The organism is Microbulbifer maximicatervae (SeqCode), assembly GCF_052467065.1.
Window position 1 is genome coordinate 1,089,557 of sequence record NZ_CP174299.1, and the last position, 427,944, is coordinate 1,517,500.

Annotated in this window: 362 protein-coding genes, 2 rRNA genes and 1 other RNA gene (1 of these 365 running past the window's edge); 200 read left to right on the plus strand and 165 right to left on the minus strand. The window is 48.9% G+C overall.

Features of this window, described 5'->3' with window-relative positions:
- Positions 1 to 41: 41 nt before the first annotated feature.
- From ACJJI1_RS04865 to ACJJI1_RS04875, 3 genes are all read left to right on the plus strand, one after another.
- Positions 42 to 1,100, plus strand: coding sequence for an AraC family transcriptional regulator (locus ACJJI1_RS04865; protein ID WP_444918253.1), 1,059 nt, complete (start codon positions 42 to 44; stop codon positions 1,098 to 1,100).
- A gap of 397 nt (positions 1,101 to 1,497) precedes the next feature.
- Positions 1,498 to 1,752 (plus strand): hypothetical protein, encoded by a 255-nt coding sequence (locus tag ACJJI1_RS04870; protein ID WP_413663408.1) that lies wholly within the window; start codon positions 1,498 to 1,500, stop codon positions 1,750 to 1,752.
- Positions 1,753 to 1,804: 52 nt separating this feature from the next.
- Positions 1,805 to 2,911, plus strand: a complete 1,107-nt coding sequence (locus ACJJI1_RS04875; protein WP_444911572.1) for a YHYH protein — start codon at positions 1,805 to 1,807, stop codon at positions 2,909 to 2,911.
- 83 nt (positions 2,912 to 2,994) lie between these two features.
- Here the strand turns inward: ACJJI1_RS04875 and radA are convergent, their stop codons facing one another.
- A complete protein-coding gene (gene radA / locus ACJJI1_RS04880; RefSeq protein WP_444896030.1) occupies positions 2,995 to 4,389 on the minus strand; it encodes a DNA repair protein RadA in 1,395 nt (464 codons plus the stop codon).
- A 261-nt stretch (positions 4,390 to 4,650) separates the two neighbouring features.
- Between radA and ACJJI1_RS04885 the strand changes: the two genes are divergently transcribed.
- The 9 genes from ACJJI1_RS04885 (at position 4,651) to ACJJI1_RS04925 (ending at position 12,912) form a co-directional block, all read left to right on the plus strand.
- A complete protein-coding gene (locus ACJJI1_RS04885) occupies positions 4,651 to 5,094 on the plus strand; it encodes a pseudoazurin (RefSeq protein WP_444934237.1) in 444 nt (147 codons plus the stop codon).
- A 13-nt stretch (positions 5,095 to 5,107) separates the two neighbouring features.
- Positions 5,108 to 5,905: an oxygen-binding di-iron domain-containing protein gene (locus ACJJI1_RS04890; RefSeq protein ID WP_108734605.1), complete on the plus strand. Its 798-nt coding sequence runs from the start codon at positions 5,108 to 5,110 to the stop codon at positions 5,903 to 5,905.
- A gap of 81 nt (positions 5,906 to 5,986) precedes the next feature.
- Positions 5,987 to 6,334, plus strand: coding sequence for a hypothetical protein (locus tag ACJJI1_RS04895; RefSeq protein ID WP_444958701.1), 348 nt, complete (start codon positions 5,987 to 5,989; stop codon positions 6,332 to 6,334).
- A 108-nt stretch (positions 6,335 to 6,442) separates the two neighbouring features.
- Entirely contained in the window at positions 6,443 to 6,931 is a 489-nt protein-coding gene (locus tag ACJJI1_RS04900) for a DUF411 domain-containing protein (RefSeq protein ID WP_444907198.1), read from the plus strand.
- A gap of 11 nt (positions 6,932 to 6,942) precedes the next feature.
- Positions 6,943 to 8,736: a copper resistance system multicopper oxidase gene (locus tag ACJJI1_RS04905; protein ID WP_444958702.1), complete on the plus strand. Its 1,794-nt coding sequence runs from the start codon at positions 6,943 to 6,945 to the stop codon at positions 8,734 to 8,736.
- Positions 8,729 to 9,475: a copper resistance protein B gene (locus tag ACJJI1_RS04910; RefSeq protein ID WP_444958703.1), complete on the plus strand. Its 747-nt coding sequence runs from the start codon at positions 8,729 to 8,731 to the stop codon at positions 9,473 to 9,475. Before ACJJI1_RS04905 ends, ACJJI1_RS04910 begins: the two co-directional genes overlap by 8 nt.
- Before the next feature lie 191 nt (positions 9,476 to 9,666).
- The gene (locus ACJJI1_RS04915) at positions 9,667 to 10,893 is read left to right on the plus strand and encodes an alpha/beta hydrolase (RefSeq protein ID WP_444958704.1); all 1,227 of its coding nucleotides are present in this window, start codon (positions 9,667 to 9,669) and stop codon (positions 10,891 to 10,893) included.
- 49 nt (positions 10,894 to 10,942) lie between these two features.
- Complete coding sequence (locus tag ACJJI1_RS04920; protein WP_444958705.1) at positions 10,943 to 11,434, plus strand: DinB family protein; 492 nt, start codon at positions 10,943 to 10,945, stop codon at positions 11,432 to 11,434.
- A 458-nt stretch (positions 11,435 to 11,892) separates the two neighbouring features.
- Positions 11,893 to 12,912 (plus strand): hypothetical protein, encoded by a 1,020-nt coding sequence (locus ACJJI1_RS04925; RefSeq protein ID WP_444958706.1) that lies wholly within the window; start codon positions 11,893 to 11,895, stop codon positions 12,910 to 12,912.
- Between the two features lie 163 nt (positions 12,913 to 13,075).
- Here the strand turns inward: ACJJI1_RS04925 and ACJJI1_RS04930 are convergent, their stop codons facing one another.
- From ACJJI1_RS04930 to ACJJI1_RS04940, 3 genes are all read right to left on the minus strand, one after another.
- A complete protein-coding gene (locus tag ACJJI1_RS04930) occupies positions 13,076 to 13,375 on the minus strand; it encodes a hypothetical protein (protein ID WP_444958707.1) in 300 nt (99 codons plus the stop codon).
- A 237-nt stretch (positions 13,376 to 13,612) separates the two neighbouring features.
- A complete protein-coding gene (locus ACJJI1_RS04935) occupies positions 13,613 to 14,536 on the minus strand; it encodes an SDR family NAD(P)-dependent oxidoreductase (RefSeq protein ID WP_444958708.1) in 924 nt (307 codons plus the stop codon).
- Positions 14,520 to 15,578 (minus strand): MBL fold metallo-hydrolase, encoded by a 1,059-nt coding sequence (locus ACJJI1_RS04940; protein ID WP_444958709.1) that lies wholly within the window; start codon positions 15,576 to 15,578, stop codon positions 14,520 to 14,522. Before ACJJI1_RS04940 ends, ACJJI1_RS04935 begins: the two co-directional genes overlap by 17 nt.
- 134 nt (positions 15,579 to 15,712) lie before the next feature.
- On the opposite strand from ACJJI1_RS04940, the gene ACJJI1_RS04945 reads away from it, so the two are divergent.
- Positions 15,713 to 16,324 (plus strand): TetR/AcrR family transcriptional regulator, encoded by a 612-nt coding sequence (locus tag ACJJI1_RS04945; protein ID WP_444958710.1) that lies wholly within the window; start codon positions 15,713 to 15,715, stop codon positions 16,322 to 16,324.
- Between the two features lie 89 nt (positions 16,325 to 16,413).
- Here the strand turns inward: ACJJI1_RS04945 and gbpA are convergent, their stop codons facing one another.
- From gbpA to ACJJI1_RS04965, 4 genes are all read right to left on the minus strand, one after another.
- The gene (gene gbpA / locus ACJJI1_RS04950) at positions 16,414 to 18,108 is read right to left on the minus strand and encodes an N-acetylglucosamine-binding protein GbpA (RefSeq protein WP_444958711.1); all 1,695 of its coding nucleotides are present in this window, start codon (positions 18,106 to 18,108) and stop codon (positions 16,414 to 16,416) included.
- Positions 18,109 to 18,892: 784 nt separating this feature from the next.
- Positions 18,893 to 19,720, minus strand: a complete 828-nt coding sequence (locus ACJJI1_RS04955; protein WP_444958712.1) for a DUF417 family protein — start codon at positions 19,718 to 19,720, stop codon at positions 18,893 to 18,895.
- A gap of 155 nt (positions 19,721 to 19,875) precedes the next feature.
- Positions 19,876 to 20,244 carry a cupredoxin domain-containing protein gene (locus tag ACJJI1_RS04960; protein ID WP_444958713.1) on the minus strand — a complete coding sequence of 123 codons (369 nt, stop codon included), beginning with the start codon at positions 20,242 to 20,244 and terminating at the stop codon, positions 19,876 to 19,878.
- Positions 20,245 to 22,488: a heavy metal translocating P-type ATPase gene (locus ACJJI1_RS04965; protein ID WP_444958714.1), complete on the minus strand. Its 2,244-nt coding sequence runs from the start codon at positions 22,486 to 22,488 to the stop codon at positions 20,245 to 20,247.
- A 201-nt stretch (positions 22,489 to 22,689) separates the two neighbouring features.
- On the opposite strand from ACJJI1_RS04965, the gene ACJJI1_RS04970 reads away from it, so the two are divergent.
- The 5 genes from ACJJI1_RS04970 to ACJJI1_RS04990 all read left to right on the plus strand — a co-directional run bounded on the left by ACJJI1_RS04970 (position 22,690) and on the right by ACJJI1_RS04990 (position 27,383).
- Positions 22,690 to 23,997 carry a DnaT-like ssDNA-binding domain-containing protein gene (locus ACJJI1_RS04970; RefSeq protein WP_108734619.1) on the plus strand — a complete coding sequence of 436 codons (1,308 nt, stop codon included), beginning with the start codon at positions 22,690 to 22,692 and terminating at the stop codon, positions 23,995 to 23,997.
- A complete protein-coding gene (locus ACJJI1_RS04975; RefSeq protein WP_108734620.1) occupies positions 23,909 to 24,574 on the plus strand; it encodes a replication protein P in 666 nt (221 codons plus the stop codon). Before ACJJI1_RS04970 ends, ACJJI1_RS04975 begins: the two co-directional genes overlap by 89 nt.
- A gap of 142 nt (positions 24,575 to 24,716) precedes the next feature.
- A complete protein-coding gene (locus ACJJI1_RS04980) occupies positions 24,717 to 25,427 on the plus strand; it encodes an outer membrane beta-barrel protein (RefSeq protein ID WP_444958715.1) in 711 nt (236 codons plus the stop codon).
- Positions 25,428 to 25,644: 217 nt separating this feature from the next.
- A complete protein-coding gene (locus ACJJI1_RS04985) occupies positions 25,645 to 26,355 on the plus strand; it encodes an outer membrane beta-barrel protein (RefSeq protein WP_444934254.1) in 711 nt (236 codons plus the stop codon).
- Between the two features lie 590 nt (positions 26,356 to 26,945).
- Entirely contained in the window at positions 26,946 to 27,383 is a 438-nt protein-coding gene (locus tag ACJJI1_RS04990; RefSeq protein ID WP_444958716.1) for a VanZ family protein, read from the plus strand.
- On the opposite strand, the gene ACJJI1_RS04995 is transcribed toward ACJJI1_RS04990, so the two are convergent.
- Complete coding sequence (locus ACJJI1_RS04995; protein WP_444958717.1) at positions 27,361 to 29,241, minus strand: phytase; 1,881 nt, start codon at positions 29,239 to 29,241, stop codon at positions 27,361 to 27,363. The genes ACJJI1_RS04990 and ACJJI1_RS04995 overlap by 23 nt on opposite strands.
- A gap of 131 nt (positions 29,242 to 29,372) precedes the next feature.
- The gene (locus ACJJI1_RS05000) at positions 29,373 to 31,976 is read right to left on the minus strand and encodes a TonB-dependent receptor (protein ID WP_444911583.1); all 2,604 of its coding nucleotides are present in this window, start codon (positions 31,974 to 31,976) and stop codon (positions 29,373 to 29,375) included.
- Positions 31,977 to 32,205: 229 nt separating this feature from the next.
- Here ACJJI1_RS05000 and ACJJI1_RS05005 point away from each other — a divergent pair, with 229 nt between their 5' ends.
- Entirely contained in the window at positions 32,206 to 34,128 is a 1,923-nt protein-coding gene (locus tag ACJJI1_RS05005; RefSeq protein ID WP_444958718.1) for a PhoX family protein, read from the plus strand.
- Positions 34,129 to 34,239: 111 nt separating this feature from the next.
- Complete coding sequence (gene pstS / locus ACJJI1_RS05010; RefSeq protein WP_444896010.1) at positions 34,240 to 35,322, plus strand: phosphate ABC transporter substrate-binding protein PstS; 1,083 nt, start codon at positions 34,240 to 34,242, stop codon at positions 35,320 to 35,322.
- A gap of 1 nt (position 35,323) precedes the next feature.
- Here the strand turns inward: pstS and ACJJI1_RS05015 are convergent, their stop codons facing one another.
- Positions 35,324 to 37,186: a sensor domain-containing diguanylate cyclase gene (locus tag ACJJI1_RS05015; RefSeq protein ID WP_444958719.1), complete on the minus strand. Its 1,863-nt coding sequence runs from the start codon at positions 37,184 to 37,186 to the stop codon at positions 35,324 to 35,326.
- Between the two features lie 917 nt (positions 37,187 to 38,103).
- On the opposite strand from ACJJI1_RS05015, the gene ACJJI1_RS05020 reads away from it, so the two are divergent.
- Positions 38,104 to 38,463, plus strand: a complete 360-nt coding sequence (locus tag ACJJI1_RS05020) for a putative quinol monooxygenase (RefSeq protein WP_444958720.1) — start codon at positions 38,104 to 38,106, stop codon at positions 38,461 to 38,463.
- Positions 38,464 to 38,858: 395 nt separating this feature from the next.
- On the opposite strand, the gene ACJJI1_RS05025 is transcribed toward ACJJI1_RS05020, so the two are convergent.
- Both ACJJI1_RS05025 and ACJJI1_RS05030 read right to left on the minus strand, forming a co-directional pair.
- Entirely contained in the window at positions 38,859 to 39,593 is a 735-nt protein-coding gene (locus tag ACJJI1_RS05025) for a sulfite exporter TauE/SafE family protein (RefSeq protein WP_444892098.1), read from the minus strand.
- A 149-nt stretch (positions 39,594 to 39,742) separates the two neighbouring features.
- Positions 39,743 to 40,351, minus strand: coding sequence for a MarC family protein (locus ACJJI1_RS05030; RefSeq protein ID WP_282931144.1), 609 nt, complete (start codon positions 40,349 to 40,351; stop codon positions 39,743 to 39,745).
- Positions 40,352 to 40,507: 156 nt separating this feature from the next.
- On the opposite strand from ACJJI1_RS05030, the gene aceK reads away from it, so the two are divergent.
- Both aceK and ACJJI1_RS05040 read left to right on the plus strand, forming a co-directional pair.
- Positions 40,508 to 42,262, plus strand: coding sequence for a bifunctional isocitrate dehydrogenase kinase/phosphatase (gene aceK / locus ACJJI1_RS05035; protein WP_282931143.1), 1,755 nt, complete (start codon positions 40,508 to 40,510; stop codon positions 42,260 to 42,262).
- 56 nt (positions 42,263 to 42,318) lie between these two features.
- Complete coding sequence (locus ACJJI1_RS05040; protein ID WP_282931142.1) at positions 42,319 to 42,828, plus strand: hypothetical protein; 510 nt, start codon at positions 42,319 to 42,321, stop codon at positions 42,826 to 42,828.
- Positions 42,829 to 42,955: 127 nt separating this feature from the next.
- Here the strand turns inward: ACJJI1_RS05040 and ppk1 (ACJJI1_RS05045) are convergent, their stop codons facing one another.
- Together ppk1 (ACJJI1_RS05045) and ppk1 (ACJJI1_RS05050) are read right to left on the minus strand one after the other, a co-directional pair.
- Positions 42,956 to 45,007 (minus strand): polyphosphate kinase 1, encoded by a 2,052-nt coding sequence (gene ppk1, locus ACJJI1_RS05045; protein ID WP_444958721.1) that lies wholly within the window; start codon positions 45,005 to 45,007, stop codon positions 42,956 to 42,958.
- A 359-nt stretch (positions 45,008 to 45,366) separates the two neighbouring features.
- Positions 45,367 to 47,415 (minus strand): polyphosphate kinase 1, encoded by a 2,049-nt coding sequence (gene ppk1, locus ACJJI1_RS05050; RefSeq protein ID WP_444958722.1) that lies wholly within the window; start codon positions 47,413 to 47,415, stop codon positions 45,367 to 45,369.
- A gap of 385 nt (positions 47,416 to 47,800) precedes the next feature.
- Between ppk1 (ACJJI1_RS05050) and ACJJI1_RS05055 the strand changes: the two genes are divergently transcribed.
- The 3 genes from ACJJI1_RS05055 to ACJJI1_RS05065 all read left to right on the plus strand — a co-directional run bounded on the left by ACJJI1_RS05055 (position 47,801) and on the right by ACJJI1_RS05065 (position 51,415).
- Positions 47,801 to 49,273, plus strand: coding sequence for a Ppx/GppA phosphatase family protein (locus ACJJI1_RS05055; RefSeq protein ID WP_444958723.1), 1,473 nt, complete (start codon positions 47,801 to 47,803; stop codon positions 49,271 to 49,273).
- A 15-nt stretch (positions 49,274 to 49,288) separates the two neighbouring features.
- Positions 49,289 to 50,812, plus strand: a complete 1,524-nt coding sequence (locus ACJJI1_RS05060) for a protein adenylyltransferase SelO (RefSeq protein WP_444958724.1) — start codon at positions 49,289 to 49,291, stop codon at positions 50,810 to 50,812.
- A 183-nt stretch (positions 50,813 to 50,995) separates the two neighbouring features.
- Positions 50,996 to 51,415, plus strand: a complete 420-nt coding sequence (locus ACJJI1_RS05065) for a DUF2147 domain-containing protein (RefSeq protein ID WP_108734638.1) — start codon at positions 50,996 to 50,998, stop codon at positions 51,413 to 51,415.
- Between the two features lie 64 nt (positions 51,416 to 51,479).
- On the opposite strand, the gene ACJJI1_RS05070 is transcribed toward ACJJI1_RS05065, so the two are convergent.
- The 4 genes from ACJJI1_RS05070 to ACJJI1_RS05085 form a co-directional block, all read right to left on the minus strand.
- Positions 51,480 to 52,559, minus strand: coding sequence for an HlyD family secretion protein (locus tag ACJJI1_RS05070; RefSeq protein WP_282931136.1), 1,080 nt, complete (start codon positions 52,557 to 52,559; stop codon positions 51,480 to 51,482).
- Complete coding sequence (locus ACJJI1_RS05075) at positions 52,552 to 53,001, minus strand: MarR family winged helix-turn-helix transcriptional regulator (RefSeq protein WP_282931135.1); 450 nt, start codon at positions 52,999 to 53,001, stop codon at positions 52,552 to 52,554. The genes ACJJI1_RS05070 and ACJJI1_RS05075 overlap by 8 nt, the downstream gene beginning before the upstream one ends.
- 137 nt (positions 53,002 to 53,138) lie before the next feature.
- A complete protein-coding gene (gene parC / locus ACJJI1_RS05080) occupies positions 53,139 to 55,388 on the minus strand; it encodes a DNA topoisomerase IV subunit A (RefSeq protein ID WP_444958725.1) in 2,250 nt (749 codons plus the stop codon).
- Positions 55,389 to 55,691: 303 nt separating this feature from the next.
- Positions 55,692 to 58,739: a hypothetical protein gene (locus ACJJI1_RS05085; protein WP_444958726.1), complete on the minus strand. Its 3,048-nt coding sequence runs from the start codon at positions 58,737 to 58,739 to the stop codon at positions 55,692 to 55,694.
- A 697-nt stretch (positions 58,740 to 59,436) separates the two neighbouring features.
- Between ACJJI1_RS05085 and ACJJI1_RS05090 the strand changes: the two genes are divergently transcribed.
- Positions 59,437 to 60,042: an ABC transporter ATP-binding protein gene (locus tag ACJJI1_RS05090; RefSeq protein ID WP_444958727.1), complete on the plus strand. Its 606-nt coding sequence runs from the start codon at positions 59,437 to 59,439 to the stop codon at positions 60,040 to 60,042.
- Positions 60,039 to 60,839: an ABC transporter permease gene (locus ACJJI1_RS05095; protein WP_444958728.1), complete on the plus strand. Its 801-nt coding sequence runs from the start codon at positions 60,039 to 60,041 to the stop codon at positions 60,837 to 60,839. Before ACJJI1_RS05090 ends, ACJJI1_RS05095 begins: the two co-directional genes overlap by 4 nt.
- A 70-nt stretch (positions 60,840 to 60,909) precedes the next feature.
- On the opposite strand, the gene ACJJI1_RS05100 is transcribed toward ACJJI1_RS05095, so the two are convergent.
- The 3 genes from ACJJI1_RS05100 to ACJJI1_RS05110 form a co-directional block, all read right to left on the minus strand.
- Positions 60,910 to 61,215 carry a hypothetical protein gene (locus ACJJI1_RS05100; protein WP_282931129.1) on the minus strand — a complete coding sequence of 102 codons (306 nt, stop codon included), beginning with the start codon at positions 61,213 to 61,215 and terminating at the stop codon, positions 60,910 to 60,912.
- A 292-nt stretch (positions 61,216 to 61,507) separates the two neighbouring features.
- Positions 61,508 to 61,915 (minus strand): GFA family protein, encoded by a 408-nt coding sequence (locus ACJJI1_RS05105; RefSeq protein WP_282931128.1) that lies wholly within the window; start codon positions 61,913 to 61,915, stop codon positions 61,508 to 61,510.
- Positions 61,916 to 62,306: 391 nt separating this feature from the next.
- On the minus strand, positions 62,307 to 67,505 hold the full coding sequence (locus ACJJI1_RS05110) for a DUF748 domain-containing protein (RefSeq protein WP_444958729.1): 5,199 nt from the start codon (positions 67,503 to 67,505) through the stop codon (positions 62,307 to 62,309).
- A gap of 258 nt (positions 67,506 to 67,763) precedes the next feature.
- Here ACJJI1_RS05110 and ACJJI1_RS05115 point away from each other — a divergent pair, with 258 nt between their 5' ends.
- From ACJJI1_RS05115 to cobB, 3 genes are all read left to right on the plus strand, one after another.
- The gene (locus ACJJI1_RS05115) at positions 67,764 to 70,046 is read left to right on the plus strand and encodes a slr1591 family oxidoreductase (protein ID WP_444958730.1); all 2,283 of its coding nucleotides are present in this window, start codon (positions 67,764 to 67,766) and stop codon (positions 70,044 to 70,046) included.
- Positions 70,047 to 70,253: 207 nt separating this feature from the next.
- Positions 70,254 to 71,561, plus strand: a complete 1,308-nt coding sequence (locus ACJJI1_RS05120; RefSeq protein ID WP_444892108.1) for an NAD(P)/FAD-dependent oxidoreductase — start codon at positions 70,254 to 70,256, stop codon at positions 71,559 to 71,561.
- 195 nt (positions 71,562 to 71,756) lie between these two features.
- The gene (gene cobB, locus ACJJI1_RS05125; RefSeq protein WP_413663451.1) at positions 71,757 to 72,467 is read left to right on the plus strand and encodes a Sir2 family NAD+-dependent deacetylase; all 711 of its coding nucleotides are present in this window, start codon (positions 71,757 to 71,759) and stop codon (positions 72,465 to 72,467) included.
- On the opposite strand, the gene ACJJI1_RS05130 is transcribed toward cobB, so the two are convergent.
- Together ACJJI1_RS05130 and ACJJI1_RS05135 are read right to left on the minus strand one after the other, a co-directional pair.
- The gene (locus tag ACJJI1_RS05130; protein WP_444958731.1) at positions 72,464 to 73,027 is read right to left on the minus strand and encodes a SixA phosphatase family protein; all 564 of its coding nucleotides are present in this window, start codon (positions 73,025 to 73,027) and stop codon (positions 72,464 to 72,466) included. The genes cobB and ACJJI1_RS05130 overlap by 4 nt on opposite strands.
- Before the next feature lie 169 nt (positions 73,028 to 73,196).
- A complete protein-coding gene (locus ACJJI1_RS05135) occupies positions 73,197 to 73,673 on the minus strand; it encodes a DNA binding protein (RefSeq protein ID WP_282931121.1) in 477 nt (158 codons plus the stop codon).
- Between the two features lie 550 nt (positions 73,674 to 74,223).
- Here ACJJI1_RS05135 and ACJJI1_RS05140 point away from each other — a divergent pair.
- Positions 74,224 to 74,670: a CBS domain-containing protein gene (locus ACJJI1_RS05140; protein WP_282931120.1), complete on the plus strand. Its 447-nt coding sequence runs from the start codon at positions 74,224 to 74,226 to the stop codon at positions 74,668 to 74,670.
- Positions 74,671 to 74,681: 11 nt separating this feature from the next.
- Here ACJJI1_RS05140 and ACJJI1_RS05145 read toward each other — a convergent pair whose 3' ends face one another.
- Entirely contained in the window at positions 74,682 to 76,523 is a 1,842-nt protein-coding gene (locus ACJJI1_RS05145; protein ID WP_444958732.1) for an SLC13 family permease, read from the minus strand.
- 127 nt (positions 76,524 to 76,650) lie between these two features.
- Complete coding sequence (locus ACJJI1_RS05150) at positions 76,651 to 77,241, minus strand: hypothetical protein (protein WP_444958733.1); 591 nt, start codon at positions 77,239 to 77,241, stop codon at positions 76,651 to 76,653.
- A 351-nt stretch (positions 77,242 to 77,592) separates the two neighbouring features.
- Here ACJJI1_RS05150 and mnmH point away from each other — a divergent pair, with 351 nt between their 5' ends.
- Complete coding sequence (gene mnmH, locus ACJJI1_RS05155; RefSeq protein WP_444958734.1) at positions 77,593 to 78,696, plus strand: tRNA 2-selenouridine(34) synthase MnmH; 1,104 nt, start codon at positions 77,593 to 77,595, stop codon at positions 78,694 to 78,696.
- Positions 78,697 to 78,702: 6 nt separating this feature from the next.
- Here the strand turns inward: mnmH and ACJJI1_RS05160 are convergent, their stop codons facing one another.
- From ACJJI1_RS05160 to ACJJI1_RS05200, 9 genes are all read right to left on the minus strand, one after another.
- Positions 78,703 to 79,632, minus strand: a complete 930-nt coding sequence (locus ACJJI1_RS05160) for an SDR family oxidoreductase (RefSeq protein ID WP_413663457.1) — start codon at positions 79,630 to 79,632, stop codon at positions 78,703 to 78,705.
- Positions 79,633 to 79,655: 23 nt separating this feature from the next.
- Positions 79,656 to 80,030, minus strand: coding sequence for a VOC family protein (locus ACJJI1_RS05165; RefSeq protein ID WP_108734658.1), 375 nt, complete (start codon positions 80,028 to 80,030; stop codon positions 79,656 to 79,658).
- A gap of 55 nt (positions 80,031 to 80,085) precedes the next feature.
- Positions 80,086 to 80,454 (minus strand): DUF2750 domain-containing protein, encoded by a 369-nt coding sequence (locus ACJJI1_RS05170; RefSeq protein WP_108734659.1) that lies wholly within the window; start codon positions 80,452 to 80,454, stop codon positions 80,086 to 80,088.
- Between the two features lie 61 nt (positions 80,455 to 80,515).
- Positions 80,516 to 81,877 carry a 23S rRNA (uracil(1939)-C(5))-methyltransferase RlmD gene (rlmD, locus tag ACJJI1_RS05175; RefSeq protein WP_444958735.1) on the minus strand — a complete coding sequence of 454 codons (1,362 nt, stop codon included), beginning with the start codon at positions 81,875 to 81,877 and terminating at the stop codon, positions 80,516 to 80,518.
- 41 nt (positions 81,878 to 81,918) lie between these two features.
- Positions 81,919 to 82,626, minus strand: a complete 708-nt coding sequence (locus tag ACJJI1_RS05180) for a M48 family metallopeptidase (protein ID WP_444958736.1) — start codon at positions 82,624 to 82,626, stop codon at positions 81,919 to 81,921.
- Between the two features lie 33 nt (positions 82,627 to 82,659).
- Complete coding sequence (locus ACJJI1_RS05185) at positions 82,660 to 83,088, minus strand: hotdog fold thioesterase (RefSeq protein WP_444892114.1); 429 nt, start codon at positions 83,086 to 83,088, stop codon at positions 82,660 to 82,662.
- Positions 83,089 to 83,171: 83 nt separating this feature from the next.
- Positions 83,172 to 83,786, minus strand: a complete 615-nt coding sequence (locus ACJJI1_RS05190; protein WP_444958737.1) for a DUF2799 domain-containing protein — start codon at positions 83,784 to 83,786, stop codon at positions 83,172 to 83,174.
- A gap of 55 nt (positions 83,787 to 83,841) precedes the next feature.
- On the minus strand, positions 83,842 to 84,492 hold the full coding sequence (locus tag ACJJI1_RS05195) for an MBL fold metallo-hydrolase (protein WP_108734664.1): 651 nt from the start codon (positions 84,490 to 84,492) through the stop codon (positions 83,842 to 83,844).
- A 50-nt stretch (positions 84,493 to 84,542) separates the two neighbouring features.
- Positions 84,543 to 85,436, minus strand: a complete 894-nt coding sequence (locus ACJJI1_RS05200; RefSeq protein WP_444958738.1) for a hypothetical protein — start codon at positions 85,434 to 85,436, stop codon at positions 84,543 to 84,545.
- Between the two features lie 434 nt (positions 85,437 to 85,870).
- Here ACJJI1_RS05200 and malT point away from each other — a divergent pair, with 434 nt between their 5' ends.
- The 7 genes from malT (at position 85,871) to ACJJI1_RS05235 (ending at position 93,548) form a co-directional block, all read left to right on the plus strand.
- Complete coding sequence (gene malT / locus ACJJI1_RS05205; RefSeq protein WP_444958739.1) at positions 85,871 to 88,585, plus strand: HTH-type transcriptional regulator MalT; 2,715 nt, start codon at positions 85,871 to 85,873, stop codon at positions 88,583 to 88,585.
- 210 nt (positions 88,586 to 88,795) lie between these two features.
- Complete coding sequence (locus ACJJI1_RS05210) at positions 88,796 to 90,439, plus strand: alpha-amylase family glycosyl hydrolase (protein WP_444958740.1); 1,644 nt, start codon at positions 88,796 to 88,798, stop codon at positions 90,437 to 90,439.
- 816 nt (positions 90,440 to 91,255) lie between these two features.
- Positions 91,256 to 91,861, plus strand: a complete 606-nt coding sequence (locus tag ACJJI1_RS05215) for a tetratricopeptide repeat protein (protein WP_252085123.1) — start codon at positions 91,256 to 91,258, stop codon at positions 91,859 to 91,861.
- Between the two features lie 78 nt (positions 91,862 to 91,939).
- Positions 91,940 to 92,242 (plus strand): hypothetical protein, encoded by a 303-nt coding sequence (locus ACJJI1_RS05220; RefSeq protein WP_444958741.1) that lies wholly within the window; start codon positions 91,940 to 91,942, stop codon positions 92,240 to 92,242.
- 98 nt (positions 92,243 to 92,340) lie between these two features.
- Positions 92,341 to 92,727, plus strand: coding sequence for a DUF7674 family protein (locus tag ACJJI1_RS05225; RefSeq protein ID WP_444958742.1), 387 nt, complete (start codon positions 92,341 to 92,343; stop codon positions 92,725 to 92,727).
- Between the two features lie 106 nt (positions 92,728 to 92,833).
- Positions 92,834 to 93,259 (plus strand): hypothetical protein, encoded by a 426-nt coding sequence (locus tag ACJJI1_RS05230; RefSeq protein WP_444958743.1) that lies wholly within the window; start codon positions 92,834 to 92,836, stop codon positions 93,257 to 93,259.
- Positions 93,260 to 93,350: 91 nt separating this feature from the next.
- The gene (locus ACJJI1_RS05235; protein WP_444958744.1) at positions 93,351 to 93,548 is read left to right on the plus strand and encodes a hypothetical protein; all 198 of its coding nucleotides are present in this window, start codon (positions 93,351 to 93,353) and stop codon (positions 93,546 to 93,548) included.
- 422 nt (positions 93,549 to 93,970) lie between these two features.
- Here ACJJI1_RS05235 and ACJJI1_RS05240 read toward each other — a convergent pair whose 3' ends face one another.
- Positions 93,971 to 94,912 carry an IS110 family RNA-guided transposase gene (locus ACJJI1_RS05240; protein WP_444958745.1) on the minus strand — a complete coding sequence of 314 codons (942 nt, stop codon included), beginning with the start codon at positions 94,910 to 94,912 and terminating at the stop codon, positions 93,971 to 93,973.
- A gap of 343 nt (positions 94,913 to 95,255) precedes the next feature.
- Between ACJJI1_RS05240 and ACJJI1_RS05245 the strand changes: the two genes are divergently transcribed.
- From ACJJI1_RS05245 to ACJJI1_RS05275, 7 genes are all read left to right on the plus strand, one after another.
- Positions 95,256 to 95,840, plus strand: coding sequence for a GIY-YIG nuclease family protein (locus ACJJI1_RS05245; RefSeq protein ID WP_444958746.1), 585 nt, complete (start codon positions 95,256 to 95,258; stop codon positions 95,838 to 95,840).
- 819 nt (positions 95,841 to 96,659) lie between these two features.
- Positions 96,660 to 96,959 (plus strand): hypothetical protein, encoded by a 300-nt coding sequence (locus tag ACJJI1_RS05250; RefSeq protein ID WP_444958747.1) that lies wholly within the window; start codon positions 96,660 to 96,662, stop codon positions 96,957 to 96,959.
- A gap of 104 nt (positions 96,960 to 97,063) precedes the next feature.
- Positions 97,064 to 97,381: a hypothetical protein gene (locus tag ACJJI1_RS05255; protein WP_444958748.1), complete on the plus strand. Its 318-nt coding sequence runs from the start codon at positions 97,064 to 97,066 to the stop codon at positions 97,379 to 97,381.
- 109 nt (positions 97,382 to 97,490) lie between these two features.
- Positions 97,491 to 97,754, plus strand: coding sequence for a hypothetical protein (locus ACJJI1_RS05260; protein ID WP_444958749.1), 264 nt, complete (start codon positions 97,491 to 97,493; stop codon positions 97,752 to 97,754).
- A 100-nt stretch (positions 97,755 to 97,854) separates the two neighbouring features.
- Positions 97,855 to 98,157 (plus strand): hypothetical protein, encoded by a 303-nt coding sequence (locus tag ACJJI1_RS05265; protein ID WP_444958750.1) that lies wholly within the window; start codon positions 97,855 to 97,857, stop codon positions 98,155 to 98,157.
- 818 nt (positions 98,158 to 98,975) lie between these two features.
- Positions 98,976 to 101,501, plus strand: coding sequence for a plasma-membrane proton-efflux P-type ATPase (locus tag ACJJI1_RS05270; RefSeq protein WP_444958751.1), 2,526 nt, complete (start codon positions 98,976 to 98,978; stop codon positions 101,499 to 101,501).
- 24 nt (positions 101,502 to 101,525) lie between these two features.
- Positions 101,526 to 102,374, plus strand: coding sequence for a polyphosphate kinase 2 family protein (locus ACJJI1_RS05275; RefSeq protein ID WP_444958752.1), 849 nt, complete (start codon positions 101,526 to 101,528; stop codon positions 102,372 to 102,374).
- Positions 102,375 to 102,465: 91 nt separating this feature from the next.
- Here the strand turns inward: ACJJI1_RS05275 and ACJJI1_RS05280 are convergent, their stop codons facing one another.
- Together ACJJI1_RS05280 and ACJJI1_RS05285 are read right to left on the minus strand one after the other, a co-directional pair.
- Positions 102,466 to 104,277 carry an Ig-like domain-containing protein gene (locus ACJJI1_RS05280; protein WP_444958753.1) on the minus strand — a complete coding sequence of 604 codons (1,812 nt, stop codon included), beginning with the start codon at positions 104,275 to 104,277 and terminating at the stop codon, positions 102,466 to 102,468.
- Between the two features lie 829 nt (positions 104,278 to 105,106).
- Positions 105,107 to 105,421: a cupin domain-containing protein gene (locus tag ACJJI1_RS05285; RefSeq protein WP_444958754.1), complete on the minus strand. Its 315-nt coding sequence runs from the start codon at positions 105,419 to 105,421 to the stop codon at positions 105,107 to 105,109.
- A 333-nt stretch (positions 105,422 to 105,754) separates the two neighbouring features.
- Here ACJJI1_RS05285 and ACJJI1_RS05290 point away from each other — a divergent pair, with 333 nt between their 5' ends.
- Positions 105,755 to 106,813 carry a hypothetical protein gene (locus tag ACJJI1_RS05290; protein WP_444958755.1) on the plus strand — a complete coding sequence of 353 codons (1,059 nt, stop codon included), beginning with the start codon at positions 105,755 to 105,757 and terminating at the stop codon, positions 106,811 to 106,813.
- An 80-nt stretch (positions 106,814 to 106,893) separates the two neighbouring features.
- Here the strand turns inward: ACJJI1_RS05290 and ACJJI1_RS05295 are convergent, their stop codons facing one another.
- Both ACJJI1_RS05295 and ACJJI1_RS05300 read right to left on the minus strand, forming a co-directional pair.
- On the minus strand, positions 106,894 to 108,363 hold the full coding sequence (locus tag ACJJI1_RS05295; RefSeq protein ID WP_444958756.1) for an aryl-sulfate sulfotransferase: 1,470 nt from the start codon (positions 108,361 to 108,363) through the stop codon (positions 106,894 to 106,896).
- 631 nt (positions 108,364 to 108,994) lie between these two features.
- Positions 108,995 to 109,123, minus strand: coding sequence for a hypothetical protein (locus ACJJI1_RS05300; protein WP_444958757.1), 129 nt, complete (start codon positions 109,121 to 109,123; stop codon positions 108,995 to 108,997).
- 102 nt (positions 109,124 to 109,225) lie between these two features.
- On the opposite strand from ACJJI1_RS05300, the gene ACJJI1_RS05305 reads away from it, so the two are divergent.
- Together ACJJI1_RS05305 and ACJJI1_RS05310 are read left to right on the plus strand one after the other, a co-directional pair.
- The gene (locus tag ACJJI1_RS05305) at positions 109,226 to 109,498 is read left to right on the plus strand and encodes a hypothetical protein (protein ID WP_282931071.1); all 273 of its coding nucleotides are present in this window, start codon (positions 109,226 to 109,228) and stop codon (positions 109,496 to 109,498) included.
- Positions 109,456 to 109,902: a L,D-transpeptidase family protein gene (locus tag ACJJI1_RS05310; protein ID WP_238152069.1), complete on the plus strand. Its 447-nt coding sequence runs from the start codon at positions 109,456 to 109,458 to the stop codon at positions 109,900 to 109,902. The genes ACJJI1_RS05305 and ACJJI1_RS05310 overlap by 43 nt, the downstream gene beginning before the upstream one ends.
- 67 nt (positions 109,903 to 109,969) lie before the next feature.
- Here the strand turns inward: ACJJI1_RS05310 and ACJJI1_RS05315 are convergent, their stop codons facing one another.
- Together ACJJI1_RS05315 and ACJJI1_RS05320 are read right to left on the minus strand one after the other, a co-directional pair.
- On the minus strand, positions 109,970 to 111,373 hold the full coding sequence (locus ACJJI1_RS05315) for an alanine/glycine:cation symporter family protein (protein WP_444958758.1): 1,404 nt from the start codon (positions 111,371 to 111,373) through the stop codon (positions 109,970 to 109,972).
- Between the two features lie 177 nt (positions 111,374 to 111,550).
- Positions 111,551 to 113,068, minus strand: coding sequence for an MFS transporter (locus ACJJI1_RS05320; RefSeq protein ID WP_108734680.1), 1,518 nt, complete (start codon positions 113,066 to 113,068; stop codon positions 111,551 to 111,553).
- Between the two features lie 186 nt (positions 113,069 to 113,254).
- On the opposite strand from ACJJI1_RS05320, the gene ACJJI1_RS05325 reads away from it, so the two are divergent.
- The 3 genes from ACJJI1_RS05325 to ACJJI1_RS05335 all read left to right on the plus strand — a co-directional run bounded on the left by ACJJI1_RS05325 (position 113,255) and on the right by ACJJI1_RS05335 (position 118,515).
- Positions 113,255 to 115,696: a glycoside hydrolase family 31 protein gene (locus tag ACJJI1_RS05325; protein WP_444958759.1), complete on the plus strand. Its 2,442-nt coding sequence runs from the start codon at positions 113,255 to 113,257 to the stop codon at positions 115,694 to 115,696.
- Positions 115,697 to 115,747: 51 nt separating this feature from the next.
- Positions 115,748 to 117,661: an alpha-amylase family glycosyl hydrolase gene (locus ACJJI1_RS05330; protein WP_444958760.1), complete on the plus strand. Its 1,914-nt coding sequence runs from the start codon at positions 115,748 to 115,750 to the stop codon at positions 117,659 to 117,661.
- A 260-nt stretch (positions 117,662 to 117,921) separates the two neighbouring features.
- Complete coding sequence (locus tag ACJJI1_RS05335; RefSeq protein ID WP_444958761.1) at positions 117,922 to 118,515, plus strand: hypothetical protein; 594 nt, start codon at positions 117,922 to 117,924, stop codon at positions 118,513 to 118,515.
- 47 nt (positions 118,516 to 118,562) lie between these two features.
- On the opposite strand, the gene ACJJI1_RS05340 is transcribed toward ACJJI1_RS05335, so the two are convergent.
- Together ACJJI1_RS05340 and ACJJI1_RS05345 are read right to left on the minus strand one after the other, a co-directional pair.
- On the minus strand, positions 118,563 to 121,115 hold the full coding sequence (locus tag ACJJI1_RS05340; RefSeq protein ID WP_444958762.1) for an alpha amylase C-terminal domain-containing protein: 2,553 nt from the start codon (positions 121,113 to 121,115) through the stop codon (positions 118,563 to 118,565).
- Positions 121,116 to 122,014: 899 nt separating this feature from the next.
- Positions 122,015 to 122,158 carry an ADP-ribosylglycohydrolase family protein gene (locus ACJJI1_RS05345; protein ID WP_444918351.1) on the minus strand — a complete coding sequence of 48 codons (144 nt, stop codon included), beginning with the start codon at positions 122,156 to 122,158 and terminating at the stop codon, positions 122,015 to 122,017.
- Positions 122,159 to 122,422: 264 nt separating this feature from the next.
- Here ACJJI1_RS05345 and ACJJI1_RS05350 point away from each other — a divergent pair, with 264 nt between their 5' ends.
- The 3 genes from ACJJI1_RS05350 to ACJJI1_RS05360 all read left to right on the plus strand — a co-directional run bounded on the left by ACJJI1_RS05350 (position 122,423) and on the right by ACJJI1_RS05360 (position 125,375).
- Positions 122,423 to 122,752: a hypothetical protein gene (locus ACJJI1_RS05350; protein WP_444911623.1), complete on the plus strand. Its 330-nt coding sequence runs from the start codon at positions 122,423 to 122,425 to the stop codon at positions 122,750 to 122,752.
- Between the two features lie 759 nt (positions 122,753 to 123,511).
- On the plus strand, positions 123,512 to 124,051 hold the full coding sequence (locus ACJJI1_RS05355; RefSeq protein ID WP_282931061.1) for a hypothetical protein: 540 nt from the start codon (positions 123,512 to 123,514) through the stop codon (positions 124,049 to 124,051).
- Positions 124,052 to 124,523: 472 nt separating this feature from the next.
- The gene (locus ACJJI1_RS05360) at positions 124,524 to 125,375 is read left to right on the plus strand and encodes a universal stress protein (RefSeq protein WP_413663505.1); all 852 of its coding nucleotides are present in this window, start codon (positions 124,524 to 124,526) and stop codon (positions 125,373 to 125,375) included.
- 67 nt (positions 125,376 to 125,442) lie between these two features.
- Here ACJJI1_RS05360 and ACJJI1_RS05365 read toward each other — a convergent pair whose 3' ends face one another.
- A complete protein-coding gene (locus tag ACJJI1_RS05365) occupies positions 125,443 to 127,089 on the minus strand; it encodes an alpha-amylase family glycosyl hydrolase (protein WP_444958763.1) in 1,647 nt (548 codons plus the stop codon).
- Positions 127,090 to 127,359: 270 nt separating this feature from the next.
- Between ACJJI1_RS05365 and ACJJI1_RS05370 the strand changes: the two genes are divergently transcribed.
- The 3 genes from ACJJI1_RS05370 (at position 127,360) to ACJJI1_RS05380 (ending at position 132,755) form a co-directional block, all read left to right on the plus strand.
- Entirely contained in the window at positions 127,360 to 128,208 is an 849-nt protein-coding gene (locus ACJJI1_RS05370; RefSeq protein WP_413663508.1) for a DUF3014 domain-containing protein, read from the plus strand.
- Between the two features lie 374 nt (positions 128,209 to 128,582).
- Positions 128,583 to 130,580, plus strand: a complete 1,998-nt coding sequence (locus ACJJI1_RS05375; protein ID WP_444958764.1) for a DUF3857 domain-containing transglutaminase family protein — start codon at positions 128,583 to 128,585, stop codon at positions 130,578 to 130,580.
- A gap of 3 nt (positions 130,581 to 130,583) precedes the next feature.
- The gene (locus ACJJI1_RS05380; protein WP_444958765.1) at positions 130,584 to 132,755 is read left to right on the plus strand and encodes a tetratricopeptide repeat protein; all 2,172 of its coding nucleotides are present in this window, start codon (positions 130,584 to 130,586) and stop codon (positions 132,753 to 132,755) included.
- 51 nt (positions 132,756 to 132,806) lie between these two features.
- Here the strand turns inward: ACJJI1_RS05380 and ACJJI1_RS05385 are convergent, their stop codons facing one another.
- Positions 132,807 to 132,989, minus strand: a complete 183-nt coding sequence (locus tag ACJJI1_RS05385; protein ID WP_444958766.1) for a hypothetical protein — start codon at positions 132,987 to 132,989, stop codon at positions 132,807 to 132,809.
- Positions 132,990 to 133,042: 53 nt separating this feature from the next.
- Between ACJJI1_RS05385 and ACJJI1_RS05390 the strand changes: the two genes are divergently transcribed.
- Both ACJJI1_RS05390 and ACJJI1_RS05395 read left to right on the plus strand, forming a co-directional pair.
- Positions 133,043 to 134,875, plus strand: a complete 1,833-nt coding sequence (locus ACJJI1_RS05390; RefSeq protein WP_444958767.1) for a VCBS domain-containing protein — start codon at positions 133,043 to 133,045, stop codon at positions 134,873 to 134,875.
- A gap of 31 nt (positions 134,876 to 134,906) precedes the next feature.
- Positions 134,907 to 135,206: a hypothetical protein gene (locus tag ACJJI1_RS05395; RefSeq protein WP_444895935.1), complete on the plus strand. Its 300-nt coding sequence runs from the start codon at positions 134,907 to 134,909 to the stop codon at positions 135,204 to 135,206.
- A 90-nt stretch (positions 135,207 to 135,296) separates the two neighbouring features.
- On the opposite strand, the gene ACJJI1_RS05400 is transcribed toward ACJJI1_RS05395, so the two are convergent.
- From ACJJI1_RS05400 to ACJJI1_RS05425, 6 genes are all read right to left on the minus strand, one after another.
- Entirely contained in the window at positions 135,297 to 136,808 is a 1,512-nt protein-coding gene (locus ACJJI1_RS05400; protein ID WP_444958768.1) for a tryptophan halogenase family protein, read from the minus strand.
- A gap of 136 nt (positions 136,809 to 136,944) precedes the next feature.
- Positions 136,945 to 139,809 (minus strand): TonB-dependent receptor, encoded by a 2,865-nt coding sequence (locus ACJJI1_RS05405; RefSeq protein WP_444940608.1) that lies wholly within the window; start codon positions 139,807 to 139,809, stop codon positions 136,945 to 136,947.
- Positions 139,810 to 139,979: 170 nt separating this feature from the next.
- The gene (gene glk, locus ACJJI1_RS05410) at positions 139,980 to 140,942 is read right to left on the minus strand and encodes a glucokinase (protein WP_282931051.1); all 963 of its coding nucleotides are present in this window, start codon (positions 140,940 to 140,942) and stop codon (positions 139,980 to 139,982) included.
- Positions 140,943 to 141,133: 191 nt separating this feature from the next.
- A complete protein-coding gene (locus ACJJI1_RS05415; RefSeq protein WP_282931050.1) occupies positions 141,134 to 141,442 on the minus strand; it encodes a DUF1272 domain-containing protein in 309 nt (102 codons plus the stop codon).
- A gap of 329 nt (positions 141,443 to 141,771) precedes the next feature.
- A complete protein-coding gene (locus ACJJI1_RS05420; RefSeq protein WP_444911629.1) occupies positions 141,772 to 142,083 on the minus strand; it encodes a cupin domain-containing protein in 312 nt (103 codons plus the stop codon).
- 60 nt (positions 142,084 to 142,143) lie between these two features.
- Positions 142,144 to 142,440: a hypothetical protein gene (locus ACJJI1_RS05425; RefSeq protein ID WP_444958769.1), complete on the minus strand. Its 297-nt coding sequence runs from the start codon at positions 142,438 to 142,440 to the stop codon at positions 142,144 to 142,146.
- 352 nt (positions 142,441 to 142,792) lie between these two features.
- Between ACJJI1_RS05425 and ACJJI1_RS05430 the strand changes: the two genes are divergently transcribed.
- Positions 142,793 to 143,386, plus strand: coding sequence for a TetR/AcrR family transcriptional regulator (locus ACJJI1_RS05430; protein WP_444903287.1), 594 nt, complete (start codon positions 142,793 to 142,795; stop codon positions 143,384 to 143,386).
- 69 nt (positions 143,387 to 143,455) lie between these two features.
- Here the strand turns inward: ACJJI1_RS05430 and ACJJI1_RS05435 are convergent, their stop codons facing one another.
- From ACJJI1_RS05435 to ACJJI1_RS05445, 3 genes are read right to left on the minus strand one after another with little or no spacing between them, the layout of a single operon-like run.
- Positions 143,456 to 144,640 carry a hypothetical protein gene (locus tag ACJJI1_RS05435; RefSeq protein ID WP_444958770.1) on the minus strand — a complete coding sequence of 395 codons (1,185 nt, stop codon included), beginning with the start codon at positions 144,638 to 144,640 and terminating at the stop codon, positions 143,456 to 143,458.
- A gap of 11 nt (positions 144,641 to 144,651) precedes the next feature.
- Positions 144,652 to 145,467 (minus strand): outer membrane lipoprotein-sorting protein, encoded by an 816-nt coding sequence (locus ACJJI1_RS05440; RefSeq protein WP_444958771.1) that lies wholly within the window; start codon positions 145,465 to 145,467, stop codon positions 144,652 to 144,654.
- Positions 145,448 to 147,805, minus strand: a complete 2,358-nt coding sequence (locus ACJJI1_RS05445) for an efflux RND transporter permease subunit (RefSeq protein WP_444958772.1) — start codon at positions 147,803 to 147,805, stop codon at positions 145,448 to 145,450. The genes ACJJI1_RS05440 and ACJJI1_RS05445 overlap by 20 nt, the downstream gene beginning before the upstream one ends.
- Positions 147,806 to 148,532: 727 nt before the next feature.
- Here ACJJI1_RS05445 and ACJJI1_RS05450 point away from each other — a divergent pair.
- Positions 148,533 to 149,834: an amidohydrolase gene (locus tag ACJJI1_RS05450; RefSeq protein ID WP_444892168.1), complete on the plus strand. Its 1,302-nt coding sequence runs from the start codon at positions 148,533 to 148,535 to the stop codon at positions 149,832 to 149,834.
- 40 nt (positions 149,835 to 149,874) lie between these two features.
- Here ACJJI1_RS05450 and ACJJI1_RS05455 read toward each other — a convergent pair whose 3' ends face one another.
- The 3 genes from ACJJI1_RS05455 to ACJJI1_RS05465 form a co-directional block, all read right to left on the minus strand.
- The gene (locus tag ACJJI1_RS05455; protein WP_444958773.1) at positions 149,875 to 152,784 is read right to left on the minus strand and encodes a PKD domain-containing protein; all 2,910 of its coding nucleotides are present in this window, start codon (positions 152,782 to 152,784) and stop codon (positions 149,875 to 149,877) included.
- Positions 152,785 to 153,087: 303 nt separating this feature from the next.
- Complete coding sequence (locus tag ACJJI1_RS05460; RefSeq protein ID WP_444958774.1) at positions 153,088 to 155,433, minus strand: FG-GAP repeat domain-containing protein; 2,346 nt, start codon at positions 155,431 to 155,433, stop codon at positions 153,088 to 153,090.
- Positions 155,434 to 155,715: 282 nt separating this feature from the next.
- Complete coding sequence (locus ACJJI1_RS05465) at positions 155,716 to 157,188, minus strand: DEAD/DEAH box helicase (protein ID WP_444959362.1); 1,473 nt, start codon at positions 157,186 to 157,188, stop codon at positions 155,716 to 155,718.
- 461 nt (positions 157,189 to 157,649) lie between these two features.
- Here ACJJI1_RS05465 and ACJJI1_RS05470 point away from each other — a divergent pair, with 461 nt between their 5' ends.
- On the plus strand, positions 157,650 to 158,252 hold the full coding sequence (locus ACJJI1_RS05470; protein WP_444958775.1) for a GNAT family N-acetyltransferase: 603 nt from the start codon (positions 157,650 to 157,652) through the stop codon (positions 158,250 to 158,252).
- Between the two features lie 591 nt (positions 158,253 to 158,843).
- On the opposite strand, the gene ACJJI1_RS05475 is transcribed toward ACJJI1_RS05470, so the two are convergent.
- Positions 158,844 to 159,896 (minus strand): hypothetical protein, encoded by a 1,053-nt coding sequence (locus ACJJI1_RS05475; protein ID WP_444958776.1) that lies wholly within the window; start codon positions 159,894 to 159,896, stop codon positions 158,844 to 158,846.
- Positions 159,897 to 160,215: 319 nt separating this feature from the next.
- On the opposite strand from ACJJI1_RS05475, the gene ACJJI1_RS05480 reads away from it, so the two are divergent.
- Complete coding sequence (locus ACJJI1_RS05480) at positions 160,216 to 161,727, plus strand: CoA-acylating methylmalonate-semialdehyde dehydrogenase (protein WP_444958777.1); 1,512 nt, start codon at positions 160,216 to 160,218, stop codon at positions 161,725 to 161,727.
- 18 nt (positions 161,728 to 161,745) lie between these two features.
- On the plus strand, positions 161,746 to 162,639 hold the full coding sequence (gene mmsB / locus ACJJI1_RS05485) for a 3-hydroxyisobutyrate dehydrogenase (protein ID WP_444958778.1): 894 nt from the start codon (positions 161,746 to 161,748) through the stop codon (positions 162,637 to 162,639).
- A 67-nt stretch (positions 162,640 to 162,706) separates the two neighbouring features.
- Here the strand turns inward: mmsB and ACJJI1_RS05490 are convergent, their stop codons facing one another.
- Positions 162,707 to 163,237 carry a hypothetical protein gene (locus ACJJI1_RS05490; protein ID WP_444958779.1) on the minus strand — a complete coding sequence of 177 codons (531 nt, stop codon included), beginning with the start codon at positions 163,235 to 163,237 and terminating at the stop codon, positions 162,707 to 162,709.
- Positions 163,238 to 163,368: 131 nt separating this feature from the next.
- Positions 163,369 to 164,091 carry an SDR family oxidoreductase gene (locus tag ACJJI1_RS05495; RefSeq protein WP_444958780.1) on the minus strand — a complete coding sequence of 241 codons (723 nt, stop codon included), beginning with the start codon at positions 164,089 to 164,091 and terminating at the stop codon, positions 163,369 to 163,371.
- 117 nt (positions 164,092 to 164,208) lie between these two features.
- Here ACJJI1_RS05495 and ACJJI1_RS05500 point away from each other — a divergent pair, with 117 nt between their 5' ends.
- Entirely contained in the window at positions 164,209 to 165,123 is a 915-nt protein-coding gene (locus tag ACJJI1_RS05500; protein ID WP_444958781.1) for a LysR family transcriptional regulator, read from the plus strand.
- A 57-nt stretch (positions 165,124 to 165,180) separates the two neighbouring features.
- Here ACJJI1_RS05500 and ACJJI1_RS05505 read toward each other — a convergent pair whose 3' ends face one another.
- Positions 165,181 to 165,576 carry an FAD-binding oxidoreductase gene (locus tag ACJJI1_RS05505; RefSeq protein ID WP_444958782.1) on the minus strand — a complete coding sequence of 132 codons (396 nt, stop codon included), beginning with the start codon at positions 165,574 to 165,576 and terminating at the stop codon, positions 165,181 to 165,183.
- A 193-nt stretch (positions 165,577 to 165,769) separates the two neighbouring features.
- Between ACJJI1_RS05505 and ACJJI1_RS05510 the strand changes: the two genes are divergently transcribed.
- From ACJJI1_RS05510 to ACJJI1_RS05520, 3 genes are all read left to right on the plus strand, one after another.
- Entirely contained in the window at positions 165,770 to 166,828 is a 1,059-nt protein-coding gene (locus ACJJI1_RS05510) for a bifunctional nicotinamide-nucleotide adenylyltransferase/Nudix hydroxylase (RefSeq protein WP_444958783.1), read from the plus strand.
- Positions 166,829 to 167,034: 206 nt separating this feature from the next.
- Positions 167,035 to 168,450, plus strand: a complete 1,416-nt coding sequence (locus ACJJI1_RS05515) for a nicotinate phosphoribosyltransferase (protein ID WP_444958784.1) — start codon at positions 167,035 to 167,037, stop codon at positions 168,448 to 168,450.
- A gap of 34 nt (positions 168,451 to 168,484) precedes the next feature.
- Complete coding sequence (locus ACJJI1_RS05520; protein ID WP_444958785.1) at positions 168,485 to 169,324, plus strand: ADP-ribosylglycohydrolase family protein; 840 nt, start codon at positions 168,485 to 168,487, stop codon at positions 169,322 to 169,324.
- Between the two features lie 20 nt (positions 169,325 to 169,344).
- Here ACJJI1_RS05520 and ACJJI1_RS05525 read toward each other — a convergent pair whose 3' ends face one another.
- Positions 169,345 to 170,058: an NUDIX hydrolase gene (locus ACJJI1_RS05525; RefSeq protein WP_444958786.1), complete on the minus strand. Its 714-nt coding sequence runs from the start codon at positions 170,056 to 170,058 to the stop codon at positions 169,345 to 169,347.
- A gap of 60 nt (positions 170,059 to 170,118) precedes the next feature.
- Positions 170,119 to 170,475, minus strand: a complete 357-nt coding sequence (locus ACJJI1_RS05530) for a winged helix-turn-helix transcriptional regulator (protein ID WP_444907094.1) — start codon at positions 170,473 to 170,475, stop codon at positions 170,119 to 170,121.
- A 111-nt stretch (positions 170,476 to 170,586) separates the two neighbouring features.
- On the opposite strand from ACJJI1_RS05530, the gene ACJJI1_RS05535 reads away from it, so the two are divergent.
- Entirely contained in the window at positions 170,587 to 171,378 is a 792-nt protein-coding gene (locus ACJJI1_RS05535) for an SDR family NAD(P)-dependent oxidoreductase (RefSeq protein WP_444958787.1), read from the plus strand.
- Positions 171,379 to 171,516: 138 nt separating this feature from the next.
- Here ACJJI1_RS05535 and ACJJI1_RS05540 read toward each other — a convergent pair whose 3' ends face one another.
- The 10 genes from ACJJI1_RS05540 to ACJJI1_RS05585 all read right to left on the minus strand — a co-directional run bounded on the left by ACJJI1_RS05540 (position 171,517) and on the right by ACJJI1_RS05585 (position 184,100).
- The gene (locus tag ACJJI1_RS05540) at positions 171,517 to 172,896 is read right to left on the minus strand and encodes an asparagine synthetase B family protein (RefSeq protein ID WP_444958788.1); all 1,380 of its coding nucleotides are present in this window, start codon (positions 172,894 to 172,896) and stop codon (positions 171,517 to 171,519) included.
- A gap of 98 nt (positions 172,897 to 172,994) precedes the next feature.
- On the minus strand, positions 172,995 to 173,450 hold the full coding sequence (locus ACJJI1_RS05545; RefSeq protein ID WP_444958789.1) for an asparagine synthetase B family protein: 456 nt from the start codon (positions 173,448 to 173,450) through the stop codon (positions 172,995 to 172,997).
- An 870-nt stretch (positions 173,451 to 174,320) separates the two neighbouring features.
- Positions 174,321 to 175,976 carry a histidine kinase gene (locus tag ACJJI1_RS05550; RefSeq protein ID WP_444958790.1) on the minus strand — a complete coding sequence of 552 codons (1,656 nt, stop codon included), beginning with the start codon at positions 175,974 to 175,976 and terminating at the stop codon, positions 174,321 to 174,323.
- 1,380 nt (positions 175,977 to 177,356) lie between these two features.
- Positions 177,357 to 177,866, minus strand: a complete 510-nt coding sequence (locus ACJJI1_RS05555; protein ID WP_444918379.1) for a hypothetical protein — start codon at positions 177,864 to 177,866, stop codon at positions 177,357 to 177,359.
- A 482-nt stretch (positions 177,867 to 178,348) separates the two neighbouring features.
- Positions 178,349 to 180,235 (minus strand): DNA topoisomerase IV subunit B, encoded by a 1,887-nt coding sequence (parE, locus tag ACJJI1_RS05560; RefSeq protein ID WP_413663540.1) that lies wholly within the window; start codon positions 180,233 to 180,235, stop codon positions 178,349 to 178,351.
- 12 nt (positions 180,236 to 180,247) lie between these two features.
- A complete protein-coding gene (locus ACJJI1_RS05565; protein ID WP_444958791.1) occupies positions 180,248 to 180,841 on the minus strand; it encodes a YqiA/YcfP family alpha/beta fold hydrolase in 594 nt (197 codons plus the stop codon).
- A gap of 102 nt (positions 180,842 to 180,943) precedes the next feature.
- Entirely contained in the window at positions 180,944 to 181,618 is a 675-nt protein-coding gene (locus tag ACJJI1_RS05570) for a hypothetical protein (RefSeq protein WP_444915369.1), read from the minus strand.
- Positions 181,619 to 181,962: 344 nt separating this feature from the next.
- Positions 181,963 to 182,787 carry a 3',5'-cyclic-AMP phosphodiesterase gene (gene cpdA, locus ACJJI1_RS05575; RefSeq protein WP_444892187.1) on the minus strand — a complete coding sequence of 275 codons (825 nt, stop codon included), beginning with the start codon at positions 182,785 to 182,787 and terminating at the stop codon, positions 181,963 to 181,965.
- A gap of 41 nt (positions 182,788 to 182,828) precedes the next feature.
- On the minus strand, positions 182,829 to 183,350 hold the full coding sequence (locus ACJJI1_RS05580) for a DUF1249 domain-containing protein (RefSeq protein ID WP_444958792.1): 522 nt from the start codon (positions 183,348 to 183,350) through the stop codon (positions 182,829 to 182,831).
- An 87-nt stretch (positions 183,351 to 183,437) separates the two neighbouring features.
- On the minus strand, positions 183,438 to 184,100 hold the full coding sequence (locus tag ACJJI1_RS05585; RefSeq protein ID WP_444958793.1) for an NUDIX domain-containing protein: 663 nt from the start codon (positions 184,098 to 184,100) through the stop codon (positions 183,438 to 183,440).
- 146 nt (positions 184,101 to 184,246) lie between these two features.
- Here ACJJI1_RS05585 and ACJJI1_RS05590 point away from each other — a divergent pair, with 146 nt between their 5' ends.
- Together ACJJI1_RS05590 and ACJJI1_RS05595 are read left to right on the plus strand one after the other, a co-directional pair.
- Positions 184,247 to 185,287, plus strand: a complete 1,041-nt coding sequence (locus ACJJI1_RS05590) for a glycosyltransferase family protein (protein WP_444958794.1) — start codon at positions 184,247 to 184,249, stop codon at positions 185,285 to 185,287.
- Positions 185,288 to 185,324: 37 nt separating this feature from the next.
- Entirely contained in the window at positions 185,325 to 186,377 is a 1,053-nt protein-coding gene (locus tag ACJJI1_RS05595; RefSeq protein WP_444958795.1) for a glycosyltransferase, read from the plus strand.
- A gap of 69 nt (positions 186,378 to 186,446) precedes the next feature.
- On the opposite strand, the gene ACJJI1_RS05600 is transcribed toward ACJJI1_RS05595, so the two are convergent.
- The 4 genes from ACJJI1_RS05600 to ACJJI1_RS05615 all read right to left on the minus strand — a co-directional run bounded on the left by ACJJI1_RS05600 (position 186,447) and on the right by ACJJI1_RS05615 (position 190,724).
- The gene (locus tag ACJJI1_RS05600) at positions 186,447 to 186,998 is read right to left on the minus strand and encodes a DUF4136 domain-containing protein (protein ID WP_444958796.1); all 552 of its coding nucleotides are present in this window, start codon (positions 186,996 to 186,998) and stop codon (positions 186,447 to 186,449) included.
- A 22-nt stretch (positions 186,999 to 187,020) separates the two neighbouring features.
- Positions 187,021 to 189,405 (minus strand): PqiB family protein, encoded by a 2,385-nt coding sequence (locus ACJJI1_RS05605; protein WP_444958797.1) that lies wholly within the window; start codon positions 189,403 to 189,405, stop codon positions 187,021 to 187,023.
- The gene (locus tag ACJJI1_RS05610; RefSeq protein WP_444958798.1) at positions 189,398 to 189,934 is read right to left on the minus strand and encodes a paraquat-inducible protein A; all 537 of its coding nucleotides are present in this window, start codon (positions 189,932 to 189,934) and stop codon (positions 189,398 to 189,400) included. Before ACJJI1_RS05610 ends, ACJJI1_RS05605 begins: the two co-directional genes overlap by 8 nt.
- Positions 189,935 to 190,070: 136 nt before the next feature.
- On the minus strand, positions 190,071 to 190,724 hold the full coding sequence (locus ACJJI1_RS05615) for a paraquat-inducible protein A (RefSeq protein ID WP_444926089.1): 654 nt from the start codon (positions 190,722 to 190,724) through the stop codon (positions 190,071 to 190,073).
- 351 nt (positions 190,725 to 191,075) lie between these two features.
- Between ACJJI1_RS05615 and ACJJI1_RS05620 the strand changes: the two genes are divergently transcribed.
- On the plus strand, positions 191,076 to 192,599 hold the full coding sequence (locus tag ACJJI1_RS05620; RefSeq protein ID WP_444958799.1) for a TolC family outer membrane protein: 1,524 nt from the start codon (positions 191,076 to 191,078) through the stop codon (positions 192,597 to 192,599).
- A gap of 14 nt (positions 192,600 to 192,613) precedes the next feature.
- On the opposite strand, the gene waaA is transcribed toward ACJJI1_RS05620, so the two are convergent.
- Together waaA and ACJJI1_RS05630 are read right to left on the minus strand one after the other, a co-directional pair.
- Entirely contained in the window at positions 192,614 to 193,939 is a 1,326-nt protein-coding gene (waaA, locus tag ACJJI1_RS05625; protein WP_444958800.1) for a lipid IV(A) 3-deoxy-D-manno-octulosonic acid transferase, read from the minus strand.
- A 103-nt stretch (positions 193,940 to 194,042) separates the two neighbouring features.
- Positions 194,043 to 194,963: a glycosyltransferase family 2 protein gene (locus tag ACJJI1_RS05630; protein ID WP_444958801.1), complete on the minus strand. Its 921-nt coding sequence runs from the start codon at positions 194,961 to 194,963 to the stop codon at positions 194,043 to 194,045.
- Positions 194,964 to 195,201: 238 nt separating this feature from the next.
- Here ACJJI1_RS05630 and ACJJI1_RS05635 point away from each other — a divergent pair, with 238 nt between their 5' ends.
- Positions 195,202 to 196,332, plus strand: a complete 1,131-nt coding sequence (locus ACJJI1_RS05635; RefSeq protein WP_444958802.1) for a glycosyltransferase family 4 protein — start codon at positions 195,202 to 195,204, stop codon at positions 196,330 to 196,332.
- Positions 196,325 to 196,990, plus strand: coding sequence for a YrbL family protein (locus tag ACJJI1_RS05640; RefSeq protein WP_444958803.1), 666 nt, complete (start codon positions 196,325 to 196,327; stop codon positions 196,988 to 196,990). The genes ACJJI1_RS05635 and ACJJI1_RS05640 overlap by 8 nt, the downstream gene beginning before the upstream one ends.
- Here the strand turns inward: ACJJI1_RS05640 and ACJJI1_RS05645 are convergent.
- On the minus strand, positions 196,987 to 197,874 hold the full coding sequence (locus tag ACJJI1_RS05645) for an ELM1/GtrOC1 family putative glycosyltransferase (RefSeq protein ID WP_444958804.1): 888 nt from the start codon (positions 197,872 to 197,874) through the stop codon (positions 196,987 to 196,989). The two genes, ACJJI1_RS05640 and ACJJI1_RS05645, sit on opposite strands and share 4 nt — an antisense overlap.
- Positions 197,875 to 198,568: 694 nt before the next feature.
- On the opposite strand from ACJJI1_RS05645, the gene ACJJI1_RS05650 reads away from it, so the two are divergent.
- Together ACJJI1_RS05650 and ACJJI1_RS05655 are read left to right on the plus strand one after the other, a co-directional pair.
- Positions 198,569 to 199,501 carry an O-antigen ligase family protein gene (locus ACJJI1_RS05650; protein ID WP_444958805.1) on the plus strand — a complete coding sequence of 311 codons (933 nt, stop codon included), beginning with the start codon at positions 198,569 to 198,571 and terminating at the stop codon, positions 199,499 to 199,501.
- A 24-nt stretch (positions 199,502 to 199,525) separates the two neighbouring features.
- Positions 199,526 to 200,869 carry a UDP-glucose dehydrogenase family protein gene (locus tag ACJJI1_RS05655; RefSeq protein WP_444958806.1) on the plus strand — a complete coding sequence of 448 codons (1,344 nt, stop codon included), beginning with the start codon at positions 199,526 to 199,528 and terminating at the stop codon, positions 200,867 to 200,869.
- Between the two features lie 52 nt (positions 200,870 to 200,921).
- On the opposite strand, the gene ACJJI1_RS05660 is transcribed toward ACJJI1_RS05655, so the two are convergent.
- The 3 genes from ACJJI1_RS05660 to tfpB all read right to left on the minus strand — a co-directional run bounded on the left by ACJJI1_RS05660 (position 200,922) and on the right by tfpB (position 206,722).
- Entirely contained in the window at positions 200,922 to 201,875 is a 954-nt protein-coding gene (locus ACJJI1_RS05660) for a branched-chain amino acid transaminase (RefSeq protein WP_444958807.1), read from the minus strand.
- A gap of 59 nt (positions 201,876 to 201,934) precedes the next feature.
- Entirely contained in the window at positions 201,935 to 204,778 is a 2,844-nt protein-coding gene (gene glnE / locus ACJJI1_RS05665) for a bifunctional [glutamate--ammonia ligase]-adenylyl-L-tyrosine phosphorylase/[glutamate--ammonia-ligase] adenylyltransferase (RefSeq protein WP_444958808.1), read from the minus strand.
- 168 nt (positions 204,779 to 204,946) lie between these two features.
- On the minus strand, positions 204,947 to 206,722 hold the full coding sequence (tfpB, locus tag ACJJI1_RS05670; protein ID WP_444958809.1) for a type IV pilus assembly ATPase TfpB: 1,776 nt from the start codon (positions 206,720 to 206,722) through the stop codon (positions 204,947 to 204,949).
- 146 nt (positions 206,723 to 206,868) lie between these two features.
- On the opposite strand from tfpB, the gene ACJJI1_RS05675 reads away from it, so the two are divergent.
- The 6 genes from ACJJI1_RS05675 (at position 206,869) to ilvD (ending at position 214,376) form a co-directional block, all read left to right on the plus strand.
- On the plus strand, positions 206,869 to 207,546 hold the full coding sequence (locus ACJJI1_RS05675) for a TIGR00153 family protein (RefSeq protein WP_413663563.1): 678 nt from the start codon (positions 206,869 to 206,871) through the stop codon (positions 207,544 to 207,546).
- A gap of 10 nt (positions 207,547 to 207,556) precedes the next feature.
- Positions 207,557 to 208,831, plus strand: coding sequence for an inorganic phosphate transporter (locus ACJJI1_RS05680; protein WP_282930993.1), 1,275 nt, complete (start codon positions 207,557 to 207,559; stop codon positions 208,829 to 208,831).
- 183 nt (positions 208,832 to 209,014) lie between these two features.
- Positions 209,015 to 209,893: a carboxylate/amino acid/amine transporter gene (locus tag ACJJI1_RS05685; RefSeq protein ID WP_444958810.1), complete on the plus strand. Its 879-nt coding sequence runs from the start codon at positions 209,015 to 209,017 to the stop codon at positions 209,891 to 209,893.
- Positions 209,871 to 211,034 carry an acetylornithine deacetylase gene (gene argE / locus ACJJI1_RS05690; RefSeq protein ID WP_444958811.1) on the plus strand — a complete coding sequence of 388 codons (1,164 nt, stop codon included), beginning with the start codon at positions 209,871 to 209,873 and terminating at the stop codon, positions 211,032 to 211,034. The genes ACJJI1_RS05685 and argE overlap by 23 nt, the downstream gene beginning before the upstream one ends.
- Positions 211,035 to 211,093: 59 nt before the next feature.
- Positions 211,094 to 212,416 carry an amino-acid N-acetyltransferase gene (gene argA / locus ACJJI1_RS05695; protein ID WP_444958812.1) on the plus strand — a complete coding sequence of 441 codons (1,323 nt, stop codon included), beginning with the start codon at positions 211,094 to 211,096 and terminating at the stop codon, positions 212,414 to 212,416.
- Between the two features lie 127 nt (positions 212,417 to 212,543).
- Positions 212,544 to 214,376: a dihydroxy-acid dehydratase gene (gene ilvD / locus ACJJI1_RS05700; protein WP_444958813.1), complete on the plus strand. Its 1,833-nt coding sequence runs from the start codon at positions 212,544 to 212,546 to the stop codon at positions 214,374 to 214,376.
- A gap of 42 nt (positions 214,377 to 214,418) precedes the next feature.
- Here ilvD and ACJJI1_RS05705 read toward each other — a convergent pair whose 3' ends face one another.
- The 10 genes from ACJJI1_RS05705 to lgt all read right to left on the minus strand — a co-directional run bounded on the left by ACJJI1_RS05705 (position 214,419) and on the right by lgt (position 222,979).
- Complete coding sequence (locus ACJJI1_RS05705) at positions 214,419 to 215,063, minus strand: TonB family protein (protein WP_444907063.1); 645 nt, start codon at positions 215,061 to 215,063, stop codon at positions 214,419 to 214,421.
- A 224-nt stretch (positions 215,064 to 215,287) separates the two neighbouring features.
- Positions 215,288 to 216,640, minus strand: a complete 1,353-nt coding sequence (locus tag ACJJI1_RS05710; RefSeq protein WP_444907062.1) for a tetratricopeptide repeat protein — start codon at positions 216,638 to 216,640, stop codon at positions 215,288 to 215,290.
- A 12-nt stretch (positions 216,641 to 216,652) separates the two neighbouring features.
- Positions 216,653 to 217,270 (minus strand): energy transducer TonB, encoded by a 618-nt coding sequence (locus ACJJI1_RS05715; protein ID WP_444958814.1) that lies wholly within the window; start codon positions 217,268 to 217,270, stop codon positions 216,653 to 216,655.
- Positions 217,271 to 217,275: 5 nt separating this feature from the next.
- Complete coding sequence (locus ACJJI1_RS05720) at positions 217,276 to 217,677, minus strand: ExbD/TolR family protein (protein WP_413663571.1); 402 nt, start codon at positions 217,675 to 217,677, stop codon at positions 217,276 to 217,278.
- Positions 217,678 to 217,789: 112 nt separating this feature from the next.
- Complete coding sequence (locus ACJJI1_RS05725) at positions 217,790 to 218,317, minus strand: MotA/TolQ/ExbB proton channel family protein (RefSeq protein ID WP_108734755.1); 528 nt, start codon at positions 218,315 to 218,317, stop codon at positions 217,790 to 217,792.
- Between the two features lie 14 nt (positions 218,318 to 218,331).
- A complete protein-coding gene (locus ACJJI1_RS05730; RefSeq protein WP_444907060.1) occupies positions 218,332 to 219,702 on the minus strand; it encodes a MotA/TolQ/ExbB proton channel family protein in 1,371 nt (456 codons plus the stop codon).
- Complete coding sequence (locus tag ACJJI1_RS05735; RefSeq protein ID WP_413663573.1) at positions 219,699 to 220,481, minus strand: DUF3450 domain-containing protein; 783 nt, start codon at positions 220,479 to 220,481, stop codon at positions 219,699 to 219,701. The genes ACJJI1_RS05730 and ACJJI1_RS05735 overlap by 4 nt, the downstream gene beginning before the upstream one ends.
- 287 nt (positions 220,482 to 220,768) lie before the next feature.
- On the minus strand, positions 220,769 to 221,278 hold the full coding sequence (locus tag ACJJI1_RS05740; RefSeq protein WP_444915341.1) for a dihydrofolate reductase: 510 nt from the start codon (positions 221,276 to 221,278) through the stop codon (positions 220,769 to 220,771).
- A gap of 9 nt (positions 221,279 to 221,287) precedes the next feature.
- Complete coding sequence (locus ACJJI1_RS05745) at positions 221,288 to 222,121, minus strand: thymidylate synthase (protein WP_413663575.1); 834 nt, start codon at positions 222,119 to 222,121, stop codon at positions 221,288 to 221,290.
- 6 nt (positions 222,122 to 222,127) lie between these two features.
- Entirely contained in the window at positions 222,128 to 222,979 is an 852-nt protein-coding gene (lgt, locus tag ACJJI1_RS05750) for a prolipoprotein diacylglyceryl transferase (protein ID WP_413665894.1), read from the minus strand.
- An 88-nt stretch (positions 222,980 to 223,067) separates the two neighbouring features.
- Here lgt and ACJJI1_RS05755 point away from each other — a divergent pair, with 88 nt between their 5' ends.
- From ACJJI1_RS05755 to ACJJI1_RS05770, 4 genes are all read left to right on the plus strand, one after another.
- Positions 223,068 to 223,889 carry an NRDE family protein gene (locus tag ACJJI1_RS05755; protein WP_444958815.1) on the plus strand — a complete coding sequence of 274 codons (822 nt, stop codon included), beginning with the start codon at positions 223,068 to 223,070 and terminating at the stop codon, positions 223,887 to 223,889.
- A gap of 414 nt (positions 223,890 to 224,303) precedes the next feature.
- Complete coding sequence (locus tag ACJJI1_RS05760) at positions 224,304 to 226,256, plus strand: L,D-transpeptidase family protein (protein WP_444958816.1); 1,953 nt, start codon at positions 224,304 to 224,306, stop codon at positions 226,254 to 226,256.
- Between the two features lie 187 nt (positions 226,257 to 226,443).
- Positions 226,444 to 227,667, plus strand: coding sequence for a L,D-transpeptidase family protein (locus ACJJI1_RS05765; RefSeq protein ID WP_282930976.1), 1,224 nt, complete (start codon positions 226,444 to 226,446; stop codon positions 227,665 to 227,667).
- 56 nt (positions 227,668 to 227,723) lie between these two features.
- The gene (locus tag ACJJI1_RS05770; RefSeq protein ID WP_444958817.1) at positions 227,724 to 228,902 is read left to right on the plus strand and encodes a L,D-transpeptidase family protein; all 1,179 of its coding nucleotides are present in this window, start codon (positions 227,724 to 227,726) and stop codon (positions 228,900 to 228,902) included.
- Positions 228,903 to 228,933: 31 nt separating this feature from the next.
- On the opposite strand, the gene ACJJI1_RS05775 is transcribed toward ACJJI1_RS05770, so the two are convergent.
- Positions 228,934 to 230,340 (minus strand): Lcl C-terminal domain-containing protein, encoded by a 1,407-nt coding sequence (locus tag ACJJI1_RS05775; RefSeq protein WP_444958818.1) that lies wholly within the window; start codon positions 230,338 to 230,340, stop codon positions 228,934 to 228,936.
- A 691-nt stretch (positions 230,341 to 231,031) separates the two neighbouring features.
- Between ACJJI1_RS05775 and mepK the strand changes: the two genes are divergently transcribed.
- Entirely contained in the window at positions 231,032 to 231,565 is a 534-nt protein-coding gene (gene mepK, locus ACJJI1_RS05780) for a peptidoglycan L,D-endopeptidase MepK (RefSeq protein WP_282930973.1), read from the plus strand.
- A gap of 68 nt (positions 231,566 to 231,633) precedes the next feature.
- Here mepK and ACJJI1_RS05785 read toward each other — a convergent pair whose 3' ends face one another.
- Positions 231,634 to 232,818, minus strand: a complete 1,185-nt coding sequence (locus tag ACJJI1_RS05785; RefSeq protein ID WP_444958819.1) for an imelysin family protein — start codon at positions 232,816 to 232,818, stop codon at positions 231,634 to 231,636.
- A gap of 42 nt (positions 232,819 to 232,860) precedes the next feature.
- The gene (locus tag ACJJI1_RS05790) at positions 232,861 to 233,529 is read right to left on the minus strand and encodes a histidinol-phosphatase (RefSeq protein ID WP_413665895.1); all 669 of its coding nucleotides are present in this window, start codon (positions 233,527 to 233,529) and stop codon (positions 232,861 to 232,863) included.
- A gap of 338 nt (positions 233,530 to 233,867) precedes the next feature.
- Between ACJJI1_RS05790 and ACJJI1_RS05795 the strand changes: the two genes are divergently transcribed.
- From ACJJI1_RS05795 to ACJJI1_RS05845, 11 genes are all read left to right on the plus strand, one after another.
- The gene (locus ACJJI1_RS05795; protein WP_282934628.1) at positions 233,868 to 234,374 is read left to right on the plus strand and encodes an RNA pyrophosphohydrolase; all 507 of its coding nucleotides are present in this window, start codon (positions 233,868 to 233,870) and stop codon (positions 234,372 to 234,374) included.
- 108 nt (positions 234,375 to 234,482) lie between these two features.
- Positions 234,483 to 236,735 carry a phosphoenolpyruvate--protein phosphotransferase gene (gene ptsP / locus ACJJI1_RS05800; protein ID WP_444958820.1) on the plus strand — a complete coding sequence of 751 codons (2,253 nt, stop codon included), beginning with the start codon at positions 234,483 to 234,485 and terminating at the stop codon, positions 236,733 to 236,735.
- Positions 236,736 to 237,436: 701 nt separating this feature from the next.
- Positions 237,437 to 238,261 (plus strand): hypothetical protein, encoded by an 825-nt coding sequence (locus tag ACJJI1_RS05805; protein WP_444958821.1) that lies wholly within the window; start codon positions 237,437 to 237,439, stop codon positions 238,259 to 238,261.
- Positions 238,262 to 239,165: 904 nt separating this feature from the next.
- Complete coding sequence (locus tag ACJJI1_RS05810; RefSeq protein WP_444958822.1) at positions 239,166 to 239,573, plus strand: hypothetical protein; 408 nt, start codon at positions 239,166 to 239,168, stop codon at positions 239,571 to 239,573.
- A gap of 120 nt (positions 239,574 to 239,693) precedes the next feature.
- Positions 239,694 to 240,197 (plus strand): hypothetical protein, encoded by a 504-nt coding sequence (locus ACJJI1_RS05815; RefSeq protein ID WP_444958823.1) that lies wholly within the window; start codon positions 239,694 to 239,696, stop codon positions 240,195 to 240,197.
- Positions 240,198 to 240,353: 156 nt separating this feature from the next.
- Entirely contained in the window at positions 240,354 to 240,698 is a 345-nt protein-coding gene (locus tag ACJJI1_RS05820) for a hypothetical protein (RefSeq protein WP_444958824.1), read from the plus strand.
- A gap of 127 nt (positions 240,699 to 240,825) precedes the next feature.
- Entirely contained in the window at positions 240,826 to 241,170 is a 345-nt protein-coding gene (locus ACJJI1_RS05825) for a hypothetical protein (RefSeq protein WP_444958825.1), read from the plus strand.
- A 439-nt stretch (positions 241,171 to 241,609) separates the two neighbouring features.
- On the plus strand, positions 241,610 to 241,984 hold the full coding sequence (locus ACJJI1_RS05830; RefSeq protein WP_444958826.1) for an alpha/beta fold hydrolase: 375 nt from the start codon (positions 241,610 to 241,612) through the stop codon (positions 241,982 to 241,984).
- Positions 241,985 to 242,023: 39 nt separating this feature from the next.
- Positions 242,024 to 242,410 (plus strand): MAPEG family protein, encoded by a 387-nt coding sequence (locus ACJJI1_RS05835; protein ID WP_444958827.1) that lies wholly within the window; start codon positions 242,024 to 242,026, stop codon positions 242,408 to 242,410.
- Between the two features lie 31 nt (positions 242,411 to 242,441).
- Positions 242,442 to 242,762, plus strand: coding sequence for an immunity protein PIM1 family protein (locus tag ACJJI1_RS05840; protein ID WP_444958828.1), 321 nt, complete (start codon positions 242,442 to 242,444; stop codon positions 242,760 to 242,762).
- Between the two features lie 1,453 nt (positions 242,763 to 244,215).
- A complete protein-coding gene (locus tag ACJJI1_RS05845; RefSeq protein ID WP_444958829.1) occupies positions 244,216 to 244,611 on the plus strand; it encodes a hypothetical protein in 396 nt (131 codons plus the stop codon).
- 93 nt (positions 244,612 to 244,704) lie between these two features.
- On the opposite strand, the gene csrA is transcribed toward ACJJI1_RS05845, so the two are convergent.
- Positions 244,705 to 244,893 (minus strand): carbon storage regulator CsrA, encoded by a 189-nt coding sequence (gene csrA, locus ACJJI1_RS05850; RefSeq protein ID WP_444958830.1) that lies wholly within the window; start codon positions 244,891 to 244,893, stop codon positions 244,705 to 244,707.
- Between the two features lie 1,548 nt (positions 244,894 to 246,441).
- On the opposite strand from csrA, the gene ACJJI1_RS05855 reads away from it, so the two are divergent.
- The 7 genes from ACJJI1_RS05855 to ACJJI1_RS05885 all read left to right on the plus strand — a co-directional run bounded on the left by ACJJI1_RS05855 (position 246,442) and on the right by ACJJI1_RS05885 (position 250,978).
- On the plus strand, positions 246,442 to 246,714 hold the full coding sequence (locus tag ACJJI1_RS05855; protein ID WP_413663592.1) for a hypothetical protein: 273 nt from the start codon (positions 246,442 to 246,444) through the stop codon (positions 246,712 to 246,714).
- A gap of 434 nt (positions 246,715 to 247,148) precedes the next feature.
- Positions 247,149 to 248,111 carry an alpha/beta hydrolase gene (locus ACJJI1_RS05860; RefSeq protein WP_444958831.1) on the plus strand — a complete coding sequence of 321 codons (963 nt, stop codon included), beginning with the start codon at positions 247,149 to 247,151 and terminating at the stop codon, positions 248,109 to 248,111.
- A 60-nt stretch (positions 248,112 to 248,171) separates the two neighbouring features.
- Positions 248,172 to 248,909 (plus strand): DUF1963 domain-containing protein, encoded by a 738-nt coding sequence (locus tag ACJJI1_RS05865; RefSeq protein ID WP_444958832.1) that lies wholly within the window; start codon positions 248,172 to 248,174, stop codon positions 248,907 to 248,909.
- Positions 248,910 to 248,984: 75 nt separating this feature from the next.
- Positions 248,985 to 249,350: a hypothetical protein gene (locus tag ACJJI1_RS05870; protein WP_444958833.1), complete on the plus strand. Its 366-nt coding sequence runs from the start codon at positions 248,985 to 248,987 to the stop codon at positions 249,348 to 249,350.
- Between the two features lie 121 nt (positions 249,351 to 249,471).
- Positions 249,472 to 249,723, plus strand: coding sequence for a hypothetical protein (locus ACJJI1_RS05875; RefSeq protein WP_444958834.1), 252 nt, complete (start codon positions 249,472 to 249,474; stop codon positions 249,721 to 249,723).
- A gap of 41 nt (positions 249,724 to 249,764) precedes the next feature.
- Entirely contained in the window at positions 249,765 to 250,148 is a 384-nt protein-coding gene (locus tag ACJJI1_RS05880) for a DUF7674 family protein (protein ID WP_444934380.1), read from the plus strand.
- A gap of 170 nt (positions 250,149 to 250,318) precedes the next feature.
- Complete coding sequence (locus ACJJI1_RS05885; protein ID WP_444918426.1) at positions 250,319 to 250,978, plus strand: hypothetical protein; 660 nt, start codon at positions 250,319 to 250,321, stop codon at positions 250,976 to 250,978.
- A gap of 92 nt (positions 250,979 to 251,070) precedes the next feature.
- Here the strand turns inward: ACJJI1_RS05885 and gcvH are convergent, their stop codons facing one another.
- The 8 genes from gcvH to ACJJI1_RS05925 form a co-directional block, all read right to left on the minus strand.
- Positions 251,071 to 251,457, minus strand: a complete 387-nt coding sequence (gene gcvH, locus ACJJI1_RS05890; protein ID WP_444895858.1) for a glycine cleavage system protein GcvH — start codon at positions 251,455 to 251,457, stop codon at positions 251,071 to 251,073.
- A 66-nt stretch (positions 251,458 to 251,523) separates the two neighbouring features.
- Positions 251,524 to 252,612 carry a glycine cleavage system aminomethyltransferase GcvT gene (gene gcvT, locus ACJJI1_RS05895; RefSeq protein ID WP_444958835.1) on the minus strand — a complete coding sequence of 363 codons (1,089 nt, stop codon included), beginning with the start codon at positions 252,610 to 252,612 and terminating at the stop codon, positions 251,524 to 251,526.
- 269 nt (positions 252,613 to 252,881) lie between these two features.
- Positions 252,882 to 253,997 carry a CNNM domain-containing protein gene (locus ACJJI1_RS05900; RefSeq protein ID WP_444907019.1) on the minus strand — a complete coding sequence of 372 codons (1,116 nt, stop codon included), beginning with the start codon at positions 253,995 to 253,997 and terminating at the stop codon, positions 252,882 to 252,884.
- Between the two features lie 5 nt (positions 253,998 to 254,002).
- Positions 254,003 to 254,944: a rhomboid family intramembrane serine protease gene (locus tag ACJJI1_RS05905; RefSeq protein ID WP_444907018.1), complete on the minus strand. Its 942-nt coding sequence runs from the start codon at positions 254,942 to 254,944 to the stop codon at positions 254,003 to 254,005.
- Between the two features lie 148 nt (positions 254,945 to 255,092).
- Positions 255,093 to 256,331, minus strand: coding sequence for a UbiH/UbiF/VisC/COQ6 family ubiquinone biosynthesis hydroxylase (locus tag ACJJI1_RS05910; protein WP_282930941.1), 1,239 nt, complete (start codon positions 256,329 to 256,331; stop codon positions 255,093 to 255,095).
- A 50-nt stretch (positions 256,332 to 256,381) separates the two neighbouring features.
- Complete coding sequence (locus ACJJI1_RS05915) at positions 256,382 to 257,620, minus strand: FAD-dependent monooxygenase (protein ID WP_444958836.1); 1,239 nt, start codon at positions 257,618 to 257,620, stop codon at positions 256,382 to 256,384.
- Between the two features lie 64 nt (positions 257,621 to 257,684).
- A complete protein-coding gene (gene pepP / locus ACJJI1_RS05920) occupies positions 257,685 to 259,037 on the minus strand; it encodes a Xaa-Pro aminopeptidase (protein WP_444958837.1) in 1,353 nt (450 codons plus the stop codon).
- Positions 259,037 to 259,591, minus strand: coding sequence for a UPF0149 family protein (locus ACJJI1_RS05925; protein WP_413663604.1), 555 nt, complete (start codon positions 259,589 to 259,591; stop codon positions 259,037 to 259,039). The genes pepP and ACJJI1_RS05925 overlap by 1 nt, the downstream gene beginning before the upstream one ends.
- A gap of 169 nt (positions 259,592 to 259,760) precedes the next feature.
- On the opposite strand from ACJJI1_RS05925, the gene ACJJI1_RS05930 reads away from it, so the two are divergent.
- From ACJJI1_RS05930 to ACJJI1_RS05945, 4 genes are all read left to right on the plus strand, one after another.
- A complete protein-coding gene (locus ACJJI1_RS05930; protein ID WP_444918431.1) occupies positions 259,761 to 260,003 on the plus strand; it encodes a TIGR02449 family protein in 243 nt (80 codons plus the stop codon).
- Entirely contained in the window at positions 260,003 to 260,332 is a 330-nt protein-coding gene (locus ACJJI1_RS05935; RefSeq protein WP_444918432.1) for a cell division protein ZapA, read from the plus strand. Before ACJJI1_RS05930 ends, ACJJI1_RS05935 begins: the two co-directional genes overlap by 1 nt.
- An 85-nt stretch (positions 260,333 to 260,417) precedes the next feature.
- A non-coding RNA gene (gene ssrS / locus ACJJI1_RS05940) (6S RNA) lies at positions 260,418 to 260,598 on the plus strand.
- A gap of 28 nt (positions 260,599 to 260,626) precedes the next feature.
- On the plus strand, positions 260,627 to 261,205 hold the full coding sequence (locus ACJJI1_RS05945; RefSeq protein WP_444915310.1) for a 5-formyltetrahydrofolate cyclo-ligase: 579 nt from the start codon (positions 260,627 to 260,629) through the stop codon (positions 261,203 to 261,205).
- A gap of 93 nt (positions 261,206 to 261,298) precedes the next feature.
- On the opposite strand, the gene ACJJI1_RS05950 is transcribed toward ACJJI1_RS05945, so the two are convergent.
- Together ACJJI1_RS05950 and ilvA are read right to left on the minus strand one after the other, a co-directional pair.
- Complete coding sequence (locus ACJJI1_RS05950; protein ID WP_192879435.1) at positions 261,299 to 261,436, minus strand: hypothetical protein; 138 nt, start codon at positions 261,434 to 261,436, stop codon at positions 261,299 to 261,301.
- A gap of 244 nt (positions 261,437 to 261,680) precedes the next feature.
- Complete coding sequence (ilvA, locus tag ACJJI1_RS05955) at positions 261,681 to 263,195, minus strand: threonine ammonia-lyase, biosynthetic (protein ID WP_413663607.1); 1,515 nt, start codon at positions 263,193 to 263,195, stop codon at positions 261,681 to 261,683.
- A gap of 210 nt (positions 263,196 to 263,405) precedes the next feature.
- Here ilvA and rpiA point away from each other — a divergent pair, with 210 nt between their 5' ends.
- The 3 genes from rpiA (at position 263,406) to ACJJI1_RS05970 (ending at position 265,412) form a co-directional block, all read left to right on the plus strand.
- A complete protein-coding gene (gene rpiA / locus ACJJI1_RS05960; protein WP_282930934.1) occupies positions 263,406 to 264,077 on the plus strand; it encodes a ribose-5-phosphate isomerase RpiA in 672 nt (223 codons plus the stop codon).
- A gap of 17 nt (positions 264,078 to 264,094) precedes the next feature.
- Complete coding sequence (locus ACJJI1_RS05965; protein WP_282930933.1) at positions 264,095 to 264,721, plus strand: transglycosylase SLT domain-containing protein; 627 nt, start codon at positions 264,095 to 264,097, stop codon at positions 264,719 to 264,721.
- 313 nt (positions 264,722 to 265,034) lie between these two features.
- Positions 265,035 to 265,412 carry a DUF4168 domain-containing protein gene (locus ACJJI1_RS05970; protein ID WP_282930932.1) on the plus strand — a complete coding sequence of 126 codons (378 nt, stop codon included), beginning with the start codon at positions 265,035 to 265,037 and terminating at the stop codon, positions 265,410 to 265,412.
- 25 nt (positions 265,413 to 265,437) lie between these two features.
- Here ACJJI1_RS05970 and ACJJI1_RS05975 read toward each other — a convergent pair whose 3' ends face one another.
- Entirely contained in the window at positions 265,438 to 265,770 is a 333-nt protein-coding gene (locus tag ACJJI1_RS05975) for a helix-turn-helix domain-containing protein (RefSeq protein ID WP_413663608.1), read from the minus strand.
- 364 nt (positions 265,771 to 266,134) lie between these two features.
- On the opposite strand from ACJJI1_RS05975, the gene ACJJI1_RS05980 reads away from it, so the two are divergent.
- The gene (locus ACJJI1_RS05980) at positions 266,135 to 267,169 is read left to right on the plus strand and encodes an AraC family transcriptional regulator (protein WP_282930930.1); all 1,035 of its coding nucleotides are present in this window, start codon (positions 266,135 to 266,137) and stop codon (positions 267,167 to 267,169) included.
- A 93-nt stretch (positions 267,170 to 267,262) separates the two neighbouring features.
- Here the strand turns inward: ACJJI1_RS05980 and ACJJI1_RS05985 are convergent, their stop codons facing one another.
- Positions 267,263 to 268,507 (minus strand): OmpA family protein, encoded by a 1,245-nt coding sequence (locus tag ACJJI1_RS05985; protein WP_444958838.1) that lies wholly within the window; start codon positions 268,505 to 268,507, stop codon positions 267,263 to 267,265.
- Between the two features lie 385 nt (positions 268,508 to 268,892).
- Between ACJJI1_RS05985 and ACJJI1_RS05990 the strand changes: the two genes are divergently transcribed.
- From ACJJI1_RS05990 to ACJJI1_RS06005, 4 genes are all read left to right on the plus strand, one after another.
- Complete coding sequence (locus tag ACJJI1_RS05990; RefSeq protein WP_444915307.1) at positions 268,893 to 270,101, plus strand: acetyl-CoA C-acetyltransferase; 1,209 nt, start codon at positions 268,893 to 268,895, stop codon at positions 270,099 to 270,101.
- 10 nt (positions 270,102 to 270,111) lie between these two features.
- Positions 270,112 to 272,268, plus strand: a complete 2,157-nt coding sequence (locus ACJJI1_RS05995) for a 3-hydroxyacyl-CoA dehydrogenase NAD-binding domain-containing protein (RefSeq protein ID WP_444895849.1) — start codon at positions 270,112 to 270,114, stop codon at positions 272,266 to 272,268.
- A gap of 105 nt (positions 272,269 to 272,373) precedes the next feature.
- A complete protein-coding gene (locus tag ACJJI1_RS06000; protein ID WP_413663612.1) occupies positions 272,374 to 273,522 on the plus strand; it encodes an acyl-CoA dehydrogenase family protein in 1,149 nt (382 codons plus the stop codon).
- Positions 273,523 to 273,575: 53 nt separating this feature from the next.
- Positions 273,576 to 274,772, plus strand: coding sequence for a CaiB/BaiF CoA transferase family protein (locus ACJJI1_RS06005; RefSeq protein WP_444958839.1), 1,197 nt, complete (start codon positions 273,576 to 273,578; stop codon positions 274,770 to 274,772).
- Positions 274,773 to 274,811: 39 nt separating this feature from the next.
- Here the strand turns inward: ACJJI1_RS06005 and ACJJI1_RS06010 are convergent, their stop codons facing one another.
- On the minus strand, positions 274,812 to 275,468 hold the full coding sequence (locus ACJJI1_RS06010) for a glycine-rich domain-containing protein (RefSeq protein ID WP_444958840.1): 657 nt from the start codon (positions 275,466 to 275,468) through the stop codon (positions 274,812 to 274,814).
- Positions 275,469 to 275,843: 375 nt separating this feature from the next.
- Here ACJJI1_RS06010 and ACJJI1_RS06015 point away from each other — a divergent pair, with 375 nt between their 5' ends.
- The 4 genes from ACJJI1_RS06015 (at position 275,844) to ACJJI1_RS06030 (ending at position 280,557) form a co-directional block, all read left to right on the plus strand.
- On the plus strand, positions 275,844 to 277,403 hold the full coding sequence (locus ACJJI1_RS06015; RefSeq protein ID WP_444958841.1) for an ABC-F family ATP-binding cassette domain-containing protein: 1,560 nt from the start codon (positions 275,844 to 275,846) through the stop codon (positions 277,401 to 277,403).
- Between the two features lie 32 nt (positions 277,404 to 277,435).
- Complete coding sequence (locus tag ACJJI1_RS06020; protein ID WP_444958842.1) at positions 277,436 to 278,962, plus strand: cryptochrome/photolyase family protein; 1,527 nt, start codon at positions 277,436 to 277,438, stop codon at positions 278,960 to 278,962.
- Positions 278,963 to 279,049: 87 nt separating this feature from the next.
- Complete coding sequence (locus ACJJI1_RS06025; RefSeq protein WP_444958843.1) at positions 279,050 to 279,640, plus strand: cysteine hydrolase family protein; 591 nt, start codon at positions 279,050 to 279,052, stop codon at positions 279,638 to 279,640.
- Positions 279,637 to 280,557 (plus strand): DMT family transporter, encoded by a 921-nt coding sequence (locus ACJJI1_RS06030; RefSeq protein WP_444958844.1) that lies wholly within the window; start codon positions 279,637 to 279,639, stop codon positions 280,555 to 280,557. The genes ACJJI1_RS06025 and ACJJI1_RS06030 overlap by 4 nt, the downstream gene beginning before the upstream one ends.
- Positions 280,558 to 280,632: 75 nt before the next feature.
- Here the strand turns inward: ACJJI1_RS06030 and ACJJI1_RS06035 are convergent, their stop codons facing one another.
- Positions 280,633 to 281,049 carry a VOC family protein gene (locus ACJJI1_RS06035; RefSeq protein WP_282930918.1) on the minus strand — a complete coding sequence of 139 codons (417 nt, stop codon included), beginning with the start codon at positions 281,047 to 281,049 and terminating at the stop codon, positions 280,633 to 280,635.
- Positions 281,050 to 281,551: 502 nt separating this feature from the next.
- Between ACJJI1_RS06035 and ACJJI1_RS06040 the strand changes: the two genes are divergently transcribed.
- The 8 genes from ACJJI1_RS06040 to ACJJI1_RS06075 all read left to right on the plus strand — a co-directional run bounded on the left by ACJJI1_RS06040 (position 281,552) and on the right by ACJJI1_RS06075 (position 292,866).
- Positions 281,552 to 283,159, plus strand: coding sequence for an ABC-F family ATPase (locus ACJJI1_RS06040; protein WP_444895842.1), 1,608 nt, complete (start codon positions 281,552 to 281,554; stop codon positions 283,157 to 283,159).
- Positions 283,160 to 283,918: 759 nt separating this feature from the next.
- Entirely contained in the window at positions 283,919 to 284,704 is a 786-nt protein-coding gene (locus ACJJI1_RS06045; RefSeq protein WP_444911695.1) for an outer membrane protein OmpK, read from the plus strand.
- 1 nt (position 284,705) lies between these two features.
- The gene (locus tag ACJJI1_RS06050) at positions 284,706 to 286,067 is read left to right on the plus strand and encodes an NCS2 family permease (protein ID WP_413663622.1); all 1,362 of its coding nucleotides are present in this window, start codon (positions 284,706 to 284,708) and stop codon (positions 286,065 to 286,067) included.
- Positions 286,068 to 286,078: 11 nt separating this feature from the next.
- Entirely contained in the window at positions 286,079 to 286,642 is a 564-nt protein-coding gene (locus ACJJI1_RS06055; protein ID WP_413663623.1) for a phosphoribosyltransferase, read from the plus strand.
- Positions 286,643 to 286,876: 234 nt separating this feature from the next.
- On the plus strand, positions 286,877 to 288,217 hold the full coding sequence (gene aptA, locus ACJJI1_RS06060) for an omega-aminotransferase AptA (protein WP_444958845.1): 1,341 nt from the start codon (positions 286,877 to 286,879) through the stop codon (positions 288,215 to 288,217).
- A gap of 139 nt (positions 288,218 to 288,356) precedes the next feature.
- Entirely contained in the window at positions 288,357 to 291,050 is a 2,694-nt protein-coding gene (gene pepN, locus ACJJI1_RS06065) for an aminopeptidase N (RefSeq protein WP_444958846.1), read from the plus strand.
- A gap of 266 nt (positions 291,051 to 291,316) precedes the next feature.
- Positions 291,317 to 291,778, plus strand: coding sequence for a GNAT family N-acetyltransferase (locus ACJJI1_RS06070; protein WP_444907001.1), 462 nt, complete (start codon positions 291,317 to 291,319; stop codon positions 291,776 to 291,778).
- A gap of 44 nt (positions 291,779 to 291,822) precedes the next feature.
- The gene (locus ACJJI1_RS06075) at positions 291,823 to 292,866 is read left to right on the plus strand and encodes a Kelch repeat-containing protein (RefSeq protein ID WP_444958847.1); all 1,044 of its coding nucleotides are present in this window, start codon (positions 291,823 to 291,825) and stop codon (positions 292,864 to 292,866) included.
- A 76-nt stretch (positions 292,867 to 292,942) separates the two neighbouring features.
- Here the strand turns inward: ACJJI1_RS06075 and ACJJI1_RS06080 are convergent, their stop codons facing one another.
- Both ACJJI1_RS06080 and ACJJI1_RS06085 read right to left on the minus strand, forming a co-directional pair.
- Positions 292,943 to 295,150, minus strand: coding sequence for a transporter substrate-binding domain-containing protein (locus tag ACJJI1_RS06080; protein WP_444958848.1), 2,208 nt, complete (start codon positions 295,148 to 295,150; stop codon positions 292,943 to 292,945).
- Positions 295,151 to 295,377: 227 nt separating this feature from the next.
- Entirely contained in the window at positions 295,378 to 296,880 is a 1,503-nt protein-coding gene (locus ACJJI1_RS06085) for a hypothetical protein (protein ID WP_444906998.1), read from the minus strand.
- A 326-nt stretch (positions 296,881 to 297,206) separates the two neighbouring features.
- On the opposite strand from ACJJI1_RS06085, the gene ACJJI1_RS06090 reads away from it, so the two are divergent.
- Together ACJJI1_RS06090 and ACJJI1_RS06095 are read left to right on the plus strand one after the other, a co-directional pair.
- Entirely contained in the window at positions 297,207 to 298,757 is a 1,551-nt protein-coding gene (locus ACJJI1_RS06090) for an alpha/beta fold hydrolase (RefSeq protein ID WP_444958849.1), read from the plus strand.
- Between the two features lie 129 nt (positions 298,758 to 298,886).
- A complete protein-coding gene (locus tag ACJJI1_RS06095; protein ID WP_444958850.1) occupies positions 298,887 to 301,625 on the plus strand; it encodes a M1 family metallopeptidase in 2,739 nt (912 codons plus the stop codon).
- A 96-nt stretch (positions 301,626 to 301,721) separates the two neighbouring features.
- On the opposite strand, the gene ACJJI1_RS06100 is transcribed toward ACJJI1_RS06095, so the two are convergent.
- From ACJJI1_RS06100 to ACJJI1_RS06110, 3 genes are all read right to left on the minus strand, one after another.
- A complete protein-coding gene (locus ACJJI1_RS06100; protein WP_444926145.1) occupies positions 301,722 to 302,306 on the minus strand; it encodes an HdeD family acid-resistance protein in 585 nt (194 codons plus the stop codon).
- Between the two features lie 395 nt (positions 302,307 to 302,701).
- Entirely contained in the window at positions 302,702 to 304,015 is a 1,314-nt protein-coding gene (aptA, locus tag ACJJI1_RS06105; protein ID WP_282930904.1) for an omega-aminotransferase AptA, read from the minus strand.
- Positions 304,016 to 304,141: 126 nt separating this feature from the next.
- On the minus strand, positions 304,142 to 305,587 hold the full coding sequence (locus tag ACJJI1_RS06110; protein ID WP_444958851.1) for an NAD-dependent succinate-semialdehyde dehydrogenase: 1,446 nt from the start codon (positions 305,585 to 305,587) through the stop codon (positions 304,142 to 304,144).
- A 161-nt stretch (positions 305,588 to 305,748) separates the two neighbouring features.
- Between ACJJI1_RS06110 and ACJJI1_RS06115 the strand changes: the two genes are divergently transcribed.
- The 9 genes from ACJJI1_RS06115 (at position 305,749) to ACJJI1_RS06155 (ending at position 312,791) form a co-directional block, all read left to right on the plus strand.
- Positions 305,749 to 306,669, plus strand: coding sequence for a LysR family transcriptional regulator (locus ACJJI1_RS06115; protein ID WP_444958852.1), 921 nt, complete (start codon positions 305,749 to 305,751; stop codon positions 306,667 to 306,669).
- 237 nt (positions 306,670 to 306,906) lie between these two features.
- Entirely contained in the window at positions 306,907 to 307,284 is a 378-nt protein-coding gene (locus ACJJI1_RS06120; protein WP_282930901.1) for a PH domain-containing protein, read from the plus strand.
- An 88-nt stretch (positions 307,285 to 307,372) separates the two neighbouring features.
- Positions 307,373 to 307,603 (plus strand): hexameric tyrosine-coordinated heme protein, encoded by a 231-nt coding sequence (locus ACJJI1_RS06125; protein WP_108734816.1) that lies wholly within the window; start codon positions 307,373 to 307,375, stop codon positions 307,601 to 307,603.
- A gap of 559 nt (positions 307,604 to 308,162) precedes the next feature.
- On the plus strand, positions 308,163 to 308,687 hold the full coding sequence (locus ACJJI1_RS06130; RefSeq protein WP_444906992.1) for a nuclear transport factor 2 family protein: 525 nt from the start codon (positions 308,163 to 308,165) through the stop codon (positions 308,685 to 308,687).
- A gap of 214 nt (positions 308,688 to 308,901) precedes the next feature.
- The gene (locus tag ACJJI1_RS06135) at positions 308,902 to 309,363 is read left to right on the plus strand and encodes a YccF domain-containing protein (RefSeq protein WP_444958853.1); all 462 of its coding nucleotides are present in this window, start codon (positions 308,902 to 308,904) and stop codon (positions 309,361 to 309,363) included.
- Between the two features lie 261 nt (positions 309,364 to 309,624).
- Complete coding sequence (locus tag ACJJI1_RS06140; protein ID WP_444958854.1) at positions 309,625 to 310,443, plus strand: DUF5694 domain-containing protein; 819 nt, start codon at positions 309,625 to 309,627, stop codon at positions 310,441 to 310,443.
- A 100-nt stretch (positions 310,444 to 310,543) separates the two neighbouring features.
- On the plus strand, positions 310,544 to 311,473 hold the full coding sequence (locus ACJJI1_RS06145) for an alpha/beta hydrolase (protein WP_444958855.1): 930 nt from the start codon (positions 310,544 to 310,546) through the stop codon (positions 311,471 to 311,473).
- 213 nt (positions 311,474 to 311,686) lie between these two features.
- Positions 311,687 to 312,283, plus strand: coding sequence for a lipase family alpha/beta hydrolase (locus ACJJI1_RS06150; protein WP_444958856.1), 597 nt, complete (start codon positions 311,687 to 311,689; stop codon positions 312,281 to 312,283).
- 55 nt (positions 312,284 to 312,338) lie between these two features.
- Positions 312,339 to 312,791 (plus strand): phosphate-starvation-inducible PsiE family protein, encoded by a 453-nt coding sequence (locus ACJJI1_RS06155; RefSeq protein ID WP_282930894.1) that lies wholly within the window; start codon positions 312,339 to 312,341, stop codon positions 312,789 to 312,791.
- Between the two features lie 62 nt (positions 312,792 to 312,853).
- Here the strand turns inward: ACJJI1_RS06155 and ACJJI1_RS06160 are convergent, their stop codons facing one another.
- Complete coding sequence (locus tag ACJJI1_RS06160; protein WP_444892256.1) at positions 312,854 to 313,612, minus strand: TerC family protein; 759 nt, start codon at positions 313,610 to 313,612, stop codon at positions 312,854 to 312,856.
- An 89-nt stretch (positions 313,613 to 313,701) separates the two neighbouring features.
- The gene (locus ACJJI1_RS06165; RefSeq protein ID WP_444958857.1) at positions 313,702 to 314,088 is read right to left on the minus strand and encodes a SpoIIAA family protein; all 387 of its coding nucleotides are present in this window, start codon (positions 314,086 to 314,088) and stop codon (positions 313,702 to 313,704) included.
- Between the two features lie 248 nt (positions 314,089 to 314,336).
- Between ACJJI1_RS06165 and ACJJI1_RS06170 the strand changes: the two genes are divergently transcribed.
- Positions 314,337 to 315,620 (plus strand): class-II fumarase/aspartase family protein, encoded by a 1,284-nt coding sequence (locus tag ACJJI1_RS06170; protein ID WP_444958858.1) that lies wholly within the window; start codon positions 314,337 to 314,339, stop codon positions 315,618 to 315,620.
- Positions 315,621 to 315,661: 41 nt separating this feature from the next.
- Here the strand turns inward: ACJJI1_RS06170 and ACJJI1_RS06175 are convergent, their stop codons facing one another.
- The 4 genes from ACJJI1_RS06175 to ACJJI1_RS06190 all read right to left on the minus strand — a co-directional run bounded on the left by ACJJI1_RS06175 (position 315,662) and on the right by ACJJI1_RS06190 (position 318,983).
- Complete coding sequence (locus tag ACJJI1_RS06175; RefSeq protein ID WP_444958859.1) at positions 315,662 to 315,970, minus strand: putative signal transducing protein; 309 nt, start codon at positions 315,968 to 315,970, stop codon at positions 315,662 to 315,664.
- A gap of 98 nt (positions 315,971 to 316,068) precedes the next feature.
- Positions 316,069 to 316,467 carry a hypothetical protein gene (locus ACJJI1_RS06180; protein WP_444958860.1) on the minus strand — a complete coding sequence of 133 codons (399 nt, stop codon included), beginning with the start codon at positions 316,465 to 316,467 and terminating at the stop codon, positions 316,069 to 316,071.
- Between the two features lie 258 nt (positions 316,468 to 316,725).
- Positions 316,726 to 318,234 carry an aldehyde dehydrogenase gene (locus tag ACJJI1_RS06185; protein ID WP_444958861.1) on the minus strand — a complete coding sequence of 503 codons (1,509 nt, stop codon included), beginning with the start codon at positions 318,232 to 318,234 and terminating at the stop codon, positions 316,726 to 316,728.
- An 86-nt stretch (positions 318,235 to 318,320) separates the two neighbouring features.
- Positions 318,321 to 318,983 carry a fumarylacetoacetate hydrolase family protein gene (locus ACJJI1_RS06190; protein ID WP_444958862.1) on the minus strand — a complete coding sequence of 221 codons (663 nt, stop codon included), beginning with the start codon at positions 318,981 to 318,983 and terminating at the stop codon, positions 318,321 to 318,323.
- Positions 318,984 to 319,133: 150 nt separating this feature from the next.
- On the opposite strand from ACJJI1_RS06190, the gene serA reads away from it, so the two are divergent.
- The 8 genes from serA (at position 319,134) to ACJJI1_RS06230 (ending at position 326,914) form a co-directional block, all read left to right on the plus strand.
- Positions 319,134 to 320,381, plus strand: coding sequence for a phosphoglycerate dehydrogenase (gene serA, locus ACJJI1_RS06195; RefSeq protein WP_413663649.1), 1,248 nt, complete (start codon positions 319,134 to 319,136; stop codon positions 320,379 to 320,381).
- Between the two features lie 200 nt (positions 320,382 to 320,581).
- A complete protein-coding gene (gene rarD, locus ACJJI1_RS06200) occupies positions 320,582 to 321,490 on the plus strand; it encodes an EamA family transporter RarD (RefSeq protein ID WP_108734831.1) in 909 nt (302 codons plus the stop codon).
- Between the two features lie 51 nt (positions 321,491 to 321,541).
- Entirely contained in the window at positions 321,542 to 322,618 is a 1,077-nt protein-coding gene (locus ACJJI1_RS06205) for a sensor histidine kinase (RefSeq protein ID WP_444958863.1), read from the plus strand.
- Positions 322,615 to 323,397: a LytR/AlgR family response regulator transcription factor gene (locus ACJJI1_RS06210; RefSeq protein WP_444958864.1), complete on the plus strand. Its 783-nt coding sequence runs from the start codon at positions 322,615 to 322,617 to the stop codon at positions 323,395 to 323,397. The genes ACJJI1_RS06205 and ACJJI1_RS06210 overlap by 4 nt, the downstream gene beginning before the upstream one ends.
- 138 nt (positions 323,398 to 323,535) lie before the next feature.
- Entirely contained in the window at positions 323,536 to 323,985 is a 450-nt protein-coding gene (locus ACJJI1_RS06215; protein WP_444958865.1) for a cupin domain-containing protein, read from the plus strand.
- A 147-nt stretch (positions 323,986 to 324,132) separates the two neighbouring features.
- On the plus strand, positions 324,133 to 325,305 hold the full coding sequence (locus tag ACJJI1_RS06220; RefSeq protein ID WP_444958866.1) for an MBL fold metallo-hydrolase: 1,173 nt from the start codon (positions 324,133 to 324,135) through the stop codon (positions 325,303 to 325,305).
- Between the two features lie 440 nt (positions 325,306 to 325,745).
- The gene (locus tag ACJJI1_RS06225) at positions 325,746 to 326,477 is read left to right on the plus strand and encodes a DUF4386 domain-containing protein (RefSeq protein WP_444958867.1); all 732 of its coding nucleotides are present in this window, start codon (positions 325,746 to 325,748) and stop codon (positions 326,475 to 326,477) included.
- Entirely contained in the window at positions 326,474 to 326,914 is a 441-nt protein-coding gene (locus ACJJI1_RS06230) for a DUF6326 family protein (RefSeq protein ID WP_413663655.1), read from the plus strand. Before ACJJI1_RS06225 ends, ACJJI1_RS06230 begins: the two co-directional genes overlap by 4 nt.
- A gap of 202 nt (positions 326,915 to 327,116) precedes the next feature.
- Here the strand turns inward: ACJJI1_RS06230 and ACJJI1_RS06235 are convergent, their stop codons facing one another.
- The 3 genes from ACJJI1_RS06235 to ACJJI1_RS06245 all read right to left on the minus strand — a co-directional run bounded on the left by ACJJI1_RS06235 (position 327,117) and on the right by ACJJI1_RS06245 (position 330,533).
- A complete protein-coding gene (locus ACJJI1_RS06235) occupies positions 327,117 to 328,100 on the minus strand; it encodes an alpha/beta hydrolase (protein WP_282930879.1) in 984 nt (327 codons plus the stop codon).
- 115 nt (positions 328,101 to 328,215) lie between these two features.
- The gene (gene fba / locus ACJJI1_RS06240) at positions 328,216 to 329,280 is read right to left on the minus strand and encodes a class II fructose-bisphosphate aldolase (RefSeq protein ID WP_282930878.1); all 1,065 of its coding nucleotides are present in this window, start codon (positions 329,278 to 329,280) and stop codon (positions 328,216 to 328,218) included.
- Between the two features lie 89 nt (positions 329,281 to 329,369).
- A complete protein-coding gene (locus ACJJI1_RS06245; protein WP_444958868.1) occupies positions 329,370 to 330,533 on the minus strand; it encodes a phosphoglycerate kinase in 1,164 nt (387 codons plus the stop codon).
- A gap of 582 nt (positions 330,534 to 331,115) precedes the next feature.
- Between ACJJI1_RS06245 and ACJJI1_RS06250 the strand changes: the two genes are divergently transcribed.
- From ACJJI1_RS06250 to ACJJI1_RS06260, 3 genes are all read left to right on the plus strand, one after another.
- On the plus strand, positions 331,116 to 331,514 hold the full coding sequence (locus tag ACJJI1_RS06250; protein WP_413663658.1) for a globin: 399 nt from the start codon (positions 331,116 to 331,118) through the stop codon (positions 331,512 to 331,514).
- A gap of 244 nt (positions 331,515 to 331,758) precedes the next feature.
- Positions 331,759 to 334,587, plus strand: coding sequence for a M16 family metallopeptidase (locus tag ACJJI1_RS06255; RefSeq protein ID WP_444958869.1), 2,829 nt, complete (start codon positions 331,759 to 331,761; stop codon positions 334,585 to 334,587).
- A gap of 514 nt (positions 334,588 to 335,101) precedes the next feature.
- Positions 335,102 to 336,604, plus strand: coding sequence for a S8 family serine peptidase (locus tag ACJJI1_RS06260; RefSeq protein WP_444958870.1), 1,503 nt, complete (start codon positions 335,102 to 335,104; stop codon positions 336,602 to 336,604).
- 127 nt (positions 336,605 to 336,731) lie between these two features.
- Here the strand turns inward: ACJJI1_RS06260 and ACJJI1_RS06265 are convergent, their stop codons facing one another.
- Complete coding sequence (locus ACJJI1_RS06265; RefSeq protein WP_444958871.1) at positions 336,732 to 337,685, minus strand: LysR family transcriptional regulator; 954 nt, start codon at positions 337,683 to 337,685, stop codon at positions 336,732 to 336,734.
- Positions 337,686 to 337,886: 201 nt separating this feature from the next.
- Between ACJJI1_RS06265 and ACJJI1_RS06270 the strand changes: the two genes are divergently transcribed.
- The 3 genes from ACJJI1_RS06270 to ACJJI1_RS06280 all read left to right on the plus strand — a co-directional run bounded on the left by ACJJI1_RS06270 (position 337,887) and on the right by ACJJI1_RS06280 (position 339,569).
- Positions 337,887 to 338,180, plus strand: a complete 294-nt coding sequence (locus ACJJI1_RS06270; protein ID WP_282930872.1) for a putative quinol monooxygenase — start codon at positions 337,887 to 337,889, stop codon at positions 338,178 to 338,180.
- 317 nt (positions 338,181 to 338,497) lie between these two features.
- Complete coding sequence (locus tag ACJJI1_RS06275; protein WP_108734840.1) at positions 338,498 to 338,728, plus strand: DUF350 domain-containing protein; 231 nt, start codon at positions 338,498 to 338,500, stop codon at positions 338,726 to 338,728.
- 4 nt (positions 338,729 to 338,732) lie between these two features.
- Positions 338,733 to 339,569: a transglutaminase domain-containing protein gene (locus ACJJI1_RS06280; RefSeq protein ID WP_282930871.1), complete on the plus strand. Its 837-nt coding sequence runs from the start codon at positions 338,733 to 338,735 to the stop codon at positions 339,567 to 339,569.
- 50 nt (positions 339,570 to 339,619) lie between these two features.
- Here the strand turns inward: ACJJI1_RS06280 and ACJJI1_RS06285 are convergent, their stop codons facing one another.
- The gene (locus tag ACJJI1_RS06285) at positions 339,620 to 342,013 is read right to left on the minus strand and encodes a zinc-dependent metalloprotease (RefSeq protein WP_444958872.1); all 2,394 of its coding nucleotides are present in this window, start codon (positions 342,011 to 342,013) and stop codon (positions 339,620 to 339,622) included.
- Positions 342,014 to 342,197: 184 nt separating this feature from the next.
- Here ACJJI1_RS06285 and ACJJI1_RS06290 point away from each other — a divergent pair, with 184 nt between their 5' ends.
- The gene (locus ACJJI1_RS06290; protein WP_444958873.1) at positions 342,198 to 342,983 is read left to right on the plus strand and encodes a DUF2884 family protein; all 786 of its coding nucleotides are present in this window, start codon (positions 342,198 to 342,200) and stop codon (positions 342,981 to 342,983) included.
- Between the two features lie 70 nt (positions 342,984 to 343,053).
- Here ACJJI1_RS06290 and ACJJI1_RS06295 read toward each other — a convergent pair whose 3' ends face one another.
- Both ACJJI1_RS06295 and ACJJI1_RS06300 read right to left on the minus strand, forming a co-directional pair.
- Positions 343,054 to 343,758, minus strand: coding sequence for an alpha/beta fold hydrolase (locus ACJJI1_RS06295; protein ID WP_444958874.1), 705 nt, complete (start codon positions 343,756 to 343,758; stop codon positions 343,054 to 343,056).
- 514 nt (positions 343,759 to 344,272) lie between these two features.
- Positions 344,273 to 345,661, minus strand: coding sequence for a pyridoxal phosphate-dependent decarboxylase family protein (locus ACJJI1_RS06300; protein WP_444958875.1), 1,389 nt, complete (start codon positions 345,659 to 345,661; stop codon positions 344,273 to 344,275).
- Positions 345,662 to 345,919: 258 nt separating this feature from the next.
- Here ACJJI1_RS06300 and ACJJI1_RS06305 point away from each other — a divergent pair, with 258 nt between their 5' ends.
- Entirely contained in the window at positions 345,920 to 346,510 is a 591-nt protein-coding gene (locus tag ACJJI1_RS06305) for a DUF998 domain-containing protein (RefSeq protein ID WP_444926171.1), read from the plus strand.
- Positions 346,511 to 346,518: 8 nt separating this feature from the next.
- Here ACJJI1_RS06305 and ACJJI1_RS06310 read toward each other — a convergent pair whose 3' ends face one another.
- Positions 346,519 to 347,211 carry an ArsR/SmtB family transcription factor gene (locus tag ACJJI1_RS06310; protein WP_444958876.1) on the minus strand — a complete coding sequence of 231 codons (693 nt, stop codon included), beginning with the start codon at positions 347,209 to 347,211 and terminating at the stop codon, positions 346,519 to 346,521.
- Positions 347,212 to 347,300: 89 nt separating this feature from the next.
- Between ACJJI1_RS06310 and ACJJI1_RS06315 the strand changes: the two genes are divergently transcribed.
- Together ACJJI1_RS06315 and ACJJI1_RS06320 are read left to right on the plus strand one after the other, a co-directional pair.
- Positions 347,301 to 347,639: an NIPSNAP family protein gene (locus ACJJI1_RS06315; protein WP_444958877.1), complete on the plus strand. Its 339-nt coding sequence runs from the start codon at positions 347,301 to 347,303 to the stop codon at positions 347,637 to 347,639.
- Entirely contained in the window at positions 347,639 to 347,941 is a 303-nt protein-coding gene (locus tag ACJJI1_RS06320; protein WP_444958878.1) for an antibiotic biosynthesis monooxygenase family protein, read from the plus strand. Before ACJJI1_RS06315 ends, ACJJI1_RS06320 begins: the two co-directional genes overlap by 1 nt.
- A gap of 83 nt (positions 347,942 to 348,024) precedes the next feature.
- Here the strand turns inward: ACJJI1_RS06320 and ACJJI1_RS06325 are convergent, their stop codons facing one another.
- The 6 genes from ACJJI1_RS06325 to ACJJI1_RS06350 are packed head-to-tail and all read right to left on the minus strand — an operon-like array spanning position 348,025 to position 354,052.
- Complete coding sequence (locus ACJJI1_RS06325; RefSeq protein WP_444958879.1) at positions 348,025 to 349,236, minus strand: DUF3570 domain-containing protein; 1,212 nt, start codon at positions 349,234 to 349,236, stop codon at positions 348,025 to 348,027.
- A complete protein-coding gene (locus tag ACJJI1_RS06330; RefSeq protein ID WP_413663671.1) occupies positions 349,172 to 349,387 on the minus strand; it encodes a DUF4266 domain-containing protein in 216 nt (71 codons plus the stop codon). The genes ACJJI1_RS06325 and ACJJI1_RS06330 overlap by 65 nt, the downstream gene beginning before the upstream one ends.
- Positions 349,388 to 349,391: 4 nt before the next feature.
- A complete protein-coding gene (locus tag ACJJI1_RS06335) occupies positions 349,392 to 349,868 on the minus strand; it encodes a TlpA disulfide reductase family protein (RefSeq protein WP_413663672.1) in 477 nt (158 codons plus the stop codon).
- A 30-nt stretch (positions 349,869 to 349,898) separates the two neighbouring features.
- The gene (locus ACJJI1_RS06340; RefSeq protein WP_444915265.1) at positions 349,899 to 350,552 is read right to left on the minus strand and encodes an outer membrane beta-barrel domain-containing protein; all 654 of its coding nucleotides are present in this window, start codon (positions 350,550 to 350,552) and stop codon (positions 349,899 to 349,901) included.
- Complete coding sequence (locus ACJJI1_RS06345) at positions 350,522 to 351,433, minus strand: outer membrane beta-barrel protein (protein ID WP_444958880.1); 912 nt, start codon at positions 351,431 to 351,433, stop codon at positions 350,522 to 350,524. The genes ACJJI1_RS06340 and ACJJI1_RS06345 overlap by 31 nt, the downstream gene beginning before the upstream one ends.
- Before the next feature lie 3 nt (positions 351,434 to 351,436).
- Positions 351,437 to 354,052, minus strand: a complete 2,616-nt coding sequence (locus tag ACJJI1_RS06350) for an HzsA-related protein (RefSeq protein ID WP_444958881.1) — start codon at positions 354,050 to 354,052, stop codon at positions 351,437 to 351,439.
- A gap of 225 nt (positions 354,053 to 354,277) precedes the next feature.
- Here ACJJI1_RS06350 and ACJJI1_RS06355 point away from each other — a divergent pair, with 225 nt between their 5' ends.
- From ACJJI1_RS06355 to ACJJI1_RS06415, 13 genes are all read left to right on the plus strand, one after another.
- A complete protein-coding gene (locus ACJJI1_RS06355; protein WP_444958882.1) occupies positions 354,278 to 355,504 on the plus strand; it encodes a hypothetical protein in 1,227 nt (408 codons plus the stop codon).
- Between the two features lie 3 nt (positions 355,505 to 355,507).
- The gene (locus ACJJI1_RS06360; RefSeq protein WP_444958883.1) at positions 355,508 to 358,027 is read left to right on the plus strand and encodes a LamG domain-containing protein; all 2,520 of its coding nucleotides are present in this window, start codon (positions 355,508 to 355,510) and stop codon (positions 358,025 to 358,027) included.
- Positions 358,028 to 358,127: 100 nt separating this feature from the next.
- The gene (locus ACJJI1_RS06365; protein ID WP_413663678.1) at positions 358,128 to 359,699 is read left to right on the plus strand and encodes a hypothetical protein; all 1,572 of its coding nucleotides are present in this window, start codon (positions 358,128 to 358,130) and stop codon (positions 359,697 to 359,699) included.
- A 12-nt stretch (positions 359,700 to 359,711) separates the two neighbouring features.
- Positions 359,712 to 360,710, plus strand: coding sequence for an FAD:protein FMN transferase (locus tag ACJJI1_RS06370; protein WP_444958884.1), 999 nt, complete (start codon positions 359,712 to 359,714; stop codon positions 360,708 to 360,710).
- 116 nt (positions 360,711 to 360,826) lie between these two features.
- Entirely contained in the window at positions 360,827 to 361,351 is a 525-nt protein-coding gene (locus ACJJI1_RS06375) for an AraC family transcriptional regulator (RefSeq protein WP_444958885.1), read from the plus strand.
- A 90-nt stretch (positions 361,352 to 361,441) separates the two neighbouring features.
- Positions 361,442 to 363,328: a hypothetical protein gene (locus ACJJI1_RS06380; RefSeq protein ID WP_444958886.1), complete on the plus strand. Its 1,887-nt coding sequence runs from the start codon at positions 361,442 to 361,444 to the stop codon at positions 363,326 to 363,328.
- Entirely contained in the window at positions 363,321 to 366,185 is a 2,865-nt protein-coding gene (locus tag ACJJI1_RS06385) for a tetratricopeptide repeat protein (RefSeq protein ID WP_444958887.1), read from the plus strand. Before ACJJI1_RS06380 ends, ACJJI1_RS06385 begins: the two co-directional genes overlap by 8 nt.
- A complete protein-coding gene (locus ACJJI1_RS06390) occupies positions 366,172 to 366,819 on the plus strand; it encodes a tetratricopeptide repeat protein (RefSeq protein WP_444958888.1) in 648 nt (215 codons plus the stop codon). Before ACJJI1_RS06385 ends, ACJJI1_RS06390 begins: the two co-directional genes overlap by 14 nt.
- 2 nt (positions 366,820 to 366,821) lie before the next feature.
- On the plus strand, positions 366,822 to 367,091 hold the full coding sequence (locus tag ACJJI1_RS06395) for a hypothetical protein (protein ID WP_413663684.1): 270 nt from the start codon (positions 366,822 to 366,824) through the stop codon (positions 367,089 to 367,091).
- 193 nt (positions 367,092 to 367,284) lie between these two features.
- Entirely contained in the window at positions 367,285 to 367,950 is a 666-nt protein-coding gene (locus ACJJI1_RS06400; protein ID WP_108734861.1) for a MotA/TolQ/ExbB proton channel family protein, read from the plus strand.
- Between the two features lie 11 nt (positions 367,951 to 367,961).
- Entirely contained in the window at positions 367,962 to 368,474 is a 513-nt protein-coding gene (locus tag ACJJI1_RS06405; RefSeq protein WP_444958889.1) for a biopolymer transporter ExbD, read from the plus strand.
- A 12-nt stretch (positions 368,475 to 368,486) separates the two neighbouring features.
- Entirely contained in the window at positions 368,487 to 369,008 is a 522-nt protein-coding gene (locus ACJJI1_RS06410; RefSeq protein WP_444918500.1) for an ExbD/TolR family protein, read from the plus strand.
- Position 369,009: 1 nt separating this feature from the next.
- A complete protein-coding gene (locus ACJJI1_RS06415) occupies positions 369,010 to 370,002 on the plus strand; it encodes an AgmX/PglI C-terminal domain-containing protein (RefSeq protein ID WP_444958890.1) in 993 nt (330 codons plus the stop codon).
- 99 nt (positions 370,003 to 370,101) lie between these two features.
- On the opposite strand, the gene ACJJI1_RS06420 is transcribed toward ACJJI1_RS06415, so the two are convergent.
- Both ACJJI1_RS06420 and ACJJI1_RS06425 read right to left on the minus strand, forming a co-directional pair.
- Complete coding sequence (locus ACJJI1_RS06420) at positions 370,102 to 370,479, minus strand: DUF2237 family protein (RefSeq protein ID WP_413663688.1); 378 nt, start codon at positions 370,477 to 370,479, stop codon at positions 370,102 to 370,104.
- The gene (locus tag ACJJI1_RS06425; RefSeq protein ID WP_444958891.1) at positions 370,470 to 371,093 is read right to left on the minus strand and encodes a DUF2939 domain-containing protein; all 624 of its coding nucleotides are present in this window, start codon (positions 371,091 to 371,093) and stop codon (positions 370,470 to 370,472) included. The genes ACJJI1_RS06420 and ACJJI1_RS06425 overlap by 10 nt, the downstream gene beginning before the upstream one ends.
- 171 nt (positions 371,094 to 371,264) lie before the next feature.
- Here ACJJI1_RS06425 and ACJJI1_RS06430 point away from each other — a divergent pair, with 171 nt between their 5' ends.
- The 9 genes from ACJJI1_RS06430 (at position 371,265) to ACJJI1_RS06470 (ending at position 382,133) form a co-directional block, all read left to right on the plus strand.
- Positions 371,265 to 372,011, plus strand: coding sequence for a DUF2189 domain-containing protein (locus tag ACJJI1_RS06430; RefSeq protein ID WP_444958892.1), 747 nt, complete (start codon positions 371,265 to 371,267; stop codon positions 372,009 to 372,011).
- Positions 372,012 to 372,038: 27 nt separating this feature from the next.
- Positions 372,039 to 372,722: an RDD family protein gene (locus ACJJI1_RS06435; protein WP_444895790.1), complete on the plus strand. Its 684-nt coding sequence runs from the start codon at positions 372,039 to 372,041 to the stop codon at positions 372,720 to 372,722.
- 12 nt (positions 372,723 to 372,734) lie between these two features.
- Complete coding sequence (locus ACJJI1_RS06440; RefSeq protein WP_444958893.1) at positions 372,735 to 373,709, plus strand: stage II sporulation protein M; 975 nt, start codon at positions 372,735 to 372,737, stop codon at positions 373,707 to 373,709.
- A complete protein-coding gene (locus ACJJI1_RS06445; protein WP_444958894.1) occupies positions 373,699 to 375,285 on the plus strand; it encodes a DUF4129 domain-containing protein in 1,587 nt (528 codons plus the stop codon). The genes ACJJI1_RS06440 and ACJJI1_RS06445 overlap by 11 nt, the downstream gene beginning before the upstream one ends.
- Positions 375,275 to 376,585, plus strand: coding sequence for a DUF4350 domain-containing protein (locus ACJJI1_RS06450; RefSeq protein WP_444958895.1), 1,311 nt, complete (start codon positions 375,275 to 375,277; stop codon positions 376,583 to 376,585). The genes ACJJI1_RS06445 and ACJJI1_RS06450 overlap by 11 nt, the downstream gene beginning before the upstream one ends.
- The gene (locus tag ACJJI1_RS06455) at positions 376,582 to 377,586 is read left to right on the plus strand and encodes an AAA family ATPase (RefSeq protein ID WP_444895787.1); all 1,005 of its coding nucleotides are present in this window, start codon (positions 376,582 to 376,584) and stop codon (positions 377,584 to 377,586) included. Before ACJJI1_RS06450 ends, ACJJI1_RS06455 begins: the two co-directional genes overlap by 4 nt.
- A complete protein-coding gene (locus ACJJI1_RS06460) occupies positions 377,583 to 378,980 on the plus strand; it encodes a DUF58 domain-containing protein (RefSeq protein WP_444958896.1) in 1,398 nt (465 codons plus the stop codon). The genes ACJJI1_RS06455 and ACJJI1_RS06460 overlap by 4 nt, the downstream gene beginning before the upstream one ends.
- 328 nt (positions 378,981 to 379,308) lie before the next feature.
- Positions 379,309 to 379,776 carry a hypothetical protein gene (locus ACJJI1_RS06465; protein WP_444906953.1) on the plus strand — a complete coding sequence of 156 codons (468 nt, stop codon included), beginning with the start codon at positions 379,309 to 379,311 and terminating at the stop codon, positions 379,774 to 379,776.
- A 203-nt stretch (positions 379,777 to 379,979) separates the two neighbouring features.
- The gene (locus ACJJI1_RS06470; protein ID WP_444958897.1) at positions 379,980 to 382,133 is read left to right on the plus strand and encodes a TonB-dependent copper receptor; all 2,154 of its coding nucleotides are present in this window, start codon (positions 379,980 to 379,982) and stop codon (positions 382,131 to 382,133) included.
- Between the two features lie 113 nt (positions 382,134 to 382,246).
- Here ACJJI1_RS06470 and ACJJI1_RS06475 read toward each other — a convergent pair whose 3' ends face one another.
- The 5 genes from ACJJI1_RS06475 to cysK all read right to left on the minus strand — a co-directional run bounded on the left by ACJJI1_RS06475 (position 382,247) and on the right by cysK (position 385,480).
- The gene (locus ACJJI1_RS06475; RefSeq protein WP_444958898.1) at positions 382,247 to 382,852 is read right to left on the minus strand and encodes an outer membrane beta-barrel protein; all 606 of its coding nucleotides are present in this window, start codon (positions 382,850 to 382,852) and stop codon (positions 382,247 to 382,249) included.
- Between the two features lie 51 nt (positions 382,853 to 382,903).
- Positions 382,904 to 383,161 (minus strand): type II toxin-antitoxin system HicB family antitoxin, encoded by a 258-nt coding sequence (locus ACJJI1_RS06480; RefSeq protein ID WP_108734877.1) that lies wholly within the window; start codon positions 383,159 to 383,161, stop codon positions 382,904 to 382,906.
- 219 nt (positions 383,162 to 383,380) lie between these two features.
- On the minus strand, positions 383,381 to 383,587 hold the full coding sequence (locus ACJJI1_RS06485; RefSeq protein ID WP_444958899.1) for a hypothetical protein: 207 nt from the start codon (positions 383,585 to 383,587) through the stop codon (positions 383,381 to 383,383).
- A 100-nt stretch (positions 383,588 to 383,687) separates the two neighbouring features.
- Positions 383,688 to 384,524, minus strand: a complete 837-nt coding sequence (cysQ, locus tag ACJJI1_RS06490) for a 3'(2'),5'-bisphosphate nucleotidase CysQ (protein WP_444958900.1) — start codon at positions 384,522 to 384,524, stop codon at positions 383,688 to 383,690.
- Positions 384,525 to 384,562: 38 nt separating this feature from the next.
- Positions 384,563 to 385,480: a cysteine synthase A gene (cysK, locus tag ACJJI1_RS06495; protein WP_413663701.1), complete on the minus strand. Its 918-nt coding sequence runs from the start codon at positions 385,478 to 385,480 to the stop codon at positions 384,563 to 384,565.
- Between the two features lie 202 nt (positions 385,481 to 385,682).
- Here cysK and ACJJI1_RS06500 point away from each other — a divergent pair, with 202 nt between their 5' ends.
- The 10 genes from ACJJI1_RS06500 (at position 385,683) to ACJJI1_RS06545 (ending at position 395,132) form a co-directional block, all read left to right on the plus strand.
- Positions 385,683 to 386,348 (plus strand): lysoplasmalogenase, encoded by a 666-nt coding sequence (locus ACJJI1_RS06500; RefSeq protein ID WP_444958901.1) that lies wholly within the window; start codon positions 385,683 to 385,685, stop codon positions 386,346 to 386,348.
- Positions 386,349 to 386,426: 78 nt separating this feature from the next.
- Positions 386,427 to 387,110 carry a GMP/IMP nucleotidase gene (gene yrfG / locus ACJJI1_RS06505; RefSeq protein ID WP_444895781.1) on the plus strand — a complete coding sequence of 228 codons (684 nt, stop codon included), beginning with the start codon at positions 386,427 to 386,429 and terminating at the stop codon, positions 387,108 to 387,110.
- A 15-nt stretch (positions 387,111 to 387,125) separates the two neighbouring features.
- Positions 387,126 to 387,503 carry an Hsp15 family ribosome-associated heat shock protein gene (locus tag ACJJI1_RS06510; RefSeq protein WP_444940476.1) on the plus strand — a complete coding sequence of 126 codons (378 nt, stop codon included), beginning with the start codon at positions 387,126 to 387,128 and terminating at the stop codon, positions 387,501 to 387,503.
- An 85-nt stretch (positions 387,504 to 387,588) separates the two neighbouring features.
- Positions 387,589 to 389,082: a S1C family serine protease gene (locus tag ACJJI1_RS06515; RefSeq protein WP_444958902.1), complete on the plus strand. Its 1,494-nt coding sequence runs from the start codon at positions 387,589 to 387,591 to the stop codon at positions 389,080 to 389,082.
- Between the two features lie 19 nt (positions 389,083 to 389,101).
- Positions 389,102 to 389,548, plus strand: a complete 447-nt coding sequence (locus tag ACJJI1_RS06520; protein WP_444958903.1) for a DUF4124 domain-containing protein — start codon at positions 389,102 to 389,104, stop codon at positions 389,546 to 389,548.
- A gap of 110 nt (positions 389,549 to 389,658) precedes the next feature.
- On the plus strand, positions 389,659 to 390,537 hold the full coding sequence (gene hslO, locus ACJJI1_RS06525) for an Hsp33 family molecular chaperone HslO (protein WP_282930825.1): 879 nt from the start codon (positions 389,659 to 389,661) through the stop codon (positions 390,535 to 390,537).
- Between the two features lie 291 nt (positions 390,538 to 390,828).
- Positions 390,829 to 392,376, plus strand: coding sequence for a phosphoenolpyruvate carboxykinase (locus ACJJI1_RS06530; protein WP_444934423.1), 1,548 nt, complete (start codon positions 390,829 to 390,831; stop codon positions 392,374 to 392,376).
- Positions 392,377 to 392,562: 186 nt separating this feature from the next.
- A complete protein-coding gene (locus ACJJI1_RS06535; protein WP_444915242.1) occupies positions 392,563 to 393,243 on the plus strand; it encodes a hypothetical protein in 681 nt (226 codons plus the stop codon).
- Positions 393,244 to 393,259: 16 nt separating this feature from the next.
- A complete protein-coding gene (locus ACJJI1_RS06540; protein ID WP_444895775.1) occupies positions 393,260 to 393,970 on the plus strand; it encodes a D-Ala-D-Ala carboxypeptidase family metallohydrolase in 711 nt (236 codons plus the stop codon).
- 82 nt (positions 393,971 to 394,052) lie between these two features.
- Positions 394,053 to 395,132, plus strand: coding sequence for an AI-2E family transporter (locus ACJJI1_RS06545; protein WP_413663709.1), 1,080 nt, complete (start codon positions 394,053 to 394,055; stop codon positions 395,130 to 395,132).
- A 73-nt stretch (positions 395,133 to 395,205) separates the two neighbouring features.
- Here ACJJI1_RS06545 and ACJJI1_RS06550 read toward each other — a convergent pair whose 3' ends face one another.
- Both ACJJI1_RS06550 and ACJJI1_RS06555 read right to left on the minus strand, forming a co-directional pair.
- Complete coding sequence (locus ACJJI1_RS06550; RefSeq protein ID WP_444918515.1) at positions 395,206 to 395,796, minus strand: bestrophin-like domain; 591 nt, start codon at positions 395,794 to 395,796, stop codon at positions 395,206 to 395,208.
- Positions 395,797 to 396,063: 267 nt separating this feature from the next.
- Positions 396,064 to 396,267: a hypothetical protein gene (locus tag ACJJI1_RS06555; RefSeq protein WP_444918516.1), complete on the minus strand. Its 204-nt coding sequence runs from the start codon at positions 396,265 to 396,267 to the stop codon at positions 396,064 to 396,066.
- A 156-nt stretch (positions 396,268 to 396,423) separates the two neighbouring features.
- Between ACJJI1_RS06555 and ACJJI1_RS06560 the strand changes: the two genes are divergently transcribed.
- On the plus strand, positions 396,424 to 396,945 hold the full coding sequence (locus ACJJI1_RS06560) for a peroxiredoxin family protein (protein ID WP_444958904.1): 522 nt from the start codon (positions 396,424 to 396,426) through the stop codon (positions 396,943 to 396,945).
- A 57-nt stretch (positions 396,946 to 397,002) separates the two neighbouring features.
- On the opposite strand, the gene ACJJI1_RS06565 is transcribed toward ACJJI1_RS06560, so the two are convergent.
- From ACJJI1_RS06565 to glnA, 5 genes are all read right to left on the minus strand, one after another.
- Entirely contained in the window at positions 397,003 to 397,341 is a 339-nt protein-coding gene (locus ACJJI1_RS06565; RefSeq protein ID WP_444895772.1) for a PAS domain-containing protein, read from the minus strand.
- A 251-nt stretch (positions 397,342 to 397,592) separates the two neighbouring features.
- On the minus strand, positions 397,593 to 398,999 hold the full coding sequence (gene ntrC / locus ACJJI1_RS06570; RefSeq protein WP_444958905.1) for a nitrogen regulation protein NR(I): 1,407 nt from the start codon (positions 398,997 to 398,999) through the stop codon (positions 397,593 to 397,595).
- Between the two features lie 3 nt (positions 399,000 to 399,002).
- Complete coding sequence (glnL, locus tag ACJJI1_RS06575; protein WP_413663715.1) at positions 399,003 to 400,085, minus strand: nitrogen regulation protein NR(II); 1,083 nt, start codon at positions 400,083 to 400,085, stop codon at positions 399,003 to 399,005.
- 329 nt (positions 400,086 to 400,414) lie between these two features.
- Positions 400,415 to 400,963, minus strand: coding sequence for a DUF4124 domain-containing protein (locus tag ACJJI1_RS06580; protein ID WP_444926204.1), 549 nt, complete (start codon positions 400,961 to 400,963; stop codon positions 400,415 to 400,417).
- Between the two features lie 194 nt (positions 400,964 to 401,157).
- Positions 401,158 to 402,564 (minus strand): glutamate--ammonia ligase, encoded by a 1,407-nt coding sequence (gene glnA, locus ACJJI1_RS06585; RefSeq protein ID WP_108734896.1) that lies wholly within the window; start codon positions 402,562 to 402,564, stop codon positions 401,158 to 401,160.
- Positions 402,565 to 402,889: 325 nt separating this feature from the next.
- On the opposite strand from glnA, the gene thiI reads away from it, so the two are divergent.
- The 3 genes from thiI to ACJJI1_RS06600 all read left to right on the plus strand — a co-directional run bounded on the left by thiI (position 402,890) and on the right by ACJJI1_RS06600 (position 408,945).
- On the plus strand, positions 402,890 to 404,371 hold the full coding sequence (gene thiI / locus ACJJI1_RS06590; RefSeq protein WP_444926205.1) for a tRNA uracil 4-sulfurtransferase ThiI: 1,482 nt from the start codon (positions 402,890 to 402,892) through the stop codon (positions 404,369 to 404,371).
- 200 nt (positions 404,372 to 404,571) lie between these two features.
- Positions 404,572 to 406,380, plus strand: a complete 1,809-nt coding sequence (gene typA, locus ACJJI1_RS06595) for a translational GTPase TypA (RefSeq protein WP_282930811.1) — start codon at positions 404,572 to 404,574, stop codon at positions 406,378 to 406,380.
- A gap of 534 nt (positions 406,381 to 406,914) precedes the next feature.
- On the plus strand, positions 406,915 to 408,945 hold the full coding sequence (locus ACJJI1_RS06600; RefSeq protein ID WP_444958906.1) for a glycosyl hydrolase family 18 protein: 2,031 nt from the start codon (positions 406,915 to 406,917) through the stop codon (positions 408,943 to 408,945).
- A gap of 179 nt (positions 408,946 to 409,124) precedes the next feature.
- On the opposite strand, the gene ACJJI1_RS06605 is transcribed toward ACJJI1_RS06600, so the two are convergent.
- The gene (locus tag ACJJI1_RS06605; protein ID WP_444958907.1) at positions 409,125 to 409,454 is read right to left on the minus strand and encodes a hypothetical protein; all 330 of its coding nucleotides are present in this window, start codon (positions 409,452 to 409,454) and stop codon (positions 409,125 to 409,127) included.
- An 893-nt stretch (positions 409,455 to 410,347) separates the two neighbouring features.
- Entirely contained in the window at positions 410,348 to 410,869 is a 522-nt protein-coding gene (locus ACJJI1_RS06610; protein WP_444958908.1) for a macro domain-containing protein, read from the minus strand.
- A 178-nt stretch (positions 410,870 to 411,047) separates the two neighbouring features.
- Here ACJJI1_RS06610 and ACJJI1_RS06615 point away from each other — a divergent pair, with 178 nt between their 5' ends.
- Positions 411,048 to 412,130, plus strand: coding sequence for a GGDEF domain-containing protein (locus ACJJI1_RS06615; RefSeq protein ID WP_444958909.1), 1,083 nt, complete (start codon positions 411,048 to 411,050; stop codon positions 412,128 to 412,130).
- A gap of 3 nt (positions 412,131 to 412,133) precedes the next feature.
- Here ACJJI1_RS06615 and ACJJI1_RS06620 read toward each other — a convergent pair whose 3' ends face one another.
- From ACJJI1_RS06620 to ACJJI1_RS06660, 9 genes are all read right to left on the minus strand, one after another.
- Positions 412,134 to 412,904 carry a VIT1/CCC1 transporter family protein gene (locus ACJJI1_RS06620; protein ID WP_444958910.1) on the minus strand — a complete coding sequence of 257 codons (771 nt, stop codon included), beginning with the start codon at positions 412,902 to 412,904 and terminating at the stop codon, positions 412,134 to 412,136.
- Between the two features lie 11 nt (positions 412,905 to 412,915).
- Positions 412,916 to 413,398 carry a GNAT family N-acetyltransferase gene (locus tag ACJJI1_RS06625; protein ID WP_444958911.1) on the minus strand — a complete coding sequence of 161 codons (483 nt, stop codon included), beginning with the start codon at positions 413,396 to 413,398 and terminating at the stop codon, positions 412,916 to 412,918.
- Positions 413,399 to 413,433: 35 nt separating this feature from the next.
- On the minus strand, positions 413,434 to 414,201 hold the full coding sequence (locus tag ACJJI1_RS06630; RefSeq protein WP_444958912.1) for a hypothetical protein: 768 nt from the start codon (positions 414,199 to 414,201) through the stop codon (positions 413,434 to 413,436).
- Between the two features lie 13 nt (positions 414,202 to 414,214).
- Positions 414,215 to 414,796 (minus strand): hypothetical protein, encoded by a 582-nt coding sequence (locus ACJJI1_RS06635; protein ID WP_444918527.1) that lies wholly within the window; start codon positions 414,794 to 414,796, stop codon positions 414,215 to 414,217.
- 130 nt (positions 414,797 to 414,926) lie between these two features.
- Positions 414,927 to 416,819, minus strand: a complete 1,893-nt coding sequence (locus ACJJI1_RS06640) for a DUF885 domain-containing protein (protein WP_444958913.1) — start codon at positions 416,817 to 416,819, stop codon at positions 414,927 to 414,929.
- Between the two features lie 188 nt (positions 416,820 to 417,007).
- Positions 417,008 to 417,829: a mechanosensitive ion channel family protein gene (locus tag ACJJI1_RS06645; RefSeq protein ID WP_444958914.1), complete on the minus strand. Its 822-nt coding sequence runs from the start codon at positions 417,827 to 417,829 to the stop codon at positions 417,008 to 417,010.
- Positions 417,830 to 417,860: 31 nt separating this feature from the next.
- Positions 417,861 to 418,454 carry a DNA-3-methyladenine glycosylase I gene (locus ACJJI1_RS06650; protein WP_444959363.1) on the minus strand — a complete coding sequence of 198 codons (594 nt, stop codon included), beginning with the start codon at positions 418,452 to 418,454 and terminating at the stop codon, positions 417,861 to 417,863.
- Positions 418,455 to 418,559: 105 nt separating this feature from the next.
- On the minus strand, positions 418,560 to 419,549 hold the full coding sequence (locus tag ACJJI1_RS06655; protein WP_444958915.1) for an SDR family oxidoreductase: 990 nt from the start codon (positions 419,547 to 419,549) through the stop codon (positions 418,560 to 418,562).
- A gap of 229 nt (positions 419,550 to 419,778) precedes the next feature.
- Positions 419,779 to 421,887, minus strand: coding sequence for a prolyl oligopeptidase family serine peptidase (locus ACJJI1_RS06660; RefSeq protein ID WP_444958916.1), 2,109 nt, complete (start codon positions 421,885 to 421,887; stop codon positions 419,779 to 419,781).
- A gap of 87 nt (positions 421,888 to 421,974) precedes the next feature.
- Between ACJJI1_RS06660 and dtd the strand changes: the two genes are divergently transcribed.
- Positions 421,975 to 422,412: a D-aminoacyl-tRNA deacylase gene (gene dtd / locus ACJJI1_RS06665; RefSeq protein ID WP_444958917.1), complete on the plus strand. Its 438-nt coding sequence runs from the start codon at positions 421,975 to 421,977 to the stop codon at positions 422,410 to 422,412.
- Between the two features lie 109 nt (positions 422,413 to 422,521).
- The gene (locus ACJJI1_RS06670) at positions 422,522 to 423,052 is read left to right on the plus strand and encodes a GNAT family N-acetyltransferase (protein WP_444958918.1); all 531 of its coding nucleotides are present in this window, start codon (positions 422,522 to 422,524) and stop codon (positions 423,050 to 423,052) included.
- A gap of 32 nt (positions 423,053 to 423,084) precedes the next feature.
- Here the strand turns inward: ACJJI1_RS06670 and ACJJI1_RS06675 are convergent, their stop codons facing one another.
- The 3 genes from ACJJI1_RS06675 to ACJJI1_RS06685 all read right to left on the minus strand — a co-directional run.
- Positions 423,085 to 424,077 carry a YncE family protein gene (locus tag ACJJI1_RS06675; RefSeq protein ID WP_444906927.1) on the minus strand — a complete coding sequence of 331 codons (993 nt, stop codon included), beginning with the start codon at positions 424,075 to 424,077 and terminating at the stop codon, positions 423,085 to 423,087.
- A gap of 818 nt (positions 424,078 to 424,895) precedes the next feature.
- Positions 424,896 to 425,011, minus strand: a 5S ribosomal RNA gene (gene rrf, locus ACJJI1_RS06680).
- Positions 425,012 to 425,214: 203 nt separating this feature from the next.
- Positions 425,215 to 427,944: ribosomal RNA gene (locus tag ACJJI1_RS06685) — 23S ribosomal RNA — on the minus strand (it continues 154 nt past the right edge of the window).

A 427,944-nucleotide genomic window follows, 5' to 3' on the forward strand; every position in this document is an offset into this window, starting at 1 on the left:
TAATTAAATCAGGCTGGGTTCTTGGAAGGATTTGGAAGAAATTGACCCAACAAATAAGAGCTAAGCTGTTAACCGGCTTTTATGACCAAGTATCCCAGCTAAACGGCTGCCCGGAAACACTGCTTAATAGCGCCGGTATTAACCCCGAGCAGGTTGAAAAACTCGAGGGGTATCTCCCGTTGAGTAAAGTGACTGACCTTGTTGAAAAGGCCGCACGACAACTCAATTGCGCGGATTTCGGATTGAGACTGGCAAAAAGCCAGGGGGCTGCCGCCCTCAGTTCTCTTGGAGCAGCAGTATTGCAGTCGTTGACCCTCGGGGAATTCCTCAATGCTGCCGTAAAGCAATTCGCCGCCCCTCCTTATAACCTGCGAGTTGAATTGGAAGTAAAAGGGCTCCAAACGTTTATAACTTTTCATTGTTTAAATGATTTAGAAAGTTATATACCTTCGGACTCTCCATTACCTCTCGAGCTATTCCGGGAATTTCTCCTTGGGGTTTCTGTTGTCGCACTACAAATATTATGTGGTGAAAAGTTCAATCTGGAGGCGGTTCATTTAAAGTCCAAACAGCCGCTCCACGACCAATATGAAAACTTTTTTGGTACAGATGTACAGTTTTCACAAAATAGCGACACCTTGATTCTAAGTAGCGGCCAGTTGGCCCAACCGACCGAGAAGTGCAACCCGGTTTTAAGGCCTCTATTAAAGTCTTATATCGACAAAGTACTGGAACAAGGTGAATCAAACCTGATTCACCAAGTAGAACAGCTGATCTATTGCCTGATGCCGCTAAAGCGCTGCAGTCTGCAGGAAGTCGCCAATCAGCTGGGCATGCACAAGCGCACACTGCAGCGCAGGTTGCGAGATCGGGAATTGGTGTTTGAGGATATTCTCGACCGTATTCGCCGCGAACGCGCAGAACATTACCTCAGTAGAAAGTTGCCACCTATGGCCCAGATTTCCAATATGCTGGGGTATCGGGAGCAGAGTTCATTTAACCGGGCCTGCGACCGCTGGTTTGGTACCACTCCAATGAAAGTTCGCCGCAAGTTGTTGAGTGAAGCTGCGGCGAAAGCTGCACTGGAAACTGAAAGTTAAAGCCCCTTCAGAAAAATACAGAATCAGTCGTGACACAAGCCAGATTTTAGCTTGTGTCACGACTGATTAAATACCCAGCCTTTCCTACTTACTCATCCCCCTAATTCCCACCTCCACCACTGATCAATTAGAGCCTGTCAGATCTCTGGATCATTAGTCGCAAAGTGAGCTCTCCAGCCCCACACTTCTTTACAAGTTATCCACATTACTTACTCATTCCTCGACTACTTTCGATGGCAGTCCCAGGCCAATTCGAGAAGCCAGCCCTTCGCTGAGCGGTAATCGCCATTTCCCGAGTCTATAGTTTCGGGCGACAGCAATAACCTCTGTCAAAACCCAATGAGCAAAGTTGAGGCTCCAGGGACTCCCCTCAAAGTGCCTACGACAGGAGAACACGATGAAAAAAATATTTATCCCAGTAGCAGCCCTCTTACTGGCCACAAATGTATCTGCACAGCCGCGCCAGCCTCCGCAGGAAGCGATTGATGCCTGCAGCAGCTTGGCTGAAGGAGACGCCTGCACTGTCGAGACACCCAGAGGCACATTGGAGGGCACCTGCCGTATGCCCCCGCAGATTGAGCAGCTGGTCTGTGTACCTGCCGGCGGCAAGGGTAAAGGCGGCCCTCGCCCCATGGAAGATGAAGAACAGTAACTCCCAATAAATCGCAACCGGCCAGCGGTACTGTAAATCTTGAGATGTCATTATGAAGAAGTGGTTATTTGTGGGGCTTTGCAGTATTGCGCCTCTCTCGCTGGCTCACGTACCCGATAGCGCCCTGGAGGCTTGTCGAAACCTGTCCAGTGGCGCCAGCTGCTCAATGGAACTGCCCAATGGCCGAGTCAGTGGTCGCTGCCGCAACCACCCCCAATCACATGGCCTAGCTTGTGTTCCCGAGCGCAAACCGACTGCGCGCTCTACAGGAGGGGGCGCCACTGGTGGACGCCACACCGCTCGCAAACACACAGTGGTGCAATCCGATGGTCTGCAGCACACTGTTCCCGCTACCGAAGCGCCGATTACCTTTAGTGAAGTGAGTATCAGTATCCAGGGACCCTGGCGCGTTATTGAGGCCAACGGTATTTCCGAGCACAAGACTGGTACCTTCCCCAATCGCGGCAATCCCCATGAAATCGAGGTGCAGCGCTATCGTTTCCGAGTTCCGGCTATCCCCCAAGTTGCCGCTCAACCTACACCGGTTCCGTTGCAGAATTTTGGTATCGGACTGAACGGAGTGCCTTTCGACCCCAGTGCTGCGGAATGGTACTTGGGCAATCGTGGACGCTGGCGCTACGAAGCCCTATCCGGCGCGATTCAGCTGGGTGTAGACGATAACTACGCCCATGTTCAGCCCAATGGTGCCTATCACTATCACGGAATTCCCACCGGTTTATTACAGCGCCTGGGGGTATCTAAGGAAAGGCATTCGCCGCTGATTGGCTGGGCTGCCGATGGATTCCCCATTTATGCCCTGTACGCCTATGCCGATGGTTGGGAACCGAAATCCGGGATTGCGGCAATGACTTCAAGCTATCAGGTGAAACCCGGGAAACGCCCCAAGGGCAGTAGAGAACCCGGTGGTTACTACGATGGTACCTTTGTGGATGATTACCACTATGTGGCTGGCTCCGGCACATTGGATGAGTGCAACGGCAGAATGGTAAGCACCCCGGAATTCCCCAAGGGCACCTATGCCTATTTTCTAACAGAGGACTGGCCCATTATCCCACGCTGTTACAAGGGCACTCCGTCAGAGGATTTTCGTCGGGGCCCCGGTAACAACCAGCGCAAGGGAGCTACTAGGCGCCCCTAGCGCAGGAGGCTCTGAAAACTCACTTTCCCAGAGGAATACCACAAGGTATTCCTCTGTCAAAACAGCCGCCCCCGACTGGAGTGTCAGCTCATATCAATTACCGCCAGCGCTTCTGCCAGGGTTTTGACCGAGTGCATTTCCATTCCCTCGATATCGTTCTTAAGACGGTTGGCTGCAGGCACAATGGCTTTGCGGAAACCGTGTTTGGCCGCCTCGCGCAAACGCTCCTGGCCCGAAGGCACTGGGCGAATCTCGCCTGACAGCCCAACTTCCCCGAATACCACCAGATCCCGGGGCAGGACACGGTTGCGGAAACTGGAGACTACCGCCAATAACAGTGTCAGGTCGGCGCTGGTTTCCATCACCTTTACCCCGCCGACCACATTGATAAAGACATCCTGGTCCCCCACCAAGACACCACCGTGGCGATGCAACACAGCGAGCAGCATGTTCAAGCGGTTCTGGTCGAGGCCCACCGCTACCCGGCGGGGGTTGCCGAGACTGCTATCGTCCACCAGGGCTTGCAACTCCACTAACAGCGGCCGGGTGCCCTCCCACACCGAAGTCACCACAGAACCGGCTGCGATCTCCTCGGCCCTTTGCAGGAAAATGGCTGAGGGATTGGATACCTCTTTCAGGCCCTGCTCTGTCATGGCAAACACGCCGAGTTCATTAACGGCCCCAAAGCGATTTTTATGGGCCCGCAGTGTGCGGAAGCGGGAGTCGTGGGTGCCTTCGAGGAGAATGGAGCAGTCGATAATATGTTCCAGCACCTTGGGGCCCGCGAGACTGCCATCTTTGGTGACATGCCCCACCAGAATCAGCGCCGTGCCGGTCTGCTTGGCAAAGCGGGTCAGGTAGGCCGCACTCTCGCGCACCTGTGCCACAGAGCCGGGGGCCGATTGCACATCGCTCATGTGCATCACCTGGATCGAGTCCACTACCATAACCCGAGGATTCACTTCCTTGGCTGCCAGGCAAATACGCTCCACATCGGTTTCACTGAGCAGTTGTAGAGAATCCGTAGGCAGCCCCAAGCGCTTAGCGCGCATAGCAACCTGCTGGAGAGATTCCTCGCCGGTGATATAAAGCGCCGGCATTGAAGTGGCAAGATGGCACAGGGTCTGGAGTAAAACAGTGGATTTACCCGCACCGGGATGGCCACCGATCAATACAACGGAACCCGGAACCAGCCCGCCGCCCAATACCCGATCCAGTTCCGAGGCCGTAGTGGGAATACGCGGCAGCTCGCTGAGGTCGATTTCCGATAATTTTTGCACTTTGCCGGCACCAGCGGAGCCGGCGTAGCCACTTTGTGCATCGGTAAAATTCGCGGCGCGGCTGTCCTTGTGATCCGGTCCCAGGCGTACTTCCGATAGGCTATTCCAAGTGCCACAAGCACTACACTGCCCTGCCCATTTGGTGTAGTCAGCGCCGCATTCATTACACACGTAGGCAGTTTTACGTTTTGTGGCCAAAGCACTCTCCCGAAAAGTCACAGAATTGATCGGCGCACAGTTTACCCCTTATCCGGCCGAGGCGGGTGGTGCTCAGCGGTCAAAAATGACTCTCCTACACGGATCCCTTCTATTGGCATCTTCTCCTTCTAATTGGTCTATCTGCGCGATTGATCTAGATCAATTCACCCAGCCCCCTCCGAGATAACATCCGCCGCTGCCTCTACCCACTAATGGGGAGGCGCTGAACAACACTGACTAACCATCGAACAGGAAGTAAGTATGTCGTCTATTACTCTTCGCGGCGCGATTCTGGCGCTCGCCATGGCCTCGACCTCCGCCCTGGCTGCGGATCACGAAGTTAAGATGCTGAACCAGGGCAAGGACGGCATGATGACTTTTGAACCGGCATTTCTCGCAGTAGCACCGGGCGATTCTGTCACCTTCCTGCCCACTGATGCGGCCCACAACACTCACTCAGTTTTGTCCCCTGCCGAGGGCGCTACCTGGAATGGCAGCATGGGAGAAAAGGTGACTGTCACTTTGAACCAGGAAGGTGTCTACGTATACCAGTGCGACCCACATCTGCCGCTGGGTATGGTTGGGGTAATTCAGGTAGGTAAGGCAACCAACTTGGAAGAAGCCAAGAAGCATGTCGAAGGCATGAATGCCACCATCGCCATGAACAAGGAGAGGCTCACTCAATACCTCGGCCAAGTCCAATAAGAGGAGTCGCGGCGTGGACATCCTATTTGAAAAAGGTCACCACCTGGTTGCGCGGTTCGGCGATTTGGTTAAAGAGCAGAATGGCAGCGATGGGGTACAGGCCAATCAATTTGTTATTCGCCGCGGCACCAAAGGGGCGCTTATCGATCCTGGCGGCGATCTGACTTACACACACCTCACCATTGAGCTCAGCCGCCATTTGAACCTGAGCGAACTGGACCTGATCCTGGCCTCTCACCAGGATCCGGATATTATCGCCTCGCTGCCGCGCTGGATGCTGCATTCGCGCTGTAAGGTGGCAGTGTCGAAGCTGTGGTCGCGGTTTTTGCCACACCTGGTTTCCGGCTTTGTCGCCTCGCGTGCCGGTGCTGAACGCTGGCAGGAACGCATCATGCCTCTGGACGACAAGGGAGAAATTATCCCCTTCAGCGACAGCGAGATCTGGGCGCTGCCAGCCCACTTTATGCACTCCTGTGGCAACTTCAGTTTTTATGATCCGGTCAGCCGCATATTATTTTCCGGCGATATCGGTGCCTCACTCGGTGGTGAGGAGGGCGAAGTCAAAGATTTCGACGAGCATCTGCCGTCGATGGAAGGGTTCCACCGCCGCTATATGGGCGGGAACTGGACCTGTCGTCTCTGGGCCAAGATGATTCGGGAACTCAACCCCGCAATGATTGTGCCCCAGCACGGCGGTTACTTTGCTTCGGGCGATGTCAAAGAGCGCTTCCTGGGCTGGCTCGAGCGCCTCGAATGTGGGCCGGACCTGTTGCGACACCAGGACTTCCGCCTGCCCCTGGGCCGCTCTTAATCCGCCATCCCGCAAGCGGGAAGTTGCACCGGCAGAGGCCAGCCCATACACTGCGGGCTGGCTTGTTTTCTGAATACCGCCATGCACACCGGGATCTTCCGCCTATTTTTGCTCATACTGCTACTGGCCTTCGGCGGCCAGGCAGTTGCGTCATCCTGTGCGGAAACACACGAACCCCCATCGGCATCCATCGCTGCAGAAGAAAAAGGCCATTGCGACGAGGCAACCCTTGAGAACTGCAGCGACAGCCATCCCTCCAGTTGCACTGCTGAATGCAGCTGCTGTGCAGGGCCAGGCACCAGCTCTGCGGTAAACGCTCAATATAAAATCCTTGTATACAACCGCAATCTACTTGTAACTGCCTACCGGGAATTTAATTCCTCTCCAGATCCGGAAATGGCACTGCGCCCACCCATATTCCGCATTTAACGGGCCCCGTATGCCTAGGCATACGCGTACTCCCCAGTTTTACTCCAAATATTTTTTATAAATACTCGCGCGCCTGTGTGCGCCCTTAATCTCATCATCGGAGTTCATATGAATCGTTCAATTTTGGTCGCTATTGCGGCGCTACTCACAACCCTGGCATTAAGTGCCTGTGCCGAATCTTCAGACCCCAAAAAGGAAACTGTGAGCCTGACCACTTACAAATCCGCCACCTGCGGCTGCTGCAAAATTTGGGTTGAGCATGCCCAACAAAGTGGCTTTGACGTCGTAGCAAAGGATGTCGAAGACCTTAACGGCGTGAAAAAGCAGCACCATATCTCTCCGCGCTACCAATCCTGCCACACCACAGTGTCAGAACAGGGCTATGTTTTTGAAGGGCATGTACCGGCAAAGCTGATACAGCGTTTCTTGCAAAATCCACCGCAGAATGCCATTGGCCTCGCAGTACCAGGTATGCCCCTGGGCAGCCCAGGTATGGAAGTGGGCGACCGTTTTACGCCCTATCAGGTAATGCTGCTTAACAAAGATGGCAGCAGCGAAATTTACGCCGAAATCAATACGGCACAGGAGCAGTTTTAAAAGGGACATCGATGACAGAGAGCTTCCGCACCGACGCCGTATCAAGGCGTACTTTCGTCACAGGTCTCGGAGCGGGAGCCCTGCTGCTGGGGTTACCCCACAGTTCGCACCCAAACTCGCCAACAGCTTCTTCGACAGAAACCCTGCGCGGTAACCACTTTGATTTATCCATCGGGTACCGCCAGGTAAATCTTACCGGGCGCGAACGACAAGCCCTGACCATTAATGGCAGTCTACCGGGCCCCATTTTGCGCTGGCGGGAAGGGGAAACTGTCACCCTGAATGTCCATAACCAATTACCTGACAAATCCTCCCTACACTGGCACGGTGTTAGGGTACCCAGCGATATGGACGGCGAACCGGGGTTGAGCTTTAGCGGCATTCGACCTGGGCAAACATTTCGCTACCGATTCCCTGTGCGCCAAAGTGGTACTTATTGGTATCACAGCCAATCCGGGTTTCAACAACAGCGGGGGCTAATTGGGGCAATAGTCATTGATCCGATATCTCCAGAACTATTTTCTTACGAGCGGGATTATGTTGTTGTCCTATCTGATTGGAGCGATGAATCTCCCCAAACTATTTATACCCATCTAAAAAAAGACCCGGACTACTACAACCGGCAACAGCGCACGGCTACAGATTTATGGCGTGAGGTGCGCGCAAAAGGTGTCGAACAAACCTGGCGGGACCGTCATCAATGGAACTGGAAACAGCTTTCCGACCGCAGTATCTCCCAGGTCACAGGCGAGACTTACACCTACCTGATGAACGGGCATACACCCGATACCAATTGGACTGCATTATTTAAACCTGGCGAGAGGGTTCGCCTGCGATTAATTAACGCAGCTTCGATGACCTTATTCGACCTGCGTATCCCCGGCCTGAAAATGAAGGTGGTGGCGGCCGATGGACAAAATGTCGAGCCCGTTAGCGTCGATGAAATTCGTATTGGCAACGGCGAAACCTATGACGTAATTGTCGAGCCAGAGAGTGAACAGGCCTACAGTATATTTGCGCAGTCCATGGACCGCAGTGGCTATGCGCGAGGCACACTGACAAGTGATATACGTCTGAGCGCAGAGATTCCCGCGATGGATCACCGCCCAGTGCTCACCCGGCAAGATCTGGGACTAGGGAGAAAAACCGAAGAGACAGACACACACTTTAAAACAACCCAGACTGCTCACACCGAAAAACATTCCAATTTGCCCGATGCAACTGAGGGGGGATGGTTTTACGGAAACCTCGCTGCAGCGGGGCTCGGTAGTAATAGCCCTATCATTCACCAGCCAAGTGAATCCGGATTCAGGGTGGATCACCGCGCGCTGACGCCAGCAAACGGCATCTCTGACCCCGGTGTCGGACTCAGAAACCATAAACATCGTTATAACCGCCGTGTACTGACTTACAGCGACTTGCACAGCAGTGAACCCACCCAGGATGAACGGGAGCCACAGCGGGAATTACAGTTACACTTGACCGGCAATTATGAGCGCTATCTCTGGTCAATAAATGGTGAAAAATTTCGCGATGCCAGCCCATTATTATTTCGGCACAAGGAGCGCCTGCGCATTACACTGGTCAATGACACTACGCTTCCCCAACCCATGCACTTACACGGTTTTTGGAGTGAGCTGGAAACCGGCGACGGAGAGTATTTACCCCGCAAGCACACGGTGATTGCACAACCCGGATCAAGCATCAGTTACTTAGTCAGCGCCGACACCTATGGCCGCTGGGCTCTGCACAGTCAAATGCTTTACCAGAGGCCCGGTATGTATCGGGAGGTGCGCATTGTTTAAAAATGTTGCAGGGATAGCAGCAACACTATGGATACTTGCTGCCCAGGCCAGCTATGGGCAGGCAGAACCTCAGCATCAGCACCACAGCTACCAGTCCTCTGGCGAGGATAACGAAGGAGAACCCATGGCTGAAGTCAGCCTCGACTATGTGGAACTACGAGGTGATAACGGCGGGGAAATCGAGGGAGACTTCAGTTATGGCGGAGAGCAAAATAAGTTTGTTGCCGAAGTCGACTATGAGCGTAGCAGTGGGGAAATTGAAAAAAATGAACTCTGGGCGCTCTATAGCCGGGCAATTTCAGCAAACTGGAATTTCCTAATTGGAATTCGCCACGATTTTAATCTGGAGACTAGCAGCCGGAATTGGGCTGCTGTGGGTATTACTGGAGAGTCTCCCTACAAATTCGAAATGGATGCGGTATTTTTCTATGGAGAACATGGCAGTACTGCATTTCGCCTGGAAGGCGAGTATGAAATAAAGTTGGCACAGGACTGGAATCTGGTCCCACGTATCGAGCTGAACTTTTTTGGGCAGAACGATGAGGCCCGAGGTAGCGGTTCCGGCTTATCGGAAGCGGAAGTCGGCTTTCGGCTCATGTATGAAGTCACCAGGAAATTCTCACCCTATATTGGCGTCCACTATGAACGGGAAGTGGGCAATGCCGCTGATTTCGCCCGTGAAGAAGGTGAGGATGTGGACTCAACCGTATGGGTACTGGGGTTTAGAGCTTGGTTTTGACAAAATCCAACTTCTTATATCTATACAAGTTGTACCACTTCGCATCAGCTGTAACTAACTTTACCGCCTCTTCAATCTGTCATAGCATCTAATAGATCTTAATCGCCTTTTTAAAAATATTTAAATTCAGCAAGGATGCCGGTGATATGATTTCCCCCCGAATACTGTTAATCGCAGTTTCCCTACTGTGTGTGGGCCTATCAGCAAAAGCTGAAAGCCCACAGAGCCACTCTTCTGTTAGCACGACCAATCACCTGAGTTATGGTGATGAAATTCTTTTCTCATCCAGAATCTTGAGTCGTGAAATACCAATCAACATATATTTACCGCAAACGTTCCATCAAGCATCAAAGCAGCATAGATACCCGGTTATCTTTATTAATAGCACTCACGGCAAAGAATTTTTCCACGCCTTAACCGGGGTAGTAAAGCATCTAAGTAGCGTAGAACGTATGCCGGAAAGTATTGTAATCAGCCTTAATGATGGCGGTGATGAACCGGAAACCTACCTACATGGAATGTGGAAGCATACCACTGAGGAGAAGTTTAGCGCCCTGGGAAACCCTGAGACCTATAGTAAATTTCTAACTGAAGAACTATTCCCATATTTAGAAAGCAATTACCGCGCACTCAACAATAGAATGATTATTGGTGTCTCAACTAGCAGTATCTTTCCTCTCTACGCCCTAACTAACAAACCTGGATTGTTTCAGTCTTACTTCTTTTTATCTGCAGCTGACATATTTGGTATGGGGCCCACTTCAGAGAGTACTTTTATTAATGAAATAACCACAAGTATGCAGACCTCATCAAACAAGATCAATGCTTTTTATTTCGCGATGGCTGACAGTGATATGCGTAAAGATAAGCGCTATGAAAAAATCTTAAGTCAAATTAACACCAAACTTTCTCCTTACGCAAAAGAGAACCTCAAACTAAAAATAGAAATTATTAACAATGAAAACCATTACGGTGCCTTTATAAAAGCCGCGTTATCGGCTATCGAGCTTAATTATCCCCACGAAGAATGGTCCGCAAATTATCGAGAATTGATATCCCAGCCTGGTGACGCCTTACAAAATATCGATCATTTCTACCAATCACTCTCACAGAAATATGGCTTTCCTATTTTACCCAGGGCTACACGTTGGAGAAATGTTAACAAATTAAGCTATATCACCAGTTTGTTACTAAAGGATGGTCGCATCCAAGAAGCTATCAGTGTTGCAAGGCGGTGGGTGGAATATCGGCCAAACTCTATTGATGCCCACCAAAGTTTGGCCCAGGCGTTACAACAGAATGATGAAATTTCAGAGGCTTCTGATGTTTTGAAGAAAGCACTAGAAATTTCTCGCAATCAGGATAAAAGTAAAACGGCGGCGATAAATCGGCAAATAGCTGAACTCAAGCTCAATTAGCATACGATTAAAAATTGTATTTACTTAAAATAAAAGGAGATAAATATATATGGATTTCACCAGTGCTTTTCAATATAAAAAATGGGCCAACTTAGAGCTATTATCAGCTGGCGAAAAGCAACTTCATCTTCTACCCAAGGAAGATGCGAGCTTCTTTACCCGTATACTCAATCATACTGCGGTGGTCGACAGCCTATTTATAAGCCGCATTACCGAAACACAGGAGCTGTTTTCTTCAGATAACACCATTGAGACACCTACGATTCCAGAACTAAGAGAGAGAATGAATAACAATGATTCCTGGCTAATCAACTTCTCTCAAACAGCAACTTTATCCGATCTTGAGAGAGTAATTAATTTTCATTTTACGGACGGGGATTCTGGGCAACTGTCAATCTATGAAATTTTTGTGCATTTATTGACCCATGGCAGCAATCATCGAGGAATGGCATCGCGAACGCTATCTTCGAAAGGCTTGGAAAGGCCAAAAGATACTTTTACCCGCTTTCTACATGAAGCTGAGCCTCAAAGACGAAAATAGTAAGCACTTACAATATCAAATCTAAGGGCCAATTATAGAAAGTTATTTTTAGGAATAAAAGCAATAAAACAATGAGGGCTGTGTTAAATTTTTTTTGCAATCTTCTGATTTCCTCAAACAACTAATTTATAGGTTTCCATTCAACAAACAAGAACAAATAAATTTAACATGTTAACATTAGCAATCTGCAATAAGACCTAAGTAGCTAGGTAAGCGGATTAAGCTACTTGTCATTTAGTTCACTCGTACCAATATTGAAAATAGTATTAATAAGGAAAACCTAAAAAGATCAATAAGATAGAATTGATACAACAAAGACTATAAACTGACAAGACACTATAATTTTACATGCCGCAATGTGGGGTTAAGCACCAATTTCCTGGGGTAACAACTATTAAACAAAGCCCCAAATAAGACTTAGATAGAGCATCATATTTAGCAATAAAAGGAGTTTATCTTTGAAGTACCTTCAAATTTTATCTATTTGCACTGGCATTTTGACTACAACTTCCATTCCTCTGGTAGCAGAAGAAGTAGAACCCACCCCGGCAATGGATTTAAAAGAGCCACCAATGGTGATAATCCATGGACCTATATCCATCCCAGTCTTGGCTGACCCAAGAAATGTCGTTCCTGATCATCTAGAAGCATTTGGTTTCTATCAGTCAGGATGGGAAAAAGACGACATTCCGGATGCTGCGAAATTATCAACTTTTGTCAATATTGACTATGGAAAAGTTGACACATATATGGATGTTGCAAAAAGCAGTGGCACCAAAGTCTGGATATCACTTCAATCAATTTTCTTTAGTGGTTATGATGACGGCTATAAAAAGAACGATGATTATTATGAAAGTTGGTTAGAAGCCAAGGAAAAACTAAAACCTTACGAAGATATGATCTATGCGTTTGATCCTCTTGACGAGCCATATCATCGCTCTGACATGGACAATGATGACTTAAAGGAGTACCTGGAGGAAATAGGGCTTCTACTCAAGGCGGATTTCCCCAATGCACGTAGAGGTATAACTTTTACAAAAGATACCGTCGGAGAAATGAAGAGTAAATACAAGGGAGAATGCGTTAGAATCTGCTCCAGATTACCAGCCCCCCCAAATAATTATGATTTATTTGGCGCGGATTACTACAAGCATAAAAATTTTCAGTCCGATGTTGTTAACGACCTTATGTATGCAACACAAGACATGGATGTAAAATACCACATAGTACCCCGCGCATTTAAAACCGACAGTCCAAGCTATAGTGTCATGACTGAAGAGGAGTTAGTTCTCCGTGCTTGGGATGCTTATGATTTTGCTGCAAGCAATGAAAAAATTGTAACAATCTTTCCCTTTGTCTGGCGCACAGCTGGGAATAATGAACATGATGAATACAGTTATTATGGTGTAAAAACTCTGCCACTTGTAAGATCACAGTATGAGATTCTTGGAAAAGCAGTTGCAATGTTTAGAGACTAAAAGGAAATAATATTTTCCAGGACGTCCACTTCTGAATAAAAAGTTGGGGTTACCGGAACTTCACTCTGGTAACCCTATGCTTAGCAATTTAAATTACACCCAACCTGAGCCACAAATCACAATACATTTGCCCCCTCCTTCGAGTATAAACTTCAAATCCGAGCTATTTAGTCACTAGGTTTAAATTATCAGCTGCCCTCACTTCATCTTTCCACCAGGCCTTTGTTGCTTTGGAAGATTGCAGGCGAACAGCCTCTCCAATGATAGGCGTTACCAAAGTGACACCCTGATCTTTGGCTGCCGCCTGTGCGCGCTCCAGGGGTTCATACCAATCGTGTAGGGCAAGATCAAAAGTACTATTGTTGATAGGCAGTACTGCTCCCCCACCAAGTTCCAGATGCGCTGTACACTCTCTTCGAGAGGCCTGAAAAGGCCAAAAGATACTTTTACCCGTTTTCTGCATATAATTGAGCCTGAGAGATGGACATCAACCACTACTTCCAACGAAGACTGATCTAAAAGAAAGAGAATCTGGGTTTAATAGTGTGACAACTGGGGTTGGCAGCCTACTTATTTAAAAAAATAAGGAAATCAAGATAATTCCCAAAACCTATAAAAATCTATTCTAATATAAATCTCTCAAAAGGCAGCCCTGGTATAAACAATCTAGGCTACCCTCAAAGTACTTCCAGAAAATCACTTAATGGCCTTTAACTATCTCTGTTTTTTTATTATCCACTATCTTTTTAAATACATTCCCAGATAATTTTAATAACTTAGCGCGACTTAAGATTCGAGGCAAGATACTAAGTAATACCTTTTGCTTCCCTGAAAGCACATAGCTTCTGTTGGCAAGAAATCCATGTAACCCTACTTTGGCTACACGCTCCGCAGTTTCGTACTGTTTTTCATCAACATTTACATCATTATTTGCCACTGCCGCAAAGTTCGTCTTAGTTCCACTAGGACATAAACAAGTTACTGTGATACCTGTACCTTCCAATTCGTTATATAAAGCCTCTGAAAAATTCAAGACATAACTTTTGGATGCAGAATATACGCCTGCATAGGGCACTGGCATTAAGGCTGCACCTGAGGCGACATTTATAATTCCTCCAGATCTTTTACTTTTCATACCATCAAGGTATAGGTAACAAAGCTCTGTCAATGTACTAATATTGAGTTGCAGCATCCTTTTATAGGTTCGAAGGTCAAAATCCTCAAAATTGCCCCATTTCCCAAATCCAGCATTATTAATAAGAATATCTACATCAAGTCCTTTATCTTTCGTTTTCTGAAATAATTCCTGTGCAGCCCCCACTACGCTTAAATCCATAGCAATTAAGGACACTTGGACCTGATATTTCTCTTTAATTTTCTTGCTGACTTCTGCCAAGCCCGCTTGAGATCTAGCAACGAGAACCAAATGAGCTCCCTTATTCGCACACTCATAAGCAAACGCCTCCCCAATCCCTGAAGAGGCACCTGTGATTAATACAGTTTTTGACTTCATAGTAACGCCACTTAAATATTTAGATATTGGAAAAAATTTAAACGAACAAAAGATGTATAACTTATATTTACCTAGCCACAACTTAAGCGATAACTTATTTAGTTTTTTCAACTAAAAGTTCCCGCCACCAGGGTTTGGTTGGCAATGGATCTCTCAACTTTACCGGTGCACCTATTACCGGTATTAACAGCTTTACAGCCCGATTTTCCGCAGCAATTTCTACACGCTCGAATGGTTCAAACCAGTCATGCAGAGCAAGATCAAAAGTACTATTGTGGATAGGCAGCATTGCTCGCCCTCCGAGATCGAGATGTGCCTGTACACTCTCTTCGGGCATCATATGAACCGAACTCCAAAGCTTGTTGTAAGCACCCGTTTCCATCAGTGTCAGGTCGAACGGACCAAATCGCTCACCAATTTCACGAAAGCCACTAAAATAGCCACTGTCACCGCTAAAGAATATACGGCCCTCGCGCCCTTCAATTACCCAGCTGGCCCACAGTGTTGAGTCTTTATCCGTTAGTCCACGCCCGGAAAAATGTTGAGCCGGAGTCGCGGTAAAGTGCAAACTGCCCAGGGCAAACGATTCCCACCAGGCCAACTCCTCAATTTTTTCGGCCGGAATTCCCCAGTTACGCAAACGACTCCCCACCCCGGTAGGAACGATAAATTGCTCTACTTTATCCTTGAGTGCGCGAATACTATTTTTGTCTAAATGATCGTAGTGGTCATGGCTGATAACGACCGCTTTAATCGAAGGCAAGTCTCGAATCTCTATGGGCAAAGGATGAAAGCGCTTTGGACCCATCCACTGAACCGGGGATGCCCGCTTGCTAAATACCGGATCTGTCAAAACATACTGATCATCCATTCGAATCAGTACCGTGGAGTGCCCAAGACGATATACGGCACTCTCAGCAACTGGGGCTGCCAGCTCTGCGGCGGGAATCTGTCGCAATGGAATGGGATTGACCGGTACGGGGGCAGCGCGATCTGCCTTGATGTAGGCACCAATCATCTCAATCATACCGCCACTACTGACTTTGTAGTCCGTATCACTGTTGCGGAACTTCTCGGGTTGATTTGCACAGCTACCAAAGAGACCTACCGACATAACAATCACTCCTGCCAGAATCCACCAGCGCTTCTTCATTTCACTTACCATGTAAACTATACAGTGCAGTGTATAAACTAACTATATAAAAGTAAACTATATAGTGTAAAATTTGCGTAAGAAGTAACTCGCCGGCAATGGAATCCCCCGGCCCAGATTTCACAGAGATACCCATGACTGAAAAGAAACCAACCAGAAGTGAGCTGAAACGCCAAGCTATTATTGATGCCGCCAAGCAGGCTTTTCAGGAGCTGGGAGTGCAGGGCACGAGTATGGACGAGCTGGCAGCCCGAGCACAGGTATCAAAACGCACCGTGTACAACCACTTCTCCAGTAAAGAAGCCCTGGTTATGTATTTGATCGGTGAACTCTGGCAGCAGGCTACCCAGCCCTCCGGTTGTGACTACAACCCGGATAGTGATATGCAGTCACAACTCCGTACACTGTTAGAGCAGGAAATAAAGACGATCTGCAACCCGCAGTATATTGAGCTTAACCGCATGGCCTTCGACTACTTCTTCCATCAGCCGGAAGCACTACAGAAGGAAATGGAAAAATATAAGGCCCATGAAACCGGGGTGCAGCGCTGGATCAAATCTGCCGTAGCTGATGGGCGACTAAAGTCTCTCGACATAGAGGTCGCCAGTGGGCAGATTCACAACCTGATTAAGGGCGGTTGCTACTGGCCTCAGTTACTTCAACTCTCTGGTCCACCGAGCCCCATCGAGCAAGAGGCACTGGCCGAGCGCACTGCTGCGATGTTTTTAAGTTATTACCAGGCTTGAATCGCTACCCTTAAAGGCCATTTTTCACCTACTAATTTACTCATAAAAAAGGCCCCCAAAGGGGCCTCTTTTATTTTATCGGGAACAAATTACAGTCTTTCCCAGAGTATTTCCCAGTTCCCGCCAACACCCGGCTCGAACTGTTTTGCACCTCTTCTCACTTCCTTACAGTAGTGGGAGTAAGCAGAGTCCTTACACTCGTAGACATTACCATCACGGCCCAGGACTTTAGTACCCGCAGCATAGTTTCTATGGCCTCTAGGGAAGACATAATCATAATCCTGATCACTCGAGGATTGGTCATCGTCATTGGAGCTATCATCGTCTCCGTTTGAAGTATCGTCGTCATCATTAGAGGTGTCGTCATCGCCGTTGGAGCTATCGTCGTCACCATTAGAAGCGTCATCATCGCCGTTGGAGCTATCGTCGTCGCCGCTCGAGGAGTCATCATCACCATTGGAAGTATCGTCATCCCCATTCGAGGAGTCATCATCACCAGAGGTGTCTTCAACCAGGTAGAAGTTCAGAGTGTTTTGATCAACCATGTTGCCATCGCGGTCTTTTACCACCACTACAACCATATGGTGCCCTGCTACAGTCTCTGAGAGAGTCAAGCTAGTACTGGCAGTATCACCATCATCAATGTTATTGCTATAGCTTGCTAGAGTATCACCGCCATGATTTACCACTGTAACCTCAACGCTGACATCTCCCGTAGCACTGAGAGCAACGTCTAGAGAAATAGCACCGCCTGTAATTGTGTATTCACTTTCAAGGCCACTTACCGTTACTTCATAGTTGGGCTCTTCTTCGCTCAACTCGTAACCGATCTCGACATTTTCCAGGCCACTGCCATCTTTTAGATAAATGCGGTTGATACCGTACAGAGGCTCAAAGCTGTTATCACCATCGAAATCACCGGCGCGGATATCGGTCTGCTCTGCATTAATCAACTCAGCCAAATCGTGTGACCAGTTTTCAGCGATGCCCTGCTCTTCGGAGGCAATTTCCAAAACAGTGCTGTAAGATGAGTTTTCACCTGAGCCATCAAATACGCGGGTATATACTTTATCGCCAACGTTCAAGTCCTGCGTCGGATTGATGGTACCCGCAGCGCTCCATTCGGTATTAGTGACATTATCGCCATCGAATTCTACATCGATAACATTGTAGAAAGCGTTAACCGTATCACCCACATCCCAAACAGCCAGAATTACATGATAGCCCTCGCGATCCGGCACCTGACACTCATGAGTTGTATTTACATCTGGCTGTTCATAATTGCCATCTATCTCACAGAATGGATCGAGATCAAATTGATCGCGAGTCAAGACTGAATTCGGATTCCAATCTTCTTTAGTAATATAGTATTTCCAATCACGAGTTACATGGTTGGCGGTGAAGTACCATTTGAAGGTTTGCCAACCGGAGCTAATATAATTTTTTACCCAGCGATCAGATGTCTGTTCATTAAGCTCAGACCAGGCACTGCTTCCTCCACTGGCAATTTGCCCATCGGCAGGGCCGCTATCGGGAAAGCCTTCAGGACCTTCTATACTCTGTGGTTCCCACTGAACTGCGCCGCAATTCAAATTCATTTCACCGGTATCTAATGCATATTTACACAGGGTACCACGCGCAGAAGCTACACCACCGTCAGCGGCCTCAACATAACCATGACTGAAAGCATTAGAACTGGCACCGGCTAATACCACTGCCATTAATGTGCGATTGACTATCGGTTGTTTAAATACGGATGCTAATTTTTTCTTACGTAGAATCATATCTCTGCCCATTTATTACTTTGCGCTCAACTTCCTTCCCCAGCTGAACACAAATTTTTACTTTTAGAGGATGTAAATCCTGCAACGCTAGCGACAGAGTTATGGACCACCACTAATTGGCACGGTTCCTATTATTTTTATAATTTAAACAAACAACTTTTAGCGTGTCACCGAAAGATAAGCCTAATTTTTAATAAATACCACCCCATTAAAAGTTCCATATAAACACAAAAATAAAAACATAAATAATGACAAAATAATTTCTTGCAAAATAGAAAAATGACGACCCAAAACAAAAAATAAGACCACAATTCCGGGCAATTACTGCAACATAAAATCAGCAAAAGCGAAATTTAGTGGTATTTTATTCCAGCAAGGGCAACCAGGTATAAATCCGAATATACCGCTTATAAAAATATAAAAACAAAATATGGAAGAACTATGAATTTCACACTTAAATCCTCCCAGAAATCAATATGAAACCCTAACTAACTCCACCTATCGCTTACCGGCAAAAAAACACGGTGCACCCACGACAAAATTGAAATAGAAAAAACCTAGAAAACAACGGCCAATACTTCTTCTATAACTAATCGGGCAGAGGGTTTTCCAATGAAAATTAAAAATATTAGTTTTTTAAAGCTTTCACCTCACTGAATTCATACCGGCCAGATATCCCTGAGCCCACAGAAAATGCCACCTTTCGATAGCTTACAAATAGTATCCCCAATGAATCAAAACCGATATTTTGGGGCCTCAGAACAACTCTTTGACCCCATCAGCTTTAAGATTTAATCATGGAGTTTCTAATGCCCAAGATTAATATCAGATTTGCGATAAACCACAGGTCTTTAATAATAAAAATACCGCTGGAGCTAAGTTGCCAGGGAGCTACCCAACTGCCTGGATAGGAGTAGAGGAAGGTCTGGGTTGTTATAAATACTGCGGCACAAAGCAATAGTCCCGGCCAAAACAGCTGCCGGATATAAATACCCAAGGCGAGGATAGCCAGCGCAATCAAGTCATATATACCGATAAGATTTGAGGCCACCTGCACGCTAAATAGACTGTATAACCACGACATCAGTGGCGAAGTGCTTACCAGGCCTTCAATCCCCTCAGCCTCAAGCGCTGTGAATTTCATCCCACCAATCCAGAGTAATACCAAGCCGACAGGGAAATAATTGAGCCATATCAGCTTTAGTGGACTCAACGAATCCCGATAAAACCAGGTAATACCCAAGGTTAACAGGGCAAAGTACTTAATTATCCCCTGTCCTGAGCCAATTGCCGGAAAGCCGCCCAGGGAGTCGATCCAATGGCCGCTGCCAAGAAGACTCAGTAGGGGCACTAGCGATATTAAAATCAGAAGGATTGCCAGGGGCTTAACAACCCGCTCAAAGCGAAGGGCGAGTGCCCCCAAAATAGCGGCGACTGAAAAAATAATGGCGGTCAGTAAACGTATAGGGGAAAGCACCCCCTCATTAGTGACACCGTAGAATTCAAATACGCGCTTGATACCACCCCATTGGCCGGAAAAAAGCGCCACCGCAATAAGCGCAAAGGCGATGGCCACCAGGGCGAAGGGAAGTTTTCGAAGAAGAAATGACATTTGTTGACGACCTCTTAACAAATTAGAGCTTAGTCACCAGCCTGACCAGAGCCCCTCTCTCCATACAGGTGAAAGGCGGCTCTGGGGTATTGGTTAAATCTATGTCGTCTTGGCCCGGGGAATTATTACACCCCCATAGAGAATCACATTTACTGTTACTCCAGTATCAATGTGCCCCGATACATTTGCATCTGGCAGTTGAACGGGTATTCGCCCGGCTCGGCTTTTGGTATTTCCACCAAGGTATCCTGATTCAGGGCAAGCTGAGCGCTGACTTCCAAGTCTGGAAACAATACCCACTCGGAGCAGGGGCTTGGGTCCTCCCGGTGAAAATGCAAAGTCGCTGTGCGACCGGCGGGCAGGCGGATAAGATCCGGTTCGTAAACTCCATCCTTAACCAGAATCTGTAAATTATCCGTGCTCGGCGTCGCCTTACTGGCACTTCTTTTTGGCCCCAACCAAAACCACCAGATAACAGCCAGAATCATCAGCATACCGACGATATTTACGAGAACTTCAGCCATTTAGCGAGCCTCCGATGGTTTAAAGAAGCGCAGGCGGTTGGCATTACTGACCACTGTCAGGGAGGAAAGCGCCATAGCACCACCGGCAACAATGGGGCTCAGTAACATACCCGTAATCGGGTAGAGGACACCGGCGGCGATGGGAATACCCAGAGTGTTATAAATAAAAGCTCCAAACAGGTTTTGCCTGATGTTGTGCAAAGTGGCCCGGGACAACTCCACGGCATTGGCGACCCCGTGCAGGGAGGAACGCATTAGGGTGACATCGGCGCTCTCAATAGCAACATCGGTACCGGCACCTATCGCAAAGCCCACATCGGCCCGCGCCAGGGCCGGGGCATCGTTAATCCCGTCACCCACCATACCCACTCGCTCGCCTTTTTTTTGCAATTCAGCGACGATCCCCTCTTTATCTTCCGGCAATAGTTCTGCGTGAACGCGATCGATACCCAGTTGCCGGGCAACCGCTTCAGCACTGCCGTGATTGTCCCCGGTAAGCATTTCAATGCGTAAACCCAGTTTGCTCAGTCGCTCGATAGCAGCTTGCGCATCAGCGCGAATCGGATCGGCTACGGCAATAATCCCCCGCAACTTGCCGTCTACGGCGGCGTACATCACCGTGCGCCCTGCCTCGGCCAATTTGGCTGCCCGCTCACTCCAGGCATCCAGGGAAACAGCCTCCTTTTGCATTAACTTAGTATTCCCCAACAGCACGCGACTGCCACCGATATCACCACTCACACCGTGAGCTGTGATGGCTTCAAAGTTGGCTGGAGACTGCAATTCAAGGTTTTTTTCGTGAGCAGCCGTCACTATGGCTTCAGCCAAGGGGTGCTCTGAGCCCTGCTCCAGGCTCGCCACCAAACGCAGCAGTTCATCGCTGTCGCCATCACTATTGATATCCGTTAGACGCGGAGAACCCTCGGTGAGAGTCCCGGTTTTATCCACAACCAGGACATCCAGGGTGCAGGATTGTTGCAGGGCCTTTCCGTTGCGCACCAGTACACCGTACTCGGCACCTTTGCCCACCCCCACCATAACCGACATGGGAGTCGCCAGACCCAAGGCACAGGGGCAGGCGATAATCAGCACCGAAGTCAGTACTACTAACATATGGGCAACCCGAGGATCGGGGCCCAAGTTGAACCAAACCAGTGCGGCCACCAGGGCAATAATCATCACCACTGGCACAAAGATGCCGGAAATCTTGTCCGCCAAGCGCGCGATAGGTACCCGGGAGCTCTGGGCATTCTTTACCATCTCGATAATCTGCGCGAGGCGGGTGTCGGAACCCACTTTATCTGCGCGAAACAACAGGCTGCCATTTTTATTCAGAGTTCCGGCGGCGAGGCTGTCACCCTCCGCCTTTTTCACCGGCACTGGTTCCCCGGTGAGCATGGATTCATCCACCAGGCTGCGCCCTTCAAGCACAGTGCCATCCACCGGAATTTTCTCGCCGGGGCGGACGCGCAGCTGGTCTCCCTGCTGCACCTGCTCGATAGGCAGATCCACCTCTCGGCCGTCTCTCAATACCCGCGCGGATGTATCCTGGAGCTCCAACAGCTTCTCCACTGCGGCACTGGTGCGCCCGCGAGCCCGAATCTCCAGTGCCTGGCCGAGGCTGATCAAGCCAATAATCATGGCACTGGCCTCGAAGTACACATGTCGTGCCGCTTCCGGTAAGAGGTGGGGGACCAGTACCACGATCATGGAGAAGAGCCAGGCCGTTCCCGTGCCCAGGGCCACCAGCGTATCCATAGTGGCATTATGGTGACGCAGTGCCTTCCAGGCGCCACTGAAGAAATTGCCGCCACAGAAGACCAGCACCGCCAGGGTAATCAGTCCCATAACACCCCAGGCCAGCTGCTCCACCGGGGTATTCACCGATACCTTGTCGGTAATCAGCCCCCAGGCCATCATTGGCACGCCCACGCCCAGAGCAAATGCCGAGCGCCACAACTGCTGGCGGTAGTGCCGCTGTGTCTGCTCCCGCTGTTCCGCGCGCTGCTCTCGTTCACTACTTCGCAAGAGTTCAGCGCCGTAGCCCGCGCCTCGGACGGCTTCGATACAGGATGCAGCCTCTGCCGGGCCGTATACCGACAGGATTTTATCGGACAGGTTTACCCGGGCATCAGTCACCCCGGCTACGGCCTTAACCGCAGTCTCAATTTTGTTGATACAACCGGCACAATTGACTCCACTCAAACGGAACACCGTTGGCGCAGATTGTTGCTCCTTCGTCATCTTGCTCTCCCGCAACACCAATTACAGCGACAAAGTTACAACCTTACCGCTAGGGGAAGGCAACAGTTGGCAGCGCACCGCCCGCCGAAATTTCGCAGTCAATTCATCCTTCAGCTTAGTGGCTGGCACCAGGGGGCGGGAAAAGGCTGAGGATTCGCCAATGATCGCGCATGCGATGCGCCGGAATGTTATTATCGCGCCATGACACATCCCCTGCTTCCCGAAAGACCCCTGAGTATATCTCCTTCTCTGGCTGCCACTGTCGGCCTGGAGGAAGCTGTGCTGCTCACTGCACTTGGCGACCTGGCTCCATTCCTTCCCCTGGAGCCCTACGGAGGCCGGGATTGGTATACCGCCGAGGGGGAGCAGCTATATTTGCTGCTGCCCTTCTGGCAGGCAGCGGATATCCAGCGGGTAGCCACCAGTTTGCGCAACCAGGGTGCCCTTCTGCTGGGGGCGGCACCATTCGGCAGTAGCGAGATTCTGAAGTTCGCCCTGCCCGGTGAGTACAAGCGCCCGGTGGCAACACCCCCTACCCCGTCCAACCGCAATGCCAACACCATTGCCCCCAGTTGGCAGCCGGATAGTGAAACCATGGCGCGTATCGCCCAACTGGGTATTCCCGAGCACTTTGTAAGGGAGCAATTGCCGGAGTTTGTCACTTACTGGCGCGAGCGCGCCGAGCCCCGCCACTCCTTTGGCTCCCTGTTCCTGCGCCAGGTTAAAAGCAAGTGGGAGGCTTTTCGCGCAACGGCTCAGCGCAAGCAGCCACTGCCCAACGGCTGGCAACCCAGCGATGAGACCCTACGCAAGCTGGCGGACGAGGGAGTCCCCAGCACTTTTGTCGGCCGCGGCCTACAGCGCTTTCTCGATTACCACCGTTCCAGTGGCAAGCAGTCCATTTCCTGGGATTTGGAATTCAATGACTGGATCATGGAAGACTGGGAGAAGCAGGACACGCCATTTATCGAAAAACGCAAGCCCACTGCTATGTCCCGCGACTGGCAGCCCAGCGAGCACACCTGGGAGCAGTTGCAGCGCCTGGCCATCAATCCGCGCTTTGCTGCCGAATTGCTGCCGGAATTCATTTATAAATGGACCGAGCGCGGTGGCCACAGTGCCCGCTGGGGTGAACTGTTTATCGAGTATGCGCGGGAAGAGTGGGCCTATTACTGCCAGGGTATTGAGAAAAACCCGGTGGCCAAACCCATCTCCCGCAACTGGCAGCCCAGTGGTGACTGCCTGAGTCATTTGATGAACCAATGCGAGATAGATCGCGACTTCGCTCTATCCCTGGTTCCGGAATTTATTATTTACTGGCGCGGTCAAAATGCCGCACGTAAAAGCTGGGACGCCGTATTTGTGCGTCACGCGCGCCACCAGTGGGCGGAGCGCAACAAACTGGCAATAGGAAACTCTTATGGCAATCCACAAGACTCCCACAACAACACCAACCAGCGCACCCGCGACCGGTCAATCGGCGACATACTCACAGACACAAACTGGTAGTGAACAGGGCCAGGAACTGCTGAACGAAAAGAAGCGCGCAATCAATGAAGTATTTGCGCTGTTTAAACTGAATTATCACAATCAGTTCAGCGCAGCATTTCCAGACACTGAAACCCTTCACCACGCCAAGCGCCTCTGGCTGGAGGCCCTGCTTGCTTTCGCTCCCCAGGATATTATGCAGGGTGCCAAGCGAGCGATCCTGCAAAGCGAGTACCTGCCCACCGTACATAAAATGCTGCAGCTGTGCGCCGCTGGGGAGAATGGTTTACCGGAAGCACGCGCCGCCTATCGCGAAGCCTGCAATGCCCCCAGCCCCAAAACCAATTACAACTGGAGCCACTTAGCGATCTATCACGCAGGGCGGGAATCCAACTGGTTTTTTCTTGCCAATAACCCCGAGTCTATCGCCTACCCGGTCTTTGCTGAGCACTATCGAAAAATATGTGAACGAGTCCTGGGGGGAGAAAAACTAACCGCTCCAGAGCAATTAAAGCTGGAGGAAAACCCCGGCTCACCACTTTCCAAGGAAGAAAATTCGAAAAGACTCTCGGAGATGCGAGCAAAGCTTGGCATTTAGAAATTAACAGCCAACTGCTTACTCTGACTTTGAATACAGGGCCTGATACCTAAAGGCCCTCACGCCAATGACTTGTGAAGTAAAAGCCCTGATCTAGCTTTACTGTGCTTGAAATAAAAATAAACAAAGCACAGGACAGATCATGAATAATTTTAAGACCACCGTAAAAACAAGTTTGTTTTCCAGCCTTATATTCACTTTCGCTACAAATACCAGCGCTGACTTTGCCAACAGGAAATATATTGGGGCTACCCTCGGTGAAACCTCTTATCCTCAATTTTGCTCATCTGCAACCCCCCGGATAAAATCACAGATTCCTCAAGGATCTACAGACGGACGCTTTCATTGCAATAGTAGCGGCAGCACGATTAAGTTTTATGGCGGCTTGCGCTGGAACAGATACCTCGCCCTTGAAATCAGCTATCTAAAACCTTCAGCTGCGCAAAGCAGCTTTTATACCAATAATGAAAATGGAGAGTATGCAAAGGCCGCATACCAGGTTGAAACACATTTATTGACCGCCTTTTTATTGGGTTTTTATCCTGTTAACTCCAATATAAATATGTTTGCCAGAGTCGGGGGCGGAGCTTGGAGAGGGAAATTATCAGAGCAACAATCCGCTCAGTTTTATCTCCCCCAGCAATTATCCAATGGACAATTCACAACACAACTTCAGACGCTCGATAAAGACAAGTCCCAAAACCACAAAGGCCCTCACTGGGGAATTGGGGTCGGGATGAATTATGTCTATAGGAATCACTGGATTTGGAGACTGGAGTGGGAAAAACTCGAGCCCACTGGAGTAGACTTCAATGCAGAAACACTATCACTGGGTTTAGGGAGGCTTTTTTGAATTTTGTTAATTGACACCTATAACTTTATACAAATTAAATAGAGTTCCCGCAAACTATTACTGGGAACTCTACCTTTAGGCGCCAAATCCAGTTAATAGAGTAGGTCCTACCTTCGACCAATCTAAAAGACGTTATTATTTTGGTGGTTGCCTTAATCAAATTTCACTCTAAAATCAGCTTCAGCGGTCCCCCATATAAGCTAAACAAGGTCAAGCCATGAACCGCTTTAGCCCCCTATTCATTATTTTTCTACTTTCCTTACCAGCCCTTGCTTGCGCCGATTTCTACTCACACAAATATGCTGGTATTTCTTTCGGTAACCAGCATGCCAATAACTTGTGTAGCGAAGCAGAAAAGCGAGTTCAACAAATTAGCGCCAGCTTAGATCAAGTGGATCTCAGTCGGTGTGATGATAAAAATAACGCCTGGAAACTATTTGCAGGAATTCGATGGACACCTTATCTGGCAATTGAAGCCAGCTATCAAAATTTCAATAAGTACCAGCTGGATACCCATATTTCATATGGGGGTGGTGAATACTTAAACTATTTCTCTAATTTTGATAGCCAGCTTTTCAATATATTTTCCCTGGCGTATCTTCCCCTGGGAGAATCATTTAGCTTATTCGGGAAACTTGGCACCGGCATCTGGTACGCGGAAACCAATGAGATTCAGAAGGGTGAAGTTTTCATCCTATACCAGCTTGAAGATGGCAGTTTAGTAGAACAATTAACTCCTGTCAGAGGTGAATTAAACGATAGCAGCAATGGATTCCACTGGGCATATGGTGCTGGTGTTAACTATAGCTATAGGGGCAAATGGAGCCTACGGATAGAGTGGGAACAGTTTTCAAAAATTGGGGGCGATACGTTTCTGGATGAAATAGATAGTGAAGCTATCACCATGGGTTGGAGTATGCATTTTTAATGATAAAATCCAGTTAAATACTGATAGAACTCCTCTCTATAAACAGCCATTAACTAACACATTCTAAAATGAACAACAAAAAGAATAAAATACTGAATGAAAAAGATCTGGAGGAATACCAAGAAGACTATCGAGCGAAATTAGATTATGAAAACACGCTAAAAGAAACCAAAAAACTCATTCAATTATATACATTACAATAGTATCTATACTATTAATTTACTCAATCTTCGTTTCGAGAAGCTCTAGGCAGCTAGACAATTTTCAATGGACCATTCTTATAGTGTTTGTGCTGTTAATATTCGGAACAAAAAAACAGCTAGAGCAAGAAAAACTTGAAAACCCACCTTTTTGCACCGACTGTAAGAAAAACATGGAGCCCTATGAGTTTCGATCTAAAAGTAAATCACTAGATATTAATGGTATCGCCTACCTATGTAGGGACTGTAAGTCGAAAATAATTGATACTGAGCCATCACATTCTGGCTAATTCACATAGACAAATGGCCTATCTTTCCGATCCAATTAGATATCTATAAAATCAACAGCCAAGCTTCACAAGATTAGACGAAACTGTATCAATAAGTATTATGCCAAGATTTCTCAAGGCTTCAGCCCTACTGTTTTTTCTTTTTATTCTTTGGATTATCTATCTAGCCAATACCGGATCGAGTAGTATATTTTTTGACCTTGTCCGTGCTATCCCCTATGGCGATAAATTAGGCCATATCGCCTTGTTTGGTACTTTTGGCCTTATCCTGATACCTGCCACCCGCGCCACTTATTTTAAACTCGGCTTTATTAGAATTTACTATGGTGCTATCGCAGTGCTTGGCTTTGCCCTGATTGAAGAGATAAGCCAGGCATTTGTTCGCTCAAGGAGTTTTGACTTACTTGATCTGGCCGCCGATATCGTTGGAGTGATACTTGCGAGCTCTCTGGTTTACCTGGTTCAGAGAGCCCGCAATATTAACAATTTAAGCCAGTCTGAAAACCCCAATACCGCTAGTGAGACAACAGACGATTGATATCCCTCCAATCAACCAATTTAAAGTTCTGGGCTGCGCTGGGCATTCGGTTGCGCCCATCCTGAACAACTAATAAACCTTGAGGATATTCCGCACCCAAAGCTGAACTGGTAACGGCCAAACCATCGGTCTCCGAACTGCCATCCACACCTAGCTGGGGATTCATACCAACCCGAAAATGGGTAATAAATTCATTCCCACTACGGCTGAATAGTGCATAGCTATCATTACCTTGACTGGATATCACTAGATAGCCCTTATCGCCATCCTGATAAAGTGCCAATCCCTCTATATCTGCCACCAGCTTTTCACCATCCACTTCTGCCACCAACTCTGGAGAGGCCTCCGATAAGGACTTTAGGTCCAGCCGCCAAATCCCCCGGTCTTCCTCAGCAAAAAACAGGGTTCCGAACTGGTCATCCACAACACAGCCTTCAACCTGTCCATAGTCATCAAACTGGATACCCTGCTCAATCTCAAACTCATTGGAGGACTCATAGACATTGATTTTGAGCTGATGCAAGCTGGCCTCCTTGTCAGAAACCCAGGCATAAAGTCCACTATCGTCCTGTTGCAGGCACAAGCCATAGGGATCACGAAGCCCTATACTCCGGTATCCAAGATACCCCACCTCGCCCGTTGTACTAATAGTAAATAGATCCAAACCGGGGTTAGTACGATTAGAGGCAACGGCAATCGCATCAATATTAGGGTGGGAAATTTTACGGATATCAACATTATTAACCCTGCCTACCGGAAAGTGCTGTTTTAAGCCGCCTGATAGATGATAGATATTGAGCCCCTTTTTTTTATCTGTAGCAAAAATCAGGCTGTTTTCCGGCGAATGAGAGTTCACCCAAATAGCGGGATCATCGGCAGCATCCCCATAAGAGTGAACGGGGTCAGTTTGTCCCCTGGCGGCAACAGTGGGAATAATCTCAAGCGGACTATCTGTAACGCTGGTCAGCTTGGTATTTATCGGGAAATAGGTTATTTCACTCTGATTATCATTTAATACGGCCAACCTATCATCAAAAACTGCTATAGAGGCAGGGCTTTCTGCAGGCAATGTCCAAGACTGGTCGGACCTACCACTTCCTGACAAGTCGAAAGCCTGTACTCCCTGTTCCACTGCAATCCAGGTTTGGTCCTGCTGATAACCCAGTCGCAAGCTGCCGAAATCATCACCGAGCTGTTTCGCCGAGATTAAAAGCTCACGCTCCTCATCTCGCTCTGCATCGGCATTCAATGCCAATATCCCTACAGGCGGCTGTGATACCAGTAATCGCCCCCGACGGTTATCCACACTACAACTATTAACCTCTTCCCCCAAATATATTGGGCGTATCTCGGTAAAGTCCCAGTGCTCATCACTGGGAGAAAGCAGGTACTCAAACCCCCGTCCGTCCTCTCCAATGGCAAACAGGTGATCTCTTCCTGCTTGTAGTGAAAAACAGAGTGCGCTCACAGGCTTGGCACTCTCAAGCTTTCCTAAAAGTTGAAGCTGCAAATCATCGTTTAGATCAGTAAATAATTGATATAGCTGTAATTGCGCTTCCTGCTCTTCGTAAGCCGCCACCAGGTAGCTACCACCTTCCCTTGGCTGAATGGCAAGTGCCTCTACTCTGCCATCCTTTTGAACTTGTATTTCTGCGGACTCATCTACAAGCACTAGCCCCTTATCTTTACTGGATAGCAACAAGTATTGCTGCTTAGGGAAACTGACCAGCTGAATCTGTTCAGCTATCAGCCCCTTTAAAGAGATGATCTTTTGTGAAGATAATCTTTGACTATCCTTTTCAAGATCACATCCGAGTAATATAAGGCAGGACAAAACACCCACTATTGAAAAACGCATAATAAAACCTGCTTAGGACTTACCGGTAACTGACAGAAAATATTATTTTTACAAAAACAAAGCCCCCACAATATTGCAGGGGCTTTATCAGGGTAAAAAATTGCACTAATCCAAAAATTCCAGTGTAAATTCTAGAAAGTGCTATAGCTCAGCCCAATCGCATAGGTCGGACCGTATTCTTCGTACTGACCATTAAACCCAGACGTGTGAACATAGTAAGGTTCATCCGTGAGGTTAACCCCAGTAAAAGTAAGTTGAAGGCCATTATCAAAGCGGTAGCGGGCCGACAAATCCAATTGCAAATGGTCTTCTTCGTAGCGATCATTAGCCTCATTTTCAAGGTCTACTTCCAGCAGGCGTTCACTGCGAAAAGCTGCTGACAGGCGCATACTAAAGGCATCGCGCTCATAGCCTACAATAAAGTTGCCGACAAAATCCGCCTGGGAAGGCATAGATATTTTGTCACTGCGATCACTGCTATTGAGACCCAGATCAGCTTCTGAATCGGTAAATGTTGCATTGGCCCTGAGTAAGAACCCATTTTCAAAACCTTGGGTCCAGGCCAGTTCGGCACCGCTGATACGGGCGTTGTCTCCGTTAATCGGTTGCCATACTTCAGCATCATCAACCGCTAAATTCCCTACAAAACGGGTAAAATCGGTATTACTGGAAACTTCAGACATGACAATAAAGTTATCGATACTCTTATGGAAAAGTCCCACAGAGAACATACCCAGATCATCCGCATAGTATTCGGCAGAGAGGTCGATATTGCGGGATTCATAGGGGTCTAACTCTGGATTTCCAGATTCAACCTCCAGTTCCCCATCATCGTATTCAATTTTGGCCGGAGAGGGGTTCAAATAACCAAATGATGGACGCGATAAGGACTCCGAATAGGCTGCACGGAGAACAACATTATCGTTGTAATCAAATTTGTAATTAATACTGGGGAAGAAGTTGTCGTAGTCCCGCTCGTAGTTAACCTCAGTGGCATAAACCTCCTCTGCAATTAAATCGGCACCCGGCAGGGGCTCTTCCGACTCTGCCACATTCACGCCTTCAGCATTAAATTCGGTGCGCTCATAGCGAACCCCAAAAACCAGCTGGGAGCGGTCCAACTCAATAGAATTCATCACATACAAGGCCGTGATGTCTTCATTCATTGCGTAGTCACGGGCGGATGCCAAAGCGGTCTCAGTCTCATCTATGTCAAAATCACTGAGGTTAGCATTGATAAAACTATTCAGGCTTCCAACATTGACGCCAGGTCCAAATGCATCCAAACCATAATCGATACTATTGCGAGAAAAGTCCGCCAGAGTGTAATCCCCACCAAACCCTTCATATACAGTCGCATTTAAGTCACCAGCCTTTTCTCGCTGACGCTCATGTAATCCGAATTTAACTACTGAAGGATTGCCAGCCCAATCAATTTCTCTACTGATATCAATACGGAAGCTGATTTCTTCATCTTCAGTAAAGTTATCTTCAATGACCAACTCATCGAGTTGATAACTGGCCGGGTCCAATACTGCTTCAACATCCTCACTTCCCACCGCCATACGGGGAGTATCACCAGCTTCAACATACCCCAAACGCAGGGAGTCCAAGACAAAATCGGTATCGCGTCGATTGGGTTCAGATTCCTCTGCATGGGAATATCCCAAGGCATAGGACAATCCCCATTGCTCAAAATTATGCTCTCCGCCAAATACCGCAGAAATAATTTCCTGTTCTTCCAGGCGGTCCTTCAGGGACTTCTCCAGTGCTGCCTCTTCCCACTCTGCCGAGTTGGCCGAAATAGTCTCCGGCTCATCGCGTTCATCATCGAGCTTCCAGGAATTGCGCTGGCGGATTTCCTGATCAGAAAAATCGGAGTACAAGCTGTGGAGATAGATGCTTGAGTCACTGCCCAGGTCCAGGTCGAAGTTGGCAGCAAGACCTGTGCGCTCCCGGGTAATACTGTAATCGCGATGTTCTATTTCGGTCGCGCCCTTAGCTACAGAGCCATCTTCAGCGGTCAGTTCTTCCCAGCTACCATCAGTCTCAATATTATCTGAGCCAAAATCCCGCTCCTGGTGACTTAGCGCTAAGGCCACCCCGAGACGGCGCTCTCCATCAAGTTCAAAAATATTGGTCATGGTCGCAGCCACTTTGGGGCTGTACTCTTCCTGAAGCTCGCTGTAACTATTCTCTACGCTGAACTTGTAGCGATTGCTGTCATAATCCAGGGCATTCAGACTTTTTATCTCAATGGCACCACCAATAGAGTCTGCGCTCATATCCGGCGTAAGAGTTTTAAATACCTCCAAACTCGCCAATAAGTCCGATGGAATAACATCCAGGGCTACCGCTCGGGTGTTTGTTTCCGGTGCAGGCAGGCTCACACCATTAATTGTTGCCGCATTCAAATTTGGGTCTATACCCCGCACACCAACAAAACGCCCCTCACCCTGATCTCTCGCAATAAATACACCGGGCATTCGCTGTAACGCTTCTGTGACATTGGCATCGGGGAGTTCACCAATCGCATCAGAAGTTTGCACCGCTACGACCTTATTGGCGTCCCGCTGTCGATCCAAGTCGCTGCGCGCATTACTTGCCTGGGCGGTAACCGTCACAGTTTCCATTACCTGCTCATTTTCTGCGATAGCATTTGCGCTAATGATGGCTGTCGCCAGAGCCGCCAATGGCATTCCCAGTAACCGCAAGCCTGAAGTTCTGTATTTCATTGCGTCCCACTCCCACTTTGCCGGTGGTTAATTGAATTGAACGCAGACTAGAAGGCCGCTATGAACTTTACGTGACATTTTTTTTAAGCTTGTCATCACATAGTCAATTAGTACTGCGACGATAGATGTAAGCCCTGCTATTTACACAGATATCAATCGCCTTAAAAGGAACCATCAAGGCAATTAACAGTAAAAAGCGTCATATACTGAAACCAAATATGGAGCAGTCATGAACGAAAGCCCCAAAAATCCAGCACGCCGCTCTCTATTTAAAGTCCTGGGTGGTGTAACCGCCACCGGTGCTGTAAGCAGCTTACTACCCGGCTGTAGTGGGAGTGAAAATCCCACACGCAACTCCCTCACCTTTAAAGAAATCCCCCATAGACTGGATTACCAACACCATCTACCAGAGGGCTATAAATCCACGGTTCTGCTGAGGTGGGGAGACCCTTTACATAAAGAGGAAACATCTTTTCAGCCTGAAGAACTTAGCGCCAGTAGCCAGGAACAGCGATTCGGTTACAACAACGATTTTATTGCATTTATGCCCTTGGCAGCGGGGACCAGTTCCACCCTGGGGTACCTGCATATACAAAGTAAAAATAGTGATCGCGGGCTTTTATGTGTCAATCACGAATACACTCAGCCCCATCTGATGTTCTCGGGTTATAACGACGAATACAGTGCCACCCGAGGAGTGAGTGCCGAGCATGTGGCCATTGAACAGGCCGCCTGCGGACACTCCATCGTGGAAATTCGAAGAAGTAAACAGGGCTGGAAAGTAGTGGCTGACAGTCCCTATAACCGGCGGATAACTTCTACGACGCCAATGGAAATCACTGGCCCCGCCGCAGGCGACGAACGTTTGAAGACCCGCCAAGATCCCAGCGGAACCCAGGTCCTCGGCACCATAGGTAACTGTGCAGGAGGGAAAACTCCATGGGGAACTGTATTAATTGCTGAAGAGGGGTTTGGCGGCGCTTTTCAGGGAGACCCAAAAAAGCTCGAAGATTCCCGGGAGATCGAAAACCATCAACTTTTTGGTATAAGACCAGAAAATCGCAACTGGGGTGACCACGACCGCCGATTTGATATTCAGGTAGAACCCCATGAGCCCAATCGATTCGGTTGGATGGTGGAGTTTGACCCCTATAACCCCCAATCAAAACCGCGCAAGCTGACCAGTTTGGGGCGTTTTGAGCACGAAGGCTTTACCCTGGTCTGTAAACCGGGACAACCGATCGTTGCTTACGGCGGCGATGATGATGAACATCAATTTGTCTATCGCTATGTATCCCAAGATAACTATCAGCCCGAAGATCCCGATACAAACCGAAAGCTACTCGTTAATGGCACGCTCTATGCCGCGCGATTTGCCGACGATGGCAGTGGCGAATGGCTGCCGCTGATATATGGCCAGGGCCCACTGACCGCAGAGAATGGTTTTCACAATCAAGCAGATGTAATGATTGATGCGCGCCGCGCAGCCGCGCTATTGGGAGCCACGCCAATGGATCGGCCGGAGGACGTGGAGACTAACCCCCACAATGATTGCACCTATGTAATGCTGACCAAAAACAAGAAGCGCAGCGATACCGATGCCGCCAACCCCCGCGCCCGCAATACTGCCGGCCATGTATTGGAAATAGCGCCCCCCGGGAAGAAGGGAAACCGCGACCACACAAGCGCACAATTTCAGTGGCAGCAATTTCTACTTGGCGGAAATCCCAATGCTGAAAACCCCGCTGAAAGGGGCGCCTATGGACAGCAGTCCCCTTACGATATCTCTGAGCACGGCTGGTTTGCCAATCCCGATAACGTCGCTTTCGATCCCAGGGGCAATATGTGGATTGCTACCGATGGCTGTGAGCGCTTTGGGTTCCACGATGGACTTTGGGCAATGGCTACTGAAGGGCCTTTGCGAGCGGCACCCAAGCATTTCTTTGGCTGCCCGCAAGGGGCTGAAGTATGCGGGCCGGAATTTACTCCCGATGGAAAAACCCTGTTTATTGCCGTGCAACATCCGGCCGATTCGCGCAACTCCACTTATGACCAACCCCTGCACCGCTGGCCAGATAATAATCCCCTGTTACCGCCTCGGCCATCAGTACTGGCCATTTACCGTGAGGACGACCAAATAGTCGGTAGCTAGGCAATTGATATGACAAACCGGGGACCCTGCTAAAATTTTAATCTAAAGCAGTTTTTGGCCTCTCACCCCGCCTATAGGCAGGCTGTCAGAGGCCTATAAGCCGAGGTCCCTATGATATCGAGGTGTGCAACCCTTATACGCCGCCTTACCGCTGTGCTGGCAATCGCCAGTTTTATCCTTGCGGCCACACCGGGAACTGCCCAGGTACCAGAAAATCCTGTAAATCTCCGGGGCAGCGGCGCCAGTTTCCCCTACCCAATCTATGTCGAGTGGTTTCGGCAGTTCACCCATCGGGAAAACAATATATTTATTTTCTACGAGATGAGCAGTAGCGGTGACGGCATCAGGGACTTCCTCGGTCATACAGTTGATTTTGCCGCCTCAGATGCCGCTATTGAGATCGATGAGTTACGCAACCTGAAAGGCGGTGGCGTGGTACTACCGGTTACTGCTGGGGAAGTCGTACTGGTGTTTAACCTTCCCGGGATCGACAAGCTAAAACTGTCCAGGGAAGCTTATGTGGGGATTTTCCTGGGAGAAATAACCCACTGGGATGACCCCAAGATCGCAGCCGCAAACCCCGATATCAAGTTGCCCAGAGATGAGATTACCGTTGTCACCCGCTCTGAAAGTTCGGGGACCTCGTATATCTTTTCTGGACATATGAGTAGCGTGAGCCAGGATTTCCGCGAAAAAATTGGTTTGGACAGAACACCCAGTTGGCCAAAGTTGCCCAGATTTAAAAGAGCACCGGGCAATCAAGGCGTAGCCGCTAAGGTTCGCAAGAAAGTCGGGGCCATTGGCTATGTCGAACACGGGTTTGCCCAACTGGTAAACCTGCCTGTGGCTTTACTGGAAAACCACGCGGGAAATTATATTGCCGCAGGCCCCAAGAGCGGAGCAGAGGCTCTTTCAGAGATTGAATTTCCAAAAGCATCATTACCAATTAGTGGAGCTCCCAACCTAATCGCCTGGATCTGGGACCCCAAAGGAGAAACCGCCTATCCCATTACCAGCTTTTCCTGGCTGTTACTCTACGCAGACCAGGATGACCAAAAAGCACAAGCACTGCGGCAAATGCTCGTCTTTATGTTGAGCAACGCATCCCAAAGCCAGGCCGGAAGCTTGGGCCTGGTGCCCCTTCCGGAGAATATACGTCAAAAAGTACTCAATGCAGTTACCTACGTACGCTAATTTACGTAGCTTCAGCGCACTCCACAATACGATTACGTCCAGCGCGTTTGGCCTGATACAACGCAGAGTCTGCTCGTCGCATTAGCTCCAGGATATCTTCTCGCCCCTGCAGACGGGCGATGCCAATACTTGCGGTAAACTGAGCTTGCCCAACTGCACTTTTAATCACGATTTTAGCGATATCCCGGTGTATACGATTGGCAACCTTCATAGCTCCTTCGACATTGGAGCTGAGTACTAGCGCGAATTCCTCCCCACCAATACGCCCGAAGATATCCACATCCCGTACGTGTTGGGAAATTACTCGGGCAGTCGCACAGAGTGCCTGATCGCCGATTAAGTGGCCATGAATATCATTAACAGATTTAAAATTGTCGATATCCAGCATTAATACACACAATGGCATTTGGTTATTAATTGCCACAGCCACTAGATTACTGGCCTCTTCAAAAAAGCAGCGGCGATTAAAAATACCTGTTAGCGGGTCTGTGCGCGCCTCCTCTTCAGCCTTGGCTTTAGCGTACTCCAATTCCTGTGTGCGAAGTTTTACCTGTTGCTCCAGCTCGGTTCTCGAAGCTTCCAGGTGTAGTAGATACCTTTTTTCTGCAGTCTCTTTTTGTTGCCGTAAACGTTTTACCAGTAATCCAATAGCTATCATTATTGCCAACATCTCAACAAAAGAGGCAACCGGGGGCCAATAATAATTAATTGGATTGTGCACCACATAACCGAGATCCCTCATCGCCTGTACCAAAAGCCCCAACACCAAAACGCCCCAGGCTAAAGCAAAAACGGCCGCAGAAGTATCCCCTTGTCGCCAACGTACCAATGCGACAACAACAACGCCAGGATAGAAAAACAGAGCGAGCATCATGGAAATGTGCCCCAGAGCCTCCCACTGCAGTACAACGCAAATAACCAGGAATAACCCGTTGAGTAAAATTAATTTTAAAAAGTAATCCAATCTTGGGGTGTACTTTTCCGTTTCAAGAAAGTATCGGGCAAAAAGAATTCCGGTCAGAATCGCCACAGCACTACTAATCGATTGATAGCGCCAATCAAATTGCTCTTGGAGCAAATATTGATGGGTATATCCCAGTAAAGACCCCCACACCCAAATTTTCGTTACAGAATATAAAGAGTATAAATACAGGATATTCTTACGCGCAGCAATAGCACCAATCAGCGCAAGAATGGCCATCAAAAAATAACCACCAAAAAGAAATGACGTTAAAATGGCCTCAGCCTTACTCCTCTCTTCAAGTTGTTCAGGTCTCCAAATACGCATACTGGGAAAGGCAACACCCAAAACTCCAACATCAAATTTAACCATCATTTCCTTTGATGCGAAGGGGGGGATTTTAAGTGGGAACGCAAAACGATGATGCTTGATTTTTCGACTGGAAAAAGGCTGGTTCGCAGACAGACTTGCCAGTTCAGTGTAAGGCTGACTGCCGCCCTGAATCCTAGAAAAGGCCGTCAGCCCATCGAGCTGGTTATCCACATATTCAATTGAGACATAAACTGTTTCACTACTGGAGTTTTTTAATATGAAGTGAGACCAGAAGGCTCCGGATTTAAGTCCGGTAGATCCGGCAGTCCCCAGGGGAAGAAAAAGTTTATTTTTGTAAGCTTTTCCAGCTTCAACAATGTTTCCAAACCCCGATGGTTCATGCCAAATTGCATTTAGGCCACTCGGTTTACTTCCTCCCTCCAACGAGGTGACATCCACGACCGTATGGGGGTAGCTGGGCATAGAAAGAAGTATGACAAACATCAGCACTGCACAACAAACCAAACGGTAGTGCCATTTAGGGCCACCCTTTTGAGTCCACAGTTCAAATTCACCAATTGTTTTTTTCATTCTTACTATGTAGATGCGCAACAATTTCCGTCTTCATAAAGACCAAATCAGTCATAATGGATACTGACTTCCAAAGTAAATTGATGATGCTTTTTGTATTTCAGAGAAATAGCTTCCATACAAGAAAGTCATCAATTCATACTTACATAAAATAGCTATGTATGAATTCTACAAGTCCGCACCTGTACAAAAAACACACTAGCAAGGACTTTAAATTATCAGGTACAACTTTTTTCTACCCCCCCTATTTGGCAGTTTCACTTTTCATTTATCAAGCGCTTAAGTAATGTGTTTTATGCCTTTTAGCTTGAAATAAGGGTACACAGGCTGTTACGCCGTCTTACACCTTGGGGCTAAGCCTTAAAGTCAGGTATTAATTAGGATACAAAATCTTAAATACGCCAAAGAGAAAATTCCTGTTAACGATTACATTTGACTACCCACATCAAATTTAAATATTGTCTCTAGAACGCTAAATTTAGAAATTGTTGCTGATCCGGGGATCTCATCATTGTTTACCAATCAGTACATATAGAAAATATGCCACTCTTAGATATTAAGGAGCCTCTAAAGAACAGCTGAATACAATTGGGATTATCTCACAACCCAAGCATTGAACCCTCCCTTAGACCAAACAATGAACCAATAGTCATTCCTGAAGCAGGTTTCTTATACAAGTAGCCCGGTGAGGTTCAGTGCAACTGGAGAGCTATCAAATAGCTAGCCTTACCAAACTAGACGCCACGATGTCGTCTACAATATCTAGGACCATCACTTGATCTTCTTCCTGAATAGAGCAATTACTCACCCTCTGGTATTTAGCGACAGGCTGCTTATCAGTCAGCATGCTCCCAGGACCTAAAAATTGTTGCTCTACCACTTATGTCAAAGCCTCTTAAACCGTATTGGAGATACTTATGTTTAATAATGTTGGCTGGATTGTGGAGGCGAAAATAAAGAGCGGACAGGAGCAGGCCTTTAAGTCAATTGTTGATAAAATGGTAGAGATAATCTCGCAGCAAGAAACGGGGACACTGAATTATCAGTACTATATTTCTGATAGTGGAGAAATTATTGTATACGAGCATTTCAAAGATGTAAGTGCCGCGCATAAACATGTGGATACCTGGGAGAATTATTCAGAGCGCTGGCTCAAGACGGCAGAACCCACTCGCGTCATCTGTTTAGGCGATCTTCCCAAAGATCTTCAGGCACGCCATGCAGGCCTAGCCCCCCAGCAGTATCACACCTATGCAGGATTCGAGCGCAGCCATTAATAAACTGAATATAAAAATTGTACTAAGGAGCCTCTGAATAACTCCGTAATGCCTCTGCGGGTCTTGAAGGCTGCAGGTGTTAGGCGCAACTCGCCGTGAATGGCCGTAAGCCCTTTGCAAGAGCGGCAACGCAGCAGCTGTGGCCTTCAAGGCCCGCCCTTCGGGGCTTGCAGAGCGATTCACACTCCGCGTTGCGACTTCTTGAAAGGTCTAGACATTCCTGCGAAGCCGCGCCTTGATTGTGAACCGCTCTGCATGCCAGAGGTATCACGGAGTTATTCAGAGGCTCCCCAATTCTTATGATGATAGTATTGTAATTAGGGGACCGAATTTTAATTCTTTGCTTTCCAAACGGTTAGTTTTAGCAATAAATTATAAATACTATCCCTATAAATCTAAGCCATGTCATAAAGCGCTTTTATCACTAGTACCAAGCCACACAAGAACATTACCAATAGAGTGTATTTCCTAAACTTTTTAAAGCTGACCTGATTCAATCTCCTTTTCGCGAGGGTTACACCAATAATCCCCCCAAGCCCAGCCGCCACACCATAGAATGCCAACTCTAGGGATACAGCCGAGAATGTAATATAAGTTCCCAGCTTTACAAGCTGCATTAACAACCCATTAAAGGCCTTAGTGGCTATCAGGGATTCTTTCTCGAGGCCATAATTCAGCAAGAAAGGGTTCTTAAGCGGACCCATTGCCCCAATAAGACCGGAAGCAAAAGCGGTCACCAATCCCAAAGGTAAAAAATAGGGAAGTGACATGGGAAAAGATCTTTCCCTATGGCCAAAGCGATACTGAAGTATCGTGGACATTAAAAAAAGCCCAACCACTATTTGTATCCACTCTGGGGACATCTGTGTATAGGAATATGCACCTAGCAATGCCCCGACTAAGCTTCCCGGGGTAAGCCAGCGTACTACCCGCCAATCAATATAGGACCAAAAAATCAGGGCACGGTAGGGTGAAGCCAGACACTTGGCAATGGTTACCGTTGGTGCAACCAGGTGTGGGCCAACGATAAAGCTAATCACTGGAACAAGGAGCAGTGCCCCGCCCCCGGCCGCAAGCGTGCTGATATACCAAATCAAGACGCCAAAAATCAGCAGCAATAGCTCTATCATTTTACCGCTTCAGAAGTCACCAAAATCACAATGAATAAAGTAGAAATTCAGGCTTGGGCGCAATTCCAACACTAACCGGCAATCCAATACTCTCTTCACTAGAAGAAACGCAGCCTTAGCTCAACCAGTACAAAACCAAATGCCAGTAGTTAAATTGAAAAGAACTGCTGAATCCCGACAAGTACATTGGTTGTTGCTACGGAGGCCAGGATCAGCCCCATAACGCGACTTACGATACTGGCCCCGGCATCACCAATAAATCGATATATCCAGTTGGCAGTTAGCAGCAGCAATATCACTATCGCCAATACAGCTATCATGGCAGATGCTGTACTCAGCTGATGAACCACATCAAATCGATGGTTATCTGTGAGTACCACAGCCGCGAGCATGGCTCCGGGTGAGGCAATGGAGGGCACCGCAAGAGGGAAAATCGCTGTCTCATGCCCCTCACGGATGATTTCTATCTCCTGCTCTGGCTTGCTCTCACCAAATATCATGGTTAAGGCAAACAGGAACAGGACGACGCCTCCAGCTACCTGAAATGCAGAAAGGGGCACGCCAATCGCCTCGAGGAAGAATTGCCCTGCGACCAAAAAGAACAACAAGATCCCGGTGGCAACGAGTACTGCCAGCCAGGCTATCCTGCGCTTTTGCCACTCTGCATGTCGTGAAGTGACTGCGATAAACACTGGCAGAGTACCCACCGGGTCAATCACAGCAAAGAAAAAGACAAAGCTACTGATCCAATCGTTCAATTGGGACTCCGACGTGCCGTGCTACTATCCGCTTAATTAGAGCCCCAGGCAGTATGGGCAGGACCGGAGCGAGGTGTGCTTAGGGGGTCCAACGCCGTTATCTACGGTAACTGCTGGCGCAAGCGTAACTTGTAACTTAGAAAAAAAGTCTAGTGCATGACGAATCACTCACCGACCGCCCGACGCATCGCTAAAACCATCCTCAATGGTTTTGACGCCTATTTCGCAGACTATCAGAACATCACTTTGGGCGCCAAGGCCCGTTTTGAAACCGCCTCCTGGCAAGCGGCACATGAGGCCAATAAAGCCCGGATCGATCTTTACAAAACCAAGGTCACCCAAGTGGTGGACCTGGTCCATTCGGTAACCAGCAAGGACACCAGCCAGCTGGAGCTGTGGCGTGATGCCCGCGCCACTTATGCACAGCTGATTGCCAATCACAGCAATTATGAGATCGCCGAGACCTTTTTTAACTCGGTGTTTTGCAGCCAGTTTCACCACACCAACATTCACGACAGCAATATCTTCGTCAAGCCGTCCCGAGCACCGGAAGACAAACCGCTACGGGATTACAGCATCTATATCAGTTACAGCGGCCGCCACGGCCTCGAGTGTATGGTCGAAGATATTCTCAAGGATTTCAGCTTCTCCACGCCCTGGGAGAATATGGAGCGCGACATTGCCCATATCTGCGAATCCCTGCGCAGCGCCCCCCTGGCCAATGTGGACAACGAGAAACACTTGCGGGTGGATATGCTGGAGTCGGTTTTCTACCGTAACAAAGCAGCCTATCTGGTGGGGCGCATTATCCTGAACGGCGAAGTTATCCCCATGATCCTGCCCTGCCTAAACAACGGGCGCGGCGGTATTTTTGTGGACACCCTTATCTACAATAACGACTCCGCCAGTATCATTTTCAGTTTTACCCGTTCCTACTTTATGGTGGATGCGCCAATCCCCTCCCGCTTTGTGCGCTTCCTGTCCACTATTATGCCGCTCAAGGAGAAGTCTGAGCTTTACAACTCTATCGGCTTCCACAAACACGGTAAGACCGAGTTCTACCGCCATATCCTCGCCCATATGAAGGTCAGTAACGACAAGTTTGTTATTGCACCGGGCATTAAAGGGATGGTGATGAGTGTATTCACATTGCCCTCCTACCCGGTGGTATTTAAAGTCATTAAAGATGAATTCGACCAGCCGAAAACTGTCACCGAGAAGATCGTAAAAGAAAAGTACAAGTTCGTATCCCGCTCTGACCGGGTCGGCCGTATGGCTGACACCCAGGAGTATTCTTACTTTATTTTCTACCGCAATCGCTTCAGTGAAGAGCTGATCAAAGAACTGCAGGAAGTGGCACCATCAAAACTGATCATTGATGAGAAGCGGGTCATCATCAAACACCTGTATGTAGAGCGGCGTATGGAACCGCTTAACCTCTACCTGCAACACGCCAATGAAGAGCAAACCAAGGAGGCCATGGAAGAGTATGGCAATGCCATCAAACAGCTGGCAGCCGCAAATATCTTCCCAGGTGACATGTTGCTGAAAAACTTTGGGGTTACCCGTCACGGGCGGGTAGTATTCTACGATTACGATGAACTCTGCCCATTGACGGAATGTAACTTCCGCAAGATTCCCGAAGCTCATACCTCTGAGCAGGAGCTGGCCGACAAGCCCTGGTATACCGTCGCAGAAGCCGACGTCTTCCCAGAAGAATTCCGCCTGTTCTTCTCTGGCAATCCCACCGCGCGCGCTGCATTCGAAAAGCTGCACGGCGATTTATACAACTATCGCTTCTGGAAACTCTTACAAGATCGTATTCGCGCCGGACATGTGGAGAGTGCTTTCCCCTATCGACGCAAGTGGCGTTTCCCGCGCCGCTCCCATAACCGTGCACAACAAAAGTAGACGACCAATCTATGACTATATTGGTAGGAGGACTTTTCCAAGGGAGCGGATAATCCGTGCATATTTTTCGCTGGGCTCTAGTTGCCGCAACTTATACCCTGCTGACGACCAGCGGTTGCGGCTATTTCCCCAGCGAGATGTCCATCCCCGGCAAGCTCCCTCCAGCAAAACGCCCACCACCTTACGCACGAATCACAGGAAAACCCCATGTGGTCAGCTGTGCAACCCCCGCCCGGGGGTTTCCAACCCTGTCCTTTGATGAGGTCTTTACTTTTACTGAAAACCCACGCCAACCCTTCGTAGAGTCATATGGCCTTCCCCAACAGTTCGATGTAATCGGCTATGTATGGGGCAGTGAGAGGTGTACACCAGCGGCCTTCTGTAACTATGGAGACTATTACCAGCTGCTGGGACGCGGACCCAGAGGCGACTTTGCAACTTGGATTTCCACCCCGCAATATCCCCGTATTACAATTCAATCCCCCTGCGGCCAGCGACTGAAGGTCGGCCAGGGGTATCGCTTTTCATTTAGTGATGGACAACTGGTGGGATTTAGCCCCAACTAAAGAAAAGAGTTGCCACTAGTGTGAGTAGACCGTATTTGAAACATAACGTGGATATACTCACTTAAGCCTGTAAAGCTTCTATGCTCCATACACTCTTGAGCCCCACACTGCTTTACTTCTGTCCTTTTTAGTACCTCTGGGAATGCTTCTTCAAGTAGCGATAAATAGCGTCCTGGGCCCGACAGCCCCTATTCCCCTCATTAGCCAATCTGGTATTGGTTTGACCGGCATCAATTAAGCGGGCCTTCTGATTATCATGCCACTGTAATTCCATGATCTTCTTAATGGTTCGGAGGTGTCGAGAATTGGTTACCGGATAAGTGACTTCGATCCGTTGATCCAGACAGCGGTTTTTCAGGTTCGCAGAGGACATCCACATCAGTTCATCACCACCATTATGAAACACATAAATCCTTGCGTGCTCCAGAAACTTATCCACCAAACTGATCACCTTAATATTGTCGGATAATCCAGGGGTGTCGCATACCAAAGAGCACTCACCGCGAACGAGTAATCGAATCTCTACTCCCGCAGCGCTCGCCCGATAAAGGTGGGCAATCAGTTTGCTGTCTATCAGGCTGTTGCACTTAAAAAATATGCCAGCTTTACGCCCAGCAAGGGCAGCCTCTATTTCCCGGTTTATGGCCTGCTCAAAGGAACTTCTCAATGAGAAAGGAGAAACGATTATATGCTTGAAAACCTGTTTTGTATTGGGGAATCGCATAAATTCAAACAAGTTATAGATGTCGCGCCCAACTCCCTGATCATTAGTCAATACACTGAAATCACAGTAGACACGGGCAGTACTTTCGTTAAAATTCCCTGTTCCCAACTGGGTATAAAAACGATTCTTTCCCTGCTCACGTCGAACTACAGAAATTAACTTCGCATGAACCTCCATTTCAGGAACGCCGTAAACAACCAATACTCCTGCTTCTATTAATTTACGGGACCAATAAATATTGGCTTTTTCATCAAAACTCGCCCGCAATTCAACAACCGCAATTACTTTTTTATTATTTCTTGCCGCATTAATTAACGCCGCGATTACCCTTGAGTTTTTCGCCATTCGATACAAGGTAATACGTATCTCTTTTACCTGCGGGTCAATAGAGGCCGAAGCAAGGAAATTTGTTATTGCCCAAAAATCATGGTACGGATAACAGAACAATCCATCATCGTCTTGCAATTGGTCAAAAATATTTTTACTGGTGGATAAAGCCAAGAGCGGTGCCGGCCTTCTATACCGACAACTTTTGGAGTCCGGGGCAAAGCCCATAAGATCTTTGGAGTTGTGATAACGCCCACCAGGGGTATAACTATCCCTGGACCCCATCTTCAGCTTTTTCTTAATCAGCTCCAACAGTGTATTAGGCATTTCCATGTCGTAAGCAAGACGTACCGGCTCTGCACGCTTACGCTGCTTGAGCGACCGTTCAACACGTTCGAGAATATCCCGGTTGACGTACTCCCCCAGATCAATATCTGCATCCCGACTTATCTTGAACATATATGCCTTGGCAGAAAGAATAGGCAGGACATTGCGGAAGACTTCTTCCAGGCACACTCGAATAATATTATCCAGAACGATGTAAACTTTCTCTTTCCTGCCTTGGCGCGATGGAATTTCCAGGAAGCGGGGAAGAATAGCAGTGGGGATTTCCATAACTGCATATCTGCTTGGCTCCCCTTTTAAATTCAAAGTGATAGCGAAATAGATATTGTTGTCACTCAGCAATGGCATTGCTGACCTGCCATCGATAAAAAAAGGCTCTAACTCCGGTAAAACCAGGCTATGGAAATAATTTTTTACAAATCCCAACTGATGGCTATTTAAGCTATCTTCTCGAACAAGATAAATACTATGTTTTTTCAATCCCGATAACACTTTGACATAAGCTTCGGCATAGCGCTTTTCAAGTGTCAAAATACGATCGTTAATAGTTTTCAATAGCTGGGAAAAGTGCTCCCTCTGCCCCACACCAGAATCAATACTCGCCAACCTCCGTACACCAGCCACCTTAATGCGGAAAAACTCATCCATATTCTGGGAGAAAATTCCGAGAAAGTGTACCCGTTCGATAGCCGGGACTGTTTCATCCTCGGCTTCCTGTAGTACTCGCTCATTAAAAGATAGCCAGCTTAATTCGCTGGGAAATAGAGGAATATCATTCAGCATAGATAGAGCACTTCACCAACGCTTCTACTATTGGTCACCAAAATACAGATACCAGCCTCCCCAAATCCGCCCTACTGGTACAGAGCTTAAAATCTGGCTAACTATAAAATAATAGAACAAGGTGACAGCGTATTTTTGGATTAACTCCTTGTGATATCGGCTATAAAACCAACAGTAGAGTTTCTAGCTTGGTAGCGGGATCAATAAATAGAGAAAAGATGCACTCTATCAAGAGTGAAGCCTAAACTGGGTAGAATAATGATGTTAGCAGTGCAAATGGTATTTGTGACCCCACAGACAAACTGAAGGGTCACCATTTAATCTAAGGAAGGTCTGCAGCCCATTATTGGCGATCTATACTACTCCGCCTCGCGCTGCTTTAAAAAGCGATAGATGGCATCCTGGGATCGACAACCTTTTCGTCCCTCATTAGCCAACTTGGAATTTGTTTGCTTGGCATCAATCAGCCGCGCCTTCTGATTATCACTCCACTGCAATTCCATAATTTTGCGAACTGTAGCCTGGTGCTCCGGATTCATAAGCGGGAAAGTGACTTCAACTCGCTGATCCAGGTTTCGTTTCATCAGGTCTGCCGAAGACAACCACATCAGCTCATCACCACCATTGTGAAAAATATAGACCCGGGCATGCTCCAGGTACTTATCTACCAAGCTGATAATACGAATATTGTCTGATACGCCCGGAGTTTCACAAACCAATGCACACATCCCACGAACGATAACACGAATTTTTACACCTGCGGCACTGGCACGATACAGCTGCTCAATAATCTGACTATCCACAAGGTTATTACACTTAAAAAATAGCGCCGCTTCCTTCCCTGCCTGGGCGGCATCAATTTCACGATCTATCGCCGCAGTAATCGCATCCCGATAGAAAAATGGTGAAGTGATAATACGTTTAAAAGAAGGGCGCTTACGCGGTGCCTGCATAAACTCAAATACATTGTAAACGTCCCGACCCAGCTCCTGGTTATTGGTCAATAAGCTAAAATCGCAATAGACCTTCGCTGTATTCTCATTAAAGTTACCGGTGCCAAGATGGCTGTAGAAACGGTCTTTGCCATCCTCGCGGCGAAGCACAGAAATTAACTTGCAATGTACTTTGAGGTTGGACATGCCATACACCACATTCACCCCGGCATCGCTCAACTCATGGGACCAATGGATATTGGCCTTTTCATCAAAGCGCGCCCGCAACTCCACCACCGCAGTCACTTTTTTGTTATTACGAACCGCATTTACCAGAGCCGCAACTACACGGGAGTTCTTTGCTACCCGGTAGAGATTAATCCGAATTTCTTTTACCTGAGGGTCTAGTGCGGCAGATGCCAGGAAATTGACAATCGCATGGAAGTCATAATAGGGATAATAATAAAGCCGATCCCCTGTGCACAGCTGTGAAAATACACTTTCATTTTTCGGTAAGGCTGGCAATGGTGTGAGGCGCTTATAGCGAAGTCGGGCGGATTCTCCCGGGAATTTCATCAGATCTTTGGAATTGTGATAACGCCCACCGGGGGTATAGGTATCATAACGCCCCATTTTCAGTTTCTTCTTCACCAGCTCCAGTAGAGCCTCAGGCATATCGCCATCGTATGCCATGCGCACAGGATCTGCGCGTTTTCTCTTTTTTAGAGAGCGCTCCATTCGATCGAGAATATTCTGGGTTACCTCTTCACTTAACTCTAACTCAGCATCGCGACTGATCTTAAAAGTATAGGCGCTGGCTTTAGCGATAGGCACCACATGGCGAAATATTTCTTTAAGACATCCCCGGATAATATTATCGAGAACGATGTAGACTTTCTCCCGCTTCCCCTCCCGTGGAGGAATCTCCACAAAGCGGGGAAGTGTATCCGTAGGAATCTCCATTGCCACATAGCGCTCGGTACCATCATCCAACTCAAGTGCTATCGCAAAATAGATACTGGTTTCATTAATTAATGGCATGGGCTTGCGCCCATCGATAAAGAATGGCTCCAACTCCGGCAGCACTTCCCGGTGAAAGTAACTTTCTACAAACTGGCGCTGGTTATCGCTAAGCGAAGTCTCCCTAACTACATGGATATCATGCTTTGCCAGATCCTTTAAAGCTTTGTTATAGGCCTTCGCATAGCGCAACTGTAACCTCAACACTCGATTATTAATCGATTGCAATAGATTACTGTAATATTCCTTCTTTTCTCCGCCAACGGAAAAGGCTGCTAAACGACGTACCGCTGCAACATGCACACGGAAAAACTCATCCAGGTTATTAGAGAAGATTCCCAAAAAATGTACGCGCTCAATAACAGGTACACTTTCATCTTCCACCTCCTGTAAAACACGCTCATTAAATGAAAGCCAGCTCAACTCTTTGGGAAATAGAGGCACATCGTTAGACATTGCAAAACCATAAAACGCACCCAGTATCTGACGGCAGTTTAATAATCCAGATTATTCTGGAAGCAGCCTTAACACGGGGCTGAGGGTCAAGATTAAGTAAAGAAATATGCCACTGAAATGTGGCTGTGAGCAAGCGCCTATAGCAATATAACGATCTAGTATGGCTTCACAGTTTTCTGCCACACTGTTTCAGTCCATAAATTGGCACAAATAAATAAAAAATATCTTTTATTTATAAAAGATATTTAATAATTTTGTAACACTTTTATAGGTGGCGCCTTTTTGGTGCGCTGTATATTGACTGCACCCACTATTGGACCGAAAAGTGGAAAAATGAATAATAGAGCGTCCGACTCCATACATTAGCGCTTTCAACGGGATATTGATGCAAGCTCCAAACGAACGCTATGCCGCCCTAGATTTGGGCTCAAACAGTTTCCATCTGCTCCTGGCGGAATTTCGCGATCAGCGCATGGTACGCCTGCACACAGACAGAGCCATGGTGCGCCTGGCCGAGGGGCTGGATATTAACCACCACTTGGACCCGGCGGTAACCGAACGGGCCCTGGCCGCTCTGCAGCGCTTTCAACCAGTGATGGATAAACTGCCCCTCGATCATGTGCGTGTTGTGGGTACAAATACACTGCGTATGGCTGCGGCCAATGCCGATGGCTTTTTGGAAGAAGTGGAATCAATACTCGGTGTGCCGGTGGAAATTATCAGCGGTATCGAGGAGGCCCGCCTGATCTTTACCGGGGTTCTCGCCGCCGCCAATGGCCCCCCTCGCTTGCGCTGCATTATTGATATTGGCGGTGGCTCCACGGAGCTGGTTCGCGGTGGTGATACTCCACAGCAACTGGAAAGCCTGGATATAGGCTGTGTTTCCTACAGTAAACGTTTCTTCGCCGATGGTCTGATCAGCCGCAACACCGTAAACCACTTCCAGCGCGCGCGGCGAGCGGCGCGGGCCGAATTGCAGGAGCTGCAGCATATTGCCGAAGGCGCGGAAGTTACCGGTTGCTCCGGGACTATCAAAGCGGTTGCCAGGATTTGCAATGATGGCGAAGTAAAGGCGATCAAGCGCGGGGATATCGATCAGCTTGCGCACCGGGTTTCCTCCGCCAAACATATCGCGGACCTGGATTTACCCTACCTGGATGAAGAGCGTCGCCCAGTCTTCGCTGCCGGCCTGGCGATACTGCATGCAATATTCTGCGAACTCGACATTATGCGTATGGAAGTCTCCCCCTATGCAATCCGCGAGGGCATTGTGCACGACTTGGCCGGGCGCCTGCACGGCGGGGATCGACGTGCAGATACGATTGCCGCCATGGTAGAGCGCTGGCAGGTAGATACCAACCAGGCTAAACGTGTCAGTTCCACCTCACTCAAGCTCCTGCAGCAGTTGCGCCCCCAGTACCCACCAGAAGGCAAGGTGCGACTGCACTGGGCTATCCAGTTGCACGAAACCGGCCTGGCCCTAACTCACAGCAGCTTCCGCAAGCTGGGGGCTTATATGGTTAAACACGCCGATATGGCCGGATTTGCCAACAGTGAACAGGAGCACCTGGCCTATCTGGTGCACAACCAACGGGGAAGAATCAAACCGCCACGGGAGCACTATGGCTTCCACCCCAGCCCAGACCTTCTGTTATGCCTGCGCCTCGGATGTATTATTCACCGGGACCGCACCGAACGCAGCCTGGACGGCTTAAAGCTATATGACCAGGGAGACGCCTATCACCTGGAAGCCGATCAACAGTGGCTGGAGGATAGCCCGGCAATTGCAGAATTGTTGGAGCAGGAAGAGCAACACTGGCGCTCACAAAATCGGCCCCTACAGATAACGGCGATATAAGAGCCAGGGGCCCCTGTGAGCCACACTGGACACTGGCGTTTTACACGAATATTCACCCTACAATCAAAAGCTATGAAACTGAGCGAAGTCACTCTCGAACACCACTATGCGGATATGGGGGAAGCCTTTGGCACCCCCATAGCACCCACTCCTTTCCGCCACCCCAAGGTAATCGATACCAACCCTTCTGTGCTGCAACTATTGGGAATAGATCCCAACGAGAAATCTGACCCCGCCTGGGCCGAGCTGGGCTGCGGCGCCCGCCTGTTTAAGGGAAGTCGCCCATTTGCGATGAAATACACCGGTCACCAGTTCGGGGTCTACAACCCGGACCTGGGGGATGGGCGAGCACTGCTATTGGGTGAAATCGAGAGTGAAGGCCGGCGCTGGGAACTGCATTTAAAGGGTGCAGGAAAAACGCCCTACTCCCGCTTTGGTGATGGCCGCGCAGTATTGCGCTCCACCATACGGGAGTACCTCGCCAGTGAAGCACTCTACGGCCTCGGTATCCCCAGTACCCGGGCACTGTGCATTGTTGGAAGCGACGAACCAGTCACCCGTGAGAAAATCGAAACCGGGGCCATGCTGATCCGAGTGGCAGAGAGCCACGTGCGTTTCGGTCACTTTGAATACCTGTTTTACACCAAACAACTGGAGGCCCTGCAGGAGTTGATCGGGGTTATTTGCCGACGCTTTATACCGGGTACAGAGGGTATGGCAGTGGGAGACCAAGCTGAAGCACTGCTGCGCTTTACCACCCGGCGCAGTGCAGAGCTAGTTGCAGCCTGGCAGTCCGTAGGCTTTGCCCACGGCGTGCTCAACACCGATAACATGTCGATTATTGGCGACACCTTTGACTACGGGCCCTACGCCTTCCTGGACGACTACGACCCCACTTTTATCTGCAATCACTCCGACCACACCGGCCGTTACGCCTTTGAGCAACAGCCTGGAGTCGTACTGTGGAACCTGAATGCTCTCGCCCATGCACTGTCGGCCTTTGTCGGTGTAGACGCCCTGCGCGAATGCCTGGAGCAATTCCAGCCGGTGGTAAGCGAGGCCTATGCGCAACGTATGCGGGCCAAACTGGGGCTGGAAAAAGAAGAAGATGGCGACCAGGCCCTCTGCTCGGAACTGCTGAAGTTGCTTCAACACGGCGAGGCTGACTACAGCCTGTTTTTCCGCGCCCTGGCCCACTACCGGGGGGAGCGTCCGGCCAGCGCTTTACACGAGTTACTCAAACCCTCTCACCACAGCGCCCTGGATCAGTGGCTGGAGCACTATGATCGCCGCCTCACCCGGGAGACAAATAACTCCCGGGAGCGCAATCTAGCCATGCTGTCAGTCAACCCGAAATACATTCTGCGCAATTATTTGGCACAGAAGGTCATCGAGGCTGCTGAAGATGGCGACTATCATCCTTTGCGGACTCTGCGCCAGTTACTGCAATCCCCTTTCGCCGAGCACCCGGAGCGAGAAGTCTGGGCCAGTGCACCGCCAGAATCCGGCAAGCGTATCCCCTTGAGCTGTTCCTCTTAAAGGTGCCTTTGGATAACTCACAAAGGTCCCGAAATTGGGACAAATAGAGAGAAAAGGCAGGGATATGTGGCCAAATGCTACTTTTTGACTGTTAGATTTTACCTGATGACGACTAGCCCACTGCCCTCGTAGGTGACTTGATGTAATATCTTGGTCACCCTACTTTACATAGGAAAATAAGTGATGATTAGAAACCTGCTTCTGGCCACCTTTGGCCTGCTGTTCGCCCTGCAGGCCAGTGCTGCAGATATCCTGGGCAACTGGCGCACTATCGATGACGAGACCGGAGAGACAAAGTCCATCGTCAACATCTATGAAAAGGATGGGAAGTATTACGGCAAGGTAGTGGATCTTCTGATGAAGCCTAACGACACCGTTTGCGACAAGTGCCCAGGCGACCTGAAAGGTAAGCCCATTGTCGGCATGGATGTCATCAGCGGGCTGGAAAAGAAAGGAAAAAAATACGAGGACGGGGAAATTCTCGACCCGGTTAAAGGCAAGGTTTACGACCTGAAAGTCTGGCTGGAGGATGACAACACCCTTAAGCTGCGCGGCTACCTGGGCTTCCTCTACCGCACCCAAACTTGGCACCGAGTTCAATAAGCAACTAGGTGCAGCTCTCGGGCCCGAGTTCTTTCGGGCCCAGAAACCTCTCTCTCAAGCCCAGTTAAAGCACCACCCTGCCGCTTTCACCGCTCGTTGCACGGGCCGACACCACTTTATCGTCTTCACTGGTATCAATTCGTACCTTGGCGCTCATACCTGCGCGCAGAGGCGGAGAATCCTTGAGAGGGTAAAGACGCAGGCGCACTGGCACCCGCTGCACTACTTTCTCCCACTTGCCACTGGCATTCTGCGGCGGTGTGGAAGCAAACTCACTGCCACTGGCGGGGCTCATACTGTCCACCTGAGCCTGCCACTCAAAATCCGGGTAGGCATCCAGGGTCACTTCCGCTTGCTGACCCGTGCGCACGCGACCCAGCTCAGTCTCTTTCAGGTTGGCCTCCACCCAAAGGCCAGTGGAGCCAATCATTTGCAGCAGGTTAATGCCCAGAGTGGCCATCTCCCCCACCTTGGGTACGGTATTGGCAATAGTGCCATCCACAGGAGCAATAATGCGTGTGCGCGATAACTGGTAGCGGGCGGTATCCAGTTGCGCTTGAGCCACTTTTAAATCTGCCTGCTCTTCCAGGGCAATACTGGGATCACCTCCCAGTTCAGCGCGCAAGCTGGAGAGCTTCTCAGCATTAATGGTGATCTGTGCACGGGCCCGCTCCAGCTGCTGGCGGGCGCTGTCCAGCTCCGCCTCGGAAAACGCCACCTTGCTCAGTTTTTCATTGCGCTCCAATTGGCGGCGGTAAAAGTCCGCATCTTTGCGTGCCTGCTGCAACGCAGCATCTGCTTCAGCATATTCCGAACGACGAGCGAGCAATTCGTTGCGCACCTGGGCCAGGCGCGCCTCCGCCTCAGTCACCGCCAGTTCGAAGGCCGTGCGGTCGATCTGAATCAATAATTGCCCTTTCTCCACGACCTGGTTGGCACTCACCAGCACCTGAGTGACAACACCACTAACCTCGGGCGCCAGGGAAATCTTGTCCGCTTTCACGTAAGCGTTCTCTGTCTCGACAATATCGCTACCGCGCAACAGGTTCCATCCACCTATCAGGACGGCCAGTACCAGGAAAAAGGAGAGTGCGAACTCTCGTTGTCCGGCGCGGTCTAGCTTAATGGACAGCTTTTCAGTCACATTCAATCTCTTCACGTGTCAAATTCTTGCGCAACCGCAATAGCAGCGACTGCAATTGATCCACCTCTGCGGCGGAAAAGCCCGCAAGTGCCTCACTGCGGGTCTGCTGGGCTACGCCGCCCAGCAACTCAAGGGCCGGCATTGCCTGCTCCGTCAGATAAATACGGAAACAGCGCCGGTCCTCGGGATCGGGCCTCCGCTCCACCAGCCCCTCCTGCTGGAGGTTATCCAGCTGGCGCGCCAGACTGATCGGCGCTAGGTCCAGGCGTTCGGCCAACTCTGCCTGCTTGAGGCCCTCCTCACGCAGTAGATGCCAAAGCACCTGCCAGCGGGATCCACTCAGCCCGTGGTCCTTGGCTCTGCGGTCAAAGTTTCGCCGCAGCAGCCGTGCTGCACTGTGTAGTTCAAAACTCATTTCAGTAACGGCATCTTCCCTGGACATATCTGATCTCCCTGTCTAAGGCCGCTCATTATAAGCCTGCTTATTATTTCATCAATGTGTGAGTTATCAATATCCCAAAACCCCATTAAAAAAGGCGGTCACTAGGACCGCCCTTTCGACCTGCATCCGGGATGGGCCTATTTCTCCAGAACCTCGATCTTATCGACCTTCTGGAAGCCCCGGGGCAGCTTGTTGCCGCGCCGGCCACGCTCGCCGCGATAGTGATCCATCTCCGAGATCTTGATCTTGGTATGGCGCTTACCGGCGTGAACGACCAGTTGGTCCCTGCCCTTCAATACGGCAACACCAATGACCACCTCTTCGCGGGCCGCAGCGCGGGCTGAAGTGATATTGATAATCTTGTTGCCCTTGCCTTTGGACAACTCCGGCAATTCGGTCACCGGGAATACCAACATGCGCCCCTCGGTGGTCACCGCTGCCAGCAGAATGTCATCGAGACTCTCCAGCAATTGAGGGGAAAGCACCTGAGCCCCCTTGGGCAGGGTCAGCATGGCTTTACCCGCCTTATTGCGCGACTGCAAATCAGAGAGCTTGGCGATAAAGCCATAGCCCGCATCGGAAGCCAGTAACACTCGCTGCTCATCAGGGCCCATCAACAAGCCCTCAAAGGTGGCACCGGAGGGGGGATTGATACGCCCGCTGAGGGGTTCTCCCTGCCCTCGTGCCGAAGGCAATGTGTGGGAGGCAATGGAGTAACTGCGACCAGTGCTATCGAGTAATAACGCGGGCTGGTTACTCTTGCCCCGCGCGGCAAAACCGAGACTGTCCCCCGCCTTATAACTGAGTGCTGCCGCATCAATTTCATGGCCCTTGGCCGCGCGAATCCAACCTTTTTCAGAAACGATAACGGTGATGGGATCTGAAGACAGCAGCTCGGATTCACTAAACGCCTTGGCCTCTTCACGAGCCACAATCGGGGAACGGCGATCGTCGCCAAACTCTTTGGCTGCGGCCAGAAGCTCTTTCTTGATCAAGGTCTTGAGGCGGCGCTCGCTATTCAGGGTCTTGGTGAGGGTATCTCGCTCTTTTTCCAGCTCCGCCTGCTCGCCGCGAATCTTCATCTCTTCGAGGCGTGCCAACTGGCGCAGCTTGGTATCGAGAATGTAGTCCGCTTGGATATCCGTGAGCTCAAAGCGATCCATCAGCTCCTGCTTGGGCTCGTCACAGGTACGGATAATTTCGATCACTTCATCAATATTGAGGAAGGCAACCAGCAAACCTGCCAACAGGTGCAGGCGCTTCTCAACTTTATCCAGACGGAACTGCAGACGACGGCGGGTGGTAGTGGCGCGGAAAGTTAGCCACTCCCGCAGGATTTTATCGAGGGACTTTACCTGCGGGCGCCCGTCGATACCGATCATATTCATATTGACGCGGTAGTTGCGCTCAAGATCGGTAGTGGCAAACAGGTGATTCATCACCGATTCCATATCCACCCGATTGGATTTCGGCACAATTACCAAGCGCGTCGGGTTTTCGTGATCCGACTCATCGCGCAAGTCGCTCACCATGGGCAGCTTCTTCGCCTGCATCTGCTGGGCAATCTGCTCCAGGACCTTGGCCCCGCTCACTTGGTGAGGCAGCGCAGTAATGACAATATCGCCGTCTTCCTTGCTCCACAGGGCGCGCATCTTGATAGAACCGCGACCGGAAGTGTAAATCTTACGGATATCATCCCGCGGCGTAATAATCTCTGCCTCAGTGGGCATATCCGGGCCGAGAATATGCTCACACAGCTCTTCTACTGTGGCCTTGGGATTTTCCAGCAGCTCTACAGTCGCGTTGACCACTTCGCGCAAGTTATGCGGGGGAATATCCGTAGCCATACCCACGGCAATACCGGTGGTACCGTTCAATAGAATATTGGGCACCCGCGCAGGCAGTACGCAGGGCTCATCCATGGTGCCGTCAAAGTTGGGCTGCCAGTCCACAGTGCCCTGGCCCAGCTCCGACAGCAGCACTTCCGAATATTTCCCCATGCGCGACTCGGTGTAACGCATCGCGGCAAAGGACTTGGGATCATCCGGCGAGCCCCAGTTGCCCTGGCCATCAATCAAGGGGTAGCGATAACTAAACGGCTGCGCCATCAGTACCATCGCCTCGTACACGGCACTATCGCCGTGGGGGTGGTACTTACCGATCACATCACCAACGGTGCGCGCGGACTTCTTATACTTGGCAGTATTCTTCAGGCCCAGCTCACTCATGGCGTACACGATACGCCGCTGTACAGGCTTAAGGCCGTCACCGATATTCGGCAGGGCACGGTCCAGGATCACATACATGGAGTAATCCAGGTACGCCTTTTCGGTGTACTCCTTTAACGGCAGGCGCTCTGTGGCCTCATAAACAGAGGTGTCGGTCATACAGCTCTCGTTATTTTGTTCGGAAGGGGCGGATTATGGCGGACTGAGGCGGGAGGTTCAAAGGGAGCTGGTAATGAAGCACTATCTGACAAAGGGGATTGGCATAGTCCTCAATCTCGAACTGCTTTAGTTCTATGCAAAATGGTACTACTCAGTTATTGCATTAGGAAGGAATAGGTAAATAAAAGGCCTTGTGCCGGCTCCCCTTTCCTGCCGGGAACGCAGTGACTAAAGCAAAAAAGGGATTGCGGCAATTGCGCAATCCCCCTTTCATATTTACGTACCCTCAAAGAAATAGGACTCTTACAGAGGGGTCGTACAGGTAGAGTAATTGCGAGACCTGAGACGATGCGCAAAAATCAGCTCGATATCCTTGATTGCTTCAACATCTACCAGTGGACCGTAAATATCTTCTAATAAGAAGGATAAACGCCAGCCTGTTGCCGCAACACTGCGCTCTTTGAATAAATCCGTAACTGTATTGATAGAGCCTGCTCCAGATCCAAATACATCCAAAGCTGCACTCATAGATACACGATAGCTATTGTTAACAGCGGCCAGCTGGGAAAGCCCTGCAGTATCCCAGAATAATGCACTGTAAGTATTGAACTCTCCCTCAACGCCAGCAGCGCCGTCATCCCTGGTTATTTCATAACCAGGGAACCGGTCCCGCACAACACTGGCACCGCCATAAGTGAGGTATGCAGGCGTTTGTGATTCACCACTGATGCTATACAGGGTGGGGATATTGAGGCCTATTGTTTCAATCTTATCCATATAGGACCCACCAACAAGTAAACAGCTCGATCCACCCTCCTCAAGGAACATCGGACCGGTAAAGAAATTACTACCAACCGGTTCTTTCACTGTGCTGAACTCGATTGTTACCCAGGTGTCTGACCCGAAAGTGCGCGCCAGTAATTTCAGCTGCTCTTGGAAAGCCTCCCGGGCACTTAAGCGGGGACCACTTTGTTGATTTGGATCTGGGTGTAGGTAGGTTTGCGCAATACCATTAACATTATCGATGTAACCAAATACCTCTTCTTTTATCGAAAAGGTATCAGTTGACTGGTGCAAAGCGGCTGTACCAGGCCAATCAAAATCCATCATGATACCGTAAAGATCCCACATATCCTCAGCATTACGCAGATGGAATACAGACTCTTTACTAATATCTAAATTGCGAATAACAAATGGTCTTTGCCATTTGTACTCAAGGGCCTCAGCAGTATAAAGAAGCCATTTTTGTGCTTGATCGAAATCGTTGGCCGCTTTCAAGACCTCTTTTGGGACTCGACGTGAATGAATCAGGTCAGCAAAATAGCGCTGAGCTAATTCTGGAGCATCATTGATTATATCTGCAACCATGCGATTAGCTTGATTCAGGATAATAGGTAGACGCTTGGATTCCTGCACCAATGTCGCCTCACTTTGTGCAAGCTCCAGAACAATGGCATTTACTTCAAACCATAGGCTTTCCAATCTATAACGACTACCAGCTTCTAAAATTTTACCGCTGCTATCATAGAGTTTTACACGGTGCTCAGCTGCCAGGGCAATATTCGCATCCTCCAGCAAAATAAAATCACCCAAAGCATCAATGGTGCTGTTAAGCGTATTCACACGATCTGCGAATTCACTAACAGCATCCCAGCTGCCATCCATATAATCCTGGGCGGCTGTAGACAAAGATTCGAACAATACGGTACGGGATTCGAGCGCTTCTTGCCTCTCGCGAAGGCGACTCATTTGAAGACCAAGCGAGTCCTGTTGCGAACGATAATCCAGAACTATTTGCTCAATGCCATCTTCAACACCGGCATCCAGTGCTAAGCGCTCCACTTCCGATTCGATTGTTTCCAAACGATTATTTAGTCTCTGAAGACTTAGCTTCATCGAAGCTTGGATATTCGCTACATTTCGCGACCAAGAGGCTACTTCACTGCTATTCCGGGTATCATCAGTTACATATACACAGCTCTTTTCATAGCAGTTATCGATAAATGTGGCACCCAACAGGCTATATATACGATTAGATAATAGTTGGTGGCGCCCTGAATAAGCCTCTGTTAATGCCTGGGCATTATGGAGGTAGTTATCATAATCCAACTTGGCAGTAGCAAGACTACTGTCCGCCTGCACAATAAAACCTGTGTCTTCCCCATCGAGGAATTCACTCAATATATTGAAAGAATCAAAATGTGTATCGCTGCTAAAGCCATGTGGCACAGCTAACTTCGACATACCGAGGAAGTTGGTATCACCGGTAAGCCAGGACATAGCATTTTCCAGCTGATCAAGTTGAAAATGCCACTGCTCTACCGCCTGAGGTAAACCGGAATGCGAAGAGACTTCAGTAAAATCAGTGTCGGAGAATAGAGTGCGTAACTCAGCTTCCTTGGCTACCAGAGTATTCTGCAGAGATAAAATCTCATCGATCATTTGAGTAGACAAGGAAGAGTTAAGTTGGTCTGACTCTATCAATAAACCTGCCTGCTGTACTTTTACAGCCGCGAGATTACCCATTAACCGGTACAGCAAGGTGATATCTTTGTACTCGCCGGGCAGAACACCGACTGGGGCGACATCGTTTTGGGTATTTGTTACCGAATCATAATATCGAGGGCTAACTTGCCCCCGAGAACTGGTCAATTGCTGCAGATAAGTGGGCGTATTCTCTACAAGAGCCACATATTCAACGAAAGCACTATTGAGCAGGGTAAAGGCATTCCCGACATGCTCAATTTCAATAGCAGCCAGCTCTCCATTCAAACGACTGGACAGCGCCTTATCCAGAGCAATATTGGCGTGAACAATTTCTGCGACCGCTCGATCGTAATAGAGATCCAGCAACGACTGTTGCAGGTCTAAATTCGTGGGGTATAACTCTAACTGTTCATAAATCAGAGCTTCAGCAACAGAAATACGTGCACGCTCAGGATCGCCATATAAATCAGAAAACTCTTTGGGAGAGACACTGCTAAGATAGCTATTAATGACCTCTTCAGATTTACCATCCAAGCTATACATTAAATCTAAATAACGGAATGCTGCATTATCGCGAGAATAAACCCCACCTTGCGGATCCTCTGCCTCAGCACTTACTGAATCAGCTTCGTTATAATAAAGCTGCTTACGAATAGCATCTACTAGCAGCTGACTTTCTACTTGAGTACCAATTCCAGTAGAAAACTTCAGTGCATTAGCTCCATCTAGTTTTGATGCAACTATCAATTCACTGCCAGACAACTTATCTGTGACTCCAGATTCGCCTCTAGCAGGAGAGTGCAACGACAGCCCAGCAACTAGTGCCAGCCCCATAACTGCTGTCGATTTCGACGAGTATTTCATTTATTCCCTTCCTATATTCTTATAATTTATCCCTTTAACCTGCTACATCTATCCACATACGATCATCGCAATAAAACAATACAACAGGATAAAATTCGCACGCTTTCTAACATGGCAATTACTTTAATTCAACAACAAAAATTTTCCACCAACCCGCATTACCACCAAACTCATTAATTAAATAAATTCGCATATAGCGGAGGCAGATATACATGTTAAATATATTTACAGAAGGGCTCGCGTATAGCCCGAGAAACATCATTAAGAAAAATGCAAAATCTATAACTTATACCGCACAACCCACAAACTTAATTTAATGCTCAACAACTCACCACATAAAAATCTATATTATCCTGACTATAAACATGATTTTCATAAAGTCCATAATGGATAGTCTTAGAACATAAAATTTTCGATTCAGCTATGTTGAACAACTCAAAGTTGTGCCTATAAGAAATAATCATATTTTGGTCACAACTCCTTAGGAAAACATCAGAAAAATAATTAATTTTCTCAACATGGTTCCTTATTAAGCAAGAAATATAATTTCTTATATTGATATTTTTTTAAACTATAGAACCAAATGAAGGTTTCTTATCCACGCAGAAATTATAAACATTCAATAGAGCTATAAATACTTCACTCAGAGCACCAATGCGGAGATAATTATTGGTATCCAATATCTATAGGGCTATCCATGCCGGACCTTAAAATCAAAGATCTTTCTATCGGCACCTTACAGGGCGCAAGTTTTACCCTGGAACCCGCCCTAATTACCTGCATATCTGGACCATCTGGTTCAGGCAAAAGCCGATTGCTTAGAGCCATAGCAGATCTGGAATCTCACAAAGGTGATATATTCCTGGATGGTAAATCTCAAAATTCTTATCCGGCACACAAATGGAGAAGCCAAGTGATGTTGGTTCCCGCGCAGACTGCCTGGTGGGAAGAAACTGTCGGCGATCACTTCGCAACCCCCATGAATGATGCACTTAAACTTCTCGGCTTTCCTGAGGGCGCAGTAAAGTGGCAAGTCAATCAACTGTCTTCGGGAGAAAAACAGCGCTTGGCTCTTATTCGCGCAATATCTTACAAACCCCAAGCGCTTCTTCTAGATGAGCCTACGGCCAATCTAGACGCCAGATCTGCCCAGGAGGTAGAGCAATGGCTGACAGGGCTCATTGAGGAGCACAAGCTGCCTACGATTTGGGTAGCTCATAGCCAGGAGCAGATTCGAAGGGTAGCTCACCGCCACTTGGCCATTGTTGATAATCAACTGAAAGAACAGGAGATCCGTCGATGAGTGTAATCGACCTATCCTGGTGGCAGTTGTCTTTGGCAGCAGGGTTGGTATTGGCTCTAGCCGTATGCACTCATGTAGCGCGACTAAAACTAAGTAGATCGTTAATTGTTGCCGCTCTGCGCACGGCTATCCAGCTCACCCTGGTAGGACTGGTACTGGAAACCCTTTTTGCAGTTGGCACCCTACTTTGGGTGGGGCTTCTGGCTTTGGCAATGCTGCTATTTGCCGGGCAGCAAGTGGCAGCCCGACAAAAGTATCGTCTGCTCGGTGGCTGGAGTTTTGCCGTAGGCACTTTATCAATGCTGGTGTCCGCTTTCAGTATCACCATATTGAGTTTGGCCGTACTGATTGGCCCTACCCCCTGGTACCAACCCCAGTATTCCATTCCACTTTTAGGTATGTTGCTGGGGAATACAATGACTGGTGTTGCCCTAAGCCTGGACCGTCTAACAGAAAGTATGCACCGCTCCAGGGATATTATTGAGAATCGCTTGATGCTGGGGCATACCTGGCAACAAGCCAGCTTGGAGTTTCGGCGGGATGCGATGCGTGCAGGATTGATGCCGACAATTAATTCCATGGCTGCCGCTGGGATAGTATTTTTGCCGGGAATGATGACAGGGCAGATTCTCTCAGGCACCTCCCCTACAATTGCCGTCAAATATCAAATCCTGATTCTTTTTGCGATTGCATCAGGCACCGGTTTCGGCACTTTTCTCGCCGTTGCCCTGGCCTCAAGGCAGCTCTTTGATAAGCGGGAGCGCCTGCGCACTGATCGCCTGATTAAAAATGTCTAAAGTCTGTGGAGAGATGATTCGATCGAAGGAAGGAGCGCTGGACACCTGAGAACCAGCGCTCTATTAACCTTTAGCGGCCAAAGAATAAGATAGCCCCGGCGATAATCAGACCTACCAGCAAGGCCCATACACCCCGCAGCATCAGCGATCGGGCATATTCCGCCTCTTTGTAACGCAATGCGTAGGGAATGCCGGTAATCGGCCCGAGGACGATCGTTACAATCCCCCAAACCCAGCGCTTGTTACCCAAGGCCGTCAACGCAGCCATCAGGCCACCAAACCAGCATAAAGTTACGCCAATTACAATTACTACCAACGCCAGGATGGACCACCATTGGTTGGCCAGGAAAATTTCTACAATTTGGGTTTCAGTCATGGAATTTAGCCAGTCCGTATTACCTTCCGATTACATCTTAATGCTCTCGGCACCTTAAAAGATTAGGTGCTTCCAGAACGAGACATCCGGATACCAACGCAAAGATGCTAAAAGAGCCGCCGCAGTGAGCGAAACCCATACAGATGACCCTTTTGGTACCCATCTAAGCTGAAATCACCATTGAGGGAAGCGGCGATACAGCCCTAGGACGCTATAGTAACCCTAAAGTGAATCCCGGGCGTATATTCCGTCTTGACTAAAAGATACCCATAGAGATAGCGAGCACTCACTATCATGAGTACTCAGTAACTATCTCCAGCCCCGTGATGTTCTGGGTATCGTTGGCAAATTCGTAGTAATCCGGCTTTTCATCGATAAAGATTTGATGGGTCATTGTTGTCTCGGCTGGAAGATCAAAGATCCCCGCAGGTACTGAGTACTGGGAAGTTTCCTTTAAGCGATAAAAGAGGTGCGAACCGCACTTTGAACAAAAACCCCGTTCAGCCCAAATTGATGAATCAAATACACTGACATGTTCCTCTCCGGTAATCTCAACACTGGTTTGACAATCCACCGCCAACAGAGGACCACCGCCCCATTTTTTGCACATACCGCAGTGACAAACCCCCAGATTTGAAGAGGGCAAAGATGCGCTAATTGTCACTGAACCACAGAGGCAACTTCCGTGTACTTGAGTCATTTTTTTACCTAAGTATTTCTTACTTCAGAAAATCAATATCAAAATCGGGAGTGGAATCTACCATAGAAAACTAATCAACCATTGATCAAAATCAGCAATATCGTAAGCTTCACATCGCGATGTGAAATAGTGCACAAACCTCCCAAGAAATAATCACTCCGCAATAAACAGCCAATAAACAATAAATCACTGCTTATTCAGCTCACCACACTAAACTCATCCTAACATCTAAAAAGTTAATGAAAGTCCTAAGATTTTTTCAAGCCAGCTAAATATGTGCACCTTATCAAGAAACATTAACGCTTATTTACTGGGATTCAGGCCAACTTACATATTCCCCGAGAGAACCCACTCAGCAACCAGACATTACTTGAATTATTTTAAATAAAATCTAATTCGAAAATTCCACCCTTGGATCACCAAAATCCTTACCAATATAGTCAGGTGCGCAAGGGATTAATTCTGAAGCCTCTATTCCCGCATCAATCAAATACTTTTCGACATTTCGGCTTCGCTCCATTGCCAAATTTTCAAGTTCCTCACGAAGTTCCAGAGATGGGTTTTGGTAAAAAGCAACTTGAGCTCTTCCGCTTCTGCTCATACCTGCCATGGAATAGGGGTACAGGGCTTGCCAGTCCCGGGCATTAGAGATGCCGCATACTCCTGGTCGTGCGTCAGGGTTCTTAAGTAAAACAAAGACCATACGCTGTAGTTGTGTCAGTGCTAAATTAGTTAACTTTGCACTTCCAGGCTCAAAGTCAATAGACGCAAATGATTTCGCCCTGAAACGCCCCCAGGCATAACGTGCCAACAAATATACGCCATAGGGAGTCAAATAGCTTATCAAGGCATCTATAATTGCCTTTTGTAGCAACTCACTAAATACAAAACTAAAGGAGAACTTGGGATCGCGAATATTGCCGCTAACAGGCATGCCAAACTTGATATCCCCCCGCCCGTCTTTTAGCAACCATAGAGCAATATTCAAGGGAATCAGCGTGGACTTCACCGGTAGCTGATCATCTTTCCGCACCCGGCGAACTTTTAGTTTTTCCAGTCGTATATCGGCAAAGCCATCGAGTTCATTTTCAAATACCCGAATATTAACTACCGCATCTCCCTGCCCCTGAAGGATTTTGTAACCTAACAACTTGGCCATATAAGGCGTAGCAGGTATCAAATTTACGCTGGTGAGATATCCGGTAAGATCAGCATTCCACTTTTTATCTCCCAAGTAATCTACAGTTCCCCCTATCTGAACCTCACCAAATCCGCCAGGCCTTCCATTAACAACAATCACCGCAGGGGGGTGTTCGGCTAAGTTACTTAAATCACTGAGATTAAAGTTGATATCCCGGACCGGTAAGCGGGCCCTGAATTCATCTTGATAGTCTACCCAACTAAAAGTGCCGTGTTTTAGATATAGGTCACCGAGATGATATAGTAGCGGTGGGCTGCCCTTCTCCCTGAAAGCAAATGTGTCAATACCACCAAATCCTCGCAGTTCATTAATTTTTCGGGCTACCGGAAACTTCCCCGATAAATCCCTTAAGAGAATAAATCGAGGGCGCAGAAAGTCGATAAAACCAACAGTGAGTGTTTTCTTAGGGCGGTAGTAGCTCAAACCTTCAACCCACAGGGACTTAAAATCAGCCATCCATCTATGGCGATCAAAATCCAAACTATCCGGGTTTCTCTCAAAAAAATGAAAGTGAATTGCCTCACCACTGGCAAAGCGCCACTCGGTATCGGTAAAGAGCAAATGCGACAAGGTTATGCTCTCACCGTGCACTAACTCTTCCCCAGAGGGTGAAAGTAAAGTGATGCCATTGACCCTCACAACAGCAAGTTCTGCCCCCTGACCACGGCGGTAGTTTCCCTCCAGCATTAAACTCGAGAAGCTGAAGCAATGATCTCCCTGATCCAGATAACCACTGGGAAAACATCCTGCAATTTCCTTAAACTGTAAATCCTTGAAGTCAACTCCCTGCCGACTGATATTTAAGTGCCCGGCCCCCATACCGGATACGGATAAAAGTTTAAGTGGCAATTCCTGTGGAAAATTTTGCTCATGCAACTGTACATTACTTATTTTTATCCCAGAAAGGATAAGCTGCCTACCGCTAGAGCCATTAATACCTTCTGCCTTGCCAATACTAAAGGCCCCAAATTCATAACAGGGCGCAATCTTTTCGTCTTTTAATAGTCCCCCTGGCATACATCCCCTCGCACCAGAGGCTTTCGCCAAAGATTCCCCTTGCAAGGAGATATTATCAATTTCAAATTTTGGTATTTTCAGAGGGCCCAAATTTTTCCTGGGTATTGATAACCCAACCAATTCTACAGAACCTTGAACTGACCAGGGGTGTGACAATTTGATTTTCTGTAATCCCGGCATGGATAATTTATCAACCCCAAAACAATGGTGGGAGTCACCTGCCCTGGCCCGACTCAGCTTATCCACAGTTACTGCAAGCCCCGTATCCCGCGTACACACCCGGATATTCTGCAAGCTTAGATTCGACACTGAGAACTCTGCACCGCTATCCCAGATAAATCGACTCCAACTCAAGCCCTGCACGCCAGCTTCTAAATAGTCGCTACCCTTTTGCCAAAAAGCGATAGGCTTACTCTTTAACGGCCCTAAATCCAACCGGGGGGCGCCTGAATCTATACCCAATTTTACCCAGGAATCACCAAAGCTTATTTGCGGGGTCTCAATGCAATCGGCAAGACCCATATCTTCATTATTTTCAGAAGAATAAGATCTCAACCCACAAAGCAGAACATCATCGATATTGAGCCCATAAAAATCGAGAGTATTGGAGGAAAAAGACGTTCTCTTCGTGAATACTCGCCCCAGTTGCAACATGGGTACAGTTTTAAAGTCCTCCTTTAATTCCACTTCTTCGATCGACCAACCGCTTTGCCCTACCGAATGGATATCTTGCCCAAATACACAGGTCGGTATCGATTTATACGCCTCTGCTAGCCAGGGAAGACACAAGGTTACTCTGTCAGCAGCAACATCCTGCAATGCAATTTTTGACTGGGTAGGCTTTTCCCGGGACCATAGCAATTCTAGCTTTGGTATAAGTACACCCCCAAGGTCAAAAACATTCTCGCCAGACAGGTTTTTCAACTGCACGGATTGAATTGCTGAGTCATCCATATTGGCAATTAGATTGCGTTGGCTGAAATAAACGAAGGAGTAATCTCCCAGTGAAAGGCGCTCAACATCTACACAGTGAATATTTAGTGAACTCACTTGCCTACCGTCGGGAAAGCAGCCACTCAACTGCTCAGCATTTGCACCGGGCAAAGCGATATAAGATTCAGAGTCTGGTGTACGTCTATGCCTTAGCCTGGCAAGGGGTAGCTCTATCTTTTTTAAGTCAAATAATTTCCTACCTCCCTTTGTCTTCGCTTCAGCACTAACCACGGAGATTTTTTTTACAGAGAGATCTATCCCCTGCTGCCAAGATATAAAGAGTGGCTCCCTTTGCTCTAAAGAGCGGATATCAAAGCAAACTGGCAGATTTTCGTGGTTTTTATTGGCGCGATAAAATAACCTTTTCCAACCTTCAGTGAGACAGCCAGCCAGTTTCTTCAAAACAAGGTTTTTTATTTCCAGGTTTGGGTTTTCTATGGTGGCCAGCCCTAAGTCGTCAGGATTTTTATCCGCATCAATATTTTGTTGATCCAGTCTTCCTTTTTCGGTGCCGTAATTATCATCACCAACTCCTTGAGGAATACCCGGTAACTGACTGGTCGCCACCCAAGGATTATTTGTAACCTTTCTTTTAAAGAAGCTATCGCCACTTTCAAACTGCTGTATCACTAAGCCATTTCCTGCACCAGCGGAATCATTTAGAAGTAATCGGTGAAGGCGCAGTTTTCCCAAAATGGCATAGCCATCTTCACCTCCCTGCCAGGCAAAATGTCCCTGCCCTGAAAAGCTGTTCAAACGTGCGCACAAAGGCTGCCAATCCGAAGGGAGAAAGTCCTGCGGCAAACACCCTGATAGTGACTGGATAAAAAAGTCCTGAGCAGATAGCGGGCCGTTACGACCTATTGTATCAATGGCCCGCCAGCGTAGGTCCTGTAGTTTAGCTCTGGGACGACCTCTGGCACCTATTGAAAATTGAGCCAATTGCAGAGGACCGCTGGAAAGCCCCCAATCAATATTGTGTTCAGCGGAACCGAACTGAAAGGCAAACTCCTCTGTACTTTTGAGACCAACCATAGAGACACAGTGATCGGGTTTCTGCCACAGACCACCCGGTACACACCCATTGGCTGTTTCAATCGCGAGGTGGGCAAAAGATAATATTCGCGTTTTGGCATAAAACTGAAGAGGACCAAATACGCCATTATTAGCCCTGATGGGATGGCTGGTAGATCGAGCCATATCCAAGAGGTAGCCCCGATTAATTGAACTGGCCCCTGTATTTATTTTTAAGCGATCGTTCCAGTCGAAAACCGTTTTTTCCGGCAGGTCTAAATTAGCCGCTCGCAGACACAGGTGGGAATTGGCGTTACGCAGATGTCGTGGACACCAATCAAATGCCTGGGCAAAGCCTCGCCTCCATCCCAAGCGCTTTTTCGGGCGCTCAAAATTAAACTCACTGATGCTAATAACCCCGGCCCGCCAATCCTGCCAAAGGCGATCACTGTGCCTCAGTACAACACTCTCACCATTGAGCTGCCGCCACTGGGCACGAGCCTTGCGGCCAAACCCGAATTTCATATCACCTGCTGCGGCAAGCCGGCGGGCGGAGGCGCAATGTCCAATCAGGCTTTGCAGCCCTGCTATTGCATCGGCCCAACGCTGTGGCGGGCATCCTATAAAGTATTTCGCAGTAAACTTGTTAAGATCTGTATTGAGGCTCGGCCAGGAAAAATTGACCTGAGTTCCTTCCAAACTGCCTATCACCGTGTTGTATCGTGATTTACCTCTCTCCCAGGCCAATAAGTCACCGACCTGTAAATTCCCAATAGCAATATCTACATTCAGGGGAACATCACCTTTGCGCCATAATGCCAGCGTAAATTTATCGGTTTGGAGTTTGCCGATGGCTGCGCAGGTAGCTTGGTTCCAAATAGGCTTGTGCAGGTAGCAAAGTTCACTATCCCGTATCTGGGCGCGACCGATAAGCAGCCTGAAATCTCGATCCTGCCGCGCTCCGCCTCCAAGATTCCAGCCACCCACCTCCCACTCCCGGTACAGTTCACCCGGATAAGACTGCAGGTCCATATAGGCACCGCTCACCGATGCCTTGGGTAAATGAGCTCGCCCCCATAACAATTGCCACCAGCTGTAATCGAGCATTACCTCATGAGCGGAGAATCCCCGCCCTTCGCGATTCTCAGCTTTTACATCAATCGCTATAACACTTAGATTCAGCAGCGATACGCGCAAGTGATCCACATGGAATTCAAGGCCTCGCTCCTCCATCCAGTCGCCAGCTTTTACCCGCACCCAGTTTGCTGCCCACCAGTGAAGAACTTCCACCAGCAATAGCCCAGCTAGCAGCCACCAGATTAAGCGACGGAAAAAGGCACTCTGAGAAGCGGGCTCTGGGGGCATTAGAATTAAGCGCCAGAAAATGAATTTTATGCAGATTACAACTGCAATTAGGCCCATACAGTAAAGACCAGCACCTGGGGATTTTTTTGCCTTGGCGCTGCTATTCGCGATAATAAGCAGCTGCGTCGTCCATTCGCTCGCAGTCAAATGCGAACTGTCTACTATTTATCCAGGGGTGTATTTGCGCGGCGCGGAAGTTTGGGAAGCCAGTATCCTTACCGCCTCTCATTTTTTCTGTTACCCAGCCAGTGAGTAGACATGCAGGAGCATCCAAACTACCAGGACATCCTTTTGGTCGGCGGCGGCCATAGCCATGCTATTGTGCTGCAAATGTGGGCCATGAACCCTCTACCAGGCGCGCGTCTGACCCTGGTCTCTCCCCAGGTGCAAACCGCCTACTCCGGTATGTTGCCCGGAATGGTTGCGGGCCATTACTCGCTGGAAGACACTCATATAGATCTGGCCAGGCTCTGCCGGGCCGCTGGTGCCCGCTTTATACAAGCCTGTGCACACGAAATTGACATCGATAATCGCACCGTATCCCTATTGGGTAGACCTGCCGTAGAATACGACCTGCTCTCTTTGGATGTCGGTGCGACTCCCGCCCGCGAGTTACCGGGCTCCGAATTGGCAATCCCGGTAAAGCCTATCGGGCATTTCTACCGTTTCTGGCAAAAGCTGCAAAAACAGGTTGGTGAAGACACCTCGCCCTTCCGCTTGGGAGTTGTCGGCGGCGGTGCCGGAGGCTGCGAGCTGTCGATGGCAATGGCGCACGCTTTACAAGGTGCCGTTAAGAAAAAGCAGGTAGAGGTTCACCTGATTCATGGTGCCGCCGCAATTCCCCAGGGCTATCCAGTCAGAGCGCGCAAATTAATCTCAAAGGAGATGCAAGAGCTAGGGGTTCAGTTACACCATAACTGGACCGTTAATGAAATTACCGAACAGGGTGTCGTTAATGGGAGCGGTGACTGCCTGCCCCTCGATCAGGTGATACTCACCACCAATGCCTGCGCTCCCCCCTGGCTGGCCAACTCGGGCCTGCCCCTCGATGACAAAGGCTTTGTGGTGGTGGATCAAACACTTCGCGCCCAGGGGCGGGAAGACGTTTTTGCAGCTGGTGATGTGGCCAGTTTCGCCCCAGAGCCTCTACCCAAGGCTGGAGTTTACGCCGTTCGCCAGGGGCCAGTTCTATTTCACAATCTGCGCGCCTCCCTGACCGGACGCCGCTTAAAACAATACCGGCCACAAAAAGATTTTCTCAGCCTGCTCTCCTGTGGTGGCAAGCGGGCTGTGGCAGTTCGAAATGGCTTCGCCGCTGCAAGCGGTCTGATGTGGCGATGGAAAGACTCTATCGACCGCACATTTATGCGACGCTTCAGTGAGCTGCCAATGGACATGGCTGATCACACTGCCAACACCAAAGACATCGTCGACCAGCGCTCAGGCTCTTCTCTATCTCCTATGCGCTGTAATGGCTGTGGCGCAAAAGTTGGAGCCGACATCCTGCGCCGCACGCTAGCGACCCTTCCGGATCAGCATTCGGAATACCTGTTAAAGGGCGTCGGTGATGATGCCGCAGTTATGGATCTACCGGCCAATCATTTATTAGTGCAGAGCTCCGACCAATTGCGTGCACCTGTCGATGATCCGTGGATATTTGGTCGCCTCGCGGCTCTGCACGCCCTATCCGACCTATTTGCTATGAATGCTCGACCCGCCACCGCACAAATCCTTGCAACCCTGCCTACGGCCGCAGAGGAAATAACCCGGCGAGACCTACAGCAGTTGCTTGCAGGCGCCATCCACGAGCTGAACCGGCACCACTGTGTCCTATCTGGCGGGCATACCGCCGAAGGTTCTGAAATGCTAATGGGCTTAACCGTCAATGGATTTTCCGAGCGGGAGCAACTCCTGGAAAAAACGGGGGCCCGCGGGGGAGACTGCTTGATCCTGAGCAAGGCATTGGGTGTAGGCACTATCCTGGCAGCAGAGGGCGCGGGAGAGGCTAAAGGCCTATGGTTGCAGCAGGCGCTGGAAACCATGTTGCATAGCAATGCCGACGCCGCAGAGATATTTGCCCGCCATAACGCCAATGCGCTGACAGATGTCACGGGCTTTGGCCTGCTGGGCCACCTATTGGAAATGCTCGGCCCTGAAGGGTTAAGCGCGACACTGATCGCTGAGAATCTACCGCTAATCTCCGGCGCCGCCACTTGTATCGAGCGCGGATGGCTATCCAGCCTGCAACCGCAAAATGCCAATGCCTACGCCTTTGTGGAAAACCCCCAGGAGTGGCAGCGGTTACCCCAGTGGTCGCTGATTACCGATCCACAGACTTGCGGGGGACTCCTCGCTGCTGTTCCTATTGAGCAAGCCGAAGCCTGCGTGGGCGCACTGCTAGAGCGCGGTTACACCCAGGCGTCAATTATCGGTGTAGTGACGGACTCACAGAATCCAGAAGTGAGCGTACACTTGCGCAAGTCAACAGACTGGCGAGCGCTAATTTCACAGGACAACGAGACGGTACCAGGCCAGGTTTAAGGATTTTGCGAAACCGGAACAACAACCGGTTATGAGCTTTGTATGATTTCTATTGAGAGAGGCCTTCACCGACTCTGTTAACTTGTCATCTGTCTTTCAGCGCGACATACTGGCGCTAGAAAAAACATCGGTGACATATTTCCCGATACCAAAAAAGGTCTTCACAGATTGGGGAGTCGGCTTTTAGCAATCGACAGGAAGACCCCTATGAAAAAGATCGTCATTATTGGCGGCGGTGCCAGCGGCCTGCATTTGGCTACACGGCTCGGTCAATATTTTTCTTTTACCCCTTTCTTTAAGCGCCGCCGCAAGTCCCCCGCTGCACAAGTTACTCTGGTTGATCGAAATCGCACCCACCTGTGGAAACCACTACTACACCAGGTTGCCTCCGGCGCATTGGATGCCAATATGGATGCACTGAATTATCAGGTGCATGCCCGCATTCACGGCTATGAATTTCAGCTGGGTAGCCTGCAGTCCCTGGATCGTGAACGACAGGTAGTCGGGCTCGGACCTGTTAATGATGAGGACGGTAGCGAGTTAGTACCCGCACGGGAATTGGAATACGATTATTTAGTGCTGTGTATCGGCGGGCACAGTAACGACTTTCATATCCCCGGCGTCAGAGAAAACTGCTTTTTCCTGGATAGCAGCAACGAAGCACAAAAATTTCACCAAAACCTTCTCAATCGTTTCCTGCGGCTGGAGACACATGTTGATGATAAGTTAAAAGTGGCAATCGTTGGCGGCGGTGCAACCGGTGTAGAACTCTCTGCTGAATTGGTGGATGCCGTAAAACAAGTCGGCAACTATGGACGCATTCGTCCCAATGCGATGGAAATCACCTTGATAGAAGGGGGTGAGCACCTACTCCCAGCACTACCAAAACGAATTGGAAATAATGCTGAACGCGAACTGGCCAAGATGGGGGTTAATATCCTTACCGGCCACCATATTGCTTCAGCAAACGAACGTGGACTTACCACCTCCTGTGGCAGGGAACTCCCAGCCGCAATCCGAGTGTGGGCTGCCGGCGTCAAAGCTCCGGGATTCCTCACCCAGCTGGATGGCCTCAGTACCAACCGACTCAATCAAATCGAAGTGGAAACTACCTTGCAGACCCAAACTGACGCAAAGATTTTTGCCATGGGGGACTGCGCCAGTTGCATTGACGGCAATCACCAGCGAGTGCCTCCGCGCGCCCAGGCAGCACAGCAAATGGCTACCCTGGTTGGCGATAATATTATTGCCCTATTTGAAGATAGACCTTTGCACCATTTTTATTATCGCGATCGAGGCTCTCTGGTATCCCTCAGTCAATACACTGCCGTTGGCAACCTGATGGGCGCGTTGGTTAAAGGCAGTCTTACCGTAGAAGGACGCCTTGCTGGCCTTGCCTATCGCTCACTCTACCGTATGCACTTGGCGGCAATCCACGGCTGGCCGAGAGCTATGCTGCTCTACCTAATCGGGCAGGCGAACCGGTTTGTGAAGCCGAAGCTCAAGATGCACTAAAGTATCGATCCCATGGAGCTAAGGGGATATTAGACAGTTAGTGCAAAACTAACTAATAGCACTACCAATAAACCCTGCACATGGAAGTGCCAGGGCGGTAACATTATGAGTCAGGCCAGCCCATCAATTAAGACCTCTGAGCTGAATGCGAGCTCCTCTGAAGATCCAGGCAAAGCCCTAGCGTGAAAATATAAAATGAAAAAACAGTATCAAAAAATTGTTGTACTTACCGGCGCAGGAATTTCAGCTGAATCTGGCATAGGTACTTTTCGCGGTGCCGATGGCCTGTGGGAAAACCATCGCCTGGAAGATGTCGCAACGCCAGAGGCATTTGATCGCAATCCGGCACTGGTACATAGATTTTACAATGAACGCCGCCAGCAGCTGCTATCTGCAGATATCCATCCCAACCCCGCCCATCTCGCCCTGGCCGAACTGGAACAGAAATTCCAAGGGGATTACTTACTGGTTACTCAAAATATTGACAACCTGCATGAGCGCGCGGGCAGTGAGCAGTTGATTCATATGCATGGAGAGCTACTAAAAGCACGATGCCGTAGGAGCGGAAAACTATATCCCCTCGATTCGGACCTTTCGATAACTGATACCTGTAGTTGCTGTCAGCAGGCGGGAAACCTTCGCCCCCATGTGGTCTGGTTTGGAGAAATGCCTCTGGAAATGGAGACTATCTATCAGGCGTTGTCCGATTGCGACCTATTTATCAGCATTGGCACATCTGGAAACGTCTACCCAGCAGCGGGATTTGTCGAATGTGCCAATCAGGCTGGAGCTCACACCATAGAGTTGAACCTGGAGCGCAGTAGTGTCGGCGATGCCTTCAAGGAACACCGCCACGGACTGGCGTCACAGGTAGTCGATACTTTTATAAAAGAAATTATTAATTAAGATGACTCTGAAACTGCATTTTCAGTCTGCGAGGATTTCATCGGGCCATAGCGCTGTATCAAAGTGGTTACCCCCTCATTATCACGCACCAGGATATAGAGTCGGTCAAACTCACTGGCCTCTCGAATGGGTCGCCCTTTTTCACCGCCAAGCAATTCCGCCAGTTTTGGAGTGGTATTGCTGTGCCCAACCACTAAAATCCGATTTCCCGCCTGCTGCAAAGAGTTAGCAAATTCTTTTAAATCTCTGGGGTTGTAAATTTCCACTTCAAGCCCCAGCTCTTTTGACAGAGGCTCAACCGTTTCCCGGGTGCGGTTGTAGTCAGTGCTATAGATAGCATCTATACCCACTCCCCCAAGAATATAGGCGAGTTGCCGAGCACGCTGCTGACCCGCCTCAGTCAAATGAGGGTCGCGACCCACCCCGGGCCCTTTCTCTTTTTCTGCATGGCGTATTAAGTAAATAACCTGAGACTCAGAAGAGTCGGCTAAAACCCAATTTGAAGCCCCAACCAGAACAAAAAGTGTACAGAAAATAAACGACTTAAGTCTTGAAAGCACAGTATAAACTCCCAGGTAAATAACGGGGCAGACATATGCTGAATATAATAAGGTAAGTAAAGAGAGGATGCGGCGAAAATGCCAAACAATGCGATGAATTAAAATCGAACGATTTTTGAAAAAATATTTGATGCCGGATATCCGGCATCAAATTAGTGGTCATCCAGAATTAGATTTTCCACTCTTTTACGGTGTCCAGACCGTACTCATCAATCCACTGGCTCAGGGCCTTAGGATTACGCTTTTTCTTTTCAACAGTAGCGCCGGTATACGGGTTGCGATAGTGACCAGTTTCCAGCTTGGGCTCTGCTGCCTTTGCTGCCGGTGCTGCACGACGACCGCGACGGGGGCTGTCACCTTCCTTCTTGAGGTGACGGGCAACGCGAGCCTTCAGGGTTTGTACGTAGTCTGCAGGATCTTCATCTCCCAGCTGTGCTACCAGCCACTCAACGATTTGCTGGCCACGGGCAACGAAGAACTCCTCTTCATCCATGTGGTATTCAGCAGCAAGGTTTACCAGTGCTTTATCATAGGCAATTACGCCATCTTTCTTGCGTTCAGCCTGAGCCATTTGCTCTTGTAACTCTTCGATTCTTGCCTGATGTTCGGCGATTTGTTGTTCAAGTTGTTCGTATTCCTGAAACATTCAATAAACCTCAACGACGGTTATTAAAAAACACAGAGATATATCTGTGGCGCTGGGCGACACAGATTGTTATTTCGGATATACCGTGTAAAAAATCAACAAACATCATGGCTGGCCAATGGCAAGCAATTTAGTGATGTTTAGTCCGGCATATTATGAATTGCCCGATATACATGAGTAGATACCACTACACATCGTGTAGTTCTGGTGTTAGGTATATTCGGCAAATACATTATTAAAAACTAGCCGATTTCAGCTCGGTTCGGCAAACACTCCGAATCACTGATTATATTTTTCGACTGAGGTCGCGAATAATAATCTTTCACCGGCAAATATCAACCATTTGTGTCCCTACCTTTGAATATAATAGGAATAATTCAAAATAAGGGCTAAAAAGTGTAACAAAGGCGGCCATATCTGCAATCTTAAAAGGATATCCCTAGGGAGCGCAATTAGCTATATTGTAGCTGCAGTCGTCAATTGCAAATTAGTCGCTGTGTAACGGTAATCGAGCATATTGCCAAATACAATTGGATACCCAGATCATACTATGTCCACTCACAATAATATCCACCATATACCGACTTTGGCCGCTCTGATGACGCCATTTCCCTACCATATCGATATCAATGCCACGGTAGAGGATGCTCTGGCAATGATGGAGGAGCACAAAGTACGCCACCTGCCGGTAACACGTGCGGGCGACTTGGAGACGGTCATTTCCCGAGGGGATATCGAAAGAGCCAATGCACCGGGACACCGCCTAGAAGAGCAGCAGCTCTATGTACATGACCTATGTGCCAGACGTCCCTTTATCGCAGATATCCACGACCCGCTGGATAAAATTCTCTTAGCTATGGCCGATACCAGTATTGGCTCTGTGCTGGTTATGCGGGAAGGCGAGCTGGTTGGAATTGTAACTGTGACTGATATTCTGCGCTTTTGTAGTAAGTTCATGGCAGAGTTGGCCCAGCCGGTAGACGATTCTATTGCTTGAGCTCACCGCGATTACAAGGGCCAAACCCAAAGCAACATAGGGATACTCACAACCAGTACCAACAATTCGAGTGGCAGCCCCATTTTCCAGTAATCACCAAACTCAAAGCCCCCCGGTCCCAGAATTAAGGTGTTATTTTGGTGCCCAACCGGCGTCAGAAATGCGCAAGAAGCTCCAATTGCGACAGCCATTAGGAAACTGTCCGGGTTCACCGCCAGTTGTTCTGCGGTGCTCATGGCAATTGAACACATCACAGCCGCAGTAGCGACATTATTCATAAAATCAGACAGGGTCATGGTAACCACCAGGATCAGCCCCAGGGCCAAAACAGCACTACCCTGAGCCAGGACATCCAATAAAACCTGAGCTATCAGGTCGGCAGCTCCCGTTGACTCCATCACATCGGCAACCGCAATCAGAGTGCCCAATAGCACTACTACGGACCCATCAACTGAGTCATAAACATTTCGCAACGGCACTATCTTCAACGCCATAAAAGCCAATACACAGGTGGCAAACGAGATCGCGGCTGGTAACAGGCCAAATGCTGCACCCGCGACACCAAGCACCATCGCCAGTAAGGCAATGGCCGCCTTCTCCTTGTTGGGGATGCTAATATCCCTTGAGGCCAGAGGCACACAGCCTTTTTCCCGCGCAAAGCTATATAAGTTTTTATCAGCCCCCATCATTAACAAAGCATCGCCGGCGAGTAATGGTGTCGAACGCAACCGGCGCACCGAGCGGCGCCCCTGGCGCGAGAGTGCTAGCAAGTGAATCTGGTATCTCGCTGCGAGGCGTGAAAACCTCATAGGGCGTCCCACTAAGGGGGAGTCTGGCATGACAACCAACTCTCGCAGCTGCATTTCGGTACGATCCGCCAGCGCTTTTATTGGGGGCTTATTCTGAGAATCACTCTCGGTATTATTGCTACCCGATTGTCGAGCCTTACCCGATGAATCTGCCCCAAGGGCTCCCACTGTTTTCAAACTGAGATTGGACAAGCAGGTGGCAAGGCTCTCCGGCTCCGCCTCAATGACCAAAATGTCACCGCTATTTACTTTATGCCAGGGAGTCGCGGGAGAGACCCTGGCATCATTGTGTACGACACCCACAACCTGGGCATCTTCTGTTCCCAACATCTTGGAAATTTCACGTAGATTCTTGCCGGCAGCTACGCTTTTTTCCTCAACAAGTGCTTCTGTTAAATATGTGCCAGTTTCAAAGGAGGAGGCCCCCGTTCGGTTGCGCGTAGGCACCAAGCGCCATCCAACGAATGCGATAAACAAAACTCCAGCTATCGCAACTGCCAGACCCACCGGGGTGAAATCAAACATACCGTAACTACCGGCGCCAGAATCCGCCCGAAAACCGGAAACGACCAGGTTTGGCGGTGTACCTATCAGTGTGGTCATTCCCCCCAGAATCGTTGCGAAAGACAGGGGCATTAAAACCCTCCCCAGTGCCACTTTCTGTTTCTCGGCCATATCCACAGCCACGGGCATTAATAAAGCCAACGCGCCGACATTATTCATAAAGCTCGATAAAAACGCGCCAAGCCCAATGAGTAACAATATGGATACTGAGATACTCCCGCTTTTGCGGACAACTCGTTGTGCAAGTGCATCCATTGCACCGGTATTTTGTAAACCGCGACTCAGGATTAACACACAAGCAACAGTCACGACTGCTGGATGCCCAAAACCAATAAAAGCATTTTCCGGAGGAATCAGACCGGTAAAAACACAAGTCAATAAGGCTGCTAAAGCAACCATATCGTGGCGCCACCGCCCCCATATAAACAGGGTTATAGTGACACTTAAAATAATCAGGATTAGTAACTGATCAACAGTCATGAAAAAGATATCCCTGAATATAAAAGCTGCTCAGATTTCTGTTCAGCTATCTATTCAGGGTATACCCGGGAAACTAGATGGAGCGCACTTCTACGCCATAACCCCAGCTCCATTAGGGGTACAAAATTCAGGAGAAAGTAACTGCCCGTTCTTCCAATGGATAAAACTGAGTGCCTACTTTAATACAAACCCTGGCAGTACTGCAGGAGAACCAGCCTCTATATCCAGTGACCTGAATATTTCTATAGGTACCAACCATCGCCTGGCGCAAGCGTTGGGCCCAAGGTCTTAACTTTTCTCCATCGTAGCCGGAACCACAGGCGCAAACATGTAAATTAACGAAATTAGCGGGAAGCCCCTCTTTAACCAAGGTATCTGCTAGCTGTCGAGGCGTGTAGGTTTTCCACTCTCCTCCTTGCCAGTTAGGCATGCCGCTTACATATACTTTTTTCTGCTTGTTGTTACTCGTGGAGCGCTCAGCACCAATAAATTGTCCATCCCCGGCACCCGTGCCATGGGTTACGATGTAAAGGGTATCGGCAGGATTCAGCTTACTCAAACACTGGTTCACCCACCGATACATGGCTTTTCCAAAACCGGAGGTTACTTTATTGGCCAGGATTTGATTCACCGGTATGCCCCAGGCTTTCGCCAACCCCTCCGCATATTCCTGCATTTCATCACTATTTATCGGGATATAGATATATTTTTTAGCCATGTTTTTATCCTCTATACACGCAGGAGCAACCTGCCCCTTATGCAATCCAAATGCTTCCAGGATTTTTAAATCAGCTGCAATAATTCAGGGAAGCTAAGATTTACCTTCTGTGACCTGGAATCGCATTAGGTTCAAAAAGTAAATGTAAACACTGAGCTATCGAGCAATAAATTAAAAAAGTATTCTCTCATACTGAGCATTAATTTCCGGTGTAAATATCAAACTGTCATCTAACGCTAAGCACATCATATATTGCATATACAGGCAGCTCCTTCAGTTGCCATAGGCCTGGAAAGAAAATGGAGATACAATCAAATACCACCTATTTTCTGAATAAGCAGGAGTGCTACCTTGCGGACCGATACTGCGAATTACACGGACATCTTCCTGAATGATATTCCGCTGATGGACGTACGCGCCCCAGTTGAGTTTGTTCGCGGCGCTTTCCCTTCCGCAAGAAACCACCCCCTGCTTGACAATCACCAACGTGAACTGATCGGGACTGAGTACAAGAACAAAGGCCAGCAAGCAGCAATTGACCTTGGCTGGCGTTTAGCAACAGATGAAGTGCGAAGCTTATGTCTTTCACAATGGAGCGCATTTGTACGTAAACACCCCCAAGGTTACCTCTACTGTTTCCGAGGCGGTTTGCGCTCCCGAATGACACAAAAACTGCTGCGCTCGAATAATATTGAATACCCGATAGTAGAGGGTGGCTATAAAGCCATGCGGCAGTTCCTGTTAAACGAGCTGGAAAAGTATTGTACCCAACTGCCCTTTATCGTTGTTGCTGGTCACACCGGCAGTGGCAAAACGGAATTAATCCAGGCTGCGCGGCGGTATATCGACCTTGAGGGGATCGCAAAACATCGAGGTTCTAGCTTTGGCCGTACCAGTAGTAGCCAACCTTCACAAATCGATTTTGAAAATCAGATCAGTATCGACCTGCTGAAGCTTTCCCAACAGACAGGTGCTATTGCTATTGAAGATGAAAGCCGTCTAGTTGGACGCTGCGCACTTCCTCCAGTATTGCAAACCGCTATGAAGGCCGCTCCCCGGGTTCTTGTCGAGGAGCCATTGGAAACACGGGCACAGCGCATTGTGCAAAATTATGTTCACGAGGGCTTAGAGCGCTTTAAAAGCAGTGAAAAATCAGCAGCTGAATCTTTGGGGGAAGAATTACATCTCAATCTCAATAAAATCAGTAAACGCCTGGGAGGGCTGCGCTACAAGCAGCTCAACGAAGCCTTAGCTTCAGCTAACCAAGAATTACTGAGAACGAATAATAGTGATGTGTACATCCCTGTCGTCGTGTCACTGTTGCAAGAATACTATGACGGCAGCTACGACCATCTAATGAAGAAATCGGAACAGAAAATTCTGTATCGAGGCAACTACAACGAAGTACAACAGTGGTTGAAGGAGTCCAACCACTCACTGCAAAAACCAGAATAACAATCCTCAGCTTTTGTGAGCGAGGCGATTTAATTTAAATCTCCGCATTAAAAACCAGTCCCTAAAACTGCGCGGCAGCCAGCGTGCCATCCAGGGCAACAGGCTGCTGCGGTTGCCAATACGCACCAAAGGACGAGCGCGTTTTCGCAGCAGCTCACGCACCAGCTTTTTGGCCAGTGTGCTTGCCAATGTAGCATTCTGTTGGGACTCCTGGGCTCGGGCCCTAACCGCCTCTTCCTGCCGTTTATACAGGGAGTCCGGCGGCAAAAGACCGCGCAGGGATGTCTCAGCGTGGCGACCAAATTCCGATGCGATCGCACCGGGTTGCACCGTCATTACCCGAATGCCAAAGGGTTTTAGTTCGAGTCGCAAAACATCAGAAATGGAGTGTAGGGCCGCTTTAGAAGCACAATAGGCACCGGAGAAAGGTGTAGGCATTACACCGGAAACCGAACCGATATTACACACAATTCCGCCCTGCTCCGAACGCATTAAAGGTACACAGGCCCTAATCAAAGCGAGAGGGGCAAATACATTGGTTCGGAACTGCTTTTCCAGTGCTCGCGTGTCCAGTTCCAGCAATGGCCCCATCTGACCGTAACCGGCGTTATTGACCAAAATATCGAGCCGCCCGTATGCCGCTTTTACTGCGTGAACCACTCGATTGATATCCGCCTGGGAATTCACATCCAAGGCCTCAGTGGCAATTCCCAGGTCCGCCAGCTCTTGTAAACTTTCCGGGCGGCGCGCCGTGGCAATCACTATGGTTCCCCGGCGATGTAGCGCCAAAGCCAGCTCCCGCCCAATACCGCTTGAGCAGCCGGTAATTAAAGCCACTCGATCCGGAACCACATAACCCCGCCCAATTTGCGCAAGGCTTTCAGCAGCAAAACTTCGATTGGGGGAACGAAATCTGGAAATGGGCGGCTTATCCACAGGAACTGCTCCGTTTAATGGTCCTATCTCTCAATGGGCGTTTGCAGGTACTCAATCAATCCAAAAACATTGCCATAGGGGTCGAGAAAGCTCGCCATCAGCACACGTCCAGAAACTTCCTCTATATCCGTGTGCTGCCGCACCCCCATAGTGCCGAGTCGCTCAATCTGCGCGGCCAAATCCAAAACCTGCCAGTAAGCAACTACACCATCGGCCCGGCTGATCGCACTGCGCGCATCGGCATTTAATCCGAGCTCGCAATCACCAATACTAAACGCCGCATAGCTATCGCTTTCATAGCTGGGTTTCTGTTCGAGTACCTGCGTATACCAAGCCACAGCCTCGGTAATGTTGGCAACTCCGTAGACTGTTTTGCGCAAGCCAAGAATCTGCCCCATTTGAGACACCCCGTTGAGTAATTTTTATCCACTGGGTGGGGCACTATGGCGCAGTTTATTGCAGCTCTTGCTCCAACTGCTCCAGTAGGTCCAGGGGCTCCACCTCAACCCCTTCCAGTTCGGCGTTCCAGTTTATCCCCACCAATAAGACATCTTCATGCATGCCGGTGAGCCAGTCATCCATAAATTCTTCCAGGTCAATTGCCACTGCCTCATAGTCAGCCCAGTCTCCTTCGCAGTGGTCTTGTGCAAATTCTCTTTGCGACCAAAAGGGCATAACCTCGGTATCGGCCCGCTTTTCAGACTCACAAAGTGCAAAGCCCTCCTCCCCCTGCAGGGCCCAGACGCAGCCCTGGCCTACAGCTTCAGGCAAAAAGCGCGCGCAATTATCTTCAAAATTATCGGTTAGGGTTTCGCTTTGCATAACAACTTCGCTTAAACGGTTTTACCGCAGTTTACGTTAGTTTTCCCGGCCTCAATAGGCCCTAAATTCTGTCGAATACTGCCATCGACTCAACATGATCGGTATGGGGAAACATATCCATGACACCCGCCTTACTCAACCGGTACCCCAACTTCACCAATTCACCGGCATCCCGAGCCAGCGTGGCCGGGTTACAGGAGACGTAGACGATCCTACTGGCAGAAAATCGCGCCAACCCGCGCACCGCCTCCAGAGCGCCGTCCCTCGGAGGGTCCAACAAGATTTTATCGAAACCTTCTTCTGCCCAAGGCGCACCTGCCATTTTTTCGTTTAGGTCGGCAGAATAAAATTGCACATTTTGTAATTGGTTCAAAGCGGCATTGTCCACACCCCGTTGAGTTAAAGCGCCGACACCTTCGACCCCGATCACTTCCGCTGCACGACGCGCCAATGGCAGGGTAAAATTCCCTAACCCGCAAAATAAATCCAATACGCGCTCGGAGGGTTGCGGATCGAGTAACTCAACGGCTCGACTCACCATCTGCCGATTTATCGCAAAATTTACCTGCACAAAATCCTGCGGTTTAAATCTCAGCGTCAGGTCAAATTCCGGCAACTGATAACTTAGATAAGCAGCTCCTTCTGTCGGCCAGATTCTCTCCAGGGAAGCATCACTGCCACCTTGTATATACAGGTGTATACCAGTGCTTTTAGCAAATGCTAACCAGAGCGCCAAGCCCTTATCTGACAAAGGCTTTAAATGGCGGAGCACCAGAGCTGTCACATCATCTCCAACCGCCACTTCCAGATGAGAAAAGTTTGCCCGGCCTTCACTTTCGCCAACAAGTTTTTTTAGCGACCCTAAATGTTCGGCAATTTTTGTATGTAGTACCGGGCACTCATCAATATCTACCAAATCATTGCTGTGCTTTTTTCGAAAACCAAAAAGCAACTCACCACCCTGGGATTTTTTCAATTTGCGAATGCCGATACGGGCCTTGCGCCGATAACCATAGGGATCAGCGGTTAACGGCGGCAGTATTTCTTCGGGTTCAATTCCACCAAAGCGCGACAACTGATCCAAAAGAATTTTTTGCTTTTCAATAATTTGTGCCGATGGCTCCAGGTGCTGAACCGAACAGCCTCCACATGAATCCACATAGGCGCACTGCGGCGCGCACCGATCCGCTGAAGCCGATAGGATTTCCTCAACAATTCCCTCATCAAAACGGCCGCGCCGTGCGGTATAGCGGAATTTAACCTGCTCTCCCGGTAAGGCACTATCAATAAACACCGTTTTGCCACCCACCCGGGCAATACCGCGCATATCGTGACTAAATTTTTCTATTGTCGCTTCAGCGCGGCTCGGCAAGTTTTTTTTAACCGGCTTGCGGCCAGTAATAAAACGGGGCTTCTTACTCATAATTAATTAGGAGAATTCAGTACAACTAAAGAATAGAAAAGTTACAAGGTCAGACAGTGACCGTTATCGCGCAACCAGCGGCGCAACTCTTTAAATCTGGGGCACACACTTTGGACTAAATCCCAAAAAGCGCGGCTGTGGTTATGGTGTTGCAAATGGCAGACCTCGTGGGCCACCAGGTAATCCACCACCGGCTCAGGAGCGAGACAAACAAGCCAGTTAAACTGCAGCTCACCGCGAATACTACAGTGACCCCACTTGCTTTTGGTACGACGAACTTTTACTGATGAAATACTTAACCCCAGCTGCTCGGCCAACACATGGGATTTTTGCGTTAATAATGCCAATGCTTCCCGCTGGTAAAGGCGTTGTAAAGCAGTTTGCAGCTGCGTGTTATCGGGCTGGCGATAGCGGGTATAGAGCCCGATAGCACCATTGCCAATACCGGCACTTTTACTGCTCGTTGCACGCTGTAAGGGAAGCTGCTGTCCCAGCCAGGGAAAACTCTCATCAAAAGCGTACTGATATTGCGGCACCTGCGCAGCGCGCCGGTCGGCTGCGAGTAACTGTGCTCTCACCCACTGGATATTTTCCTGCAGGAATTCATGCCCATAACGGGCTGCGCAACGCTGTGGAATTCGCACTTCCACACCACCGGATGACAGTACCAGCCCCAGACGCTTGCGCCGGCTCGAACGCACCAAGCGATAGGGAATATCTTCAAAAATAAAATCCTGGGCCTGTTTCAAGCGGGATCTCCACTCGCAACCCAAGAAATAATACTAGGCACCATGAGCTACAACAGCCATGGTAATGCGAGAAATACAACTGAGCTTCCCATTGGGTGCATAGATCAGAATTTCCCACACCTGGCTGCTGCGCCCAATATGCACGGGTTTTGCACGACCGCGAACCTCCCCCTCAGGGACAGGGCGCAGGTGATTGGCATTAACTTCCTGACCGACACAATAAAATTTATCGGTATCCACTAATAGGTTGGCGCCTATGGAACCCAGCGTCTCCGACAATACGACATTGGCACCACCATGCAAAATACCGAAGGGCTGGCGAGTGCGATGGTCTACGGGCAAAGTCCCTTCCAGGTAATCATCGCCAATTTCCGTAATTTCCATTCCCAGGTAGCCGGGCATGCACTGGGATATTCCCTGGTTCAGTTCTTCCAGTGAAGGATCTAAATGCCAAATTGCCATTACAATAAATCTCTTGTGCGTGTGATACCGGAGCATTAACCCGGACTTCTTTACTTACATTCAGGATCAAAAATTTTTTTTACTTACCAATAAAATAATCTGGCAGAAAAAAATCCGGAGGGATAATAGCCGGGTGTTAAATGCGTGGGGCCAAACAAGCCGTAACGAAACAACTCCATATCCAACATCCGCAGCTCCCAGCGAAGGCGACTGCGCTGCAAGTACAATGCCTGGGCCTGGGCTTCACTATCAGTGTTCCGATAGGCGTAATGCAGGGAGAGCAACTCGCGCTCTAAATTATCCCGGCGCCACAAAAGGCGCTGGTAATGCTGCTCTATACGGTATTCGGCGAGACCGCGCTCGTAATTCTGTAAAAACAAATCAGCAGTAGGGCCAGTGCAAACCCCTTGGTAATTACGTCCCCTACGCCCCTGGTGATAGCCATTTTCTGCAGTGCAGTAAGTCTCGACACCCTCTTCATGGCCCTGCAGCCATGCATCGCTATCCACATGCATGTCGTAGCTATCACACTCTTGGGCAATATCGTACACCAGCGACTGTGAGCGACCGCGAGCGCCGTCTTGCAGGCCCCGCTCATACCAGAGCCCCGCGCGGCACTCCTCTTCGGAAATTACTGCGCAGCCGCTTAACCCCAGCACCAGCAAGGCGAGAAAAAGACGTATTTTTCCTGCAAACATAAAATGGGACTCCCGGCGCTGTACTTCCCGCCTGTTATTGGAATCCAGGTATCACTTAACCAAAGCGCTTGTCGGCGACAAAAGGATTGGTTTGGCGCTCCTGGCCAAAAGTGGACATGGGGCCATGTCCCGGTACAAATTGAACCTCATCACCCAGCGGCCATAGGCGCTCTTTGATAGAGCGAATCAGGGTATCGTGATCTCCCTGGGGGAAGTCAGTGCGCCCGATCGAACCGGCAAACAAAACATCTCCCACCAGAGCCAACTGGCTGGGGCGGTGGAAGAAAATCACATGGCCGGGGGTATGGCCCGGGCAGTGGTGCACCTCCAGTTCCTGATCCCCTACAGTAACCGTATCTCCCTGCTCCAACCAGCGGTCTGGAGTAAATACTTCGACAGCGGGGAAACCAAACATCTGCGCCTGCATGGGCAACTGCTGAATCCAGAAATCATCGCCTTTATGCGGCCCCTCTATCGGCAGCTGGAGCTGCTTGGACAACGCCGCAGTGCCGCCTACATGGTCCAGGTGGCCGTGGGTCAGCAGGATTTTCTCCAGCTTGAGACCGCGCTCCTCCACCGCCGCCAGAATCTTATCGAGATCGCCACCGGGATCGACAACAGCCGCGCGCTTACTGTCTTCACACCACAGCAAGGAGCAGTTTTGCTGGAAAGGAGTAACCGGAACCAGGTGATATTGCAGCGACATAAGAAAGCGGCCCTTCATCTTTTACAGGAGACTATTGAGGTAATTGGGGATTATACCGCGAGAGCCTGCTGAGAGGGTTGTGGATGCCGATGAGCGGGCTTATTCACCGTCTTGAGCAGGGAGCGCACATCCTCTATCAGCTGCTCAACAACTATCGGGTTCCGCCAGTAATCCTCAGGGGGCGAGGGAAAAGCCGCTGGACTCAAAGCGCCGTGATCACTCAGCGAACAAGTCTCATAATCACGGCACACCGCCTGGTTATAGGAGGGGCTCAGTGGTTTAAGGGGCCAGCCAAACAGGTCATTGGGGTGATAAAAGTTCTTCCAGCGAAAATTGTATCCCCGGGTATTGGAGGTAACCGCTTGAATTTGCTCCCGGGGTCGATCGGCACACCACAGGGGCATTGTCGGCCCCAGGGTGTACCAATGGCTCAGGGTCTTGAGGCGCAAAAATCTCTCACGCGCAGACCCTTTGTGAACTCCTGCGGGACCACCATCACGCCAAACACCGCAACTGACATTGGGGCGCTGGGCATCCCAGAGGTAATTAGATAGATTGATACAACCCACCGAATGGCTGATCAATATCACCGGAGCCCGCTCATCAACCTGATCAGCGGCCTTGGCCAGCGCCGCATAGATCTCGCGTTGGGTCTTTTCGTAGTTGCTATCCCGGCGATCCACATTGCCAGACTGTGCCGCTGTCTGCGACATCCCCAGGAGTAAATATTTTCGTGCACGCAGGAAGTCCAGTTCGCGTTTCTGCATACTCTCAAAGGTGCGTTCGATATTGCTCTGGAAGTGCTCCAGGCCGGGTAATTCAGCGCAGTAGAGACGCGACCACTCCTCCCCAAGCTCGGTTTCCAATGCCAAAAACAGTGGCTTTGCAAACGTGTTATCCACAGCCCCCATACCCGCAGCAGCAAGGATTACGATATCCGCCATGGCTTCCTCTTCTTATTATTCTATCGGCGCCTTCGCAGCGCTCGGCTTTTTTAATTGAATGAACATTGATGAAAACCCGCACAAGGGGCATTCTCACTGCCAAAGAAAAATCGAAAAAATACTGAAAGTGGCGCGAGGGGAAGCTGCACAGTCATGCATCCCTTTACGAGCCAGTGTGGATACATCACAGTAAATATGAACTAACGTACCCACTAGTGAGCCGCAGAAACTGCATTGCGACGGGTTGAGATGACCGATTTAACCCGAATAGTAATATACTGCCCAAAGCTAAACCGGCGCCACTCCAATTTGCCACCCAAGAGGCGGAATCACCAGAAAGCTGGCCTATTACAGTGCTGTAACAATACCCGGGTCCTGGTGCATAATAGTGGCTGTACAAAAATCAAACATTTATAACAATCCCTCCCGCAGCGATGCTTTTAACTTCCAAATACAGCCTGCCGGATTGCCCCGAGCACGCCCTATCGCGCCCGCGCCTGCTGTCGGTTCTGAACCAATGCCACAGCGATCAACTGCTGTTGGTGACGGCTCCTGCGGGATACGGCAAGACCACGCTGGTTACCTCCTGGGCCTCACAGCAGGACAACCCGGTCGCCTGGTATACGCTGGATGCCAGTGATAATGAACCGAGCCAGTTCTGCCGCTACCTGGTGGAAAGCGTGCACAGGGCGACCGGCAATGGCGTCCCCCAGACTCACCAGTTATTGTCCGCGCCCCAGCGCCCGGACCCCTCAACCCTGGTGAGCCACCTGCTGTCGGAACTGCGGGGCCTGCCCAGCGAACTGCGCATCGTACTGGACGACTACCACCAGATCGACAACCAGCAGGTGCACGACACTACCCGCTTTTTGTTGCGCCACGCCCCCGCCGGTGTCGGTATTGTTCTCACCAGTCGCAGCCAACCGCCTTTGGGCCTGGCCACCCTGCGGGTTCAAGGGCGATTACTGGAATTGGGCAGTAATGAGCTGGCCCTCAACATTGAGGAAATCGCCACCCTGCTCAAGCAGCGCCTGCCGTTTAATCTCGACGGCGACCGCGCAGCCCAACTGCATCACCTCAGTGAGGGCTGGCCCCCCGCCGTACAGCTATTCACTTTATCGGTGCGCGACAGCAACGAAGTGGATCGCTATCTGGCAGAGCTGGAGCAGGGCCACAGTCATATTCTCGATTACCTGGCTGAGGAAGTGCTGGAGCGGCTGGAACCCCAACTGCGCCAGCTCCTTTCCTGCACATCGATCCTCACCCGGGTTAACGCCCAGCTGGCTGAGCGCCTTACCGGTCGGCAAGATGGTCAGCAGTTGCTGGAAGAAGCCGCGCGCCGCGGGTTATTCCTGCAGGCGCAGGATTCAAGCCGCCAGTGGTTCCGCTTTCACCCGGTCTTCGCCCGCTTCCTGCAGCGGCAAATTAATGACCGCGAACACTTGCTGCAATTGCACAGCACTGCCTGTGATACCTGGCAAGAATTAGACCAGCCAGTGGAGGCCCTGCGCCACGCCCTGGCCGGCGGCGACCGCGAGCGGTTAAAGCAACTGCTCAACGATCGAGGAGAACAGCTTCTGCGCGCGGGGCAGTCGCGCCTGCTGCGGGACTGCCTCGACTGGCTCGGTGACGAAGCCCTGCAACACAGCGCCCGCTTTACCCTCCTGTCCGCCAAAATGGCGCGGGAGAATTTTGAATACGACCTGTGCGAAAAAAACCTGGCGGCCTCCGAGAGCTGGCTACAGCGGGAGGACCCGGCACAGTGGCGCGACTTTGAAGGCGCCTTTGCCACCATGCGCGCCCAGGTGGCCATTGCCCGAGGACAGACACTGCAAGCCAAGGAGTATGCTGAAGAAGCCCTGGCCCTACTGCGCGCAGACCAGCTGGGCGAGAGAATCTCCGCTCTGCTGGTCACCGGTGAGACCAGCTTCTGCCTGGGTGCCCTGCAAGAGGCCAACCGCTATATGCAGGAAGTTGAGGCCCTGGCGATCGCCGAACAGGATATTCCCAGTGCCGCCTGGGCCATCTGCCAGCAGACCGAGATCGCCTTTGCCCAGGGCCTGCTGAAAAAAGCGTCCACGCTGCAGGAGAAGGTGCAGACCCTCGTGCAGAAAAATCACCTGTCCACACTACCCATCTCGGAATTTGTGTGCCGGCTGCGCGGCCAGCTTCAATGGGAGTCCGGCGATCTGGAAGGTGCCGAGCAATCCGCTCGCCGAGGTATGCAAATCAACCGCCGGGTCGGCGAGCACTGGTTGCTGCCGGAGTACACCCTGCTGTTAAAAATCGCCCAGGCCCGAGGAGAGAAAGAGGAGTCCCTGGAGTGGCTGGAGCGTATCGAGCGCCTGCTCACTGACGGGCGCTACCACCGGGACTGGATCGCCAACGCCGATGCCACCCGCATCCGCACCTGGCGCGCCCTGGGCAATCAGCAGGCCATCGCAAGCTGGTTGGAACAGGCTACTCCCGTCGCCGACAGGCCTAGCAATCACTTTGAACAGTGCCACGGGCGCAACCATGTGCGCGCGATGATTGAGCTGCACCACTGGTCCGATGCCAACCGCCTGTTGAGCCGCCTGAAACAAGTCGCCAACGAGTGCGGCCTGGAAACAGATCGCCTGCGCAACCGGGTGCTGGAATCCCACCTGCTGTGGCTGAGGGAGCAATACCCGCAATCTGTGGAGGCTATTAGTGAAGCCCTGCTTCTCTCCCACGAACGGGATTTTCGCGCCAGCTTCCTGCAGATCGGCAAACCTTTAATCGTTATCCTGAAAGCCGCCCTGGAAAATGGCCTGGGAGATGCGGAGTCCAGCAAAGCCCAACAACTGATCAAAGCGGCACAGCAGCAGCCAGAGCTGGACGGTGGTATTCGCATCGAACTGGATGACACCATTATCCGCGAGATACTGGCCAGCGATGCGGTGCCGGACTTCCTGCGCCACTCCCCACTCACCCCAAGGGAATGGCAGGTACTCAATGCGATTCACTCGGGGCTGTCGAACGAGAAAATCGCCCGTCACTTTAAGGTGGCACCGAGCACCATCAAGACCCATATCCGCAGCCTCTACCAAAAGCTGGACGTCAAGGATCGCCAGGAGGCCATCGCCCTGGCCGAGCAAATGCTTCGCTCGGTCCAGGACAAGCCCTAAACAGTCCTGCTCCAGCGGCACAGGGACGTGCCCACTATGCTCCTCATCCCCCGCCCGCCAATACCAAACCACCCCAGGCCGGTCACCCTTTACCCCCCTCTCCCCCCTCGCCGGGGAGGAGGAAGCCCGCCAATGACTACTCCATACTCACCCTATCCTTTAAAGGTGGACTATCTCCACATTTCAAATAATGAAACAAGGCAGTAATCCATGAGCGGCAACAGCTATGAGTGGTGGCGCAATAGCGTTATTTATCAGATTTACCCACGCAGCTTCTGCGACGCCAACGGAGATGGCATCGGTGATATTCCCGGAATTACGCAAAAACTGGATTATGTAAAATCCCTCGGCGTAGACGCCATCTGGATCTCACCCTTTTTCAAATCGCCGATGGTGGATTTTGGCTATGACGTTGCCGACTACCGCGATGTAGACCCTATTTTTGGCAACCTGGAAGATTTCGACCGGATGATCGAAGCGGCCCACGAGCGCGGCCTGAAAGTGATTATCGACCAAATCCTCAGCCACACCTCGGACCAGCACCCCTGGTTCCATGAGAGCCGCGCCAACCGCGACAATCCCAAAGCGGACTGGTATGTCTGGGTTGATCCCCAAGAAGATGGCACCCCTCCCAACAACTGGGTATCCGTATTCGGAGGAGGCTCCTGGCGCTGGTGTACCCGCCGCCGCCAGTACTATTTAGCCAACTTCCTCAAAGAACAGCCGGACCTGAATGTGCACAACCCGGAAGTCCAGGAGCAGCTGCTCGCCGATATGAAGTTCTGGCTCGATCGGGGTGTAGATGGTTTCCGACTGGATGCGGTCAACTTTATTTTCCATCAGCAGGCCCTGAGCAATAACCCGGCGCGCCCGCTCAAGCTCGACGAGAAAGGCCTGCCGCCAGTCAATCACTACGACTACCAGTGGCACCAGAATGATAAATCCCAGCCGGAAAACCTGGTGTTTCTCCAGCGGGTAAGACAGTTAATGGATCAATATCCCGGCACTGTAACCGTAGGTGAAGTTGGCGACGACAATACCCATAAAATCATGGCCGAGTACACCACGGAAAAACGCCTGCACATGGCCTATTCCTTCGATCTATTGACTGAGGATTGTAGTGCGGACTTCCTGCGCGAAACCCTGGAAAAAAACCGCGACGTAATCGACAAGGGCTGGCCCTGCTGGTCGATCAGCAACCACGATGTACCCCGCTCAATAACCCGCTGGAACAAAGGCTTTAACGACGATCAAGCCGATACCAGAGCCCCGCTGTTCCTGCTGATGCAATTGGCACTGCGCGGAAGTGTCTGCCTCTATCAAGGGGAAGAACTGGGCCTGCCGGAAGCGGAAATTGCCTATGAAGATCTGGTAGACCCCTACGGCATTAATTTGTGGCCGGAATTCAAAGGCCGCGACGGCTGCCGCACACCGATGCCCTGGACCAACAGCAGCGACGACAACGCTGGCTTTTCTACAGCAAAACCCTGGCTGCCCGTTTCAACGGAGCACCAGCAGCGAGCGGTAGAAGTACAGCAAGACACTCAGCGCTCCATGCTCAACCGCTTCCGCGCATTAATTGAATGGCACCGGGAGCTACCCCAGTCGCTGGCGACAGCGGAGCAGGAAGTGATCGACACCGGCAGCGATTTATTTGCTTTTGTAAGGCGCAGCGACAACGAAGAAATGCTGGTTGTTCTCAACCTGGGGCAAACCAGTGGCACCCTGGAATTACCCACCGAGTTCTCCAGTGCGCACAATATTACCCCTGCACTGTTTACTGGCAATGCGGAAGGAAATAGCTTAGAGCTCGCTGCCGCAGATGCCTGTGTGCTGCTGCGTAAAAAGGCCTGATTGATTAGCAATATTTAAAAGATGCCCAGCTCATATTCGAGCCAGGGCATCGAGTAAGAATTACAGTCTCTCTGCAACGTCTCTTCCTTTCGACGTCTGCTTTGCCGCCGGCACAATGCCGGCTTTTTTCTGTTTAACTCCAGCACTTCATCATCTATAGCCTGCAATATAAAAAAACAGATGATTTTTCAAATGAAAAACTGAAAAATTCAAAACGTTTATATAAAACCGATAATAGGACTTATATTTTAGCTATTTCGAAATGGGAAAGTGCTTCCTTGAAGTACGAGGTGAAAGAGGCCTCTCTCAACCTGCCCACCCTACCAGTGAGACTATTTTCCATAACAAAATATATGAACTGCTTCTCCCAGTGAGTATAAGTTTACCTCTCCTTCCTAAAACAACCGTACTTAACTTCAAATATGCTACCAGGAGACTCCCGTGAAGCATTCAGTCTTACTTAGTACTCAACCGCAAATATCTTCCATAACATTGCTATTCAAACTGTCTTATATACAGCATTTCATATCTTGTTCTACTTTCAATATCAGAATTCAATAGAAGCTTCTCCTATTTCTGGAAAGAGCGAGCTAAGTCATTGACTTTAAAGGGGGTGACACTATTGTCATGAGCAAGAAAAGCAGGTAGATATATAGCCGCTGTTATATATCTACCTGTTGAGGATTGCGCCAAAGCCTCTAACCTACTGATATTGTTATGTTTTTGGTTAATCTTGGATGACTGCAGCAGAAATATATAGAAGAGTGATATAAAGACGCTTCTTTTGAATTAACTGTTACGTGCTAAGGGAATATCGTGTCATTTGACGATTGGTATAGAAATAAAGATTGGAACGAATCTATCGAAGAGCACTTCTACTCGAAGTTGAAACGAGCAAGAACGCAACGAGATCAGTACTTGGTAATCCAAGCTCTTGCTTTGGCTGACAAGCATCCAGAGATATCTATTCGTTTGGTTGATGAATACTTCGAATCCAGAAAAGACAAATTTGAAGATGTTCGAGCACTATTAGCAAAAGCCAATGCATTTATCGAGCTAAATGATCTCGAAGGATGTATAGCCACTTTTAAAGAGATACTTGAAAGAGAAAGGGAGCTTCCAAACCATCAAACAGGGGTGTACCTTGATTATCCATATTTGGTGGCAACTCAAAAAATAAAAAATGAGTACGCTTACGCACTAAGTGTATTACATGAGCATGTTGATAGGCTTACGTTTCCACTTGATCATTATAAGTGGCATGCCTCTAAAGCTCTAATCAATAACGATGGTTCAGAAGCACAAAAGGCACTTGAAGCGGCCAAAGTTAAGAGGTCTGGATTTCGTTTTCATCAAGATGTCGGTTTGGTGGGTAAAGAACATGAAAAAACAATCAAACATCTGTGCAAATTCAGTACGTAACAAGTGGCTGCTAGGGACTACATTACGCTGCGCTCCATGCAGCCCCAGAGCCAGACGTTATGCATACAGAGATTCTAAATGACCAACAAAGAGATTGATTTTTTCTTAAGTCTAAAAAAAGACATTAAATATGCACCATTTATGGCGGGATTCTTTATCATACTTTTTATTTCAAATGCATACTTTGAGTTTAGTCCTGTAGTTAATAGATCAGCGTCCATTGTTAGTGTTGCCGCACTCCTACCTTGGTTCGTTCAAAGTATTTTAAGGGAAACGAGCAGCTCAAGATCCTTCGCAATTATTGAGAAGTTTGTCAATAGAGACCCAGAACTAATTGAAAGAGTTAATAATCGTCGGAGTAACAAGCGCAGAAATGCATAACCAGTCGATGAACTTCGCGCCTACGGCGCCCGACAGCTTACACTCCGCTTCGCTGCGTTCCAGCTGCGGGTTATAGAGGCGTTTATGCGTAAAAGCACATGAATCAAGTATCTGAGTATGTAGAAAAACTGAAGGTCTTTATTCCGGAGTTTCCTGACTACTGGTCTTCGGAAGATGCTGCTTTTAATTTCGGTAAAGACTCAACGGTTCATGGAGTATTCAGCGATTTCAGCACTTTGGTAGTAGAAAGGCTTGAAGCTGGTACTCTCTCAAATGGTGAACAGCTATTTTCATTTATAGAGTCAGTAGTGGTCGAAGGCGGCGATCCGGCAAATGCAGCGTGCACTTGCTTCCTCGAAAATATATTAAATCGTATTCCAGGCCCAATAGATCCAAATGGTTTTGTACCTTATTTGGGGCCAAAATCCAAAGAGTTTTGTCGCGGCTGGGATGAATTTACCGGGGTTAAAACAAGTGGCCTCTGATAAAACACATAACAAGGCGCTGTTGTCGCAGCCTTCGGCTGCTGGGACGGTCCACTGCGTGGCCCGCCCCAAAGCTTGGCGTTAGTTGTCCTCCAAGAATTGAGATATGGATATATTTTTAGCTTTAATAATTTCCGCCTCTGTTTTGGTTATTCTATTAACCATCTGGCTACTACGTTGGCTTAAGCAAAATTATCCGCAAAGCTACAATGATCCAGCTATGGTGGGTTTAGGTGGGTTTGCTGCATTTATAATGATCGGCAGCCAAAAGTTATCAATACTACCTGAGCCATACGAATTATTAGCAGCGACAATACCTATTTATATCGCTATAAGTTTCATGTCCGCCGGTAAGCTTCATACAAAGCTGAGTTACTCTTCACTTTCCTTAGCAGTAGTTGCTATAACTGCAGCAGCAACATATTTTTGCTCTCTTGGTAGTTGGGTGGCACATTCAACAGTGGTTGTAGTTTTTAGCACTCTTTGGGTAATTTTATTTAGGTGGCGTTATGTGCACAATCAAAACAACTAACAAAACGCGCAATGATCGCACTTCGTGCTGGACCGCTAAAAGCGCTGCTTCGCAGCAACGCGGCCCATTCACTCAGCGTTAAGTGTCAATAATGAGCGACCAAAACTACAGGCTATACGCGGGGAAAAACATCTCGCATTACGACTCTTTTGAAGCTGCTAAAGAGGCAGCTAAAAAACACATGATAGAAAAAGCTGAGCTAAGAATAGAGATACTTACTGACCTGAGCCCAGATAAGGCTGACTTTTGGGCATACGAATATGATACAAAGCAATGGGTGCCATCATAAACATTATACCAAGAATGCACTTAACAAGGGTAGGCGACATCGCCAGCGCAAAAAACGCGCTGGCTGGACGGCCTACGCTTCGGATAAAATGAACAACAAAGCTCTTAAATGGATTTTACTCCTATCGTACTTAGTCATTGCAATTTTGGCAGCGAGTCATTATTCCTGCCCCGCAGATAAAGGTAGGCCATTTGTTCTGTTTCTTAGCTTTACCTATTTAGTAAATTTAAATATTAATTTCTTCTTAAAGTTACCCATGAATGTGCCTCATGTACCAGAGGCAAGATATGTATTAAATTTTGGTATGAGACGACGTTTAATCCTAATTACATGGTGTATGTTTATGGCGGCAATAGTGTGGGGTGTAGTAGATGATTTTAGCTGTAACGTATAACAAGTGACTATGGTTGTTCGTCAAGTTATTAAGCCATACTTTCATCCCAGTAGGTGTTATTTTTCACCATCGTATTCAGGATCGTAATCTGCTTTCTCATACAGGCAATCAGAGCGACCTTTTTAGGTTTTCCAGCGTCGACTAATCGCTTGTACATCGGCTTTAGTTTGGGATGATGCTGTATGGCCGACATGATGGGAACAAACAAAACCGTTCGTACACGATGCCTCCCACCCCGAATATATCTCTTTCCCTGAAAGCTGCCGCTATCACGGTTCATCGGGGCGATACCGACAAGTGCAGCGATTTCTTTACGGTTCAATTTTCCTAGCTCGGGAAGTTCACTCATCAATGTATAAGCCAATACATTTCCAACCCCTTTAGCGCTCAACAATAGGTCCCGCCTTTGCCGCCACTCAGACACACTGTTAACCAATTTATCCAGTTGCTTGTCGATACCTTGTAACTCTTTCTTGATGGTGTTTAGAATGGTCCGTATAGGTTTGTGTACTGATTTCGGCATTCTCTGAAGCCGATTCTTTTGCATTGTACTCATCTCTAAACACTGACTTCTTACCGCCAGTAAGTCACTGATCTCCCTAAGCTTTTCTGGCTTTAGCTCCGATAGTCTTGGCTTCATGGCCTCACCAAAATGTGTAATATCTATTGCATCTAGCTTGTCAGTTTTGGCGAGTCGCCCTGTGGATTTAGCGAAGCTCCTTATCTGTGAAGGGTTGCAAACAACAACAGGTAATCCTGCTTTGTTAGCGGCGCAAACAAACTCTAATTCGAGTCTTCCTGTAGACTCTATTAATACTCTTTGAGGTTTAAGAAGTTGTAATTGTTTAATGGCATCCTTAATGCCATTTTTATCATTGGCAACACTAAAGAATTGGCCAGTAGGTCTCACATAAATATCGAGTTGTTTACTGCTGGTATCGATACCGACATTGATCTCTTGAGGTTCCATAAGATAAGCTATCTCCGCCTTGCTATTCGGGCTCGAGGCCCACATGACTATCCGAGTTATGCCTAGTGAGTGTCTGTCACGTTCCTACTTGTTAACGGTCTTTATAAACCGGCGCAGCAACGAACTGTGACAAACAAGGCCTTCGGTGGCCGCCGAAGGTGGGTCTCAATTTACCCGTTAGCGAAAAGGATTTTCAAGATCAGAATCAGACAAGAGCAATCATACAAGGCGCTTAACACGTGTAGCACTGCGTGCCACACTGGGACAGTAACGCAGCGGCGCTTCTCGATTATGCCGCTACGTTACTGCCCATTAGCTTAGCGTTAAGCGCTGAGGAAGTTTAGTGAAATTAAGCAACGAAGTATTAGATGCATCGGTTCAAAAATCATCCGATGAATTATTAAACTTGTCTAAAAAAATTAAAGAAATCAAGTTCCCTGAACCAGTTACTATTGAGATCGAGCTATCTAAACTGAATGATGCCTATATTACTGATGTATTAAATGAAGTGCCTGCAGGCTATGCTCAGGCCTTAAAAGATACGGACTTTATTTATATTTTTACTCTGAAAAAGCCGACTACTGAGATTAAAAAGCAGATATTTAATGGACTCAGTGCATCGAGAGATTTGCAAGCATTGGAAGATTTCGAGGGAAAGAGAGATTTTTGTAGAGTAAATAATTCTGAATCTGAATACCTTTATGTTGGGCGCTCACAAAAGCTTAAAAGTAGGCTAAAGCAACATTTAGATGCGGGAAGTGAAGGTATTTTTGCTATGCATATGTTGCGATGGGGAGCAGGTATAAATGCAACCTTAGAAATTAATTACTATCGCTTTGATAAAAAAAGTAACTTAATAGTCCAGGCTTTAGAAGATGGACTTTGGGATCAATTTACCCCAATGTTTGGCAGACAGGGTGAAAAATGAGAGCTTAAATCGGGTAGCCGGTAGTTTTTAGCTACCGGCCCCCACACCACTCATCATGCGGGTCCGCAATGGGTGGTTCCTATCCGTAATCAATCTCTACCCAACGATAGTGTCGAGCAGATCTTCATTTGAGTTGAGTGTCATGGCAGTGCGTTACATCAACTTTAATCGACTGGAAACATATCAGTAGGCTAGCCCTGTCTTTCAACTCGTGGATTTAGGTTCAGGCCTTCACCCTGTCCAAGGTATTAATCTTGGCATTTGGCTACTATGCCGTCTGCTGACTTCTGTTTAATCACCCTACTCATTACTGAGCGGAGCGCTGCTGTGTTCCACCATTTTTTTCTATCCCCGCGATGGTGGCTAGCGAGTTGGGCCTATTTATGAGTCAGCGGCCACGCTGACAGCTTCACAGCGGCAAGTTAAACAGATCTCCCCAGATAAGAACGTGAACTTTCACTACACAACTGCATCATTTACTCTACCCGTTAGATCACATGGCTTCGGTGTCCTTGGCCACCTCGCCTCCAGGCTAAGCCTTATATGATGTTTCTGTCCGTCAGCTCGTAGTTTTGCTAGCGGCTTCCTCCCCACAAGACCTCACGGTGTTGCAGTTGCCATTCGCTAGTAGTTAGCATTTAATGAAGTCCATTAAACGGTGATCCTCCTACAGGGGACTTTCACCCGATTAGTTCACGCCCATGCTGGGCGTACCAAGCCAGGCAAGATCGCCCAGCCGAGGGCTGGGCTGGACAGCCTACGCTTCGCTTCGGCTGCCCTTGCTGGCAACGTTAAGAGCCATAATCGAAAGATCGAGTTATGAGTGAATTTATTAAAATAATGAATGTATTTCATGCTAAGAAATTTGCATGGCTTCCATTTACATTTCTCTGCCCAAGGAAAGGAAGTAGGTTTGGTGTTGCGCGCTTTATTGGTACTGTCATTCTGAATACCTCGTTCTTTGCTTCACTTTTGGTATTTTTGTTGTATTCCAAATTTGGTGGTAATGCTATAGATCACGTGGGGTTTACAGTTATGTGGATATACGCCTTATTTGGTAGCTACTACTTATTTGTGTGCTTTTGTTGGAATCAGGAACATGGTGCCAATAACTTTTAACAATCACATGCACGCTGCTTTGGCCCTTCGAGCCTCCACGGGACAGCCTACGCTGCGCTTCGGCCGCCCGTGCTGTGGGCGCTATGCACAGTCAGGCGATTAGAATGAACCCTGAAATGAGCTTCGATGAGGCCGCAAGTAAAGCCATAAATAGCGGCTTACTATCCGAGGAAGAGATTAAGACCCTGCAATCATCTCTAGTAGAAATGAGAAATCTCGCAGATAAAAAGCCTTTCACAAAGGCCGATGAGCGGAAGCTATCAGAGCTTAGGTATACCTTTGACGATCTAGCAGTTAAGGGGATGCCAGAATTTGAATACCTAAGACCTCAACCTAAATCGGTATTCACTAAGGTTTACCCGGCTATTTTTGGCCTTTTAGTTGTCATTATTTACATCTATTTTACAGGACAAAGTGCATAACAAACGCATTAAGGCCGACCCATTACACACTTGCTGAGGCGGCACAAGGCCGAAAAAGACTAGCAAGCGTGTAATGGGCGCCTTATGTGGGCGTTCAAAGGAGATGAACATGCAATCTGTAACTAGAGGAATATTTTTCATATTGGCATTTATTCTCTTTATCTTTGGAGTAATAGACGTTGCAGAGCAATTCAAAGCAGGAGAAGAAGTCAGGTGGCGAGTACCTATAATTTTCTTAGGGTTTGGTGCCGGTATACCACTCGTTCTATTCTCATTTCCTGAAATGTTGAATACCGAAAGTGATGCTTATGCGGACAAAGAGTCCGGTGAGTGTTCATCAGACGATTGTGGCGGCGATGGAGGTAGTGACTAAACAATGTGCCAAATACTTAACAAGCGTTGGTACACCGACAAAATTGGCGCTGCGCCTCAATTTTACTTGTGCTACGAGCGTTATCTTTCTAGGAGGTTCTGTGGCTTGGAAATGCCAAAACTGTAGTACAGAGATCGAAGAATCCAGCTTTGAAGTTTGCTGGAACTGCGGCTGTGAGAGAGGGCAAGCAAAGCCACCTGAATCGAAGACCCAGGCCCTTAAATGCCTTCGCTGTGATTCGGCGATGCTAGAGCTAGGTTCCAAAGAGCTTCACGAGGGCACTCGATGGGGCGCAATTGGAAATCTCGGGGAGTTGTTTGTAGATAAACAAGCGCTCGATATGTTTGCTTGTGCATCCTGCGGCAAAGTTGAATTCTTCTTACCCAGCGCAGGCGAAAGATAACAAGGCAATGTAGGTGGATTTGAGCCAGCCCGGCTCTGCTCGGGCCTCACAATTTTAGCCCGGCAGTCTGCTCCCGCTAAGTGGAGCATTATATTTTTTATTCAGTCTTTAGTTTTATCAACAAAGGGAAATTGTTCGTGAAAGAAGGAATTGAAAAAATTAAAAGTGAGGTCAGTTCAAAAATTTTGTTCTGGAAAAATATAAAAAGCCGTAGATTTAAAGCCGGTTTAATCGTAATGTTTATTGGCATAATTTTCTTAAAATTTTATACAACCATTTTCACCTTTGACTGGTTCGCTAACTTAATCAAATCGTTATAGACTAGCTTGCCAATATAACAAGTAAATCAACATGACACCTACGGCTTACATTATTTTGGTGTTAGCTACAAGACTTACCCACGTTTAATAGACACCCTGTATAGTTAGGTTTCGGCCTATCGTGAAATGCACTATAGCTAAAGAGAGCTTAGGCATACACGGAAAGCACCTGCATATGGCCTATACCTTAGGCCTGTTGGCCAAGGACTACAGCACGGATTGCTATTCGAAACCCCGTAGAAAAATCGCGACGTTATCAAGATAGGCTACCCTGCAGCTTAATCAGTTGTCACGGATATATCCCTTTCAATATCCCGTAGGAATAATGGTTTTTCACGCCAGCTTAATGCCGGCTGTTTTACCTCTAATTCTACACCTCCAAATTTCCCTTACCACCGTCACCAATGTCCACATAGCAATTGGCGCAAACTGCTAAATTGAAGTATCCAGTGCTGGAACAGACTCCACAGGTAAACCTTTGTCATTGGGAAACCCAAAGTGCAAGGTCAAGAATCATCGCCAAATAATCAAAACAACAGCGACCAGCAATCGCTGGATTTGCAGAACGCTGATATTGATGCAGTTTACACTGAACTAAACACATCACCCGCCGGCCTCACCAAGAATGAAGCCAACGCCCGCCTGCAAAAATATGGTCCCAATGCCATTCAGGAGAAGGAGCAAAGCGCACTCGCTAAGTTTCTGCGATTTTTCTGGGGCCCCATTCCCTGGATGATTGAAGCGGCCGCATTGCTCTCCGCATTAATTGGCCACTGGCCCGATTTCGCCATCATTATGGCCCTGCTGTTGTACAACGCGATTGCCGGGTTTTGGCAGGAACACAAAGCTGCCAATGCGCTGGCAGCACTGAAGGCCAGTATGGCCCCCAAAGCCAATGTATTAAGGGATGGGGAGTATCAATCCATCGATGCGGCGATGGTGGTCCCAGGGGATATAGTGCGAATCAAGCTAGGGCAAGTCGTGCCCGCTGACGTGCGCTTTACCGAAGGGAAATCCATCAGTATTGATCAGGCCGCCCTTACCGGAGAATCTCTACCCGTCAGTAAGAGCATCGGTGATATTGGCTATTCCAGCAGTATCGCCAAACGGGGGGAGATGACCGCTGTTGTCATTGGTACCGGGCACAATACATTCTTTGGGCGCACCGCCCAACTTGTTGCCGGCGCAGGGCAAAATGCCTCACATTCGCAGAAAGCCGTCACCCATATCGGTGACTTCCTCATCGTGCTGTGTTTGGTGCTGGCCGTTATTCTGGTGGGCACAGAGTTATACCGCGATATCGTGGTCGCCGAAACATGGCACTGGTCAGATATCATCAATATTCTTCGCACTGTACTGGTGTTGCTGATCGCATCGATTCCCGTTGCCATGCCTTCGGTCATCACTGTGACCAATGCTCTCGGTGCCCTGGCGCTATCCCGTAAAAAAGCGATCGTATCGCGGCTGGAATCCATCGAAGAGTTGGCTGGTGTTGATATCCTCTGCTCAGATAAAACTGGCACCCTCACCAAGAACCAATTGTGCCTCGAAGAACCTACCTTATTCAGCGCGGAAAACAACGACCAGTTAATTCTTGCCGCCGCTATCGCATCTGAAGCAGGCGCCAGTGATCCAATTGATCAAGCAATTTTTGCCGGCCTGAAAAATAAGGAAGAACTGAAGAAATATAAGGTTGAGGAATTCACTCCCTTTGATCCGGTGAGCAAACGCACTGAAGTCAAGGTACAGAATCAGGATAGGCAAACCCTATATTTCAGCAAAGGGGCCCCCCAGGCTATTGTCGACTTATGTAACTTGAGTGGTGCGGAGGCCGACAAAGCCACTGCTTGTGTGCAACAACAGGCCTCCAGGGGACTGCGCTCCCTGGGCGTTGCGCAGAAGGCAAACGGCTCACCGTGGCAATTCCTGGGCATTCTGTCTCTTGAAGACCCACCTCGGGATGACTCCAAAGACACTATTCAGCGCGCACGGGAACACGGGCTTCAAGTAAAAATGATTACGGGCGACGATGTGGCTATCGGCAAGGAAATCGCCACCCAAGTCGGTATTGGAACAAATATTTTCGCTGCCAGTAGTGTGTTTAAAAAGTCCCAGGATATGGACCACCTGCCATCTACTACCGTCGACACCGTTGAACGTGCAGATGGGTTTGGGCGGGTTTTTCCCGAACATAAATATGCCATTGTGAAAGCATTGCAAGGCAGAGGTCACCAAGTTGCCATGACTGGCGATGGTGTGAACGATGCGCCGGCCCTTAAGCAAGCTGACTGCGGTATCGCCGTTAGCGGAGCAACCGACGCCGCACGCGCGGCTGCAGCCATTATCCTGACCTCTCCCGGACTATCTACCATCGTCGATGCCATCGATGAGGCCCGAAAAATATTTGAACGCATTATTAACTACGTACTTTTCCGAGTATCCATGACTCTGGATATTATGGTGGTGGTTGTCTTTGCTACCATAATGTTCGGCTTCTCGCCCCTAACCCCGGTTATGATCGTACTAGTGGCTCTTCTTGATGACATCCCCATTATGACCATTGCCTACGATAATACTCTGCTTCCCAAGGAACCTGTGCATTGGCAAATGCGAGACCTATTACTGGGCTCCAGCATTATCGGCCTTTTTTCTATTGCTCAAACAATGGGTATTCTCTTTATTGGAATGGAATGGCTTAATAACACCAACTGGCAATCCTGGATCGCATTAAATAAAGAGCAAATTCAAACTATCGTATTTTTACAGATCGTAGCGGGTGGACATCTACTGTTATTCGTTGTGCGCTCTCGTACAGCTTTCTTTTCCAAACCACTACCCGCATTCCCTCTGTTTATCGCAATTGTTGGCACCCAAGCATTTACCGTGCTGATGTGTGGATTCGGCTGGCTGGTACCGGCGATACCCTGGACTATAATCGGCCTAGTATGGCTATACATGATTATCTGGATGTTTTTCCTGGACCTGATCAAGAAACTTCTTTATCGAAGATTAAGTGATATCTGAGCCATCCCAAAAGGCCTAACGAAGGTGGGCAATCGAACCATGAATTGTTTCGAAGATTTCAGGGTAAAGCCTAGCAGCAAGATAAAGCTCTCCGAAATAGATCCGGGCTTCAAACATTGTTACGAAAGTCGTGAAGAGGCACTCCCAGATACCCAACGTATGGATGAGCAGATACGTTCATTCACTTACAAGCTTTACGCTGAACGTAAAACATCTCTACTTATCTGCTTGCAGGGAATAGATGCCTCGGGGAAAGATGGCACCATCAAGCATGTATTAGGCGCAACAAATCCACAAATGTGTAGAGCGATTTCCTTTAAGGAACCCTCAAAAGAAGAGAGCGAGCATGATTTCTTATGGCGATATCACAAAGTAACCCCCGCTCATGGACATATATCAATCTTTAATCGCTCTCAGTATGAAGGTGTGCTGATTGAGCGAGTGCATCGTCTGGTTCCGATGGACATTTGGAGCGAACGCTATGAACAAATTAACAACTTTGAAAAATTACTCTCTGAAAGCAACACAATAATACTGAAATTTTTCCTTTATATCAGCCAGGATGAGCAGTTGGAGAGATTCAAGCAACGTATTGATGATCCCTCCAAACAGTGGAAAATCAGCGAAAGTGATTATACTGAGGCAAAATATTGGGATGAGTATATCTGTGCTTTTGAAGATATGCTAAATCAATGCAGCACCGAATACGCGCCCTGGTTTGTTATCCCCGCAAACCACAAATGGTTCCGGGACTTGGCTGTAGCCTCAATTATTTCTGAAGCATTAAAAAAATTGAACCCCCAGTTTCCTGCACCCACCGTCAACCTGGAAGAGATTAAAACCAAGTATCATCAACTTAAGAATTCGCAATAAACTAAAACCCCAAAAAGTAAGGGAGATGATAAACTTATTTACCATCTCCCTTAGCCACAGCTTCAATCTAGCACAATCAATTTTGAAAGCACTACTGCGACTTAAAAATCAAAATCCTATTGTTCGCTGAGTCAGTAACAAACAGGCTATCTTTATAGCCAAAGACCCCTGTTGGAAGGCGTAGAGTGGACGCACTGGGATGTTCACCGGTATCATGAACTCCGTCTTGATTAGAGTCATTATAAGCAGATTTCACAAAATCACTTTGCCCCAAGACAGAATCCGCAGCAGTATAATTTTCTTCAGGCCACTGATCCCAAATTAACACTCGATTATTCTCGGTATCGGTTACGAATAGCTGAATTCCATTTGACCAAATTCCTAACCAGGGATAACTTAAATCCTTTTCCGTTGCATTATCCGGTCTCTCATCAACACTAAAATTTTCCTGCCCAAGTACAACATCTGCTGCACTATAGTTCCCTGTGGGAAATTCATTCCAGAGCAAAATTCGATTGTTTAGAGAATCTATAATTGCAAGCTTATCTCCATCACTCCAAACTGCAGAAGGGTCAGCAAGAGTTTGAGCTGTTGGTCCCCCACTATTACCATCCGAGCCGGTATTAGCGGTACAACTCTCTGTTATAGGCTGACCAATAACTAAGCTTGCGGTTGTATTATCTTCTGTTGGAATACTACCCCAAACCAACACGCGAGAGTTAATTTCATCTACAGCTATAAGTTTTCCATCAACTAAAATGGCAGATGTTGCTTTGTCATCGTCACCACTATAACATCCATCGCCCCCCTTGCCCCATGCTCCTAAAACCACTTCAGGGACTGCCGTCTCGTCCATAGGGACTTGATTATAAATCAAAATCTGCCTTTCCCTTTCAACCTGAGAAATAATTAATTTACCATCATTAATATTTGCCTGAACTGGCATTTGAAGCGACTTTCTATCATCCGACGAATCGGAGCTATCCAGACTATCGACACCTAGAGCAAAATCAGCAGAAGCCCCATTCGAGAAAGGTATTTCGTTAAAAACCAAGACACGCTTATTTCTTCGATCCGTTATAAATAGTTTCCCATCAGAACTAATAGCAGGATTACCGGCGGGAAAGACTCCAAGATTTTTAGCACTGATCCCAGAAACCATGTCTGAAAAATTATCCTGACCAATCACCACTGACGCCGGAGCAAAGTTCTCGAAATACATCGGCACAGTAAAACTCCTGTTTACTGTAGGAATGGGATTTCCCGCTAAATCCATTACATCAACGCTTATTGTGCGTTCCTGCCCAGCGATCCAGTATACTCTTGGGGTAACAGTTAGCGTATCATTTTCGACAGCAGTAGCAGACCAAACAACCTTGTAGTCATCTTCAAGTAACATCCCGCCTAATTGAAGACTATCTACATCCATAGTCTCAGAAAATTGCACTTTAAAAGAATCGTTCTTTTCCAGGCGAATATCCTGTGGAAGTATACTATTTACAGTAGGGGTAAAGTTCTCAACTTGATACTTAACAGCAATCTCCGTCATTTGATTGCCAGCGCTGTCCTGAGCATTGATTATTAGGGATAGCTCTTCCCCTTCCCCCCAAACATCGTTCGGCCTCAGCTCTAATGAATCTTCACTAACTTGGTATAGCTCCCCGAGTTCCTGCATAGAACCAGACAGTGAGATATCACCTAGCTCTACTGGCTCATCAAAGTTTAGTAATACCCTTTCACCTTCTTCGATAGTGCTACCACCTGCAGGAATAAGGGTCAAACTTGGTGCAGTAATATCACTAGTCTCTTCAGGAGATTTTCCTCCACCTGATCCTCCGTTACAACCGTATAGCGATGAGACAATAGCAAGGCAAAGAGTTGCTTTTAAAAACTGAACTTTCATTTCTTCCCCAAGAAAATGGTTACTTATCAACACAGGACCATGCTAATTTATTTCTCACGAAGAAATGATACGTGAACTAGCAATTTATACCGATTGTCATAAGTAACACGTTTTATGGCGGAAATTGGCGCACAACTTTAAGTAAATATATCCAATTAGTACTAATGCCCTACAATCATATTTGGCTTTTAATAAAAGAGTTTTCTCCTAGTACGACGAAATTAATTTCATCTCACTATTAAAATGAACAACATCATTTACTACAGATATATCATCTAAAATAAAAAATCTAGGATTTACTTCACCGACATATAAGATATTTTAAATTGCATTTACCGGGACTAAGTAAGAAGAGCGCAGAGACTATTTATGAATAGTGAAGTTTTTACAAGCTAACTTTCCCAAAAGTCTCATTCAGAAAAGAAAACCTCTAGAATAAATATACACAGGGTATAACCACCAGATAACCTAGCCGCTGATCTAGCTATAGAAAGCTGAAAATTTGATTAATTATTTTCTTATAGTATTACTTAAGATAATACTATAAGAAAAAACCAGGTAGCATACACTACCTGGCAGAGAAGGATTTGACTTGGTATCAAACGATCAGACCAAATTAAAGCCGTTCAATTTAAGCAAAGCGCCGAAAATTTTAACAGGCCTCTACGGTATATGGAGATATGCACAGGCTGACCTGCTAGTCAGCGGTCTCTCTACTTTTAAAAATAACAATATTAACTCGTCAGTGGACTTTAGATCCGATTTACATTAATAGATAAAGAACTCTCGATAAGAGCTCATAAGATTTATATCTTAAAAGATAACTGCTTCACTGAAAGAAAACTGCCAACCATATAGTGGCCTCATCTGCAGCTGTCTCCACCACCCGATGCCTTTGATCTGCCCTAATCAACAAGTTATCCCCCTTCCCCAGGTGGTGCCTCTCACCATTTTCCATTTCTATAACACCATAACCGGAAAGTACTAACACCCACTCATGCTCATCTTGATCATACCACCCTGTTTCAGGCGAGGACTGCCCGTAAGATATAATCCGCTCAATCCTGCAGCTTTTCCCCTCTAGTAAATTCTCAAAATGCTCCTTAGAGTGATCACCTGGTAGTTGAGTAAAAAAATTACCCATAGTCTCCCCTAACATTAAATCGGCATGAAAAAACAATTTACAAAAATACAACTATACTAAAATCAATAGACTCTACAAATGGGATTAATATAGAAAAACATACGCCAACCGAAATCAAAATGAGCCCGAGACCAGAAAATAGAATATCTTTTACTAAACTCTCAATATTGGCTCTTTGACGCCCCCAAAAACACAACACTCACATAAAATATAAAATATAAAATATAAAATATAAAATATAAAATATAAAATAGATCATTCGAAATAGATATGAGCACCTATTAAATAGCAGCAGATACCAGATCACGATCTATAAAACATAAAGAACATATAATGACTATATATTTACATTCAGGGCTACACAAAACCGGCACCACAGCAATACAATGTTACGCTTATAAATATAGAAAGCTATTAAGAAGTAAAGGTATTTTATATCCCATTATTCATCGAAATTTAATTAGCATAGATAAGGGTCACCATCTTTTTGCACACTCATTTTCCGATCACCCTGAGAGCCCGCCTATATCCAGAGGAAAGTTACTAGCATATGATTGGAAGTCAAAGTCGCAAAAAAATAACCTTGATCTATTAATTAGTGCAGAGCCTATTTGTCGACATACTTACAAAACAAAAGATTGTTCCTGGATGGAGGCTCGGCACCATTATTTAGAACTACTCTCCAATACAATACCCCCAGAGCAAACCAAAATCATCTTAACCTTGCGCAGACAAGATAATTTTGCCCAATCTCTCTACAAAGAACATATTATGAAAGGAGTATCTCCACTAGCGAAACTGTCATTTAAGGAGTTCCTATCAAAGATAGAAGGGAGAAACCTGAACTTTTATAAAAATATAGCAGCCTTCAAAAAATTCTTTCCCGATATCAAAATAATTATTTACGAACAGTTATGTAATGGAGATCTACCAGTTAATTTTTTTCGCACCTTAGGAATCTCTGGCCTGCCAAACTCAAACAAAATTATAAGGGAGAGCCTTTCAAATGAAGAGGCCGCTTTAAAGCAGATATTAAACCAGCAAATACACTCAAAATCTGAAAATGCAAAACTATTAAAATGGATAAAATCTGACAATACACAAAATATAATCAAGCGAACACTACCAAGATCACCACACCTATGGAACTCTGATGAAGATAGAGCTAATTTTTTAGATCGATATTCACAGGAAAATAAAAAAATAAATGATGAGTTCCTCGAAGGAGGTGAAGAACTTTTCCCATCAAATCATACACCTCCCCAAAAAAAGCCTAACATTATCACGCTAAAGCCATATTTAATTAAAACACTTCAAGCCCTATCTAGTGATATTCAACAGTTACTGGGGGAATACCGCTTTAGAAACATAATCAATGCTATAGAGCACTGATTGCCAAATCTGGTTAGAAGTCCTTAAATAAGAATCGCCAGCAACAAAGTATGTTACTGGCGCCTAACCAGTTAGCGGGTCTAAAGTGATAAATCACTTACCACTGATATATCATTCCAAGAAAAACGCTCAGCACGATATACACTCGTATCATTGACTTTCATCTCCCAAACCGTCTCTGCAGTCTGATCGTCGGCGACTTCAACAATATATGCATCTCTATTGTTGCCGGTACTAGCACTGGATGGGCCGCCCGCGCAAAGTAGAATATTCCCACCGGGAAGTTCATCTACATCCCCTAAAGAATTGGTGTACTTTGGTGCAACGTACTCCCAAGTTTGCACTGCCACCATTTCCTCTGTGTTTAAAGAGAATTTCACTGCGCGGCTATTATAGATCTCACCACTGTATTCAGACTCATTCCTATTATCGTAAATCAGAATGTCTCCGTCTGACGCAAGCATGGCTGCATGCTGAGAAGCCATCCAGGTGCCAGCTTGCAATGAAAATAATTTCTCAAGAAATCCCTCGGAAGCATCCAAATTCCTACCCATAATCCAGTTTACTTCGCCACTATTATGATCAATATTGACCACCCAGCTTTGAGAGCGACTTGACAGTAAAATCGAATTATCCTCAGAAATATAGTGTAATGAGTTAGAGTGAGTCCAATCCAGTGCACCATTGCTCGCTTCTCGACTGGCTAACTCACCGGGGAAACGCTGAGTATCGAGATGATCGAATGCAGACCATTCCCATACAGTATTGCCCTGCCCATCCACTTCAAGAATCGCATCTCCTTTTATCAATTGACCATCAATTGTTTCATAGGCGTTTGTTAATACCAGTAAGTTTCCATTTTCAAGAAGAATTGCATCGTGGTGATAGGCTGGCAGCTCAAATGATTGCAGCGTTTCACCAGCAAAGGAGATAATCCTTGCTTCCTGATCCAACAGCAACATTAAATTGCCATCCTGTAAATTGCGCACTACCGGTGCTCCGGTGAGAGGAATGTCTCCATGGAGGTACCAAACAACCTCACCCTCTTCATCGAATCCCCAAAAGGTATTATCCCTATCACCTGAAGGTGCAAAAATAGTTACACCTCCTTCGCTTTGCTCTGTAAACGCAGTTACCTCAACAGGGGGAGCGCCTTCAGGTAACGAACCCGTCTTGAAAGAAATAGTCGAGCTCTGCACAACGCCTCCACTTTCCAGCATTGCCAGTGCAGTAAAACGGTAAGTGGTATCGGCCCTTAAACCTACTAGGGTCATATCATGCGCTGTGCCCCAGTTGGTATAATTTGTTCGCCGACGGTCGGTTACCGCCGAATTGATTCTGATCGCCACTCGCGACTCACTGCTAGTCGATACTTGCGCATTAACCATTAAACTATTTAGTGGATGCATCGAAAGGGTTAATTCTACTTCGTCATCCAAAGCAAGCAGAGCTTCATTCGCTTGCTCTACCTCAACACTCACGCCCGGATTGCTGTACAGCATTACAACAAATACTAGAAAAAATATGGGTAACGTCGATCTTCCAGTCATAGCCAAATCCTATTTAATAAATAATAAAAATAATCATCTCTACCCTGGTGTTTCATTTTCAGGGGAGCTTCCAATAATCAGCTATCACATAACGCAAAAAGGGTGGATTCGTTTACTTTGTTTTCAAACAAGAAAGAAATATTTTGAGCGATCCCGAAAAGAAAATTTCTTTATTGAATTTTCTAATGCGCAAAGGCCTGCACAACAAATATGAGAAATGGGATAAATGTGGATAACGGTATAGTTGCGACACTTACTAAGATGAAATAAATAACAATAACTTTTTGAAAGCTATTTCTATTATTCTGGTGTGATTCAAGAACGCTGTAAATTGACTCGCAAGTTACGGTAGATAACTCATAAAACCTTAGCAACTAAGACAAAATTCCTCAAAATCACTAACAACTAGAAGAGCATCCTCTAAGAGAACCTCAGTATATTCCTTTTTGTTGTCACCAGCCCTTAAGACCCACCTTACCATCCCTTGGACTTGTAGTGGTTCATACCGCCGCAGTACCACCCCGCAGCCGAGGCCGAGTATACGGTTATCTGCTTTGGGGAAATCACCAGCTATGGACTTGTCCCTGTAGAAGGGCAGAAATACTTGCCCTAAGACAAACTGTAGCTGGATTCAAAATCCACGGTTGTTTACACGGCCCACCGGTAGTAGAGAGGTGTGTAATGCATAGCCGATCTTCGCTGCAAAATCATCAATCCATTTCCACGAAACAGAAGGGATCTCTACGCAAAAAATCATCATTCGCCGCTGCCGTAGTGATTGTGGGATCAGCAATTCTTGCCCCACTAACCTATGCCGTGGATTATTCCAATTCCCGCTATAACTCGCGATACAGCGCTCAACATGGACATGGAAACTACGGAGCACACTCCAGGTATAGCAGGGACTACCGAGCAAATTCACGGCATAGCAGGAATTACAGATCGCACTCAAGGCACAACCGGGACTACAGAGCACACCCCCGATACAACAGAAATTACAGGGCGCATTCCCGATACAATAGGAATTATCGGGCTCACTCCAGATACGGAACACATTCCAGATACGCGGCGAATCCACGGCATAGCCGCCATATGTGGTTTAAATCCAATATTCAGGGAACACCGCGTATTGTGATCGACCTCAGTGATCAAATGGCATACTTCTATAAGGGCGGGCGCCTGGCCGGCATGTCCCCGGTATCTACCGGCAAACCCGGACACCGCACACCTACCGGTAACTTCCGTATTTCACAGAAGAAATACAGCCATCGATCAAATCTGTACGGTCACTACATCAGCCCACGGGGCTATGTAATGCGCAGCAATGTGGATGTGCGCCGCCACCGCAAACCTGCGGGTTCTCGATTTCGCGGGGCATCTATGGATTACATGATGCGTATCAATGGCCCCGTTACCATGCATGCCGGCCACGTCCCGGGATATCCCGCCTCTCATGGCTGTATTCGTATCCCCTGGCATATGGCTAAGATTTTTTATGCCCACGCCAAGGTTGGTACCAAGGTGTCCGTGGTGCCTTAAGTTGGAAGTAACAGGTAAATTTTTACCAAGCATAAAAAAGGCGGACTATTTAGTCCGCCTTTTTTAATTAGGAAGCCTCGGCCTCTTTTCTCTTTGTTAAATCCATACGGGTAAAATAATCGTGAGCCGCTCGATTAACATGCCTTGCCAGCAATAAAGTAGACACCATTGTTGGAATCGCCATTACCGCATACATCCCGATGATGATGCTGTTTACCGCACTTAAAGAAGCCACCGCACCCAATATAATCAGCACCATGTAGAGTCCGGTATAAAGACCCTGCCAGCGGCCACCGAAAAGAAAAACATAGCACTTCATACCGTAATACCAGCAGGTAACGATAGTGCTGAAAGCCAGCGGAAGGACCATTAGCAGTAGCAAAATTGGGCCGAACTGCCCAAACACCTGAGAAAATGCCTGTGCAGTCAGGGTAACGCCAGCAATATCCCCTTCCTGCTGCCAAGCGCCAGTCAGTAGTATCACCAGGGCAGTACAAGTGCAGATAACCAGTGTGTCTACAATGGGGCCCAGCATGGCAACCACGCCTTCTCGAACTGGCTCACGGGTTTTAGCTGCACCATGGGCCAAAGACTCTGTGCCTATACCCGCCTCATTAGAAAATGCGCCCCGGCTCACCCCTACTGTGATGACCGAACCCAGAGTACCTCCAGCAATAGCTTGACCGCTGAAAGCATCCGAGAAAATTAGCGCAAATGCTGCCGGTACCTGCTCCCAGAAGCTGGCAATTACCACAAGGGTCATGCCCAGATAAAACAGCACCATGCCCGGCACTACTCTTGCGGAGAATTTACCGATACGCTGGATACGACCGGCTATAACATAGGCCGATGCAACAGCAATTAATAAGCCAATAACAAAATCAAAAGTGAATGAACCTCCGGGCGCTACCCAACCCAAGGGCTCAGCAAAAGACTCGCGCAATAGCTGCGTGGTTTGATTGGACTGAAACACCGGCAACATACCGCAGAGTCCCGCCACGGCAAACAGTACTGCGAGCGGCATCCAGCGTCGGCCCAACCCCTCGCGAATAACATACATGGGGCCACCTTGTAGTTCCCCGGAGGCATCGCGACCGCGAAACATCACCGCCAGCGTTGCTGTATAGAACTTGGTAGCCACCCCCACCAGGGCGGTTACCCACATCCAGAAAATCGCCCCAGGTCCACCAATCGTAATTGCGATGGCAACCCCGGAAATATTGCCCAACCCTAGGGTTCCCGACAGCGCTGTGGAGAGTGCTTGGCTGTGATTCACTTGGCCAGGGTCATTGGGGTCATCGTATCGACCACTTAAAAGCCCAATACTGTGCCCAAGATGGCGATAGGGACGGCCACGAGAATAGATTAATAGCGCGAGGCCTCCACCAACGAGTAGCAATAATAAGGGGGGACCCCAGACAAAACTGGCAAAAGCCTCTAATGCCTGATCAATAGCAGGGAATATCGACATAATTTAATTCATTTCCGGTGAGATCCGCCCAGTCTAGGTACGCTCACACCAGACTGTCAAAATACAGCCATAAAACTCTGCAGCCCCATAAATGCGAAAAATATAGAAAAACCTGGAATCCCGGCAATAAAAAAGCCCCAAATAGGGGCTTTTCTAACGATCTTTTACAACTTTTTATCAAGCTGTAGTAGTTGCCTTTAATGCGGGCTCGGGTTCTGAACTCTCCCTCACCAGCGCTACCGATATAGCGCCAAGCAACATACACACCCCCGCCAGAACAATGATGTAAATTGCCTGGTTTTCGAAAACTGTTTTCAATATCAAGCCAGCTACCAGGGCGGAAACAATCTGCGGGGCTGCGATAGTGAAATTAAAAATCCCCATATAAACACCAGTCTTATCCGCCGGCAGTGAGTCGGAGAGGATCGCATAGGGCATCGCCAGAATAGCGGCCCAGGCAATGCCCACACCCACCATCGGTAGCAATAATCCCAGGGCGCCACTGGGTACGGAAACTTCTGTAATCAACAGATTCACCTGTGTGGGATCGCCCCCCTGGAAGAACAGGAAGCTGATGTATCCCAAACCGCCCAGTGCCAGCGATAGGGAATAAGTGAGCTTACGCCCCAGCACCTGAGACAAACGGGCCAGGACAATAGAGAAGATCGCTGCAAACAGGGAGTAAGCAGCAAAAATAATTCCTACCCAGTCACCGGCAGCACCCTTAGCGGCAGCGATATGTGCGGGAATTTCTTTGACACTTTCCAGATAGGCGGGATCAAACCACTTGGCTTCCACTCCCCAAACGTGCTGAGTGATTGCTGGCGTGGTGTAAACCCACATAATAAACAGGGCAAACCAGGAGAAGAATTGCACCAGGGCCAGCTGGCGCATAGTGCGCGGCATTTTAATTAGCAGCTGGAAAAAACCGATCAAGCGCTTTGCCAGTGGAGCTTTTTGCTGTCGCTCCCGCTCAAGTTGCGCGGAGTCGAGACCTTTATAGGCATTGTACTGCTCCGGCGGATACTCTTTGGTGCGCAGCACAGTCCACAACACACTGCCCAGCAGCACTGTGGCGCCGATATAGAAAGCCCATATAACGGAGGGCGCCACCTCTCCCGCACGGGCAGTATTTTCCAAACCAATCACATTAGTCAGGATGAATGGCAACATGGAGCCGAAGATGGCGCCAATGTTAATCAGCAAAGACTGTATCGAGTAACCCAGGGTGCGCTGCTCTGATGGCACCATGTCGGATACCAGGGCGCGGAAAGGCTGCATGGTCACGTTAAAGGCCGCGTCCATCAGGGCCAACATAACGCCGCCAAAGATAATGGGGGCCACTATCGCCACCACAATCCCGGCATTGGGCATAAACGCCATCCCCAGGGCTGCGGCGATGGCACCAAAAAGGATAAAGGGGTTGCGGCGACCGAAGCGACTCCAGGTCCGGTCCGAAGCTGAACCCACGATCGGCTGTACGATCAGTCCCATTAGCGGCGCCACTATCCAGAATAGAGACAGGGAGTGAAGGTCCGCCCCCAGATCAGACAAGATTCTACTGGCATTGGCATTTTGCAGAGAAAAGCCAAATTGCACCCCGAGAAAACCGAGACTGACATTCCACACCTGCCAAAAGGGCAAGCGCGGTTGCTGGGCTTGCGGCGCAACGGCGCTGCTTGCTGATTGGGTCATAGAGGTCACCGCATCACTAGTTATGCTTATTCTGCCATTCTCACACGCACTCCCGGAGCATCCATCCTCCCCCATAGGGGAGGATGCGGGCCAGATCCTTCGCTTTAGGATAAACTCAGGCCCATGCGTATACGCCGGGCCAACACGAAACTGTGAATCCTAATCAAGCAACTGAAGTCCCGCGCGATGATCCTAAAACTCCCACTCCTGCGCCTGGTGTGCCTCGCAGCTACACTCTGCCTGAGCGCTCAATCCCTGGCCGCTGAACAGCGCAACTACCGCGATCACACCATGAGCGAAGACTCACTAACTGTACAGACGAGTGAGGGCGAGGTCACCCTCACCCCGGTTGGTCCGTCAGCGCTATCGGTGCACTATCGCCGCGAAGGCCTGAAGCAGTTGCCCTCATTTGCGTTGGCCACCAATTCTGCTGGCCGATCCGAGGCGATGCTGGAGCAACAAGGGGACAAGCTCGTTTACCGCACTGGCTCGCTTACTGCAGTCATCCACAAGTCTCCCTTCCGAATCGAGTACTTGCGCGGTAGCGAACAAATCCTGAGTGAAGAGAGTGGTTTCTTTGCCACCGAGACGATGCGCGGATTCCGTTTCGCACTGTCGCCAGAGGAAAAACTGCTGGGTGGCGGAGAGCGGGTTATGGGGATGGACCGTCGCGGTCAACGCCTGCCCCTGTATAACCGTGCCCATTACGGATACACCACCGAATCCAACCAGATGTATTTTTCCCTGCCAGCAGTACTGTCCAGCAACAAATACATTCTGCTGTTCGACAACTCTGCCACCGGCACCCTGGATCTGGGCGCAAACGAAGAAGATATCCTGCAATTTGAAGCTGTAGCCGGGCGCACCGCTTACATCGTGGTAGCCGGTGATACTTATCCACAGTTGCTGGAAAATTATGTATCCACCACCGGCAAACAGCCCCTGCCACCCCGTTGGGCCCTGGGTAACTTCGCCTCGCGCTTTGGCTATCACAGCGAAGCTGAAGTCCGCGCAACCGTGGATAAGTTTGCCGAAGAAGATTTCCCCCTGGACGCCCTGGTGTTGGACCTCTACTGGTTTGGCCCGGATATCAAAGGCCATATGGGCAACCTGGCTTGGGACAAGGAAGCCTTTCCCGAACCAGAAAAGATGATGGCCGACCTTAAAAAACGCGGCATCAATACCATCCTGGTGACCGAGCCTTTTGTCCTCTCCACCTCCGAGCGCTGGCAGGAAGCCGTGGCGAATAATGCCCTGGCCAAAAACCTGGCCGGAGAACCCAAGCGTTTTAATTTCTATTTCGGCAATACCGGCCTGATCGATGTCTTCTCCGAAGATGGCCGCGACTGGTTCTGGAATATTTACGACGGGTTATTGGAACAGGGCGTAGCCGGCTGGTGGGGCGACTTGGGTGAACCGGAAGTTCACCCCTCCGATACCGTTCACGCAATCGGTATGGCCGATGAGATCCACAACGCCTTCGGCCACGCCTGGGCGCAATTACTGCACGAACGCCAAACGGCAAAGCACCCTGAGCGTCGCCCCTTTATTATGATGCGCGCCGGTTTTGCCGGCTCCCAGCGCTACGGCATGATCCCCTGGACCGGCAACGTCGCTCGGGAATGGGGTGGCTTACAGCCCCAGGTGGAATTAGCTCTGAGTATGGGCTTGCTGGGCTTTGGCTACACCCATTCAGACCTGGGAGGCTTTGCCGGAGGTGAAAAATTTGACCGCGAACTCTACATCCGCTGGTTACAGTACGGCGTATTCCAACCGGTTTACCGCCCGCACGCCCAGGAGCATATTGCTTCCGAACCGGTTTTCCATGATCGCCGCACCCGCGATATCCTGCGCGAGTATGTAAAACTACGCTATCGCCTGCTGCCCTACAACTACACCCTCGCCTTCGAAAACAGCCAGACCGGCATGCCGCTGATGCGCCCGCTGTTTTTCGAAAACGAAAGTGACCTATCTCTCCTGAACTACAAGGATGCCTACCTTTGGGGGCAGGACTTCCTCGTTGCCCCGGTCGTGGAAGAAGATGCGGATGAGGTCGCGGTAAAACTGCCCGGCGGCACCTGGTTCGATTACTGGACTGATGAACAATATTCTGGCGATCAGGCTCTGGTAGAGGTGAACCTGAAAACGATTCCTGTACTGGTGCGGGCCGGCGCCATTATTCCCACCATTGACGATATTCACAGCAGCCGCGATTACTCCAGTAAAAACCTGATCCTGGACTACTACGCGCACCCATCAGCAGCAAAGTCCGAGCGCTATGTTTATGAAGATGATGGCGCTACCGCGCAGGCTTTTGAAAAAGGCAAATACGAGAAGCTGCATTTCTCAGCTGAAAACAAACAGCAGGGTTTAACCTTCGCCTTTAATCGAGAAGGAGACGGTTATACCGGTATGCCGGAATCCCGCAAGGTCAATTTAAAGATCCACAACTGGCAACAAGTGCCTGCGCAGCTTGATGTTACCGGCGAATCCCTGCCTATTTTCGACAGTGAAAAAGACTTTGCTCAGGCACCCCGTGGGGCCTGGTACAACAAGAGCAAGCAGCAACTGCTGGTTAAATTTGACTGGCACAAAGAACCGCTGGATCTAGTGCTCAAAAATCAATAATTCAGCAAACCGCTGTTCACTGACAAAAAAATTTAAAGTCATCAGGAAACAATGAAGAAGTTACATTCCCTGTTTATTGCCAAACTCCTTTCGGCTTCCCTACTGGGCGCTGCTCTATTCGGCACTGCCGGCTGCAGCCAGGAGAGCAGCCCGGAAGAATTACAGCCCGCTGAAAAAGTTGCGGAGAAAAAAGCCGTTATCTACCAAGTGCTACCGCGCTTATTTGGCAACACTAACAGTACCAACAAACCCTGGGGCACACTCAAAGAGAATGGTGTGGGCAAGTTCTCCGACTTTACCCCAAAAGCACTGAATGAAATCCACGCGCTGGGCGCCACCCATATCTGGTACACCGGCGCCCTGCACCACGCCCTCGTTGGCGACTATACGGAATACGGTATCAGTAACGATGATCCAGATGTGGTCAAAGGCCGCGCCGGCTCTCCCTATGCCATCAAGGATTACTACAGCGTAAACCCAGACCTGGCCAATAACCCAGCAGAGCGATTACAGGAATTCCGCGCACTGGTGGAACGCAGCCACGCGGCCGGCCTGAAAGTAATTATCGATATAGTGCCCAATCATGTAGCCCGCGCCTATCATTCTCTCGATAAACCCCAAGGCGTGCAGGATTTTGGAGCTGGCGACAACACCCAGGTCACCTACGCCCGCAACAACAATTTCTACTATGTGGTGGGCGAAGACTTCCGCGTGCCCGTTGCAGAAGACAGTTATCAGCCACTCAATGGCGAAGCCAATGATCTTGTCGATGGGCAGTTTGTAGAGAGTCCAGCTAAATGGACCGGTAATGGCGCGCGCAGTGCACAACCTGCCATGCACGACTGGTATGAAACCGTCAAAATTAATTTTGGCGTTCGTCCCGATAACAGCAAGAACTTTTCTGAGCTACCCCAGGAGTATGCCGAGCGCGACTACCGGGCCCACGCCCAGTTTTGGGCAGACAAGAAAGTCCCGGATACCTGGAAAAAATTCCGCGATATCGCCCACTACTGGCTGGACTTTGGCGTGGACGGATTCCGCTATGATATGGCCGGTATGGTGCCGGTAGAATTCTGGAGCTACCTGAATTCCTCCATCAAAATGCGCAACCCCAACACACTGTTACTTGCCGAAATCTATACTCCAGAGCGCTATCGGGATTATCTGCATCTGGGCAAAATGGATTATCTCTACGATAAAGTCGGTACTTACGACGCTATTCGTGCGGTCATGGAGAACAAGGGCAGCGCAGATAAAATCGCAGAGGTACAGGCAAGCCTGGTAGATATTTCCTCTCATATGTTGCGCTTTATGGAGAACCACGACGAGCAGCGTATTGCCAGCGCACAATTTTCTGGCAACCCAGAGGCAGGCAAACCTGCAATGCTGGTGTCTGCCATGCTCTCTCCAGCCCCTACCTTGGTTTACTTTGGCCAGGAGTTAGGAGAACCCGCCAACAAAGATACCGGCTTCGGCAAAGCCAGCCGCACCACCATTTTCGACTACTGGTCAGTACCCAGTGTACGCCGCTGGAACAATGAGGGCGCTTTTGACACTGCACTGCTGACAAAAGAAGAAAAAGAGCTGCGCAGCTTCTACCAGCGCCTGCTTAATTTCTCCAAACAGAGCCCGGCCTTACTTGGCGATTACCTGGACTTGCACAGCTACAACCGCAAGCAAAACTCTGGCTATGGTGAAAAACAATTTTCCTTTGCCCGCTGGAGCGAACATGAAAAATTGTTGGTAATCGCCAACTTCGATAACAGGGCAGTGGAGTTTGATTTTCAGTTGCCTACAGCACTTCTAGAGGCCTGGAAACTACAACCGGGCAGCTACCTGGCTGAAAGCCAGATATCCAATAAGGTGGCAAACCTTATCTTGGAAAAAGACCAAGCCTCCACAAAGATCCAGTTGGCACCCTACGAAAGCCATATCTTTGCAATATCCGCTGTTCCCCAGAAATAGCCACTCAGCCCTGGAGGGGATTACTCCCCTCCAAGAACGCTTAAGCACAGCAATTTATACCCACCTTATCCCCTTTCTCACAACATATTCCCGACAATCCCTAACCATACTCATCAGGTAACTCGCTTGACATAAACACTACTCCATGTATATTGCTCACAATTATATTGTGCACAATTTAAATAAAAGCCGAAATTGATATGCAAGGGGACATTATGAACCGACAACATAGCCGCTATTTTTCACCACTAAACCTAATTTTGGCTGCACTTTTAGCATCAGTAGCACTTCCTACAATGGCTGAAACTAACAAGGCTGAACAGGGCGAAGCACCTATCCAGGTAACAGACGAGACTTTTAACTGCATCCGAGATATGACCAAGGTGCGGGGGTTTTATGTGGATAATTTACTGGGAGATCTGGATGGGACTCTAGAGGTCGCAAACTCCAGCACTGGAGGTGTTTATCCTCCTGGATCAGTGGTCCAGTTAGTACCCGGGGAAGTGATGATCAAACACCAAAAAGGCTTTAACCCCGCCACTAAAGATTGGGAGTTTTTTGAACTGGATGTTTCTGAGGAAGGCAGCAAAATCCGTAAGCGAGGTTTTGTTGATGTAGTTAACCGTTTTGGAGGTAACTGCTTTGCCTGTCATGTCCAGGCCAAACCGCAGTGGGATTTAATTTGCGAGACCGGACACGGCTGTGAACCCATACCATTAACAAAAGAAATACTGGCCTTGCTGCAAAAAACCGATCCTCGTTGTGAATCGAACCCAAAGTTAAATCAAGAAGAGATTGCAAAATTGCAGGCGCTACAACAAGCTCTGCTGGCTAAAGAAAAAGAAAATAAATAACTAAAGAAGCCTGCAGACCAACTTCCTGGCCTGCAGGCTCTTATCAATTACAGTGCAACCACACTATAAATCATGGTTTGATCATTCACCTGCACCTTGTAGCTTCCGTTTACAGAAGTGTAGATATCAGACCCACCCTGCTCCAAGTCACCATCGGAGTCGCTATCGCCGTAGTTTTCACTCCAGTCAGCATTAACATCGAACTTGAAACGCTGCTGCGATTGACCATCAAAATTTACCTGGATTTCCCAGGTATTGTCGGCTACTAATTCCATAGCGTCAGCACCCCAACTATTTGGCGTGCCACGGAAATAAAGTGAGGAAAAATTGGATGCGTAACTACCACAGTCTGCACAGGTCAGGCTGTAGCTCAAGGTTTCATCATTTACCTCAACAATATAGGTACCTGATACATCGGTGTAGATATCATCCCCACCCAGCTCCAGAGAGCCGTCCGCATTGTTATCCCCGTAGTTTTCAGCCCAGTCACTGCTAACATCAAACTTAAAGCGCTGGTTACTGCTGCCATCAAACACCACAGTGGCACGCCAGGTATTATCTGCAACCAGGGTCATCGCCTGAGTGCCCCAGCTATTGGACGTACCGCGGAAATTTAATGCCGTAAAGTTTTGAGCATAACCAGCACTGGGATCAGTCACGGTAATGGTTGCCTTAGCACTATCGGTTAAGCCATCGTTGTCAGTAACAGTGACTGTCTCGGTATAAGTACCCGCACTGGCGAAGCTCAAAGTCGTCGAGGAAGAACTACCACCACTGCTCCAGCTATAGGAAACCACACTACCGTCGCTATCAGTAGAGCTGCTGGCATCCAGGGTGATACTCTGATTGACTTCTACTGTGCTGGATACTGGAGTCACGGTTGCAGTAGGTGCCTGCTGGGAAGAGACCTCAGTGATCGAATAGGCCAGAGTCTCATCATTTACTTCAATGAGATAGTTTCCGGTTACTGAAATATAAATATCTGCTCCGGTTTGATCCAATGTGCCATCAGCACCATCGTCACCGTAATTTTCGGCCCAGTCACCATAGATATCCAACTTAAAGCGTTGGTCCGCCTGGCCATCAAAATTGACCACCAATTGCCAGGTATTATCTGCTACCAATTCAAAAGCTGTTGCTTCCCAATTATTAGCTGTGCCACGGAAATAAAGGCTGGGAAAACCCGTCCCAGAACATTCATCACCACAGGAACCAGATAGCTGCCCACCGTGAATAGCAGCAGCGGAATAAGCTGCAACATTGAAAGTGGCATAGCCATTGCTGCCTACGGAAATAACGTCGCCGCTGCACTCATTATCTCCCGCCAGGACATTACAGTAGTCCCCTGCAGGAAGGCCTGTATACAGTGTCTGGCTGAAAGAATTACCCTCGTTATTGATAACGACATAGCCTTTATCACCGCGTCCAAAGGCAATCTGGTTATCTCCGTTATCCCACCAATTTTCCATACTGGTGCCATCGGTGTAGTTACGGAAACCCACCATATTGGCAATATTGCCCCATCGGTGCTGACATACCCATTCATTGTTTTCACAGCTTTCCGGTCCAGTGCTGGGGGGACCTATATCCGTATCGGTAAAGTCATAACCCGACATTACCTTCGGGTAGCCATAGGGGTGTGCCAGCATAAAAACGTTGGCCAGGTTGTACTTGTAGCCATCGTGATAGGTCAGGTTACCGCCGCCACCGTGGCCACGTTCACGATCGTGGTTGTCAATAAAGTGAACTGCATCGCTGGAAGATAAAAGTCCCCAACTCTCGCCAATACTGGCGAGGTTTTTAATTTGTCCGTTAAAATTACTCGCTACATCAGTGCCGTACTTGAATTCAGTCACACGGCCCAGGAATGTATAATTTGATGGCTGGATTTCAGAGGCTTCGCCAGCTGCGCCGATAACTTCAGAAAAGATCCAGGGATTACCAGCTTTACTCATGATGCTGTACATATCGCTGGGAGACATATGCTTAACCGCATCTACACGGAAACCATCAACGCCCATACCCTGTAATTTATTTAGGTAATCGGCCAGGGTCTGCTGAACATAACTGGAACCAGTATCCAAATCTGGAAGTCCACTCAAGCGGCAATTCCAGACATTATTCGCATCGCTATAGTTATCAATAGTGCAATCGGAGTGATAATCCCAAGAGGAAAACTCACCGGGGTGATTCAACAGTGTCCACTCAGTACCGCCCCAACCCGTGCCTCCACCATTCCAGGCCGCCGTATGGTTGATGACTACATCTGCGTAGACTTTTACACCCACCGCATTACAGCGGCTGATCATGCTCTGTAACTCAGCCTCGGTACCGCTGCGGCTGGTCAGGTTAGTGTAGGAAACCGGCTGGTAGCGCGCCCACCAGGTGGAGTGGCTGATATGTTCATGGGGCGGGGAGATCTGTACCGCGTCAAAACCTTTCGGCCCTAGGAACTCCTCACATTCACTGGCGATATCATTCCAGCTCCATTCGAACAGGTGTACAAAGGCCGTGCCTGCGCTGGCATGGGTACTGGACATGGCTCCGAGTACGATACTCGCGCCTCCCAGAAGCCCTTTTAACGGAAATTGTTTTTTCATTTTAGCTTTCCTTTTTCTCTCATCTGTAGTCGTTATCTTTTTTTGTATAAGGAGAACCCCAGGAGCAGTTGCCCACCAATGATTAATGGCTCTCCATTTCTACATAAATAGGGTCAACCTATAAGCACGCCTTTTCCCAGGCACTTGCAAATACTTGGATTGCATTCGCCCCACAGTAGGAGCTAGAAATATTCTCCTCAGGCGACACAACCAATAGGCATTCGCTCAAGAAAAGAATTTGTGGGAAGCACCGAAAGCGGCGAAGAAAAGTTCAGGCTTATCATCACAGGTGACCATTTATTATTTTTTGCAATTCAAGCCAGATATTTGGAAACCCCAACTACGCAGTATCTAAACTGCTGGATTTCAATACCCGGCCAATTGATCACTCATCCTGAGATATCCACAGACCACCAAAGGCATCAATAAACCGGTAGTGTGTGAACAGATACCGAACAGCAGCGGTAATATGCACCTCCTGTGCTACTGCAAACCCGAAATTACAACTATTCGGGCATTTGGAAGGCTAATAATCAGTGCTTGAGAGCACATCCTCCCTATAGGGGGCGTAGTAGATATTTGTGCTACAGGTCTAAATAGCGAAGATAATTTGGCTTTTAAGACCAAAATTTAAACAGACGGGAAAACAGAATCACTCACAACTCTAGCTTTAAATGCTTGAAGTAATGACGGTATGTGAGCACTTCTTAGCGATGACTCTAGATAGATAGAAATTAATACCCCAGATATTTCTTAGTTATTCCATGAGCATAATCGCAGTGTTCATCAAACTCACTTACAGGCCAATCTCGAAACTCCAGTAGATCCTGACCTATTTCTGATATCTCATCAGATAGCTCAAGTTGAGCCAACCAGTTTGCAAGAATTGCACCCACACCCTAATTGGCACCAATCAGGATTCCGCTAATAGAGCCTGTAGAATCTAAATCGCCATCGTGATTAACAGCCATCAGCAACGCTTCTTTGAAGCTTGGAGCTTTAAGGGCACAGTAAACTGAAATAACAAGAGCCTCTTCAGCCACCCAACCTTCCCCCACCTGTTCAATCGCCCGACCTCAAGGTCTATCTCCACGAGCAAGCTCTTCAGCCAACTCTATAGCTATAGCGTCTCCATATGATTTGGATGTTTACACAGCTCCGTTATAGCTGTAGTAATGCCTTGTTTACCGTAGTCTAGAGTAATATTGCATCCAGGATATCGAGAAAATCGACATAATCCTGCATTATGTGCGCTGGGCTTACAAGAAATTACTCGACTGTTCGACAAGTGTAAATGGAGGCAGTAATTGAAATTTAGCAAGCGGCAAGTAACTTTTCTTTCACTTGCCTTATTATCTGGATTTGTTGCATGGTACGCACTCGGTGCTGCATCTTCTTGTGCTCATTTTGATATTAAAGATTTTTGCAAAGGCGTATTTACTGTTGCACAAGATGAAATGGTGCTAAGCGAAAAGTTAAACTGCTTCCGGCTAGCCGAGTTATCTAGTTCGCTATGCGACTACACTTTCAAACTGGGTATAGGTGCGCTAGCCCTGGGTATATCGACGTTAATAATTAGCATTAGAGAATTAATCTACTCAAATGTCGTAGACAACTGGAATATCGAAAATTCATAATAAATTAATGAAAGTCACTCCGACAGGGCTGGAGCTTCACTTCGCAGTTTCTCTGTAACGCTTAAACCTTTTATAGCGCGTTATGAGCCAAGTAGAATGAATAAAGAAATTGCTAATTGATAAATAGCATATAACTAGCCAATGAACTACACTTCTGCGACATTTCAGGGCTTACATTTTGTTTAACTACGTTTTAGGTACCCAGTATGGCTACCTTAATGGTCGGGAACTGGATTTGTGTCAGTTCAATCAGTAGCTAAAAATATATAACAAACGACGGTAGAAATACATGTTTTGCGTTTTGATCTCTCTACCAGTCGCTAGCAAGAGGGACGGGCGTTAAACATAGAACCTTTCTAAAAACACTTCAATTTGTCACTTAAACACCCAAATCACTAAGTTTATCTACCTACCTCCTACAGCAGATGTGGCAATCTGCCATACAAAACCTGCTATGCATCTAAGCTATTGCGGTAGACAATTTTGATTAGTTCCTCAGACTGCAGGCTCAAGTTTTGGCATAGTGTATCTGAAGGAAATTGCCTTACAATTTGGCACCATAGCTTCATTCAAGTGTGATCTCACCTTATCAGTAGAGAAAGTAATGTATTTTCCTTGTAAACTTACCGGGCAGTGAACATGTAGTTCATTCCATCTGCACTAACTATAAAACCGCTCAGCCGGTAACTGAAATAGACAGCTAGGGCTCGATCCCTACTGTGAAGCTTCAGCTTTTATATTCAAATTAAGGGGAAAAGGATGAAATTTTTCAAAGGGATAAAGGTATTTTGCCTTGCAGTGACACTTTCAGCTTTATACGGATGTGGTGTCGCACACGTAAAAACAGACGTTCAAGCGCAAAGTTTTGAAGACTATAAAAATATATTAATACAAGATGTAAGGGTGTACTCAAATGAAAGTGCAGCCAAAAACAATAGTGCCCTACAGGAAAAAATGAAAAGTTGGGAGCTCCATACCCGCAGTGAACTCGAGGAATTTGCCAGAGAGAGCGATTATCAACTCGTCAATTCCTTAGATGAAGCTGAAGGCAAGACTTTGCTCGTTGATCTTGATGTGAAGGTTCAATACGGAAATCGCGCATTGCGCTGGGCTGTTGGCTTTGGCGCAGGAAAGGGAGGCGTTGACTCTGTCCTGACTGTTAAGGACTCCGAAACCGGTGATGTTAAATACAAGGCTCACGCCGATAGTGATCTGTCCGTGGGCGGTGCAGGTGGAGATATTGGCGCTGTACTTAAGAAAAATATCAAAGCGCTCATTGACCAGTATCGGGAAGTCTAAACCTTACGAATTGAGCACTAGGGACGCGCGTATAGTGCGCGCTCCCTCTTCACCGAGTAAGTTTCTTTGGGAAAGACTAAAAGAACCGATCACGGCTTAACTCAAAGAGCCTGTAGCCGATAGTTACTTATGGTGTTGTAGTTAGCCCCCCCACTCTCTAAGTACTTCCAATCCCAACATACTCCAACCAGCTCTAAATAACGCTACCAGGCAAGAATACATTTTGAATTCTGGTCACCCGCATTTTGGTTGTAGTAGGGCTTGCACGCGCTACCTATAAACTTGATCTACCTCAATACCCCCACCCCCAACTTCGCCATTATGCGCAACAAAATTATTCGATGAGATAGGCGCCAAATTCGACAAATGGGACAGTCAGGTACTCGGGCTGACCACCCCATCATGATAGATTAGACCTCTTGGTCAACTGCAGGTCGCACTGGCCAGTAACACGCTTAGTTGAGGAGAAAAAATGGAGCAGCAAAGCACCGTATTCGTTGTAGTGGACCCTAACGATGAGAAGCATGTAGCTCTGGAGCGAGCCCTGATCACTTCACGTGGACGCAATCCTCAGCCGCGACTGGCTGTATTCGTCGCAGTTGATGGTGAAGCGGTGGATACCCGTGCTGTTAACGACCACCTATTTCGCGATGAGTCGTGGTTCCGTGAACAAATTCGTGAACCCATCTCAGAAGCTGGTCTTTCCTGTGAGATCACTGTTTGCTGGTCCAGTGATTGGCAGGCGGCCATCGTGCAGGAATCAAAGCGTTGCAACGCAGAAATGATCTACCTACCAGTACACGCGAAGAGCAGCCGTCGCTTTACTTTCGCCGAATCCAAGTGGCGAGTCCTGAAAACAGCGCGCTGCCCAGTAGTATTGATTCGCCCCGGCGCCAAGGACGAGCGCAAAGTTGTATTGGCTACCGTTAACTACCAGGCAAAAACCCTCGAGCAGCGCGAGCTCAATCGCCAGATCAGCGAACGCGCGACCTATATCGCAGGTCATTACGGGGCAGAGCTACACCTCGTAAACGCTTTCCTGGATTCCATGCTCTACCCAGATCGCGGTGCTTTGGCCAAGCTTGCCGATAAAACCGGTGTCCCCACCCATCGCATTCACGTAAAGCGCGGCTATACCAGTGATGTTGTTGAGGAAGTGGCTCGTGAGATCGATGCAGACCTGGTCGTGATGGGAACCATGAATCAGTACGGCGAGACCGGCTCATTCCTGCGTGGCAATACTGCCGAGCGTGTAATTGGCCAGTTGGACGTTGATGTGATGGTATGTAACCAGTTCACCACAACAACAATGAACAACGACTAAGTCATCCCATTTTCAAGGATGCTGAAAGCCCCAGCAGTGCTATCTGCAGGGGCTTTCTTTTTTGGATTTACTGCGATTTAGCCGATAGCAGTAGCAGAGTTCCCTCTGTATCGAAATTCACCCTGCCATCCTCAACTTTGGCCCGCTTGCCCGAATAGTAATCGGTCAGTTCGATACCATCGGCAAACACACCTTTAACTGATACGCTCTTCTCACCCGCGGACAGTTCCATCGCCACAACTACCGGCTGCTCACCAAATAAGGTGCGGGAGAATGTATAAGGCTTATCCTCCAGCTTCTGGTGTACACCAGCGCCAACTGCCGGGTGCGATCGACGAAACTGCCCAAGCTTCTGCCAATGAGCCAGCAATGCACGGGTTTCCGGCTTTTCCAAGTCATCCCAGTTCATATTGGTGCGCATAGAGGCGTCGCCGAATGCCCGATCATCAATCATGGGGCGCGCCAGTTCATCACCGTAATATATCTGCACAGCACCGGGCGCTAACATCAGTTTACTTGCGGCACTCAGTGTGTGCTGGCGCTCGCGGTCAAATGAGTGATGGTCATCGTGGGAGCCTAGATAATTCAGGACACCGAACCCTTTTAGTTCACCACTGTTCAAGGAGGAGGAATAGCTGGAGAAAATATCCTCCGCTGGCTTACCCGCAACCTGGGCAAAATCGAAGTTAATCAGACTGTCAAAACCGTACTGATAAAAGTCCACTTTCCGGTCGCTATAATCGTAAGAGCGACCAACACTGGGACCAAAGTTGTTAACGCCGAAATGGTAAACCTCACCCACCATAAAGAAATTGCGATCGTCCAATTTCTTCTTCGGGTTCTCAGCCTTCCACTCGGCCAGGGCTATATCCGCTTCGTTTTTCAGTATTGCCCATGCTTGTGGCTCTACGTGTTTGACGGTGTCCACACGAAAACCATCGACACCGTATTCACGCACCCAGTCGGTTAACCACTTGATCAGGTAATATTTGGGGGCGCGGGGATAGCCAGTGCGCTCGAAAAAGGCATCCAGTTCACGCTGCTCTTGCTGCAGGCGACCTTCTTTTTTCCACTTTGCCACCAGTTGCGGCGGCAACTCGACATCTTTCTCGCTCTCCGTGAGGATATCCGTCAGGTTCGCGTGAATTGCACACTCAACATTGCCGGCATAGTCAGACCAGTCGCATTGCTGGCTATTGCGCAGCCAACTCGAGGGCCATCTGGAATCCTGTTCAGTGACTGGCCCGGTGTGATTGAGAATTACATCCAGCAATACGCGAATCCCCTGGCTGTGAGCTACCTCAATCAATTCTGCCAGTTCTGCTTCGGTGCCAAAGTTGGCATCTACGGCAGTCCAGTCCTTAGGCCAGTAGCCATGGAAAGCGTAGGTGCGTTTATCGGACTCATTGTAGCCATGGATGTTTTCAATCACCGGGGCCATCCAGATAGCATCGACCCCGAGATCATTAAAATACCCGGCTTCAATTTTCTCGATAACACCGCGCAGATCCCCTCCCTCAAAACCGCGCAGGTATGCTGCATCGTCTTTGCGGCCGTAGGGAAAATCATTGCTGCTATCGCCGTTATTAAAACGGTCCGGCAACATAAAATAAACTGTCGCATTGCGCCAAAAAGGGTCTACCGGCTCTGCAGCCACGGCAGCTTGTACACCACCCAGCATCAGGCCAATCAATAAGCTGGTGAATTTTCCCATTGTTCTCTCTTTTATTCGCCGCTCAGAATTATTCAGAAGCTCCCCAGACCACTCTAATAGGCCCAGTAAATCAAACATCCTCCCGCGCGGGGGCGTAGGTGCTGCGCAGGGTATAAGACCGGCGATAAGGTTGTGCAATTACCCCATAGTAAAACTATTTTGCGAGCGGCGCTTTTGCAGAGTAATGTAAAACCAGCAGATCGCGAGAAACCGCAGCGCTTTGTCGTGGTCCAAGCGTCACATTCTGTTAGCAGTCAAAGGAGGCAGGGAATGTCGGAACAACAATCTAGGCAAGGGTGGATCATCGGCATTATTGTGGTGGTCGTTGTCGCTGCAGCAGCCTATTGGCTCTGGACCGGCGAGGAAAAGAAAAAAGAAATTCCCACCATCGGTGTTGTCGAAGAACCCCAAACTGCTCCCGAGCCAGAAGCCCTGGCACAACCTGAGAGCCAGGAACCAGCCCAACCGCCCGAGGAGCCAGTCATCGAAGAGGAGCCCGGCAGAGAGCCACCTCCCCCCCTGAACGAGAGCGATAAGGCCGCATATGACGAATTAATGTCCTTGGCACCCGACGGCGCCTTGTCCCGCTGGCTGGTACCTGATGAAGTAATACGTAAATGGGTAGCCGCTGCCAACGCAGCATCCCGTGGTGAGCTGATTCACAAGCATCGCCCGCTGAAAACCATTCGCGGCCCCATCACCGTTACTGGGTCATCCGCTGAAGGCTACCAGCTGTCCCCGGAGAACTATCGCCGTTACGACCAACCAGTACGATTGTTCGCACTGGCTAACACTGATGCCATCATTACATTGTATCAATACTGGTACCCCCGTTTAGCCCAGGCCTACGGCGAGCTGGGGATTCGCAACAAGTCATTCCACCAGGTGGTGATTGGAGCAATCGACAATGTACTGGCAGCGCCAGATGTTGAAGGCCCTATTCAATTGATACGCCCGTCGGTGTATTACAAATTTGCCGATCCAAAACTGGAAAAACTCCCTGGAATACAAAAGCTGATGATCCGCATGGGCCCCGACAATGCAGCCCGGGTTAAGGAAAAGCTGAAAGAGATAAAGGCTAAGCTCGAAGAAATGCCCGTTCAGGAGCAAACCCAATAAGCAGATCTCAGGTCACTCAGCTTACAAGCTGGGTGGCCTCCCACCTTCAAGATTCGGTCGTTTTTTAACCGTTTTATCGCCCGGACACAACAAACCCTGCCTTCATCAATTTGAACCGCCGAAAAACTTATTCAAAACGCCAGCGGTCATACCCATCCGATACTCAGCCCATAGCCATTGGGGTATATTACCGGCTGTTCACTAAACGATCCCAACACCAAGCGGCAACAGGCACTGCCCTATAGGGAAAGATCCAGGGTTCAACAGGAGCGAATCAATCGTAGGGTGCCCTGCGTGCCCCTCCTGCTTACTCCCCACCCAAGATCTATTCTGTCTCCGCCGGTATAGGCTGTAGATAACAATCGAGGCTCATTTTGAAATATCGTTCCTTCGGCCAAATTCTGGCTGTGACTCTCTTATTTGCTGTGTCGCTGGCCCAGGCTACCCCTGAAATTAACATAGCCCCAACACCCACTTGGGTGGATGCCGTCGACCTCTCGAGTAGTGTCACTGCACCCGAAGGCAGTGTTAGGTATCACCTGAGCAACTCCCAGATATCCCATACGAACGAACAACACCAATACTATTTTCAGTTGGTGATGGAGCCCCTCAATCAGCAGGGGGTTAAACAGGTATCGGAACTGAACATTAGTTTTTACCCCGCGTTCCAGCAGCTGGTCGTTCACGAAATTACCGTCACCCGCAATGATCAAGTGATTGATCGCCTGGACAAACAGGACTTCAAGTTATTCCAGTCTGAGCAGGAGCTGTCCAGCAAACTCTACTCTGAAATGTGGAATGCGCTTTACATTCTTGAGGATATCCGACCCGGTGACAAAATCTCCTACGCTTATACACTCGAGGGAAGCAATCCTATTTTTGAACGCGGGGATTTTGGTACTTTCTACTTGTCATGGCCGGATGCCATCGACAGGCGCTATGTGAAAATTACCAGTGACAACAAGCTCAACTACCGTTTTAACAATGAAAAAGTACCGGTGAACGTTACCCGCAATAACGACACTTACCAGTACACGCTGGACCTGAAGCAGGTATCTCCGATACTTCAGGAGGGGGAATATCCTCACTGGCATGACCCATTCAACTACATCCAATATTCAGGCTATAACAGCTGGGCTGAAGTAAACGACTGGGCAATGACACTCTACGATATTGACCTCTCCCTGCCACAGGAACTCACCCGGCAATTGGATCAATGGCGCGCAGAGGAAGGCCTTGAGGGAGCTGTCAGCAAGGCTATTGCCTACGTTCAGGAGGATATTCGCTACTTTGGGATCGAGTTTGGAATCAACTCACACCAACCGCGAACGCCGAGAGAGACTTTGGATAAGCGTTATGGCGACTGTAAAGACAAAGCCATATTAATAACCGCCATGTTGTCTCACCTGGGGGTTAACTCTTACCCCGCTTTAGTGTCTTCAGGACGCGGTCGTGACCTTGCCAATGATATCCCCTCTCCCAGTTCATTTGATCATGTAATCAGCGTCATTGAGCTCAATGGACAAGATTATTGGGTTGACGGCACCGCTTCCGGACAGGGCTCCAATATCAAGAGCAAAGGCTTCTTTGATTATGAATTGGCACTCCCCATTCGAAAGGGAACCCGAGCATTAAAACAAGTAACCACGATTTATCCCGCCAACGGCACTCTGCAACTGGATGTCACCGAAAATTTTGAAATCAATGCCGGTGCCAATACCGCAGGGCTAACTGTTGAGTCCACCTACAGCGCTCTCAAAGCGGAGCAGATGCGTCAATTTTTCCAGTCAGCAGACTCTGAATACATAAAGAGTAATTACGCAAACTTTATGGCAACTTACTACCCCGGTATTGAAATCACATCCAATATCAAGCACCAGGACAATCGGGGTGAAAATGTACTTCAGGTATCGGAGCTATATGAGATCAGTGATTTTGCCGAGTTGAACTCTGCTCGGAAGATTTTCTCACTGTATGGCTCCAGTATCGCCTCTTATATTACCAGCCCCCAGAAGCGTATTCGCCAGAGCCCATTAGCGCTGGCACATCCTGTGGATATCAACCACAAAGCAGTAGCCAAAATTACTGGAGAGGTTTTGTGGAGAGAGGAATCCCAGGATCTACAGATAGACAATCCCTGGTTCACCTTCTCCAGAACCTCCGATCATATTGGCAATAACATCTCGGTGAACTACGCCTTTAAATCCAAAGCGGACCATGTCCGCAATACGGATATTGCCGAGTATATGGAGCAACTCAATAAACTGGATGAAGCACTTCAATATCAGTTCTGGGCCAAGGGCGATAATTCGAATACTCAGGAAACCAGCAAGGCAATGAAAAACCTGGTTAAGTCACTAATCAGGAAGTAAATAATGAAAAAATTCCTTTTTGCCCCCGTTATTTACTTACTGGCCTCTTGTGCGGCCCACACTTCCATCAAACCCGGCGATAGTGAAATAAGGCTGCTAACCGAACAAATTGCTAGCGCTCCAGATACAGTTGCTTATGAGGATTTCTGGGTTGCCTATCTTGAGTCTCAGCAACCCCTGAATAATATCGCGGCCAGAGAGCGCTACCAGGCGGAGCTATCCGCGATTGAATCTGGGGATAAGTCTTGTGAAGCCGTGGACTGGAAGGCCGTAACAAACAACAACATCCTGTCACTAACGCCCCATCTCAGCGCTGCAGAATGTTATGAGTCTGTGGGACAGTTAGAAGCCGCCAACTACCATAAAAACCTGTTTGAATTTATTGCTACTGGTATCCTTTCCGGACGCAGTGGTGAGTATAGCTATAGTGCCTTTGAGGTCGGAAGCTGGGCAGATGCAGAAGACCTGCTCACCATATCCGGCTATGAAATTATTGATAGCTATTTTGAATTTGCAAATAGTCGCAATGCTATATACCGCGTATATAACGTAAAGGAAGTAGGCGGCTATCAAGTATCGAAAATCTACTTCGATAATGCCCGCTTTCTACACCGACTGCTCGCGATCCGGTATCCATTTGCCGGCACATCGGATCAGCTATATGCCGATATTATCCAGATATTAGCCTCTACAGACTATGCCGCTCGACACGCCGAAGGCATTGTGTTTCATGCGGAGGGTCAGTATCCACAGGCTGAACAAGCTTATCTGGACGCTATTGTTATGGGATCCATTTCCGCCAATATCAGTTTAGGGCGGCTGTGTCTCAGTGGCAAAACTGAAAAATTTGCAGTTAACGAGTGCGCACAATTATTTGTTGCTGCTGCGGATCTGGGCCTCGAAGAGGCGAAGGTTTACCTAGCCTATATAGCCTTTATGGGCCTGGGAATTGACCCGGACAAAGAATTAGCAACTTCACTACTTTCCAGTGCCGAACAACACCTGAAGAAGGGCCAGGCGGAGTACGAACTCTACTCCCTTTTTGCGTCAGAGGAATTTAACTCAGCTAACGAATCCGGTGCTGCACAATTCTTGCAAGCCAGCGCTAATAAAGGTTACCCCGTAGCCCACTTTACCCAGGCTATTGGTTACCTTGAGCAGAATAATTACTATCAATTTGAAAAGCTTATTCAAAAAGCTTCCGATAGTGGCTTTTCACCAGCCCAGTTTTTTTACGCCAGCTACCTGCTGGAGGAGAAAAAAGAAACCAGTGGGGGCATGGCACTTCTCAATGAGGCCGCAATTGCAGGAAACCCCGCCGCACTCTTTGAGAGAGGGCGTATCACACAACTAGGCGCCCATGGCCAACCGGTTAATATCAATCAATCTATCAGGGACTATCAAGCTGCGGCATATCGCAATCATCTTCCTGCACAATTAAAAATGGGGATCCTGCATTCCAAGAATATTATTGCAGATGCCAACGCCGATATTGCCTATGCCTGGTATTTATTGTGTGGACGGGCCGGCCACCTGGAGTGTATTACCAATATGGGTTACTCCGCCGAAAATGGTTATGGAGTGGAACAAAACCCGACTCATGCAGCACAACTTTATAGGCTCGCAGCTGCGGAAGGCTCAGCCAACTCCAGTGCCAGGTTGGCCGGACTCTACGAGGCAGGTAACGGAGTAGAAAAGGACCTGGAACAGGCAATCTATTATTACACTCAAGCAGCAGAGAGGGGATTAGCAAGTGCTATGAATAAACTGGGGCTCATATACTTGGACTCCGGTAGTGATTCTTTCCATAACTATCCCGAGGCTCTTCATTGGTTTGAGCAGGCAGCGAATCAAAATTCAAAGTATGGATACTTTAACCAAGCCCGTATGTATGAACAGGGGCTTGGTGTAGAAGCTAATCTAGATCGAGCAATGTCACTCTACGAGGAAGCCTCAAAGAGAGGGCATGGTATAGCTTCACTGAAAATTGCTGAGGCCTATAGTCAAGACGATAATCCAGGCAAAAACCTTGATCAGGTACGTTACTATTTGAAATTGGCTACTGAACAGAGTGACGACCAACAATTGAAAAAAATCCTGGAAAACTGCGCCGACACCGAAGAGTGCAATGTCTCACACTTAAAACAGTTTCTGAGTGGACTCCCTGGAGAATAAGATTATTTTTGCGGTCGACTGTTCACAGCGAATAGTTGACCGCGTTCAACTTTAATTTGCCAACAGGTTCCCAAGCCACTCTTTTCCTACCTTAAAATCCCCAACTATTTTCCAGCCTATTTCCTTTATTTTTATTGACAAAAAAATTCTAGATACGACCGATAGCACCATTTTTTGCTCAAGCAAAAAATCAGCCTCAAAAGCAAGCCAGCCATCACAGAATATGACTGACATCTCTTTATACTCCGCGCCAATTATATTTGGTTTAACGGATCTATCGAGGCGATATGACCTATTCCCTGAAGTTACTCACGGCTATCAGTTTATCTGTATTTCTTACTGCTTGCGGTGGGGGTGGAAGCTCCGATGACAACGAACCCGACGGCACTTCAGTAAGCCGCGATAGCGATTCAGGGGCAAGCTCTGACGGCGATGACTCCCCTAGCATAAGCGGCGACAGCGGCAGCGTCAGTGAAGATGTCGAGACAACGGTTTCAGGGCAACTGGTCGATAACTCAAACAGCAATCAAACCTTTGAATCCGGAAATTTTCAAGGAACTTACGGAGAGCTTGAAATATCCAGTGATGGCAGCTGGACCTATACCTTGGACAGTGAACTATCCGATCCAATTGCTGGCTCAGAATTAGTGACCGACGCATTTAATATTGGTATTGGCTCCAGTGATTCAGAAGCCACTATATCCATTTCCATAACCGGTTACGACGATGCCTACTCGTTCAATCCCGCCAGCCCACTGGCCACTTTGATTGTTGAAGGTAAGGAATTTTCTTCAGGAACATTCCTTTTGGAGGATGTCGATGGCAATACTCCGGAGTTTGTCGAGGAAACTCTTAACGGATCCTACGGCGATTTCAAGTTATACAGCAACGGAGATTGGGAATACAGCCTGAATGATTCAGCAGACAGTTTAAACAATGGTGAAACGACAGAAGATACCATTTCATTCCAACTTAGCGATGGCACTACTCAATCTATTACCTTCTCTGTCGTCACTTTAGAGCCTGATGAAAGCAGTATCGTATTCATTTTCATGAACTTCTCTGATGCTGTACCTACAGATACCACTGATATCTCTGATATTGCAGATATGGTCTTTAACGATGAAGACTCTCTCGATAATACCTACCTAAAGAATTCATTGGGACAACTAAAATTCCTGCGCCATCGCATCAGCGACAGCTCCCTGGAACATTACTGCTATGGAGAAGGTAGCAATGAAGATAGCTCCATTGACTGTATCAGTTACAACATTCCGGATAACCAAGACGGTGGCACTTTAAGCGTTGACGATGCGGCAGCTCGCTCCAGCCAGGGAGGAGAATATACAGACGGAGGATACACTTGGCGTGACAATGCAACAGAATGGGCGGAAACCAATTTAGTTGATAATAATAACAACCCTATCAACCTAAGCGACTGGCGCCACCGTGTTTACATCTACCCGCCAAAGGCCAAGAGTGCTGGGCTGGTTGGGGCTGGTGTCGCCTCTGTTGGTGGTAAGTGGAGCATCGTTACCGCTTATACAGACCAGATAATAATGGGCCATGAACTTGGCCACAATATTGGACTCAGCCATGCCGGCAATGATGACAACAATGATGGCGATACCTTCGATAGTGGCGAAAGCGAATATGGAACAGATGGGAGCTTTATGGGGAATGCCTGGACTTCGCGCTTATTTGGCAGTGGTCACCGAGAGTACATGGGCTGGTATGATTTATTCCCCGAATATACTCAAACGGTAACCCAGACCGCCGGCAGCACAGAAGAGGTAGAGATTGAGGCTATTGAGCTGACTGCGGGAGAGCTCTCAGGAAATCTGCCCCAGCAGCTGAAAGTCGAGAGTGCGGGTAGTCAGAATGGAGAAGACTACTACTACGTGAACTACCATGTAGGCCATGACATACTGAATCCATCGTCTCATATGGAAAATTCAGTATCCGTTCATTATCTCGATAATAGACTCTTTAACCATGTAGCAGAACTCAAGGAACCAGGAGATAGCTTTAGCGACTCAAATATTGGCTTAACCATTGAGTTTCAATCTATGGCCTCAGACAAACAGTCGGCCACTATCTTAGTCAGTTACAGTGATTAGACTATAAATCCGTTACCGCAGGATAAATACTATGAAAAAGTTCATTCTAATAGCGTTTGCATTGAGCTTCTCCCTGTTTGTACAAGCAGAGGAGATTGTAACTGGCACCTTGGAAGAAATTATCTCTGAAGATTTTGAAACGGGAAAATCCGAGCGTAAGTTTTCTCTGAAAGATGAGCAGACTGGCCGCTACTTTTTCCTGGATGCCGATGAGGCCAAGCTCAAAGGTATGAAATCTGGAGATCGGGTTAAAATTCGTGGTGAGCGTGGAGAGAAGCACATACTACGTATAAAAGAATCAGAGAAAATAGAAGTAAAGGATAGCGAATAGTCATTTATTAATTAAAAACGATTCACCTCCCTATCTGATTAAAGTGGAATAGTGCTCAGAGATAATCCGAGCACTATTCCAGATTTTCTTCTACCCCACCCTTAATTGATTTAACTGATCCATGTGCGGCATAAAGTTCAGAGCACAGCGGCGGTTAAAATCCTTGATTTCTTCCAGTTTATATTTGTGTGCAAACTCATTACCTGGACGCAACTGTTCCTGCCCCGGGTAAATCCCCTTGCCAGTCAACAGGCAATTCCAGGATACATTCGGGAAATAGACATCCAGTTTTTGATCCAGTAGTTCATCAGTAATATTCTTGCCTGCCATCCAGGACATCAAGATTGAACGCAGGGAGGGAGATATCTTTTCATTAGTGCCATTGGCAATCCAATAATCCGTATCTATTCTCGAACTAATACGGTAGTGACAGACGATATAGTCCCGCACCGCATCAAAACGAGCGCTGATACGATTATTAAAGTCATCCCTATATTTATCAGTATGATCACCATTGTTATAGGCCTCTATAAAGCGCACAACAGTCTCCTGGACCATATCAAGCGCCGTTGCCTCCAAAGGCTCAATAAAGCCTTGGGAGAGCCCCACCGCCAGGCAGTTCTTGGCCCAGTGTTGGGCAACCCGTCCCACCTTGAACTTTAATCTACGCGCCTCGACATCACTGTCCAACAACCCCAAGTGAGCGCGAAATTCCGTTTCTGCCTTGTCATCATCGACAAAGCGAGAGCTGTAAACATAGCCGTTGCCATTGCGATTAGTCAGGGGGATTTTCCAGGCCCAGCCATATTTCATCGCAGTAGAAATAGTATGCGGTGCATACTCTTTCTCCTGATCTGTAGCAAATACAACCGCAGAATCGTTAAACAGACTCTCAGCGCTACTAATAAAAGGAACCTTCAGGGATTGTTGTATGAGACTTCCACGAAAGCCGGAACTATCCACATACAGATCCGCTTTGAGCACCTCACCATCAGTAGTTTTCAGGTGATCAATATTCCCCTGTGCATCGAGCATGGCGCCAGCCACTGTCGCCACCTTATAGCGAACGCCTTTCTGTTCTGCAACACGACGCAGGAACTGGCCCAATAAACCAGAATCAAAATGGTAACCATAGGCAATTTCAAAAGGGAAGTTTTCCGGTGCGACTGGAGATAATTTTTGTCGGATCATCTCTGTGGCCAGAAAGAAGTGGTCCGGGTGTCCCTCCAGGTCAACGCCTTTCCTGCGCAGGTAACTATTATGAAAAAATGCCGGGATAGTAAATTGGTCCGGCTGGCCGACAAAGGGATGAACATACTCGGTAAAGCCCGGTTTGACCGACCAATCCCTAAAGGTAATACCGACCTTGTAAGTAGCGTTACAAGCAGGCATCCACTCCGATTCGCTTACTCCTATAGTCTCCATAAAACCCTTTAGTGGCGGAGTTGATCCCTCCCCCACACCGATAATTCCAATATCCGGTGATTCCACCAGGGTGATTTCAAACCCTTTATTCTGCCAATGGGTCGCCATCAGATTGGCGGTTATCCAGCCAGCGGTACCCCCGCCAAGAATAATTATTTTTTTACATTGATTGCTCATGGCGACTCTCAAAAATTCGGCACCGCACTTATTTTCGGGCCATTTGACATTTCAAAAAAAAAACCGCCCGGCAAGCGTAGCTCAGCGGGCGGTCTCTTATCACATCTTCCGTTTACACCGAAAGAATCAGCGATACTTAGTAGCTATAGTTCAAGCCGAGGTAGAATTGACGTCCAAACTCAGTGTATTCACCGAGGACGCCATCTACTCCGTATGATTTCACATCAGCCTCATCCGTAAGATTGTTCGCTGAGAAAATCACATCGATACCATTATCAAATGCGTAGGATATCTGTGCATCGACAGTGGTATAGGCTTGCGCTTCCACTGGTGTGGAGCTACCTGGTACCGGCATATTCAGGATAAATTCATCCCGATAGCGAACATTGACGTGGGAGCTGAAATTACCAATATCCCAGAATACTGTAGTGCTCCAGACATTTTCAGAGAGGCCCGGCAACGGCAGGTTTTCACCATAGAGGTTACCGCCACTCACTTCGGTTTCACTCTCAGTATATGAATAGCTGGCGGTCATACCCAAGCCAGCCCAAATACCTGGCAGCTGATCAAAGGTTTTGGTACCCGCAAGCTCGATGCCTCGAATATAACCACCCTTGTCGTTGTTCACGTAAGTCTCAAAAGCGCCGGCTTCCAGACCAACGGGAATTTCAATACCCAGGGAATCAAACAGCGCCGTCCGATCTGCCTGGCTGTCCAGGTAGATATACTGCTTTTCTACCAGGCTTTCGATATCTTTCCAGAAAATGGCTGCAGTTACCGCGCCGCCATCTTCGAAATAGTGCTCATAAGCCAGGTCAAACTGGTTTGCACGGAAAGGATCGAGGTAGGGAGACCCCTTGGTCCAAACGTTGTACTCCGTAGCGCCATCGTTGTTAACACTGTTCCAGGAGCCAGCGCCGCCCTTCAGCTGCCCAACTGGCGGACGGCCCATCACTTTAGCTGCAGCAAAGCGAATGTAGTCCTGCTCGGTCAGCTCAAAGTTCAAGTTAAGGGAAGGCAGGGTATCTGTGTATTCGGGGCCGTACTCAACATAGTCGTAGCTATCTGAAGTTACACCCACGTCATCAGTAATTTCGATACCATTGCCAGCACCCACATTTTGGATACCGCTGGACTTCACATCGGTTTCAACAACCCGTACACCGAAATTACCAGTTACTGGAATACTACCCAACTGGGTTTCGATATTGGCCATCAGGTAGTAGGCAAAAACTTCCTCTTTCACAGCACCGGACTCAACGAAAGTCCAGTCCTGGCTAAATACCTTTTTACCTTCGTAATTACCGGCACCAAAAATACTGGAAGCCAGGGCATCCATATCGTTGACTACGAATTGTGGTATCCCATTGGTAGATTCAATGCTGACATAGCCGTCCAGTAGTTGCGGCTCACAATCGATGTCGGACAGGTTATCCGCGCAGTAGTCATTGAATTGACCATCGCGGCTACCGTACAGGAAAGCACCACGCTCAGAATCGAAAGTACGCTCAGAGACACGGAATCCAGTCTCTATAGAGGCAATGGCTCGCCACTCCAAGTCAAACTTGTAATCGAACTTGAAGGCTTCAACCTTATCGGTGTACTCGTGGGGGTACTCTTCGTAGCGCGACAAACGCATGGTATCCAGATCGGTGAAATCTACACCGGAGAAAACGCCTGAGGGAATACCATCACCATTAAGGGAATAGGCAAAGCTCTGCCCAGCAGCTTCTTCCCAGGTCTCTAAGTTCCCATTGTCATCGTAGGTCAGGTCGTAAGCGTGCATGGATACAATCTGATCCTTGCGCGTCTTGGTGCCCTTACTATAGGAGTAGTCAACGGCCAGGGTATGGCGGTCACCAAAATTCCACTCCAGGTTCAGGCCAATACTATCGCTGTCCGCCTGAGTGGATTGATCCTCAGAGCGGGATTCAAACCAGGGGCTGGAATCGTAAACAGTTTTTGGATCGGTAATAATTACCGTTCCATCGGTAACCACTCCACCGTTTACTTCCGTATCGGAAAGGGTATACATGTCTGTATTGGCCAGCCCACCAACCGTAATACCGTGGCGAGTATCCACACGCTCAAAGTCAGATTTGAAGTAATCCAACTGGGCCTTGAAACCATCGGTAGGCTCAAAAACGACGCTAGCCAGGTAACCATTGCGGGTATCGGTACCATCACCTGACTGCCATTGGAATGCGCGCGGCAAAGCATCTGCGCTGCCGTCACCATCGTAATCGCTTGCCGGCGGTTCATAACCGATCTGGGCGTCTGCACCCGTGCGGGACTTTACAAAGCTATTCGGCTGCTCAAGGTGGGAATAACCCAGGGCGACGCCCACCTTGTCATCCATAAATTTACCCATGTACGACAGCGTGACACGCTCACCGAACTCGTCGGCACCGACGTCGTCTGCTGCATCGTTAAACGACATACGCACATTGGCATTAAAGTTGTGTTCTTTCTCGGCGTCGAGAGGATTGGCTGTTTTCAGCTCTACAGAGCCCGCTACACCACCTTCGATATGAGAGGCTTTCGGAGTCTTGTAGACCGCGGCCTGATTAATCAGCTCAGCTGGGTACTGGTCAAAAGATATCCAGCGAGTACTTTCGGTATAACCACTGGTAGAGGCCTGCTCACGACCATTCAGGGTGGTCTGCAGGAAGTCGCCGTTCATACCGCGGATATTTAGCTGTGAGGACTGACCGTTGGATCGCACGGTGGTTACGCCGGGCAGACGGCCCAGGGCATCAGCGATTGATTGGTCGGGAAGAGATGACAGAGCGCCCGCATCTACCACATCGGCCACAACATCGGCGGCGCGCTTGGCTTCAACGGAGTCCAAAACGCTGGTGCGAATACCGGTAACTGTTACTTCTTCCAGTGTTTCCTGCTCCTGCGCATAGGCCCCAACCGAGGTGGACACGGAGGCCGCGATGGCAGCAGATAGCAAAGTGGGTCTGAGCGCCCCTTTACCTTTATTGGATAGACTCATCATCTTCTCCCTGGACTTATCGTTATGTTGAGACCCTGCATCCTAGGGCGGCCCCTAATCCATAACATCCTCCCCCGAGGGGGGAGGAGACGGGAAAAAGTGTGAGATCAATCACAGGTGTAATTTAATACACGTTTGTCAGGCCATAACCCAACAAAAGTACCGGGCAATTACCCCTCAAGCTGTACTGCAGCGCCAATCAAGGCCTGATAACCCGCATTCAACGCGTATACCGGAACGGCCTCCATCCATTGAGCGACACGCCCTTTCGTCAGGAAACGCTGCTCAAACTCGCTCTCAGGTAGCAATTCAGCGATCCTGGGCAGTATACCACCACCCAAAAATACCCCGCCACGCGCGCCCATATACAAAGCCGCATCCCCGGCCGCACTGCCGAGAAAATTGAGGAAATCTATCAGAGCTTCACGGCACAGCGGATCTGAACCTTCAAGGCCACGGGCGCTGATATCGGGGGGCGTCAGGTCCTCAGCAATCTCTCCGTTCAGCTCGCAAACTGCGCGATAGAGATTAACCAGCCCATTGCCCGATAAAACCCATTCATTGAAAACGGGTAACTGGGTTTTCATCAGGATTTGCAGCAACTGCAATTCACGCTCAGTGGAGACTGTCAGGTTGGCATGCCCGCCCTCTCCCGCCAGCACATGGTATCGGCCATCGGCTTCAGCCAGTCCGGCAACACCGAGGCCGGTTCCGGGACCGAGCACCGCCATAGGGGCACCTGCCTGCCGGGGAGTATCGCGCAGTACCTGGTAATCTGATTCGGCCAGACGGGGCAGAGACTGAGCCAAGGCGGCAAAATCATTAATCAGCTCTAGGTGGGGAAAGCTAAACTCTTGCGCCAGCTCCCCGGCGTCAATAGTCCAGCCCAGATTGGTCATATAAACCTTTCCACCTGTTGGAGTCATCTCCAGCGGACCGGCTGCTGCAATACACGCCTTTTCCGGGCGCGGCTGGTTTAACCCATCAAGCCAGTGCTGTAGTGCTGCATCAAATCCCTCGAAGCGTTGGCAATCAACGACTTTGAGTTCTTCCAGCTGGTAACCCTCTGCTACAGGCTTGGCGATGGCAAATCGGGCGTTGGTCCCACCGATATCCGCTACGATACTCGTCATAGTTATCCTTCTAACTTCCCCCTAAAAAAGGCGATATAACTTAAGGCGTCAGACAAAATATTGCCAGCCCCAAAGCTTACTACAGAGGACAACTCACCCTATAAAGAAACCGCATAACCCCATATATAACCCAGATAAACTCGATAAACCTCGCAATATAAAACCAAACTGCAACTTTCAGTCACTTTATTTTAGCGATCAGCGGGGGGGATATTTTTCACGCTATCAGTAAACGAGCAGATTTCATCTTTACTAAATCGAGTATTGACTCGCTTCTGTGAGGCCGGTTGATAGCTAATACCCACACCGCTACGCCGTGCAACCTGGGGCCGAATGGGGCGGGGGCAAAAATTACCGCCACAGTTAGGGCAGACGTTACTGAGTAATGTCTCGACGCAGGGCTGGCAGAAAGTACATTCGTAAGTACATATCATCGCCTCTTCCGAGTTTGGCGGTAGATCTTTATCGCAATTCTCACAGTTCGGCCTTAACTCCAGCATCCCAGTTCCCTCCTTGTTCGCTAAATAATTTTTTGAAGTTTATTAGTCTTAATTTCTCGCTCAACCTCCCTACACAAAGGAAGTTATCTCAACAGAAAATGACTACATAAAATCTGTATAAGCTTTATATATGGAAGATTAAATAGCTTTTTATATTAACGACTTACTCTATCCAATAGTGGTATTAAAATGACAGTAAATCGACAAATTCCGACATGCTCAACTGTTACAAAATCAACATTGCAAAATGCTTATCCAAGCCATCAAATTGATGACTATCTCTTGATAAGATAACCACATTAATTAATTTCTAAGAAAGGAAAACCAACTTAGACACTTCCCTCAGATTCCACAACCAGAATGCGAGCCTCACCAACAGGATGAGCTACATGTTCCGTGCCCTCAGAAGCGTGGAATATATCACCAGGTCCAAGAAGTTCCGATTCGGTTCTACCTGCCACTTTGTAAAACATTTCTACATGACCATCGAGAACAGCGAAGACTTCCTGGCCATCATTGATATGCCAAATATAAGGTTTATTAGTCCAATGCAGTTTAGTGGTAATCCCGTTCATATTTGCGATAAGTTGCGATTCCCAGGGCTTACTACCGGTAAAATCTCTGCTACGCACTATTTTCATAATGTTTATTCCAATATCGCTTTATAAAATTTCCGGAACCATCATTTAGGGAGTCGGTAACTATAAGGCGGATTCTTCAGGCGCAGGTGAAGTCATGACACCATTTTCATCAGCCTTTTTTTCTGCCAGCTCATCAACTCGCCTCACCCCAAAAGTCACCGTTGGTGGAATTCCCATCCCCAGATCGATGTCCGCAACACGATAATTGCATCCCCCGGCTTTGAGAATGGCATTCACCTTCTCCTGCTTCTCAACCGCTTTGATAACGGTATTGGCTATTACTTCATCACTACTAAAAGCGGTTACGGACTCATTGACCCTTTCACCGAGTTCCTTGGCTTTATCAAAAATACCCATAATTTCCTATTCCTTCTCTATTCATTCGCGGCCGAAATCATAGGTTAAATATCTATTTTTAGGAACCGCAAGCAGGTAGCCCTGACTCCACCTCGGGGCAACAACAATCAAAGGTTAAGACGAGCTGGTCACTTACAGCAGAGGCTTTGAGTAACCAGTTAAAAGGGGCCCATTAGTCAGCACCAGGCCTTTGTACAAAATAAGCTGACCACCTATTCATGAAGCGGCAAACCCGCTGGATTATTCATGCCAAAACCTATTTACCCCTATAATTTCGAGACTCTCCCCCTCTCGTCTTGCCCACCCCAGATTGATGTGTCACTATCATTTTTTTGAGGTTTGGTAACGATAAATGAGTGGGCGCAAGCAGTTCGATGAGTCACAAGTACTAGACAAGGCCATGCGCGTTTTCTGGGAAAAAGGCTACAAAGCAACTTCCTTGTCGGATCTTGAATCGGCCATGGGACTGAATAAATCCAGTATCTACAACACCTTCCAAAGCAAGGAAGGGTTGTATGGCCGCTGTCTGGAACATTTCCACACCCAATACGCCTGCGATGCTATGGATACCTTGAATCACCCGGACTTCCGCACAGCCATGGGCGGCTTCCTGGAAATGCTTCAGTCTGGTATGGAGAGCTCTGAAACTCCTGAAGGCTGTATCGCTACTATGGCAGCAATGGAGGTGGGTGCCAGTGAAGGATTTCTCGCTGATCTGGTAGCAAAGGGTACCAATGATATGCTGAACCGGATCGAAACCCGTATGCAGAAGGCTATTGACGATGGCCAATTGCAAGCCGGTGTCGATTGTGCCGCCCTCGCCGCGATGGTTATGGCGGTAAGCCGAGGCGTAGTGGCCCTGAATAAAGGCACGGGCAGTACCACAGCAGGCAAAAACAGTTACCAACAGCTATCCACAATTCTGGACCAGTATACACTTCCCTAAAAAAAGCCCACCCCAAAACTTCTTGCCTCTTTGGGGTGGGAATGGGGGTATTCCTGTGAGAATTAACTTTTAAAAATAGCGACGTAATTCCAACTGAAAATAGTCGTCGTTGCGCAAATTGTAGGTAGGGTCTTCTTCATCGGCATTACCGAAAAAACGCGCCTCAGCTTCCATTAACCAGCGGTCATTTAGTCGGTGGGTCAGTTCCAGATTGGAAAAACGACTACCGTTATCCAAATCGGTACTTACGGCAAATAAAAGCTCCGTATCCTGTGTATTATTTAGGGCGTATCGCGCACCTATTGCAATGTCATTTTGACTGGCCGTAGACCAAGGTCCGGTACGATCATCAAATTGATACTCCATTAATACTCCAAGATCTGAGATCGTTTCGCCAATACCATAAAATGTATATTCGAAACCGCCGACAGCCGCTGTCTGGCGATCTTCACCGCGAGGTTTAAATGAAATAGCTTCAAACTTCCACAACCAATCTCCACGGGTAGTTTGGATGTCCACACCCGTCTGATCGATCTGTGCATAGTAAGGCGCAAGCAAGCCATCTTCCGTAAGCAATAATAATGGATCCCGATTAGTGCCGGAAAAATGGCTGAGGCCCAGGTCCCAATCCCCAAGTACATGGCTGTAACGCAAGGCCCAATCTATATGCTTCTCCTCCCGGTCAGATTGATAGACCGCAGCATCCTCATCCACCGGCAGCGGAGCACGCAATCGCCCTTCCCGGCCAGCAAACTGACGCTCGCGAAAGCCCAGTAAACCGTACACCTCCAGTGTTCCCCAATCACGCTCCATCAGGAGGTTAATCATGGGTTGGCCCAGCTTGTCTTCACCGTCGATATTTTCCAGTGCATCATCCTGGTTAATCACATCCACCAAATGCACGGTTTCAGTAACCCCCCAAAATACTTTGCGCACCCCGGCGTAAAGCTCGAAATTATCGTAAGCTTTCCACCAGTAAAGCTCGCCGAGATCCGCGTGATTGCGATCGCTATCCTCACTATCCCAGCGCCCAAAGACACTGGCCACAACACGCTGGTTTCCATCGTCAAAATCCCGGTAGTACTCGAGATTTAAAGACGCAGAAAGACCAGCATCACTTTGTGCTGAATCCAAAGGGTCTGCGGTGAATGCGCGGGCCTCCAGGCCCGCATAACCACTCAACTCATTTGCTCCAGCCATATGACTCAACGCCACCAATAGTGGCAACAAAGTGAGTATTTTTCGGTTAACCATGGGCGCAACCCCTATTTCGCCCTGGAGAGACTATTTTTGGTGAAGTCGCGATCGGTAAAACCATTGCCAAATACCCAGTCGCCGTACAACAACTCTGTGGATTTACCGGTCTGGTGATTTACCATTTCCATTTTATTGGCTCGCCAGTATTGATCGTCGTACTGGTTGTAGTCGGAAATCGTGAGGGTCTTCATCAGGTCCCCTTTTCGATCATAGTAATCCGTTCTCCATGCGCGGTACTCCTCTGTATCAACCCAAAGGTGTTGAATGGAATAACCAGATTTAGGATCAACCGGGTCCAACTCCAGAACAAAGTGATCGCGACCATCGAAAGACTCGTTGCGCAAATATTTATAGGTGTATTTCTCCACCTCCTGTGAGGCGATATCTTCATAGGAGAATTCACTACCCATAAATGGTCCAGACTTGTTGCTGGAGGAAATACGCTTTACTCGCTTTAAAGCAGGCAAATAGAGCCACTGGTCATCGGAGCCCACTTTATGAGTAAAGGACAAAAATGCTGTGCCCTTTACATCCCGAGGGTTGTCAAAAATCACCAGGGATTTATCTCCGTCATTTTCCTGCTCCAGAGTTTTGGTGCGCATAGCCCGCACACTCTCCTCACCATATTTATTGCGCAGGGTCATTGTAAGGCTGTTGCTGAGATCGCCGAATCCCAAGTCGCGGCGGTCCGCCTCCTTGGCAATTTCCAGACCTTTTTCTGCGGCCAGGTCCAGTTCACTGGCAGAAACAGATAAAGCTGCCAGAGCCAGGGCACCTGCTAGGGCCCGTGTCAAAAGCTGTTTTTTAGAGCGGCTGGGTTGCATAGTTTTGCTCCTTATTTTCAATAGAGGTAATAGCAGGGTCGTATGCCTTGGCATCGAGCTTCATCAAGAGAATTGGAAGAAGTAGGAAATCCGCCAGCAAGGCCATCAAAATGCAAATTGCAGTCAGAAGTGCCATGGAGGAATTCATACCGAAGGAGGACTGGGCCAACACCATAAATCCGGCAATCAGAATGACTGAAGTCACAACTATCGCTACACCCACTGAAGAGAAGGCGTAGCGCAGTCCGTCCTCCACGTTGTAGCCTGCACGGCGCTGGCGCAGGTATTTACTGAGGAAGTGCACTGTGTCATCTACCACAATACCCAGTGCCATACCGGTCACCATAGTGACAGCCACATTGACTTCAGCTACCAGTGCACCCCAGAGGCCAAATGCCAGGCCGGCCGGCAACAAGTTGGGAATTAAGCTTAAGAAACCGAGTTTGACACTGCGCAGGGCAATACCAATCAGTGCAGAAATTAACACCAGCGCAACCAGAGTGCCCACCAACATGCCCTCCATATTGCGCTCGGCAATATTGGCAAACATGATCGCCGGACCTACACCATAGGCAGTTACACCAATGTTATTCTCCAGCCAATTACTGCCGGCATCCGCCACCGCTTTGAGTTCTTTCGACTTGAGATTATCGAGAGTTACAATAATCTGCGTCGACGACTTAGCCACATTCAGCTGATTATTTAAATCCAAGCCATAGGGGAGAGACAGCTCGTACAGTAACAAATACTGGGCTGCCAATTCCTGCTCTTCAGGCAACCTGTAGTACGCCGGATCGTCAGCATGCAGATTTTTGTTCAAGCGCTTGAAAGTATCGCCAATGGTATTGACATGGCGCACCCCGGGCTGGTCCTGCATCCACTCAGTGAAACGCTCCAGATTGGCAAGAAATTCTGGATTGCTAACACCATTGTTGTCACCGGATTCGATCGAGTAAATCAGCTGGTAAATACCAGAGAGGTTGTCATTGATATAATCTGAATCGGTTCGGAACTCCACAGATTCATCAAAGTAACCAACAAAGTCATCATTAATCTCATTGTTTGGAATCATTGCCAGTAATCCCAACGAGACAATGACTCCCGCGAGTAATATTGGGCGCTGACGGCGAATCACAAAATCTCCCAAAGTATCCATGGAGCGTCCAATTTTGGATTCACTGGCGCGACTCTTGGCTGGCAGTATCGCCATCAATGCAGGCAGTAAGGTAACCGATAAGAAGAAAGCCACCATCACACCCATCGCGGTAATATTACCCAGATCGTGGAAGGGAGGCGCATCGGAAAAGTTCATCGACAAAAAGCCAATGGCGGTAGTGATCGAAGTTAAGAACACAGGCCCCATGTTGAGCTGCAAGCTCTCTTTAATTGCATCGTGCTTGCTGAGTCCACGGCGCATTGCAGCAAACAGACTCACCAATATATGTATCGAGTCCGCCACTGCGAGAGTCATAATAATGGTGGGCGCAGAAGCGGAGGGCGGTGTCAATTTAACACCTATAAAACCGGCCAAACCCATGCCTGCGGCCATGGAGAAGACGATAACCAACAGCGCTGCAAAAGTCGCACTGAAGCTCCGCACCAATAAAAATACAACTGCAATAATCACAAGGTACATGAGCGGAACTAAGGTGCTCATATCTGACTGAGAGGCTTCAAAAAATGCATTACTCAGTAAAATAATACCGGTCGCATAGACCTCTACATCGTATTTTGCCTCAATCTCTTCCATCAATGCCTGTGCAGCTTCAGCCGCTTCAGGGGTTTCATGCATGGATTTTTGTGGAAGCTGGAAGGTGATATTTATCCCTGTAACGGAGCCATCACTATTTACCAGGCGCTCCTTCAAAGTGGGATCTGCCAGCGCTACAGCCTTGATAGAAGCCAAGGTTTCTGCATCTAAACTGCTGGCATTTTCCACCAAGTCCTGTACCAGAAGGTCATCTTCTTCAGCAATGGTGTGCTGGAAGTTAGTGATTGAATCCACCCGCAGCGCATAGGGTAACAACCAGGATTTCTCGGTCATCTCCTCTACGGCTGCCAGGGCATCATTGGAAAAGGCATTGCCATCTTTTGGCACTACCGCAAACAGAATATTGTCATTCTTAGTGTAAGTGCGCTGGATTTGCTCATAAGCTTGTAGTTGAGGATTAGCTTCACTAAAGAATGCCCGGTAATCATTGTTGAAACCCAGGAATCTTGCTCCGCTTACCGCAAAGAAGGCTAACAGTAGTGCGCCAATGGCTACCAGCCATCGATATCGAATAAGCCAATCCGCATAACGGCTGACCCAATTCGAAGGTAATTGGGGGGATGACATTAAATCAGCTCCTTCAAACAACTTGATAGAAAAATAATGAATCAACAACCTAAGCAAATGAGTATTTACTTACGGCCACAGAATCCCGTAGTAGCCAATATAAAATCAGCTACAAAATTTGATAAAAAGGCACACTAATGCAATCAGCCAAACCATAAATATGACCGAGACATCAATTAAAAGCTATCGCTTTAGGCGCTATAAGAACCACTTCTTTGTAATTAATGGTAGCCAACTATCAGGAAAAGCTTACCTTTCCCCAACACAGGGGCGACCGCGAGAGAGCCGCCGAGTTAAGACGTTACCTAATTTACAGTGTCGTAAATCTAACAATAAATATAATAATTATTTATATATACCTGGGATATACAGATATATTAGTAACCTGCCTATTATTATCACTATAAATTAACTCGTTAATTATCCTCTAAGAAATAATTAGGGGGCTCGACAAATTAAACATCTCTAATTATTTCCAACCTATGACCAATCAGTATCACCTTCTGTATCACCCAGTCTCGTGAAAACCTTGAGAACCTCCTGCAGCCCTCATTGTTCTGTGGTTATAGCTCTTTCCACAATCTATGCAGAACATCTTGAACCGTTCGGTTCATCATGTCAACAGCGGAAACTCAAAATATATAAAGGCAAAGCAGCTCGAGGGAGTCGGTCGCGCAAAATCTGGGGTAGAATCAGCCGACGATAATGAGAATGAAGGAATTGTGCTGTGAAAAAACTGCTCCTGCCCATCGCAATCGGTGCATCGCTGCTGGCTACCCATGCCTTTGCAAGCGATCCTAAGCCTCAGCAATTGCTGGAAAATACTGAGTCCAAAGTGATTGAGTGGCGCCGCCACCTGCACCAGAACCCAGAACTGGGCAATCGCGAATTTGAAACAGCCAAATATATTGAAAAACACTTACGTGCACTGGGCCTTGAAGTAGAAACAGGTATCGCCCATACCGGCCTTGTGGGCTTTTTGAGAGGCGGCAAACCGGGACCAACTGTTGCCTTGCGCGCGGACATGGACGCTCTTCCAGTCACAGAGAGAACCGATGTGCACTTCGCTTCCAAAGCGAGAACCACTTACCAAGGTAAAGATGTTGGCGTTATGCATGCCTGTGGCCACGATACCCATGTGGCCATGCTGATGGGCGCTGCCGAGGTCCTGGCAGGCCTTCGCGATGAGCTGGCTGGAAACGTCTTGTTTATATTCCAGCCCGCAGAAGAAGGCGCACCGGACAATGAAGAAGGTGGCGCGGAGTTGATGCTCAAAGAAGGGATCTTCAAGAAGTACAAGCCGGATGTGGCCTTTGGCCAGCATGTCACTTCATCACTACCCACCGGCGTCATCGGCTATCGCTCGGGCCCGCTTATGGCCGCTGCCGATGAATTTCGTATTACCATCAATGGCCGCCAAACCCATGGCTCACGCCCCTGGGGTGGAGTGGACCCTATTGTCGCTGCGGCACAAGTCGTAATGGGCACCCAAGCCATTGTCAGCCGCCAGATCGACATCACCAAAGAGCCCGCAGTCGTTTCCTTCGGACGTATTGACGGTGGTGTCCGCAACAATATCATCCCCGACAGTGTCTATCTGAACGGCACCATCCGTAATTTTGATATGGATAACCGTGCAGAAATTTTCAAACGCTTAAAAACCACTGCGGAGTTAATTGCTGAAAGCTCCGGTGCAAGCGCAGATGTGGAGATTCTGGAAGGCTATCCGGTAACGATAAATAATGCAGAGCTGACAGAAATGGCCCTGCCTATTCTGAGATCTGCTGTCGGCGACAAGAATGTTGTAGAAGTACCCAAAATTACGGGGGCAGAAGATTTCTCCTACTACGCCAATGAGGTCCCTGGCTTTTTCTACTTCCTGGGGGTAACTCCTAGGGATCAGGATGCCAGCCAAGCTCCAAGCAATCACTCACCGCTTTTCTATGTGGATGAGGACGCTTTGCGTAAGGGTACTGAAGCGCTGACTCTGTTAACTTTGGATTATATGGCAAACTATAAAAAACAGTAATTGTAAAGGAGCCCCTCTTGGGGCTCACTTTCACAATTATCTATTCCTCAACATCTAAGGTTATAGTTTTTTCAGTTGTTGCTCCATCATCATCCGTAATACTAAATTTGAAAGACAAAGTGGCGGGCTCTGCTGGTGTCATAAAATAAGCAGTCAGCTTGTCCGCATCAATCAATTCAACTGCAGGGCCAGATACTTGCTCCCATTTCTGGCTCACAATAGTTCCATCCTGATCTCTTGAAGCCCCACCGCTCAAGGTCGAAATTGTATTAATCTTAACACCGCCAACAGCCCCATATGCAATAACCATAAACGGTGGAATGTTACCTTCTACGATTACCGTAAATATACTCGTTACTATTTGGCCACTGTTATCTTCAACCTCCAGCTCAAACTCCAGAGTAAACTCACTTCCCGGGTTTTGTGGTGCTATAAAACTCGCACTACCATCAGCGTGAGTTATCAATTCAATACCCCTATCGGAGAGGGAACTCCAGCGATAGTCGACAATATGCGCACCAGGGACATCCCAAGAAATGCCAGGAACCAGTAAGACATTTTCACCGGGCTCAACTTCTTGAGTAGTGCTTATTACTTTCGGGGGAACTAACTCAACATCTACGCTGACGGTCATTTGGCTTGTCGCCCCTCTGTCATCAGTGACACTCAATTTAAATGACAATACAGCTGGCTCTGCTGGAGCTTTAAAATTGGCAATTAAATTATTAGCATCTACTAATTCAACGGGTGGACCCGATACTTGCTCCCATTGTTGACTCACAATATATCCATCTGGATCATTTGAATAGGAACCATCTAAAATCACATTTGTATTCGGTTGAACCACTCTCATAGTTCCAATACCCATATTTGGGGGCATATTCTGCTTAACAATTACAGTAAATAAACCCGTGGCTGTCAGGCCATCGTTATCCTCGACCTCAAGTTCAAACTTCAGTTCTACTTCTGTACCCAAAGGAACTTGGGGCGCTAAAAAGCTCGCACTACCGTCGGCGTGGACTGTTAATTCGATATCAATATCAGAGAGTGAGCGCCAGCGATAATCTACAATATGGCCGTCACTATCCCCAACCCAACCTTTAAGCAAGACTTCCTCGCCTGGGTCTACTATTATTAGAAAAGTGCTTCCGACCACAGGAGGTGTTAACACCTTAACAAAAAAAAACCTTTTCTGTTCAGTTTTTGCACCACCGTTATCTTCAATCTCAATCGTAAATACTAGTGCTGAGAAAGACACTCCTGGCTCTGCAACTATCCTTGGAACAGTAAAGGTTACGGAACCATCATCAAGCTCTTTCAGCTCAATACGCGGGCCACTAGAAACCTGCTGCCAATGATAGCTAACGATGGTTCCATCAGGATCATAAGACTGGCCTGCGGATAATGTAACCTCTTGGCCGGCAGTAAATGCTGACATTGGCTGATCGACTATCAAAACAGGAGCTAAATTAACTCCAACGCTAACCGCCACTTTGCTAGTATTCTTTAGACCCCTATCATCCTCAACTTCCAGCTCGAAAATTAGCTCCTGTACAACTCCAGTAATTTCGGAGGGCGCGGTAAAGCTAGCGAAACCATTACCAGAGTCATCTAAGATAACAGGCGTACCGGAAATCTGTGTCCAGCGGTAAGCCACAATACTGCCGTCGGAATCTGAAGACAGAGTACCATTGAGCAGTACCGCCGAATTACCTTCAACAGTTTGATTTTCACCGGCGATAGCCGTAGGTGGCTGGTTGATATGCCCAGCACCACCTTTTAATATAACCAATCCCTGTAACGGATTTGCGACAACGATATCCGCAATACCATCCCCGTTGATATCTCCACTAGCCATACTCTGGGGGCTAGTATAAGTTGCACCAGGAATGGCAATTTGTTCACTCAAAGCCAAGGTACCATCATCTTGCTGTTGATAAATACTTAAGAACTCTCCACTGTCCGGCAAGACAACTAAATCAGCAAGGCCATCATTATCAATATCTTTTATTAAAAGCTCTCCAGGAGGACTTCCAAAGCTGTGAATTTCAGGTTGCTGTAATAAGCTATCTTCTCCCTGGTAATATATAGCGACCCTTAAATTATCCTGCCCTCCACCCACTATTGATAACGAAAGATCATTGCGGCCATCATTATTAAGGTCACCAATTGCGATTCCTTTTATTTTAATATCATCATTAACATCAGCATTTCCATCTAATTCAATACTGCTAATTTCGTTCAACCTCAAAGAATCATCCGGCGCTAGAACAACCAAGCTATTTTGGAGAGACCCGTTAGCAATTAGAGAAATATCTGTTATACCATCTCCATCCACGTCACCCAGTGCCACCTGCCCCGGACTTTCAATAGCTAGATCGCTAGCGCTATTCACATAGGTAGATGACTCCCCTACTTTATGGGTTATAACAGCACCATTCTCTCCCCAACTAATCCCGAGAATTCCTTTATCACCATTATTACCAAGGTCGACAATTGCGACTCGCTCAGAATAGGAGTTCTCCAAAGATTCCGCATATTCTAAACCGTTAGTAGGATCTTGCAGGTATACCTCAATTATGCCGCCATCAAGCCCAACAATAACATCTTTCAAATCATCATTATCAAGATCACCTACTGCAATTGACTGAGGCAGACTTACCTCTCCACCTGCAAGCGGGTAGTCAATAGACCCTGTCAGACTACCAAATTCATCCTGTAGAAATACTTTTAGCTTAAAGTCATTTTCGGGGTCAAAGTTACTCGATGTAGTTAGTACAACATCGTCAAGTCCATCATTATTAACATCGGCAACAGAAACTGCCTCTATTTTTGATCCTGTGGAATAAATCTCTACCGGCTGAAACTGAACCTCTCCAATTGCAGTGCTTGCAAGCAGAAAAGCAGCTGAGGAAAGAGCAAAATATTTTGCAAGTAATTTAAGTTTCACAACATCTCCTTGTGTAATTTGCTTTAAAAAGCGGGCGCAATTTAGCACAAAATATGGAAATAAAAGCAAAACCCAAAGAATTAGATGGCAAAGCAGACACTAGTCTCAAACCATAATTACCAAGACCTAAAATATGAACACCCACAATGAGTTAGAGGAAATATATTTTATAGAAACCTCAAGCAACCACCACACTGCTTGGAGGAAAACCATTTTTTAAAATTATTAAAAAACTTAGATCAAATAAGCATATAGAGATAGGCAGAATAAAAGTAAAAAAGAGCCCCGTTGGGGCTCCATCTATTAATTTGAAGGGATCAACTCATAAACTCTAACTGATGTATCAAAAGTGCTACTTTCTCCATCATCATCGGTCACTGTTACAGCAAAAACTAACGTGACCTGCTCCGAAGGAGCTGTAAAATTAGCGGAAATACTATTTGAATTAGCTATAGCAACTGAAGGACCAGATACTTGCTGCCATTGATAACTTACTATTTCCCCATCCCTATCAAAGGCACCTGAAGCATCTAGGATAACGGGAGAGTTCGGCTGAACGATTTTCATTAAATCAGAAGGTACTATTGGAGGCATATTCCGCTCCACAGTCACGTTAATCATACTAGTCGACTTAAGACCATCATTATCTTCAACCTCCAGCTCAAAAGTAAGGAGGGCTCTCGATTCAGCAGAAATAATAGGTGCGATAAAGCTAGCTGTACCATTAGGATAATTAACTACGTCAATATCGGAAAGCGAACGCCAGTTATAACTAACGATCTCACCGTCAGCATCACTGGACATTCTACCATCCAGAAGAACCTCTTCCCCAGAATAAACTGTTTGGGCAGCGACGGGAATTGCCATTGGCGGAGCAAGCTTCTGTACATTAACTTGAGCAATAACACTGCTTTCCAGACCTTCGTTATCAGTGACTACTAACTCAAACTCCAATATCTCAAAAGATATAAACGGATAGCTAGATATTAATACTGGACTAGAAAAACTGACAGTAGTTTCTGACTCTTGCTCCAGCTCTACAGGCTCACCCGCTACTTGTTTCCACTCATAGCTAATAATCTCTCCGAATAAATCTCTTGAGGAACTACCATTTAGGGTTACAACCTCATCAGCACCTACTACCTGAAAGGTATTTGTAATTGCTGTAGGAGGAATATTTCCATCCAAAGTAATGATTGCTTTATCAACAGAAACTATATTTTCATTATCTTCAATTTCTAATTCGAAAACCAAAGATTCATCCATACCCAAATTCGAATATTTAGATAAAGGTGCAAGAAAAGTAGCAAACCCATTACTCGTGTCATTTAATGTTACAGGGGAACCTGAAACCTGTCTCCAGCGATAATCTATAATGCTTCCATCTCTATCAGCTGAGTGGGTGCCATCTAACAATATTATTTGGTCTTTTCTGGTTTCTTGATCATCTCCTGCATCTGCTAAAGGTGCCAAGTTAATACCCTGGCTATTCCCCTTCAATAAGACCAAACCGGTAGAGGGGCTTGCAATAACAACATCGGGAATTCCATCGCTATTAATATCTCCTACATCTATCCCCTGAAAATTATTATAGGAATCTTCTGGTATATCATATGAAAAATGCTCCAACATCCTATCACTACTTAATTTTCTATGAATAGATATCGTATTACCCTGCAAAGGAACCGCTATAAATTCGCTACTTAAATCATTATTTAAGTCATAGGCCAGCAACATTCCATATGCATTCTCAACTGAAGCAAAGATGGTATTTTCTAATATCCCATTATCTTTTTGATAAAAAACCATTTCAGTAGTATCTGAATCTTCTCCATCGACAGAAAGCCATATATCAGCACGACCATCACTATTCAAATCGTCAACTGAAATGTTATTTACTGAAAATGCCTCATCAATTTCATAATATTGTATTGGAGCAAAACTTCCATTTGACTCGGAAAGCATTACAGCCAAAGCACTACGTACTGACTGCTTGACAACTGTAATAACATCCTCAACACCATCTCTGTTCATATCTTTGAGAGTCAAGCTGATTGAATCATCAGGCTCCATAAGATATATATAGGACAAACGATTATTTATCGGATCATCCTTCATAGCATAAATGGCAAGTCCAACTTCCTCAGAACCTATTCCAACAATATCGTCAACTCCATCCCCCGTAACATCTGCAACAGCTATTTTGCTAGATCGAGATGAACTGATAGATTCATTTAACACTAGTGTCCCATCATGAAGCTGAAAGAAAATATCTATTCGCTCACCATCAAATGCAACTGCAATATCCAGAAGTCCATCACCATTTAAATCCCCAACATCAATTGATTTTGGTAGAGTTGTGCCATCTCCATCCAGTAAATAATCTACGGGCTCCTGTAACTGTCCATACTCATCTTGTAAAAATATCTTTAGCTTAAAATCATTCTCAGGATCAAAATTACTGGAGGTACTCACTACCACATCATCACGACCATCATTATTCAAGTCCGCAACGGCGACAGCCTCCGCTCTTGACCCTGTCGAATAAATCTCTGCTGGCTGAAATTGAACTTCCCCGCTCACAGCACTTGCACATAGAAAGGTAATAGAGGGTAGAACAAAGAATTTCGAGAGTAACTTAAGCTTCACAACATCTCCTTGTGTAAAATCGCTTCAAAAGCGGAAGCAAATTAGCACAAAATGTGAAAATGAAATGTGATCAATTATGAAATAAAATATCAAGAAAAAGACACAAAAGCAGACACTAGTACCGAAAAATAAATTTAGAAATTAACCTTCAAAACAAAAAAATGTATTTCTTTAAGTAAATTAGGCAGGCAAATAGATGAAGTTAAAAGGGACCTCCTAGATTTTTTCTAAGAAATAAAAAAGCGGCCTAAGCCGCTTTTTTATTTCTTTTAATTAAACACGCTAAGCGCTTTCCGAACGTCCTCTACTAGGACGCCGTCTCGGAGCTCGTTGTGGTTTCTGTCCATCACTGCGGCCAGCCTCAGCACCGCGCCCTTTACCGTTACCGCCCGCGCGCTTGGCTGGGGCCCCTTTACCCGCAGAAGCTTTACCACTGCGGTCGCTAGAATTTCCACGCCCCTCAGGCTTACCGCGTCCATTGCCGCGGTTGCCCCGACGTTCCTCGCTATTGCCACGCGCTTCACGCCGCCCTTCACTCTTCTGAGAGTTACTCGCAGGGCGCTTGCTGGAGCCGGGCTTTTGCAACCCACTCCGCTTTGGATTTCCGGATGCGGGCACCTGGTGGTCCGGCTCAAACTCTTCGATTTCCTCGCGGAGAATTGGCTTGCCGATCAAGCGCTCAATATCGCGAAGCTGCTTAATCTCATCAGCGCTAACAAGGGATACCGCTTGCCCCTGAGCGCCCGCACGCCCTGTGCGGCCAATACGGTGGACATAGTCCTCAGGCACATTGGGCAAATCAAAATTTACTACCTGGGGCAGTTGGTCAATGTCGATGCCTCGGGCCGCGATATCAGTCGCCACAAGAATCTGGACCTTGCCAGCCTTAAAGTCCGCCAGGGCACGAGTTCGTGCATTTTGACTTTTATTACCATGAATGGCTGCTGCCAGGATGCCGTCACCTTCGAGCTGCTTCACCAGCCTGTTGGCACCATGTTTAGTTCGACTAAAGACCAAGGCTTGGTGCCAGTTATTCTCCCTAATCAAATGACTAAGCAGTTTCGTTTTTCGAGCCTTATCCACAGGATGGAGTTTCTGTCGCACCGATTTAGTAGTGGAGTTGCGTGGACTGACATCAATTTCCAGCGGGTCTTTTACCAAGCCTTTCGCCAGCTGACGAATATCTGGTGAAAAAGTTGCGGAGAATAGAAGGTTCTGACGCTTAGCCGGTAAAATCCTCAATACTCGTTTGATATCGTGAATGAAGCCCATATCTAGCATGCGGTCTGCTTCATCAAGTACCAGGGCTTCTAAGCGATCGAAGCGAATTGCCCCTTGATTGTGCAGATCCAGCAAGCGCCCAGGGGTAGCTACCAAAATATCCGCTCCGCCTCGCAGACGAGAAATCTGGGGGTTGATCTTCACACCACCAAACACCACCGCATGGCGCATAGGCAGGTACTGGCTGTACCCCTGCACATTATCGAAAACCTGAGCCGCCAATTCACGGGTTGGAGTGAGCACCAGTGCGCGTACTTGCCCTTTTCTAGCGCGCTCCCCCTGGCTAAGACGATGCAACAGCGGCAAAGTGAAGCCAGCCGTCTTACCGGTACCAGTTTGGGCTGCGGCCATAATATCGCTGCCCTTCATTACCGCTGGAATAGCTTGTGCCTGGATTGGCGTAGGCGCAGTGTATCCCTGCTCAGCAACGGCACGGGCAATCTCCTGGGCAAGGCCCAGATCTTCAAACAACATAAAAAAACCTCGAACTGCGCCGCAGGCGCAATCAAACACACTCACTCCCCCTGAGGGAATGAAGAGAGAAATCGGAGTCGACATCGGGAGCCTGTATTGCTCCCAGCGTGTACAGCCGTCTAATCGCCAGTCCTCGTAACCGGCGCGCGGCATTCAGTAGAAATTTCCTGGAAGAATTTTTGAAAAGTTCCGGAGGGGCTACCGGCGGATCACCGGCCTACAAATGACGCAGCTGAGAAAAATCAGCGGCGGTACTATACCACACAAAGGCTGACTGTATAGTTTCACCCAGCCAAACTCCTTTCATTTATAGGTTTATACAGAGCAGTTGTTGGGGAGGTCGTCTTCAGGACCGTAACATAGTTTCACGTTCGCAGCGCGAGCGTCTATCTTTGAGGTACCCCATCCCGTTGCGAACTTGTAAAACAAAGCTGCTCAAAGCAGCCAGGATAGGAACCGTTATGTCACCCAACAACAGTGTGAATACTGAACACCAAGTTGAGCTGATCACCCTCGGCAATGGACGCAAAGTCTCAATACGCCCCATTTGTCGCAGTGATGGCCAGCTTGAGAAAGAACTAATTGAACAGTTGTCTCCAGAAACTCGCCGCGATCGCTTTATTGGCGGAAGCTGTAAAGCCAGCCAAAAGCTATTGGAGTTACTCACAGATAACGACCACCATGTACATGAAGCTTTTATTGCACTCTGCAGTAGTGACAGAGCACAAAGAGCTGTTGCTATAGCACACTACGCACTTGACGTTGACGGACGCGCTTGTGAGTGTGCCGTTGTGGTGAGCGATGACTGGCAGGGGTTAGGTTTGGGACGCTTAATGTTAAAGCGACTCATCAACTGCGCTCAGGATCAGGGGCTTGAACGAATCTATTCGATTGAGTCAGCACAAAATAGACGAGTGGACAGTTTCGCAAAATCCATGGGCTTTACCTGTAAAGCCGATGCCAAAGACTATACCCTGCTCACCTATACATTAGAATTGAAATCTAATATTGAGACTAATGGCTTTAGTCACAAAGAGGAAGTTTCCCGAATAAATTTGGAGTAAGTGAGTAATTTAAGAACTTCAGTCCATATTTATATTTATTTATCTATATGAAGCAGGTGCCCTTGGTACTTGCTTCATCTATTTTCTACTTAACTGTACATCGTTTTCCTAATGCAGCCTTGGCGACCTCAAAATTTCTTACAGTTATTGGTCTTTTATAAAACGACCTCAAGAGAAGTTGGATCACCACCGCCCGCCAAATTTTATATACTTATTTTGTATTTATACGCTCCACAGCAGGGTACCGCTCACTTGCCCAATGCTAGGCAGATATCTGCCTAGCATTGGGCTAAATCTTTCTCACTAATTTCCGAAGGTATTGATATCCCGGCACTGCGACGCTTACCTTCATTGCTCTGTTAGAATGTGGCCCAGCTATTCGACTGCCTTTCGATCAAGACTTCCCTACCAAAAACATTGAATTTAAGCTTTTTCATAAAGAACTATGTACAACTAAAATGCCTCAAGGCTTTGCAATTGCTCACACAAATTTCACAAACCTATTTTCTTTGCATGGATACAATAAAGTATTTGCAGGAGTTAATTTAACTCCTGCAAACCCAATAATTTCTTCTTTTATACCACTCTTCTTTAGTCAAAAAAATCATCACACGCCAATGGCCCACTAAATTCGAGCAAGGCCTGAGGCATTTGAATTTGCTCCTTCAACTGTCCAAATTGATACAGATAGAAGTTGACATCTGCCTGCATGGATTTCATATAACTCTGCTCACCACCAAAAATAATTACAGAGGGAAACTCCAGTGGATAAAAGCTGGCAATGTCTGCTTTTGATTCGACAACTAACTTGTATGAAATTTTGTTAAGTTCAACTTGTAGATAACCTGAACAGGCATCTGCTTCCCGCTTAACAGAGAAACCATTAAAAGCCGGTAAAAAAATCAGATCATACTCTTCAGAAACATATCGCCCCGCCCACATTTCAATCTCTGAGTCACCCAGTTTAGCTCCGGTAATCATATAGTAGAGGTCATCTGTTAGCCCCATTGAATAGATCATACCGGCACTGGATTCTTTGTCATACCAGCCCTTATCCAATTGCGCATAGCCAGCACCGGCTAGAGACATAGAACCATCAAAATAACTGTAATTGACTGGGGTACCGACCGTATATAGGAACCACTTTCCTCCTACCCCAGGTATCTCAGGAATAAATCCAAAAGGGGTTTGACCGGGATTTAACCCATGCCAGTAATGGTGGTGTTCACCAGCCCACTCCATATTAAACAAGAAATCTGGATGTAAGACCTGTACACCCTGCTCATCGGCCACAACTACTCCCGGGACTTCATAGTAGAACGCATCAATGCCTTCGGGGTGCTTCAAGATCACTTCATCATAAAAGAGATCATACTTCGTGGTAGCTCCGGTCTCTGAAGAAAAAGCTAAATGGATATAGGCTTTAGGCTTGGCAACTGCAAAGTCAGGTGCAATATAGGTTTGTAAACTAACTTTGAAATATCCCACATCGGGAATTGCAATGTTATAGAACCATTGCTCGGCCCAGGTTTCGTCAGAGCTAGGCTCATGTGCACTTAAGTCACTTAGAGTGGTAGCACCAACAAATATGGGAGATATCATTAATCCGATTACAATCAGTATTCTTTTTATCATAAAATACATTGAATAATCCTCTTTTACTCTTCACTAGTTACATTACGACAACAACGTTTAAACTGGGCATTAATCCAAAGCCGAATTGCCAGCCACAAGATACTAGCCGTACAGTGCAAGATTATTTTTTTCATTTCTTATGGGCTTTAATTATTTGCGATCTATTCTACAAAGATAATCAAATACATTTATTTTAATTTTTTGACCAATCAATCCTCTACTAAATTAAAAGTGGATCGCTATAAAAGCAGCGTGATATTCCTCTTTAATCGCGAATAAACACCTAAACTGTTGGATAAAATCCCCTCCTCTCGGCGCTTTAATTAACATGAATAAGAATATTCCTTCCAAGTTACCAATATTGATTGATGGTGAGTGGATTCAGTCCAAAAGTACTGAGTGGCTGGATGTAACCAACCCCGCTACCGGCGATGTTCTTACACAGGCGCCATTGTCTACCCCGACTGAACTGGAGAATGCAGTAATTTCCGCCAAAGAAACATTTGACCAATGGCGAAAGACCCCGGTTACCGCACGGGCACGGATTATGTTGAGGTACCAGGCACTTCTGAAAGAAAATCAGGAACTGCTGGCTGAAATCCTCAGCGAGGAGACAGGTAAAACTTTTGAGGATGCCAAAGGGGACGTCTGGCGCGGCATTGAGGTTGTTGAACATGCAGCCAATATCGCTTCACTAATGATGGGTGAAACCGTAGAGAATGTTGCCAACACCATCGACTGTTACTCCTATCTACAACCTATTGGAGTTTGTGCGGGCATCACACCATTTAATTTCCCCGCAATGATTCCACTGTGGATGTTTCCAATGGCGATTGCCTGTGGGAATACTTTTATTCTGAAACCCTCTGAACAGGACCCTGTCACGCCTTGCAAACTGGCCGAATTATTTGCTGAAGCGGGGGCTCCAGCAGGTGTTTTACAGGTAGTACATGGCGGTAGGGAACAGGTGGATTTTCTTCTAACACATCCCGGTATTCAGGCCATTTCATTCGTTGGTTCAGTCCCCGTGGGGCGGCATATTTACCAGACGGGTACCCAGCATCTAAAACGAGTTCAAGCTTTTGCCGGTGCCAAAAACCATATGGTCGTGATGCCCGATGCCAATAAGGCTGCAGCTATTAATAATATTGTTGGATCATCCATCGGAGCTGCCGGGCAACGCTGTATGGCGATTTCCGTCGCTGTGCTTGTTGGGGAGACACAACAGTGGGTAGACGACATTAAAGACGCTATGTCAGCTATCAAGCCCGGTCATTGGAAGGATACACAAGCGGGCTTCGGTCCACTAATATCACCCGCTGCTCGTGAGAGGGTGCTTGGGTATATCGCCCAGGGCAAAAAGGAAGGCGCACACTGTGTGTTAGATGGCTCTGAAATTACTGTCGAAGGGTTTCCCAGTGGGAACTGGGTTGGTCCCACCCTATTTGCCGATGTTACCTCGGACATGTCGATCTATACCGACGAGATTTTTGGTCCCGTACTTTGCCTGGTAAATGCCGACTCCCTGGAAGAAGCAATCCAATTAATCAATAACTGCCCCTATGGCAATGGCACCTCAATATTTACGGCTAGTGGCGCTGCCGCACGTAAGTTCCAACACGAAATATTAGTAGGGCAAGTCGGTATTAACGTGCCTATTCCAGTGCCGTTACCTTTCTTTAGCTTTACCGGCTGGCGAGCGTCTTTTTATGGTGATCAACACGCTTATGGAAAACAAGCTGTACGGTTTTATACCGAAACCAAAACTGTTACGGCACGCTGGTTTGACAGTGATATAGAGCATGCAGAGCACACCAACTTAACCATACAGCTCAAATAATGTTAACCGGAGAGCAGCATGACTAAAACAGTCGCATTTTTAGGATTGGGCCATATGGGACTGCCTATGGCCACCAACCTGGTCAAGGCGGGCTTTGAAGTTAAAGGGTTTGACCCGGTCACTGAAATACTGGATACCGCTGTAGAAAGCGGTATCAAAAAGTGTTCCTCTCCCCAAGAGTCCGTCGAGGAAGCAGATTTTGTGGTAAGCATGCTGCCTAATAGCGCGGCGGTTGAGTGCTTGTATATTGATACCGACAAACTACTCGACAGTATTTCTCGCGACTGTTTGATTATCGACTGCTCCACTATTTCTTCCAACAGTTCTAAGCGCCTTATTCGTGAAGCCAGAATCAAAGGCCTGCAAGCCATTGAAGCCCCGGTATCCGGGGGAGTGGCAGGTGCTACCAAAGGAACTCTGAGTTTTATGTGTGGGGGAGAGGCCGGTGATGTCGACAGGGCCAGGGAAGTTCTAGAGCCAATGGGTAGCAATATTTTCTATGCCGGAGCAGCGGGATCTGGCCAAACAGCAAAGATTTGTAACAATATGCTGCTGGCTATTCATATGATTGGTACCGCTGAAGCCCTACAAATGGGGGTAGATAATGGACTCGACCCCAATGTGCTCTCCGACATTATGTTAAAGAGTTCAGGAGCCAACTGGTCCCTACAAAATTACAACCCCTATCCCGGAGTAATGCCCGAAGTTCCAGCGAGTAAAAACTATAGCGGTGGTTTTATGGTAAGACTTATGTGTAAGGACCTGGGATTGGCCCAGGAAGCCGCCACTCAAAGTAAAAGCTATACGCCTCTCGGCTCAATGGCGCGCAATCTCTATGGAATTCTCAATTTGCGCGGAGGTAGTGATTTGGACTTCTCATCTATTCAAAAGCTATTTCAAGAAGTCGATTAGCCGCGTAGCAGGCTGGGTATCCCCAACCCCAGCCACAGCTCCACTTCTCTCCAGCGCCAGTTACTGGCTATGGTTGCATGACTTTACCGAGAATTCGGATTTCACGCACTTGATCCCACTCTATAGCAAAGTAGAACTTTTGTTTGCGTCCAGCATTACTGGGAATCGTGAGTTCTTCAGGGTTTCCTTTGCCCCTAAACAAGTTGGTTGCATAGCCATCCTGGTCAATGAGGATCACTGCCTCGGAGCTATCTAGGTCGATTAACCTCACGGGGAAGTCATTTTGATTTTTAAAACCAACTTCAACATAGCAACCACTCTCTGCATGGCCGGTCACGGCGATAACATCGGTTTCCAGATACTTATTGAGATCTTCCAGCGTATTGATAAGTACAGCACCATCAGTACTCTGCCCTGTTTTACGTCCATCAACCACACCTTCACTGGCACCATCCATCAGGTTTTTACCAAAGCTGACGATATTAGACATCACTGATTTTGCCGTTTCCGCTACGCCACTCTCTTGTTCATCTGTATTTTGCTGTGCAAACGCAGAGGAACATAAAATCAGGCCGGCAATTAAAATTGTTCTTCGCACTGATATCTCCATATCCTTTACTATCCATTCCAGCCTAAGCCAGCTCCGGTTAGCTGGCTTAAGTAGGGAATATTAGCAAAAGAAATATTGCTTGGAAAAACGATTAGTGTTTGCGCGGTACAAAATCAGGATTACTGTCCCTGCCCTGTTGCTGCAATTTGAACCTCTCGAATATTCACATGCTGGGGCTGGGAGTACATGAACAGTGCTGTGCGAGCAATATCCTCTGCATTAATTGCGCCACCAATGGATTCTTTCCATTGTTGATAGGCCTCAATAATTTCTGCTGAGGTAGTGTGGCTTAGCAGCTCTGTTTCCACCGCGCCGGGGCATATAGTCATGACACGTACTCCGCTAGGCGCCACTTCCTCACGCACGGTTTCACCAATAGCAGAGACAGCATATTTGGTACCGCAGTACGCGGCATGATTGATAAATGTTTTTACACCGGCAATAGAACTGACATTGATAATAGTCCCAGAGTGGCGAGCTTTCATATCTTCCAAAACCGCCTGTATACCGTTAAGTAAGGCCAATACATTCACATCAAACATTTGCCGCCACTCATCGGGGTTCTGGGTTTCAATATTGCCCAATAACATTTTGCCGGCATTGTTAATCAGGCAATCAACCGGACCAAACTGAGTCTCAGCCTCACGAATTGCCTCGCGCAAGGCTGCCATATCAGTCACATCCACTTTCCTGCAAAGAGTATTTGGCAGATTTAAAGCTTCCAGTTTGTCCACACGTCTTGCCAACAATAATAGAGGGTGCCCGGCAGCAGACATATGTTGGGCAATGGCAGCACCAATACCTGAACTGGCTCCAGTAATAACAACGAGTGGTTTGGACATGGGCTCTCTCTCCTTCAATGAGTTATCCCGACGGATAGTTTTGTTTAAGTAGACCCAGTATAGGAATTCCGACTAATATGATTAGCCCAACCAATCGGAAAACATTGTTTGGTTTTTATGAACAATATCTCATGGCGCGCTATTCGTGCATTTATTCAGGTCGCCGATGCCGGAAGCTTCACCGCTGCAGCGCGGGACAGCGGCTTTTCCAAGGCCAATTTGAGCCAACTGGTCACAGAGCTGGAAACAACCCTGGATATACAGCTTCTCTACCGCACGACAAGACAACTGCGTCTTACCGAGATTGGTGAGGGTTACTATTTGCGTTGCAAGCAAGCGATGCAGCAGTTGGATTCAGCCGCCGAGTGGGCCAGTGAATCAAAGGGAGGACTGGAGGGAAACATCCGCATCAACGCTGTTGGTGGCGTTATCGGGGAGAGCTTGATTGCTCCGCTGGTGATCAAGTTTCAGCAGGCCAATCCAGCAGTTAAAGTTCATCTGGACTTTTCCAGCACCCGAGTAGATTTGATTCAAGACCAGTACGATTTGGTTATTCGTATGGGCAGTTTGCCGGACTCCTCGCTGATCGTGCGTAAACTTCACACTATCAAAACCCGATACGTAGCCAGCCCACAGTTCCTTCAAGAATATGGACCTATAGAAAAACCTGCTGACTTAGCATCTGTACCGCTAATTTCCGGCAGTGTGGATCAATGGCTGCTAACACGAGGTAAGAATCAACAGGTTGTGCAAGTTGAAAACAGCACTAAATTGATTAGCGGAAGGGTAATGCATCGCGCTGCAATTGAGGGACTTGGAATTACCCGACTGGCAGATATCTATGTCCAGGCAGATATTGCCAGTGGACGCCTGGTTGAAATTCTGCCCGGCTGGTCTCAATCTACCGAGCTCTCCATGGTATGCCCGCCCCTACGCCACCAATTATTACGGGTGCGCAATTTGATGCAGTGGCTCAAGGAGGGTTTTGCAGATATTTATTTACAGGCTTTAGCTGTTAGTCCTATTGAATAAAGTACCTCAAATAAACGCGAACAATTTGTCTCTGTGACTAGCTTTTCCTAATTACCGTCAAAGTTCACCTTCTGATTTTTTTATTGCCTGTAATTCCACCGGTGACAAAGCCTTATAGCCACGCAAATAGGGCCAGCCATACCCCCAGCGAAATGGGGTGGGTAAAAAAGGCGTACCGCCAACCCGAACGCCAAGTAACATCATTAGTGCAACTTCTTCTTCCCCGGTTCCAGCTACACAGACTTCCAGATCTTTATCCGCCTGCTCGCGTTCATCGTATGTGCCCCCTTTCCAGTAGGCATAATCATGGGCAATACAGCAGTCGAGCCACAACTCCTGTTGATCAAAAGTTCCATCGGGAAATGCGCTACAACCATCAGTGGTAAATGGCTCTATTTCCTGCGCAAAGGCTTCCAAACTCAATAAGGAAATGAACAACAACCAGCGGTACATCAGTTCTACTCATACACTCAAAAAAAGTAAATCGGCTCGGACACTGAAATATAACCCCACCTCTTCGATAAACCACTAAAAATTGAATTTAAGCCCACTTGCCATTAGTGTCCATTAGACACATAATGTTTCAAGACCCATTATTCAAGCCCTGGAGAGACCGGGGTTTATTCACAGCAAGGAGCTTGCTGCTATGGCCCAGCACTACGATTTTGCCGTTTTTATCGGTCGATTCCAGCCATTCCATTCCGGACATCTAAAAGTAGTCCAGTGCGGATTAGCTCAGGCCCAGCACCTGATTATCCTGATTGGCTCCGCCAACCAGCCCCGCAATCCTCGCAACCCCTGGACTCATCGCGAGCGGGAACAATTTATCAGGAAAAGCTTAAGCGAGAGTGACAACAAGCGCCTGACCTGCCTACCTTTAATGGATGTGCCGTACAATGATGAACTGTGGGTACGCAATGTACAAAACTCAGTTAACGGCATAGTGACTGCTCATCACAGCATTCCCCACAAGCCACCCCAAATTGCATTAATCGGGCACCAGAAAGACCAGAGCGGTTTTTACCTCAACCTCTTCCCCCAGTGGGAATCCCTTGGGGTGGAGAATCACAACGAAATCAGTGCAACCCCCTTTAGGGAGACACTATTTACCGACAGCGCCGATAGCTTGTTGAATTCACTCAGCCAGGAAAAGCAATTGCCAGAGGGCACTGTTGGCGCTTTAAGAGAGTTTGTGGAGACCAATCCAGCCTACGGCGAGATGCGCGAAGAAATGGCATTTATCCAGCGCTACAGATCCTCCTGGGCCACCGCTCCCTATCCGCCAACTCACGTTACTGTCGATGCTGTAGTGGTCCAATCTGGCCATATCCTGCTGATAGAGCGACGAGCTTTTCCCGGGCGGGGTTTATGGGCGCTGCCCGGTGGTTTTGTCGACCCCGGTGAGCGACTGATCGATGCTTGCCTGCGAGAATTGAGAGAGGAAACACGCCTTAAAGTCCCGACACCAGTGTTGAAAGGATCTATACGCCGGCAGGATGTATTCGATGAACCCTATCGCTCGGCCCGTGGAAGGACTATCACACACGCCTACTACATAGAACTGGCTCCCAGCCAACAGCTACCCAAGGTAAAGGGCGGTGACGACGCTCGCCATGCCCGCTGGGTGCCCCTCGCTGATCTGGACCCTCAGCAGCTATTTGAAGACCACTATTACATCATTCAATCCCTGATTGGCGGTGCCTAAAGCTGGTAGGAGGTGGCCAATTGCCACCTCTTACACATTCAACAGCCCACATTACCTCCACCAATACCCCAAAAAAACACGCCGACACTTGACAGCTTAGTATCCAAAAGACACTATTAGCCCTGTTAGTGTCCTTTGGACAATAACAGGGCTAAACCCGCACTGGAGAGACCGGTGCTAACAACTACTCACGGAGGATTTCCGCGATGAACCAGTACAACCCAATCCTGAATGTCGACAGCTATAAAACCAGCCACTACCTTCAGTACCCAGAGGGAACCCAGTATGTCAGCAGCTACATCGAGAGCCGGGGTGGCCAGTTCAAAGAGGCTGTTTTCTTTGGCCTACAGGCATTTATCAAGCAGTACCTGACTACGCCGATCAACGCAGAGCACATCGAAGAGGCAGAGGAGCTCTGTCTGGCCCATGGCCTGCCATTTAATCGCGAGGGATGGGAATACATTCTCCAGGAGCATCAGGGTTACCTGCCCATTGAGATTCAAGCAGTCCCCGAGGGCAGCGTTATCCCGACTAGGAATGTCTTAGCCCAAGTAGTCAATACAGACCCTCAGTGCTTCTGGCTAACCAGCTATATCGAAACCGCCCTGCTGCGCGCAATTTGGTACCCCACCACAGTTGCCACCCAAAGCCGGGAAGCCAAAAAGGTCATTCAACGATATTTACTGGAAACTGCTGAGGGCCTCGACTCACTGCCCTTCAAGCTACATGACTTTGGCGCACGCGGTGCTAGCAGCGAAGAGACAGCTGCGATTGGAGGCTTGGCTCACCTGGTAAATTTCCAAGGCACAGACACCATTGCCGCCGTACTCGCCGGCCGCCGCTACTACGCAGCCCCAATGGCCGGATTTTCAATACCCGCTGCAGAGCACAGCACCATGACCAGTTGGGGACGCGAGCAGGAAGCCAAAGCCTATGAAAATATGCTGACGCAATTCAGCGGTGACAATCGTCTGGTCGCCGTAGTGAGTGACAGCTACGATCTTTGGAGTGCTATCGAGAATATTTGGGGCGGTGAATTAAAAGAGAGGGTAGAAAATAATGGCGGCACCCTGGTAATTCGCCCGGATAGCGGCGATCCCGTTGATATAGTCACTCAGACTATTGAGCGCTTGATGAGAATATTCGGAGCGACCATTAATAGTAAAGGTTTCCGAGTACTTCCTGACTTTATTCGGGTGATCCAGGGTGACGGGATTTCTCTACACACCATTGAGGGCATCCTCAGCGCAATGAAGGCCAGAAAACAGAGCGCTGAAAATATTAGCTTCGGTATGGGAGGTGAGCTTTTACAAAAAGTTAACCGGGATACCATGAGGTTCGCCATGAAAGCCAGTGCGGTTCGAGTCGATGGCCTATGGCGGGATGTTTACAAAGACCCCGCCACCGATAGCGGCAAGCGCTCCAAGAGAGGGCGCTTGGCATTAATAAATCGTACCGACGGAACGCCCTACACTATTCGTGAGCAAGATATTGGTAGCCGTAATAATCTGCTGGAAACCGTCTACCGCAACGGAAAGTTACTTATAGAACAAGACTTGGAAACTATTCGAGAACGGGCTGTTATTGTTGAAGGTAGAGATGTATTGGCTGTTGCCAGTTAATATTAACTAATCGGTAATCTTTTAGGGGGCTTTGATGTTATTGGAAATTGCAGTTGGAGATGCCTACGGAGCCGGACTTGAGTTTTGTAGCCGTGAGATTATTAACAATAACAATCATGCTAATGGGTATATCTCTCATCCCCTTGGCATCAAACCCGGTTATTATACCGACGATACTCAGATGAGCTTGGCTATTGCTGAGCTCCGTCTTGAGAATTCGAATCCCCAAGAGTCGGACTTTGCACAAGCTTTTATCCACACTTATAAGCGTGATCCTCGCCTTGGATATGCATCAGGCTTTCAAGGCCTTCTCGATAGCTGTGAAACTGGAAAGGATTTAACTCGCAAGATAAGGCCTCACAGCAAACGTAACGGAGCTGCAATGCGCTCAGTACCCCTTGGGCTCATTCCCGATATTGATCAACTACTAACAGTGGCTAAATGCCAAGCTAGCGTTACGCACAATACCGAAGAGGGGATCTTATCTGCTCAAGCAGTTGCCCTAATGGCACATCTATTAATCTACCAAAAATCAGCTCTAATTGAGTTGCCCAAGCTTATTGAGAAAAAGCTCAACCTAAAATTAATAGGAAGCTGGTCTGGCAAGGTCAACTGTGATGCCTTAGAAACCTTGGCTGCGGTAAATACAGCACTACAAAGTAATCGAGACTTCCTTGGACTATTGAAGACCTGTATAGATTTTGGTGGTGATACTGATAGTGTCGCCGCAATTGCCTGCGGGCTTGCAGCACTTACCAGAGAGTACGATTCGGAACTTCCTTTCAGTTTACTCTCTGGCCTGGAAAATAGTACTTATGGATACCAATACTTGATTGAGCTAGATAAAAAATTAGTTAATAATTTTTTATCTTAAGAATCTAAACTATTTTTCAGTTAAAGCTCTAAATTTCTTATAAATTTATGATCAGCGGAGCTTTCACTCAAACGATAGAGCGCTGCAGGCCGGCCTTTTTCAGAACGTTTTTCACCAGTATCTACTAACAAATTTGCCTGCTCAATTCGCCTGCGAAATGATTTTTTCTGTATTGGTTTCCCAATTATTGCCTCATGTACTTGCTGCAACTCTGGCAAGGTAAAAGTTTCCGGTAATGCAAATGCAGGCACAATAGTATAGAGCGCTTTTTGAACCAAACGCTCATGGGCACGACTAATAATTTCCTGATGATCAAAAGCCAGAGATAATTGAGATATCTGAGAGTAAGGCAACCAGTCCACACTCGACACAGTATTGATTGCACTTGCACAGCATTGGTGGGCAATCAAGGCAGTATAGGCAACCGTTACCGACCACCCCCGTTTATCCCTGCTGGGCCCTCCAAAACTATAAAGTTGCTCTAAATAGGGCGGTATAACTGATGTCTTTTCTTTTAGCTTTCGGTTAGCTGTCGCCTCCAGACTATTATCTTCGGTTTCAGAGACAAATCCTCCAGGCAAAGCCCACTTCCCTTTCTCTGGGTGAGCAGAGCGCTTAACCAATAACACCTTGAGAAAGCCTTCGTGATAGGTAAATAGAACTGCATCCACAGTAACTAAAGGAGCGTCAAAGTTACGCTTCTCATAACGAGCTATATAGTCTTTTTCATTCATAGCGAGAGACAAGTATCATTTAGACACTTAGTGTAACTCGAAGGTATTGGTGGGATAAAGTTATTTACTTTCAGATAAATCTGAGCCGTCAATTTCTTCTTGTAGCTTTTCCAAGTCGTCCAGAATTCTCAGGAATTTCTGTCCAAATTCTGTAACGTTATATTCCACACGGGGAGGAATCTCTGCATAGCTGATCCGCTCCAGTATCCCGAACTCCATATTTCTACGTAAACATTCATTCAGGACTTTGGTAGTCAAACCCTCAACGCTGCGAACCATTTCCCCCGGTCGATTTACCCCTCTAGCCAGAAGCTGATAGACAGTAAGGGACCATTTACAGCCATAGATAGTCTCAACCATTCTTGCACTTCTCTTGGGCGGGCGCTTTCGCGTGAGCATATTTTTCTCTGATTTCATCAATACTTACCAAAAAGTAACTAGTGCACCATTTTGTGCTTACTTTTCAACCTATCCGGTTCTTTTCTAAACTCCACTCACGTAATGAGCATATCTCAGTGAGGAAATAATATGAGTGACTCCACTAAAAGACCAGATTCTACTGAACAAAAAGAAGTTGCCTTAATCGTTGGTGGTTCCAGTGGTATGGGACTCGCCATTGCAAACCTGCTGGTGAAACAGGGAATTCACACAGTTATTATTGGCAATAATCTCAACAAACTTGAAAGAGCCCACAACGAATTAACTCAGATGGGCTCTGCAGAAGCACTTCAGGCAGACCTCTATCAACAGGCTGATATCAGCAATATTATCGAATATATAAAATCCAGCAATCATCATTTTAAATACCTGGTAAACGCCGCTGGATATTTTAATCCTACTGCATTTCTTGAACATACCCGGGAAGACTACGACACTTATCTCGACCTCAACCGTGCCACCTTCTTTATTAGTCAGGCCGTAACAAGAAACATGGTAGACAACGGCGGAGGGAGTGTAGTGAATATTGGCTCCATGTGGGCCAAGCAATCCGTAAAGGCGACACCCTCCTCTGCCTATTCTATGGCCAAAGCCGGTTTGCATTCGCTCACCCAACATATGGCAATGGAGCTGGCCGAGCATAATATTCGCGTTAATGCGGTATCCCCTGCGGTAGTTAAGACGCCTATTTATGAATCCTTTATCGATTCGGGAGAAATAGACCAAGCACTTGCTTCCTTCGATAGCTTTCACCCTATTGGCAGAATTGGTACCCCCCAGGACATCGCTAGTGTCGTAGATTTTCTTTTAAGCGACAAAGCAAGTTGGGTAACAGGAGCCATTTGGGACATTGATGGCGGGGTAATTGCTGGTAGAAACTAGAATACCAAAACGCCCGGATAGAAGTATTTTATTCGGGCTCAATTTAGAGAAATTCCTGCACTGCAACTCCTGCTAAAGAAATTTTATTTTAATATCCAGAGTAAACCATCAAAACCGCCTAGAGTAGAGAATTAACTTCTAGCACATCACCAATCGTTTATGTATTAATATACTACTAACGGTAAGAAATTTAATAGCATCAACGACATTCTGGTCTGCCTGCGAGTGCCCCTCATCTTTTTCAAAAAATCTAATGAGCTTTTTTTGATCTAGAAATGGCATATCTAGAGTCTCACGGCTATGAACAATATCCTTCATATACTCATGAAGTTTCTTGTTTTTCTTATCTATAAGAGGCGGAGTCCATAGCGGTTGTTTTTGCTTCTTGTATGCCCTGTCTGTTAACACCGACTTCATAGCCTCTCGCAATACATATTTCTCAGTTAATCCTCGAATTTTATATTTTTCTGGCAATACTGATAGATAGTCTACTAAGTGGTGGTCAAGAAATGGTTGGCGACCTTCAATCGAGTGAGCCATTTCTGTTCTATCACCCATCATTGTTAAGACAAAATGAGGAAACATAGACTTGGTAAAGGTATACAAGCTTTTAGATAAAACAGGTCTATTTTTTAATACAGACATGCCACCTAAATTTTCCATGAGAGTATCTGCAATCTGATTGTTCTTTATATAATCAGCATAATCTTTACAAAATAATGGAAATATTTTTATACGCATATCCATAAAACTCTGCATCCAATTTGGAAAGAAACCAAGGGCAGACTTCACTACCCTTGACTGATGCAGTCTCGCAGAGGACATAAAAACTCCATCAGAAACAGGGTCGCCACTCTCCAAATCTTTTAGAATCAATTCTTTTTCTTCCTGGGGAAGATCTTCTAAGTAATTCTCGATAAAGTCTTGCCTAAACCAACCGTAACCAGCAAAAACCTCATCAGCCCCATCCCCAGTTATTACGACTTTACACCCTCGATCTCGGACAGCCCGACTAAGCACATATTTAGTAATAGCGTTCCCATTGAAGAACATTTTTTCACCGATGTAGGCCGTTTCTTCAAAACAGAAAACCAATATATCGCCATTAATTTCAACTGGATGATAATTACTCCCCGCATATTCGGTCATGGACCTGGCATCGGATGATTCATCATAAGTCGGATGGTCAAAAGACAAGGTGAATGCATCTATCGGCTTGTCAAGCATACTCTGAGCAATTCCTAAAACAGAGGATGCATCTAATCCTCCACTCAAGTAGCAAGCAACTGGTACATCAGCTTTGAGTCTTAACTTAATCGCCTCAGTAAACCTTTGTCGCACTTTGCTTATAACGTCTTCTTCTCTAAACTGAGTCTTTCTTTGCTCAACAATAGTAGGGAAATAGAGATCCCAATAAAGATGGGTCGAAAATTGTAAGTCATCCAAATAGGCAATACCGTAATGACCAGGAGGCAATTCAAAAATATTACTAAATGAGCTAGAAGCAGGAGCATGCAAGAAACTAATTTCCTGCCAGTAAGTATGCGGGTTCCACTCTACCGGCAAGCCAAGGGCTTTTAAGGCCTTAACTTCTGATGAAAAACTTAAACATCCATCTACCCAGTAATAAAAAGGGGTTTTATTCCAAATCTGTCTCGAGCAGAGAATATTAGTTTCTTCCCTCTATCGTAAAGTACGAAAGAAAACTCTCCTCGAAGATAGTCCAGGCAATAAACACCATACTCTTGATATAGAGCAATTAGAATTTCACTATCCGACTGCGTGAGAAAACTATATCCTCGTCGAATAAGATCATTTTTTATTTTCACATAATCATAAAACTCACCATTAACAATACAAATTATTTCCCCGTTACTGCTCAACAGGGGCTGCTGACCGCCCTCTAGGTCAATAATGCTGAGTCTCTTATGCGCCAGCCAGGCTCGGCCATCTCCTGATGACCAGAATCCCTCACCGCCTGGCCCTCGATGGGAAAGGGTCTGTAGTGCACGAGAAACCTGTTCCCGGTTATACTTAACAACGTTAGAGAATACCCCTAGCAGCCCACACATTTGACTGCCTCCCCAGTATCGATAAAAGGACTGTCTCAGATTAGCAAAATGGAGTTTCACGCTATTCTCACGAAAAATAGGACAAATGACTCTGCATTAAGGAATTGTATTAAATAAAGATATGAGGTTGATATTCAGGGCCGAACTTACACTTCACTAGACGAGCTTGACCAGCTAAACTAACAAGTTTATTTGGATTTACATAACCATAAAACACTGGAGCCATATATTCAGATCGAAGCTCCCATACCCTTTCAAAATGAGCTGCCGATAAATATACAGTGCATTCTTGAGTTCCAGATTGTTAAATTCAGAATTTTCACTTTACATAGAAATCGGATCTTTAAACACTCTAGAAACAATATTAAACATTTTCGCGGGAGTATTCATAGAATATTCCTCACATCCGAGCTCCAACATTTAGCTTAAAGTACCCCATCAAACTTATGGCATATATATTACAGCGAGAAAGTGTATTTTTACTTTCCTTGCTTTTCGGTTTATCTGGCATCAAACCAAAAATAAGCTTCTATGGAAACTTTTAAAAACTCGCAAAACTATTGAGCAGAATAGCTCTCTTGTAGATACCCTACTACCAGAACTTGATTACAAGCTCAGACTTCAAGAGAGCTATAAATTTTAAAGATAGTATTTTCTTTCACTATCCAGCTAAGCTTTAGTTAAAACTCTAGAAATATTGCTGCTCTAAGAAAATATTTTGATTTACCTGAGCAGCCTATAATCTATGCTTAGAATAAAGATCTATTAAATTTACATTGTGCGTATTCCGTTCGACCTAGATTAATGATAGCAATACCATTTAAACTCAAACAACTAACTTTATACGTAAATATAAATTATACAGCCCAATTAATAAATATAGACCGCTCCTGCATTTTCAGCTTCATTGCTCTCAGGGTTTGCGAACAAACCGCTATCCGCTCCATCTTCAGTGTTCGCCCCTACTGCTAAACTAGCTCCATCTCCACTTAGCGCAACAGAGCCACCAAAATGGTCTCTCGAGTTTGTGTTGCTCGCCTTAATATAAGCTTCACTAGACCAGTCTACGCCATTAAATATATAGGTATAAACTGCTCCTGCTCTAGTTGAAGATTCGTCTGTACTATCTCCGAACAGTCCTTGGCTATAGCTTTTCTCTCCCCATGCTCCCACGGCGATAGAACTGCCATCATCACTCAGGTTTACCGCCTCTCCAAAATAAGCCGATACATGAGGATTGGAAGCTTTCAAATTGGCAGTTTGCTCCCAAGCGTTTTCTTTTCGAGAAAAAATGTAGACAGCGCCACTGTTAGATTCACTTTGTAATGGGGCGCCAACTGCTAGAGTTTGCCCATTACCACTTAAATTGAGCGCAAGTCCAAACCAATCATCAGCGACAGGATTACTAGCCGATATCTTGCTATCTTCCACCCAAAATTCACCATCCAACTGGTATAGATAAACGGAACCTGCCCCTGCATTGTCAGCATAAGCCCCAACTGCGAATGAAGCCCCGGCATCATCAAGGCTTATCGAAGAACCAAAACCTAACCCCTCAGAACTATCAGCAGCCTTAATGTAGGCATACTGTGACCAACTTCCCTCCTCATTACGGAACACATATACCGCTCCAGAATCTTCAATAGAATCGCCATCAAGACCACCATCTTCACTGGGTGCGGTTACTGCTAAAGTAGAACCATTCCCACTAAGGCTAAGGGCATAGCCAAATAGGTCATTATTTCCTTGATTGTCTGCTTGAAGTCGGGCGCTATGGACCCAACCTTCACTACTTCGGGAAAAAATATGAACAGCGCCCGCAGAAAAATTATCATTTTCCCCGTTCTCCTTGAATGCCCCTACTGCAAGCGTATAACCATCATCGCTAAGACTCAATGCAGTTCCAAACTCTGCAGCTTCTTGAGGATCTGGAGACTTAAGATAGGCTTGCTGTGTCCATTCGCCATCTTCCCGACTAAAAATATAAACTGCACCTGAATCAGGTGTCAGGTTATCCTCTTGGTCACCACCGCTATCTTCGAGAGGGGCACCTACTGCAAGCAGGTTGCCATCATCGCTAATTGCTAGATCCCAACCAAACTGATCGTCAGCATCCGTATTACTGGGTTTAAAATAACCGATACTGCCTATCACATCCTGATCAATTGCTACTGCATCAGAGTCGATACATCTCTGATCATCGCAGGTTTGCAATAAGTATTGGGCATTAAGCTTTTTGAATAAAGGCACCACTAATTCAATGCGCTCTTCTTTTGGCGCAATGGGATTTCCAATAGCTTCAAACCCAGAGTGCCCATCAGCATTTTCAAATAACTGATAATAAGTTGCCCCAGAAACATCGCTCCAGCGAAAGGTTAGCGTTTTAGGTTTCTCATAATAGACCGCCATCGTAGCAGCTGTAAGCTCGCCACCTGTGTCTGGACCATCTCCCCCGCTCGAAGATCCATTACAACCTGAAAGATATACACTGAACATCAAGATTGCTAGGTTAATACTAAATTTCACTATATGCTTTCCTTATAGGTCATCGTATAATTTTTCACAACTCTCTTATCCTTAGCTCTTAATTAGATATAATTTTTATTGTCAACACGAAAATACAGACTATTCTCGCATCGCCTTAGCATTAAAATATCTCCAACAAGAACCACTGCGAGAAGTAAAATTAGAATAAACTTTGAATATATTCGTAAATAAACAACCCCTTTTATAGGTTAAGGTTTGATTCTCTTTTAGAGCCTCGACAGGATTAAAGGCTCAGACTGCTTTATTAATTTGCCAGTTAAGACTTAGAAATTCACTTATTGAACTCACAATAGCTAATATGAACTTTAAGGCTGAAATAACCAGCATGAAAAAAATATAAAGCAAACACTCAGGCGAGCAGACATTATTATATATATTTTATTTGTTCAGCAACCGGCAGTAATTACTACTAAACAAGGTGTAAAATTCTCATCAACGTCTATACTATTTACCTTTTATTATTGGGCTTGCGCCAATTATCCTGCACACCAAATGGAGCAACCGACCAATACAAAATCAATATCAACACCTATAAACATAACTTATTAATTTAATCTATAAACTACCACCCTTCGCATTACAGCCGAGACTTTATAAGGCACTCATAATGAAACTGCTATCTAAACATTCTGATATTTTAAGCAGCCTACAAGATTCAACTGACAGAGTGAACTTTTTTTAATGAATATATTTTTACCCTCCAAATTAGAACAATAGGTCCAACTAAAAGTCTTTAATGGCTAGACATCTGTCCGAACTTGAGGGTACGTTTTCATAAAGAAATGTGACTCAAAATTTCTTAGCAAACCAAAATACGGATAGCTTTTTAGCAATTTGAAGCCAGATATCTCACACAATTACACAAAATAAATCGATGAAGAGATGATAGATTAAAAGTTTTCGTGCATCAAAAATAAGAAATGTGGGCTTCTAGCCATTTGGATAATAGAGTATTATTTTTATCGTATTCCATACCTTTTATGCATGAAAGCAGCTTAAAAAAGTGTAGTAGTAATTTCTTGTAACAAAAACCTGTGAGTATTCCAATATTTATTTGGAGTTCAAGCTATTAGATACTCAACTACTCTTCCAGCTCGCCCTGCATGTAATTTTCGAATCCACGGCTTCATCCTGGATTTACTAGCTCCCATGACCTCACAATATTCATTCATTATATATTTTGGGTTGACTATCAGTTACACAACTTTCTATTGGCACTTAGAAAGAGAAAATACCTTTTTCACAATTGGATTATTATTGATCTTGTTAAGAGTGATGCTATCAGCAGCCAAATTTAATATGACGATTCCTTTTACAACATCTAGATAAATCACAGCCCTATTAAAGCATGATTTAAGATTAACCTTTGGAATCACCCCTATTACTAATTGAATTTGGTAAAACCAAATCCACTGGTTTTCTTGAGTTGACATAATCACGGAATTCGGGAGCTACATATTCAGAGCGCAACTCCCATATCCTTTTAAAAGGTTCCATTGATAAGTATGCTGTATATTGACGAGTCATTGAGTCCCAAATAGTAAAATCGAGTCTGTTTGCCTTGTATTGGAAATAAGCTTCTTCCCAGATCTTAAAAAAACGATATACAAAACCAATGATCCTTAAAGTATCGGCACTCGACAAAGAATCAAAATCCTTCATCGCCTTCGCAAAGATGTCTGCCATTGGTCCGTCACAAATTGCTGCCACAGCTTCTCGATGAGCAATGGATATTTCATGCATAGAAGCGATCTTCGATTCTTTATTCTGAACTCTTATTAAAGCGGCAAGATAGACTAAAGATGCGACAACCGCAAAGGCACCAACAAGCTCACCAACGGCACTTAATGTATCCCACAGCATACTCAAAATTTAATCTCGTCAAGCAGGCATTAATTATATAACTTTTGACGCTGTCGCTTTAGACCTTCAAAATACCCAACACTGCTAGCCTTACTATTGAGACATTATATAGGCACTTGTCACATAGAGCTTATTTCATCTTTTAAAAATTTTAGGCTATAGGTAATTAGAAATGACAAAATAGTAAAACCAATAGAATGGATTTGTGCACTTCTTTTTTATCGAAAATATCACATAGATGCTAAGGCTATATATTTTCGTATCAATGAAGTTATCTATTTTAAATAAGTATAATGCTAAAACAAGAAATTTAAACTGAAGGAATTAAATAATATGCAGCTGAATTAGCATCCATTAAGTTGAATAACTGATACAACTTCTGACAGAGAGATAGAGCCCCTCAAAAGGAAGAGCGCTCCATGTTAATCATATGCATTGATCTGTTGCCTTAGTACACTAAGGCAACACCAATACCTATGTTAGAAAGCTTAACCCACTTCAGCCAGATTCCCTTTACTTTCCAGCCATTGCTTGCGATCCCCAGCACGCTTCTTGGCCAATAACATATCCAAAAGCTGGTTGCTATCATCACCGGTATCGATATAGAGCTGTACGAGACGACGGGTATTGGGGTCCATCGTAGTTTCACGCAATTGCATAGGATTCATTTCTCCCAATCCCTTAAATCGGGTTACCTGAATCTTACCCTTTTTCTTTTCTGCACTGATACGATCAAGGATGCCCTGTTTCTCAGATTCATCCAGCGCATAATAAACATCTTTACCGATATCAATTCGGAACAATGGGGGCATGGCCACATAGACATGACCGTTAGTAACCAACGGACGGAAATGACGTAAGAAAAGCGCGCATAACAGCGTAGCAATATGCAGCCCGTCTGAGTCGGCATCGGCGAGGATACAGATCTTGTTGTAACGCAAGCCTTCCAGGTTATCGCTGCCCGGGTCCACCCCGAGAGCTACAGCAATATCATGCACCTCCTGGCTAGCGAGAATTTCCCCTGAGTCAACTTCCCACGTATTCAGGATTTTACCGCGCAGAGGCATGATAGCTTGGAACTCCCGGTCTCGTGCCTGCTTGGCGGAGCCACCGGCCGAATCCCCCTCCACCAGGAAGAGTTCAGAGCGCGTGGTATCGCCACTGGAGCAGTCTGCCAGCTTGCCAGGTAAGGCCGGTCCCTGAGTAACTTTTTTACGTGCAACTTTTTTCGCGGAGCGCATGCGCTTCTGTGCATTGCCAATACACAGTTCCGCCAGTTTATCGCCCTCTTCCGTATGCTGGTTCAGCCACAAGCTGAATGCATCTTTGGCGACACCGGAAATAAATGCGGTCGCTTCACGGGAGGAAAGTCTTTCTTTTGTCTGGCCCGAGAATTGGGGATCAGCCAGTTTGGCAGAGAGAACGTAAGAACACTGGCTCCAAATATCTTCTGGTCCCAATTTAATTCCGCGCGGTAGCAGATTGCGGATTTCACAGTATTCGCGCATTGCTTCCAGCAGGCCGGCCCGCAAACCGTTAACATGGGTACCGCCCTGGGCGGTGGGAATCAGGTTTACGTAGGATTCAGCGGTGACCTCTCCGCCCTCTGGCAACCATTGGACCGCCCAGTCTGCCGCCTCAGTGGTAGCTGCAAAACTACCTACAAATGGTTCTGCTGGCAGTACTTCCCAGCCCTGATTTGCAGCGGCCAAATAGTCCTTGAGGCCATCTTCGTAATACCACTCATCGGACTCGCCATCCTGCTCATTGATAAACGTAACCGTGAGACCCGGGCAGAGCACCGCCTTGGCACGCAGAAGGTGTCGCAGGCGCACCACTGAAAATTTAGCAGAATCAAAATATTGGGGATCTGGTAAGAAGCGAACACTGGTGCCAGTTGTGCGCTTACCGCACTCACCTACTACTTCCAGGTCGGAGGCCTTTTCACCATCTTTAAAGCCAATGCGATGAACCTTGCCATCTCGCTGGATAGTAACCTCCAGCACTTTTGAGAGGGCATTAACCACGGAAACACCGACGCCGTGAAGGCCGCCGGAGAATTGGTAATTATCATTGGAAAACTTACCGCCGGCGTGCAGAGTGGAGAGGATAACCTCTACACCAGGCCGTCCCTGCTCAGGGTGGATATCGACAGGCATACCACGGCCGTTGTCGCTGACAGAAAGCGAGTGGTCCTTGTGTAACACCACTTCAATTTTCTTGGCATGTCCGGCCAGGGCTTCGTCGACACTGTTGTCGATTACCTCCTGAGCCAGGTGATTTGGGCGTGCGGTATCGGTATACATCCCGGGGCGCTTACGCACCGGATCTAGTCCCGTGAGTACCTCAATATCTTCGGCGGAATAATTAGCCATAATTCTTATTGATTACTGCTCGTTAAATAGAAATTCGGTGATAGGGTCGCAGTAGCGTGCGAACTCCTGAAAACTATGATCGCCACCGTCTTCAATGGTCTGGCGTTGTCCTTGGTAGAAATCCTGCGCATCGCGATAATCCAGAACTTCATCCCCGCGCTGGGCGAGTAACCAGTAGCGACTCTGCAACGGCTTCTCCAATTCAGCCTGTACCCGCTGCATGGCATCTACATCAACCAGGGTAAGACGAAATTCCTCTTCTTCACCGCTATAGGGTTTTAAAACTTTCCCCACATAGGCTGGAATAAAGCGCGCGGGGCGCACTGCGGGATTTATCAGTACAGCGGGCAATCGGAAGCGCTCACTAAGGTAAGTACACCAAAAGCCCCCCATAGAACTACCCACCAATCCAATGGGTCCCCTATCGGGCTGCCGAAGGAGATCCTCCACAAGAGCCACCAACGATTTCTGCGCCTCCTCTGTATAGGGAGGAATCTGCGGTGCACAGAAGGTAACATGCGGGTATTGGGCCTGGAGCCGTTCTCGCATCAACTGGCATTTGAAGGACTGTGGTGATGAAAGGAAGCCGTGCAGATATATCAGCACCGGCCTTCCCTGAAGATCATTAGTTTGCATAGGCGGTGATTATAGCGCCCATATCGTCAATCGGGGGCGCTATGTAACCAGAAGCCTCAAAACGTGTGGGTATCACAGCAATGTGCGATTCAAACTGGCAAAGGCCCGCCTCATATCTACACGCATATCAGACCAGAAAGTTACACTGGTAAAACGCTCCATGCGCCCACCGGGGCCATAGGCACCAAAGTTCTCACCGATATCGCGGCGATCCCGGAAGCGCATCACAGCATTGCCCTCCCGATCATAAAGCGTTCCGACCAGTACCCCATAGGCACTCTGCTCGGTGTAGACGCGCCAGGTCCATGGAGAGGGGTCCAGTGGTGCAGCTACCGAAAATTTTTCCAGGGATAAGGACAGTGTGTAATCTGCCTCTTCCTCCTCCTCTGCTACCACGCTGTTACGCGGTTCGAGAAACTTCTCTGCAAACGTTTTGACCAACAGTGCATTCATCTGCTGTAGGTCCCTATCATCCAGCTCGTAATCTTTCTCTCTGTAGCGGGTGCGTGGCACCGAAGAAAAGCGCTTGGTGTAGTCAATTTGCACAGGGGCAATAAACACTTTGGAGCCGCTCATATCAAAAGCAAAGGCCGCGGCAACTTCATCCAACGAGCTGGATCTGGGAACCAAACCTTGGCTATCCTCCTGCACTGCCAGCTTTGACTCTCCCACCTTACTGGGATCATGAGCACAGGCACCGACTAATAACGCCAAGCCAATGAGCGGTAAAACAAATATTCTGTTCATTATTATTCCTCACTTCCCGATGTTATCTAGTTAACTGACGGAGTAGCTGCAAAATACGCATGAAATGAGGGGCAGTAGCGCAAATAAAACCCCAGTACCTATTAGCGTATTTTATCAACTGTCAAATACTACTATTGATTCTGGTATGCCCCATTAAACAAATATCATCAATGATCATAAGCCTGGGGAAGTTTCATTGTACGGTCAGAAGACAAAAAAGATAATGGTAAGTTCGTAAAGGGAGGCTTTACAAATAAAGGCGAGCTAGAAACTCTTAAATAACACGATAGAAATCCCACAAAGTGGGACTTCAAAAAAGCAGGCACATCTCAAGGAGAAGTGACTCAGTAGCCGGAAGATGCAAAATCAACAGAGTATTTTGAAACCTCAACCCGTTCGACCCCGGTTTTATAGCTACCGTCATCATATAAATCGAACCAACGATATCCCGGCATCTCGTCGTCTACAGCAAAAGGCCCACTACCCGGAGTAAATTGTACAGATGTGGAAGGTGTCGCATGTAAGCCGACCCGACCCTCATGATTATCAAACTGCTGATGTACATGGCCCCACACGAGCGCTTTGACTTGGGGCGCTTTGGATACCATTTGCAAGAGTTGCTCACGTCCATCGCGCAGCATATGGCCATCAATCCACTTACTACCCACCTGTACCGGTTGGTGGTGCATCATGATCATTACCGGGTGTTCCCGGGTTTCCCAAAGCAGCAGCTGCAAACGCTCAAGCTGAGCTTCGCTGAGACCGCCACATATCTGGTTTTCAACACTGGTATCGAGAAGCAAGAGGCGCCAATTTCCTAGGGCAACCACTTCTGTACAGCGTTGTGGGGCTAGCTGTTTCATACGAGAGCTTAAGTCGTGATTCCCCGGTAGCCAGTACCAAGGTTTCTGCACCCTGCGCATTTTCTGAAGAAACCGGCGGTAAGAGGCCTCGGCCCCATTCGCGCTAATATCTCCTGTCGCCACCAGCAGTTGCGCTGCCTGCTGTCTGGAAACGATTGCGGACAGTACCTCATCCAAAGTATGACCGGTATCCAAACCCAGTAATTGATAATCCGGCCGGCTGCCGATGTGTGGGTCTGTTATTTGGATCAGACGATATGAATTGGTCTTATCGGACCTGCTAGGCTCATTGTGCTCGCGAATCACTTGCTCACCTTGTAATCACATCCATGTGTTCTACCGCAGAATTAAATTTTTCGGCCATCCAGCACTAATTGAAATTCTGCGCGACCATTTGCAAGACAGTACTCAAGCCACTCACCGAGAAAACGGTTGGCCTGAGGCCTCTCATCTGCGCGCTGCATACGGGAATTTGGGTAAGCGATATCCACTCCTTTACCACCTACCGGTCCACAGCCATTAACTGCTATCACCTCTGCCATCCGCGCATCGTGATAGAGACGAGCGGTCAGGTTGGGAGATGCCAGCCAGTGGCTTTCACTGAGATTTACCTCTGCGTCCAGTGACACTTCTGTGGTGTACCTGGATCTCGCTACCACTCTCAGCTTTAAGCTGCCACCAGGGATTTGATAGCGCCATTGCTCTCTCTCTGAAAGCTCAGGTAGCAGCCTCAGTAGACGTAGGTAGTTAGCGTCGCAGTCGGCATGATAAGACGGTAAATCGACGCGATATACTGCTTTACCGTTGCCATTTGGCGACATTTTCATCTGCCTGCGCTGGCGCGCACCTACCTCACGTACTAGAGCCATTATCAACACTCCAATTCATTTACCGCCGTGACTTACATCTCAGTTTACCTTTTGTGCGGGTAAAGTAGCGCAAAGAGCTGTGACCGCTCAGGCGGGTGGCGTCATATGAGTAAACTGCTTCCGATTTAACTCTAGCCACTGCACCGAAATCAGTGTGGTGGCATTGTCTATCGGGTTTTCTCCCGGGCCGCAATTCCCCCGCATCGCATCTACGACGTTCTGCCTCGGGAATACCCGCAAACGGATATCCTCATTTTCCTCAGCCAAGCCAAATACGCCCTCGGCCTGCTCCAAATCTACCAGAGCACAATACAGATGTATCCGCTCCGAGCTTCCCCCGGGGCTGGGGATATAACTGTGGATAAAATGCAGGTCGTCCACAGTACATCCAGACTCTTCCAACACCTCTCTGCGCGCTACATCCTCCAGACTCTCCCCTTTCTCCACCATACCGGCTACCACTTCAAGACACCAAGGCCCTGCTGGGCGCCCCAGGGCACCAGTGCGGAATTGCTCGGTAAGTGCCAACAGGTCCCTGACAGGATCGTAAAGTAGGACTCCAACGGCCTCTCCGCGCTGAAACAGTTCCCGCTCTATTTCATTGCTCCAACCCCCGCGAAACAAGCGGTGGCGCAATCGCAGGCGCACCATAGTGAAAAATCCCTTAAACACGGTTTCCCTGGAAATTATGTCTACCGAATCAGCGGTGAACTCCGGGTTTAAATCAGTTCGACTGTTATCTTGTGGCATGGTTCGTCTTTCCCTAGGTTTCGGTTTTGCTGCGCTGCTTCCGCGACAAGACCGGGGTACCAGCTGTTATACTCTGCGCCCACCGTACCAGCCGCTGACTGCAGAGGCTATCCGGGTTTCCGTGTTGAATTTCGAGAGTACACAACATGAGAGTGCTGAATATCGCCTATCAGCAGCTACGGCGCTATGGCAAGACAAGGGTTAGCTGGGCACAAAAGCTCACCTTCGGCCTGATTAAAAATGACCACTACACCCAAGTGTTCAGCGACCGCGATATCGCCGCGTTTGAGGCACCCTTTGGTATTCGCGACCTGGGTGTAAAAAAGGCGAACCGACGCTTGATGGAAACTGTCGAGGCCTTTGAGCCAGACCTGATCATCGCAGGCCACTGCGATATGATCACTAACGACACCCTGAAGGCCATTAAGCAACGCCTGCCCAATTGCTTTATCGCTCACTGCAATAATGATCCCCTCTTTGTTCCCAGCAATATCGAGCGAATCAAATACCGTGCGGAAGTCGCCGATGCAGTTTTTGTATCCACCGGGCGAAGAGAACTGAAAATTTTTGAGGGCTTTGGTGCTCGTGTTTATCACATGCCGAACCCGGTTGAACCCTCGATTGAAAACCTCAATAACGCTGAACGCACAGATTTAGCCATCGACCTGCTTTTCTGCAGTAACAGCAATAATTTCACCAAGCGTCTGCAAATGGTTAAAAACCTGAAAGATGCCTTGGGGGATTCGCTGAACTTTAAAACCTATGGCAGCTTCGGCGAGGCACCCGTTTGGGGCCGCGACTACGACCACGCTCTATCTCAAACCAAAATGGGATTGAATTTCAATCGCCAGGATACCCATTACTGGTATTCCTCAGCACGCATGGCGCAGTTGGCGGGCAACGGTATTTTGCAGTTCACCAGTGATAAATTACATTTTGACGACTTGTTGCCTGCTGAGAGCGTCGTTTATTTCTCCGATGAGCAGGACCTATTAGAAAAAATCCGCGAATTTAACGGTGACGATGCCAAGCGGCGCGCCTGGGCCGCACGGGCCAGGGAGTTTTTCCACAATGAAATGAACTCGAAGCTCTACGCTCAGTACATTGTCGAATCCACAAGCTTACAGCCTTTTAGCCACGACTATGCTTGGGCTCAAGATATCAATCTGGATGGCACTCTCAGGTAGTGTTGTACCCATCCTATTCGATCAGATGCAATAGATTATGAGTAATAACCCAATTCGAGTCGCACAAATACTCGCCGGTGCTGAGCACGGTGGTGCTGAGAATTTCTTTGTGCGTCTCGTCAGTGGATTAAATCCCCGCAGCGAAATTACAGAAAAAGCGTTTATTCGCAACCACGATCACCGGGTACAGGCACTGCGTAGCAACAATGTTGAAACCGAAGGTTTTAAATTTGGTGGCAAGCTGGATTTTCTCGGCCGAAAAAAATACCGCGATGCCCTGAACCAATGGCAACCGGATATCGTGATGACTTGGATGGGACGTGCCACTTCAATCACCCCCAACTCTGAAAAATACCGGTTGGTAAGCCGCCTAGGGCACTATTACAACCTGAAGTATTACCGTCACGCAGATTATTGGATCGGCATCAGCAAAGGTATCTGCCAGCATTTAAGGGACGGAGGCATCCCCAAGGATAAAATTTTCCATATCCCCAATTTTGCCGATGAGACACCAGTTAATCCGCTGCCTAGAAACAGCTTCAATACTCCGGAAGACCGGCCCCTGATCCTGGCTGCAGGCCGCCTGCATATCAATAAAGGGTTCGACACCCTCCTGCATTCACTCACCCAGGTTCCCAATGCCACTCTGTGGCTCGCTGGTAGTGGCCCTGAGGAGAGCAAGTTGAAATCCCTGTGCCATCAACTCGGCTTGGAAGAGCGGGTTCGCTTCCTCGGTTGGCGCAATGATGTCACCACCCTGATGCGCACTGCGGATATGTTCGTGTGCCCATCACGCCACGAAGGCCTGGGCTCTATTGTTATGGAATCCTGGGCCCATCGCTGCCCTATAGTAGCGACAGACTCTCAGGGCCCTGGAGAAGTAATTACCAATGGCAAAACCGGACTGATTACCCCTATCGATAATGCCGATGAATTGACCAAAGCCATGAAGTCCGTTATCGAATCGCCGGAATTGCGCCAAAGCCTGATCGAAAATGCGGCTGAGGAGTACGCAACGACTTATGCGAAACAGGTTATCGTCGACTCCTATACCGATCTATACGAAAACCTGATGAAGAAAGGGCGCTAGCGGTGAATGGCAGCCACCGAATACCCGGTGGCTGCAAAACTTATTTTTTCGTTTCGTGCCAAATCGTGCTTATTGATAAGCCGGAGGCAAATCCCGTAAAAGAGCGCTAACCCCATTGGCGATCAGTCGTTGACGCTGCTCAATACTATCGGGGCGTGTTAACAATTCACTGGCTCTCCCCCCCCAAATCACAGCCCCGCCCGGGCGCCCAATACCCACACTCATAATCACCAAGGGGGCATCTGTCAGGGGCGGTAGTTCCACTACATCCTGTGGAGCATTGCTATCAAACTGTTTGTCCCAGCTGGGATCCCGGGTATCACCGGAGAAAAACTCATCGACTACCGCAACCTGGTAATCCACCACCATATCCGCATCCTGGTCCTGGGAGACTTGGCGATATCCTCGTTGCTGTAACTCTGCGGCAACGGTATCCCGCATTTCTTCATCCAACTCCACCAGCTGGGCAGAGGCATCTTCTGAGCCACTCAACGGCGCTACCCCCCATTTATACGTGGCAAAGGCAACCGGTGGCTCCCCGGTAGCGGCTTTTTCAACCTGTATCTCCTGGCAACCCGCCAATAGCAAGATACTCAGCAAGCCTGTTAATAAATAGCGCATAAAAACTCCTACATTCCCATACTTATTTTACTGGTTCGACCGTGCCGTAAAGTTCTATCTTAGGACTCCAGGTATACCACTTGGGTTCAGCTTTCGGGTAGAGAGGGAAATGGCTGCCCGACTCCACTTCAAATCCCATAAAAGGGGCTTCTGGCGTGGCAAATGCGATCCCCCCCTGCAACAGGGCCTGAGCCGATTCTGTGTTGATATTAAGCCCACTTTTCAGACCGAAATTCACATCGACGCCACTGGCATTCCAAAACACCGTGTGCTCTCGCACCAGGGGCTGGTATTGGGGTTCGATATGAACATAGATATACACTCGATCAGCATACTCCCCCAAGGAAAAACCTGTAACCTCTCCCACTTTTACCTGGCGATAATAAACCGGACTCCCTGCTACCAGAGATCCTCGCCTCGCAGCATCCAGGATAATTCCCAGTCCAGGGCGAGTAAAAGTTTCTGCAAGATCCTCTTCCGGTGCCTGTTCCAAAGCGTAAAACTTTGTCTGTGGATCTCCTAAGCCAGGCTCAAGCACCAGGTAGCGCCCTGTAATCAGGGTATCCAGATGGGCAATCTTATCGATGCTAATTTGCGGGGAAACCACCCATATACGTGTGCCCTCCCGAGCAAACTGCTCTCCGCGATGATAAAGCTTGGCCCTGGCCCACACCTCACCCAAAGAGCGATCGAGTCTCAGGCGAGTAATCTCTCCAACTTGTACCCCGCGGTAGCGCAACGGTGCTCCAACACTCAGCCCCTCGGCACTGACAAGGCTGACTTGAATTTGTATTCCCCCCTCCATAGCCGCTTCCCGACTGCTGAAAAGAGGGAACTGGTCTCCACTTTTTGCCTGCCCGCCTTTTCCAAGGTCTTCCCGGCGTATGCCAAAGGCGATACCGCCACGCAGAAGTGACATCAGCGAATCTGCCTCCACTTCCACCCCCTCGGTCAGGCTTGCTGTAGCCCGCAATCCGCTCACATTCCAGAACCGAACGCCTTCCTGCACAAAGTGGGCATAGCGGGGCTCTATCACCACATAAACCTCTACCCCCTCGCCATCCCTACGCAATTCCATTCCCTGCACTTTTCCTACCTCTATACGGCGAAAATAAACCGGCGCGCCCCGCTGCAAAGACCCGGGATTGCGTGAAGTGAGGCGTAAATGCAGCCCCGGCACACGGGGATCCATCGGTGGCGCAGAGGTTCGCGCAGTGAAATTGCGCTGGGAGCGCTGTCCTTTGCGCAAATCTACTTCTATGCGATTACCTTGGATTAAATCGTTTAGGCCGCCAGTAAAATCGAAGCTCGGGGGGGCTAGCCAAAAACGGGTATTTTCGGTGAGCAATTCATCCGTTGTCGGATCCATCAGAACTTTGACTTCCATACCATTCAAACGGCGGTTTGCCTTGGTCCCACTGACTTCCCCTACCTGTATGCCCTGGTAGTAAACCTTCGTAGAATCCGGAGTAACATTCACCCCCTGATCGAAATTTAATGTCACTGGAATTCCCGCATCTGCTGCGGCAAAATTTTTATATAACTCAAACTCACTACCATTTACAGCAAGTGGAGACTGACGTTGATTTTCCGGGGTATAAAAACTTACGCCTCCGGCAAAAAGTGCTGCCAGGGATTCTAAATTGACACTGATACCGCTAATACCGCCTTCGATAGAGATCCCTGAACTATTCCAAAAGCGGCTGCCGCGATGAACCAGATAGGCATATTCCCGACGAATAAATAATTCGATACTGACTTCAGATCCGTTTCGATCCAAACGGTAATCCGCTACCTGACCGACTCGCAACTGACGATAATATACTGGCGATCCTCGACTTAAAGAGCCCAAACGACGGGACTGCAAAACAACACGCAAACCATCCCCACGGATAAATGCAGGAGGCTGATCCAGGGCAACAAAGTTGCGCTTGCGCTTTCCACTACCTGATTCAACGGCAATGTAATTGCCTGAAAGTAGAGTTTCCAAACCGCTAATACCGGTAATAGATAACTCGGGTTTTACTACCCAAAACTCAGTGCCCTCTACCAATAAATATTCTGCACTGCGATTTAAACTAACTTCGGCCAGAACGCCATCGGCTCCATTCAGCTCTTTCGCATTAGGTACAAGGCGCACATCCTGGACCATACCAATATCGACCCCGGAATATTTGACCACCGTTTTTCCTTTTACCAGGCCGTCGCCAGAATGAAATAAAATAGTGGCTTTAACGTCTCCCTCTGACAAATCCTGATAGAGCAACCAGAGAGCAATCAGCCCCGCGATCAAAGGTAAAATCCACACTAGGGGTAATCCCCTGCTTGCGCGCACTACTCCCCGCTGAGCACCTCCATCCAAGCGAGACGCATCACTCGTATCCTGCGGGGGCAGCTCATCAGCCATTTTCTGCGGCGCTCCTATGAGCCTTTTCTGGCTCTACTGCAGACTCATATAAATCTCCGTCATAGGCATCCCAAATTAAACGGGAATCGAAAGTTCGTGCCGCCAACATGGTCACCACTACCACAGAGGCAAAAGCCGTAGCACCAGCTCCAGCAGTTACCTGGGAAATAAATCCCATATCCACTAGCGACACCAAAATTGAAATCATAAATAAGTCTAAGAGTGACCAGCGCCCGATGCCGGAAACTACTCGATATATTTTCATGGACTGAATGGGGTCGAAGGACAGGCGCAACTGAATTTGGATCAGGAGCAATCCCAATCCCAGTAGCTTCATCACAGGAACTGCAATACTGGCAACAAAGACAATTAAAGCTATTCCCCACATTCCCGAGTTATAGAGTTGCATGACCCCGCTAATGATGGTGCTGGGATCACCGGCACCTAAATAAACTACTGTCATTATCGGTAACACATTGGCAGGTAAAAGCAATAAAGTGCCAGTAATCGTCAGAGCCCAAGTTAACATCAAGCTTCCTTCGATTCTGCTGTGTACTCTCGCTCCACAGCGCGGACATCGGCAACGACCATTTTGGGGAAGAATAATTAATTGATGACAGCACAGGCAGCTGGTTAAGCCTTTTTTTAAACCTTTATTTGGTACGCTATTCACAAGCTTGTCCCTTAAGCGCACGACGCTGTGCTAAGCGGTGCCAAATTGCTGTTTGGTCAAAACTCAGGGAAGAGAGATTTGCCAGTAGCATCATGGCACCAAAACAGTACAGTCCCGGTTCTACCTCCATCTTGCCCAAATCCCGTAATTTAATCAGGGCCACCAAAATTCCGAGCATATAGACATCGAGCATGCCCCACTCTTTCAAGTGCTGGTAAAAACGAACAGCATTGGATACCGGTCGGTCAAGCCAGGCCCAAGCACTGCCCCAACAAATAAATAACAACAGGGCAAATTTACCTACCGGAGCCAAAACGCTACAGAAAAGCACCAGCGCCGAGAGCCAAATAAACCCTGCCTTGAAAAGAGAGTAAACGCCATTAAGCAAGGTACTTTCTGCACCAAATGAGAACAGAGAAAAGTCGAGCAACGGCAAGCTAACAGAGGGAATGAACAGTAATAGGCCGGTTAGACTGAGAGCCAGAGTGTAGTAAATACTATGATTGCCATTGCGATGCAAAGTACAGCGACATCGTGGGCAAATTAGCTTTTGTCCCGGAGGCGCCAAGCCGCCGGTTAAAAGTAGATCGCATTCGTGACAGACCCTCTGCCAATTGGTCAGCACTGCGTTGCGCTCCTCATTCATGGACAGTCAGTCCTTGCCTTATTCTGCACAATTTTTGCCGCATCCAAATGCTTATGAGGCGCGTCTATTGAAATATAGGCCCTCAACCATTATTCAATGGGCCCTAGTTATTGCCAAGAAATTACCGATAAACGCACATAGGTGTCGGTTTAACGAAGATATAGCAAAAAGCCGATTGCCGTCTCGACGGTCGGTTTGACCCCGGGTAAACTCTCGCGACTGCTATTGGGGAGACTGGCAATATTAGTAATAACCGCAAGCTGGAGCCCTCTATATCCCCACTACATGACACCAGCTCCAAATAACTTGCAAAAGCTTGAAGACCGTACCCTCCACAGGAAGTCGAAACAGATGAAAAGAAGTAACCGCACAGAGCCGCAAGGCCGCAAGTTGCGTCCGCTGAAAAAACTAATCGCCGCTACGCTGCTGGGCCTGGGCGCCATGCAGGCGCAAGCCGACACCCTGTGGGATATCTATACACAGGCCCTGGAGAATGATCCTCAATTAGCAGCTGATCGCGCCGCTTACCACGCGGGTATCGAGGCCAAATATCAGTTCCGCGCATTCCTGCTTCCTCAGGTTAATGCTACTTTCGAAGCCGCTAGAACTCACTCTGATAGCAGCCGGAATTCTGCTCAGTTACTGGATTTGACTGATAATGACGACGACAATGATGTCGAACTAGTGGATTTTAGAAGCCAAACTAGCAATTCCTTACAGGAAAGAACCTATAGTGCCAACCTGACCCAGGCTATTTTTGACGCTCCAGCCTGGTTCGATTATCAACAGGGCAAGAGATTAACAGAGCAGGCGACAGCAGAATTCAGTGCTAATCAGCAAGAAATGATGATTCGTGTCGCCACCGCCTACTTTGATGTATTGCGTGCTTATGACGTCCTCGAGGCAGCTGCTGCCGAAGAACAAGCCCTGGCTAAACAGCTGGAACAGACGCAACAGCGCTTTGAAGTCGGTCTAACAGCAATTACTGATGTCTACGACTCCCAGGCTGCCTATGACAGTTCCGTTGCCCGGCGCTTAACAGCTCAAGACAACCTCCTCAGTAACTTTGATGCCCTATCAGTATTGACTGGAGGCTACCATGATCAAGTAGCTCCTCTGGTAGATGACTTCCAGGTAGCTCCGCCGGTGCCTTCAGATCGCGCCGATTGGGTTGAGTTTGCCCTCGCCAACAACTTTGTCCTTAAAGCTGCACGACTTGGCGCCGATGCCGCCCGCTATAACGCTCGGGCAGAAGCCAGTGAACACCTACCCACTGTCACTGGCTCGCTTTCTTATAATAAACTCACTCAAGATGGTAACGAGAAAAATCGATTCAGCGACATAACGGGCAGCCAATTTGTACGTTACCCGCAAGATATTGACCAATGGGGAACAAGTGCAGGGGTAACTGTAAATGTGCCCATCTTTACTGGTGGCCTTCTCAGTGCCAACCGTCGCCAGGCTAGAAACCAAGCCTTCCAGGCCCAGGACCTTAGCGTCCTTGCAGAGAGAGATACCATACAAACCACGCGCACCCTGCACCGCGCTGTTGTCACCGATGTATCGAGAGTAGCGGCCCGAGAGCAAGCCGTCGTTTCTGCCAAGAGTGCATTGGATGCCACTCAGGCAGGATACGAAGTAGGCACCCGAAATATTGTAGATGTGCTCCTGGCTCAGCGGACCCTGTTTGACTCACAAACTGACTACGCCAACTCGCTGTACGACTACATTCTAAACTCACTGAGCTTGAAGCAAGCTGCAGGACTCTTATCCCCTAAAGACCTTCAGGATCTGGATATGATGCTGAACCCTGCAAATAATGTCTCTCGCGTAGAGGAAACTGGAGGCACCAGCCTTCCAGCACCTTCGAAGTAACTGCGTATACGCATCTACCAGAGAGCAGGATTTTTATTCTCTCTCTGGTTTTCATTTTGTGTAGTCAGCCGCTCCACCTCGCCCAGTAAGCGCTGCAAAGCACCACTATTTTCTGAAGCTACTTTTTTCGCTCTCTGACCGGCGGCTTTTCTTTGCCCCACATCATCCAGCCAAGCCTGAACCTGTGAAGCCATCGATTCACTGTCTTCGACTACAATCATGGCTCCAGCCTCCTGCAACAAACTAGATACAGTGGCAAAATTATGCAGGTGGGGACCGGAAATAACTGGTACCCCCCAGGCAGCGGGTTCAATCATGTTGTGGCCACCAACAGAGACCAAGCTACCTCCCACAAAAGCAATATCACTGGCCCCATAGAAGCGCAGCAACTCCCCCATGGTGTCTCCCAGAATAACCTCATCACTAGCTTTAATGGCTGTGCCTTCACTCCTTCGAACCAGGGCAAAGCCACGCTCCCGACACAGGCGGGCAACACCATCAAAACGCTGTGGATGCCTGGGCACCAACACGAGTAAAAGATCTTTAATTTCTCTCTTCAAAATAGAGAAGGCATCCAAGATCACCTCATCCTCACCCACATGGGTACTAGCCGCCAGCCATATAGGCCTGGAAGACTCCCCCCGCCACTGGTGCGCCAGCGCCTGCGCTTCACTGGCCAGTCCCATATCAATACTGAGGTCAAACTTGATATTGCCGTTGGCTACTGCTCTCTCCGCAGGTAAGCCCAGATCGATAAACCGCTGCATATCAGCAGGGTATTGCGCAACAACACGATCCAGGTTGCTCAACATCGTTCGAGTCAAAGAGGGAAAACGCCCGTAACCTCGTGCAGATTTTTCACTGAGCCGTGCATTGGCCAATAAAATTGGGATCTTCCTGCTCGAGCAGAGCTTGAGTAGGTTGGGCCAAAGCTCAGTCTCTATAATCACCAATGCACTAGGGCTAAGTGCATTAAGAAATGGCACCAGGCATTCAGGGAGGTCATAGGGAAGGTAGTAGTGAAGTAAGCGGCCACCAAGAATTGGCTGCAAGGCTTCTTGTACGCGCTCGGATCCGGTTGGAGTTGTAGTCGTTACCAACCACTGCCAGTCTGTATGTCGCGCAGCCAATTTAGAGATAACTGGTACGGCGGCTAGGGTCTCCCCTACAGATACAGAATGGACCCAGATTAACGGTGCCCGGCTGTGCCTTTTTGGAACCTGACCCAGACGCTCTCTTAAACGCAACCGATAGGCCGGCTGGCTACGCCCTCTCCACCAGAGACGTAGAAGGACAACAGGTAAAAACAGGCGGAAGAGCCAGGAATAAAATATTTGCATGAAGCAGGGATCACCTAAAGATCAATATTGCCACCAAAGAAAGTGCAATGATGACGGTTATCTCTTCCAGGTAAAACACCCCCGTAAGAAAGGCCTCAGACCATTAGTGATCGACCACCCGGTAAAACTCAGAGCGCACCCCAAAAACACCACAAGCCATGCCGGCTGAACGGCAGGCGCGGAGCCAAGGCCCAGAGCCCAAGCGCTTTCCACCGAAAATCAATCCTAAAATACAGCCTATGCTGGAGATCAACAGTTGCCCCAGAGCCGATACAAAGATGCTGGTATGACCGCGACCTTTGGCAAGTTTATGCTTTGCCAGAGTGATACCAGCGGAGAATTTTCTACGCGACAACCAACGCATATTGGCGCGACTCTCCGGTACGGCCTCGTAAACCCTCGCCTCCAGGCAGTAAACAATCTTTCCGCCCTTGGCCTTAAACTCTGTGAAAAAAATCACATCAGTACCGGCACCTAGAGGATCCCGCTCATTAAACCTCAGACCTAACGAGCGAATACTGCTCATCGGTATTAGTACATTGCTGGTCGCACAGTAGTTGAGCTGTTCTCCAGTCTTTCGTTTCTGTCGATAAAAAATACGCGAGTAATAGGCAGGCACAGAATCCGGCCAACGCCGAACAACACTGCCACAAACCACGCTACTGCCCCCCAGCTTTTGTGAGTATTCATATAGCTGGATTAACCAATCGGGCTCTACCCACTCATCATCATCAATGAAAACCAGATAGTCAGCTTCTATATTATCCAGTTCATCGATACAGCGATTGCGTGCATAAGGGATTCCCCGCCGCTCTTCTACAGCACAGTTGATGGTGAAGGGAAAGCTTCCCGACAACTCCTCCACAACTTCTCTACCAGCCTGAGTGACCGAATCATTATCGACAACCAGTGCAGCCACATTCAAGCCTGTAGGTAGCTGGAGCTTGGCCAGACTTTGCAGAGAACTGCGAAGCCGCTCTGGTCGCTGATAAGTACAAATACAGATCACTAACAAGGGGTGCAATGTAAACTCCAGATTACGGCCAAGAACAAATCGGATATAAGCTTTTTGGGCTGGGTTAAAAAAGAATCAGCCTATACCCTTAAGAATGACCTGTCTATAATACCACTTTTGCCAAATGCTTTATCAGGGCATCTATGGTCCATTTTATATACTCGTGCCCGACCTTCCCTGCTAAAACGCAACCCATTAGTCAAATTAATTCAAAAAACAAATTTCATAAGTCCTGGTATATCTCCCCATGAAAATTATGCAGCTTTTACCCGCCCTGAACTCTGGGGGGGTTGAGAGGGGGACCGTTGATCTTGCCCGCTACCTGGTAGCAGACGGTCATCAGTCAATTGTCGTTTCCAGTGGGGGGAGCATGGTCGAGCAACTGAAAGCTGAAGGCTCAGCCCATATTGAACTTCCAATCCACAAAAAGTCTCTCTTCAGCCTGTTACAGGTCAGGCCACTTCGAGAGGTTATCTCTCGTGAGAAGCCCGACATCATCCATGTGCGTTCCAGGGTTCCGGCTTGGCTAGCCTATCTTGCCTGGCGAAACCTTGACCCAGCTGAGCGCCCTCGTCTTGTCAGCACGGCTCATGGCCTTTACTCGATAAATCGATACAGTGCGATTATGGCGAAAACCGAACAGGTAATCGCAATATCAGAGTGTGTGAATAGCTACTTACTAGAGAACTATGCAAACGATCTAAAGCGCCCCCCACAGATCGTTTACCGGGGTGTTGATACAGATGAGTTCAATCCCGATGTCCAGCCATCGGAGTCCTGGTACCAACAAGTACATCAGGATTTCCCCCAGCTTGCTGGCAAGCGCTGGCTCCTATTACCCGGCAGACTGACCCGCTGGAAGGGACAAGAGGACTTTATCGATCTAATTCATCAGCTAGCCCAAAACCGTTCTGACATCCACGGCATCATTCTCGGCGGAGCGGAGAAGAACAAGCAGCACTACGCCGATGAATTGGAGCAAAAAATTCGCTCAATGAAGCTTGAGAACCACCTTACCCTGGTTGGTCATCGTAGTGATATACGCCACTGGTATAGTGCGTCCAGTTTGGTGTATAACCTATCACGTCGACCCGAGCCATTTGGCAGAACCGTTATAGAGTCCGCTGCGATTGGCACACCTATTATCGGTTATAACATTGGGGGCCCGGCAGAGTCGCTTAATGCCTGTTTCCCTCAAGGGCTAGTTGATATCAATGATTCAAAAGCTTTATTCGTACGTACTCAAGAGCTGCTCGACAGCCCTGAACAGAAGCCTCACCTATCTACCGATTTCACTTTGGGAAGACAGGCCGAACACACCATTGAAATCTACAAAAGCCTACTCACAGAGCGTACCGGAGCGAACCCGAGTGATTAATTTGAGCCAAAGCGAGCCGTTTGCCAGTGGAGGCAATCGCTTTTGCTACCGACACCCGGAGCGGCCTGAAATCTGTGTCAAGGTGATGCGTCCCGGTCGAACAGCGGAACTGTTGGGGCGAGCCCCCTGGTACAAAACCTGGCGAGGGGAGTCCTATTTCGATGATAACCTTCGCGAGCTGGAGGGCTATAGCCAGCGAGCTATTGTCAGTGATCGAGAGGAACTCTGGCAGCATCTACCACGCTGGTATGGAATTCAGGAGACCAACCTAGGCCCCGCAGCTGTCACCGATATGATTCTGGACAGTGATGGAAATCCAGCGCCCACCCTACGCCAATACCTGAACAAATACGGTCTCAATGTAGAGGTACGTACATCTTTACAGCGTTTTTCTGAGTGGCTGCTTGAGTATGAGGTTCTCACGAAAAACCTGATTGCCCACAACCTGGTCTTGCGAAAAGAGCAGGGCGAACTGCAAACCTACCTGATAGATGGACTGGGTTGCGCTTCTTTTCTGCCCCTACCAAAAGTCTCCAGCTACTTTGCTAAACGCTATATCCGTCGCCGTATCGAGCGTATGTGGCTGAGAGTCGAATGGGAGATCTCCGATAAGGAAACCCCCTGGCGAAAATTTGAAGCTGAGGGGCTCAAGCGCTAACGGCTTGGCAAGCCCGATCGACGCAACAATGCTTGAGCACACAATAGGTATTGATCCAGGGGTTCACGCTGGCCTCCCGCCTTCACCTCGAGCTTTTCACTAACCAAGCCTTGATCCAAAAGTCGTAATACCGCTGAACGCACCTTATTGGACTTGCTGCGACTCGGAACCCGAATTACACCGACTTGGGCCCGACTTTGTAACGACTCGAATAGCATAGAGATACTGTCCTCAGTGACCCAGATTGTCTCCGCTTCCGACAACTGCTTCTGAAGCCAGCCCGCCGGACAAGAACGCCAGTCAACCAACTCAACACCGCTTTTCTCCAGCTGCTCCATGGTGCCCGCCGGTGTTCTCCGACTATCAGAGATACACCAACTCAAGGGGTGAGCCAATAATTTCTCGACTTGCTCCCGGATTGAGAGTGTATCCCAACTGTAATGCTTGCTGGGTCCACCCAATAAAATAAGCCCCCTTCCGGGCTGCAGCACATCGCTCTCGAGCGGTTCAGTCAGCGCACCCTGACTCACAATCACATTAGGTAGAGGGGGCGGACGATCGTGTTCGGGGACGACCGCAAAATCAAACCAGCTGTAGGGTAACAAAGGGCGGTTAATTGCCACCGTGCGACCACCAAACCGGCAACGGGCAGATAGCATAGGAAGCCGGCTGCGGCGGCCTGTACCAATCAGAAAGTCGGGGGGGGGGGACTCTTCCAGCTCCTCTCCCGCTTTTAGGAGAATACGGCTGGCTGTATATTCTGGCGATATATCAAAAGCCTGCACTTCCCCGATATAGCTCCTGCGTAACCCTTCAATCAGAGCTGCGCTCTGCTTTTCATGGGCCCGGTTGCCATCTAAAAAACGCCAAATAGTAAGTTGCAAGATAGGACCCTAAACTGCTGAATCACCGGAATATAAGGCAGTGTACCTAGCCCCCGTCAGTGAGACCACTGTGACAAGGCTATGGGAGCCCCAAAACATCCAGTATACTGCCCTTCAGACGTTAGCGGGGTACCCGGTAAGTGCCATTGTAAATCCATGCCCTCAGGAGGCCTGTTAAAGCGCTCAACAAAACAGATATCCGCTTTTACTTTGTGTAGAGCCCCGCAATTACCACCAAAAACCAAATTTCAAGCGCTCATGGACAACAGACTTTTATATAGTACCCAACCATACATCCTATTTCCGCACACCTAATACAACCTTTTCTATTTGGTCGACAGTTGCACCTATGCCTGAACTTGGAAGTACTCTAAATAAGCTTTCTCAACCCGTTTACCGTCAGCAAAGCTCATTGTGGATTTCAGGTCTGCTTAAATTGGCCTTTCTGGGACTATTTCTGCTGGTATGTGGCTTCTATATTTTTCCAAAGGTTTCAGGGATACAAACCAGCTTTTACCTGACTTTATTGTCCACAGCCTTTTTACTGCTGGCATGGAGAAAGAGTTATCACTTCCTGCTCTCTTGGCAATTTATAACCTTTTGCAGCCTCCCAATCATATTAGCCCTGTCAACCCTATGGGCCTCACCTGACACCGCTGACGTTTACAGGCAACCTAATTATTATTGGAAATTGGTGTTATACCTGTCTCTATTTTACTGTGCGACCTACTTCCTACTGGAACAGTATGGCGACACTATCCTCCATCAGCTGTTACTCGCACTTATTGTGATTGGGCTGCTATCTGGTATTGCTTCGTTAGTTGCTTATGCCCTAGAAGGGGGCCTACAAGATCTGCGTCGGATTGGAGGTGTATCTCTAGAGGGCAATATTGATAAAACAGGAATGCTGTTCGGCTTCCACGCTCTTTTTTGCTGCTACGGCCTCTACCAAAAGCCCCGTATTTGGCGCTGGCTATCAGGAGCAGGTTTACTCACATCCTGTATCTATATAGTTTTGTCACAAACCAAAGTCCCGATTGTTATGGCGGGCTTTTCAATCTTTTTGGTTGTATTCGGCAACCTTTCACGACTGCTGAAGATTCTCGTTGTTGTTGCCATAGTTTGCGTGCTGCCCCTAGCCTACTTTACGTTGTATGGTGATCTGCCTCTTCTACACCGGGGTAGCGCCTATTCCGTTCGCATGACACTCTGGCAAAAGACATTTGAAGAGTTCCTGCAATCCCCACTGTTTGGTCAAGGCCTAGTGCACAAAAAGTTTATCGAGCTAAACAGAATGGTTCCCCATCCACATAATTTCCTCCTGGATATCGCACGCTTCAGTGGAATATTGGGGGTGGCCGCTTGTGCCTGGCAAGGACTCGCATCCCTGTGGACAGTGAGGTCCAAAGAGAGGCTTCTGAGCTGGATTCCCGGTTTGTACTTCACCTGGTTCCTATTCGGTGTATTGGCAATGCTGACATACGCCCAGCAACCTTTGGCCAAGCCCAATTATATTTGGTTCTTTTACTGGATTCCCCTAGCTATCCTGCTAGCACGAAGCAGCATTGAAGAGCGGGGTTTGAGCCATTGTAAAACTATCCAGGAAAGTAACCCTCAAAAACAGTAACCGCTGAGAGATAGAGTCACACTGATGAATGTAACCGTATTTGGCACCGGCTATGTGGGCCTGGTGCAAGCAGCAGTCTTAGCTGAAGCTGGCAATAAAGTAGTTTGTATCGATATAGACGCGGACAAGATCGATCGTCTCAAACAGGGCATTATCCCCATTTATGAGCCCGGCCTCGAGCCTATGGTGAAGAACAGTATCACCACAGGCAATCTATCTTTTTCAACCGATGCCGCCTTGGGCGTAGAACACGGTGAACTGATCTTTATCGCTGTCGGCACCCCTCCTGATGAGGACGGTTCAGCGGATCTTCGCCATGTGTTGACTGTCGCCAGAACCATCGCCAAACACATGGAGTGCAAGAAATACATTATCAATAAGTCTACAGTACCCGTGGGGACTGCCGATAAGGTGCGGGCTGCCGTTGAGGAAGAACTCTCCAAGCGGGACCGATCTGATCTGCCATTTGATATTATTTCCAACCCTGAATTCCTCAAGGAGGGCTCGGCGCTCAATGACTGTATGCGCCCGGATCGAATTATTATCGGCACCTCCGAAGAAGAATCAGAGCAGAAGCTTCGCCACCTGTACGCACCATTTAACCGAAATCACGAAAAAATCCTGGTGATGGACGTAAAAAGTGCGGAGCTGACCAAGTATGCCGCCAACTGCATGCTGGCAACCAAAATCAGCTTTATGAACGAGATGGCAAATATTGCCGATAAAGTTGGCGCTGATATTGAAGCAGTTCGAGCCGGAATCGGCTCAGACCCACGAGTTGGCTACCAGTTTATCTACGCAGGTATCGGCTACGGTGGCTCCTGTTTCCCGAAAGATGTGAAAGCCCTGATTTCCTCGGCTCAACAGCTGGGCATTGCTGCAGATATTCTTGCCGCCGTGGAATCCCGCAACGAGCGCCAGAAACACTATCTCGCCGAAAAAATACAACGTCATTTTAACGGAGATATTCAGGGCAAAACTTTTGCGCTCTGGGGCCTCTCATTCAAACCGAATACAGATGATATGCGCGAAGCCCCAAGCCGTGTGCTGTTAGCTCGATTGTGGGAGCAGGGTGCGAAAGTACGAGCATTTGACCCTGAGGCCATGGAGGAGTGTCAGCGAATTTTTGGCGATCGCGAAGACCTGACCCTTTGCAACTCCAAGACAGAGGCTTTACAGGGTGCCGACGCCCTGATTGTCGCGACCGAATGGCAACAGTTCAAATCTCTTGATATCGATGAAGTAAGCAGCGCTCTCAGTGCCCCGGTTGTGTTTGACGGACGCAACCAGTACGAACCAGAGGAAATGCGCGAGGCAGGCTTTGATTATTACTGCGTAGGGCGCCCGGACACCACCAGCTCTTACTAAGTAAACCTTACTTAAAATAAAAACCCGGCATCTGCCGGGTTTTTATTTTCCATCATGCTATTCGCATCTTTACTTCCGCCTGGCCCGCCACATCACTGAGCCAGCCCCGATGCGCAGCACTACGCCCATGTACCACATCAAAATAAAGGTTTTGCAAACGCCCTGTGATAGGGCCGCGACGACCACTGCCGATAGAACGCCCATCCAATTCTCTAATGGGCAATACTTCCGCCGCTGTGCCAGTAAAAAACGCTTCGTCAGCGATATAGACTTCATCCCGAGTGATACGCTTCTCTAGCACCCTATAGCCGCACTCCCGTGCCAGTTCAATAACTGTATCGCGGGTAATTCCATCCAGGCATGAAGTCAGCTCCGGGGTATATATAGTCCCATCGCGAACAATGAAGACATTTTCTCCACTACCCTCAGCAACATAACCCTCGGGGTCCAGTAATAACGCCTCCTCGCACCCATTGCGCACCGCTTCCTGTAACGCCAACATCGAGTTTATATAGTTACCATTGGCTTTCGCCTTACACATGCTGATATTCACATGGTGTCGGGTGTATGAGGAGGTATTCACCTTAATCCCCTGCTCCAGCGCCTCGGGGCTCATATAGCTGGGCCACTCCCAGGAAGCGACAATCACATGGGTTGAAAGATTTTCTGCGCGCAACCCCATTCCCTCTGACCCATAAAATACCATTGGTCTTAGATACGCTTGGCGCAGGTTATTTTCGCGCACCACAAGCCGCTGAGCTTCATTCAGCTCATCAGTGCTATAGGGCATTGGGATATTCATTATTTTTGCAGAGCGAAACAACCGACGGGTATGCTCTTGCAAACGAAAGATACTGGTCCCGTTATCGGTTTCATAAGCACGTACGCCCTCAAACACCCCCATTCCATAGTGCAGGGTATGAGTGAGGACATGCACCCGGGCATCGCGCCAGGGGACCAATTCACCATCAAACCAGATAACGCCGTCGCGATCGGCAAAAGACATGGGTAACTCCTACAAATCCTGAAAAACAGTTTAATCGGGCAGCAGGTAGAAACCCGGTATTAACCGAGTAATTGCTGCCAGTTTATTTGAACGGTCTTTCTTTCCGCTGTGAATTGGTCATCGCTCACAATCCCTGGCAGTTGTTGTAGTGCCAGGCGATGACCTTCAGATCGGTAGGCTTTGTAGGCGTCGATCAGATGTCCGGCTTGTTTGGCCGGCATCAGGCCTGCGTCAATTAGACTTTCGAGGATGCGGATATTATCGGTATACCGCACGATCGAGGGCGAAGTTTTTGCCCAGGCCAGAGCAGCATATTGAACCATAAATTCAATATCGACAATACCGCCCTCACCGTGCTTTAAGTCAAACTTTTTATCGTTGCTCTTATCGAGGTGCGCACGCATTTTATTGCGCATTTCCACCACCTCATCACGCAATTTATCGCTCTTTCGCGGCTGGCAAAGCAATTTTGTACGCAACTGTTGAAACGACTCACTCAGGCGGAGACTACCGGCGACAGATCGAGCTCTCACCAGCGCCTGATGCTCCCAGGTCCAGGCACTCTCCCTCTGGTATTTTTCAAAGGCAGCCAATGAAGTCACCAAGAGTCCTGAATTACCCGAGGGGCGCAGTCTTGTGTCTACCTCATAAAGAGGCCCGCTGAGTGTACGGGTTTGCAATATGTGGATAAGTCGCTGTGCTAGCCGGGTAAAAAAACTCAGGTTATCAATACTGGTTTTACCGTCGGTAACCTGCATCGCATCCGCATCGTGCACAAAAACAATATCCAAGTCAGAACCGTGGCCAAGCTCCAATCCCCCCAGCTTTCCATAGGCGATAATGGCAAAGTGCATGTCCTCTGCCGAGGCCCCCGCAGGCACACCGTATTTATCCACCATCTGTGCCCAGGCGAGTTGCAATGACTGCTGCAATATCGCCTCTGCCAACCAGGTAAGGGAATCACTGACTTTCATCAAAGGCAGGGCACCATTCACCTCTTGTGCCGCAATGCGCAAGCTTTGACTCTGCTTAAAATATCGAAGCGCCTCCATTTGCAATTCCAGATCTTCAGGATCAATCCGCAACAATTCGAGACGCAGCTCATTGGCAATATCTGCCGCCGTAGAGGGTGCCAGTAACCTGCGGGAATCCAGTAACTCATCCAGCAGAATTGGATGGCGCGCAAGTTGCTCAGCAATCCATGGACTGGCACTACAAAGACGCACCAGCTGGTTGAGCACGGGGGGATTTTCATTAATCAGGACGAGATAGGCACTGCGACGCAGTACTGAGCGCACTAAAGGTAAAACACGGGTTAGCACTAACAAGGGATCAGCCTGTAACCCTGCTGCGGCCAGTAGCGTAGGCATAAATTGATCCAGGCGCGCACGGGAAGAAGCAGGTAGTGCCGCAACCATTGTTGACTGGCACAGCTCCGTTAAGTGCTCGAGTGCCTGCGGTGGAGGAAGAAACCCTGTACTTTCCAAAATCTGCAGATTCTCTTCATTTGCAGATTCGTCGCCGCAACTTGCCCAGAGTCCCTGCCACTCCTCAGCCACACTGGGGGCAGCCATTTCCTCTGGTGGAGCGATTACAGTATCGAACTCCCGCTCAACCAAGGAACGAACATCGACCAGCTCACTCTCCAATTGCTTCCAATTATCGCGGCCCAGGGCAAATGCCAATTTTTCCCTTTCACCCTCCTCAGCTGGGAGCGCCTGTGTCTGCTGATCCCGGTAAGCTTGAAGTGCGTGTTCGACTCTCCGCAGCAGCAAATAACAACTGGTCAGTTCACTGGCCACTCCCGGTTCAACATGGCCATCACTTTCCAAAAGGGGCAGTAGCTTGAGCAAGCTGCGCTCGCGCAGCGCGGGTTCGCGCCCTCCGCGAATTAACTGGAATGCCTGGGCAATAAATTCCAACTCGCGTATGCCGCCCCGCCCAAGTTTGATATTGTCCGTTAAACCGCGAGCGCGCACTTGCCGCTGTATCAGGGCTTTCATTTCACGCAAAGCATCAATAGCACTGAAATCGATATAGCGGCGATAAGTAAATGGGCGCAACAACTCCATCAGCTCTTCAGCAAACTCCTCCCTGCCGGCAACAGGGCGAGCTTTGACCATGGCGTAGCGCTCCCACTCACGCCCTTGAGTCTGGTAATAGTCCTCCAGAGCGGCGAAATGGCTTACCAGGGGACCACTGTCACCGTAGGGGCGCAAACGCATATCTACACGAAAAACAAAACCATCCGCATTGATTCCATCCAACGATTTAATCAAGCGCTGGCCGAGTTTTTGGAAAAACTGCTGATTTTCTACACTCTTTTCGCCATCGGTATAACCGGGCTCAGGGTAGGCAAAAATCAGGTCAATATCCGATGAGAGATTGAGTTCCCGGGCCCCCAATTTGCCCATCCCCAACACCACCATCGACTGATTATCGCCAGCTCTACTACGAGGCTCCCCATAGCGATCCACTAACTTTTCATGGTGCCATTGCATCGCCGTACGAATGGATAGCTCTGCCAATTCACTAAGTCGCAGACATGCCTGAGGAATATCCCACTGCCCGGCAAAATCGCGAAATATGACCTCAGTCGTTACCCGGTTGCGCAATAAGCGCAATTGAAGATCCAATTCCTCATCACTTTCTATGGTCGGCAGGGAGAGCCCAAGATCTTGTTTAAGTAACAAATCCCGTAAAAGCTCTGGGCGGCGACAGCACTGTTGATAAAAAAATTCTGAACCAATTAAGCTCCGAGCCACTCCTTGCGCAAGCAATGGCTCTGCCAGCAAGCTCTCCACCTCAACAACAAGCGCGGCCTCCGCCAGTTTACACCAGTCATGCCACATTGACTGAAGTTGAGCGCGGATGGGTTTTGGGCACTGAATGTTGTCAAACATGAGGGTCAATCCTTGGGCGAATATCAGCGAGCAATTCTGCCTAGCTATCGGCATTCCGATAGCTAGCGGTGGTATTGGACAATGAAGAGTGGCCGAGCAAGCCCACCCCTCGGGTCACTTCATTGGCCTCGACACCTTCAAACAGTTTTATCAGAGAAGCCTCTCAAGCTAGAAAGCGATATCCGGCGGTGGGGCCACCCTCAATACCTCTGCCACAGTGGTCAAACCCGCCGCTACTTTTTTCGCACCGGAAAGCCTCAGACTATTCATACCTTCGCGCATCGCCTGGCGCCGCAGTTGCTGTAAATCACAATCGGAGGTGACAATAGCTTGTACCGACTCGCTAAATGGCAGGATTTCATAAATTCCCTGACGCCCACGATAGCCCGTATTACGACACTCCAAGCAACCTTCCGGCCGGTAGACTTTCTCTGGCAGCGGCGCTCTCCAGGGTTTTACCAGAGACTGCCAATCGGCCTCTTCAATTTTGTCCTCCTGCTTGCAACTGGGACATAGTGTGCGCACCAAGCGCTGGGCCATCACCCCGAGGATGGTGGATTTCAACAAATAGTGGGGCAAGCCCAGATCCAATAAGCGGGTGACTGCTGTTGGAGCATCATTGGTATGCAGAGTTGAGATAACCAGGTGGCCTGTCAGTGCCGCTTGAACCGCCATCTGAGCGGTTTCCAGATCTCGAATCTCGCCCACCATGATAATATCTGGATCCTGGCGCATCAGGGTTCTGATACCCGCAGCAAAATCAAAGCCAATGGCATGGTGAACCTGGGTTTGGTTAAAGCTCTCTTCCACCATTTCAATAGGGTCTTCAACGGTAGAGACATTCACCGCACTAGTCGCCAGCTGCTTGAGGCCTGTATACAAAGTGGTAGTTTTCCCCGAGCCGGTAGGGCCGGTGACCAGTACGATTCCATTGGGCCGTGACAGCATCGTCTGCCAACGAGCCAAGTCATCGCCACCCAGCCCCAGGTCTGAATAAGATCGCGCGAGAACTTCCGGGTCGAAGATACGCATTACCAACTTCTCCCCAAACGCGGTGGGCAAAGTAGAGAGGCGCAACTCCACCTCACTGCCATCAGGCCTTTTTGTCTTGATACGGCCATCCTGGGGTTTGCGCTTCTCTGCTACATTCATGCGCCCTAGAATCTTCAGGCGACTGGTAACCGCAGCATTCACTTGATCTGGTAACTCATGAATTGGATGCAAAACACCATCAATACGAAAGCGTATTCGCCCCACTTCCCGGCGCGGTTCAATATGGATATCACTGGCTCGCTGGTCAAAGGCGTGCTGCAACAACCAATCGACGATATTGACGATGTGTTGATCGTTGGCTTCAGGGTCCTTTAAGGTGCCCAACTCCAGCAACTGTTCAAAATTATTTGCTGCTGAGGTTCCCTGAAGGCCGCTTGCGCCAGAGATTGAATTGGAAAGGGAGTAAAATTCGACGCAATGTCGCTTAATATCGGCCGGATCAGCTACCACACGGCAGACCCTGCGGCCGGTGGTATGTTCCAGCTGCTCTTCCCAGCCATGGGTAAACGGTTGAGCTGTTGCTACCACCAGCTCTTCAGCGCTCGCCTCAACACAGAGAATTTGGTGTCGCTTGGCAAACTGAAAGCTCATCACCTCGGTGACAGCGCTTACATTAACCTTAAGCGGGTCTATATGATACAAGGGGTGAGAGGAGCTCTCAGCCAACCAGGCACTGAGGACTTCCCTACTCAGCAAGCTCCCAGGTTGCTTGCGGTTGACCAGGTCACAACTGGCTATATAGCTGAGCGGGTGCATCTGGGCCTGTTCTGCAGTCCGCGGAGTACCTACGATGCGGTTGGCATCCTCTCGGCTAACAAAGCCCTGCCCCACCAAATCTTCCAGTAATCCGCGCAGTTCCAGTATTCGGTCTGCAACTCTGCTTTCTGCCATTGGCAACCCCTTTATTCTCATATGGCGACGTTGCATTGTAGCCCTATCATCAAGCTGTGAAAGTGCGCTGTTAACGCACTGTTACGAAGTTGCCCCGATTGGGGTACCATGCCGCCGTTTTCGCATTCTGAGCAATGGAGCTAACCATGGCCCTGTCGAATATTGCCAACTTATTTGGCCGCTCTCCGATTAAGCCAATCGAGAAGCATATGGCTACGGCCCACGAGGCATCGGCTGACCTGATCCCCTTCTTTGAAGCACTGATCAAAGGTGACCTCAAAGAGGCAGAACAGATCCAACTGCGCATCTCCGCCTCGGAGAACCGCGCTGACGATATCAAGAGAGACCTGCGCCTGCATCTGCCGGACAGCCTGTTTATGCCAGTGTCCAGGACTGACTTGCTGGAATTGCTGCATGCCCAGGATGAGGTAGCCAACACTGCCCAGGATATCGCTGGTCTGGCTGTGGGCAGGAAGATGCAGATTCCCGCACCTCTCCAATCCTTGATGACCACCTTTGTGGAGAGCGCCGTCGCCACCTCTGCACAGGCACTGCGCGCGATCAACGAACTGGACGAGTTGCTGGAAAGTGGCTTTGCAGGGCGCGAGGTGGATATCGCCAAACGCATGACCGAAGAGCTGGATGAACTGGAGCGCAAGTCAGACAAGCTTGAAGTCGAAATTCGCGCGTCGCTGTTTGCTATTGAGAAAGACTTACCTCCGGTGGACGTTATGTTCCTCTACCGGGTTATTGAATGGATCGGTGAACTCGCCGATCGCGCCCACAGCGTGGGCAACCGATTGCAGTTGTTGTTAGCACGTTAGGGGGTTTGGCGTGGAAATTATTAGTCAATACGGCCATATATTATTGATTTTGGCCTGTGTGGCAGGCTTCTTTATGGCCTGGGGCGTCGGTGCCAACGACGTAGCCAACGCCATGGGTACCTCCGTAGGTTCCCGTGCACTGACTATCAAGCAGGCGATTGTTATCGCCATGATCTTTGAATTTGCCGGCGCCTATTTGGCAGGCGGAGAGGTTACCGCAACCATCCGCAAAGGCATTATCGATTCTGAAGTCTTCGCCGCCCAACCGCAGCTGTTGGTATACGGTATGCTTTCGGCACTGCTGGCGGCGGGCACCTGGCTGCTGGTAGCCAGTATTCTCGGCTGGCCGGTATCCACCACCCATTCTATTGTCGGCGCAATTGTCGGCTTCTCTGCGGTAGGTATATCCCCAGATGCAGTGGCCTGGGGGAAAGTGGGCAGCATCGTAGCTAGCTGGGTGGTCTCCCCAGTTCTCGCGGGCACCCTGTCTTTCCTGTTATTCCGCAGTGTCCAGCGCCTGATCCTAGACACGGAAGACCCCTTCAACAATGCCAAGCGCTACATCCCCTTCTACATGTTTGCAGTGGGCTGGATGATTGCCATGGTGACCCTTACCAAGGGCCTCAAGCACGTTCTTAAAGATGCCAATATCCAGCTCAGCTTTATCCAGGATGCCGGTATCGCCGCCCTGGTGGGCCTTGCTGTCGCCGGTATCGGGGTCACCATGCTCAAGCGCGTCCAGCGCGACCCGGCAGCTGAAGCTGAAAACCGTTTCGCCAACGTCGAGCGCGTATTTGCGATCCTGATGGTCTTCACCGCCTGTGCCATGGCCTTCGCTCACGGCTCCAACGATGTCGCCAACGCCGTTGGTCCTCTGGCTGCCGTAGTTAACACCATCCAGAGCGGCGCTATCACCGTTAAATCCACTATGCCTTCCTGGATATTGCTGCTCGGCGGTATCGGTATCGTGGTGGGCCTGGCGACATACGGCTTTAAGGTAATGGCCACTATCGGTAAGAAAATCACCGAGCTGACACCGAGCCGTGGCTTCGCTGCCGAGCTGGGTGCGGCCTCCACCGTCGTACTGGCTTCTGGTACAGGCCTGCCAATCTCCACAACTCACACTCTGGTGGGCGCGGTATTGGGTGTTGGCCTGGCGCGGGGTATTGGCGCCCTGAACCTGCGTATGATCACCACTATCGCCGCATCCTGGGTAGTCACCCTGCCAGCGGGTGCAGGTATTGCGATCCTGTTCTTCTACTTCTTCAAAGGCTTGTTCGGCTAAAACCGAAGCAGCACACAGAGCAGATCAGCAAAGGGGGCTAAAGCCCCCTTTTTTTATGCCTCTCATATCCACCACTTTAGTAAGGCTCCCTGTCGATATCTATTTCGCTCCTCTGGCATTAATATTTAGGGAAATAAACTGGGCCGAGCCCGCCGACCAATCTATGCCTGCGAATCCACCCTGATGCCATTACTGTTGTTTGTCACTCTTCTGTGGGCCTTTTCCTTCAGTTTGATAGGCGCCTACCTGGCCGGACAGGTGGATAGCTATTTTTCCGCAATGACACGGGTGCTCCTTGCCACAGCGCTATTTCTACCCATGCTGAAATGGAAGAGTTGCCCTCCCCGTACCGCGATACGTTTAATTGTGATCGGTGCTGTACAACTGGGGCTGATGTACTTGTTTTACTACCAGTCATTCTTACTGCTCAGTGTCCCCGAAGTACTTCTATTTACTATTTTCACTCCCCTGTATATCACCGCCCTTGAGGACTACCTTAACAGGCACTTTTCTGTCTGGAACCTCACTATCGCAGCCACAGCCGTATTGGGAGCAGCCACTATTCGCTGGGGCTCCCCCAGTAACGACTTTTGGATTGGGTTTGCAGTCGTCCAGGGTGCCAACCTATGTTTTGCCGTAGGGCAGGTGGCATACAAGCGCCTGATGTCCAGAGAGCAAGGCCCCCTCCCGAGACAAACCTTCGCTTGGTTTTTTGTAGGCGCCAGCTTGATCACTGTTATTGCCTGGCTCCTGCTTGGGAAACCGCAGTACCCACAGGGCTCACAGCAATGGGGTGCTCTACTCTGGTTGGGGTTGGTGGCATCAGGTCTGGGGTACTTTTTGTGGAACAAGGGTGCTACGCAGGTCTCTACTGGTACCCTGGCCGCAATGAATAATGCACTGATTCCCGCTGGCTTATTGGTAAATCTGTTAATCTGGAATCGGGATGCCGATCTAACCCGTCTCGCCCTTGGGGGAGGACTGATCGGAGCCGCTGTTATCTTGAATGAATGGCGCAACAAGAGTAGGGAAAGTCACCATGGCGAGTATCGCAGTACCTGACCTGAAGACCCAATTACATCAACTGATCGCCTGCCCCAGTATCAGTGCAACCGATCCTTCCCTGGATATGGGTAACCGCCCGGTGGTTGAGCTACTGGGTGGATGGTTGGAAGGACTTGGTTTCAATGTAGAGGTAATGCCTTTAAAGGGATCTCCCAACAAAGCCAATATGATTGCTACTCTCGGCGGTAAAAGTGGTGATAAAGGCGGGCTCGTTCTATCCGGACATACTGATACAGTCCCCTTTGATGCGGGGCGCTGGCAATCGGACCCCTTTAAGGTTTTAGAGCGCGACAACCGCTTATACGGTCTCGGCACCAGTGATATGAAGGGTTTTTTCCCTCTGGTTATCGAGGCTGCGCAGACTTTTCTCGACAAGCCTTTACAAAAACCATTGATTGTTTTGGCAACAGCCGATGAAGAAACAAGTATGAGTGGTGCCCGCGCCCTGGTGCAGGCTGGCAAACCCCAAGCGCGCTACGCGGTAATTGGTGAGCCCACCGGGCTTCGCCCGATACGTATGCACAAGGGGGTTATGATGGAAGCAGTGCGTATTACTGGGCAATCCGGCCACTCATCCGATCCAAGCTTGGGAGCTAACTCTCTCGAGGCCATGCATAAAGTTATCGGTGAACTATTAACACTGCGAAAAGAGTGGCAGCAAAAATACAACAACCCCGGATTCGCCGTTCCAGTACCCACGATGAACTTAGGCTGTATCCATGGGGGTGACAATCCCAATCGGATCTGCGGCCACACAGAACTCCAGTTTGATATTCGCCCGTTGCCAGGAATGCAGCTTACAGACCTGCGGGAAGAACTAAACAAACGTATCCTTACCATTCCACAAGACAATAAAATTCAGGTGGAAATGGCCTCTTTATTCCCCGGCACTGCGCCTTTTGAACAGGATGCCCAATCAGAGTTAGTAAAAGTTGCAGAACAACTTTGTGGCCACCCCGCTGAAAGTGTTGCCTTTGGTACTGAAGCGCCCTACTTGAAGAGTTTGAATATTGACACTATCGTGCTCGGCCCCGGCGATATTGACCAAGCTCATCAGCCGGATGAATTTCTCGCCCTGGATCGTATCAACCCTATGGTCAACATTCTGCGCGACTTGATTGGCCGCTTTTGCCTTTAATCTGCCTGCGACAGCCTACGGGGCTTTAACACCACAAGACTTGCACACGGTAAGAATTAGTGAGCGACGATAACGCCTCCCTGAACTGGTTTCGCCACGCGGCACCTTACATTAACGATCTCCGCGGTCGTACTTTAGTAATTGGTATCCCCGGCGACGCTTTAGAGCACGCCAATTTCCGCAATCTAGTACACGATATGGCGCTGCTCGCCAGCCTTGGGGTTCGCTTGGTTGTTGTGCATGGCGCGCGGGAACAAATTAATCGAGCCCTGGATGAGCGCGGCATAGAAAATCGGTTTCACGAGAACCAGCGTATTACCAATCGAGAGACATTGGAGATTGTTAAGTCCGTCGTGGGCAAACTGCGCTTCGATATTGAAGCTGCTTTTTCCCAGGGACTGCCAGACTCACCGATGGCGCGTTCGGCCCTCAAGGTGGTCTCAGGCAATTTTGTTACTGCCCGCCCCAGTGGCGTGCTCGATGGCGTGGACCTGGGCTGGACCGGCACCGTACGGCGCATGGACACCAGCACTCTGGAGCAAAACCTGGATCAGGGTTCCCTGGTGCTCCTTTCTCCCCTGGGCACATCCCTGACCGGGGAGCTTTTCAATATCAATTACCTGGATCTGGCCGCTGAGGCTTCCAGAGTTTTGCGCGCAGAGAAACTAGTGCTATTCCGCGAATCTGAGCAACTTCAAGTGGACGGAAATCCGGTACACGAGTTAAGTATTTTGCAGGCAGAGCAGGTTTCACCCAAGGTGCAAAGCGCAACTCTGCGCTGCGCCATTCGAGCCTGTAATGCAGGGATCGCCCGTACACACCTACTTAGCTTTTGTAAAAACGGCGCCTTAATTCAGGAGCTATTCCGCCGTGAAGGCGCCGGTACCATGATTTACCGGGACAGCTACGAAGTTGTGCGCAGAGCGCGAATTACCGATGTGGGCGGCATTCTTGGACTGATCCGCCCGCTAGAGAAAGATGGCGTTTTGGTACGGCGCTCCCGCGAGAAGCTCGAGGCAGAAATTGAACACTTCACGCTTGTGGAAGTAGATGGTACTCCAGTTGCCTGTGCTGCTCTGTATCCTATTAAGGATGATAAGGGCGCTACCACAGCAGCCGAAGTCGCCTGCCTTGCCAGCCACCCGGAATTTCGCGGTGGCGGGCGTGGTGCCAAGCTGATGCGCCACCTTGAGAGACAGGCGCAAACAGTCCAGGTTGATGAGCTCTACGTCCTCACCACCCAGACAGAGCACTGGTTTATCGAGCAGGGCTTTGAGCAAGTCGGTATCAGTGAGCTGCCTACCGCGCGAAAGTCCCTGTACAACATTCAGCGCAATTCGAGAATCCTGCGTAAACGCCTGGGGAAAAGTCAGTCCACTTAGTCATAGGAATTTGGAATATCTATCCTTAATACTCCTTTAATGGGTAGTTTGGGCGCAAAAATATCCCAGGAAAGTCCGTTTTTTGCTAAGCTGGCGCATTCATTGTTGCCAGCTGGAATCTGTGACTATGCCCCAATACCGCTCCCGCACCTCTACCGCCGGTCGCAATATGGCCGGAGCCCGCGCCTTGTGGCGTGCCACCGGTATGACGGACGAGGACTTCCATAAGCCAATCATTGCCATCGCAAACTCTTTTACCCAGTTTGTCCCCGGACACGTACACCTAAAAGATATGGGTCAGCTTGTCGCAAGGGAGATTGAACGCGCCGGCGGCGTGGCCAAGGAGTTCAATACGATCGCTGTGGATGACGGTATCGCAATGGGTCACGACGGCATGCTCTATAGCCTGCCCAGCCGCGAAATTATCGCTGACTCAGTGGAGTACATGGTCAATGCCCACTGTGCCGACGCCCTCGTTTGTATCTCCAACTGTGACAAGATCACACCGGGAATGATGATGGCAGCCATGCGCCTGAACATTCCAGTTATCTTTGTCTCCGGTGGCCCGATGGAGGCCGGCAAAACCAAGCTGGCTGACCACAAGCTCGACTTAGTAGATGCTATGGTGATCGCCGCTACAGATACGGCCTCCGACGAGGAAGTTGCTGAGTATGAGCGCTCTGCCTGCCCGACCTGTGGCTCCTGCTCAGGTATGTTTACAGCGAACTCCATGAACTGCCTGACCGAGGCCCTGGGGCTTTCACTCCCTGGTAACGGCACCATGCTTGCGACTCACGCCGACCGCAAGGAGCTATTCCTGCGCGCTGGTCGCGAGATCGTAACCCTGACCAAACGCTATTATGAGCAGAATGACGAAACTGCCCTGCCGCGCAATATCGCCAACCGCACAGCCTTCCGCAATGCCATGGCACTCGATATCGCCATGGGAGGCTCCACTAATACCATCCTGCACCTGCTGGCAACTGCTCAGGAGGGTGAGATTGACTTTACCCTGGAAGATATCGACAACCTCTCCCGTGAGGTTCCACAGCTGTGCAAGGTTGCCCCCAATACCGAGAAATACCATATAGAAGATGTACACCGCGCCGGTGGTGTAATGGCTATCCTTGGGGAGTTGGAGGCCGCAGGTCTTATCGACTCCTCACTGCCAACCGCCTACGGGGGTTCGCTCGCCGATGCCCTGGCGCGCTGGGATATTTGCCGCACGAACGACCAATCTGTACTCAAATTCTATCGCGCGGGACCCGCAGGTATTCCCACGCAAACAGCTTTCAGCCAGGATTGCCGCTGGTCCACTTTAGATGCAGACCGCCAGCGTGGCTGTATCCGTTCTGCGGAGCACGCCTACTCCTCTGAGGGAGGGCTCGCCATTCTCTTTGGTAACCTGGCCCCCAATGGCTGTGTAGTGAAGACTTCCGGCGTCGATGAGTCGCTGTGGAAGTTCGAAGGCCCCGCCCATGTAGTAGAAAGCCAGGAAGAGGCGGTTTCTAATATCCTCGAAGGGAAGGTCAGTAAAGGGGAGGCTGTTATCGTTCGCTATGAGGGCCCTAAAGGTGGACCTGGAATGCAAGAGATGCTTTATCCCACCAGTTATTTAAAGTCCAAAGGACTCGGTGAGCACTGCGCATTGATTACCGATGGCCGCTTCTCAGGCGGTACTTCGGGCCTCTCTATCGGACATGTTTCACCTGAGGCGGCTTCTGGAGGTAACATCGCGCTGGTTCGCAATGGAGACCTTATACGTATTGACATTCCAGCGAGGAAAATTGAAATCGCTATTGAGGAAAGTGAACTCGATAAGCGGCGCAGGGAAATGAAAGAAAATCCTAATGGCTGGACGCCAATCGAAAAACGCCCTCGTAAAGTCAGCAAAGCACTGAAAGCCTATGCCATGCTTGCCACCAGTGCAGACCGCGGGGCGGTGAGGGAAATTGACTGATTAAAACTGTTCTAAACAAAACGGCCCCAAAGGGCCGTTTTTTTATTCCGCTATTTTGTAACTGATTCGATTGCGTACCCCGTAGCGCTCCACAGGCTGGCCATTCTCCATTTGGGGTCGATACTTAAACCGTTCTGCCGCGGCTACAGCGGAGCGATCAAATACGCTCGTGGGGTTACCATTAGAGTCATAGCCCCCAACCACACGAGCATCACGTACCGCCCCCGTTTTGGTTACCGTAAATTCTACAACGGCATACCCCTCTATCCCCCTGCGTAGTGCCGCATTGGGGTATCGCGGTTTAGCTTTATAAACTGGCAAAGGGTCGCGCGTTATTTGCACCCCGGTAGAAGTAACAGGAGTGGGCGTACCAATCACTACATTCATCGTAACTGGTGTTACCTCAGTTTCCTCAACCCGCATCGTTGGCTGCTCCAGCACAGCTTGTGGCGGTGTAGGCTCCTCATAAGTTTGGGTAACAATCTCTTTTTTTGGCATATGTACCGGTTTTATCGTAGGCAACAGGCTGAGTTTGGGCTCCTCGATATCAGTAGCTATTAGTTGACTCATCAAAAAGATCAATCCAACTGTGATTGCAGCGGCAAAACCCAGGCTCTTTGTGTAGCCCGCGAGTAACTGTGGGGGGAAAAATAAGGGGTTGGAAATCGACTGGCAAGCTCTGTCCATAACACCTCTCCTATTATTGTTAGGGTGCGATAAGCGGCATTCATATGCCGAAAATGGAAAAGCTGATCAGCTACCATTAATCATTAGCCAATTTACAAAAAAATGCAAATAGTCTGTTAATACAGGTTATCTCAAAATTTTGTATTGCCGCCAGCAAAGAAAAAAGCATAAAAAAAGCCGCGCATTACTGCGCGGCTTTCAGGGAACTAAACAATTAACTAGTATTAAATTGCCAATTGTTTTTCACGCTCCTGCTCACCCTCAACAAAAGAGATCCACTGGTTAGCGAACTTCTCAGAGCGCTCATCTTTCCGTGCAAGCTTGAGGCTCTTTAGTGCTGCGTCATAACGCTTCAAGTTGGCATTAGCCATACCCATCACGATATGCAGCTGATCAACACGCTTGATCCCGCCTTTTGCCAGGGCTTTTTTACCCATGGAAATGGCTTTCTCATTCTGATCCAGGTCGAGATAAATACCGGCCAAACGAGAATAGATTTCACCTTTGTCAGAAAGCTTGGCTGCCGCTTCCAGCTGAGGAATAGCTTTCTGCAGCTCCTGTGCCATCTGGTAGGCCTGAGCTAGGGTTTCCAGGTTTTTAGCTGTACGCGGGATCTTCTTGTCTTGAATACCCTTGGCTATCACCTTGGCCCCTTTATAAGGCATTTCATGCCCCATAAAGAGATACCCCATATTCAACAGGTCTCTATCCTTTTCCAAAGCTCCGGCAAGGTAAGCTGCTTCCATCATATGCAGCTGGTCCTTTTCGCGCTTTAACTCGCCATACATCGCCGCCAGGGTGGTGTAATAAACGGGCTTCGGATAGTACTTAACCAGGTTTTCGAGAACACCGGCCACTTTCTTATAATCGGTGCGTTCAAAATAAATGAACTGCTGTAAACCGTACCAATTTTCTTTTGGTACTTTGCCCTCTTTCTCGTACATGGATACCGCTATATTGATATCCGCAAGAGCCTTATCCTGGTTACCAAGCTGATTATAAGCAGTGGCACGCAAAGCGTAGGAGTCAGCAGTGATACGATCGGAAACCTTAAACCACTGGTTCAGGTAGTTAATCGCCTGCTTGTAATCCTCAGTGACGAAATACAGTTGAGCCAGCGTAAACAAAGTGCCTACCTCTAAAGCTACAGGCAGGTTTTTTTCACCCTGGTCCAGTACCTTTTTAAAGTAGGGAATCGCCTCTTTGTAACGCTCAGTGCTGTAGTAAACAACACCGAAGAAGTTGTACATCTGGGCAATTTCATAGCCATTAAAGCGCTTCTTAGCCGCATCCATTTCTTTCAGGGCTACAAGAGCAGCTGGCCAATCCTCCGCATCAGCAGCTTCTTGGGCTTTCTCCAGCTTCTTATACGCAACTTCGCGCATCGCTGGAACTTTGCGAGTTTTTTGCTTGCTCGGCTTTTTTTGTTCCTGCGCCTGTGCAGATGCGAAAGGTGCTGACACACCCACCGCATCCAGCACGGTAACGCTGACCGTCGGTGCCAGAACCAAGGGTAGCGCCACTGACGTGCGCAGAGCGAACTTGGACAAACCTTTAGTGATGGTCGTCAACTTCATAGTGCTTCCCCCTTAGTCCTTAGCCATGTTAAAGCTGATCTTAGTCCTAACATTAGGAACTTCGGTCGGCTTGCCATCGACTACCCGCGGCTTGTACTTGTACTTCAATGCGGACTTAAGTGCAGACCGATTGAAAACCGTGGTCGGTTTACCTTGCAGAGTAAACGCCTCAATTACGATCGGGTCGCGTACAGAACCGTTTGTTGTCACTGTGTACTCAACGATTACATAGCCTTCCATACCGCGCTGTAGAGCGCGACGGGGGTACTGAGGCTGTACTTTTACGATCGGTAGGTAGTCACCTTCACCAAAGCTGAAACCTGACAGCTTAACGCCGCCTCCCGCTTTTGGAGCAGAAATATTGATGTTGCCATCAACATTCGGCTCTTCAAAATCGGGCTCAGGCATCTCCGGTGGCGGAGTTTCCGGCTCATCAGGTTTTACCGGCTTGGTGGTGTCGTACTGTGTTTCAATCTTCGTATCAGGCATCACCACATCGGCAACTTTGAAAGTTTCCTTATCCTCAGGAGCTTTCATGTTTGCCGCAATCAGCTGATGCATGGTGAAGATGAGGCCAAAGGTCGTGGCTACCGCCAATGTACCTGCCCCAAGAAGTCTTACCGGATTCATAGCTGTTAACTCTTCTCTGTAGCGACCGAAACTTTCTTGATACCAATCTTCCTGGCTGCTTCTGCAATCAGGGCAATCTTCTCAATACTTGCTCCCTTATCGGGCTGAATTACCAACCACCCTTTCGGGTTTTCCGAGTAGAGACGCTCCAGGACAATTCGTACCTGACGCTCATCAACCTTCTCTTTGGCAATCCAAACCTCGTCACTGTCGTTGATCGCTACCAGGATAGAGGCGGCCTTGAGTTCAGCGGTTGTCGCTTGCGGCTTCTCAACATCAGCACCCGGCTCCTTAATAAAGGTCGCGGTGACGATAAAGAAGATCAGCATGATAAACACCACGTCCAGCATGGGCGTGAGGTCAATTGCGCCGGCTTCTTCTTCTGCCGTATTTTGTCTTTTGCTCATAGCAACTCTCTTAGCGAACTTTTTCAGCGGGAGCTCAGGGAGCCCCCGGCGAAAGTATCTGGCTTGGCTAAACCTTCACAGCAAATAAGTTGGCCTATTCGCTGGTGTGTGCTTAGTGATCCATCGTCAGATGATCTTCGAGTAGCTGGGTTTCACGCTCAGCTTTACGGGCGAGGTAAGTGTTGGCAAATACGCCTGACAGAGCCGCAACCATACCCGCCATTGTCGGGATAGTTGCCATGGATACACCACTGGCCATCTGCTTGGCGTCACCACCACCTGTAATCGCGAGAACGTCGAACACGTTGATCATGCCCCAAACCGTACCCAACAGCCCAAATAGAGGGGCCAGGGCGACACAGGCTTGGATCATGTCCATATTGTCCTGAATTTTCTCAGATACCCGGGAAATCATCGCATAACGGATCTGGTGCGAAGCCCAGGATTTGCGCTCACCGCGCCCCTCCCATTGGTCTACCGCACCTTGAACGTCACTTTTCAAGCCTTTGTTAAAGTAGAAAACACGTTCAAAAATCAGCGTCCACATAAAGAAGGTCAGGCCGGCGATCAGGAACAGTACTGGCCCGCCCGACGCCATAAAGGCGTTGACGGCGGCCCATGCGTCGATTAATGCGTGCATGTTGCCGCCTCCTCTTATTTGCGCTCGGCGTTTTCTGCCACGATACCAGCACTCTGCTCTTCAAGAATATGCAGAACACGCTTGGCACGGGCATTTACGATGGTGTGCATCAGTACAGTCGGGATAGCAACACACAGACCGAGAACGGTAGTGATCAGGGCTGAGGAAATACCACCGGCCATTGCCTTAGGATCGCCCGCACCAAAGATAGTGATCGCCTGGAAGGTTACGATCATACCGGTAACGGTACCCAGCAGACCCAGCAGCGGAGCAACCATGGCGATGATTTTCAGCAGGTTGAGGCCGGATTCGATTGCCGGACGCTCTTTCAGTACTGCTTCTTCCATCTTCAGCTCGAGAGTTTCGCCGTCTACACCTTTGTTCTCTTCCGCAACAGCCAGTACACGACCCAGCGGGTTATTAGTGTTCGGAGTAGAGGAGCGCAGCTGAGCATTCACTTTGGCACCAACACCGGTCAGAACGATCAGGCGGAAGATTGCCAGTAACATCGCAAAGACACCAACAGCAGTGATGATGTAACCAACGATGTCACCCTGGTGCCAACGCTCTACGATGTCCGGGCTGTTGATCATAGCTTTCAGGTAGGAGCCACCGGTAGGACCAGTCGGGTCTACACCGAAAGCGCTGAAGCCACTGGTAGAAGCTTGCAGAGTTTCGGCCATGCCTTGGAACTTGGCGTCAGGCTGACGGATCAGCTCAGCCATTTTGTAGGCATTGTTCATTTCCAGGTATTTACCATTGGAAACCAGGTTGAAGTTACCTACACGAACCACTTCCTGATCAGCCTGTTCACCGTTTGGCTTGATCACAGTCGCGTTAAACTTAACGATCTTGCCGGATTCAACAGTTTCGCGCTGAATTTCAAACCACAGACGCTCGATCTCTTCGATAGTCGGCAGCTGGGTAGCACTGTTCATTTTGGCCAGAAGACCATCGATGAACTCAGTACGGTTGGGGTATTGAGCGGAAACCAAAGAGGAACCGATATTGGCACGCAGGTCGGCAGCAGTAGAGGACATATGGCCGAACAGTTCCTTCAAGGAACCCAGGCGCTGGTCCAGTTGCTGACGCTTCTGATCAACAGCGACTTCCTGCTCCTGGTATTTCTTTTCCAGGTCAGCAGAGCGCTTTTCTTCAGCGGTGCGAGTATTTTTGGCTTGGTTTAGCAGAGCATTCTGGTTCGCCTTCTGACGGCGGAACTCAGCTTCACGCTGCTTGTGTTCTTTGGACTCGGCAACTTTGGACTGCTGAACCATTTTCAGCAGGTCGTCCAGAGAAGTGGCCTTCTCTTGAGCAACTGCGGAGAAGCTGATCAGACCAGCTGCTGCCGCTACTAAAACGCGTTTGGCGAAAGAGGTTTTCATTGCGCTGCCTCCGGAGCCGGAATCGGCATAGTCATGATGTCGATAGTGGCCTGCTTCTTGGCAATTTTCAGACCGTTCATGAGAGCGCGGCGATATTCACCAGCGTCGATCTCAACCCACGCTTTTTGCGCTTTGTCATATGCGAGGGCAATTTCTGCATCAGTAGTCTGAGCCAACAGGGCGATACGGCCGATTTGCAGAACGCTCACCTCGCGCTCCTGACCGGCAACGGTCAAAGTATCGCGGTAAGAGTCGATCTTACGGGCGTATTCCGCTTCGAAGTTGTACAGCTCCAGTACCTGGCGGAATTTCTCCGCAACACTTACATCGGAACGGTCCATGGTGCTCTTAACACCGTTGAGGTTCGCCATACGCTCTTCGAGCTTGAACGGTGCGTCCAGCTCAATGAACTGCTCCAGACCTTCCAGCATACGCAGGATCAGCGGCTGAATCTGACGTTCAATGACAGTAACGTTGGCAATAGACTCATCCAGCTCATTGATAACTTCGAGCTGGTTGGCCAGCTGCTTTTCCAGCTGACGGTTGTATACGCGCAGACCATCGATTTCTTTATTAACCACCTTGAAGTCCTGCAGCAGGCTGCTGGTTTCGTCGGCAATCTTGTCGATGCGTTTTTGCGATGCCTGGGCCGCAGTGGTTTTCTGCTGGCCGACGGCGAGTACGTTATCGAGAGTATCCGCAGTGGCTACGCTGCCGTAGAGCGCGCCGGCAGACAGCGCAGTGGTCAGCGCCACAGCCATGAATCGCTTGGTTTTCATTAGACCCCCCAGTGGGTTCAATATTTCACAACATGGTCGCGATGAGTTAGCTGCCACAACGCGGTGTCCTTTTGTTTTAAAAACATTGGTTAGAAGACAGCTAAGAGCCGCACATTGTAAACAGCCGATTTGATTATTCAAATGCCGATTGCCAGCATCGGCCCGCTTGGGTAGCAAGGTAACACTCGGGTAACATTCCCGGGTTACTTGCACACATTAGCGGCGACGTTCCTTGTGTAAGCTGTTGGAGAATTTAACAGATCGATCAACTTTTGATCAAATTGTTTTTATTTAAATCTGTCATATTGGACTAATGAGTAGTTGTACTCATTCCTGTCCGAGGCCGGGTAACACTCTCGTGCCGACTCGACCCACGAGTCATCCATGTCGGGAAAGTATGCATCCCCGTCGATATTTGCGTCAACTTCGGTGACATATAAGCGGGCAGCCAGAGGCAGTGCCTGACGATAAATTTGTGCCCCTCCAATAACCATCACTTCAGTGGCGCCGCTGTCCTTAGCGCAGCTTTGGGCCAGGCTCAGGGCTTTATCCAGAGACTGGACCACCTCAACGCCATCCGCAACCCAGTCAGCATTACGCGTAATGACAATATTGACACGCCCCGGAAGTGGGCGACCAATAGACTCAAAGGTCTTTCGTCCCATTACTACTGGCTTTCCCATAGTGGTCCGCTTAAAAAACTGCAGATCGCCGGAGATGCGCCAGGGGAGTTCATTATCCTTGCCGATAGCACCATTGCGGGCAACTGCCGCAATCAAAGCAATAGAAACCGTCATTACTGCCCCTTAAACCGCTACAGGTGCCGGAATATGTGGATAGGCTTCGTAACCTTTGAGTTCAAAGTCCTCGAAGCGGAAAGAAAACAGATCTTTCACATCTGGATTCAAGTGCATTTGTGGCAGAGGCAGAGGGTCGCGTTGCAATTGCAGTTCGACCTGCTCCTTATGGTTGGAGTAGAGGTGAGCATCACCAAAGGTGTGGATAAAATCGCCGGGCTTCAAACCGCATACCTGTGCCAGCATAAGGGTCAGCAGGCTGTATGAGGCGATATTGAAAGGCACCCCGAGGAAAATATCTGCGCTTCGCTGGTACAGCTGGCAGGACAACTTGCCATCAGCGACATAGAACTGGAACAGGGCATGGCAGGGAGCCAGGGCCATGCGCCCTTCACGAGCATTATCAGCAGGTGAAACACCTTCATCTGGCAGATCCGCAGGGTTCCAGGCACTAACCATCAGGCGCCGGGAGTCCGGGCGAGTTTTCAACTGGTGTACCAACTGCTCAATCTGGTCGATCTGGCGACCATCAGAAGTGGGCCAGGAGCGCCATTGATGGCCATATACAGGGCCCAGATCACCGTCCTCTGTGGCCCACTCATCCCAAATCCGCACCTTATTGTCCTGCAGATAGCGGATATTGGTATCCCCCTGCAAAAACCACAGAAGTTCGTGAATAATCGAGCGTAAATGGCACTTTTTAGTGGTGATCAGCGGAAAACCCTCCGCCAAATTAAAGCGCATTTGATAGCCAAACACACTGAGAGTACCAGTGCCGGTGCGGTCACCTTTAACGGTGCCGTTATCGCGCACATGGCGCATTAGATCGAGATACTGCTTCATCTACTGCTATGCTCCGCCTTTAACTCGGGAAGACCCTGCTTTCTTACCTTTCTGCTCAGTTCTCCCCTCGGGAAGCGGCTGAGTTTTATAACTCCACACCAGCAATGCGATGCCGGCAATAATCATTGGCAGGCTCAAAAGCTGCCCACGTGTCATCCATCCAAATAAATCAAAACCAATATGCCCATCGGGCTCCCGGACAAATTCCACCAGGAAGCGGAATACACCGTAGAGCGTCACGAACATACCACCCACCGCGAGTCGAGGGCGCGGCTTACTGGAGAACCACCAGAGCAGCGCAAAGAGAACCAGCCCCTCAAGGAAGGCTTGATACAGCTGGGATGGGTGCCGGACCAGAAGGTCCGGGTCCTTTGGAAAGACCATGCCCCAAGGGCCTTCAGTTTCACGCCCCCAAAGCTCCTGGCCAATAAAATTACCGATCCGCCCAAGCCCAAGACCTATGGGCACCAGAGGAGCAACGAAATCAATTAGAGCCGGGAAGGTTGTACCAATTTTGCGTGCGTAGAGTGCCGTGGCCAACATTACCCCTATCAGCCCGCCGTGGAAGCTCATCCCTCCTTCCCACAACCGGATCAGTGATATCGGGTCTTCGAGCAACTGGGGGAAATTATAAAAGAACATGTACCCCAAGCGGCCACCGATAACGACACCAATGGCACAGTAGAGAATCAAGTCCTCAACTTCGGATTTAATGACCGGTGACCAGGGTTTGGCACTTCGGCGCAATGCCAACCACCAGGCCGCGACAAAGCCAGCCAAGTACATCAGCCCATACCAGTGCACTTTTAAGGGGCCTATTGCAAAGGCTACCGGGTCAATTTCGGGATAGGTCAGCATGGGGGAATCGCGATTGCTAATAAAGGGCGTATTATGGTCGTAAAGCCCCCCGCTGTGGAAGGGCAGCTTGCCCCTAGGGAAGATCCCCATGTGTCTACTGCTATTCGCCTATCAATGCCACCCGAAATACCCTCTGCTGTTGATCGCCAATCGGGATGAGTTCTATCAACGGCCAACCGCTGCAGCGGCGCGCTGGCCAGGGACCGGACTAATTGCGGGTAGAGACCTTGAAGCCCAGGGAACATGGGCCGGCGTCTCCCCCGGTCGGGTCGCCGCTGTAACCAATATCCGGGAACCTGGAACACCGGAACCTGTAGGAGCGCTATCCCGCGGGGAAATACCGCAGAAATTCCTCAGCCAACAAATTAGCCCTGAGCATTTCATCCACTACCTGGAATCCCAGCAGTACCGGGGCTTTAACGCCCTGCTGTTTGATGTTGAGAATCAAAACACTCTCTTCTGTGCCGGAAACCGGCACAAGCCATTTACGTTTGAACCGGGTATTCACGGTATCTCCAACGGCGCACCGGACGAACCCTGGCCAAAGGTGGAGAGGGGCAAAGCGGGGCTGGCAGAAATAATACCTGCGGCCGATCAGCTGGTAACAATCGAGAACTTTGTGGAGCCAGCCCTGGCACTGCTCAAAGATCGCACCCAAGCGCCGGACCAACAACTCCCTCATACCGGGCTACCACTGGAGATTGAGCGGGCACTCTCTCCGATATTCATTCAAATTGATGCCGATAGCTCGGCGACAGAACCAATGCTTCGCAATGGAGGCTACGGTACCCGCGCGAGTACCGTGATCACCATCGACCAGAGGGGGTGTGGCCAACTTTGGGAGCAGACTTTTATACAGGGCAATGAAAATGGACCCCTGCGCTATTTCACTACCCAGTCGCCCAATTAAGCAGGCTCAATGCTAATGGCAGAGAAATTGTGCATAACTTTTTGTGCAAGCCTCTGCACCATATTCAAATAAGCCCCAGTAAACACGCCCCTTTTACACCCACGAGCGAAATATTTGACGCAAAACTCATCATTCGCAAATCCTTACTCTAAAAAGAATGAAGCGCCAAGCAAATTTTGCATTTATTGCCATACTTACTTTCACAGACTGAAGTTGGTTGAGTTTCGCGCAAGCAGGACACCGACATCAGTCTTAATAAAAGGAAGTCGCGCGGGACGCATGACACGTGCGAGTCACCGATAATGTCCCTGAGTATCTGGATGGGCTCGCCACAGGTTGGGAAGGTATGAACGATCTGGCGCCCGGCATTTTCCAAAATATCGCACCGGGCCCCCGCAGAATCGCTGAGGTACCATGTCGTATTTCAACCCCGAGCATCGTAGACGCAAATCTGTACTTCCACTGCTGACACTGGGTAGCCTCTGTGTCTTCATTCTTTATTATGCTTTCGCAGCAAACCAGAAGACCGTACCCGTTTTACCGGAGAACGCTGTTCGCCCTCATTTAGTGCACTGGCTGGAGGAAAACCCTGATGCCTGGCCAGCCCAGGACCCCATTTTTAACCCCGCCGCTGTGCGCAAGATCTACCAGCGCACGGATTACCGCTTGCTTTGGTTCGATAACTACAGCCTAAGTGATAGTGCCAATGACCTGCTGAAACAACTCACAGCTGCCAGCTCCGGCAATCCGAGCAGCATGGTCGACTACCGCTACCACCTGGGGTACTTCGATCGCACCCTCCGCGATACCCCACAACGGCTTCAGATGGCAGCCGTATTGGATATCTTACTGACCGATGCCTTTGTGTCCTACGCGCAAGATACCCAGCTGGACAGGCTAAAGCCCAAAACCCGCCCGCGCCGGGGTGTCACACCGGTTCTGCGGGATAGTGAAGGTTTCCGCTTGGTTGCGACCAGCACAGCTCAACAGCAGGCTTCCAGTGAACCCAGCGGGCGCAAGTACTTCCGCGGATATGATCGCGCAGCCAATCTCGGCAGCAATGTACGCAGCCGCTATTACTCGCGGGAATACAATGCGGATACTTCCGGCAATTACTCAGGACGCAATTATTCCGGTAGCACTCGCACCTATGAGCGCAGTCGATACCGTTCCTACCGGGACAACAATAGTGGCTCGGGTTCCGGCAGTCGCGTTTATTACAACCAGGGGCGGTCAAATACTGCCGCCCCACCGGTGAGATCTGAAAACAGTGAGGGGCCTTACTACGAGGAAAACCGGCCCTATGGCAACGATGTAAGAGCGCTGCGCGGTGAGCTGCAACGGCTGCGCAAGATTTCTTCCAGCGGTCGCTGGCGTCCGATCCCGGCGGGCCCTGCCATGACCATGGGTGCACGCCACCCACATGTAGGCCTCCTGCGCAACCTGCTCTCCCTATACGGTGATTACCAGTCTTACTACAGCTACGGAGGCACTGATCGCAATCGCTTCGATCGGGGCCTTCATCAAGCTGTGATGCGCTTCCAAAAACGTCACGGCCTGAGAGCAGATGGTATTGTCGGTCGCTCAACTCGCAAGCGCCTGAACTTATCCCCAGCTGCACGCGCCCGCATTGTGGAAATGAATATCAAGCGCCGCGAAGAGTTGCCGGAACAATTGGGCAGCCGTTTTATCCAGGTCAATATTCCTGCGTATCGTCTCAAATACGTGGAAAACGACCAGGTCAAACTGGCGATGAATGTGGTCGTCGGTAAGAAAAAACACGCAACGCCTGAAATAACCACCCGTGTCAGCAAGGTAGTCTTTAACCCCACTTGGACAGTACCGCGCAGTATCCTGGTGAATGAGATACTCCCCAAAGCTCGTAAAAACCCTGCGGGTATGGAAAAAATGGGATACCGGGTGATTAGCGGCAGGGGTGAAAAACTGCCCCTGACCCCGCAAAATCTATCTGCTGCAGGTGCGGGTTCCTACCTTATGCGCCAAATGGGTGGTGAGGAAAACATATTGGGACGTGTCAAATTTGAAATCCCCAATATTCACGACGTGTACCTGCACGATACGCGCGCGCGCAAACTTTTTTCCCTGACCACTCGGGGCTATAGCCATGGCTGTATCCGCCTGGAAAAACCCCGCCATTTGGCCGAAGCACTACTTCGTCCCCAAGGGAATTGGGATCAGTGGCGTATCGATCAATTGACCACAGGAGAGGAAACCACGGAAGTGGATATGTCCCAATTGGTGAAAGTTTATATCACCTACTGGACTGCCTGGGTCGATGGCCAGGGCAACCTGAACTTCCGCCCGGATATTTATGGCAAAGATGGACTGACCGATAATCAATTTTAAAAGAAACCGGGGCGGCTATACGTCGCCCCGGTTATAACCAGGGAATTATTGAGCGTGTTATTCCATTAATTAGCCTTTCTTAAGCAGCACCATTCCTGAAAATTATTTAAAGACTATCAGTCACAAGTTATCAATGTGAGCACAGTGATAAATCTCACTGATTTCTCAGTGCTTGCAGGGGTGACTTATGGGTGCTGCCAACAATTCACTTTGCGCTTTTTTGCCACGCAACCAACTAACCTCCCTCCGGGCGAGTGCCGCTGCGATTGCCATAGCAATATCGTTAGGCATTCACTCACCACAAATAATCGCCGAAGCTAAAGATACCGTCGAACCTGACTTGATCGGCAGTCGCGATCCTTTTTTACCTCAGGGCAGGCAATTTTCCCTACTCAGCGAAGCGTTAGCACGCTACCAAACCCTGGCACAAGGTAACTACTGGAAACCGCTCAGTGCTGGACAACCTATCGCGCCGGGCAGTCGCAGTCCCCGGGTTGCGCAATTGAGAAGCCTGCTTATGCTCTATGGTGATCACCACCCCGAAGAGTACGGAGCAGATACTTCTAAAGCAGATGTCTACGACAAAAAACTGCAGCAGGCCGTTAAACGGTTTCAGAAACGTCACGGATTAAAGCAAACGGCACTGGTTGATGAAGGAACCCGGAGTCGACTCAATACCCCGCCAGATAAAGTTGCCAAAATTCTGGCAGCCAATATTGAACGCTGGAAACAACTCCCCAAGGATTTAGGGCCTCGCTATATCATCGTGAATGTCCCAGAATTTAATTTGCGCCTAATTGAGGGCGATAAAGAGCAATTCCGTATGCGTGTGGTTGTGGGAAAACCAAAACACAAAACACCGCAAATCGCTACCCGTATGACGCGACTGGAATTTAATCCTGTATGGCGTGTCCCGCCCAGTATTGCGCTGCGGGAACTTTTACCCAAGGGCAGTTCCGCCCTCAGGGCAAAAGGTTATCGCCTGATGAATCATCGAGGCAGATCGGTGCCTTTTACTCGTGGAAATGTGGCTGCAGTGCGTCGAGGGCAAGTTTCACTGCAACAAAAAGGCGGACCGGGAAATGCTTTGGGAAGAGTGAAATTTGTTATCCCCAATCGGCAGGCCATTTTTCTCCATGACACAAATAGCAAGCACTTATTTAAAAAATCCCAAAGAGCCTTTAGCCACGGTTGTATTCGCCTGGAAAAACCATTGCAGTTTGCTCGCATGATGTTAGCCCAGCAAAACAAGTGGAGTGATGCCCGTATCAATCGCGCGCTGGGAAGTGGTCGCACCCATGGCGTTGCCCTTAAAAATCCCCTGCCGGTTTATATCGCTTACTGGACTGCCTGGATCGATGAAAATGGGCAGCTTCAGTTTCGGCCGGATATCTATAACCGGGATCAGTAATAGGAGGTGACGGAGTGAAGCGGATTAAGAGCTATAGGGACTACTGAGTTATCAGTATGGCAAATGGCCCATTCCAGCTCGGCATCGCCGCACTGATAAGCCTCGTAATTGCCTCGGCCAGCCCTTTGAATGCTTCATTTACTGGGCAGACCGATGTCATTATTGAGCCAATCAGTTCGACCCAGCAATTGCGCGATACCGCTCAGGCCTACCGAGTGTTAGCGAAGAACTGGCGACCTATTGCCCAGGGAAAAACTTTACAGCCCGGAGACAAAGGCCCTCGTGTCCTGCAACTACGTAACTTGCTGGCAATGTATAAGGATTATCACGGTCAACCCGGGCCGCTTTCCGCCCCACAAAAAGACCCTCGAAGATTTGACAGTGCGCTCCAAGCTGCAGTGGAGCGCTTTCAGGAACGTCACGGGTTGAACGTTACCGGCATCGCCGATGAAGACACACTTGCAGCCTTAGCTGTATCGCCAATGGAGCGCGCTCAGCAAATGGAATTGAATGCATCCCGGTGGGAGAAGCTAAAGCTCCCTGAGGATGACCGCTATGTGATTGTCAACGTGCCCGACTATCGCTTACAGCTTATCGAAAATGGTTCGATTGCTCTCGATATGAAGACAGTCGTGGGAAAAAGCAGCACGCGCACACCGGATATGCGCACGCGAATAACCAATATTGTTTTCAGCCCAACCTGGACTGTCCCCCGAAGTATTCTTGTCACCGAGCTTTTGCCCAAGGCACGACACAACCCAACAGCCATGCACAAGCGGGGTTATCGAGTAGTGCAATATCGCAGCGGTAAATCGTCCCCTATTACAGAAGAGACTATTGCCAAGGCAGCCGGGGGGCATGCTACTTTGAGGCAATTGAGTGGCCCTGAGAATACTCTGGGGAAAGTGAAATTTGTTATCCCCAATAAGCAGGCTATTTTTCTCCATGACACCCAAGCTCAAAGCCTGTTTAAACTTCGCCAGCGGGCATTAAGTCACGGATGCGTAAGGCTACAAGCACCAGAAGAATTAGCGTACTTTCTTCTACGTGACCAGGGTTGGGATAGAACTCGGGTAGCACAGGCAGCGAATGGGCATGATGCTCTGAATGTAAAGGTTAAGGGGTCACCCCGTATTTACATTGTTTATATGACAGCATGGATAGATAGGGATGGGCGCCCCCAATTCCGCCGTGACATTTATCATCGCGACAAAGAGATACCCTATCCAAATTAAAGGAACTTATCTATAAATAACTCCGTACAGACTACCCGTCGATACTCCTGACAAGTCTTACATAGTTATCAATTCTAATGGCATCCTCAGGTGCCCCACCTGGCGGAGGCCCCATAGCTCTCTGCATATTTCCATCAGTCATGAAAGGGGGCTCAGGCATTGGTGGGCGCCGTTGAGGGCCATCACCATCAGATTGCGGTCTACCTAAACCTTTTATGTGATATCCCCCATCCTTATAAACAGCGACCTCATCCAATTGTCCAGATTTTGGATCACTTCGTTGAGCCCCAGCTCCATGCAGATCTACCCATTTCTCCGCCATATACCCCATAGCTCGACCGAAACTAATGTAGTTTGCAGAGGCTCCTGCTTTTCTACTATTCACATGGGTTGTACTAGTCCAAAACCAGGGAAAATCTTTTTCCTTACCTTCATTCTTGATAGTGCTGATTTCGAAAATAGAATCAATAGACGCAGAAGTCGTTTTATTTGGAGAACGTTGGTAATCAACGATACTCTGTAGCTCTTTTGCATTAGGCAGGCGCCAGTCGCTGTGGCCTAGGAAATTTTGAGCATTTTTCTCCTCTGCCCAGGCTAAGGCCTCCTGCCAGTTCATTCCTTTCCGGCTATCAGATTTCATCCACATTAAACCCGTTGCCAGATCGGAAACGGTGCCATCTTTATTATCGACAAACTTATTCTTGCCATAGGCCTGGTTGCCGCGCACAAAGTAAGCATAGTTTCTCGGACCACCACCAGGAATTGCATAAGCTTTGATTCTGCCATCTGCTAAATTCAGGCCGAATACTGCAAGTGATCCTCTAAATACATCACCCGTGTAAATATTACTGGACCAGAATTGGGCATCGATAGTGCGTTCGCCCCTCTCTTCATCACCATAGGCGAATGCAAAATACCGGGTATCAATAAAGGGCTTAGCATTACTCTCACTTGGACCGGCGGGGTCAATACCGCTGAAGTTCATCAGGGAATATAGTTGTTTTATCGTCGGAAGCCGCCAATCAGAATAACCACCAAAACGCGCTTGATTCAATTTTTCAACATACTCCCCAACATCGCGGAAAGCGATCTTATCATCAGAGGTAACTTCACCATCCCTATTTAAATCCGGGCTCTGGGTCCACATCAAACCGGTGACATTATCAACCACAGTAAGACCATCTTTAGCCAGGGAGTAATTCATCTTATTGAAGGAATACTGGGCATCCTGACCAAAGAAATCATCACCGGGCTTTGGCTTGGGAATTACATCCTTATCATCAAAAAATTGGACCTGTGCCGTATCTACTATCGGGTAACTAATAGAGTCTATTTTCTTTTCAGCATGTGCCGCTGCCATCAGGCTCAAGGAAGCCGAGATCAATGCGACCAAAGAAATATAGGGCAGCCGAGACCCAGCCCCAGATATGCTAGCCATAGTGTTTTACCGCAAGTGAAAAAGTAAAAGAACCAAGCTAGCATTATTTGGTTTTGATCTCAGGCAACTTCACATTTGTAAACACAACCTTACCAAGGTGCACAATCCATAACGGTGGCCAGCTATGCAAAGTGATCATTAGTTTTGGACTGATGATTCGACTGGCTTTGGAAATCCTTAGGGGACAGACCGGGCTATGCTAGCCAACTTAAACGGTTGGGTATCCATAGAAATACTACACTGGTAGCATCTACACACCTTGTATATACATGTACATACAAATAATTGTGTACTGCGATAGAGCTGAACTGTCTTTCTATATAGATAGATAAACCAGCCACTAATAAAAGAAGGCTATCGAGCTCATGACCGAAGAGGTGATCGGATAGCTCTCAAGCACACTGACGAAACCGCCCGATAAAACCTATAAGTCGCAGAAAAATAATTTTTTAGTGATTAGCGTGCAATGACAACGCTGTCTCCACCCTATTCAGCACTATCGACTTATCAGCAATAAAAATTCCGGTTTCAGGTAGCAGAAAAGAAAAAATATACCACCCAGGCCATCTAATTATTTCTGAATTAGCAGCTTCAGGTTTGTAACAGCTGGTTATTTTTTGTACATTTTCCGCCGTACCCGGTTGCGCCAACTAAGGCAAACCGACGAGAGATTTAACGACGAGGCGGAATTATGAAGAATCCATCCAGACGTCGATTCCTGGCAGTGACCTGCGCAACTGCGGCGGCCGTCAGCGCCGGACCGACTTTCGCAAAAGTAGGTAGCTCCCGCACCCTGAAAATGCGCAACCTGCACACCGGGGAGAAGCTGGAGGCCGCCTACTGGACTAACGGAGATTACAGCAGCGGAGGCCTGAAGCAGTTCAACAAATTGCTTCGTGACCACCGCGCCAACGAAGTGACCCGAATGGACCCCAAGCTTCTAGATATCGTCTACAAGCTGAAGGAGAAGTTCAATTACAACGGCACCATTGAGATTATCTCTGGATACCGTTCACCTAAAACCAACGCCAAGCTGCGTGCAGCTGGCCGAGGCGTAGCGAAACGCAGTTACCACACACGTGGTATGGCCTTGGATATCCGTATGCCGGGAGTGTCCCTGTCGAAGTTGCGCCAGGCAGCACTCAACCTGAAAGCGGGCGGTGTCGGATACTACCCGAAGAGTAACTTCGTACACGTGGATACTGGCCCTGTACGTCGCTGGTAATCCCCACCCAACAGATACAAAAAACCCGGCAGTCGCCGGGTTTTTTGTTATGCCTGTGAGAGCAAGATTTATTCACCATCAACCGGTAAGCTAACCGGCATCACATCCTGATCGGATACTGGCACTTGGGTAGTACCTGCCATCAACCCGGCGATACGCTCGAGAAGTTTGCGTGCCTGCGCCAATTGGGTCAGCTCCGCCAGTTCAATCGGGTCTTCCATTTGCAACAACAAGCTCTCGAAATCCACAAAAGCCTGCTCTAAAGCCGTCACCTGATGTCGATCCAGCAACAGCTCTGCCAAGCCGCCCCCACCAGTGGGAATCCAGTTTGACTGGAGAGTTGCCATAATTGCCAATATCGCCTGCTTTGAATCGGCAGCACGGCTACTTTCCACATCGCTCTCGGAACTCTCCGGCAACCTGCGCAACAGCTGCTCATCAATCACCCGGGTGTGCGATGCACGGATTTGCTGCAATCGGGCAACCGGTCCAAGGGATAAATAGGGCCGCGACAGGCTGTTGGCTGCCGTCGGCCAACGGCGGGCCAAGCCTGCCATATCTTCTTCCACACCTTTGACGATCAAGCGGGTTAGCTCACGGCGCCGATTGACAGCCAGGGCCTCGGGTTTTTCCCCATCGGACTTAGCCAAAAACTGCTCCGCTACCCGCTCGCTGGTGGGCCCCCAGAGCATGATTTCCAAAGCGTGAAAACCGGTGCTGGCCTCTTCATGTGCCGTCAGGCGGTGCTGCTTGCGCAGGTTCGTTAAGGTCAGATCAATGGCCGTATCGTTAACGATACCGCTCTCAGAATAACCCGGCACTGTATCCAGATAGCCCGCCTGGGCCGGCCAACTATCTACTGATAACAGTAATTTTCTACCCTGGCTGCGCAACTCTCCCGAAGAAAAAGCCAACTGGATATAAGGCAGTGCAGCAGCAAATTCCCTGTGGGCATCCAGCCAGGCGAGCCTGGTATTTTCCAGCTTATTTTCATTCGGCTGAGCCAGAAGACCATCCACTTCACGCTGCAACGTTTCAACAGCGGCATGGGCATGGATAACCTGGGCCTCACCCGCCTGCCAAATTGCCAGGGACAACTCGGTCGCAGCCTTTTCATTCACAGGTTGCGGCGCAATACTTTGTTGCGATACCTGCTGCGGTTTTTCTACCGCTTTTTGTTCACAGGCAGAAAGTCCGGCCAGGGCCCCGATTAAAACAGCCAGGGCCCGGTACTGGATAATAGATCCGTTCACTCAATTCCCCATCTTGTGCATTTCACAAATACTGGCAAGCACCTACTCACTCTCTTCCCGCAAACTGATCACCGGCCAGCCGCGAGCCTCAGCTTCTGCGCGCAGGCGATCATCCGGGTCCACCGCAATTGGGTGCTCAACTTCGCCCAGTAAGGGCAGATCATTGATGGAGTCACTGTAGAACCACTTTTCACTGTTGGCGTATTCCGGGTTGTGGGCCAGCCATTGGCGCAACCGGACAACTTTCCCCCCCTGGTAACAGGGTTCACCAACAACCTTCCCGGTGAACCGCCCCTCATCTTCCTCTGGCTCAGTGGCCAGCAAGGTGTCGACACCGAGGCGCGAGGCAATGGGCTCAACCACAAAACGATTGGTCGCAGTGATAATCATGATGTGGTGGCCTTTGCGGCGGTGTTCGCCGATCAGCTCCTGGGCCCGAGGCAGCCACAATTCACTGATAACTTCCTGCATAAACTCGCTTTGCAAGTTATCCAATTGGCCACGGGAAAGCTGAGCCAGGGGCTCCAAGGCAAATTCCAGGTAGGCAAAAATATCCAATTCACCGCGCTGGTAATCTTGATAAAAGCGATCGTTAGCCGAGCGGTAACGGGTCCCGTCGACATGTTCACGCTCCACCAGAAATTCGCCCCAGGCATGATCGCTATCACCACCTATCAGCGTGTTATCCAGATCAAAGATTGCCAAGTGCACCGTCGACTCTCCCATAACTATAGGTTCCCCATAAGCATTTGACCGCCAGGAAGCCGGAAACGTCCCCTGCGCGGCCGCTAATTTTACCTTGCGCCGCACGACAGCACACGGACTGCGTCACTGAATTGCTGTAAACCCCCCGCTGTGGAACAATGCAGAACAAGTAAGTGCAGCGCACGGCCGCACACAACAGTATTGAGGATGGTATTTTGGGCGACGGCAAGCCGGCACAGGCCGGACGAAAGAACCGCCGTAAGCCCGCCAAGCATTCGAATCGCAATGATAAAGCTCCGGCCGGTAACAAGAACCGGGGCACGAGTGGCGAGAGCAGCAGCAATATCGATGCCGAGGGGTTCCGCCCCAATGTCGGTATTATCGTGCTCAACGCCCGCGGTCAGGCACTGTGGGCGCGGCGGGTAGGTGGCAAGGACGCCTGGCAATTTCCCCAGGGTGGTATTAATCCGGGCGAAACCCCTGAACAGGCGCTATATAGGGAACTGTACGAGGAAGTAGGCCTTACTCGCGATCAAGTCAGTATGATTGCCTGTACCAGAGGCTGGCTGCGCTATCGCCTGCCTCAAAGGCTGATTCGACGTCGCTCCGAACCACTGTGCATCGGGCAAAAGCAAAAGTGGTACCTGCTGAGGCTCGAGGCAGAAGAAGCCTCTATCAGCTTCGACAACGGTTACAAACCCGAATTCGACCACTGGCGCTGGGTAAGCTACTGGCACCCACTGAGTAAAGTGGTGACCTTTAAGCGTGAAGTATACCGGCGTGCACTGACCGAGCTGGCCCCACAACAAATACAGCTGGAGAGACGCTGGCTGCGCGGACAGGACAGCTGACCGCACAGGGTAGTTAGCAGCGTATCTTCACAAAATGGCCCCGATCAGCATCGAAATTCTACTTTCCGGGGCCATCGAATTTCTCCGTTGATTGGCGAGGACAGGCCATTGCTCGGATCTCTGCGCAGTATCGTTCAGGAAGTAAATGCCGCCCGGAACCTCACCGCGGTGCTGGAAATCATTGTGCATCGCGTGCGGGAAATCATGCACACCCGCGTCTGCTCCGTATATCTGCGCGACAAGCAACACGGCAACTATGTCCTGATGGCCACCGATGGCCTCAACCCCAAAGCGGTTGGCCAGGTCCACCTGGCCCCCGGCGAGGGACTGGTAGGCAATGTAGTTACCCGCGAAGAGCCGATTAACCTGGAAAGGGCCGAAGCCCACCCCGCCTTCCAATATTTCCCCTCTACAGGAGAAGAGCGCTTCAGCGCCTTTCTCGGAACACCGATTATTCACCACCGCGCCGTACTGGGTGTCCTGGTTGTGCAGCAAGAAGAGAAGCGCCGCTTCGACGAGTGGGAGGAAGCTTTCCTGGTCACACTCTCAGCGCAGCTCGCCGGCGTTATCGCCCACGCTGAGGCCACCGGTCTTCTCGCCTGTATTGGCAAGCAACAACGGGAAACTCACTTCTCTGGCATTGCCGCATCCCCCGGTGTGGCTATCGGGCGGGTACATATTGTCACCCCGCATGCGAATCTCGGCACAGTGCCCTACTCCGAATGCGAGGATGTGGACACTGAACTGGCCCTGTTTCAACAGGCCCTGACCGCTGCCCAAGAAGAAATTCGCGAAGTCGGTGAGCGCCTGAAGAGCGACCTCAGCCCCGAGGAACGGGCGCTATTCGATGCCTATATCAGTATGTTGGATGACAGCTCCCTCGCCGTCGAGGTGTGCGATCGCATCCAACAGCAGCTCAGTGCCCAGCGGGCCTGGGCCGAAGTTATGTTGGAACATGTGCGGCGCTTTGAGGCCATGTCCGACTCCTACTTTCGCGATAGGGCCGCCGATGTTCGCGACCTGGGCGCCCGAGTGCTGATGCACCTGCGGCAACAGCAGCAGAGCGACCGGGACTTCCCCGATAACACCATCCTGATCGGCGAAGAGCTAACCGCAGCGGTATTGGCAGAAGTACCCAGGGAAAAGCTGATCGGAGCCGTATCCGTTAAAGGCTCCTCCAACAGCCATGTAGCTATTATTGCCCGAGCCATGGGACTGCCCGCAGTAATGGGAGTCCAGGACCTGCCCTACGAAACCATCGACGGTGTCGATATGGTGGTGGATGGCTACCGGGGCGATTTGCATATTCACCCCGGCGCAGAACTCAAACGCCGCTACGACGATATTGTTGCAGAAGAGCAGCAACTGGCCCGCAACCTGGACCACCTGGCTCAACTCCCGGCAATCACCTCCGATGGCCATCGCATTCGCCTGATGGTAAATACTGGGCTGATGGCCGATGTTGTTCGCTCCCTGGAGCGCGGTGCTGAGGGAGTAGGACTTTTCCGTACCGAAGTACCTTTTCTATTACGAGACCGTTTCCCCTCCGAGGAAGAGCAGCGGGAAATTTACCGGGAGCAATTGGAAGCCTTTGCCCCCCTACCCGTCACCATGCGCACCCTGGATATCGGCGGCGATAAAGCATTGGCCTATTTCCCTATAGAGGAAACCAATCCCTTTCTGGGATGGCGTGGCATTCGCGTAACTCTCGACCACCCGGAAATATTCCTGGCGCAAGTACGCGCCATGATGAAAGCCAGCCTGGGGCTAAATAACCTACGGATTATGCTCCCCATGATCAGCGGCCTGAACGAGCTCGAAGCCGCGCGCAAACTGGTGGAAAGAGCCTACCGGGAGTTGCTTGAAGAAGGTTACGAAATTGTTATGCCCCCACTCGGGGTAATGGTAGAGGTACCCTCCGCCGTCTACCAAGTGCGAGAACTCGCCGTACATGCAGACTTTATATCAGTAGGCAGTAATGACCTCACTCAATATCTCCTGGCGGTGGATCGTAATAACAGCCGCGTAGCCAATATTTACCATGCCCTGCACCCGGCAGTCCTACGCGCTTTACAGGAAATCGTAACGGCAGCCCATGCCGTTGGCACCAAAGTAGGGATTTGCGGAGAACTAGCAGGAGAACCTAGCGGTGCATTGTTATTAGTAGCCATGGGCTACGATATGCTATCGATGAACGCCACTAACTTACCGCGCATAAAAGCTACGCTACGCGCCGTTAGCCGAGCTGATATTGAGCTGCTCCTGAAACAGGTTTTGCAGATGAATAGCCCCGAGCAAATTGAAAGTACCGTGAAGGGATTTCTTAATGAGGCAGGGTTGAAGGTCTCTTTACAGCCGTAAATAATGAGGCATTAAAACTCTAAATTTACCCGATTTTATAAATCCTGAATTTAAAATCTAACAACCAAACCGTTAGTCCCTCGCAACAGCAAGATATCTGCCCAAGCGACTAATGAAGAGCTATATCACTCAACATTATTCTGAGCCAATAAATAGCTTCCCAATGTTTCCTAACCCTTAAGCTGCTTTTCAGAAATGGCAAGCTCACTTTATTTTTAAGTGTGCCAATGGAATAGCAGAATATCCCCAACCCAAAGAAAAAAACAAATAACAATTAAATACGCGTGATACTCAATTAGTGCACGCAAACCAAAAAAATATCTAACCCTTCACAACACTCAATCCTGAAGCCTTGGCCTCATCACACTTCTAAATTTCCGATAATTCTGACAAGTTAGTAAGTGCCACCTCAGGTAATTATGATCATTTTGACCGTTATTTTTGAGCCTGGCATAGAATATATAAAAATACTTTACAAGTCAGCCAGTTATAAGTTGAGTTAAAAAAACGGGACAGTAGTCAGAATGAACATTTTTATAGCTTGCACTTTAGTAACAATTACACCTAACCCTATGATTTTAAGTTTAAATTTTCGTTTTAGCAGGAAAATTGATTCCGAAACAGTAATCATGATAAAAGTGGTCAGAATGAATACTATATAAATGTTATGCAGATACACACAACAAAGAAAGGACGGAGTTATGTCTAGTCATTATTTCTATGGGGAAATATATCTTGAAAGCCAAGAAAGAGCTCAAAAACTCTGTGACATTGTAGATTACGAAAACATATCAAAATTATACAAAAATGTACCTCCTGAAAAACGACGACACTCTTCAATTCCATCAATTTTTGAAGAAGGCCACCCTGAATATTGTCAATTCGAGATGTGTGTTAACGAAGGAAATCTTGTAAAAATAGCGATTAATGCAACTTTTGAGCTGACGGAAGAGGAAGAACTCAATAATTTAGGAAGGTTCTTATCATCCTTTGGTGCAGAGAAAGGAATCCTGGCTTACTATTACTCAGGTGCTGATTTTACTCCAGAATTTTATAATTATTTTGGAGGGGAGTTTAGTTTGGTCTATAGCTTTGGAGAAGATCAAAATACTGACAATAAAATTCTAGATGAGGGGGCCAACAGTCTAGAAGAAACATTTGAAAATATTCGTAAGCATAATATTAACCTCGAATCTATTCCAAAAAATCCCGAAGAACACTATTACGAAAAGCTAGTTGAAATTATAAAAAAACAAGGCCCACCTATACTATTTGATAGCACCCCGATTCATGAGCTAAAAATTGATCAATATTTAGCAAATAGAATACGTGATAAGTTAATAGAAAAGCTGGAATTCCTTGACAGGGATGGTAGAAAATTACTACAAGAATATATTCATGAAGTTCATAATTCAGCTATAAAAATGTGTTTGGAATCTTTTTATAAATGTAATTGTGAAATTCGCATAAATGGAGTAGATATTTCTAATAAAGGAAAAAATAGAATCGGTGTACATTTCTCATAAAAATGTGTTTAACGAACCAACAGGCTTGAAACTCTATTTTCTAAATATCCAAGCAATAGTCACTTCGCATTGAAAAAGTTACCATAAATGCATAAACTGGGTAGCCGGTAGTTTTTAGCTACCGGCCCCCACACCACCCATCATGCGAGTCCGCAATGGGCGGTTCCTATCCGTAATGAATCTCTACCCAACGATAGTGTCGAGCAGATCTTCATTTGAGTTGAGTGTCATGGCAGTGCGCTACGTCAACTTTAACCGTCTGGAAACATATCAGTAGGCTAGCCCTGTCTTTCAACTCGTGGATTTAGGTTCAGGCCTTCACCCTGTCCAAGGTATTAATCTTGGCATTTGGCTACTATGCCGTCGGCTGACTTCTGTTTAATCACCTTAATCATTACTGACCAAGGCGCCGCTGTGTCCCACCATTTTTGTCTATCCCACGATGGTGGCTAGTGGGTTGGGACTACTTATGAGTCAGCTGCCATGCTGACAGTTTCACAGTAGCAAATTAAACAGATCTCCCCAGATAAGCACGTGAACTTTCACTACACAACAGCATCATTTACTCTACCCGTTAGATCACATGGCTTCGGTGTCCTTGGCCACCTCGCCTCCAGGCTAAGCCTTATATGATGTTTCTGTCCGTCAGCTCGTAGTTTTGCTAGCGGCTTCCTCCCCACAAGACCTCGCGGTGTTGCAGTTGCCATTCGCTAGTAGTTAGCATTTAATGAAGTCCAATAAACGGTGATCTTCCTACAGGGGACTTTCATCCCATTAGTTCACGCCCATACTGGGCGTACCAAAGCAGTCTACTTCATTCCAGCCGCTTCGCGGCTTCCATCGGACCTCCACTGCTTCGCAGCTCTGTCCGGTTACTGCGGGCGTTACACAGCAAGGAGTATTAGTGCTTAATCGAAAGTTAGCTGTAGGATTTTTTATATTAATGCCATGCCTAGTGCTCGTGTTTTTGCCGATATACTCTGTTGTGAGTGGGTACTTGAATCCAAGTATAGAGCACGTAGAAAGAGCAAGAAATTACCTTCCAAACTCTAAACTGCTTCAGATCGGCTTTGGTTTTGGCAGCTATTCCTGCGTCAATGAAGAGTGTGATTACAGTAATGCTTATGATCAGAGACAATTTATAAGTGTTTCTAGCGCTAGTAAAATTGTTACAATTCGCAGATCATATGAAGGTGAATGGACAGAATCTGTGGAAGAAACCAATTTAAAGTTATGGCTTTCACTTTTAGCTATTTATACGCTAGTAATATTAGGTTTGGGATTTTCACTAAGAGAGCTAAATCGTGTGTAATAAGCCGCAGCAATCGCTCCCGTTGGTCGTTGGTCGTTGGTCGTTGGTCGTTGGTCGTTGGGACAATCAAAGCGCTGCGTTTATTTGTCTGTCCTTGTGCGGGGCATTAGCTATTTCAACATGAAGTCTATAAAAAGTTTTGTAATTTTCTGTACGTTTTTTTGTGGATTGATTTCCATATTGTTTAAATTGAGAGATTTGGAGAACACACAAGATATATATTTATTGCTTCTGGTAGCAACATTATTTGGGATTTGTGTTTCAGCAGTTATAGCCCGCAAAGCTTCTTTTTTGCTTTCTAGTATGCCTGAGAACGAGATATGGGCAGCAAAATCTTTGTTTTATGTTGGCGTTATCAGCTTTTCTATCTCTACCTCTTGTGTATTAAATATAAATTACGCCAAGAGTGAAACTATTTCCTCTTATGAGATTAAAGATAAAAAATATCAAGAGAGGGCAGGCAAATCCCCCGAAGCCTGGTACATTAGTATTGATCGACAAGGGGAAACCATAGAGCTTGCGGTTGGTAGAAAAGATTTTAAGTGTTACTCCATAGGTGATAAGCTTCCTGTAAAAGAGATAAATGGATTTTTTAACTGGCTTGTTTTGCTTCCCAACAGCTAACAAGTTTGTGCACTTAACTAAATTTCAGTTACGCATTTTGGCATTGCGTTGAAATTTCATGTCAAAATAATCTATTCCAATTTAGCCCGTGACAAAGGCGTTCAGCGTTCAGCGTTCAGCGTTCAGCGTTCAGCGTTCAGCGTTCAAGGAAGAGCATTGAAGACAGTTACTATATTAGCACTAATAATAATTAGTAATCCTGTTTGGAGTAATAATCTCAATACAGTCAAAAAAATACAGGAAAGTATTTCTGCTAATCTATCACAAGGCGATAGTAAGAAATTAATTGAAGAATATTTAACCTCAACTAACATTGTGTATTCTTACGATAAGTATTCTTTTAGATACCAGGCCGTAGTACGAGAAAATGAGGCTGACTGTAAATTTGAATCTATATTTCTTTGGCTATTCTATGATTGTGCCATTCAAATATATATCAACTTAAATGAGCAAGGGGATTACAAAGATCATGAAGTTTATCAAAGTTATTCTGGCTTATAGCGTCGCTATGCTTAACAAGTACAAGCAAGTTGCTACGGGTCTTCGGCCCTTTCACGGGACGGCCTATGCTGCCCACCAGACGCCCCTGTTGTAGTCGATAAATTTCATGCACAGAATGGATTGGGTATTGAACGCTATTTATTCGTTAATACCTTTACTAGTTTGGTGGGGGCCACTGATTATTGGTATTGCTGTTGGCCGATACTTCTATCGTGATTATTTCAAAGACTATGAATGGGGCTTCGTAGTCTTGATCGGAGGACCTTTATTGGCTTGGTATGCTGGGTCAATGATAAAAGGAGGTTCATTAGCCAATCTCATAGAGCTTCCTTTTGTAGCGGTTACCGTAGGCGCGTTATCGGCATTGAGAGGTTTATCACTCATGAAAAAAGGTGTAGCTGTTTGGTACTTCCCATCATGTTATGTGTTTCCTTTCTTAATTGGTTTAGTGGTGCCAGCTCTGCCAGAATAAATTTAACAGGCACAAGCAGGTTGCTGAAGGCCTTTGGTCCTTCCCGGGACGGTCTACTTTCAGTGCCCCCTGTTGTAGTCATTAAAAATTGATCTATGAACACAGAACATCTTTTCAAAATTGTTTGGCGCGGTTGGTTTACTAGCGTAAGCATTCTGGCATTCATAGCTATTTTACTTGGATACCTTCTTGGTCCGGAGCTAGGAAAGCCTGTAATTTTACTCTTGGCCATGGCCCCCGTAATAGCCGCGCTCCAAGGGGTGCTTGTGGCAGCATTAGTGTGTATTGGAGTCAAAATATGGCCGTTGAAATAGCTCAGGAGCCAATCATTTTTAACAAGCAAAAGCAAGTTGCTTCGGGCCTTTGGCCCTTCGCGGGACGGACTACGCTTCATTCCAACCGACCCTGTTGTAGTCGTTAGCACACACAAGGAGATATTGTGCAAGTCTATGAATTTGGTGACTATCAGGGTATCCCGGTCATTTTCTTTATGGGTACACCTCAAAAAGGTGAGTCTGGGCATGAGTTTTCAGAGCTCGCGAGTAAAGTTGGTATTCGGCTAATTTGCCCTACCCACGCCTGGTATGGCGAGTTTGATTCAGCCCCGTCATTTGACAAATGTTCGGAAAAAACTAGTGCGTACCTACCAAACAACGAAATCAGAAAATGTCATGTAATTGGTGATAGCGGAGGGGGACCATTCGCATTGCACTTTTCTACCGTTTATTGCGCACGTAAAATTCTAGCAAGCCGCTCAAAAATCGTTTCGGCCGCCAAAAGCGTGGCCTCCATTGGACTCACTAACGCTCGCTGATTAGCGGGGTATTAGGCATCAACTAAATAAGGAAGTTCTATGCAAGATTTTTACTGGTTTATTATTTTTATCATCTCGAATAGTGCAATTCTTTTGGCATTTACAATAAACGTATCAAGACTAAGAATTAAGTATAAAATATCTTGGGGTGATGAAGGCAATAAAGGTTTAATGAAAGCCATAAGGGTTCACGCTAACGGTACAGAGCAAGTTCCAATATATGCATTAATTATCCTATCGATATCATTTACAAATCCAGATAATGTTGCACTACCGATCTTGGTAATGATTTTTACTCTTACAAGATTACTTCACGCATATGGTATGCTACTTAGAAACCCTCTATTGAGGCAAATAGGCGCAGCAATTACATACGCTACTCAAGGAGCTGCAATTTTAACTTTGTTGGTCAGCTTAAATGCCTAACAAGGCGCTGCATTAACTGTAAAAAGGGATTATGAATAAACTGCTAGAAACCTTACAATCATTGAGTTCTGATGATCTTGATAATTTGATTGACCAAAGAGATGAAGGTCCATTTGATTGCACATGGGTCAAATTGAATCAGTGTATAAGCGAAGTTAGTGCAACTATAGACAACAAAGAGCTCTTTATAAGATTGTCCAATGCTACAAACCACCATGTGGTTTGCTCTTACATCGCCGATGATCTTGAGCTTATCAACAAGGCAGAAACGCTGGGAATAGAATCAGAGTTCTTAGATTACTTAAAACACTGCTATCAGCAAGGCGTAGTCCCCAGTGAATGGCACACCTAAATCGGGTAGCCGGTAGTTTCAAGATACCGGCCCCTTCGCCACCCATCGTGCGGGTCCCCAATGGGCGGTGCCCAATCCATAATGCATCTCTACTCAACTAGTAAATCTTCACTTGACTTGAGTGGCATGGCAGTGCGCCACCTTAACTTTATCTGACTGGAAACATATAGGTAGGCTAGCCCTGTCTTTTAACTCGTGGATTTAGGTTCAGACCTTCACCCTGTCTTTGGTGTTCATCTTGGCATGGCACTGCTGTGTTCCACCATTTTTTATTCCCGTGATGGTGACTAGTGGATTGGGCCTACTTATGAGTCAGCGACTACGCTGACAGCTTCACAGCAGCACGCTAAACAGATCTCCCCAGATAAGAATGTGAATTTTCACTACACAACTGCATCATTTACTCTACCCGTTAGATCACATGGCTTCGATGTCCTTGGCCGCCTCGCCTCTAGGCTAAGCCTTACATGATGTTTCTGTTCGTCAGCTCTTAGTTTTTTCTTCCCCACAAGACCTATCGGTATTGCAGTTGCCATTCGCTAGTAGTTAGCATTTAATGAAGCCCATTAAATGGTGATCTTCCTACAGGGAACTTTCACACCATTAGTTCACGTCCATGCTGGGCGTACCAAGTGGCTGCATCGTACAAATTGTAGCTTTCACTTTTTGTGTAAAGACACGCACAAAATGAGCCGCACCCGGATGAGGCACAAGCTACAATTTATGTATTACGTATCTTTTACAATGATCTGTATTTTGGTAATCCTTGTACTAGGGGTTCAAATTTTCCATTGGTATAATAGATTTATTATTAGTGATCCAAATACAGCTGTGTTCAAAAATCTGTATAAGCTAAATTTCATGTAAGGAAATATAAAAATGGAAAATACAATATATAAATCACCTAAATCTGAGCTGGAAATTAAAAGCCCACCTAAGACTCTATCTTCCTCAGAAAGGCTAGCTGAGTCTCGGCGGCAAATGGAAGAGTCCAATGCCATCCAGGCTTTAAATTTTGTATGGGGGTTAAGGCTCGCCGGAAATACTATTTTTATTCTACTCTTCATAGTAGGAATAATTTCATCCTATAATAGCACTTCGATAGTCACTACAGCCGTGCTTATCTTTTCCATTTTATTTTTTTGCACTGAAATATTCTGCATCTTAGGCTATTTTCGTAGAAAATCTTGGTGCCAAATTCCACTTCATATATTCTCAGCATTCTCTCTGCTAAATATACCTTTTGGTACTATTTTTTCTATATTACATTATATCAAAATGCCTAAAGTTAGATTTGACGATTAATTATTTTTGCCTTGTATGCTACCCATACAAGGCAACTTCTAGTGACCTAATTCTTAAAAATATTTGACCATGTATACGCTTTAGCATTTCACAAATAGATTTTATCATTCCATTTTTTGGTATTATTCTTCGGATAAAAAACCTCACAATGAATTTTTTCACAAGTTTATATGCTTTATTTGAAATATTGGCATTCCGGTTGAAGAGGCTATTGATTTTTACCATTACACTCCTACTTGCACTTGCTGCATATTATCTTACTTTTACAGCTTTCTATGAGTCATGGTTCCCTTATTATTATGAGGAATATCTTTCATACTTCTTCTTAGCTGGACTAGCAATAGTTGTATTATTACCATTCGCCATTGCAGCCACTTCAGACCAAAAAAATGGCCTGGGTTATCTTTCTAAGTACGCCAATTCAGCAACGAAGGTTCATTTAGCTGTAGTTATCTTATCTATGTTAATTTTTGCTTATATGATGTCCAATGGCGATTTACTAGATGAGGCCGGTATTTATCAAGTGGTACCATCGGGTGAATAGACGTCACTAGCAACGGCACCTGGCACCAAGACCGCAGCTCTGCTGAGGTTTTGATGCCAATGCTTTGGATGTTCCACAATTAGGGCCAAGTTCTCAACAGTTTCTATTCCCCTGCACCCTTCCCTTCTGGACTCGCATGTAAATTTCTTCACGGTGAACTGGAAGTGATCTGGGAGCTTGTATTCCTATCTTTACCTGATTTCCCTTAACTTCCAATACTGTGATTGAGACATTGGCTCCGATCCTTAGGTTTTCACCAGTTCTGCGCTTTAAGATCAACATAATTCTATTCTCTGATATTCAAGCCATGGGTAGACTTTTATTGATGGACGGCTGAGAAACTAATCTGTTGAAGAATGCAGGGGGAGCGCGAGAACGATAGGCATAGAAGAAGAAAAGGCGGACGCAACGCTGCCAGAGCTTGGGAAGTCTCTCCAAGCCGCTGGATGTACTCCACTTTATTGAAGACGAGCGGGTTTCTAGCGTATGATCCATATAGCCATCTTGATAGTCTCTGTATCAATTTGGTTAGCTGGCCCCAGGTGTTCCCGCACCTTGGGTCAGCGCCTTTTACTTACTCTTACATCACACTACCGTTCTCCTTTGAGAGGGTTGATCTTTTATAAAAACCTTATTCTATTGATTTTCTTTGGTTATAGGCCTTCAAAAAGTGTCCCATTTACGACCAAAATACCAATAAATATCTATCGATTTTACGCAGATTTGACACTGAAACAAACTTAATAAATTCCAATAAGATCATTTTAGTGCCTATTTTTTGTAGGTTATCGCCCTGGAAAATATCGAAGTATGTAGAAAATGGCCAATTAGATTGGCAATCTTTAATGGCCTTTACGTTAGAACCTCAAGGCACAAGACAATCAAAAATAAATACGTAAACGTAATCCTCATTTCAAAAGAGAAAGGCTAAGTATCTTCTGAGTATTGGATATATTGCCGTGGGTTTTATGCGACTTACCCATTGGCATTCGCACTCTGATTTTCGGCCAGTAATTTAGGGGGGATATCCTGCATGATCGTACCTATTTACAAGTTCAATGCCCCTGAAAACTTATTAATTACTCTTCTTAAGCCGTCTGTTTTGGCTGGGTGCTACTTATCATACATTCTGATATTTAAAATACTGCAGGAATCATCTTAACTAGTTGATTTATAACGATTTTCCCTCAATCTAAAAGAGGGCTCAAGGCGAATATACTGTACACTTGATATGGCCACTGGAAAATTCTTCAATCGATACTGGTTAGTATATTAGTGGGTATCTTTCTCTGATTTGAGTCGTTTTCCATTCTCTGGGCATGCTGATAAATGATATGATTTCGTCCACTTTCGATTATACGAATAGACCAGTCAAGGAGAATAAATGGTCAGTCAGAGAATTAATTATTTGCAGGTAGCAGGGATACTCACAGTGTTGGCTGCTTTAGTTCATATCGGGTGTATAGTATTTGGCGGTGATTGGTATCGGTTTCTCGGTGCCGGTGAGCAAATGGCTCAACTAGCTGAAAGTGGCCACCCCTACCCAACTATTGTAACTAGCGTAATTTCAGCCGTTCTACTGCTTTGGGCTAGCTACGCTTTTTCTGGGGCGGGTTTAATTATTAGGTTACCGCTGATTCGGCTTGGCCTGATACTAATCTCAACAATATTTTTGGCTCGTGCGCTGGGTTTTTATTTCATAATGCCAGCCTTCCCAGATAATTCGCTAACTTTCTGGCTAACCAGCTCAGGCATATGTTTAATTCTCGGCTTAACCTATTCGCTTGGTTTAATACAGAGATGGAACCTAATTGGCGGAAAGGCCTAACAATGGGTGTGTTACTAGAAAATTTTATTCGTGAAGAACTCTCCGAGCGCTTGATTGGGCGCATTGAAGCGACTGTTGAAGAAGCTAAGCTTAACCCATCGATAGCTTTTAGAGAGTTTAATGGAAATGTTTATGACCTTGTATTTAATTTTGAAAAATCAGAAGTAAGTGTAAATAGTGTCTTAGATGCTAGTTCAACCGGCACTGAGAACTTGTCAATAGATGTATTTTTATTAGCAATAGGGTCCAATCTTAATTGTTACGTAAATTTGTAAAACTTAAATTTCTAGTTCTTATAGCATGTACCGCTTTAATTATAAGTTGTGGTGGAAACACGTGCACAGCACAATCTGATAAAGTGGTCGCAGCAAAGCGTTTGACTAATGAACAGTTAACATCTCTCTATCATTCATCACTAGAGCTTATGGATAGCTCTGAAAATATAATACTTACAGGCGATCAGATTCCGGCTATATTTTCAAATACAATTAGTCCAACTCTTATTCGGGTGAAGTCGAAATCTATCTGGCTGTACCTAGAGGCATGTAGCTTTGACAATAAAGTGGTTATCTTTATTAATGCTCCATCTGTACTCAGTAGGGGTAATATCACAATAAGGTGGGGAGAAGGCCCAACCACACAATCTATTGAGCTTTGGCATCAAGTGTAACAGGTAAGAGTATTATCTTTCCCTATATCATTAAAGATTATGATTAAGAAATTGATATTAGCATTTGTGAGCAGCATAGCTATTGGCTGTTCCACAGTAGTTACAGAATATATTGAGCGGTCTAATAGCTTTGATTTTACAGAGATTGTTTCTTTCGATAATATTGAAACTTATGGGTTTAAGAACAACCGGTATTGCTCTACAGAGCATAAAGTATGCACAAACTACCTTCTAGGGGAGCCACTTGAAAACAAGAAGCTTCGCTATACGGTTTCCCTGGAATCATTTAGCGGTGCGGAAAGCACTGTTAGTTTAGACATTTTAAAAAGCTCACTACCTGAATTACATTCAGGAACAGTTGTTCTTATACATGGTTTTAGGGCATCTAAAGAGTTTATGCTGAATTCGGCTCTGTACTTCAGAATGTTAGGCTTTAGAGTTATAGTCCCTGACTTATTAGGGCATGGTGAGTCTGATGAGGATAAAGAATACGGTGTTGGTGATAGTAAAATAGTCAACGAAATTATCAACAAATATGAAAATAAAACCCTGTATATTGTTGGTAACTCTATGGGTGGTACAACTGCAATGCACATTTCTACTTTAAGAAATGACATTGATGGAATAATACTACAAGCTCCAATGCTTCGATTTGATAAGGCAGTTTTAAATTATACTAAAGCTAACTTTCCGAGTATGACAATGCTTTTCTCAGAGGAAAGCATCAAGCAAGGAGCGTTAGATAGTTTAGTTAGAGCCGATATCATTCCTGAAGACACGGACATTAAGCCAATTATTGTATCTTCTAGTGTACCTATAATTATTTTTGCATCTACTTCAGATTCTATTGCTCCACACAGCAGCTATAGCGATCTAGAATCGAATGGTGTTTCAATTGTAAAAGTTGACGACCGAAACCACCCAAGTATGTCAATAATTGGTGACAATGAAAGTCGGGAGTTAGTTCACTGGCTTGGTAATCTAACACACAAATCCAAGTGATGCTTACAATCTGACTGACTTATTAATAAGATTCTTTTAACTTGCGTGAGGTATTAAATTTTGTCTGAAATTGATTGGGAGAAATATTGGGAAGAGTTAAAAAGCAAACTCAGCCCCTATAGAAAAATCGCGTGGGAACCTCAAACACAAGAGCAAGTGACTGAAATATCAGATTCTAAATTTTGTGGAATGCCACTACTTACAGCAGAAGGCTGGCCTGAGTGTGGAAATTGCAATGAACCTATGCAACTCTTTGTACAATTGAATTCTAAAGATCTCCCAGAGGCTTCAAATACCCCTTTTGGAGATGGAATATTACAAGTTTTCTATTGTGTTAACGAAAATTCAAGCTGCGAGGCTGACTGTGATACGTGGGCTGCAAATCGAAAAGCTACACTATTAAGGATATTGCCACTAAATACTCCGGCTCAAACAGAAGTTACATTAACCCCTTCTTCAGATTATCCAGAATTAAAAATAGCTGGTTGGGAAGAGTTAGAAGACTACCCAGATACATTTGAGCTCGAGAAGTTAGGTGTAGAGCTATCAGAAGATGAAGAAGATTTTCTATGCGAAGACGAAGTTCCATTCTCAGGTGAAAAGTTACTGGGGTGGCCGCATTGGGTGCAGGGAATTGAATATCAATCCTGCAAGATATGTAATAAACAAATGCAGTTTATCTTTCAAATAGATTCCTCAGGAAATATTCCTTATATGTTTGGAGATTCTGGATGCGCACATATTTCACAGTGCACAGAACATAAGGAACAATTGGCAATGGCATGGGCTTGCTGTTAATAATGGAATTAATATGATGCCCTTTATACAGAGCTATTTACAAAAAATTATTATAACCTTACTGGAAAGACCAGAGTGTTTTATACAAAATTGAACAAGAAAGCTATAGCCTGGGGCTTGATTAGTTTCAGTATTCTTTGGGTCATGCTGACTCTGATGATAAATTTTCTAGACGTTCCACTTAGCGCTACAGGGGTACTCCTAGTTTTATCGTCCATTCTCTCAGGCATAGTGGTGGTAAAACGTGGTGCTCAGGCCTCTTTAACCAACGCTGCAATCTCTGGTGGCATTGCTGGATTGCTTCTATATATCTTGAGTGTTCCATTTTTTGGTATGGAGCTGTGGAGCCTGATTTATTCTTTAGTAGTTACTACGGGGGGATTTGTGGTAGGTGCTACTCTTTGGCTAGGCGCCTCTTTTTTTGTAAAGCTACGCAACTAAGCCTCCTCTTTACTAGGGAATAGCACATAAAACAAGTTTGTCCCAAGACAATTGAAAATTTAGGTAAGTAATAAAAACTGATGTCGCAGAAAAAACTGCTTTGATAGTTCAGCAATCAAGTATGATTATGGGTTCACACTTGTACTATCTCATAGAAGTTTTAGATGAAAAAGAATTTATAAGTATATGTAAAAAATTCGGAAAGGTAATGAGAGAAGCTCATTTGCAAATACTTGATCCAATATGGAAAGCCCACCCTGAGCTATTAGCTGAAGAACTGGGTGGAGAATACAAAATTGATAAAAATATGCATACAATGACTCAGAGTCCTAACTTGAAAAACCGTACACACGCCACTCTGAACTCCCAGTAAACTATTTGCCGTTTATCACTACACTATGCCGCATGGAACACATGACTCCACATGAATTTATCAATAGCCTTTTAGAAGCCTGCCCTGATATCGACTCGGAGTGGCAGGAGCACCTTGATTTTTGGGATGGTGATATTCCTGGATTCTATAATGACATAAGCGTAATCGTTCATTACGTGCTTTCAAAATATAGAGATAATGACTTTCAGGATCTTGAAAATGTAGCCTTAGTTGTTGACCTTGGTCTTAACTCAGGGAATCCAGAAACATCGGAGCTTGCATTAATTGGGTTTCTTGAGGGTATATTATTCGTCGGATCACATGAAAATCTATCTCCCATAAATCATAAGCACTGGTTGCGTGAACGATCCTATTGTGCGCTTGTCAATTTGAGCGAGGCGTTCGAAAGTCTAAATAACAAGTAATGAGCAATATTTACTATACATATTAGGTCTAACGTACCAGATTCTTGCCAAATGATTTCAAATAATTATCTAGCTCCAGTGATACACTATAAAGGCGCCCATTTATTTAAAACTCACTAGAAGTTTGTGCGCAATGATGAACCAACGCATATAAAACAAGGAATGAAATCGTGCTAAAAAAGATAGCGCTTCTCGCACTAGCTACAATGATCACTGCCTGTGTTTCACCTATTCCGTTACAGGAGCAGTCCGCAAAAGCAGAGTACACAACTAAAGAGCCTGTTTTAATTTCTGTTATTGATCAGCGCAAACGTGTTCAAGAAGGGAAAGATAAGAACTTTATAGGTAAAGCCCACGTTTCATTTGGTATCCCGGTTGATTGGCATGTTAATCAGGTGTTAGCTACAGAGCCGGGAGATAAAGAAAAGAATCTTGCTCAGTTTCTACAAAGCCGATTGACTCACGGCTTGAATGAAACGGGCTGGAATACCACAGCAGTAGATTTAGATGAAGTGCCGAGTGATGAAGCCATCAAAGCCTTGATGGAAGAAAATAACACCGAAAAAATGATTAGTCTTGTGCTTAATGAGTGGTATTTCAGTGTTAACTTGAACTGGGTTTCAGCATTCAACTTCGACACGAATACCGACATCCTCGTATACAGCCTGGAAGAAGGGAAGTTACTTGCCAAGAATATTGCTGAAAGGGATGTCGTTGATGAGCAGGCTAGTGAATCTCCACAAAACAATATCTTGCGGGCCTATAAAGCTCAGCTAGATCAGATTGTGAATGATGAGGAAGTTCGCAACGCAGTATCGTTTGATCAATAAGCGGAAATTGATTTAGGCACTTATAAAACAAAAAAGGCTGTGGGGATTACCCACAGCCTTTTTTTAATATGCTTTTCAGCACATTCGCTCTATTAGTCTTCAGACTCTGAACGATATGTGTCTGCATCCAGCATATTGTCCAGCTCGCTCACGTCGGAGGGCTTGATGCGGAAGAACCAGCCATCGTCGTAAGGAGAGGAGTTTACAGTTTCCGGAGCGTCTTCCAGAGCTTCATTGACAGCAACTACTTCACCGGAAACCGGGGAGTAGATATCGCTGGCAGCTTTAACGGATTCAACTACACCTGCCTCGTCACCAGCAGCCAGGTTGGTGCCCACTTCTGGAGTCTCAACGTAAACCACATCACCCAGGGCATCTTGAGCGTGATCGCTGATGCCGATGGTTACGGTGCCGTCCTCTTCCAGGCGTGCCCACTCGTGGCTGGAGAGGTATTTCAATTCATTGCGGATTTCGCTCATGCTGTTATCCCTTGATTAAGCATCTAAGTTTATTGTCTTAGTGACGCGTACACCTCTGGGCGACGCTTAAATAACTGACTTGCCGTTGCGTACGAAGCAGGGCTTAACCACCTTGACTGGCTGCAGTTTCTTGCGGATTTCTACCTGTGCGGTATCACCAACACTCACCGGAACTCGCGCCAAGGCGATAGAGTAACCCAGTGTGGGAGAGAAAGTGCCGCTGGTAATGATACCCCGGTCATCACTGTCGTCTACCACTACCGGTTGACCAGCGCGCAATACACCGCGCTCTTCCAGCACCAGGCCTACGAGCTTGTGCTTAACGCCATCGGCTTTTTCCTGCTCCAGAACACCACGGCCGATAAAGTTGCGGCTCTCCGGTGCCCAGGCAACCGTCCAGGCCATATTGGCAACCAGCGGGGACGTCTCATCGTCCATCTCATGCCCGTACAGGTTCATACCCGCTTCCAGGCGCAGGGTGTCACGTGCACCCAGTCCACAGGGGGAAACGCCCGCTTCGGCCAGGGCGCGCCAGAAACCACTGGCGTCTTCGCCCGGCAACATAATTTCCAGGCCATCTTCACCGGTGTAACCGGTGCGCGCTACAAACCAGCCACCTCGGGCAACGCTTTGGAAAACTTTCAGTGCATCAATCGCGGCAGTCCAATCAATGCCCAAAACCTCTTTGGTTTTCTCGATGGCGTTGGGGCCCTGGATAGCGACCATCGCTACATCCGGGCACTCAGTCAGGGTCACATCAAAGGACTCTGCCTGATTGCGCATCCACGCCAGGTCTTTCTCGCGAGTTGCACAGTTAACAACCACTCGATAGCCGGGATCGCGCAGGTAGACGATCAGGTCGTCAATCACACCGCCTTTGTCATTGAGCATGCCGGTGTAAAGGGCCTTACCCGGGTTGCCATCCAGCTTGGCCACATCATTGGCCAGCAGGTAGCGCAGGTAGTCGCGGGCCTGGGCGCCATCTACGTCGACCACGGTCATATGGGAGACATCGAACATCCCCGCATCGGTGCGCACCTTGTTGTGCTCATCCAGCTGCGAACCGTAGTGCAGCGGCATGTCCCATCCACCGAAATCCACCATTTTGCCGCCCATAGCGACATGCGTGTCATACAGAGGAGTTCTATTTCCCATTTTTAAAATCTCAGTCCGTCAGGTTCCGAAGCGGCGTATTCTAGCGGCTTGGGTACCGGCCTTGCCAGCGGGGCAGACGCGGCAATATATATGCTCTGCAAGCCTAGCAGGCATTGGTAGTAAAACCTGTCCAGGTTCACAGAGGCCGTCAAAGATTCCGCTGGCGCTCTATCCTGCATTCGCCCGTGTTTGGGAATCGGGCAACACCCAATATCCACTGTGTTGGGCTAGTGCAGAAATGATCATTTTTTAATCAGGGGGACTCTTAATCAGTCGCTGCCCCGATCGCGCCCTTGACCAGCCTCTTCCGCGTTCTCTTCTGTGTTTGCGGATTCGTCGACTTTGAGGCCGTACTTCTTCGATCTCCAGCGCCACAAACGCTTAGCCAGCTCCTGGCGGTCGGGTGTTTTATCTGCCTCGTCGACAATTTCTTCCCCGAGCAGGGTCTCCAGCAGATCCTCCAGGGTCACCAAGCCCTCGAGACTGCCATATTCATCCATAACCGCACTAATCTGCACGCGGCGGGACAGCATTTTCTGGAACGCTTGGTAGATAGTGGCTGTTTCCGGCAGGATCAACATTTCACGGCGATAATCCGCCAGAGTTTTCTGGTGCTCACCTTTGGCGTAGGCCAGCAATAGCTCCTGTCGCAATACAAAACCCACCACACAATCCGGGTCGCGATTTTCATAGACCGGGATACGGGAAAAACGCCCTTTCTCTGCATCCTCGTAGGCCTCTTCCACAGTAATGTCCTGCGGCAGGGAGAAGACCACTGTGCGGGGAGTCATCACCTCGCGCACGGAGTGGTCCCGCAGGGTGAAGAACAGGTTGCGCAGGATGCTGGACTCCCGCTGCTCTAACTGCCCTTCCGCCTCGCCAATTTCCGCCATAATGGCAAACTCATCGCGGCTGAAGCCCGTCAGGGTTGGGCCATGGGACAGGCCTTTGGTCAACCACTCGGACATTTTTACAAACGGGTGGAGTAACCAGACCAGGCCGCGCAATACATAAGCGGTGCTAGGGGCCAATTGGCGCCAGTACACGGCTCCCAGTGTCTTGGGAATAATTTCAGAAAAAACCAGGATCAACAGGGTCAGGATCGCTGAGGCGATACCCAGGTACTCATTGCCAAAAACCGCTGCTGCCTGGGCACCGGCACCTGCAGCACCCGCTGTGTGCGCGACGGTATTCAGGGTGAGGATAGCGGCCAGGGGGGCATTAATATCGGATTTTAATTTGCGCAGCAAAGACCCCGCTTTATGCCCCTCCCGCTCCATCAGGCGCACGTATGGCGTTGTTACGCTGAGAATAACTGACTCTGCTATCGAGCACAGGAAAGAAAAGCCAAGGGCAATAAAAACGTAGGTTATCAGTAAAATCATATAATTCAGGTTGAAGCGGGATAAGAGTTAAATTTTCGCGCACCACCAGCAACGCAGTAAACCAGCGCAATCAAAAAACCGGCAAAAAAGCCTCCTAAATGCGCAGCATTGGCGATGCCGATCCCAGTAAAATAGGTAATCACTCCAAGAACGCACAATATCATCCACACAATCGCCAGGGTAATAATACCCGGGGGTATATCTCTCCATGCCGGTTGCCAACGCTGCATCACCACAGCAAATCCGACCAGCGTGTATACAACACCCGACATTCCAGCGAATATCACCTCGGGCTTCCAGGCATATTGGGATAAATTAGCTGCAATCCCGCCGAGCAACACTAGAAGGCTATAAATAAATGGCCCTCCGCGTGCTTCCAATGGACGCCCAAGTATCCAGATAGCCAGAGCATTGAACAGGGCATGCTGAAAAGACAAGTTGATGATTGCAGGGGTCCACAATCGCCAAAACTCCCCTCTCTCCAAGTGCCACATTAAAGACGACTGTGAGAAAAGTGGGCCACCACTGGTATCTGGATATATTAAAAGCGGTGCAGACAGATTATTGGAATGTAAAAACCAACCAAAAAAACACAGGCCGATAAGCAGTAAACTAATCGGTGTTTTATCCATTGGGAAAGTCGGTAAAAATGAGGGGCTTACAGGTGCTTTCTCCTTTGGTGCTTGTCCCTCTTCACCCGGTAAATGGTCGCCGGCCGCTGGTTCTGCCTTTGTTAGCTGAACTCTGTCCAGATCAACTAATCCCCGCTCCCAATCTTGCAAAAGCGGCTTCAGCAATTCAGCTATACCTGAATCTGTCGTCAACAACGCCTGCTGATTTTTTTCCTCAGCAATTCTCAGTGGCAATTGGTAACGCTGTATTAAGCGAAAAAGCGCGCTGAGATCCTTTGATATAGGAAATGAGTAAACAGTAATCCAGTGACTCAATTGAAATTAACCTTTTTTACCGACGGCAAGGCTTTTAATTCCCCTCTGCCTCTGGGAAAAGCCACTAAGTAGATAGGCAAACACCAGCAACTTCTCTGACACCCCCACCGAGCACTTTCTCCCGATCCGTTTTGCGGGAATAGCAAATTTAAACAGCCATAGCCCGCATAATAATCCGCTTCTTTAACATGGGGCTGGCATCTACCATGCTCAACCCAGTGTTACGCAGCCAGCGCCAGTGCACATCACCAGCACCGAACAAAGACTTAAAGGCGCTCATCGCTTTCATAGTGGCGGCGTTGTCGCCGCGACGGCGGCGTTCGTAGCGGGCCAACACTGAAGAGTGAGAGGGCTCCAGGCCGCGCGCCATAGCGCGGTCAATTTCATCTGCCAACACCCGCACATCCTGCAGCCCAAGATTTACACCCTGGCCCGCGAGGGGGTGGATACTGTGGGCGGCGTCTCCCACCAATACAGCGCCAGGGCCGCGATAACGTTCCGCATGGCGCGCGCGCAGGGGGAAGGAAAAGCGCTCACTGACGGATTCCACTTTGCCCAAACGGCTCTCAAAGGCTTTTTCCAGGTTCAGGGCAAAGGCCTGGTCATCCAGCATCAATAGCTCTTGCGCCAGCTCTTCATCCGCAGACCAAACCACGGCGCAGTGATTGTCATCCCCCAACCCCGCGAGAGGTAAAAATGCCAGTGGACCCGTTTGTAAAAAACGCTGCCAAGCGGTGTGACGGTGAGATTTCTCACTGCGCGCGACACACACCAACGCAGTTTGATGGTAATCGGTATCCTGGGAGCGGATATGCAGTAAGTCTCGCACTTTAGAGCGGGCGCCATCGGCACCGATTAACAGGCGGGTACGCACTATCTCAGGTTGCTCGCGCAGGCCATCCTCTTCATTTAAGCGGTCTTCACCGCGAGGCTGTAAATGCCAGAGTCCGCAGTCGCGCCACCAGCTCTCCAGGCGAAAACCATTGACCAACTCCACGTTGGGCAGGGTTTCCAGCCGTGCTCTTAACGCGGCGACAATGACATTATTCTCGACGATATGACCGAGATTCGGCAGCTGCACATCGCGGCTGTTAAAGCTTACTGAGCCGGTTCCATCTGCATCCCAAACCCGCATTTCCACATAGGGGCAGGCGCGGCGGCTGGCAATATCATCCCAGGCTCCCACCTCTTCGAGCAGCTCGCGGGAGGCCTGTGTCAGAGCCACCACGCGGGGTTCATACTGCGGTGACAATTGCGGCGTTGTCTCCGGGGACGCCTCCAGCAAGGCCAGACGCATGCCCGGGTGCCGAACTGCCAGCAGCGCTGCCTGGGCCATGCCCACCATGCCCGCACCCACAATGGCAAAATCCAAACGATGTCTGTTCATAAAAGCCAATTCCGCTGAAGTGGCAGCAGCCGTCCCCGACCCTGCACCTTTTAAAGCCCAAATCCCGCCGCTTGACTGACAAATTCCCGGCGCAGCGGCGGGACCATTGTAAGGCCGAGCATTCCCAACTGACGAATTCCCTGTTGCAGCCAACCGGAAGAGGAAAACAGTGTGGGAATACGGTCACTGAATCCAATCGTCAATTGCTGGTCCAGCTGGCGCATTTCTCCGTATTGCTGCAGGAAATCGAGCCGCCCTGGCAGTGTATCCGACGTCACTGTCGACAGGGCTTGTGCCAATCCATAACAGTCCCGCAGAGTCAGGTTAAAACCCTGCCCTGCTACTGGGTGCAGAAAGTGGGCGCAATTGCCCATCAACACCACATTCCGGCGCCACTGTTCCTGGGCGATCGATAAACTCAGTGGATACCCCTGAACGGCTCCAACCTTAATAAAACGTCCGGCACGCCAGCCAAATACCTGCTGGAGTTTTTTCAGGCGTTCAGCCTCAGGCATTACACCGACACGCTCAGCCTCTGCTTCCTCGCAAGCCCACACTAGTGCCGCGCGGTGCTGCCCTTTTCTATCTGGCAGCGGTAAAAGTGCCATGGGCCCCATTCGGGTGAAGCGCTCGTAAGCCACACCTTGGTGAGGCTGTTGCAGAGCGACCGTAGCGACGAGCGCTCTCTGAGGGTACTTAACCGAGCTGATTTCTATTCCCAGCTGGCGGCAAAGGGGAGAGTTCACCCCATCGGCAACGACCACCAATCCGCAGGACAGTGCCTGATCGGGGGAATTATCCTCGGATCGCCACAACAGGTTTGCGCCCACAGAGGTCATGGTAATGTCAGTAACCTGCGCCGGCGCTAATAATTGGGTGGAAGTGCTAGTCAGTGCACTGTGGAGAATCGGGCCCAGCGCTGCATTTTCTATTACTGCGCCCAGAATGCCCTCAAAGTTGACTCCCTGTCCCTCACGGGTCGAGAGGGCGGCGCCAAATGCATGCCCCCGATCACTCACATGAATACGATCAATCGGGGCGCTATAGGCTTGCAGAGCAGGCCAGAGCCCAAGCTCCGCAAATAACTGCAAGCTGCCTGCGGCAATGGCCGTGGCTCGCGTGTCGAAACTCGGCAACTGAATACTGGCAGCGGCATCCGGCAGTGCTCTCTGCTCCAGGAGCGCCACACTGAGTTGAGGACAAAAATGTGACAACATTAATGCCAGGCTGGCTCCCGCCATACCGCCACCGACAATGGCCACATCTACTTTACGCGCCGACTCACCCATCCCAATTCCCCCTTTGATTATTCGGCATTGAAATATTATTGGCCGAACAATCCAACAATCACTTCTAACGGGTCAGTAAGTCCCGTCCATGAAGCATGGTGTATTCAATATCTTCAATCGCTTTTGGAGCCGCTGCTGAGAGGATCTGAGGCCCTCTATTGGTAAGTGCGACATCATCTTCGATTCGAATCCCGATCCCGCGAAATTCTGCGGGAATACTCTCATCGTCCTCCGGGACATAAATTCCGGGTTCGACCGTCATTACCATTCCGGCTTCCAGCTGGCGCCAGGCTCCATGAATGCGATAATCACCCACATCGTGCACATCCATGCCCAGCCAATGGCCAACCCGGTGCATATAAAACTGCCGATAAGCGCCAGACTCTATCAACCCCTGGGTGTCGCCTCGCAACAGTCCTAAATCGACCAACCCCTGAGTGATTATCTCAACACTGGCAGCGTGGGGATGGTCCCAGTGATTGCCCACTGAAACCTGTTCAATCGCCGCTTGCTGTGCCGCCAAAACGATCTCATAAAGTGCGCGCTGCGGTCCGCTAAATGAACCATTAACCGGATAGGTGCGAGTAATATCGGCCACATAACCACGGTACTCACAGCCCGCATCCACCAGCACCAAGTCCCCATCGCGCAACTGGGCATTATTACTGCAATAGTGCATCACCAACGCATTGCCGCCACCCCCTACGATAGTGGGATAGGCTGTTTCCCGAGCTCCGGAGTCGACAAAGGTATGCAGGAGAGCAGCCTCCAGCTGGTATTCGTAAAGGCCCGGCTGGCATCGGGTCATAGCCCGGCTGTGTGCCTCGGCACTGATTTTGGCCGCCTGCTCCATTAAGCGAATTTCCTGGGCCGACTTAATCAGTCGCATTTCCCGCAACTGGTAATCGAGGTCGACCATTTCCGGTGCCCCCCCGGTATCCGGCGCTGCGGTAATCCGCTCCAGGTAATTGCGGATTCGCTTATCCAAATGGGCGTAGCGGCCCATGGGGAAATAGAGCAGCTCGCGCCCTTCTAGCAGCCCCGGCAAAATATCATCGAGATCACCGATGGGAAATGCATCGTTCAAGCCGCACTGCTGCATCGCGCGCTCCGGCCCCAGGCGCGGGCCATCCCACTTTTCTTTTTCCGCATCGCGCTCGCGACAGAACAACAGGGTTTCTCCCTGTGTTCGTCCCGGCACCAAAACCAGCAGCGCTTCCGGTTCATCAAACCCAGTGAGATACAAAAAATCACTGTCCTGGCGAAACGGAAAATAAGTATCCCGGGAACGCAGTTGCTCCCCAGCAGATGACACGATTGCCAAACTACCTGCCGGCAATTCTGCCATCAGGCGGTTGCGTCGGCGGGCGTACTCAGATCGACTGATTCCCGCTGTGGTTTTCGGGGTCTTAGACATCAGTGAATGGTGGGCTCGCTATTGGAGTCCTTACCCTTTACCTCAGTAAATATATTGAGTACGGCTACGCGCACGTATTCCTGCAGTTCCACCAGTTGCAGCTCGGTCTCCTCACCCTCTTCAACATGTTCGGCATCCAATTGGGCGATGGCACTAATATCTTTTAAAGCTTCGTCACTGGTGGGCATCAATTTTTCCCGGGCCCCGCCGACACCAAAGCCGTGCAGGAACCCATCGCACCAATGACCCAGCGCCAGAGCGCGGGAGACAACATCTTCGTCATCGCACAACACCAACTGAAAATCGAAGTTAGAGCCGTCGAGCTGCTTGTGGCTTTCCTCAGTCAGCTGGAAAAAATCCCGATTGAGATCTGCCGGCACCGCCTCCACATCGAGCAATCCGGCCAGCTCATTCTGCCAACGCTGTTTGTCCGGTCGCTCGCCCGCCGCCAAAATGCCACAGATAAAACCGTGCAATTCACTGGGGTCAGCCTGCCCCCCAGCTGAGAGAATGGCGTTGGCGAGGAGTTCAAATCGGCTAGCTTCAGAAGTCATGGTTACCGTACAGCTTTTTGTAAATTAGGCTTTTCAATCCGGCCGTCACACTGGTGCCAAACCGGGAATTTGAGGCATTAAGAGACAATTTTGTGATTGTCCGCGCAGGTGCAGCGATTGACCCACCAATACGCCGGCAATATAGTAGCGGAATCCCTCGCAGTCTGTCGTGTTGCGAACTCAGACGTCGACCTCAAATGCAGGAAATATGGATAAGCTGCAAGCGCTAGAAAGCACCGTGGATTCACTCATTGCCCGCTGTCAACAATTGGCGGATGACAATCGTGAATTACGCCGGCAGGAAGCCGACTGGCTGCGTGAACGCCAGCGCCTGATAAAAAATAACGAGGCCGCCCGCTCGCGGGTAGAAGCTATGATTAACCGTCTTAAGGGGCTAACGCAAGATACCTGATGTCTGAAACCGCATCACCCTCCGAAACTGTAACTGTTTCTATTCTCGATAAAGAGTACCGTGTCGCCTGCGCGGAAAGCGAGCGCGCCGGACTACAGGCTTCGGCACACCTGCTACACGAACGCATGTCCCGTATCCGCGCAACAGGTACTGTCATCGGCTTAGAGCGTATCGCCGTAATGGCAGCGCTTAATATTGCCCACGAGCTTATCCAGGCGAAAGCTGAGCTCAGCTCCATTCCTCTGCAAGAGGAAATGTTGGAGCGACTTACTGATAAGGTGCAAAGTGCATTGGGCGAAATAGACTCGGAAGAAAAAATTCAGGAGTAAGGTGACAAGAAGCCACTTTCTGCTACCGGTCACTTCATTTAAATTTCTGGTTAACAGCCCCCCGCTCTACAAGTTATAATTGGTTCATACCCTGGGGTGTTGGCCAGCAGACTATGTCCTTGAGCCGATAATCTTACCCCGGTGGTTTCCAGCGGGTGCTGGTGAGCAAGTCCGCCTTGTAGCGGAAAGCCTTATGTACTCCGGATCCCACCACCTTGAACCTTACGGTTCAAGGCTCCGTCTACAGCCGCACACTCGGGGTACCCTATTTCTTCACGCTCTTCTCTTCCCACAATGACTGAAACCAAAACGCAACTGCGCCGCCGTATGCGCGCGGGGCGACGGGAACTCAGCGCCTATCAACAGCGTTTGCATGGCCGTGCAGCCATCACTCTCCTGAGCCGTATCCCACAAATGAATCGAGCAGTGCATGTCGGTATCTATTGGCCGACTGATGGCGAGCTGGATGTCCGCTACCTGCTGCAACGTTTTCCACAAAAACATTTTTATTTGCCACAGCTACCGGCAGAACCACACCCCCACCTCCGGTTCAGGCGTTGGCAAGGCGAACCCCTGGCTTTTCGCAATCGCTATCGCATTCCGGAGCCTGTGCGCACAACTTACCGCGCACCCAAGCTCCTGGATCTTGTTTTGGTTCCTCTGGTCGCCTTCGACCCCAGCGGAGCGCGCTTGGGTATGGGGGCCGGTTTCTACGATCGGACTTTTGAGCGCAAACAGTTATTACCAGGCACTGGACCACAACTTATCGGCGCGGCGCACCATCTACAATGTGTGGATAACCTGCCCACAGACAATTGGGATATTCCACTGGATATGGTGGTTACAGAGCAAAGGATTTACCGCTGCCGCTAAAAAGTGGGTAGTGGAGCACAAAAAAAGCCGGACACCTAAGTGTCCGGCTTTTTTTGTGTTTGCTCGTGGGCAGAGCGCCCCCCCGGCATCAGCCTAACGGGTAACCACTCCCTGTTGCAGAGCAGCCGGCGGTTCAGCTTCGGAAGAAAATACCTCAGATAAACCACTGGTACTCAACAGAACGCCCGCGACAAAGACAACCACAGCGATTGTCAGCGCATCGGCTTTCATTGGGACCATCCTGTACGATAATTTTGTTTTTATATGCGTTTCGCCCCGCTTATGACCAGAGCCACAGCAAAAGTTCCACGCGAATAGACAATACTCAAGAAGCGGCGTAATAGTAACCGTTTATTGGATATTTTATGAGTTTTTTGTCTCAAAATTAGACAAGCAAGTTCGACAAAACAGGATTTGCAGTCTATACACGTTTCGATAAATGAGACGTCTTTCTCAGGTATCGGGAAGCGATGGTTTAAGCGCCCAAAAATAACCGATAAGCCGGATTCTGTGTTTCATCCCAAAAACGAAATTGAAGCTGGTGTAATAGTGTCTGTAGTTCGTCCCTCGCTGCCGGCTCCACCTGCAATCCCACAAGAACACGCCCATAAGCTGCCCCGTGATTGCGATAGTGAAACAGCGTTATATTCCAACGCCCGGCGAGATGCTCGAGGAACTTGCGCAAGGCCCCCGGGCGCTCGGGAAATTCAAAGCGGTAAATGACTTCGTCGGGCAAGCCCGGCACTCTACCTCCCACTAAATGGCGAATATGCAGTTTCGCCATTTCGTTATCGGTAAGATCGGTAACCTGATAATCTTTGGACTCAAGCTGACTAACCAATTGGCTGCGGTCTTCCTCAGATACCACCTGCAGGCCCACAAAGATATGCGCTTCGTTATCACTGGCAAAACGATAGTTAAACTCAGTAATTGAGCGGTCCCCTAAATCCCGGCAGAACTGCAGGTAACTTCCCGGTTGCTCAGCAATTTTTACCGCGAGGACCGCCTCGCGCTTTTCACCGATCTCGGTGCGCTCGCTAATGTAGCGCAGGCGATCAAAATTAATATTGGCTCCACTGCACACTGTGGCGAAGGTGCCATTGCGATTGTCGTTTTGCTCCAGATATTTCTTCAGCCCCGCTAAACCGACGGCCCCGGCCGGCTCAGCGATAGAGCGTGTATCCTCGAATATATCCTTAATGGCCGCACAGATTTCATCGGTACTAACAGTGATAACCCCATCCACGGTTTCGCGCAGAACCCGGAAGGTCTCCTCACCGATTTGTGCAACGGCAACACCATCGGCAAACAAGCCCACCTCCGCTAGCCGAGCGCGCTCGCCGGCTTTCAGCGCGGCCTCCAGACAGGCAGCATCCTGCGGCTCTACACCGTACACTTTGGTTTCCGGACGTACATATTTGATATAGGCGGCCATACCCGCAGCTAAACCACCCCCTCCGACCGGAATAAACACCGCGTCCAGGTTACCCGAGTGCTGTCGCAGCATCTCCATAGCCACGGTGCCCTGGCCGGCGATTACATCGGGGTCATCGTAGGGGTGGATAAATACCAACCCCCGCTCTTCAACCAGCTCGCGAGCCCTCGCCGCCGCTTCATCAAAAGTATCCCCATGTAGCACGACTTCGGCACCGCGCATGCGCACAGCACTCACCTTAATTTGCGGGGTGGTTTTGGGCATCACTATAGTGGCGCGCACTCCCATTTGGGCAGCGCTCAGGGCAAGCCCCTGGGCATGGTTACCCGCCGATGCAGCAATCACTCCCCGGGCCCGCTCCTCGGCGGGCAACTGCAGGAGCTTGTTGTATGCCCCTCGAATCTTGAAGGAAAACACCGGCTGCAGATCTTCGCGCTTCAACAGAATCCGGTTGTTAAACCGATGGGAGAGTTGGCGCATTTGCTCCAATGGCGTCTCGGTAGCGACATCGTAAATACGTGCGTCTAAAATGCGCTTGATATAGGACTTGGGCATGACGTGTTTGACGGCCGTAGCGGTTAATTACTGTGCGCGACTCAGCGTAGACTAATAGCAGGGTTACAAAGGCCCTGTGTGAAGCGCAGCACCGGCATGACAGTCTAAGCCTTGAGAAGCACATTTGCCACAAAAAACAACCAGACGCGCTTTTTTTTATCGTCAGATACAAATTAAGGCGAAATAATTGCAAAGGAAACTATCCAGAGTATGACCCAGGATGAATTGAAACAGGCGACAGCTCGCGCCGCTATCGACTATATCGCCCCGCGCCTGGAGGACAATTCCATTGTCGGCGTAGGTACCGGTTCCACAGCTAACTTCTTTATCGATTATCTGGCGGAGATCAAAGGTACCTTTGACGGTACTGTGGCCAGTTCTGAAGCCTCCGCACAGCGACTCAAATCCCACGGCATTCCCGTTTATGAGCTTAATGCCGTCGACAGCATCCAGTTCTATGTGGATGGTGCCGATGAAGTGAATCCGGCCCTTGAAATGATCAAAGGTGGTGGTGCTGCATTGACTAGAGAAAAAATCGTGGCGGCCTGCTCTGAAGAATTTATCTGCATTGCCGATGAGAGCAAGTGGGTAAAAGTCCTGGGAGAGTTTCCCCTACCGGTTGAAGTTATCCCCATGGCACGCTCGCTGGTTGCCCGGGAGCTGGTTAAACTGGGCGGTGATCCGGTTTATCGTCAAGGTGTGATCACAGATAATGGCAATGCCATTCTCGATGTATACAATCTGCGTATCGAACACCCCACTGTCCTTGAAGAAACCATCAATAACATTACCGGTGTGGTGACCAACGGTATCTTTGCCAAGCGCTCCGCCGATATTTTACTGCTTGGCACCAGTGCCGGAGTGAAGACCATTACCGTTTAAACATGTCGTAAATAGTTATGCACAAAAAAAATAAAAAATGCGGACTGCTGGTTTTGCTCAGTGCTGTTGCACTGAGCAGCGGCTGTGCAACCGCACCTCCAAGTAATCTCGACAACGTCTGCTCTATTTTCCAGGAAAAAAAGAAGTGGTACGGCGAAGCAAAAGACGCGGAGGAAAAATGGGGCTCTCCAATTGCAGTGATGATGGCAATCATGCACCAGGAATCCCGTTTTGTGCATGATGCCAAGCCCCCGCGCACCAAGATCCTGGGCTTTATCCCCGGCCCGAGGCCTTCCGATGCCTACGGTTATCCCCAGGCTCTGGGGACCACTTGGCGCCACTACCAAAGGTCTTCCTTTAACTACGGTGCCGATCGGGATGATTTTGGCGACGCCATCGATTTTATCGGCTGGTATAACAACACCAGTGCACGCCAGTGCCAGATACGCGCCAATGACACCTACAGCCTTTACCTCGCCTACCACGAGGGGCACGGTGGTTTTAATCGGCGCACTTTCCAGAATAAAGCCTGGCTAAAGAATGTATCCCACAAGGTATCTGCCAGGGCGCAAAAATATCAGCAACAACTCAATAGCTGCGAACAGTCGCTGAAAAAACGCAAGAAATTTCTCTGGATTTTCTAGCTGATCACAACGACCGTTAGTCGCAAGGCCCACCTCGGTTTAAATCCGGTGCAGTTTTCCTGCATTATGAGCGGCGACAGCCGCTCGCTAAATTTTATGACCTCACAACCACTCCAGGAAAAATTCTCCTTGCTGGCGGAAAAAGGCGCTACAAGGCGCCAGAAACTGACTACGCTGAAGACTAATAGCTACCCGCTTTAGACTTGGTACAGGTCACTAAAGCTCCGCCACAAGCATAAATTTACAGCCCCAACGTGACGCTGGGTGCTCCCTCTGAGAAGCAAAAGCGTCCTTATACTTTTTGGAGTGCCCGATGAAGCTCTTTTTGAAATACCTGGCTGTATTGGCAATATCACTCAGCGTGCCGATGACCTTCGCACAACCTGCTACCAGCCAAACAACCGCCCCCAAAGCTTCGTTTAGCGAACCGCAGCTCAAGCAATTTGCCAACGCCTATCGCTCTATCGTGATGCTGAGTCGAGAATACGCTCCCAAACTGAAAGCGGCTGCCGATATCAAGGAAGCGGAAGCGATCAACAAAGAAGCACAGGGAAAAATGATCGCCGCAATTGAAAAAGCCGGCCTTTCCAAAACCAAATACCAGGAAATTGCCAACAGCATTAAATCGAATCCCGCCCTACTGGAGAAAGTGAACAAAATTCTTCAGCAAAGCCATGCGCCACAGCAGTAATCCAACTTTGTGAGTGGCGCTCTGATCAGCTCATTGCGTCACTCAAATCCAGCTTTACATCTAACACCTGGCAAATAATCGGCAAATTGGTTTTCACCCAATTCTTGTCAAAAGACCCCCAATCACGCAGCAGGTAGTAGCCGTCATTGTGGCGCACGCCCTCCTGAATGAACTCTACAACTGTGCCATGCCCCGGCAATCCTTTCGCAATAATGTCCTGCACCGTACGGCGAGGCCATCCAGTTGCCTCCTCCAAAGTAGGATTATTGGGACGCGGAATATGCTCGATCAGGTAAGCAATCAACATTCGCCGGCAGATGGTCGGGTTTAACAGACTTGCAACAGACGTCGGTGACATTTGACCAGTCCTTCACTAACGGAATTTTTCCTATTGTTGACGAATATGACTTACAGGTCGAGGAAATAGTGATTCACTATCGCTATCAAACTTTAAAAGAACTGTCAGTCCACAGAGGAACAAGCATAGAAAATTGTTGAGAGCAAAACTGGGATTTTCAGTCGTTAACGCAAAAAATACACATTAAAAGACAGAAATAGACAACTTTTATTCCATAAGCCCATCAAGTTCGAAACTGTCACCACTAATAAAAGCACAGGCAGTTGCATATAAATTAAGCAGAAGCCTGACTTTCTCTCTCTGTTTGCGCATAATCCATACCGTAATACAGCAGCAGACAGAAAATAATTGTGAGGCTGAAAGAGTGGACAATGAAAACCCCAAACTCCGCGAAGCGGGGCTAGGTATTCCCGCCGCTGCGGTAAAGGCCCATCTGGTTGGTGCACAAGCGACCGGACTGGATTGCCAACAACTACTCATCGATAGCGGAATCGCCCCCGCCCAGCTAGATGATCCCGATAGCCGCGTTGGCCGGGAGCAGATGGCCAACTTGTTACGCCTTGAGTGGGATTTTCTGAACGATGAGTCAGGAGGATTCCTGGCGCGCCCTTGGCTGCCGGGCACTTTTGCCATGATGGGGCACGCTTGTATCACCTGTCCCAACCTGCGCCGAGCTCTGCTTCGCTCCAGCCGCTTTATCAGCATGGTGAGTGACGACTTGCACATCAAGCTGGTCGAGGACGGTGAAGAAGCTCGACTGATCATTCACCACACCAATGAAAAAAAATTGCCCAACCAAATTTTCGTCGAATCTATCGCGGTAATCTGGTTGCGCTTTTTTAGCTGGCTGATCGACCGTACCATTTTATTAGAGCGCGTTCTTCTGGCGTTTCCCCCGCCCGACTACAACGAAGACTACAGCGATATGTTCCCTTGCAGGCACTACTTTAACCAAGGTGAAACCTGCCTGGTATTTAACACTCGCTATTTGCAAATGCCCCTGGTACGCGATGAGCAACAGCTGGCAGACTTCCTGTCCCGCGCCCCCGAGTGCCTGTTGACCCAATACAAATCCGACCACAGTTTCACCGGTCGTATTCGCCGTATGCTGCAACAGCAAAACAGTATCGAAAATCTGTCACTGGATGATGTCGCCGCACGTTTATACACATCTCCACAGACGCTGCGCCGCCGCCTCAAAGAGGAGGGCAACAGCTGGCAGGATATTAAAGACTCTGTTCGACGGGATATGGCGGTTTACCAGTTGAAGCAGCAGGAAACCGCTGTAGCTGAAATTGCCGAGCGCCTGGGCTTTTCCGAGCCCAGCGCTTTTAATCGCGCATTTAAAAAGTGGACAGGGCTAGCTCCCGGAGCTTACAGGGATAAATTCCGTAGTTAAGGCGGCACTAAAAATCCCGGTCAAAAGACCGGGATTTTTTATAAATGAAATCCACCTTGGAAAATATCCTTTAAAGGGATTCCCGTATCCCGGCTACTCCTGAGAGTTTGTCACTACCCGGATACTAACTCGCTCAACATTGAGGGCTTTTTGGTCCCTCTTCTCTGACATATCTTCCGCAACAGGCTTAGCTGAGCCCATTCCTGTTGCAGTGATACGGTTTGCCGCTATCCCCTTCTTCAATAAAAGCTCTTTCACTACATCCGCACGTTCTTGGGAAATTTCCTGCTCTGCAATTTCATTACCCTCACCTTTTACATGCCCTTCAATAGCAATGGTTAAGTTGGGGTTGTCCTGCATGATTTTTGCCAGAGCATCAATATCCTCAGCTGCAGGGTTGGTGATTTTTGCGGTTCCCTTTTCAAAGTTCACCCGCATGGGGAATTCCCGGTCCGGATTGTCTGAAAAACTCTTGAGATAATCACGTAAATTACTGGAAAAGTTATCGGGGCCCAGTTGCGCTTCCTCTTCCGCTTTTTCAAGGGGGGAATCCCCTACCGGCTGTGAAGCGGACTCCATAAAGCTCGCTTCCTGGGAGGTCATGGAAGGATTACTTTCTGAATTTTCCTTTTTTCCTTTCAACATACACATATTCAATGCGTAGAGAACCACAAGTACCAACAGCAAAGGAAAAAACCAGCTACTGAAACTCACCGGTTTACGTTTTTCTTCGGGCCCCTGAATTGCTGTAGCCCGAGGTTCCTGGGGTTTGGCGTGGCCATGGGTAACCAGAGCATCTCCCAACTTCCCAAAATCTGGAACGTCGATTGCTTGAAGAAGGTTATCCGGTATATACCCCTGTAAATGCTCCCGCTGCCCAATCAGGAATGAAGCCAAGTCGGAAACATCCATTTTTTGAGCTTTGGCCTGGCCTTGCATTAACGAAGTAACTATCGGTGCGGATACACTCAATAGATCTCCGCCCTCTTTCCCCAAATTATTCGCTGCAACTTCCAGGACCTCTTTTTTACGGCTGCTGAAAATTTTTTCCAGCATTTTCTCACCGATGTCTGTAATTGACTTCAACTTTTCTGGTGAGGAAATAGCGGTGGCGAATTTAGACAAATCCAGCACTTCACTTTCAGAAATTAAATTAAATAAATAACCCATTCCTGTTTTACTACTGGCCCTGTTCAACATACCAGCCAGTATGTAAGCAACGCCTGAACAGAGTGCAGCTTCACCTTGCCCTGCCGGCAAATTCAAAGCCTTTGTCAGCGCATCAATACCCCCGGAGCCCAATTGGCCGGTAGCCATATCCAAAACATTATCCGCCATAGCCAAACCTCGCTCACCACCTCAGGGACCGTCAAAGTACATTTATTTGTCCGGGGTCACCCGTGTGTTACCCATTCAAATTTTTCTCAGCTGCCCTGAATCACCCATTACCCTGCCTGACATGGAATTCCTCCAGTCGCAAAGATAATTTAAGTGCCAATTTACCGTGCCAAAATTTCAATAGATTTAGGCGCCTTACTTGAGTGTACGGCAGTACCTCCACATGGTTAGGTTAATTTGGAATAAATAGAAAGACATTTGACTAGGAATTTTTCGGTAGTACCTGGAAGCTGAGTCATCTTCCGTGGCAATTTTTATCATTGAACCCAAGCTGCACCGCACTATGGTAATAAGCGAAACCATAAAATAAAAAGAGGCTAAAACCGTGCCAACCGAAGCCTACATCTACGATGCTATCCGCACCCCGCGGGGCAGAGGCAAATCCAGCGGTGCCCTTCACGAAGTCAAACCTATCACCCTGCTTTCAGATCTCCTGAAAGAATTACAGACCCGCAATAGATTCGACACTGCCAAAGTGGACGATATCGTTATGGGCTGTGTTACACCGATCGGAGATCAGGGTGCCGATATCGCAAAAGTTGCAGCTTTAGCTGCCGATTGGGATTGGGATATCGGTGGCGTAACTCTGAATCGCTTCTGTGCCTCCGGTGCCGAAGCGGTCAATCTCGCCGCTACCAAAGTTCGCTCCGGGTGGGAGCATCTGGTAGTGGCCGGAGGTGTAGAGTCCATGTCGCGGGTGCCCATGGGCAGCGATGGCGGCGCCTGGGCGATGGACCCACGCACAGCAATAGATACTGGATTTGCACCCCAGGGCATTGGCGCGGACTTGATCGCTACACTCGGCGGATTTTCCCGCGAGGATGTGGATAACTTTGCGCTGGACTCTCAGCACAAGGCGGCAGCCGCCTGGAAGCGCGGTGCTTTCGAAAAATCTGTGATTCCCGTACGCGACCAAAATGGCCTGACCATTCTCGATCACGACCAGCTGGTGCGCCCAGATGCGTCCATAGAGGCCCTGGCACAACTCAAGCCGTCCTTTGCCGGGATGGGTGACCTGTGCTTCGACAGCATTGCCATATCCCGTTACCCACAGGTCGAATCAATCAACCATGTTCACACTGCGGGAAATTCCTCAGGCATCGTCGATGGCGCAGCCGCCCTGCTGATCGGCAGTGAACAGGCCGGGCGGGATCTGGGGCTCAGCCCCCGCGCCCGTATTGTCTCCGCTGCGGTAGTGGGCACTGAGCCTACTATCATGCTCACAGGCCCCGCGCCCGCCACTCGCAAAGCCCTGAAGGCCGCAGGCCTGACGGTGCAGGATATTGACCTCTTTGAGGTGAATGAAGCCTTCGCGGCAGTGGTGATGCGTTTCCAACACGAGTTAGACGTGGACCCACAAAAACTCAACGTTAACGGCGGCTCAATCGCTATGGGCCATCCCCTCGGCGCGACCGGTGCAATGCTGATCGGCACAGTACTGGATGAGCTGGAACAACGGCAACTTCGCTACGGCCTGGTCACACTATGTGTGGGCGGCGGTATGGGTGTAGCAACCATTATCGAAAGAGTTTAGGGGGCAGACTATGAAATCCATTCGCCTGGAAAAAGACGATCACAATATTGTCCACCTGATCATGGACAACCCCAATGCCTCAGCCAATGTGATGGACCGGGATTTTACCGAGTCACTGAGCGCAGCGGTTGAACAACTCAAGCAGCAAGAGTTTTCTGGAATTATTGTTCGCTCCACAAAAAATACCTTTTTTGCCGGCGGCGACCTCAAATCTTTATTTGCGGCAAAAATTGAAGAAGCTAAACCTTTCTTCGAATCCTGCGAATCAATGAAAGCCAACCTGCGCTGGCTGGAAACCCAGGGTAAACCGGTCGTTGCTGCGATTAATGGCACAGCTTTGGGCGGTGGCTGGGAAATCGCCCTCAGCTGCCATCAGCGTATTGTTATCGATAGCACCGCAATAAAACTGGGATTGCCTGAAGTCACATTAGGCTTACTACCTGGTGGTGGCGGCTGTGTACGTATGCCCCGCCTTTTAGGCATCCAGGAGTCTCTACCCTACTTACTGGAAGGAAAACAGGTGAGGCCGCAACAGGCTCTCAAAGCCGGTCTGGTACATCAGCTCGTTACCAGTGAAAGTGAATTACTAGAGAAGGCTGTCTCTTATATTCGAGAGAATAGTGAGCAACCTGTTGCTCAGCCCTGGGATCAACCGGATTACCGGATGCCGGGAGGGGACGCAAAGAACCCTAAAAATGCGCAGTTACTGATGATCGCCCCAGCAATGCTGGAGAAAAAAACCAAGGGATGTCTGCCGGCCCCAGAGTCGATAATGGCAACCGTCGTCGAAGGGTCAAGGGTCGACTTCGAAACTGCTACGCGAATTGAATCCCGACATTTTGTAGGCCTCGCTTGCGGGCAGGTTGCCAAAAACATGATCGGTACTTTCTGGTTTGCACTCAACGAAGTCAAAGCCGGAGCATCGCTGCCCGCCGCCGCCCGCGATCATAAAACGTCGCCCATGCAAAAAATTGGCATACTCGGCGCCGGCATGATGGGCTCAGCCATTGCCTACGCCTGTGCCAGTAAAGGTGTTGATGTCGTATTAAAAGATGTATCCATGGAAGGTGCCTTAGCCGGCAAACAATATGCAGAGAAATCCCTGCAAAAACGCTTACAGCGGGGTCGCATTACCGAGGACAAGGTCAATCAGATCCTCTCCCGTATCACGCCCACAGACAGCAATACCGACCTGGCTGATTGTGAGTTGGTGATAGAAGCAGTTTTCGAAGACCGGGAACTCAAGTGTAAAGTTACCCAGGAAGCCGAAGCACAGCTGCCGAAAAATGCAGTATTTGCCTCCAACACTTCGACACTGCCGATCACTGGGCTCGCTCAAGCTTCCGACCGTCCCCAGCAATTTATCGGTCTACATTTCTTCTCCCCTGCCGACAAGATGCCACTGGTGGAAATTATCTGTGGGGAGCAAACCAGTGATGAGACTCTCGCCCAAGCCTTCGCCTTTGTATTGCAGATTGGCAAGACTCCTATCGTTGTTAACGACAGCCGTGGCTTCTTCACCTCAAGGGTATTCGGCTGCTTTACCAATGAAGGTATCGGCATGCTCAGCGAAGGGGTTAATCCCGCCACCATTGAAAATGCCGCAGCCCTAGCTGGCTTCCCAGTCGGCCCTCTAGCTGTTAGTGACGAGGTCTCCCTAACGCTGATGAGCCGGATACGCCAGCAGACCATCAACGACCTGCAAAAAGAGGGTAAACCCGCCCCCACGCATCCCGCCGACGGAGTGATCGACCGAATGCTTGAAGTGGGTCGCGCTGGTAAGGCCGCAGGTGGCGGCTTCTATACTTACCCTGAGGGCGGGAAAAAGCACTTATGGAGTGGCCTTGAGAAGGAGTTTCCCGCCAAAGAGGCACTGCCGATAGAAGATGTGAAGGAACGGCTGCTGTTTATTATGGCTCTGGAGACACTTCGCTGTTATCAAGAGGATGTGCTACGCAGCGTACGAGATGCAAATATTGGCTCTATCTTCGGTATCGGCTTCCCACCCTGGACCGGTGGTGCATTGCAATACATCAGCCAGTTTGGCCTGAAAGCGTTTACCCAACGCGCCCAGCAACTGGCTGATGCCTATGGGGATCGATTTGCCCCGCCAGCAATTTTGCTGGATCTGGCAGAGTCAGGAAAAGCTCTGGCGGACAACCCTTAACCCAGGGGTTTGAGCGATGTAAACAGGCTTTTAAAATCTCGCTGTTTACATCGCCAATCAAAACACTGGTTCAATTTTTCAGTAATAAAATGCGGTGGTGTAAGGATGGTACCAAGAACTGTTTACAACGAAGATCACGAACAGTTTCGAGAAACTTTACGTAAATTTTTAGAAAATGAAGCTGTACCCTACCACCATCAGTGGGAAAAAGATGGTCAGGTAGATCGTAAACTGTGGAATAAAGCTGGAGAAATGGGCTTTCTGTGTCCACAAGTTGATGAAAAGTATGGTGGCTTGGGGCTGGACTATGGCTACAACTCCATTATTGATGAGGAGGTAGCCCGAGCGGGACTTTCCGGTATTGGCTGGGGCCTGCACTCTAATATTGCAGTGCCCTACATTATTAATTACGGCACGGAAGAACAGAAGAAAAAGTACCTACCCAAATGCATTAGTGGTGAGATGATCACCGCTATCGCCATGTCCGAACCTGGTGCCGGATCGGATCTACAAGGCGTGAGAACCACAGCGGTGCGCAAAGGGGATCACTATCTGCTCAATGGTTCCAAGATTTTTATTACCAATGGACAGCAGGCAGACCTGGTTATTGTCGTGGCCAAAACCGACCCTCACGAGGGGGCCTCTGGGGTCAGTTTGCTGCTTGTGGAAGCAGATAGCCCTGGATTCAAGAGAGGCAGTAACCTAGAAAAAATAGGCATGAAGGCCCAAGATACTTCAGAGCTGTTCTTTGATGATGTCAAAGTCCCTGCGGAAAACCTTCTCGGTGGAGAGGGACAGGGATTTATTTATTTAATGCAGGAATTGCCTCAAGAACGTTTAAGTGTGGCAATTTATGCAATAGCTAATGCAGAAGCAGCCCTGCAATGGACGATTGATTACGTACGGGATCGCAAGGCTTTCGGCAAACCCATCTCTGCCTTCCAAAATACACAATTCAAGCTGGCTGAGCTGGATAGTGAGTTAACCGCTCTTCGGGTATTTATCGATCGCTGCTTGGAGCTTCACTATAAAAAAGAACTCGACGTTGCAACTGCAGCGAAAGCCAAGTTATTGAGTACAGATTTCCAATGCAAACTTTTGGATGAATGTGTTCAGTTACATGGCGGCTATGGCTATATGTGGGAATACCCCATCGCCCGGTCTTGGGCCGATGCTCGTGTAGCACGTATTTATGCCGGAACCAATGAAATTATGAAATTAATTATTTCCCGAGACCTCCTGCGCGATGACTAAATTAAAGTGCTAGATTGAAACTTCTGTTCTCAATTAAAATAATGAAATAAAAAGTGAAACAGCTAACGAAGAATCACTGCGCCCCTCTTGAGGGGCTAAAAGTACTCGACTTTTCTACCCTACTTCCCGGTCCCTATGCCACTATGATATTGGCGGACTTAGGCGCAGAAGTACTAAGAATCGAGTCTCCCACACGGCCAGACTTACTACGGAGCTTTCCCCCTTTAGTCGATGACACGGCTTCCCTATCCGCCGCCCACGCAACCATTAACCGCAACAAACGCTCCCTGGCGATCGATTTAAAAAATCCAAAGGCGCAAGCGGTGATTCACCGGTTGCTTCAGCAATACGATATTGTGATCGAGCAATTCCGCCCCGGAGTGATGGATAGGCTGGGCCTTGGCCACCAAAGCTTAAGCCAACAGCGCGCAGACATTATTTACTGCTCGATTACCGGATATGGCCAAACTGGACCATTAAAGCAACGTGCTGGGCACGATATCAATTATCTCGCACTATCTGGCCTGGCCAGCTATTCCGGCAACCGTGACCATGGCCCCTGCCTGAGCGGCACACAGATAGCAGACATCGCCGGCGGTTCACACCATGCGGTTATGTCGATACTGGCTGCGGTATATCATCGCCAGAGAACTGGTGAAGGCAGTTATATCGATATCAGTATGACGGACTGTAGTTTCGCGTTAAACGCAATTAGTGGGGCCAATGCACTGGCTTTAAATACCGATCCCAAGCTGGAATCCGAGCTGCTAAACGGTGGAAGTTATTATGATTACTATCGCACGGCAGATAACCGCTATCTTTCTGTGGGAAGTTTAGAGCCACAATTTGCTGAGCAATTTTTTACAAAGATAGGTCGAAAGGAGTGGCTGACTCGCATTGTCCAAGACGGGCAACAAGAAACACTTAAGAAAGATATTGCAGAAATTATTGCCACAAAAAGCCAGAAAGAATGGATTGATATATTTCAGGATATTGATGCGTGTATTGAACCCGTACTTAATTTTACAGAAGCTGCTGATAGCGATCTTATCCAATCCAGAGATATGATCTGTTCTGTGAATGGAGACATTAAACAGATCAACACACCCTTTAGATTTAACGGCCAAAAGCCCCACTTATTTAACCGAGGGGCAGCTCTGGGAGAGCACAATCACGCTGTGCTGGGTGAGCTCGGCTTTAGCGCTGAAGAAATTGAAGAGCTTTGCGAAGTTCAGGGTGTCACTCATTAATCACGTTGAACAGGGTTGCTAGAGCAGTGATAGCTGCCTCTAGCTGCCACCCCCGCCACAGCCCCCACCACAACTGCTTCCAGAATCTGAAGAGGAGCCGCCACCCCAAACTCCAGAGAAGGCACTGCCGGAAGTTCCGCCTTGACAGCTCGCGGCACAACCAATATGACTGGCACAGTGATCCGCAGCGGGACTATTTCTCGATCGACAGTTTAGCGAATAATGAAATCCATCTTTAATCCCCAACTTTTTATCAATTGAGAAAATCAGAGGTAACGATTTTGGCTTGGAAGGACTTATACCACTACGAACACAAGCAATTCGCCACACTCTCTTAATCCCCTCACTAGCTGCATCCTTATCTGGCATAACTTTATTGGGTGTGTGGTGCAGAAAGTGTCCAAAAGATTTATTACAAAAATTTCGATACATCTGTGTGCTTAATATAAATTCATGCCAAGCGACATCAAGCACTTGAGATGGCATAGCCACCATTTGTCTACCAGCCGTTTGACAGATAATAAAATATTCCCTCAACCCATCGAGTACCATACCCAGCTGCTTGTCGCTGAGATGGGGGTATTTTTTCTTCACTCTTTGTTTGAGAGACGGATGGAATTGATAGTCTCTTAAAAAACGTTCCCGCTGTGACTTTCGGTAAAAGAAAAAAGCATAGTACTTACGATCAATAGACAAATTACTATAAAACCTTCAAATACCATAGTAACCCCTGCTTTTTAAGACTTATTGCTCTAAATCAAGTCGTAAAAATGCTTTATCTCAATGTAATATCAATAACACTCTTATACCACTCTATTTTAGGAGCTGAGAGTACCAAATGAGCGCTTATAAGTTAGGACTTGAAGTATTTTTGAATTTTTATTAACCTAACACTTAACAACTTTTCTTTTTGGAGCTATCTACGCCAATGAATTAAGCCTTGCACACACTGGAGATAAACCGGTTTCTTAAGAGGCCATCAATTCCCGTGCAAGTGGCGTACTCCATTCTCTACAACTTTCTCTCAAGATCATGGTATTGCGCCACCCATTCCGACTACCGGAGGGTGACATGCAGAGCATTTGTTCTATAAAAAATCTTTACTTAAACGTCCCTGAGAAATCTCTATTTAAAGGGATCCATCTTGACTTCCCTTCGGGATTTACTGGCTTAGTGGGAAATAATGGCAGTGGAAAATCGACTTTTTTAGAGGCTTTGATTGGGAAACTAAAGCCTGAACAGGGAAGTATTACTTGGTATACGGACTACCTTAAAGTGGATCAAGTGAGCAGCAATTCCAACAAGAGAATTGTAGATATATTCGACCCTACAGGCCTCTATGACTGTTTTTCACGTATTGAATCTGGCAATCAGAGTGAGGAAGATCTGATACGCGTCTCAGATTCATGGGAACTACCTACAATTTGGCAACAGCATTTATACAGCGCCGGAATAAATCTCACGTTAGACACTCCTATCGGCAATCTTAGCGGCGGTGAAAGAGTCCGACTGGCTTTAATCAATGCCTTTTCTCATAAAAACTACTATCTGCTACTGGATGAGCCTAGTAATCACCTAGATTCAGACGGTAGAAAATGGTTACAGCAGAAAATTAGAAACCATTCTGCCGGAATCCTAATGGTCAGTCATGATCGAAGTTTACTCCAACTAGCTGACACGATAGTGGAACTAGATTCAGGAAAACTACGCACATATGGCGGTAACTATTCACACTATAAGAAAGAAAAGGAGATACAGAGACAGTCTGCAGAAAAGAAAATTGAAAGTACCAAAAAGAATATGAAAAGCCTAAACAAACTAAAGCAAAGATCTGCTGAAAAAACTACAACCAGAAAAAACCAGGGTAAGAAATTAAAAGGTTCCCAATGTAAATCGCTACTAGATGCGAAAAAAGATCGTGCAGGGCAAAGTTTAGGCAAGCTGACTAGAAACCTTGATCGTCAGCACCATAAGTTAAAGCTAGATTTAGAAAGTTGCCAAAAGGACTATAAGAGTCATAAGCTCCCAAATATGCAACTTAGCAAAACAGGGCTAACGGGTGGTATTCGTCTGCATGTTGAGGATCTCAAACTTCCCTACGGTATTCAGAGTGATCCCATTTCACTTACCATGCACAGTGGCGATCGCTGGCATATTTGTGGCGCCAATGGTAGCGGAAAGACAACGCTACTAAAAATCATTGCTGGTCGAGTTAAACCTCGCAGCGGTTTGTGTAAAACTTTTGGCAGCTGTTTTTATCTGGATCAGAACCTAAGTCAACTAAATGGAAATCTATCTGCCTTGGAAACTTTATCCCGCCTGCACCCTGATAAAGATACCAACTTCTGGCGCACAGCCCTAGCCACAATGAATATTCGAGGTGATTCTGCACTTCGCTCTACCAATACTTTAAGTGGAGGGGAGCGACTAAAGGTTGCTTTACTTGCCGCTACTCGTGGCACTGAGGCACCAGACCTGCTACTACTGGACGAACCGGACAATCACTTGGATCTGGAGTCGCGTATAGCGCTGGAAACTGCGCTGGTAGAATACCCTGGAACATTTTTATTGATCTCCCATGACTCTTCTTTTGTAGAAAATGTGGGAGTGAATAGAAGGGTCTATCTATAGGCATATTAAGACCTAAATAAAGGAAGTGAGATGTGAAAACGCTGCGCTTGCTATTAGGAGATCAATTGAACCAAAAACACTCCTGGTTTAGAGGTAACCAGGAGGATAAGATTTACTTTATGGCTGAAATGCGCCAAGAGACCGATTACGTTGTTCACCACATCCAAAAAATCGTTGCCTTTTTTGAAGCTATGCAGATTTTCTCAGAGTGGCTTAAAAATAGGGGCTGCGATGTCATCTACTATCGAATAGACGATAAAAACAACAAACAAAACCTTACAAAAAATATCGAAGATATTATTAGAAAACACAAAATTGAAAAATTTGAGTACCAACTTCCCGATGAGTACCGACTAGATCAGCAACTATTACAACTAGAGAAGAGACTATCAATAGAGTTTCAAGCCTACGACACTGAGCACTTTTTGACCACCCGAAAAGAGCTGGCAGACTTCTTCCAGGGGAAAAAATCACTACTTATGGAAAGCTTCTACCACTATATGCGGAAGAAGCATGACATTCTGATGAACAATGGAAAACCTGAAGGAGGAAAGTGGAATTTCGACCAAAGCAATAGAAATAAATGGAATGGAAAACTGGGCAAACCCAAGCAGGGAAAAATAACAAGTAATGTCACTTCAACTTTATCCCGTATAAAAAAGTCTGGAGTTAAGAGTATTGGAGAGATTGATCCAGAGAATTTTATATGGCCAACCAGCAGGGAGGATTCTATAAAACTACTTCGTCATTTTTGTAAAAATCTACTTGCTCATTTTGGCGATTTTCAGGACGCAATGGATCCAGATGAAGCCTTTCTTTATCACAGCCGAATTAGCTTCTCCCTAAATAGTAAACTCATATCTCCAAAGGAGGTTATCGATACAGCGATAAAATCTTGGGAAGATGGAAAAATTTCAATAGGACTTAACCAGATTGAAGGTTTTGTACGCCAAATATTGGGCTGGCGAGAATATATGCGCGGTGTCTACTGGATGTCTATGCCCAGTTATGAGCATCAGAATAAGTTGAAGAATAAAAATAATTTGCCAGATTTTTTCTGGGATGCCAAAACGTCCATGAACTGCCTTCACAACACCATCAGGAATAGCTTGGAAAATGCCTATGCTCACCATATCCAAAGGCTTATGATTACCGGTAATTTTGCGCTATTAACACAAACTGACCCTGACCAGGTGGAAAGTTGGTATCTCGGTATTTACATAGATGCTATTCAGTGGGTTGAAATGCCTAACACCCGGGGAATGAGCCAGTTCGCCGATGGTGGATTGGTTGCAACAAAGCCCTATATTAGTAGTGGCTCCTATATCAACAAAATGAGTAACTATTGCAGCGACTGTATTTATGACGTCAAACAACGAACTGGAGAGAAGGCCTGCCCATTTAACAGTCTCTACTGGAATTTCTTAATTGAAAAAAGAAAAATGCTAGAGGGCAATCATAGAATGACAATGATGTTCAGCCTTTTGGATAAGCTTGAGAAGAGTGAAGTGACAGCAATAAAAAAAAGGGCAAAGCAATTTATGACAAAGAAATCGTAATCTCTATATAAATCATAAAATCCTTTATCGAAGGCTTCCTTAATCATTACTAAACTGAGCCAATACTCGCCTCAATAGACTCTGGTCATGAAGACTGCAATCATTACCCTCGATTTTATCAACGATATTTGTCATCCAAAGGGACAAATATCAGCAGCGGCCCCAAGAGTCCATAAGAATAGAGTTATTGAGAACACCAATAAACTCCTTACGTGGGGAAGAGCACGACGTCATCTTATTTGCCATATCAGGGTCGCTTTTTCCACCGACTACAGGGAATCTTCCTCTAACTCTCCCCTCTTCAGCTATATCAAAGATATAGGCGCCCTCCGTCAGAAAAGCTGGGGCACTGCTTTTGTTGATGAACTCAATATTACTGATAGCGATATATCTATTTATAAGAGGCGTGTCAGTGGCTTCTATGGGACCGAACTCCCAGTACTTATTGCTAGTAACAATATAGAAAGGATTGTTCTCTGTGGGGTATCAACACAAAATACAGTCGAACTGACAGCCAGGGAAGCTCACGATAGAGACTTTTCAGTACTCATTGCCTCAGATGCCTGTGAATCTGACACGGAATACAATAAACAGAATAGCCTGAACTTCCTCACTAAGATAGGCAGTGTAAAAACTGTCGATGAGATTATTGCTAGTGAAGGTGCTAGTAAATTATGAATACCCGCATTTCCAATAGAGAATTTGCCCTCAGTGTCATTACCGCAATTCTGGCGGCCAGCTGTATGTCGCTAACCGGGCTATTTGGTAAAGAACTAACTACTTTTAGCTCCTTATCCCTGGTGGTCTTTATTCGTTTCTTTGCCCCATTTTTACTCCTAACCTGGATTTGCCTCGTTGTTTTTGATGAAAACCCTGTGACTCATCGAATAGACAGGATTGATGGTGCAAGGGCGTTATTCACTTGTCTCGCTCAGTATTGCCTGTTTTATTATTTGTCCAAAGGCTCTCTACTTGTCGCCGCCCTTCTATTTTCAACGTCAGGATTATTTCTCCCTTTTATTACCCGGTTTGCCAAAAAGGATCCGATAAAAAAGAAGACATTAGCAGCCTGTATAATCAGCTTTATCGGCGTTGCTTTTATATTGAAGCCAACTGCTGGCTTTGATAGCTATATGATAGTGGGCCTGCTATCGGGCTTCTTTGGAGCTTGTTCACAGTTTGTAATGCACCATTCTTCAAAGAAGCAAAATACGATATCTTCAACCACCAAGATGTTCGGCCTATCCAGCCTCTATATGCTTGCCATTTTATTGATTGAAGGAAATCTTGGGGAGCTTACGAAAGTCGCGGTATCTCTATCGGAATCGGTAAGTTTTGTGATTGTGATTATTGCTTTTAGCCTGGCGACAATCAGTAATCAATCCTTGCGCACTAAAGCCTATCGTCGGGTAAACAGACCTGCCAGCCTATCTCCCTATTTATATACAAGCCTGATTTTCTCCGGCATATTGGATTGGTTTGTTTATAGCACACTCCCAACCTGGAATACTTATGCCGGCAGCTTACTGATAGTTATCGGAGGTATTATTCAGGCGATCAGAACTCAACCCCAGATTAAGGCATCTCATTCTTAGCAAGGATAAGCGAGGACAGGGAATAGCCGGAGAAACCCAGCCCCACAGATTCAATTATCTGCAGGGCCCAGACGATTACTTGAACATCAGTTCAGGATTAACCATCGTTTTCATTTCCAGAACGTTGCCATTTGGATCTTCGATAAAGAAAGTTTCCTGTTCGTATTCATTGCCGACAAAGCGACGGTAGGGCTTGTCCAGGTATTCCAGCCCGGCAGCTTCGATACGGCCTTTTAGTGCCTGAAACTCATCTTCCGGCAGGTGAATGCCAAAATGAGGAACAGCCACTTCTCCCATATCCACCTTGTGGCGAACATTGGGGAGCTTCTCCTCACTCTGGTGCAGGGTGAGTTCGTTACCCCAAAAGTCGATATCTACCCAGCGACCTTCTTCACTGTTGCCGGTCTTGCAGCCTAAGACATCGCAATAGAATTTCTTGGCGGTTTCCAGATCCCCTGCCGGAATCGCAAGGTGCAAACAATTCGATTTCATATAGCCTCCAGCCTTTGCTAGCTCCTCATAGAGATCAAAAATTGATTGACTGACATCTGTTAGTCATTAGCCCTTCAACCCTCCCCCCTGACAGCATTAACATTTACTTTGCCGTCGGAGCCACCCAAAGGATACAAATAAGATCAAGTGATCCCGTTAATTATTTAAATAAAAGTGGCCGCTTTACGCGCTGGCAACTTACACCGGGAATATTCCTAATATTAGGGCCCATAGCTTTAGCTAAAGAGCCCGAACTCAGGGAGTATACAGATGCATATCATCGCACCCCACCCCGAAATGGAATATCCTCCTAGCCTAGGAGTATACTTTAACATATATATTTCAAACTCTAATATCGAACCCGCGGAGAAACTGCTTAGTTATTGAACGTACTCCTCGACACTTCAGCGCCAAATCCTTATAGTGCGGCCCCCACATCACGCCTCCTATTTTGGCGAAACTGGCTTACCAGAGCCCATTTGTAATCCTCAGGAATACGCTCTTGATCTCCACCGCGAATATCACCATGCAGTTTGGTGCCCAACCACTGTTTGAAAACATTTCTGTAAAGTTCGGCAATGGCAACCGATATGGCCTTATCGGGGCCAATGGATGTGGAAAGTCAACCTTTATGAAGATCCTGAGTGGTGCCTTGGCGCCCTCTGCCGGCAACGTATCCATTGAGCCTGGATGTACCTTGGGTACTTTGAGCCAAGACCAGTTTGCATTTGAAGAGTACACCGTCGTCGATGCGGTCATCATGGGAGATGTCCGCCTATGGGAAATTAAACAGGAACGTGACCGCATATACTCGCTACCGGAAATGAGCGAAGAAGACGGCATGCGCGTAGCCGAGCTTGAAGTCCAATTTGCTGAGCTGGATGGCTATAGTGCAGAGAGCCGTGCGGGAGAAATCCTGCTTGAAGCTGGCATCGACGAATCCCTGCATTTTGGCCTGATGAAACAGGTAGCTCCCGGCTGGAAATTGCGTGTATTACTCGCCCAAGCGCTATTTGCCGACCCGGATATTTTATTGTTGGATGAGCCGACCAATAACCTGGACATCCACACCATCAAGTGGTTGGCAGATGTACTGAATCAACGCAAAAGCACAATGGTCATCATTTCCCACGATCGCCACTTCCTGAACTCTGTCTGCACCCATATGGCCGACATAGATTATGGTGAATTGCGGGTTTTCCCTGGCAATTATGAGGACTTTGTTGCGGCCTCTACGCTAATACAAGAACAACTTCACGCAGAGAATGCCAAGAAAAGTGCCGAACTGGACGAGCTACAGAGCTTTGTGAACCGCTTTTCTGCCAATGCATCCAAAGCCAAGCAAGCCAGCTCCCGCGCGAAGAAGATGGAAAAAATCAAGCTGGACGAAATCAAACCCTCCAGTCGGGTCAGCCCTTATATTACGTTTAACCAGTGTAAAAAATTGCACCGTCAGGCGCTGACTCTTGAGGGGCTTACCCATGGTTTTGACAGTGAAACGCTATTTCAAGGTGGCGAAATGCTGCTGGAAGCCGGTGCGCGCCTGGCAATTATCGGTGAGAACGGCGTTGGTAAAACAACCTTCCTGCGCTGTCTTGTCAATGAGATCCAAGCAAACAGCGGAGTCGTCAAGTGGTCAGAAAATGCCGCTATCGGCTACTGCCCGCAAGACAGCAGTACAGATTTTGATGGTGACCTGACAATATTTGAGTGGATGTCCCAGTGGCGCACCCCCAAGCACGATGATCTGGCCGTGCGAGGTATTCTGGGCCGACTATTATTTACCGCAGATGATGCCAATAAAAAGGCAAAGGTCTGCTCTGGCGGCGAGAAAAATCGCCTGCTGTTTGGCAAGCTAATGATGATGGACACCAATGTGCTCATCATGGATGAGCCAACCAACCACTTGGACATGGAAGCCATCGAAGCCCTAAACAAGGCACTGGAGAAATATGAGGGCACACTTATTTTTGTGAGTCACGATCGTCAGTTTGTCTCATCCCTGGCAACCCGAGTTATTGAAATCAAAGACCAAGCACTGATCGATTTTCAAGGCACTTACGAGGAATACCTGGCGCACCAGTCAGGTACAGAACAGCAGGTAGCCTGACTCCAAACTCGAATCGGAAAAGGCATATTGGGGCGATAACAATACTCGCCCCAGGTCTCAAAAGCTGCAAAGTGTAACCAATCACCACCAGATAATACGGGGCTCGGTAGGCATTACCTGCGTCCCCCTAAAGTCGCCCCCCGCTACTGCAATCCATCCAGATTCCTTCCTGGGCCAATTTCCTACGAACTAGCAAAAAAACCAAATAGCCAAATAATTTTTATACAGGTTAAAAGTCGATTTACTTTTCCCAACTATAACCATCGACCTCAGGCCGATGCCTGCCTATATAAGGAAGGCGCTCAGAAGATACATTTCAACCATCCTTGTTCTGCTACCAAGCGGATGACTTCCAGTGTCATCAAAGTTAAACAACATCTATCGCGACCCCTTAAAGCACCAAAAGTATTCATGTTGCCTGTGCAAGCACCACTGGGGAGCAGATGCCGACTTTCTGGACTATTTACCTAATTTGCCCCTGCAATATAGCGATTCCCTACTATCAAACCAATCAAGCAATACTTTTTTGCTACACCGACCCATCGCTAACCAATAAATGAGTATCTCGTTTTCCCCATGCGTGATTTTTTGGTGCAGAGTTACTTAAAAAGCTAGGAAAAAAGCGTAAATGCCGAGAAAAAATACTGGAAAACAGGGGTTAAGTTCTGGTACATTCCGCGACTATTTTTTAACCAACTGCCGATTTTCTCATCGGCCGCCAGTGCGAAATTCGCCTGTCGCTGTAACAGAGGTAATAGAATGAAACCAACCAAGCCCCTGCTACTGCTGGCCTCTAGCCTGTTGTCCGTAGCTGCCCAAGCTGAGATGACCTGGAGTGACAACAGCCTGAGCCTTCTTTACGGCCACGATTACAAAGTCGACTACAGCAAGAACACGGATGACTCTGAGAGATCCGTAGTAACTTTTGAGCACGCCAGTGGCCACAGCTGGGGTGACCTCTTTATTTTTGCCGACTACCTGGACTCGGAAGATGGCTCCAAAGAACTGTATAGTGAGATTTCTCCCCGCCTGAGCTTAGGCAAGCTCAGCGGCAGTGAACTGGCTTTCGGACCGGTTACCGATGTACTGATCGCCACAGCAGTTGAGCTGGGCAATATGGATGATCCGGACCACTTGGCAGCAACCGGCCCCCACTTTACCAATTACCTGACGGGTGTGGGCTTTGATCTCGCGGTACCCGGTTTCTCCTTTGTACAGGCGAATGTTTACCACCGCGATAACGATGACAAGGCCAGCAACGAGCAGCTGACCCTGGTTTGGGCCATGCCTTTTACCCTGGGTGATGCCAGCTTTGTCTACGACGGATTTATCGATTGGACCAGTGCTTCTGAAGATTCACATCCGAGCACTAACTTTACCTCCCAGCTGAAATGGGATGCCGGCGCTGCCTGGGGTGAACCCAAGACCCTGTACGCGGGTATTGAGTACGTACACTGGAACGACAAGTTCGGAATCAAAGATGGCACTTATGGTGTCGATTCCAACGAGCGCAACGTTAACCTGCTAGTAAAGTACCACTTCTGATATGAAACCCACTGATATCCAAACATCGGCGACCCCTGGGTCCGACATTCCACAGGTGGGAGGCAATGCCTCATTCCTGGAGAAATTGTTCAAGCTCTCAGAGCGCCAGACGAATGTTCGCCGGGAAGTGATTGCCGGCGTTACCACATTCCTGACGATGGCCTACATCATCTTTGTGAACCCCAATATCCTGGCTGCAGCGGGTATGGATAAGGGTGCTGTGTTTATGGCGACCTGTCTTGCAGCCGCTATTGGCTGCCTGATTATGGGGCTCTACGCCAACTACCCCATCGCATTGGCGCCAGGTATGGGCCTCAATGCCTTCTTCGCCTACGTTGTCGTCGGTGAAATGGGATACAGCTGGCAAGTAGCCCTGGGGGCGGTGTTTATATCAGGGGTAATCTTCCTGCTGCTCAGTATCTTCAAACTGCGAGAGTGGATTATCGATAGTATCCCCCTCTCCCTGCGACAATCCCTGGCAGCGGGTATCGGCCTGTTCCTGGCGATCATTGCCCTGAAGAGTGCCGGTATCGTTGTGGCCAGCCCCGCAACGCTGGTAACCCTGGGCGACCTCAAGTCAATTGAGGCGATCCTGGCAGCACTGGGCTTCTTTATTATTGTGGCGCTGTCCTACCGCCGTATGCTGGGCTCAGTGATGATCGGTATCCTTGCGGTAACCGTCATCGCCCTGGCAATTGGTAAGGTAGAGTTCACCGGTCTGGTATCCGCACCTCCCAGCCTGGCACCGACTTACCTGGAGCTAGATATCGCTGGCGCCTTCGAAGTTGGCATGATCAGCGTGATCTTTGCCTTCCTGTTTGTCGACCTGTTCGACACCGCAGGCACCCTGTTAAGCGTTTCTGATCGCGCCAAACTGCTGGATAAAGATGGCAAGTTGCCTGGAATGGGCAAAGCCCTGATGGCCGACAGTTCCGCATCTGTTGTTGGTTCTGTACTGGGCTCCTCCACTACTACCTGTTATGTAGAGAGTACTGCAGGTATAACCGCCGGTGGTCGCACAGGCCTGACTGCTGTGGTTTGCGCCGGGCTATTCCTGTTGGCGACCTTCTTCTCGCCCCTAATCGGTATGATTCCGGCCTATGCAACCGCAGGTGCTCTGCTGTATGTTGGCGTCCTGATGACTTCCGGTATGTCATCTATTGATTGGGATGACATTACCGAGGCCGCACCGGCAGTAATCGCCGCAGTGATGATGCCTTTGTCGTTCTCGATCGCGCACGGAATCGCCCTGGGCTTTATTTCCTACGCAGTTATTAAAACGCTGAGCGGACGTAGCAAAGACGTCAGCATCAGTGTCTACGTGTTAGCGGCACTCTTTGTTGCCAAGTTTGCCTTTTTCTGAGGGGTACATTGATGAAAAAGCACTTTATTAGCGCACAGCAGCTCCTGATAGACTCTTATGCTCTCGCCGAGCAAATCTATAAGGACGGCTTTCGCCCAAACTATATTGTCGGTGTTTGGCGCGGTGGCGCTCCTGTGGGCATCGCTGTACAAGAGCTGCTGCACGTGATGGGAGTGGATGCAGACCATATCGCTATCCGCACTTCCTCCTATCTCGGTATCGGTGAGCGTGACAAGAAAGTGCGCGTGCATGGCCTGAACTACCTGATCAAGCGCCTGGAGTCCCACGACTCCCTGTTGATCGTGGACGATGTGCACGACTCTGGCCTGAGTATTGAGCAAACTATCGAAGACCTGCGCGCTGCCTGTAAGAAGAACACGCCGGAGATTCGTATCGCGACCCCTTACTACAAGCCGAAGAACAACAAGGCCAAGCGCGAGCCGGATTACTTTATCCACAAGACCGAAGAGTGGTTGGTATTCCCCCACGAGATCGACGGTCTGTCCCGGCAGGAGATTCTGGAGAACAAACCAGAACTCGCCCCCTATGTGGACAGAATCGCCACTGCTGTTTAATCAGCAATATTACCGGGGGCTAATGCCCCCGGTTCTCTTTCTCCTCTCATCTCCCTCTCTCCCTTAGACCATTCCGGCAAACCCTCCCCCGTCACTCAACTCCTGCCATAGGCAATACTTCAATACTCTATTAATAAATCCCACTTATGAAACTAAAGTTAGTGAGAATCAATTTATAAAGTAGAAAAGTTGGTCCAAAATTAATGCGATAAGGCCAAATGTCGGAAAATAAAAATGAACGACAAATCAGCGGGACTTAGTAAATCGCAGCTCGATGCTTACTGGATGCCTTTTACCGGGAATCGCCAATTCAAAAGAGATCCCCGTATTATTACCTCAGCCAGCGGCTGCTATTACCATAGTGCTGATGGCCGCCCCATCTTCGATGGTCTCTCTGGCTTGTGGACCTGTGGTGCCGGACACAACCGCCCGGAGATAATTGACTCCATTACCCGACAAGCAGCCCTTCTGGATTATGCCCCCGCTTTCCAATATGGCCACCCGGGAGCCTTCCAACTAGCGGAGCGTGTCAGCCAGATGATGCCCATGGGGCTCAATCGTATTTTCTTTACAAACTCCGGCTCTGAATCCGCAGAAACCTCTCTAAAAATAGCTAGAGCCTACTGGCAGAAGATGGGCGCTCCAGGGAAAACAAAATTTATCGGACGCGTGAAAGGCTATCACGGAGTTAATTTTGGCGGTCTTAGTGTGGGGGGTATTAGCGCTAATCGAGCAATCTTTGGCTCATCTTTAGATTCTGACCACCTTCGCCACACCCTTTTACCCCATAACCGCTTTGCTAAAGGACAGCCTGAACAGGGAAGTTTCCTGGCAGACGAGTTGCTGGAACTTATCAAACTGCACGGTTCTGAAAACATTGCCGCTGTTATTGTCGAGCCCGTAGCGGGGTCTGCGGGAGTATTGCCCCCACCAAAAGGCTATCTCCATCGCCTTAGGGAAATATGTACTCAATACGACATATTGTTGATATTTGATGAAGTCATTACCGCTTTCGGACGCATGGGGAAAGCCACCGGAGCAGAGTTTTTTGGAGTGACCCCGGATATGCTCAATACAGCCAAACAGCTTACAAATGGCGCTGTTCCCATGGGCGCTGTGGCTGTGCGTCAAGATATCTACGAGATATTCATGGAAAATGGAGGACCTCAATACCAACTGGAGCTTCCCCACGGCTATACCTACTCTGGGCACCCACTAGCCTGCGCAGCGGCATTGGCGACACTGGATATTTTAAAGAAAGAAAATTTATTTGAGAGATCTGCGGAGCTTGCCCATATCCTGGAAGACCATATCCATCAACTCAATGGATTACCGTTAATAGAAGATATTCGTAATTGTGGACTTGCCGCAGGCCTAACAATCGAATCAGCTCCAGATGAGCCATTACTCAGGCCTTACTTAATTGCTATGAAGATGTGGGAAAAAGGCTTTTATATTCGCTACGGCGGCGACACATTGCAAATCGGCGTCCCATTTATAGCACAGGCAGAGGAGATTGACGGAGTTATCAACGCATTAGCGGAATCAATTACTGAGGTCGCAAACGGCCAGTAGCCAGAACCTATTCCTTCTCACTCTGTATAAAAGATTCCCCCTACTGATACGGAAAATTTATATCGCCGCCTAGCTATCTTTAATGATACAAAGTAAATCGCAAATAGTAATTCAATAACTCTATATTAAAAATAGCGCCATGAACAAATATATTCGCCTTACAAATGTATTACTAAAGTACAAAGTGGTTATAGCGATTCTATGTGGTATTTTATTAAGTTCCTGTGAGCAAAGAACTACTAAGCAAGAAATAAACTTACCAACAAAGAAAATTTCATCTCCTATTAGAACCACAGCCCCAGGACTTTCAGAATCTTATGCTGACATTCGTCGTCAGCAAATTGCTGAAGTGGACTATCGGCTGAGCATCAATCTGGATAGTCAAGCTAAAAACTTCTCCGGAATTGTGCACGCAGATATCAATTTTAGAAAAATACTTGAACAGCCGCTCACTATAGATTTTTCCGGTGGTGCGGTTGATTCAATCCAGGTCGATGGAAGATCTGTTCCATTTGAGTACAACAACTACTTTATTTCTATTGATTATCAAAATCTACCAGAAAAATCCCACACGATTACGGTGAATTATCAACACCCGTACTCTAACAATGGCTCAGGATTACATCGCTTTAAAGACCCCAAAGACGAAAAGGTCTATTTATATACGGACTTTGAACCTTATGATGCCAATCGCCTATTCCCACATTTTGACCAACCCAATTTGAAAGCACGCTACACCCTGGATGTAAAGGCTCCAAAAGACTGGGTAGTAGTTAGCGCGGAAAGAGAGGAGAGAGTAGAAGAGAAAAGAAAATCAAACCACTGGTTTTTTCCTCAAACCAAGAAATTCTCATCTTACATATTCTCTTTACATGCAGGTCCTTACCACATCTGGGAAGACAAGGCAGGAGATATTCCCCTTCGCTTAATGGCAAGACAGAGCCTGGCAAATTACGTAAAAACAGAAGACTGGTTTACCTTCACCAAACAATCCTTTGAGTTCTTTCAGCCCTACTTTGAAATTGATTATCCATTTAAAAAATATGATCAAATACTAGTACCTGATTTTAACGCCGGCGCTATGGAAAATGTTGGGGCTGTAACATTTAACGATTCTTACATATCCCGAGGAAAAAAGACCCAGGCCCAGCGGATGCGCCTCGCCAATGTTATTGCCCATGAGCTGGCCCATCAATGGTTTGGTAATTTGGTCACCATGAATTGGTGGGATGACCTTTGGCTCAATGAGAGTTTTGCCACTTACATGGCCAATCTGGCTCTAGCCGAAAATAGCGAATTCACTACCGCTTGGGAGAACTATTATTTAGGCGCCAAGCAATGGGCTTACCACACTGATCAACGCCCCACTACCCACGCTATTCAACTACCAGTCAACAATACTGACGAAGCCTTTGCCAATTTTGATGGAATTACTTATGGCAAAGGCGGCTCAGTACTCAAGCAATTGCCCTACTATTTGGGCAAAGAAGAATTTCGCAAAGGCGTCAGTAATTACTTAAAGGCTTTGTCTTATGACAATTCAACCCTCAATGACTTTATCAACCACCTGGGCAAAGCTGCGGATAAAGATCTTAATTCCTGGCAGCAACAGTGGCTTTACCAGGCCGGCCTCAACACAATTGAAGCCAGCTTCCAGTGCGATGATGACCAAATCAATCATCTGGTAATTCAGCAAACAGCACCAGAGGAATATCCGATATTAAGGGAACAGCGCACACAGCTGGGGTTTTACCAAATGAAAGCTGGAAGTATGAAACGGGTTGCAACCCTTCCAGTGCTTTATAGTGGTGCCAGAACCGAAGTAAAAGAAGCCGTGGGGCTATCCTGCCCAGAGGGGCTATACCCCAATGAAGAAGATTGGGCCTATGTGAAGGTAAATCTGGATGAAGTTACCATCAAGAATATGGCTCAGCATATCAATGATATTGAAGAACCGTTTGCACGACTAATGTTCTGGCAAAGTCTATTTGATAGCACCTATGACGCAAAGCTCCCTCTGGATGAGTATATTAGTTTTATAGTGAATAATGGCGCCGACGAAAAGGACATCAATATTATTCGTTTGAATGCCAGATATATTGAATTCACTTACGATTTCCTGACTCAAATCCCCCTAAGTACAAAGCGCCGTAACGAACTTACTCAGACCGTTGAGAGCTTCGTCTGGGGGCAACTACTAGAGGCGGCTGAAGGTAGTGATCAACAAAAAGTCTGGTTTGGTATTTTTACCAATATCGCCCACTCCACTCCAGCATTAAGTCAAGCTAGAGACCTATTAATGGGAGAGTTTGCCATTAAAGGACTGGAACTCGATCCTGATATGCGCTGGAAACTTATCAAGTTGCAGAATCGTTATCTGTTCTCAGATTATGAGCAGGCAATCACAAGAGAATTGGAAAAAGATAACTCCGACAGATCTAAACTCAACGCACTTTCTGCTGAAGTTATTCGCCCCCAACCCGAAAATAAATCAAAGTGGGTAGCTAACCTTATATCTAATCGAGACAAATTCAAGTTAAGCGAAATTCGAAAAATTACAGAGTCCCTTTTTGCACCAGAGCAAATAGAGTTATTTAACATCCACGGCCAACCGATTTTTGACTCACTGGCTCAGGTCAATGAAGATGAATCTCAGGAATTGCTTACTGCTTATGCTTACGCCCTACCGCTAATGTGTTCTAGAGAAAATGTAAATGAGATTACTAAGTCACTAAAAGAAAAACCACAACTTAAGCCCATATTGGTAAAAGCACTAAAAAATCATCGCTATTCCGGTGAACGCTGTATCAATATCGGGAAGCGATTACTCTAGATCTTCTTTAAACTAGCTATTAATGTTGAACTAAGGGCAATATCCAGCCCTTAGTTTCCCTTACCAGGCTTTTGGCCGGGTATTACGCGTAATAAAACGGTGCATATTTTATCTAAATGCCCCCGAATAAAGCATATCTATTGCACCAGCTAACTTATACTTATTCTTCTCTAAAAATCTTGTTACAGTGACATTTCAAAGCCCAAAAAATTAACGGGCGTCCCTACTTAAACCATTGTTTTAAAAAGAAAGACAATCAAATAAAGATGTATATATCAGTAAAATTAGACGACCTGTCCGATGGCTCCATTAACAATCTTCTTGAAGCTCATCTACGGGAAATGTACCGACATTCCCCACCTGGGAGCGTTCACGCACTAAATCCTGATGAGTTAAATGACCCCATGATTACCTTTTGGGGAGCGAGAATTGATGGAGTTTTGGCCGGCTGTGGTGCCCTAAAAGAGATCAACCCTGATTTGGGCGAAATAAAATCCATGAAAACTCATTCTCTATTCCTGCGCAAAGGCGTTGCCCGCGCCTTGATAGAAAGAATATTGGAGGAGGCAAAGCAACGTAAATATAAAGAGATAAAGCTGGAGACAGGTCGCGCTGAAGCTTTTGCTCCCGCAATCGCTCTCTATCGCCGTTATGGATTTGACGATTGCGCCCCTTTCAGTCACTATAAAAATGACCCTTTTAGCCTATTTTTAGGTAAAAAATTATAGTCAATAGGTATCCCTTATCAGTCAGTATGAAAGTGTTTGTTACCATGGCGCTATCCAGAAGATCCTTTATTAAATATTCCAGCTTAGCTTCCCTTACTTTCGGTGGAGTCAATCTAACCGCTAAAGAGGCTAATTCCAGTCTATCTATATCAAGTCTTCCCAGCCTGGAAATGCCTTTACAGGAGATTTACCCCGCAGTCTTTTCTGGTGAGATCTATGTAGCAGGGGGATTTATCCCATCGGATGCGGCAGTTTTCTTCGGTCTCTCTCCAACTAAACAAACACATATCTTTTCTACAAGGGAACAAAACTGGAGGCATGGGCCCAATTTACCTGAGGTAAGGCATCACCTCGGTATGGCCAGTAACTCCAACGGCCTATATGGCATCGGTGGTTTTTTTGGCGATTCTGATAGCGCTTGGCAAGCCCGAAATACCGTTTATAAACTATCCAGCGAATATAAGCATTGGATAGAAACCAGCCCTCTCCCCCGGCCCTTGGCTGAATCTATTTACACCAACATTGGGGAAGACATCCATGTTATTGGCGGTAAGGCCCCCAACGAACAGTCTAAAAATAGAGATACAAATTTTCATTATGTGCTTACAAGAGGAGATTATTGGGAGCAAGCAGCACCAGCCAGTATCAAGCGAAACTCCGCAGGTGGGGCAACTTTAAATAACAGAGTTTATGTTGTTGGTGGCCGCCAGGTTAGCGACAATGGTAGCAAGGCCAGGAATCTAACTTATGCCGAAGTTTATGACCCCAGCCTGGATAAATGGGAAAAGATCCGCCCCCTACCCCAGGCTGCTGCCGGACTCACAGTAACCCCATTAAATAATAAATTAATAGTTACCGGCGGTGAGGCATTTGGCCCCAATGGCAACTGGAAGACTGGTACAGCATTTAACAATATTTGGATTTACGATCCAGTCACAGATGATTGGAACAATCAGGGTCAGTTGCCCCAGGCACGGCACGGTCACGGAGCAGTAGCCCTAGGAGAAAGCCTCTACTTGATTGGTGGAGCCTCTAAAGTTGGGCCGCAAGAAACTCTCGCCTCCGCAATACAGCTGCGCTGGAGCTAAAGGGCAATAATAAAGTACCCTTGAGCAAACCCACAATGCCTCTGGCTTGCAGAGGCCCACTGATGGGATGCATTAATTAATCGGGAGCAATGCTGCCATCAATATCTGTATAGTTCTGATGGCGCTCAACTCCTAAATATCCAATATATCTATCCCGTATCTCACGCACATAATTAACTGGCTCCCTGCCGCGCACGTAACCAAAACGACTATCGCGATAGTATTCAGGCTGGGACAACAGCAACATGGCCTCTTCAACATGGCCAAACCACTGGTTAGGGTCCCACTCCAGTCGTCGGGCTAACGCTCTGGCATCCCTGACATGACCGTGACCCGCATTATATGCAGCCAGGGTAAAATAGATCTTCTGCTCTAGGGGTATATTTTCAGGAAAACGTTTATCCAGCCACCCCAAATAAGATACACCTGCGCGGATACCGTTTTCAGGATCATACAAATTCTTAACTCCCATCTGTCGTGCTGTCCGCGGTAATACCTGCATCAAGCCCTGAGCACCGGCAAAGGAGCGCGCTTGGGGGTTAAATTGACTCTCCTGGTACATCTGCGCAACCACCATACGCCAATCCCGATCGGTAGCCTCAGTATATTTCTTTACTATGGGATCAAAGGGCGATAGTTCATCAGTGCTGCGCAGGCGCTGCCCTTGATGTCGGAGGATACGCTTTTGTTCCTTGAAATATTTATTGTAAGTAACGTTAAAGAACAGGTCCCGATTGTGCTTGTTCAGAAAGTTATTCAGTTGTTCCAGTAATACCGGCTGGCCAGTTCGAACGGCCCAGGCGATATCTCGCTCCCCTGGCAACTCCCCCACTACAGTAAAGTCATCCCGGTAAGTACTCTCAATGGCGGCCAAGTGTGAGTCAACTACGGTATAGGGAAAAATACCCCTGGCTACTGCATCAATAAGAAACTCACTGGTAGCGCCTTTTAGACGATGGATCTGTAGCGGCACCATATCTTGCCCGTGCTGCTTTTCCATTATTTTGACCAGACTCTCGTGATAGCTCGTGGTGGGATTAACCACTACTGTTTGCCCAGAAAGCAGGTTCTCTGGAAGGGGTAGCTCTTTATCAGGCACCTTTGATTTTGCCGCTACTACCTGTTCCGTAACTGTCATATAAGGCTTGGAAAATGCCAATCCCTGCTGGCGGCGGGCCTCGGTAACAGTAAGGGATGCAGCAATCATGTCCCCCATTCCATCATTCAATGCCTCGACCAAATCCTGGTCCTTATCGGGCACAACCATGCTCAGGCGTAATTTATGGTCACGAGCAAACTTCCTTAGCAGATCGTAATCAAACCCCATCAACTCACCGCGCCAGATAAAGTAGGAAGCGGGGTGATTGCGAGTGAGCACCCTTAAAGTTCCGCTCTCCTTTATTGCCTGCCAATCTCTCAGTGGCTGTTCTCGGTTCTGACTGGCCAATACCAATTCTGCGGTAAAGAACTCATTCAACTCACGCCTCAAAGCGATAGCACCTTTGCGTACAGCCCAGGCTATAGGCCTGCGGGAATCGAGTTCTGTGGTGGCTGTGAGTTGAGGGTAATCAGTTAGAAGTACATCGGCCAAATTACTATCAATAATTGTTGCGGGGTATTCACCCGCTGCTACAGCCGCGATAAGCTCGCTGGTTGCAACCGGCTTATCGAGGTAAGTGATCCTGTAATTTTCCCTATCGACTTGCTGCTCCAGGGTTTCAGCAAATGCACTGCCCCGCCGCAGCACAACTTGCAAGGGCACAGCCTCTTCCACCTCGAACTCTTTATGAGTAATTAGCAACTCATCAACATATTGTAATGGGCGGGTAAAACCCAGTGATAATTTGCGTTCTTCGGTGCGGGAAAAATTGGTGGCGATTACATCCCCACGTCCATCAATAACCGCCGGAATTAAATCGGAAAAGTTATCTACGTAAACCCACTGAGGCTTTAATCCCCGGCTACGAGCAAAATTTTCCGCAAGTTTTCGCCACTCTGTTGCAGGTAGTCCTTCTCGTGGTAAGGCGCTCTCCTGGGGGCCCCTTGGAGCCAACAGGCGCAATACACCTCGCTCTAACAGGGCTGGCAGATCTCCTTGCTCTACATAATTTTCAAACTGCGGCTTTGCGGGCTGTTTATTCTGCGGCGTTGGTATCGGTTGTTGGGGAGATTCCGTTAAAACCTTTGAGTTTTCTACAACAGGATCTCTATTACTCTCGCATGCGGCAAGCAGCAATATTAAGACAAATAGCGGAAATATAACGAAAAACCGTTTTCTGCTCACAGTGCACCCTTTCTTATTCTATGAGAAGCATTACCCTTAACGCGCTCGCTATGCTTCGCAATATGGAATTGCCGCTGTTACAGAAATCGTACCAGTTTGCAGGGAAATTATCCCCTAAAAAAAAGCCCGGCAAAGTCAATTGCCGGGCAAATATACGTTGGCGAATGTCGGATGTCTCTTACACAGAGTGACAAGCCTTTTTTATTCAGTGAGCGCTCTTATGGTTGCTATGATGACTTGGGTTTGCCCTTCAGCTCTGCCAACCTCATTTTTATTTCTTTGTTCTGCTCCTCGTCTGGGAGCTCGAACATCAGCGGCTTCGCCACTCGGGCAAAATACTCCGCATCTTTCTTTTGGTAGAGCTCTTCTGCCAGCCACTGGGCAATATGCAGCTCACGGGGGGCACGCTTGTAAGCCTGCTCCAGCTTTTCCAGATATTCCTCTCGGGGGTAATCCAGCATCTCCATAGCCATCGCCAGGCCAAACCAGTGAGATGCATTTTTCGGTTCTTCCTTCACCAGGAAGTCGAACTCTTCCCGCGCCATTTTCAAGCTGCGAAGATCCCGCTTACTACCGGGCGCCACCGCCTGCTGATTAACCGTTAACCAGGCATGGGCACTCAAGTACCAGAGCTGGCCCCGGTCCTTAGTGGGGACACTGGCCAAAAGGTGGCTGGCCTGGGGGAAATTACCCAATCGCAGATCGGCACTCGCTTTAATCGCAGCCAGCTCAGTACTGTAAATACCCGTACTGTAGGCATATTCAATCAACTCATCCAAAGCCAGCAGGTTGTAACCGGACTGGGCGATAAATCCAGCCAGGATGCTCACCGACTCTCTTTTGCTGAGGCGTTTAACCGTAGGGCTGGCCTCTTTAAAGTCCGCGGGGATAGCGCCACTAAAATGTTCAAAACTATCCGCCTTATAAGTGGCGACATAGGCCTTTTCAATTTCTTTCACCGACATCCCCAGCGCTTCTTCCAGGGCGAGTACTGGGTCGGCACCATCGTTATAGGCTTTGACGAAATTATCGAAATTATCCTGCTTGCCGCTTTTCATCATCAACCAGTGAGACAGAATCCAACCTCCGGCATAGACATCCGCTTTTTCGTCCGCATCAGTGTTGTACACCGTCGCGCGCAACAGGTCCTCCAGCGGCATAAGACCGGTATACATCAGGGTCATGGCCCGCTCGCTGGGAATGGAGCCAATTTCGTAGGTACCTTTTTCCGGGAAGGACATGGTTGCCATAAATTCAGCAAACCCCTCGCTATACCAATAGGGGTAGTGGGTAGTGTTGCCGTTATAGCTCAGAAAATGGGTGTATTCGTGGAACAGGAATTCGCGCGCTTTGAGCTGCCTCTCAACGCTGCGACCATCCAGGTTTACCAGGGCATAGTTACCCTCCGCAGATGTATCGAACAAACCGTTGGTCATATCCGCCAGCTCAACACCCACCAGGTTTGCATAGGTGTCCCGGTCTGCGGCCGCATAAATAGTTAATCGCTCGCTTTTTGGATCTGCATCGAGTAACTCCAAGGCCACTGCGCGATAGCGCTCCAGGTCTGCTACCAGACTTTTGACTGCGTTGGGATCACCATCGGTAATCACGCGAAAATTATCACTGTCGACTTCATACCAGGTCACCTGCCCCAAGCTGCGCGGCGCGGCGTAGGCTGAAGCGATAAATCCGAAACAAAGTACTAATAGAACAACTGAACGAGAAACCATAGTTCGGGCCACCGAGTCATTGTTGCTGAAGCCCTCCCTAGCTGATTAGCGAAGACGACACAGTACCGGTTTTCACTGATCAAAAAAAGATCAACTTGATCACAAAACGGCTTTTCGCCTGTTTTTGTGTGACCGGAAAGACACAAAATAGATAGCTATTCACAGACAGTTTTCTGCAGCAGATTGCGACATGAAGCGAGACAAACGTCTCAAATTTAGCCCTGTTTACGTACAAAACTAGGATGAACTCCTATAGTACGGGGTCGACCAAGGAGGGAATCCTGGTCAAAAAAATAATAATGATTTCATCAGATGAGAGAAAACTAATGAATACCAAGCCACTACTGGCGCTGCTTGGCGGCGCCCTAATGTCTGCTCATGCCTGGTCGGCACCGGAATATATCGCCGACGTGGATATTACTTCTTTTGACGGTACGGTCCTGGATGCGAACTTATTTATCCCGGAGACGCCTGCACCAGCAGACGGTTACCCCACCGTTATTTTTACCAACAGCTGGGGGCTGGAGAAGCACCAGTACCACTTCCAGGCCAAAGAGCTGGCAGAAAACGGCTACCTGGTGCTCAGCTACTCCACCCGGGGATTTGGGCACTCGGGAGGGCTTGTTGACGTCGCAGGGGATAACAGCCTTAACGATGTGGGAGTCCTGATCGACTGGCTGGAAACCAATTACCCGGTGGGCAAGCTGGGTATGGCCGGAATTTCCTACGGCGGTGGAATATCACTACTGAGTGCCGCCAAGCACCCTCGCGTCGATGCAGTAGCTGCGCTATCCGGTTGGGCAGATGTAGTAGAAGCTTTGTACCCCAATGAAACCGTCAACCTGGTATGGGGCACGCTGCTTGTTACTACGGCCTTCCAGAAAGAGGCCGAACTCGAGCAGGTATGGAGCAACCTGCGCGACGGCGAAAATATGGAACAGGTAATTAATTTCGGTGCTGAGCGCTCCGCAATGAGTTACGTGGACGAAATCAATCAAAACGGCACAGCGGTGTTGCTCTCAAACAATTTCGCCGACTACCTGTTTAAGCCGAATAGCATGACCGATTTCTACTCCCTGCTCGAAGGGCCCAAGAAACTCATGCTAAACCCCGGCACCCACGCGATTACCGAGACTCTTACCGGTAACAATGGCCATATCTGGTCCACCAGTTTCCGCTGGTTCGACCACCACCTTAAAGGCGAGGACAACGGGATCGACACCGAACCCAAGGTGGATATGACTGTGCGTATCAGCAATGAGCTGGAGCAATTCGAGGATTACCCGGTAACAGACGAAAGCACCACCTGGTACCTGCAGCCACGCTTTACCATGTTTAACAATGCAAAAATGGAGAGCGACAAGTACGACGGTTGGAGCTGGAGTAATGAATTCCACGGCGGCTCAGATACCTTTGCAGGCACAGGTATCCCGCTGGTTTCCGATGCACTGGAAGGCTTCGGTATCCCCATTTACGCGCCCATGATCGCTATCAACGGCTACTACGCCATCGAGTACAAATCACCGATTCAGTGGGAAACCCTGAAGATTCGCGGCGAACCCAAACTCGAAATGTGGGTGGAACCCAGCAAAAAAGAAGTGCAACTTAACGTGCACCTCTACGATGTGGGTCCGCTGGGATTGGGACGCCTGATAACTCATGCCCCCATTACCCTGCATTCAGACAAGTCTGGGCAAAAACAAAAGTTCGAAGTGGACTTTTTCACCACCAGCTACGATGTCCCGGTTGGCCACCGTGTAGTATTGGCCATCGATACTCAGGGTTATATCTACCAGAAGCCGGAAAATACCAATTACACCATCACAGTGCCCTACAGCAGTAGCAAGGTCTCTAGCCTGACCGTACCGCACCTGTAGGTCTCCCCACAGAAACCTGGCGTTCACCGCCGGGTTTCCTCCCACCTTCCCCTCAGCCCAACTATTTGCATCGCGTAATTTTTCTCCAAAGCGGTACAATCAGCCTTTTGGCTGAGTGCTCCCCCTACCATGAAAAAGAACATCCCGCTCGCCCTGCTAACCGCGGCCCTGCTCTCAGTAGCAGGTTGTAACCCCGCAGAAAAAGCATCGGAACCAGCAAAAACCAGTACCGCCCAGGAAGTCGAGGCTAAAGGCCTCGATTTTGATAAGGCTCCCGAAGGGCGCCTGCCCGAGGGCACCACCCCCTTGGATTACCAGCTGGAACTGGTGCTGGACCCGCGCAAAGACTCCTTCACCGGCAAGGTGGATATCGATATCCAGCTGGCGGAAGGTGCCCGACATATTTGGCTGCATGGCAAAAACCTGGATGTGCGCGAAGTCTACGCACAGCTCGATGACGGCCGCCAGATTCCGGCCGAATACCGGGAAGTACTGGACAGTGGTGTTGCCGCAGTAGAGTTTGCGGAGAAGATCGATGCGGGCAGTTTCAAACTGCATATCGACTACAGTGCTGCATTTGATCGCAACCTGGCCGGGCTTTTTAAGGTCGAGGAGCAGGGCGATGCCTATGCCCTGGCAAAATCTGAATCGATCCAGGCCCGCAAGTATTTACCCGGTTTCGACGAGCCAGGCCTGAAAGCGCCCTTTACCGTCAGCCTGACAATACCCGAAGGCTACGCAGCGATTAGCAATGGGCCCGAGCTGAAGCGCGAAGCGGCAGGTGACGGCATGGAGAAAGTCACTTTCGCCACCACACCACCGATGTCAACCTATTTGCTGTCCCTGTCAGTGGGCCCCTTTGACCAAGTTGAGCGCCCAGCCATACCGCCGAGCAAGTACCGCAAAGACCCCATACCCCTGCGCGGCTTCGCCCGTAAAGGTCGCGGTGAGGATATGAACTACATCCTCGATATCACCCCCAAAATGGTGGAGACCTTCGAGACCCAGCTGCAACGCCCCTACCCATTCAAGAAGCTGGACATTATTGCCGCCCCCCAGTGGCCCAGTGGCGCTACTGAATTGTCCGCGGCAATTACCTATCGCGAACAGCGTATTCTGGTGGGCGACAACCCCGCTCCCGGCACCCGCCTGGCTCTCGTAGAAGTTCATGCGCACGAAATTGCCCATATGTGGTTTGGCAATCAGGTCACCCCTCCCTGGTGGGACGACCTGTGGCTGAAGGAAGGTTTTGCTACCTGGGGGGAGGCGCTGGCCCTCACCATTATGGAACCTGAAGAGGGGCACGACCTCAACGCAGCGACTTATGCGATCGGCGCCATGCAGCTAGACTCCCTGGCCAGCACCCGCGCCATTCGTGAGCCCATCGCGGACAACAACAACATTCGCAACGCCTACGATTCGATCACTTACTCGAAGAGCCTGGGCGTTATCCACATGGTGGACACCTATTTCGGAGCGGAAAACTTCCGCCCGGCACTGGGACGTTACCTGGAAACCTTCTCCGACAGCGTGGCCGACTCACCACCCTTCTACAAAGTGATCGGCCAGGAAACCAACACCCCGGAACTGACCGAGACTTTCCGCAGTTTTGTCGAGCAAAAAGGGGTTCCACAACTGGATATCTCCATGGACTGCAATAGCGACGGCAAGGCCTCGCTAGTGGTTCAGCAGAGCCGTTACAAGCCACTCGGCTCCCCTATCGCCGACGCCAGCGATAAATGGAGCATCCCCTTCTGCTTCAGCACCGATAGCGGCGTGCAGCAGTGCCAGATCCTGACTGAGGCAAGGGAAACCCTGGAGATTACCGGCGGTGCCTGCCCAAATTGGGTAATGCCCAATGCTCAGGGCAGCGGCTACTACCGCTGGAACCTTCCCAAGACGCAGTGGCAGGCACTGATTAAACAATTTGCCCTGTTCTCTGCCACTGAGCAGCTGTCCATTATCGACAGCGCCTTCTCAGCTTTCGAGGCCGGCAATCTCACTGCGGCACCACTGCTGGAAGTAGTGCGCAAATCCGCAGTGGCGGACAAGCGCCAGGTGATCACCATGCCACTGCGCTACCTGCAGAAGTACCGGGATAATTACCTGGGTGAATCCCAGCGCTCTGCATTCCTAAATTTTGCCCAGAACCTGTACCTGCCGATACTAAATCGCAGCGCCAATAGCAGTGATAGCGACCAGCAGATGCTGCACAGCGACCTGCTAACCTTTATGGCACAAGTTGCAGAAGATCCTGACTCGCGCAAGCAGTTACAGGAAATGGCAACCGCCTTTACCGGCTTTAAACAGGAACGGGATGCGAAGGCGTTAAGCTCTGACCTATACCAGGCAGCCCTGAGTGTGGCAATACAGGATGCGGGGGAGGATTTCCTCGCACACCTGATCAAAGTCCGCGCCGAGCTGGATGATCCCCGCTTTGAAAATGCCAGTGCCAATGCCATCGGTACCAGCAACAATCCCAAGCAAGTGGAAACCATTCAAGCATTAGCGCTCAGCGACGAAATGGGGCCGAGAGAATCATTTGGCCTGATCCATTACGCCCTGGCCCAGCCCAGGGTTCAGGAACAGCACTGGGAGTGGCTGCAACAGAACTTTGACAAGGTAGTAGATAAGATTCCGGCCCAGATCCGCCGCCGCACCCCATCACTTGCCGCTGCCTTCTGCGATAAACAGCACCTGGGCGAACTGCAACAACTCTTTGCCCAGCAAGGTGATTTAGCCCCCGGGTACCAGCGCAGCCTCGCGCAAGCCGAGGAGCGAATCCAGCTGTGTATGGCACTGGAGAAAAAAGGCAAAGCGTTAATGGGGGCATTGCCGAAGGCAGTCAATCTCGCCGCTAAGCAATAAAAAACAGAAGCTGTTATTTAAATAGCAATTCGAAAAGGCCGGTATTACTAAGTAATACCGGCCTTTTTTATTACTGAGCGTATTTGAGTTAAACGGTTATGAAGAAGCGGATTTATTATGCTTGCGCAGTCGGAAAGATAACCAGATCAATGGCAGCCCCAAAATAATCGCATAGGCACCGATTACCCAGAGCAACGCCAGAGCACCGGCCCCGGGGCTGACTAAAATTGCAATTCCGAAAATCACCGAGAGAACACCAATGGCGATCAGCAGCCACTCGTTATCAATTTCCTTGCGCAGGCGAACAGCACCGACAATTTCAAAGATACCCCGCACCAGGGCCCAGGCACCGATAAAAATCACCAACACTAAAGCGGTAACCTGCGGGAAAATAAAAGTCACAATTCCCGCGGCCAAACTGATCAGCCCCGAGACAATCAACCACCACAGTGGAGTGGACTTATGCCGCCCCATCACCGCCGCAACCAGGGAAAAAATACCATCCAGGAAAGCGTAAACCCCAAAAAGCAACACCAGGGTCAACAGGGACAATCCCGGCCAGACAAAAGTCAGCACGCCAAAAATCACCGCGACAATACCGCGCAGCAGGAGTAGCCACCAGTTTGCAGACAACACCTGCAAAATAGGTCCGGTCGCCAGGGGAGGAGTGTCAGCGGACATAGAAAAGTCCCCAGGTTGAGTAACTTTCCATATTGAAGAGTCCCTTACCATCAGGGAATTGAATTTTTCCCCGGCGGTTTTTAAAGGCAGCCTACGAGCGCGGCCAGGCAGTCGACTCTGCAAAGACTGTGACCGCGCCGCAGACCACTATTTTCAGTGTAGCTCTAAACGACAATAGGGAAGTTACGCAAACTGCCCTGCGGGTCATGAAAGGAGAGGAAGGGAGAAAACTAATAAGGCAAGACTGCACTCGGGACCGTATGAGGCATGGATGCCGATTATGAGTTTACAGGGATGTATACACGGAGCGTCTCGAGAGAAGTATATTCTTTCCTTCTGACACAAGAGTAATTTGGAGAGAACGGCAGCCCGTTCGGGCTGCCGCAATAGCATAATCAGGCCAGAGCGCCGATCACACCACGCAGTTTATCCACGACAGCATCGATCTCGTGCTTCTCGATAATTAGCGGTGGGGACATACACAGGGCATCGCCAATACCTCGGGCCATCACTCCAGCTTCCCAGGCCATACCAGAGACTTTGGCTCCGTATTTCCCTTTCAGATCCTGCGGCGCGCGCAGCTCAATAGCGCCGACCAAACCGTAATTGCGCACATCGATCACATTGTCCAGGTCAGCCAGGCTGTGTAAGGCATTTTCCCAGTGCTGGCCAATTTCACCGGCTGCGCGGGTCAACAGGCCTTCGCGCTCGTAAATATCCAGAGTCGCCATACCCGCAGCACAGGCAACCGGATGTGCTGAGTAGGTATAACCGTGGAAGAATTCCACCGCACCATCGGGAGCCGCATTCATCACGGTTTTATAAATTTCGTCGCTGACAAATACCGCACTCAAGGGCACTGTGGCATTGGTAATCCCCTTCGCGGAGGTGATCATATCCGGGGTTACGCCGAACTCCGTGGAGGCAAATGCAGAACCGGTACGACCCCAGCCGGAGATGACTTCATCAAAAATCAGCAGCAGGTCGTGCTTATCACAAATTTCCCGCAGGCGTTGCAGGTAGCCTTTGGGAGGCAGTACCACACCGCCGGCACCGGCAAACGGCTCAACAATCACAGCGGCAATCTGGTCGGCACCGTGGAAAGCTACCAGTCTCTCCAGGTCTTCAGCCAACTCAATACCGTGCTCCGGCAGGCCACGACTAAATGCATTGCGCTCAATGTCCAAGGTGTGACGCATATGGTTGGCTTTCACCGGCTGGCCGAAACCCTGGTAGTTGGGAGGAATACCGCCCACAGAAATACCGCCGAAGTTTACTCCGTGATAACCCTTCTCACGGCCGATAAACATAGTGCGAGTGCCCTTGCCGCGTACACGCTGGTATTGCAGGGCAATTTTCAGGGCGCTCTCAACTGCCTCGGAACCGGAATTACCGAAGAACACATGGTCCAGGCCATCGGGAGTGTGCTTTACCAGACGCTCGGAATACTCAAAACCCAACTCGTGACCAAAATTAAAAATAGAGCTGTAGTCGAGTGTTTTTGCCTGCTGGTAAATTGCCTCTGCAATTTCAGAACGACAGTGGCCCGCATTGCTGCACCACAAACCCGCAGTCGCATCAATAACTTGGCGACCGCCTTTCTCCGTGAGATAAATCCCCTCGGCGTGCTCCACAATTCTCGGTGCAGACTTAAAGGTGCGGTTGGGGGTAAACGGCATCCAGAAAGCATCGGTTTGCATCTCAGACATAGTATTAATCTCCGCAAGTTCCCTGAAGTTTCAAACTCTTAATTAGGGGAGCCACAGGCTCCCGAAAATCTGTTCGAGCGCTTGTCACCTAGGACAAGCGCAGGCCAGTTGTGTTCAGACCCGGACTCAGGCCCCGAAACAGCAATATTTGGTCTCGTAAAATTCGGCCATACCCTCGACACCGCCCTCGCGGCCAATGCCGGACTCTTTAACACCACCGAAGGGTGCCACAGTGGTGGAGAAAACCCCGGTGTTACAGGCAATCATGCCGTAGTCGAGCGCCTCTACCACACGATTGGCTCGGCGAATGTTTTCACTCATCACGTAAGCCGCCAAGCCGTAGGGCGTTTCATTGGCACGGCGAACCACATCTTCCTCATCGGAAAACTTCTGTATCGCCGCCAGAGGGCCAAAAATTTCCTCCTTGGCGATACGCATGGTATCGGTAACTCCAGTGAGGATGGTTGGCGCAAAAAAGTTATCGCCATTGGCCAGCTGCTCACCGCCAATTTCAATTTTTGCTCCGGCCTCAACCGCGTCCTGTACCAGCCCCTGAACCCGGTCCACAGCCCTGCGGAAGATCATCGGGCCCATATTGACCCCTTCCTCGGTAGCGTGGCCGATCTTCAGGGCGGCAACCTGCTCGCGCAGCTTTTCCACAAACTGATCGTGCACGGATTCGTGCACGTAAATACGGTTGGTGGCCACGCACACCTGGCCCGCATTGCGGAATTTGGTCGCCATACAGGCGCTGACTGCGGTATCCATATCCGCATCGTCAAATACGATAAATGGCGCGTTGCCGCCGAGCTCCATGGACATTTTTTTCACGGTGCTGGCGCACTGGGACATCAACAGCTTGCCCACGGCAGTGGAGCCGGTGAAGGTGAATTTGGCCACACGGGGATCTTGGGTCAGAACCTTGCCGATACCCGGAGCATCACTGCCGGTAACTACATTGATAGTCCCCTTGGGCAGGCCCGCTTCTTCCGCTAACTGGCACAGTGCCAGCGCAGATAGTGGCGTCTCCAGGGCCGGTTTGATCACCACAGTACAGCCCGCCGCCAGTGCCGGACCCGCCTTGCGGGTGATCATGGCATTGGGGAAGTTCCAGGGAGTAATACAGGACACCACTCCCACCGGCTGGCGGATGGTATTCAGGCGCATAGCCGGGTTGTGAGTCGGGATTGTTTGGCCGTAGGCCCGGCGGCACTCTTCCGCGAACCACTCAATAAAGGAAGCCCCGTAGATAATCTCACCTTTCGCTTCCGCTACCGGCTTGCCCTGCTCCAGGCTAAGGATCATTGCCAGGTCATCGCTGTTATCCACGATCAGCTGGTACCAGCGCTTGAGAACCGCAGCTCTCTCACCGGCTGTACGGCGGCTCCAAGCGGGGAAGGCTTCACTGGCAGCCGCCACCGCCGCCTCGGCATCCTCTGCGGTACCGTCGGCCACACGGCCCAGCAACTCGCCATTTGCCGGGTCACATACATCTACAGTGGCGGCAGCGTCACGCCATTCGCCCGCTATATAGTTCTGAAATTTCAACAGTTCCGAATTTGCAAGTTTCACAGGGAAATTCCTAGTAAATAGATGTTATTAGTAGTATGCGGCGATTCTGGCCGCAGCTGACGGAGGAGAATAGTAGTATTTTTCCAACTAAAGTTTATATTTATCAAACTTTAATTATATCTACAGCCAGAAACCATCTCAGCGCCCCAGGAAGTGCAGCTATGAGCAAAACCAAAAACGCCCTGGGTGGCCGCCTCAGCGATATGGATTTGCGCCTGCTGCGCGTCTTCCGCGAGGTTGTGCGCGCCGGAGGCATCACCCCTGCCGAAGTCACCCTGAATATCAGCCGCTCCACGATCAGTGTGCATATCTCCGACCTGGAGACACGGCTGGGTATGCAGTTGTGCTTACGCTCTCGAGGCAGAGCCGACTTCAAACTGACCCCGGAGGGGGAGGCCTTGTATCGGGCTATTTTGGAGCTCGATGGGCACCTGGATACCTTCAAAAGCCAGGTCAATGCAATCCAATCCCAACTCACCGGTACCCTGCGCCTGGTAATGCCCGACGATGTATTGGAAATACCGCAACTGAACTTGCCCGGAACTATCACCCAACTGCGTGAGAAGGCCCCGCAACTCCACCTGGAAGTACAACTGGCCGCCCCTCAGGAACTCGAGTTGGAAATCCTCGCAGGCCGCGCCGATATCGGTATCAACCCCCTGCACTCACGCCGACCGGGGCTGGAGTACCAACCCCTGTTTTATCACCAATCGATTCTCTATTGCAGTAACAGCCACCCCTGTGCCCAGGTGTCAGCTATTGATGAGGAGCTACTCACCCAGCAGGAGTTAGCTGCGCCCAGTCATACTGTTCTCTCTGGTGCGGCGCACCTGTATCGATTGTTTCCCAAGCGATCCACAGCCAACCATATGGCGGCCAGGTTGGCGATGATACTTTCTGGGTGCTTTGTGGGTTTCCTACCGGAATACCTAGCCCGCAGATATGTCGGGGAAGGAACCCTGCTCCCCCTGCTGCCGGAGAAGTTTCACTACCAAATACAAAATGCTGTCACCTTCAAAAAAAGTGCAACAACTCATCCCGCTGTGCAGCTTTTTTTGGAAGCCTTGCAAATCAATAGATAGATATACCCACTGCTATTTATCCCTAGTGATACTGAAATAATCGAGTCAAGAATCCAGTGAATAGAGAGATAAGCATCTCAAAAATTACCAACTACTTATGATCGATCCTCTATTGTGGAAGTTGTCATAATAATTAAATAAATTTAAACATAAAAACACAACCAAAAAGCAAATCATCTGTAACTTAATGCGCCACAGTGGTAATCTCCTCCTCCAATAGAATTACAGGGATAACCCGTGATAGATTTTAAAAACTCACCAGTATTTAAACTCAAGCCTATAGATATCTCTGAATCCAGGGATGACTTTAATAAGTTCCTGATCGAGGGGGAGTTTATTTTTGCAGGTTTTAAAACTATTCGCGATCAGGTAGTTTTCACCAACAAACGCATTATTGCCGCCAATGTTCAGGGTATCACGGGCTCAAAAGTAGACTACACCTCTTTGCCTTTCAGCAAGATCCAGGCATTCTCTGTTGAGACCGCTGGCACTTTTGATCTGGACTGTGAAATAGAAGTTTATTTAAGCGAGATCGGTAAGGTAAGGTTCGAAATAAGAGGTTCTTTCGATCTTATTCAGTTCAACAAATATATTAGCCAATACATATTGGACTGATATCAACCCTTAGTAAATATACAAAATAACTGGGGCTCAGCAGCCCCCACAACTTTATTAATCAACCCGATAGTAGAGAGGGATGTCCATGTCGCAAATCTGGTTAGAAAGCCTAATTACTGAAAATGCACAACAAGGCTTTGAACTTGCAATGAAACTATCCAGGATGGGAGTTAAATACACCCAGCCTTCAGATGAAGTACGGGGTAAGCTGAGGTCCGCCTATGAGGAAAATGCAGACAGCCTGATCGCCTCCTCTCAGGTTGTTGCCATTAACTTCCAAACCGTTGCAGCAGCCAATAATTACTGGCGCGGCTAAAGGGTTAAGAATGCGTTATCTTTGTAGAACGGGTAACGCATTCGAGGGAGCCTCTGAATAACTCCGTAATGCCTCTGCGGGCCTTGAAGGCTGCAGATGTTAGGCGCAGCTCGCCGCGAATGGCCGTAGCCCTTGGCAAGAGCTGCAACGCAGCAGCTGTAGCCTTCAAGGCCCGCCCTTCGGGGCTCGCAGAGCGATTCACACTCCGCGTTGCGACTTCTTGAAAGGTCTAGACATTCCTGCGAAGCCGCGCCTTGATTGTGAACCGCTCTGCAAGCCAGAGGTATCACGGAGTTATTCAGAGGCTCCCTAGATCTGAAAACACTCAAACAATTTCCCTTCATCTCCTCCTCAATAATTTATGATCTTTTAGCACTACAAACACTCTGATTCTGTACTAAAAATTAGCCATCACTATAGGTAGCTGCGAGATCGTCATATTCACTGTTGACGCTCTCGACCTTATTGATATTTATAAACATCGAGATACTGTCTTTGGCACAAGATGGATTAACTCAACGACCAGTAATATTGCGCCTCAAATGGGAAGGTGGAAGAGATGGAATACAATGACGATGAAAAGTACTTAATTCAACTTTGGGAAACCCATACCGAGGCCGAATTCGATCTAAAAGATGCCGATGCCGCAATTGCTACCATGACCGAAAATCCCGTATTAATTCATGTACCGGTTAATACCGGCGCAACGGGAAAAGAACCCCTGCGAAAATTTTATAGGGAAATATTTATTCCTCAAATGCCAGCGGATATAAATTTACAGCTTCTTTCCCGCACCGTGGGCAAAGACAGCTTAGTGGATGAGTTTATTCTTCACTTTACCCATTCTATTCGTATGGATTGGTTCGCACCTGGTATCGAAGCAACAGGGAAGAAGCTATCAGTCCCCCATGTGGGAATTATTAGCTTCTCCAATAGAAAAATCAGCTCTGAGCATATTTACTGGGACCAAGCGACTGTCTTGGATCAATTGGGTATATTGCAGTCAGGTCTACCGGTAACAGGAAGTAGTCAATGTCATCGTTTGCTAAATAGTAATGCTCCGGCAAATGAGCTGATACCGTAACCTTCATACCCAAAGGGCAAAATCCAAGCCAACATCCAGACTGACCAACTGGTCACGCTCAGGCTGAGGAAAGTATCCATAACTGAATCTAAAACGTGAGGACTTGCGTCTAACTACTGTAATTTAAATAAATGATATAGCGATTAGGATTTGCGGTAACATCAGTAGATTACCGTTTTCACTAATATATTTTACCGAATTGGTAGGGGTAGTTATGCGAACACTTGGAAATTTCCTCTGGTTTATCCTTGGCGGTGTCATTATGGGACTCTGCTGGTGGTTTTGCTCGCTGATTGCCTTTATCAGTATTATTGGTATTCCCTGGGGAAGAGCCTGCTTTGTAATCGGCAAATTTTCCTTTTTGCCTTTCGGTAAGGAGGCAATTTCCCGAGAAGAACTCACACTGCGCGGTGATATTGGGACAAGTGGCTTTGGTCTAGTCGGAAATATTATCTGGTTCCTATTGGCTGGTATCTGGCTTGCTATTGGCCACCTTCTGCATGCTATTGCCTGTTTTATTACCATTATTGGTATACCTTTTGGTTTGCAGCACCTTAAGCTTGCGGAAATTTCACTCTCTCCGATAGGAAAGACTATTGTCAGCAAGGAAGTAGCCCATTCAGCTAAAATGCGTAATGCAGATGTTGAAGTGACCAGATTAAGAAGTGGTACTTAAGTAAACATACATTAACAATGATACCGTACCAACTTGGGGCTATTAATAAAATAGCCCTGAACTCTCAAGCCTCATCGTATTAATTCGATCATAAAAACTTTCAGATCAGATAAATCACTCTATTTATTTTGTTATAAGTAGATACAATTAATTTATAGTATTCAATTTTGAATCCATCCATTAATATCAAATTCAGAGCTATTCATTTCGTACGGCAATTAGGCAACCTATAGAAACTAAATGATAAAATAAGGATATTTAATGAAAAACATAGCAAGACAAATCTCTGGCTCAATTATACTTTCTTTGGGGCTTATTGGCATGGGTGCCTATGCGGAGCCAGTTAAAAGTACAGAGCCCGCACAGGTTATGCTTTTTGGTAGTTTTCACTTTAGCAACCCCGCTAAGGATATGGTGAAAACACAAGTTATTAATGTTTATACCGAAGAAAATCAAAAGTATTTGGAAGACTTATCCTCACGGATTGCCACTGACTCACCAACACATGTTCTTCTGGAATGTCACACCAATGACGAAAGCAAAATGAACCTTCGCTTTGCCAAATATATAAAAGGTGAGCATAAGCTAAATATAGGAGAAAGCGAACAACTGGGATTTAGGGTAGCCAAGAAGGCGGGCTTATCAAAAGTAAACTGCTATGATTCGGATCAGGATCTTCCTTACGGCGAGCTTTTATCCTATCTGGAGAAGAGTTCTCCCAAGAGGAAAAAGTTGATAGATGATTACCTTGAAGCCTGGGGAAAACGCTTCAATGACTTGTATGCCTCATCAACCTTGGAGCAAGCTCTTGATAAACACAATGACCCCGCCGAAGACAAAGTAAACCTAGGCTCCTATATAATGCTCAATGATGTTGGCCAAGGTGATAACTTTATTGGGGCCGATCTATCCTCCAAATGGTGGTCCAGAAACTTCCGTATGTATGCCAATATCCAAGCCGTCGCCCAACCGGGTACCAAAGTTTTCGTTCTTGGTGGACAGGGGCATAGCTCTATAATGAGACCGATGCTCGAATTGGATAATCAACGTGAAACTTGGGATGTCCGCAGTTATTTCTAAAGAAGTCTCAACACCAAAGTCAGCCCCTTAGGGGGAGGAGCCCTGCCACTGGTTTTATAGATAGAGTAGAACTTTATCTACACCCCAAAGGCAGGGCGCTATGGATATTTATAAGATCTTATTATTCGGTATTCTTTTCAGTCTAATACCACCGTGTACAGCTGAAGAAGCTCCTAAAGAAGTACAAGTATCGGCAGGAAAGCTTGAAACACTGCCCTCCCTGACACAGGAAGGGCTTGCTGAACGCCCTATTCGTGTATGGCTGCCTGATCAATATCCCACACAAAAACCCTATGCAGTCCTTTACATGCACGATGGACAGATGCTGTTCGACAGTAAAACCACCTGGAATGGCCAGGAGTGGGGCATGGATGAAGTCGCCTCTCGGTTAATAGCAGAAAAAAAGGTACGTCCCTTCATAGTTGTCGCTATCGATAACATTGAGACACTTCGCCACGGTGACTACTTCCCTCAGAAAGCCCGAAGTTTTTTACCTAAAGAAGCTTCACAGATTCAACATCCATTTAACCAAGCCGAATTGCGCGGGGATCTTTACTTACAATTTTTGGTGACCAAGGTTAAATCCTATATTGATATTCATTACGCTGTGAGCAGTGATTCCAGCGACACTTTTATTGCCGGCGCGAGTATGGGGGGATTGATCTCACTCTATGCGGTCACAGAGTACCCCGAAGTGTTCTCTACGGCTGCAGCTATATCCACTCATTGGCCAGGGATTAACCCCGACGACACACTACCGGTAGCTGAGGCTATTCGCGACTATCTAGAGGCAAATTTACCTAAGCCTGGAAGTCACCGGTTTTATTTTGACCATGGTACAGAAACCCTGGATGCTTATTACCCACCTCTGCAACGGGCTGTGGATAAAATTATGCGCCAGAAAGGGTATTCCTCTTCAAATTGGCAAACCCAAGTATTTGAGGGTCATGCCCATGATGAGAAGTCATGGAATTCTAGACTCGACGAAATATTAATATTTTTGCTTGGAAGCCCTCAAGCAGACGCTTGAATTATTTTTCTATTTCAGATACCGGCATCTATATAAATAAAAGACATAGTTGCCGGCATTCCAACTTATCCCTTAAGACTACTTTGCTACTTTGTGGTATCCAACAATAGTTATGCAACTACACTTCACTATCAAGCTTACAATAGTTTTTGGCAGACAAATAACTATTGCGATTGAAGCCTTTTCTAACGCATCACTTCTTCTGCGACAAGAATGAAACGTAAAAGCCGAACTGTTATTTTAATACCTGGAATTTTTGATCGAGGAACCTCCTTACTTAGAATACAGCACGAATTAGCTGCCGAAAATTATGACGTACACTATATCCACCTACGCTATAACTCCGGCTGGCATGGTATGGAACACCTATCTTCCCAGCTTCTCGCAAAATTGGAGCATATCGTAGATAAAGAAACTACCTGTACCTTGGTGGGATTTAGCATGGGAGGGATAATCGCACGGTATTATCTACAAGTCCTTAATGGCTTGGAGCGGGTGCATAAATTTATTTCAATCTCCTCTCCCCATCATGGTAGTTATTGGGCAAATTTCCTTCCTTACAAAGGTGGAAAACAATTGCGGATCGGCAGTGATTTCTTACGCGCGTTGAATTTGGGTATTCAAAAATTGGAGGTTACCGAGCCGGCTTCAATCTGGACACCCTATGACATAACCATTATGCCCCATAGCAGCGCTATCCTGGGCTTGGGAGCATCCTACAAAGTTCCAGTAATACTACATCGAATGATGCCGCTAAGTAGCAAGGTAATTTCATTACTAAAACAGGAAATTAAATCAGGATTGGATTAAGAAGCTCACTGACAGAAACCAGCTTTAATTTTATGAGTTTAACGAGAAGTAAGGCATGGACAGCCCAGAAGAAAAAACTTCGATTACAGATAAGGCAATTCACAACTACTATCGAAAATTTGAAAGTCTGATTGCCTTAATTTTGACTTTTATTATTGTTGTAATCGTAATAGTCGCGATCAGTCGCCTGGGATATTCAGTATACAATATGCTGCTGGTGGGAATGCAGGACCCTCTGGACCATAAAGTATTTCAAACGATATTTGGCGAGATTATTACTTTACTGATTGCACTGGAATTTAGCCATACACTTCAATATGTAGTTACACGTCAACAAAGTATTATTCAAACCAAAGTTGTCGTACTTATTGCTATTCTGGCTTTATCCCGAAAATTTATTATTTTAGATCTGGATAAGGTCAATGCTGGCGAACTTTTGGGATTATCTACTGCCACTCTCGCACTGGGCCTTACTTACTTAATATTGAAGCTTAAAAATAGTAACTAAGGGTACTATTGCAAACCAGACAGTAATCCGGGGTGGAGGAACACCTCCACCCTCTCACTATATTAACTATCTTCACGTAGAGCGTGATGTAACCTTACCGGTGGGGTCTTACGGACTTTCTTGCTGCGCATACGCAAATTGAGGAACTCCACAGCCATTGAAAACGCCATGGCAAAGTAGATATATCCCTTAGGTACATGGACATCAAACCCTTCAACCACCAGAGTTAAGCCCACCATAATTAAGAAGGATAGTGCCAGCATTTTCACGGTAGGATGACGATCAACAAAATCCCCGATTGGTTTAGCCGCTACCAACATAACGATTACCGCCAAAATAATCGCTATTGCCATGATTGAGATCTCGTCGACCAATCCGACAGCGGTAATTACAGAATCCAAGGAAAAGACAATATCCAATAGTGCAATTTGTAGTAGCACCATCCAAAATCCCGCACTGCCGAGCGAGGATGCACTCTCCTCTTCGCCCTCGAGACTATTGTGAATTTCATGGGTAGCTTTAGCGATTAGGAACAGCCCTCCGCCAACCAAAATAATATCGCGGCCTGAAATTTCCATGCCATAGATGCTAAATAGTGGCTCGACCAAGCCCATAATCCATACAATAGAGAAAAGCAGAGCCAACCGGGTCACCATTGCCAGGGTAAGACCAATAAAGCGCGCGGGCTCTCTCTGTTTTGGAGGCAACCGTCCAACCAAAATGGAGATAAAGATAATATTATCGATGCCCAGCACTATCTCCAGCGCCGCCAACGTGGCCAATGCTATCCAGGCCTCAGGGCTGGCTATCCACTCAAACATACGGTCTAATCCTTATATAATTTATTATTTAATAAGCCTTTAATGGACAAATACTTTATTTTTCTATTCTGGCTTTACCACTTCAAAATCTAGGTATCTTCCTCCAGCCAAGCTTTCGCCTCAGTTTCTGATTCAAATGTTCGATATTCACCACCAATAAACCAGCTACCTACTTTTCCGGCGGCTTTTAGCCAGCGTTTATCTGAAAGTACGGCAACCCGGTTAAACTCCCGGCCGTATTCAATACCCAACTTAAAATCATCCCAAGCCGCCCGAGGCTCCCACCCCTCCAATTCTCGAGCATCCATAAATACGTTTATCTTTGGGTGCTCAACTTTTTCTATTGCTGCGGTCAACATTGGTACCATGGTTTCGTAATCATCATAGGTCAACTTACCACGGACCTTCACAGTAAGGAAAATATAATCGGATTTCTGTTCCAAACCGATAGACACACCATGGGACGTAACAGTCATAAAGTACCTATAAATATTTGATGAATTACGGCAATTTCAGCCCTCTACAATTGAGCATACCGTAACTTTCCGACATTTATTCCAAAACTTGCAACTCAACCAGTACAGTAGACAACTGTAAATTAATCTTAGTTATTTGATTTAACACCTATAGTTATGATTTAAAACCTCAAGGGCAAATCTTTAATATGACTCCCCTGTCACCCATAGATTCACCTCTATTTGGTAATGCCTTTGTAGAGCCTCGCATGAGGAAGATATTCAATTTTCAAAATTATTTGCAATCCTGTATCAATACCGAGGTAGCGCTGGCCAAGGTACAGGCCTCTCTCGAAATTATTCCTGACTCCGCCGCTAAGAGCATTGCCAATACTGCTGAGAACTATATTCCAGATCTGGAGAAATTACAGAAAAATACAACATTAATTGGTTATCCGATATTACCTTTAGTTGAACAATTAGCGAAACAGGCGGGAGATGCAGGTCATTATCTGCACTGGGGTGCAACTACGCAGGATATTATGGATACTGCAACGGTGCTACAAATACGCAGCGGCATAGAGTTGATTGAATCACAAGTTAAAAAAACCATAACTGCATTATTAAGTCTAGCAAAGAGGTACCGCGATATACCCATGGCGGGCCGTACTCACTTACAACAAGCCATCCCCATCACTTTCGGCTATAAAGCTGCTGTCTGGCTTAGTAGCCTGGATCGCCACCTGGATCGCCTTTCTCAACTGAGATCTCGAGTGCTGGTGGTTCAGTTTTCCGGAGCTGCTGGGACACTGGCATCCCTGGGGACGAAAGGGCTAGCGGTGCAGCACGCACTGGCAGAAGCACTTGACCTGGAAGTTCCAACTATTACATGGCACTCATGCCGAGATGGCTTTGCAGAAACAGTTCAAACACTGGCACTAATATGTGCTAGCTTGGCTAAGATTGCTGTAGACGTATCTGTAATGATGACAACGGAAATAGCGGAAGTCGCTGAACCTTTTACCCAGCATCGCGGCTCATCCAGCACAATGCCACAGAAGCGCAACCCCATCTCTTGTGAATTGATTAGTGCTAGCTCAAAAATGGTTCGTGAGCACGCCGGATTGATGATTGATGCAATGGCTGTCGACTTTGAGCGCGCTACTGGACCATGGCACCTTGAATGGCAGGCAATCCCTGAGAGCTTTGCCCTGACTTCAGGATCGCTCTCACAGGCAAATTTCATGTTGACAGGACTCGAAGTATATCCGGATAAGATGAAAAGAAATTTAGATTTATCCAGGGGGCTAATTTGCGCAGAGGCAGTTATGATGACCCTGGCTCCCATAATAGGACGGCAAACTGCACACGACTTAGTTTATGATGCCTGCAGGCAGGCAGTGAATTCCAATAACTCTTTAGCAAACATACTCAAGGAAATACCACAAATAAGGAAAATATTAACTGATAAGAAAATAAAAGATCTGACAAATCCTGCAAATTATCTTGGGTCGGCACCAGAAATGGTAGACAAAGTTGTGAATAATCGCTGAAAACGTTAATTAAGAACTACATAGAATTACCTAATTATGCACTAGTCAGAAATAGGCCTAGATTCACCACACTGCCAGCAGAAGTCAAAAGCTGCACCATTATCCTCACCACAAGCAGTGCATAGCCAATTTTTTTGTTCCGATTCAGCTTCAGCAAGAACCTGCTGAGCGCGCTCTAAATCGCGATCCCGCTCCAACCACAATTCTGGCCAAACCTGGTTGGGTGCTAATTCACCAGTAGCCCCTTGGGCATATTCATTTTTTAATCGTGTTTTTATTCCCGCAACTTCAAGTCGACTCTTTGCCAACTCAACCAATAAACGGTTTTCATGGGTATAAATGAGTTTCATAGTAAGTAGTACCAAAAAATGGGCTACTCAGAGTACCTATCTACCATCCTGCAAACAATGGCTTTACCGATTGTAAACAACAGACCACTCATCTATTTCTAATAGGAACCCACCCGATCACAGTGATCAAAATCGCAGTATCGATCTTCTCCAACTGTAATTACCTCCAGAATCGATTCAACGGAGTCTATGGCAGATCGACTGTTTAATAGTATTCGGCCGGATCGATTGGCAATATATTCAAGAACTACTTTCCCTTTGATATTTCGATGCTCAGCAATTTTCTGTCCTTTTCTGACTTGATCACCGCGGTTAACATAAAGCCTGATCCAATCTCTCTGTCGCTGCTTAAGATTATTTCCCCGGGCCGCACTAGCATATATTTGCTCAGCACCGATTAGTCCCACAATTTCTCCCAACACTGGAGATTTCGTAGTCTGGGCATAAGAAATATTGCTGGCGCACAAAACAACAATAAGGGCAAAGATCTTACTCAAACCTGCACTCCTAACCGCCGTCCAACCTAAAAACTAGAACCACAAGCCTACAAATGACGCCCCAAACTTTTTCTGAGGCAATAAGTTAGGTATAGCTGACTAGATAATTCGCGCCAGCAGGCTCTCTGTACGCCAGGTTACTGACTGGTGGGGAGAAGTGGGTGCGGAGTCGCTTTCACGAGAGTTAAGGAGCTATAGTAGAACTGACTCACTAGCGAGTAGAAACTAATAGGGGACCGACACTCGGCCCCCTGGGATTCAACTCAGGTCAATCCAGGTGGACTTGAGTTCACAGTACTTATCCAGCGCGTGTAGCGACTTATCGCGGCCATTTCCAGACTGCTTAAAACCGCCAAATGGTACGGTGATATCACCGCCAAAATAGTTATTTACCCAAACAGAGCCGGCGTATATATCCCGGGCCATACGGTGGGCACGACCTAAGTTATTGGTCCAGATACCCGCCGCCAGGCCGTAGATTGAGTCATTGGCAATGGCGAGTGCTTCTTCCTCTGTCTCGAACTCGATAACAGACAGTACCGGGCCAAAGATTTCTTCACGGGCGATCGTCATGTCACCGGTGACACCGCGAAATACCGTTGGCTCATAGTAGTAACCGCCTGCTACTTCATCTACCGGTTTGCCGCCGCAAACCAATTGCGCACCCTGCTCCAGGCCCTTGGCCACGTAAAATTCAACCGTATCAAACTGGCTGCGATCGATCAGGGCACCCATGCGGGTACTTGGATTTTGAGGATGCCCGGGCTTAAAGCACTCTGCCGCTTTAGCCACCTTTTGAATAAACTCATCAGCAATAGATTTTTCAACCAGCAGACGCGATCCGGCGGTGCAGGTCTCCCCCTGGTTGTAGAAAATGGCAAGGGCCGCCGCTTCTGCCGCCTTATCCAGATCTGCATCGGCAAATACAATATTCGGGCTTTTACCGCCGAGCTCAAGGAAAGTACGCTTGAGGTTGGACTGACCTGAGTACTCGGTCAGGGTTTTGCCTACTTCGGTAGAACCTGTAAAGGTCAGGCAATCGATATCCATATGCAGGCCCAAAGCTTTACCCAAGCTACTTCCCGGCCCCGGTAGCACATTTAACACGCCATCCGGCAGGCCCGCTTCCTTAGCCAGGCCCGCCAGCTTAATCGCTGTCAGCGGTGTGTTAGACGCGGGCTTCAGAATAACGCTGTTGCCGGTGGCCAGGGCCGGCCCCAGTTTCCAGGCGGTGGTGGATAAAGGGAAGTTCCAGGGCACAATGGCGGCCACCACCCCCAGGGGCATACGGGTAACCAAGCCCAGCTCACCGGGGCCGGTCGGGGCCACTTCATCGTAAATCTTGTCGATTGCTTCACCGCTCCAGCGAATCGTAGTGGCCGCTCCAGGGACATCCACGGCCATGGTATCGCCAATCGGCTTACCCGCATCGAGGCTCTCGAGCAGGGCAATTTCCACCAGATTCTCTTCAATCAGCTCTGCAAAGCGCACCATAATTTTTTTGCGCTGCATTGGCGGCATTTTCGACCAAACACCAGACTCGAAGGTTTCCCGAGCCACCTTTACCACCAAGTCCGCGTCATTTGGACCGCAACTGGCAATTTGCGCCAGCTCTTCACCATTTGCGGGATTAAAAGTGGCGCGAGTTTCACCGGAGAGAGCATCGGCATAGCTGCCATTGATAAAGGCACGACCCTCGATCTTCAGTGAGGCCGCCAGAGCCTGCCATTCCTGCAGGTTTTGGGGGATATTATTTTTCGCTGACATGACACACCTCATTTAATTTGGAGATAGTTTTCCCGGTTATATCGAAAATGTGATCACAAATCAAAGAGTCGTATCATAGTTGCGAATTAAGCAACCTGCGTTTCCACACGCAGCCAATCATCTTCCAACTGCATCGCCAGATTATCGCCGTGGTGTAATTCGCCCACTCCCGCCGGTGTGCCCGTCAAAACCACATCACCGGGTTCGAGCGTAAAGTAACTGCTGACATAGGCCACCAGATCGAGAATTGGTGTCAGCATATTTTCGGTTTTACCCTGCTGGCGCAGTTCACCGTTCAGCCATAGGGAATAGCTGAGCTTGTCCCAGTCCGGCAACCAATCGAGTTTCACAAAGGGAGAAAGAGGGCATGACTTATCGAACCCCTTGGCCTTTTCCCAAGGATGTCCCGCTTTTTTCAGCTTCGTTTGGAGGTCGCGCAAAGTTAAATCCAGGGAGAGGCCCAAGCCAGCAATGGCCCCAGGGACTTCTGCCACGTTGGCATTACTCAAGCGCTTACCAATCAACAAGGCAAGCTCCCCTTCAAAGTGGCAACTGCCACGCCCCGTTGGTAAATGGATGGTTTCTACCATAGGTACCGCAGCTGTTGCCGGCTTGATAAATAGCAGGGGTTCTTCTGGCACCGGATTATTTAACTCCGCCGCGTGGTCTGCGTAATTGCGCCCCACACAGACAACCTTCCCCAAACCAAACGGTACTTCACTGCCACAGGTAAATTGATGTTGGTACATAGATAAACAAGATAGTTAGGATAGAAATTTCGAATAAAGCCTTGGAGGCTGCATGTGCTATGATCGCGCCTTCGCCAAAATTGCGGCACCCCCGAAGAAGTGATCTAAGCACTTTGCACCTGTTATTCGCACTCAGTGAAGAGATAGTTTATGGCTCCGCACAGTTCCGATCAAAAGAAGTCCCTGCAAAAAGATAAAATCCGCATCCTGTTGCTGGAAGGCGTACACCAGTCCGCCGTCGACTTACTCAGCTCCCGAGGCTACACCAATGTGGAGTACCTCAAGACCTCCCTGCCTGAAGATCAATTGATCGAGAAAATTGCCGATGCGCACTTTATCGGTATTCGCTCGCGTACCCAGTTAACCCGCAAAGTGTTGGAACACGCGTCCAAGCTGGTAGCCGTAGGCTGTTTTTGCATCGGCACCAATCAGGTGGATTTACAGGCGGCGACGGAACTGGGTATCGCGGTATTTAATGCGCCCTACTCCAACACTCGCAGCGTTGCCGAGCTGATTATTGCCGAAACTATTTTTATGCTGCGCGGTATTCCAGAGAAAAATGCTGTGTGTCATCGCGGCGGCTGGCAGAAGTCAGCGGTGGGCTCATATGAGGCCCGTGGCAAAACCCTGGGCATTATCGGCTACGGTGCTATCGGCTCCCAGGTTTCTGTTATGGCCGAAGCTATCGGGATGCGAGTCAGATTCTACGATGTGATTACCAAGTTGCCGCTGGGCAATGCCACCCAAGTAAACTCACTTCCGGAATTGTTGGCGGAATCCGATGTGGTCTCCCTGCACGTACCAGAGTTGCCTTCCACCAAAATGATGATGGGCGCCGAGCAGATCGCGCAGATGAAGCCCGGCAGTATTCTCCTCAACGCCTCTCGCGGCACTGTGGTAGATATTGATGCCTTGGCAGAAGCACTGAAGAGCAATCACCTGGCCGGTGCGGCAATCGATGTCTTCCCGGTTGAGCCCCGTGGCAACAGCGACGAATTCGTCTCTCCCCTACGCGGAATCGATAAGGCGCTGCTGACCCCTCACGTAGGTGGCTCCACTGTGGAGGCCCAGGAGAATATCGGTACAGAAGTATCGGAGAAACTCGCTCACTACTCCGACAACGGCACCACCACCAGTTCTGTGAACTTCCCGGAAGTTGCACTGCCCGGTCACCTGGATACCCACCGCCTGCTGCATATTCACAAGAATGTGCCCGGTGTGCTGAGCGCCATCAACCAGGTATTCTCAGAAAATGCCATCAATATCTCCGCACAGTTCCTGCAAACCAATGAGACAGTGGGCTATGTAGTGATCGATGTGGACGCAGAGTATTCTGATCTGGCACTGGAAAAATTGAAGAGTATCCCCGGCACCCTGCGCTGCCGCGTGCTTTTCTAAGCCTTTCGGTCATTGGCGGGTACCCACAAATACCCGCCAATGACACGCCAATCGGAGCCTTCCTCGCGGTAAAAAAGATTGATCCCCCCCGGCCACCGCTTCTACAATGGCCAGACCTATTCTTTTGCTTCAGGCCCAGGTGACCACATCCACGTGCCACCCCTGAACCAAAGCCAGAGTTATCCACAGCAGGTGCTCCCTTGCGTAGTAATGATTCCGCCTCAACCGGCCTTCTCGCCGGGATTTCCGCCTTCCTCATTTGGGGGCTGGCGCCACTGTACTTCAATAAATTACAGGATATTCCCGCTGCGGAAATCCTTGCCCACCGCAGTATCTGGTCGCTGGTACTCGCTATTGGTATTCTGCTGATTGTACGCAAAATGCCGGACTTTCTGGCAACCCTGCGCGATGGCAAGAAGATGCGGATGCTGGCCCTGACCACGGTATTGATCGGCGGCAACTGGCTGGTGTTTATCTGGGCGATCAATAACGGCCATTTGCTCGAAGGCAGCCTGGGTTACTACATTAATCCACTGATCAATATTTTGCTGGGGGTCCTGTTCCTGGGTGAGAAACTGCGGCGACTGCAATGGATCGCTGTAGCGCTGGCCGCTACCGGCATAGCCTATGAGCTTTGGCAATTTGGTCGCATACCGATTATTGCCCTGTTCCTGGCCTGCTCCTTTGCGCTATACGGTTTGGCCCGCAAGCAGGCCCCTGTGGAAAGCCTTACCGGCCTCGCGGTAGAAACTCTCTTTATATTGCCAGTGGCCGTGATCTACCTGTTTTGGAGCGACAGCCCCACCAGCAACTTGCTGAACAACAGCCTGGAGTTAAACAGCTTACTGCTCTTTGCGGGCCCCATTACCCTGGTTCCCCTGCTGCTGTTCACGATTGCCGCGCGCAGGCTCAACTTATCCACACTGGGCTTCCTGCAATACATCGGCCCCACACTGATGCTCGTGGTCGCCACCCAGGTATTGGGTGAATCTTTCAGCGAAGAAAAGCTCACCACCTTTATGTTTGTCTGGCTGGGGCTAGCGCTCTACTCTGTCGATGCACTGGCACAGCGTAGAAAGCTGCATCTACAAGGTAAAGCAGCGCTTTAACGGTAAAACCTGTGTAAGAATGGCCGCTGAAATTAACCGAAGGCGGCCATCATGAATTACTCGCCGACAGCCAACCCACCTCAAGTGCAACTGCTACCCAGCAGGCAGCGATCGCTGACTGTTTTGCTGGCTACTCTGCTTTGGACCCTGCTACTCAGCTTCGGCTGGAAAGGTACTTATACAGAGCTCCTACTTCAAACCAGCACAGCTGCCATATCAGCACTGATTACTTTTTGCCTGTTCGAGCAGTGGCCGCGCAACTTGCCTCAACGATTACCTCGCTGGGTAATACAGGTGGTGGGTGTGGCAATCTCTATTCCACTGACATTGCTGATCCTGTCCCCTGCCTTGACAGAACCGGGGGCACTTCCACTTTGGCAGGACCACAGCCGACACTGGAGTTTTCTCCTGATAGCGGTGACCGGCATGTTATTCGGGCCCTGGCTCGCTATGTCTGCGCTGTTGCGCCAGCGGGATATTGCTGTACGAGAGCAGGCGCAACTTTTTGAACGGCAGCGGGGTGCCCTGGAGCACCAGGCGCTCAATGCGCGGCTGCGTTTATTGCAATCCCAGGTGGCCCCACACTTCTTATTTAATACACTCGCCAATGTACAAGAGCTGGTAGAGTCTTCATCCCCTCAGGCACCCGCACTACTAAACAACCTGATTGCCTACCTGCGCGCCGCAGTACCGAAACTTGAGTCGGAGCAAAGTACCGTCGAGCAAGAGCTAACTCTGGTGCAGGCTTACCTGGGCCTGATGCAAATGCGTATGCCGGACCGCCTGGAATTTTCTATCAACGCTGATGACGAGGTGCGAAGTCAGTCTTGCCTGCCCATGTCTCTGATGTCACTGGTTGAAAATGCCGTCCGCCATGGCATAGACCCCAGTGAGGAAGGGGGACGTATTGATATTGAAATAAAGCTGGAACAGGGCCTCTGTATTGCCACCGTCACCGATAGCGGTATCGGCATCCAGGACAATTCCAACAGTCTCGGGACAGGGTTGGCAACTTTGAGAGAGCGGCTACAACTGACCTATGGCGATAGTGCAGGCTTGCGTTTGGTCGACCAACAGCCCACAGGTCTTTGTGCCGAATTGCTATTCCCTGCCGAGGAGCAAATATGAGTGCCACGCCCACCACCGCCCTGGTAGCTGACGACGAACCACTGCTGCGCCAGTCTTTGGTCCGCAAACTCAAAAGTGTCTGGCCGGAGCTGAAGGTTGTTGCGGAGGCCCGCAATGGTCGTGAAGCCGTAGAACTATTTGAAGAAAAGCAGCCCGATATCTGTTTTCTGGATATCCATATGCCGGGCAAGTCCGGTATTGAGGCAGCCCAGAGTATCGGGCGTCGGGCCCATTTAGTTTTCGTTACCGCATACGACAACTACGCCGTGGAAGCTTTTAGCCAGGGTGCACTGGACTACCTGGTAAAACCGGTAGAGATTGAGCGGCTCGCCGATACCGCCGAGCGGCTTAGGGAAAGGCTCAGCAGTTGCAAACCCGTCAGTCATCAACAGGAGTTACTCGAGCAATTAGCGAGACAGCTTCAATCCAAGGAAGACAAACCATACCTGCGTTGGATTCACGCTTCCATAGGCCAGCAATTGCGGATGATACCGGTAGAAGATGTGCACTATTTGCGTTCAGATGAGAAGTATACCCTGGTAGCCTGGAGCGAATCCGGCAACAACAATCTGGAGGCCTGTATTCGCACACCATTAAAGGATCTAACCCACCAACTTGACCCCGAACTCTTTGCCCAGGTTCATCGCTCTGTTGTCGTCAATTTAAAGGCCATCCGCCACGTAATAAGGGACGGAGATACCGCTCAAATTACCCTGCTAAATAGGGAGGAAATACTCCCCGTAAGCCGGCGTTACCTGCATCTATTCCGCCAAATGTAATCAGTTTGTTAGTAGGGGGCATTTGAAAGCCAATTTTTTCTCCGATGTTGGTCCGTAGAGATTTTCGCGAATTTATTGGACAGCATTAATTCTTGAACAAGAATTACATAAATCTCCATAAGATTGCCGGAAAGTTCAATGAGCCGCCACCTCCTTTTCCTTGCCATTCTGACACTTACATTTATCTCGGAAAATATATTTGGCCAGGACAAAACCAACGACGTAAAGTTTGAAACACTAGTTTCCTCTACAAAGGACTGGGAAGGACATTCCCTACCAAAAATGAAACCGGGGCAACCGGAATTAACGATTGTTAGCGTTACTATTCCGGTGGGTGAACAGATGCCCGTACACAAGCATCCAGTGCTAAATGGTGTCTATGTAGCAGAGGGCACTTTAACCATTGTACTCCCAGGACAGAAAGAAACGCTTACTCTGGGGGCAGGTAAGGCATTTATCGAAGTTACCGATAAATGGCATTATGGGCGCAATGATGGTGATACTCCCGTAACTATTATTCTCTTTTACTCGGGCCTGGAAGGACAGCCAACCACCATCTATAAAAATCCTGATGACAAACTAAGTTAATAGCAGCCTAAATCCTGATCCTTTACAAGGCATGAGTCCACTTCATCTACAGACTTGACCAAAATTTTTAATCATTTTTTTGTACGTTTAAAAATGTCTGCATATCATTGGTATGTATTTTCCGTACCGACTGGAATCTATAAAACCATGCGACTGGTCGTTGATATATTTGCCACTCTTGCCCTCGGGGTGTTCTTCGCGATTTCAAGCCTGGCCGAGCAGCCTGAATCTCTGAAGCGTTACCCACCTTATGTGGAAGATGATGGCAAAATGCACATCTACTTTTGTGGAACTGGCACGCCAGATCCGGCCTATCAATACTTGCGCCATCCCGCCTGCGTTGCTATTCGCAGCAGTGGGAAACTATTCCTCGTCGATGCCGGAGAAGGAGCTACAGCAAGAATTGGCCAGCTCGGCCTTAATCTCGCCCAGCTGGACCCCATTTTTATTACCCACTGGCACTCGGATCACTTTGGTGGTTTGGCCATGGTGATCAACGAGTCCTGGTTTGTTGGTGCCGACTCGCCTATTAATGTCTACGGACCCTACGGCATCCATCGCATTTTGGATGGAATTAACAAGAGTTTTGGGCCGGACATCCTTTTTCGATCGGCAAATAGGCAGGGGATTCTCGATCCAGTCCTAGCGGTCGCCACTCCCCACCTAGTGAATATTGCCGGGGAACAAAGCGAGATCGTAAAAGATGTGTGGCACCACAGGAATACCTATGTCTCTGTGTTTGCCGTACATCACGAACCGGTTTTTCCCGCATTTGGTTACGAGATACGTTTTGGCCCCTGTAAAGTCATCATTACTGGTGATACCCATGTTTTCGATGCGCTAGAGCCAATTGAACGGGATGCCGATCTACTGATTTCTGAGGCTCTCAGCTATGCCCAATACATCAGCAAGCTGAAGCAAACCGGGGATAACCGTCGCGCTCGTTTGCGATATGAGAAGGCAAATCAAATTATCCACTACCATTCCAATACTCTGGACATTGCCAAGATGGCAACCAAAGCGGGAGTAAAATCGGTTGCCTTAACACACCTAATACCACCCCCCGTTACTGAAGCTGACAAGATCGGCTTTATTAAGGGAATGCGTAAATTCTATTCGGGCCCAATTCGGGTAATGGATGACCTGGATGAAATTGTGCTATCGGACAATGGACAGGGTACCTGTAAGGTTGAATACCCTACTAACAGAGTTCCCACAAGTGCAAAACAGACTTCGGAGAAAAGTGATAAACCCCGCAAGAAGCCAGCCTCCACACCGAGTCCCTCCGAATCCAAGAAAGCCAGTCAACAACCCGATTAACAGCAGGCTAAACAGTGTGAGCCGCATACAGTTGGCGGCTCACAAATCTTCTGGATGGCCATACCATCCCAAATCACTTATCTCACTATTCCGCACTTCAAACCACGCTTTCCGCAGCCCATGCCTAGCTGGGTAGCGCACAACTCAATATTCCAATAGGTTTCTTTGCTTACAGTGACTCTAAAGAGACCACCATGGCGTCAATAGCTAGTACCCCACACCCAATAGTCGTAGTACCGCGAGAGATACAGAAGCTTTACCTCTATTCACAACGGAACAACACCATAAGTACGTCTTTGCTGACCATATTCTTCTTATGAAATTCCAGCTGATTACCGTGGTTGGAAGTTCACCGCAGTCCCCTTTATATGGGTACCGCGACTAGGACCTAACCAACTTTTGGCTCTCTATCTGTCAATTTGTTTTTACAAGGATATAAAATGACTCAAAAAGAATATGCCAGACTTTCTGGGCTTATTTATTTACTTACCATCTTGTTGGGAATATTTTCTTTAGTATACGTGCCTTCGCAAATTCCCATAATATGGGAAAGCGCACCATTAACAGCACAAAACATCCTGAAATATGAATTTCTATATAGATTAGGAATTTTAGGCGGGATACTTCTTTATATACTATTTTCAATACTGCCACTAGCGTTATATCGCACATTTGCACCTGTAAATAGGGGATGTGCGTCATTAATGGTTGTTTTGGCCCTCACCAGTATTCCATTTACTCTACTCAATATAGTTAACAAAGTTGACGCTCTCACACTTCTTAGCGGAGCAGAATATCTCCTAACTTTTGAAAAAGAACAAATTTATACTCAGGTATTATTGTTATTAAAATCGTATAGCAATGGAATCCAAACCATCCAGGTTCTCTGGGGATTATGGTTACTTCCTTTCGGATACCTGGTCTACAAATCAAACTTACTACCCAAAATACTGGGCATACTTTTAATGGTGGGATGCCTTAGCTATTTAGTAAGGTTCTGCGCAAATTTACTTTTCCCTGAATATCAAATCCCCGCTTTTATTAGAGTACCCGCCTCTCTAGGGGAGATCGGAACCTGTCTATGGTTACTAATTATGGGCGTTAGAACTCCACCAACTATTACCGAATCAAATCAAAAGTTATCTACCAGTAAGATCGAGGGAATGTCATGAACGATAAAGACAACTTAAAGAGCACATCGACCAAGCTCACTGACAGTCATATAGATGTTAAGATTAAAATAGCCGGGCTATGGGCTTCAGTAGTACTACTTTACATCTATGGGGATTTCTTTGGGCTATTTAGGACAGGAAAAATAGATAGAATAATTGAGGGGTTCGGGCCATTTGGAGCGGTCACACAAGAGTCACTACTTACTGTATCAATCATTGTGTCACTCCCCTGTATTATGGTTGCCCTTACTTTATTACTTAAACCATCTATCTCTCGCTGGATAAATATTATTACATCCTCAGCTTTCATTATTTTCTTATTTGTAACATTTTTAATGTCCACCTGGTATTTCTACTTCTATCTGGGATTTATCGAGATTATTCTAAAATTAGCTATTATTTGGCTGGCTTGGCGCTGGCCTCATGAGGAGTATTAATAGAGTTTTTGACCAAAGGAGAAGGAAAGAACATATTGTACTTGGGCACCGCCGCATAAGGCATGGATGGCGTCTTCGACCTTATCGGGGAAATTTACAGAGCGTTCATTTCTTCTAACTAAGTAGATTCGCTAAGGCTTTCCGAGTGAAAAGTGCAGGTCAAAACTCTGCGAGTTGAGCGATACAAGTTATCGCTCACAGCCTATTTGGTTAACCACTCATCCATCGCCGCTAATATTTGATGGCGATAAGGTTGGGTTTCGTTAATCATCTGGTGCCGGGCACCGCGTATCAATACCCGGTGGCAATTGGGAAAACGATTCCGAACAGCATGAAGACCATAACGCCAATCAACGGTTTTATCATCCGTTCCCTGAACCAAAAGGATCGGGCGTGGGTTGCGTGCCGTGCGGGGAAATGTCTGCAACCAATCCACCATCGCCCTGAGCCAGCTCATAGAGATTGATTGAGATTGAAGGGGGTCCCTAAGTGCCTGACGTCGAGAAAACTCCACATCGTGGGTATTAATCGTAAAGGCCCGGCCGGGTTCGCGGATAAACAAGCGGCCCACATAATATTTCCAGCGATTTAGCCAGGCCCAGTTTGACGGCCTTACCAAGGGAGCCAACAAAAAGACCTTATCCAGAGGCTGCCAGCGGCTGTATTGCAGATGGGCCAGTAGTGCAGCGCCACCGGTGCTCTGGCCCATTGCATGCCAAGGCCCGGGCAACTTATTTCGCGCAATTTCCAAGAGTCCATCAAACGCCTGGCGGTATTGCAGGAAAGTATGGATAGCTACACGCTCACCACTGGATAAACCATGTCCGGGGAAATCAAAAATCACTACATTGAGATCCCGCTCCAGGCCAAAGCGGATTGCCGGACCATAAATACCCGTATGATCAAAATAGCCATGGCAAATAAACAAGGTGCCCTTGGGATTCTCGACCATCCAATACTGTGAAACCAATTCAAATCCGGCAACTTTAAAAGTGCCGACTCCGGTCTTATGGGCTCGGGGAAAATGCAAATCGTAAAAATTACGATAATCCCGCAGCTCTTTGCACAGAGGGGTTTCGTCAGCGCCGAAATCCAGTTCAGGCAACTTCTGACGCAATGCCGAGTAGTCCGGGCGCTTTATTACCGGGCTATTATCGTAGGTGCTGAGGTCTTGCAAAGTATCCATTAGTGCAATGGTACTGCATTTTGGCGGTAGGGGTAGTGATATCGTAGCGGGAAAGACAACCTGAAAAGAAAAAAGGTGGGCATAGAGCCCACCTCTTCGCAACAGTGGATGACCGTTACTTGATTTGCGGCTCCAGCTCACCGGCGGCGTAGCGTTCGCTCATAACATCGAGGCTAACAGGGCGAATCTTGCTGGCATTACCAGCTGTGCCAAACGCCTCATAACGAGCGATACAGATTTCCTTCATCGCTTGCATAGCGGCTTTGTAGAACTTGCGCGGGTCAAACTCAGATGGGTTCTGAGCCAGGAAGCGACGTGTGGCACCAGTCGAGGCCAAGCGCAGGTCGGTATCGATATTGACCTTGCGCACACCGTACTTGATACCTTCACAGATCTGCTCAACAGGAACGCCGTAGGTTTCCGGGATCTCACCACCAAACTCATTGATTACAGCCAGCCACTCCTGGGGTACAGAAGAGGAACCGTGCATTACCAGGTGGGTGCCTGGAATACGAGCGTGAATCTCTTTGATACGGTCGATGGCCAGGATGTCCCCTGTGGGCGGACGAGTAAACTTGTAAGCACCGTGGCTGGTACCACAGGCAATTGCCAGGGCATCCACCTTGGTCTTCTGTACGAAGTCAGCGGCCTCTTCCGGATCGGTCAGCAGCTGGTCGTGGGACAGCTTGCCCTCAGCGCCAACACCGTCTTCCTCTCCAGCCATACCGGTTTCCAGGGAACCCAGGCAGCCCAGCTCACCTTCAACAGAAACACCACAGGCGTGGGCCATATCCACCGCGCGCTTGGTGACATCTACATTGTACTCGTAAGAAGCCGGGGTCTTGCCGTCTTCCTCAAGGGAGCCGTCCATCATCACTGAACTAAAGCCCAGTTGGATAGAGCGCTGGCAAACGGCGGGGCTGGTGCCGTGATCTTGGTGCATAACTACCGGGATCTCAGGGAACTCCTCAATAGCGGCAAGAATAAGGTGGCGCAGGAAGGGAGCGCCGGCGTACTTGCGGGCGCCCGCAGAGGCTTGAACGATTACTGGAGAATCGGTCTCTTTGGCCGCTTCCATAATCGCACGCATCTGCTCTAGATTGTTTACATTAAATGCGGGTACACCGTAGCCATGCTCTGCGGCATGGTCCAACATTTGGCGCAGGCTGATAAGAGCCATAATTAATTCCTTTCTCGTCTACTCGTAGTATTTGTATTTTTGCTTTTATGACCTGCCTGCAAATTGCGACAGGCCTTATTTTTCGTTATTTAGTCTTGTGCGCGGCTTTCCAGTATAGCGACCGCTGGAAGCTTCTTACCTTCAACATATTCAAGGAAGGCACCGCCACCCGTGGAGATATAGGAAACCTTGTCGGCAATGCCATACTTATCCACAGCTGCCAGAGTGTCGCCGCCACCAGCTATAGAAAACGCTGCGCTCTCGGCAATGGCTTTAGAGAGGTGCTCGGTACCGCCACCAAACTGGTCAAATTCAAACACACCTACAGGACCATTCCAGATAATGGTTTTCGCACTGCTGAGAATTTCTTCCAGTTGCTCGGAGGATTTAGGACCGATATCAAAAATCATATCGTCTTCAACCACAGCATCGGCACTTTTGGTTTCTGCTGCGGCGGATTCACTGAATTCTTTACCTGTGACTACATCAGTTGGCACAGGGATATCACACTTCTGCATCAGGGCCTTGGCGGTATCTACCAGATCGTGCTCGCACAGGGACTTGCCCACTGGCTTGCCGCTGGCTGCCAGGAAGGTATTGGCAATACCACCACCAACAATCAGCTGATCGACTTTGTCAGCCAGGCTTTCGAGTACCGTCAATTTTGTAGAAACTTTGGAACCACCAACAATAGCAACCAGCGGGCGCGCCGGCTCAGCCAGGGCTTTCTCCAATGCGTCCAGCTCAGCAGCCAATAGAGGGCCGGCGCAAGCAACCGGTGCAAATTTAGCCACACCATGGGTGGAAGCCTGGGCCCGGTGGGCAGTACCAAAGGCATCCATCACGAAGATATCGCACAACTGGGCATAGGCCTTTGCCAGAGACTCATCGTCCTTCTTTTCACCACTGTTGAAACGTACATTTTCCAGCAGGGCAACTTCCCCATCGGTCAGCTCAACGCCATCGCGCCACTCTTTGACCAGTGCCACATCACGGCCCAGCAGCTCACCCAGGTGTGCGGCGACCGGGGCCAGGGAGAATTCTTCCGCGTACTCACCCTCTGTAGGGCGCCCCAGATGGGACATCAACAGCACTTTAGCCCCGGCTTCGATGGCGGCTTTTATCGTCGGTAGTGCCGCGCGAATACGTGCATCGGAAGTTACACGACCGTCCTTAACCGGTACATTCAGGTCCTCACGGATAAGTAAGCGCTTACCAGCGAGATCGAGATCTGCCATCAGTTTGACCGCCATTAGCCAATCCTCTTCTACTTCGATTAACTGAAAAATGTGGGCGGCGATTATATCAACTGGAACCTATTGATGCCGATATTAAAAACAGGGGAATACGTTGTTATATCAGCCAATCTACGCATTATTTAGCGCAGCTGATACTGTCTTAGGGGTCATCAAGCCAAAAGCGACCTTAGTTGATAGCTGTTCGCCCAGGAGGTAAGCAAGTAGTTACTTCAAACAGAATTGACACCTAACGCCAACTAATGGCAATGCTTTCAGGATCAATCCTCCAACCTCCAAAGGACTACCTAAGCCAGTTAAATAAATAAAAGGCCATGTAATTGCGATTCAAGTAGCAATCGACACCAGACAATGTAAATAAAGCCTTATAGAACTCAGAGTATCAGCCCTGAATCAGCCATTCACACACAGAGAGTTACTAATTAATTACGCCAGATAACAAGCAGGCACAGCCAAATTGTACTTCCCGCTTCTAAATTCGATCGCTAGAATCGCCGCCCCCCTTCCAAATGCATATTAGTCACAGAGGCCACTTAAAAGTAAAACTGAGGGTGGCCAACATAAGAGGTAACCAAAACGATGCAACCAACGGATAGTGATATCGTTTTTCAAAGCTATGGACGCTGTTGCAATAAAGAACAGTTTTTTGTGGATTTTTATGATCGTTTTATGGGAAGTTCTACAGACATCCGTCAGCTCTTTGCCAATACAGATATGAAAGCCCAGCGCCATCTTTTGCGTAACGGCATTATGCAGCTAGTGCTTTATTCTCGCGGCATGCCAGACACCAAGCTGCGCGCTCTGGGTAAAAGTCACGATCGCAATGGCTATAACATCCGCCCAGAATGGTATCGCCTCTGGCTCGACGCCCTACTCGCCACCATTAGGCAGCACGACGAGGAATACTCGCCAGAAGTTGATGCTGCCTGGAATCGAGCAATCCTTCCGGGTATTGAAATCATACGCCAAGCCTACTGAGTCGTACGCCCCAAAAAGTACAACTTAAATTTGCTAAGCCCCAAGCCAGCCATTTATTATCAGACTTTCTGGCAGCTTTTCTCTGCTTATATCAATGCAGGGTTTACCAATGCTGGTTTGGTGCTCCAAATCTAATTTAAAGGGAGCGCAAAGAAAATCACCTAATGCCAGTTTAGAACTATAAAAAATTAAAGCCATGGAACGATAACTCTCTCCTACAGGAAAAAGGGACAAGGAAACTATTATGAAAACGGTACGGAAGTACAGCATTCCATTAGCGCTCGCTATAGCGCTCTCAGCTTGCAGTGACGCTCCCCAAAATAATAAAAACCCCGAGGCCAAGAAAGAGCTGTTTGCCTCCGAGAATTTAGAAAATAAGTTTGAGTCCCTAAAAATAGGTTATGAGAAATTTACTCTGCCCAATGGCCTGCGTGTAATCATCCACGAGGATCGCAAAGCTCCTATTGTTTCCGTGGGCGTTTGGTACCACGTTGGCTCAAAAGATGAAAAACCTGGAAGAACAGGGTTTGCACATTTATTTGAGCACCTGATGTTCAATGGTTCAGAAAACTATAATGATGAGTTTTTTAAACCGTTTGAACTAGCTGGTGCAACTGGTATGAATGGTACCACCTGGCTGGATCGCACAAATTACTTCGAGACAGTACCCACCAACGCCTTAGACATGGCTCTATGGATGGAGTCTGACCGAATGGGTCATCTATTGGGCGCAATTACTCAGGAAAAACTCGATGAGCAGCGTGGCGTTGTGCAGAATGAGAAGCGCCAGGGCCAGAACCAACCCTATGGGAAAGTATGGGAGCGGATGCAGAAAGCAATTTATCCAGCTGGGCATCCCTACTCCTGGACCACCATCGGCTCAATGGAAGACCTGAATGCAGCTTCTCTTGAAGATGTTCACGAGTGGTTTAAACAGTATTACGGCGCAGCTAATACCGTACTAGTACTTGCCGGTGATATTGATGTAGAAACAGCAAAAGAAAAAGCAGCCCATTTTTTTGGCGACATTCCCTCCGGCCCTCCTCTTATCAAGAAAAAAGCGTGGATTGCCAAGCGAGATCAGTCCAGCCGTGAGCAGATGTTTGATCAAGTTGCTCAATCGCGTCTTTATAAAGTCTGGAATACCCCTAATCTAGCTCACGACGATGCTGGAGCTATTGCTCTAGCAGCAGCAGTATTGGGGGATGGAAAAAACTCCCGGCTCTACCAGCGCCTCGTATACGAAGATCAAATCGCTACCAAAGTTAATATTGGGCTGCATGAATTTGAATTGTCTTCCATCTTCCCTATTGTTGCCGATGTAAAGCCCGGGGTTGAACTCGCAACAGTAGAGGCCGCCATTGAGGAAGAACTACAACGTTTTCTCAAGGAAGGGCCAAGCAAAGAGGAACTTGCAAGGGTTAATATGAGCCACTATGCATCCCAAGCACGCAACCTTGAGCAGGTAGGTGGCTGGGGCGGTAAGGGCGTAATTTTGGCTCGGGGTGAACTCTACCTCGACAATCCCAACGCTTACCTGGAAGCGTTAACCAAAATGCAAAACACCAGCCCTCAAAAGGTAAAAGAAGCCGCCGTAAAATGGCTTTCCAGTGGTGATTATAATCTGGAAGTACACCCTTTCCCCAAATACACTACTTCCGAGACTGGTGCAGATAGGTCTAAATTACCCGATACCGGTGAATTCCCCAGCATCCCATTTCCAGAATTACAGACCACGGAACTCTCTAACGGTCTAAAAGTGATACTTGCCCAACGCGACTCTGCTCCAGTAGTCGATATTCGCCTTATGTTTGATGCCGGTTACGCTGCAGACCAGGGTGCTAAATTGGGAACCTCTAGCTATGCCATGTCCATGCTAAAGGAAGGGACTACAAAATTAAGCGCCTTAGAGATTGATGCCAAAGCAGAAATGTTAGGGGCCAGAATCTCGGCTGGTTCGAACATTGATACTTCTTCTGTACGGCTCAACGCATTAAAAAACAATCTCGATAGTTCCATATCCTTGTTTGCCGATATCGTAATGCATCCAGCCTATTCCGATGAAGAGATTGAGCGGAAACGTGCTCGGTGGATAGCAGGAATCCAGCAGGAAAAAACCCAGCCGGTAAACATGGCGTTGCGGAATTTACCACCTCTTTTATATGGTGAAGGACATGCTTATGCAGTTCCTCTCACCGGTTCGGGAACAGAAAGCTCTATCAGCTCCCTGAACCGTGAAGATCTGGTAAATTACCACAAAACCTGGATGCGCCCCGATAATGCCACTCTGGTTGCAGTCGGAGATATCAGCATGGGTGATCTGACAAAAAAATTAGAGCAGCACTTTGCGGATTGGAAAGCACCCAAAGAGCCGTTACCTACAAAGAATCTACAACAGGTTGCGCACCCAGAAAAAACTAGAATTTATCTAATTGATAAACCGGGAGCTGAACAGAGCATAATTATTGGCGGTCTCTTGGCTCCGTCGGAAACGATGCCTCAGCGAGAAGCCTTACATATGATGAATGATATCTTTGGAGGCACTTTTACCGCGCGAATTAATATGAATTTGCGGGAGGATAAGCACTGGGCTTATGGAGCCTATTCATTTATGACTGGGGCCAAAGGACAGCAACCGCTCTTGGTCTATGCACCAGTTCAAACGGACAAGACCAGTGAATCTTTAAAAGAGCTTTATAAAGAACTCCAAGCCTATGTCGGCGATTCTCCAGCAAAAGAAGACGAGCTGCAGAAAATTAAAGACAAGCGAATCAATGAATTGCCCGGCCGTTTTGAAACAGTTCGAGCTGTATCAGGAGCTATTTCTGGAATGGTTACCTACGATCGACCTTTAAATTATATGGAAGGTTATGCAAATGAAGTTCGCAATGTCGATCTACCTTCGATCCATTCACTTGCTCGAGATACTTTAAAGGTTGATCAATTTACCTGGATTATCGTTGGAGACAAAACCAAGATAAAAGATAAAATTGGTAAACTTGGTATAGGATCAGTTACCGAGCTCAAAGTAGACAAGGATTTACCTGGCGAAACTTCGACCGAAGAGGGATAAAAGCTAGCGATAGCGGCCAGCCTGTACTCTCATGTATGACTGGCCGCCTTATATCGTTCCAAACGGATGAATACCAATGAAAAATAGAAACACACCTTAATGCTACTTATCTAGTCAATAATAATTGACATGCTGCATTCAAACTAGAATTCTTTGCTCCAACTCACAATTTTCATCATTAGGTATCAAGATGACTCTCGGAGCTTCAACTTTAAAACCCCAATAACTCCCCCCCAGAAATAGAAACAACCTGAAAATCTAGTAAACAAAAAATAAAAGCTACGACCACACTTAAAAAAAATTAAAAACATCCTTAAAAAGATAAAAATAAAGCAAAATATAAATTCAATAAGAAAACAAAAACAACAGCAATTAAAAAATAATTATTCATACAACAAGAAAAGCCTGATAAATTCCCCTCTTCGACGCTCAAGTAAATATCAACAACTAAAAAACTTGAAATTAGAACGTCGACAAAAGCAACAATAAACATAGAAATCTTCAGGAGCATCCAATGAATAAATCCTTGTCTGTATTTGCAGCCAGCATTTTAGCGCTCGCCGTAACCGGCAACGCCACTGCTGAGGACAAGCGTTATATCGTGACTTTCAAGCAGGGAAAAGGCGAATCCGTTAAGTCTTTTATGAAGAAGAGAGGCGGAAGACAGGCTCTTGAAATACGCCGCCAAAATGCGATGGCAGCACATATGTCTGCAACCACCCTAAAAGAAATGCGCTCGAACCCGGATGTTGCTTTTATTGAAGAAGACGTTAAGCGGTATCCGATGTCCCAGGAAACCCCCTACGGGATCACCATGGTGCAGGCAGATCAACTAGGTGATACTCAGGCCGGCAACCGCACAGTCTGTATTATTGATTCCGGCTACGACCTGGTTCACGAAGATTTGTCCGGAAACGCCGTCACTGGTACCAGTGACCCAAGCGGCGCAGGTAACTGGTATGAAGATCAAAGCGGTCACGGTACCCATGTGGCCGGCACTATCGCTGCGATGAATAATGGTACCGGTGTCGTTGGCGTGATGCCCAGCAGTAATATTAACCTGCATATTGTAAAAGTGTTTGATGGCGACGGCTGGGCCTACTCCTCCTCCCTAATGGCAGCCGCAGAGGTTTGTGCCGACAATGGTGCTAACGTCATCAATATGAGTCTGGGCGGTGAAAGTGCCAACTTCCTCGAAAGACGAACCTTTAACAACCTAAATCGCCAGGGAATCCTGTCCATCGCGGCAGCCGGAAACGACGGTAACACTGCGCACTCCTACCCAGCCTCATACTCCTCTGTTGTATCCGTCGGTGCTATCGATAGCGATAAAGCTATCTGGTCCTCCTCTCAGCAGACCGACCAAGTAGAACTCTCCGCGCCCGGTGTGCAGGTTCTATCTTCTGTTCCCACTGATACTGGCAGAATCTCTAGCTTAACCGTCGGCAGTGTTGACATCGAATCAGCCCCAATATCAGGCACCCCAGCTGGTGCAATCACCGGTTCAATGGAAGACTGTGGTACGGCTGAATCCGCTTGCACCAGTGCGGCAGGTAAGATTTGCCTGATTGCTCGCGGCAATATCAGCTTTGCGGAGAAAGTTTTAAATTGTGAGTCCGGTGGTGGTATCGGAGCGATTATTTACAACAATGAAGAGGGATTACTCTCCAGCGCAACCCTGAGCGATACTGTAACCACTATTCCTTCGGTTGGTATTTCTGACACTGACGGTGCAACTCTACTCACGCAGCTGAGTGCCAGCGTAGATTTGGAAAATGAGGCTACAAGCTACGAATATTTCAATGGCACTTCCATGGCTACCCCACACGTTGCCGGTGTTGCCGCATTGATATGGAGCCACTTCCCCAACTGTAGCAACACAGATATCCGCAACGCTCTAACGGCTACAGCCGAAGACCTCGGTGATGCGGGAAGAGATAATGCTTACGGCTACGGCCTCATCCAGGCAAAAGCAGCCTATGACTACTTGGATACCTACGGCTGTTCCGGCTCCTGATCCTATTCGGATTAAATAGGGCTTGAGTAAGAAAGGGGAGCAAAGCTCCCCTTTCCTTTGTCAGAACCGAGAAAAACCTGTTGAGAGTTTTTATAGATAGCCACAGGGTTAAGAAACTATTTGGGACTCAAGATATATCCACCCCCGTACGGAAATCGCTCTCAGAGAGTAATCCCTCAGCGAGCAGCTGCTTTAAAACCCCCGAACACCGTTCTCTCAAAGTATCGCGCACTAATCGTACCGTCGGTGTTATTGACTGCCTCCCCGGAGATACCAACCATAGCTCCGTCGCCTTGGGTTTATAGTCACGCATAGTGGCCACTACCTGACCGGAAAGTAAATCCGCAGACATATCCAAACATGACTTAATGGCAAGTCCATAGCCAGAGGTACACCAACGCCGCACCAGGTCACCGTCATTCGACGACCTATTCCCAGACATACGTATCTTGTATATCTCTTCGCCCCGAAAAAACTCCCAATTATTGTGCACAATCTCGTGAAGTTGATAAAAAAGGCCATTATGTGCGGAGAGCTCCTCCGGTGTTTGCGGGGAACCGTTTTCCTGCAAATAGGCCGGGGTTGCACACAATAAACGGGGCACGTCACAAATCTTAAAACCATACAGGTTGGCATCCGCTGGGGGGCCGTAGCGCAACGCGATATCCACAGGATCCCGGTAAAAGTCCACTTGGCTATCACTGATATTCACTCTTAGACTCAGCCCCGGGTGTTCCTGCAACAATTGATCGAGCCAGGGAGTTACAAGGTTCCTTCCCAGGTCCGAGGATGCACCTATGCGAAGCTCGCCATCTATCTGACCGCTGTCTTCCTTGAGATTTTGCCGGGCGAGGTCCAAAGTCAGGAGGGCCTCCTCACATTTGGGAATAAACCTTTCCCCAGCACTGGATAGCCGCAATTGCCGCGTAGTGCGAATAAACAAGTCCGCTCCTAGCGCGCTCTCCACACGCTTGATCGCTGCGCTGGCAGTTGCAGTGCGTAAGTCGAGACTGGCGGCGGCCGCAGTGATACTGCGAAACTCGGCCACTTTAAGAATGACCCTCAAGTCTTCAAGCTGCATATTTTCAATATATTTTTGATAAAGATTCAAAGATTATAGTGTTTCTAGCAATGTAATCTAGATCTAGAATGACTTCATCAGCTCGACATCCCAGTCCTTACCCAGGAGGCAGCTAAGCTGTTCACTAGGTCTCCTCTGAAAGGATCAAGGAAAAGAGTACAAACCTTAATCCAACACATATTGAAACAAAGAGGTGTTCACATGAGCAGGCTCACTATCGTTGCCAACATTAAAGCCAAGGCCGACAAAATTGACCTGGTGAAATCTGAATTGTTAAAACTCATTAATACAACACGAGCAGAAGCTGGTTGCATTAATTACAACCTTCATCAAGACAATGACAATCCTGCACACTTCCTGTTTTATGAAAATTGGGAAACTCGCGATCTGTGGCAAACCCACATGAACAATAAGCACCTGGAAGACTATATGAAGGCAACCGAGGGCGCCGTTGAAGAGTTTGTATTGAATGAAATGACCGAGATTGATAACTAATCAAACTCGGTGTGTTATCCAGGTTCCCGCCTGGATAACACCGAGCTAATAAATACACTTCTTCAAAAGGCTTTCCCGGTAAATTAAGCGTAAAATCCCTTCGACGGAGCAACTCTTCGTCTAGAGCTATTCCCCAATAGCAACCCAGCCAAATAAAATATTAATCAACAAGTCCGGATTGCCAATTAAGGTTGATAATTACCTGTAAATTAAGCTGTCGGTTTATCTGGGTCGGCCATCCTTTGCACTCAATCAGACCCTATGCTTAAATTATTCCATTAACAGCCACTAATAAACATAATTAGCCTGAAGGATTTATGGAACTGGAATTTTTAACGGCAACCCTGTTTAACCTGGGCATTAACCTGATTTATACGCTGCTAGCGTTATTTATTGGTATCACCGCACTGATTACCATTGATAAGAAACTGCTTCGCTCTGTAGATATCGAAGGCGAGCTAAAAAATGGCAATATCGCCGTATCTATATTTGCATCAACCATATTGATATTTGTTGCCATCATTATTTCGTTTGGCCTCAAGGGATAGCACTATGCGCAAGTGGCTGGCTATCACACTGATACTTTCCCTCGCACTGATCACCCCTGAACTTGTACGGCGAGCGAATACACAGGAGCCGCCAACTAAAAGCACACCGGAAATCCCCCTTTCCGATAATTTACGGAGCTTTGGTAGCAGCGGCAGTCAGTTAGCCAGTATTGTGGACTCACAACAAGGTGTAGTGCGAGTGGTGGGTACCCGCTACCCTCTGGAAGAAAAAACCATCCAGAAAGTAGTCGACAAACGCTCACTGGAAGAGAGCGCTCATGTCTCAGTGTGGAACTGGCAGGGAATTGAGGCGGCGACAGCGTCCGCCCGGGGACTGGACCAGCAACACCACTTTGCCAACAGCTACCTGGTGGGGTTCAAGCCCTTTAAGACTCAACAGCTTTGGGTGCCTCTTTATACACTGGCTATGAATAAAGAGTACCAATACGATCACCTGCAATACGCCGGTTTGTCAGACATTTGGCAAACATCCCGGCAGGCCTATTACCAAAAGCGTGGTGACTGTGAAGACCACGCTATTTTACTGGCAGATTGGCTGATCGAATTGGGAGTTGATGCGCGGGTGGCACTCGGAACCCATAAAGGTCAGGGTCACGCCTGGGTAGTGGCCATCTTAAACGATCAAGAGTACCTGCTGGAGGCAACCAGCAAACGCCGCCAGACCAGCTGGCAAGCCATGCCCCTGGCAGCGCTGGCGGAGGGTTACGATGCGGAATTTCAGTTTAACCGCCACTTTTTCTGGGCGAAGAAAAACCCAACCCCCACTCGACAATACCGAGGAAATCACTGGGTAAAGAAGTCCCAGTTTATTCGCGGTTAATGCCCAAAGGGGGTGAGCGTTTACAGCCCACCCCTTTTATCCGTTTCAGATCAGATCGGAGATCCTGGCGGCAACGCTTTAACCGCACCAGGTTTTACTTCCAGCTTGCCCTGCTTAAAGGCATCGATGCGCTGTGCCTCATAGTAATAGTGCGCACTATAGCCCTCAGGATCATCGCCAAACAGCCGCATAGAACCAATTTCTTGAAGAAGTTTTGCCAGCTCCAAATGCGCTTTGGCCCGCACTGATTCGTCTGCCTTTGCATTACTGGCCAGTAACATCAACTGCTCGATATAGGCGTGATTAACTCGCTGGTGCACACTCGCCTGCAGACCGGTATAACCCTCACCCTGCAGAGCCAGCGCGCTCAAGCGCTGCAATAGGCTAGCAAACCCCGGTACCTCACTGCTGCGGGCACTCTGTTGATTCATTCGCGCCGCGCGCTGCGGGTCCATCAGGATTGATAGCGTATGCCCAGCAGCCGCTTCCGCCAGAGCCACCCCATCAAAAGCTACCCCCGTATATGAGGGGAAGCTCTCGATAGTACGTTCGTAGCCATAGGACTTGGGCGGAATCAGCTGCAAGACCTGCTCCGGCAAGGTGAGAAACTGCGGCGAAAGTGTATCCAACAGTGCATCAATTGCCCGCTGTTGTCGCTCTGCGGGCACCAGGGTATAGCTATTTTGATCGGTACCGTTGTAGACATAGTCATAGTCCAAGCCACCAATCAATTTGCCCACAGCCTCCGCCTGGTAGCGATGACCGTAGTACACAGGCACCAGGGTCTCTTCCAGGTCAGAGCGGGGCGCGGATAACGGCGCTGCCGCCGCAGAGAAGTTATCCAGGGCATGACGCCTCAAGTCGACCATCCGCTGGAATTCCATCAATGGGTCGGTGCCGTTGTCCCAAAGGTGTGAGACTGCGTGAGCATTATTGATGGTGCGGGAGTCCGGGTCTGAAATAAAGCGCAGCTCTTGTTCCCCGGCCTCAGCGATAACACTGTCGAGATAACTTTTTTCATCATCGCTCTCGCCATAGCCGTAGCGAACCGCCAACTTATCCCAACTGCCGATGCCAGTGGCGTAGGCATCTGTCAGGTCCAACTTACCTCCCAGCAGAGAGACCAGCGGAGCCGGGTAATCCATTACTGAAGCGCGCTCTTCGCTACTGGCAGCAAAGTTGTGCGCCAGCCCCAGGGTGTGGCCTACTTCGTGAGCGGATAGCTGACGGATACGGGCCAGGGCCATATTCTTTAGCTGCTCAGTACTGACGGTGTGGCCGCGGTAGGGCTGTACAAGCCCTTGAGCAATCAGAAAGTCCTGGCGAACACGCAGGGACCCCAAGGTAACATTGCCTTTTAGAATTTCGCCGGTGCGGGGATCGTAAACCGAATAACCGTAGGACCAACCGCGAGTGGAGCGGTGTACCCAATTAATCACGTTATAGCGAACATCCAAAGGATCGACGCCTTCCGGCAGAATCTCTACGCGAAACGCATTTTTAAATCCTGCTGCAGCGAATGCCTGGTCCCACCAGCTCGCCCCTTCGATCAGGGCGCTGCGCACCGGCTCAGGAACTCCGGAATCTACGTAGTAAACAATCGGCTCCACAACCTCATCGCTACCCGACTTCTTCTCCAGTCGATGACGGTAGATATAACGCTGGTCCAGAGGCTCTTCAATCGCCGTAGCGTAATCTCGATAAGCGAACGGGAAGTAGCCACTGCGGCTGTGAAAACGGCGGGGCTCATAGTCGTTATCTGGCAATTCAATCAGGGAGATATGCTGGCGCAGGGACACCAATGTAGGGGTCGGAACCACTTCGCGCAGATAGTTTCCCGGAGCTGATCCAGCAAAAGTTAGCTGGGCCTCAAACTCACTATTCTTGGGAAAGTTTTTTGTGCGGGGCAGATAAACTGCCGACTTGCTCTTATCCACACTGTAACTGCCCTGCTCTGCGCCCTTGAGACGTGTAGCAATGCCGTGCTGATCGCTCAACAGGAAGGGCGTAAAGTCCACCAGTACCGCCTTATCGCTCTGGGCAAGCACCTTGAAGCCCCAGAGTACGGACGAAGCGAAAGCTTCCTCAACCGCGCGGCGCTCAGCCGCATTTGCTGATTGGGCACGGTATTTCAGGTTCACCTGATGCAGTAAAACCTTGTTACCCGACTGCTGGAACTTCACCAAGCGGCTCTCACCCACCTGGTTGCGATCCAGGCCCACCGGGTTTGAACCCAGTCCCTGGGCCAGCCCAGTGAGCAAGAGCAACTCGCGCTCAAACTCATCGATCTCCAGCAACACCCGGCCGTTAGCCTCGTCCCAGTAAAAGTCGTGGAAGCCGCTGTGCCTATGCATGCCTGCGGTGTACTCCGCGATGCTCCCGGCCTGTGCCATTGTGCTGACTATCAAGAAGCACAGTGCGGCAATGTGCCTGCTTATGGACATTGAATACCCTCAATTTATTAAGTGTTATAGGCTAAAAATACAGAATACCCGCTGGAACATCCATGCTTGGCCATCACTCCCCGGGCCTGCGTCAGGAAAAAATGAAAAATATTTCAAGCTGCCTGCATCTGTTCGGCTACCCAGGCGCGTCACATTGAAAAGACACACAATAGGAAACCGGCATATGTGGAAGCCAATCGCACTTTCAACCCTGATAGGCCTCGGTATCAGTTCACAGGCATTGGCCCACGATTCTTTCCATGTCGATACCAGCACCTGCACAGTGTCTACAAATTACGCTATTGAAGTAGGCCCGGACTTTTTCACCGTCGATGGGGAAGGCGGAAAACTGGTGACATTTCAGGTGCCCAACCAGCTATCAGTGGATGGTGAGTTGCTGCCCCTCAATTCTCAGCAGGAGCAACTGCTTCAGGAATACCGTCAGCAGCTTCACATCGCCGGTCGCGACACACTGGTACTCACCCTTGAGGCGGTCGATATCGCAATGGATGGCCTATCCATTGCCATCAGCACCCTCGCCGGGCCGGACCACCCGGATATCCTCGAACTCCAACAGTTTTCCGCCGACCTGATCCAGCGCACTGAGGACCGCCTCAATCAAGAGGGCGAGATCTACCAGCTGGGAAACGAGGAAATGGGTAGCTATATAGAGAAAACCATCTCTGAAGAGTTTGAACCCCGTATCGAACGCCTCGCTATGGAGTCCGCGGGAACTATTGCCTGGCATGCCTTCAAAGCTGCCTTTACCGGCGGGGATAGCATTGAGGAACAAGCCACTGAAGAGGCGGAGCGGTTACTGGAACAGCGCGGTAAAAGTATTGAGCAGTCTGCAAACCGCTTGTGTACACAACTGGAATCCATCGATCGACTGGAAACCGACCTACATCAGCAGGTACCAGAACTCAGTCACTACGACATAGTTAAAGCCGGCCTGGTTGTCATCAATTAGGCGCTCTTGATTTTCATCCCCCCAAACTCGGCCGCACTGCGGCCTCTTTTTTAAATTTTCCACTGTATTGTCACAGCCCCTGACGCTGCAAAAACTCCATTGCGTCGGTGACACTTTGTTCAGCATTTTCGACATGAGACATATGCCCCATCTTCTGATATACGATTAACTCTCCATTAGGCAACTTGTCAGAGAAATACTTTCCTACGGACAAGGGAATAATTTGATCTTCTTCCCCCCAGATAAATAAAACTGGAATTTTAATAGTCTCCAAGTCCGGCAACGGCTGGAAATTGATTGTGGCATTAGCAACCAAATTGATCGCTGTACCGCGATTCTTCTCATAGCGGGAAAGCAAATAGATTCGTTCCAACATTTCCCCCGGCAGAGCCTGCGGATTGTAGAAAAATTTGGAAGCCAGCATTTTTCTCAATAATCCACGACTACCAATGTGCGCAACCATTTTTCGCCCCCAATGGCTGGTGGCAAATCGAGCAATACCAGCAGGCATTTCCAGTCCCTTGCCACATTTATAACCACCGGGAGAGACAAGAATAGCGGCCTTGGGTATATTCGGATGTCCTGTTAAATAGCGTAAAACTCCATTTCCACCAAATGAATGGCCAGCGATCACATAGTCCCTAAGTTTCAGGGTTGCAACAAATTCTGCAATAAAATCGGCAAAATGCTTAGGTGTATAAGTGCCTCCTGGTAACGGGTCGGTCAATCCATGCCCTGGTAAGTCCACCAAAATAACATGATATTTTTCTGCCAATTTTGTCGCCCAGGCATTCCAGGCGCTCAGTGAATCACCACCACCGTGAAGACAAAGTATATTAACGCCATCAACAGGCCCCATCTCGCGATAATTAACGGATAAACCACCAGCTAGCGTAAGTTGATTAAAAGAGAATTTCAGTAGCTCATTGCGACTTAAACTGGGACTACAAAACGCCATCCACAGAAGCCAGAGTAGAATTAGAAAAAGAATTAAAACCAGCCAAAAAGTCATCGTTCTACCCGAGCCCCTCACCTTTATGCGCTGAAAAAGTGGCTGAGTTGGCGGAAATAGTAATACCGCAAGCAAAAGCTTGAAAATAATGGCCCAGATCCGCGCCCATTCAACAAGGATAGACGGCGCTCGCAACTGAAACTGGCTGCTACTGCCAAAGGTAGAAAAAAGAGAACCTCTTAGTAATTCACCAATATCCCTGCCTAACCTAAAAAATGCAAATATTAAGTGCTATTTACTTTAGAAGGCCCCCTAGTACTTCAAGTCACACAAAGGGTTATCTAGACATCTGAGCCTCCGTCGCCCGGCAAATAGCATCCAGGGTGAGGGCAATATCATTATCGGTAGTCGCCCAGGAAGAGACGCTAATACGCAGGGCCGTTTTTCCTCTCCAGGTAGTCGTTCCAAACCAGCAAACGCCCTCCTCCTGTATGGTCCTGACTATCTCTTGAATGTCTTCCGCAGTGCCAATAGTTGCCACCACCTGGTTTAACACTACATCGTTAAGGATCTCATAGCCCATTTCTGCCAAGCCTTCGCACAGATGCTGGGCATGGATACAGCAGCGATCAATCATCGCCGCTACTCCCTTCGGGCCCATCTCCTGAATCGCCGCCCACACTTCCACCCCTCTGGCCCGACGTGAGAATTCTGGCACCATATCCTTGGGGGGCACCAGCGATCCCACTTGCAAGTATGGCGCCTGGGTTGTCATCACATTGTGTACAGCCCCCGGCTTTCGACAAATTGCCAAACCGCAGTCATAAGGCGTATTTAGCCATTTATGAGCATCTACAGCCCAGGAATCTGCTTGTTCTACTCCAGTAGTCAGCACTGATTTCGCTGGAGATGCCGCTGCCCACAAACCAAAGGCACCGTCGACATGTACCCAGGCACCATTGGATTTAGCTTCGGGAATTATGTCTGCAAACGGATCAAAACTGCCGGAGTTTACGTTGCCCGCCTGAAGGCAAATAATGGTGGTTTCATCAACCTCGGGAAAAGTATCTGCTCGCACCCTCCCCTGTTCATCACAGGGCGCTTTAATCACCTGATCCATACCAAATCCAAGAATAGAGAGCGCCTTGTGAACTGTGACATGGGACTGTTCAGAAACAACAATACGCAGTGGCGGCGCACCGGCTAGCCCGCTTTTTGCCAAGTCGATATTTAATTTTTGATAAAGTGTATTTCGCGCAGCAGCCAAGCACACCATATTGGCCATAGATGACCCTGTGGTGAAACCCACACTACTTTCCATTGGCAAGGTTAACAATTCCAATATCCAGTTTGCCGCAATACGCTCCAGATAAATTGCAGAAGGCGCCGACGCCTCCAGAACCGCCACTTGGTCCCAAACGGCGTTCATTACCGCCGCGCCCATAGAAGCTGGCGTAGCTCCACCTACCACTAATCCGAAAAATCGCCCACCGGTACTGGCAACTGTTGCCGGAGAACCATAACGGTGCAGGCTCTCGACAACAGCCTCTGCCGGTTCCCCAGCCCGGGCCAAGTCACTGTTAAAAAATTGCATTTGATCAATATCAAAAGCGGACGGACTTACGCGACGATCGCGAATATCAGCAACATATTCCTCAGCGTACCGCGCTGCCAGGGATAGTACTTCTATGGCATTAGAAAAATTTTTGCTGTCATTATTATCCATTTTCGACCCCTCAACTCCTTTTCCAGTACCTGATCTAGTATAAAAAATTAATTACGCTATTAGACTTAAACTAATAAAAATTTAATTAAAACGATACGAACAATAAGGACAAAAACACTTATCTTTATGGCAAGAATCGCTTTTAGATAAAGTTGAAATAGCAATAAACTTGGCACGATCGAAGACAAGGATTAACTTGAAAGGACTTTTTATCTGGTGCTATCTTCTGCCCCAACATAACCAGTCGGGGCTCATACAGTGTTTGCTTACTTGGGGTTTATCTCGCTGGTATGGATGGTTGTAGGTGTTACATTGGCAGGAGCAAAATACTCTGGCTATAGCCATTCAAGACAATTCTGTAGCGAACTAGGAGCCGTTGGAAGCCCAACCCAGAAGCTCTCCCCCCTCATTAACAACTACCCACTTGGCATATTATTCTTCTTATTTGGCCTGCATATAATTCAAATTGAACAGGCCCCAGTTGTACTTACCATCATTGGAGTTTTAATTATCATCCACGGTATTGGAACCTGGGTTGCGGGTTATTTTCCTATGGATGCAGATCCCTATACAAAAACCCCTAGTCTTGAATGCCAGATACACTCCTGGGCGGGGATGCTTATGTTGTTGTCTTTACTCATTGCGCCATTGCTAAGTACTTTCAGTAGTTACTTCTCAATAGAATTCAGGCTATTTAGTACAGCCTGCTTGCTCGCTTCTATCTATTTTACTGTTACCTTAAAAAAAGCCTACGAAGAAAAAACCAACCCCGGTCTGCACCAACGTCTCAGCTATGGAGCACAGTTGATATGGTTAACGGGGCTTTCCTTTAATCTGATAACGAGCTGACAAATAATTTATAGCAACTTGGAGTGATCAATCTGATAACGCTTCGAGAACAGTAAAAGCCCCTTCTGGGAGAAAGTAATCGCCCTGGAGTCCGCTCTTCTAACCGCCCACTGCTTTGCCAAGGCATCTTCGAGTATCCATTGACCCAAGCTGCCTGCAAGGTGGCTTTTTCGTTCGCTCCAGTCTAGGCATGACTTGCAAACAGGGCGCTTACGCTGCTTAAAGCTAGCTACGGTTGCCCCTCGCTCCTGAAAAAATATTTCACCCTCTTTAGTCAAGGAAACTTGCTGTGATTGCTCGGAGAGCAACTCACTAGCCAAGAGGGCCTCGTACAATAGAACACCAGTCATTCCTGCTAAATGGTCATAGCAGATGCGGGACTTCCTTAAATCTGGATCTGCGGGCCCAGTGGTAACTTTTTGAGGTACCAGGGTGCTACTCAGATTGAGCAGTGCTTCTAGCGCTTCGGCAACTTGATGACTCGCCAGCTGAAAGTACTTGTGCCTACCCTGCTTGCGAACTATCAGCAGCTTGCTATCTACCAGCTTGGAAAGATGGTTACTAGTAGTCTGTGCAGTCACATCAGCCTCACAGGCTAACTCTGTTGCTGTCAGTGCTTTTCCACTCATAAGCGCCATCAATATTTTTGAGCGCGCCCGATCCCCAATCAAACTGGATATTACCGAAATGTCAGGTTCCATGGTTACCCTCGCAACAGTTCGTTGACCACCGAAGTATAGAAAATTAAACCATCTAGAATGCCAGCAAATTATGAATAGAGGCAACTTAGATGACTGTAACCTGTTTTATTGAATACAAGATCGATCCGTTTAAGCTTGATGCTTTCCGGCAGTATGCTGAGAACTGGGGCAAGATCATTCCCAATTGTGGCGGACGACTATTAGGATATTTTCTACCTTCTGAGGGCACCAACTTTCAGGCCTTTGGTATTATTAATTTCGATAGCTTGGCTCACTATGAACAATATCGAAAACTGCTTAAGCAGTCTCCTCAGGGCAGTGAAAATTTTCAATTTGCGATGAGGGAGAAGTTTATTCTTGAAGAGAAGCGAAACTTTTTAAATGCTGTGCCAGAAACCTACCTGAAGTTCCCACAGGAAAGTCACTGATGATCGCCGTCATATTTGAAGTCACACCAAAGTCTTCAGGAAAAGACAAATATCTGGCCGTTGCAGCGGATCTAAAAGAACACCTAACCAGCTTCGATGGATTTATCTCAGTCGAGAGATTTCAAAGCCTCAATCAGCCAGGAAAAATTTTGTCACTCTCTATTTGGCGGGATGAAGAATCTGTAGTGAGTTGGAAAAATCACAAGGCACATTGTGATGCACAACACCTAGGCAAAAAACAACTATTTGACAACTATCGTATAAGGATTGGGAAAATTCTTCGGGATTACTCTATGCAATAAATCAACAGTCAAATTTGACTCAGACTATAAAGCCTCTGCATCTTATTCTTTTACTGAAAAACAGAACGCAGAGGCCCCCATTCCTAAAAACGGACTGACCAAAATAATCGAATTACATTGGCAGAGAAACTATAAGCCGGTTCGTCACCGGGACTGATAGATGTAGCTGAACCGTGTACCGTGACATCGAGAAAGTCATCGTAGTCAAATAGAATATGATCCCAGTAAAGGTTAATTGTATTCCTGCGATTTAATAGAGACCAGCGCCGTGGTAACTCATAGGACACTCCCAGGCCAAGGGCCAAGGTTGTGAAATTGCTCAACTCCTTATCACGAGCACGAAAGTTGGTAGCGTTGAGATAGGGAAAAAGGTCGCTGTAAAAATCTGCACTACTCTGCTGATAGTAACGGATCTTTCCTTCAAAAACCCACTCGTCTTGTTCTTTCCAAGGGTGGGTATAGCGAAACTCTACATTGTCTGCAACGATTCCCCAACTATCCGCATAGTGTCGATACTCCCCTTTAATCGCTGCGCGATAGGGCAATCTATATTTGGCCCTTAGGGCAACCGCATCACTGTTGCGAGTTCTGGGGTAAACCTCGGCCTGATAGCTAAATCCTGTTCCAGATGCTTCATCGAGATACCTAACACTGCGATAAGGGTTGTTGAGATACCCTTCATCCGACACAGTTTCGACACTCAACTCTGCAATCAACTTTTGCGTGAGAATCTGATTCCAACTAAGTGCGTAGCGACGGTGTTGCGCTTCATCAGCAAAATTATCGTCGCCATTGCGGAACACATCATCACTTCCATAACTAACCCGCAGGTCGATAGTACTTAAATCGCCAAAGAAACCCTGACTGATGCCGAAAGCAACGGTTTGGGCCTCGTAGTCATTCTCAGAACTGTTGGTGTACCCCACGCTGATAGTAGTCTTATCCACCAGGTAGTCAGCACCCAAGGAGTACTCATCCCGTTGCTCCGAATACTCACTGGCCGTGGCCTCCACATCAATAGAGGCCCCGGAAATCATGTCCACATAGTAATTGGCAGACAGAGAAACATTGTTGCCAACATTCTGGCGAATCAATACTGAAGGCCCATCAATGGTCACTCCACCACCGCTATAGGCGTGATACATATTGTCTGCCCGCTCTTCGGGAAGCACTGCGGCCACGGCAGCGAGCGGTGCCAAAAATGCCAACCCGCCCCAGCGAGATAGAAGCTTAGTTACAACCACATCCACCTCCACTGCCTCCTTCAGCTCCACGCGCAGCTTCGCGAGCTTCATACACGTGATTCATATAGCGAGCAGCTACCGGATCCTGCTCAAACCCCATAATAGGATCCGCAAGAAATTGCCGTTCGTAGGGTGCAATCCACGGGTTAACAGTACAACCTGTACTCATCAAGAAAGTGCAAACTAGCAATAGTGCACGCATGACACTACTCCCGAATCAATTCCTTGATCATTTTTTTATAGGCAGCTTCATCCCCATCACGATAACCTTTATGGATATAGCGAACGTTGCCATCACGATCAATAAATACGGTGCTGGGCATAGCGGCAACACCATACATTTTGCTCACTTCCCCTTTGCTATCAAAAAGAATCGGAAAATCCACTGGGATTTTCGCTAATAGTGAGTCCGCATCCTTACGCTGTGCATCCACATTGACTCCCCAAACCTGGAAGCCAGCAGCTTCATAGCGAGCATGTAACTGATCCAACAGCGGCATTTCCTGACGACAAGGGCCACACCAGGAAGCCCAGAAATTCAGCATAATGACATCGCCGCGCTGCTCTGCAAGCCTCAAATTTCCGCCCTGGTTGGAACTCAAGGTAAAATCCTTAGAGGGCTCTGCGGCGGAAGCCTGTGACATCGATAAAAGCAGCGTCAGGAAAGCAGCCAGGTATTTCATGGAAGAGTCCTTGTTATTTTTGATGATCAATTAAAAAAAGATGGTAAGTCCCAATTGGGCAGACAGATTATTGGTGACTTGGGCCTCGCCAAATAATTCATGTTCAAAAACATGGTCGCGAACATCAAGGCGCACCGCGAGCCAATCGTTCGCAAGCATTCTCACTCCTGCACCAAAGTTGTAAGTGAAGTGCTCCTCATCAGCAAACGAGGTATTTCCCACACCTCCCACAACATAAAAATTGGCATTAAAGGCCCAGTCATCAAATACAAAATACTCACCCTGGAAAATATTCCAGCCCACAGAGGTATTGTAATAACTGAGTTCACGCTGCTCATCGGTCAGTAGTGGTGCGGCACCGCTCAACCTTTCAAAGCTGGATTCTCCCAACTCAGTCTGGGCATAGGTGGCCTCTATAAAGAAATCTTCGCTGATATGGTAGGCCGCTGAAGTGCCGTACAGGGAGTTTGAGCCAAAATCCTCGACATTGATAACACCAGCAAACAAACCAATTTCTATATTTTCACTATCTATCAGGGCGTCACGTATCTCTCGCCGTTCCAGTTCAGGTGCGACAATATCCGCAAGTACTTCATCATCCTGCTGAGCACTGCATACCTGGGTCCCCACCAATGCGGAAAGTGCCGCGGAGCCTACAGATATACGTCGAAACCAAGTTTCCACTCGACTATCTCCTGATTATTTTCCTGCGTAGTAAGCAAGTAGTGATTCGTGTATTCCGCCCTGATGGCAAAACGGCGCGATAAGTAAGTACGCAACCCTACGCCCGCCAACATCGTTGTATCTTGCCGATCTTCGGTGGCAACGATAGTTGCGTTTGGAGAGGTAATATTTATCCCAGCTCCCAAAACAAAATAAGGGGATATTTTCCAATGTGGGAATGGCTGGTGGACCATTGCTACCTGATAGACTTGGCTGTCTGAATAGGAACCTACCGCCTGGGTTGCACGTATTTCAGTAGCTAGATTGGCAGTAAATTGGTAGCCCAGGCTAACTCCCAGGGAGTCCGCTCCAGCAAAATCACCGTAATTCAAACCTAGGTAAAAGTAACCGTCGTCAATATCAGAAAAGTCCGGCAAGGGAACTCGAACAATTTCTCCATTTTCTCCGTAGATCTCACGTAAGTCGTCAACTTTTACCCAGCCGCTTTTATTGCGTGAAGTCAGCACTTTTACCCAGTCGGTGCGACGTTTAAGCAGCCAAATTTGTTCACCATATTCAGCGACATAATATATCGGGTAACCACGCCCCGGGCCTCGGTAAATATTAATAAATGCATTACCGACTGTAACCAGCTCTGCATTCTCAAGGCCTTTATTTTTTTTCTCAGTCTCAGTCTCAGTCTCAGTCTCAGTCTCAGTCTCAGCCTCAGTCTCAGTCTCAGTCTCAGTCTCAGTCTCAGTCTCAACCAATTCTTCTTGTTGGGTATCATCTGAGGAATCAGATTCCATCAAAGTTTGTTCAGAAGAAGCCTGCCCAGAAAAAAGTAGCAGCAATACAAATACCGCGAAACTGCCAATAGAATTTTGGTGTAACTTCAACATGGTTTAATCTGCCGGCGCCGCAAAAGGATCGTTATAGTATTGAGCGCCAATATCAAACCACTCGGCAATCAAGCGCAACTCGGCATCTTCTAAGTACCCTTGGTGTGCGCCACCATTTTCAAAGATGGAAAAAAACGAGCTCTCAAGAGCAGAGCTCGTCAAGGGAGAGGAAATATTGACGGTAACCATTACCGGAATCGGATCACCGTTATTGTCGAGAACTAATTCACCATCCTCATCAACCTCGTAAACAGGATTTCCATCATCATCAAATTCCTGTACAAGCCGCGGTGTTAGCACCCCACTGGATAACTCCAATTCAGCGCGATCGGCCACCAGCTCGGAATAGGAAACAAACCAAGCATCATTAACAGAGGAAGCCGAGGTTGTGAGATCTAATTGCCCATCGGGTATTTGGGTTGCTCCAGCAGCATCAACAGGAGAGTGGCAGCCTGTACAGGTATAATCAGCTATTACTGCTCCTGTACTATCCAATACTTCACGGGGGAAATCCCAGAGCGGCTGAATATGTTGTTCATAGTGAATGACGATTCGACAATTACTTTCCCACTCTGTTAAACAGGTGGATTCCACCGGTGCATCCGTACTCAAATCACCGTATGAAAGCAATAACTCATCATCCTTAGTCCGTACCGCGGGATCAGTCCATAAATCGGTAAAGTGCAGATCTCCTTCAAGTTCAGCCTCACCAATATACCGGGCCAATAATTGAGCCATAGTCTCGCCCATTTCCGCTAGTAGCGCGGGCTCAGTATTGGCAAATGGTGCTGCCGAGGTCGGCGCTCCATCCCAAGCTGAATCCAACTGCATATCCGTGCGGCCATGGGGAGCTTCGCTATCGCTAGTATGACAACCGTTACAACTGCGCACTTCACCCGCCTGTAGCTGTAACCAGTTGTTATGACTATCGAAAATGCGTTTTCCATCCGCATCGACAACGGAAATTGCCAGGGGCATATCTGCGGGAACTTTTACCCTGACGGAGCCATCGGGCTGGATTGGGGTATAACCCAATATTTCACGCATGCCCTGATTACCATTGCGGCCAAATGCCGCTCCATCAAAGTCCAGAACATCATCATCGGGAATGCCCACGGCCTTGGAAATTTTCAGGAATCGTGCAGGCCGCAAATCTGCTGTGGTTTGGGCGGGATCCGCCAAGGTTTCGATTCCGGCAATATCTTCACCATCAAAATCATAAACACTGCGAATATCCAGGATTCCGACAGATTCCTCCACCAGATCCGCATCGACATCGACTCCCGGGACAGGATCTGGAATATAGGTGGGTTCAGTGCGAGGCTCCAGAGTAACCCCTTCGGATATCATTTCTCCCTCTTCCACAACCACAATAGGAAGCTGGGTGCCGGCGATATAATTGTAAATCCACAGGCCGTAGAGTGGGTCCGCCAATTGAACTTCTTCGTCTTCAGCAAGAGTATCCGGGCAGGTCTCCAGCAGCTCGGTTTCTTCATTGATAACCCGGCATTCACTCCAGGTTACCAGCAAACGGCTTGTCCCATCGTAGAATGGCCATGCGGAAGCAAAAGTACCGTGGGGAGAAATAGTATCGTCGGTAGTGACTTCTCCGACAGTGATAGAAGCCTGCCCGACCATTTCACCACTTTGCTCCGGCTCACTGTAGGCTTCGCTATAAACAATTCCGTCGATAGTAACGAGATCGCCGCCATAAGTGAGCCCAGATAGAGCACGCAACGTTACCAAAAGACGGCCATCGGGCATTTCGTGCGGTCTATTGAAGGCGGCCTCAGTCTCTTCTGTACCCGTATTTTGACTGTGATAACCGTAATAAACCGCCAGGTCAGAACCATCTGGCTTTACTGTATATAAGCTTAATTTATCGATACCTGCTGCATTGTCCCAGCGATTAAACAGAATCCGTCCATCGCTCAGTACAACTGGATTTAAATCATGACTCTGATTAAACGATATCTGCGTGATATCGGTTCCGTCCGCTTCCATTACATGGAGTACAAATGCCGGCTCCTCTCGATTTTCAGTCAGAGCTGAAAATTGCGGTTTATCGTCATCCAGTAAAAGAGCTCTGGAGCGTCGCTGGCGGGTAGAAGAAAAAATAATACGTCCATCGGGTAAAAAAGCGGGAGCGATATCCTGGCCTTCCTCAGCAGTTAAATCTGACTCAATTACCCGATTGAGTTCTTCTGTTTCGGTGTTGTATACCCAAATATTCCAGGTAGGCTGCTCATCGTCATCAGCGTCTTCTATTTCCGGTGCCCGCATCGCAAATATAAGCTGACTGCCATCTGCTGAAGTATTCAGGTCTTTTACATCGTAATCACCGTCAAATATATTTGCAGTAATGACAGTTTCTGCAGCACTGGCGGTTGCACGGTCTTTTAAAATCAGTTGGGCTCCGGCAAAAAATTCAGCGGGCTCATAAATATTATCCTGAAGGAGACTGCCATCATCGTCACTACTTAATTGACGAAGTACAAAAGCAACAGGATAGTCCTCCACCACGGGATCTTCGGCTTGGTCTTCACCACCACTGGAACTGCCACCGCCACTACAGGCCGCCACCAATAGCAAAAGCGGTAGCGCACGCAAACATTTCATTTTTGTTATCCACCCGGGTTTGGCACGAGCAGCACACGCCTTTTTTGTGCTCTTAGCCTAAGAACTTTTTTATACGGCTTTGACCGCTGAGGCTAATTCTCGCAAGTTGCGCACAAAAAGTTTGCCAACTGGGACGCAAATATTGAAAGTCATTCTGACATTGTTGAAATCTGCTTTTAGACTGCTTTGCCACATCCCAGTGATCTCACCGACAAAAATAGTCCAATGAAAAATAATTCGTCTCGATCGCGTGTACTCCGGCTCACCACGGTAACCGCACTGCTCGGAGTAGGTTTGTGGAGTAATTCTGCCCTATCAGCATCGCAGGACCAGGCTCTCCAAATTCACAGCCGCATCACCGGAACCATTCCCAGCGAGAGTATATTGCTGGATATGGCAGAGGATATAGAAAACGGTGATCCCACCGCTGCGGCGTATACGGCAATGGAGAATGACGCCTTCTATAATGTCACTCTAAAAAATCTGGCCACTCCCTGGACTAATGAGGAGCAGGACGTATTTGAACCATTAAATGATTACACTGCGACGGTAATCGGCATGGTTCGGGACGATATGGACTTCCGCCAACTGCTCTCGGCAAATATTCTCTACACCGGTGATATTTCTGGCCTGCCCTCCTACAACACGGGAAATAACGACCACTACGAGACACTGGAAGCCGGGGGTTATTCCCTGCAGGACAATTTGGTGCAGGAAGCTCAATCCTCTCTCAATGGTCTCCCCGCAGATGCCACCGCCGGCGTTCTTACCAGCCGCGCCGCTGCCAAGGCTTTTTTTAGTGCGGGAACCAATCGCGCCATGTTTCGCTTTACCATGCTCAATCACCTGTGTAACGACATGGAGCAGGTGCAGGATACTTCCCGCTCACCGGATCGTATTCGCCAGGACGTAAGCCGCAGCCCTGGGGGCGACAGTCGGGTATTCCAAAATAACTGTATCGGTTGCCACAGCGGCATGGACCCCATGGCACAGGCATTCGCTTACTACGACTATGTATACGATGCAGACAATGATCCCGATGGAGAAGAGGGAGCCCTGGATTACAACGCAGCCGGTGATATAGATCCAGAAACCGGCAGCCGTGTTAAGGCCAAAAACCTGATCAACAGCGGCAATTTTCCCCACGGTTTTATTATTCCCGACGACAGCTGGGTTAACTACTGGCGCGAGGGCATAAATATGCATCTGGGCTGGAGCGGCACCTTGTCCGGCAACGGCAACGGCATCAAATCCCTGGGAGAGGAGTTGTCTAACAGCCGAGCTTTCGCCAAATGCCAAGTAACTAAGGTGTTTCGCCAAGTTTGTTTGCGCGAGCCGGAAGATTCTACCGACCGCAACCGAATCGAAACTATTACCGATGATTTCAGCAATACCGGCTACAAACTTAAGCAGGTATACGCAGACACTGCGGTTTACTGCGCGGGAGATTAAAAAATGAAAACCTATAAAAGTCTCCCAGTGATAGAAAATACACTGATAGTTCGCACGCTTCGTATCGCTTCACTGTTTTGTGCTGCCCTGGCAATCAGTGCCTGTAGTGGTGGCAGTGGAGAGGGCACCGAAAGCCAACCGGATACCAGCGACAACGATGGCACCGCTGCCTATTCCGGACCGGATCCTGAAACCGATGATGTCAATCAATATAAACAGTACATCTGGGATAACCTGGCGGCGACAAATCGATGCGGCAGCTGTCATATTGAAAATAACCAGAGCCCACATTTTGTCCGTGGCGATGATATCAATGCTGCCTACGATGCCGGGCGTGAGTTAATTAACTTATCAGTTCCCGATGAATCCCGTTTGGTAACCAAGGTTGGTGGTGGGCACAATTGTTGGCTTTCCAGCGATGATGCCTGTGCGGAAATTATTACCAACTATATCGAGGAATGGGCTCGGGCTAGCGGCGGCCTAAGCAATACAATCACCCTTGTCGCACCTGTCGAGCGTGAGGTGGGTGCCAGTAAGAGTTTCCCCGAATCCAGCGGCAGCTTTAGCACTACAGTTTACCCTCTGTTGCGCAGCTACTGTGCCAACTGTCACAGTGAAGATGCGACAACGGCACAAACCCCCTACTTTGCCAGCTCTGATGTCGATCTCGCCTACGCATCTGCGGTCAGCAAAATTAACCTGGATTCTCCGGCCGACTCCCGTTTCTCTGTGCGCCTGGGCAGTGAATTTCACAACTGCTGGGATGACTGCTCAGATAACGAAGCGGAAATGACCGATGCGATCCAAGCCTTCGCCGATACTATCAGTGTCACCGAGGTAGACCCCGACTGGGTTATCAGTAAGGCACTGCGCCTCACAGACGGTATTGTTGCGAGTAGTGGCGGCCGTATAGAGAGCAATGCAATTGCTCTCTATGAATTTAAAACCGGCAGCGGCACCACTGCCTACGACACCTCCGGAGTTAACCCTGCAATTGATCTCGCCCTATCTGGCGATGTGGAGTGGATTGACTCCTGGGGGCTGCAATTGAAGGGGGGTAAAGCACAGGGGGCTACTGCAACCAGCAGCAAACTTTACGATACCCTCACAGCCACCGGTGAATATTCAATTGAAATCTGGGCGGCACCAGCCAATGTCTCACAGGATGGGCCCGCGCGTATCGTCACCTATTCCGGTGGCGATGATATTCGCAACTTCACTCTCGGCCAGGATCAATACAGTTACACCGTGCAAAACCGCAATGACAACACCGATGCGGACGGTATGCCTGCCCTGGCAACCGATGATGCCGACCAGGTTGTACAAGCCAGTCTCCAGCATGTGGTGGCCACTTACGATCCAATTAACGGACGCAAGCTTTACGTTAACGGTGCAAATACCGGGGAGCCGGACCCAAGTGAATCCGGTTTACTCTCTACCTGGGACGATACCTTTGCTCTCGCAGTAGGCAGCGAAGTCAGTAACGGCAACAGTTGGGAAGGCTCCATTCGCCTTTTGGCAATTCACTCCCGCGCCCTATCGGAAGAGGATATTGCTACCAACTACGAAGTCGGCGTCGGTGAAAAATATCTGCTGTTATTCAAAGTTGAAGAGCACACAGGCATTGCCGAAAGCTATGTAATGTTTACTGTGCAGCAATTTGATAATTATGCCTATCTGTTTAGTGAACCCACCTTTGTCAGCCTCGACGACAGTGTCGATCCATCTGGAATCGCCATTGAGGGAATGCGTATCGGTATTAATGGCCGCGAAGCGGAGGTGGGCCAGGCCTGGTCCAAGTTATCCACTGCAGTCGACAATAGCTACGTAGCAGGTGAAGGCCAGCAGCTTTCCAGGCTCGGGACCATTATCACTCTGGATAAAGGCCCCCTCGATGATGAATTTTTCCTGACCTTCGAAAAAATCGGCAGCGAAACCTATAACCGGGTTGAGGTTACTCCAGCTGAACCTGCGGATGCCGCTGATCTGGAAGCGCAATCGCGCATAGGTCTGCGCCGATTTGAGCAAATCCATGCAAGCTTGTCCCAGGCGACCGGAGTCTCCATGTCCCACCCGGAGGTTTATGAAACCTGGGAAACTGTGAAACGCCAGCTTCCGGTTGAAAGTGACATTGAAGGATTCCTCGCTGCACAGCAAATGGGTATCACCCAGCTGGCAGTGAAGTATTGCAGCACCCTGGTGGACTCCAGTGAGCGCAGCAGCTACTTCAGTGGGTTTGACTTCAGCGCTTCCGCAGACACCGCCTTCGACAGCGCCAGCAAGCGCGCGCAGATTATCGATCCGCTCATGGAAGGTTTGCTTGGCCACGAGATGAACTGGCACGACGGCAGCGTCTCGCAGCTTGCCAGCGCCCCGGACCTGGCCTCTGTAGAGACAGAACTGGACACGCTTATCGACACCATGACCGCCTGTGGCAGCAGCTGCGATTCAGGTCGCACAGAAACTACGGTGAAAGCCGTATGTGCTGCCGCCATGGGCAGTGCCATGATCCTGATTCACTGATCGCATAAAAAAGACTAGCGGCTTTGTCGGCAAAACTTTCGCCGGTAGAGCCCCTCCACAATAAAGAGCCGGCACACCGAAAACTATATCCGGGAATATTATGAGCAAGAAAAAACACTTTGATCTGGACCAGCCCCTACGGCACCCGGACCACCACCGCCCGGTAACACGCCGCGACTTTCTCGCTCAAGGCTTCCGAGCGGGTATGGGAACAGTGCTGGGCGGCTCTGTCTTCAGCTTGTTTGCCAATCCCCGTAGTGCCCATGCAGCCCTTTCCTCAGACCTGGAAGCACTGCGAAAAACCAATGGCGGGCCCTGTGACGTCAGTGCATTCGGTGCCGGTAAAATTCCTTTTATTTGTTTCGATCTCGCCGGCGGTGCAAATATCGCAGGCTCCAATGTGCTGGTAGGTAAAGAGGGCGGACAAATGGATTTTCTCGGCACAGCCGGCTACAACAAGCAAGGCCTCCCCGGGGATATGGTTCCCTCCCTGGGCGATGAATTTATCAATACTGACCTGGGTCTCGCCTTCCATAGTGACAGCGGTATGTTGCGAGGCATTCTGGAAAAAATCGCTGCTGGCACAGCATCGGCGACCAACGGTGCAGTTATTCCCGCTCGCTCAGAAAATGACACCGGCAACAACCCACACAATCCCATGTACGGTATTAACCAGGCGGGAGCCAACGGTTCCCTGCTGGCCCTGATCGGTTCCAGCTCCAGTGATTCCGGTGGCAACTCCATGGCTCCTTCCGCCATGATCAACCCCGAAGTTCGCCCCACCAAAGTGGATCGCTCTTCCGACGTTACCGGCCTTGTAGATGTAGGAGACCTGGTGGGGCTGCTCAGCCAGGAGGATACTGTCGCAGTGATGGAGTCCATGTACCGTATCTCCGAAGCGAAACTCAGCAACGTGAATACTAAAGTCAGCACCGATGCAGTTATTAAAGACCTGGTGCGTTGCGGCTATATGAAAAGTGCTGACCTGGCTGATCGCTTTGGCAACCCGGCCGATTTAAATCCCGAATCCGATCCTGATATCGTCGGGCCATCCGGTGTATTTACCAGCTCAGAATTAAGTGGAGACAGAGAGTTCCAAAAGACCGCCTCAGTGATGAAGCTGGTCGTCAATGGATATGCCGGTGCAGGCACTATTACCATGGGTGGCTATGACTACCATACCGGCGACCGCGCCACAGGAGAGATTCGCGATTTGCGCGCTGGGCGCTGTATTGGCGCTTGCCTGGAGTATGCCGCCCGCCGCAACCAGCCCCTGATGATTTACGTTTTTAGTGATGGTTCCGTTTTCTCCAACGGAATGCTGGACGACTCGGTAGAAGGCCGTGGCAAAGGCGTCTGGACTGGCGATGACCAACAGACAGCCGCCTCATTTTTTCTGGTATACAACCCGGCGGGCCGGCCACAATTACTCGGTGGCACGGCGGACGAACAGGCGATCCACCAGCAACTCGGCTATATGCGCAGCTCCGGTGACGTAGAAACAACATCCACCCCCGCCGCTAACAACGTCAACTTATTGGTGGAAACTGTAGTGCTCAATTATATGGCCCTGCACGGGGAGCAAGGTAATTTCTCCACCTTATTTCCGAATCACGGTCTCGGCGATAGCAACTTACAAGACAGCATGACTGCCTTCGCCCCCATTATTTAAGTTGGATAAGTGATGTTCCGCTTTTTTAAATCACTATTACTGTGTGGTGCCACACTTTGCGCGAATCCTGCTTTGGCCGAATGGCACTACGCTGAACGTGCAATTATGGGAACCCAGGTTCGCCTGCAACTTTGGCACGAGGACGACAATGAGGCCGAACACCTAATTGAAGAGGTCATGACAGAGTTCCATCGACTTGACGATCAGCTCTCGCCCTACAAGGAAAACAGTGAACTATCACTCGTTAACCGCACAGCTGGCCGGGGAAACGTCAATATCTCCAAAGAACTCACCAACCTGATTGATAAATCCCTTTGGTTTAGTCAGCTCACCGATGGTGCATTCGATATCAGCTACGCCACCCTGGGTAAGCACTATGATTTTCGCCAGCAAAAACAGGCAGACGCCCAGCTGACGGACTCGCTGTTAGAGGCACTGAATTACCGCCATTTAAAACTGAATAAAAAGGCCAATACACTGCGTTTTAGCCACCAAAGCACAAAAATTGATTTGGGGGGAATTGCCAAAGGCTATGCGGTTGATCGGGCAATTGAGATTCTCAAGCAGGCAGAAATTTGCTGCGCCAGTGTCAGTGCCGGTGGCGATGCGCGCATGCTGGGAGACAAACAGGGGCAACCCTGGTTGGTGGGTATTCGCCACCCCCGGGAAAAAAGTAAAAATGCCGCTGTTATCCCCCTGCGTGATATTGCTATCTCTACCTCAGGTGATTACGAGCGTTATTTTATTGATGAACAGCAGGATCGAGTGCACCATATTTTCAATCCATCCACAGGAAAACCCTCGGAAACTTCTGCAAAAGACACTGATAAGTTGATTAGTGTCAGCATTATTGGCCCACGCGGCTTTGATACCGATCCCCTTTCCACCAGTGTGTTTGTTCTGGGAAAAGAGAGAGGCTTGGCACTTATTAATCGATTGCCTCAATTTGAAGCAGTAGTTATCGATAGTAACCGGAAGCTGTTTTTCAGTCGCGGTTTGGAGAATCTTTGAGTAATCCGTTTTATCTTCATAGAAAATTTGCCAACAAGATCACATCAGATCGTTGATCCCCTGACATAATTTGCGCCGACCAAAGAATAATGCCAATTCCTATCAAAAGGTCTGCCATGAGACGCCCCTTTCAGTGCTTTATTTTATTTATCGGCCTTTTAGGCTCTGCGTTTGTGCAGGCTCAGGCAAGCGATTTCTCTGCGGAGAAATTGGAAGAATTAAAGCGCGATGTACTTAAATTAAACAGGGATTTATTGATTCTTGAAGAAGATTTACTCTATCCCGCACAGAGCCAAATCGCCTTTTATGTGTCTATGGATGTAGGCCACTATTTTACTTTGGATGCAGTAAAGCTACACATCGACAACAAGTTAAGTGCAAGTCATCTGTATACGGAACATCAGCGGGAAGCATTGATTCGCGGTGGCATTCAACCGCTTTACAAAGGCAACCTAAAATCCGGTGATTACACTATTTCTGCTTTTATAACTGGCCTTGGGCCCGAAGGGCGCGAATACAAGCGGGCAGCCAAGTTGGAATTGAATAAAAGTGATGAGCCCGCCGTTATTGAACTGGTTATCTCAGACAACTCCGGAAAACAACAGCCGGAGTTTGAGTTGGTGCAGTGGCCAACGCCCTGATTAGCCATGCACTACCCATCTTTTACCCGCACCCTATCCCTGGCGCTCACCCTTGCCGCAAGTAACCTTTGCGCTCAGGGAGCTGATACTGTGGCCGAAACAAACGGTCCCAGCAATGAGCAGCGAGCCCCACAAAAATACCAAAGGGCTCAAGACCTGGCTTATGGCGCTACGCTTTACGAGTATTTTCAAGGGAATTACTTTGATGCCCTGAGCACACTGCTGGTTGCTCAACAGCGGGATTCAATTCAAATTCACAGGGATAACGCCGCATTGATAGAGGGCGGGATCAGCCTAGGGTTTGGTTTACATAGACGAGCAGCTGAACTATTTGAACAGCAGAGTAATGTCGAGGCTGCGCCAAAATATCGCCGCACTGCCTGGTTAAAGCTGGCCGAATTAAATTACCTGAACGGTGATTTTGTCAGCGCAGCAGCACACTTGGAAAAGTCAGGGGTTGCCGAGGAGTCCTCTCTACCTCTCAACTTAGCGCTGCGCAATAAAGACCTCACCACGGCTCAAAAATTACTGGAAACCAGCGATTTATACCCTGCGGAAAAGTTACTGGGACATATCAACTTAGGCGCTGCCTTTGCCAGGTCCGGCCAATTGCCTGCAGCAATTCACGAATATCAAGTCGCTGTTGATTTTGCAGAAACAATTGATATTCCTTCATCTGAAATTCCCATACTCATTGATAAAGCCCATATTGGTATGGGGTACGCCCTGGCTCTTGCAGAGCAACACAGCGCAGCTAAAGAAGCCTTTTCCAGGGTTCGCCTCAACACGCCCTGGGCAACTCGCGCACTCCTGGGAATGGCTTGGTCCTCTATCAATGGTGAGGACTACCAAGCGGGCATAGACGCACTGCAATTTTTACTGGATAAGCACCGCTACAGTCCCGCCGCACGGGAAGCGATGGTAGCCCTGCCTTATGGTTACGAAAAACTGGAAAATCGCTCTGTAGCCCTCAGAACATACCAAAGCGCTGAAGCTTATTACCTGGAAACGCTTACTGAGTTACACCAGTTACAACAAGACCTGGCGACGGAACCACTGGCCTATGATCCTGTTCAGCGCGAGACATGGCGCTATGGCTGGTTACAACTGGCCCAGGCCTCTCCCCTATTGCGCGATAACCAGCACTTTCTGCGGCCAATCCTGCAAAGTGACCGCTTCCAATTGCGGCTCACCGAGCTGCGCGATCTGCAGCAGCTCACCCAGGTCCTACAGACCTGGCAAGATAAACTACCCCAATTTGCCGACCTTATCGAAGAGCGTCACCTGCGCCGTACAACGATTATTGATAACTACAATAGCGCCCAGTTTGACCAGCAGTTGCAGATAGCAACACAGCAATATGATCATTTGAGGGCAGCTCTCGAGCATATTGAACAGGAGCGCGACGCACTCACTTTATTGGCGACCACCGCCACTCCAAATGAACAAAGTGAAACCCTCGAATTACTGGAAATTCTCACCGGCGCTCAAGAACGTCTTAAAAAAATCCAGGACAGCGGCAAAGCCAGCCAACAACAAGTGGAAACCCTGGCGAAAGCCCGGGGGATTTTGCTCTGGCAAGCCAGTGAACAGTATCACGAGAAGTTGTGGCAGCAGCAAAAATCCCTACAGCTGCTCGAAGATCAGTTACGCAGGGGGCGGGAACAACGCAAGAAAACAGATACCGAAGCACAGCGGGGGCCACAACTGCGCCAACTAGCCTATCGGGTGGTCACCGCCGGTGACGAAATTCCAGCTCGGCAAGCGGCGATTGGTCGAGCCAGCGAATTGATTGAAGCCGACCTGCGCCGAGAGGTTATCGCCCAGCTGGGTAGGGAGCAGCAGCAAATTCACAATTATATGGCCCACACACGCCTGGCTATCGCACGTCTGCAAGACGCTGAAATGCAGGCGATCCCCGCAGCCTCTCAGGCTGACAGTGACACGGATAATATCGGGGCTGCAGACCATGAATAACGCCCCGCACCCGGCAGGTGTATTTGCCCTGCGCTCACTGGCTATTGGTATTTACTGTGTCCTGACAGCCTGTGGCAATCAGCCGGTACAAACCCTCGCTGACCTGCCCCGAGCTACCGCCCCCAACCCTAAGGAAGAGGCGCCGCAAAGTCCGCCCGCACAAACCGCTGCCGCGTTGGAAAACCTGGTGCAAAGTTACCGCACAGCACTGGAGAGCCATACCGACCCAAAGGTTCAGCAGCAAATCCATCTGCGCCTGGCGGACTTGGAAATGGAGCGACTGGAGCAAGAACAGTCCGACAATCCTGACACTATTGTCGACTACTCCAGCGCGGTCGATTATTACCAGAGCCTATCCGCACAGCGTCCGAAAGATGATTACATTCTCTATCGCTTAGCTCGCGCCCGGGCACTGGATGGGGAAATGCCTGCAGCCTTACAGGCATTGGAAAAGATTGCTGGCAGCTCACCGGATTCACCATTTATTGGCGAAGTGTTATTCCGCCGTGGCGAAGCGGCATTTAACCGCAAAGACTACCCCAGCGCCGCCCGAGACTTCCGAGCATTGCTCAAGCAGGGGCCGAGTCCATTTACGGATAATGCTCGCTATATGCTGGCTTGGTCAGAATTTAAATCGAGCAATTACCGCGCATCCACAGAAATTTTTCTCCAGTCACTGGATATTTTGCACAGCGAGGAACAAGAAGAGGAACTCCCTGTTGGACGACAGCGCCTGCGTGAAGACAGCCTGCGTGGGCTCGCATTAAACTTCAGCTACCTGGGCGGCGCTGAAGCCATTGAGTCTTTTAACCTCGATGGAAAGCCACGTCCCTATCAGCACCAACTATACAGCGCACTCGGCACCTGGTATCGGGAAAAAGAGTTGTTCCGCAACAGTGCCGATACCTTTTTACAATTCGTAAATCACTACCCGCAAACCCAACAGGCCCCACAGCTCCATCTTCTCGCCGTCGAAACCTTGCAAGCGGGGAGACTACATAAAGAAGTTCTGCCGACGAAGCGGGACTTTGTACGGCGCTACGGTGTGAACACTGATTACTGGCAAGCAGCAGATGAAACTCAGCAGCAGGAATTAGCCAAAACCCTGCAACCATGGCTGTACGAATTGGCCCAATTTGACCACGCCCGCGCACAGGAATTAGCTCAGCAGGTGGCAAAGCTGCCCGCAAGTAAAGTGAAAGAGCGCCGCCTTGTCAGCACACAATCACTGGGTGCCTATCGCAGTGCCGCTGCTTTATATCGGGAATACGCGCAGACTTTTCCACAAGACCCGCGCACGCCCTCCATGGTTTTCCTAATGGCAGAGTGTCTTGAGCAGGCTGCAGATCACCCCGCCGCCTGGCGCGCTTACAGCCAGGTAGCCTGGGAATACCAAGATCCCAAGTATGCTGCCGAAGCCGGCTACGGAGCCATCCTCAGTGCAGCCAGAGTGCATGAACAAACTCCGGATCAAGAGTCGGAACAGAAAATCCTGTGGCTCGATCGCAATATCGAAGCGAGCCTGAAATTTGCACAGAGCTGGCCCCAAGACCCGAGAGCTCTGCCAGTACAGCTAGCCGCTGCCGATAAGTTGTTACAACAATCGCGCTTTGCCGAAGCCATCGCCGCTGCCGAGCACGCCGATCAATGGCAACCGCCAGCCAATAGACAACAGCAACTAAGTATTGCAATAATACTGGCCCACAGCCATTTTTCCCTGAAGCAATATCCCCAGGCAGAGGCTGCCTATACCCGCGCGCTCGGCTACCAGCCAGACGATAAGCTGCGCAAAGACGCATTGCGCCAATTGCAGTTATCCATCTATCGCCAGGCAGAAATCATTTTGGCCCAGCGCGAGAGTGAGGATGCCGCTCCCAGTGAGGAAGCCCTCAATCACCTGCTGCGTATCCGCGATAGCGGGCGCACAGAGGTTGCGGCCACCGCCCAATATGATGCGATTAATTTTCTTATTCAATTAGGGCAGTGGCAGCGCGCCAGCACAGAACTCGCTGATTTCCGCCAGTTTTATCCCGCGCACACCTTGACGCCGACACTGGCTGCCAAAGCCATCGTTATCTTTGAAGCTCTGGAAATGCCGGCGGCTGCCGCCTCAGAATTACTGCAATTAGCTGCTACAGATCCGGATCGGGAAGTTCGCCGTCAATCCCTGTTTATGGCTGCAGAAAACCTGCAAAAAGCCGGTGAGTACAACAGGGCTATTGAAAGCTATCGCAACTACAGCAAATTGTGGCCAGAGCCCGCTGAGCAACGTCTGGAAGCGCAATTTCAGCTGGTCGAAATCTACGCTCAGACTAAAAAGCCCACCAAGCGGAATTACTGGCTACAACAACTTGCACAGAACTCGCTGCAGTCATCCCGCGGGCGTTACCTGGCCGCTTATTCTCAAAGTGAACTGGCGGAACAAAGTTATGCGAAATTTGCTGAACTGGCACTGCGCTTGCCATTAAAGACCAGTCTCGCTAATAAAAAGCGGGCCATGCAAACTACCGTGACGGATTACCGCAAAGTCCTCGAGTTTGGCATCGCAGAATTCACCCCTCAAGCAAACTATCGCCTCGCGGAAGTGTACCGACAGCTCAGCCGTGACCTGATGGACTCACAGCGTCCTAAAAACCTGAACGAGCTGGAATTGGAACAATACGAAATTCTACTGGAGGAACAGGCCTATCCCTTTGAGGAGAAATCCATAGAGCTTCACGAGGCCAATATCCAGCGCACGGTTGAGGGTATTTACGACGACTGGGTTAAACGCAGCTTCCATTCACTGGGAGAGCTGTTACCCGCACGCTACAAAAAAGAAGAAAAAACCCTGGAGTGGAGTGATGCACTGCACTGAATCGAGCACCCAGAAATTAACTTCAATCGCACGGTTATTCACTACTGCGCTATTGGTTTTTCTACTCTCTGCATGTAGCGGCCTGCAAAAGACGATGTCGCCCGCAGATAGTGACGCCGCGCAACAACTGACAGAAAACCCCTACTTGCGTGATGGTAAAAGAGTACCGCAACAGGCCCGTGCAGCGATGGAACTGGCTCACCAGAATTTTCAGGCAAATGATTTACCTGCAGCCGAATCACAACTGCTACAAATTACTGAAAAGTGGCCGGAGCTTTCTGGAGCCTGGCTTAACCTGGCAATCGTGCAACAGTCCGGCGAGAAATATGAGGAATCCGAGCGCAGCTTTCGCCAGGCTATTGCTGTAAACGATAACAATGTATTTGCCTGGAATCATCTTGCTGCGCTGATGCGTGACCGGGGACGGTTCGAAGATGCAGAGAAATACTACAACGCCGCCATAGAGCGTTGGCCACACTATGCCGATGCACACCGCAACTTGGGAATCCTCTACGACCTTTACCTGCAACAACCCGAGCGCGCCCTTCAGCACTATATGACAGCGCAAGATTCCGGTACTGAACAGGATAAATTGCTCAGTGCATGGATACTCGAGCTGGAGCGGAGACTTTAACAATGAAATTATTTTCTAGCCTCATACTGAGCCTGTCTATCTTTGCATACGGCGCAACAGCAGAGGAAATAACAACGCTGGAGTCCACCGTAATTGGCAGTCAGGAACAACCTAAGGTTTTATATATCATTCCCTGGAAGCAAGCCGACAGTTTACAAAGGCTCGACAGCGTTCTGCCGCAAACTTTCTCCTCCGTATTTGAACATCAGGAATATTCGGAATTTCGGCGGGAAATAAAGCTGTTACAAGCTGAACAGGAAAAAACCGATTAGGCCGACCCACCAAAATTAAAAATAATTTTTTGCGGCGCATGGAAGCGGCGCTGCTGAATTTATACAGCGAAGACATGGAACAGCCGCAGCAGGCTTCAACGTCCCGCGGCCCTCTTTATACACCAAGGGTGGGAACTCAATCGCTCTCCCTTTGCACTACAAATTTATAACTTTATCTGTGGAGAATTAAATCATGGAATTCACTCAAGCGATGCTGCGTTTTTTCCAAAATGGCGGACCCTTCATGTACCCAATTGCGGTGGTTCTGGTTATCGGACTGGCAATGGTAGTAGAGCGCTGGATATTTTTATCACGCGCGCGGAATGCCAATAAAAAGGCGTATCAACAAGTATTGCCCATGTTGCAAAAACGCAGCTATCAAAGTGTCTTGCAGCTGGCCCGAGACAACGATGCAGCAATGGGCCGTATCGCCGCAGCAGGCATCAACACTTTGCAATTTGCCAAGCGCGAGGAAAATATTGCCCTGGCTATTGAGGAAGGTATTCTCGAAGCTGTTCCCCGTCTGGAAAAACGCACCAGTTACTTGGCCACTCTCGCTAATATTGCCACTCTGCTGGGCCTACTCGGCACTATTATGGGTCTGATTGCTGCATTTACCGCAGTAGCCAGTGCCGACCCATCTGAAAAAGCGACCATGCTCTCCACCAGTATTTCCGTAGCGATGAACACTACAGCATTCGGTTTGATTTCTGCCATTCCCCTGCTGTTGTTTAACTCAATGCTACAAAATAAAACCAATGAGATTGTCGATAGTTTGCAAATGGCCGGGGTTAAATTCCTTAATCTGCTGACCATGGGACGTCCACAAAAAGCGGAACAACGCACCGCTAACAGCTAAGGGATACCGCCATGCTGAACATAAATATTCGCCGGCGTGGATATGAGGAAGCGGAACTCGATATCACCTCGTTTATGAGTTTGATGACCATTTTGGTTCCTGTGCTACTGCTAAATATGGTGTTTTCCCATATCTCCGTGCTCAAGCTGAACCTACCGGGTATCAGCGATGGAAGTTCCAGTAGTGTGGAGGAAAACCGCCAGCTCGAACTCGTTCTGCGCACGCAGTATGTCGATATTAATTATCCCGCTGGGCAGCGGGTTAAACGCATCCCACACGAGGAAAACTCACCGGATTTCGCCACGATATCTATCGTTTTACAGCAGATAAAACGGCAGTTGAGGGAAAAATCTATCGACAAAGATGATCTGGTGATCCTGTCAGAAAAGGGAACGCCTTACAAAACGCTGGTCGCCGCCATGGATACTGCGCGCAGCTACCGGGCAGTAGTGGCCGCATCTGTTGTTGATGCAGAACTGTTCCCCCAGATATCTCTCGGCGATGCACCGGAGCAGACAAAATAGCGGGGCCAAACTATGAAGATAAATGCAGCCGCAAAACTGCAAGAACGCAGGCAAAGACAAAAAAAGCAGCAATCAAAACTGAACCTGGTATCACTGATGGATATCTTCACCATCCTGGTGTTTTTCCTTCTGGTGAACTCAACCAGTGATGTTCAAGTTCTGCAGACTGATAAAACCATAAAACTGCCCAAGTCCACCTCACAACAGAAACCCGAGGTGACTACTGTAGTGCGGGTCAACAATAAACAGTTATTTGTCGGGGACCGATTTATCGCCAACATCGATGATATCGATCCCAGCGCAGAGAATATTGAGGCCCTGGTAACAGAGCTTAAATACCGTGCTGAACGAGCGGGAGAGCTGAGCGAAGCCCAGAAAACTCTGGGCCGAGCAGTGACTATTTTAGGTGATGAACAAGTTCCCTATGAGTTGCTGAAGCAGATCATGCACACATGCGCAGCCGCAGACTTCCGCGATATGTCTTTCGCCGTAGAACAAACAGCGCCGGAAGATCCCTCGGGGGTGGAATCCTGATATGAGTACAGCAACCATTAGTTACGCCCCCTGGCAACTACAGGAAACAGTGCTACCTTGGTCCGCCTCAAGAGAGGAGGATCAGCGCTTTATCAAATTGCTGCGCGGTGGCCTGATAGCCCTGGCCATCAGTGGCATTGCCGTTGCACTAGCGCCAGTACCCGAACTCACCCGGGAACAGGCCGAAAGGGTGCCCCCACAGCTGGCCAAAGTGATTTTGGAAAAAAAGGAATTGCCAAAACCCAAGCCAAAGCCGAAACCCAAAGAGCAAAAGAAGCCCGAGGAAAAGAAAAAGCCCGAAGAGAAACCCAAAAAGAAAGCGGAAACACCCGACAAGCCCAAGCCTGTGGAGAAGCCGCGCAAGGTTGAAAATCCCCCGGTTGCCAAAGTACAGCAGGCCCGGGAGAAAGCGGCCAATAGCGGTCTGAATGCACTCGCCGATGATCTGCTGGATATGCGCGAGAGTTTTAATACATCGGATATTAGCCGGGGCCAGCTCAGCTCGGGGAATGCTACTGCCACTAGAATAGAACGCAGTATGATCGCGGATAAGTCAAAAGCCTCCAGTGGCGGCGTTGCCGCCGGTAGAGTTAGTCGGGATACCGGTGGTGTCTCACTGGCCGGGCGCGAGAACACCCGAGTGCAAAGTACCCAGGCAACGGGTTCAGCCAAAGAAGCGGTGGCCAAGGCCAGAGGGCAAAAATCCATACGTACCGACGATTCCATTCGCAGTGTTATGGAAGCCAATAAAGAGGCCATTATTGGAATCTATAATCGCGCGTTGCGCAGGGACCCAACTCTGCAGGGAAGGCTCACCGTACAGTTAGTGATCGCACCGAATGGTGCTATCGCGTCGATCAAATTGGTAGAGAGCGAGCTCAATAACCCGGCACTTGAGCGCAAGTTGCTGGCGAGAATCCGCATGATCAATTTTGGTTCTGCCAACGTTGAGAGTACTACCAAAAACTACTCAATCGACTTCCTGCCCTCTTAAGCTCCGAGTAGCTATCTTGTCTGTAGCGTGGCGACACAGGGACGTGCCGCCATTTGAAGGGAGTTAATAGGTGGACAAGAAGCTGATCCACCCAATTAACTAAAGTAAATCCAGCGCATAGCGACGCAATGTTTGCATAGGAATAATCTCCAGCGCCTTCACATGTGTACTCTGTAAAAATACCCGGGGAGCCATATCCAATTTCTCCGCTTCGAGCCAGCGCGCGGCACAGAGACACCAACGATCCCCTTCCTTTAAACCGGGAAAATTAAACTCCTCTACCGGTGTACTCAAGTCATTGCCGCGACTGCGGGAAAACTCCAGGAACTTATCAGTCACAGCAACGCAGACGGTGTGAGAACCGAGATCCTCTTTACAGGTGTTACAACAGCCATCGCGAAAGAAGCCTGTCTTCGGGTCCAGGCTACAAGGCACCAGTGGATCGCCAAAGACGTTGACTGAATTTTCTATCTCCATTCCTGACTCTCTCCACTTCTATCACCAATTAGCTGGATATCCACCAGTTGCCAGCGCAGACCATTGCGTTGCATCAACAGACGCAATTCAGGCTGGCCATGCTCACCATATTCAACACTCAGATGATTGATGTCGGTAAAATGCCACCCCATGCGCTGCCAGGAATCTTCTTTCTCTTCCGCTGCAGAAGTCTCATTCCCGGAAATATCCGGTGTTTCACTACCCTGTCGATAAATTTCCCGCTGAAATGCCTCCAGATCCTCTCCCCCACGAAGAAGGTCGGCAATGCCCTCAGGAGTAATAAACTGTTGTAAAAGTGGATCCATAAAGAAATTTGCACCAGCACTCAGTAATTCATCAAATTCCTGAGGAATAGAATTACTTAGGGAATTCCTAAGTTGCTGCTGTATGCGGATCTTTAAATTGTCACGTAAAACAGGAAAATCGACATAATGCTCTAACGTGTCGATACTCTCAGTTCTAACCTGCGGCTGATCGGATTTAGCCATTTTCGCCGCACGCTGCAATTGCTCGATGGAATAAAACGGCAAGGCAACATATCCAGCGGTAATCAACACCAAAATCAGACCGCTCATCCACAGTATTTTTTTCATCAATTCTATTCCTTAGTCACTCCCCGGGGATTTTATGCTGAGAAAGATGTATCACCTAATTTGCCGATGTATTGGCGTGGCATTGTTCGCCACTCCCGCCTATGAGATATTCCCCTCCCAAGACTCTGCACCCCATAAATAATCTAAATCTCAATAAGGACAGCTAACAGGATGAGTGACATCTATACGGCACCAAAAGCCGATTTGGCGAGTACGCGGGAAATGGAGGAATTCGGCTCTGTAGAGAAGGGGATTGCAGGGGACTATTCGTTTTCTCTCGGTGAAGCCCTCAGTGAAGGGTGGCAACTATCACTAAGCAATATGGGAACTATATGGCTTAGTTTTATTCTTTACGCACTGGGCGCATCCGCAATAATGCTCATCCTAGCGGCATTAATGTGGGGTTCAATATCATCGGCTGCTGGCTTATCAGGCATGCTATTCCTAGCCATCTTAGCGCCTATCGCCGTAATAGTGATCGTTGCCCCTCTTATGGCAGGTTCTATGATGGTAAGTATAAAGATTGCCAGAGGAGAAAAAACCAGCGCCACCGAGGTATTCTCCTATTTCGATAAAATCGTGCCCCTTGGCCTGGCAATGTTTTTATTATATTTCCTCGTTTCGATTGGCTTTTACCTGTTACTTATTCCCGGTATCTATCTCTCAGTCGCCTATATGATGGCCCTGCCGCTTATCGTAGATCACAACCTGGGTCCCTGGCAGGCAATGGAGGCTTCACGTAAAGCCATCACCAAAAACTGGTTCGCCTTTTTTGGCCTTTTGCTGGTAATGATGGTCATTTACGTTGCAGGCAGCCTTCTATTCCTCATAGGATTAATATTCGCCCTTCCCTGGATTTTTGCGACTTACGGCGTTGCTTACCGTCAGGTCTTCGGCGCCCCCACTCAAAACACATAATCGGTTCTACCAAACAGGAGCGGTGGCTTGCTGGATACCACCTATAACGTCGAAACACCCGAGGGGATTGATTTGCGCGCGCGGGCCGCTGGGCCCGTGCCACGTATCCTTGCGTATGCAGTGGATGTGTTTTATCGATCATTGATATTGGCTGCGATCGGCTTTGCGTTGCTATTTGCTGGCTTTGCCGGTGCGGGTATCTGGCTCGTCTGCGCCTTTCTTCTCGAGTGGTTTTACCCGGTGTTTTTTGAAGTTTTGCGGAACGGCCAGACACCGGGCAAAAAGGCCTTTGGCCTCATGGTGGTCAACGACAACCTTACGCCGGTATCTTGGGGAGCATCCATCGTTCGCAACCTGTTACGCTTCGCGGATTTTATGCCATTTGCCTACGCCACTGGCGTAATAAGCATGACACTGGGGCGTCACTTCCAGCGCCTTGGCGACCTGGCAGCAGCCACCCTGGTGGTCTATCGCGAAGAGGAAAAGGCACCAGTTGCCCTGCCGGATACCACCCCGCTCCCACCACCGCAAAACCTTCGCCAGCAAGACCAACAGGCACTGGTTAGCCTTTTGGAGCGCCACCAGGATTTAAGCGAAGCGCGTCAGCAAGAGCTCGCCAATCTGCTCGAGCCGATTACTCGGAAAAGGGACAGCGATGCCTTGAGCTACCTGCGCTCCGTGGGCAGTTGGCTACTCGGTGGCAGGGGATAGGCAGAGGTACCTATGAAGCAGAGAGACTTTGAGAATCGCTACCGCGACAGCTGGGAGCAATTAGAAGCCTGGCTGAAAGCGGATCGGAACAAGTCCGAAGTTGCGGCCCTGGACCTACCCGTCGCCTATCGCAACCTTTGCCAGCAGCTGGCAATGGCAAAGGAGCGGCAATATACCAACCGCCTGATAGACCACCTCAACCAGCTGGTTATGGCGGCACATCACCGTGTCTACCGCCAGGAAACCTTGCGCCGCAAGGGGTGGTTGCACTATTTGTTGGCAGGTTTTCCCCAAGCCGTGCGCGCTAATAGCCGCGCAGTACTGCTGGCATCCGCTTTGTTTTTAATACCTGGCCTGATCCTGGGAATCGGCACTTACAACAACGATGCCCTGGTGTACGCAGTAATGTCACCGGAACAGGTTATGGGTTTTGAATCCATGTATGATCCGGGCAACCGGGTACTGGGGCGCGAGCGCGGCTCTGATACCGACCTGTTCATGTTCGGTTTTTATATCAAAACCAATATTGGCATCGCCTTTCGCACCTTTGCCGGCGGTGTACTGTTTGGCCTGGGCTCAATTTTCTTCCTGGTGTTTAACGGCATCTATATTGGCGCAGCGTTTGGGCATATCACCCGGGTGGGTTTTGTCTCCACCTTCTACCCATTTGTGATTGGCCACGGCGCCTTTGAGTTGACCGCCATAGTACTGGCTGGAGCAGCGGGTCTGATACTGGGACGCTCTCTAGTGGATCCGGGCCAGCACAGGCGCACGGTCGCACTGCGCCTGGCCGCTGTCGAAGCAATGAAGATTATGTACGGCACTTTCCTGATGCTGGTGATTGCCGCTTTCCTTGAAGCCTTCTGGTCCTCCAGTGCCAGCACACCGATTGCGATCAAGCTCGGGGTAGGCGCCCTGTTTTGGGTACTGGTCTTTGCGTACTTTATCCTGGCGGGACGCAGGGAGGGCGCAACTCATGCAAATTAAGAATCTGGCTGTGCGAGCCCGCTTGCGCTCTCCCTGGGAGTCTGTCGATCTCGGTATCGCCCTGGCACGAAAATACTGGTGGCAACTTTTTATAGTCTACCTGTTGCCTGCAGCACCGCTATTTGCTTTGTGTTATTGGCTGTTTCCAGAGTCACCAACGCTCTCCATCTTATTTATTTGGTGGCTGAAACCCGTATTTGATCGGCTGCCCCTGTTTATGATCAGCCGCGCATTATTTGGCTCACCGGTATCCATTGGTCAGGCATTGAAGCATTTCTTTAGCCAGAATCGTCGCGACTGGTTTATGTGGCTTACCCTCCGTCGGCTGAGCCCCACACGCTCTTTCGATATGCCAGTTACCGTGCTGGAGCAATCCACAGGTAAGGCCCGTACTTCGCGCCTTGGGGTACTGCACCGCAAACACTCTGGGACCGCCACCTGGCTAACACTAACGCTTTACCATATTGAGATATTTCTACTTGCCGCATTAAGTGTGATGGCATTTCTGTTTATCCCTGAACAGTATTCCGATGGGATCGATTGGATCCCTCTGCTCCAAGGGGATACTCAATGGCTGGAATGGATATATAACGGACTCTACCTGTTTGTTATGGCAGCAGTAGCCCCCTTCTATATCGTTAGCGGATTTTGCCTTTATATTGGCCGTCGTATTGAGTTGGAAGGCTGGGATATAGAAATCCAGTTTCGGGACCTACTGGAACGCCAGCAGCGTGAACAGGAGTCCCACCGCAGAAGAAAACCAAGCACTGCTGCCCTAATCCTGATCTGCGGGCTCACCTTTGGCTCATTAATTCCAGCGCCCCCCGCCAGCGCCGCATCTTTGGAAACCCCGCAGCAGGCCCAAGAGCATATTGACGAAATTCTCGCCGGCGATGACTTTCATCAAATGAAAGAGATCAGTGGTTGGCGCAAAAAACACAAATCTGAAACAGAAGCCGTCAAAGAAAAGTTCCCCGAGTGGTTAATTAACTTTATCGAATGGCTTTTTGAGAACTCTAAAGATACGCCTGAAGTTGACGATGAAGTTAAATGGGGCCCAACAATTGCGAAAATCCTGGAGCTGCTGCTTTGGATTGGCTTGGTATTCGGCCTGGGCTATCTGCTTTGGAGACATCACGATAAAATTCTTCAGAGCTTGAAATGGCAGCCTAAGCCAAAGAAAAAGCAGCCCGTCCCCGAAACCCTGTTCGGCCTGGATGTACGCCAATCGAGTCTGCCCGATGACGTTTGCGCGGAGGTCATGCGCCTGTGGACAGAGGGAGACAAGCGAGCCAGTTTGGGACTATTGTACCGCGCCACCCTCTCTCACCTGATTGAAGACTTCGAGTTTTATTTTGGCGATCACCTTACCGAAAGTGAATGCGCACAGCTGGTACAAGTAAGGCAACAGGAGCCGAATGAAGTACAGCGCCCAGTAAGTCCCGCCCTGAGTCAATTTGTACAAGAGCTTACTGCAAACTGGCAGCAGCTTGCCTATGCCCACCGGCCGCCAAAAGAGGCTCAGGTAAGCTCACTTTGTAGCCAATGGCAGGAGGAATTTGGCAATGACCGCTAAGAGAATTCTGTTGGCAGCTTTGGTCATAAGTGGCGTTGCACTTGTATGGCTATTCCTCACTTTCTACGAGCGCTACTCCAAGGAGATCGATAACGGCTGGAGCATGGAAGCCAGACGAAATCCCTACCTAGCAGCAGAGAGATACCTCACCGATGTCCAACTGGCACCGCGCCAAGCGGATAATATATCTGTACTCCAAGGCCTATCCTCCGATGCCACCCTGTTTATCAGCAGCTCCAGCCAGGTCTATAACCCCACCAAGGCCCAAGAGCTTCTCGAGTGGGTCGAACGCGGTGGCCACGCCATCGTTGTAGCCTACACCGGCAACTTCGACAGCGACTCCAGGCGCAGTGAAAACCGCGATTGGCTACTTGAATCCATGGACGTCTCTATCCAAGAGGGGCACAGTAAGTTCGAACTGCAAGAAACCCTGGAGCAACTGCTCGGGGAGGATGCCGTACTCGAGCCTGAGCAGAGCCCTGCCGATGCCATGCGAGAGCACAATCGCAAACTGGACGAAGGCGAAACAGAAGATGAGCCAGAGGAACAAGAGGAGTCTCGCAACCCCGATGTGTCAGAGGAGGATCTGGTAACCCTGCCTGTTGAGGGCGGCAGCGATATACAGCTATACCTCGATGCCAGCCACCTGCTCTACCATCCTTCATTTAATGACGAGACTATCGACAGTGGGCCTGTTTTCTGGGCTAAGGTACGACGCGGCGATGTCGGCGTACCGTTTATGCAGTTCGAGCGCGGCAATGGTGTGATTACCTTGATGACTGACAGCACCCTGTGGCAGTCCCAGCGTATTGGCCACTTCGATCACGCCTATTTCTTACAATTGCTGGCCGGCGAAGGAGAGTTTGTCTTTCTCACCCGCCCCCGCTTTGAAACCCTTTCTAAGGTTGCTCGTCAATACGCTGCAGAGTTTTTTCTCGCCGGCGCACTGGCCTTACTCGCTTGGCTATTACTACACGGGCGCCGCTTCGGCCCCTTGCAGCCGGAGCCAGAAGTGTCCCGTCGTTCTCTGCTAGAACATATATCCGCCTGCGGCCATTACTACTGGCAGGACGACCAGGGGGAAACCCTGCTGCGCGGCCATCGGGAAGAACTTCTACGTCGCCTTGGCGCCACCCATATCAACGCCACTAAAAAACGCAAACTGTGCGACAAGCTCTGTGCCTCCACCGGTATGGATGAACGGCTAATAGTTGAAACCCTGTGGGGCAAGCCCCCCACAACCGAAGAAACATTTACTGAACACATGCGTAATCTGCAGCGAATTGAGGCAGTCCTATGAACGAGACCACCCTTCAACCAGAACAACAAACCACGGGCCCGTCACCTGACTGGCAGGCTGCGTCCGCCAAACTTCAGATACTGCGCAACAATATCAATCGGTTGCTGATTGGCCAGGAGCAGGTGGTTGACCAGGTACTCGTAGCTCTGTTGGCTTCTGGCCACGTACTGCTCGAAGGTGTACCTGGACTCGGCAAAACCCTTCTGGTGCGCACCCTGGCCAACTGCTTTGGCGGCAATTTCCGTCGCATCCAGTTTACCCCGGATTTGATGCCCGCCGACGTTACTGGCCACGCCATGTACAACATGGGAGAGAGCCGCTTTGAAGTGCGTCGAGGTCCAGTATTTACCAACCTGCTGCTGGCGGATGAAATCAACCGCGCCCCCGCCAAAACCCAGGCCGCCCTGCTGGAGGTGATGCAGGAGAAACAGGTCACTATCGACGGCCAGGCACTGAAAGTACCCAGCCCATTTATGGTACTCGCCACTCAAAACCCCATCGAGCAGGAAGGTACCTACCCGCTGCCAGAGGCGGAACTGGACCGATTCCTGCTGAAAGTCCTCATCGATTACCCCAGCCTCGAAGCGGAACTGAAATTGGCCGCCGCCGCCAGCAGTGGCCGAATTGAGCGCAGCCTACAGGAAAAGCTGGCCGGGGAAATTACTGTCGAGGGATTGCAGCAACTTCAGGCCCTGGTGCCCCAGGTGGGCTTGGACGAACAGGTATTGAATTACGCCGTGCGGCTGGTGCGCGCCACCCGCCAATCACCGCAGCTGCGCAGCCCCGCCGGCCCGCGCGCCAGTATCGGCCTGCTGCAGGCAGCTCGCGCCAATGCGCTGTTACAGGGACGGGAATTTGTACTGCCGGATGATATCAAGGCCATGGCCATCCCGGTAATGCGCCACCGTATCGGCCTATCTCCAGATATGGAAATTGACGGTGAAACTGCTGATACGGCGCTGGCAATGATTATCGACAGTGTTGAGGCGCCGCGACTGTGACACAGACTGTAGCTGCAACAGAGCAACAGGTAGCACCAGCACAAAGCGGTCGCACCGGCCCGAGTCCGCGCCTGGTCAAACTGCTCGGCTACTGGTGCCTGGCAGCTCTGGCAATTACAGCAGCGCGAATTTGGTTTCCGCAAGCCAGCTCATTTATCGGCAACCTTTGGTGGGGAGCGAGTGCCCTGTTAATCAGCGCCACCCTGCTGGACTATCTCACTGGTTACCGTGTAACCGGTCTGCAGGGGCTGCGGCGATTGCCAGGCAACCTGGCCCTGGGCGTACGCAATACTGCGCGGCTAAAACTTCACAATACCGGCCCACGCCCACTATTACTCCAGATTTCCGACTCAATCCCACAGCAACTAGGATCGACAGGGCTGCCGCGCTCCGCACAACTTAACCCGGACCAGGAAATCACCATCGAGTACGACCTGGTACCCCGTCGCCGAGGCAGTGCCTCTTTCGGACGAATCGAGGTGCTGGCCAACTCTCCCTGGGGACTCTGGCAGACAAGGGTATGGCTGGGACAGGAGCAGACCGTCAAGGTCTACCCCAATTTTCTTGGTATCTCCTCGCTGCAATCTCTCTCCACCGAACAGAGCCTGCGCCTGATGGGGTTGCACCAGCAGCAGCGTCGCGGTGAGGGAATGGACTTCCGCCAGCTGCGGGAATACCGCCAGGGAGACAGCCAGCGACAGGTGGACTGGCGCGCGAGCTCACGGCTGCGCAAACTGATCAGCCGTGAATACCAGGACGAACGCGACCAGGAAATTATTTATATGCTGGATTGCGGCCGCCGGATGCGTGCGAAAGACGGCGAGCTGAGCCACTTTGACCACGCACTCAATGGCTTGCTACTTTCAGCTTATGTCGCCATCAAACAGGGGGACGCGGTCGGCTTGCAGGCATTTGCTGCGGCACAGGAGAGCAGTGGTGGACAGCTGCCTCCAGTAAAAGGCGAAAGTGCAATCAACCTACTGCTGAATAATGTCTACGACCTCCACTCTGGCACCAGTAGCGCAGATTACACTAGCGCCGCACAACAGTTGATGGCCCACCACAAGCGACGTGCCCTGGTAATCCTGATTACCAACTTGCGCGATGAAGATAGTGACGAACTCCTAGCAGCAGTCAAATTGCTGTCGCGCAATCACCTGGTGATGATTGCCAGTCTGCGGGAGACTTCTGTGGACAAATTGCTGCAACAGCCGATTCAGAACTTTGATAGTGCAGTAAACAGCGCAGCAGCGAGGGACTTCCTGCGCCGCAGGGAGCAATTACTTCAGCATTTGCAGGCAAACAATGTCATAGTGGTTGACTCGAGACCGGAGCTTTTGCACCAGTCTCTGGTAGAGGCCTATTGGCGCCTAAAGCGCAGCGGCAGAATCTGAATCGTTAAATTCACCGAGTGGGGACTCTCCGAGCCCCCACTATTTAAACCTTCTCTATAACCTTCCCACTACTCGCAATAATCCAGGGCTGTCCGGGAACTCTCCCCAATCCCGGGAATCTCTTATTGAGCGCGCTACCTCCTGGAACCTTTAGCTTCCAGCAAAGTTAGATTTATTTTTAGAATGCGCTGAAGAAAAGAAATTAAATTCCAACAAAACCTGATAAAGCTCAATTTACCTCGTATTAGTTCGCAAAAGTTAACTTGGGGCAGTGGCACTTTGCTGTATCACCCGTTAACCTCTTGTTACTCATCTCCGGGTATTTAAAATGGGCCCGGGCAAAGTACAGACCTTCTTATTTATGAGCGGTAAGCGCACCATCCAATACTGTTCCCGTCTGTCCCAGTGGCAGGCGCTATTGCTATTGCTGGTATTTCTCAGCGCGCGAGGCCTGGTTCCTGCAGGTTTTATGCCGGCAGATTTTGCAGCGGGAACGCCCTATGGGCTCTGCCATGGCGATAGCCGCAGCGCTTTATTGCTCAATGCCCTCAAAGCGAACTCTCACAGCGATCATCACGGCGACCACTCTTCAAGCCACAACCACGATACGCTTACCGCTCACTCATTTGCCGATAACCATTGTAATTTTTCCGCCGCTGCCAGTATTGCCAGCGCACCAACTACAGAACTGGAAATAGTCCTACCCGGTTTTACTCAACCGCCCTCTTATCCGGCTTTTTTCCGCGTTATCTCTAACGCTTACAGCCGCCCACTAATTCGCGCCCCCCCGGTTTAATTCCTTTTTTATTCCAACATCATCACTCCGCAGTTCGCTGTGGACCGCAAGTCTCATTGCTGTCTTAACATTTTCAGCGCTTTGGGTCTTGCCAAAATACGACCACTTTTTCAGGTGGGGATATGTCGCGTGCGCCAAATATTACTCAGGCCTGCGCGCTCACTGCTGCGTGTTCGAAACGCCAGCGAAAAGGATTGAAAACCATGCATCAGAGCATCAACGCAAAAATTTTTCTGAAAAAACCTCTCAGCCTGGCACTCGCTGCCTGCTGTACCTTTTCAGCACATCTCGCAGCGGAAGAATCCGAAGAGTCAGAACCATTAAAAGATAGTGAAATGGAACAAATGGTGGTTACTGGGGTAAAGACTGAACTCCCCCTCAACCTGGTAACCGACCCGAAAAAACCCCGTCAGCCATTACCTGCCAATGACGGCGCCGACTACCTGAAAACAATTCCGGGATTTTCCGTAGTGCGTAAAGGCGGTACCAGTGGCGATCCGATGCTTCGCGGAATGGGGGGCTCGCGCCTGGGAATGGTAGTGGATGGAGAAACAATGGCGGGTGGTTGTCCCAGCCGAATGGACCCACCTACAGCCTATATTTTTCCCGAGGCAATGGACGAAATTGAAGTTATTAAAGGGCCACAGAGCGTCCTCTATGGCCCGGGAAATTCCGCCGGCGTAGTTGTATTTAATCAGCAGCAGGAACGCCCCACTGAAAGCGACTGGAATATGCATGCGAGCCTGCTCGGCGCCAGTGCCGAGCGTCGCGATGGTCTATTCGATATCTCCTATAGTTCGCCGCAGTTTTCTATCCGCAGCTCCTCGACCTCGGCATCTGCGGACGACTACGAAGACGGGGATGGCAATGAGGTAAATTCCAGTTATGAGCGCTGGAGCAGCCAGGTCAATTTGGCCTGGACACCCAGCGACGATACCCGGGTCGAGTTTGATACTGCATTTAGCGATGGTGAAGCTGCCTATGCAGATCGGGGAGTCGACGGTTCCAAGTTTGCCCGTGAGAGCCACAAAGCGAAATATGTCCGCAGCAATATCAGTAGCTGGCTCGACTCAATTGAGCTCCAGGCCTACTACAACTATATCGACCACATCATGGATAACTACAGCCTGCGCGAGCTATCCAGCACCGCTACCCCCATGGTCATGAATCTCGATAGTGAGACCACAGGTATCAAGATGGCTCTGGTGTTTACGCCTATGGACGATGTGGAATTGACCAGTGGAATTGATGCCCGGGAAAATCGCCATACCGGCCGCTCGACCATGAACCAGTCCACCATGGACTACCGGGATATGAAGCGAGAGGCCGATGCCGAATTTAACCAGCTGGGGTTATTTTCTGAGGTCAGCTGGCAAGTCGCAGTCAATCAACGCTGGATCGCCGGTGCACGAGTGGATGATTGGGAAGTAAAAGACCTTCGCGATGAAGTTGCTCTATCCATGATGTCCTCAGTGGATAACCCCACTGCGGGAGAAACTCGCTCAGAGCTATTGAGCAGCGGCTTCCTGCGCTATGAATATGGTCTCGAGAGCGGCCCCAATAGTTCTGCCACACTCTTTGCCGGGCTCGGCTACACCGAGCGCTTCCCCGATTATTGGGAAATTTTCTCCTACGAAACAGCAGAATCCTACAGCGCACTGGATGTCGAATCAGAAAAGACCACCCAGCTGGATATCGGCTATATCTATCGCGGTGAAAAACTCTCCGCCAGTGTCTCCGGATTCGTCAATCAGATTGATGACTACCTGATGGTTGAGACGGATTACGAAAAAGCGGCGGTAATGAGTAGCATGGATTCTATGGGTAGTATGAATATGGATGGTATGGACTCCTCCGATACTCGCACTACCTCCATTGTCAGAAACATCCAGGCGCGCTCCTGGGGTTTGGAGTTTGACTCTTCATATCAGCTCAACGAGCAGTGGCGCACTGAATTCACCGTAACATCTGTTCGCGGTGCCAACGAAACCGATGGCACTACCTTGGCACAACTGCCGCCTCTGGAGGGTCGACTGGGACTCTACTATGAACAAGCCCAGTGGTCAGCAGGTGTTTTATGGCGCGCTATCGCAAGCCAGGACCGAGTGGATATCGGCAAAGGGAATATTGTTGGTCAGGATATTGGTGCAACCGACTCTGCCAACGTCCTTTCCATCAATGCCGGCTGGAAACCCAGTAAAAGTGTACTGGTAACTACCGGTATCGATAACCTATTCGATGAAACTTACGCTGAACATATCAGTCGCTCTGGAGCCAATATTATTGGTTTCGATCAGTTGACCCGGGTTAACGAACCGGGACGCACCTTCTGGCTGAAAGCCATTTATCGAATTTAAAAGCTATTGGGGCCCCAGGGCCCCTTTTCCATTCTCTAAAAAAATCAGTATTTAATTAAGAAATTTCTACGAATAAATTATTGAGAAAAATAGGTTAAAAGGCGGAGGGCATACTAAAAGCGGTAGGAAAAATTCAAACTCAGGGTACGCAGATGCCCGAGGTTAACACGTTCTATTTTGCCAATATTATTGTAGTTATACTCTAATGAAGTATCGAAATCCTGAGTCCACATAATTCGGTAACCCACTCCGGCGTTCCAAAAGGTATCACTGCCACTGGCATCAATAATATAGATATATCGATCATCCGGATAAAATGGTGGGTATTCTCGATACCAATAGCCTCTTCTTATAACATTGTTCAAATCCACATCGGCATAATTATATCCCACCATCCAATAGAGACATTGAACGTGACAATTCAGGGTAAAATCAATTTTAAAATTTAAACCTACCTGATCTACTGTGACATGATTGTCATCAAAATGTGACGCCCGCAGCTCAACTTGCCAGACTCCTACCGCCGGCGTAATTCCAAGGCTGACATAGCCAAAAGAATCCCGCTGCTTATTTAACTGCTGCTCGCCACTCCCAAAACCAACGGTACCGATAATCCGGTACTCTCCCGTGGCTACACCATCAAAAGGATTATTCGCCTCGAATCCATAGCTGGACGCAGCTATAAAAAAGGAAAACAGGTAGACGGATAGCTTTATCATCGCCACTCACATCAAAAAGCCAGTCATCAAGTTCAAGCTCAGTGAATTATTTCAAGTAGTTTCTACATCAATAATGGCCCAGACGCCTCCTACAAAAGCCGGGTTTTTCTTCAGGTTGTCTACATCACCTGCTTGCGGCATTGGCTGTCCAGCCTGGCGGAGCTCTTCCAACCGCTGAAAAATCGTTTCAGCCATTTTTTGCAGGGTCCCCTCAAGGGTATCGGCATAGCAGTGGCAATGCGGCAGATCCGGTGCAATGGCACCAAATCCGGCATATTCAATATTGTGCACCACAACCGGGTAGCGCATTGAAAAATACTCTTATGTATTAGCTTTCCAAAGCGTAGACTGATTTACATTTTACGGGGGAATTTGGCAAGGAAATTAGCTAATTAGCCAGGAAATAATATTTCGCGCTGGCACAGATTCAACACTATAAATGACAGCACTGAGTAGGAAGAACTGCCGTATTCAAATTAAAACCTGCAGCACTACAGTTTTTCACACAAGAAAATATTTGGAATTTAGTTAACGGGGCATCCTACCTAATAGGGCCCGGCGGGAAAATAGCATGCTGTTATAGGTGCGCCGCAACGCAATATCATTTGCATCGACTGCATTGGAGAGGGCTTCAAAATGCCGCTGCAACCAGTTTATTTCCTCCTCCAGTTCCCGGCGCAAACAGCGAATTTCACCCTTATCCTGGTTAAAGCGCAGATCGGGTCCAGGCATCATGGAGCCTCCTGAATTTGGAAATATCCAGATCTCTTTAAAGCCTCCACCAGTGGCGGTGGAGGCACAAAAATACTCTCTATATGTTTACTGGCGTCACACCCTAAGCAGCGGACTTATCCAGCAGTAGGGATTGCCAATCAAAAGAAGAATCGCCAATTACATAGAAAAAGGGATTCAGCAGAGAGTCTTTAGTGTTGTAGCGCAACAAATTAAACTCTTCGTCCACAACAATACCACCTGCTGCTTCAACTACAGCCTGAGCTGCCGCAGTATCCCACTCGCAAGTAGGAGCGAGACGCGGATACAAATCTGCTGCACCCTCAGCAACCAGGCATAATTTCAGTGACGAGCCCATATTTTTGCACTCGACAGCACCCAGTTCAGACTCGATACGATGTACCAACTGGTCGACGGTGCCAGTTCCATGGCTGCGGCTGGCCACAAGCTCAACAACTTCACTATTATCCAGGCGCGGCTTAAGTGGGCGCACCCGAATGTCAGTTTCGCCATTGGCATCGCGCTTAAAGGCTCCTTCGCCCTTGCAGCCGGCGTAAGTGATATTCAGTACCGGTACGTAAACCACCCCCAAAACGGGCTCGCCATTTTCGATTAACGCGACATTTACGGTAAATTCACCGTTGCGTCGGATAAACTCTTTGGTGCCATCGAGCGGATCGACAATCCAGTAACGCTGCCACTGACTGCGCTCTTCGAACGAGGGCATTTCCTGCTCTTCTGATAAAACCGGTACTCCCTCGATAAGCTGTGCTAACGCCGGTTCCAGTACTTTGTGAGCGGCCAGATCTGCGGCAGTTACTGGGGAATCATCTTTCTTTGTCTCGACTTCCAACTCAGCGCTGTTGTGATAAACCTCGAGAATCGCCTCTCCCGCGCGTTTGCAGATCTCTATCACCTGCTCCAAAAGTGCTTTATCCATTACAACTCCATACTCTTTGAATTCACCATTATAAAATCTTAGGCGGAGAAAAGGTCCTGAACGGACAGATAGCGCTCACCAGTGTCATAGCTGAACACCAGTACCCGGCTGCCCGCATCCATCTCCCCTTCGCGCTTTTTCAGGGCCGCAAGGCTGGCACCGGAGGAGATACCCACAAAAATTCCCTCTTTTAATGCGCAGCGACGCGCCATTTCAAAACTGTCTTCCTCACTCACCAATACAGTACCGTCGAGTACTTCCGTATTGAGTACCTGGGGTACAAAGCCGGCGCCGATACCCTGCAAACGATGCAGGCCTTTTTCTCCACCGCTAATCACCGGTGATTTTTCCGGCTCTACCGCATAGACCTGTAATTTTGGAAAGTGCTCTTTTAAGACTTCACCACAGCCTGTGATATGCCCGCCAGTACCCACACCGGTAATCATATAATCCAGCCCCTCAGGAAAATCTGCCAAGATTTCCTTGGAGGTAACATCCCGGTGCACCTGGGCATTGGCGCGGTTATTAAATTGTTGGGGCATCCAGCTATTCGCATGTGAGGCCAATAACTCCTCCGCCTTAGCAATAGCGCCGCCCATACCGCGCTCTTTAGGTGTAAGGACCAATTCTGCGCCCATTGCTTTCATGACCTGGCGACGCTCTACCGACATAGACTCCGGCATGGTCAGGATCAGGCGATAACCCTTCACCGCAGCAACCATCGCCAGTCCAATACCCGTATTACCAGAGGTCGGTTCGATTATTACCCCACCGGGCTGCAGTGCTCCACGACGCTCTGCATCCTCAATCATCGCCAAGGCAATTCGGTCCTTGATACTGCTGCCCGGATTAAAACGCTCTACCTTCATCCAAACTTCTATATCGGGGCGAAAGAGGTGATTGATTCTTACGTGAGGGGTATTGCCGATTGTTTCCAGAATATTGGCCGCTTTCATCGGTGAGGCTCTCCATGACTAGTGCTCAAGGCAAACAACTGCCGGACATGTATTTTCGATGCTCCATATTACCCCAGAAATGTCCCGCGGCCGGCACTGGAGAAAACTCAATTGGAATTAGAGAGTACAAGCTATCGATGATGCGGAGGAAAACCGTTAAATTGATGGGGAGGTATACAAAATAAAAATAAGGTAAGTACCTATGTCCGTAGAAAATTCCGTACCCCAGCACAACTTTCGCAATTACCTGGTACCGATGTTCCTGGCCAGTGCCACTTTATTCATCTTTCTGGATACCTGGAAGCTGGATAACTTGTGGATGCCCGCGCTAAAAGCGCTGCCGATACTGTGCCTAATGATGATTGCCAGACTGGAGCTGCGGGGCAAAACCCTGCTTTTCACTTTTCTAGCCCTCAGTTCCTCCGCCATCGGGGATGTACTCCTCGAAATGCAATTCCCCCAACACTTTGTGTTTGGACTGGGTGCTTTTCTTATTGCCCAGCTAATCTACGCGCTGGGCTTCCTGCGTTTTGCGGAGCCCCCCAATCGGCGCAACCTTATTCGGATACTGCCTATAGTGATTGCCGCACTGCTTTTGGCTCAAATTATCCTCCCTGCTGCTGGGGATTTAGCCCCGGCAGTATTAGCGTATCTGCTGGCTATCCTCGCCATGGCAGTCGCCGCCGCAATGCACAAGGGTGACGCCACCCTGCTATTTGCCGGGGCTGTCATCTTTATGGCTTCAGATACATTAATTGCTATTAACAAGTTCATCACCCCACTACCGCTAGCCGATGCCGCCATTATGCTCACCTACTACAGTGCGCAACTATGTATCCTGTACGGAATCCGCCGCGCCCAGGCATAATGCAAACGATCCGGGAAGGCACTGGCAAGCCAACTAAACTTGTCTTCCCGCCCCATTTCAAAGAGGTAGACAGCTCCCATGCTCGACTGGCGAAGTATCGATACCGTATTGCTGGACATGGACGGCACCCTGCTGGATTTGCATTACGACAATCATTTTTGGCTTACGCACCTGCCCAAGCGCTACGCTGAAGTCCACGGCTTTGACCCGCAGGAAGCCCAGCAGAAGCTCGAAGCTGAGATCAATGCCCGCCGCGGCACTCTGGAGTGGTACTGCCTGGACTTCTGGGCGGAAAAATTGGAGCTGGATATCCTCAGCATATTGCGCGAGATCGAGACCCGAATCGCCCTGCGCCCTCACACTGAGGCGTTTCTGAGCGGCCTGCAACAACTGCAAAAGCCCACCTACCTCGTGACCAATGCGCACCGTCAAGGGCTGGATCACAAGCTGGAGATCACCGGTATCGACCGCTGGTTTGACGGCATCATCTCCTCCCATGATTATGGACATGCCAAGGAGAGTGCCAATTTCTGGGACTCTCTGCGAGATAACCTGGAATTTGACCCGGAGAACACCCTGTTTGTCGACGATAACCAATCTGTTCTGAGCGCGGCCCAGGACTACGGTATCGCCCACCTATTGTGTATTCGCCAACCGGATAGCCGCGGGCCCAAACGGGAAATCACCAACTTCCCGGCGATCCATCATTTTGATGAGATCATGGCTTTTAACCGCAGCAGACTGGACACCGGGTCCGCCTGATTTCACAAGGAAACCATGGAAAAAGTACGTATCGATAAGTGGCTCTGGGCCGCGCGCTTCTTTAAGACTCGCAGCATTGCCAAGCAGGCGATCGAAGGTGGAAAAGTCCACGCCGATGGCCAGCGGGTCAAAGCCAGCAAGGAAGTCACTACCGGTGTCAAATTGAGCATCCGCCAGGGCTGGGATCTGCTGGAAGTTGAAGTAACCGCTCTATCAGATCAGCGGCGCGGCGCCGATATTGCACGCACCTTATACCGCGAGACCAAAGACAGTATCGCCCGCCGGGAAAAAGAGAAAACCGAGCGACAGGCAGCCAATGCCGGGATACAACAGGAGCGACCCAATAAAAAGCAACGCCGCCAGATACACCGCTTCCTGCGGGAACAAGAGTAGACTCGGCAGACAAAAGTGGTGAAATTTCCGCCATTTCCCACTTTAGCTGCTAAACTGCCCCCACTCAACCGGATAGAAAACAGCCATGATGAAACGACTGATCGCCATTTCCCTGCTGATTTTGCTCGGTACCCAAACCGCCCTAGCAGACAGCCGAGAACACGAGCAGCTCAAGCGCTCAATCATCAAGATTTACACCACCGCCGCCGCCCCGGATTATTTCAATCCCTGGGCCCTGCTCAACCCCAAGCAGCTGTCCGGTTCCGGTGCCGTCATCCGCAACCAGCAAATCCTGACCAACGCACACGTAGTGGCCAACGGCAGCTTTATCCAGGTACAGCGCCACGGCGATGCAAAGAAATTCCGCGCCCGAGTGAAATTTGTCTCCCACGATGCCGACCTCGCCCTGCTGACCGTCGATGACGGAAGCTTTTTCAACGATACCCGCCCTTTGGCCCTGGGAAAATTGCCCGACCTGCAGGAAGAGGTCACCGTCTACGGCTACCCAATTGGTGGCAAATCCCTTTCGATTACCCGCGGAGTACTCTCCCGCGTGGAGCACCAATATTATGCCCATGCGGAAAGTTACCTGATGGCGGGCCAGATAGATGCGGCCATCAACCCGGGCAACAGCGGCGGTCCGGTTATCTCCAATGGACGCATCGTCGGCGTGGCCATGCAAACCAACCAAAGCGCTGAAAACCTGGGTTACTTTGTCCCCCCCAGCGTGATCGCTCATGTCTTAGAAGATGCCAAGGACAATGTGCACCAAGGGTTCCCCGAACTGGGACTGGTAACCCAGAGCCTGGAAAGCCCATCGATGAAAAAAGCGGCCGGTCTCGAGGAAGACCAGGATGGTGCCATGGTCGTTAAAGTGTTCGACAACTCCCCCGCAGCCGAAGTATTTAAGCCCGGCGATGTCCTGCTCGAAGTCGATGGCTTTAAAGTGGCGGCGGACCGGACTGTGGAGTGGAGGGAAAACCAGCGCACCAACTACCACTACGCTGTGGACCGCCACCATGTCGGTGAACGTTTACCGGTGCGCTTCTCCCGCGATGGTAAAGAGCAGACCGCTGAGGTCACGCTGGCCGCAACACCTCCCTCACGCGCTATGGTGCTGGGAGAGCAATTTGACCGCCAGCCCCGCTACTATATCTACGGCGGTGTTGTCTTTGTGCCCCTGAATATGAACCTGATCAAACGCTGGGGCAAAAACTGGCACTCCAAGGCGCCTATTGACTACCTCTATGCCCGCAATCAATGGAGTGACGAGGAGCGCCGCGAGCTGGTTGTCGCCCTGAAAGTACTGCCTGCCAATGTGAACCTCGGTTACCACGACTGGAAGAACTGGATTATCGACTCAGTAAATGGCCACAGTATCAAGGACTTCGACGAGTTCGCTCAATTGATGGAAGGCAACAAACAGGACTTTGTAGATTTGCGCGACCGCTCCGGTTATCGGATGGTCTTGGATGCGGCAGAGGCCCAGGAGCAGCAGCCTCTGATACTGCAGACCTACCATATCCCCCAGCGCCATTCACAGGGGTTGTTCAGCCAGCTGGCCAATAAAGAAGAATAAACATCGGGAGAGGCAAAGGATGCCCATAAAGTTACTGTACTTATCCAGCATTTTTGGCGGTCTGCTCCTGACCGCCAACGTTAATGCAGGGGAACTGTATCGCTGGGTCGACGACGATGGCCGGGTGCACTTTGGTGACCGCCCCCCGGCCCACGCAGAGGCCAAAGATATTTCTGGCAACCTGACCCCCATTAATTCTGCCGATGCCACCACAGCACCCAGACGAAGCCAATCGGAACAGCCGCGGAATATCGAACAACAATACCAGGAGCGCTTAAATCGTGAAGCGCAGGAAAGACAACAACAAAGAGACAAGGCCTGTAGCAAGGCCCGCAAGAACCTAAAAATATTACAGGGCCGGGTCGTATTTTTTGACGACAATGGCAAGGAAGTACGCCGCACAGAGCGGGAGCGCGAACAGATGGCACTCGACTATCAACGCCAGGTCAGCCTCTATTGCGGATAAGTTAGCCGGCCCCCAGGGGCGCGGCTTCCCCCCATTACTCAGCGACAGCTACCATTTAGGCATATCCACCTCTAAAATCCTGCGGTTTTAATACCGAGAGCCCCCGACCTATGTCCGATCAGCTGGAACGCTTTATTTTCTCCAAACACGATATTCGCGGACAGGTGGTGACACTTACTGATTCCTACCGCGATGTACTGGAACACAACCCACTGCCTACACCAGTAGCCCGCCTGCTGGGGGAGTTCCTCACTGCAGCCAGCCTGCTTTCAACCACACTGAAGTTCGAAGGTGTCCTGAGCCTCCAGGCCCGTGGCGAAGGCGATGTGCCGATGATTATGGCGGAGTGCACTCACCACAGCGACCTGCGCGGCATCGCCCGAGTTGCTGAGGGTGCACAAATCGACGAAAACGCCACGCTGCGCGATATGATCGGCCCCCGTGGAGCCCTGGCCATTACCCTTGAGCCAAAGCGCGGTGAGCGCTATCAAGGTGTGGTTCCCATGGAGCAGGACAACCTGGCCGGCTGCCTGGAAGACTACTTTAAGCAATCGGAACAGCTGGCTACCCGCGTATGGCTGGAAAGCAGTGACAATACCGTCGCCGGTCTTATGTTACAGATTCTGCCAGGCAATAATGCCGCCACAGAAGAAGAAAATCAGGACGCCTGGGAAACAGCGATTCACTTGGCGGAGACCGTAACTGACGAGGAGTTATTTACCGTTCCCCACCCAGAGCTGATTCACCGCCTATTCCACCAATTGGAGCCGGCAACCCTGGGTACCGACACTATTCGCTTCAAGTGCAGCTGCTCGAGAGAGCGCAGCGCCCGCGCGCTGGTTTCCCTGGGTGCAGAGGATGTCTACCGCCTGCTGGAAGAGCAGCAGGGTGAGATTATCGCGGACTGCCAATTCTGTAACACCCAGTACCGCTTTGATCGGGATCAAATTGAGTCGCTCCTCAACGCTCCCCCCCACACTCTTCACTAATCCGCGCAAGGCTGCGCAACCGCCGAATCCTCAGCGCAGCCCTGCCACCTGCCCCTCTACTCCCCCCTATTAAATTCAGAAGAAGAATAACCAAGACCCAGGTCATAATCTGCATGAATTTAAGTCGACATTATTTTCCATGACAGCGCTGTCATTGACTACAAAATAGCCATAGTTGGTATCCGCATATTTTGAATTTTGCAATAATGCGCCCCCAAAATTTTCTACGGCTGTCTAAACCTTGGGCAGCCCCATTTTATTTACTGTCCAACTTTCACGGGTATTCCACGAATGGCACAGATCGACGACTCCGCGATGGTCTTCAAGAACCTATCACCGGCACAATTGGTAGAGCAGGCTCTGACGCGCGGCGAGGGCAAGCTGTCAGATACAGGCGCTCTGGTGACTGAAACCGGCGCACGCACCGGTCGCTCCCCGGCTGACCGCTTTGTTGTAGAAGAGCCCTCCACTGCCGACAGCATCGCCTGGGGCAACGTCAACCGTCCTTTCCCGCAGGATAAGTTTGACGCCCTGTGGGATCGTGTAGAGGCTTTTGTTGCCGGTCACGATACTTTTGTTCAGCACCTGCATGTGGGCCAGGATGAAGACCATTACCTGCCAGTGGTAGTGACCACCCAAACTGCATGGCACAACCTGTTCGGCCGCAACATGTTTATCCGCGCCGAAAAGTACAACCCCAAGTCCAAGGAAGAGTGGCAAATCCTGCACGCTCCTCACTTTGTCTGTGAGCCCGAGCGCGATGGCACCAACTCCGAAGGCTGCGTAATTATCAACTTCGGCCAGCGCAAAGTACTGCTGGCCGGTATGCGCTACGCCGGCGAAATGAAGAAGGCCATGTTCTCTGTACAGAACTTCCTGCTGCCGGAAAAAGACGTGATGCCCATGCACTGCGCGGCTAACGTCGGCGAAGATGGCGATACCTGCCTGTTCTTCGGCCTGTCCGGTACCGGCAAGACCACCCTGTCCGCCGACCCTGAGCGCTACCTGATCGGTGACGATGAGCACGGCTGGACCAAGGGTGCCGTCTTCAATATGGAAGGTGGCTGCTACGCGAAAACCATCGACCTGAGCCAGAAAAATGAGCCGGTAATCTGGGATGCCATCCGTTTCGGTGCCATCGTTGAAAACGTGGTAACCAACGATCACGGCACTGCTGACTACTGCGACACCAGCCTGACTGAAAACGGCCGCTGCTCCTACCCGCTGGAACACGTCGAAATGCGTCAGCTGGAAAACCGCGCAGGCGAGCCAAAGAACGTTATCTTCCTGACTTGCGATGTATCCGGCGTACTGCCACCGGTATCCATCCTCTCCAAAGAGGCTGCGGCTTACCACTTCCTGTCTGGCTACACCGCCCGCGTAGGCTCCACCGAACTGGGCGCAGAGGCCGGTATCCACCCGACCTTCTCCACCTGCTTTGGCGCGCCGTTTATGCCCCGTGCACCGCGCGAATACGCAGACCTGCTGATGAAGCGCATCGAAGAGTTCGGCTCCAAGGTCTACCTGGTAAACACCGGTTGGACCGGCGGCTCCGGCGACAACGGCAAGCGCTTCCCGATTCCGGTAACCCGCGCTGTCGTTGCCGCTATCCAGAGCGACGCCCTGGAAGGCGTTGCCACTGAGCACCTGGATGCCCTGAACCTGGATATCCCGATGGAAGTGCCCGGCGTAGACAAGTCTTACCTGAACCCTCGTGAAGCCTGGGCTGACAAAGCTGCTTACGACGATCAGGCAGGCAAGCTGGCCAAGCTGTTCGCCGAGAACATTGAGAAGTTCAATGTCAGCGAAGACGTTAAAAATGCAGGCCCTAAAGCCTAAGTAGAGGTTGTCGGGCACAGTGCGCTGTCCGTGACCCAAAAGCCGCTGCTCCCCCAGGAGCGGCGGCTTTTTTTGTGGCTGATCCCAAGCCCGCAGCCCGTCGATTTTTGCGGCTATAGTGAGTAAACAGGCGCCGACGATTTTAGCGTCGGAGGAAAAACTCTCTCAGCAGCAATCGCGAGCACTATGTCCGCAGGTAACTCGTTTACTCGCTTCGAAACTCTGTTCCCACACAAGCCGCCCGGGCAAAGAGTCAATCGGGTGGTCGTCAGTGCCCTCACTTTAATACTCAGTGCCATCCTGTTTACCCTCTGGCTCTATCTATTCCTCTCCTCGCAAGAGAAGTCCTATGTCGAACAGCGTGGCTATCGCCTCGCCAACGAGGAGACCTTTAACAAATTCCTGCGAGAGGGCAGTAACCGCTCCAGCGTACAAGCACTCAATCAATTGCTTCGGGACCGGGGTGTCGCTGAGGTTTTTCCTATTCGTGATCTTCTGCGACAGGGGGGGGACTGGCTGGAACTGGGGGAACCCCCATTCGCCATACCACCCAGGGACCAGTGGTCCAATATTGTGAAAACCCTCACCCTGGTACGAGATCAGGTAATACCGCTAATTGGCCCTGTCACCGTAGTTTCCGCTTACCGCACTGATGCCTACAACCGAAAACTTGCGACCGAAGACCAGCCCCGCCACCGTGACTTTTGCGGGCTGGACTTAATTCCGAATTCCAATATCGGTAAAAACGAACTCGCTGAAGAGCTAAGCACACTGCACGCACGCCTCGGTCCCGATAGCAATGTCGGGATGGGCCTGATTGACGATGTCCTGTTTCATGTCGATACCTGTGGCTATCGCACCTGGTAATTGAGGGAGCTGCCCGATGGTTATGCAAAGTAACAAAGAGTGCGTAGAAATCGGCCAGCGTCAACTGCGCCGGCGGATCATCATCATTGGGGCAATCGCACTGGCGATTCTCACCGGTCTATTTGTTTTTACTTACGAACGAGCACGCGAGGCTGATGACCGGGTGAAATCCCCTATCGATATCCTACCGCTGCTAATGATCCCGGAGGTTTACGATATCCAGGGCTATCCGGCAGCTTCCGAGAGGGCATTCAGCCGCTTCCTGAGCAAAGGCAATAACCATGCACGCTTTACTCAACTCAAAAAATTCCTGCGCTCCAACCGGGTTGAACAGGTTGTGCAACCCTATGAGCTATTGCGTCAGGGCAGTGACTGGCAGGATTTGGACGAACCCGCATTCGCCATCCCTCCCAAGGAGCTCTGGTGGGGCATCGTAAATACTCTGCGGGTAATCGAGCGGGAAATAGTGCCCCGCGTCGGCCCGGTAACAGTGGTCTCCGGGTGGCGCACAGTGGATTACAACCGTAAGGCCGGGGGTTCCAAGGGAAGTAAACATCTGCATTTCTGCGGGCTGGATATAGTTCCGAAAAAGAAGTTCTCCCGAGAGCAATTGGTGCCCGTACTGAGGGATATCCACAAGCGCAACGGCCGCGAGTGGCAAATGGGCCTCGGAATCTATCGGGGCATTCGATTTCACGTGGATACGTGCGGATATAGGCGCTGGTAAAACCCCACTGCATCTGCTTAGATAGAGCAAAAATTAGGCGCCCTACCACTGGGCTGCCGAAAGAGAAGCAGAGGAAGTCGCAGTGCAAGAAAAACTGGAAAGGCGCTCATTTATATTGACCTTGTTATTGGTCAGCGTAGCTTTTTTACTCCTAATAAAACCCTTCTTTACCCCTATTTTTTGGGCTTGTGCCACCGCACTGATTTTCTACCCCGTGTACCGTCTGCTGATGCAGCGCTTTCCCAATTCGCCTAATTTAATGGCTCTGCTAACCCTGTTTATGTGTATCGTTCTATTGGTGATACCCGTATTGGTAGTGGCCACCTCTTTTATTAATGAAGCGGTAACTCTGTATCACCGGATCCAGGAAGGACAAATTGATGTTTCTAAATCCTTTGAGCAGATTCGCAGTGCTTTCCCCAGGGTTAACAGCACGCTCGAAAGTATTGGCGTGGATGTCGAGGAGGCCAAGCAGCGCCTGATGGGTGGAGTGATGAATGCCGGTAGCTTCGTCGCAAAAAATGCGATTGAGGTCGGACAGAATACTGTTAACTTTTTCGTTATGTTGGGTTTAATGCTTTACCTCACCTTCTTCCTGATTCGCGATGGCGAAAGGCTGGTAAACCTGATTATCCATGCCCTACCACTGGGTGATGAGCGCGAGCACCTTTTGCTGGCAAAGTTTGCTGAAGTCACTCGCGCAACCATCAAAGGAAATCTGGTAGTCGCTATTACCCAGGGCGGCTTGGGCGGAATTATTTTCTGGGTGCTGGGCCTACCGGCACCGGTGCTTTGGGGTGTATTAATGACACTGTTGTCATTGTTGCCCGCCGTCGGTGCCGCATTGATCTGGTTCCCCGCTTCTATTTACCTCTATGCTATTGGCGAACCCATGAAGGCAACGATTTTACTCGCCTATGGTTTCACCGTGATTAGCCTGGTAGATAACCTGTTGCGCCCAATATTGGTGGGTCGAGACACAAAACTCCCCGACTATTTAGTACTATTCTCCACTGTCGGCGGTCTGTTTATGTTTGGAATCAGTGGCTTTGCGATAGGGCCCTTACTCGCCGCACTATTTCTCGCCTTCTGGGAGATTTTTATGCGTGAGTTTGTGCATCCCGAAGATGTCTTAATGCCACAAAAACCTGAAGATCTTTAACCTGTTCCCCGGGGCGGAAAAGCCTTAATTCCGCCCCACCCAATTAATATGCAAAGTCAGCTCGCACAACAGCTCAGTGGGCAGCCTCCTGTAGCTCTTTCAGCTGCAAATTGAGATCGCTCATCGGCGACTGATCAACCAACAGTGCTCCCTCATTTGCCCGATCCAAATCCGCCACCAGTAAAATCACTGTTGAGAAAGTCAGGGCCAAAGCTATAACTACCTGGGCAGATCCCCCGCGACTTATACCCAACTGGTATCCAATTGCCAGCATCGCCAAAATGGTCATAAAGTACAGGGACAGCCAGAGTGGACCCGGTATACGGTATTGCAGCCCAACCACAACCCTGGCACGGTGCAGATCTACCATCCCGTTAACCTGCTCGGCAAACTGGCGTAAATAATCGGCGTTGTAATCCTGTGCGATATGCGCCTCGATCAAACGCCAAAGAGCCTGGTGAATTTCCTCACTGCGAGCTACATCTTCCGGAGTGACGGCGATTGATGGGTCAATATCCCTGAGATTTGCATATTCAGCTATTAGGTCTCGTGCCTTATCCTGCTTATCCAATTGCAGAAAGCTCGCATTTAAATATGCGGCCTGAATGGTATTGACCTCCTGCAACAGCAATGCCTTGCGTTCATTAAATCGGTCGGCTGTCATATCAAGGAATCTCTGAATAACTCCGTGATACCTCTGGCATGCAGAGCGGTTCACAATCAAGGCGCGGCTTCGCAGTAATGTCCAGACCTTGCAAGAAGTCGCAACGCGGAGTGTGAATCGCTCTGCAAGCCCCGAAGGGCGGGCCTTGAAGGCCACAGCTGCTGCGTTGCAGCTCTTGCAAAGGACTGAGCCATTCGTGGCGAGCTGCGCCTAACATCTGCAGCCTTCAAGACCCGCAGAGGCATTACGGAGTTATTCAGAGGTTCCTTAGGTAAATGCCAAAACGAATGCGACCAGGCCCAAAGTGGCAGCTACCGCACTGCCCAGGGAAGAATCCTCCTTGATACTGGCATTCACTACCCGCCGCTGCCCCAGATAAATCCCCACAGCTAAAGCGCAAAGCACTACGGCAACTGAAATGGTATAGATCAGTGGAAGTGGCAGAGTATAGAAAAGGCTGTCAAAGCGCATTTAAGCCCCTGCAAAACGGCAAGTCCATAACGGTGCATTGACGCACCAATATTCTTACTTTGGCGCATAAAGCATAGCAGTTATAGCTGAGCTATTGGCCAGTTAGACCTTAGGGCAGTAGCATAGGCGTATCGGTAAACTACAAGGGAAATATTCGTGAAATATCTGCTGACCTTCTTTATTACTGCGTTTATCAGCCTTCCCAGCCTCGCTCTGGAAGTAGGTGAAATGGCGCCAAATTTCACTCTCAAGGGGTCTGATGGCCAAACCCACACATTGGCGGACCTCCAGGGAAAAAGCGCTGTTGTGATCGCTTGGTTTCCCAAGGCATTCACCCGTGGCTGCACCATAGAGTGTAAATCGCTCGCCCAAAACGGTCACTTGATCAAAGATTATGAAGTCACCTACTTTATGGCCAGTACGGATGATCTTGACGATAACACCCGATTTGCTGAAGAGAGCGAAGCGGACTTCCCGTTACTCAGTGATCCCACCGGTGAAACGGCTAAAGCGTACGATGTACTTATTCCCATAATGAATATTGCCCGTCGCGTTACCATTTATATCGGTAAAGATGGACGAATTAAAAAAATTGACAAGGATATTAAACCGGCAACCAGCGCAGAGGATATAGCGCGAACGCTTGGTGAATTGGGTGTTAAAAAGGAGTCAGCCTGAAAATAAATAGTCCGGAGTGACTAAATATATGGTGGAATAGCCCAGTGCTCTATTGGGCTATTGGGAATCAATGACAAAAGATATCCCAAAACAGCAATCCCGCCCTTCAAATTCATCCAACCACTTGCAGACATTCAACGTAACCTCTCCTCGGCTGGATTTATCGACATACTCTTGCAGGTGCTCGGGTTTCCCTGAGGAAAAAACCCGATCATCCGCAGCTTTTAATGTATCAGCATTATTTGACCAAGGAAGTTCCCGGTCTGTCTTACCAGTCACTTCACCACCGGCCAATTGACATATTTGGCGATTACCCCATAGATATACGCCTGTTTGATCTTTAACCCAAAATAAAAATGGAACCTCGGCAACTACTTTCAGTTCATCAGCAGTCATATCTTCTCAATCATCTAAATACCAGTAATTAACTCTAATTTTAGCAGGCAATAACAACATCACTCAGGATTCTATACATAACTGCATTTTCAAGTTTATTCGCTGAAACCCAAAATAAATAAATATTAATAGATGACTGTTAGCAAAAGACTCAACCATGAACAAAAAAAAATTAAGAGCGGCCTGATAATGAGATATGAGTATATTTCAAGTAGGTCTTTCCATCGTGTTTGGTAAGACCTCACTGTTATTTACTCTCCACCAATTTCCAATTCTTTTAACTTACGTGTCAGAGTATTTCTACCCCAGCCCAGCAGATCAGCAGCATCGCGTTTGCGCCCAGCTGTATGCTTAAGGGCAATTTCTATTAACGCTTTTTCAAATGCGGGGACAGCCTCATTTAAAATCTCGCGCTGCCCAGAGGATAGGGCCTGGTCGGCCCACAGACGCAGAGCTTTTTGCCAGTCTGCCGGTGTTTCTGTCGTTGCGCCCTGCTGATGCAACTCCTGTGGCAAATCTTCAATATGTACCTCGCGTCCGGAGGCCATTACGGTAATCCAGCGGCAGGTATTTTCCAGTTGCCGCACATTACCGGGCCAATCCAGCCCAGAGAGATACTCCTCAGTTTCCTTGGTTAGGATCTTTGACTCCACCCCCAGATCTTTTGCCGCAGCATTAAAGAAATGCCTCACCAATCGCGGAATATCCTCACGGCGATCCGCGAGTCTTGGAATATGGATGCGAATAACATTCAGGCGGTGAAACAGGTCCTCACGAAATTTATGCTGACATACCAACTCTTCCAGATCCTGGTGAGTCGCCGCAATAATACGCACATCCACTTTAACCGGGGTGTGGCCACCGACACGGTAAAATTCACCATCAGCCAACACGCGCAATAACCGGGTTTGCGTATCTGCGGGCATATCACCAATTTCATCTAGAAACAGGGTGCCACCATTGGCCTGTTCAAAACGTCCGGCACGCTGGGAGCTGGCACCGGTAAAGGCCCCTTTTTCATGGCCAAATAATTCAGACTCCATCAGGTCCTTGGGTATAGCCGCCATGTTCAATGCAATAAATGGCTTATCCCTGCGCGGACTGTGATTGTGCAGAGCCTGCGCCACCAACTCCTTACCGGTACCGGATTCACCGTTGATTAAAACCGTGATGTTGGAATGAGACAAACGGCCAATCGCACGGAAAACCTCCTGCATCGCCGGCGCTTCTCCAATGATTTCTTTACTACCCTGACCATTTTCCGGCTCAACCCGTTCTTCAGCACTCTGTTCGCTAGCGTGCATCAATGCGCGCCGGGTTACCGCTACGGCTTCATCAATATCAAATGGCTTGGGCAGGTATTCAAAGGCTCCCCCTTGGTAAGCAGCTACCGCGCTATCCAGGTCCGAGTGCGCAGTCATAATAATTATCGGCAGGCTCGGTCGTTCAGCCTGGAAACGCTGCAACAATTTAAAGCCATCGGAGCCCGGCATGCGGATATCACTGATTACTACATCCGGTGAATCGCTATAGAAATCATCCAGGGCGCAGTCGCCACTCTCGTAACACTGGGTATCAATTCCCTCACGCGATAGCGCTCTCTCCAGCACCCAGCGGATTGATCTGTCGTCGTCAATAATCCAAACGCGATTACTCATTCTCTAGGTTCCTGTATTAGCTAATTCGGTAGTCAGGGGCAGATAAATTTGGAAAATGCTACGGCCGGGTTGGCTGTCACACTTAATCAGCCCCTTGTGCTGATTAATAATGTTCTGGGAAATTGAAAGTCCAAGACCTGAACCCTCGGCGCGGCCGGAGATCATCGGGAAGAATATCCGCTCGCGAATATCCTCCGGTATGCCCGGGCCGTTATCTTCAATTTCTATACGGCAGACCAATGGACAGTTGCGGCGGCCAATGGTGAATTGGCGCTGGATACGCGTACGCAATACCATCTCCCCACTACTGAGGCCAATACTTTCATCGATGGCTTGCATGGCGTTGCGGGCAATATTAAGCAGCGCCTGAATCAATTGTTCGCTATCGGCGGGGACATCGGGAATAGACGGATCGTAGTCCCTGCGAATTTGAAGCTCACCGATACACTCAGCATCCAGCAACTGGGCAACCCGCTCCAGAACCTCGTGCACATTAACCGGTTGCAGTACTACCGGCTGGCGTGGTCCCAATAAACGGTCAACCAGATTGCGCAGGCGATCCACTTCCTCGATGATAATCTGTGTATATTCGTCTAACTCCCGGTCCGGCAACTCGCGCTGCAATAGTTGTGCAGCCCCGCGGATACCACCGAGGGGGTTCTTGACCTCATGGGCCATGCCGCGAACCAGGTTTCGTGTCGTTTCCTGGGCACTGAGCAGCGCATCTTCCCTGGCAATTCGCAACAGGCGATCCATCGGCTGCACTTCCACAAGTAGCACAGAAAACTCGGGGACCGGGCTGACTGAGTAATCCACGGTTCGGGTTTCAAGATTGTTCAACCTCCAACTGGCCCGGCGCACTGTGTACTTCTCATTTTTGCGCAATGCTTCCCGCATAGCCTCATAGGCAGTGGGAGATTCTCGCACCACCTCCTCCAACTTCGAGCCTTTAACTCGAGTACTGGAGGCGGCCAACAAGTCCTCAGCGGCATTGTTCAAATAGCAAAGCGATAAGTTTTCATCCAGCACCAACACTGCGGAAGTCAGGCTATCGAGTAATTGGCGCAACTGGCGATCATTCAGCATTCACAAAATTTCCGATTCATTCCGAGGCTCTGACCAAACTCCCTTTGGTCACCCCCAGCAAACTAGCGCTGTATCTAGTCAGTGCAAAAAGCAAACCAAAATGGCGCATATGCTGGCATTTACAGGCGGGAACAACTTCAACCGGACACAATCGGTGCGCAGTTAGCTGTAGTGGCATAGCGAGTTATTCAGCTTAAAAAATGAGATGCCGCCAGCCACAGGCAGAATGCACCATAACGGTGCGCAGGTCAAAAAACAAACAAACGGAATTAGGAGAGGGCTAGAAGTGAGAGGGCAATTAGATTGAGGGGGCTTTCGCCCCCCAGTATTTAACCCCTAGCTATGGGTCGCTTCACGTAAATTGTGACCACGCTGGATTGAGCCAGAACCCGCCCATTTGAACCCACCAGGACGGCCTGCAGAGTATGCGTTCCACGCTCAAGAGCCGAGATATCTAGGGCATTGCCGTATGCACTCCCCTGCCAGCGCTGCCCATCAATAACCGCATAGAAGCTCGAACCTTCTGGATAGGCTGGAGTTACTTGTACCTCAAGCGCAATCAGGGTTTGCCCTGGGGGGATAGTAGCTTCATTAATTGGGCTCACAATCTGAATCGAAACAGCCTCGGAGTCCCCATCCTTGCTTTTTGGCGACAATTTTCTTGAGGGTAGCTGTCGAGGCAAGGCGATCGGTTGGATGTTGATCGGTGCCAACTCAACCTCTTCCGAGTTTCCATTTGGTGGTGGCGTATCACTAAAGGTTACCTGACCATCGGGACCCACTATTTTGTATATGGCCCCAGTCTCTGCGAAAGCCACAACAGCTACTATGGGCAAAACCAATAAAACAGCTTTCAGTAGTTCTTGAATTCCCAACATTCTATTAGCCACCCTGCAATTCCCCCCATTTCAGGTATAGGGACTTTCATACTTTTGGCGCCATTTATTGCTGCTGCAGACCACAGAGCCCTCAAGTCCCGGCTGACAGTGTACTCGCAATAAAAAAGCCCGCACCAGGGTGGCGCGGGCTTTTCGAGAACGGCTCGACGGCATCACCGTGATGCCGGTCGCCATTACACGGAGTAGTACATATCGAACTCGACCGGGTGAGTGGTCATGTTCAGACGCTCTACTTCTTCACGCTTCAGCTCGATGTAGGCATCGATAGCATCGTTAGTGAATACACCACCGGCTGTCAGGAACTCACGATCCTGGTCCAGAGCATCCAGGGCGCCTTCCAGGCTGGAAGCGACAGTCGGGTACTCAGCCAGCTCTTCCGGCGGCAGATCGTACAGATCCTTGTCCGCAGCATCGCCAGGGTGGATCTTGTTCTTGATACCGTCGAGACCCGCCATCAGCAGTGCGGCGAAAGACAGGTACGGGTTGGCGGTCGGGTCCGGGAAGCGAGTCTCGATGCGCTTGCCTTTCGGGGAGGGCACGAAAGGAATACGGATAGACGCAGAGCGGTTGCGCGCAGAGTAAGCCAGGATTACCGGCGCTTCGAAGCCAGGTACCAGACGCTTGTAAGAGTTGGTGGAAGCGTTACACAGCGCGTTCAGGGCGCGAGCGTGCTTAACGATACCGCCGATGTAGTACAGAGCAGCTTCGGACAGACCAGCGTAGGCGTCACCGGCAAACTGGTTTACGCCATCCTTGCTAAAGGACTGGTGGACGTGCATACCGGAACCGTTATCGCCAACCAGCGGCTTGGGCATAAAGGTCGCGGTCTTGCCGTAGGCGTGGGCAACGTTGTGTACAGCGTACTTGAGGATCTGTACTTCGTCCGCTTTCTTGGTCAGGGTGTTGGCGGCAACGCCGATCTCACACTGGCCAGCAGTACCCACTTCGTGGTGATGCACTTCTACGCGCAGGCCCATTTGCTCCATCGCAGAACACATAGCGGCGCGAACGTCGTGCAGGGAATCCACCGGAGGAACCGGGAAGTAACCGCCTTTAACGCCGGGGCGGTGACCAATATTGCCTTCGGCAAAGTTGTGACCAGAGGACCAGGCTGCTTCTTCGGAGTTGATCTTGTAGAAGGCGCCGCCCATTTCGGCACCCCAGGTAATATCGTCGAATACGAAGAACTCGGGCTCGGGACCGAACAGAGCGGTGTCACCCAGACCAGTGGACTTCAGGTATTCCTCAGCGCGCAATGCGATGGAGCGAGGATCGCGCTCGTAACCCTGACCAGTAATTGGGTCGACGATGTTACAGCGAATGATAACGGTGCTCTCATCGGTGAAGGGGTCGAGGAAAGCTGTCTCGTCATCCGGCATCAGGATCATGTCGGATTCGTTGATGCCCTTCCAACCGGCGATGGAAGAACCATCGAACATTTTGCCTTCTTCAAAGAACTCACCGTCAACTTCCGACGCAGGGATGGAAACGTGTTGTTCTTTACCCTTGGTATCGGTAAAGCGCAGGTCTATCCATTTCGCTTCACTTTCATTAATCAAACCGAGCGTTTTCGCTGACATTGCAGTCCTCCAGGTCTTGAAAAGTAATTGGTCGCTATGCCTTGCTGTCGCTGCCGGCATTCACTCTCTCCCTGGCGTGAAATAAAGCAAGGAGTGTGCCAAATTAGGGCAATCGCCTCATAGTCCCGGTTGGCGCCGGTGCGAGCCCCAGCAAAGTGCTGACGCAGCCAGGATAGATGTATTGTGGCCGAGCAGCCACACAAATACGCACCAAAATAGAACATATTTGCTCTCGCTTCGCCCGCAAACAGTGCACAACCAACTTGGCTCCGGCTAGTTTATAATGCCGCACCTTCTATCAACATGCGGTACCCCACGGATTCCCATGCACTTTGTCGTCAAGTTTTTTCCAGAGATCACCATCAAGAGCAACCCTGTGCGCAAGCGCATGTCGCGCCAGCTCAAGGACAACCTGCAGCGCCTGCTGCGCCAGCTGGACGACCGTATCCAGGTGCGCAAGGATTGGGAAAAGATCGATGTGATCGCGCCCGATGCTGTGTCCCACCTGGGTGGACGTATCGAAGAGGTGCTCTCTCATACCCCCGGCATCGCCAACTTCTCCCGCGTGCGCCAGTTCCCCCTGGGCGACCTGCACGACATGTACGAGAAAACCCTGTCGGTTTGGGGAGCAGCCCTGAAAGACAAGACTTTCTGCGTCAGGGTTAAGCGCACCGGTAAACACGACTTCCAGTCCCTGGATGTGGAGCAGTATGTGGGTGGCGGCCTCAACAAGAATACCGAGGCATCCGGAGTCAAACTGAAAAACCCCGACATCACCGTTAAACTGGAGATCCGCCACGACAAGCTCAACGTGATCGAAGAGCAGCATCCCGGCCTGGGCGGCTTCCCCCTCGGAACGCAAGACCCGGTTTTGTCGCTGGTATCCGGTGGCTTCGACTCTACCGTGGCCAGTTACATGACCATGAAGCGCGGTATCCGCACCCACTTCCTGTTCTTCAACCTGGGCGGACGCCAGCACGAGCTGGGCGTGAAAGAAGTCTCCTACTACCTGTGGAACAAATACGGCGCTTCCCATCGGGTGCGCTTTATAACCGTGCCGTTTGACGAAGTAGTGGCAGAAATTCTCGAGCGGGTCGACGACTCCCATATGGGCGTCATTTTGAAACGCATGATGCTGCGCGCCGCCGATGTGATCGCTAAAGAACTGGAGGTGGACGCCGTAGTCACCGGTGAAGCCATCGCCCAGGTTTCCAGCCAGACCCTGAAAAATCTGTCGGTGATCGACAGTGTTACCAATACCCTGGTATTGCGCCCACTGATCACCACCGACAAGACCGATATTATCCGTACCTCCCGGGCCATCGGCACCGAAGAGTTTGCCGCCAATATGCCGGAGTACTGCGGCGTTATCTCGGTAAAACCCACCACCCGCGCCAAGATTGAAAAAGTGGAGTCCGAGGAAAACCGTTTCGATTTCACCGTCCTCGATCGCGCTATCAGCAATCGGGTGATGCAGAATATTGATCAGGTGATCGAAGAAGTCGATGGCGAAGCGCCGGATGTGGAGATCCGCGAGGAGCCGGGCAGCGCCGTGGTGATCGATATCCGCCACCCTGATGAGGAGGAGCTGGATCCACTGGAGCTAGGCTGTGAGGTGCAGACTATTCCTTTCTACCGCCTCAACAACAGCTTCGCCCACCTGGACCAGGAGCGCGAGTACCTCCTGTATTGCTCTAAAGGCGTTATGAGCCGCCTGCATGCCTCACACCTGCTTGATGAAGGTTTTCGCAATGTGGGTGTGCTGCGCCCGCTGATTCCCCACAGACCGGAAACCATTAAGAAGTAACTTCTGCTCAAGGCGCGGGCAATCACCGCCCGCGCGTGTTTTAAAGCGAACAGCGCCCCGGGGCGGTGATTTTTTACTCAAAATCACTCCCAATTGTCATGCGGCCCCCCTATAATCGCCGCCTTTGGCCGGAATGCTGCTGTAGAAACCCCGCAGGCCCCCGCCCCGACTTACCAAGATTTAACGCCCAGAGGCCCCCAGTGATAGAGAATCTGCGCAATATTGCGATTATCGCCCACGTAGACCATGGCAAAACCACCCTTGTGGACAAGCTGTTGTCCCAGTCCGGCACTCTCGACCGCCGCGACGAAGGCGCCGAGCGCGTCATGGACTCCAACGATCAAGAGCGTGAGCGTGGCATCACCATTTTGGCGAAGAACACCGCTATCCGCTGGAATGACTACCGCATCAATATTGTCGACACCCCAGGGCACGCCGACTTCGGCGGCGAGGTAGAGCGCGTACTGTCCATGGTGGATTCAGTTCTGCTGCTCGTAGACGCAGTAGATGGCCCCATGCCACAGACCCGCTTCGTAACCCAGAAGGCATTTGAGCAGGGCCTCAACCCGATCGTGGTGATTAACAAGATCGACCGCCCCGGCGCTCGCCCCGACTGGGTTATGGATCAGGTATTCGACCTGTTCGACAGCCTCGGCGCCACCGACGAACAGTTGGACTTCCCGGTTGTCTACGCCTCCGCCCTGAACGGCATCGCCGGTCTCGACGACACTGACCTGGCCGACGATATGACGCCGCTGTTCCAGATGATTGTGGACAAGGTTGAGCCCCCGAAGGTTGACCCCACCGGCGCCTTCCAGATGCAGGTTTCCGCTCTGGACTACTCAAGTTACGTAGGCGTAATCGGCGTTGGCCGTATCACTCGCGGTACCCTGAAGCCGAACCAGCAAGTGGTGGTTCTCGATCGCGAAGGCAACTCGCGCAAAGCCAAGGTCCTGCAGGTTATGGGTTACCTCGGCCTGGAGCGTGTGGAAGTGGAGCAAGCCAGTGCTGGCGATATCGTGTGTATCACCGGTGTGGGTGAGCTAAATATCTCCGATACCCTGTGCGACCTGGATACTCCAGAAGCCCTGCCCGCCCTGAGCGTGGACGAGCCCACCGTAAGCATGACCTTCCAGGTCAATGACTCCCCCTTTGCCGGCCAGGATGGCAAGTTCGTTACTTCGCGCAACATCAAAGAGCGCCTTGACCAGGAGCTGATTCACAACGTGGCCCTGCGTGTAGAGCAAGGCGACTCTCCTGATAAGTTCAAGGTTTCCGGCCGTGGCGAATTGCACTTGTCTGTCCTGATCGAATCCATGCGCCGAGAAGGTTTCGAGCTGGGCGTTTCCCGCCCCGAAGTGGTGCAGAGAGAGGTCGACGGAGAGATCCACGAGCCTTATGAAGAAGTGGTTATCGATGTTGAGGAACCCCATCAGGGGCCCATTATGGAAGAGCTGGGCCTGCGCAAGGCCGATCTCACCAATATGGAGCCCGATGGCAAAGGTCGCGTGCGCCTAACCTTTATCGTGCCCTCGCGCGGCATGATCGGCTTCCGCTCCCAATTCCTTACCATCACCAGTGGTTCTGGCATTATGACCAGTATCTTCGACCACTACGGTCCGGTGAAGCAGGGTGAAGTGGCCAAGCGCATCAACGGTGTACTGGTTTCCATGGTCAAGGGCAAAACCCTCGCCTATGGTCTATTCGCACTGCAAGATCGTGGTCGCCTGTTCCTGGGCCACGGCGAAGAGGTCTACGAAGGCCAAATCGTCGGTATTCACTCCCGTGGCAACGACCTGGTGGTAAACCCCACCAAGGCCAAACAGCTCACTAATGTGCGCGCGTCAGGTACTGACGATGCACTCACTCTGTCACCACCCATTCGTCACACCCTTGAGCAGGCTCTGGAATTTATCGAAGACGATGAATTGGTAGAAGTGACTCCTAACTTTATCCGCTTGCGCAAGAAAATTTTGCAGGAAAATATGCGCAAGCGCGCGAAGAAATAATTAGTATTTTCTTCAACTTTAAAAAGGGCCCCCTGGGCCCTTTTTTGTTTTACCATTTCATGACATCTTCAATCCCTGAAGAGAGATAATCAAAAACTGCTCCGTGGAAACATTACATAGTTAAAAGGTGATTGATTAACTCGACAGCGGCCGTGCTGTACTAAACTGCGGGGGAGGCTGCTTGCAATAGGCCGCAAATAACGCTCGCCAGTAACCGGTATTTTTTCCCCCACCTCTTAATTTAAAAAGGAAATTTATCTTCTTTTTAAATTAAATAATCGAACATTTTTATCGCTGACCTGCCCAAATATTTATTCCTGAAAGGTGCAATTAAATTTATGTACGCACTTTTTATTGTCCCCATCACAAAATTATAGCGGAAATAAATATAGCCACTCAGCCACTGTTCTCCGTGGCTTGCACATTTATTCCACATTTCCCCGCGGAACTTTTACCTCTCCATTTATTCAAATTTTTCCACATATAACGACAAATTTTTTTATACATAATTAAGACCTATGGGAGGTCAATCTAATGTTTTCTTTCCTGCAATCTCAGGATCGAACAAGGATGTTGGTGGGCAGCCGCAGTGAACGCGGATCTAAATTTGGGTTTAAATTAAAAGCAGCGGCGACACTCGCAGCAGCAATCGCCATCAGCGGAAACGTCAGCGCACAAGAAACCTCTAAACGTGTATCTGCCTATTGGGCCGATTGGGAATACTGGGCCGACTCATCCTTCACCCATGACAACGTGGATTTTTCCAAGCTCACTCACGTTCAGTACGCCTTTGCCTGGAATGACGAAGACGGCAACATCTACTTTACAGACCCCTACGTTTTCTACGGCCTGGGCGCCCAATCATTTTCCGGCGGCGCCGGTGATGGTCCCGTAAAATGCTCGCCGCAATTCTGGCACCCCTACAGCCAATACGATTCCAGTATTCAGCCCGCGGTCTGCCAGGGCTGGAATGACCACGAGTCAGGTTTCGTAAAATCGGTACACGACGACGGTGCCAAGGCAATCCTATCCATGGGCGGCTGGACCCTCTCCCACAAAGTCTCTGAGATGATGGAGAGCGATACCGCACGTGCAGCCTTTATCGAAAATGCAGTGACACTGCTTACTGACTGGGATTTCGATGGCCTCGATCTCGATTTTGAATACCCCGGCTATGCACCGAACGGCGGACGCTCGATCGACAAAGAAAACTTCACCACCCTGCTGCAAGAGCTGCGCGCGCGCTTCGATGAGGTTGAAGCGGAGACCGGCAAAAATCTGGAACTGACCGCTGCCGTGGCCTGTGGCCCCTCGATTGCAGAAGAGGGTTATGATTTTGCTGCTGTGGGCGAAGTCCTCGACTATGTCAACCTGATGACTTATGACTTTGGTGGCGATTGGGACACCGTAGCCCAGCACACCTCGCCGCTGTATCCCTATGAAGGCCAGGTCAACGAAGGCTTCGACGCAGACAGCTGCCGCAATATGTGGATGACTGAGGGAAATATTCCCGCTGAGAAGATCACCCTGGGTATGTCCCACTACGGCCGCAGCGTGGCTGGCGCCACCGCAATCGGTGAAGCCGCCTCCGGACAAGACGTGGCGCACTGGGGCTCTGACACCGAGACGCGCTACTACCAGATCGTCGAGAAAATGCAGAGCGACTCTTCATTCCAGACCGCTTACGATCCAGAGGCTGTCACCCACTACGGTTGGTTTGAGGATGGCGGTTTTATCTCGTTCGAAGATACGACTTCTATTGCCGCACGCGCCCAATATGTGCTCGACCAGGGCCTGGGTGGCGTGATGATCTGGCAGCTCCGCGGCGGAATGCTACTGGAAAACAATGAGTACCAGTATCCACTACTCGATGCCGCGCTCGAGGTCTTCGGACAGGGTGGCTCCAGTGATAGCGATACCGGAGACACTGGCGATACCGGAGACACTGGCGATACCGGAGACACCGGAGACACCGGAGACACCGGAGACACCGGAGACACCGGAGACACCGGAGACACCGGAGACACCGGAGACACCGGAGACACCGGAGACACCGGAGACACCGGAGATACTGGCGACACCGGAAGTGGCGGCGGCAATAATAATGGCGGAAGCAGCACCTGCGTCGCGTTTGAGCAGCCCTATGCCGGCGACCCAGGTTATTCAGTCGGTGACGTTGTTGTCTTTGAAGGAGTCGCCTACGAGTCCACCCACGAGCCAAACTGGTGGTCTCCAGGTTCCGCGCCATCGCTGTGGACCGAAACCACCTGTCAAACTGAGGGCGAAGGCTCCGACAACGGCTCTGGCGATAACAACGACAATGGCTCCGATAGCGGTTCTGACGACAACGCCGATAACGGTTCCGATGACAACACCGACAGCGATCAAGGTTCAGGTGAGACCGCTTCCTGCCCCGAATTCCAGCAACCATATGCTGGTGACGAAGGCTATCAAGTTGGCGACCTAGTAACCTTTGAAGGCCAGGTTTACGTGTCTACCTTTGGACCCAACTGGTGGTCCCCGGCTAACGCTCCCCAGTACTGGGAAGCGAGTTCCTGCCAGTAACCTGGATACACTTTGGCCGTCTTCTCAAGGAAGGCGGCTGCATGTTTCTTCTAATAAAAAGGGCCCTTATCGGGTCCTTTCTATTTATTATTAGTCCGCGCTCAAAATAATTATTACGGCGTATCTTGTAAAATATGCATCACTTCATCAAAGTCGCCCTTTGACAAATGGTTTCTCAATCAACGAATACCATCATCTGTCAAATTTTGCTCGCACTTAATATAATTTTTGATCTTGTAGATAAATTCTAAGCCTGGATAAGACGCAGTAAATCTCTGCATCTTATGATCAATTAAATTTATGCTGACATTGTCATCCATTCTAAAAATGTATTTTGGAATCCAGCGGCTAGGTGCCGGACCAGTACCAGTAGCTGTTTCAACAGCCTGATTTTGACTCCAATTATACTCTTTAGGAAAAAGAGAAAATAATAAGTTAAATTTCACTCCATTGGAGCTGACAACAAAATAACTATTTAGCCTCAAAGCCATCAAAGATGAAAAAAACAAACAAAAACTAGAGGGTTCTAAAGCTGTTACGGATTTGCTGGTTTAACCCATAGCCCCAAATATCTTAGCCTTAGTTTCTTATCAAGCTCTATTTTTGCCGTAGGGATTAAGTATGAAATCAGTTTAAAAAATGCCGCAAAAAATATTATAGAAACAAATATTAATGGGAATATTAATTCCCTCATCAGTGAGGTCAGCAAAGATAGCGCCATCAGATAAAGACTCTACTCGCTGAGATACTACAAGCTTAAAGAAAGACATAACTATAAGAGCCCTCTAATGAAAGTGGTAGGCAGGATGACAAACCAGTCCCAGTTGCAGCGAATAATAACGCGCTTTCTATTCAGCAACGGCATTGGGAACTGTAAAAAAAGGATCTCTTTTTTACTTTAGGGGACTCCCACCCTAGACACAAAGCACATCTATGCCCTACATCTTTATAGATTTCTTGTTCCTGTATGCAGACTTTACAATAATTTATAGCCACTAAAAATTTTTTATATTTAAAAAATACGCATAGAAGCCGGACGTATTTATTAAATCATTAATAACTAACCTTATCGAATAGATGGCTCATTAAGACCAACGAAAGTAACATTTAGTACGCTAGAACCAAATAATTAAATGTAGGCATAGCACTTAATAATCAACGGAAGAGTTAGAAAAGGCTGTATAACACCCGAATAACTCTCAATTAATGAGATCAAAAGAGAACTTAGTAAGTTGTTGCTTGTTAGACTGACATTCCATGGCTCGATATGCCTGCACCGCAGAACTAACTTATATACGCCACATTAGGTTATTGAAGTAACCAGTAACTGTATGGAATCAATAGTGCTTTACTAAATAATTAGTACAAGTAGATTGAATCCCATCCAATTACCCGTGACACATCAATGATGGCCATAAAAGCGCTGCTCAACTTTCTGCCACTGCGCCAATGCAGTTTGTGAGTGCAAACAAACTGTGAGTCTCTCGAACCTTGAGGCATAAGCGCGTAAAACGGCCAATCCCTGATGTGCTGCAATCTCGTGAGGGAAGCGGTTAGTGCCAGCTCCCAGTGCCGGAAACAGTATCGTTTTGCAACCGCGCTCTATCGCCAACTCCAAAACGCTTTCATAGCAGTGCCTCAACAGCACTATGGCCTGGCTCCCCCATTGATCGCCACTGCTCCACTGGGGCGTAACAGTATGCAATAAGTAATCGACCGGTAAATCATAGGCTCGAGTCAGGCGAGCTTCACCGACTGGGCAGGCTCTTTGCTTGGTACACTGGGGAGTTAATTGAGTCCCGCAATGGGCATAAATCTGCGCTGAAAGCCCCCGCCCCCGAATAAGGTGCTTGTGTGCCGGACACACCAGCGCATCTCCACGCATCGTCAAAATATCGCCAGAAGTCAGTTGAATTTGTGTCACGATTTCTCAGTTCTAAAGTTTGAGTTACTGATACTGTAGCTTGCTACTTTGGTCGGTGACAGATTCCCCCTATACTCACCATTGCTTCACTCCGGCAGTGGCTACCAGCATAGTTGTATGATGCAGGACGGTCCCGAGCAAGCGGAAGGTTGCAGTCGGTATAGCAACGGGAATGACTATGAGCTCAGGGTATAACAATCAAAACCCCGCGATATCCACCTCTATTGATGAAGTGCAGCGCATAGATCTGCGCAGACGGATATTAGCCTCCTCTTATATGCTGATATTCGCTATGGCTATCACCGGAGCCATGGCGATCATCGCCCTTACTGCAACTAATATCCTGCAGGCATCGACGCTTTTTATCGTCGCGGTGGTTATTTTATTTGCATATATCACTGTCAACATTATCGGTCCTACCGAGAAAACGCCATTATTGGTGGGAATTCTTTTATTGGCGCTGTATTTCTACTTACTAATGACTGGTGGTGTAAACAATACCGGATTGATGTGGGCAGTTATGCTGGTCCCCGGATTTATCAACCTTTACGGCTATAAAACCGGCACCACCGCACTGCTCGGCATAGGTCTCGCTACGGCAGCAATCCTGTTTTATCCAGATTTCCCAGGACTCACGGCCAAATATGATACGGCCTATCGTGCGCGTTTTATTGCAGTATTTGGCGCACTCACGGCTCTAACTGCATTACTTGACAGTAGCCGCCACCAAACTCAACAGCTCCTTCAGCGATTAACAGGTGAATTGGAGACTTATGCTGCCACGGACACATTGACCGGATTGGCAAATCGCAGAGAAGCATTTCGCGCCATTCATGAATTAGAGCGCCGGAATGATGAGCTGAAAGATCAATATGTCATCCTTATCGGAGACTTAGATAACTTCAAGATGATCAACGATACCTACGGGCACGCCTTTGGCGACCGCGTATTACAAGATGTTGCCAAGATACTGAAAAGTAACACCCGATCTGAGGATATTGTGGCGCGCTGGGGCGGCGAAGAATTTTTATTGCTATTGCCGAATACTGACTTGAAAGGCGGCAGTGTCCTTGCAGAAAAACTTCGTCGCAGAGTATCCACCCTCAGTCGCCGCTATACACGCCCGGTAAAAATCTCAATCAGTCTCGGAGTCGTCGAAGGCAGTACCAATGGCAAGCCACTCAATCAGCTATTGGCCGAAGCAGATAAACGTATGTATCGAGCCAAGAATGGCGGGCGCAACAAAGTGGTAGCCGCATAAATATTAAGTCACCAAGTGGCGCAGTAGATAGCCAACGGCGAGTGCCAGGACCGCTGCGCTACTGCCAAAAAACAGAGTTTTTAAGCCCGCCACCAGCAGGTGGTGGGAAAACACCAATCCTTTGCACAAGCCAATAGCAAAAAAAGCGCAGACCGAAAGAACGGCGCTCGCATAAAATTGTTCGGCGGGATTAAGGCTGTGGAAAAGGTAGGGCAACAGGGGAATAGCACCTACACACAAAAAAGCGGCGAAGGTTATCAGTGCCGCCCCCAGAGGCTTATGCTCTAAGCGGCTTATACCGTACTCTTCCGCCAGCATTGTCTCTATCCACAGCTTTTGATTCGCGGTGATAGTGGCAACAATATTATCGAGAACTTCACCTCGAAATCCCTTTCGATAGAAAATCTGCCTGATCTCTTCCCGCTCTCCCTCGGGAATTAAAGCAATATGCTGACGCTCTGTACGCATAGCCGCGGCTCGTTGCTCACGCTCCACACTTGCAGCTTCATAATTGCTTACCGCCATGCTGAAACCATCAGCGATAAGGTTGGCAAAGCCCATCACGAGCACAACCGCCTCGGAGAAGCCTGCACCAAAAGCGCCTGCAACAATGGCAAAGGTAGTTACGCAGCCATCTATCGCTCCCAAAACAAAATCAGAGAGCCACTGTGACTGTGGACGACTTCGCAAGCGCGCCTCAATACGCTCCGGTCGATGCTCCTCAATTAGCGCTTCCCGGCTTTCCTTTTGGTGTTTTGGGTTTTGCCGGTCCATAACCAGGCGAGCTACTGTAAAAACCGCTGCATAACATAAGCATCTTGCAACCTTCCCAAAGGGTCGGTAAATGCTCTATCTAGCGTTTTGATAATAGTGAAGCCCAGCTCGGTATAAAGGGTAATTACGGGCTCATTGTCGCTGGGAACGTAGTTGAACTGCATTTCCAAATAGCCGGCGTCCTGGGCTCTGGCGATTGCATGCTGGACCAGTGCACGATCTACACCGCGATCGCGCACATCCGTGTGCACGAGAAAGTTGGCTGTCGCGACATGGCTATGAATACCAGGGAAATTAACCCCTAATTTATACACCCCCAGCAGGTGAGGTAACTCTTCGGCAACATAAGTCTGTAAGTCGTCATTAAGCCATTGAGCAGAAAACACTTCTCGACTGATCTTATGCGAAAAAGGTAGATCCCCTCTGATTCGCACAACACTAAAGAGGCTCCACATGCCTTCGAGGTCACTCTCTATAGCCTGCCGAATATCCATAGAAATCCATATCTCAGACGGCTTGCCGCACTTGCCTAGCGCACAATGAAGCTCCCCCGATCCACACCGGTATTTCCAGTCTTGGGATCATAGGCATATAGCACAATTTCATAAACACCTGGCAAATCCGTCGCAAAGGGCGCACTAAAGGTATTCATAGTCTCCTGTATCTCTAGCGGCACTCGAGCAAATGATTTGCCATCTCTTTTAACCAATGCCACAACTTCTATCTTACTGCCGTCCCAAAGCCCACCATCGGTAAGTGAACATCCGCACATCATTACCACATTAGCGCGAATCTCAAAGGGACTCTGGTTCAAGCCTGTATAGAGATGGGTCTGTGGACTGAGTAAATCTACCAACATTCCCGGAATTTCCACAATCAACCCATCACCAGAGATAGGCTTTCCCGGAACCAGCCAAGTCTGTGTCTGCGCCACCACTCGGGCCTGCTTTTTGATATATGGCGCAAGAACTTCCACCGTCAGAAACACCGGCTCACTGATATTCAGTGTAGCGGTAAAATGCGCAGCGCCATCGGCGATAGATTGGAACCTCTCTCGAGGCGTTTTCATAATTCTGGTGGTGTCACCGGTGCTCCCTTGGGTAAGCCCCTTGGCAAGAATTTCCCCAGAATCTGCATCGCGAATAATAACCATGGCACCACCGATGGAGGAGCCAATAAACTTGGCATCCATGGCCTTGGCGCGCACGGTAATTTCAGTGGGTGTTGGCTCCGCCCATAAAGCGGAAGGAAACAGTTGTAATAGCAGAGCTACGATAATAAATCCTGAACGTCTCATAGATACTCCTCTCTTATACATTGCCCAGCAGATAATAAGCCCCAAAAATACCCACTCCCCAAAACACAGCCCCTACAGCCAACCAAACAAAATTCCAGGGAGTAAATCTCGAGTTAGCCTGTCCTGAAATATCTCCATTAACCATATTGGCAGCTTTCTGACCCTCATAAAGTGGCCACAATGTAAAGGGTAAGAGAAGTATGCTTACTATATCGATCAATGAAATTACATCGGAGTAATAGGAAATCCTGTCGACAATAGCCCCGGCAATCGCAAAAACTACATATAACGTAGCCCAAAGTGCCGGCACCCAGCGGTAATCCACCTTATCAATCTCGATACGGCTTTGAATCCTGGAAAAAAGGGAATGAGTAAAAAAGATAGAGAATATCGCCCGCATAACCGGCCACATATTCTCTCCACTAGCACGCTGATATTCTGCCCAATGACGGTAAAACCAATAAACTGAATAGATACCCACTGTACCTAGGCTCATTACCCAGAATTTGGTTGGTGAAACTATATAAAACTGCGCTTCATCTTCTGAAACAGTATCTAATTCAGCCTCTGGGGCAGAGTAAATATTTGAATCCATTGGGACTTTTCCATAAACAATTATTTTAGGGAAAACCAGCTTTCCTCTATACACAGACGATATTCACAGAAATAAGCCCAATAAAAAAGCCGGGCTATGCCCGGCTTTTTAAAAGAGTCAGCTAAGAAGCTTATGATTGCTTCACTGATTCCACCCAAGAGGCTACGCGGCTCTCCAATACGGGCACTGGCAAAGCACCGCCACCCAGTACGGTATCGTGGAATCCGCGAATATCGAATTTATCACCCAACTGATCTTCAGCCTGCTTGCGCAGCTCCTGAATCTTCAGCATACCGATCTTGTAAGCAGTCGCCTGGCCCGGCCACGCCAGGTAACGACGCACTTCGGAACGTACTGCAGTCTCGGGGATTGCGGAGTTTTCCAGGAAGTACTCCACCGCTTGCTCTTCACTCCAGCCTTTGGCGTGCAGGCCGGTATCAACAACAAGGCGAATGGCTCGCCACATTTCAGCCGTCAGGTGGCCAAACAGGTTATAGGGATCTTCGAAGGCCCCCATTTCTTTAGCAAGCTTCTCAGAGTACAGCGCCCAGCCCTCTACATAGACAGTAAAGTGAGCTTGAGTGCGGAACTGCGGGATACCTTCCAATTCCTGAGCAATTGAGATCTGCATATGGTGACCGGGGTTGCCCTCGTGGTAGGCCACAGTTTCCATATCAGTCGTGGAATAGGCACTCATATCGGACAGGTGCGCATAGTAAATACCCGGGCGGGAACCGTCGGGTGTGCCGGGGTAGTAATGCTGAGCACCGCCATCCTGCTCACGGAAGGACTCAACCCGCTTTACGACCAACTCAGCTTTCGGCAGAAGGCCAAAGTATTCCGGCAACTTCTTGGTAATATTGTCCAGGAACGCAGTTGAGTCATTCAGGTAGCCCTGGCGACCCTCATCGGTATTCGGGTAGTAGAATTGACCATCTTCACGAATAAACTTGAAGAAGTCCTGCAGGCTACCTTCGAAACCAACCTGCTTCTTGATAGTTTCCATCTCACCACGGATACGCGCCACTTCTTCCAGGCCGATATTGTGGATCTGGTCGGCAGTTAGGTCCGTAGTTGTGGTATTGGCCAGGCGCTGATTGTAGTAGGCCATACCATTGGGCAAGCTACTAGCACCTTGAGGCTCTGCTGAGGCCTCCTGCATATCCGCTTTGAGCCAGGTAACCAGCCCTTGATATGCGGGGAAGAACTCAGTCTCTAATGCCTTGCGCGCTTCCGCAGTCAGCTTGTCTGCCTGCTTCTGATCAATAGTACCGGCTTCGAGCAGCTCAGCGATCTTTCCTTTGGCACCGGCCCACAGAGGTGCATCTTCACCATCGGTAAACGGCGCGCCTTCAATCAATTTACTGGACTGATCAATCGCACCCTCATAGGCAAAGCGCGGGGGGCGGATACCTTCTTTGGACGACAGCTTGGCGCGGTCAAGCAACTGGTTGATCGCGCGGGAGATACCACCGATACGGGTGATATACGCTTGCATATCTTCAACGTTGTCGACCTTGTGGAAGTTCAGCAGGAAGTTGGGCAACTGCGATTGTGCACCTCCCATCTGCTCAAAGATGTAGCCGTGACGGATAAACGGCGCAGCGGCCTTGGCCTGTTCAAACTGATAAATCCAGATATCGTAGGAGGTTTTCCCTTCCTGCGTCAGCTTGCTGTAGTCGAAATTCTTCTTGAGCTCTTCAACACTTTTCTCTTGCCAAACCAAGCGGCGAGCCTCTGCGGCTTCACTCATATCGTCGATTTGGTCGTAGTGGTCTTTGCGACCCAGGTAGGACAGCTGAATCGGGCTGAACTGCAGCTGTTCCTCATAACGCTCATCCAGCCACTCAGTCAGGCGCTTGGTTTCGGCAACCGCATCTACAGTTACTGAGGCCTCGGCAACCGCATTTTGGGGCTTATCTACGTTGGCTACAGTCTGGGTACTCTTGTCACCCTGACAGCCCGCAAGGATAGCGACAGCCAGCAGGCTGGGGATCAGTGGGTTGTTCAGCTTTATCGGCATCTTCCTATCTCGATCAAAAGTTGTACAAAAAAACGCCGCTAACTTTGACACGAATTCGGTGAGGTGTCGATTCATGCCCCCCAGAACGCCATATGTTTGCGTTGAGTTGAGGCAAATCGGAGATTTTGGACTAGGTGGGCCCAATACCTGGAGCAGGATATTGTCACGAGTGACCCTGCAGTAATAGGCTAACGCATAGTGGCAGCCCGGTCCACGATATGTAGCTCTCGCTGGGGAAAGGGTACCGTAAAGCCTTCTGCCTCCAGTGCAGGCTTAAGCTTTTGCATCAGGGACCAGTAAACATCCCAGTACTGATCATTGGCAGCCCAGGCCCGCAACTGTAAATTGACCGCGCTGTCAGCAAGCGCCTTAACAGCGAAACTTGGCTCTGGCTCAGCGAGAATACGGGGTTCCTGTTCTACCAAGCGACGTAATACTGTTAGACCGCGATCAATGTCATCGCCATAGGCAATACTCGCCACAATCTCGATACGGCGAGTCTTATTGCGACTGAAATTGGTGAGCACTTGCCCCCAGATAGCACTGTTGGGTGCGGTAATACGCAGCCCATCAGTGGTATCCAGCTCCGTAGTAAATAGCCCTACCTCGCGAACAGTGCCCATTATGGTACCGAACTGAATCACATCCCCAACGCGGAACGGCCGCAATCCCAGCAATAGGAACCCCGAAGCAATATTTTGCAGGGTATCTTTCAACGCTAAGGCTACTGCCACACCAGTAGCGCCGAGTAGAGCAATTAAGCTGGTAGTGTTAATACCAAAGACATCCAATACCAGCAGTGCGCCAACAATATAAACCGCCCAGCTCGAAATACTGCTCAGTACTGGGCGCAAGGTAATATCAAACCGGTCCGGCAGACGATCAACCGCTCGGCGGGCAAGATGGGCCACAAACAGCGTCACCAAAACTACCAGTAGTGCGGCCGCCAGCTTTAGGGATAATGCTGTTACTTGGGGCCAGTACTCGTTGAGCAAGCTATTAATATTCATCGACCCTCGAAAATAAATCCCTATTTTAAATTCAAGCCAAACCTAAATTCTGCGCCTCATCGACACAACGCTGATGAGCCGGACACGTTTCCAAGTGATCATTGACCATTCCAGTTGCCTGCATATGCGCATACATAATGGTTGATCCCACAAAACTAAAACCCGCTTTCTTTAACGCCTTACTCATCGCATCAGATTCTGCTGTTGTGACCGGCACCTGCTTCATGGAGCGGGGGCGATTAACAATCACTTTTCCACCGGTGAACTGCCAGAGAAAATCCCCTAAGGAAATACCGCGATCGCGCAACTCGAGTGTTGCCCGTGCATTCTTGATGGCCGATTCAACCTTGAGCCGATTGCGAATAATTCCTGGGTTGAGAAGTAATTTCTCTACCTTTTTAGGGGTGTACCGAGCAATTTTTTCAGCATCAAAATTATTAAACAGTTTACGATAATTCTCCCGCTTATTGAGTACTGTAATCCAGGATAAGCCCGCCTGGGCCCCCTCCAGCAACAAAAACTCAAACAGGGTCTGGTCATCGGTAACCGGCCTACCCCACTCCTCATCGTGGTAATTTTGATAAAGTGGTGTAGACAGGCACCAGTCACAGCGCTTTTCCGTCATCATTACTTCCTTTTTATGACTAGCTTGCGCCGGAGAAAAAGTAATACTGAATAAGCTGTAAAACCAAAAGCAAGGCAACTAACCCAAAAATAATATTATTACGATTCACTTCGACTCCAACAAATTGTTCTGCACTAACCAATCGCGACATTCGCATAACATAGTATCCAAAGCCACCCCCGATTGATAACCGAGTTCACGTTCAGCTTTAGCACTACTAGCAACGACTCTCCGCGTTACCAACGTGGCTTTTTCAGGGGTAATAACTGGCTCTTGCCCACTCACCCGAGACCAGAGGTCGGAAAACCAGGCGATAGACTGAATTAGAAATGCCGGTGTGGTGCGTTTTGGTACAGGTTTATGCAATAGCTCAGCGATCTTTCCAAAGAACTCTAAAAAACTGGCATCCGTTCCGGCCAGGATATAATTTTCGCCACACCGCCCCTTTTCAACCGCATCGATATGCGCTCGCGCTACTGCACCGGCATGGCAAAAAGAACCCCAGCCCGGTGGAACACCTGGTAATTGATTTTTATCAATCAGAAAAAAGGTCTGCGCCCAGCTGGTGGTATCGTATTTACCAACAATTGCACAAGGGTTTAGAAATACCGCATCCAGGCCCTGCTCAATTTCCTTGCGAACGGCAATTTCCTCTCTTTTTTTCGTGTACAGATAGTGATGATGAGGGTCATCTGCCAGCTTATCACTTTCTTCAGTAATTCTTTCCTTATGGTAGCCATAAGCAGAAATTGAGCTGGTCACCACCATACGCCCTACATTTTTCTCCCTGGCAACTTTGGCAATATTCGCCGCCCCCTCAACATTATCTTTCCATTGCTGGGCATTACCACCGCGCCACATACTGGTATTAGCCGCCATATGGAAAAGCGCATCGACATTATCTGGGATTACAGCTTGAAGGGACTGAGGATCATTCAGAGAGGCTTCAACCAGGTTGACGCCCAAAGAGCGCAACATATCGGTATTGGAGGTACGCCGATGCATAGCGGTAACTTTCCATCCATCACCAACCAATTGCTCTACCAAATTAGCGCCGAGAAAACCGGTTCCCCCGGTTACAAATGCGTGTTTCATAAATCCACCGGATGAGTTGTTATCGTTATTCATACCCAGTGATTAGCTCTATCGAAGCCACCTCCTTCCGGAAGGGCAGACCGGTTGGCGATACCACCACTCCGACAGAGTGGGCGGCACACTAACTTCACTAGTGACACCGCCGCAAAACTAAACCCCTTTGCAATCGCCCTACCGGGAGTTTTATTGATTGATCCCGCTATTACTCTTGCTGGGTTAGCTGGAAAGGCTACTCGATTTTCATGCCCAGCTGGTAGGCAAGGAAGCTCCACTGATTGGCGAAGTCTTCCACCTGCATCCATACCGGCTTGCCTGCACCGTGCCCAGCCCGAGTCTCTACGGCAAGCCAGACTGGTTTGTCACAGCCCTGATCTTTTTGTAGGGCTGCCGCAAATTTGTAGCTGTGCCAGGGAACCACTCGATCATCGCGATCGGCAGTTGTGATCAGCGTGGCCGGATAGCAGGTGCCCTCACGGGTGTTGTGGACCGGAGAATAGGCATGCAGCGCTTTGAACTCATCGCGATTTTCACTAAGCCCATAATCGCTCGACCACTGCCGGGCATTAGCGGAAGCGGTATGATATCGCAGCATATCCAGGACACCGACTACCGGTAATGCCGCCGCAAACAAATCCGGTCGTTGTACCAGCGTTGCCCCCGCCAATAGTCCACCATTGGAGCGACCACTAATAGCAAGCTTTTCAGGGGAAGTGACTTTCTCCTCGATCAGCCACTCAGCTGCAGCGATAAAATCATCGAAGACATTTTGCTTTTGCGTCTTGGTACCCGCCTGGTGCCAAGCATTGCCGTACTCGCTACCACCGCGCAAGTTGGCCAGTGCCAGGGTGCCGCCCATATCCAACCAACCGACAAAGCGGTTGTAGAAGCGCGGTAACTGAGCGGAGTTAAAACCACCATATCCATAAAGCAGCGTCGGGTTGGAGCCATCTCGCTTCATTCCCTTCTTATGCACGACGAATAGAGGCACCCGGGTACCGTCCTTACTCTTATAGAAATGCTGACTCACAGTCAGATCGGAAAAGTCTGCTGCATATTTTGGCTGCTTGAACAGTTTGGTTTCACCAGTCTGTACATTCAGGTGGTAGATACTCGGCGGGGTAATAAAATTAGAGAAAGCGTAGAAGGTCTCAACTTCATTCGGCTCACCATAAAACCCCTTCACTGAGCCCACCCCTGGCAGCTTCAGCTCGTACTGTTTCTTACCGTTAGTATCGGTCACCAGCACTCGCGATTTCGCATCCTCCAGGTAGTGAAGCACAAAGCGATCACCGATATAACTGGCACTCTGCAGGGCACTAGTCGTCTCCGGCACCAGATCGCGCCAGTGTTTGCGTTTCGGCTTATTCAGATCAATAGCGATTACACGGCCCAGTGGTGTTCCCGCACTGGTCTCAAAGTAAAAGGTGCTGCCTTTATTACCGAGATACTGGTATAGGCCATCCCAGTCATCCAGAAGCTTAACTACCTTGCCGCTTTCATCCCGTAAATCGCGATAGTAAAAGCCGTTCGAGTCATAGCCATCGAAGATGCCAAACAGGAGATAGTTGCCATCGTCACTCACCGTCGCGCCTGGATTGCGGGTGGGATGATCAGTAATTTCATAGACCAGTTGATCACTCTCCTGGGCATCTCCCAGTCGGTGAAAATATACGGCTACCTGTTTGCTATCATCCGCCGTGCCATCTCTGTTAAACGGGTACCGGCTATAGTAAAAACCGGACTCATCCGGCGCCCAACTGGCATCACTAAACTTGATACCGGTCAGTTGTTCCTTCAGATCCTTGCCTGTCTTTAGGTCGCGAATACGATAGTCGGTCCAGTCAGTGCCACCATCCGAGATACCGTAAGCCAGATAGCGGCCCTTTGGACTGACTTTGAGGCGCTTGGCAGCAATAGTGCCATCTTCACTTAGGGTGCGTGGATCTAAAACCGTATCGCCCTCAGCAGACAGGCTAGAGGCCTTATAGAAAACATTCTGATCCCAATCACCGGTGTTGTAGCTGTAGTAATAGCTATCGCCCTTCTTGTACGGAACACCGTAGCGCTCGTAGCGCCATAGTTCTGCAAGCCGGTCATTGATTTTCTGCCACCCGGGCAGCTCCTTCAAACGCGGTAATGAATGGTCATTCTGTTTAGCCACCCAACTCTTTACCTCATCACTGGACATTTTTTCCATCCAGCGATAGGGGTCAGCCACCTTTTGACCAAAATATTCATCAATTTGAGCACCCGGCTTACTATCCGGATAGCTATCAGCTGCGTGAACACTCACCGCAGCAAGTGCACCGGCAACCAGTGCCACTAGCTGTCTCTTCATACCGTTATTCTCGGTTTCTCTACTGGGAACAGTCCGCTAATCTAGGCGATTTAGACGATCGGTTCCAGAGCAGCAGAGAGAAGTGAGATGAAAGGATTGATCCAAAGGGTAAGCCATGCCCAGGTTAATGTAGCGGGAGAGGCCGTTGGGGCCATAGATAAAGGTATCCTCCTGCTGCTAGGTATCGAAGCCCAGGACACTACTCATAGTGCAGATAAGCTGCTGCACAAAGTCCTGAATTACCGTATTTTTCCCGATGATAAAGGGCGTATGAATCTCAACCTCCAAAAGGCGGGAGGTGGGCTCCTGATTGTCAGTCAGTTCACACTAGTTGCCGAAACTGATAGAGGTTTACGCCCGAGCTTTAGTCGCGGCGCATCACCAGAATACGCGGAGGAGCTCTACAACTATTTCGTTAAAAGTTCCAAAGCCCAATTTACGCCAGTGGACACTGGAATATTTGCAGCGGATATGCAGGTTTCACTAGTCAATGACGGCCCGGTAACTTTTATGCTGGAAACCTAGATACCTTCCACAGGCTCTTTCTGTTGTTTCACCTAATCAGGAAAACTCTACCAGTTGGTTAGGTTGCTAATGACTAAAAAATATCGCTAAAAAATGGAGAGGCAAAAGGATGACTAAGAAGCCTATAGTAGTAAACAGTGATATCAAACTCGATCCACTTTTGGATAGTGACACACAAATCATCTTTACCTTAATTGAAAATAACAGACCACTGCTAGAGAAATATCTCTATTGGGCAAAGCTTGTTGTCGACCTCCCAACCACAGAAAAATATATTGCCGACAGAGTATTTAGCAATAGTTTCGGAGCATCCTGGTACAAGATCCACTATTCAGACAAGGTAGTCGGGATCTTTGGTATCAAGGAAATTGACCTTGAAAAACAAAATGCAGAAATAGGATATTGGTTATGTAAAAGCTGCCATGGCAATGGAATCGTGACTCGAATCGTAAATAAAATATCTAGCTACTTGAAAGATTTGCACGATATTCAAGCGTTGAAAATTCACTGCTTATCTGAAAACAGTGCCAGTATAGCCGTAGCAGAACGCGTAGGTGGAGTGCATAGTGAAACTATTCCAAATTATTATTCGATTGATGGAATATTTCAGGACTTAAAAATCTACACAGTTCCTACCTGATTCATTAATTTAACAGTGGAGTGCAGGAATATTTATTGCTGAATATTTACTGGGCTCCACTCAATACCATCTGACCCTTGTCCCGCATTAAATATACGCTTAACTTTCCAAGTTGCGGTATCTATTTCAACAACTTTTCCGTCTCTCTGAGAACCGGCAAACAAAAACTTTCCGTCTGGAGAGAAAAATAGCGATGCTGGCTGTCTGGCCCCTGCGCTGCCGACATCAATCTCATGTAACTGTTTACGGGTCTTGGCGTCATACACGAGTATACGATTGCCATTTAAGTCTGCTACAGCTACCACTTCACCATCAGGGTGAAACCTGATTCGGATAGGCAGAAAACCAACATCTATCGTTTCTTTTTGCTTTAATGTTTCAGTATCGAAAATAAAGATATTTTCTGACTGATTATTTCCTATCCATAGCTCGCTATTATCGGGGCTTACCCACACCGCCTCCGGCCCATCCCCTGCCGGTATTGTAGATTTCAACTCCATAGTCTCTGTATCAATTACACTGAACGTATCCGACCCCCGGCTAGTAACATAGGCGGTCTTCAGATCAGGTGATAGTGCAAGCATATGGCTACCTACCTGATCAGTACGGGCAACGCCCAATACTTTTCCTTCAGCCACATCCACCTTTATCACGTCGCTGGTTTCTTCTGTTGTAACAATCACATTATTGCTGTCGCCCAGCCAAGCGATACCGTGTGGGCCTTTGTGTGGACTGATATCAATTCTTTTCAGACGCTTACCGCTCGCGATATCGAATACATTCAGCTCTTCTCCCACGTAGCCATCTTCAAGATAAGAAACTACCACCACTTTAGATTTATCCGGCGACACTATTAATTCATGGGGCGAACCTCCAGTTTCCGGTTTCTTAACCTCTTGGCCGGAAGCCAGGTCAATAAAACTCACAGTGCCCTCATATTTATTTCCTACTACCAACGTCTGCGCCCTTAGCGATCCAGCAGCTAAAAGTACTAATGACATGGAAATTAAAAGTAGAAATCTCATTAGCAAGCCTCTCGGAGGAATTTGTCGCTAATAGAATGCTTCCTTAACAGCACACCCCAGCGAGCTTTTTAGAACTGAAAAGTCAGTCCTGGTTATCCACTGCAACACTGGATAATAGATCGTAAAAATAGAACTCTTTAGATGTTTTCTTCATTACAGGGATGTTACTAACAGAATTCTTGGATAGTACTGTGCATAACTTTTGGATAGAGGTCTGGAAGCCTTTAATTTCGTGCAATGAAATAATTCGATTAAAAAACCAACGAAAAAAGTGTCAGGTTATCCACTAAAAGTAAGAGCAGAACGTTACTAACAGAAAGTCTGGATAGAGTTGTGCATAACTTTAATAAACGGGCTGCAGGCCCCGTGGTTACAGGGGATTACTGCAGAGACTAAAAAATCACCGATATTTTTACCGGCTAAATTTAATTTTTGGCGGGAGTGGTATGGGTACTTTTCTGAGTTTTACGCGAGTTATTTTTGTTGGATTATTTTTTGAGTGAGTGTAAAGGCATTTGGAGAGAAGATCGGTAAAGACCTATTTTTATAGGCTTTTTAGGAGAGCGTCTGTTTAAGGTGCTCAGGTAGTTTTAGGTTTTTCTTTTTTTAATTACTGACTGATTTTTTAAATAGAAAGTTGAGCATTAAAGTTTTCCAGAATTACTTTTATTTTTTCTATTTAATTTTTACTAAGTATTTTCTGCTTTCCCTCTCTTCCTTCCCTTTCTTATTTTTTTAGCTTTTGTTTTTTGCTTCTTTAAAATATTTTCAGCCATAAAAAAAGGGCCACCCTATTGGGTGGCCCTTTCGGATTAGAAGCCTGACGATGACCTACTCTCACATGGGGAAGCCCCACACTACCATCGGCGATGTTGCGTTTCACTTCTGAGTTCGGCAAGGGATCAGGTGGTTCCACAACTCTATTGTCGTCAGGCAAACTGGCTTGGGTTGGCGTTGGTCTTATAAGCAATGTGCTTGGCCTGCCGCGTTATCGCTGTTTGCCTCGGTCATGTTGTTGACCGGCGATAACCCCAAATAAGTCGGTAAAACAATCTGTAGTAATACACCGCAAGCGATCGTATGTCTCTAACTCACAATCCGCTAGCTTAGCTAGTCGTTAGTAACCATCTCTGTTGTATGGTCAAGCCGCACGGGCAATTAGTACTGGTTAGCTCAACGCCTCACAACGCTTCCACACCCAGCCTATCAACGTGGTAGTCTTCCACGGCCCTTCAGGAGGCTCAAGGCCTCAGGGAGATCTTATCTTGAAGGAGGCTTCCCGCTTAGATGCTTTCAGCGGTTATCCCGTCCGAACATAGCTACCCGGCAATGCCACTGGCGTGACAACCGGAACACCAGAGGTTCGTTCACTCCGGTCCTCTCGTACTAGGAGCAACTCTTCTCAAATCTCCAACGCCCACGGCAGATAGGGACCGAACTGTCTCACGACGTTCTAAACCCAGCTCGCGTACCACTTTAAATGGCGAACAGCCATACCCTTGGGACCGGCTTCAGCCCCAGGATGTGATGAGCCGACATCGAGGTGCCAAACACCGCCGTCGATGTGAACTCTTGGGCGGTATCAGCCTGTTATCCCCGGAGTACCTTTTATCCGTTGAGCGATGGCCCTTCCATACAGAACCACCGGATCACTATGACCTACTTTCGTACCTGCTCGACATGTCTGTCTCGCAGTCAAGCGCACTTATACCATTATGCTCATTGCATGATTTCCGACCATGCTGAGTGCACCTTCGTACTCCTCCGTTACTCTTTGGGAGGAGACCGCCCCAGTCAAACTACCCACCATACACTGTCCTCGATCCGGATAACGGACCAGAGTTAGAACCTCAAACATACCAGGGTGGTATTTCAAGGACGGCTCCACAACAACTAGCGTCGCTGCTTCAAAGCCTCCCACCTATCCTACACAAATAGGCTCAAAGTTCAGTGCAAAGCTGTAGTAAAGGTTCACGGGGTCTTTCCGTCTAGCCGCGGGTACACTGCATCTTAACAGCGATTTCAATTTCACTGAGTCTCTGGTGGAGACAGCGTGGCCATCGTTACGCCATTCGTGCAGGTCGGAACTTACCCGACAAGGAATTTCGCTACCTTAGGACCGTTATAGTTACGGCCGCCGTTTACCGGGGCTTCGATCAAGAGCTTCGCCGAAGCTAACCCCATCAATTAACCTTCCGGCACCGGGCAGGCGTCACACCCTATACGTCCTCTTACGAGTTTGCAGAGTGCTATGTTTTTAATAAACAGTCGCAGCCACCTGGTCACTTCGACCGGCCTCAGCTTAGGGAGCAAGTCCCATCACCAAAACCGGCGTACCTTCTCCCGAAGTTACGGTACCATTTTGCCTAGTTCCTTCACCAGAGTTCTCTCAAGCGCCTTGGTATTCTCTACCTGACCACCTGTGTCGGTTTAGAGTACGATTCACTATTACCTGAAGCTTAGAAGTTTTTCCTGGAAGCAGGGCATCAACCACTTCACCCACTAAGTGGGCTTCGTCATCAGTTCTCAGCCTTAGGGACCCGGATTTGCCTAAGTCCCCAGCCTACAACCTTAAACATGGACAACCAATCGCCATGCCGGCCTAGCCTTCTCCGTCACTCCGTCGCAGTAATAGCGAGTACAGGAATATTAACCTGTTTCCCATCGACTACGGCTTTCGCCCTCGCCTTAGGGGTCGACTAACCCTGTCCCGATTAGCGTTGGACAGGAACCCTTGGTCTTCCGGCGGGGAGGTTTTTCACCTCCCTTATCGTTACTCATGTCAGCATTCGCACTTGTGATACCTCCAGCAGACCTCCCGATCCACCTTCAACGGCTTACACAACGCTCCTCTACCATGCTAATAAATTAGCATCCGCAGCTTCGGTTATCAGTTTGAGCCCCGGTATATCTTCCGCGCAGGCCGACTCGACTAGTGAGCTATTACGCTTTCTTTAAAGGATGGCTGCTTCTAAGCCAACCTCCTAGCTGTCTGGGCCTTCCCACATCGTTTCCCACTTAACTGATATTTGGGACCTTAGCTGGCGGTCTGGGTTGTTTCCCTTTCCACGACGGACGTTAGCACCCGCCGTGTGTCTCCCGCGATTGCACTCCTCGGTATTCGGAGTTTGCATGGGGTTGGTAAGTCGGGATGACCCCCTAGCCCAAACAGTGCTCTACCCCCGAGGGTGAGACGCGAGGCGCTACCTAAATAGCTTTCGAGGAGAACCAGCTATCTCCCGGCTTGATTAGCCTTTCACTCCGATCCACAGGTCATCCCCTAATTTTTCAACATTAGTGGGTTCGGTCCTCCAGTTGATGTTACTCAACCTTCAACCTGCCCATGGATAGATCGCCGGGTTTCGGGTCTATTGCCTGCAACTAAACGCCCTATTAAGACTCGATTTCTCTACGGCTCCCCTAAGCGGTTAACCTTGCTACAGACAATAAGTCGCTGACCCATTATACAAAAGGTACGCAGTCACCCCGAAGGGCTCCTACTGCTTGTACGTATACGGTTTCAGGTTCTATTTCACTCCCCTCTCCGGGGTTCTTTTCGCCTTTCCCTCACGGTACTGGTTCACTATCGGTCAGCTGGGAGTATTTAGCCTTGGAGGATGGTCCCCCCATATTCAGTCAAGATAACACGTGTCCCGACCTACTCGATTTCACTCTAAATGCCTTTTCGTGTACGGGGCTATCACCCTGTATCGCGGTACTTTCCAGAACCTTCCACTAAAACATAAAGAGCTTAAGGGCTAATCCCCGTTCGCTCGCCGCTACTAAGGGAATCTCGGTTGATTTCTTTTCCTCCGGGTACTTAGATGTTTCAGTTCCCCGGGTTCGCCTCCATAACCTATGTATTCA

Coding starts and splice junctions, on each gene's coding strand:
- ACJJI1_RS05075 (WP_282931135.1), bottom strand. CDS start 53,001: ATGTCCAGGGAAGATGCCGTTACTGAAATGAGTTTTGAACTACACAGT.
- ACJJI1_RS06135 (WP_444958853.1), top strand. CDS start 308,902: ATGCGAACACTTGGAAATTTCCTCTGGTTTATCCTTGGCGGTGTCATT.
- ACJJI1_RS05320 (WP_108734680.1), bottom strand. CDS start 113,068: ATGACCCAATCAGCAAGCAGCGCCGTTGCGCCGCAAGCCCAGCAACCG.
- ACJJI1_RS04965 (WP_444958714.1), bottom strand. CDS start 22,488: ATGACGAAGGAGCAACAATCTGCGCCAACGGTGTTCCGTTTGAGTGGA.
- ACJJI1_RS05430 (WP_444903287.1), top strand. CDS start 142,793: ATGAGTGGGCGCAAGCAGTTCGATGAGTCACAAGTACTAGACAAGGCC.
- rlmD (WP_444958735.1), bottom strand. CDS start 81,877: ATGAGTAAGAAGCCCCGTTTTATTACTGGCCGCAAGCCGGTTAAAAAA.
- ACJJI1_RS05475 (WP_444958776.1), bottom strand. CDS start 159,896: ATGTATTTTATGATAAAAAGAATACTGATTGTAATCGGATTAATGATA.
- ACJJI1_RS05655 (WP_444958806.1), top strand. CDS start 199,526: ATGAATGTAACCGTATTTGGCACCGGCTATGTGGGCCTGGTGCAAGCA.
- ACJJI1_RS05730 (WP_444907060.1), bottom strand. CDS start 219,702: ATGAAAACCTCTTTCGCCAAACGCGTTTTAGTAGCGGCAGCAGCTGGT.
- ilvD (WP_444958813.1), top strand. CDS start 212,544: ATGCCCCAATACCGCTCCCGCACCTCTACCGCCGGTCGCAATATGGCC.
- ACJJI1_RS05590 (WP_444958794.1), top strand. CDS start 184,247: ATGAGAGTGCTGAATATCGCCTATCAGCAGCTACGGCGCTATGGCAAG.
- ACJJI1_RS06280 (WP_282930871.1), top strand. CDS start 338,733: ATGCGCAAGTGGCTGGCTATCACACTGATACTTTCCCTCGCACTGATC.
- ACJJI1_RS06515 (WP_444958902.1), top strand. CDS start 387,589: ATGATGAAACGACTGATCGCCATTTCCCTGCTGATTTTGCTCGGTACC.
- ACJJI1_RS05330 (WP_444958760.1), top strand. CDS start 115,748: ATGAAGAAGTTACATTCCCTGTTTATTGCCAAACTCCTTTCGGCTTCC.
- ACJJI1_RS05235 (WP_444958744.1), top strand. CDS start 93,351: ATGAGCGACCAAAACTACAGGCTATACGCGGGGAAAAACATCTCGCAT.
- ACJJI1_RS04970 (WP_108734619.1), top strand. CDS start 22,690: ATGACACATCCCCTGCTTCCCGAAAGACCCCTGAGTATATCTCCTTCT.
- ACJJI1_RS05755 (WP_444958815.1), top strand. CDS start 223,068: ATGTGTCTACTGCTATTCGCCTATCAATGCCACCCGAAATACCCTCTG.
- ACJJI1_RS05925 (WP_413663604.1), bottom strand. CDS start 259,591: ATGACTTCTGAAGCTAGCCGATTTGAACTCCTCGCCAACGCCATTCTC.
- ACJJI1_RS05025 (WP_444892098.1), bottom strand. CDS start 39,593: ATGATAGAGCTATTGCTGCTGATTTTTGGCGTCTTGATTTGGTATATC.
- ACJJI1_RS05365 (WP_444958763.1), bottom strand. CDS start 127,089: ATGGGAAAATTCACCAGCTTATTGATTGGCCTGATGCTGGGTGGTGTA.
- ACJJI1_RS05595 (WP_444958795.1), top strand. CDS start 185,325: ATGAGTAATAACCCAATTCGAGTCGCACAAATACTCGCCGGTGCTGAG.
- ACJJI1_RS05705 (WP_444907063.1), bottom strand. CDS start 215,063: ATGGACAGAGCTTGCCAGTCGATTTCCAACCCCTTATTTTTCCCCCCA.
- aptA (WP_282930904.1), bottom strand. CDS start 304,015: ATGTCTGAGATGCAAACCGATGCTTTCTGGATGCCGTTTACCCCCAAC.
- ACJJI1_RS05250 (WP_444958747.1), top strand. CDS start 96,660: ATGAGTGAATTTATTAAAATAATGAATGTATTTCATGCTAAGAAATTT.
- ACJJI1_RS05945 (WP_444915310.1), top strand. CDS start 260,627: ATGACTGAAACCAAAACGCAACTGCGCCGCCGTATGCGCGCGGGGCGA.
- ACJJI1_RS04985 (WP_444934254.1), top strand. CDS start 25,645: ATGAACCGCTTTAGCCCCCTATTCATTATTTTTCTACTTTCCTTACCA.
- ACJJI1_RS06290 (WP_444958873.1), top strand. CDS start 342,198: ATGTGGAAGCCAATCGCACTTTCAACCCTGATAGGCCTCGGTATCAGT.
- ACJJI1_RS06410 (WP_444918500.1), top strand. CDS start 368,487: ATGAAGATAAATGCAGCCGCAAAACTGCAAGAACGCAGGCAAAGACAA.
- glnL (WP_413663715.1), bottom strand. CDS start 400,085: ATGCTGAATGATCGCCAGTTGCGCCAATTACTCGATAGCCTGACTTCC.
- ACJJI1_RS05190 (WP_444958737.1), bottom strand. CDS start 83,786: ATGTTTGCAGGAAAAATACGTCTTTTTCTCGCCTTGCTGGTGCTGGGG.
- ACJJI1_RS05660 (WP_444958807.1), bottom strand. CDS start 201,875: ATGTCTTTTGCCGATCGCGACGGCGTTATCTGGTTTGATGGTGAATTG.
- ACJJI1_RS05220 (WP_444958741.1), top strand. CDS start 91,940: ATGACCAACAAAGAGATTGATTTTTTCTTAAGTCTAAAAAAAGACATT.
- ACJJI1_RS06250 (WP_413663658.1), top strand. CDS start 331,116: ATGCAACCAACGGATAGTGATATCGTTTTTCAAAGCTATGGACGCTGT.
- cysK (WP_413663701.1), bottom strand. CDS start 385,480: ATGAAAGCGGCCAATATTCTGGAAACAATCGGCAATACCCCTCACGTA.
- ACJJI1_RS04905 (WP_444958702.1), top strand. CDS start 6,943: ATGACAGAGAGCTTCCGCACCGACGCCGTATCAAGGCGTACTTTCGTC.
- ACJJI1_RS05530 (WP_444907094.1), bottom strand. CDS start 170,475: ATGAAATCAGAGAAAAATATGCTCACGCGAAAGCGCCCGCCCAAGAGA.
- ACJJI1_RS06160 (WP_444892256.1), bottom strand. CDS start 313,612: ATGTTTGAGTGGATAGCCAGCCCTGAGGCCTGGATAGCATTGGCCACG.
- ACJJI1_RS06655 (WP_444958915.1), bottom strand. CDS start 419,549: ATGAAACACGCATTTGTAACCGGGGGAACCGGTTTTCTCGGCGCTAAT.
- ACJJI1_RS06565 (WP_444895772.1), bottom strand. CDS start 397,341: ATGACTGCTGATGAACTGAAAGTAGTTGCCGAGGTTCCATTTTTATTT.
- ACJJI1_RS05225 (WP_444958742.1), top strand. CDS start 92,341: ATGAATCAAGTATCTGAGTATGTAGAAAAACTGAAGGTCTTTATTCCG.
- ACJJI1_RS05765 (WP_282930976.1), top strand. CDS start 226,444: ATGGGTGCTGCCAACAATTCACTTTGCGCTTTTTTGCCACGCAACCAA.
- ACJJI1_RS06140 (WP_444958854.1), top strand. CDS start 309,625: ATGAAAAACATAGCAAGACAAATCTCTGGCTCAATTATACTTTCTTTG.
- ACJJI1_RS05195 (WP_108734664.1), bottom strand. CDS start 84,492: ATGTCGCTGCAATATCACCTGGTTCCGGTTACTCCTTTCCAGCAAAAC.
- ACJJI1_RS06225 (WP_444958867.1), top strand. CDS start 325,746: ATGACTCAAAAAGAATATGCCAGACTTTCTGGGCTTATTTATTTACTT.
- ACJJI1_RS06145 (WP_444958855.1), top strand. CDS start 310,544: ATGGATATTTATAAGATCTTATTATTCGGTATTCTTTTCAGTCTAATA.
- ACJJI1_RS06260 (WP_444958870.1), top strand. CDS start 335,102: ATGAATAAATCCTTGTCTGTATTTGCAGCCAGCATTTTAGCGCTCGCC.
- ACJJI1_RS05725 (WP_108734755.1), bottom strand. CDS start 218,317: ATGCACGCATTAATCGACGCATGGGCCGCCGTCAACGCCTTTATGGCG.
- ACJJI1_RS06025 (WP_444958843.1), top strand. CDS start 279,050: ATGAAGACTGCAATCATTACCCTCGATTTTATCAACGATATTTGTCAT.
- ACJJI1_RS05095 (WP_444958728.1), top strand. CDS start 60,039: ATGAGTGTAATCGACCTATCCTGGTGGCAGTTGTCTTTGGCAGCAGGG.
- ACJJI1_RS05480 (WP_444958777.1), top strand. CDS start 160,216: ATGAATAAGAATATTCCTTCCAAGTTACCAATATTGATTGATGGTGAG.
- ACJJI1_RS04960 (WP_444958713.1), bottom strand. CDS start 20,244: ATGGCTGAAGTTCTCGTAAATATCGTCGGTATGCTGATGATTCTGGCT.
- ACJJI1_RS06125 (WP_108734816.1), top strand. CDS start 307,373: ATGTCGCAAATCTGGTTAGAAAGCCTAATTACTGAAAATGCACAACAA.
- ACJJI1_RS05445 (WP_444958772.1), bottom strand. CDS start 147,805: ATGTCATCCCCCCAATTACCTTCGAATTGGGTCAGCCGTTATGCGGAT.
- glk (WP_282931051.1), bottom strand. CDS start 140,942: ATGACGAGTATCGTAGCGGATATCGGTGGGACCAACGCCCGATTTGCC.
- ACJJI1_RS05395 (WP_444895935.1), top strand. CDS start 134,907: ATGAAAAAGTTCATTCTAATAGCGTTTGCATTGAGCTTCTCCCTGTTT.
- ACJJI1_RS05065 (WP_108734638.1), top strand. CDS start 50,996: ATGATTAGAAACCTGCTTCTGGCCACCTTTGGCCTGCTGTTCGCCCTG.
- ACJJI1_RS05735 (WP_413663573.1), bottom strand. CDS start 220,481: ATGAAAACCAAGCGATTCATGGCTGTGGCGCTGACCACTGCGCTGTCT.
- ACJJI1_RS05515 (WP_444958784.1), top strand. CDS start 167,035: ATGAACCAGTACAACCCAATCCTGAATGTCGACAGCTATAAAACCAGC.
- ACJJI1_RS05715 (WP_444958814.1), bottom strand. CDS start 217,270: ATGAATCCGGTAAGACTTCTTGGGGCAGGTACATTGGCGGTAGCCACG.
- ACJJI1_RS05115 (WP_444958730.1), top strand. CDS start 67,764: ATGCAGGAGCATCCAAACTACCAGGACATCCTTTTGGTCGGCGGCGGC.
- ACJJI1_RS06220 (WP_444958866.1), top strand. CDS start 324,133: ATGCGACTGGTCGTTGATATATTTGCCACTCTTGCCCTCGGGGTGTTC.
- ACJJI1_RS06395 (WP_413663684.1), top strand. CDS start 366,822: ATGAAATTATTTTCTAGCCTCATACTGAGCCTGTCTATCTTTGCATAC.
- ACJJI1_RS06030 (WP_444958844.1), top strand. CDS start 279,637: ATGAATACCCGCATTTCCAATAGAGAATTTGCCCTCAGTGTCATTACC.
- ACJJI1_RS05400 (WP_444958768.1), bottom strand. CDS start 136,808: ATGAGCAATCAATGTAAAAAAATAATTATTCTTGGCGGGGGTACCGCT.
- ACJJI1_RS06415 (WP_444958890.1), top strand. CDS start 369,010: ATGAGTACAGCAACCATTAGTTACGCCCCCTGGCAACTACAGGAAACA.
- ACJJI1_RS05880 (WP_444934380.1), top strand. CDS start 249,765: ATGACTCCACATGAATTTATCAATAGCCTTTTAGAAGCCTGCCCTGAT.
- ACJJI1_RS05845 (WP_444958829.1), top strand. CDS start 244,216: ATGAATTTTTTCACAAGTTTATATGCTTTATTTGAAATATTGGCATTC.
- ACJJI1_RS06675 (WP_444906927.1), bottom strand. CDS start 424,077: ATGAGATTTCTACTTTTAATTTCCATGTCATTAGTACTTTTAGCTGCT.
- waaA (WP_444958800.1), bottom strand. CDS start 193,939: ATGCAAATATTTTATTCCTGGCTCTTCCGCCTGTTTTTACCTGTTGTC.
- ACJJI1_RS06500 (WP_444958901.1), top strand. CDS start 385,683: ATGTCCGTAGAAAATTCCGTACCCCAGCACAACTTTCGCAATTACCTG.
- ACJJI1_RS05105 (WP_282931128.1), bottom strand. CDS start 61,915: ATGACTCAAGTACACGGAAGTTGCCTCTGTGGTTCAGTGACAATTAGC.
- aceK (WP_282931143.1), top strand. CDS start 40,508: ATGACGAATCACTCACCGACCGCCCGACGCATCGCTAAAACCATCCTC.
- ACJJI1_RS06050 (WP_413663622.1), top strand. CDS start 284,706: ATGAAACCCACTGATATCCAAACATCGGCGACCCCTGGGTCCGACATT.
- ACJJI1_RS05675 (WP_413663563.1), top strand. CDS start 206,869: ATGGCCCTGTCGAATATTGCCAACTTATTTGGCCGCTCTCCGATTAAG.
- ACJJI1_RS04875 (WP_444911572.1), top strand. CDS start 1,805: ATGAAGAAGTGGTTATTTGTGGGGCTTTGCAGTATTGCGCCTCTCTCG.
- ACJJI1_RS05355 (WP_282931061.1), top strand. CDS start 123,512: ATGAAATTTTTCAAAGGGATAAAGGTATTTTGCCTTGCAGTGACACTT.
- ACJJI1_RS05520 (WP_444958785.1), top strand. CDS start 168,485: ATGTTATTGGAAATTGCAGTTGGAGATGCCTACGGAGCCGGACTTGAG.
- parC (WP_444958725.1), bottom strand. CDS start 55,388: ATGACCGACACCTCTGTTTATGAGGCCACAGAGCGCCTGCCGTTAAAG.
- thiI (WP_444926205.1), top strand. CDS start 402,890: ATGCACTTTGTCGTCAAGTTTTTTCCAGAGATCACCATCAAGAGCAAC.
- ACJJI1_RS05240 (WP_444958745.1), bottom strand. CDS start 94,912: ATGGAACCTCAAGAGATCAATGTCGGTATCGATACCAGCAGTAAACAA.
- ACJJI1_RS05185 (WP_444892114.1), bottom strand. CDS start 83,088: ATGGCAATTTGGCATTTAGATCCTTCACTGGAAGAACTGAACCAGGGA.
- ACJJI1_RS06255 (WP_444958869.1), top strand. CDS start 331,759: ATGAAAACGGTACGGAAGTACAGCATTCCATTAGCGCTCGCTATAGCG.
- glnE (WP_444958808.1), bottom strand. CDS start 204,778: ATGTTTGACAACATTCAGTGCCCAAAACCCATCCGCGCTCAACTTCAG.
- ACJJI1_RS05290 (WP_444958755.1), top strand. CDS start 105,755: ATGACTATATATTTACATTCAGGGCTACACAAAACCGGCACCACAGCA.
- ACJJI1_RS06230 (WP_413663655.1), top strand. CDS start 326,474: ATGAACGATAAAGACAACTTAAAGAGCACATCGACCAAGCTCACTGAC.
- ACJJI1_RS04870 (WP_413663408.1), top strand. CDS start 1,498: ATGAAAAAAATATTTATCCCAGTAGCAGCCCTCTTACTGGCCACAAAT.
- ilvA (WP_413663607.1), bottom strand. CDS start 263,195: ATGCCCAAGTCCTATATCAAGCGCATTTTAGACGCACGTATTTACGAT.
- ACJJI1_RS05470 (WP_444958775.1), top strand. CDS start 157,650: ATGTCACCCAACAACAGTGTGAATACTGAACACCAAGTTGAGCTGATC.
- ACJJI1_RS05740 (WP_444915341.1), bottom strand. CDS start 221,278: ATGACGGTTTCTATTGCTTTGATTGCGGCAGTTGCCCGCAATGGTGCT.
- ACJJI1_RS06315 (WP_444958877.1), top strand. CDS start 347,301: ATGACTGTAACCTGTTTTATTGAATACAAGATCGATCCGTTTAAGCTT.
- ACJJI1_RS06640 (WP_444958913.1), bottom strand. CDS start 416,819: ATGCCGATAAAGCTGAACAACCCACTGATCCCCAGCCTGCTGGCTGTC.
- ACJJI1_RS05985 (WP_444958838.1), bottom strand. CDS start 268,507: ATGGCGGATAATGTTTTGGATATGGCTACCGGCCAATTGGGCTCCGGG.
- ACJJI1_RS05510 (WP_444958783.1), top strand. CDS start 165,770: ATGGCCCAGCACTACGATTTTGCCGTTTTTATCGGTCGATTCCAGCCA.
- pepP (WP_444958837.1), bottom strand. CDS start 259,037: ATGTCTAAGACCCCGAAAACCACAGCGGGAATCAGTCGATCTGAGTAC.
- ACJJI1_RS04885 (WP_444934237.1), top strand. CDS start 4,651: ATGTCGTCTATTACTCTTCGCGGCGCGATTCTGGCGCTCGCCATGGCC.
- ACJJI1_RS06355 (WP_444958882.1), top strand. CDS start 354,278: ATGAAAAATAATTCGTCTCGATCGCGTGTACTCCGGCTCACCACGGTA.
- ACJJI1_RS04940 (WP_444958709.1), bottom strand. CDS start 15,578: ATGAAGAAGCGCTGGTGGATTCTGGCAGGAGTGATTGTTATGTCGGTA.
- ACJJI1_RS04955 (WP_444958712.1), bottom strand. CDS start 19,720: ATGTCATTTCTTCTTCGAAAACTTCCCTTCGCCCTGGTGGCCATCGCC.
- ACJJI1_RS06320 (WP_444958878.1), top strand. CDS start 347,639: ATGATCGCCGTCATATTTGAAGTCACACCAAAGTCTTCAGGAAAAGAC.
- ACJJI1_RS04900 (WP_444907198.1), top strand. CDS start 6,443: ATGAATCGTTCAATTTTGGTCGCTATTGCGGCGCTACTCACAACCCTG.
- cysQ (WP_444958900.1), bottom strand. CDS start 384,524: ATGGATAAAGCACTTTTGGAGCAGGTGATAGAGATCTGCAAACGCGCG.
- ppk1 (WP_444958721.1), bottom strand. CDS start 45,007: ATGCTGAATGATATTCCTCTATTTCCCAGCGAATTAAGCTGGCTATCT.
- ACJJI1_RS06115 (WP_444958852.1), top strand. CDS start 305,749: ATGAGCAAAACCAAAAACGCCCTGGGTGGCCGCCTCAGCGATATGGAT.
- ACJJI1_RS05855 (WP_413663592.1), top strand. CDS start 246,442: ATGGGTGTGTTACTAGAAAATTTTATTCGTGAAGAACTCTCCGAGCGC.
- ACJJI1_RS06325 (WP_444958879.1), bottom strand. CDS start 349,236: ATGAAGCTCGCGAAGCTGCGCGTGGAGCTGAAGGAGGCAGTGGAGGTG.
- ACJJI1_RS06550 (WP_444918515.1), bottom strand. CDS start 395,796: ATGACAGCCGACCGATTTAATGAACGCAAGGCATTGCTGTTGCAGGAG.
- ACJJI1_RS06385 (WP_444958887.1), top strand. CDS start 363,321: ATGAATAACGCCCCGCACCCGGCAGGTGTATTTGCCCTGCGCTCACTG.
- ACJJI1_RS04920 (WP_444958705.1), top strand. CDS start 10,943: ATGGATTTCACCAGTGCTTTTCAATATAAAAAATGGGCCAACTTAGAG.
- ACJJI1_RS06540 (WP_444895775.1), top strand. CDS start 393,260: ATGGTTATGCAAAGTAACAAAGAGTGCGTAGAAATCGGCCAGCGTCAA.
- ACJJI1_RS05580 (WP_444958792.1), bottom strand. CDS start 183,350: ATGGCTCTAGTACGTGAGGTAGGTGCGCGCCAGCGCAGGCAGATGAAA.
- ACJJI1_RS06465 (WP_444906953.1), top strand. CDS start 379,309: ATGGGCCCGGGCAAAGTACAGACCTTCTTATTTATGAGCGGTAAGCGC.
- ACJJI1_RS06650 (WP_444959363.1), bottom strand. CDS start 418,454: ATGACGGAAAAGCGCTGTGACTGGTGCCTGTCTACACCACTTTATCAA.
- ACJJI1_RS06615 (WP_444958909.1), top strand. CDS start 411,048: ATGAGCTCAGGGTATAACAATCAAAACCCCGCGATATCCACCTCTATT.
- ACJJI1_RS05970 (WP_282930932.1), top strand. CDS start 265,035: ATGAAGCTCTTTTTGAAATACCTGGCTGTATTGGCAATATCACTCAGC.
- ACJJI1_RS06670 (WP_444958918.1), top strand. CDS start 422,522: ATGACTAAGAAGCCTATAGTAGTAAACAGTGATATCAAACTCGATCCA.
- ACJJI1_RS06450 (WP_444958895.1), top strand. CDS start 375,275: ATGACCGCTAAGAGAATTCTGTTGGCAGCTTTGGTCATAAGTGGCGTT.
- ACJJI1_RS05055 (WP_444958723.1), top strand. CDS start 47,801: ATGCAAGCTCCAAACGAACGCTATGCCGCCCTAGATTTGGGCTCAAAC.
- serA (WP_413663649.1), top strand. CDS start 319,134: ATGGCTCCGCACAGTTCCGATCAAAAGAAGTCCCTGCAAAAAGATAAA.
- ACJJI1_RS05315 (WP_444958758.1), bottom strand. CDS start 111,373: ATGTCGATATTCCCTGCTATTGATCAGGCATTAGAGGCTTTTGCCAGT.
- ACJJI1_RS06480 (WP_108734877.1), bottom strand. CDS start 383,161: ATGCGCTACCCGGTTGTGGTGCACAATATTGAATATGCCGGATTTGGT.
- ACJJI1_RS06100 (WP_444926145.1), bottom strand. CDS start 302,306: ATGTCCGCTGACACTCCTCCCCTGGCGACCGGACCTATTTTGCAGGTG.
- ACJJI1_RS05775 (WP_444958818.1), bottom strand. CDS start 230,340: ATGGCTAGCATATCTGGGGCTGGGTCTCGGCTGCCCTATATTTCTTTG.
- ACJJI1_RS06425 (WP_444958891.1), bottom strand. CDS start 371,093: ATGAAAAAAATACTGTGGATGAGCGGTCTGATTTTGGTGTTGATTACC.
- ACJJI1_RS04945 (WP_444958710.1), top strand. CDS start 15,713: ATGACTGAAAAGAAACCAACCAGAAGTGAGCTGAAACGCCAAGCTATT.
- ACJJI1_RS06485 (WP_444958899.1), bottom strand. CDS start 383,587: ATGATGCCTGGACCCGATCTGCGCTTTAACCAGGATAAGGGTGAAATT.
- mmsB (WP_444958778.1), top strand. CDS start 161,746: ATGACTAAAACAGTCGCATTTTTAGGATTGGGCCATATGGGACTGCCT.
- ACJJI1_RS04930 (WP_444958707.1), bottom strand. CDS start 13,375: ATGCAGAAAACGGGTAAAAGTATCTTTTGGCCTTTTCAGGCCTCTCGA.
- ACJJI1_RS05535 (WP_444958787.1), top strand. CDS start 170,587: ATGAGTGACTCCACTAAAAGACCAGATTCTACTGAACAAAAAGAAGTT.
- ppk1 (WP_444958722.1), bottom strand. CDS start 47,415: ATGTCTAACGATGTGCCTCTATTTCCCAAAGAGTTGAGCTGGCTTTCA.
- ACJJI1_RS05500 (WP_444958781.1), top strand. CDS start 164,209: ATGAACAATATCTCATGGCGCGCTATTCGTGCATTTATTCAGGTCGCC.
- ACJJI1_RS05135 (WP_282931121.1), bottom strand. CDS start 73,673: ATGTTTCAGGAATACGAACAACTTGAACAACAAATCGCCGAACATCAG.
- ACJJI1_RS05615 (WP_444926089.1), bottom strand. CDS start 190,724: ATGAATGAGGAGCGCAACGCAGTGCTGACCAATTGGCAGAGGGTCTGT.
- ACJJI1_RS06350 (WP_444958881.1), bottom strand. CDS start 354,052: ATGAAATGTTTGCGTGCGCTACCGCTTTTGCTATTGGTGGCGGCCTGT.
- ACJJI1_RS05000 (WP_444911583.1), bottom strand. CDS start 31,976: ATGAAATACAGAACTTCAGGCTTGCGGTTACTGGGAATGCCATTGGCG.
- ACJJI1_RS06430 (WP_444958892.1), top strand. CDS start 371,265: ATGAGTGACATCTATACGGCACCAAAAGCCGATTTGGCGAGTACGCGG.
- ACJJI1_RS05975 (WP_413663608.1), bottom strand. CDS start 265,770: ATGTCACCGACGTCTGTTGCAAGTCTGTTAAACCCGACCATCTGCCGG.
- ACJJI1_RS06310 (WP_444958876.1), bottom strand. CDS start 347,211: ATGGAACCTGACATTTCGGTAATATCCAGTTTGATTGGGGATCGGGCG.
- ACJJI1_RS06645 (WP_444958914.1), bottom strand. CDS start 417,829: ATGAATATTAATAGCTTGCTCAACGAGTACTGGCCCCAAGTAACAGCA.
- ACJJI1_RS04895 (WP_444958701.1), top strand. CDS start 5,987: ATGCACACCGGGATCTTCCGCCTATTTTTGCTCATACTGCTACTGGCC.
- ACJJI1_RS05285 (WP_444958754.1), bottom strand. CDS start 105,421: ATGGGTAATTTTTTTACTCAACTACCAGGTGATCACTCTAAGGAGCAT.
- ACJJI1_RS05260 (WP_444958749.1), top strand. CDS start 97,491: ATGCAATCTGTAACTAGAGGAATATTTTTCATATTGGCATTTATTCTC.
- ACJJI1_RS06275 (WP_108734840.1), top strand. CDS start 338,498: ATGGAACTGGAATTTTTAACGGCAACCCTGTTTAACCTGGGCATTAAC.
- ntrC (WP_444958905.1), bottom strand. CDS start 398,999: ATGAGTAATCGCGTTTGGATTATTGACGACGACAGATCAATCCGCTGG.
- ACJJI1_RS06155 (WP_282930894.1), top strand. CDS start 312,339: ATGGACAGCCCAGAAGAAAAAACTTCGATTACAGATAAGGCAATTCAC.
- ACJJI1_RS05140 (WP_282931120.1), top strand. CDS start 74,224: ATGTCCACTCACAATAATATCCACCATATACCGACTTTGGCCGCTCTG.
- ACJJI1_RS05145 (WP_444958732.1), bottom strand. CDS start 76,523: ATGACTGTTGATCAGTTACTAATCCTGATTATTTTAAGTGTCACTATA.
- ACJJI1_RS05380 (WP_444958765.1), top strand. CDS start 130,584: ATGAAAAAATTCCTTTTTGCCCCCGTTATTTACTTACTGGCCTCTTGT.
- ACJJI1_RS06265 (WP_444958871.1), bottom strand. CDS start 337,685: ATGCAGCTTGAAGACTTGAGGGTCATTCTTAAAGTGGCCGAGTTTCGC.
- ACJJI1_RS06235 (WP_282930879.1), bottom strand. CDS start 328,100: ATGGATACTTTGCAAGACCTCAGCACCTACGATAATAGCCCGGTAATA.
- pstS (WP_444896010.1), top strand. CDS start 34,240: ATGATATCGAGGTGTGCAACCCTTATACGCCGCCTTACCGCTGTGCTG.
- ACJJI1_RS06085 (WP_444906998.1), bottom strand. CDS start 296,880: ATGGTTTCTCGTTCAGTTGTTCTATTAGTACTTTGTTTCGGATTTATC.
- ACJJI1_RS06580 (WP_444926204.1), bottom strand. CDS start 400,963: ATGTTGGGAATTCAAGAACTACTGAAAGCTGTTTTATTGGTTTTGCCC.
- gbpA (WP_444958711.1), bottom strand. CDS start 18,108: ATGATTCTACGTAAGAAAAAATTAGCATCCGTATTTAAACAACCGATA.
- ACJJI1_RS05385 (WP_444958766.1), bottom strand. CDS start 132,989: ATGTCAGTCATATTCTGTGATGGCTGGCTTGCTTTTGAGGCTGATTTT.
- ACJJI1_RS06165 (WP_444958857.1), bottom strand. CDS start 314,088: ATGACTGTTACGTCCCATGGTGTGTCTATCGGTTTGGAACAGAAATCC.
- ACJJI1_RS06620 (WP_444958910.1), bottom strand. CDS start 412,904: ATGGACCGGCAAAACCCAAAACACCAAAAGGAAAGCCGGGAAGCGCTA.
- ACJJI1_RS05805 (WP_444958821.1), top strand. CDS start 237,437: ATGTCTAGTCATTATTTCTATGGGGAAATATATCTTGAAAGCCAAGAA.
- ACJJI1_RS05635 (WP_444958802.1), top strand. CDS start 195,202: ATGAAAATTATGCAGCTTTTACCCGCCCTGAACTCTGGGGGGGTTGAG.
- ACJJI1_RS05570 (WP_444915369.1), bottom strand. CDS start 181,618: ATGAACAGAATATTTGTTTTACCGCTCATTGGCTTGGCGTTATTAGTC.
- gcvH (WP_444895858.1), bottom strand. CDS start 251,457: ATGAGCGAAATCCGCAATGAATTGAAATACCTCTCCAGCCACGAGTGG.
- ACJJI1_RS06530 (WP_444934423.1), top strand. CDS start 390,829: ATGGCACAGATCGACGACTCCGCGATGGTCTTCAAGAACCTATCACCG.
- ACJJI1_RS05255 (WP_444958748.1), top strand. CDS start 97,064: ATGAACCCTGAAATGAGCTTCGATGAGGCCGCAAGTAAAGCCATAAAT.
- ACJJI1_RS06190 (WP_444958862.1), bottom strand. CDS start 318,983: ATGTACCAACATCAATTTACCTGTGGCAGTGAAGTACCGTTTGGTTTG.
- ACJJI1_RS06660 (WP_444958916.1), bottom strand. CDS start 421,887: ATGAAGAGACAGCTAGTGGCACTGGTTGCCGGTGCACTTGCTGCGGTG.
- ACJJI1_RS06070 (WP_444907001.1), top strand. CDS start 291,317: ATGTATATATCAGTAAAATTAGACGACCTGTCCGATGGCTCCATTAAC.
- ACJJI1_RS06625 (WP_444958911.1), bottom strand. CDS start 413,398: ATGGATATTCGGCAGGCTATAGAGAGTGACCTCGAAGGCATGTGGAGC.
- ACJJI1_RS05415 (WP_282931050.1), bottom strand. CDS start 141,442: ATGCTGGAGTTAAGGCCGAACTGTGAGAATTGCGATAAAGATCTACCG.
- aptA (WP_444958845.1), top strand. CDS start 286,877: ATGAACGACAAATCAGCGGGACTTAGTAAATCGCAGCTCGATGCTTAC.
- ACJJI1_RS05310 (WP_238152069.1), top strand. CDS start 109,456: ATGTGGTTTAAATCCAATATTCAGGGAACACCGCGTATTGTGATCGAC.
- ACJJI1_RS06360 (WP_444958883.1), top strand. CDS start 355,508: ATGAAAACCTATAAAAGTCTCCCAGTGATAGAAAATACACTGATAGTT.
- ACJJI1_RS05545 (WP_444958789.1), bottom strand. CDS start 173,450: ATGTGTGGGCTGCTAGGGGTATTCTCTAACGTTGTTAAGTATAACCGG.
- ACJJI1_RS05600 (WP_444958796.1), bottom strand. CDS start 186,998: ATGCGCTATTTATTAACAGGCTTGCTGAGTATCTTGCTATTGGCGGGT.
- lgt (WP_413665894.1), bottom strand. CDS start 222,979: ATGCTGACCTATCCCGAAATTGACCCGGTAGCCTTTGCAATAGGCCCC.
- ACJJI1_RS05085 (WP_444958726.1), bottom strand. CDS start 58,739: ATGAAATACTCGTCGAAATCGACAGCAGTTATGGGGCTGGCACTAGTT.
- ACJJI1_RS05840 (WP_444958828.1), top strand. CDS start 242,442: ATGAATAAACTGCTAGAAACCTTACAATCATTGAGTTCTGATGATCTT.
- ACJJI1_RS06335 (WP_413663672.1), bottom strand. CDS start 349,868: ATGAAATACCTGGCTGCTTTCCTGACGCTGCTTTTATCGATGTCACAG.
- ACJJI1_RS05935 (WP_444918432.1), top strand. CDS start 260,003: ATGTCTGAAACCGCATCACCCTCCGAAACTGTAACTGTTTCTATTCTC.
- ACJJI1_RS06245 (WP_444958868.1), bottom strand. CDS start 330,533: ATGGCGGTCAAACTGATGGCAGATCTCGATCTCGCTGGTAAGCGCTTA.
- ACJJI1_RS06600 (WP_444958906.1), top strand. CDS start 406,915: ATGTTTTCTTTCCTGCAATCTCAGGATCGAACAAGGATGTTGGTGGGC.
- cobB (WP_413663451.1), top strand. CDS start 71,757: ATGAAAAAACAGTATCAAAAAATTGTTGTACTTACCGGCGCAGGAATT.
- ACJJI1_RS06210 (WP_444958864.1), top strand. CDS start 322,615: ATGAGTGCCACGCCCACCACCGCCCTGGTAGCTGACGACGAACCACTG.
- ACJJI1_RS05100 (WP_282931129.1), bottom strand. CDS start 61,215: ATGACTGAAACCCAAATTGTAGAAATTTTCCTGGCCAACCAATGGTGG.
- ACJJI1_RS05425 (WP_444958769.1), bottom strand. CDS start 142,440: ATGGGTATTTTTGATAAAGCCAAGGAACTCGGTGAAAGGGTCAATGAG.
- malT (WP_444958739.1), top strand. CDS start 85,871: ATGCTTTTAACTTCCAAATACAGCCTGCCGGATTGCCCCGAGCACGCC.
- ACJJI1_RS05495 (WP_444958780.1), bottom strand. CDS start 164,091: ATGTCCAAACCACTCGTTGTTATTACTGGAGCCAGTTCAGGTATTGGT.
- ACJJI1_RS05620 (WP_444958799.1), top strand. CDS start 191,076: ATGAAAAGAAGTAACCGCACAGAGCCGCAAGGCCGCAAGTTGCGTCCG.
- ACJJI1_RS05440 (WP_444958771.1), bottom strand. CDS start 145,467: ATGCAACCCAGCCGCTCTAAAAAACAGCTTTTGACACGGGCCCTAGCA.
- ACJJI1_RS05900 (WP_444907019.1), bottom strand. CDS start 253,997: ATGATTTTACTGATAACCTACGTTTTTATTGCCCTTGGCTTTTCTTTC.
- ACJJI1_RS05745 (WP_413663575.1), bottom strand. CDS start 222,121: ATGAAGCAGTATCTCGATCTAATGCGCCATGTGCGCGATAACGGCACC.
- ACJJI1_RS05605 (WP_444958797.1), bottom strand. CDS start 189,405: ATGGCTGATGAGCTGCCCCCGCAGGATACGAGTGATGCGTCTCGCTTG.
- ACJJI1_RS05370 (WP_413663508.1), top strand. CDS start 127,360: ATGTCGGAACAACAATCTAGGCAAGGGTGGATCATCGGCATTATTGTG.
- ACJJI1_RS05230 (WP_444958743.1), top strand. CDS start 92,834: ATGGATATATTTTTAGCTTTAATAATTTCCGCCTCTGTTTTGGTTATT.
- ACJJI1_RS05405 (WP_444940608.1), bottom strand. CDS start 139,809: ATGAGTCTATCCAATAAAGGTAAAGGGGCGCTCAGACCCACTTTGCTA.
- ACJJI1_RS06015 (WP_444958841.1), top strand. CDS start 275,844: ATGCAGAGCATTTGTTCTATAAAAAATCTTTACTTAAACGTCCCTGAG.
- ACJJI1_RS06510 (WP_444940476.1), top strand. CDS start 387,126: ATGGAAAAAGTACGTATCGATAAGTGGCTCTGGGCCGCGCGCTTCTTT.
- ACJJI1_RS05720 (WP_413663571.1), bottom strand. CDS start 217,677: ATGAGCAAAAGACAAAATACGGCAGAAGAAGAAGCCGGCGCAATTGAC.
- hslO (WP_282930825.1), top strand. CDS start 389,659: ATGTCCGATCAGCTGGAACGCTTTATTTTCTCCAAACACGATATTCGC.
- ACJJI1_RS05360 (WP_413663505.1), top strand. CDS start 124,524: ATGGAGCAGCAAAGCACCGTATTCGTTGTAGTGGACCCTAACGATGAG.
- ACJJI1_RS05210 (WP_444958740.1), top strand. CDS start 88,796: ATGAGCGGCAACAGCTATGAGTGGTGGCGCAATAGCGTTATTTATCAG.
- ACJJI1_RS06330 (WP_413663671.1), bottom strand. CDS start 349,387: ATGCGTGCACTATTGCTAGTTTGCACTTTCTTGATGAGTACAGGTTGT.
- ACJJI1_RS06520 (WP_444958903.1), top strand. CDS start 389,102: ATGCCCATAAAGTTACTGTACTTATCCAGCATTTTTGGCGGTCTGCTC.
- ACJJI1_RS05910 (WP_282930941.1), bottom strand. CDS start 256,331: ATGAACAGACATCGTTTGGATTTTGCCATTGTGGGTGCGGGCATGGTG.
- ACJJI1_RS05815 (WP_444958823.1), top strand. CDS start 239,694: ATGAAGTCTATAAAAAGTTTTGTAATTTTCTGTACGTTTTTTTGTGGA.
- ACJJI1_RS06345 (WP_444958880.1), bottom strand. CDS start 351,433: ATGTTGAAGTTACACCAAAATTCTATTGGCAGTTTCGCGGTATTTGTA.
- tfpB (WP_444958809.1), bottom strand. CDS start 206,722: ATGGCAGAAAGCAGAGTTGCAGACCGAATACTGGAACTGCGCGGATTA.
- ACJJI1_RS06090 (WP_444958849.1), top strand. CDS start 297,207: ATGAATACCAAGCCACTACTGGCGCTGCTTGGCGGCGCCCTAATGTCT.
- ACJJI1_RS05340 (WP_444958762.1), bottom strand. CDS start 121,115: ATGAAAAAACAATTTCCGTTAAAAGGGCTTCTGGGAGGCGCGAGTATC.
- ACJJI1_RS05860 (WP_444958831.1), top strand. CDS start 247,149: ATGATTAAGAAATTGATATTAGCATTTGTGAGCAGCATAGCTATTGGC.
- ACJJI1_RS05760 (WP_444958816.1), top strand. CDS start 224,304: ATGTCGTATTTCAACCCCGAGCATCGTAGACGCAAATCTGTACTTCCA.
- ACJJI1_RS06400 (WP_108734861.1), top strand. CDS start 367,285: ATGGAATTCACTCAAGCGATGCTGCGTTTTTTCCAAAATGGCGGACCC.
- ACJJI1_RS06215 (WP_444958865.1), top strand. CDS start 323,536: ATGAGCCGCCACCTCCTTTTCCTTGCCATTCTGACACTTACATTTATC.
- ACJJI1_RS05585 (WP_444958793.1), bottom strand. CDS start 184,100: ATGCCACAAGATAACAGTCGAACTGATTTAAACCCGGAGTTCACCGCT.
- ACJJI1_RS05020 (WP_444958720.1), top strand. CDS start 38,104: ATGTTTAATAATGTTGGCTGGATTGTGGAGGCGAAAATAAAGAGCGGA.
- ACJJI1_RS05915 (WP_444958836.1), bottom strand. CDS start 257,620: ATGGGTGAGTCGGCGCGTAAAGTAGATGTGGCCATTGTCGGTGGCGGT.
- ACJJI1_RS05390 (WP_444958767.1), top strand. CDS start 133,043: ATGACCTATTCCCTGAAGTTACTCACGGCTATCAGTTTATCTGTATTT.
- parE (WP_413663540.1), bottom strand. CDS start 180,235: ATGGCTAATTATTCCGCCGAAGATATTGAGGTACTCACGGGACTAGAT.
- ACJJI1_RS04990 (WP_444958716.1), top strand. CDS start 26,946: ATGCCAAGATTTCTCAAGGCTTCAGCCCTACTGTTTTTTCTTTTTATT.
- rpiA (WP_282930934.1), top strand. CDS start 263,406: ATGACCCAGGATGAATTGAAACAGGCGACAGCTCGCGCCGCTATCGAC.
- ACJJI1_RS05015 (WP_444958719.1), bottom strand. CDS start 37,186: ATGAAAAAAACAATTGGTGAATTTGAACTGTGGACTCAAAAGGGTGGC.
- ACJJI1_RS06390 (WP_444958888.1), top strand. CDS start 366,172: ATGCACTGCACTGAATCGAGCACCCAGAAATTAACTTCAATCGCACGG.
- ACJJI1_RS06440 (WP_444958893.1), top strand. CDS start 372,735: ATGAAGCAGAGAGACTTTGAGAATCGCTACCGCGACAGCTGGGAGCAA.
- ACJJI1_RS06455 (WP_444895787.1), top strand. CDS start 376,582: ATGAACGAGACCACCCTTCAACCAGAACAACAAACCACGGGCCCGTCA.
- ACJJI1_RS06375 (WP_444958885.1), top strand. CDS start 360,827: ATGAGACGCCCCTTTCAGTGCTTTATTTTATTTATCGGCCTTTTAGGC.
- ACJJI1_RS06535 (WP_444915242.1), top strand. CDS start 392,563: ATGTCCGCAGGTAACTCGTTTACTCGCTTCGAAACTCTGTTCCCACAC.
- ACJJI1_RS05170 (WP_108734659.1), bottom strand. CDS start 80,454: ATGCAAAGCGAAACCCTAACCGATAATTTTGAAGATAATTGCGCGCGC.
- argE (WP_444958811.1), top strand. CDS start 209,871: ATGGCGAGTATCGCAGTACCTGACCTGAAGACCCAATTACATCAACTG.
- ACJJI1_RS06000 (WP_413663612.1), top strand. CDS start 272,374: ATGGTACCAAGAACTGTTTACAACGAAGATCACGAACAGTTTCGAGAA.
- ACJJI1_RS06045 (WP_444911695.1), top strand. CDS start 283,919: ATGAAACCAACCAAGCCCCTGCTACTGCTGGCCTCTAGCCTGTTGTCC.
- ACJJI1_RS05325 (WP_444958759.1), top strand. CDS start 113,255: ATGATCCTAAAACTCCCACTCCTGCGCCTGGTGTGCCTCGCAGCTACA.
- ACJJI1_RS05685 (WP_444958810.1), top strand. CDS start 209,015: ATGCCATTACTGTTGTTTGTCACTCTTCTGTGGGCCTTTTCCTTCAGT.
- ACJJI1_RS05005 (WP_444958718.1), top strand. CDS start 32,206: ATGAACGAAAGCCCCAAAAATCCAGCACGCCGCTCTCTATTTAAAGTC.
- ACJJI1_RS04975 (WP_108734620.1), top strand. CDS start 23,909: ATGGCAATCCACAAGACTCCCACAACAACACCAACCAGCGCACCCGCG.
- pepN (WP_444958846.1), top strand. CDS start 288,357: ATGAACAAATATATTCGCCTTACAAATGTATTACTAAAGTACAAAGTG.
- ACJJI1_RS05505 (WP_444958782.1), bottom strand. CDS start 165,576: ATGTACCGCTGGTTGTTGTTCATTTCCTTATTGAGTTTGGAAGCCTTT.
- ACJJI1_RS05835 (WP_444958827.1), top strand. CDS start 242,024: ATGCAAGATTTTTACTGGTTTATTATTTTTATCATCTCGAATAGTGCA.
- ACJJI1_RS06095 (WP_444958850.1), top strand. CDS start 298,887: ATGAAAAAGAACATCCCGCTCGCCCTGCTAACCGCGGCCCTGCTCTCA.
- ACJJI1_RS04995 (WP_444958717.1), bottom strand. CDS start 29,241: ATGCGTTTTTCAATAGTGGGTGTTTTGTCCTGCCTTATATTACTCGGA.
- ACJJI1_RS05090 (WP_444958727.1), top strand. CDS start 59,437: ATGCCGGACCTTAAAATCAAAGATCTTTCTATCGGCACCTTACAGGGC.
- ACJJI1_RS05200 (WP_444958738.1), bottom strand. CDS start 85,436: ATGGCGGATATCGTAATCCTTGCTGCTGCGGGTATGGGGGCTGTGGAT.
- ACJJI1_RS06170 (WP_444958858.1), top strand. CDS start 314,337: ATGAGGAAGATATTCAATTTTCAAAATTATTTGCAATCCTGTATCAAT.
- ACJJI1_RS06370 (WP_444958884.1), top strand. CDS start 359,712: ATGTTCCGCTTTTTTAAATCACTATTACTGTGTGGTGCCACACTTTGC.
- dtd (WP_444958917.1), top strand. CDS start 421,975: ATGAAAGGATTGATCCAAAGGGTAAGCCATGCCCAGGTTAATGTAGCG.
- ACJJI1_RS05305 (WP_282931071.1), top strand. CDS start 109,226: ATGGACATGGAAACTACGGAGCACACTCCAGGTATAGCAGGGACTACC.
- mepK (WP_282930973.1), top strand. CDS start 231,032: ATGAAGAATCCATCCAGACGTCGATTCCTGGCAGTGACCTGCGCAACT.
- ACJJI1_RS06555 (WP_444918516.1), bottom strand. CDS start 396,267: ATGCGCTTTGACAGCCTTTTCTATACTCTGCCACTTCCACTGATCTAT.
- ACJJI1_RS06185 (WP_444958861.1), bottom strand. CDS start 318,234: ATGTCAGCGAAAAATAATATCCCCCAAAACCTGCAGGAATGGCAGGCT.
- gcvT (WP_444958835.1), bottom strand. CDS start 252,612: ATGGGAAATAGAACTCCTCTGTATGACACGCATGTCGCTATGGGCGGC.
- ACJJI1_RS05525 (WP_444958786.1), bottom strand. CDS start 170,058: ATGAATGAAAAAGACTATATAGCTCGTTATGAGAAGCGTAACTTTGAC.
- ACJJI1_RS06075 (WP_444958847.1), top strand. CDS start 291,823: ATGGCGCTATCCAGAAGATCCTTTATTAAATATTCCAGCTTAGCTTCC.
- ACJJI1_RS06470 (WP_444958897.1), top strand. CDS start 379,980: ATGCATCAGAGCATCAACGCAAAAATTTTTCTGAAAAAACCTCTCAGC.
- ACJJI1_RS06055 (WP_413663623.1), top strand. CDS start 286,079: ATGAAAAAGCACTTTATTAGCGCACAGCAGCTCCTGATAGACTCTTAT.
- ACJJI1_RS05435 (WP_444958770.1), bottom strand. CDS start 144,640: ATGGTTAACCGAAAAATACTCACTTTGTTGCCACTATTGGTGGCGTTG.
- glnA (WP_108734896.1), bottom strand. CDS start 402,564: ATGTCAGCGAAAACGCTCGGTTTGATTAATGAAAGTGAAGCGAAATGG.
- csrA (WP_444958830.1), bottom strand. CDS start 244,893: ATGTTGATCTTAAAGCGCAGAACTGGTGAAAACCTAAGGATCGGAGCC.
- ACJJI1_RS06130 (WP_444906992.1), top strand. CDS start 308,163: ATGGAATACAATGACGATGAAAAGTACTTAATTCAACTTTGGGAAACC.
- ACJJI1_RS06205 (WP_444958863.1), top strand. CDS start 321,542: ATGAATTACTCGCCGACAGCCAACCCACCTCAAGTGCAACTGCTACCC.
- ACJJI1_RS06175 (WP_444958859.1), bottom strand. CDS start 315,970: ATGAAACTCATTTATACCCATGAAAACCGTTTATTGGTTGAGTTGGCA.
- yrfG (WP_444895781.1), top strand. CDS start 386,427: ATGCTCGACTGGCGAAGTATCGATACCGTATTGCTGGACATGGACGGC.
- ACJJI1_RS05120 (WP_444892108.1), top strand. CDS start 70,254: ATGAAAAAGATCGTCATTATTGGCGGCGGTGCCAGCGGCCTGCATTTG.
- ACJJI1_RS05165 (WP_108734658.1), bottom strand. CDS start 80,030: ATGGGGCAGATTCTTGGCTTGCGCAAAACAGTCTACGGAGTTGCCAAC.
- ACJJI1_RS05465 (WP_444959362.1), bottom strand. CDS start 157,188: ATGTTGTTTGAAGATCTGGGCCTTGCCCAGGAGATTGCCCGTGCCGTT.
- ACJJI1_RS06445 (WP_444958894.1), top strand. CDS start 373,699: ATGCAAATTAAGAATCTGGCTGTGCGAGCCCGCTTGCGCTCTCCCTGG.
- ACJJI1_RS04980 (WP_444958715.1), top strand. CDS start 24,717: ATGAATAATTTTAAGACCACCGTAAAAACAAGTTTGTTTTCCAGCCTT.
- ACJJI1_RS05995 (WP_444895849.1), top strand. CDS start 270,112: ATGAAATCCATTCGCCTGGAAAAAGACGATCACAATATTGTCCACCTG.
- ACJJI1_RS05965 (WP_282930933.1), top strand. CDS start 264,095: ATGCACAAAAAAAATAAAAAATGCGGACTGCTGGTTTTGCTCAGTGCT.
- ACJJI1_RS05150 (WP_444958733.1), bottom strand. CDS start 77,241: ATGGCTAAAAAATATATCTATATCCCGATAAATAGTGATGAAATGCAG.
- ACJJI1_RS05280 (WP_444958753.1), bottom strand. CDS start 104,277: ATGAAAGTTCAGTTTTTAAAAGCAACTCTTTGCCTTGCTATTGTCTCA.
- ACJJI1_RS05770 (WP_444958817.1), top strand. CDS start 227,724: ATGGCAAATGGCCCATTCCAGCTCGGCATCGCCGCACTGATAAGCCTC.
- ACJJI1_RS06635 (WP_444918527.1), bottom strand. CDS start 414,796: ATGGATTCAAATATTTACTCTGCCCCAGAGGCTGAATTAGATACTGTT.
- ACJJI1_RS05950 (WP_192879435.1), bottom strand. CDS start 261,436: ATGAAAGCCGATGCGCTGACAATCGCTGTGGTTGTCTTTGTCGCGGGC.
- ACJJI1_RS06365 (WP_413663678.1), top strand. CDS start 358,128: ATGAGCAAGAAAAAACACTTTGATCTGGACCAGCCCCTACGGCACCCG.
- ACJJI1_RS05295 (WP_444958756.1), bottom strand. CDS start 108,363: ATGACTGGAAGATCGACGTTACCCATATTTTTTCTAGTATTTGTTGTA.
- ACJJI1_RS05110 (WP_444958729.1), bottom strand. CDS start 67,505: ATGCCCCCAGAGCCCGCTTCTCAGAGTGCCTTTTTCCGTCGCTTAATC.
- ACJJI1_RS06150 (WP_444958856.1), top strand. CDS start 311,687: ATGAAACGTAAAAGCCGAACTGTTATTTTAATACCTGGAATTTTTGAT.
- ACJJI1_RS05300 (WP_444958757.1), bottom strand. CDS start 109,123: ATGATGATTTTTTGCGTAGAGATCCCTTCTGTTTCGTGGAAATGGATT.
- ACJJI1_RS06300 (WP_444958875.1), bottom strand. CDS start 345,661: ATGGATAATAATGACAGCAAAAATTTTTCTAATGCCATAGAAGTACTA.
- ACJJI1_RS06420 (WP_413663688.1), bottom strand. CDS start 370,479: ATGGAGATAGAAAATTCAGTCAACGTCTTTGGCGATCCACTGGTGCCT.
- fba (WP_282930878.1), bottom strand. CDS start 329,280: ATGGCTCTTATCAGCCTGCGCCAAATGTTGGACCATGCCGCAGAGCAT.
- ACJJI1_RS06035 (WP_282930918.1), bottom strand. CDS start 281,049: ATGAAATCGAATTGTTTGCACCTTGCGATTCCGGCAGGGGATCTGGAA.
- ACJJI1_RS05875 (WP_444958834.1), top strand. CDS start 249,472: ATGATTATGGGTTCACACTTGTACTATCTCATAGAAGTTTTAGATGAA.
- ACJJI1_RS05710 (WP_444907062.1), bottom strand. CDS start 216,640: ATGAAGTTGACGACCATCACTAAAGGTTTGTCCAAGTTCGCTCTGCGC.
- ACJJI1_RS06630 (WP_444958912.1), bottom strand. CDS start 414,201: ATGAGACGTTCAGGATTTATTATCGTAGCTCTGCTATTACAACTGTTT.
- ACJJI1_RS05420 (WP_444911629.1), bottom strand. CDS start 142,083: ATGAAAATAGTGCGTAGCAGAGATTTTACCGGTAGTAAGCCCTGGGAA.
- ACJJI1_RS06285 (WP_444958872.1), bottom strand. CDS start 342,013: ATGTCCATAAGCAGGCACATTGCCGCACTGTGCTTCTTGATAGTCAGC.
- ACJJI1_RS06475 (WP_444958898.1), bottom strand. CDS start 382,852: ATGATAAAGCTATCCGTCTACCTGTTTTCCTTTTTTATAGCTGCGTCC.
- ACJJI1_RS06270 (WP_282930872.1), top strand. CDS start 337,887: ATGAGCAGGCTCACTATCGTTGCCAACATTAAAGCCAAGGCCGACAAA.
- ACJJI1_RS06405 (WP_444958889.1), top strand. CDS start 367,962: ATGCTGAACATAAATATTCGCCGGCGTGGATATGAGGAAGCGGAACTC.
- ACJJI1_RS05610 (WP_444958798.1), bottom strand. CDS start 189,934: ATGTTAACTTGGGCTCTGACGATTACTGGCACTTTATTGCTTTTACCT.